The sequence below is a fragment of the Bacillus sp. FSL P2-0099 genome, assembly GCF_038007445.1.
Classification (GTDB): Bacteria; Bacillota; Bacilli; order Bacillales; family Bacillaceae_G; genus Bacillus_A; species Bacillus_A mycoides.
Genome location: NZ_JBBOXE010000001.1, coordinates 1,462,886 through 1,924,258, shown reverse-complemented (window position 1 = coordinate 1,924,258; position 461,373 = coordinate 1,462,886). Strand labels below are relative to the sequence as shown.

The window sequence follows — 461,373 nt, the reverse complement described above, 5'->3', positions numbered from 1 at the left end:
CATATGTATTTTCACAATGTAATAAAGCCACTTCCATTTGCACCAGGTGAAGAAGTAGACGATGTGATGAAAGTACATGCAACTTCTTTTCTACAACTATTAAGAAGAGAGATTTCATCTTTAACGACTAATTCTGTTTTAAACAGTAATCCGATAACGATAACATTTGAAGATATTTATCCTTATGCTCTTGAATACTATGAATTTGTTATAGTGCAAGGACAAGAATTGCTAAACAAAAATAGTTTATAAAAAAATAGGACTCCCAGCTTACTTTATTCGGGAGTCTTATTTTTTTATTGCTCAAGTATCTTTAATTTTTTCTCTACTCGTATAAATAATCGTATAATTAACAACAGCATAACAATCATAATCGCTATCATTGTATGTGGATATCTAAACAGTATACTAATAACACTTCCAATTAACATCATAATGAATCCATTTTGTTTCATCACTTCTGCACTATACTTGTTACCTGCATCCCATAATTCCTTATTTTTCATAGACCGTTTCGTACGGTAACCATATGCTGCGTTAATATCCGTCGGTGGATTTTTTTGAAGAATAAGTGCCGCAAGTATAAATATAATACCAATCAATATGCTCATTCCTATGTTTACTAGTGCATCTATCAATTATATCCCCCCTAACTTACACCTTCATTATACTATACAACTCTTAAAAACCCAATTATTAACATTTTTATTTTCTCTCTTTAGATGTCTGGAACATACTTGGAAGTGTTACAAAACGTGCCCCTTTCGTTTTTAACTGCGGAATGATTTTGTCTAGTGCATCGACAGATCCTTGCAAATGTCCACCTGGAGTCGAATGTTGAAGTATGACACTTCCTGGAAATGAATTCCCTAGCACATTATTTGTAATCGTATCAGCACTTACCCCTTTCCAATCAACTGTATCAACACTCCACTGTACAATCATAAAATTTTGCTCTGTCGCCCACTTCAATTGATTTTCAAGTATTTCACCGTATGGTGGACGTATAAACTTCGGTGCATAACCAGCTAAATGATTTAATATTTCTTCCGTTTTTATAATTTGATTACGGTACTCAGCCTCATTTACTTTCGCTAAATTCGGATGATTATACGTATGATTACCAATTACATGCCCTTCATTCGCGATACGCTTTACTACATTCGGAAACTTTTCTGCATTTTCACCAAGCAAGAAAAAAGTAGCTTTTACATTATATTGTTTTAACTTATCTAAAATTTTTGGCGTAAATACTAAATCTGGTCCATCATCAAATGTAAGAGCTACTTCCGCTTTATTGTATGGTCCTGAAAATGCATACGCATATTTTTCAACCCATGAAAAAGGTGTCCATGACCCCCGATTCTCTTCCTTCACTTTGACTTGATCATTTTGCGGAACATTTAATACATACGGCACTGCGTCTATATAGTTTCCATAATAAAATGAATGATATGGCATATAAGCATACGAAACATTTCGTTCTAGTCCCCAATGAAATGGAACGAACATTTCTGGTGCGTAAAAATAATACATGATAAAAACCTCCCTAAAATTTCATATGTGATTCATCTGTACTTTGTTAGAGAAATTCTTATTCATGAACAAAAATAAGACTGTCCGTAATTAGGACAGTCTTACTGCTTTATACAATTAATAAAGTGAAACTTTAATCAGTGGGGGTTTTACTGCCCGTTTACGCGGGATAAATCGATGTACTATCTTTCGGCAAAACTTTCACATGTTTTAAATAGCTTGTCACTTTGTCATCATCATCTTGCGGGTATTGATATCCATATGTGTTAGCAATTTCGTTCGCAACTTCCCTAAACAGATCTCCCATTACAAAAAATGACTGCCATATATTTTCATATTCTGCATTTGAAAATGTCTTTCTAAATTGCTCCCACGTATCCTTTTCAACATATTGCTCGAAATGCTTACCAAACTTTCCGGTATTCACTGTAAAATTTGTTTTCATACCAATATGCCATTCTAGCATTACGATTAACATATCACGCATTGGGCCTTCAAGCATTCCTTTCGCATAAGAAAGTTCCTCGCGCCACAATCCTTTTCCTACATTTGTACTGCACCACCAAAATTCATTACAGCAATCCAAAAACTCTTTTTCTGTAGGATTTTTTATAACGTAATCTTTATCACTTGCTGGCGGAAATTCTCCAATACATTTGTCTTTATCCAGTAGTAATTTACTTAAACTATCCTGTCCAATAAATTTATTTATTAAATCAACTGGAACTAGCATTAAATCAATTCGATTCCCATCCATGAACTGCATTAAATACGGAAATTTCTCGTCTTTATCAGCTGGAAGTAACGACATTTCTTCCGGCATTTGCACAATCATTATTTCTCCAAATCTATTAATCCAACTATGATTACACGTAAAAGATTGTATATCTTTTACAACATAAATAATATCATAGTCTTGAAAACAATCTTTTTTCACATTTGGATTCACACGTGACCCATTCATGATGACAGCTCGAATTCTTTCATCCTCTTTTGCTGTATTTATAATTAAGTCTAACATTTCTTTTTCAGTTCTCATCTTCTTATAGCCTCCAAGTTTTTAATATATAATATAAAGCTATGTAAATTGGAGGTCCACGAGCTAAATTCGTTGTACAAGATACACGTTATAATTTTTGAAACTTCTTTTTCATCCCTTTTTCCTCCTTACATTACTCTGTTACGACTGCCATTACAAACCCATCGTACCCTTTACTTCCTACAGTTTGAAGCGCAGTAGCACTTACACGCGGCTCAGCAGCTATTAGCTCATAGAAATGGCGTATCCCTTGTACACGAGGATCGCTACTAGTATTATCAATAACTTCACCTTCACGTACTACGTTATCCCCAATAATTACAGTACCAGGGCGTGATAGTTTCAGTGCCCATTCAAAATAAGCAGGGTTATTTTGTTTATCCGCATCTATGAAAATAAAATCAAATGGTTCATACTTCTCATTTTCTATTTGTTTTAAAGAATCTAACGCTAATCCTAATCGTATTTCAATTTTATCATTCAAATTGGCACGCTCAATATTGCTCCGTGCAATTTCAGCATGCTTTTCACTTGCTTCTAATGTAACAATTCGCCCTCCAGATGGCAATGCTCTTGCAAGCCATATTGTACTATATCCGCCTAGAGTGCCAATCTCTAAAATGTTACGCGCTCCTTGAATTTGTACTAATAGTTGTAAAAACTTCCCTTGAGTTGGCGATACATCATGTGCCGGTAAATTAGCTGAAGCATTTGCTTGAAGAACTTCTTCTAATGTAGAGTCTTTCGGTATTAATACATCACTCATATATTGATCAACAGCCGTCCATTTCTCAATCGTACTCATGGAAATACCATCCCCTTCAAGTTTTTCATGCTTTTCTACCATTCACTTCACATTATACCGACAATTCTGCTTTACATACAAAAAAATAAAAAAGGGACACCCATTCCATTACAGAATAGATGTCCCTTCTTTGTTTATAAATTTACCCCTTACGGATTAGTAGACCAAAGTCCTGCTGATTTAATAAATGTACGTTTATTTAATTTCAGCTGCGCTACGATAAACTCTGCAATATCTTCCGCTTGCATTACTTTATCAGGGTTTCCATCAGTTAATCCTAAGTCTACAGCCATGTCAGTTGCTACTGTACTTGGTGTTAAAGCTGTTACACGGATATTATGTTTACGAACTTCCATCGCTAACGATTCTGTTAAACCAAGAACACCAAATTTAGAAGCACTATATGCACTTGTTACAGGTGCACCTTTTTGTCCTGCTGTAGATGAAATATTAATAATATCACCAGATTGTTGTTCAATCATACTTGGTAAAGCTGCACGAGTTGCATAGTATACACCCATTAAGTTTACTTGAATGATTTTTTCCCAATCAGCAACGTCTAATTCTAAAAACTTACCGAATTTAGAAATACCAGCGTTATTAATTAAAATATCGATAGATCCTAAACCATTTTTTAATGTTTCAATTGCAGTCGTTACTTCTTCATATGAAGATACGTCAGCAGTCGCAATAACAGCTTTTACACCTTCTGCTTCCACTTCTTTCGCTACAGCTTTTAAGTTTTCTTCTGAACGAGCTAAAAGACCTACATTTACGCCTTCTTTCGCTAACGCAATCGCTACAGCACGACCAATCCCTCTACCTGCTCCTGTAATTAAAGCATTTTTTCCTTGTAATAATTCTGCCAAGTATAACACTCCTTAATCATCTCAGTTGTTTATTATATTAAAAGTGTATCTATGTTTATGCAAAAAGGCAATGATGCACTTTTATGTGCGTAGGTTACTTATAGGTAACTATAGTAATGGTAAATGCATTTTTAAAGAAAAATAGTGTTAGAAGGCCTCCTTCTAACACTATTTTTCTTCATGATTTGGAATACGCACAATAAATTCTGTACCATTTCCTTCTACACTCTCAACTGTTATTTTTCCTTGATGAAGGTCGAGTACTTTTTTTACAATTGCTAGACCTAATCCACTTCCTCCATAAGCACGGTTTCGTGAAGAATCCGCTTTATAAAAACGTTCAAAAATATGTTGCTTCTGTTCTTCGGATATACCAATTCCCGTATCATGAATACTTACTTCCAGGAATTCCTTATGTTCTTTTAAATGAATTGTAATCGCGCCACCATTTGGTGTGAATTTAATACTGTTATGAATTAAATTAATCCATACTTGGCTCATACTTTCTTTGTCTGCAGTAACACACACTTTATCCATATCAAGATCTAGCTCAAGTCCTTTTTCATCCCAAAGAGGCTCACTATTTAACACAATTTGTTTCAACTGTTGATCTAATCGATAAGTAGCTCTTTCTGGTGAATACTCCTCTGACTCTAAAAGTGTTAGCTTCAATAAATTTTGACTCAATTTAGATAATCGCGTTGTTTCAGTTTCAATAATAGTAAGATAATGTTTTCTTTTTTCAACTGGTAGATTATCATCTTGTAGCGCTCGAGCAAATCCCTTAATAGATGTTAATGGCGACTGTATTTCATGAGAAACATTCGATACAAATTCTTGTCTCATTTTCTCCATTGCATTAAGTTCATCCGTCATATCGTTAATACTTTTTACAAGCACACCAATTTCGCCATCATACTTTTCTTCATTCCGTATTTTTACAGAGAAGTCCCCTTTTGCAATTTTTTGTATCGGTTCAATGATCGTCCAAATCATCGCCTCTCGCTTCGGTCTCATTAAAATTCCGATTAATGTCCAAATAAGAACGATAAAAACAAAGCCGACCATATCACTAATTAGAAAAGTAATAAAAGGCGATACGTTTATTTCAAAAGCTTTCATTACACTAGACGATACAAAAAAGGCTATTGACCAAATTATAGTAAGAAAAGTAAAGAGCGCTACTATCGCCCCCATTACTTTTAACATCTTCATCTTACTCATTCTTTCTCTTTTCCTCATTTACTTACCTCTAAGCGATACCCTAAGCCCCTTATCGTCCTTATACTAAACTTCGATAACTTTTCTTGAAATTTTTCACGCAACCGATTAATATGAACGTCTAGCGTGCGTTCATTCCCTTCAAAATCATATCCCCATACGTCTTCTATTAATTGCTCTCTTGAACAAGTTCTCCCCGCTTTAGATCCTAATGTAAAGAGCAACTCAAATTCTTTTAGCGGCAGCGTCACCGTTTGTTCTCCAACGTTAACTTCAAATGTTTTACGATTTAACAGTACATTCCCAACTTGAATAGATTGCGATACTGTAATTTGGTAACGTTTCAATAATGCCTTCACTCTCACAACTAATTCTAAAGGATCAAATGGTTTTACAAGATAATCATCTGTTCCGAGGTGAAATCCTTTTACTTTTTGAGATGTTTCACCTTTAGCAGTCAGCATAAGAATTGGGATATCATAGTATTTTCTTAATTCATAACATAAATCAAACCCATCCATATTTGGCATCATAATATCAATAATCGCCATTTCGACTCTCACTTCTTCTATTTTTCGAAGAGCATCTAATCCATCAACGGCCTCATATGTTTGAAAACCTTCTCGTTCCAAAAATATAGAAACAAGTTCTCTAATGTGCGGATCATCATCTACAATTAAAATTTTGGGTATCAAGGAATCATATCCTTTCTGCTTAACATACTTTTTAGCACTCTAAAATCAACAATCAGTGAAGTGCCCCTTCACTGATTGTTTTCATTCTATAATGCTCCTTCTTTAATTTTCAATTGTTGCATTGCAAATTCACGGTACATGTCATGTGTCCGTAATAACTCATCATGTGAGCCACTTCCTGTAAGATTCCCTTTTTCAATAAAGATAATTTTATCTGCATCTACAACAGTAGAAAGTCTATGCGCAATAACTAAAGTTGTTCTACCTTTCATTAAGTTATTTAACGCCTTCTGAACAACCGATTCCGATTTACTATCAAGACTTGACGTCGCTTCATCTAACATAAGGATTTGCGGGTTTCGTAGTAACGCTCGAGCAATCGCAATTCTTTGTCTTTGCCCTCCAGAAAGCTTCACACCACGCTCTCCAACTTCTGTTGCGTATCCACTTGGTAAATCATGAATAAACGCATCAACATACGCCATCGCTGCTACTTTTTCAATTTCTTCATCCGTCACTTCACCCTCAACACCGTAGCAAATATTATCACGAATCGTTCCATCAATTAACGGACTATCTTGTGAAACGTAACCAATTTGACGTCGCCATGATTGTAATGAATATGCTGTAATTGGTTCTTTCCCTAATTTTATGAAACCACTAGTTGGCTCATAAAAACGTTCTAACAGCGAGAATAAAGTTGTTTTTCCGCTACCACTTGGTCCTACAATCGCCGTTACTTTTCCAGATTCAATCGTGAAGTCGATATTTTTCAAGATTTTCTCTTCTTCGTTATACTCAAAATGTACATTTTCAATAACGATCGGCTGCTTCGCATTTGTAACATTCATACCTGTTTCATAATCTTCTACTTCATATTCTAAAATCGTATTAATTCTTTCGGTTGCACCAATTGCTTTTTGGAACTGAGTAAAGAACATTGATAACTGACTCATTGGCATAATAATTTGAACTAAATACAAAATAAATGCTACAAGTTCACCTGTTGTTAATGCACCACTAGAAACTCGCATTCCACCATACCCTACGATAATAACAAGCAATGCCATTAAAACAAACGACATAACAGGTGAAATTAATGCTTGCACTTTTCCTTCTTTCAAACCAAATTGCAATAATTTTTGGATACCTGTATTACCTGTTTCATATTCTTTTTTTTCCGTATTTGAAGATTTTACTAAACGAATTTCTGATAGTACTTGTGTTAATACACTAGTAAAAGAAGCCGTTTCATCTTGAAGTGCTTTTGAAATCTTATACATTTTCCGTCCAAGTGGAACTAAAATTAGTACCGATAATGGAATAACCGTTAAAAGTAAAATTGTCATTTTCCAGTCTAAAACAAATAATACAATTAATGACCCAATAATTGAGATACCGCCTGTTAATAAGTTTGACAAATGCTCAGAAATTAATGTTTTAACAACACCTGTATCATTTGTCATACGACTAATTGTATCTCCCGTTCTGTTTTGATCATAATAAGACACTGGTAAAATAAGTACCTTTTTCCACAATCGTTCTCTAAGTCCAGCTACAATTTTTTGTCCAATATAATTCAGTAAATAAATTGACAATCCTGCAGCAATTGTTTGAATAATAAAGAATGCAATTAATCCAACAATTTGTCCCGTACTAATTGAAGAAAGTGAAAAATTATCAACTAAACCTTTTGTCAGCATTGGAATAAACAAACTCGCTCCAGTAGAAAGTAAGCTCATTATTAATGCAAAAATAAGAATGCCTTTCGGTGGATTTGTATCTTGAATGAGACGTAAAAACTGCCTCCAATTCCCTTTTTTCTTTTCTGTATTCCTAACTTCCATTGTCGTTCATCTCCTCGTTATAAACAAAACTATTCTTTCTAAAACTAGAATACGCTATAAATGTAAACTGAATGTAAACACACTTTTTTCTAATTTTACAAAATATACATATAAACTCATCTTTACAACAAGTATAAATATCTGATATTATTACCTGGTACTTATTATTATTCTATGTAAATTATAGACTACGCATAGAAAATATATAACTAATTTTATCAATTAGCTAATTTAAAACACTATATAAATCTCCAGCATTGAAAGGAGTATCCTTTTTGCAAACAAATACACATTCCGAAAAGGAAACAATCATTTTTATTCATGGATTAGTTGGAAATCGCCGCGCCTTCAAAAAAGAGCATAAACGATTTTCTGCCTCCTACAACATTATAACTTATGATTTATTAGGTCACGGCGACGATAAAGGAGAAGCTATCGACTTTTCAATACAGCGCCTCGTAGATCAATTATTGAACTTGTATGAAAAAGAGGGAATTAAAAAGGCTCATATTTGCGCTCTAAGCTATGGCTGTTATATCTCTACGACATTTGCACAAATGCATCCAGAAAAAGTATTGAGTATTTGTCATATTGGTGGACATTATAATAACCCTTCCCGTTTGTATAATGTTTTTCAGAATTTTTGGGAAAAACGTGGTGATGAATATTCATCTTGGCTTTCTCAGTATGCTAGTACTATTTTTCCAAGTGGAATACTAAGGGCAAATCCGTTCGCTGTTATTTCACGAAATATTTATTACCGTTTCGGATTACAATTACACTCGTCCATTATTGCTGAGTCATTACGACACCGCTTAGAATTCGACTTAAAATCTAAATTAAAAGCACTTCCCCATCCTATATTATGGGTGATGGGAGAACATGATCATCTCTATAAATCTTGTCTCTTTGATTTGAAGTCCATTCTTCCGAACGTTTTATATAAAGAAATTCCATTAGCAGGTCATGCAGCAAACTTATTCCGTCCAAACTATTTTCATGATTTATATGCTAAGTTTTTGCATGGAAAATTGACATAAAGTGAAACTTTAATCAGCGGGGATTTGTCCATCCCCGCTGATTATTATCCCGCAAATAGCAGGATAAATACTACTATACTGTTAGTTTATCCAACTATGAAAAAGGCTTCCCAAGTTTCCCTGGAAAGCCTTTTCTCTATACGAAAAGTATATATAATACTTTTTCTTAGTATGCTTTTGTGTAACCTAACATGTGCTTGCTCCAGTAAGAGTTGCTTACAGAACTAATTCTCACACCAGTTGAAGTCGTTTCTGCACTAATGAACTGTCCGTTTCCTAAGTAAACACCCATGTGAGAAGGACCTGATTTATAAGTATTTTGGAAGTATACTAAATCACCTGGTTGTGGATTACTAGTTTTTGTTTTAGAGCTCCAGTATCCAGCAACTGTTTGACGTTCGCCTTTATGACCAGTTTGATTTAATACGTAGTGAATGAATCCACTGCAGTCAAAACCAGCAGGTGTTGTACCAGAAGGTCTGTATGGTGAACCATTTAAAGATCTAGCGAATCCAGCGATTGAAGATGTATCTCCACCTGTTGGTGCTGTTGGTTTTTGTACTTGGTTCGTACCTTGGTTACCACCAGTAACTACATTGTTCACTCCGCCTTTTACAAACTTAACAAAGTCTGCACTTACGTAACCAGTGCGGCCATTATGGTTAATTTTATACCAACCATTTTCAGCGCCAGTAACGTTTAATACTGTACCATTTGTTACCCCACCAATTACAGGGTTATATGTAGCTGGACCTGTACGTACTTTTAAAGCACCTGTGTTAACAACATAAGATCCACCAGTTTGAACTGTAGTAGTATTGTTGTTGTTGTTTGTAGTTGGTTGCTGAGTTTCGTTAGATACAGCTGAACCACCTTTTGTTACGAAGTCTTTACTTACGTATCCAGTTCCACCATTGAAGTTAATTTTAAACCAATCTTGAACTTCACCTACAACTTGAACTGTTTTTCCTTTATTTACAGAACCTAAAACAGTATGAGATGCACTTGGGCCTGTACGTACGTTTAATGAAGAAACGTTTACTGTGTAAGTACCTGTTCCCTGCTGAACAGTAGTAGTAGTTCCTTTATTGCCACCAGTTGTTACGAAGTCCCCACTTACATAACCTGTTTGACCATTTACACTAACTTTGAACCAACCGTTTTCTTGTCCAATTACTTGAAGTACTTGACCTGATTTCACTTTAGAAATAACGTTATGTCCTGTACCAGCACCTGAACGTACATTTAATACATCAGCTGTTACTGTGTATTTTAATTCAGAAGTTGTTTCTACCGTTTTTGTTTCAGTTACAGTCGTTTGAGTTTGAGTTTGTCCATTAATTTCTTTTAGCGCATCATTTGAAACTTGTGCATGAGCAGAATCCATTCCAGGAACTGCTACACCTACTACAGATGCTGCTGCTAAACCTGCGATTACTTTTTTCATAAGTTGTCTTTACTTCCTTTCCCTACTATCCTCTTGAGAAAACTATAAACTTAGTACTTTACAATATTATCAAAGTAAAATATTCATCCAGTTCCATTTTTTAGCAAGAGTTTTATTTTTCACACATCGTTTATTTTAAACGATTGAAGTGAATTTAGTGTGAACTTCATGTGAACTTTATCATTGAACAGTGTGTTTTTGCAATGCTTTTTTCAAATTCCTTATGTATTTCATTGAAAATTCGACATTCCATTCATTATCTTAATATATATTTTTCTTTTGCTATCCACTTTAAAAAACTCTATTAATCTAATACAATGCAAAGAATGTATTTTCTAGTAAAGTCCCTTCCATGAAGCATACTCTTATCATGACAAAAAATGCTTTTTTTATCAATAGTATAATATTTTTAGAAAACTATTTTTGATATTATCCATCGTTTTTAAAAGATTTGACGATTTGTAAGATTTAACTCCAAAAATTCTGTTCTAATTTGACGAAAATACACATTCCACTATCTATTTTTCACTATCCATGGAATTTTCAGGATATTTATATTATCATATATAAAGTAGGATTTTAATCCATACAAATTTTATTCACCCCACACTGAAACCAATTGAACTTTTACAGGTCGGTATTCTATACGTATCATTGAATTTTGATATGGAAGCCTTACTGCCCGCAAATAGTGAGATAAAAAAAGGAGATATATTTATGAAAAACATAATAGATGATCCTATAAATAAAAATATAGAACTGTACTATGCTTTTTTTCAATTCGTTTCAATTATAACATTACAAAAAGTATCAACTATTGAAACACGTAAAAACAAATTAAAAAATCAGATGAAAAATTCCTACAAAAAAATCCTTACTACTTATAAAAGGTGAACAGATTATATCTCTGTTCACCTTTTATTTTTTATTTTATTTGTAAATTTTCACACGAGTTTCTAATGGCTGATATTCTTTATCTCCTGCCGAAACTACCGGTTTACCAAATGGCATTTGCGCAGTTAACTTCCAGTTTTCAGGTACATCCCATTCTTTTTTTACTTCCTCATCAATCAACGGATTATAATGCTGTAGTGTAGCACCAAAACCTTCAATCTCTAATGCTGTCCAAATCGCAAATTGCAACATTCCAGAAGATTGCTGAGACCATGTAGGAAAATTATCTTTATATAGTGCAAAGTTCTCTTGCAAACTTTCTACTACTTTACTATCTTCGAAATACAAAACTGTTCCATAGCCACTTTTAAATGCATTCATTTTCTCTTCAGTAGGTGCAAAATTATTTTCAGGCACAATTTTTCGTAACGTTTCTTTCGTAACATTCCATAATTTGTCGTGTTGTTCACCTAGTAATACAACAACTCTTGCACTTTGAGAATTAAAAGCCGAAGGTGTATGTTTCACAGCATGATAAATCACTTCTTGAATTCTTTCATCAGAAACTACTTGCTCTTTACTAATCGCGTAAATAGATCTTCTGTCTTCAATTGCTGAGTAAAAATCTTTTGCCATTACAATTCCCTCCAATTTTCATTTGAGGCAGTATCATATGTACGAAGCATATAATGCCTCTCGAACTTATTATTAATAAGTTCTTAACTTAATAATATCAACAAACAAAAACAAACTCAAATGATATCACTTGAGTTTTCACTTCCTATACGTCAAAGAATAAAAAAACAGTTTATTGTCACCAAAATCAAGGTTCAATAAACTGTCTGTCTTATTTTTATAACAATCTAAATTACTTCTTTCTTCACCTAATTAAGCAATTGAAATGCATAGGACATTAATTTATTTGTTTCTGTAAAACGTTTTGTTTTACTTTTTGTCCCCATAACAACTGTAATAACACGATTATCGCCTTGTTTTGCAGTACCTGTAAAACAATACCCTGCGCTATCTGTAAACCCTGTTTTTAAACCGTCTATTCCTTCTATATATAAAGCTTTATTATTTTTGTTTAACATCTCATTTGTGTTTGTAACATTAATATTATTAAATGCTAACTGACTTTGACGTAAGTGAGTCACTTCTAATATCTCTGGGTAATCTTTTATAAGATGGTACGCTAATTTCGATACGTCAGCTGCTGTCATTTTCGTTTCACTTCCGTCGGGCTCCTGCAATCCGGAAGCATTCGCGAATTTAGCTTTATCTGACATTTCTAACTGCTTTGCTTTTTCATTCATAAGTTGAACAAAGTTTTTTTCTGTCTTAGCTACATGTTCCGCTAAAGCGACAGCCGAATTATTAGCCGATTCAATCATTAACGCATGATATAAGTCCTTAACAGTTAATGTATCATTTGCTTGCATCGGGATTTTTGCACCCTCTGTTTGTGCCGACTTTGCACTTATTTTCACTGGATCTTCCCAGTGGACTTTCCCATTATGTATACTCTCTAAAACGAGATATGCTGTCATCATTTTTGACATACTAGCAGGGGCAACAGCTTCATTTTCATTGTTTTGATAAATAACTTCTCCATTACTCGCATCGATAATAATAGCTGCTTTTGCATCAATTTCTGGTGGTATATATTTTGGTGGAACTACTTTTTCAGATAGCCCTGTTTTAGGTAGCTCTGCCACTTGTAAAGGCTGAGTATCTACATTTGTTTCACTCTTTTGAACTCCTTGGAAAAAGAACCAACATATACCCAGAATTACTACTAACAGGATTGTTAATCTTCCCCATTTTAACCGCTTCATTCTAAAACTCCTTTAACAAACCTTTTATACACTCATGTTTAACCATAACAACAATTACTTTATATCGTCAAGGTAAAAAGCATATTTATTCATCTATAACAATTATAATTTCAACCTCGTTCTCTTTTTCATATGTGTTACACTAAAAACAACGAAATATAAGAATATTCAATTACATTTAAACACAAAAACACTATACAATAGAAAGGATTTATACAAATGATACTTCCAAAAGCATTAAAATATGGCGATACCATTGGCATCTACTCTCCCTCTTCACCAGTAACCTATACTTCTCCAAAGAGATTTGAGCGCGCAAAATTATACTTACAAAAGAAAGGATTTCATATATTAGAAGGTTCACTAACAGGTCAATATGATTATTATCGTTCCGGGAGCATTAAAGAGCGTGCTGAGGAATTAAATGACTTGATTAGAAACCCTAACGTCTCTTGTATCATGTCGACAATTGGGGGACTGAATTCAAATTCATTATTACCTTATATTGATTATAAGACTTTTCAAAAGAATCCTAAAATAATGATTGGCTATTCAGACACAACAGCATTATTACTAGGTATTTATGCAAAAACAGGAATTCCTACATTTTATGGTCCAGCACTTGTTCCTTCTTTTGGTGAATTTGAGCCTTTCGTAGATTGCACGTACAAATATTTTGCGGATACTTTATTAACTGATCAACACCTTCCTTACAACATAAACCAGCCGTTATTTTGGTCAGATGAATTTATTAATTGGGAAGAAAAAACGAAAGAAAAAGATCTTCGACCGAACAATTGGATTTCAGTAATGGGCGGAAAAACTACTGGACGTATTATTGGTGGGAATTTAAACACTATACAAGGTATTTGGGGTAGCCCCTATATGCCACTTATTCAAGATGGTGACATTCTCTTTATTGAAGATAGCTCAAAAGATGCAGCTACTATCGAAAGAAGTTTTTCATCACTTAAAATTAACGGCGTTTTTGATAAAGTTTCAGGTATCATCCTTGGAAAACATGAGCAATTTGATGATTGTGGTACAAATAGAAAACCTTACGAAATATTATTAGAAGTATTACAAAATCAAAAACTTCCTTTTCTAGCCGATTTTGACTGTTGTCATACTCATCCAATGATTACTTTACCAATAGGTATTCAAGTAGAGATGGATGCAACAAATAAAACGATACAAATTATAGAACAGTGGAAAATCTAACTCTACTAGCTCTATTATTTTCAGCTCTAAAGCTACGCATTGCCTTCTATTGTTTTACATTAGAAGACATGATACTATATATTTTGGAATGTGAAGAAATAAACAAAAATCATTTCAATATGCCTTTTATATATAATAAGAAGCTATTGATTATATACATCGAGTTTACATACGTGTATATAAAGTAAAAGAGAGTGAATATATGAAACCAACTATTAAAAACTATGTATTTTTACATGTGGCCTTCTTGATATATTCTATCATTATGGTTTACATGAAATGGGCATCTCAATTCCCTATTGCATCAATTTCATTTTTTATTGCTTACTTCGGACTTGTTGTACTTTTATTCGGATATGCAATTCTATGGCAACAAGTCATTAAGAACTTTGAAATTTCTAGAGCATATTCACACCGTGGGATTATCATACTATGGTCAATGCTTTGGTCAGTATTCCTGTTTGGAGATACGATACAGTGGAATCACATACTTGGCGCAGCTATTATTATCGTCGGAATTGTGGTGGTGACAAAAGATGAATAGTTATATGTTATTATTGATATTTGGGATAATTTTAGCCAATTACTCACAAATATTATTAAAAAAGGCTACTTTACAACAATACGATTCTAGAATAAAAGAATATGTGAATCCTTATGTTATCATCGGCTATTTTTTATTTGTAATTAATGCCGGATTAAATGTGATCGCCTTAAAGGGCTTGGCGTTAAAGCAAGCATCCGCATTAGAATCATTAAGTTATATCATCATTTTAATTTTCAGTTGGTACTTCCTAGGGGAGAAAATCACGAAACGAAAAATCATTGGCAACATTATTATTGTCATTGGTGTAATCATCTATTGTATACAATAACAAAAAGATCCGTTTATGATAAACGGATCTTTTTGTTATTGCCCTAAATTTTGAACCTTATCTTTCAAATCACGAACTTGTTCTATCGTCTGCATAAGCTCAGAGTTTTTAAACTGCTCTACATTCATTTTTCCTTCCTCTATCTTTGTTATAGATGTATCAATTAATGTATTTAACTTTTCATTATAACCGACGATTTGCTGGTGAAGATCCTTCGCTACATCTGGTGGTGTTAATTCATTAAAAGCTGGTATATCTTGTTTAATTTCAGTAAGTTTCGTTTCTAGTTCTTTCCGGGCTTCCCCATCCTTAACAGCCTTTTCAGCTAATGCTGGCGCTTCATTTGCAAATACACTTATTTCATTTACATAGTCTGTCGCTTTTTGAGCGTAATCTATGGAGTTCTTCCCTTCCTCTACTAGCGAACATCCCATCAAACCAATTGAAACTACAATTGAAAGTAACATTGTTTTTGTAAACTTCATTTTTACCTCCTAAATAATTGCCATACTTTTATTCATTTATAAACACTTTATTTTCTTCTTATACACTTTATCACATCATATCTTATTTTTTTAATCTTCCTCTTATACATTCTAGAAAAATCATTATTATCCTGTTCAACATGTACCTCGAAACTATCTTCATTTAAATATAAAAACAGACATACTTATTTTAAGTACGTCTGTTTTCCAGATACTTATAACTCTCACTAATTAAAGTTTCTCTTTATCCTCTCACATGCCCTATTACTGTTATAATATCTATGTCTATATGTACACTAATAATATCTTCTATAATGTCCGTATATCCTTGACCTAAAGGTGTTCCGTAATGTAATAAAATTTCTTTTTTTTCATAAACTGACTTCGGTACTGTAAAAATAAATTTCCTCATATTCCGCTCATCAGCAGGCTCCAAAATTAAAACAATGCCATCCTCTTCAAACATATAATCACGCCTTCCAACAATCCATTCACTATGGCTCAAGTATTGCCTTGAAAGGATAGGTTTTAAACACCCTTTCTAACAATATATAACCATTTCATGATCAAATAGCTTATACGGCTTATATGATTTCACCACAAATACAAAAAAACACGAACCTTGAACTACCAAGAATTTGTGTTTTTTTGCATCTCATTCTTATATACCTTTATCAAGCTCATATAACCTACGATATTTCTCATTTTCTTTCAGTAGCTGTTCGTGACTACCTTGCATAGCGATTTGGCCACTATCAAGGAAAATAATTTCATCTACATGTTCAATTCCTACAAGATGATGTGTAATCCAAATAACAGTCTTTTCTTCTGTTGCAGAAAACATTGTTTCTATTAAGGCTAATTCCGTTTTAGGGTCTAAACCGATAGTTGGTTCATCAAGCACAATAATCGATGCTTCTTGCATAAGAGTTCTTGCAAATGCTACCCTTTGCCTTTCTCCGCCAGAAAACCTCTTTCCCATTTCATGCATTTTTGTTTGTAATCCATCAGGAAGAGAAGCAATGTGCGGTGCTAGCTGTGCTTTCTCTAAAGCTCTCCATATCTCTTCATCATTAGCCTCTGGTTTACCGATCCGCACATTATTTCCAATTGTCGTATCGAATAAATGTGGTTTTTGGTTTAATACAGAAATATATTTTGACAAAAAACCCGTACGAGCTTGTTCACCATTCAATATAACTTGCCCACTCACCGGACGTAGCGCCCCAGTTAACAGTTTTAGTAAAGTAGATTTTCCTGTTCCACTTCTACCTAAAATAGCAATTTTCTTTCCTGCCTTTATTTGCAATGATACATCTTTTAATACAGGTTCATTACTATCCGGATAATTATACGACACATTACTCAGTTCAATATCTATATGTTTTTGTGCAACGTAATCTTTATCTCCAGGTAACTCATTTCCATCTTGCAAAATGCTATCACTTTCTACGCTTTTAAGCCTATGAGCAGATTCTACATAAGATGGAATCCGATCAATAGCATCTGATATAGGGATAAGCGCATTTGTCACAGATAATGTCATTAATACGAACGCTGCAATAACTGTAGGTGCAATCTGTTCACTTGCTGCTTGATTTCCAGTCCACATAATCATTGAAATAACTACAATGCCGACTATTAAATGAATGATACTGTCTCGAATATGGTACCAGCGTTTCACTCTCTTTTCTGTCTTTAACAGCTGGACATTTTGCTCTACATACTCATTAATAAATTCATCTTTTCTACCACTCGCCTGCCAATCAGATAACCCAAATACAGCATCTGTCAATTGTTGATACAAACGATTTCTTCCTCGCTTCAAAGCAACATGATGTCGTTTCATCAAAAGTATTGATACGAATGGGAGAAGAAAAACAATAACAGCTAACATACAAGCTGCGATAAGTGCAAATACTAAGTCAAATGCACCGATAACAATTACGAAAATGCTATATACAACTAACGCTAATATACTAGGGAATATTGTACGTAAATATAGATTCTGTAAATGTTCTATATCATCAGACAATACACCTAGTACATCACCAGTTTGAAATCGAGAGCGTAAAAATAACGCCTGTGGTTCTACAATTCTATATAGTTTTGTTCTCATTTTTTCTAAAATTCGTAGAACGACGTCATGCCCTACTAAACGCTCTAAATAATGAAAGACAGCTTGCCCTATACTAAACGCACGCGTTGCAACTATAGGAACATATACAGCCATTACATTTTCTGGTCTGAGAGCAGATTTAGAAATTAAATAACCTGAAATGAAAAGTAGCATCGCACCTGAACTAACTCCAAGAAGCCCGAGGAAAATAGTCAACGTCATTCTACCTTTATTTTGCTGTATATAAGGTTTAATCCAATTACTCATCGCTCTCCCCTCTCTTCCCTATGAAAATGTAATGTCTCATTCTTTAAAAGTTCTTCATATGTTCCACTTTCTTTAATTTCCCCTTTATTTAAAATAAGAATATGATCCATTTGCTTCATCCAATGCAGACGATGCGTTGCAAGAAATACTAACTTACCTTCAAACAGACGTAACATTGATTGCTTTATTTCAAATTCAGTTTCAATATCAAGATGTGCTGTAGGTTCATCTAATAAAATGATTGGCTTTTTACTTAAAAGTGCACGTGCCATAGCGACACGTTGTTCTTGTCCGCCACTAAGCATACGTCCACCTTCTCCAATTCTTTCGTACATCCCATGTGGTAATGATGCAACGAGCGAACGAAGACCAACTTCATTAATAACTCTCTCAACTTCTTCATCAATTGTATTCGTTTCATAGAAACAAATATTATCTTTTAATGAAAGCGGAAAAATATAAGGTTGCTGCGGAATATAAGCAATATTTTTTTGCCAATCTTCTCGAGTAGATTCACCAATTTCCACACCATTTACTAACATCTTCCCACCGGAAGGCGGTAGAAATCCTGCTAACACATCGATTAGCGTTGATTTCCCTGCCCCACTTTCACCAATAATGCCTATAGCACCGTTACCTTGCCAAGTAAAATCAATTCCCTCTAATATAGCCTTTTCAGATTCATCATTATTTACTTTTGCATCTTGTAATTTCAAACTACTAGAAGAATTCCATACTATATCTACATTTGAATCTTTCTTTTCTATTTCTTTTTGTTTCTGTAAAATTTCTTCTATTTGCTCCATTGCAAGTTGTCCATCTAATGTAGCATGATAATTCGCTCCAACTTGCTTAATCGGCAGAAAATATTCCGGCGCTAAAATTAAAATCGTAAGAGCTGGTAACAGTATAATTGTCCCATCTATTAACCGTATCCCTAATCCAACTGCTACAAATGCAATTGATAAACTCGTAAAGAAATCTAATGCAAAAGAAGAAAGAAAAGCAACTCGCAAAGTACGCATCGTTGCTTTTCTATATCGTTTACTTACTTTTTCAATCTTTCCTTCGTGCTGTTTACTTTTCCCTAAATACTTTAATGTTTCTAATCCTTTTAACGTATCTACAAAATGATTAGAAAGTACACGATATGTCTCATATTGGCTATCCGCCATTTTCTGCGCTGCTAATCCTAGAAGAATCATAAATATGATCACAATTGGAATCGTCACAACTAAAATAATTCCAGACTTAATGTCCAGTGTTAAAACATATAGAACAATTAGCCCCGGTACGATACTACTTCTAATCATTTTAGGAATTGTTAATTCAATATATGTTTTAAATTTCTCAATACCTTCTATCGATAAAGTAACCAGATGACCAGTCCCATTTGTTTGGACAAATCTCGGCCCTAACGTAAAATATGCTTCTATTAACTGTTTACGTAATGCAAATCCTGTTTTTTCAGCGAAACGCTCAACCAATATTTGCGATGTTCGCACTAACATTTGGCGTGCTGCAAACGTGATCCCAAAATAAACAGTTTCATTTAGCACAGCTTGCACTGTTTCTCCATGAAATAAAAATGTGATTGCTCGTGCTAAAAATACTGTCTGCGCAATGATACTACACGCCTCTAAAATGCTAATAAGACTTAAAGTTACATATAAAACTCGGCTACCAGGATACGACGGAAGTCCTCTTTTTCTTTTCATTAGTACTCCAAATCTTTGTCTGACTTAACAGGTTGTCTAAATACATAGAAACTCCATATTTGACTACCGATAACAAACGGTAAAATAGCAAGAGAAAAATAGCTCATCAGTTTTAATGCATAAGGTCCTGATGCCGCATTATAAATTGTCAAATCATTTACCGCTCCTAATGAGCTAATCATGACACGCGGGAACATACCGATGAACACACTTGCACTTAACAAAATGATTGTTAAACTCGTCATAAAGAAAGCCCAACCATCTCTTCTTCTTTTATTTAATAAAGTAGAAACAAATAGCGCTACAAAAGCTCCAATTGGAACCATTAGCCACTCTGAACCTTGTGCGGTGAAAATATCTGTTTTCCATAACCCTACAGCTGCAAAAACAAGAAGTGTTATTAATGCAAAAGGTGCAATCTTTGTCGCGGCAATACGTGCGCGTTCTCGTAATTTTCCTGTTGTACGTATAGTAAGGAATTGCAAACCATGAACAATACATAGAAGAAGAAACATAACTCCCCCAAGTAACGCAAATGGGTGAAGTAATTTCATAAATCCGCCTACCATATTTTTACTTCCATCAATTGGTACACCTGTCATAAAGTTTGCGATTGCAACTCCCCAAAGTATAGGAGGTAGCAAACTTCCAATAAACATGCCCCAATCCCAGAAACTCTTCCATTTATGATTTTCTATTTTCGCACGGAATTTAAAGGAAACACCTCTTATAATTAATGCAAGAAGCATAAACACAAATGGAATATAAAACCCACTAAATAAAGTTGCATACCAGTGCGGGAATGCCGCAAACATAGCGCCACCAGCACAAACAAGCCATACTTCATTTGCGTGCCAAAACGGCCCAATTGTATTTAAATATATACGTTTTTCCAAATCGTTTTTCCCTAAAAACCTTGAAACAATTCCTACACCAAAATCGAAACCTTCAAGTACAAAGAAGCCAACGAATAAGGTTGAGATAATTAGAAACCACAACTCATTAAGAGATAACATACTCTTCCTCCTTATCAAATGGATCATGGCTTTGATAATCCTTTTTCGTTTTCTTATTCGCATGTCCTTTAATGATACGAACGAATAAGTAAACAGTAATTCCTCCAACAATTAAATATAGTGATGTGAATGAAACAAGAGAGAATAATACTTCTCCAAATGAAACGTTTGGAGATACAGCATCTTCTGTTTTCATAACACCGAAGACAACCCAAGGCTGACGTCCCATTTCAGTCATGATCCATCCTACTGTATTACCGATAAACGGTAGTGCAATTGCATATACCATTATTTTTAAATACCAAGGGTTTTCAGTTAAGCGATCTTTTCTTGATAAGAACCAGCCGTACATTCCTAAAAGAAGCATGAATGTTCCACTCATTACCATCGCTCTAAAACTCCAGAACATAGTATGTACTGGCGGAATATAATCTCCAGGTCCATATTTTTCTTCATATTGTTTTTGAATTTGGTTCATCCCTTCAACTTGACCGCTAAATTTATCGTATGACAATAGACTTAGCATATAAGGGATTTGAATTTCAAACGAATTTTCTTTCTTCTCTGTATCAATTTTTGCAAATACTGTAAATGGCGCTGGATCCTCACTCGTATTCCATAATGCTTCAGCTGCTGCCATTTTCATCGGATGTGTTTTAATTAAATTTTGTGCTTGTGCATGACCGAAAAATAATACCAATGCAGTTGTAATTGTTCCAACAACGATAGAAACTCGAAACGATTTTTTAAACACCGCAGTTTCTTGACCTTTTGATATTTTCCATGCACTTACACCTGCAATAAAGAATGCACCAGTTGCAATTGCCGCTGTAATTGTATGCGGGAATTGCACCCATAATTGTGGATTTTGAATAATCGCCCAAAAATCATTCATTTGCGCACGTCCATCTGCTGCCATTTCATATCCTACTGGGGCATGCATAAATGCACTTGCAGTTAAAATCCAAAATGCTGATAACATTGTTCCTATTGAGAGGAGCCAAATACATAAAAGGTGAACTCGCTTCGGAAGTTTATCCTCACCGAATACCCATAAACCTAGGAATGTAGACTCAATGAAAAATGCTAATAAACCTTCAATTGCAAGTGATGGTCCGAAAACATCACCAACAAAACGTGAATACGTTGACCAGTTCATACCAAACTGAAATTCTTGTAAAATACCTGTTACTACACCTACTGCGAAGTTAACAAGGAATATTTGTGTCCAAAACTTTGTCATCTTCTTATAAATTTCTTGTCCCTTTACCACATACAACGTTTGCATTAACGCAATGATAAAAGCTAAACCTATAGACAGCGGAACGAAAAAGTAATGAAAAATCGTTGTTGATGCAAATTGTATTCGTGCCAATTCGAGCGTTTCCATGCTAAAGTCACTTCCTTCATATTTTTTTATATCGTAATATCGATTGAATTGTATGAATTCACTTCATAACGAACAATTCAATCATGTGGAAATACAAAAAGATAAATTCGTTTATGTACTTTCTGAAAATATAGATTGTCAGTTTTTTAGATAATTACAAAAGAACTTTCTTCATACGATTTACCTTTTCACTATTTCAGTAGTGTTTTATTCGTTAATCGAATTGTATAATATACTTACATAATAAATTCAGGTGATTTTTGACGTATTATTGACAGGATTTTGTCTGAAATATGTCTTTTGTAATTTTTTTGAATTTGATTTCTCACATTTTAAAAACGTACTTTTCAAACACACAACACACTCTTATATCAATTGTTATTATGTTTTTCTCTTCATACGCTTGACTTTCCCCTTGAAAAATGTCCTCGAATCAAACCTAGAAATATGCTAGTTTTTTGTCAAGAGAAAAATGTATTTCCAAAATTCAAATCAACAATATTGTTATTCACAAATAGAAAAAAACTCCCCTTTCTCTAGACATAAAATTCGTTTTTTTGTCATTTTTCAAACAGACTAAATAAAAAAGTACCGAGAATAAATTATATTCCCGGTACTTTAATCATTATTTCGTTGTATATTTTCTAACAGCCGGCATAATTTCGGTAGCAATTAATTCAATGTTTTTCTCAATCTTATCAAATGGTACACCGCCAAAATCAATCTGTGCCATAAAACGTTGCTGTCCAAATAATTCATATTGATAAAGCATTTTTTCAATAATTTGTTGCGGGCTACCAATCATTAACGCATCACGGTGATCTACTGCGTTAGTAAATTGTTGTTTTGGATACCCACCACCGCGTAGCGCAAGCATACCAGCATTAATATGAGGATAATATTCACTAAGTGCATCTTGTGAATTTTCTGCTGTATAAAATAAACTTGTTGTCGCAATTGGTAATGTTGCTGGATCAAAACCACTTTGCTCAGCTGCTTCACGATATGCATCAACCGAAACTTTAAAATTAACAGCTGGGCCACCAAGTGTCGTAAGCATCATTGGTACACCTGCGCGTCCTGCCTTAATTGCACTAGCAGGCGGTCCTCCAACAGCACGCCAAATTGGCATATTGTTATTTTTAGCTCTCGGTATAATTGCCGCATGTTCAAGTGGTGTTCTAAACTGCCCTTTCCATGTTACACTTTCTTCTTTATTTATTTTTAATAAAAGATCCATCTTCTCTTCAAATAGTTCTTCATAATAATTTACATCGTAACCAAGTAAACTATATCCCCCAATACGAGAGCCGCGACCAGCAACGATTTCAGCACGACCATTAGAAATTAAATCAATTGTGGCAAAATCCTCATATACACGAACCGGATCTGACGTGCTTAATACTGTTGCAGAACTCGCGATTTTAATGTTTTTCGTAGCTTGTGCAATAGCTCCTAAAATAACTGTATGAGCTTGCGTTGTAAAATGCGCTTGATGACTTTCACCGACAGCAAACACATCAATTCCAGCTTCATCTGCTAACTTAGCTGTTTCAATTAGTTCATGAATTCTTTTTTCTGCACTTATTTTCGAACCATTATGCGGATTTAAAATATGATCTCCAATTGAATATAATCCAAATTCAATTCCCTTACTTGTATCAATACGGTATTTTTCCATAGTTGCTCTCTCCCTTTTAATAAAGCGGTATTAATTTCTCTTCAATCTCTTTTCTTCTCTCTTCTAAAAATGGTGGTAAATCCAGCTCTTTTCCTAATTCTTCAACTGTTGAATCTACTGTAAATCCTGGTCCATCCGTCGCAATCTCAAATAAAATGCCATTTGACTCACGGAAATATAAACTTTTAAAATAAAAGCGATCGATAATCCCTGTTGATTGGAACCCTTTATCTTTCACCGCTTCATTCCAATAACTCAGTTCTTCATCATTTTTCACACGAATAGCTAAATGATGAATACTTCCTTTTCCTGGTCTTTCACTCTCTCCATCTTGCTGTTTCACCAAAATTTCTCCAAAAGATTGACCATCGATAGATTGATAAATACCCTCATCGTCTGAACGAGATACTTCTTTATAACTAAACAAACCTGTTAATGTTTTTGATAATTTATTTAAACTGCGCACTGTCATTTCAACTGTTCCCATGCCTAAAATACGATGATTCTGCTCTACAGAAGATTCATCCCATGCAGTCCAATATTCAGGCACCTCTTCATCTTTATTATTTAACAGCACTAACCGTAGACCATCTGGATCTTCAAAGTGCAGTGCGTCTCTTCCAGCGTAAGTTGTAATTTCCCCATGCGCTACCTGGAGTGACTCAAAACGTCTCTTCCAAAATGTAAGACTTTCTATTGAAGGTACGAGCAAGCCTATTTGTGTTATTGCATTTGTACCACGGATTGTTCTACCTACATTCGGCATTTCAAAAAATGATAATTCAGTTCCGGCACTCCCTGTCAAATCACCATAAAACAAATGATACATAAATGGATTATCTTGATTGACTGTCTTTTTCACCCGGCGTAATCCTAAGACATCTCGATAAAAATTATTATTTGTTTTCGCATTTTTAGTCACCATAGAAATGTGGTGATGTCCTGGAATTGTATACATAAAACTTCCTCCTCTTTATCACTTGATTAGTCAATTGATTAAGTAAAAAAAATTACTCATTCGGTAATTCTTTTTTTTCACTATGCTTATGAACTTTTGACATCAACTCGTATAGTATTTTCTGCTCTTCTTCATTTAATACATCATCAAAAAATGATGATTGAAATGCAAGTTGCTCTGGCAATGCTCTTTCTAAAGCCGCTTCCCCTTGCTCTGTAAGACTAATTGTTTTCGTTTTCCAATCTTGTTTTCGTATAATATATCCTTCTTTTTCAAGACGTGTTAACATTCGAGAAATACCGCCTTGTGTAACGGTAACCTTTTCTGCTAACTCCATTTGTGTTAATGGCTGATAAGTCCGTATTTGCAAAAGCACATCAAATTGGGCTGTTGTTAAATCAAAACGTTTTAAAAACTCATTTGACATTTGATTACTTTGGTTCGTAAATCGTATTAAACGTAGCCATATTAACGATCCTATCGTATTTTCACGCATGTTTTATCACTTCCTAGCGTTGATCTTACTATCACTTTACCACTCAAGTGATAGTAATGCAAGTAGAAATATGTTAAAAATACCTCCCAAAATCATTATTCTTAACTTTCCATTTCATTCATTGCTATATTTAAAGCTGACACAGCTTTTGGCCAACCAACATAAAAAGCCATATGTGTTATTAATGCAATTAATTCATTCTCCATTATCCCATTTTGTTTAGCTAGCTTCAGATGAAATGATAATTGTTCTGTATTACCAAGACTGATTAGTGCCGACAATGTACATAAGCTTCTTTCTCTTAATGTTAAAGTGGCATCCCGCCACACTTCCTCAAATAATATCTCTTCACTATAATGAGAAAATACAGGTGCTATTTCTCTCATTTTCTTTGGAATATAAAATTCAATTGGTTCATTCATCATTTTGCTCCCTTCATTTTTACCAATTGTGCCATCCCTTGACCAAATGACCAGTTTTCAGCAGCTGTCTCATGTAATGTAATAAAAATGTCAGTAACTTTCACATTAGAACATGCTGAAATTTCAAAGGATATAGATTGATACAAACCTTTTTTCTGTTGCACTGTTCTTCCAGGTCCACATGTAATAGAAACATGAATCATATTCTCAGTTCTCAGTTCTCCTCTTTCCAACAAATAATATGGATTATACAAAAATTGATTTTGTTGATAAGGTAAAAATATTTGAAAATAATCATTTTCAGGGATGTTAAAATGTTCAATTAATGCAAGATGGATACATTCACCTATCTTTTTCAACTCTTCTTTATTTAATATATCTTCATGATAATAAACGTTCACAAAAGGCATAGATTTTCATTCCTTTTTCTTAATTTAGCATTCAACAACATATCCTCGTGAAATATGTAAAATCTCATAAATAGTAACATCGCCCATTACATCTATTTCAGGCTTTTCCTTATAAAAACTGAATTGACTATATCCCCACTTATCCGGATTATAAACTATTACATTCCCTAAACATTTTTCTATGTTTTGCACATTTTCATTTACTTTATTTAATTGCGTCCCAATCAGCGATTTACTTTGAGAAATATTCCCTGCATATTCAACAGCATATCTACTTTTTCTAAAATCATTACTTAAATTAACAACTAATGGAACACCTATATTTATTTGTTGCCACCCAAACGATTGCAAAATATTATCGTAATACCCTTCAAAGATAAATTTATTCATCCCTTCATGACCATTCCAAATATATAAAGGTGCATAACAATTATGGAAACCCCCATCCTTACCTGCCTCAGCAATTAAATAAGCCTTAAAATTCAACCCTTGAAAACCATCCGTTTTATAACCATTCTTTTTCACCCTTTCTCTAATAGTCCCCATATCATAATCTTTTGGCAAAATGACCTTATATTGCATACCAATCATGTTTATCACTCACTTTCGATCTTATATATATAATGATAAACCGATGATCGGCTGACGTAAAATAGGTATAAATTATGTTTGATATCATTTATAATGATACCGTATAAGGGGCTGAAATGAATGGAAATAAATGATCTTATCATATTTAAAACTGTAGCTAACGAAGGATCTATTAGTAAAGCCGCTAAAGAGCTAGGCTATGTACAACCAAATGTAACTGAGCGAATCAAAAAATTAGAACAAGAATTAGAAACGCCTTTACTACATAGAGATAACAAAGGTGTCTCCCTGTTACCTTCTGGTGACATTTTATTAGACTACACGAATAAAATATTAGCTCTTTTAGAAGAAGCCAAAGATGAAATTAAAACAAGTGCATCTTCTTATGTAATAGCGACGTCACAATCTATTTTGACTAATTATTTAAGTATGCGTATTAAAGAAAATTTCAGGAATTATCAAATATATATAGAAAGTAGTAGCCATTTACAAAAACTACTACAGCAACAAAAAGTTGATATGGTCATAACCTATGAGGATTATCCCGACGCAGCGTTTAAAAAAGTATTCACCACTTCAATTTCTGTAGGCTTATTAAAAGCGAAAGAACAGTGTAACATTGACTTTTCAAAAGAACTTTTCTTTGTTAGTAACGATAAAAAGTGCCCTTTTAGAAATATGACAATACAATTTCTAAAAGAAAACAATCTATCTCAGCATCAACTTCAACAGTTAGATTCTTATTCGCTTATTGAAGAGTTTATTGTTGAGGGAAATGGGATAGCTTTTTTACCGATTAGAAATGATAAATTAGTTCCAGTTGAAAATGTCGCGGTTGAAAAACTACCTATTAACTTCTTTACAACTCGAGACTTAGATAAAGTGATTCCAGGTGAACTATTTAATTAATAAAGAGGCTACACTTGTCGTATTTTACGGGTAAATAGATATCCCATGTCGAATCGCTAATATAACTTCATATACTATCGTACGGCCTAATAAAATAAAAAGGGATGTTACCTAGTTAATATGTTTAACTACTAGGACATCCCTTTCCATCTTGAAGACTTATTTCACACGTTCTGCTCCACCCCTGTACTCTTCTCCTTCTTACTTCTTTTAAAATTCTTCAACTTCTTAACTGTTCCAACTAACCCTTTCGGAAAAACTAGTAGCACGATAATGTATAATAAACCAAGAATGATCGTCCATCGTTCAAAAATCGGATATTCCGTCGCTAATTCGGATAAATAATATTTCAATGATTCAATAATCCCAGCTCCAGCGATTGCTCCGGTTAACGTTCCAACGCCACCAATCATTGTCATCAATAATGCATTTAACGTCATTTCAATTGAAAATACAGTTGTATTAACAAAGCGTAAAGTGATAACAAATAAACCACCGCTAATCGCTGCAACTACTCCTGCAACAACACTAGCAATAATTTTATAATGAAGAACTTTATAGCCAAGTGCTTCAACTCGTTGTTCATTTTGTGAAATTGCCTTTAATACTTTCCCAATTGAAGATTTTGTGAAAAGGCGTAACAAAATGAAAATACTGATTAAACATATAAGTGTTACATAATAAAATGTAAAACGATCACGAAATATATCTGGTACACCAAAGGTAAATCCATCCCCTCCGTGAGTCAGTGAACGCCATTTTTCAGCAAGTACAAAAAACAACTGTGAAATAGCGAGCGTTAACATTGCATAAAAATGACTTTTCAAACGTAATGAAAGCATACCAATTATATAACTAACGATGGCTGCTACAATAATTGCGGCTGCTACTCCTATGAAGAAGTTCATTATAGATACTCCTTGCCGATCAAATAAAAGTGCTACCCCATATGCTCCTATTCCAAAGAACATACAATGGCCGAATGATACAATTCCTGTATATCCAAGTAATACATCAAAACTCATTGCAAAAATAGCAAAGATGAAGATTTGAGTGAACAAAATTAACAAGCTCCGTGAATCATTTACGAATGGAAATACACTTAAACAAATGAGCATAAATACTCCGAAGTATACTTTAATTCGATTTGATGTGCTGTTCACCATTTCACCCCTTTTCACCAACAAGTCCCGTTGGCTTCACTATTAAGAAAAATAGTAACATTAACATATTGATTGCAAGAGATAAATCTGGCAAAAAATACGCTGTAAAAGCACCGGCTAATCCGACAATTAAAGATGCTAGCGCTGAACCTTGTACGCTACCTAATCCGCCAATAATAACTACTATAAAAGCTAAAATTGCGTACTGCATACCCATCTCAGCAAAAATAACTCCTGAATATGGTGCTAGTAGAAAACCACCTAACGCCGCCATCCCTGCTCCTAATAAAAAAACAAACGAGAATATCGCTTTTACGTTAATTCCGAGAGCTTGAACCATCTCTTTATCCATTACACCAGCGCGAATCATAAGTCCTATCTTTGTTTTTTTCAGCAGCAATAGTAAAGCGATGTAAATTAGTATCCCAACTAAAATAACGAATAGGCGATATTTTATTAAGATAACTCCTCCAAATGTAAAACTTCCTTGAAGCCATAACGGTAATTTTGCAGCAATTGGATTAGGACCCCAAAATATTTTGATGCACTCGCTAAGAACGAGCATTCCTCCGAGTGTCACGAGAAGCTGCCGCACATGGTTTCCATACACTGGTCTAATAAGAAATCTTTCTAAAATGAAACCGAGAAACATACCCATAGCGACTGCCCCAATTAGCGCTAATAAATAACTATCTGTCATATTAAATAACCAAACGCCTGTAAATGCTCCCCATGCAAATAAACCGCCATGCGCAAAATTTAGTACGCTCATTAAACCGAAAATAAGTGATAGACCAGACGCTAATAAAAAAATAAGCATCCCTGTCGAAACGCCATTTACAAATAAGTTAATTAGCACATCCACGTTCTATCCCCCCGTATCAATTTTAAGAAATACCTAAATATTTATGACATGTTTCCTTATCCTCTCGCAGTTCCTCCATGAAACCATTATGCACAATGCGCCCATTATCCATAATGTAAAAATAATCACCGATTTGACTAGCCATCATAAAATTTTGTTCAACAAGTAAAACAGTCGTTTTTTCCTTCATTTTCAAAATTGCTACCATTAATTTTTCTATCATAATTGGAGACAGCCCTTTACTCGGCTCATCAATAAGCAATAATCCATCACTATTAATAAATGCTCTTGAAATTGCTAGCATTTGCTTTTGCCCTCCGCTTAAGAGTCCGCTTTTTTTTTGCCAAAATTGCTTTAAATCTGGAAATAATTCAAGCATCCAGTCTATTTTTCCTTCCGCTTCTACTCCCTTCCCGCTAGCAAGAGCGAATGTTTCTTCTACTGTCAGGTCGTGAAAAATACCTTGATTTTCTGGTACATACCCTATTCCTTTCCTTGAAATTAAATGTGTAGATAATCCATTTACTTGTGTACTATCATAATAAATTTCACCATGTGCGATATGGTGAAATCCCATAACCGAACGTAATGTCGTAGTCTTCCCTGCCCCATTTCTTCCAAACAGTACAGTAATCGTTCCTTTCTCAACAGTAAGAGATACCCCTTGTAAAATATGAAACTGATCTAAATACGTCTCTATATTATTCACTTGTAGTAGTGCCACTATATAATCCCCCTAAATAAGCACTTTGTACACGCTCGTCTTTCATCATTTCTTCCGGCAATCCTTCAGCCAATAACTCCCCATGAAATAAAACGATAAGATGATCTGATAAATCTAGCACCATATCCATTTTGTGTTCGATAAGTACGATTGTGCTCTCTGGATTCTTTTTAATATTTTCGATTACTTGTAATATAGCCGGAACTTCCTCAACAGAAATACCTGCTGTCGGCTCATCTAGTAGTAATACATCCGTTTTTAATGCTAATAACATAGCAAGCTCTAACTTTCTTTTTTCTCCGTGAGCTAAATCCTTAGCTAATACGTCCCCTTTCTCGTGAAGGAGTACTGTCTTCAAAAGACGTCTCGCTTCTCCAGTTTGCTGCTTTAACTTGGCTGCATTCGGAAAGAAACTGTAATAATCCTGAACAAACGATTGAACACTTAGACGCACATTTTCAAGTACTGTTAGCTCTGGAAAAATATTTGTCAGCTGAAAAGAACGACCAATCCCCAAGCGCGTTCGATCTGAAATTGATAATTTTGTAATATCCTGTCCTTTAAAATAAACTTCACCTTTCGTCGGAGAAATTTGCCCACTTAATAAATTGAATAGTGTTGTCTTTCCAGCACCATTCGGTCCAATTATTGAAATGAGCTTTCCTTTTTTTACCGTTAAATTTACATCCTTAATAACATGATGATCCCCAAAAGATACACAAAGATTTTTCGTCTCTAACAAATGTGTCATAAAATCCCTCCCACTGAAAGCTATGTTTATGAAAGAAACAAGTATAAAGAGGGTATTCCCTCTTTATACAAAAACAACAGAAAATTCAGTCTATTCATTCTGAATTGATGGTTCTGTCTCTTTCATCGTTAATTCTCTCTCTAACACTGGTACTGGATAATCAACACCATCTTGCTTTTTTAGCGTTATAGAATATAGAGTTTGTAATGCTTGATGATCCTTCTCTCTAAATTTCATCTTTCCTTTCGGTGTCTCAAATTCCATCCCTTCCATTTTCTTAATAAGTGTATCTACATCTGTATCGCCCTTCGTTTTCTTTAAAGATTCGACGATAGAAATTGCCGCTGACATTCCTCCTGCTGTAAACAGATCTGGAACAGCACCATTAAAACGTTTTTTATGTTCTTCTACTAGCCAATCGTTCACCTTATTCTTTGGAAGTGAGTGATAATAAACAGAAAACCCTTGCATCCCTATTAGCGCATCCATCGTTTTTAATGCTGGTATATCAGGTGCACCAGTAGAAATTTTAATACCTTGCGCTTCCACATTCATATCTTTCAACTGTTTCCATGGTGAATTCGCACCTGCCCAAACGATAAATAAATAATCTGGTTTTGAGCTAATAATATTTTGAATATTTGCAGTGAAATCAGTTGAATTCGTATCCGCGTATTGCTCGTTTACAATATTCGCACCTAATTTTTTTGCTCCCGCTTTAAATGCTGCAATTCCTTCACGACCGAAAGCATTATCTGGAGCAAACGTCGCAATCTTTACATCTTTTTTAGCAATTGAGGCAGCCCCAGCAATCGCATCTTGCGAAGAGTTTCTACCTGTTCTAAAAATATATTTATTCCAGTTCTTCCCGGTAATACTATCAGCAACTGCTGGTTCTACAACCATTATTTTTTCATATTCCTCTGCAAGTGGTAAAACCGCTAATGTATCACTTGAACTAGACGATCCGACTAAAAAATCGACTTTCTCTTCTTCTAATAACTTCGTAGCTTTTTTAACCGCTACATCAGCTTTCGTTTCCGTATCTTCTACAACAAACTTAATCTTCTTCCCTTCCACTTTCCCAGTTCCACCAGTTGCATAATCTAACCCTAATTCAAATCCGTTCACTGTTTGTTTTCCATATGATTCTAATGGACCTGTTAATGAAGCAAGAACCCCTACCTTAATCGTCTTTTCATCCTCTGTACTTGTTTTCTTTCCTGAACAAGCTGCCGTTATTAATAACGAACCTAAAACACAACCAGCAGCCACCATTTTCAGCCATTTACGTTTTTTCATCGACATTGTGATCCTCCCCATACTTTACTTTCTGATAGAGTCAAACACGCCAAAGTTACCCATCCGTAATTATGACTTTTCCTTTGAATCATACAAACAAATCTGTTTTAAAAATTTAATGAAGTACCTTTACATTCGCCGCCTCTTTCCAAATACCTCCATTTATCATATATTCATCTAGTATTTTTCACCACCTAATTACAGTCGCTGCCCACGTATACCCAGTCCCGGCACTAACCACTACTGCAATATCTCCAGGCTGTAATTTCCCTTGCTCATTTGCAAAATGAAGACCTATACATGGGTCAAGTGCTGACATATGCCCATAATGATCTAAATATACAACTTGCTCTTCTACTAAGCCCAGCCCCTGTAACAATACCTCCATTTATCATATATTCATCTAGTATTTTTCACCACCTAATTACAGTCGCTGCCCACGTATACCCAGTCCCGGCACTAACCACTACTGCAATATCTCCAGGCTGTAATTTCCCTTGCTCATTTGCAAAATGAAGACCTATACATGGGTCAAGTGCTGACATATGCCCATAATGATCTAAATATACAACTTGCTCTTCTACTAAGCCCAGCCCCTGTAACAATTCTATTAGCATAGAGCGTTTTGTATGCAGTGGTAACAATACTTTAATATCTTTAGGAGTAAATCCACTTTTTCTTAACGCCTCCCGAATAACCTTATCAAAATTAGGGGTTGAAATTGGATCTAAACGTTCTTTCATACTAATAGGATCTATTACATCAATATAATGTTGTCGATTCTCAACTGTATCATAGCTCGCAACCTGCTTCGATCCACCAGCTGGAATACGAACATCGTCATGAAATGAACCATCCGTTATAATCGCACTGCCTAATATTTCACCGTTGCTAGCTCCCTTTTTTACTAAAGCTGCACTTCCGCCATCAGCAAAATTAAACATAAAACGTGAGCGTGGATTATCATAATCTACAATTTGAGATTCTTTACATCCACCTACTAATAATATATTTTCAATTGATTTATCAGAGTAGAGCATATCCTTTGCGACTTTGAGAGCGATTGGAAAGCAAGAACTAACATTCATAATTTCAAAAGCATAAGCATTTTTCAATCCAAGTTCATGCTGAATTTTTGGGGCACTAGACCATACGTGGTAATCTTTATGTGGACTGCCAAAATAAATGACTACATCAATAGATTGAGGATCTACTTGTAATAATATTGGCTTTGCAGCAGCAATAGCTAAATCTGATGCATGCATCGTTTCGTCTGCGACATGTTTTTCATATAACCCAAACTTTTCTATAATAATATTCTCAGGAATACCTGTTTTTTTAGATAAATCTGCGGCCGTCTCTACGTCTTTTGGGAAGAAAACACCAGTTGCTTCAATCCCAATTCTCATTAGACAATTCCTCCTTCTTTTGGCACCATCATAGTCGCTACACCTGTTAACACTAAATCTCCTTTTTGGTTATGACACTCAGTTAACAATTTCAAAACTCTCTTTTCTATCATAAATTCTTGTACTGTTGCCGTAGCTGTAATCGTATCTCCTATAAAAACTGGCGCTGTAAATTTAATAGTTTGTTCCATATAAACGGAACCCTTTCCTGGTAAATGAACGCCTAACAATTGTGATAATAAACTAGAAGTTAATAAACCATGTGCGATTCTTTGATTAAATCTAGTTTGTTTTGCATACTCATGATCAATATGAATTGGATTAAAATCCCCGCTCAAACCCGCAAATAATACAAAATCCGTTTCTGTTATTGTTTTACTACATGATGCCTGTTGACCGGAACTATACATAATCATCCCTTCACCTACTTTTCAGTTGATTTGCTAACTGTGCTTTTTGAATTTTACCAGTTGCATTTTTAGGCAATTCCTCTAGAAACACAATTTCTTTTGGAACTTTATATTTGGCTAGAAATAAACGACAATGATCAATGACTTCCTTTTCAGTTAATACACTGCAACTCTTTTTCACAATAAAGGCGATTGGAATCTCTCCCCACTTTACATGTTGTGTACCAATTACTGCTACCTCACATACTTCTGATAGTTTATTAATAACTTGCTCTACTTCAAGGGGATAAATATTTTCACCACCGGAAATTATCATTTCTTTTTTTCTACCGACAATGTATACAAAACCATCTTCATCAACTTTAGCTAAATCTCCCGTATATAACCAACCATCTTGAATCGTTTCTTCTGTTGCATCTGGCCGATTCCAATACCCTTTCATTACATTTGGTCCTCTTATTAGTAACTCTCCAACTTCACCAATCTCAACTTTATTTTTGTTTTCATCAATAAGTACATAATCACAAAACAGAACAGGTTTTCCAATTGAGCCTACTTTACGTCTTGCATCTTCTTCTGAAAGCATAAATACGGTTGGTGATGTTTCAGTCATACCAAAGCCTTGACCAAATAAAAATCCTCTATCTATAAATTCTCTCATCAACTCTTCTGGACATGGTGCACCACCGTTATAAAACCAGCGAACTGATTGTAAATTTGTAGTTTCAAACTTTGCGCAATTAATTAATGCTTGGTGAATTGTAGGTACTCCCATTACAACAGTCACTTTATATTTTTCTATCATAGAAAGAGCTATGGTTGGCTCAAATTTTCTCGGAACAATGATTATTCCACCTGCAAATAAAGTTGGAAATGCGAATAAACCAATCCCACCAATATGAAATAAAGGCAATAACACAATGGAGCGGTCATGAACAGTTAGGTCAATCGCAAATGTATTATTAAGCGCATTCCAAAACATATTCTCTTGTGTAAGTACAGCTCCTTTCGGTTGTCCTGTTGTCCCCGAGGTATAACATATAATAAAGGATGCGCTTTCATTTATCTCTTCAAAGTTGTCAATTTTTCTATCTTCTATTTCTTTTAAACTTTTAATCGAAATAACTCTTTGTACATATGTTACATTCTGCATTGACAGTGCCATATTTTGAAATGTTTCCTCTACAAATAAAACTGTAGCTCCACTATCTTTTAACTGAAATATAAGTTCATTTTCTGTTAACCTTATATTCAGTGGAACAGCAATACATTCTACCTTTGCTATAGCAAATAAAAGTACAATATATTCCAAGCTATTTTGTGATAAAATAGCTATCCTCTCTCCTTTTTGCACATTTAAGTCGTAAATTAAATATGCTGCTACTTTACTTACATACTCATGTAACTGTTTATATGTCATTTCCTCCTCTTCTGTAATAATGGCAATGCGATCTGGATGTAAATAGGCTCGTTTTTCAATCCAATAAGCAATGCCTTGCATATTTTCCCCACTCCCTTATCTCTTTCTCAATCCTTCAAATATTAATGACATCGCTGCTTCAAATACATCTTCCGGAACATCTTTCTCTTCCCAATAGCCCCATCGCATTCCTAAAAATTGACCAATTGACATAAGACAATACGCAATTGTTTCTTTATCAAGTTGTTTAAATTCTCCCGCTTCCATGCCAGCCGATAAACTTTTTAAAAATCCATTTGCGAGCTTTGCATAATACCATCTATATAAATTATCATCAACAACTACCGCCTGTTGTACAATGTTATATAGATTAGGACGATCTTTCACCCATCGAAAAAAGGCCTGAAAACCTCTTCTTTGTGCCTCTTCATAACTTGATATCCCCTTCATTTCTTCTTTAATAATTAAGCGTAACTCACGGTTCAATCTGCGAATCAATTCATCAAATATATATTTTTTAGATGGAAAGTAATTATAGAAAGTTCCGTGCGCTACTGTTGCTTCTTGTGTAATATTCACGATAGAAGCTTCGTAATATCCTTTATTACCAAATACCTCTTCTGCAGCACACAATAATTTCTCTCTCGTTTCTAACCCTTTTGTTGTTAGGTTTTTTACATCCATTATTATTTTTTCTGACACCTGAATCACCTCTTAGATTTGATTATAAATATATTTCTGAATTTTTCAATTATTTTCATTAGACAAAATCCGCAAGCGTTTTTCTACATACAAAAAAGGACTAACTTATTTTGAAGTTAGTCCTTTAATCTTAATTAGAATTAAGTTCTACTTTCTCTAACCCCTCAACCAATTGCTTCTTATCTAATCCTTCCCCTATTACTACCAAATTTGTCGGGAAACCGAAGTCTTGTTCCAGTAAGGTTGGTACGCCAAATGAATATTGGAATAAGTGAGGGTATTTATCTCCATGGAATTTCACAAATCCTTTTACGCGATAAATACTATCTGGTAAATTCGAAAGCCATTCATATAATTTATCTTGATCAATCGATTTCGTAAATTGATACGTCATCGTTTGTATATGTAAATGCTGTTTGACATGTAGTGTCTCATGTTCTCCATCTCTCACAAATTCAGCTTCTTCTATATCTTTTAAAGATATATTACAATACTTTGTTTCAAACAATTTCGCATGATTATTTATTGCCTTTACGTCTTCAAGTACTTTGTTCTTATCCGAATCTGTTAATAAATCTGATTTATTAATAAGAATATGACTTCCATATTTCATTTGCTCATGTAATAGCTGTTGTACATTTGCACTTAATATACTTCGGTTTAACCATCTTACTGCATCTAATACGACTACTATAGATTTCACTTCAAGGAAAGGAGCTAAAATTGGTGATACACATGCATCTAACACTTCAATTGGATGTGCGACACCTGTTGTTTCTATATAAATTACATCTGGTCTTTCTTGTTGATATAAAGAATGTAATTGAATTTCAAGCTCTTCTTTTAACGTACAACAAATACATCCTTTCAGCAGTTCCCTTAACACATTCTCTTTTCCAATAATATCTGTATCTACCGAGTATTCACCGATTTCATTCATCAAAACTGCAACTTTTCGATTTTTCTTCTTTTCTGCTAATAATAAATTTTGCAGCAATGTTGATTTTCCGCTACCTAAAAAACCACCTAATATATGAATTTCTACTTTACTCATTCGACCGACCATCCATTTCTCTACTTCAAATTTCTTCAAAGCGTAATTATTACGATTTATATTTATCATTTTATTAAAAGAATACCTATTTGTAAACAAAACTACTAGATTATCGTTTCATTTTCCATTCACTTCATAAGCAACTCTAATTCCAGACTCGATTGCCCCTTGCATCCATCCATGTGTTAATGTCGTATGTTCTCCTGCAAAGTGCACTCTACCCGCTGGCGGCGTAATATATGGAAACAATTCAAGCTCTTGCCCTGGTTCAAAAGCTGTAAATGCTCCGCAAGAATACGGATTTTGACTCCAGCTAAAAGATTCTCCTGCAACATACTCACTATAAACCACGTTTCCATATATTTGTGCTAAATTTTTCAACGCATAACGAATACGTTCTCTATTAGAGAGACTATCCCATGTTAACGCCTCATCTGCCCACGTATAACTGGCTAAAATAATCGCTGATCCTGGTGTATGAATGCCGTAGCTCGGATAATATGTAAAGCGGATAGGTAAATCTGTAATTGACTTACCACCATATTGTCCTGCTCTTTCCCAAAATCTACTTTTAAACTCTATCGCAATTTTAGTTGAAGCAATATAATTTAATTCACGAATTGCCCGCCTTTTATAATAAGAGAATAAATGATATGGCTGAACTTCTACAAATCGCAAAGCTGAAAATGGAATTGTGACAATAGCGATGTCACCAGTTACTATAAATGAATTTAACGTTTGTTCATGTGTTACTTGCATCATTACTTTATTATCTTCCTGTATAATTTTTTCTACTTTATACGACATAAAAATATTATCCTTTAGCTCTGGTAAAAATGAATTTGGTAATTTATCCATTCCGCCCGTTATCTCATAATATTTCGTCGTTGAAGTGAAAAAGATCATTTCGCGTAATACTTCAATTAAAGACATTCCCATGTATGCTTCCATATCAAGAAGTACTCCGATCATATCTATTGCTCCATCTGAATAATACTCAGTTAAAAATGAAGCGAGCGAATATGTTTTATACTTTTTTTCAACAATAATCCAGTTTTTATTAGGATTTTTCTTAATATAATTAAGTATCGGTTCCAATACCTCTAACATTAACCCTTCTGCCGTTTTCCCTCTTTCTTTATCTAAAACTGGATATCCAAGTACACTTGGATCCTTTTCAAACACATCCAATCTCGTTCTTTTGTTATTCGTATAAATTATATCTGAAGAAGTTTTATTAATAAAAAGATTTAACGGTAGTTTAAATTTACGAATGTAGGCTAAAGTTAAATCATGAGTATCCGGAATACGCATAGGACCTGCGTTAAAATATAATCCTGCACTAAATGGTTCACGAATCGTATACACTCTGCCACCTATTCTGTTATTTGCTTCTATAATCGTTACCTCATGCCCAGCCTCTTTTAATAAAGATGCTGCAACTAATCCAGACATCCCTGCACCGGCAATTGTAATCCGTTTGGGGTTATTCGTTTTGGCAAGCCCTTCATGAATAATTTGAAGCATTTCTTCCATCGATAATGGATTCCCCATGCCAATTCCCCTTTTATGAAGGATTTTACTGAATTATATTCGTTTAACAGGATTCCTATGTTTCATTCAAGTAATTGAGCGGATACATTTTCAATTACTTGAATATCTTTTATAAAATGTAATAAAATAGATATGAAACTATAGAAGTAAGACGTATTATCTTACATAATAAAATTCATGAAATTGCGAGGAATTTTGAAATGAAAAAAGGTATTAACCGTGTTGTATTAGTAGGAACAGGAGCAGTTGGGTGTAGTTATGCTTACTGCATGATTAACCAAGCTGTAGCTGAAGAATTTGTTTTAGTGGATGTAAATGAAGCAAAAGCTGAAGGAGAAGCAATGGACTTAAGCCATGCCGTTCCTTTCGCACCAGCTCCAACAAAAGTTTGGAAAGGTAGTTATGAAGATTGTAAAGACGCAGACCTTGTTGTAATTACAGCTGGATTGCCACAAAAGCCAGGTGAAACACGCTTAGATTTAGTTGAGAAAAACGCTAAAATTTTCAAGCAAATTGTTCGTAGCATTATGGATAGCGGCTTTGATGGCATCTTCTTAATCGCAACGAACCCTGTAGATATTTTAACTTACGTAACTTGGAAAGAATCTGGATTACCGAAAGAACGCGTAATCGGTTCTGGTACAACTCTTGACTCAGCTCGTTTCCGCTATATGTTAGGTGAGTACTTCGATATTGGACCTCATAACATTCACGCTTATATTATCGGAGAGCATGGTGATACAGAACTTCCTGTGTGGAGTCACGTATCAATTGGTATTCAAAAACTACAAACGCTTCTTGAAAAAGACAACACATATAACCAAAAAGATTTAGATGATATTTTCGTAAACGTTCGTGATGCAGCTTATCACATTATTGAACGAAAAGGTGCTACATACTACGGCATCGGCATGTCACTTTTACGTGTTACGAAAGCAATCTTAAGCAATGAAAACAGCGTATTAACTGTATCAGCATATCTTGAAGGTCAATACGGCCAACAAGATGTTTATATCGGCGTACCTGCTGTTTTAAACCGCGGCGGTGTTCGTGAAATTTTAGAAGTTGAACTAAGTGAAGAGGAAGAATTAAAATTCGATCACTCTGTTCAAGTGTTGAAAGAAACAATGGCTCCTGTTCTTTAATCATATTTTTCAATCAAAAAAGCAATCCGATTTATATTGGATTGCTTTTTTATATTTTTATAGTTCCCCCTCAATTTAAACGGTAATATTATCTATAAAAAGGGGTGATTTCATGAATGATTCTTTGACGATTGCAATCCTCTTGCTAGCTGTAGCATCCTTAATACTTTTCCTCTTCTTAATCATCAGAACGCTATTTCCAACTAAAAAATATGATAAGAATCTCGGATTGATTCTAATTATTTTAAGCTTGTTAGCAATACCGATAAGTATCTTCCTTATAGGAGGATGGGCAGGTATGGGAGTTGGTGTAATCGCAGTCTTTATTTTTGCTGCTGTTATTATAGCTTTAATTGCAAATAGATTCATTAAACTACCTCCTCCAAAGAAAAAATAATAAATGACCGATGTTTTCATCAAGAGAAAACATCGGTCATTTTCTATCATTTATTATCTTTAATCGGTTCATCGTTATTTACGTCAAGTACATCTAATAAAAAGATAAAGATTGGTATTCCGATAATAAGCCCCCATATTCCGAGGAAATGCTCTGAAAAGATAAGAATCATAAATGTATAAAATACTGGTAAATTCGTTTTTGCAGACATAAATTTTGGATTTAAAAAATAACTTTCAAGAGCGTGGATTACTGTAATGAACACTAGTATGTATACAACATACATAACCCCGCCGACGTTATAGGCAATGATACAAAGTGGAAACAAGGAAATAATAACACCAGCAACTGGAATCAAGCCGAGTAGAAAGACCATGACAGCCAATACAAGAAGCTGTGGAAATCCTAAAATGACAAGTGCAATTACAGTGAGCACACAATTTACAACTGCAATTAAAAACTGTGCTTCAATCACTTTTCCGAACGATCTTGCAAATCTTTCACCGAAATATGCAATCTCCTCATAAAAAATCTTTAATTTACTATCTTTAAATTTAGACGTGAATGAAATAATTCGCTCTTTTTCCAATAAGAAAAATAAGCTTAGAATAAGAGACAATAGTATTTGCAAACTTACCTTTCCTATGTTTGCTATTGATTGATAAATGACATCCACACCTTGTTCAATATATTTTGATACTTCCATTTCATTAATTGCTGAAAGTACGTATCTAATCATCTCATTATCAGGTGGATGTTGAAAAAACAATTTAAATTGATAAATTAATTGTGAAATTTGTATCGTTAGCACAGGTAAATATTTATATAATGTAGTTACAATAAACGTCACTAATACAATATATAAACAAGCAATAACCACTTTCCTATTTACTTTCAATTTTTTTGAAATAAACTTTTGAAATCGATCCATCAAAAACGTGAGAATAAACGTAATTAATATTAAATTAATCATACTTTTTAATCCATATAATACAAGCACTAATATTATTAAAACGAGAAACCGTTGAAACCCTCTACTTCGAAAGAAATTTTTCACTTCATTCATTAAAAATTAACCTCCCCCTTCAATGGATGGAAATTGAATATATTACATTTTATGAACTTCTATAGACAATCTTTCTTACTAATTGGGAAGAATCCTTTTTTTCTTTTTAAATGTCGGATTTTTCATCTAATACTTTTCTAAAAACTACTTTATCAACTCTATATTTTAGGAGATCTTCTATTTTTAGATTGCTGTTCATACGCATATCCAATATTAAAAAGTTCTTTTTCACCAAACTGTTTCCCAACAAACACTACGCCTACCGGCTGGCCATCAGAATCATACCCTGCCGCCACTGCTAATTCTGGATAACCAGCCACAGCTGATAGAAGAACTTCATCGTTATTAATCATCACAAGAGCATCCAAACCTTTTTCTACTAAATACCTATCTAGCTCTTTTCTTGCATTTTCTTGACTCGTTTGAACTACTTTTTCAAACTCACCTTTCGTTATAGCAGATTTTTCAGAGCCCTCAATTAATGTTTGTCCATATTTCATTCGTCTTTTACTATCCTTTTTATTAAACGCTATAATCTCTTCTAACGATTTTACAGGCACATTTTTTTGCTTCGAAAGATAGTCGTTAACATTATGCTTGAACTCATATTCTAATGTTTGCAGATTATCTACACCCTCGCTGTTTAACTGAATATCATCAGTCAATATCGCACCTGCATCTTGAATGTCTTTTCTAATCTTTTCTGCTACTGCTTTTCTATTTTCATCTTGTTGATCTACAGAAAAAAGAATCCCTATCTTTTTCCCTTTTAATCCATCTATCGATAAATCATTCGTATAATTTATTCTATCTCTATCTTTCATTTTTTCTGTCATAGTATCTTTTTCATCATAACTTACCATTGTATTAAATAACGTTGCCGCGTCTTTTACCGTTCTTGCCATAGGCCCTGCAGTATCAAGCGTTTCAGCTAACGGAATAATTCCAGTTCTACTAATCATACCTAAAGATGGACGTAATCCAACTACTGATTGCTGGGATGCTGGTGCTACAATTGATCCAGTCGTTTCTGTGCCAATCGCAAGCGGTGCAAAATCTGCTGCAACTACTGTAGCAGATCCTGAACTCGATCCTGATGTATCAAATGTAATCGGGCCATATGGATTTAAATTTTGTCCTTTCTTCCCGCTATATCCACTTGGCATTGTAAAAGATAAATAATTCGCCCACTCAGACATATTTGCTTTTCCTAAAACAAACGCCCCTTCTTCTTTCAACTTCTTCACAATCATCGCATCTTCATCTGCAATCCAATCTTTTAATACATAAGTTCCAGCACTTGTCGGCATAACATTCGCTGTTTGTACATTATCTTTTACGATGACAGGAATGCCGTATAAGTTCGATTTCTTATTTAAAAATCTCTCTTTATCTAACTGTCGTGCTTCCTCCATTGCATTAGGGTTAATCTCTGTAACAGCATTTAATGATATTCCATTTTGATCATGTTCTTGTATTCTAAAAAGATAAATACTCGTTAATTCTTCATATGATAATTTTCCATCATCAACCATTTTTTGAAGCTCATCCACAGTCGCATTTACAACTTCTTTTTCTTTTATCTTTATATTATCTATGTCGATCCCTTTAAGCTGATTATGTATCGGTTTTAACACTCTGTCTTTATCATATACAATACGCTCAGGTTCCTTTGGAAAATAATTTTTATACACGTAATATCCTCCGGCACACACCAATAGAATAATACCTCCAGCGATAGACAACGTTATCTTTATCCATTTTTTCATGTTGCTTCCTCCACTCTAAAAGTTGCTCATTTATATAAAAAAGAGAGTTACCTTTTACTTAACTCTCTCCAATCAAAATGCTAAATGAAAAAATGAAAGATTTCAATCTAATTACTTTTTTTTTGCATTTGCTTTGCTAACAATTCCTTCACCTGATTATATGTTAACCCTGAATTTTTATTTAAACGTTTCACTTCATCAACATCAGTACCGACAACTGTATATTTTTTCTCATCATTCATGTTCCCACTTCCTTTCTCACCAGATTATTTCTTATATTTCTTCCCTAAATGCACATAAATTAACACCAATACGAATAGGGAAGCTGGACTAAATTAAATAGACGAGACAGATGATATAGTATTCAATAACTAAAAGGAGTTCTGTTGCGTAAGAGGAATAGATAAAAATATGTCGAATTTATATACTTATTGAATTTAAGGACTTGGAGGATACACTTTGAAAAAATATGAGTTTAAAAATAACATTCCAACATTGGAAGAGTACAAATATTTGTGCGAGTCTGTGGGATGGACTAATTATATGAATTTTGAAGTGGCGGAAACATCACTGAAGAATTCTATCCACTGCATCACAGTCAAGGATAATGAACAAATTGTGGGTATGGGGAGAATTGTTGGTGATGGGGCTATCTATTTCTATATTCAAGATATAGTAGTCCATCCAGATTATCAGAAAAATGGAATCGGGAAAGAAATCATGCATATTTTGGTTGAATACTTAAATCAGAATGCCCCTGATAAGGCATTTGTCGGTTTGTTTGCATCACAAGGTAAAGAATCTTTCTATAAAAAATATGATTTTAAAGATTACTCACCAAACATGACAGGGATGTTTACTGTAATTTCAAAAAAATAAACATAATAGATTTTTAATTATACGTCATCAATATTAAAGAAATTGTTCTCACAGTAATGCTTATCTTAAATAAGGTCTTCCACGATTGGGTGTGAATATTAAATAAGAAAGGACAGTAGATAGTATATATACTATCTACTGTCCTTTCATTTATCTAACTTTTTTAATTTTGATTTTGAATTGTATTTTTTAATAAAATTTCACTACATCTTCAGTAGGTAAGAATGTTCTTTCCCCTGGTTGTTCATTTGGCTCACCAAATGGCATTTGTCCTACTAAGCTCCACTCTGCTGGAATGTTCCAAGTTGCTTTCACTTCAGCATCTACGATTGGATTGTAATGTTGTAAGGACGCTCCAATTCCTTCAGCCGATAATAGCATCCATACAGTATGTTGTAGCATTGCATTTCCTTGATGAGACCAGAATGGGAACTGATCTTTATATAATGGTGCATTTTCTTGCATTTTTTCTACTGTTGCTTGATCTTCAAAGAATAGAACTGTTCCTACACCTGCATGGAAGCCTTTTAGTCTTTCTACTGTTGCTTCAAAATTTTCTGCTGGCACGCGTGATCTAAGTGTTTCTTTTACGATATCCCAAAACCTTTCATGCTCTCCATCCATTAATACGACCATACGGCCACTTTGCATATTGAAAGAAGTTGGTGCGTGTAAAGCTGTTTTTAAAACTTCTTCAATTCTTTCTTTTGTAATTGTAGCGCTTTTTGTTACTTTACGAATTGAACGACGGTTCACGATTGCTTCTTTTAAATTTGTTGTAGTTGCTGACATGTTAATTCCTCCAAATGTATAAGTTTTATAATTTATTTAAACAAATTGATTTGATTCTTTCATGCAAGATGAATTAGCAATAACCATCCGTATTACATTGCATACCTTCAAATGAATTTGTTTTATCCTTTTCGATTTCTTTATCAATTACTCTTTCTAGCGTTTCTTTACTAGCAAGTCCTTGAATGACTTCATCTCCAATCATGACAGTTGGAACAGCCATAATATTTGCTTCATCATATGCATGCTGAATTGCTTCTTGATGTTTTTCTTTATATTTACGATTTACTAAAGCATCTTTAAATTCAGCTTCAGGAAGCCCTACTTCTACCGCTAATTTCGTTAATACATCAATATCTTCAATGTTTTGCTCTTCTTGGAAAAACGCAGTAAATACTCGGTGATGATACTCATTTCCAAGTTCACGCTCTTTCGCGAATTGGCACCCTTCAAAAGCTAAATGTGTATATGGATGCGGAGAAACGCGGGGCAGACGCATTTCAACCCCTAATTTTTTTGCAGTAGGAATAATGAAAGAATCCCATGAACCTAACTTATCTGGCTCGTTCCAAGGATCTATTTTAGAATATGGACTTGGACGCAATTCAAATGGCATCCATTCGATTTCCACATCTTTCTCTTTCGCTACTTCATCTAATGGGCCTTTTGCTAAAAAGCAAAACGGGCATATAAAATCTGAGTATACTTTCATTTTTACAGTCATATCTTTTACACCTTACCTTCTTTTTATTTTCAGATGTAACCAAAACGGTTACAATTTTAAGAAAAAAATATGCATTCTCTTTTAGAGACTTGCAATTATCATATTATGCATTCATTTTTTGTTGTAAAGATTCAAATAACTGCCCCATCGTAATATTTCTCAAAACTTCTTCCATCGCAGATTGCGCCTGAACTAAAATAACTTCTAAAACAGCTTGAATATTCGCCCCAATTGGACAGTCTGGATTCGGTCTTTCATGAATGTGAAATAGTTTGTCTTCTTCCACTACATTCACTGCATGATACACATCTAATAATGTGATTTCATGTAAATCCTTTAATAATCCCGCGCCACCTGGTCCGCGATTTACGTAAACAAATCCAGATTGTTTCAAGTAAAACATTATTTTACGAATGACTACCGGATTTGTATTTACACTCTCGGCCATATAGTCTGAAGTGCAAACTGAAGATGGATTGTTTTTCAAAATAGATAAAATATGAACAGCTATAGAAAAGCGGCTACTAATTTTCATCGTGATCACCACCTCGATGTAATCATTATAGTTACAACCGGAATATAAGTCAATCCTTTTTACAAATTTTTTAAAGCAAATAAAAAAGTGCCCCATTACAATATATGAGACACCTCTTCTTATTCTGCAAACAAGTCTTGAAATTCTTCAATAAATAGCTGCACAGCGATTGAAGAATCCTTTAATGAAGGAACAGCTAAAGCAATTTCTCTCCATACTTGTGGTTCCAATTCTCTCGTTTGTATATTCTTTGGTAAACTCGTTAAAGATAACTCAGCCAAAATTGCGATTCCTAATCCTTCTTGAATCATATTTAAAGCTGTTGTAACTGTGGAAATTATATATTCAGCCCGAAGTGGTACGTTCGCTTGTTTAAACATATCGATAATGGGTGGTTCGTACCCACCCTTACATAATATGATCGGTTCATTCTCTAAATCACCTATTGTAATAGAATCGTTCTTACAAAGAGGGTGATCCTCTCTTAAGACAACAACCATTTTCCCCTTCGTTAAGGGCACGATCTCCATATCTTTATTAGGCAAAATAACAATTCCTATATCAACAACCCTCGATACTAACCAATCTTCAACTTCTTTAATCGTGCCTTCACAAAGAACGACTTCTAAGTTCGGATACTTCTCCTTAAAAAGATTTATCATTTTGGGTAAGAAATGTGCAGAAGCACTCGGAAAACTCCCAATTCGAATCGTCCCAACTTCGTGCCCTTTCTCCATCGCTACTTCTTGTTCAATCTTCTCAACGCCGTTTAAGATTTCTCTAATATGTACAAGAATTCTATTTCCAACATCCGTAACGATTAGCCCTTTTCGTTTATCGCGTATAAGAACGGTAACTCCTAACTCTGACTCAATGCTTGAAATCGCATGACTTACAGCTGGCTGTGTCATATTTAACATCCCGGCAGCCTTCGTAAAACTTCCTAATTCAACCGTTTTAATTAAAACTTGAAGTTGTGTAATGGTCATAACTAATCACTTATACTCCTTATAAAAAAGATTCATTTTATTTATCATAGTCGATATCATATCATAGTGAAATGGAATACAACAAGGAGGGATTACAGTGACACAGCTTTCTCGAACTAAGACTGCCATAATCCTTACATTTCTCGTTATTATGTGGGGAATTAATTGGCCGTTATCAAAATTCGCTCTGCATTACACACCACCCGTACTCTTTGCAGGGATTAGAACATTAATAGGAGGATTTATCTTACTTACTTTCGCATTACCGAAATACAAACAATTAAATTTAAAGGAAACTTGGCATTTATACTTTATTTCATCTTTACTCAATATTATTTTATTTTACGGACTACAAACTGTCGGACTTCAGTATATGCCCGCCGGACTCTTCTCCGCAATCGTATTTCTCCAACCTGTCTTACTCGGCATTTTCTCATGGATTTGGCTTGAAGAATCTATGTACGGCTTGAAAATTTTCGGACTTATTCTTGGATTTATTGGTGTTGGGGTTATTAGCTCTAGTAGTTTAACTGGACATATTTCTATTATCGGTGTACTACTTGCTTTAGGGTGCGCTATCGGCTGGGCACTCGGCACAGTATTTATTAAGAAAACTGGACACCGCGTTAATGCCATTTGGATGGTAACACTTCAGCTTATTATTGGCGGACTTTGCTTAATCGGATTTGGTTCAGAATTTGAGAGCTGGTCTAACATCGCTTGGAGTATACCATTTGTAAGTGTACTACTATTCATCTCGTTCTTTGTTATTGCAATGGGATGGCTCGCTTACTTTACACTTGTAGGAGCTGGTGAGGCAAGTAAAGTTGGGGCTTATACGTTCCTTATCCCACTGATCGCTATTATTGTAAGCTCTATTTTCTTACATGAGGCCATTACAATTAGCTTATTCATCGGACTTTTATTTATTATCGTAAGCATTTGTTTTGTAAATATAAAGCCGAAAGCACTTGCTGTAAGGCAGCAAGTTGAAGTGAAATAAATAGATATGAGAAAGAGTCTACCACTTGTAGGCTCTTTCTTTTTTACCATTTTATCAGTACAGTCACTTAACATCTTAGCAAAAGGAAAATTTTCCTTTTTTATTGTATGATGATAATTAAGTAGAAAATATTATCTCTAATACATATATATGGACTAACAATTCTAATCATCAGGGGGAATTATATGGTTTTACAGTATAAAGAATTTGGAGATTCAAGCTCTCCACTTATGGTTTTTATTCATGGGGGCGGAGTCAGTGGATGGATGTGCGACAAACAAATTAAACATTTTACTAACTTTCACTGCCTTGTTCCTGATTTACCCGAGCAAGGGGAAAATAGTAGTAAGGATCATTTTTCAATACACTTTAGTGCTGAAAAAATCATTGAATTAGTTGAAGAAAAAGGACAAGGTAAAACTGTTATAGTAATCGGTTTTTCGTTAGGTGCTCAAGTATTAATTGCAATGCTCAGCATGAAACCAAACTTAATTCAATACGCTATGATAAATAGCGCATTAGTTAAACTAATTCCTTTCGCTAAAACATTAATAAGATCCCTCGGCTTAACCTATCCACTTATAAAGAGTAAGACGTTTTCCAAAATACAAGCAAAATCAATGTACATAGATGAAACACAATTTGATAACTATTATCATGAAAGTTGTCAAATAAGTAAAAATACATTTGTGAGGATATTAGAAGAAAATATGTCGTTTACAATACCAAAAGGTTTCGAGAATGCTAGTAGCAATATATTAGTGACTGTTGGAGAAAACGAAAAAAGAATCATGAAAGGCTCGATGACTGCAATCCTTGAAAGCAATCCTAATTGCACAGGTATTATCATTCCTAAAATCGGTCATGGAATCCCTTTAGCAAATCCCAAACTATTTAATACTTTAATTGAAAACTGGCTTAAGCATGATACCTACCAGAAGAAGTAATGACAGTCAATTGAGTTCCTTATCTTAATAAACCATGTTGTATTTGTAGCTCTAATCCCACTCGAAGCTGCTTAATCTCAAAATTTTATTAACAAAGGTCTCATTACTTTCAATGAGACCTTTCAATGTTCCCTACTTTTTACGACGTACTACAAAAACACACGTACCTACGGAAGATACAATTGCTAAAACTGATAAAACAATTGCTATTGTTTGCATATTACTTGTACCTTCATTTTTTTCCACACTAGATACTTCACCATGTTCTCCTGTTAATGATGTACCTTTTGCAATCGTAGTAAGTGAATGGGGCTTCTCAGCTTTCTCATCGCCTGTCCATTCAACAATTTCTCCATCTTTATATTGTTGATATGCATTCCAAGCTATTTGTTGCTCTTTATCTGGATTTTTAGCAACGAAAGTAAATCGTTGGAACTGACCAGGTAAAATCCCTTCTCCTGTTGCTTCCCATATTACAGTTTTAACTTTTCCAGCTGCATCTTTTTGTTCTTCCACTTTCCACCCTGGCACTGGCTCGTACTGTTGAAACTCGACTCCAGACGGTATTTTCAGTGTGACTTTTGTTGTTGCCATATTCTTTTCAACAGGTACCTTTATTGTATAAGTCTCCCAAGAGCTAACGTCAGAAGTTGCTGGTTTCACAGTTACGTGAGCACTAACAGGTAACGAAAAAATCCCCATTGCAATTATTGTTGCGATCATTGTTGTTCCTAATTTTTTTATATGTTTCATTTTCTATAAACTCCTTTTCATTTATAACGTCTTTTTTATCTGCCACCTACAATAAATTTATAATCCGTATCGAAACTATCAAGAGATTTTGTTAATCCGTGAACTTGTATATTCCAGTTTCCTGTCATGTTAATATACATACCTTCCGCTTCATATTCTCCCGGTGACACTGCCGAAACTTTAAATGAACCTTTGCCCATATTCATATCTAAAGATTGAGTCGTCAATACAATTTGTTCCATATCAGTAACAGGCTGTCCATTCTCATCCTTCAAAGTAATATGAAATGTATTCTGTCCTACCTTATTAGGACTTACATGTAAAGTAAGTTCATATCCATTATCTAATTGTTTACTCTCTGTAAAAGGTCCCGTAGGAGGCATCGGCGGCGTTTGTACATTTGTCATAAACGCTACGATTACGAAAACGATAATTCCAATGATAAACTCTACTTTCACCGTGGCTCCTAACCTTTGCTGCGCTCGCATTCTCCCTTTCACATAATGAATAATTCCCAATATCCCCATACACACGAATAAAAGTATCTTTGCTAATAAGGCTAATCCATACTTCGTATCAAATAGGGAATGGATTGTGGGAATAAAAAATGTACTGTTAAAAAGACCCGTTAATAAAATCACTATGACAGTACCTGTTGCCCATGGTGAAAAACGCTTAATCGCATCCCAATACATAGTCCACTTGTCATCCTCTTTACGTAAAAGAAGAACAATCGATGATAGCCCCCCAATCCATAACGAAGCTGCGCATAAATGTAGAAAGTCCATAACGACAGCAATTTCTTTAAACTTTAATCCATATGCATGACTATTGAAAGCTTTCATAACCAGTAACCCCATAAATAATACAATTGGAATGCTCCATACTTTAAACGACGAAAGCCTCTCACTCTTCACTGCAAAATATGTAACAATTATAAGCGTACTAATAAGAGCCATTTGAGTGATCCATACATAACCAAAAACAGATAGCTGTAATGTTTCTTTTAATAATAAAGGATCGAATGCTTCTAACCATGAAACATCAGCATTTATTTTCGCCTGCAATGGTAGATTGAATAGTAAACTAATAAATATCCCAAATAATGATATCCATATTATTCTCTTACTCCTTGATTGAACTGAGGTTGCATTCCCTTTATACATAATAAGATTAAAGAATAGAACTCCTAAAAATAGTGAGAAACTTGTATATAGAACCCCACGTTCCATGATCATATCGATTTGCGGAACATAGCCCATCTCTTCTACTTGTATATCATCTGTTCCCGCTTCTGCTAATCCAATACGGAATGGAATAACTCCTTGAATCGGATGTCCATCAGCTGAAATAGCTTTCCACTGAATAGAGTAAAGACCATTTTTGAGATTCTCTTTTAACCCAGCCTCTAATATTTTTTTGTTTTTCTTATCAATATGTGCATCTTTTAAATCTACTCTTTTACCTGAGGTATCTCTTACGAACAATGTATTAAAACTTGAAACTTGTATGTCCTCATCGAATTCAATTTTCACAACAGATGGTGCTTTCTTTAACGTTTCATTTTCAGCAGGATTTGATTTCACAACATACGCATGAGCAGATGCGCTTTTTGGTATCAATATGATAAACACGCACGCTATTAATAGCCATGCCCCTAACCTTCGTATTACTTTCACAATCATTTCACTTCTTTCTTCTTTCTCGCTACACTTTCATTACTTTATACTTCCTAGTTTGATTCCCTGACGAAATATTAACCTGATTAAGTATTTTTTTATACAACCTGACGCTTTCTTTCTCCCCACCTTTAAACTTCTAATATAATAGCAACTACTTTAATTAAAACAACTTACATTTTTAAAGTCGATTGTTATTATATCATAAAATATATTTATGTAAGTTTCCTAAGAAGAAAAGTTCTCGTGAATCATTTGTGAAAAAAATGTGAAATACATAAATAAAAAGGTGTTACGTTATTACGTAACACCTTTTTATTTATAAATCGTGCCATTGGAGAAGGTATATTATTCGTTGATGTAAGTAATTCAATTCTATCACCATCCACTTCAAGAATGACTACTTCTCCTTCCACACCTAGCACCTCACTTACGTAACGCTCTATTACTGTTCCTTACCAAACCTTTTCGTAAAAACGTATAACTATCTAGATCATGAACTACGATACCGCTATCCTAAACAAAATGAAACACTTCTTTAAGTCTCTCCATGATAGAGAACTCCCTTTATATCGCCACTTCTATATCATCGTTTTAATTATAATTAAAAGCTAACCTTTTCTATACAATATATCCTTTTATTTTTTATAGATATTTAAAGAATGCATTTATATGAAACGGCTATTCCTAAAGTATCATATTAGGAATAGCCTCAATAACCAATATCTTATCTATCTTAAAAATTAAATTTGACATTTTCAATTTCTGTATTCTCGATTACTAACCCTTCAATCTCAATATTTTCTAATTTTATTTCTTTATTTGAACTAATCGTGTCTAAGATACCTAAAAAATTCTCCGCTAATTTTTTTATAGTTTCCATTCTATACAAACTACTCGCATATTCAAATTCAAAAAACAACTCTTTTTTTCCTTTTTCTACAAATAAGGTTAAATCAAATTTCGCAATTTTATTTCTATATTGAACAGGCGTCATTTTCAAATTCCCCATTATACTTTCATTGATTTGAGATTCTTGAAAAGCTAACATTGTAGAAAATATAGGGTTTCTCCCTAAGTCTCTCTTAATTTTTAACTTATCAATAATCATATCAAACTGGTAATCTTGATTATCATACGCTTTAATTAACTGTTCTTTAATCTCTGACAAAAATTCCGAAAAGTTTTTTTTCTCAATAGGGAAACTTCTAATTGCAATAGTATTTGCAAACATACCAATGATATTTTTCAAATCAGAATGTGTCCGCCCTAAAATAGGCATTCCTACAATTATATCGTGCTGCGAGGAACATTTTGATAACAAAATACTATAAGCTGCAGACAAAATCATGTACAATGTCGTATCTGTTTCTAAACATAAATTGTCTAAACGTTGCTTTAATTCATTTCCTCCCTCAAAAATAAAACTATTTCCTTCAAAGCTTTGTATAATTGGTCTAGGAAAATCCGTAGGCATATCTAATACTGGAAGATCCCCTGAAAGTACATCTAACCAATATTTTTCTTGTAGACTTGCAGCACTTGTCTTTAAAAACTCATTCTGCCAATAAACGAATTCTTTATATTGAATAGGGTTTTCCTGTAACAGTTTTCCTTGATATAATTCTGATAACTCCTGCAGTAAAATATTGACTGAATATCCATCTGAAATCAAATGGTGCATATCTGTTAAGAGCACATGTTTATGACTACTTAAGCGAATGATCCTAACTCTTACTAAAGGGGCTTTACTTAAATCAAAAGGTTCAATAAATTCATCAATTATATTTTCCAGTTCGACATTCAGCTTACTTGATGGATTAGAACATAAATGTTCATCTAAAACAGAATAACTAATTTCTATATCCACTTCTCCCTGAATTCGTTGTTTGGGCACACCATCTACTACTTCAATAGATGTTTGAAATGCCTCATGTCTCTTTACAATCTCACAAAAAGCTTTTTCCAATTTATCCAGATTGATTTCACCTTCTAGTAAGGTTGCTCTTGGCATATTGTAACTAGTTCCAATCCCTTCCATCTGTTGTAGTGTATATATCCTTTTCTGAGCCGAAGAAAGGTCGTAATATTCGCACTTTTCTACAGGTTGTAATGACACATACTTACTTTCAGATCTTTTCTTTATATGCTTACTTATACCTCTTACTGTTGGTGCTTTAAACGCTTCTCTTAACGATATATCTACACTAAACTTTTTGTGAATTTCTGCCATTAAAAGCATTAACGACAATGAGTTTCCACCCATTTCAAAAAACGAGTCATTCATACTAATTTGCTTAACATTAAGAGTTTCTTCCCACATTTGTGCAACAGTTTTTTCAATTGGATCCTCAGGCAGTTCATAATTAGTTTTTATCAATAATTCATCCTTAATTTCTGGGAGTGCTTTAAAATTTAGCTTACCATTTGGAGTCAAAGGAATTCTATCTAACTTAATAAAGATAGAGGGCATCATGTAGTAAGGAATCTTACTTGAAAGGTATTCCCTTATTCCCCACCCATTCTCATTCTCTTTCAACACAATATAAGCACATAGTATATTATTATTTTCTTTATCTTTTTTTGGAACAACAATTGCATCAAGTATCATATCGTGTTGCAACAGTACTGAATTTATTTCTTCTAACTCCACTCTATATCCTCGAATTTTTAATTGATTGTCAATTCTTCCGAGAAATTCTACTTCTTGATGGCATGTGAGCCTCCCTAAGTCTCCCGTTCTATAGAGTTTGATTTTTTCATGTCCCAAAGGTGAAACCGTAATAAACTTTTCGCTATTTAAATCAATTTGATTCAAATAACCTTCTGTCACTCCTACTCCCCCAATACAAATTTCACCAGCCATTCCAAGTGGAACAAGTTTTTGACCTCTATCCAAAATGAATATTTTCGTGTTATCTACTGGTTTTCCAATAACCGTTCCCTTGGATACAAGTTCAAAATCAGTAGCATTAAATTTGTGAAATAGAGCGCCAATAGTAGTTTCTGTAGGTCCATAGTGATTCATAATTACAGTTTGCGGATACACCCTATTAAACTTACTAATATCAGCTGACTTCACTTCTTCACCGCCCAATACGATTAACCTTAGCGCCATGCAATTCTCATAATCTTCAACTATACGATGGTTAACTAAATAATTAAATAGTGAAGGAGTCAGTTTTATATAACTTATCTTTTTCTCTTTCAAATATGTGATAAGGGTTTCTGGGAGCATATAATGTTCTTTTGGAACTAAATGTAACTCACACCCATTTAATAAAGCTGTATACAAACTTGTATATCCTAAATCAAATGCAAAGGAAGATAATAGTAGTGTTTTATCCCTATACGTTATACTTGCTTCTCGTGTGAACCATGAAATATAATTTACCAAGCTTTGATTCTTAATCGGTACCCCTTTTGGGAGCCCAGTGGTACCAGATGTATAAATAATATATATTGGATTATCAACTGTACTTCTTTCCTCTATATTTGAAGGACATTCAAAAAATAAGCTCTTATCTTCCAATTCCATAACCTCACAAGTAAAATCATTAGAAGTTACTAAGTGAGACTGAGTCAAAAGAAGAATTGTATCACTGTCTTCAATCATGCTATTTATTCGTTCTAATGGAAACTCCGGATCAAGAGGTAAATAAATTGCCCCGCTTTTAATAATACTCCATAGTCCAATGATCATTTCAATAGAAGGCTCAGCTAATAAAGCGATTACTGTATCACTTCCTGCCCCCTTCTTAATCAAGTGTTTAGCTAATTGATTTGCTTTATCATTTAATTCCTTATAAGTTATTGTTCTCTGTCCAAACACTACAGCAGTACGATTCGGATGTTTTTCCACCAGTTCTTCAAATATACGTTTAATCGTTTTTTCTTCTGGATACAAAGTATCAGTATTATTAAAAACACCTATTCTATTTTTTTCTTTCATGGTTACTAGATCAATTTCCTCAATTGGAATAGTAATGTCCTCTATGATAGTATCAATAATTTTAACGAAATGTTCCGCCATTCGTTCTATCGTTTCTTTACGGAACAAACCTGTACTATATTCAAATATAAAACGAAGTTGTCCATCCTGCTCAGTTACTTTCAGCTCTAAATCAAATTTAGATGTACGATTCGTATACTCGTACGGTTTAATTTCAAAATCACCTATTTCCGCCCTTACTGCATCAACATTTTCAAAAGCAAACATCACATCAAACAGAGGATGACGATTCACATTTTTTCGCAATTGTAGCTTATCAACGAGCATCTCAAATGAATATTCCTGATGTTCGAGAGCTTGAAGTGTGCGGCTTGCAACTTCTTTCAAAAAATCCTCAAACCGTTTCTCTGAAGTAGGATAATTTCTGAGCGCAAGTGTATTAACAAACATACCTACCACATTTTCTAATTCAGAATTCAGTCTTCCTGCTACCGGGCTTCCAATTATAATGTCTTCTTGTCCGCTATATTTAAACAGTAGTATATTGAATGCCGAAAGTAATAATGAGTACAGAGTAGCTCCTTTTTGGCTTGAGATTTCATTTAATTTAGATGTATAATATGCATCCAAATTAACTTGAACTACATCACCTTCAAACATTGGCTCATCTAACCTTGGATAATCAGTTGGTAAATTGAGTAATGGTATTTCTTTTGAAAATATTTCAAGCCAGTACAGTTCTTTTAGTTTCCAGTTCCCGGATTCTATCATTTTGTTTTGCCAGTTTGAAAAATCTTTGTATTGAATTCTTACGTCTGGCAAATTATTTTTTTGATAAAGAGATGCAAACTCTCTAATTAAAATTCCCATTGATAAACCATCGGATATAATATGGTGCATATCATAAACAAGCAAATATTTCGATGATGGTAGCACCTCCACAATTGCTGCTCTGAACAAGGGCCCTTTCTCTAAATCAAATGGTCTAATAAATGTTTCAACAACACTCTCAAAATTTTGTTCATCTGCATACAAGTGTTGCATATTCCATTCAGGATTCTGATGGATTTTTTGAACTATTTTCCCTCGTACTTGTTTAAATGATGTTCGCAAGCTTTCATGGCGATTAATTAAAGCTTGCAATGCCTTTTCTATCTGTACTATATTAACTTCCCCTTCAAGAAATACTGCTCCGGTAATATTATAGTTTGTAGATGCACCATTCAATTGACTAACAATATACATACTTTTTTGTGCTGGAGAGACTTCATAATACTCCTGTGGTGGTGCTAGACGAATCGCTTCATATGTTTCTTTTTTCCCCATCATTTCTTCAATGATTACAGCCAATTCCTTAATAGTAGGAAATGCAAATATATTTCCAAGTGGAAGTTCAACTTCAAATTCCCTATGAATTTCAGAAACAAGTGTTATTGCTTTTAATGATTGTCCCCCAATTTCAAAGAAATGATGATTAATGCCTACACCATCAGTTCCCAGTATCTTCCTCCAAATACTTACAAGTTTTTGTTGTATCGTATTATAAGGTTTTTGATACTCTTCATCAAACTGTACTTTAATCTCCATATTTTCTAGGGACTTCCGATCAATTTTTCCATTCGGACTGAGCGGAAGGCTTCCTAGTTGAATAAAATAAGAAGGAATCATATATTCAGGAAGTTTTTTCCGCAAAAAACCCCTTATACTGCATTGATTATTTGTACCATGTGAGGGGGAATCATAGAATGCAACAAGATACTTATCATTTGCTACTCCATTCTTCACGACAACTATAGAGTTTTTTATGTTATCACATTTGTTTAAAACAACTTCAATCTCTCCTATATCAATTCGATGCCCTCGTATTTTTGTTTGGTCATCCTTCCGCCCCAGAACCTCAATGTTACCATCGCAAAGTAATTTCCCCATATCTCCTGTTTTATAAAGCATTTTTCCATAATTATGATAATACGGATCTCGAATAAACTTATCCTTCGTCAACTTAGAATTGTTAATATAACCTCTAGCTAAAGGTATGCCACCTATGAATATTTCCCCCTTCACTCCAATCGGCAAAGGGTGCATGTTCTCATCAAGGATATAAATGCGCCTGTTAGCAAGTGGTTTCCCCACGGGAATAACTTTTAAGTCGGCACTTTTAGTTCCTTTTCCAGACACTTCATATAAAGTACTTGTCATCGCCGTTTCAGCAGGTCCATATGCATTTAACAAAATAATATCTTCTAAAGGTAACTGTTCCCACATCCCTACTTTCTCCGCTGGCATTTGTTCCCCACCAACTATGACGAGTCTGAGGTTACTATCTGGAATTATTTCTGGTCTTGTATACCATTCTTGTACAATTTCGCCCCAATAATTTGTAGGTAGATTAACAACTGAGAGTCCAAGTTCAACACATTTCTGAGAAAACTGATAAGGAGTCCATATATTCTTATCACGCAAAACAAGAGAACTTCCTGCAGCTAGTGTTGTAAAAATCTGTTCAAGTGAAATATCAAAACTTATCGAAGAAAACTGAAGAACACGATCCTCCGGTGTCAGCTCATAACGTTTGCAAATATCAATGGAGTGGCTTACAACTGCTTCATGAGACATCATTACACCTTTTGGTCGACCAGTAGAACCCGAAGTATAGATGATATATGCCAAATTCTGGGGTTCAATTCTAACACTCGGTTGGTTTTTTGGTTCTTTGAGCACTGAATCCCATTCTATATCAAGACAAACGGTATGCCCCTGATAATCTCTAATCTTCGACTGTAAATTATTTTGGGTGAGTAATATAGGTACTTGGGCATCTTTCAACATCAAATTTATTCTTTCGCCAGGATAATCCATATCTATAGGTAGAAAAGCTCCACCAGCTTTTAAAACAGCTAAAATTCCTACAATCATTTTAGGTGAACGTTCAACATACACTCCCACAGGTATTTCAGGCCCTACCCCTAATTTAATGAGCTTATGCGCTAACTGGTTTGAAAGTATATCTAATTCTGTGTAAGATAAACTTTCATTCCCCTGTATAACAGCAGGTTTGTTTAAATTTAATTTTACTTGATCAGTAAATAAATCCTGAAAACATTGATTCTTAGGATAATCCAATGAAGTAGAATTATTATCACTTAAAATATGTGTAAGTTCTTTTTCGGAAATCATTGAGATATTCTCTAACTTACCATCTTCGCTAACAAGCATTTCCCACAAAATATTGATTAAATGTGAAAGTATCTGATTTGCTTCTGTTTCATTTAAAAAGGAACTATTGAATAGTAGCTTCAATTGAAGCTTTGGTTGTAGATTACAATAAACAACCAAAGGATAATCCATTTGTTCATCTATACGTACTGATTTCACTTGTAATGAACCAATTCCGTCTTTCAATTTCACATCGAATGGATAGTTTTCAACAATTACAATACTCTCATACAAATCATATAAGGCAGAGCTTCTTGGCATATCAATCCAACTTCTTATATCAACGAGTGAGGTATATTCATATTGACGCATTTCAACCTGCTTCAGTTGTACATCTTTAAGCCATTTAATCAAATTTACATTTTTATTTATCTTTACCCTAAAAGGGAGAGTATTCATAAAGCAACCAATTATTGAATCCGAGCCTTCTAACTCAGCCGGACGCCCTGATGAAGTTACCCCAAAAATAATATCTGTTTCTTGGGAGTAGCGATTTAAAAGAATTGCCCAAGCCCCCTGAATCATAGTATTTAGTGTAATCCGATTCTTTCTAGTAAAGTCTTGAATTATCTGCTGTTTGTCTTCAGACACTTCGTATACTACATCTCCAAAAGCAGATAACTGATTTGAATTTTTTGCAGGAAAAATATTATTGAATCGTATAGGTGTTTTAAATCCATCTAACTCGGTTCTCCAAAATTGTTCCGCTTTCTTCTTGTCTTGCCTACGTAACCAGTCGATATAATCTTTAAATGAATATACATGTCCAAATGTTATCTTTTCGTCAACACATAATGCTTCATAACACTGACCCAGTTCCTTAAAGAGGATGCTATTACACCAACCATCTAACTGAAGGTGATGATGCGTCCATACTACATCATAGGCATACTCTTCTTGCTTAATGACCAAAATTCTCATAAGTGGTGGTTTTGAAAGGTCGAATCCCTTCTTACGATCTTCCTCAATAAGTTGTTCTAACTTTTGCAATCCTTCAGATTTCGAAAAATTTGTCCAATCTAAAACTTGAAAAGGAATTTTTAGATCTTTATGAACAATCTGTACAGGTTCTTCTAGCCCTTCCCAATGATATGATGTTCTTAAACTTTCATGTCTATCTAAAAGTTTTTGCCAAGCCTTTTCAAATATCTCAATATCTAGTTTTGATTTTATTGAAAATATTGTTTGCTCCACAGTTACTGACGATTTTGGTGAATAGATATGATGAAAAACCATACTTTGTTGTACAGGTGAAAGCATGTATATATCTTCTATATTTTTATATACCTCAATCCATTCATCAATTTTCTTTTGATCTATGGAGACAAGTGGGAAATCTGAAGGCGTCAAATATGTACCTTCTTTTGTTTGACAGTGGTCAATTATATTCTTCAAATTGTTGACAAAGTCCTTTGCCAAGCCTTGAATGGTTTCAACCAAATGACTATTCGCACTATATTTCCATTCTACACATAATTTTTTATCAACGATCATACATTCAATTTCAAGCAAGTGACTTCTAATTCCATTCAAATCACGGGTTAGTCCTGTATTCACATCCGATATATTAAATAACTGCTGTTTTTTAATTGCTTGTTCGAACTGTCCTAAATAATTAAAGCTTATTTGTCCCCTTTTCCTAGACGAAATTTGCCCTCGCATCTCTTTCTCTGCTAAGTAATATAAAATTTCATAACCAATTCCACCATTTGGTATAGCACGATACCGCTCTTTTACTTGCTTCAATATTTCTGCTATGCCCTTCTCTTTTTCAATGTCGCCCATAACAATAGGATATACACAAGTAAACCATCCTACAGTTCTTGAAGTGTCGTACTCTTTTAACAAAGGATTCCTACCATGGCCCTCCAAATCAACTAGTGTTTCACCACTCCAATTTGCTAATGTACTAGAAAGTGCGGAAAGCAGAATATCATCAATTCTCATTTTAAATAATTGATACGTGTCATGCAGTAAATACTTTGTTTCTTTCTCCGTCAACATAAAAGAAAGTGTACGAGCAGAGTTTTCATCATTTCTCCCCCCTTCCATGTCAATAGGTATAGTATTTACAGAATAAGGGACATTGTTCTTCCAAAAAGCAAGTTCATCTTTTAATTGATTGGAATAAGCATATTCATAGAGATGCTCAGACCATTTTTTAAAAGAGAGGCCTTTCACTGGAAGTTGAACAGAGCCACTATTTGTAAGCTGTTCATATATCATCTGTAGAGTGTCCAGCATAAGTCGCCATGAATATCCGTCTATTACAAGATGATGTACTGTTATAAACAACCTTCCTTTTTCCTGATCCCCAGAATCAAAATATGCAACTTTAATTAATGGCCCATCTGTAATGTTTAATTCATACTGCAATTTTGATAAAATTTCATGCATATGACTATTATTAAAATCATGTAATTCAAATAACACATTCTCATCGGACTCTGAATAAACTTGAATCCATTCTCCAGCCCTTTGATAATAACGGAGCCTAAAACTATCATGATAATTTGTAAGTATACGAAAACTTTCATGCAACAAAGTCGGATTTATACCTGCTCGTGTTTCCAATAGCACAGATTGATTCCAATGATGATAATTTTCCAAATCTTGCTCAAAAAACCACTTTTGAATCGGTGTAAGAAGCACTTCTCCAGTCTCAGGTTCTTCTATTTGATCTTCACTATAGCTTTCTTTAATATCTGCAATACAATCCGCCAGTTCTGCTATCGTTTGGTTCTCAAACATCTGACTCACGGTAATCTCTACACCCTTTTGAAGCGCTTTACCTACTATTTGAATACTTAAAATTGAGTCTCCTCCCAATTCGAAGAAGTTATCATGTATACCAATTTCCCCCTGATGTAGACCCAATACTGCAGACCATACCTCTACTAGTTCTTCTTGAACTTTATTTTTTGGAGCAACGTAACCTTTATAAGTATGAATTTGAGGAGCTGGTAAGTTCCTTCGATCAAGCTTTCCTATGGAAGTTAAGGGCAGACTCTCTAGCTGAATATAGTATGACGGAAGCATATAATCTGGTAATTCTTTTGCTAAAAATCCCTTAAGTTCCTCCATGTTAACCTGAACATGGGAAACAATATATGCACAGATAACTTTTTTTCCATTATTAATTTCCCAATCAATTACAGCAACATCTTCAATGTAGTTCCTTTTTAATATTAAATTATGAATTTCTGAAAGTTCAATCCGATACCCTCTGATTTTCACCTGATGATCCTCTCTTCCAAGAAACTCGATTTCTCCGTTTGGAAGCCATCTTCCTAAGTCCCCTGTTTTATACATACGATCATTTGGATTAAAGGGATCATTCATAAACTTTTCATTTGTAAATTCTGGTAGATTCAAATACCCTCTTCCTACACCGTCTCCAGCAATATACAACTCACCAGGAACACCTATTGGACTAATATTTTTATCTTTATCTAATATATAACATCTAACATTTGAAATCGGCCGCCCTAAAGAGACGGTATTTTCCGAACATTCAACACTTAAAGCATCTACTGTCGTTTCTGCTGGACCATAATTATTATATAATTTATATCCTCTATCAATCAGTGCATCTTTTAATGATTCTTCTAGTCTTTCTCCACCTGAAATAACTGTGTGTAAACTCTGCAATTTGCGATCATGACATAATAATTCTTTTAATACAGTCGGTATGAAATTAATAATATGAATTTCATGTTGATCAACATAATCACAAAAATGCTTCTTATTTAAAATTAAATTCTTTTCGGCTATATGTAATGTCGCTCCATAAAGTAATGTACCGAAAAAATCCTCAATACTCGGATCAAACACATAATTTGTTAGTTGTAATAGATTTGTTTTTTCCGTTATATTAAATGTTTTTCCAAACCACTGAACAAGATTAACAACATTTCGATTTTCTATCATTACACCTTTAGGTTTTCCTGTAGTACCTGAAGTATACAAAACCGTAAATAAATCATTCGGACTAAGGTTTACTTTTGGTAGAAGAGTCTCATCCGAAAATTTTCTACTATTATCCAATATAAAAATACAATCATTGTTGAATTTTTCAATTACATAGTCGTTTTTATTAATTACATCCTTACTGGTCAATATGAACTTTGTTTGACTATCCTGTATCATATACATTTTCCTTGACTCTGGATATTCTGGATCAATTGGCAAGTATGCAGCTCCGACTTTTAAAATAGCAATTATCCCTATTAGCATTTCAATTGATGGATCCGTCATGATTCCAATAATCTCACCCTTTTTCACTCCTTTTCTAAGCAGTTCATTTGATAAGTTATTGGATATGGCATTTAATTCTTCATAAGTCATAGTCCTATTTTTATATACAATCGCAACATTATCCGGGGTTTTCATCGCTTGTTGCTCAAACAACTGACTAATCGTCAACTGATGTGAATATGTTTTACGAGTATTATTAAATTCCAAAAGGATTTGTTTTTTCTCTTCAATAGATACGATATCAATCTCTTCTATTTTTTTATGAGGATTTTTTATGACTGCTTCTGCAATTATAGTAAAATGTTGAGCTAAACGCTCAATTTTAGATGATTCATATAATTGTTCGTTGTAACTGAAACATATCTCAATATCTTTGTGCAAACTTATACTAATAGATAAGCCATAATTAGTCATTTCAAAGGTGGAATATGAGTTCAAAGCGATTCTATTTTTGTTTGTCAGTATCGTCTGATCTAAAGGGTAGTTTTCAAAAACAACAATAGTATCAAAAAGGTCGATTTCCGTATCCAATTCACTATATTTTTTTATATCTACTAAAGATGATGTCCCATACAATTCCCAATCCTGCAATGTCTTATTTAACTTTTTGATAAGTTCTATAGATGTTTCGCTAGAATCCTTTTTAACTCTTAATGGAACTGTATTTATAAATAGGCCTACCATTTCTTCAATCCCATTAAATGTTCCTGCTCTACCCGAAATAGTTGCGCCAAAAATAATGTCATCGATATTATGATTCTTTTGTAGCACAATTCCCCATAAACTATAAACAAGGGCGGCAAGAGTAACTTCATTTCCCTTCGCAAATCCTTCCAACTTATCCCTTGAAAATTGAATGCGATACTGATGATCTTTTCGAATTGATTTATGTTTCTTTTTTGTTACTTCCAATCTATTTTGCGAGTTAAATCCTTTTAAATACTCTTGCCAAAATACTTTCTGCCTTTCTTTATCCTGTTTTTGAATATATTTAATAAAATCTTTATATTTTTTTTTAGTAGGCAGATTGTAAGTTTCTGATTCACTAAGGCATCGATATGCGTTTAGGAATTCTTTTAAAATAATTCCATTACTCCAGCCATCATATATAATATGATGATTACTTATAATCATTTCATGTCTTTCTTCTGCTAATATGCACAAAGTAACCCTGAATGGTATTTCTCGAAGGTTAAACTTTTTTTCACGATCTTTAACTTTTATCTCTTCTAGTAAAATATTTTTTTCACTTTCACTCTTGTGTGTAAGATCAATTATTTTAATATGAGGGGTATGTTCTTTCAATACTATTTGAACAGGAGTTTTCACTTTTTCCCAACGAAATAGTGTACGTAACTGCTCATTTGTTTGGACAACCGCGTCCCAAGCTTTCTTAAACAATCCTGCATCAACTCTACCTAAAATCCCCAAACATATCTGTTCAAAATACTCATCACTTTGAGGATTTTTTAAGTAGTGAAATAACAACCCTTCCTGTATTGGTGTTAAACCAAGAATATCTTCCAAATTTTGTTTATCCAATTTTATCATCATTGAGCTCCTCCTTGAGACAATCAAATGAATCTAAATAATTATGCTTCTTCATATTTTCTATAATTTCTCCTCTTTCCATCTTGATAACTTTATCCGCGATATGAAAATACCTATCATCATGAGTAATAGCAATGATAGCTTTTCCTTTTTCCTTTAATTCAGCCAATAGTTCTGTATAGAAAAAATGTCTAAATTCAGGGTCTTGATCTGCCGCCCATTCATCAAATAGATAAATAGATTTATCCTCTAAATAGCTAATTAATAGTGCTAGTCTTTTTCGTTGTCCTGTTGAAAGTTTAGTTGTACTAAATTCTCCATTTTGAATTTGTACTTTTTCATCGATACGTAATATTTTCAAATATTTTTTTATTTCTTCTTCCTTTGAGCTATAGTCAATACCATAGACTTTTGTAAACAAATAAAAATCACTAAATATTGCGGAATATAGCTCTCTTAACTGTTCCTGATTTATTTCTTGATTGTTAACAAATATGTTTCCGCTATTTGCAGAATACAAACCTGTAATTAGTTTAGCAAGAGTTGATTTACCACTACCATTGCCACCGGTTATAAATACAACCTCTCCTGATTTAAGTTCAAAATTAATTGGCCCAACTTGAAAAGGTTCTCCATGTTCACTTTCGTATTGATATACTACCTCTTTAATCTCCATGTTTATTTTACTTTGAGGTATCAGAGTACTGTTTACGTCTGTCTTATTAGTTTCGGTTTTTAAATACCTTGAAAAATCATTTATTCTCTTCCAACTAATTTTCATTTGAATCGCATTAGGGATAGTATTGAGTATACTATGTAGAGGTCCTGTCATATAAAGAAAAACAAAAACATAGCTTCTTAAAAACTCACTCTGTACCCCTTTAAATAAAAGCGGAAATAAAAATGTAACAGCCCCAATTACCATAACAAACAGCAATTCACCAATAATAAAAACATTAGCAAACTTAAGACCACCTTGAATCCGCTTATCCTTATAATCCTCACAGCTCTCTTGCATCCCTTGTCCAAACTCTTCTCGTTTTGACTTTCCTATGCTTAACTCTTTATAACCGCCAATGAGATCGTTTATATATCTAAAAAAAGTGTTTTGGATGTTTCTTGTTTGTTCCCAAAGATTATTAGCTGATTTTCCAGCTACATAATACATACCTGCTGCAACCAAAATAACTGCAATAGAAACAAGCAGTCCATAAACATTAATTACTCCCAAATAAACCAAACAACATAAAAGTGTAATTGAATCAGTCAAACCAGTAATTATGGTGGCAGCATAATTACTGATAGCTTCTGTATCATTATTTAAGGTGGTTTGAATTCTTTCTGACTCTATTTTTTCAATTTTTTCATAAGGATTTTTTAATATATCGTTAATTAACTGGATCCTTTTTTCATAAATCAGATTATTCGTAATGGTAATCAACTGCGTCCGTACCAATTTTTGCGCTAATACATAAGTAATAATTCCTAGCAAAAAATATAAAAACAAACTATTGTTGCTTGAATAATTACTTCTAGTTAAAGCTTCATTAATAATAAAAATAATCATCGCATTTCCAAAACCACTGGTTACACTCAACACAAAAATCGGAAAAAAATTTTTCTTATTATGCAAAGGAAAAACAGTTATTAAAGATAAATATAGGCAGAACAGTACAATACTAATTAAAGTAGCCCATACCGCAAAACTCATACTGATAGGTAACCAAACATTAACAAAATCCCAAGAAAGTCTCCCGAAAAATACAAATGGAATTTTATAAAGGGCATACCCAGCTAAGAACGCAAACAGAAACGTTATAAAGGGAATACAAATACTTTTAAATTTATTTTTTTCCAACTTCCTTTTTTTCTTATACACCTGAATCATAACTATGAAAATGAAGTATAGAGTAATAATTGAAAAAGGAACCATAAACAAAAGTACAGTAACAGAAAAGGCATCAATACTCTTATACGTATCTTTACCGTTTGTCACCACACTCTCCCCCACAAGTGTGTCCATAATAGCCTGGCCAATATTTTGAGTGTAATCGGAGTTCATGTTAGCCATCACCGCAACTCCTAACTTCTCTTGAGGATGAAATACAACGAAAGAGGAGAAATTCGGATTACTTCCTGCATGTGATATTTCACCAGGACCATTTTGAAAAACTTGCCACCCTCCGGCATAAGAAGAGCCATCCTCAGATGGTGGAACTGATCTGTTTGGTATATGTGTACTATAAATTGCCTTTTGGTGATCATCACTTAGTCCATATATCCCAAGCTGCATACGAAGCCACTTTTCCATGTCTTCATTATTCGAGATAAAATAACCTGCGGGTGTATTTCCTCGATAAATAGGTGCATTAAACTCTATAGGCTTTAAAAAACCTATTTTATATCCCTTTGACATATCATATTTAGCGACATCTTTTCTAAACAAAAAAGTATTACCCATATTAAATTGGTTTAATATATTATTCTGAACGTATTGTTCAAAAGATTGATTGGTAACTTTTTGTATAACTAATCCTAGAATATCGTAGTTAATACTGGCATAATTGAATTGCTCTCCTGGATATGTCTCCAATTTTTGATTTAATATTTCTCTAACTGTATTTTCCAACGCATCATTGTCATTTGAGATAGGTATGTCCCCAATGGTATGAAAAGGGATCCCACTCGTATGATATAAAAGCTGTTCAAGAGTTATTTCAACATTTTTATTAAGTTGTTGTCCTTTATAATTACCTTCATATATCATTTGAAACCACTGCAAATATTTGCTAACAGGGTCCTTTAAATCAATTAACCCCTTTTGAACAAGTTGATATATTGCGAGAGCTGTAAACGCCTTACTATTCGAACCGATTTCAAATAATGTTTTTTCCGTTACACGTTGCTTTGTCTCAAGATTTGAATAGCCAAAACTTTTTTTATATACAGCTTGATCACCTTTGACTACTATCACTGACATTCCAGGAATTTTGGCTTCTTGCATTTGTTTTTTTATAAGCGAGTCTAGTTGTTCTTTATCGTTTTCCGTAAACATTCTATCATTCTCTGCATTTGCTATTTGAATCCCAAATAGCATCTGTACATTTAATAATATTACAAGGGTAATCAAAACCATTTTTACTCTCATCATGATTGAATGACTCCTCTCTAATATCATATATTAAATATATTTTCAAGATCTTCACTCGAGAGGTTTGCCGTTTCAAAATCAGATGGGGTGAATTCAGCATGTTTTCTCTGACAACAATGTTGAATCAAATCTCTCAATTGATTCATATACTCCATGAAAAATTGCGATATTGTTTCTTGTTTAAATTTGTTTTTGCTATACGTAATCGACAAATTCAACTTTTTATCTACTGTATACGCAACGATATCTAGCAAACAATCCATCTCATTTTTATTGCTGTTATCTTGACCGGAATTTTCATACGCAAATTCAAAAATCCCATTGGAAAATGTAGCATTAAAATCACCTAAATAGTTAAAACGAACATACTTTCGAGATTCAGAACTTAATTCCTTCGAAATATACTTTAAAACTCCATAATTTAGACCTTTACTTGGAACGCTACGCAATTGCTCTTTTAATTGTTTAATTTGTTGTGATATATCTACATCCTCAAATTGTAACCGAATTGGAAATAGGCTCGTAAACCATCCAATAGTTCGCGATACATCAATTTCATCATTTAATTCTTCACGCCCATGCCCTTCAATTTCAATAATCACATCATTTGTTTTAATATACTTAGCCATTACCAATGATAGCGCTATAATCATTAGTTCATTACCTTTTGTTCGATAAGCTTCATTTGCTTTTTGTAACAGCTGCATAGTTTCTTCTTCTGTTAACTTCTTAATCATTTTCTCGCAAAATTCCATACGATCCAATCCTAAATCAAAATCATTAAATGAATTCTCTTCATATTGATATACATGCTCCCAGTATCGCTTTTCTGATTCTGGAATTTTTTTACTCATTCTCTTTAACTCAATTGCCCAATCCTGTACCGAATTATCTTTTGGCGGCAAAAAAGTTTTTTGCTTATTTTCTATCTGTTTATATAATTGATTTATATCTTCAAAAATAATTCGCCAAGATATACCATCAACAGCTAAATGATGAGCTGTCATTAATAATTTTTTACCAAAATCGCCCAAATCAAATATACAAACTTTAAGAAGAATTTCATTTTCAATATTAAAGCTCGATTTCAATATTTCTCCAATACTAGCAATACGAATACTTTGCTCTGTTTTTGATAATTCAGATAAATCTAATGATTCTATTTTTATTTTTTTATTGTAATTATTTTGATTATAAAATAATTCCTTCGTTTCCATCCGGTAATTCAAGCGAAAAGCGTCGTGATGACAAACTAATAAGCTAAATGCCGATTCAAGTATCCCAACCTCAACGTCATCCTTTACTTTGACTAACACTGACTGTGTATAATGGTTTATATTGTTCAAATCTTGCGAAAAAAACCATGAGATAGATGGTATCGTTTCAATACTACCAACACATTGTTGATTACTCTTCTGCTCTTTTGTGCTAGTCATTTCTAAATATAAAATCATATCTTCAATAACTGGATTAGCCAAAATATCCTTTGTTTTTATTTTAATCCCTTTCTCACGTATCTTAGAAGAAATTTGAATTGCTTTAATGGAATCCCCGCCTAGATGATAGAAGTTGTCTCTTATACTTACTTTTTCAACATTTAATACTTCAAGTATAATACCTACTAAATCACTTTCTATCTCACCTTCAGTTTTTTTCTCTATTTTAACTTCAGGTTTCGGCAAGGCCTCTCTATCCAGCTTTCCGTTAAACGTCAACGGTATTTCTTTCAACACAATAAAATACGAAGGAATCATATAAACTGGTAAGATCTCTTTTAAGAATCTAAATAGTTCGGATGTCTTCACCTTAGCATTCTCAGTATAGTAGGCACAAAGATAGCGGTTTCCATCATAATCCTCTTGATCAATCACTACCACTTCCTTAATGCTCGGATATTTTTGCAAGTTTATTTCGATTTCTTTTAGTTCTATGCGGAACCCACGAACTTTTACTTGATCATCTTTCCTTCCCAAATACTCAATCTTATCTCCTTCAATAAATCTAGCTAAATCACCCGATTTATACATCTGCTCTTTTTCCGAATATGGATTTACAATAAATCTCTCTCTTGTTAAAGCCTGATTGTTAAAATATCCTCTTGCAACACCTTCCCCAGAAATATAAATTTCTCCAACAACTCCCATTGGTACTGGGCGAAGATCGGAGTCCAACACATATATTTTCATATTTTGTGCAGGTACACCAATAGGAACAGATACCCCTTTATCTTTTTCAATATCGAATTGATGAATCATACATCCTACAACTGTTTCTGTGGGCCCATATTCATTATATATTTTTGTTTCTCTACCTAATTTTTTCTGTATGTTTGCGGCAAGGTCTACTGTTAAATTTTCTCCACCAACAATAATTTTTTTAATTGAACACCCAGAAAAGTCTGAATCTTTCAATAAAAATAGGTGAGATGGAGTTAATTTAATAATACTTGCTTTTTTTTCTTTAAATATCCTATATAATACATATTCGTTTGCATCAGCAGGATAAATAATAATCTGATTACCACTAATTAATGGGGTAAATATAGTTGTAACAGTAAGATCAAAAGCAAGAGATGAATACAATGGGAAAACTTCATTTTCACTTGCGCCTACATATACTTGATTTGCCCAGGAAATATAATTAACCAATCCTTTCTGTTCAATCATTGTACCTTTAGGGTTTCCCGTAGAACCCGATGTATATATGATGTAAGCAAGGTCAGTCGGCTCACTTCTATTTTTAATATTAGAAGTATCTCCCATATAAATATGAGCTGCATTTATATGGATAACCTCAACCGCATACAAAGAAAGATCCCATTGATGCGAAATATCAAAATTAGTGAACAGAATATTGATATCTGAATCTTGCAGCATATAATTGACCCGTTCAGATGGATATTGTGGATCAATAGGTAAATATACCGCTCCTGCTTTTAAAATTCCTAAAATTCCAATAATTGTTTCTAGAGAATGCGTAGTTGATATTCCTATTACTGTACCTTTTGTTACATTTTTCTTTAATATATACCTCGCTAATTGATTAGATCTATCATTCAATTCACGATACGTAAGTTCCTTATCTTCCAGGCAAATCGCAACTCTATCTGGTGTCCTTTCTACTTGTTCTTCAAAAAGCTGATGGATTGTCTTGTCCTTTGGATACTCCCTATTCGTTGCATTAAATTCATATATCAATTTATTCCACATATCTTCTGGTAAAATTTCTAATTCCATCAACTTTTTATTAGGCGACTCCAACATCTGATTCAGTAAATGACTGATTCCAAGATACATTTGTTCAATTTGCTTTTCTGTATACATATGATCCTTATAATCTATATCTAGATTATATTCTCCTAATCTAGACCATTCTCGAATAATCAATTGAATTGAATAAATCTGATTCCTATTGTAAAATTCTTCATTTTCTATTGGTGTACCATTAATTTCAGTAGGAAGTTTTGTATTGTAATAGTTAATACATGTATCAAATAAATCACCGTATCCCTTTTTCTTTAATTCCAAATCTTTCACCAATACATCATATGGATATTTTTGATGATAATAACAGCGAACCAATTCACGATTAATGCCTTTTATAAAATCTAAGACTGTCATTTCACTATCAACAGTATGACGAAATGGCATAGTACTTGTTAACATCCCCACAATATTTTTTTCATTTTTCCCCGCTCGATTAAGTACAGGCATTCCAATAATTAAATCATCCTGCCCATTTACTTTATTTAAGTAAATATAATATAGGGCAACAAAGAATGCGTACACAGAAACATTTATGTCAGTAGCAAATTGTTTAATTTCATCCGATTGATTATTTGTTAAAGAATATGTTTTTCTATTTGCCTTTGCACAATCTACTTCGTTCTTCCGCTTCACAATTGGGAGCTTACTAAACTTCTCATTCCAAAAATTTTTATCCTTCATAAATCTTTTTGAAGTTAAATAGGATTCTTCCTTCTCAAGGCAATACATATAGGTACTATTAAGCTGATCTGTTATTTTTTCACCTTTCAAAATTTGAGTGTATGCATTACAAATCTGTTCAGTTAAAAGATTCATAGACCAACCATCAGAAATTATATGATGGACCTTAACGAAATATCCCCCTTCTTTAGTATCTTGTAACTTGAACAAAGCAAAATCAAATAAGTCTTGTTCATTGATATCGAAAGGTTTTGCAGCTTCCTGCTGAACCCAGGCATCTAAATCCTTCTGACTATTAAAAATAGTATATCGAACTTGATATTTATGATATTTCTCCACATATTGATGAACCTTCTCATCCGATTCTACAAATCGATGCCTGATTCCATCATTTTTTTTTATAAAATAATTAATTGCTTTCTCAAGACAATCAAAATCCACTTCTCCTTGTATCTTTACTGTTCCCCCAATATTATGCACTGGCTGATGAGGATTAATTTTCTCCATATACCAAATCCTTTGTTGAGGATGAGTTAGTGAAAAATATTCTCTATACTTCAAATTATCACCACTTTATATTTAATGTTTTTCGAAATAATTAACTTTTTGACCATATCTAATCATTTTTTTCGTCATTTCATCCGTAATATTATTCCATACAAAACCCGTTTTTCTTAACAGCATATTCGTTTTATCTCCCATTATATGGAACAACGTTTGTTCGACATCATTAAATGTTTTCAATTCATCTCCTATACAATGCAGCTGTAAATTATATATATCTGATGCATATTGATTAAATTGCTTTTCATCAAAGATATAATCTATAAATTTATCAATTGAAGTTTCTTTTACATCTATGTCTAATCCATACGTTGTTAAAAGAGCTGATAAACTTACATAGTTAGGATTGAAAATGTGATGAGTCTCATTCATTAATTCTTTTTTATTAAACAACTTAATAATTGCCTGACTAACATCATTCACACATGCAAAATCTATATCTCTTTCCATTTCTGGAACCAATCCAATTCTTATATATGATTTCATCATTGAGTATAATGCATTCTGCTCTATGTTTTCTTGAAACCTTCCTGTTTTAGAATCAAAACCAATGTTTCCCACTCGAAAAACATTTACATTTATCCCCTTATCTCTCGTTTCCAGTACAATCTTTTCAGCTTCTAACTTTGTCTTTGGATAAGGATTTTCAATAATTTGCCCTAAATCATTATCATACTCCGTATACAATATATCCTCGTTATTCTTTACTACACCAGAAGCTACAGCCAATGTAGAAATATGATTCACATCTTTCTTTACTCCCTTAAGCGAAAAATCAATTACATTTCTCGTAGCTAGAACGTTTGCTTCATAGGATTTTTCATATTTCCCATAATGACTAACACTGCCTGCTGAATGTATAATACATTGGATTGTTTCACTCAAATATTGATAGTTCGGCAAATCTAAGCCCATATATTTTTTTGTCAGGTCGCCACTATATACAAAAATTCTTTTCTTATACTTATCATAAAAAGATGTTCCAAAATAAGAGCAAACTTTTTCTTTAATGCGATTTTCTGCTTTTATACAATTGTCACTTCTTACAATCAAATGTACATTGCAATCTAATTCAGTTAATAAATCATGTAATAAGTAAACGCCCAAATATCCCGTGCTTCCTGTCAATAGAACTTCCTTATAACCGGTTTGGCAAGAAAGGTTGATTTCGTAATACTTTTTGTTTCTATCATCATATAAACTTCGTATCGCTATGTCTCCTCTTATCTTCTCCTCCATCAACCGATGCCTTTCTCCTCTAGCAATCAGATAAGTTGCTAATGCATCTGGAATGGTCTTCTCCTTTTTATATGTCATATGCTGCGCTAGATCAGAGACTCTAGGGTATTCAAATAAATGATTAATAGAAATATCAAAATCCTTCTGTAAGCTCGAAACAACATTGATAGCCGTTAGTGAGCTACCTCCTAATTCAAAGAAATCATCATGGATACTAACTTGTTTTACTCCCGTAACTCTCTTATATGATTCTATAATTTTCCGCTGTTTATCATCTTTCGGAACAACATTCCTCTTTAGCTCTTCTACATAGTCACTTTGCGATAAAGGGGTCCTCTCTTCCATTTCAATATCTTTAGAAAGGCTAAAGAACTGCCGTTCAAAAGGATACGTAGGGAGTGGAACACGATATCTTCTTTCTTGCGAAAAATACTTGGACCAGTTAATCTTCACGCCATGAATATGCAACTTACCAATATTTTGAAGCAAGTAATTGTCATCAAAAATTTTTTCTTTAGGATGCCTTACAGTATTAATAATTGGGCATTTTGATTCTCCTTGAGTATGTTGTCTAACAAAACTACTTAATGTTCTACCTGGTCCAACCTCCACAAAAATACTTTCCGTACCCGATAGTAGATGCTTAATGCCCTCAGAAAATTCCACTACATGTCGCAGATGATTCACCCAATAATCTGCACTTTTTGCTTGTTCTTCCGTAATCCATTCTCCTGTAAAATTGGATACAAATGGTATTTTAATATCCTGGAAATTAATTTCTTTTAACTTCTTTCCATAGGTATCTAAAATTGAGTCCATCATGGATGAATGAAAGGCATGGGAAGTTGTAAGTTTTTTAAACTGAAAACCTTTCCTAATCAATTCCCCCTCAAAAGTATAGATTGCCTCATCAGAACCTGAGATTACGCATGATATTGGACTATTCACCGCGGCAATAGATACATCTTGATTCATTAGTGGTAAAATTTCATTTTTCGAAGCCATTACACTTATCATGCTTCCTTTAGGTAATTGCTGCATTAAGGTCGCCCGCTCATACACCAACTGTAGCGCTTGCTTTAATGAGAACACTCCCGCCAAACAAGCCGCCACATATTCCCCTATACTATGTCCAATCATGCCGTCCGGATAGACGCCCCATTCCATTAATGTTTTTGCTAATGAATATTCAAAAATAAATATTGCAGGCTGTGTATTAGATGTTTGATTTATATCATCTCTCATTCTCGCTTCCAGGTCCTTTGGATATAAGACTTCCTTCCAATCAATCCCACTAATCTCTTCTAAAATCTCACAACAAAGATTCACTTCATCTCGAAATCTCTTCTCTTCTTTATATAAATCCAATCCCATATTTACATATTGCGCACCCTGCCCGGGAAACATGAAAATTATTTGCTTACTACCGCCATCACAAATGTTAGTTTGAACCTTACCAGAATTTTGAATAAAAAATTCTCGCTTCGCTTCCTCTATATCCGAAACCACTAATGCTCTTCGATATTTTAAATTTTTCCTTCCATTTAAAAGTGTATAAGCTACATCAGCCAAATTCACATTATTGTTATGATTTAAATATTCAGCTAACTTTTTAGTTTGCTCTTCAAGAGATTTTTCCGTTTGTGCAGAAAAAGAAAGTAATTGATATCTCCTGCTCCGCTCAGAAGCTTCTCTTTGGGGAGGTTCCTCAAGTACAACATGGGCATTTGTTCCTCCCATACCAAATGAACTTACTCCTGCTCTTAAAGGAAACTCTTGGTTCTTCCATTCCGCCAATGTATCCTGTACATAAAATGGACTATTACCAAAATTAATTTTTTCATTTGCTTTCTCGTAGTTAATGCTTGGTGGAATCATACGATTCTCCAAAGCAACTACAGTTTTTATCAAACCTGCTATACCTGCAGCGTTATCAAGATGACCAATATTCCCTTTAACCGATCCAATACCACAAAAATTATTCTTCTCTGTATTAAATGCCAACTTCAAGGCTTCAACCTCAATCGGGTCACCTAGCATTGTTCCAGTACCATGAGCCTCTACATATGATATACTTTCAGATTCTACCTCGGCCATGTGATGAGCTGCTCTAATAACAGCAGCTTGTCCTTCTACACTTGGCGCATTAAAACTAACCTTATCAGCGCCATCATTATTTATTGCGGATCCTTTCACAACAGCATGGATGAAATCTCCATCAGCAATCGCATCCTCCATACGCTTCAAAACAACAATTCCCGCTCCATTTCCATTGACCGTTCCCCTAGCATTATCATCAAAAGGTCTACAGTGTCCATCTGGTGAAAGAATCATGCCATCCTTGTATAAATACCCTCTTTTCTCAGGTAATGTAAGTGAAACCCCTCCAGCCAAAGCAATGTCACAATCTCCACTTAATAGAGCTTGACATGCCAAGTGCACAGCAACCAATGAAGAGGAACATGCAGTTTGAACTGTATAACTAGGACCTTTCAAATTTAATTTATGTGATAATCTGGTACCGAAAAATTGAGAACCATTTAAAAATTCTGCTTCTTTTATAAAATCTTTCGCTCCATCATATACCGCTTCTAACCAATATAAGTTTGTAGATGCTCCAATATAAGTACCAATTAAACCATTAAAGGTATCCGAAAAGTAAGCACTACTCTCTAATGCTTCCCAAGCACACTCGTGCAAAATTTTCAACTGTGGATCCATTACCTCTAATTCCCTAGGTGAGTAATTAAATAATTTATTGTCGAACCATTCTGTTCCTGTAATAGCCCCACCAGCCTTTATATAATTGGGATTCTGGATTGTTTCTAGATCAATTCCTCCTTTCTGTAACTCCTTATCTGTGAAGAAAGTTACCGATTCTACACCATTCTTCAAATTTTCCCAGAATTCATTTATAGTATCTCCACCAGGAAATCTGCAAGACATTCCAATAATAGCAATCTCTATACCATTTCTTATCGGTTCCTGTGCACTATCATGCATTCGAATCCCTCTTTCTTTGACGTCTTTGTTTTAACCTATTTTTCGATTCCTTTATTACCTGAACTCTATTTGAGTTCATTTTTTCCTGTACCCTGCTCTCAGCGGTCATCTTTAATTGCTGGGATAGAGAATAAATTGTAGGATATCTAAATAGCATCATTACAGTTATGTCGATGTTCAAATCATTTTTCAACCGTTCATTTACTTGAATAATATTCAGTGAATTACCACCAAGTTCGAAGAAATGATCATAAATACCGACCTGATTTACCCCAAGTACCTGTTTCCAGATCTCCGCTATCATTTTTTCTAGATTCGTTCCAGGTGCTATATAAGTAGTACCTAACGATATATAATTCTCATCATCCCTTTCTTGCAAGGCTCTTACGTCGACTTTGTCGTTATTCGTTACAGGCATACTCTCTAATTGCACAAAATGTGACGGAATCATATATTCAGGTAACTTATTCCTCAAATACTCCCTTAATTCTGTACTAGTAACCTCTTGGTTTGTAATTAGATACGCACACAAATAGCTTTCATTACTTTGATTTTGTTTCGCAACAACAATTGCATTATCAATATATTTATGGTTTAAAATGTGATTTTTTATTTCATCTGGCTCTACTCGGACTCCCTTAACCTTTACCTGATGGTCAATCCTTCCAATATACTCAATGTCCCCATTAGGGAGCCACCTTGTAAGGTCTCCCGTTTTATACATTTTCTCACCTGGAATAAATGGATTGGACATAAATTTTTCATCTGTCAAATCTGACTTATTGATATATCCCCTTCCTACACCTGCCCCAGCAATATATAACTCCCCAGTCACACCAATAGGTACAGGATAATAATCTTGATTTAAAATATATGCCCTATAGTTACTTAGAGGCTTACCTATTGGTATGCTCGAACCCACTTCATTTTCACGACAAATATAGTATGTTGAAAAAATCGTCGTCTCGGTTGGACCATACAGATTAATAATCATCTCAGCATTAACAGTACTCTTTAATTGATCATAAAGACTCTTTGTAAAGACCTCACCGGCTACAAGAACATAGTTAAGAGGTTGACTTATGACAATATTATCTATTAAAACTTTCAAATGGGTAGGTACAGCGCCCAAGACATTAATTTTGTTTTTCTCAATAAAGTTCCACATATTTCTTGGCTCAGCGATTAGCTCTTCCTCAGGAATATATAACCTACCCCCAGAGAGAATCGGGAGAAGGATTTGTTGAACAGAAACATCGAATGTGATTTTTGCTAGCAATAAATGATTCATTTCTTGATTAAATTTTAATTTCCGAATGAGTCCTATCAACTGATTCACAATATTCTTGTGTTCGACCATAACCCCTTTAGGGTTACCGGTTGTTCCAGAGGTATAAATTACATATGCCAAATCGTCGGGCTGGTTTATGTTTTCAAGATGACAACCATCTTCTTTACAGTTTATTTCATCATCCAACCTAATTACTTCCTGTTCAAAAGTAAAGCGTTCCTTCATATTATTTCGAGCCAGAACCAACTGACAATCACTGTCTCTCAAAAAATATTTTATCCTGCTTATTGGAAGAGTGGGATCAATCGGTAAAAATGCCCCTCCTGCTTTTAGCACACTGAGAACTCCTATGACCATTTCTAAGGAAGGCTCTGCAATAAGTCCAACAACGCTATTTCTTTGCACTCCCTTTTTTCTTAAAGTGCGGGCCAGTTGATTTGCCCTTGCATCCAGCTCAGAGTACGTTAGTGTCATTTCTTTATATACGATGGCATTTTCTGATGGACCTTCTTTCACTTTCTGCTCAAATATCTCATGCACCGTCATTTGATACGAATATTCATCCGTCGTATTATTAAATTCATAAAGAACGGTTTTCATCTCTGATTCAGACATCATCTGGATATCTTGTAATGGTATATCCATCTTTTCGGTAATCTCATCAAGTAGATAAATAAAATGTTCTGCTAATCTTTGTACTGTATCCTTCTTGAATATATCCTTACGATACTTCCACTTAAAATGCATATCTTCATTAATTTCTAATACATGAATGAACATATCAAATTGAGTCATACTACTTTCAAATGGGAATTTTCGGAAAGTTAATTCCCTTTTATCCTTAAAGAAATACTCATCATTATCCAAAGAAAACATAATATCAAATATTGGATTTCTCCCTGTATTTCGATAAGCATCTACTTGATTTACTAACAATTCAAACGGATATTCCTCATGATCAATGGCTTTTATTGTATTATCCTTCACTTCATCCAGAAAATTCAGAAATGTTTTTTTGCGACATGGGAAATTTCTTATTACTACCGTATTCACAAACATACCAATAGTCCGTTCCAAACCTGGACGAGATCGGCCAGCTGTAGGGGTACCAATCGTAATATCTTCTTGACCCGTATATTTTAAAAACAATACATTTAAAGCAGCAAGTAGCACCGTATATAGGGTTGTCCCATTCTCCTTCGCTATCTTTTTCAAACGCTTTGTCAAATCGTATCCCGCCATAATTGGTACATAATCACTATCATAAAGTTGCACCGGGTGTCGTGGATAATCTGTATTTAACTCCAGTAATGGAGGTTCATCTTTAAATATGTTTAGCCAATACTTTTCTTTACTCTTAAAATCATCAGTCTGAAAAAATTCTGCCTGCCATACTGCATAGTCTCTATATTGTAATTTAATCGGAGGCAAATCTTTATTTAAATAACTATCATAAAATTCCTCCATAATTATGTCCATCGATATACCATCAAAGACAATATGGTGAGCATCAGTTAACAGCAAATGCTTATTTTCTCTGATTTTAATAACTTTGATTCTAAATAGAGGAGGTTGTCCCAGATTAAAAGGTGTAGCAACCCCATGTACATACTCCATTAATTCTTCTTCCGATGCTTCAACGATATCAACAATAACCTTTAATTTAGGATGTACATACTGCACCACTTGTCCATTGATGAATGAAAACGATGTACGTAAAGATTCATGACGATCAACAAGATGTTGGAAAGCTCTCACCAACATATCATATTCGAGATCACCCTCTATGATTGTCCCCGACGGTAAATTATAAGCTACTGAATCACGATTAAGTTGCCACATAATAAATAGCCTTTTTTGCTGTGATGAAACAGGATAGTATTCTCTTGCTTCAACAGGTAATATAATTGAACTTTTATGTTGTTCCCCATCCAGTATTAGAGTTGTAAATTCTTTTATAGTTGGCTTTTTAAACATTTCACTTAAGTGTATATTCACGTCAAATTCTTGGTTAACTTTCAATATAATCGAAGCAGCATTTAAAGAATGCCCACCTAACTCAAAAAAATTATCATACACTCCTATCTTTTGAATATTAAGAACATCTCTCCATATATGTGCAACCTTTTTTTCCAATTCGCCTTCTGGTGCAACATAGTCGAAGTCTGATACTGGATCCAAGTTGGACACTGGCAATGCTTTACGATCAATTTTCCCGTTTTGATTGAGTGGCATTTTTTTCAGTTGAGTGAAGTAGGTTGGCACCATGAAATTCGGCAAACTTTTAATAAGGAAATTTCTTAATTCTGAGTTTGTTATATGCACATTGGCAACAAAATAAGCACTTAATACTTTCGTACCGAAAGTATCTTCGATTGCAACAACAACAACCTCATCTACATCTGGATGCTTCATAAGACCAGTCTCTATCTCCCCAACTTCTACCCGAAACCCCCTTATTTTCGTAAGATTATCTTTCCTTCCAATAAATTCAATATTCCCATCAGGCATCCACCTTGCCATATCTCCTGTTTTATAAACTTTTTTTTCGGTAATTTTCGGAAACTCTACAAATTTTTCTCTCGTTAAATCTGGAGCATTATAATACCCACGTGCCAATCCAACCCCAGCAATACACAGTTCTCCCGTTACACCAATAGGTACAAGATTCATTTCTTGATCAACAATGTATATTTCGACATTATTAAGAGGCTTCCCGATTGGAATCACCTTCAATTGTTCTATCTCTTGATTACTAATTCTATAGAAAGCGGCTAAATCCGTGCATTCCGTGGGACCATACGTATTTATAATTTCGCTCTTGAAATTTATTGATTTAACTAAAGGTTTGAGTTTTTTACAATTTATCGATTCACCACCTAAAAAAATACGCTTCAACGTGATTAACCTACTAAAATTAGTTCTCTCATTATAATCAACCAATGGATAAAAACCACTTGGGGTACAATTAATGCTCGTAATTTTATGAACATTTATATAATCAGACATTTTATTGTAATCATACATACCTGACTCAAAAAGGTGCAATCGCCCGCCTTTTATCAATGGAGCAAATAAATTTTTATGCGCTGTATCGAAACTAATTGGGGCAATTAATAATACATTATCGGTTGGATTCATATCAAATTCATTGGTATACCAGTTGAGCAAATTCATAAATGAATTTCTTTTCACCATAACTCCTTTAGGGTCACCAGTGCTTCCAGATGTATAAAGAACATACATTAAGCTCTCTAATGGGATTTTCAATTCTAAATTCCCACTCATTTCTATAGGTGTACCGTCTCTCAAAGTTGTATCTATATCAATAAATCTAGTGTTTTCAATTATAAAATTAAATTCATTATTGCTGCACTTCAAAATGATATCTACATTAGAATTACTTAAAAGATAATTAATTCGTTCATTTGGATAGTTTGGATCAATGGGTAAATATGCAGCTCCTGCCTTTAAAACACCTAATATACCAATTGGAAGTTCGAGCGATCTATCTAACATAATTCCTATTACAGAATCTTTTTTAGCTCCTAATTCAACTAATTTATGTGCTATATGATTTGCTCTTATATTTAATTCCTCGTAAGTTAAATTTTGATTTTGGTAAAAGACTGCTAGCTTATGTGGACTTTTAGCTACTTGAAATTCAAACAAGTCAACAACAGATTGATCCTTAGGAAAACCTGTTTTTGTGTTGTTAAACTCATTTAGAATACGATTTCTCTCATTGGATAAAATATCAATTTCAGAGAGCCTTATACTCGGATTAGCTACTACTGCTTTTAACAAATGAGTCAATTGATTTATAACTCTTTCAATCAAGTCTCCTACACTTTCTTTACAAGTGATACAACACTCTAGTTTATCTCCATGCCATGTAAAATTAAAGACGGTATCTGCATTTGTATAATGATTAGAAATATTATGTTGAATATTTTCAAACTGTATGACTGTACGAGGATTCAGTTTATTAGAATTTGCATTCTCATCTCCTAAAAGTTTTGCTAATCGCTTATGCGATACTTTCTGATTTTTATTTGCCTCTGTAATGTTTTGTTGTACTTTTAATAGAAGCTCTTTAAATGTCATCTTACTATGGACATTACTTCTTATAATCAAAAGATGATCATAATATGCTGTGCCAGATTTTGATTGAATTACTGGCGTTCCAATAGAAATATCTTTACTATCCGTGTATATTGAGAGCAAATATTTCACACTAGCAATCAAAATGATAAGCATTCCATATTCAGAATGATTACTTATTTCACTAATTTTATGTGATATGTTTTCTGATAATCTATATGTAAATATTTTTTCTTCCTGATTTTTCACACCAACTTTTTTATTAAAATTTACAAAACTACTCATTTCTAAATCCGTTGATAGTTGATCCAACCAAAACTTCTCCTCTTTAGTTAACAAATCTGCATTATAAACATCATTGCTCATAATAATCTCCTCTCCCAACCAATGTTGAATTAATAAGATTTATAATATCAATGTAATTTTCTTTAATAAAAAAGTGATCTCCTGGATAGCCATAAACAACAGTATCTCTCGAAGTAAACTCACACCATTTTTTCATGTATTCCTCAGTAACATCATCCAGCTTACCGTACATTGCAGTAATACACGTATTTAACTTGTACAATTCATTACTGAATTTATATTCTTCTATCAATTTAAAGTCAGATCTTAAAATTGGGATAAATATATCCATTAACTGCTGATTATTAAGAATTTCTTTTGGAGTACCATTTAAATTTAATATCACATCTTTAAATTCTTTTTCTGGTAAGTTAGACACTTTTTGTTCTCTAATAAAATTGGGGGGCTTTACACCTGATAGAAAAATATGCACAGGAGCATTAAGATTTCTACTTTCTATTTCCTTACAAAGTTCATAAGCGATAAGCCCGCCCATACTGTGACCAAAAAACGCGTAATCGCACTTACCTACAACTCTATATATACATTCGAATATATCATTAACCGCGTGATTCATATCATCATAACAATCTTCTTGAAATCTTTTACCCCTTCCTGCGTATTGAATTGGTTTCAATTCAATACTAGGATGTAAGTAATTTTTCCACTTACTATATATCGAACCGGATCCACCAGCATAAGGAAAACAAAAAAGCATCGTGTTATTCATATACTCTCCTTTCCTATGAATCAAAATTATTTACTAAATTTTAAAAGGCTCTATAGAACTTAATTAGCCACCTAACATCTCCCAATTTTTTCATTAATCTAGCTCCCATTTATATTTTAGGGTGCAATCAGGAATTATCTTTGGTAAACCATTAAATTTCCATACAGCCTATGTAGCACAACACGTATAATAATCTATTTCCCTTTCACTTTATTCCAAAATGGTATCCGTCCTTGTATATCATCTATTACAGAAGAGAATCCTGGTGCAGTGGAAAAAAAGAACCCTGTACAATGATGCGCTTTTTGATATTCTTCATCTTTCATTAAAATAAGATGAGCCTTCTTTATGTTAAAGTGTGGAACAGCAGGGAACAAGTGATGTACCAAATGGTATGAGTTTCTATGAGGATGAATGAGAAAGCGCTCAAACCAATTCCCAAAAGAATTTCTTGATGCAAATATCTCATTTTCCGATTCTAGTCCTGCATGTTCGGCCATTTCAGCCCAATATTTTAACATTTGAAAAGTTGTTAAAAACGGAACTACCCAAAATAAAATCAACTCTTGCCAGAAACCGAAAACAATTGAACAAATAATGATAGCGCCCCAATATAGAGTCCTGATTATTTGATCAAATCTAGGTTCCTCTTTTGCATATGCTGTTACTTTGATCATTCCAATCAAATAATTCGGCACATGTACTAAGAACAAAGGCTTTAAGCAATGCTGAATAAAAAATTTCATTTTATTTTTAGTCGGTTTATCTAACCCAACAATTTGATACCTTTGCTTATCAGGGTCTATCTCACTCCATAAATACCTGTGGTGATTCATGTGACTCTTACAATATGCTTTATAAGAAATCATTATCGGATAAGCAGCAAAGAAACATGCAACCCACTTATTTAATTTACGATTTTTAAAAAGCATACGATGACTTGACTCATGCATCATAATATCAAGGCCACGCATACGGCTACCAATGATAACAATACTAATCAAATACATCCACATAGTAGGGATAAAATAATTCAATGCAATTACTAAGGACACAATACCCCAATCCAATCCTATGGCAAAAAAATTATACCAATTGTTGTTTTTTTGTAATTCGCGAATTTCCAAGTTGATTTCTTTCGAAAAACGATGCTTCTCTAACTCTTTCTTTTGACTTTCCCCTAAATCGGTAGTTCCTCTAATCATATTATTAACTCCTTTATATAGAAATTAATGCTGTTGATTTATATCAGGAATCCTTCATTTAAATCCTTAACAAACACCCTTAGGATTTCAAAATTTATACTCTAATTAATCATTTAAAGCGAACAATCCAACAGTTTTTATAAGGATATTAACTCTTAGTTAAATATTCATATCCTTTTTTATTTTGTAGGTATCAAAAAACATCCATGAATCTCAAAAACTAAATCTTTTTTTCAGAAATTAATTTATCAATCCCACTTTTAATAGGAACTACATTTCGTTCCACATTAGACATAATATGGAATTGCATCTTAGACTTTGCATTTACAGATGAATGAACCCTCACACCTGGATCAAATCCAAATACAAAATATTTGAGAATCTCATCATTTTCCATTGAAATCCAAACACCATATCCATAATGTAAACTATTATTTTTCACATAAGGAGTTAACAACTGATTAGTGTACTCTTTATTTAGGAGTTTCCCATTAAATAATCCATTCCAAAATTCTCCTAAATCTAAAACTGTTGTAAAAGCCCCTCCATCTGGCCCACCAACTATAGGGACCGAATAGATATTAGTTCTCCAAGTGTTATCATCTTTATTATCTATATATCCAAGTGCAGTTCGTTCCGGCAGTTGATCCATCCGGAAATATCCTGAATCTGACATGCCGCAAACCTGAAATATATTCTCTTTTACATATTCTGCAAACTTCATCCCTGTCAATTTTTCTACAATCAACCCAAGTAAAATATAACCTGCATTACTATAAGAAAATTTACTTCCAGGATTAAACTTCATATGATAATTTTGAAACATAGGCAGAAAATCTGCAGGAGATTTAATAGAATACATTGGGGTATCCTTCCATAAATCTTCAAAATCATCCATTTCTTCTTCATCAAAATAATCTGGTATGCCCGAAGTATGAGTTAATAAATGATGAATTGTAATACCTTCATAAAAATTTGGGAATGAGTCTTCTAAACACTCTTTCAAACAAGTATCAAAAGTTAAAACACCCTTTTCAACTAATTGACATATTGCCACTGCAGTGAAAATTTTACACCCAGAAGCCATACCAAACCGAGTACGTGATGTATTAAAAATTTGTTCACTTCTATTCGCATATCCAAATCCATCTTCAAAGATCTTTTTTTTATTTTGAATTAAAATCGCACCTGAGAATGGTAATTTATCATCATAATTCTTTATAAATTCTTTTATTTCTCCAGAAATTATCACTTACCCAATCCCCTTTTATTTTTCTGATTTTTCCAACTATTAAACAGGGTTAATTGTAACTTCATTTAATTTTCAAAGCAATCTAAAATACATAACAAAACTTGAGAAACTTTTTTAATAATTGAATTGACTTCAAAAAAAAATAAAACATAAGTTTGTTCATTTCTTCAAAATAGCTATACAATAACACTTAATATAATTCACATGATTTCTCAATAAATCTTATATCGCTCTCTATAACTTAATGGTAGTTGATAAATAATAAAATTAATTATACATTTAAATTCTCTTGAGACTATTATTTATATTGTTAGTGAGGTCATTATGAAAAAAATTGATAGTTACTTAGAAATTATTGCAGTTAAATTAGGAATTTTACTACCCTACAAAGACATAGAGCTGAAACTCACAGAATTACCTAAAAATGAAAGGGAAAGAATTTTAAGATTTCATAAATTAGAAGATCAACAAAGAACATTATTAGCTCATCTATGCATCAGAAAACGTTTGCAAAGATTATTGCTCATACCTGCAGATACTATCTCTATTAAAAGAGATCGAACAGGCCGCCCTTTTTTAAATAAATATCATGGTTGGAAGGGGGATTTTAATTTATCTCATTCTGAAGAATGGATTATATGTGGACTTGCTTCAACTGGACGAATTGGTGTAGACATTGAAAAAATTCAACCTATAGATCTTTCCGTAACCGAACTATGCTTTACTCAAGAAGAAATTGACTATTTTCAGTATATTCCTCACGATAGACAGTTATCGTTTTTCTTTGATATTTGGACTCTAAAAGAATCATTTGTTAAAGCAATTGGAAAAGGACTTCTATATCCATTAGATAGTTTTGGCTTCAATATGGACGATTGGTCCCAAAATAAAATAACCTTACGGAACACTAATTCCGATTTTAGTCAATTCTATTTCTGCCTAAATCGGTTAGAGCAAAATTACACTATCGCGGTTTGTTATACAGATTTGGAACAGATAAACAATTCATCTATAAAGATACTAGATTATTCTGAGTTCCTATAATTATTTTACGTTTTTTCTAGAGCAATGATACACCCGTCGTTATAAAAAACTGAAAATACAGAAAAATAACAACTTATAATAATCACTTTAATTATTATAAGCTCAATCTTTTTTAAGTTCATATTTTGTTACGTTTTATCTTCTGTATCCAAAAATATTTTAAGCTTCAATCATCGTATAACAATTTAAAAATCACCTATATTGGAGGATTATTAGAATGAGTATTTTAAAGTCATATTGCTCAAGTGAATATAGTACGTTAAAAAAAGTTGTACTATGCGAACCATTATATATGAATATTTCTAGCGGTATAAACAAGACCCAAAAATATTTTATCAATTTAGGCTTTAATGTAAATCTAGCGAGAGAACAATACTCAAAATTTATTGATATACTTAAAGAAAATAGAATACACACTTTAATGCTACCTCCTGAAGTACGCTTTCCCGAACAAGTTTTCACGAGAGATATCGGTTTTACTGTAGGGGAAACTGTTTTCATTTCTAACATGAAAAATGAAGTTCGTAAAGGAGAAGAGCAAATTTTCAAGAAAATATTATTAGAAAAAGATATTACTTATATAGATTGTATTAATAGTCATATAGAAGGCGGCGACGTCATTATCGATCAAGATATTGTATATATTGGCGTAAGCAATCGAACGTTATTTAACTCTGTAATAAAACTTCAACAGTTGCTCACACACTATAAAATAATTCCTGTTCCTTTTTCCAAAGATTTTTTACATTTAGATTGTGTTTTTAATATCATTTCAAAGGAAGAAGCCTTAATATATCCACATGCATTTAGTAATAGTACATTAAAAATGTTATCAGATCGTTATAATTTAATAGAAGTATCTAAAAAAGAGCAATTTACTTTAGCAACCAATGTATTATCTTTAGGCAATAAAAAGATGATTAGTTTACCCATTAATACTACAACAAATAAAGAGCTGAGACTTAGAGGTTATGAGGTTATTGAAATCGACTTTGGAGAAATTATAAAATCTGGCGGATCTTTTCGCTGCTGCACTCTTCCTCTACAAAGGGGATGATTAAAAAACTAAAAATTAAACGCTCACATTATAAAGGTGTTACGTTATTACGTAACACCTTTTCTCAAGGATAAACTTCCTTTACTTCTCTTCCGGATAATCACAGTACTCAATGATTGTTCCCTCTGTATCCGCTGGGTTAAGATAAATTAATCGTCTACCATGTTTATTAATTCGAAGCGTATGTTCTAACGTTCGAATCCCTTGTTCCTTTAATTCTTCTAAAGCTACATCTAAATCGTCTACACGATACGCAACATGATGGACACCTTTCCCTTTTTGCTTTATAAATCGTGCTATTGGAGAAGTCGTATTATTCGTTGGCGCAAGTAATTCGATTCTATCACCATCAACTTCAAGAATAGCTACTTCGCTTTCAACACCAGGTGCTTCACTTACGTATCGATCTATTAAAGTTCCTGATAAAACCTTTTCATAAAACTGTATCGTACTATCTATATCACGAACTGCGATCCCGATATGGTCAATTGTTTTTTTCATTTTATTTCCCCTATTACTTTATTTTTTCTATTCTTATCAATAGTAACAAAAAAAGTTATAGAATCAAATTCTATAACTTTTTTCATTTAACTTATTTTCTTATTCGCACTAGCTGCTGGTTGCACTCCATTTTTCGTTTTTACAACGCTAATACCATAGCCGATAAATCCACCGATAATCGCTGGGAAGATCCAGCCTAATCCTACTTCCTGCATCGGAAGGAATTTAGTGAACACTTGGCTTACTACTTCAATGTTAACTCCAGCTGCACTTAATCCATCGAATAAGCTGATGATAAATGTTACGATTAAGCTCACTTGATAAACTTCAGCTCTACCTTTGAATAACGAGTGGAAGAATGTTAAGAAAATCAGCACGATTGCTAGTGGATAAATTGCTGTTAATACTGGAACAGAAACTGTGATTAATTGTGTTAATCCTACGTTTGCAACAATAGCACTAAACACACATAACGTAATTGCAATTACCTTGTAAGGAACATTTGGGAATAGCTTATGGAAAAATGAAGAACACGCTGATACAAGTCCCACACTTGTTGTTAAACAAGCAACTGTAATCATTAACCCTAATAATACCCCGCCATATGATCCGAAATAGTAGTTAGAAACTTTTGCTAATACTTCTCCGCCGTTTTCTAAATGTCCAAGCTTCGCAACGCTTGAAGCTCCCATATAAGAAAGAGCTGTATAAATAATTGCTAAAATAGATGCAGCGATCAGTGTTGCTTTTGCACAAACAACCATAATTTGTGTTTTCGTTTTCGCACCTTTTTCTTTAATTGCATTAATAATGATGATCCCAAATACGAACGATGCAAGCGTGTCCATTGTTAAGTATCCTTCTTGGAATCCTTTGAAAAATGCATGTGATGTATATCCTTCAACTGGTGCTTGCATATCTCCAATTGGATGAATAAAAGCAACGATTACTAAAATACCGATGAATGTCAATTTAATTGGCGTTAATATTTTTCCAACAATATCGACAATTTTCGCAGGATTTAGCGAAAAAAAACAAGTGATGCTAAAGAATATAATTGTGAAAAGAATTAAAGGTGTAGAACCTAATCCCTCTGGCATAAAAGGCTTAAGACCAATTTCATAAGAAACATTTCCTGTTCTTGGTATTGCAAATAACGGACCGATCGCTAAGTATAAAACTGTTGTAAACACAATCCCGAATACCGGGTGAGCACGACTTGCTAATGACTGTAAATCATCTTTACCCGAAAAACCAAATGCTAATACACCTAGTAATGGTAAACCTACTCCTGTTACTAAAAATCCAGCGTTAGCAATCCATACATTCTCTCCTGCCGATTGACCAAGCATCGCTGGGAATATTAAATTTCCTGCTCCAAAAAATAGTGCAAATAACATTAATCCGATAACTACTATGAACGAAAACGGTACTTTATTCGCCATAATATAACCCCCATTCAAATTTCCTTATTTCATTTTCCAATTTTAACTAATTGAATTTTCTGAATATTTAATTTAAGTATCAACTATTCTTGAACTCATTATAGTTTGTTATATAATATTTTGCAATACTATTTTCAAACTTTTCATTTATTTTATGAATATACATTTTTTAACATGGAAATTAGACTAAAAAACCAACATGGTCATCCATGTTGGTTTTACATTTACTATCATTAATTAAAATTTCGCCGCTACTTTCTTAACGTTATCCAAACCTTCTTCAACAATTTGCTGTGAACGATCTGGATATTGATTGTGTCCTTCAATTACAACTGTCTCTGGATTTGCAATTCCCCAGAACCCAAGTACGTTTGTAACGTAATTAACAGCCATTTCCATAGGAGCCATTTGTTCAGAAGAGTAATCTGAACCACGAGCACCTAAAACAACTACTTTCTTATCACCAACTAAACCTTCTGGACCGTTCGCTGTATATTTAAACGTTTTTCCCGCTTGAGAAAGATATGAAATATACGTGATTAATGGTGCTGGTACTGTAAAGTTCCATAATGGGAATGCAAATACTACTTTTTCAGCTTCTAAAAACTGGTTTAAGTACTTATCCACTGTAGCAACTGCCTTCTCTTCTTCAGCTGTTATCTCCATTCCTTGACTACGTTTATATCCACCTGAAATAGCAATATTTCCGTAATACGGAAGATCTAATGCGAATAAATCTAACTCCGTAATTTCTGTATTCGGATTTGCTTCCTTATAAGCACTTACAAATGTTTCATACATTTTTGAACTAATTGCTTGCTCCGCTGGACGATCGTTTGCTTTTACAAATAATACTTTTGACATCGTTTTATTCCCCTCTACTTTTGTATTTTCTTCTTTTTTACCAAACAATGAGCTAAATAATCCCATTTTCTTCACCTAAACTTTCTTATCATATTCATTATTCATCATCATAAAAATTCTTATTCTAATAAAAAGTTCCAATTGATACCTTAACCTAAGTAAATTAAAACTTTTTGTTATTTAATTACCTTATGTAAGTGATTGTAATACACCTACTTACTTTAGTCAAGTAACTTCTCGAAAATGAAAATGTCTCGGATTAAAAATAACAAAGAAATATATTTCCTCATTCGAAATGATAAATTCGAAAACACATAAGTGAAATCCCTTGTATAATACAACTAGAGAGAGAAATTCATCTATAGAGAGGATTTATTAATGAGTACTTTAGAAAAGATTCAAACCTTTATCATTATTGCAGCTGTTATATTCGGGGTTATATTAGGACAATTTAATATGATACATATGCATTCAGAAAAATTTATTGTCCCCTTCTTATTTTTAATGCTTTACGGATTATTCCTCAGCATCCCATTAAATGATATAAAAAATGGCTTCCGTAACTTAAAATTCGCTGGAACAAGCCTAGGTATTAACTTTATATGGACACCTTTTCTTGCTTGGGGATTAGGCGCGTTATTTCTTTCAGATCACCCAGCACTTTGGGTCGGCTTTATTATGTTAATGGTTACTCCGTGTACAGATTGGTACTTAATCTTTACTGAAATAGCGAAAGGAAATGTAGCACTTTCTACTGCAATTTTGCCTGTAAATTTAATTTTGCAAGTACTACTTCTTCCAATTTATTTATTTTTATTTGCTGGTGTCATGAAAACTGTAGCGGTTTCTGTTTTAGTAGAAAGTATTGTTATCGTAATCGTCTTACCATTTTTACTTGCGCACGCTACAAAATTCATTATGCATAAAATGAAAAAAGTTGAAACACTTGAGAATAAACTCATTCCGTTTTTCAGCTCTGCTCAAATTGTATTTTTAAGTTTAGCAATAGTAGCGATGTTTGCCTCACAAGGTAAGTACTTATTACAAAATATGAATGTTGTTTTATTGTTACTTATACCAGTATTACTGTTCTTCATAATTAACTTTATACTAGGACAGTTTGTAGGACGTATGATGCATTTATCCTATGAAGACACTGTAAGCCTAAGCTTAACAACATTAGCGAGAAACTCGCCTGTTGCACTCGCAATTGCTGTGACTGCTTTTCCAGACGAGCCTCTTATCCCGCTTGCATTAGTGATTGGACCGTTAATAGAACTACCAGTACTAGCGTGTGTGTCACAAGTGTTATTACTTATTAAGAAAAAACAGCAATACACATAAAAAAACGTCCTACTTTGGGACGTTTTTTTATTGTCGAGAAAGTATAGAAGTAACGATACTTATCGGCTCTAAGGATTTTATACGTTATAGAAAATTAGCTTGTCGTTACGTTAACAAAGTCTTTCTAATTAAAAATTATAGGGAAAGTAAATATAACGAAAGCTGCCCAAAGTCCGTAAATTGGCAAATACTTCGTAACGGCATCTTGGATAGCTGTCGGTCCTGATTTGTTTTGTAGAAAACGCATATAGGAAAACATAATCCAAATTAGATTTGCCCAGATCAGTATGTTTACTCCTAAGACAGCAAGTCTATTAGGTGTAATCCCGTAAGAAGAAAGTCTGAATACGATGGCTGACAAAGCTACAGTGTCAATAATAAGCGCAAGAACAATTAAGGCAAAATTGATATAATCTGAAATGTTCTTTTTCTCGTCTGATTCACTCTCAACAATGGAAAATATGGTAACAGCCAATACACCAAGGAGTATTCCGTTGAAGGCCATTAGGAAATTGCGGTCCAAGAACGGATTTTTCCCGACCCATATAACCGTTATAAGATAAATCAACAATGTGATCAAGACGAGAGGACTAAAAATTTTAGATATGTATGGTGTAATATTCTTAGCAAGTTTAAGATTCATTGATGCCAAGTATGCAGCCACAATAGCGAGAGCGGCAGCGCCAAATAAAATAACATTACTAAAATAGAAGTCTTCTATATTCAAGTCAACAAACCTAAATAACTGCATGGTTAATGCTGCTAGTACCATTCCGCTCACTGCCATGCTGGCGTAGAGAATACAATATTCCAAATTAAATTTAATATAAGCTAATCTCGTACTTCCTTTTGAATATTCATTTCCTGTAAACGCAAGCCCTACTAAGACCCATAAGAATATAGGAAGATGTAAATACGCAAGGATACTGCTGTCTTTATAATTTAATGGCAACATATTAAGATACACCCCGGCAATTAGGAACAATGCTGCAAGGAAATAAATAATACTTTTTTTCGGAGTATTATTGTAAATAAAATAAGCAGCAATAAAGGGAATTACACCAAAAGCCAAGTTAATTGGAGCAATTGCTTCCTGCTCGACAAAATGGAAGATTACCCTGGTGCTTAGCCCTGCCAGAATAGCTAAAATGCCCATGAATAAGAAACCTTTTTGAAACAATGAAGGTTTTTCTGTATTTGCCGTCTCCTTGAAATGCAATCTTTCATACCAAGCACCAAGAACCTGAGAATCAGGGTTTTCATCCCATGCCTGTGAGAATGACTTTTTAAAAGCTTTCGGGTCTTTTCTATACATTCTCTCCAACTCATGAGGGTTATCCATATTTTCAATTATCACATTGTTAACCTCCATATTTATACCTCCTCTAATTTTAAAAATAACGTTGTTACCTTTTCCATAAAAAGCACCACACTTATTTATTCTGTTTTTGATTTTAATATAAACTTTATCGTTTTGCAATAAATTTTTATTATTTTAGATAGTATTTTTGTTGTATATTTTTATTCCAAGCAAAAACAAAAAGCATTCCTCATTCAAAGAAATGATCAAAATGATATAAACGTCCAATTTAATAACACCTTTTCAAACAATTATTTCAAATAAATTTTAGTGCTAGTATACAAAACTCTGTAATTATAAAATAAAAAAGCATGACATAAAATTGTCATGCTTTTTCTTTTCTATCAATAATTTTTTCAAACCTAACCTGTTACAGAAACTTTTACTCGTGAAAGAGCTTTTTTATTTAGTAAAGCACTTTTTTATTTGTTGACACCACTTAATTCTCAAACACAAAATTAATCTTATTATCTTTCCACTCTAGCTTCGCATCAAAGGTCTTCTCGCCCTTTTTAAAGCCTTTAATTAAATCGGTCTTCTCACCTTTTAATAGTTTCGTCATGTTTTTTTGCGAAATAGCTTTGCTTAAAATCTTCTTCGAGATGGTAAAATCACATTGTGTTGTATTGTAGTTAGAACAACCGTAAAACGTCGACTTATCAATAACATCGCCATCGCATTTTTTACAGTTCCCGACCTTTTTACCTGTTGTAAATTTCGATCCTTTTCGTTCAATCGATTCAACATGTAATCCGGTGAAATCCCATTTCTCCGACATTTCTACCGCATCTTCAATAATTTTAGCTGATAGCTTTTTCGTTTGCTCCATAAATGTCGCTGGTGAAGCTGTACCTTCCCCAATTTCCGCAAGGCGTTGCTCCCATTTTGCTGTCATTTCTGGTGAAGCCAGTATTTTATCACCGATTGCTGTAATTAATACTTTCCCTTTATCGGTTGCGTACACTTGGTTTTTCTGTACATCTATATATTTACGGTCTTTCAGCATTGTAATAATACCAGCACGAGTCGCTTCCGTACCTAAACCTTCTGTTTTCTTCAATACTTTCTCAAGCTCTTCATTTTCTAAATACTTACCAGCCGTTTTCATTAACGTAATGAGTTGTCCTTCTGTATAACGTTTCGGTGGCTGTGTTTTTCCTTCTTTCACTTTCACCTTTACAACTTTTCCTTGTTCACCTTCAGCTACAATTGGAAGAATCGTTTCGTCATCTTTATCGTCTTGGAAAATAACTTTACGCCAACCTTCTTGAATTTGCTGTTTTCCTTTCGAAATGAACGCAGCACGTTCGTCTACAAGAGTTGTAATCGTTGTGTAATCAAAGATTGCTACTTCATAATGCGCCGCAATCAGCCTTCTTACGATCATATCGTAAATTTTCTTTTCATCACCTGATAGTTTGCTTGGATTTGTAACTTGCTCTGTCGGTATAATTGCGTAGTGATCTGTAACTTTCTTTTCATTCACATAACGCTTATTATTCATAATCGATTCAATTGGTGCTGGCAATAAACCTTTATATTCATCAAACTGACTTAACTTCTGTAAAATATCAGGGAACGTCGCTGCCTCTCCTTGTGTAACATAGTTAGAATCCGAACGAGGGTAAGAGACAATCCCTTTTTGATATAGTGCTTGCGTTATATCAAGTGTCTTTTTCGGTGAAAATTTAAAGGCTTTATTCGCTGTCGCTTGCAGTGCTGATAAATTAAATAAAAACGGCGGCTGAAACTCTTTACGCTCCGTTTTCATTTCTTTTACTACAGCCGGTTTGTTTTGACAAAACGCTGCAATTTTATTTGCCAAATCAGGGTCATTTAAGCGGGACTCATTATCTTTCTCCCATTTCCCCTCATATTTCTTTCCTTCTATATTAAAGGTTGCGAACACTTCCCAAAACGGCTCTGACTTAAAGTTCTCTATTTCTTTTTCACGCTTTACAATGAGTGCTAATGTTGGTGTTTGTACACGACCAGCGGAAAACACATCATTCATTCCTTTTTTCTTTAGCAAAATACTAAAGACACGCGATGCATTCATACCAACGACCCAGTCAGCGCAAGATCTTGTATATGCTTCGTAATACGTATTAATCGTATCTGCTTCATCTAGTAAGTTTTTAAATCCTTGATAAATAGCTTGCTTCGTTAAAGATGAAATCCAAAGACGCTTCATTGGCTTTTGCACGTTGCAAAGATTAATAATATTTCTTACAATCAGTTCCCCTTCACGCCCAGCATCGCCCGCGTGAATAATTTCTGTTACCTGTGGATTATGTAACAGCTGTTTCACAACGTTAAATTGCTTATACTTTGACTTTGTTACCTCAAATTGAAAACGCTCTGGAATCATCGGTAATGTATTTAATGACCATTTCTTCCACTCAGCGTGATAATGTTCTGGATTACATAACTGCGTCAAATGACCAATTGCCCATGTACAGTACGCTCCATTTGGAAATAACTCATTTGCTTCTACTTCTAAATATCCATCTTTCCGGCGATATTTAAACTGTGAAACAAGAGCCAAACCTTGATCTGGTTTCTCGGCAATAATTAATTTCATCTTCTAACTCCCTATCTGTATTCCAGTGTTACTTTCATTGTCTATCTGTTTAGAAGCGATGATAAAACAACCATCTTATTTATCATTCGCGGTTTGCCTCACAAATGGGAGACCTATAATATTATACGCTTATTCTTTATGGCTTCACAATAGAAACTCATTATATAACACTTTCTTTCTCATGCTTATAGACAAAAAAGACGCTCAAAAATCGAACATCTTTTCCATTCACTACTACTTGCTTACATATATTCTCTCAAAATAAAAATACAACAATTCTTTATGAAGCATCGTCCACTAAGAGAACCATCATTATTTGAAAATTATATTGAACTTACCTTTTTTAAATTGTGCAGATAATTTGCAGATATATATTAGCATAAGTACTCTCCATTTGAACATATGATGAAGTGAATGATAGGACAGGGAGGTATCATGATGTTCGCTTATACGTTAACTGCCTTAACACTTTGTTGTATCTCGATTATTATTACATCATATATTTCTAAACGTAAGGGTACCCTAATGGAGTATATGGTATTTATTATGTCTTTTAGTATGTGTATCGGTTTAAGTATAGGTTTTTATTTAGGGATTCTCTTCAAAGGAGAATTACTATATTCTACTTTGCTTGCTATTTTGATTAGTGGGTTTATCGGTTTTTTAGTCGGTCTACGTTTTCACCTATATACTGCTTTAGAAGGACTGTTCTCTGGATTAATGGCAAGTATGATGGGAGCTATGATTACAGAAATGTTAAATGCTCAACAAGCCCACAGTATACTGTTCATTAGTCTTTTACTTACTATAACAATAACTATGTCATGTATAATTCAACTTTTATCAGAAACCTTTTCTACTTTTATCCAACGGCGTTTTTTATTATTACTTTCAATTAGTGTGGTAATTATCGTTGCCGTGTTCGTGACATTCCCCGATCATACTCCCCCATCTTCATCCGGGCACGATCAACATATGCATTAACACTTGCAACAAAAATAAATAAGCAGCTATCCATAGGATAACTGCTTCATATTATTCTGGCTTATTAGGAATGTTAGGGTTTGGAACATAATCAGATTTATAATCTGTATATTTCACTTCTGTTACCATCCCCGCTGAAGCATGGTGTAAATCATGACAGTGGAACATCCATTCACCCGGATTGTCTGCTACAAAGGCTACTTCATATTCTTCTCCTGGTTTTAAGTTCAAAGTATCTTTCACAATTGGAGAACCTTCTACCGGTTTTCCATCTTTACTTAACACCTGGAAGAAATGACCGTGTAAATGCATCGGATGATCGTCCACTTTAGAGCGATTTACTAATTTTACTTTTACTAAGTCACCCTTTTTCACTGAAATTGGGTCAATATCTGGGAATACCTTTCCGTTAATTGTATATACCATTTCATTTCCATTCATTTGCGTATTCAAGTCCATATTATATGTGGCAATATACTGTTGATTTAACGTGAAACTACCTAATTTTTTAGCACCATATTTCGTCATATCTAATTTCGGTAATTTTTCTTTTTCATCTGCTTTGTCTTTCATCTCTTTGCTGCCATCATATTCAATAATAGCTTTCATTCCTTTTGCACCTTTACTTTCTGAATGGTCTTCAACGTACCATTTCCCAGGATTGTTAGCTGTAAATTCAATATCATAACGTTCACCCGGTGCAATTGAAATTACTTTGTCTTTTATAACTTTTGGATCATTAATTGGTTGACCATCTGTTGCAATTACTTTTAAATCATGACCGTGAACGTGTATATCATGTGATAGATAACCCGCATTAACGAGTCGAAGACGAACCTTATCACCCTTATTCACTTTTAATGGCTCTACTAAATCTCCACTTTTACCATTGATTGTGAATAAGTCATACATACTCATATCATGACCTTCCATCTTCATATTTCCATGGTCCATTCCTGCCATATTACTAGAGTCTTTTTTATCACTGTCCATATCGGAATGATCCATGCCTTTCATATCATCATTCTTTTTCGTATTTTCATTACCCTTAGATTTATTACCTGTTGGCCCTTTTGTCATTTCTTTTAACTGCTTATTAATTTCTTCTTTATCTGTAACCCATTCATCCAACATTAATGTGTAATCTTTATCATATTTTTCATTAGTATCTTCTACAATGAGAGCACCATATAAACCTCTATCTAGTTGATTCACAGAATCTTGATGCGAATGATACCAATATGTTCCTGGTACGTTCGCTTCAAATTCATAGGTGAAACTCTTTCCGGGTTCAACCGCATCTTGCGTCACACCTGGAATTCCATCCATGTTATTTGGGACAGGATACCCATGCCAATGAATAGATACTGGTGCAGATAATTCATTTTTTAATGTCACTTTAACCTTTTCACCTTTTTTCACTCTGATTTCTGGACCTGGGGATGAGCCATTAAATGTCCAGACTGGAACAATAACACCGTTACTTAGCTTTTGCTTTTCTTCTTTCGCTACTAAAGTAACTTCTGGCCCTTTTACAACTTTCAATGGTTTTGTAGCCGTTTCAGTCTGTGTTGTTTTTTTATCGTCCATATTTTTATGATCATTTGTTGTATTTGTGGTCGCAGAACATGCAGCAATTAAAGATATTACGGAGACTGTAACTGCTGTTAATACAAATCTCTTCATTGAAAATCCCTCCTTTTTCTTTTTCAAGATTATTATAGAAGACAATTTTCAAGAAAATATGGAGGTTTAAAATGGTCCAAATAAAAAGACGCCCAAAATTGAGCGCCTCTTCTAATTATTATTTCGTAACAACTTCATCTTCTTTTACATTTACATTATTTTCTCTCATAAACTCTTCAATCTCTTCAACTGTTCTAATGATATCTTTTGACAAGTTTTCATACCCGTCTTTTGTGATAAGAATATCATCTTCAATACGAATCCCAATTGATTCTTCTTCAATATATAGACCAGGTTCGATTGTTATAACCATACCTTCTTCTAACACTCTATCTTTGTATGTTCCTACATCGTGAGTATCTAAACCAAGGAAATGGCTGACGCCATGATAATAGTATTTTGATAACTCTTCATCTTCTTGAATTAAACCAATTGCTTTACACTCTTCTGCCAGTACCTTTTTTGTATGCTCATTTAATGCCGTAAACTTTAATCCTGGCTTAATAAGCTCAGTTGTTTCTTTCAATGCTTTTAACACTATATTATATATTTGTTTTTGGCGACTAGAGAATGTTCCACTAGCTGGGAATGTGTAACTAATATCAGCGTTGTAGTAATCTTTTTGAGCACCTAAATCGAGCAGCACTAAATCACCATTTTGAATTTGTGCATCATTATCTTCATAATGAAGGACTGTAGCATTTTTACCACTCGCCAAAATTGTATTGAATGCATGATGTTTAATTCCAGATGATTTAAGCGTAAAATCAAAATGAGCTTCTAATTCATATTCCATCACATCTGCTTTTGCATGCTTCAGCACGTTATAAATACCCTCTTTAGTTACAACAATCGCTTCTTTAATGATTTCAATTTCTTCTTCCGTTTTAAACACTCGTAATTCACAAATATGCGGATATACATTACCAATTAAAACGTGTGGATACTGTTCTCTTACATATTTAGCAAACGCTAACGTTTTCGTCTCAGTACCCTTCCACTCACGACGCTCTAAATCTAAATACAGATGCTTCACATTTTCTGTGAAAAGTGTATTTGCCATTGTCTTCTCAAAGCTTTCTATATATACAACTTTTTTTATGCCTGAAATTTGTTCTGCATCTTCTTTAGAAACTGTTTTACCGTCCCATTTTTCCATTACTGGATCTGATTTTTCAATGAAAAGAGTTTCTTCCACACTATTTCCAAACTTTTTCAACATGAAAATAACATTTGGCTCATCGATTCCCGTTAAATAGTAAAAATTTCGATTCGGCACAAATTTATAATGTGCATCGGCTGACATATGAGGTGCTTGCCCAGCAAATAAAATAGTAATAGATTCATCCGGTAATGTGTTTACTAATCGTTCTCTATTTTGAACAAAAAATGTTGATTTCATAATAATCCCCCTAGCATTCTATGTATAATTTTGAAACTGATTATCCAATATAATTCATTCTATTATTGTTATAATTTTTCGTCAATTAATAGTGCTCATAGAGAAAAGAAAATCTTCATTACTAGGGCCCCTTCCACTCTAAATTATGCATACCACTCCACAATTTCTTGACATTTATTCCATATACTTAAAATCTCATATATATGGAAAGGAGTCTACAAAAGTGAAACATTATGTAGCAACAGGGTTAGCAATTACTTCTTTATTAATAATTACAGGATGTTCTAGCAATGCTGAAACAGCACCAGCTAAAAAAGAAACGGTGCAATCTCAGCCAAAAAATAAAGAAACAGCAACTACGATTCCGCAAAACTTCTATAAAGAAATTACATCTGGAAAAATCGAGCACATTCATGGAATTGGCTACGCGGGAAATATGCCTGGGGTTTCTATCGCAACTCACAGTGGTATAAAAGTTTATCAAAATGGTAAATGGTTTGAAACTACGACTGAGCTACATGATTACATGGGATTTCAGGCAACAAAGAATGGATTCGTTGCCAGCGGTCATCCTGAACCAGGTGCAAATTTAAAAAATCCTTTAGGGTTAATGAAAAGTTCTGATGGCGGTAATACCCTCGAAAAGCTAGCGTTTTATGGAGAATCTGATTTTCATAACCTTGCTGTCGGATATAATACGGAAGCAATTTATTTATACAATGAGCGTCCAAATTCTAAATTACAACAAGGTTTTTATTTCAGTACGAACAACGGACAAGATTGGAAAAATAGTAAATTAAACGGTCTTTCAAGTACAATCCATTCCTTTTCAGCACATCCAGATCAATCTAGTGTAGTCGCGGTAAGTGCTAAAGACGGTGTATATTTGTCTACAGATTATGGAAATACATTTGAACTATTTTCTAAACCAGTTGAATCGACCGCAGTTACATTAAGTAATGAAGACATTATCTATGCCTCTATTAATAAGCAAACTGAGCAACTAATTACGAAGAAATCAATTGCTACAAATGAAGAAACAAACTTACAGATTCCATCTTTAGATTCTAAAGATACAATTATGTACATATCACAAAATCCTCAAAATTCAGCTGAAATAGTTTTTGCTACAATGAAAGCAAATGTCTTTCTTTCTATGGATGACGCTAAAACGTGGAAGCAGATTACTAAAAATGGAACATTACAATATAACTAGTTAGAAAGGTGAATATAACGTGTTTTCAACAGTTAGCGAGTGGAGTTATCAACTCATGTCTCCTTTAATGGATATCGCGAATGCTACGAAATCAATTCCTCTTTTATTTGCGTTTTTATTAGGCATTGTAGGTACCCTTTCTCCTTGCCAATTAACAGGAAACATTAGCGCTATTACACTTTATCCCGCATTAACGGGCAGTAAAACTCCCACCTCAAAATTCGGATAGTACAAAGAAGTTAGGTGGGATATCAACTGCCCGTAAATGCCCGATTGGTTCAACTAATAATCAGTGGGGGATGAACAACCCCCCCACTGATTAAAGTTTCACTTTATGGCAATCAATCTTTACAAAAGGGACATGCATGGAAACATATATTGTTATTCATTTTAGGAAAAATAATAGCTTTTACGACACTTGGACTATTAGTATGGTTCTTAGGAAAAGAGATTCAGCAAATATTAACTTTGTATTTCCCATGGTTACGAAAAATAATTGGACCTTTATTAATTTTAATGGGGCTAATGTTGGCAGGTATTATAAAAGGAAGAAGTTTCTTCTCGATCAAATTTATACGAAAACAAAATGAGGTTGGCTCATTTTTACTTGGATTCTCTTTTCCTTAGCCTTCTGTCCGACTATGTTCGTTCTATTTTTCGGAATGTTAATCCCTTTATCTTTCTCATCTAATTATGGATACTTGTTTCCGACATTCTTTTCGATAGGAACTGCTCTACCTATCGTTGTACTTATGTTCATCATCTCCTACCTTGGATTAAATGGGACTTTACTGAAAAAGAGCCGAAAAATAGGAAAAAACATTCAGCGTATAGCCGGTGTTCTCCTTATATTAATCGGGCTTTATGATACTGTCCTATATTGGTAATACACACAAAAGGTAAGCTTCAGTGAAATGAGCTTACCCTTTGTATCATTTTATTCATTTTTTCTTTTGTTGTAGTTGGCTTAGTAAATTCGTAACAAACGCCAGAAACAGTGCGTCATTTTCTTTTTTAGGTGACCATTGCATAATAAGTTGTCGTGGAATTTTAATTTCTATCGGTTGCACGATGAAGTCATGAATAATTTGTTTATGAAGTCCTGATAATGGAACGATTGTTATTCCTTTAACTTGTAAAGCCAGTGCTAACGCCGAACTAATTGTCTCTGATTCCATCACTTTATTAACTACTATTTCATTTTTCATCAAATATGGTTCAAGTACTTCTTTACAACCAGAGAGCGGCATTATAAAAGGATAATTTTTCAACTCTTTCATTGTAAGACCTGATGGAACTGACTTAGAAGAAACCATAACATACGGATCTTCACCAATTACATCATAATGAAATCCTGGTATTAAATTTTCTTTTATAGAAATAGAAAAATCTGCACTTCCAGAAGACAGCCAATCTAACACTTCTTGATAGCTTCCTTCTCGAACTGCAAGCACATACTGACTTTGATCAAAATTACCTAGTTCGATACACTCCGCCAAACAATATACAGTAACTGAAGGATATGTAGCTAATACAATCTTATACAAGTTATTATTTTTTAATTGTAAAGCTGTTTCTTCAAGGTTTTCATACTCCATTAGAAGTCGATCTACACAAACTAAAAATTCTTTTCCATTTTCAGTTAAAACAGTTCCTTGTCTAGAGCGATCAAATAATGTTATAGCATATCGTTTCTCTAATTTGTTTACGATATGAGTTATAGCCGGCTGTGTCATATGTAACTCCTTAGCTGCTAAACTAATGCTGTTCAAACGAGCCACGTATTTAAAAACTTTAAAATCAAAAACGTTCATTCTGTTCTCCTTATATAAAAGTTATTTATATCATCTATAAATAAGCTTCATTATATTTATCAATCCACTTCATATACACTAATTATACATCATCAATATTACGAAAAAATAAACATATAAACATTAGAGGAGTGTTGATTAAATGAGTACTTACGTTTTAGTACATGGAGCATGGCAAGGTGAATGGGCATGGGATTTAGTAAAACCTCAACTAGAGGCTTTCGGACATACAGTTATTACACTAGACTTACCTGGAAGTGGGAAAGATACAACTCCATCACAAAATATAACATTAGATTCCTATGTTAATGCAGTAACAACTATTATAAATCAACAAAATGAAAAAGTTATTCTTGTTGGACATAGTATGGGTGGAATTGTGATCACTCAAACCGCTGAGCTTATACCAAATAAAATCGATAAATTAGTATATCTTTGTGCATTCTTGCCACAAAATGGAGAAAGTCTTGGTAGTAAGTTAGACGGAGAAGCTGGCCCACAATTCTCTATAAATGAGAATGACATAACCGCAGAACTTATACCAGAGTTGATTGAACAAACATTTTTAAATGCTACAGAAGACGGTTCTATTAAAGGAGCATCTTTTAATCAAATGCGTCCTCAACCACTAGGACCGTTCCAAAAAGAGCTGAAAATATCAGAAGAGAACTTTGGAACTGTAAATCGTATTTATATCGAAACAACTCTAGATAGAGCAATTCCGATTGATTTTCAGCGCCGAATGAATACAGAAACTCCTTGTGTGAAAATCATTACTTTGGAAGCTGATCATTCTCCATTCTTTTCTAAAACAGCAGAACTTGTTAGTCACTTACATGAATTAAGCTAAACTTTATATTTTCCTTGTAGACACCCACTTACTGTAATACGGGTGTCTACTTTTCTTTTACCCTTCTTGACATATTCATATGAAAAAGTTAAAATAACTATAAATTAGTAAGTAACTAATTTAATTTAAGATAAGAGGTGAACAAAATGCAAAACATTTTATTCCGTATTAACGAATTATCAAAAAAAGAAAGAACATTTGGATTAACAGTTGATGAAAAACAAGAACAACAAATGTTGCGTCAAAACTATACAAAAACATTTCGCGGGAGCTTAGATTCCATTTTATTAAACACAAAAATCGTTGATCAAAATGGTCTTAACGTTACACCAGTTGCATTACAAGATGCTCAAATACGTTTAAAATTAAGCAAATGAAATCAAAGCTAAAAAAACAATCGTATAAAACATAAAAAGAGCTGAAATTCCTATATAGAAATTCCAGCTCTTTTTATTGTCTTTTCTAATTTAGTAAACGAGCGATACATCGCAATTCTCCACGATACAATCATCGCAAAAGCGAGTAAGAAAAATATTCCACTTAATTGGGTTAAATCAATCGACTGACTTAAATATGATTTTAATGCTACCCGGACAGCTAATAAACCAACTAAAATAAATATGAACGCTTTTGATGGTTTCATATATATGTCTTCGCCTCTTATTTCGAACTTAGATGTTTTAATAAGAAATATAGAGAAAATAAGTCCTACGCTAATTGCCTCTACGATTTCTAAAGACGTTAATCGAAACTCTGGTAAGAAGTACATCATTGCACCAGTGCTCATAAAAATTGGCGGTAATATAATTTTCTTTTTCGTTACCGGTTTTTTCGCTGACTTAAAGCGAAGAAACATAACTCCAACGGCCATACAAACCGCTACTATACTTGATAAAAGTGCTAAACTCATACTCTCCACTCCTATCTATTTAAAAGATTTTTTGAGCAAAATCATAAACCAAACGAGCCCAACACTTATAATGACATGACCTAAACCAGCCATATGGCTTAAACCATTAAAGTCAGTTCCATTTACTTGTAGAATACCTCTAAATACCATTGTAGCAATAGTAAAAATTAATCCTACATTATAAACAACAAACCACGCACGAAAACTTTTTGTTTCACGGACATTAAATACTTTAAATAGAGCTAAAGCGACCAAAAAGAATACAAAGCCGAGCACTAATACGTGTGTATGCACTAATTGCAACATAGTGGATCCTTTAATGCCTTGCGCTTTCGTATACTCTCTAGCAAATACACCTGATAATAAACCAATAATTAAGTAAATGAATGCTGCATTATATAATTTCTTCATCATATTCCTCCTGCTGTAAACTTTCCATATTCACTGCAATCATTTTACGCAAAGTTTATGAACGGAATATGAACAGATTATTACATTCTATTATTGAAAATAAAAAAGGCCATTCCACAACTATTAATTGTGGAATGGCCTTTTAACTTATTTTAAATCTTCAATTGAAAAGGCACCAGGCAGTAACTGCTCTACAGTCACTTCTTTTTCATCGCCTTTTACATTTGTTAGTAAAACTGGCATTTTCGGATCACAAAATTCAGCAATAACTTGTCTACAAGCACCACATGGTGAAATAGGTCCGTCAGTTTCTCCTGTAATGACTAAGTAACTAAAGTCGCGCTCACCTTCTGATACTGCTTTAAATATTGCTGTTCTTTCTGCACAGTTACATAAACCGTAAGAAGCGTTTTCTATATTACAACCAGTATAGATTTTACCTTCTTTTGTAACTAGCGCTGCACCAACAGGAAATTTAGAATACGGAATATACGCTTTCGATAACATCTTATTTGCTTCTTCGATATATTTTTTCTTATCCATATTATTTCCTCCTCAAAGTAAATGTAATTATGATTAGTCAGTAATAACTGTATGAACTAATTTAGGAGCCACTGCTGTTTCAGCGATAGAAATGTTCTCATAGATTTTTGCTTTTACATCTTCTACATTTTCGCGATTTGCATAAATCGTTACGAACGGCTCGCCTTCTTTTACTGCATCGCCAACTTTTTTACGTAACATTAATCCTACCGCTAAATCGATTTCATCTTCTTTTGTCGCACGACCTGCACCTAATAACATAGCTGCGATACCGATTTCATCTGCAACAATGTTTGAAATCACACCTGAAGTTTTTGCAGGTACATCAATTACATACTTCGCCTGTGGCATTTTTTCTGGATTATCTACAATTGAGCTGTCTCCGCCTTGGTTGCTTAAGAACTCTTTAAACTTCTCAGTTGCTTTTCCATTTTTCATCACTTCAATTAGCATTTCACGAGCTTCTTCTAATGTATTTGCTTTTTTCGCAAGTACGACCATTTGGCTTCCTAATACAAGTACTAATTCTGTTAAATCTTCTGGACCTTCGCCTTTTAAAGTATCAATTGCTTCCTTCACTTCTAGAGCGTTACCAATAGCAAAACCAAGAGGTTGTGACATATCTGAAATTACTGCCATCGTTTGACGTCCAACATTATTTCCGATACGTACCATTGCATGAGCTAATTCTTTTGCATCTTCTTCGGTTTTCATAAATGCACCCGCACCTGTTTTTACATCAAGTACGATTGCATCAGCACCAGCTGCAATTTTTTTACTCATAATTGAACTTGCAATTAGAGGAATTGAATTTACTGTTCCTGTTACATCACGTAATGCATAAATCTTTTTATCAGCAGGTGTTAAGTTTCCTGTTTGTCCGATAACAGCCACTTTGTCACGGTTTACAATATCAATGAACTGTTCTTTCGTAATTTCAACGTGGAATCCTTCTACCGCTTCTAATTTATCAATTGTCCCGCCCGTATGTCCTAAACCACGACCAGACATTTTTGCTACTGGTACATCTAAAGCAGCAACTAATGGTCCTAATACTAATGTTGTTGTATCACCAACACCGCCAGTTGAATGCTTATCTACTTTAATGCCTTCAATTGCTGATAAGTCGATTGTTTCTCCAGACTCAACCATTGCCATCGTTAAATCTGCACGTTCACGATCCGTCATATCTTTAAAGAAAATTGCCATTGCAAGTGCACTCGCTTGATAATCAGGAATACTTCCGTCTGTATAACCGTTAATAAAGAAATTAATTTCTTCAGTCATTAATTCTTTTCCATCACGTTTTTTCGCAATAATATCTACCATTCTCATTGTAATCACCATTCCTTTTTATATTATATGAATCTGTTAAAATAATAAGCCAACGATTGTTGCTGATAAGAAACTTACTAACGTTGCACCGAAAAGTAATTTCAAACCAAATCTTGCGACTACATTCCCTTGTTTTTCATTTAAGCTCTTAACTGCCCCAGCAATAATTCCAATTGAAGAGAAGTTTGCAAATGAAACTAAGAATACAGATATAATCGCTGTCGTTCTATCTGAGAAATTAAAGTTTCCTTGTGCTAAATCTGTCATCGCAACAAATTCATTTGATACAAGTTTTGTCGCCATAATATTCCCTGCGTTAACTGCTTCATGCCATGGAACACCCATAATAAATGCAAATGGTGCAAATACATAACCAAGAATTTCTTGGAATGAGATACCGATTACACCTTTAAATACTGCATTAATGAATGCGATAAGGGCAACGAAACCAATTAACATAGCTGCTACTGTAATCGCAACTTTAAATCCATCTATAATGTATTCCCCTAATACTTCAAAGAATGTCTTTTTCTCTTCTTCTTGTACTTCTAACATATCTTCTTCTTCAGTAACTTCATACGGGTTAATGATAGAAGCAATAATGAAGCCACCGAATAAGTTAAGCACTAAAGCGGTTACAACATATTGCGGTTTTAATAACACCATATATGATCCAACGATAGACATAGATACTGTAGACATTGCAGATGCACATAATGTATACATTCTTTTCTCTGGCAATAATCCTAGTTGTTTCTTAACTGAAATAAACACTTCAGATTGTCCTAAAATCGCAGAAGCTACCGCGTTATATGATTCGAGTTTCCCCATCCCATTTACTTTACTTAATACTAGACCGATAGATTTCACAATAATAGGTAATACTTTAATGTGTTGCAAAATACCTATTAAAGCTGATATAAATACGATTGGCATTAATACACTTAAAAAGAATGAAAACTCTTTTTGATTTACTAATCCACCAAATACGAAATTCACACCATCAGCGGCATATTTTAATAATTCTCCAAAACCATCTGCTATTCCGCTAATTAATATATTCCCTACGCTTGTATTTAATAATAAAAACCCCAAAATGAATTGTAATATAACCATCGTTATGATTGGGCGATATTTGACTTTCTTTCTATCATTACTAGCAAGCCAAGCGATACCTAAAATCAATACGAGGCCTAAAACACCGATTAAGTATTTCATAAGCCGTCTCCTCCCATTCGTATCCGCTTACATTCTTTTCAATTGTTATAGCAATAGATACACTTTACTTTAAACGTGTATCTATTGCTTTTCACACTTTATTAATTAGTAATTATCTGTAGCACCTTTTGCATCATTTAATACGATTGCAACACTAGCACTTGCTCCAACGCGAGAAGCTCCAGCCTCTACCATTTTGTCTGCATCTTCACGTGTACGAACGCCGCCAGATGCTTTCACGCCAACGTTTGGTCCAACTGTTTTACGCATTAATGCGATATCTTCTGCAGTTGCTCCGCCAGTTGAGAATCCAGTTGAAGTTTTTACGAAATCAGCGCCAGCTTTTACTGATAATTCACAAGCACGAACTTTTTCTTCATCTGTTAGAAGGCAAGTTTCAATGATTACTTTTACAAGAGCTTTTCCTTTTGCTGCTTGTACTACTTCATAAATGTCTTTTTCAACGAACTCATTGTCGCCATCTTTTAAAGCACCTACGTTGATTACCATATCAACTTCAGTTGCACCTTTTGCGATAGCATCTTTTGTTTCGAATGCTTTTGTTTCAGTAGTGCTTGCTCCTAATGGGAAACCGATTACAGTACAAACGTCTACATCATGTCCAGCTAATTCTTCAGCAGCTAGCTTTACCCATGTAGGATTAATACAAACTGAAGCAAATTTGTATTGCTTTGCCTCTTCGATTACTTTCATAACATCTTCTTTTGTAGAATTTGGTTTTAAAATTGTATGGTCAATTAACTTTGCAATGTTCATTATCTTCACTCCTCATATCTTTTAACAACTTCATTCTAACTCTTAGTTGAACAAATGTAAATACACTTTTGAACTTTTGTTCATTCTTTTTTAGAAGGGAATTTCTAGTAATACATTGAAAGTAGTATAAGCTTGTAAATAAAGGATGTGAACCACTTGTTTAAGTCAAAATTCTTTATATTCACATTGCTAGTATGCACCTCACTATCCATATTTATTTTTTATAAAAGGGATGTTATTTTCCAAGAAGGAAACCCAGTTCCATTTGCTTTAGCTATGTCTAAGATGGTTATTCAAGATAAAGAAATGGTGGAAGTAGAACCGATAGATAATCAATACCCCTACTTAGTAAAGCGCGGAAAAATGGAACCTTTTATCGATATGATGGAGCAAGATGGCTGGAGTTTTGTAGATAGAGATATTATGGCTAACTCACTAATTTTTGAAAAAGGAGATCAATCAAAGAGCGTTCCTTACAAATACTTTACAAGGTACTACACATTGATTTATTCATACTAAAAATAAAAGGCTTTCTCAAAATTAATATTTTGAGAAAGCCTTTTATTTCTAACCTTTTTGATAATGTAACAATTCTTTCGCTGTATGCTGATCTATAATTAGTACATTTGCATACCCGCCACGTAACGCACCGTCAATTGCTTTTATTTTTCTATTACCACCTGCAACTAAAATAGAACGTTTCTTTAATTTAAGTTCCTCTAACTCAATTCCAATTGTACGCTTATTAATTTCTTCGCTACTAATATTTCCGTCTCCATCAAAGAAGCGTGAACAAATGTCACCGACAGCTTGTTCTTTCAAAATGTTCGTTTCATCCTTATCTAAATATCCTAATCGGAATAATAACGCTTCATCACGCACTGTTCCAACAGTGAAAATTGCAATATTTGCTTGTTTCCCCATTTCAATAATGTGATGAATATGTCTATCTTGCTCCACTAATTCTTTTGTCACCGCATTATCAAATATAACTGGAAGAGGTAGATTTCTTGGCGTCGTTTGAAAAGCATCTGCAAATAACGCGATCGTTTCATTCGCATATGTATTTACACTTGAGTGACTAATGCCACCTTTTAACTGGACAACCTCTACACCTTTCACATGTTGCGGTACGATTTTTCTAGCGATTTCATACATCGTCATTCCCCAGCTTACACCAACGATATCACCAGTTTTCACTGTCTTTTCCATATACTCAGCTGCATATTTACTAATATACTCCGTAATCGTTGCATATTCTGGTACTGGAGAAAATACGACATGCGCTTCTAACAGGTTATACTTTTCTTTAAGTAAATTCCCAACGTTATCTAAGTCAGCAAATGGATCAGCTATACTAATTTGAACAAATCCTTTTTCTTTCGCATACTTCAATAATCTAGAAATCGTCGGTCTTGAAATATTTAATTTATTAGCAATTTCTTGCTGACTATAATCTGATTGATAATATAATCTTGCAACTTCAACGCTTAATTGTTGTTTATCCTTATCCATAGTAACTCATTACATATCCTTTCCTGTATTTCCTTTTCGTTACAAGCATTATACAGCTTTATGCAAAAAAATTCGACTCCCTTATTTATCAACCTAAACTTCTACTCCACTTAGGATTTACAATGAAACTTTTATTTTTTAGCTTCATACACTCGATACAAATGATCTTGAATCAGATAAAGTGAAACTTTAATCAGTGGGGGTTTTGTTCATCCCCCACTGATTATTAGCCCTCACCAATCGGGCTTTTACGGGCAGTCCGACTCCCACCTAACTCCCTCGTATTCGCCGAATTTTGAGGTGGGAGTCTTACTGCCCGCAAATAGCGGGATAAATCGATTCATATTTAATTCATTCTTTTTGTTCTTTCTGTAGTAACAATAACAAACATTAAATATCGTTTATGGAACTTCCTTAACGTACGGTAAAGCCAAGTTTTTTAATATAGAAATTCCTTAGCGTGCGAAATTCACGTTTTGATGGCGAGACCCCATCGCCATCAAGCTAAAATTTTATAGTACCCCCAGAACGAAATTTTGTGCTACTTGTAACAAAAAAGCACATTTTTTCGTTTTGGGGAGCAACCAAATTCTTAACTTGATGGTGATGGGATATTTACTTTTCTGAGGTTGATAGCGATGGACGATATCCCTATTACGTAATGATTGTTAGACGTCCAATTTGATTACACTCTTCAGCGAACCAAAGATCGCCATCCGGACAAAACGTGATACCATGTGGCTCTGCATTATTTGTAGGTATCGTATATTCCGTAATAACTCCTTCAACTGTAATACGGCTGATTTGGTTACCTCCCCATTCTGTGAACCAAAGATCTCTGTTCTTCCCAGGTATTATGGCATGAGGACGAGCGTTCGGCGTCGGTATAACAAATTCTTTGATCTCACCTTCGAACGTAATTCTACCAATTTTATTGCCTATGATTTGCACAAACCATATTGCTCCATCTGGGCCGCTCGCAATTCCAACTGGCCCGGAGTTGGGTGTTGGGATTGGATATTCTTTGACCTCACCTTTAGTGGTTATTCTCCCAATCCTATTGTTCTGATTCTGTGTAAACCATAATGCACCGTCTGATCCCAGAGTAATAAAAGAGGGAAATGATTTGGAGTTAGGCAATTCAAACTCGGTGATTTCCCCTGACTTTGTTATTCTTCCGATCCTACCATTATTCATTTCTGTAAACCATATTGCTCCATCTGGTCCTTCCGTTATGCCAAAAGGTGCAGCGTTCGTTGTAGGGAGTACATATTCTTCAAAAAGACCGTTCATCGACATTTTACCGATCTTGCTTGAGTTATATTCCGTAAACCATAAGTCACCGGTCTGGTCCGAGATAATTGACATAGCTCCTGCATTTGCTGTCGGAATGGGAAAAGAATTTATTTCACCAGTAGCATTTATTCTACCAATTCGATTCCCTTTCTGTTCCGTAAACCACAATGCTCCGTCTTTTCCTACGGTTATTCCATATGGTCCTGAATCTATTTCATTGACCACATATTCTTGTATCGTGATCCTCATATCATTTCCTCCCATTGAAAATTTTGAGTCTTGTTTTTCGGTATAATTTAGTTTAAAAAAGGACATTCCTGGTATTACAGTGGATGCCCTTTTTGCTAAATTATAAGATATTTTGTTAGAATTCAAAGTCTAGAATCATTTTACTGGTTTGACCTGTAAACTTATAATTATAGGACCCTTTCAGGCTTTCTAATTCACCAGTAGCTTTGATGATTGTTGCAGGGGAATCTAGATTTCCTTTATCAAATATCCCTTGCTCTATAGCTATAAATGTCCCTCGTTTTCCCTTATAAATTCCTTCGAAATGTAAAAATCCAGAAATTTTAGCAGTAGCCAAGTGACCATCATCTATAGTTGATTCTAAATAATATAATAAATATTCAACAAAAGCTTTTCCTTTTAATTCACCGTCAATATCATATTCGACATGGGCAATATTAATAGGGAAATCTTTTCTAGTGTCATTGACTGGCTTTTCATCCCATTTACTTACTGTAAATGTTACTTCCATACGCGTAAACCTCCCTTCATCATTAGATGAGTAATCTACCTCCAGTATATCACCTAAAAAGTACCATCAATAATTATATCTCATAGGAGTGTTTCTAAAGTAACGGATGCTGCTGGTAAGACCCTGTTAAGAGCAAAAGACGACTTATTTTTTGTTCTTCTTATATGACATTGAAAGTAAATTTTTATTTAACAGTTTACTTTCATTTTTATTAAAAAAGAACACGTAGAAATTACTACATGTTCTTTATGAGACGGTTCATTTTTAAATATTACGTATCTTCTAGATTTTTCTTATTATATAGTTGTGTCCTTCTATTTCTTTTCCCTCATTTCAACAGCAAAGTTCATGATCTCTTCCTCTGTTAATTTTTCTTCAGTGGTTAAGATCGGACGGATTACTCTATACGTTTCTTAATTATTTCAATTGTACTAGAAATTGTGAATTAAAAAAGAGAGCCGTAGCCCTCACTTTCAATTAATAGCAATTAAGGATGCTTCGAGGGTATTTAATAGTCTACATTTTAAGGAATGTAGGCTAAGTAATATAAGTTAATCTGTTATTAATTTTGAATAAATACTTAGATCAATAAACTTTTCATTAGATTTTTCACACTTTCTCATTGTCCCTTCGAATGTAAAGTTTAACTTTTGTAAGACTTTTATTGAATTGATGTTTTCAGATTCAACTTTTGCTTCTATTCTATTGAATTCTAAAGTACTAAACGCATAATCCATTAAAGAGAGAATGGCTTCTGGCGCATACCCCTTACCCCAAAAAGCTTTACTAATATCGTAACCAATTTCTGCTTTGGCGTTTTTGAAATCAAATGAATTATAACCACAAGAACCGATAATTTCATTTGATTCTAATTCAATTATTGAATAACGAATAGCTCTGTTTTCCCGAGATAACTTATCAAGCATTTCAATCATATCTACCGCTTGGCTTTCATCAGTAAAACTATTGATATTCATAAATTTTGTAACTTCTGGATCCGCCCAAATTGTAAACATGCTAGCTGAGTCTGATACTTTCATTTTTCTTAAAACTAATCTTTCGGTTTGTAGTTCTGTAATCAATATTTTTACCTCCATTATGTTTTTATTTTGGGGTCAAGATATTGATATCTGCGCATAGTTCAGTCCCTTCGTGTTTCAAGATAATATTATTATAAAAGCTATAAAGGATGAATCAATAAATTTCAAAAATTTGGTTATGTTACAGTTTATGATAACTGCGTAATAAAGAAAAATGAAACAATTGTATTGTGATTTTTAAACATCTTTAATTTTATTCTTATTTACCGTTCGTTGAGAGCAATTATTTTTTAGTTGCTGTATTTCCCATTGCAATAGAAATTCTATTCCAACTGTTGATTTGATTAATTACCAGAACAAGGTCAACATATTGTTTCTCGTCATAGTGTTCACGTACTCGCTTATATAGGTCTTCAGGAACTCTTTTAGTGGGAATTAGAGTAATATGCTCAGATAGTTCAAGAGCAACTTTCTCTTCAGGTGTATAAAAATCACATTCATTCCAAGCATTCAAGCAATAAATTCGTTGTTCGGTTTCACCTATCTTACGGGCATCTGATGTATGCATATCCATGCAGAAAGCACAACCGTTAATTTGAGAGACTCTAATCTTTATAAGTTCTCTAGTAATTCGATTAATTGTAGATTTCTTAGTGTACTTCTCCATATCCATCATAATTTTCATGCCATCAGGTGCAACATCATAGTAGGAAATTCTTTGACTCATAAGGCAAGACCTCCTTTGATTTTAAGATACTTATAATTATACCTTCATACGAACATTCGTGCTATTTTTTTGTTTGTAAAGCATTCGAAATCAAAGAGAATTTCAGTTATAGACAGTGTAATTAGTTGTTTCATGGTACGTAAATATCGCAAATGAGTAACCGTATTTTCCAAACAAATATTTTCACTTTTTAATTACTTTATTATTACCGTCAGAATAAATTGAATAACTCTATTAATTTTTAAATGATTTTATTATAAATGAAACAATTTTATTATCACCAAACAACTACATAATTTTGATCAAACTTTATTCGAAAGCTACAGTGTTTTTATCTTCCTATAGTTATTTATGGGGATTTAGTTAATTTTTTCGTTTTGGAGAACAACTAATTTCTTAGCTTGATAAGCATGTGACGAGACCCCCTGCCCGTCAAGCTAAAGTTTTAATGTACCCCCAAAATAAAAATTTTCTTTCACTACAGTTAATTACTTTGAGAAGTCAGCGGATTTTTTCATTTTAGGGGGATTTTGTTTTGTTAGCTTGATAGTGATGGGATACAGCCAACATTTTGGAAGTTTTATATGCTAAGCGAATTTTAACCTAAAAAAGTCGAATTCCTGTACGTTAAGTGAAGTGGCATTTCATTCACATAATCCCTATTATCTGAAGTTAATAAAGTCTGTTACACTCTCTTCTTTAAAAACGTTTCCATAATATCCTTCTTGAATCTTTTATAATCAAGCTGAAAAGCTACATTATGCGTTTTATAGCCTGGATTAGTAGCAAAACGAAAGTCTGCAATACTTTGACCAAATCCTTCTCCTTGATCAGGAATTACTTTAATGGGTACTCTTGAAAGGCCAACAGCCTCTTGATTCAGCAAATACCACACTGTTACAAAATCATGCATAGGGCTTCCACTTATACCAGGATTAGACTTAGAGTAGAATTTATAATAATAGTCTAACATAGGTTTGATGATGAGTCCTGCAAGATCCTGTGTATTCCGATGAAATGCATCGATTTGCTGGACCATTTCGGGTGTAACAATCGCATGTTGAGTCACATTTAAAGGAATAATTGTCAAGTTCTTTGCATGCTGCAGAATTAAGTTTGCTGCATAAGGGTCTGAGTAAAAGTTAGCTTCAGCCACAGCAGTTACGTTACCTGGATAGAAAAAAGCTCCCCCCATGCAAATACATTCTCTTACGTTTCGCATTGTTTCTAAATTCAACACAAAAGTCGTAGCTAGCGAAGAAAGTCTTCCTAAATTGATAATTGTAAGATCTTCTAAATTTGATTCTATAATTTGATAAATATCATTTAAAGGATAAACTGGATATGAAATTTCAGGGGGAATGATAGGTCCTAATCCGACTTTTCCATGTACCTCAGGGAAATACTGAATCAATATACCTGTCAACGGTACAGAAGCACCAAGGAATACGGGTATCTCTTCTCTTCCCGCAATGTACTTCAAATAGTTAATATTTCTTATTGCATTTTCTCTGGATACATTTCCATAATCGGCTACAATTCCTACAAGTTGAATGTCTTTACGAAAAAAAGTGTACAGTATAGCAAACGCATCATCAATCCCCAAATCTGTAAACAGGAGAACCTTTTTTTTCATATCTCTTCCTCCAAAATCTATAGAATCCTACTTTCACTAATGATGTAGTGATCAGACTAAGCTTGTATGTATATATTTTATGTATTCTTAAAGAGTGGATTCTATTCACTTGAAATAGCTTTGCTCATCTAAATTTGATATTATGTTCAAGCGTAAGTTTCTGTTCTTAAGTTCATAGGCATGGTGTGCTATCCCATGCCCATCAACTTAAGAATTTTTTAACACCCCAAAACGAAAAAACAAGTTAAATTCTCATAGATAACTATCTTATAATTAATTATATAATTTATTTTTTAAATATAATAATATAAAGATATCATTCTTAAAAGGGGGGGATTCAAATTGGTTAAAAACTTACCTTTATACTAATAGTTATTTTAATACTAGATGTAAGTTCTTCTACATTAAGTACGGACGGATACTTTTCTCCAGTTATAGAATGGTCTTTAATGATTATAAGTATTATTTTAAACATTACTGCAGTTATAGGCTTATCACTACACGTCTTTGTATATCAACCTATGAAAAGATTTGAAAAAATTAAAATGAAATCTTCAAATAAAATAATTATATTTGAGGTAACACCACCTCGCCATCGAGTGTTGATTTAGAAAAAAGTTTAATTATAAATATTTTATGATATTCAATAAATTTAACTTATAAAAATATTTTTATTCTTATTCAACTATCCTGCCCCGTTAGTTTAAGTACATTTCTTCACAATTTTTACAGTGATAGTAACATAAATACCCAACAAAAAATCATCTCACCTCTAGAAATCTATAATGGCAGTTTTAGAATAAGCAAATAAGAGAAATAACCACCATTGATTATTTCTCTTTTCATATACATATTTATTTTTGGAAAAACAACCTAACTCCAAATACTAACAATACTGCGCCAGTAATACCTTCTATTGTACGGTTCACTTTTTCTTTTCTTAAAAAAGTTCTTAATTGACGTATTAGTGAGATATAAAGTAAATACCATATTGCTGTCAAAGTCGTAAATGTGAGTCCTAACAAAAGAAATTGGAAGAGATGACTTTGATTGCTCACAATAAATTGGGGTAAAAAACTAAGGAAAAACACAGCAGTTTTTGGATTTAAGATTGCCGTGGTAAATCCTTGTCTAAAACTTTTAATCGTTCCAATATCCTTAGAGTTCATTCCCACTGAACCTGACATATCTTCTTTTTTATGTAAGGCACTTTTAATTGACTTTACAGCTAAGTAAATTAAGTAAAAAGCCCCAGCATATTTTATAAATGTAAATAACATAGAGAATTTCATTAGGATGGCAGAAAGTCCTAGTGTAGCCATTATTGTATGAATCATCATTCCAGATACCGTTCCTAAGACGGTCTTTATCCCACCATTTTTACCATGCGAGATAGTGTTTTTTGTAACTAAAGCAAAACCGGGACCAGGCATTATTATGATTAGGATTGCTGTAAGGATAAATAACAAATAATTTTCCATGTTCTAGTATTTCCTTTCCAATTTTTAGTTTTGCCTATAGTATAGCTTTTTTACTTAAAATATTAAATATAAAAAGCGTGATCAAGAGTTTATCAAGGTTATTAGTATCAATTTGACCAAACATTATCCTAAAGTTACATTGATAAAATGCACGGCAAACTTATGGGTAAAATTACAAGCTCGTCTCTCACAAAAAACGGGATAAAAAATAAACAGCGGAACTAGTCCACTGTTTATTTCGTCACACCCTCATGTAATTTTTCTGTATAATCTTTTACATCCTTCCAGCTATCTTTCGCTGTATTTAAATCTTCTTTTATAAAGGTAAATTCTTCAGGGCTGATTCCTTTTACGTTTTGTAGTAAATTATTATATTTCGCACCTACCGTATACCACTGATTTGATATGTTTTGCAGTGCTGTAATTGCTGCATCAATTGTTTCTGTCATATTAGTCGTTTTATTTTTCACATCTGTCAAAATTGCCACTTCTGCTTGTGCTCCTGAAATTCTATTCTTTAAACTGGCTATTTCTCGTTCTGCATTTGCAATATCTTTTTTCGCAATCGCAATCATCGGTCCGCCAGCAAGACATGTTATTAGCGCTACGCAAAGTACACCACCAGCAATCACCATATCGTTACTCTTTTTGATCGAATCGTTATATGTATTTATTTGTTGCTCTAGAGCTGGAATACCAGCATTCGTACTTGCCAAAATCGCTGTTAATTGATTTGTATCCTCTTTAAAACTATTTGTGTCTTTCGCCATTCTATCGCGAAAAGCTTTCAAATTCCCTAATAATACATCTACCTCATTTTGATTCTTTAAAATGTCCGCATACAACTTTTCTAAATCCGCTTTTAACTTTACGCTATCTTTTTGATCAATCGCTAATAGCATGTCACTATAGTACGCTTGAAAAGTATTGTTGTAATCAATAATATTTTGATCCGTTTTCATAATTTGAGGCTTCATATTATTTAACCAATATGCCGCATTAATTTTTGCATCTTTTTGATGCTGAATCATATTCCCTCTTAAATTACCATTAATTGAACTTATTTTACTCAAATCAGTCTCTTGTTGATTTTGAATTAATTTTGCATATGAATCCATCGCAAATATACTTGATGTCGTTTGCGCCATTACATCTTGGAATCCTGCTGGTCCGAGAGAATAATTTTTTGCACTCTCTTGCAATGTTTTTACGTTTTGTTCCGCTGCAAAAGGATGTAAAGGAAGCACATTACTCGTTGCCACTCCAGCAAGCATTATCGTTAAAAGGCATTTCTTATAAAATCTTTTCTCCATACTTTTCACCTATTCTCTTTATAAGGATATCAAAAGCTCCTGCTCACAACTGAACAGGAGCTTCAACTCATTCATTAATACTTAACGCTCTTACGATTCTTATTCAATTATGCTTTTTTCGTATCTACTACTTTAATATCTTCAGCATAAATCTTTTCTGCATAGTCTTTAATGTTTTTCCAGCTATCTTTAGCTATATTCAAGTCTTCCTTAATGAAAACAAGGTCGTTTGGACTAATAGAGTCTACATTTTGAAGTAATGAATTATATTTCGATCCCATTGTATACCATTGGTTTGAAATATTTTGCAACGCTGTAATTGCTGTATCAATTGTGTTTGTTAAATACTCAGTTTGTGTTTTAATGTTCGTTAGTCCTGCCACTTCTAATTGGGCAGTTGTAACTTGTCCTGTTATCTTTTGAATTTCTGCCTGTGCATTATCAAGCTCTTTCTTCGCTAATACGATTCCAGCTGTTCCACCACCTACAGCTGCTGCACCACCTGCAATTAACGCGACTCCTAGCGGCGTTCCTGCACCTGTAGCAATAACTACTGCACCACCGATAATTGCAATTGGCCCTAGAGCTGTCGCAACTGATGAACCGATAATAATTGCATTATATTTACTAATCGCTTCATTGTACGTTGTAATTTGATTTTGCAGAAGCGGGATTCCTGCATCTTGACTAGCTAATATAGATGTAATTTGATTTGCATCACCTTTGAAGTTTTGCGTATCGGACGTCATTTTGTTTCGGAATTTTTTCAAGTCTTCTACTAACTGATCTACTTGCGCTTTATTTTCATTAATACTACTTGATAATCTAGTTAAACCTTTCGTAAGAGTCGCTTTATCCTTTGCATCAACCGCAGCGACTAAAGTATCATAATAGTTTTGGAATTTCGTATTGTAATTAATAATATTTTGATTCGTTGAAATAAGCTGTGGTTTTAATACATCTAACCATTGCTTCGCATTTCCTCTAGCTGTATCCTGGTGCTGAATCACTTTCCCTTTTAAAGCCGCATCAACAGACGATACATTACCAAAGTTAACATTACCTTGTTTAATAATTGTTAAAGCGTACAGATCCATTACTAAAGCGTTTGAACCTGTTCTTTCCATTGCATCTTTCAGGCCTTCTGGTCCTAATGAATATTCTTCGTAGTCATTATAAGCTTTTGCTACAGCATGAACTGGAGCTTGTTTCACTGTACTTTCAGCAGCATACGTATGGGCTGGCATAATATTCCCTGCTGCAAATACTGCCATAAGTGCTGATAGAGCCATTACTTTATATGGTTTTTTTGTCATTTTTCTTCTCTCCCTATATCGCTAATTATTTTTCTGTTTAATGTACTTCAACGTTTGTAACGTAATCTTCAAATTGATTTGTTTGCTTATTCATTTCATCACTTACTTTTTTAAGTTGATTGAAATGTTTTTGAAGTAAACTACTGTCTGTATACGTGCCTTCTTCAATATTTGTTTGAATTTGGATCATATTATTGTTTAAAACTTTCCAATCCGTTAATAACGTCTCTAAAGTTGTAATTTGGCGATCAATTAGTTCTGTAAAGCTACTTACTTGATCTTCAACGAATGTAATTTGTGTTGCCTCTAATTCAGTTTGTGATAACTTTTGAATAAGTGGTAATAACTCTTTTTGCTTTTGTTGAATACGAAGAGCAGCTTCCCTCGTTTGACTATCTGCAGCATTTACAATTTCATTACTTAACGTACCGATAGAAACAAAATCGATTGTTTTCGTTTGTGCAGTTTGATTTGTGATTGTAAATACTTGTTTACCGATATTAATAGAACCTTTAATAATTTCTTGTGGTCTATTCAAAATAGTAGTTAGTTCAGCTTGAATTTCCCCTTGAATTCTTTTTATGTCTTCTCTTAATTTCACAATATCTCCACTTGATCCTTGCAGTGTTTTTATTGCTTCATCAGCTTTAATTGATAAGTTATTACTATCTTTGTCTAATACCGTTTTAAATCGATTTAACTCTAATAAATCTTGCTCCATACTCTCTTGAATGCTTTGGACTTGCAATTGTAATTTTCCATATGCGTTTGTAAAATCTGCTTTTGCCTGTTCATCTTCATTTACTTTTCCTGCTAGTTCATAGAGCTTACTATAATAACTATTAAATCTTGTGCTGTATCTCATCATTTCTTGATTTAAGTCGATTAGCTTCGGATTATATTCATCAATCCACTCTCGTACATTCGCCTTTGCAAATTTTTGATGATTCGTCAAACTACTCATCGCATTTACCTTAATGTCTGGTTGTTGTAAAATAACTAATCCGTATGCTTGTATAAGCGGTGACTGTGATCCTAACATTCTAATTGAATTGGATAATGTATTTGGAGCAATTACATTTTGCGCATATACTGTTTTCACTTCTGTTTGCTCCCCCTTAGCGTAAGCGCTTACAGGAACGAAGCAACTCGTAGATACTGCTGTAACCAATAACCCTGTAATTAAAGTCTTTTTCACTTTAACTCCTCCTATGTATTAGCAACTATTACTATCGCATTTTAGTATTCTATTTTCTTGCAATTGATTTGAGATGGTTAAAAATAGAGAACGTTCTCACCGTGAGTCATGTACGAACCACCTCTCTCAAACTTTATTTCTACAGTACTTACTTATTGTTATAAAACACTTCATAACTTTTCATATGTGCTTAGTATGAATAAAACTGTATAAATTTTCTATCTTATTGCGATTTCCACATTCACACAGTGAATATATTACATGAAAATATTATTCATTTTAAACTAATTAACATATAAAAGTATGAAATTTCGTTTTGTTTTTATTAAAGTTTTGTACTGTAAGGTCATTTAAACACAGCTATTTATATAACGTAAAGAAGTATTTTAATTCCCTTTATTTTCAAGCTCTCATGTCCTTATCCCAAAATAAAATTCAATTCACTTTCTCGATTAAACTATCTATATACCACAACAGGAAACACTACATATTCATAATCATTAAAATTATACTAATATATTTTTTAGATCCATATGCAATTATGCATAGCATATACAAAAAAAGGATAACTTCACTTTCGTGAAGTTATCCTTAAAAAATTTCCTTACTTTTTCAAATGATACGGTACTGTCGTAATAACAACATTTCTTTTATAGAGTAAATACGCACGAATGAGTAAACTAGACTGATTATGAAGAATGTTATGCCAACCTTTTTTCGGAATAAACTGTGGTATAACGACCGTAACTCGGTAATTTGATTCACTCGCTTTATATTGCACTGTGTCAATAAATTTTGTAAGCGGCTGAATAATGCTTCTATAATGAGAATGTAATGTAACAAGCCTTACTTCAGGTTGCCACTTCTCCCATTTCTCTTCAAATTTCTTTTCCTCTTCTCTGTCAAAAGCAACATATACAGCGATAACTTGATCTGCAGAAAGAGCCTTAGCATAGTTCAATGAATTTTCTACTACATGAGTCATACCAGCTACAGGAACGACAATTACATTCCCTTCAATCGGAACAAGTGGTTCACAAGTTTTTAAACTTAATTGATCGCCCACTGCATCATAATGCTTCTTAATTCGATGGAACAAGAAGATAATGAAAGGTAAGAAAATAAGGATTGACCAAACTTGTGCGAACTTAGTTAAAAAGAACATGCTCATAACGATAAAACTAATGACTGCACCAATTAAATTAACCGTTAATCTTAAAGCCCATCCTTCAGGCTTTTCACGAAGCCATTTTAGTACCATTCCAGTTTGAGAAAGTGTAAACGGAATAAATACCCCTACTGCATATAGCGGAATCAAGTGTTCTGTTTTCCCCTGAAAAGCTACAATTAAAATAATCGAAGAAATCCCAAGTATAATAATACCGTTTGAATAACCTAGGCGGTCTCCTCTAATCGTAAACATTCTCGGTATGAACTTATCTTTTGCAAGATTAACCGCTAATAGTGGAAATGCAGAATAACCTGTGTTAGCCGCAAGAATTAATATTAAAGCTGTTGTACCTTGTATGAAATAGTACATGAAATTACGTCCAAAAGTTTGTTCAGCAATTTGTGAAACGACTGTTACTTCCTTACTTGGATTAATTCCGTAATAATAAGCTAAAAAGACAATTCCAGAAAATAAAACTGCAAGTAATGCACCCATTGCAAGCAATGTTTTCGCTGCATTGTTAGGTGCAGGATCTTTAAAGTTTGGAATTGCGTTAGATATCGCCTCAACACCCGTTAAAGCAGAGCTTCCTGAAGCAAATGCTCGTAACAGTAAGAACAAACTAATTCCCGCAACTGGTGTTCCAATTGGCGAATGCAGCGTGGGTGAAACGTGACCAGTCAAAATATTATATATTCCTACACCAATTAATATAAATAATGCTACAACGAATAAATAAACCGGATATGCTAAAACGGAAGCTGATTCCGTTACGCCTCTTAAATTTAAGATGGTAATCAATATGACAAATATAATCGCAATGATTACATTATGTGCATGTAAACTAGGAAAAGCTGATGTGAGCGCATCTGTACCTGCGGACACACTTACTGCAACAGTTAAAATATAATCGACTAATAAAGATCCTCCAGCTATTAATCCCGGATTCATCCCTAAATTTTCTTTTGATACAACATATGCTCCGCCGCCATGAGGGTAAGCAAAAATAATTTGTCGATAAGATAAAATAAGAGCTGTCAATAATACTAATACCCCAACAGCTATCGGAATGGAATACCAATAAGCTATTGCTCCAAGACCTGCTAGTGCAATTAATATTTGCTCTGGTCCGTATGCAACCGATGACAATGCGTCAGAAGATAAAATGGCTAGCGCCTTCGTTTTATTAAGCTTTTGCTCTCCTAACTCAGTTGATTTTAACGGTCTTCCAATTAAAAATCTTTTAATAGATGAAACCAATGCTGTCCACTCTCCAATAATTTTGTACGAACGATTCTGCTAGTTACAGCGATAAACTATTTCTTCAGAAAACAAAAATGTCTACAAGCCATAACGAAATAGACTTGTAGACATTATTTTTTTTGTCGCACAAGCTCCACCTTCCTTCTCAATATAACGCTTACGAGGTTAGCTGTCGGATTCGGGCCTATGAGTAGCCCTACCTTTTTCAAGGATTCACCCCATTGGATTATGTACTAATCCATAAGAACGGGTCCCCCGCACCATGCGGCTTCAGCGATTTAGAAAATTGAAACTGTGGATTATAATACTCCTTTATTTTCAAAAAGTAAACAAAAATTTTAAAAAAGAAAAAAATTAAAACGATTGCGCATAATCCACCGAAAAATATACATAATGAATACTAAAAATCCACAAAGGAGACCCGTATGTCTAAAGAAAAGAAGCCACTTTTTTCCGATTCCTATTTAGATGCAGTAGCAAATGAAATTAATCAGCTATATGGTAAACGTGAAAGAGAACGAAATACGACAGATAAACCGAAAAGAAACGAATAAATTGTCAAAAAGAAACAAAAAAAGGATAGCAACATTTATATTTTGCTATCCTTTACTCTTTTTCATACCATTTCTTTAGTAAAAATCATTTTTTCATATACCTTTAAATTTTGATACACAACACTTAATAAAGGCACATCTATAGACATTTCCTCTGCTAATTTCAATAAGTATCCTTGTAAATGCTTCCCTTCAATGAGCGAACCTTTTTCCATATCCCGTTGCATCGATGACTTCATATCATACGAAATTTTATCAATTGTTTTCATATGTTCCTCAACAATGTTTTCCTTTACCGGAGCTCCTAATGCCCTCATGATTTGCACAGATTCTTCAAATAAGTTTTGGATAAAATCGCGTCCACCTTCGCTTTCGCGAATCGGTCCTATTGGTGCACGCATTAATGTTGTCACACCTGACATTACAGTAATAAATAAATATTTATGCCACATATCTTGCGTAATATTTTCACTTAAAACAAAACTAGATTTCGTACCTGCAAATGCTTTGGAAATATGATTGATTCTCTCTGAATCTTGAGACTTAATTTCTCCAAATACAAGTCTGTTGGCAGCACTCGTTTGTACAATTTCTCCCTGATCGTTTAATGTCGTCTCGATAAAGCATAGACCGCCAATTACTTTCTCTTCACCGAATTCCTTTTGTAATAGTGATAAATGAGCGATACCATTTAACAATGGGATTATTACAGTATTTTCACCTACAAACGGCTTTAAATCTATGGTCGCCTCGTGTAAATGATACGCTTTTGTTGAAAATAAAATCACATCAAATGGAGTCGTTCTATCTTCTTTCGTTACCAATTTCGGTTGAAATGAAAAATCTCCATTAACACTACGAATAACAAGGCCTTTTTCTTCTAATTGCTGTTTTCTTTTGCTGCGAACAAAAAATGTAACATCTTCTCCCTTTTCTACTAATCGGCCACCGAAAAATCCGCCAACTCCCCCAGCTCCTAATACTAAAATACGCATACAACATCCCCCTTTTTCTAACACAATTATACTAATTTTAGTATACATAACATTATACATGTCCCTTGTTAAATAAGCTGAATTTTCATTCTTAATCTAATGAACAAGAGAGGTTATTTTCAAGAAAAATTGGGCATGTTGTTTCTATAGCTTATACGGAAAGGAAACAATGTAAATGGAGGCAATACAAACAATCGAGGAAAAAGATGTAACAACAGCTATATTTCAATTTATATTCCCGTTTTCGTTTAAAACTGGATATGAACAAAATATGTTCCCTTTCTTACAAAAAAATGATTTCCGACCTTTTCGACTCGATCATCTTGAAGATGAAAATACATATTACGGGAAATTTCAAGTTTCACATCAAAATATGGAAGCATACTATCTTTCCTTTACAAATAAAATTCTCTTTCCTCATTCAGAACATCAAAAAGGATTACAGCGCTATTCTAAAGACCTTAATTTAAATGGACATTTAACAACTAACCTTATTTCCGTTCCATTCAAGATACATTCTATTGATGTAACACTTTGTCCTTATGAGCTTGGGTTCTTAACAATTCGGACAGAAATAAAAACCGCTCCTAACATGACATTATCAGAAGCAATTGAATTCGCGGCTCGCTTCCGTGTACTTGAAACTAAAAGTGATACGACTGAGACTATTTGTATTGAATGTGATGGAAAAAAATATTCACAAGTAGAAAAACTTATATTCGGTGATTTATTTCATGGTTTAACAGACTTCTTTGAGAACAAGAGATTGCGGAGTTCTTACTTTCAAACATTCCCTTTCTTTGAAGACCAGCGAATGTATGTACAAACTCTATTATCCATAAACAAAGAGTCAGACCTTCATATAATCGATGTATATCGAGCTTCCAGTCTTTCCGGATTATCAGATGATGGTAAGCCATATATTAGTGCAAATAATGTTCCTTATATTCACGATTATTTAACAAAAAATTCTTATCAAAGATGGGCCCCTAACCGTTACTTTATTATGGAAGAACATATTTTCACATGTATTACAAATGAAGGTGAACAAGCAGTCACTAAACTTGCTAGTCAAATGTACGGGGAGTTTTATTACGCTTTATTATTAAATTTATTTCATAAAGTTGTTTTATTAAAGATGGCAAACGCTTATGCCGAGTTAAATATTGAACAAGATACAAATGAAATAGAGAAATTAATTTATTCAATAAATTCGTTTACAGCTAATTATTTTTCTTTAGAATTAGTATCCCAATCACAAAGTGAAGATATTTTCTTTCGTCTAAGAAAACTTTTTAACATTGAAGTACTGTACACGAACGCGAAACAAAATCTCGATAGTTTATTTAAATATCAAGAAAATGTTGCTTCAAAAAAAGATAGCCTCTTATTATTAATTTTAACGCTCTATTCTGTTGTAGGCCAAATGTTAGGGTTTACTATGATTGATCTTTTAAGAAACACCGACTCAAACAAAATATCATCGCCTTTTGAATTTTTTGCTCTATTAATAGCGATTAGTGGCATAGTCATTTCACTTATTTTAGGTATACAAAGTTTATACCAATGGAGTGTACAACATAAACGAAGAAAAGCATGGGTAAAACAAACTGTACTTTCTGCTGTGAAAGAGAAGGATAGTACAAAGTAAATAAAAAACAGATGGCAGCACGATGCTACCATCTGTTTTTTTATTAAGCTAATTTTGCTTACTTACCTGCTTCGATTTTTTCTAATGTAGCAGCTACTTGCTCTTCTGTTAATTCGTGTTGCACGATGTAACGGTTACGTGGGTGTACACGACATTCATGAGAACATGCACGTAAATGTTTTGCTTCACTTTCTTCAGAACATAAAATTTTCTTGTTACATTCAGGGTTTGCACAGTTTACATAGCGCTCACAAGGTTCACCTGTAAAGTGATCTTTACCAACGATAACATGTTCTTTTTGGTTTACTGGTACAGCGATACGCTCATCAAATACGTAACATTGACCATCCCAAAGTTCACCTTGTACTTCTGGATCTTTTCCGTACGTTACAATTCCGCCATGAAGCTGGCTTACATCTTCATAACCTTCACGAACTAACCAACCTGAGAATTTCTCACAACGAATTCCCCCTGTACAGTACGTTAAAATCTTTTTACCTTCAAGTGTTTCTTTATTTTCTCTAATCCAATCTGGTAATTCACGGAATGATTCAATATCTGGTTTAATCGCACCTTTGAAGTGTCCTAAATCAAATTCATAATCATTTCGTGCATCAATGATAACTGTATCTTCTTGTTTCATTGCCTCATAAAAATCTTTTGGTTCTAAATACTTCCCAGTAATTTCTTTCGGGTTAATGTCGTCTTCTAGACGAAGTGTAACTAACTCTGAACGAGGACGTACGTGCATTTTCTTGAATGCATGTTCATCCGCCTCATCAATTTTAAACACGATTCCAGCAAAACGTGGGTCATTGTTCATCGCTTCCACGTATTTTTCTGTTTGCTCAACAGTTCCAGAACAAGTTCCGTTAATTCCTTCTGTCGCTACAAGAATTCTTCCTTTTAACTCAAGTGATTTACAAAATTCTAAATGCTGTTCAGCAAATTCTTCTGGGTTTTCAATTGTTGTGTACATGTAATATAGTAATACTCTATATGGTTTTGTAGTTGCCAATGTATTTCTACCACCTATCTAAATTTTAAAATCATGTATAAGTTAACGTTCATATCAAAACATATATAATAAGAAAATGAATTCACATTTTCTTCTCTTTATACTATTTTCTATAAGTTAACAAAAATAAAAAACAAGATTACACATCAAAACACTATGGTTAAGTTGTAATCCCAATATATTATATATCATACAAATTCAATTCCATCAATTAATATGCTGTATTATAGGCTTTATGTTCACATAAATTTCAAAATTAGCCCTTTAATTCATTATGTTTCCCCACGTTATCACACCATAAACTCCCAATTTTTTATAACACCACACCATTCATTGCGTAAAGGCATATAATTTGCACTAAGGAAACATTTATGTTCAAATAAAAATAACACCTAACACATTTAAATGTATTGAAATAAACAATAAGAATACTTACATTAATTTCATCAAGTTAACATTTTAAAGGGGAATATTACTATGAATAAAGATATAACAAAAGATGAACAAGTCCCTTCTCAAAGTACAACAGTTCAATCAGCCCATTTAGCGTTAAGTGGACAAACAAAAGGCTTTAAAAGACTGTTACCATTCTTAGGACCCGCTTTTATCGCGTCAGTTGCTTATATTGATCCTGGGAACTTCGCTACAAATATCGCAGCTGGATCACAATATGGGTATTTATTGCTTTGGGTAATACTCGCTTCTAATTTAATGGCTGTATTAATTCAAACTTTATCAGCTAAATTAGGAATCGCTACTGGGAGAAATCTTCCTGAAGTAGCTCGCGAAAACTTCCCCAAACCAGTTTCCATCGGTTTATGGATACAAGGGGAACTCGTTATTATGGCTACAGATTTAGCTGAATTTATCGGGGCAGCACTTGGCTTATACTTACTATTTGGAATTCCGATGTTACCAGCTGCTTTAATTACAGCAGTTGGATCATTTATTATTCTTGAATTTCAACGCAGAGGCTTTCGTCCATTAGAAGCCATCATAACAGGTATGATTTTTATCGTTGTTATCGCTTTTGGTATCCAAGTCTTTTACGCAAAACCGGAATTAAGCCCTCTACTCTCCGGACTTTTCACTCCAAAATTCCAAGGTGTAGATAGCATCCTTTTAGCAGCTGGAATTTTAGGTGCGACAGTGATGCCGCACGCGATATATTTACATTCGGCCTTAACGCAGCGCCGTGTAGTCGGAACAAATGATGAACAAAAGAAAAAGATTTTCCGCTTCGAATTAATCGATATTATTATTGCAATGGTTATCGCTGGAGCAATTAATGCAAGTATGTTAATTGTAGCAGCTGCACTATTCTTTAAAAACGGCTTGCACGTTGAAGACCTTGATGTTGCTTTTAACCAGTTCAGTAATTTAGTCGGTCCTGTATCGGCTGCATTATTTGGGATTGGACTTTTATCAGCAGGTTTATCTAGTTCTTCTGTTGGTACGATGTCTGGTGATATTATTATGCAAGGATTCATTCGAATGCATATTCCGTTATACTTACGCCGATTTATAACAATGATTCCGCCTCTCGTTATTATCGCTTTAGGTGTAAATCCAACTTACGCTCTCGTTATGAGTCAAGTTGTCTTATCTTTCGGTATTGCCTTTGCATTAGTACCACTTATTATGTTTACAAGTAATAAGAAGATTATGGGCGCACTCGTCAACCATCGCATTACAACATTTATCGCGTGGTTAATCGCTGCACTTATTATCGTTTTAAATATTTTCTTACTGTATCAAACATTTGTAGGTTAATAAAAAAGGGTATTCCAAATTTGATTTGGAATACCCTTTTTGTATGAAATGATTTCCTTCTACTTACCACTTATGTATGTCCCTCTTTCCGGCATTATCGCACCTTTTTCAGTTCGAAAATAAAGTGGTAATCCTTCCGAAAGAAATATGCTCACCTTAGATGGATCCTGCCTTTGATGATGGATATGTAAATGTGGTTCACTTGAACTTCCTGAGTTACCGACTTGGGCAAGAAATTCTCCTTCATTTACATGTTCGCCTTCCCTCACTTTAATTGATCCTTTCTTTAAATGGGCAAGAAACAAAAATGTACCTGTTTCATCCAATCGTAAATAAATATGATTTCCCGCCATCGATTGAAAATCATCCGACCCCGGAACTAAATCTATTTCATCATTTTTAATTGATACAACTGTCCCAGAAGCTGGTGCCATTACTTTCGCTCCATATATTCCATAATCCTCTAACTTACTACTTTTCACTTCAGCAGGTGGAATGAGAATATCGTATGCCCATCGTTCATTTGGTTTTATAACGTGATAGTTCGTTTCTAATTTATCGCCGCCCCAACCTATCAATGCTCGTTCATTCAAAGGAAAACGAACGACTACTTTAGGACTCATAGACTGTACATCTACTGGGTATGCAATTCTCCCAATGTTAGCGAACCACCCCACAGGCCAAGCTCCAATGGTAGAAAACAGAACTATTAATAGTAGCGTTCCATCTATCCGCTTTCTAAAAATACCTTTCCAAACAAACATTACTGCTGAGCCTATTAAGAGAAAAATTGAAATTACACTAAAAGCCTGTATAATCCACCAAACAAAGACTGATGTAACGCCATTACCTAAATAAACTAAACTCCAACTTATAATTAAAAAAGCAACTATAATCGCTAATAAAAATCTCTTCCACATGCTGTATCCCTACTCTCCTATCTTTGTTCCCCATGATACGAAGTAAAAATTACGACATATGAAAGAAATACTTACGACTTTCTTACATTTCTTTATACTGCGGTAAAACGATAGTGAAAACCGTTTCTTTATCGTTACTACGTACAGTGATATCTCCTTTATGAAGTTCCGCTATACTTCTCGCAATTGCAAGCCCCATTCCTTTTCCACCCGTATGAGCGCTACGTGATTTTTCACCACGATAAAACTTTTCAAAAACGTAAGGAAGGTTCTCATTCGGAATGCATTGTCCAAAATTTTTAATTTCTATTTCAACATTCATATCTCTTTTAGAAACTTGAATTAAAAGCTCCTTTCCGTCTTTCCCGTACATAATACTATTACTAATTACATTTTCGAATAGCCTCACCATAACCGCTACATCCATTTCCACATGTAACACCTTATCACCTTTAATACAAAAGCTCATATCAGCATCATCTAGTTGTGGTAAAAAATCAATCATGATTTGTTCAATGAACGCTTTCATATTTATTACACTTTTATGTAATTCGATCTCTCTATAATTTATTTGACAATATTCTAATAAACCATCTACTTGATTTTTTAATTCATAACTTTTTCGCTTTAATATACTTACATACTGTTCACATTCTTCTCTATTTGAATAAAGCTGATTTCCTAACAGGTCCGCGTAACCTATTAGGGATGTTACAGGTGTTCGTAAGTCATGAGAAATATTACTAATCATTTCATTTTTCATTTCTTGCGATTTTTTTTCATTCTCGATAGACTCTTTTAAACTTTTGGCCATTCTATTAACATTCGCTGCTAATTCACCAATCTCGTCATTTTTTGAAATAAGTATATGTATTTCAAAATTACCATTACTTATTTCCTTCAGACTCTTGTTAATTTCAGATAATCTTTTCATCATTGTTTTTGTCATGAATGCAAAGTATATTGTAGTAAAAATTAAAAAAACTATTAAATATAAAAATGAATATTTTTCCTCTAACGCAGTAACATGACTATATATATTTCCAATTACAATTTGAAACGCTATTATACTTACAGTTGCTAACAAAATGCTACATATGAATGCGATAAAAAACTTAGCTCTCATGCCTTGTAATGATTTAATCTTCAATTTTATATCCGACTCCCCAAACATTTTGAATAAACTTCGGCTCTTTTGGATTCTCTTCAATTTTATTTCTTAATCTTGCAATATGAACCATTACTGTATTATTACTTTCATAGGCCCTTTCTTTCCAAACGCTTTCATATATTTCTTCAATAGTAAACACACGATTCATTGCAGCGGCCATTAAGTACAAAATATCATATTCAGTTTTCGTAAGATTGATTGTTTCTCCATATAACATCACTGTTCTCGACACTTCATCTATTTCTAAACCTCTAATGTTTATTTTCTTTTCTATTACTTGAACAGCATTTTGATTGAAGTATGTATACCTTCTTAATTGAGCTTTCACTCTTGCTATAAATTCAATTGTACTGAACGGTTTCACAATATAATCATCTGCCCCAGTACTAAATCCAACGACTTTATCTACGTCCGATGATTTCGCGCTTAAAAACATAATTGGTAAACTATATTTCTCTCTTATCCTTCTACACAATTCAATCCCATCCATTTGAGGCATCATAACATCAAGGATAGCAAGTTGAACATCATTATTATTCAATACCTCTAACGCCTCTTCTCCGTTGTCAGCACTAAAAACACTAAAACCTTCTTGTTTTAAATTTTCATTAACGAATCGAATAATATCTCGATCATCATCTACAATTAAAATTGAGTTTTTCTCCATATACAAACCTCTTTTTGAAATATATTCCACAATCAATTTTATCACAAATCAAAACCATACTTCCCTCTTGAATAATCTTTATTTTCAGATTAAATTATATAATAACAAATACATTCTAGTTTCAGAAGAAATGGAGTGAAAATATGTTTCCTATATTAAAAACCAACCGACTCATTTTACGAGAACTTACCGAAGAAGATGCACCGAGTATACTACAATGCTTTTCTAATACTGATGTCCTGCGCCATTATGGCCAAAAACCATTGCAAAATTTGGATCAAGTAAAACAAATCCTTACTAATTTTAAGTTGGGGTACAACGCAAGAAGCGGCATTAAATGGGGAATCGAATTAAAAGACAAGAAAGGGCTCATTGGAACAATTGGTTTTCATGATTGGTCTTCCGAACATAAACGAGCAAATATAAGTTATGCCTTTTTGCCTGAACACTGGGGAAATGGATATGCGACTGAAGCGGTTTCTGAAGTTATATCATACGGTTTCCACACACTTCATTTAAAACGTATCGGAGCAATTGTCTTTCTTGAAAATGAAGCTTCCAATAAAGTGCTATTAAAATTAGGATTTGAAAAAGAAGGCGTTCTAAAAAATTATATGTATCAAGATGATATCCCATATGATACGAATTATTATTCTTTATTAAAATGAGTTTAATAGAAATTATACGTAAAAACTCGTTTCAGCATAATGAATCAAGATAGTGGATTTTTAACGAAAGATGGGAAACCGAGCGTTTTTCATTTCTTAGATCATCATACGACTGATGCGAAGTACAATAAATTATATAATCTAAACAAAGGGCATGAGCATATTCTTACTCATGTCCCTTTTTTACGTTCTTTTTCTGTTTTCGCAATGCTTTTGGAATGTATAACAGAAAGGTTCGCTTTCCATGTAATCTCCCGTCATTGCATATGCTTTAGAACAAGATCCTCCACAAACATATCGAAACCCACAAACTAAACTTTTTATAAGTTTTCAATATCATTACCTCTTTTCTAAAACCATAAAGAACGTACTATCCGGTAGCACAACCGCATTCCCAGACTCATCTTTAAAATCGATTTTCTCGCTAAGATGTTGTGTATATCCATCCTGTAAATAGTTCATAGCTTGAACGATGTTTACTTTATCTCCAAAGATACCCTTTACGAAATACTTATAGTCGTTTGGCGTAAAGATTCCAAACTGCTCTTGCACCTCGTGAACGAAGGAATCCTCACCCCATGTATACGTATATAAGAACTCCATCGCATCGTTAACAGGCATTTTGACTGTATTGTCTGCAAGTACCTCATACTGGATTATACGCCCCTTAAATTCACGGACATACTGCTCTAAGAACTTCATTCCACCTGCATCTTTAAAATGAATCACACGCATTAACATTTTATCTTCAGTCATGATGCCATCACGAATGATAATACGACCTCCTGGCTTTATCACCTCGTAAGCACTCTGTAACCCCTTTTTAATTACTTCATGATTGAATTTCTTACCTTCATACTCAATATAAGAGAACAGCTCATGAAGGATAGAAGAATACACAATCGTATCAACCGATTCTTTATCAAACGAGCTACCTAAGTTGATAGCATCCCCTTTAATGACGTCCCAAGAACGACTTTCGTCCTGTTTCTTCTTTTTCAACGTATCAATCACATTTTCGGAAATATCGATACCGTAGATTCGTTTATCCTCGGTCTCTTCTTCAATCATGTCTAGCATAACACCACCACCGGATCCGACATCTACAATCGTATCTCCCTTTATATAATCAAGAATAATTCGTTTATCATCAGCCGAACTATTCATATGCTCCAAATACACTTCTTCGTTATGGAATCTATCATATGCATCCTTTCGTAACCCGAAGAAATCAAAGAGCAGTACATTTGCCCGAGCATGCATCATATCTATCTTTTCTGCCTCTACACAGAAGATGATTAACGCTTCACCTACAGCAGAAAACTGAAACGACACATACGCAGTCTTCATATCTTCATCGACTTTAACCTCAAAAGAAACATGTGTTGTATTCGGCTTCTCGTTCTCACGGTACTCCCGTAGATACTTCTCAATAACCCGCTTACGATACACGTTGTCCTTCTTCTCGCCTTTGAAATCATAGTGCAACTGCTGCATCAATTTCTCGAAATGGATATGCTGAACCTTTCTAGTGCCTATCTCGTTCTTTAACATAACAAAAACTGTCCAAATATCCTCGAAGCTAAGGGCATGCATAGACGGTTCTACATACCACAAATCCTTATCAGATAAAAATGTTTGAACGTCTCTCTTCTCGCTCCCCATAATTATATCTTTTTCAAATACTGACTCCTTATGTTTTGGCGTGAGTCTATGTACACGAGAAGTAAATGGCTCCACATAACCATCAAATAGCCCATCAATTGTAATCTTCACATCGTTCTTTACTTCGCTCCACAAAGATTTTGATACACCTTCAATAATACATTGATTAAGATAGTATAGAATCTCCTTTAACCTAACGTCTCCGTATTCTTCTTTATATGTGTCAATTAAATCAATATGAGAGTTCAAACGAGCCTCTCCGCGGATATACTGCCCGATTAATCCATGTGTTCTAATTAAATCTCGAACAAACAAATACTCAGTAGAGTTTAAGTTTGTCTCTATATGTTCGATAAACTGAATATCACTAAAGATATCAGCAGAACCCTCATTATGTACCAATAGATTGATTCCGTTCTTCTTCCATTTCTCTCGCTGTTTTAAAGAGCCTACCTTTGCAAGCTCACTATACGTTAGTACTTTTTCAATAATGCGATACGCTTCTTCATCTAAAGACAATCCATCTAACACTTGCAGCGTACGGTGTACATAGTACAACACCGCATCTGTTTTTAATTCACCAAGTACTTGTACATTCTCATAGTTTTGATGTATCTCCTCTGCCTCGATTAGATACTTTAACCACGTAGGGAGAGTATTAGAAAACCCTTCAATGTATTTATTTAGAACCTCAATATTTTTCAACTTATTTACCCCCATATATAATCAATATCAGTAGTATGGTCTGGGACATCTTCTCTAAAAAGATTATCACCTTATGCCCCCTTTACCATCTATATCTCTTTCAAATACAAATGCATCAAAACCAGTCTTTTTATCATGTAAAAGAGAGTTATCAATTTCGTTTCTAACATGCCAAGTTTGTAACACATTCTTTTGTTCATCTCTTATTTTAACTTCATCAGGAATTTCGGCGGAATAAACAGCAGGACTCAGCGAAGCATTTCTTAAATTGATAAACATATGTTGTGATAGAATCAACCGAAAATAGAAACGGCAAGCGGGTGCACTCCACTTGCCATTTTTTCATAGATTAGTATGTATTTGAATTTCTTTTGCTTTCTCTTTTTCACCCTTCACACGTACAATTAAATCATATGATCCGGATTTTGGCGCTTCAAAAGAAAGCAGACCTTCTTTTTGAGAAGTGACTTCTTCTTCATAAATAACCTTATCATCTTTTGTAACTTGCAATAAAATCGTACCTTCTTCAACGGCTGCTTCATAAGGAATTTCCACATTTCCTTTTTCAGCTTTAAGCGTTTGCACATCGTAATACCCTTGCAACGAACCAATTTTCAAAGTCGTTTCGCCATTTTTTTGAACCTTTGTAACTTGTGTTGCTGTATTGCATGCGCTTAACAATACAACAAGAGTGAAAATCATAAATAAACGTAGTAATTTCATAGAAATTCTCCTTTTTTATGTATATGAATTAAAATTCTAACTCTAAATTTTGTACCATCTTATTTCCCACCTCTTAAAATAGCTTTTTTTACAATAAAATACATAATAGAGAATAGTAAACAAGCTCCAATTGTACCGAAAGTTGCAATTGAAATTTTCCCTGCTAATGATTCATTTGGATCTAATGCATTAGGTAAAACTGTCCCAAAAATTGCAATGCAAGCTAATATAACCATAAAATATTTTAAAATTTTCACTTTCTTATTCATACTCATTTTCCCCTTTATTCTTTAATAGCAAATTCTCCACCAAATCCCCATAAACCTACACCAGAACCTAATGGTACATGGAATTTGACTCTGCTTTTTCTAGCTTCAAAGGATCCCCCGAGATTCCCAAATTAATATCCCCAAGTATTATACATACCAATTAATTCATATAGAAAAAGCCCCGTTCAAATCAAACACTTAAGCTCCCTTATTTTTATAATACTCAAATAATTATACACAAACATCTCTATCGATTCATCTTAATACCTCAATTACCTTTTAAGTATATCAATGACAAAATATATAATCTAATATTTTTTATATAATTAAAAACAAACATAGTTACAACAAGAGATTGTTTGTATGCTGATTTGTACTGTATTCCCTTATTCCATGTACTCTTTAAAAAAACCTTACTTTTAAAAAATAAGGTTTTTTGTATTTATTCATTAGCGATATAAGCATTCTTATAAGTATAAACACCACCAAATTGATGTTTTTCAATTCCTTTTACATAATCCTTTTGTACATAAGCTGAGCCAATATGATACAGCGGTGCCACAGCAGCGTCTTCTAATAAGACCTGCTCAGCTTCTACCAACGCTTCCCATCGTTTCTCCGGATCTAGTACAAAATCATTTTTCGCTTTCTTTATTAATTCATCGTAACGAGAATTAGAGTAACTCATTTTATTATTCGGATTACCCGTCGTAAATAGTTCTAAATAACTAATTGGGTCTTTATAGTCCGGCCCCCAATTTGACATAGATATTTCGTAATCTCCTGTTTGTTCTAACTGTAATTTTTGCTTAAATGGCTGTTGTTTAATTTGTATCGTTAATCCTTGCAAATTCTTTTCTAAGTCACCTTTTATATATTCCGCCATACGTTTTGCGTTATCTTGTTCAAACGTTAAAAACTCGAGTTTTATTTGTTCTACTCCAAGTTCTTTTTTCGCTTCTTCCCAAATCTTTTTCGCATTTTGCAAATCATATGGAGAAAGATCTCCGTTTTCTTTTCTAAAATCTTTACCAGTCTCTTCATTTATATGCCCAGCTGGTACAAGCCCACTTGCAGGTTTTGCTCCGTTATTAATAAAGTGAGCGACGAAATCATCTTTATTTAACGCTAATGAAATAGATTGACGTACCTTTTTATTTGCTAACGCTTTATTTTTTTCATTAAAACGAAGCATAGCAATCCCAGGATCGCTCGACATATGTAATTCCTTACTGCCTTTATACTTGTCTACAAATTGAGAATTAATAGGCACTCGATCCAAATCACCAGCTTCGTATAAATTAACAACCGTCATTGTATCTTTTACAATTTGAAAGTTTATTTCTTCTAATTTCACTTTCTTTTTATCCCAATATGTATCATTTTTCTTTAATTGAAATTCTTGTTCATGCTTCCACTTCTCTAATACAAATGGACCGTTATATATGAGATTACTAGGTTCCAATGCATAATTCTTTCCTTGTTCTTTTAAAAATGATTCGTGCTGTGGTAAGTATATAGGTAACGCTAACAACTGTAAAAAATAAGGAATTGGCTGTTCTAGTTCCACTTCTAACTTATAATCATTTATAACTTTAACCCCAAGTTCATCAAGAGGCATTGTTCCCTTATTTATCTCTTTCGCATTTTTCACGTAAAAGAGCATGTACGCATATTGAGACGCTGTTTCAGAATTAATTGCACGTTTCCATGCAAACATAAAATCATTTGCTGTCACACTGTCTCCATTTGACCATTTTGCATCTTTACGCAAATCAAATGTATATTTTTTACCATCTTCACTTCTTTTAAACGATTTTGCTACTGCTGGAATAGGCTGATCTTGATCATCTAATACATACAATCCTTCAAATATGTTTTGCATTACGTGTGCTGACGTACCATCCATCGTTTTTGTAGTATCAAGAGAAGGAATTTCTTCTGATACTGTTACATTTAATACTTGTTTTTTTGCCTCTGTTTCACTTTTATTCGCTTTATTATTACAAGCTGTTAAAAATAAAGATGTAACAAGTGCCATTACCATTAAATGGCTCTTTTTTCGCTTCATGAGTTGTTCTCCTTAAGTATAAAATATTATAAAACGTTATATTTTGTTACTCCCATTATAATAAACCATTATTCATTATTAGTGGTTAATTATTCTCATTTTATTTAGCGACATATCAGCGATATTTTATGTCTATTTCGTATAGGTGTTAGCAAGTTCGTTTGCAAAATTGTTAACGCTTTTTATATTTCTTCTATTACATACACTTTCACAAACACATCATACTTAACTGCTAACTCTTCCAGTTTTCCCCGCTGTATTTTGTGACTGTAAAGAAATTCATGACTGGCATCTTCCCGTTATATTTCTGCTTATATATTTGTGTGAACTCTTCATACTTTTTTAACTTCTCTTCATTCACTTTCATTTTCTGTGACCGATCTACTTGGACTCCATGAAGTATCCCTTCTTCGTCACGAAATTTCACATCAGGAATATAAAAAATACGTGATAACATTGAAATCATCATTCCAGATGAAATAAAGAAAGAACACGAAAAAAGAATAAAAGAGAATGGAGATAGCTCATCCTCAAAAATAAAAATAAAAGCCGTAATTAACGACTTTTATTTTTTGGCACCAAACTATTCTTTTGTTAAAAAATTATTAATTCACTTTAATATATTCATACCACCACTTACCACCTGGTCGAGTATCCATCCACCAAGTGATTTTATCTAGTTCTGAATTAGGCAATACCTCAGTTTGGATATAAGCAAGACCTGTTAATGGATTAACAACAACTTTTCCCTTTGTTCCTCGTTCAACCATAGCTTGAATCGCTTCATTTAGATAGTTTGTCCCGAATTCACCAGACTTAACATATTGATATCCACCATTAGAACCGCCGTTTCCTCCACCATCCCCAATAGTTTGTCCCGTTAGAGCATATACGATAGAATTTGCGATTTTATCAACATTCCATTTAGCCATGTCGGATTCGTTATCGATGAATCCTAATTCGATAAGAATAGCTGGTGCTTTAGTTCCATTCAATACGGCTAAATCAGTACGTTGTTTCGCACCACGATCACGCCATCCAATATCTTTTGCTAGTTGAGCTGAGATTTTAGCCGCCAGCTCTTTCTGATCATAATACAGAACTTCCACACCCTGCCCATTCCCATCACTTGAATTAAGATGAAAAGAAACAACCAAATCCACATTATGGGAATTACTATTACGAACGATATTATTTAAATTTTGCGCTTGAGTGCTTCCTACTTCGTCTGTATCATCATAGACTGTGTGTCCTAAAGCTCTTAACTTAGCTGCCACCGCATCTTTCACCTGACGGTCCATAATATGCTCTTTTCGATTTCCGGAATTAGCCCCTTGTACAATACTGTTGTGCCCTCCGTGTAAACTATAACGTGTCATTATTCAACATCTCCTTTCTTATTATCATATTCAGAACTTGTCTTATTGCTCTTGCCACCTAAAATTTCAACTGCATTCGTTAGTGCTGAAGGTAGCGGCATTCCCATACGACCAGCGTTTTCTAAAAGTGAAAGCAACTCATTTCCGATAAAAAATTGTCGCTTCACCAATAGCACTATTACCTCCAAGTGCTGTACCTAATTGGGTTTCCACTCCACTCAAAAGAAAAAGCACCACCTTTTTGGCGATGCCTTTGAAGCCAACTTTACTTTTTAACCTGCACACAGGACGTTCAATGCTCCGTAAAAAGCACCTGTATCTACACTGTTTATTGTTCCCAGTGTAACCGTATTCCCGTAATCATTTGTACCTCCGAAAACAGTAATGATATCTGCGTCATCGGTCATGTTTGCATATCTTGTACAAATTGGCCGGTCGTGTCCTTCCCGCACTGCTATACGAAACCCCGAAATACCATAGTAATTATATTATTAGCATTACTAATCACTTTCCAATAAGGAATGTCTGCATAATTTAGTGATGTAATACTATCCTATCTCCTAATACAGCCCATATTGTAGCAGAAATACCAATAGAAAGATGCGACATTCTTTTGAATATTTATTCGTTCAAGAAAAAAAGCTATCCTTTTAAAAAAGGATAGATTTTCCTTAATAAAATCAAAACTAATTGTTGCCTCAATTGTATGAAGGAAATGTTCTTTCGGAACTAACTCTTCTACAGAAACAGATACACGTTCGTCACAATGATTTTTAAAGCACCATCCTAAGAAATCTCTCTTTTTTTATCAGTGTTAACACATGAAAAGAAGTTCAGAAGAAATCGTTACTAAAATATTAATTTGTCTTTGAAATTCCGACTAAATTACAAAAAAACAGGACATCCTTATGTTTATTTATTATGTTGAATATCTTCCTGACCACAAAAATGATGTTGAATGGTATAAAAAGGCAGGTATCTTCATATTTAACTTACTGCGCCTTTCCCCTTATTCGCTATTGTTATTGAAATTAAGGAAAATATAATTAGCGTTATGGAGATAACACCATAAGCTGCACCTTCAAACCCTCTCACTTCAAAAAAACCTTTATAAAACAGATACAATGCAGCGAATGTCCCTACAATACCTGGAACATTTTTTATTACCCTAGAATCTGTCTGTTTTCTAAAAAAACAGTTAACAATATTGCAATTGCACCTACAAATACACCCAATCCAATCGGAGCAAAAATCATCATTTCATCATTCTCCTTAATTAACCTTATTTCGATTAATTTACCACGTAATATAAAAAAAGGGGGGTACTTATACCTATTCTTTGCCCATTTTCATTACAACCACGAAACAACTTCTTTTTATGTGTCAACACTGACGAAAAAAAGGGAAAGGCACAAAAATAGACTGTGGAGAAGACTTTCTCCACAGCCTGAAATACCTATCTTTGTAAACCTCGTTTATAACGACTTGCTTCAAATATAATACGCTCTTCATCTAATGTTTTACATTCACCATTCCAAACGACACGTTTACCATTAATAATTACATCGCTTATATCTTTTCCACTAGCTGCATACACAAGATGTGATAACACTTCATCTGCTGGTTGTAAATGCGGCTTATTAGATGGGTCAATCGTAATAAAATCAGCACACTTTCCAACCTCAAGTGAGCCCGTTTGTTTCATCCCGATTACTTCAGCAGCTCCTTTAGTCGCAAGTGTAAGAGCTGTTTCAACTGGTAACGCTGTTGCATCTTGATGAATACCTTTTTGTAATAATGTTGCAATGCGCATTTCTTCAAACATATCTAAATTATTATTAGACGCAACACTATCTGTTGCAATCCCTACTTTAATCCCTGCTTCTAGCATCGCTTTTACATTCGCTATACCAGAACCTAGTTTTAAATTACTATTTGGGTTATGAGCTACTCGAACATCATATTCTGCTAAAAATGCACGCTCATTTTCATTTAATACTACACCGTGCGCAATAACTGTTGGGCGTTTAAACAATCCACAACTTGCTGCATATTCTACTGGACGCTTCCCATACTGTGCTTCAATATCACGTACTTCACGCTCTGTTTCAGAAAGATGAATATGAACCATCGTTTGATTTTCTACTGCAATACGAGCACACTCTTCTAACAGTTCTGTGGAACATGTATATGGACTATGTGGTGCAACCATCGTAGTTAACATACCACTTTCGTTATAGTAACGCTTCACATATTTCTCAGCTTCTTCAATTGCTTTCTTTTCATCGTCTTTCGTTCCGAAGCTAAATAAAGTTCTTGAAACAGCAGCACGCATTCCACTCCTTGATACCGTTTCCATAATTGCATCTTGGTCTACTCCAATAGGATTAAACATATCAGAGAATGATGTTGTACCACTTTTCACCATTTCAAGTAATCCTAATTCCGTGCTAGCGACCGCAAGCTCTGGCGTAAACTGACTTTCAAGTGGCCAAATTCTCGTCTCAAGCCATGGCTGCAATAACATATCATCTCCGATACCTCTCAAAAGGCTCATAACAACATGTGTATGTGTATTGACAAGCCCTGGTAAAACCCACTTTCCTTTCATGTCAATTACTTCATCTACTTCAAAATCGTTAGCGAATTCTCCGCTATTTATATCTATAATTTGATCATTTTCTACAATGATATATCCATTTTCTATCACTTCATTTTGTTCATTCATCGTTGCAATTGTAGCGTTTACATAAGTTGTTTTCAAAAGTATTTCCCCTTTCAACTCTATGAAGTTCCCTTTAATTAGTTACCACCATTATAGTAACTTATTGAAGATTAAGAGTCAAAAGATAATTTTAATTCTTTCGTTGTCTTTTCCTTCAAAATGCTATATTGTTTTTCATTTGTATCTGCAAATGCTTCTTCACGGCTCGACTTCATGTCCATATAGTTTAATGTTTCATGAAATTGGGTCCTAGTAAAATCATACCTTTTCCCATCTACTTTATTGTAGAAATGCCATACTTCACCTATCTTCGTCTTTATTATCTCTCCCCCGCACAATTCTTGGACAATAAGGGCGGTTACACCACATTGTCCCTTTGCTGGGCTTTCGCTCGTCCACTTAGAACTCGTTTCTATTGACCAAGATTGTCTTAATGCTTCATATAGTTGTTTAATCTTTATGCTATCCATATTCAGCATCTCCTGACATTAACAATTTCACACATCATATTATAAAAGCGGTAAAAGGCAATTTTTAAAAATCATTACTATTTGTAACACCGTTCAATATATTGAACGGTGTTACAAATGATTTAATTCACCTTTGCTCCATAACATCTCGCGACTGCAACCGCCTGCGCTATATCTAATTTCACGTTTTTTAAATCAAAAGCTTTAAAATCAACTCTATCAACTACAGCTCCTCTTAAATCCGCCCCACTAAGTTTCACCTTACCTAATTGTGCGCCCGTTAAATCCGCTTCACGCAAATCTGCTTTTTCTAAATTACATTCATATAGGTCAGCTTCAATTAAACGAATACCCTTTAACATTTGTTTACTAAAGTTTGCAAACCTTAAATTCGTATATGACCAATCGCCTGATATAATTGTTATTCCGTCTAAATTCGCCTCTTCGAAATCCGAACCAGTCATTTTACATTCTTCAAACTTAGATACAAATAAATTCGCACCAAAAAACCTACAATTAGCAAACGTAGTTCCTTGATGGATAGAAGCATTAAAAAGAGTACCAGTAAAATCACATTCTATGAAATTACAATTTTTAGTAAAAACTTCTGATGCATCTATCCCTCTAAAACGGCATTTTATGAAGGTACAATTTTTCAATTCCTCTTCTTTTATCCAGACATCTTGAAAATCTATTTCTACATATTCTTTATTTACAAATTCACTCATAATCAATCCTCCAATTTTTCAAAAAACCTCACTTCAGCATGAAGTGAGGTTTCTTCTTATACAATATGCTCATCTAACCATGAAATCAAATCTTGAAATACATCTTCTCTATTCACTTCATGGAACATTTCATGTCTACCATTTTCATATAAACGAAGTGTTACATCTTTCACACCACATTTTTTATAGTTTTCGTATACTTCTTTTACACCTTTCCCCATATCCCCAACAGGATCACGATCACCAGAGAATATATGTATTGGAAGATTTTTTGGTGTCTTCTTGTATTCTTCTATTTTATTTACTTCTAGAACTCCATGAAACAATTCTCGGTAAAAACTAGTCGTGCAAATGAATCCACATAACGGATCCGCAATATAATTATCAACTTGATGAATATCTGAAGATAACCAATCAAATTTCGTACGATTTGGCTTAAAGTGTGAGTTGAAGTTTCCGAAAGATAAGAAGTTCAGCATCGGACTTTTCGTTTTCTTTCCGCGAAGTTTCATCTCAATTGTCGCTACTTTATGACCGATACTTCCTAAAAGCCCTGGATTTCCACCAGTTCCTGAAATAAGGAATCCATCATATAATTCACCTTTAAGTTGTACAGCACGTCTTGATAAAAAAGAACCCATACTATGTCCAAGTAAAAATAACGGGCATGTCTGCTCTTCTTTTATCATTTCCGAAACAAAGATAACATCAGACACAGCCTGATTCCAACCTACATTTGGTTCAAAATGACCATAGTCTTCTTCCCTTTTCACTGTTTTTCCATGCCCTTTATGATCATGAGCATAAACACCATATCCTGCTTCTAATAAAGCATCAATAAATTCTGTATAAACACCTGCATGTTCTGTCATACCATGTGCAATTTGAACAATTCCCCGCAGATTTCCTTCTGGTAACCATTTACGCAAGTAAATTTCCGATTTATCCAATGCCGTAACGAAATTTTCCTGTATGCTCATTCCGACAGCCTCCAAATCTATTATGTATATCTTTTTTTATAATGAATAAACATTCATTATTCTTATTATGTATTATATGCAATTGCTTTCATTATGACAAATGATCTATTTTTCCGATTACATATTAAACTATTCTCTTGACGAATTTAAAATAAAATTATATAGTTACTTACATAAAGTAATTAATATATTTTTAGGAGGTTTTAATCATGATGCCCTCACTATTTTTAGCACATGGATCACCTATGCTTGCTATTCAAGATACAGACTATACACGCTTTTTAAAGACACTTGGAGAAACATATAAACCGAAAGCTATTGTTATTTTTACCGCTCACTGGGAAAGTGAAGTATTAACGATCTCCTCTTCAGATGAAGTATATGAAACAATTTATGACTTTGGAGGTTTTCCTCCTGAGTTATACGAAATCAAATATCATGCGAAAGGCTCTTCTAGCATTGCGTCTATGCTAGAAACAAAATTTAAAAACAAAGGCATTCCAGTCCATCATAATATGACGAGAGGTTTAGATCATGGCTCATGGACACTCCTGCATCGTATGTACCCAGAAGCCAATATTCCTGTCGTACAAATATCAGTAAATCCATTCCTTCCTGCAAAAGAACAATTTGAAATTGGAGAAGCACTAAAAGGACTTGGACAAGAAGATATTTTAGTAATCGGCAGCGGAGTTACTGTTCATAATTTACGAGCATTAAAATGGAATGAAACAACTCCGGAACAATGGGCGATTGAATTTGATGATTGGATTATAAATCATATGCATACTAGCGATAAAGATGCATTGTTTAACTGGGAAAGAAATGCTCCTCATGCACAATTAGCTGTACCAAGAGCGGAACATTTTGTTCCTCTATTTATCGCGATGGGTAGTGGTGAGAACGACGGTACGGTCATTCACCGTAGCTACGAGCTTGGTACATTAAGTTATCTTTGCCTTCAATTTTAATGAAAAAGGATGAAGCAATATTGCTTCATCCTTTTTCTGTTTTTCATTCACATAGTTAACTAACTTCCAAATGTCGTTTCTCTGATACCTCTTCGTTCTTACTATGAAAATAAACCCAAATGCACGCAATAAATAATAGTGATGATGTAGAGAAGAAAACATATTGGAAGCCTGCATGAGCTGCAATTTGTCCACCAAGTACTGGCCCAATCATATTTCCTAAAAACTGAAACGATTGATTATATCCAAATATTCGTCCCGTTACATGGGTTGGCGTATGTTGTTTTAGTAGAGTTTGTACGGAAGGTAATAGTCCTGCTTGTGCAATACCTAATAAAAAGCGAAGAATTAATAGTTGCCAAGCTGAGGTTACAAATGCTTGCGGAATAAAAATAATTCCTGCAGCAAACAACGCTACAACTAACGTTTTTTGAGGTCCAATATGATCTGATAATCTTCCTAGCTTAGGAGCTGCTAAAATTACTGCTAATCCTGTCGCAGACATGACTGCACCTGCAAGCATTTCAATATGATCTGTTCCTGGTCCTGCCAAATGCTTTACATACAACGTAATAATAGGTTGAATCGACATATTTGCAAGCTGAATAATAAACGTTGCTACAAATAAACTTATTATTAAATGTTTTGCAGGGACCATCGTCCATACTTTCTTCGGCTGTGCCTTTTTTTCTTTAGCAGAATGTTTCTCCTCATGTAAGAAGAAAAAGACGATAAGAAAGGAAAGAAATAAGAAAGCTCCTGTAACTAGAAAAACATGGCGCATTCCAATTAACTCTGACAAATAACCTCCGAGTATCGGCCCAAGTAATGAACCGCTCACGCCTCCGGTTGAAATTGTAGAAATTGCCCAACCTGAATGTTCTTGCGGAGTTTCTGCAGCAATAAGTGTCATCGCTGTAGAAAGGAAACCTGATACCGATCCCATTAAAAACCGAAGTGCGACTAATTGATACACATCTGTCACAAACCCCATAAGCGTCATAATTATCGCCATACCAAGGCTAGCACGTATAAGCATCAATTTCCGTCCATGTATATCACCGAGCTTTCCCCATATCGGTGATACAATCGCACCCATTAAAAATGTTACACCAAATGCAAGTCCCGACCACTGTGCAATACTAGCAGTGCCGTTCACCCCTAATTCCTCAATATAAAAAGATAAAAAAGGAATTACTAAACTCATACCGGCTGCAGTGGTAAAACAACCTAGCCAACAAATCATTAAATTTCGTTTCCAGCTGGCCATTTTTACACCTTCTTTCATTAGATACCCATTCTACACCGTTTCCTGGAAAAAGTTTAGTAATTTGCTTTATACATAATAAAACTCTATCCCTTTGCATTCTTTGCAAAGGGATAGAGTTAATTATCTCCTATGGGTATTAAACGTGCATTACAGCATCGCTCGTAAAACTCAATCGGACCTGCTTGTCCTATAATTGCATACTCATATCCGCTTTTCTTCATGTTATATAAACAATGATTCAATAACGTCTTCCCAACACCGTTCACACGATTATGTTTCGCTGTACCCATCGGGCCAAACAACCCTTTCTTTCCTCTCACAACATCATAACAAGCGAAACCAATGATTTCTCCTCCTTGTTCAGCAATAAATATAGGTAACTCTTCTTTATATGTCCGAAATCCATAATCTAAAGATTTTAACCAACGCTCACCAAATTCATCCTTAACAAAACGTGCCAACTTTTCAAAATCAGAAGAGATCGCTTTTCTAATATTACAGCTTAAACTATTACAAATAGGATCAAATATTGTTAATGCAACCGTCAAGTCTCTTGGTTCAGATGTAATTTGCAACAGATCTTTTTTCATCTTTTCACTTATAACCTTATCAATAACTGTATCCCCTTGAAAAATTGCATATAAAACATGCCCTTCATTTATTACTATTTGCTGAAAACGTTCCATCCGTTTCTTCGCTACTTTTAAAACTTCTATCGTCTTATTTGAAACCTTAAACTCCCCAACATTTATGTATTCTATTTCATTTGCATAATATTGTTGGAGTAACGATATCTTTGCTAAAAAACCCATACCCACCGTGTGAAATAAATACATATGTAACTCCGCGCAAACTCCAGTACCTTCCTTACAAGCTCCTATAAATAGATGAACTGGATGGATAATACCTTTACTACACTCAGCCTCTTCTGCTGCAATCTCCAATATTTTATATGCACGTTTTGTAAATTGGAATTCCATCATCTATATCCCTTCCCCTAATGACTTATTATCAAACCATAACCGTATATAATAGAAACAATTACTCCAACCATTAATATGCCTGGAAGTAAATTTGCCACTTTAATTTTAATAAATCCAAGTAAGTTTAATCCGATTGCGAATATCATAATACCGCCAGTAGCCGTCATTTCCACTATAAATTGATTCATTAATTCTTTTGGAACAAAACTATTAATTTGTGTTGCAAAAACTGCAATACCTCCCTCATATAAAATCACTGGAATTGCTGAAAATACCACTCCAATTCCTAGAGTTGTCGTTAATATAATAGAAATGAATCCATCGATAATCGCCTTTGTAAATAAAATATCATGATTTCCGCGAATCCCACTGTCCAATGCACCAAGTATCCCCATCGCTCCGATTGCAAAAATAAGCGTGGCTGTTACAAAGCCTTCTGATATGCTCCCTTTCCCTTTCGATCCAACTTTATTTTCTAGCCAATCCCCTAACAGTTTTAACCTTTCTTCTAATTGTAGCCATTCTCCGATTACCGTACCAATAACTAAACTTAGTATGACAACAAGAAAATTTTCACTTTTTAATGCCATTTGAAGTCCAAGTACAGTAACCGCTAAACCAATTGCATGCATAATTGTTCCCTTCATACTTTCTGGAATCGCACTAAATAATTTACCAAATAAAGTACCAAATATAATACAAATCCCATTTACAACTGCTCCTAATATAACCATTTCTCATTCTTCACCCTTCGAATTCTTTATTTCTATATTTTGGTTTATACATTGATTTACAGGTTACCTATATGTTAACGTAATATTGTGAATATTAACAAACGTTTTTCACTACATAACCCGCTATTTTTTTTGTAACTATACAAAGACCGATTGCCTTTAGTAGATTCATTATTAATCTAATTGCGGGATAAACTCAAAAGGGAAGGTATTTATGAAAACTTTACTAAAACGATTTCTGTTAATAGCCTTTTTCATTACACCAATTGTTTTATTAATCAACTACTCTTTTATTTCAAAAGCGAAAGACAAACCTGATATGCAAAACAAATCTAGTAAAACAGCTTCAAAAAGCGAACAGAAAACCGAAGACCCTGAAATCACACTCACCTTCTCTGGTGATACAATGTTCGATTGGCAATTACGTCCCGTAATCGAAAAAAATGGGGCTGATTATCCATTCCAACACGTAAAAGAAGAAATAATGAAAGCTGATATTTCTTTTGTTAATTTAGAGTCAGCATTTACAACGAGAGAAAAAAAAGTACCTGGGCAACAATTTTGGATTAAAAGTGATCCATCCACACTACAAGCCATTAAAAACACCGGATATGACATCGTGAACGTTGGCAATAACCATACGCTTGATTATGGGCAAGATGGACTACTAGACACCATTTCTCACGTCGAAAAATTAAAACTACCTTACACTGGAGCCGGAAAAAATGCTGAAGATGCTTATACTGCTCGTGAACTAACTGTAAAAGGAAAAAAATTCAAGTTTCTTTCCTTCGTTCGATTTATGCCTAACTTTAATTGGGTAGCTGGTGAAAATAAGCCTGGCGTTACGAACGGATATGATCTAGATCTTGTAACAAAAACGATTCAAGAGCAAAAGAAAGATGCTGATTATGTAATCGTCTATATGCATTGGGGCGTCGAAAAATCTAATCGTCCAATAGAATACCAGAAACAATATGTTCCGAAAATGGTAGAGGCGGGTGCTGATGCAATCGTTGGAAGTCACCCGCATTGGTTACAAGGATTTGAGTATTACAATAAAATTCCTATCGCATACTCGTTAGGAAACTTTTTATTCCCGAATTATGTAAATGGAAAGAGTGCCGAAACAGGCGTATTAACTTTAACCTTTAAAGGTAAGGATGTCCAAATGTCATTCAATCCTTACATCATTCGCAACAACCAAGTTTCTCCTGTAAATGAAGAAGAAAAGAAAAAAGCACTGCAATATTTACAAACGGTTTCAACTGATGTAGAAATTGATGATACTGGGAAAATAATAAATAAACGTAAATAGAAAGAGAGCTAATAATAGCTCTCTTTCTATTTCTTTTAAATAAGTAAATCAAACAAAACAGGATTTTTATTAAGCTCCATAAATTGAATATTATTTTCTTTAAAACGAGTAATTAATTGCTCGTAATCTTCTTTATGTTTTAATTCTACACCGACTAACGCTGGACCATTTTCTTTATTATGTTTCTTAATGTACTCAAATCGTGTAATATCATCTTCTGGGCCTAATCCCTTATCAAGAAACTCTCTTAGTGCTCCTGAACGCTGTGGGAATTCAATGATGAAGTAATGCTTTAACCCTTCGTAAATAAGAGAACGTTCTTTCATCTCTTGCATTCTATCAATATCGTTATTTCCACCACTTAGCGTACATACAACTGTTTTACCTTTTATTTCATCTCTGTAAAGATCAAGCGCTGCAATTGAAAGCGCACCAGCGGGTTCAGCTACAATTGCATTTTTCTTATACAGTTCTAAAATCGTCGTACAAACCTTTCCCTCTGGTACTAAAACAATATCATCAATTACATCTTTACAAGTTTCAAATGTTAACTTCCCTACCTTTTTAACCGCTGCCCCATCAACAAAACTATCTATTTTCTCCAATGCCACATTTTCATTTTGAAGAAAAGCCTCTTTCATAGATGCAGCCCCCATCGGTTCTACACCAATGACCTTTGTAGTAGGACTAACACCTTTCACATATGTACCAACCCCTGATGCTAACCCGCCACCGCCGATTGCTGTAAAGATATAATCAACTGGTTTCTCCATATCATGCATAATTTCAACTGCCACTGTTCCTTGACCAGCAACGACATACGGGTCATCGAACGGATGAACGAATGTCATCTTATTTTCATCACAATAGCGCTGTGCTTCTTGGAAAGAGCTATCAAATGTATCACCAACTAATACAATCTCTGCGAAATCACCACCGAAAAATTGGACTTGTGATACTTTTTGCTTAGGTGTCGTTGTGGGCATAAAAATATTTGACGGAATCTTCAATAAATTACACGTGTAAGCTACCCCTTGCGCATGATTACCAGCACTTGCACAAACAACACCATTTTGTAACTTTTCTTTCGGTAAACTTTGAATTAAATTGTACGCACCCCGAATTTTGAAAGAGCGAATCAATTGTAAGTCTTCTCGTTTTACATAAACGTCACAATCATATTTCTCAGATAAAACTGTATCACGTTGTAACGGTGTTTTAATAACGATATCTTTCATGCAATTATGAGCCATTAAGATATCTTCAATTTTCACTCTCTCCTTTACTTTCTGCACCATTTCATATCATCCTTATCTCTTTTAAATTGGCTCAATCAAAATCCGGGATTTTTAGAACTGCACCTGTATTCGCCGATGTTACCATCTGTGCATAACGTCCAAGCCAGCCAGTTTTCACTTTCGGTTCTGGTCGTTTCCATTCTTTTTTACGCTTATTTAATTCTTCATCACTAACTCTTACCTCTAACAATCTTTCCTCAACATCGATACAAACGATATCCCCTTGTTCAAGAAGTGCAATCGTTCCGCCCGCAGCTGCTTCTGGCGAAATATGCCCTACCGAAATACCACGTGAAGCTCCAGAGAAACGTCCATCCGTTAATAGCGCAACATCTGCACCTAATCCCATACCAGCAATCGCTGATGTTGGTGCTAACATTTCCGGCATACCAGGGCCGCCTCTTGGTCCTTCATAACGAATAACAACTACATCCCCTTTCTTAACCTTCCCAAGCATAATGCCCGCAAGCGCCTCATCTTGTGAATTAAAAATAACACAAGGTCCTTCAAATCGTTTTACTTCAGTTGCCCCGCTTTTAATAACTGACCCATCTTTCGCAAGGTTTCCTTTTAATATACGTAATCCACCTTCTTCACTATGAGGGTTTTCGAGAGAATGAATAACTTCCCTATCTTTAATCTCTGCATGAGCAATGTTTTCTCTTAACGTCTGCCCAGTAGCAGTTATTCGATCTAGATGAAGTACCCCTTCTTTTCGGCTCATCTCTTTCAAAATTGCACTAATCCCACCTGCTCGATCAATATCTTCCATATGCCAATTAGAAGCAGGGCTTACTTTACATAAATGCGGTACACGTCTTGAAACAGCATCAATACGGTTCATATCGTAATCTAATCCAGCCTCTTGTGCGAGCGCTAGCGTGTGTAATACTGTATTCGTAGATCCACCCATCGCCATATCAAGTGCAAATGCATCATCAATTGCCTCTTCTGTCACAATATCGCGTGGTTTAATATCTCTTTCAATTAAAATTTTTAATTTTTCTGCTGCTTGTTTAATTAACTCCTCACGTCTTGGATCAATTGCTAAAATACTACCGTTTCCTGGAAGAGCTAAACCTAACACTTCACATAAACAATTCATAGAATTCGCGGTAAACATCCCCGAACAAGAGCCACAAGATGGACAGCCATGATCTTCGATATCCTTTAATTCTTCTTCTGAAATTTTCCCGGATTGATAAGCTCCTACCCCTTCAAAAACGGAACTTAAATCGACAACTTCTCCTTTAGATGTTTTCCCCGCAGCCATCGGACCGCCTGAAACAAATACAGTTGGAATGTTAATACGTAGAGCCGCCATCATCATACCAGGTGTAATTTTGTCACAGTTTGGAATGCAAATCATACCATCAAACCAATGTGCATTTACAACTGTTTCTACTGAATCTGCAATGATTTCACGACTCGGAAGCGAATAACGCATACCGATATGTCCCATCGCAATACCATCGTCTACTCCAATTGTATTGAATTCGAATGGCACCATGCCTGCTGCACGAACGGCTTCTTTTACAAGTTTTCCAAACTCGTTCAAGTGCTTATGCCCTGGAATAATTTCAATAAAAGAATTACAAATCGCAATAAACGGTTTATCAAAATCCTCATCTTTCAAACCAGTTGCTTTTAATAAACTACGATGCGGAGCTTTATCAAAACCTTTTTTAATCATGTCACTTCTCATCTTGTCAAATCCCCTCTTACATATTTTTCACTTATACTCTCTTAATCTATTTCTTTACTAATTCTTTCGGTGCATGAATCCAGCTCATCATTTCACGAAGCTCTGCTCCTACTTTTTCTAACTGATGATTTTGTTCTGCTTTTTTCATCGCATTATACGTTGGACGCCCTGCTTGATTTTCTAAAATCCATTTCTTCGCAAATTCACCTTGCTGAATTTCTGCAAGAACACGTTTCATTTCCTTCTTCGTTTCATCTGTAACAATTCTCGATCCTGTTACATAATCTCCAAACTCTGCCGTATCTGAAATAGAATGACGCATATTCGTTAATCCGCCTTCGTACATTAAATCAACAATTAACTTTAATTCATGCAAACATTCAAAGTATGCAATTTCAGGACGATATCCACCTTCCGTTAACGTTTCAAAACCAGCTTTCACAAGTGCTGTTACTCCTCCGCAAAGCACTGCTTGCTCACCGAATAAGTCTGTTTCTGTTTCTTCTTGGAATGTCGTTTCAATTACCCCTGCACGTGTACAACCTACACCTTTTGCATACGCTAATGCTACATGTAGTGCTGTTCCCGTTGCGTCTTGATGCACTGCGACTAATGCCGGAACACCTCTCCCTTCTTGGAAGACACGGCGAACGAGATGACCTGGACTTTTTGGTGCAACCATTGCTACATCTACGTAACTTGGCGGATTAATTTGCCCGAAGTGAATATTAAATCCATGTGAGAAAAGTAACATTTGTCCTTCACGAAGATTCTCTTCTACTTCTGTTCGATACACATAAGCTTGTTGTTCATCCGGCAATAACATTTGTACAACTTGTGCGGTTCGAACCGCTTCTGAAACGGACATTACTTCAAATCCATCTGCTTTTGCTACTTCATATGATTTACCAGGACGAACACCGACTACAACTTCCACACCAGAATCTCGTAAATTTTGTGCTTGTGCATGACCTTGAGATCCATATCCAACTACCGCAACTGTTTTCCCTTTTAATAGCTCTAAATTTGCATCTTTCTCATAATAAGTTTTCATATTCCATACACTCCTTATAATTTATTCACTTGCAGTACATTGATTAATTTTTTCAACTGACTGACAAGTAACGTGGCTTCATTTTCAGTACAAACTGCTGTTAGTTTCATTTCAGAAACACCACTAGTATCTCTTTCGTTTAAATGTAAAGAAGAAATATAATAACCACGCCGAGCAAAAATTCCACTTATACGTAATAAGACGCTCGGATCGTTATGAATAACTAATGAAAAAGTATGACTCATTCTTCCCACCTCTTCATAATCATTTCGTTATTCCCTTTGTTTGGCGGAACCATCGGAAAGACATTCTCACCTTCTTCTACACAAAAGTCAACTACGACAGGACCTTCATGAGAAAATGCTTCTAACATTACCTTTTTCGCCTCAAACGAATTTGTTGCTCTTAGCCCTTTTACACCATAAGCTTCTGCTACTTTCACAAAATCTGGTGACCCAATTCTCGATTCCGACAAACGGTTTTCATAAAACATTTCTTGCCATTGCCTTACCATTCCTAAAAATTTGTTGTTTATGATGAATACTTTGACAGGAATATTATTTTCAGCAATTGTTTGCAGCTCTTGAATGTTCATTTGAAAAGAAGCATCGCCTGCAATACAAATGACGAGTTCTTCTTCTTTTGCAAGCTGAGCACCAATTGCCGCCGGGAACCCAAACCCCATCGTTCCTAGTCCGCCAGACGTTAGAAAAGTCCTTGGATTTTTCGCTTTATAAAAATGTGCAGCCCACATTTGATGCTGTCCTACTTCTGTCGTAACAATCGCTTCACCGTTCGTTAATTCACTTACTAGACTAATAACATGCTGTGGTTTTAACTCCCTTTCTTTTTGATTGTAGGAAAGAGGGTATTCCTCTTTCCACTTCTCAATTTTCGTAAGCCATTCATCTGTCTGTGTATCAATCGGCATATGTAACAACATATGTAACGCATTTTTCACATCACCAACAACCGGATATTCCACAGTTACATTTTTATGAAACTCCGAAGGATCTATATCAATATGTACCTTTTGTGAATGCGGAGAAAAGAGTTCTAATTTTCCTGTTACACGATCATCAAAGCGAACACCTAACGCCAGCAATAAGTCACATTCTGTTACTGCCATATTTGCAGCGTACGTTCCATGCATACCGAGCATTCCTAAAAACAACGAATCTCCCGGCGGATATGCACCCAGTCCCATTAAAGTGGAAACGACAGGAATACGATTCTCCCTCGCAAATTTGATGAGTTCATCAGATCCACCCGAATGAATGACGCCTCCTCCAATATAAAGAAGTGGGCGTTTTGCTTCTGAAATGGCTTTAGCTACCTCTTTCAGCTTCAAACTGTCTGGCATAGGCTCTAATTTATATCCTGGAATCTCAATTACTTCATTATAAAAACTTGTTACATTTTCATTTTGAACATCTTTTGGAATATCAATTAACACCGGTCCCAGCCGCCCGCTTTCGGCGATGTAAAAAGCTTCTTGTACAATGCGTGATAAATGATTCACATCACGAACTTGGTAATTATGCTTCGTAACAGGTACTGTAATTCCGACAACATCTGCTTCTTGAAATCCATCTTTCCCGATGAGAGGTTTTGCAACTTGCCCTGTAATGACAACTAAAGGAATCGAATCCATATAAGCATCTGCTAAACCCGTAACTAAATTTGTCGCCCCTGGTCCAGAGGTAGCAAAGACTACCCCGACCTTTCCAGAAGCTCTCGCATATCCTTCTGCCGCATGAATAGCAGCTTGTTCATGACGAGTTAAAACGTGCTTCAATCCACTTCCGTATAACGCATCGTATACTGGCAAAATCGCTCCGCCCGGATAACCGAAAACAGTCGTTACGCCTAATTTTTTCAAACATTGAATAACGTGTCCGGCGCCTGTCACTTCTTCACACTGTAATTTCTCACGTGTTGTATACTGCTGCTCCATTTTAATTAACTCCTCTCCCTACAGTAAGCTTTCCGCCAGTCCTGGAACACGTACTCCTCTTTCTCTCGTTAACTTTTTAAATTCCTCTGTCAATTGTTTCGTTACACTTCCTGGTTTCCCATCTCCAATTTCTCTTGAATCAACTTTTACAACTGGAATTAATTCTGCTGCCGTTCCTGTTAAAAATACTTCATCTGCTACATATACGTCATGGCGAGTAAATGGCCTTTCCTCACAAGGAATATTAAGTCGCTCACATAGCTCAATAACACTATTTCTCGTAATACCTTCTAACGCTCCTAAATAAGAAGGAGGTGTTAGCACTTTTCCATCTTTCACAATGAAAACATTATCTCCAGATCCTTCACAAACATATCCTTGTTGGTTGAGCATAAGTGCCTCAAGTACACCTGCTTGTGCCGCTTCAATTTTCACAAGTACGTTATTTAAATAGTTCATTGACTTGATACGTGGGTCTAATGCATCTGGTGTATTACGTCTTGATGCAACAGATACAACGCTTAGTCCATTATCATAAAATTCCTGCGGGAATAACTTTAATTGCTCTGCAATAATAATTACGCTCGGTTTCACACAGCTTCTCGGATCGAGTCCTAAGTCACCTTTTCCTCTTGAAACAATTAATCGAATGTAGGCATCAGCATATTCATTTTTTTGCAATGTTTGTAAAACTACTTCTTCCATTTCTTCTACAGTCATTGGAATTGTAAGTAAAATAGATTTCGCCGATTCATATAATCGTTTCACATGTTCTTTTAAACAAAATACATTTCCTCCGTAACTACGAATCCCTTCAAATACACCGTCTCCGTATAAAAAACCGTGATCATATACTGAAACAACTGCCTTTTCTTTCTCTACAAATTCCCCATTCATATAAATGTACTGGTTTCCCATCTCACATCGCTCCTCTGTTTTATCTCTGTTTTTGCAATCTATTTCTATATCGATTGCTGAGATGAGTATTTTTAACAGAATATTCAGTATACTAACCTTAAAAATATACTCGTCTCAACAATCGATTGCTTACACACTTGTAGCAATCCATTGCTGAGACGAGGGAATCGTGGTACCACTCAGCTTCCTTACACTTCTCACGAAATATAAGCTCTGCAAGTCCAATTAGACTTTTGTTTTTCTATCGGAAACAACTCCGCTACTTTTTACTAACTTCAAAAGCAGTGCTCCGAGGTGATCTTCAATGATTCAATTGTTACCACCCTCACAGCTTCTGGGCAGCTCTCTGAAACAACCTTTATCATTTACTCTCCTCTTCCTCGCATTCTTTTATTCTATTTTTTAAAATAAAAACTCTCGCCTCAGCAATCAACTACTACAAATTAGTAGCTTTGATTGCTGAGGCGAGAGTTTCGCGTTACCACTCAGCTTCCTTATACTTCTCACGAAATATAAGCTTCATAGGTCCAATCAGACCTCCGTCCTTTTACCGGAGACGATGCCGCCGCCCTCTACTCAGTTTCCCTTTCGCAAGCGATGCTCCGAGGTGATCTTCAATGATTCGATTGCTACTACTCTCACAGCCTAGGAGTAGCTCTCTGAAACGATCATAATCATCTACTTTCCTCTTCTTTGCATATGTAAAATATAAAGTTAGAAAATTCTTAATTAACTTTTATTTGTTAAACGTATTATAGGACGTTGTTCTTTTCATTGTCAACATGTTTTCCGAAAAAAATTAAAATTTAATTCATTTCACTAGAAGACTATTTTTTTCTCAAAACAAAATCGGAATGAACTTCTTACACATACTCATATATTACTTAAGTATGTTCGCATTACTACATAAAGAAAAACAACTTAAAAACATATAAAATTTATGAGGAGATGAGAAAACTATGTTAAAAGGTAAAATAGCATTAGTTACAGGAGCAAGCCGAGGAATTGGACGTGCTATCGCAAAACGGTTAGCAAACGAAGGTGCATTAGTTGCTGTTCATTATGGAAATCGAAAAGAAGATGCTGAAGAAACTGTTCATGAAATTCAATCAAATGGCGGATCAGCTTTTTCTATCGGTGCAAATCTTGAATCTTTACACGGTGTAGAAAACCTTTATAATTCTTTAGATACTGAATTGCAAAAGCGAACTGGTGGAACGGAATTTGATATTTTAATAAACAACGCTGGAATTGGACCTGGTGCTTTTATTGAAGAAACGACTGAACAATTTTTTGATAGAATGGTTTCAGTAAATGCAAAAGCACCATTCTTTATCATTCAACAAGCACTACCACGTTTACGTGACAATAGCCGAATTATTAATATTTCATCAGCTGCCACCCGCATTTCTTTGCCTGATTTCGTTGCATATAGTATGACGAAAGGTGCAATTAACACGATGACTTTCACGCTTGCAAAACAACTCGGAGCACGAGGAATAACAGTAAATGCAATACTCCCAGGATTTATTAAAACAGATATGAACGCAGAACTCTTGAGCGATCCAATGATGAAACAGTACGCTACTACTATTTCCGCCTTCAATCGCTTAGGTGAAGTAGAAGACATTGCCGATACTGCTGCATTTCTCGCTTCTCCTGATAGTCGCTGGGTTACTGGACAATTGATTGATGTTAGCGGAGGGTCATGTTTATAAAAAACATATATTTTCAAATCTTTTTTATTGCGCAATAAAACAATTTATATAATACTATATAAAACATATATATTTAGGAGGATTACAGCAATGTCTGAAAAAACATACGAACTCGCAACCTTCGCAGGCGGTTGTTTTTGGTGCATGGTAAAACCATTTGATGAGCTTCCCGGTATTCAAAAAGTACTTTCCGGTTATGCAGGTGGTCATGTAGAAAACCCAACATACGAACAAGTAAAAACTGGAACATCTGGACATTTAGAAGTTGTACAAATTACATTCGATCCTTCTATTTTTCCTTATCAAAAATTACTAGATTTATATTGGCCACAAATTGATCCAACTGATGACGGCGGACAATTTTTCGATCGTGGTCCATCTTACCGCACAGCAATTTTTTATCATAATGAAACACAAAAAGAGCTTGCAGAAAAATCAAAGCAAACTCTAGCAGAAAGCGGTATGTTTAAAGGTCCTATTGTGACTGAAATTCGCTCAGCTGCACCTTTTTATGAAGCAGAGAAATACCACCAGCATTTCTATAAAAAGAATCCAGAGAAATATGCTACCGAGCAAAAAGAATCTGGTCGTGAAGACTTTATAAAAGAAAATTGGCAAAAATAATAATAAAAATGCATCGTACCTTTTAAGTACGATGCATTTTTATCTTTGAAAAAAGTACCATACAATGATGAGAACAACCGCTGTTAATGTCCAAAGTGCTATTTCATTTTTCACTCTACTCTTTTTCTTAGTCATTTCCTCTCCTCCTAATAGCAATACAACGTATTTAAGATTTCCTCTGTTTAATTGTCCACCTTATATACGTGAATACATCCTTACAAATTCTTATAACAAAACCACCGACGATTCCGATTGCAATTGAAATTACTAACATCTGTACAAAACTAAGAGTAGTTGTGTATGTTATGTAGATAACAATGCATACAAGTAAAACATCCGGTAAAGAAAGCAAAAACTTTTTAAGCATTTTTTCAGCTCTCCTATGCTTTATTTGTAATTTATACTTTTTACTGTAGCTTTGAAATAAAGTTTGTTCAAAAATTCCATTTAGACACTCATTTTACGAAAAAAGAATAAGAACCTCTTTTAAAAAGGGATTCTTATCTACATATCCTATTCCATAATTACTCATAAAATAGAATAATATTACTGGTGATTTATTGTAAATTATCTATCAACAAATAGTTATTAAAAACTATTTACCGGGCAATCGGATACTGCGCCAACTACCTACATCGCATTGACCGTATGTATTATCACCTACTGCTACCACCGTGCCATCTAATTTCAGACCGACCGTATGCGCACAACCCGCCGCTATCGCTACAATATCACGCCAATCGCTTACATTACATTGACCATACTCATTCCAGCCGACTGCCACCACGGTACCGTCTGATTTAAGTCCGATTGTATGATTCGTACCAGCTGCTATTGCCATAATATATTTCCAGCTGCCTACATCACATTGACCAAGTTTATTATTACCCACTGCCATCACTTTGCCATCCGATTTCAAACCAACAGTATGAAGATAACCTGCCGCCAACTCCACCATACCACGCCATCCACTTACATTGCATTGGCCATATCGATTATTACCCACAGTCGTCACTGTGCCGTCCATTTTAAGACCGACTGTATGCCAGTCACCCGCCGTGACCGCCACAATATCTCTCCAGCTACTTATATTACATTCTCCTTCTTTATTTCGCCCCACTGCTATTACTGTGCCATCCGGTTTAAGGCCAATGGTACGACGCCACCCTGCCGCAACCGCTACAACATTATGCCAATCATTTACATCACATTGTTCATGCTTATTCCAACCCACAGCTACCACAGTATTATCACTTTTAAGAGCGATTGTATGAGCGTTCCCAGTGTTCGTCGCCATATGAACATTGCCCGCAGCGACTGCTTCAATATCACACCAGCTGCTTACATTGCATTCTCCTTCTTTATTTCGCCCCACTGCTACCGCTGTGCCATCCGATTTAAGACCAACAGTATGACCACGCCCCGCCGCTATCGTATCTTTAGGCCACCGTTTCATTTTTAATATCTCTTCTTTCGGTGAAATGTAATTCATGTTTTACCTCCTTCAAAATAAGCAACTGTATCCAAATAGATATTTTTATCTAATTTCATTATAAATGACCCGACTTTTTTTATAAATTTACAGCTATAAAAGAAGCCTATTACTACTTCTTCAAAAAATAAAAACCTCCAGTTTAAATACTAGAGGTTTTTTCTTTATTTCTTCAATCGTTCAATAAAATCATTCAATTTATCAAGAGATTTCATATTCTGATTACAAGCTACACCATCTTTACAAATATAGTTTCCCTTTTTAACGAAAGTTCCTTGTACATCACCTTTAATTTCAACTAAAAACATCCCCACTTCTTCATGTCCATGACATAATGAACAAATGCTCTTTTTATTTAAACTTTGGAACGTCCCTTGCAGACCAACAAACTTATTTTTATCATTTTTCGCTATAATAAATTTCCTGCTTGACCCTTTATCAATCCAGCTTAAATAAGATAATTCTTTCATGTCCAGTTCTTCCATATCAGGGAGCTTTAATTTTTTCGCTTTAGGAAATAATTTTTTTAACGTTTGTGCTGTAACTTCCTGAAACGGAATTACATACGGATTTATTTTCATTAAAAACGATTCTGCATCTTCTCTATTTTGAACTGTTAATACCGTATCAATTAACTCTTTCTGTTCATTTGTTAAATTTTCAAATACATGTATTATTTTTTCAATCGCAAGTGATTTTAATGCTTGAATTACACCTCTATCATTTGCCGTTGCGTGCCCATTTGCTAAAATATAAGCTTGTGATTTTATAAAATTATATTGATCACTTCTAATAAAAGCTTCCATCTTTATCACTCCATACAAATTGTTGATCTAGTCTTATTGTATACAATGATTCAGCTTTTTGATATGTAAAAGATAACTTAGAAATGAACATTACATACTCTGACTATGTTCTACCGAGGCATTTCCTGACAAAAGAAACCATCATCTGTTTTCCATTCTGCATATAATACATCTTCAAATTTAGTAATCCCTTTTTGCTTTATTTGTTTATAAAGCCATCCTTCATCAAAACCTGCTTCCCTCAAATTATCTTTCACTACTTTTCCATCACTAATTAATGAAATCGGTAAGTATACAGGTTTATGTTTTAAGCTTAAATCATTTATAGTAGGAGATTCATATTTGCTTTTCTTCAGAACACTTATGTTTCCATTAGGTTCCAAAATCATATATTCAACTTCTCGGATTGAAAATATATCTTTTTGTTGTCTTAGCATTTGTTGTAGTTGATTAATATCCAAATGATTTGAACTTAGTTGTTCCCGGTCAATATATCCATTACGGATAATGATTGACGGAGAGCCTTCAAAAAAACTTCTCGTCCCCCTAAATTTTTGCGTTATCACTTCTATTGTATAAATTAACACTACCCATACAAGTACTGCATATAAAATAGACCATACTTTTATTTCCGGATCATATATAGTATTTCCTACTAATTCTCCGAGAACTATGGCAGAAATAAAATCAAATGGCGTTAACTGAGATATTTGTGTCTTCCCTAATATTTTAGTAGCAATCAATAGCACAAAAAAACCAAAAAATAGTTCTATCGTTATTTGTCCTAGATGATTCATATATGCTCACCTTTCTGCTTTTCACTCAAATGCTCTATATTCTATTTAGTAAAAAGCCGGCACATTTTTTCTATTATCTTGCCCATTCATATCCAATAGATACAAAACAAAAAGAGTCTAGTTCAATTTAATAATTGAACTAGACTCTTTTATTTTCATTTAGAATACACAATCTTTTTAATCGTTTCTCCGGAAAGAAAATGCTCCTCCGCAAGTTGATGAATGGAAATTCCACTTTTAAACGCTTCTTTAATAGCTTTGTTTCTTTCATCTAGTTGTTTTCTTCCTCCAGATTGTGTACCCCATTTATAATGTTTTGTTTCTTGTTTTGGAATGTAAATTGTTTCACCTTGTATATACTTTTGAATTTCAGCAATTAAACTTTCTGGTAAAACCGTCGCAGCTTTAACGTATTTCATTTCTGCTCGCCCCTTATTTTTTATGGTTCATTTCAATAAGGTGCAAAGCCAAATATAAAAAATGATACGAGCTCATTTAGGCGATTGTATATTACTTGTCTACCCCACGCAAAGTATCGCCATTTCCATACTTGGCTTTGCATGAGACGCTGCAGTGTCTGGCAATTGAATTATAATCGCCATATAAACACCTCCTAATATACCTTTTGCATTTTATTATATGATAAATTTCTTCCCCTTGCATCCACATCCTTTTTAAAGCACGAAGTTACTTAGTTTGATATAATACTTTTTAGTCCAATCCAAAAGTATAGTGAGGTTGCGTTATGAAAAAGAATATTATCATTACAATCGTTACATTATTCATTATTACTGTAGCATTATTCGGAACATACAAATTGATGAACGCAAGAAGTTTTCAATTGTTTGGAGGTTTAACAAACCGAGTAGAAACAAATGAAAAAGTGATTGCTTTAACTTTTGATGATGGCCCTACGAACAATGTAAAACAAATATTACCACTACTAGATACATACAATGCAAAAGCTACTTTCTTTTTAATCGGAAATGAACTAGAGAAAAACCTATCGTTAGGAGAAGATATCGTACAATCTGGACACCAAATTGGAAACCATACATACTCTCATAACAGAATGGTTTTTAAAACACCTTCTTTTATTAAAGAAGAAATAGAAAAAACGAATTCATTAATCCGCCAAACAGGATTTACAGGCGAAATTGATTTTAGACCACCTAACGGTAAAAAGCTAATTGGTCTGCCCTATTATTTAAATAAAAACAATATCGAAACAATCACATGGGACCTTGAACCTGATACTTTTTATACATCTACAGCTGATAAAATTGAATATGTTAGTAAAAATGTAAAACCAGGTTCTATCATTTTATTACACTCTATGTATGATGAGTCTAATGAAAATTTACAGACCATTGAAGGTATTTTAGACTCTTTATCTAAAAAGGGCTATCAGTTCGTAACAGTAAACGAATTACAAAAAAGAGCAAAATAAAGTGAAACTTTAATCAGTGGGGGCTTTGTCCAGCCCCCACTGATTATTAGTTGAACCAATCGGGCTTTTACGGGATAAAAAGGTAGCGTATCATAGAGCGATACGCTACCTTTCTTTTATATAATTCCAAGCACATTTAGGAATACGATAATAATCGCAATTGGTGCAATATAGCGAAGTAAGAATAACCATAATACGAATAGTTTATAGCCTTTATTTTTACTTACACCAAGCTCTTTCATTAATACATCTTTCTTCATTTTCAACGGAACAAAGATGGAAACTAATAAAACACCAAGCGGCATTAATATGTTACTAACCGCATAGTCTGCTAAATCAAAAATTGTTTTCCCAAATGGTTTCACATCACTTAACAAACCGAATGATAAGGCTGATGGAACCCCTACAACAAAGATTAACAAGCCAACAATTAATGCCATTTTTTCACGTTTCCCTTTACTTTTACCTTTAGTTGTTAAAGACGCAACACTAATTTCTAACATCGAAATTGCTGATGTAATAGTAGCAAAGAAGAATAGTAATAAGAAAACAATGAAGAATAACTTCCCGAACGCCATTTTACTGAAAATAGCTGGCAGTACGATAAATAATAGCCCTGGTCCTTGAGATGGTTCCATCCCAAATGCGAACACTACTGGGAAAATTGCAAGCCCTGCAAGTAATGTAATCACAAGCGTTAAAGCTACGATAGAAAATGCTGAACGTGGTAAGCTTTCTTCTTTCGGTAAGTACGAACTATACGTTACCATAACGGCTACCCCGACAGATAACGAAAAGAACGATTGCCCCATTGCATATAAAATGATTTCTGACGTTACGTTTGAGAAATCAGGTTGTAAGAAGAATCGAACTCCTTCTCCAGCACCGTCTAACGTAAGTGCACGAACAATTAGTACAAAGAATAATACGAATAATGCTGGCATGAAATATTTATTTACTTTTTCAACACCATTTTGTACACCTTTACTTACGATAAAAATAGTAATAAGGATGAATAATAGCTGTGATCCAACTGCTAAATATGGATTGGAAATGATTTCACCAAACGTAGCTTCGTATGCCCCATTTCCTTCCCATAGTCTACCTGTAATTGCATTCCATAAATATAGTAAAATCCATCCCCCTACAACACTGTAGAAAGAAAGTAGTATGAAACAAGTTACAATCCCTAATTTACCTAACCAAGGCCATAGTGTTTTTGGTGCGATTTCGCTATACGCATCAACAGCCTCTTTTTGTGTACTTCTTCCGATAACGAATTCAGCTAATAATAGCGGTAAACCAATTAATAATGTGAAACCGATGAAAATAAGGAAGAACGCGCCGCCTCCTCCAATTCCGGCCATATACGGGAACTTCCAAATCGCTCCAAGACCAATCGCTGAACCTGCTGCAGCTAATACGAAACCTAATTTCGATGTCCATTGCTGTGAATTCATTTGTTAATCTCCTCTCTTTATCTTTATCTTTTTCTGTTTTACAATCCGGTATTTATATTGTTCTATCCATACTCTTTTCTAATACGTTCACTTCCTCCCTAATAAAAAACGTCCCTACGTAAATACGTAGGGACGACAAAAATATCGCGGTACCACCCTAGTTGTGAAGATACACCAAAGTTAGGACCTAAATAAAAAACGTCCCTACGCAAATACGTAGGGACGATAAAATATCGCGGTACCACCCTAGTTATGAAGCCACACCAAAATTAGGACCTAAATAAAAAACGTCCCTACGTAAATACGTAGGGACGATAAATATCGCGGTACCACCCTAGTTGTGAAACAATCTTCACCACTTTATTTGATAACGGTATAAACTACCGTCTTTCATTTCCTCATAATGTGAGATTTATGAAAGATGCTCCAGGACGAACTTCATGAATAATCTATATACTGATTCACACCAACCATCAGCTCTCTGAAATAGGGAGATTTTCACTACTATACCCTTTCATTGCCCAAATATTATTTTCCGAATTGATTACTATCATTTTTATCATACATTAAAAATAGTGTCAACTTATATTTTGAAATTTTATGCATTACATTCTATTTAAAGATTCAAAATATGACTTTTGTATGAATAGTATTAGAACATTTATGGTTTATACTGTATTAACTTCTCTAGCAGGTTTATAGTAGTATACGATAAATGCAAGACAGCACGAGTAGGAGGAAAGAATTTTGTCTACTTCAAAAGTTTTAAAAGGTACCGCTTTATTAAGTGGTGCAACAATGATTTCACGAATTTTAGGTTTTATATACTTTTTCCCCTTTCAATTATTAGTTGGAACGCAAGGGGTCGCTTTATATGGATACGCATACTCTTGGTACGGTATTTTATTAAGCTTTTCAACAGCTGGTATTCCTATTGCCGTCTCAAAATTTGTTGCAAAACATAATGCACTTGGTGATTATAGTACAAGTAAAAAATTGTATAACTCGAGCGTAAAATTAATGATGTTTATGGGCTTTTTAGGATTTTTAACTTTATTTATTGGAGCACCGTACATATCACAATTTATTATTCGCTCGAAAACACCAGATCCACAATTTATCGCAGACGTAACACTTACGATGCGAGCATTAAGCTTCGCGCTTATTATCGTACCAGCTATGAGTGTTACACGTGGTTATTTCCAAGGTTTTCAACATATGAAACCAAGTGCTGTTTCTCAAGTCGTAGAACAAATCGCACGTGTCGTTTTCATTTTAGTTGGTAGTTTTATCGTCTCAAAACTATTAGGAGGTTCAGTAGCTTCTTCTGTTGCAGTTGCTACATTTGGTGCTGTTATCGGGGCACTTGCAAGCGTCTCTATTTTAATGATGTACTGGAAAAAATATAATGGATTAAAACCTCCTGAAGGTGAGCTGAAAACGAGATCATCAAACATTCCGTTAAGAAGTATTTATATGGAATTACTACGTTATGCAATTCCAATTGTATTTGTAGGCATTGCAATCCCGCTCTATACGTTAGTAGATCAATATACCGTAGCTGATGTCCTTAGAGCAATGGGAGAACCTTTAGAAACCGCGAATGCAGTTTTCGCTTATATAACGAACTATGCCCAAAAGTTAATTATGATTCCGGCTTCACTTGCAACTGGATTCTCATTAACAATTATTCCGGCTATAACGAAATCATTTACAAGCGGGAAGCTAGATGAATTACAAGGACAAATTTCAAAGATATTTCAAGTGTTGTTATTCTTCACTATCCCAGCCGCATTCGGTTTAGCTAGTATCGCTTACGATGCATTCCGCATGGTTTATGTAAATCCTGAAATTGCACTTGGTGGATCACAATATTTAATTTCATTTGCACCTTCTGCTGTATTAAGTGCAATTTTCACAGTTTCAGCCGCTATATTACAAGGAATTGATTATCAAAGAAAAACAATGATTGCATTCTCAGCCGGTATTCTCGTTAAAATTGTGGTGAACACACCGCTCTTACATTTATTCGGTGGACATGGTGCTGTACTTGGAACAATTCTTGGATATCTCGTTTCAAATATTATTATGTTGTACTGCATCGTTAAGTTTGCGAAATTTAAAATTGGCGAAACAGCAAAAACAGTATTTCTAATTACGATTTACTCCGCAGCAATGTCTGCTGTTGTAATTGCATTAAGAGCAATTATAAGCTGGATTATTCCTGGACAATCTTATATAGAATCACTGATCATTGTGTTTATATGCGCCGCAGCAGGAGGACTTGTTTATCTTTTATTCGTATTAACGAGTGGACTTGCTTCGCATATTCTCGGTGATAGGATTCGACGTTTACCCGTATTAGGGAAGTTAGTAAGATAACATGAAACTATAATCAGTGGGTGTTTTGTCCGTCCCCTACTGATTATTAGCCCACAAACAGCAGAGTGAATTTTGAAAATTAACTGCGGTTCTTATATTGGAAATTTTGTAGTTCTTTAAATGCATGAAGCTTGTTCTATCAACAAAAAAGGTGGAGCCTCAAGAATAGCATCTTGAGGCTCCACCTTTTTTAACAATGAAATTTTAATCTCCTCTAATTCCGCCTAATTTACAACATCATAACATGACACTTATTTCAAATATTATTAGATTTTTTAAGAGTTTGATGGATACCAAGAGAATTTCGTGTCACTATCCAGCGGTTTATTCTTAGTTTCCTTTTTGATTAAGTTAAACCACTCATTTAACATTTGAGTTTTTGGCAATTGTGCGGCAGGATCATCTTCCCAGATAATATGCGAAAACCACGCTTTTGTTTCCCATTCAAATTGTAATTCTGCAAAGGAAATTGCAGGATGTTCAGCTTCATTAAATTGCTGATTTACTGCATTTGAAACTTCTGAGGCTTGAGGTAACAACTCGTTCTGAATTCTATTTTTTATATTCTCATTTTCTAATTGATCCCAAAAATACAATTGCCCGTTTATTTGATAGAAAATATCAAATGAAGCTTCACTTTTTTTCAAGTTCAGCAATACGAATGCACGTTCCACATTATTATCAGCTGCTTTTACAGCATTAATAATTATATTTTGTGCCATCGATACCCAATAACTATTTGCTTCTTCTATCGGTGATTCAACATATAATTCTTCATTCAATTCTGATAGAGTCGCCTCATGATTATTTACTTGTTCAACTTTTTTGAAAAACCTATTAAAAAAACCCATAACTGCCCCCTTGTTACCTTTTTCTCATTTAAGGTGTTTCCATCAATTTTATTCAAATAGCCCCATACTTAAATAGCGCTCCCCTGTATCAGGTGCAATACATAAAACCTTTTTACCAGCACCTAAACGCTTCGCTATCATTATTGCTGCGTAAACAGAAGCTCCTGAAGATGGCCCTACTAGTAATCCTTCTTGTCTTGCTAAGTTTCTCATTGTAGTTAACGCCTCTTCATCTGCAATTTGCATAATTTCGTTATACACTTCTGTATTTAAGTTTTTGGGAATAAACCCTGGGCTTGTTCCGACTAGTTTATGAGGGCCTGGAACACCACCAGATAACACTGGTGATCCTTTCGGTTCTACTACGGCAATATATAAGCTTGGTAGTTTCTCTTTTAACGTTTCACCGGTCCCTGTAATTGTTCCACCTGTTCCTGCGGTTGCTACAAATGCATCAAGTTCTCCATCCATTTGTTCATAAATTTCAAGTGCAGTCGTATAACGATGAATATTCGGATTTGCTGGGTTTTCAAATTGCTGCGGAATAAAACTATTTGGAATTTCTTTTTGTAACTCTACCGCCTTCGCAATTGCTCCTGGCATTCTTTGTTCTGCTGGTGTTAAAACTACTTCTGCGCCGTATGCTTTCAATAAATTAATACGCTCTTTGGACATATTATCTGGCATAATTAAAATAGCTTTATACCCTTTAGCAGCTGCATTCATCGCTAAGCCAATTCCTGTATTTCCACTTGTCGGTTCAATAATTGTATCACCTGGCTTAATGAGACCATGTTCCTCGGCAATATGAATTAAGTTATAGGCAGCGCGATCTTTCACACTGCGTGACGGATTAAACATTTCCAGTTTTACATACACATCCGCTGCGTCCTCTGGAATAAATTTAGATAATCGGACAACAGGTGTATCTCCTATTAATTCTGTAACGTTTTCACATACTTTCATAGCACATCCCCTATTCTATCGTTTTCTTATCATTTGGCAGTAACAATGAAGTCAGTCCAATTAATGGTAAACAACTACATAATAGCATAATAAATTGAAGACTATACACATCAGCCAATTTCCCAAGGACTACAGCACCTAATGCTCCAAGACCAAACGCAAGACCGACAATTAATCCTGACACCATTCCAACTTTCCCTGGAACAAGTTCTTGTGCATATACAACGATTACACTAAAACTACTAGAGCTAATAAATCCAATGCATAAAAATAACGGTACAACCCACATAAGAGAAACGTGAGGTAACAATAGTGCAAGCGGCGCTGAACCGAGCATCGAAAAGACAATAATCTTTTTCTTACCGAATCGATCCGCTAGCGGACCACCAAAGAAAGTACCTAATACACCAGCAATCATAAAAGCGAAGACGAAATACTGTGCATTTTTTATAGATAAACCGTAATGCTCTATTAAATAAAATTGATAGAAATTCCCGATACCAGCACCGTACCAAGAACGTACGAATGTTAGAAAAACAAGAAGTATAATAACAAATTTAATGTGCGTACTTACAATCGCATTTTCAGCCTCAAGTGCAGCCCTCTTTTTCCTTCTTACAGCACCAGTGGCTAATTCATTTTTATACCAATTTGATACGAAAATTAGTAATACAATTCCAACTGCTGCAAAGGCTGTAAAACCTAAAGAACCAATTTGACCGAGCGGAACGAAAATTAATGCTGTAAAAATAGGTGCTAGAGAATTCCCTGTATTTCCCCCCACTTGATAAATCGCTTGTGCTAAACCTCTTTTTGCACCGGCTGCCATGTAAGCAACACGAGCGCCCTCCGGATGAAAGACCGCGGAACCTAATCCAATAAATAAAACAGAAATAATAACAACTATAAAGTTCGGTGCAAATGCGAGTCCAATCATCCCAAGCATACTCGAAAACATACCGAGCGGTAATAAAAATGGTGACGGCTTCTTATCTGAATACATCCCAAAAACCGGCTGCATAATCGATGACGTCATATTTAACGCAAACGCAATCCACCCTACTTGCATATAGGATAAATTCATCGTTTTTTCCAAAATAGGAAACAACGCTGGCACAACTGCTTGCATCGAATCATTTAAAAAATGTCCGAAGCTAATCGCAAATAATATTCGATATATTGTCGGTGTTTCTACTGTATTTTTTTGTGAAACTGCCTGCATATGTGTATTTCTCCTTTCTGTACAAAATATATATTTATTACAGTAGGTGTAATAAATTCTGATTTTTGAAACATTTCTATTCTATACTGGTTTCATTTCTTTTTCCAGAAATTCAACTTCTAAAAAAATATATTTTTTCTATGTGCTTTGTCGGATTTATTTATATGAACTCTTTGTATTTTCTTTTATACTAAGGCAGGACGAAAGGAAGGCTTGCAATTATGAAGAAAAAGACGATCCTAAAACATATTAGGGTCGCCTTTTTTTATTAAATAGAAAAACGCTTATATTTCTCATAATCACTCGTCTTACATTCTAGTGCCATTTTCGTACCTTCGTTTTCATAACTCGTAGATAAAACGTGTGCATGATTGTTGAAATACGAAACTACCTGCCCTTGATCATACGGAATTAACATTTCACACTTCGTATACTCTTTATAAATATGTGAACGAACTACTTCTACAAGCTCTTTAATTCCAACATGTTTCTTCGCAGATAGATAAACGCGATTTTCTTGCACTTTCGGAATTTCAACATCTACCAAATCTGATTTGTTATATGCATAAATCGTCGGGATATTTTCCACGCCAATTTTCTTTAACGTTTCATTTGTAATATCAATTAATTGCTCATAATTGGGATTTGAGTAATCTACAACGTGAATGAGTAAATCCGCTTCTGCCACTTCCTCTAGCGTTGAACGGAAGGCTTTCACAAGATGATGCGGTAATTTACTTACAAATCCAACAGTATCCGTTAATAAAAATGATTTATTATCCGGCAAATCAATATTTCGTACAGATGTCTCTAACGTCGCAAATAACATATCTTTTTCAAATACTTGTTTTTCTACAGTACCATTAAAAATTTCAAGCATTGTATTCATTATCGTTGATTTACCTGCATTCGTATATCCTACTAATGATACAACTGGCATTTCATTTTTCTTACGTTGTTTACGCTGCGTTTGACGCTGTGCAACAAGTGCCTCTAATTCTTTATTTAGAGCTGCAATTTGTTCTTCAATTTTACGACGGTCTAATTCCAACTTCTTCTCACCGACACCTTTATTTTTCGTGCCAACTCCCCCGCTCTGTCTTCCTAACGATTCACGAAGACCGATTAAGCGAGGCATCATGTACTGAAGATGGGCCACTTCTACTTGCAACTGCGCTTCTTTCGTTTTCGCACGCTGCGCAAAAATATCCAAAATTAAAATGGTACGATCAATTACTTTACAATCTAAATCCTCTTCTAAATTTCGAATTTGTGAAGGAGATAATTCGTCATTAAAGATGACCATATTTGCATCTGCTTCTTTCACATACGCTGCTACTTCTTCAATCTTCCCTTTTCCAATATAATGCGACGGATTTACTCGTTGTAAATTTTGCGTCACTTGACCGATTACTTCCACATCACAAGCTTCCGTAAGATTTGCTAACTCTTCCATCGAATATGCAAAATCAGCTTCCTTACCTAAATTTACTCCAACTAATATTGCTCTTTGTAATAATTCTTCCATATATTTATTCCTCCATTTCGATTACGCAAAATAAAAAACACAGGTCACTGCCTGTGTTTTTGTAAACGGATAAGGGTTCACCAAAGAAATAGAAGAAAGCAGTGCTTTCGTCCTATACATGGTCAAAAAGTCCCAAGATAGTATACGTATCCAACAAGTGTTCACCTATACTATCCCATTCTATTTATAAAGGCAAAACAAAAAGAGGGCGTATTCGTCCCTCCCTCTTTTTCACATATAAGCTTAATAAAGGGTTCCTTTAAAATAGGCAGACCAATCCCGTTCACTCTGTACACAGACAGAGCCTTTGAGCGCTATTCAATTATCGGCACAAAGTATTGAGACGTAATCTGATTAAGATCAAAGGAAGCCCCTCCGTTCATTTTAAGTTACATAAAGTGTAGCATAAGTAATTCGCTTTCACAAGATTAAACCACCTATAGAAACCGAAAGAAAATCTTTATATTTTTACTTTAATCGTCATTTTTTGCGAGTTCTTCTCACAATAAAAATAACAACAGCAATTAACAATAACACACCTATAGAAATGATAGTTACTTGCCACCAACTTAAACCGCTTACCATTTCATCTTTTAAATCCACTTTCTTCGTCGGAACAGACTCTTTTGCAATATGACGTAAAGCCATTTTCTCTATCTCTGCCTCATCTAATCTCTTCGTTCCACTGCAGCTAGATGTCTCTAACTTTTCCTCTCCTCTATAAGAAGAAAAGACTAAGTACTCTCCTCCCTCTGCAAAACGAAACGCACAACTACTACTACTGCTTGTATATATAATAATTTGCGAAGAACTTGTCCCTTTCCAAATTTTCTTCACTTCAAATAATGTTTTCATTCTTCCGTCCTTCTCTTGAACTTCTAATACCTTACCTTCAAACACTACATCATTTTGTTGTAACCTCTCTTCTGGTGATGCTTTAGTACAATCACAAGCATAAGATTTCTCTGGTAAAATAAAATAAGTAAAGCTACAAATTAAAACAAGAGACAATACATATACGATTCTTTTCAAGAATCTCAAACCCCTTCATTATCAAATTTAGAAGCTTTCCGTATATTATTTGGATATCACTCCTCAAATCCCTTTCCGTTTATTAAAATATATTAATTTTATTAAACAGAAAATCTTTATCAATATTTTTACGATCTAATATTAGTATCGATTATAAAAAATAAGTTAGGAGATGTTCTTATGAATTCTCAATCTCGTATTACTGCAATTGGTACTTATGTTCCAGATCAAATATTATCTAATAACGATTTAGAAAAGAAGGAAAATTAAATAATGGAGATACACTTTTACTGTAGGGATTTGGCGATGGATGTATGCATTTAGGGCTTATTGTGGAGTGGGATTTAAACTGAAATTTCCTTTTATACAACTAACATTACGGTAAATGAAATTATATCAACGATTCCAGTTAGACTATTAGTTGATCACAAAAAAGCGGCATTCAAAGATTGATTATCTCCCTTTGAACGCCGCTTCTTTTATCTGAATTTTATTTACCTGTCCGAGACCATATCACAACTGGAATAAGCAGTAAGGATACAGCCCCTCCCGCTAATGATAATGCCGCATAACTTGAATTAGCTACTACCATACCTGACATCGCTCCACCAGAAGCTCCAGCTAACGCAACAAATACATCTATTTTCCCTTGTGTTTTTGCACGTGTAGAAGGTATAGTTGCATCAACAATTTGAGCTGTACCACTTATTAAACCGAGGTTCCACCCTAACCCAAGTAAAGACAGAGCAACAATTAATAATAGTAAAGAATCACTCGGCGCTATCGCAGCTATGACACCCGCCGCTAGTAAAATGACTCCACCAGCTATACTCATCGTAGTTCGGCCGATTTTATCAATTAACATTCCTGTAACGAGAGACGGAAGATACATTGCACCTACATGAAAACCAATTACAAGCCCTATTGCACTTAAACCATGACCATGATGCCCCATATGAACTGGCGTCATCGTCATAATCGCAACCATCACTATTTGAGTAAGTATCATTACGATTGCTCCAACAGTAACACCACGTTTATTTTCTATCATTTCTTCTGTTACTGGTTGCCCTTTATATGTATGTTCTTGTTTATATGTTTCTATTATGTTAACAATAATTAACGGATCTGGACGAAGCATAACAAAAAGTACAAGACCCGCAAGTATAAATGCCGCTGCTGATAATATGAACGGACCAGCAAGGTTAGGAATTCCAATTGAATGGGCAAAATCTCCCATTACGCCTACTAAATTTGGACCAGCTACCGCACCAAAAGTCGTCATAACCATCGTAATACTAATAGCAGTTGCTCGTTGTTTCTTATCTGCTAAATCGGTACCAGCATAACGAGCTTGTAGATTCGTCGCTGTACCCGCACCATATATGAGTAAAGAAACTAGTAATAGAATAATACTATTTGTTAACGCAGCCAATACAACTCCAATAGCTCCTAGTCCTCCTACTATAAACCCTGTTGCAAGTCCTATTCGGCGACCATATTTTTGCGATAACTTCCCAACAAAGAAAGCCGCTACCGCAGATCCCATTGTAAACATAGCAGCCGGTAATCCTGCATACGCATCCGTCCCAAGCATTTGCTGTGCAAGAAGTGCACCTACTGTAATACCAGCAGCTAACCCCGCTCCGCCAAACATTTGTGAAATACTTACGATTATTAACGTTCGTTTATATAATTTTTGTTGCTCTTCTTCGGTGTATATGTGATTACTTAATGAAGCGTCTGCTGTATCTATCATTTCCTCACCCTCCCTATGAAACTAATATCTCTTGTTAATGTACTATAAAACAACAAAATCCCAAAATTTAAAGCGCTTAAATTTATCCATATTTCGTTACTCCTACACCTTAAATAATGCTAAGTTCCTTTCGTGGAGAAACTTAGCAAAAAAATTATTGTTTCCAAATAATGATTAAAGTGCGATTTATTACAAATACCATTCCAAGAATAATAGCTAAGGTTATTTGATCAACAACATATAGAGCAACTGAGGTAACTCCAAACAATATGATTTCCAACATAAACCTATATGGTTCTGGCAGTTTTAATGATGCTTTAGGTGCAATGAAAATCCCCCATATTGTCGCAAAAAGTAGTGGTGAGCCAATGCCAAAAATAAATTTCACATATACACTTTCCCAAAATTGAAAGCCCCAGTAACATAGTGATGCAAGAGCACATAATTCTAGAAAAAATCGAATCGCTAAATTTATAGGTTTTATAAACATTTAAAGAACACCCCTTTGAAAAATATATTTAAAATCCTATGAAAATAATATTATGCATCCGTTATTTGAACTTGATACGTGCCCATTCATGACATGTAAAAAACAATTATACATCTTATTAATATTATTCAGTTTATCTTTCTAAACTTCGAAAACTTGATCTTGACGGATAATGAATGAAAGCAAATATTTAATGACAGTGATACATATGCCTATAATCACAAAATAAAGAACTCCACGGTTTACGTTTCGCCCATTACCGAGGAGTTCCCAAAATAATTCTATAATTTTTTTGACAGCTAACGTTCCATAATTAAAATGCGATTCATATTTAGCCTATTCCCCTACTACTCTTTCTTAAAGCTTCCCCTTCCTAAAACAACAAACTTACTACAGCACAAACTAAAATAATTGGTACACTCGCTTTATATAAATATATAAAATACTTCCAACTAAAAAGCTGTCTTGTAATTTGGGTTTACCAAATTACAAGACAGCTTCCCTTCATATTTCCTATACAAACCTTTTTACCATTTGACTCCTGCATCTTGCAAAGATTCAATTTTCTTTTTCTTTCCTTCTTTTATTTCATTATAATAAGGAGGTAATTCTATATTATGCTCTAAGAAATAATCCTCAATTAATGAAATAATTACTTTCAATGTTTTCAAACGGGCGTATAATTTATCATTACTCGCGATAATATGCCATTTTGCATTCGGCTTATTTGTATTTTCAAACATGTCTTCTATTGCTTCGACATACTCATCCCATTTTTCACGATTACGCCAGTCTTCGTCTGTAATTTTCCATCTTTTAAGAGGGTTGTTCTCTCTTTCTGTAAATCTCTTTAACTGTTCGTCATTACTAATATGATAGAAAAACTTTCCTATTATGTAATGATCATCAGTTAATAGTTTTTCGAAATCATTAATTTCACCATACGCTCTCGTCCACTCTTCCTTTGTGGCGAACTCTTCAACACGCTCAACTAATACACGCCCATACCATGAACGGTCGAATATAGTAATTTGCCCATATTGAGGAAGTTTCCGCCAAAAACGTTGCAAATAATGATACCGTTTTTCATGAGGAGCAGGCGCTCCAATTGGATTTACTTGGAATCCGCGTGGATCAAGATGCTCAGTCACTCGCTTAATTGCTCCGCCTTTACCTGCCGCATCCCAACCTTCCATAACAATCATAACGGCTATTTTCTCTTCTTTTAATATTTGTTGTAGTGCCAATAAACGCATTTGATATTTTTCAAGTTTCTTATTGTACTTAGATTTTGATTCAATTTTTTTCGTTAAATCTACTTTAGCAAGATGCTCTTTTTCCATCAAACGAATCCCCCTTGTTATATGACAATGTTATTTTAACATATTTATTGGTAATATTTTCATATTAATATCTCTTTTAACTAATACTCGTACCCCTCCACCTATATCTATCTTTTATAAGTTGGACGCTACTTTATATTAATAAATTAATCCCCCTGATATGCTTTTTCGTATCCTTTAGCAAGCATTTATTATTAATCAAAAAAACAAAATAAGGAAACTATGCCGAAAAATCTCTACACAGTTTCCTTGTTTTTTTAAATGTGCGTGTGACATACTTGGGAAGATTAATAACGAAAAGATAGGAGCTCTATCGATTCACTTATACTACAAACGAATTACAGCCGGAATATCTCCTTCTCGTAAAAAGTAAGCAAACACTGTAAATCCAATAATTAATATTGAAAATAATGTTATTATAATTCCATCTGGTAGTATTAGAAAAATAGTATTCAAGCTACTCTTCATAGGGAAAGCAATCGAGTATATTCCTAGCAGAAGACTGATTATAGCAATAGCCACATAAACCACTACTGCATACCATGGATTGAGTTCCAATAAAACAACAGAAATAAATATATACAAAAATAACAGTTGTAGAAACATGCCGCTTCCCATACTTACTAATTCTTTCAATATACCCTCCCCTAAACTACATGGTATATTATCTTAAAAAGAGAAGATAATAACAAATAAATCCTTTAAAGAATGGGAGCTCTCTAAAGATGAAACGAAAAATATTTTCTCTCTTTGCACTAATCTGCTTAGCACTACCAATACAAGCTAGTGCATACACATTTCAATCACTACCAATTGCGTCAAAGTCTAAACAGTGGTATATCGAAATTGACAAATCTCATAACTCAAACAAGCAAGCCGTGCAGCCAAAACAAGGTGTATATGATACGTATAGTTTACTCTTAAAAAATATTGGTAATGATGTTGCAAATGTATCGGTGGAAATACTTGATAACACACCTACATCTAAAGCTACCTTTAATCCTACTTCATCTAATAACAACGTTTCAAAAAGTCATACAAGCTTTGACTACATGGTATTCCCATTAGACTTTAATAGCCATAATTTTAAAGTTGTCATTACTTGGGAAGAAAAGAATTTCTCTTACAACGGTCATCCAGTACATGAGAATAAAAAAATGAAGCAAACATTTGTGTTTAATGAAGAGTAAGTCCTAATTTGATTAGGGCTTACTCTTCATTTACAAAACCCGATTGAATTGCTTCTGTCACTTCTTTTGCAATATGTATTTTTGTAGCGTCTACACAGATTTTTTTGTCCCAAACATGTACTGAAGGCTCTTCATTAGACAAATGCTTAATTAAGATGAATCGATTATATGTCATTTTATTTTCTATAGGAGTAGCAATATACACCGTGAAATTCCTTGCTTCAAATACCTTTTCTCCCAAAACGTATTTACATCCCAACTCATGTACTACTAAATCATGTAGATTTTCTATAGTCATATACCATCCCCCTTTTTGCCTACATAATCAATCGAACCGCCGAATACTTGGTACAGACAATGCCATTCCAATTGTTATGAGTACTAAAATAGCTAGCATTATAATTGTTATCTTTCCACCTATTACAGTAGCTAACCAGCCTACCACCACATACCCTAATGGTAATAAAGCAAATGAGCCTAACATATCAAGACTTGCCACTCTTCCAAAAGCTTCTTCTGGTACAAGCTCTTGTAAACTTGTTTCCCAAATAAGCCCAAATATCATAATACCGAAGCCTTCAATTGCCATTAATCCAATTAAGGCGGATGCCCAAGAAACGAAAGGCATAATTAATAACGCCATTCCACTAATTAAAACACCACCATACGCAAGTAATCCTCTCTTATGCCACCGCTGCCTCCCACCAAAAATTAGTGCTGCAATTACAGCTCCAGCACCAGAAGCAGCCATACCTAAGCCATACACGTAAGCTTCAAAATGATGATGAACATTAAACAACCATGGAATTAATACAACGATAACGCCTGCATAACAAATATTAACGAAAGAAAAGACCAGAATGGTAATCCACAACCACGGATGACTTTTTAAAACTAAAATACCTTCCATAAACTCTTGTTTGTAATCGATCTTACTCTTTTCAATGGGTTTTACTTTTTTAAACTTAATTTCTTTTAAAAATAATAAACATAAAAATGATAACAAATACGTTGCTGCATCTAGTCCGAAGCCTATCCCTGCAGATGTAACTGATACTATTAACCCACCAAGTGCTGGGCCAATTAATCGTATTCCTTGATTACTCATTTGCGTTAATGCATTAGCTGCATTTCGAATTTCCGGTACAAATACTTTCGCTCTTACAGCTGAATATGCCGGCTGAAATATCCCTTCCATAAGTCCATATAATGCAACAAGTACATATAAAAGTGGAATTGTTAAAATGTCCATAAATATAAGTGTTGCAAATAAGAGCATTAATATACAGCGAATTATATCTGTAAATAACATTAATTTCACCCGGTCAATTCGATCCACGACTAATCCAGCAAACGGTAACGCAAGAATATTAGGAAGCATGTATATTGCCATAGTCATTCCCATTACAACTGTTGAACCAGTTAATGAATACACAACGACTGGCAGAATAACCATCGTTATCGAACTACCTAAAGTCGAAAGTAATTGTCCAATCCATAAAAACTTAAAGTGCGGTGACACTTTAACTGGCAATAACAATTTACCGACATAACCTAAATTTTTCTCTGTTGGTATTTCTCCTTGCATATCTCTCTCCTCGTTTCAAATGATTATAGACTTTATAATAAATAACTGAAAATTAATAATATTACATTTTTAATTATATAAGAAACTATTATGTTATGGTAAAATTATCAAGAAAAAATAAAGGAGAATACATTATTATGCCTCAAAATTCTCATAACATCGAACACCGCATCTATACAATGTGTATGATCCAGCGAAATAATGACGTTTTACTTATAAAACGCCCCGACCATCGAGGTTTTCCTGGCTACATAGCTCCTGGTGGAAAAGTAGATTTCCCAGAAAGCATATTACAAGCTGCTATACGAGAATCAAAAGAGGAGACCGGACTCCACGTTTCTAATTTAATTTTCAAGGGGTTAGACGAATATGTAAATCCTATGGAAAATGTTCGATATATGGTATTTAACTATTGGACAGATTCATTTGAAGGTGAACTCCTTTTGAATCCTCCTGAAGGCGAATTATTATGGGTACCAATTGATGAAGCACTAAATCTTCCTATGCAAGATTGGTTTAAAGAGAGATTCCCATTATTTTTTGAAAAAGGTACGTTTGAAATTCAACGTGTTTGGGACCGAAACTTGGATAAACAAGTTGCGATGACAATTACGCATACGTAAAAAAGCTTGGAATCTCTCCAAGCTTTTCTTACTTCTCCTCTATTTTCTTAATCTCATAATCAATTTCTAAAAACTTAACTCCAAATATCCACATTCTATGATTAGCTTCTAATATTTGATCCGTGCTCTCTTTAATAATAAAAGTCTCTGCTAATGGTAAACGTATTGTAAAGAAACGAGTATGTAAATAAATCCCCTCATCTCCCTTACCATTTCTTCTCAACTTACTAGTAATGATTAAATCTTTATTCTTATTACATAATTTCAAAATCCCCGTCATATTCGAATATGGTAAAGGTAATCCGATATTCATGTATTTCTCATCCTCATGGGTATGTTTTGAGTAAAGAGCTACAAAAATAGATTCTCCTGCTTCATTTTTTCTTAGCCAAGCCCTTACATTCTCTCTTCCATCCTTCTCATCTATTATCCCAATGATAGAGCCATGCATCGTTTCCCACTTGCCGCCCATACCTAAATGTATTTGTCCTACACGCTTACTCATTTTCTCATAACAAAATGCAAGCGGGCGGAACCAACGATTCCATTTTATATGCGATTGTAACTCATACTCTTTTGTATTTTCATAGAAACAAGTAATACTTAAAGGAATCTTCGTCACGTCAAATGCCTCACTATGAAAATCATTCATTTTATCAACTAAACCTTTGTATTCCTTGCTATCTATTAAATTTCTATTCTGTAAAAATGCTTCACCAACTATCGCATTTCCTCTTAACCCGCTCATTCGTTTCCCGTAATATTTATAGTTCGGAGTACTCTTTTCAATCATCCAGCCGACAAATGCTGGTAACGCTACTCCAATTCCATTGACAACACCGTGAATCCAAACCATTTGAGCAATTGTAATCGTCATTACATGTTTCAAATTCCCATATGAATATATAAGTGAAAACATAATTGTTACCATGAGTGTGCTAGACGATATGATCAGGAGAACCTTTGCACTGATAGCATTAAATTTCGTGCGCCAAACATAAATCCCATATCCATAAATCGCACATAAATATATGAACACTGCAAAAAATTCAAATATCCTTGAGTATGTAATTCCTATCGCAACTGTCATTGGAGAAATGACGATGATAAACATAATAGCGTCATATAACTTACTTCCCCGCTCTCTTTTCCTTCCAAGTAAACCAGCTGATAACGGCAATAGAAATGCCGAGTAATGAAAGTGTGCCGCTGTAAGTAAAACAATGTCAGAACTAAAGTGCATAATTGAAACCTTTGCTACTGAAGCAAAAAACCAAAAACCACCTAAAAACAAATAAATAAACGCACTATCGATAGCCGTCTCTTCTATCGGTTTCCATCCTCTTTCTAACAATCTACTTACACCAAATAACGCAACGATTCCTGTATATGCAAACCAAAGTAGCGCAAAGAAATAGTGATTTGTTACGAAAGCTAGCATCGCACTAATTGCTGCGATTGGATATAAAAACGATACAAATTTATAAAATAATACATACGATCCATTTCTTTTTTTCTTGTCAATAATACAAAAAGACATCGGTATAAATAACAAAATAGATAATAAAATAATTGCTTCAACTGGGTTTACATTTGACCACTCACATATTAGAAAAATAATATAGCAAGCAAGCCCAAATAGTATATTTTTCATATCGTTTATTCCCTTTCCACAAATGTTCCCTTATATGAAAATAACGAACCAATTAACGGATTCCGTACTTGTACATGAATTCGAAAACATTGCAGTGCATCATCATAACTTTCAACAATTTTTGCCTCTCCATATAAAAATTTTGGTAACGGGATTTTTCTTCCAAACATAAAAAACCATTGTTTCTTTGAAGAAATATGCATCCCGCCTTTTTCATCAATATAAAAATTCAATGTAGAAACGAGTAAATGTGGCTCACCAAAATAATCTACAATTTCATTATTCTCTTCATCCAACTGCATAACAGCGTTAAAATATCTTTTCTTATTATGAAAATAAAAAGTACGATTCCACCGTACAAACTCATTTCCATGTTCATCTCGCTCAGCGGTATTATGTATCACAAACGGAACTTTTTGCCCTCGCTCAGAGAAAAACATTCGAAACTTCGATGTAATTTTTAATATTAATTTAACGAAAAAAGATCCTCCATAAATTTCATCCATTTCCCCTTCCCCAATAAAGCTATTTTCCTTTGTTATCGCATATCGTTCCTGCAATTTTGGATGAAGCCTTTTATAAGAATCCCCTAATAATCTTTCATAAATATTAACCATATACTTATCCCTTTCTCGTCCTCTTGCAATTTTTTGCGCTTGGCAAATTCGTGCTATTTATATAACCGACAATCGATAACCCTATTAGAAGAAAATTTAATGTAATCGGATTAAACGGTTGCGTAAAACTTGTGATATTCGTAATTCCTGCCGCAATTGTTAAGGCGATTAACATAATAATATGCCCTATAAATAATTTTCGTTTTGGAAGTGGCAATAGCCATATCACACCCAATATTATTTCTAGAAATCCAACTATTTTAAGCATAAAAATACTATTTTCATTCGATCCGATTAGTACAGAAAGCATCTTTACTTCTTCTGAATGAGTAAACATCAATTTCGGTACAATCCCTTGATATAACCATACGAAAGCAAATAAAAAGCAAACTAGCCAATACGTCATCGTTCTTCTAATTAGCAACTTAGGATGAAGTCCCTTTTCTAACCATAATTTTAAAGCATCAAAACTCCATGCTGTCGCCCAACCTAATAGTGGACGAAAAACATATAAATCTATCACATTTCCTATGCGACCAAATCTCGTATCATAATCATATTGCGTTTCAAAATGAATATGTTCTTCATTCGGTGTATACTTCCAATAACCACGCCCTATTTGTATAAGTGATAATTGATTGTCTGTCCAAAATTTTAAAGAGGAAATACGTTCTCCAGTTTCTTTTCTTATTTCACCTATCGATTCCCCTTCTCCGGCTATTTCAAGTCCAAATCCGATCTTTGTTTTATATAAAAACTTCTGTGGTTCTCCCTCTTTTTTTTCTAAATACGAAATCTCAGTAAAACGAGCATCCCACTCTGTATGTATATCAGGCTCTTGTGTATATGCCCATAGTTTCTCCATTGTTGTGTTCATTTCTGTGGCTACATAAATAGGCTTTTTCTTCCCCATCCTTCCACCTCCCATGCGCTATATTTTCAATGTACATGCAATGAATCGATTTTGCTACATTTTTCACAAACTAATTTAATAAAAAGATAGAATTTCAAAAAAACACAAAAAACACTTGATTCCCTGAAAAATTTAAATTATTATAAAACAAATGTTACCAACAACTTCATAAATCATACACTCTCGCCTAAAACGTGAGATAGAGGTTGCAACGCTTATAAGTATTCTAAAGGAGACACAGAGATGTCTATGATTTTAGAGGAAAGGAAGTGTTGCCGAAATTGATAAATTTCTCTGCATTTATCAATTGGGGCTGTTTTCGAATAGAAACAGAACTGTCATATGTACAGACGTGTACGTATGAAGAGCTATCTACAAAAAAGAGATATCATTTTTATGATATTCCTTTTTTGGCGGTTTTTTTATTAGCTCCGTTTTCTGTTTTCCTTTTCCTGTAACAGCACCATCCTCACTTATTTGAGATGGTGTTTTTTGTTTTTCTCTCTGGTAACTACAGGAATATTGGGATTTGTATATGTCCTAACCTATTCTTAAAAATGGACGAAAGAAGGAATTCGTAATGGAAACGATTGTACAAAAATTTGGCGGTACTTCTGTCGGAAGCGTCGAACGCATTCAACATGTAGCAAATTTAATTATTGAAGAATATGAACGAGGACATAGTATTGTCTCTGTCGTTTCAGCAATGGGAAAAAGTACGGATAAACTTGTAGCACTCGCTAACGCTATTACTGGAAATCCAAGTAAACGTGAAATGGATATGCTCCTATCTACAGGAGAACAAGTAACTATTTCATTATTAACAATGGCACTACAAACAAAAGGTTATAACGCAATTTCATTAACAGGATGGCAAGCTGGTATTACAACAGAATCTGTACATAGTAGTGCACGGATTACTGACATTAACACCACTCGTATTCAGTCTCACCTTACTGAAGGCACGATTGTTATAGTAGCTGGTTTCCAAGGAATAAGTGAAGAAAATGAAATTACCACACTTGGTCGCGGTGGCTCCGATACGACTGCTGTCGCATTAGCTGCTGCACTAAAAGCAAAAAAATGTGATATTTATACGGATGTGACCGGCGTATATACAACTGATCCACGAGTTGTACAAGATGCTTATAAATTAGATGAAATTTCTTATGACGAAATGTTAGAGCTTGCCAACCTCGGTGCTGGCGTATTACACCCACGCGCTGTTGAATTTGCTAAAAATCATAATGTAATTTTAGAAGTTCGCTCAAGTATGGAACAAGAAAACGGAACAATTGTAAGGGGAGAATGTAACATGGAACAACAATCAATCGTTAAAGGTATTGCATTTGAGGATAATATTACACGTGTCACAATTAAAGGGTTAGAACAAGGTGCACTTTCAACAGTTTTCTCTACATTAGCAGCAGCACATATTAATGTAGATATTATTATTCAAAGTATTACAAATGAAGGAACTGTTCACCTCTCCTTCTCAATCCATTCTAATGATTTAAGAGAAACATTAGAAGTATTGGAACAAAATCAAGAAGCACTTCACTATGAATCTGTAGAATATGAAAATCATTTAGCAAAAGTATCAATTGTAGGATCTGGTATGGTATCTAACCCAGGAGTTGCTGCGAATATGTTCACTACTTTAAAAGAAGAAGATATTCATATTAAAATGGTAAGTACATCAGAAATTAAAGTATCTGTCGTTATTGACCGTCTCCATTTAGTAACGGGTGTTGAAGCACTTCATCAATCATTTATGGCGAAAATTGAGCCTTTAGTGCAAATGAGCTAATTTCCGCCGGTAAAACTTACAATAAATTATATGAATCTATTTCCTTCCTATATAAATAGAAATAGGGTGGGACTGTTTTGTGGGAAAGTCGAAGTTATTCTATCGAATAGCAATTACAGTATCAAATTCTTGAAATGATAGCATTCACGAAATAAAGTTCTCGCATATTTCAATAGTAAAGGGTTGACGAAGTGTTATTCGTTAACAAGATTTTATATACTATGCCCGAAAACACCTTGTCACATTTTCCTACACTGTGACAAGATGTTTTTTATTTAGAAAAGATTTTAGTATAATTATGAGGATAATTAAATAATAAATTTATACATAAAAGGAGATAAAAACTATGGCAAACAACCGATTACTACGAATGGACAATGTCAGCATCGTTGTAGAATCACTTGATAACGCAATCTCTTTCTTCGAGGAGATTGGCTTGAATCTCGAAGGGCGAGCTACTGTTGAAGGTGAATGGGCTGGTCGCGTAACTGGACTCGGTTCTCAGTGCGTAGAGATTGCTATGATGGTTACGCCAGATGGCCACAGCCGAATTGAACTTTCGCGATTTCTCACCCCACCTACTATAGCAGACCATCGGACAGCTCCTGTAAACGCCCTCGGTTATTTGCGCGTCATGTTCACCGTTGAAGACATTGACGAAATGGTATCCAGACTGACTAAGCATGGTGCTCAGCTCGTTGGTGAAGTAGTTCAGTATGAGAACTCGTATCGACTGTGCTACATTCGTGGAACCGAAGGAATTTTAATCGGTTTAGCGGAAGAACTCGGTAACAAATAAGTAATGTTTTATTAGACGTCTTTACTGAAGTAAAAATATTTGAAAGAACTTTACGCTTAATAAAACTTAGATTTTGAACCCCGTCCTAGCTTTAGAACGGGGTTATGCTTGTTTAAACTTTTTAACATACTATCAACATCCCGAAATCATTATAAAACAATTCAATTACTTGTTATACTCTTTCCTAGGAAATATAACGGACTCTTCTCACTTCTTATCATATATATCTTTTCTTTTAAAAAACGATCTGAACTCATTCAAAATAACTTTCTTCACGTCAGAGTAAAAAACCATCATGAATAGTGCAATTCCTAATAAAATCTCTTGCATTCCTTCATAATCAATGAAAGCACTCACAATTAGCAAACCAAATCCAATGTAGAAACCAAATTCATTCTCTTTCTCAAAATCTTCATCAATATGTATTTTCTCTTTAAAGCTTTGGTTTCCTTTTATTAATTCATCTAGCGTGACATTATACATTTCGCTAAGCAAAATTAAATTATCAATATCCGGACAGCTTTTATCATGTTCCCACTTATACACAGCTTGCCTTGTCACACCAATTTTCTTAGCAACATCTTCTTGTGAAAACCCTTTTGACTCTCGTAATCTTTTAAGTTGTTGTCCTAAGCTCATAACGTCCCCTCCTTTAACAAATTATTACATAAAAGGATCCAAAAAAGAAAGAAACCATTAGTAAAACCCACTGTAAACCACTCGTTTACACTATAAAAAAGAGAGAATAACTCTTTGAGCTATCCTCTCACTTCTATTAAAACAAATGAATGTTTTCTTTCTTACAAGCTTCACGTAAATCATCAGGCCATACAGAAGATTGAACTTCACCGATATGTGCTTTACGTAAGAAGTACATACACATTCTTGATTGGCCGATACCACCACCAATTGTTAATGGTAGTACGTCTTCTAAAATACCTTTATGGAAATCATACTCACGTTTGAAATCTTCACCAGTTTTCGTTAATTGCTCATCAAGTGCTTTACTATCAACACGAATTCCCATTGATGATAATTCGAACGAAGCTTGTAGTACTGGGTGCCAGAATAAAATGTCACCGTTTAATTTCCAATCATCATAATCGGACGCGCGTCCATCGTGCTTTTCACCTGAACGGAGTGCATCACCAATTCCAATAATAAAGACTGCACCGTGTTCTTTCGCAATTGCATGTTCACGATCTTTCGGTGTTAATTCTGGATATTTATCTTCCAGTTCTTGAGAAGTAATGAAAACAATTTCTTCTGGTAAATACTTTCCAAGGAACGGATACTTTTCAAATAAGTGATCCTCCAATTCTTTGAATATTCCATAAATTGTTTGTACTGTTTTTTGTAAGTAATCAATAGTACGCCATTCTTTTTGAACGATTTTTTCCCAATCCCATTGGTCAACATAAATGGAATGCGTTGCATCAAGTTCTTCATCACGACGAATCGCGTTCATGTTTGTATATAAACCTTCACCAGCTTCATATCCGTATTCATGTAATGCGAATCTTTTCCACTTCGCTAGTGAATGCACAATTTCTAATTCTTCTCCTGAATGTAACATATCAAACTCAATTGGACGTTCTACACCGTTTAAGTGATCGTTTAATCCTGATTTCTTCGTTACGAATAATGGTGCAGATACGCGGAATAGTTCAAGGCGCTTTGCCAATTGATCCTCGAAAAATGTTTTAACTTCCTTAATTGCGATTTGAGTCTCTCTTACTGTCATTAATGATTGATACATGGTGGTTTCCTCCTAAAATGTTTGGATGTTGTGAAAAGAAGCCAACAAAAAAAGCCCTTCTTTCCCAAAAAACTGGGACGAAAGACTTTGGTTCCGCGGTACCACCCAAATTAGCAACAGAGGTTGCTCACTTATACAGTACGGAGATTAAAAAATCTCGATACTGTTCTTCTTGTAACGGCGAAGTTCCCGGCTAAGTCTACTTTCCTATAAAGGATTTCGGTTAGCGACTCCAGGAGGTTCTTCATAATAGGCTTCGTATCAGGCTCACACCGCCCCTGACTCGCTTAAACTACATCCTACTACTACTCGTCCTTTCATAGTCGTTTTATTGTCACATCTCTGAAACATTTTATTAATGATTATTCTATACAAAAAATCGATAAAGTCAACAAAAAGTTTCAAAAAAATTTTCAATTCTTTATTTTATGCCTTTACCGATTGTTCTTAATATAACATTTTTATTTCCTTTGTCTCTTCAATCCAAAAAACATTTCACTAATTGAAACTAACATATATACAACAACTAGTGTGATTGTTCGAAATATAGAATCCGCAGTATTTCTTATTATTTTCATTTTCTTTATAATTCCTTTCAGTTTACTCGCAATTTCATGATATACTATAGCATTCAAGCAGTTTGTTTTTATTTAAAGCAAGCATAGTCATTTATCGATAGTATTTTTCTAAAACATTGGCTATTATCAAATCAGATTTTTTATATAACGGAGTGATCATATGAGTAAAACGAAAGCAAAACCGAAAAAAGGTGTAGGACAAGGTACAGGAAGTAAAGGATGGAACCGTTGGCAATCAAGTGCGAAAAAGAAAGCTGCAAAACCATACAAAAGTAAAGGTACAAAGAAATAAAATAAATAGTGGGAGACGAGCAACTCCCACTATTTAAAGTTTCACTTTATCTCTTTACTTTGTACAAAACAAAATATAATTATTACAACAAAAAAGCTATGCTTTCATCTCTATGAAAGCATAGCTTTTTCCATATTAAATCATAAGAATATCGCGGATTTCTTCCTCCGTAATAGAAGATAACTTCTCTTCTCCCGGTTCGATAATTTCAGCGATTAAATTTTTCTTACTCTCTTGTAACTCGTGCATTTTTTCTTCAATTGTTCCATGTGCTACTAACTTAATCACTTGCACTGTATTTTTTTGTCCCATTCGATACGCTCTATCCGCAGCTTGTTGTTCAACAGCTGGATTCCACCACAAGTCGTACAATATAACTGTATCTGCACCTGTTAAATTTAGTCCTGTGCCACCAGCTTTTAACGAAATAAGAAATAGATCCCCTTCTCCTTCGTTAAACCGATTGCATAGCTCTACACGTTCTTGCGCTGGTGTACTCCCGTCTAAATAAAAGTATGGAACTGCTTGACGATTTAATTCACGTCCGATTATCGAAAGCATCTTCGTAAATTGGGAAAAGATAAGAATTCTCTTCCCTGTACTTCTGCATTCCTCCAAAATTTCTAGCAGCTGATCAAATTTAGCTGAACTACCTTTATAGTCATCAACAAACAAAGCAGGATGACAACAAATTTGCCGTAGTCTCGTTAAACCAGCTAAAACCCGAATTTTATTTTTACGTAACGTATCTTTATCCAAATGTTTTAACGTTTCTTCTCTTAACTTTGCTAAATAAGCTGCGTAAAGCCTCTTTTGATCTGGTAAAAGTTCTGATGATTGCAAGTGCTCAATTTTTTCTGGGAGTTCGTGTAATACATCACCCTTCAACCTTCTTAACACGAAAGGTTTTACCCGCTTCGCAATATCTTCACGTCTTAAATCACCGAACTCTTTTCTTCCCGGTAATAATTCTGGGAAGACGACGTGGAAGATAGACCATAGCTCTTCTAATGAATTTTCTACAGGTGTTCCTGTTAATCCAAAACGGTACTCCGCCTGCACTGTTTTTACCGCTCTTGCAGTTTGCGTCGTATGATTTTTAAACGCTTGTGCTTCATCAAGAAATAGCGTATGAAATGGCTGCTCATATAACCTTATATCTCTTCTCAGTAGAGGATATGACGTAATGACAACATCAAATTTCGTTATATCTTTTAAAATTTTTCGGCGCTCTGCTTGATTTCCATCGGCAATAACTGCTCTAATATGTGGAGCGAATTTTTTCAACTCACTAAGCCAGTTGTAAACGAGGGACGACGGAGAAACAACTAATATAGGCAGTTTCTTCTCTCGAATTTCCGGCAAAACAGAGTCTATAAAAGCAATACTTTGCAACGTTTTCCCCAGTCCCATATCATCAGCTAAAATGCCGCCAAAACGATAATAGGCAAGTGTTTTCATCCACTGGAATCCGTATGTTTGATACTCTCTCATTATCGCATCTAAGCCACTTGGCACCGCAAACTTCAGCTTTTTAGGGTTTTGAATGTTCTCTACCAATTCTTGAACAGACTCATCTAAACTTAATACGTTTCCTTCTTGCAGTGAATTCATCCATTTCACACTACGAATAAGAGGGACATCTATTTCTTCGCCCTTTAAAAATCCTTTTCGAATACTAGATTCTTTTATAAACTGATTAATATCATTAAACTCTTTACTCTCAAGTGATAGTAGAGCACCACTTGCTAAACGATAATATTTTCGTTTCTCTTCAAGTGCCACTAATACCCCTTTAATTTCTGCCTCTGGAATACCTTTTATATCAAAGCGAAATGATAACCAATCAATTCTCTCTTTCCTTCTAACTCTTATAAGAGGAGCTGTGTCTCCCTTATGAATTCGTAATTTGATGGCTGACGTCGCATAAATATCAACTAAACCTTTTAACGTTGGAACAGCATGATATAAAAAGTTATACTCAGCTTCTTCATTATGCATAAAATAACCGCCTTCCGTTTTCGCAAAGGCACTTTCACTCATAATGTCTAAAATTTCTTTTTCCTTTTTCTCATCACGATTAAAAACAGATGGCTGCCCATCCTCTTCTAACGGATTAATCACGACGTTTCCATAATGAAATTCGAGACCTGCTAACAAACGATTTTTCACTCGATCTAAATACAATTTTGCTTTTAGCGAAGGCGTTTCCACACAATCTGATACTACCTCATCTATTCGCACAGTTCCTAGCTTCATTAACCCTGGTACAACTTTTGCTACAAAGTGCTCCATCTTATCTGCTGGAATATACAATTGGTTACTACTAGAACGATTCATCATTTTTTGTAATTCGATAAGTCGCTTACAATCCTCAGCATTCAACTGATACAGTTTCCCTCCAAATAGAGCATAACTATACGTATCCATTACTTCTACTTGTTGTAAGCCGTCAATATAAAGTGTAAACCCACCGTTACTCCCCTTATTAAACTCAAAATGCAAAGGAAGTAATCCTTTTGAAATATGTACACCATGAAAAGATTGTCCATCTTGATTAAGTCTCACACACTCAACTTTAGAAAGTAAAGAAAGCATATCCATCCACGAAGCTGGCGGTATTAAAATCATACTATCATCTTGTTTTGCCTGTACTTCCAGTGTATCCTCATACATTTTTTCGTTATGATACATTTTAATAAGTTGCTGAATAATCGCATCCGTTTCTTGCCTGAAGCTATGTACATCTGGTGTGTATGTAAATTCATTGGAACAATTAAAAGACTCTCTTTTCTCCACTTTAGAAAGAAATTCTCTAATATGATTTACAAAATACGTTTTGGCAAGCTTCAACTGAACCCCAAGAAGTGCCCCACCATTTTTCGTAACTACTGGTGTACAACTAAACTCAATATCAAGTATTTCACGTGTATCAAAACGGTGTTGTTTACTTTTTGGCCTCAGTGGTTGTTCTGCAAACAACTGAAACATCCCGCTTGTTAATTGTTCATTTCCGCTACTAATAGGCACCATTCCACCGGTTTGCTGATTATAATTCATTTGTATCAATACTGCCGCAACATGTTGACAGTATGTTTGAAAAGACGCTAACGAAGGACAACTACATTTCGCAACAACATCACCTTTTTTAGCTTTGTCTACTGTAACATGAAAATCTTCATTTCCTTTTACCGTTGCCTCGCAAATTTCTTTATTTTCATCATAATGATTTATTATTACTTTATTTGATTTATAATAAGCTTCACCTCTTTTATATGAGGTCTCTCCGCATACTTCTTTAATAATCGATTTATTTAATGTAAAACTCATTTTTTGACACTTCCTTACTGTAAAACCATTTTCTCTTACTTAACATTTTACATGCTTCACGAGAAAATATAAAATGTTGGTTTAACAAAAAAGATACTTATTTATAAACACCTCAGACTGTAAGCAAATAGAGTTTCAGTACTTGTTAAAACTGCCTATTATGCAGGCGATTCTGAAAGCTTCCAGCGTAGTATTTAAATATCTTCTACATTATTCATGTAAAAGTTTTACCGGCCATCGCATCAATAATTTAAAAGATATGATTTTATGAAGAAGAGTAATAAAAGTTTTTCACACACACCGTTGAGATGGATGTGCAAATTTTGATGCAGGGGTCTTACTGTCTATAAAAGGAAGATAAAGTACGTAATTTACATATTTTCATGCGTGCCCTTATATAAGACTGTTATTGCGGCTACTATAAGGATGATCCCCATACAAGCAGGTGCGGCATGCCCAAGTGAAACATAAATTTGCCCTCCAATGATCGGTCCAATCATTCTTGCTAAAGCTTGAATAGATTGACTACCTCCTTGAATCCTTCCTTGTTCACTAGAATCGACAGACTTCGAGAGCATCCCATTGAATGAAGGTCCAAAGATGGAATCACCAAAACCAAATATAAACATTCCAGCGATAAGAAACGGATAAAATGAGAACAAAGCTGATGCTGCAATAAGACTATAACCTATAATCTCCGAAACCATTCCGAGAATTGCTATCTGTTTATCAGTAAGTTTTGTCAAAAGTTTTGGCATTATGAAACTTTGTGAAATGATGTCTTGGAATCCCATAATTGAAAACATAAGTCCGATTAACGCAGGCTTCCAACTAAAAGTATCCATTGTAAATTGTGAAAAAATTGCCTGTAAAGATCCATTTGGTATCCAAAGTAAAAATGCTGAGACAAGTAGCCATTTTAAATTTTTCATGGAAAGTATATTTGCAAACTGTGTAAATGGATTTAATCTTACAAAGGTAATCTCTTTCAATCTATTATTTTTGTCAAGGCTCTCAGGCATATATAAGATTCCATAAGCAACATTTAATAAAGTTATTATTGCTCCAAAATACATAGGTACAGAATAACCAAACTTGGCAAGATATCCACCTATAGTTGGTCCAATGACAGTGCCTACTCCTACAACCGCACTTACCCATCCGAAGTATTTCGTTCTTTGTTCTGGAGGAATAATATCTGCAAAATATGCGAAGATAGTGCTTATGCTCCCTCCTGTTATACCTTCTATTATGCGCCCAGCAAATAGTATCCATAGAGCTCCTCCTATGCCAAAAACTAAGTACCCGATTGCGGAACCGAAAAGGCATACTAAAAGTAATGGACGACGACCATATTTATCACTCAAAGCTCCAAGTGCGGGAGCCGCAAAAAATACGCAGACTGCATAAACAGAAGTTAATAGCGTAACGACGACCGCTTGTTCTGCCGAATTACTTGTATATGGCTGCACTAAAAATGGAACGACAGGTATTATAATGCTGAATCCTATTCCGCAAAGAAACACAGAGATGAGACCGAATAGTAAGGCGTGTTTATCTATGACTCGTTCCGTATTATGTTCATTATGTGATCTGAATTTGGACATTTTCATTCTCTCCCCAACAGTTATTTTTGTTTCCTTATCAACAAAACAATAACTCCATTTTGTTTCCCTGTCAACAAAATTACAACAATAAAAAAGGCGGTCCATCCTTGGACTGCCTGCCGTTTCATTTTTATTTTTTGAATAGATTACGACTTAATATGTACACCTTGTTTCTTTATTTCTGTATCCAAATGTCTACTATACTTTTCCACGAAGCTAAGTATACTATCAAATTCTTCCTCGGTTACTTGATCAAACACAACTTTATCCCGTTCTTCAAACTCTTTGTGCAGATCCTCATGTATTTTATAAATTACTTTCCCTTGTTCAGTAAGCCTAAAATAGATTTCTTTCTTATTATCCGACTTCTGATAACTTTCGATAAGGCCTTTTTTTATAAGTTTTTTAGTTATTCTACTTATGGCACCGCGAGTCATATAAAAGGACTCCGCAAGTTTTGTCACGTTAGAATCTACATTTTTTTCAATGTATTCGATACAATGTACTTCAGAAGAATTATACCCCTTAAGACTGTCTTCCATCTTATCCTTATTAAGCCAAACAATCTTATTATATAAGTCCCTGAAACCCACTATGACCTTTTCTTCTTTATTCATGTCCTGTCCTCCTCCCCGTTGGTGCATTAACAATATTATATTTATTTTTTGTTTCTATTCCAACTCTAATTAAAAAAGAGAGTCAAAAGCATGTTAAGCACCAAGAAACTCAATGTCACTTGAACAAGACTTTGTCTACAATCTGAAACACTTATCTCTTTTCATTCTATCTCCATCAACCGTTTTGCCTCAAAATACAACACTTGAATAAACTTCTTCGTATTAATACGTATATGACCAGAAGCCGCTACTTCATCTTTTGTCATTTCTGTCATCCGTTTTCTAACTATAGTGAAATCAAAAAATTTCGGAGCATAGCTTTCAAATTTAGGATTTGAAAAGTCTGTTAATCCAAGGGAAGCTAAGTGATTTAACGATTGATAAATCGCTCTACGTACCCTTTGTTCAGATGCTTTTCTCTCCTTATCTATATCTGCATCTGAAGCTATATTCTCTAATTTTCTTATAGTTATATGGTGAAAGATATCTTTTAGCGCAGGAAATCCAAATTCAAACGTTTGCTCTTTTTCTTGTCCATATAAATATTCCAACATACTAAGTAAATCTTTACTTCCATTCTCTCCCGCAATACCGAGTTCTGATAATAAATAGCGCCCTGAATCTGCTATTCTTTTTCCTTCCTGCATTGGCTCATTTCGAACTTGCGGCTGTTCCCACTTAAAAACGTTATTCAATGATTTTTGAATATCATGTATAGAGCGCTCTAAACGAATACGTTCCATTACTTTACGTACAACAGACATAACCTCAATTTTATTTAATGGTTTTGTAATATAATATTCAACACCAAGTGTATACGCCTCACCTATAAGTTGCTTCGATTCAACTTGAGAAATCATAATGATTTTTCCAGTAAAAGCAGACGCAATATGACGAACTGTTTCAATTCCGTCTCGCATTGGCATTAATAAATCAATAAATAAAATATCTACTTTTTTAAAATTTAGTTGATCTGCTTCAATAAAAGCTCCATCTTCCGACTCTCCAATTACTTCCCCAAGATCGCCATCTTCAATAATTTGTGAAAGCATGGAGCGGAAAACTTCATCATCATCTACGATATAATAAAACAACTTTATTCTCCTTCCCGCTTTAAACTGCACTCCGGTAAACAAACGACAAACTTACACCCTCCGCCAGTTTCTCGGTCTTCTAATCTCACTTCTCCACCTAGCTCTGTTACCATTTCGTTTATGTAAGAAAGTCCAATACCTGTTGAAGGTGTTCCCGTTTGATCATACTTTGAAGTAAATCCTGGCTTAAATACTAATTTCTTATACTTCTGTGCAATACCAGGACCATCGTCAATTACTTCAAAGAATACATGTTTATCTCGTTTATATAGCTTAATAATAATGAGACCTCTACCCTCAATTGCTTCAACTGCATTTGCAACTAAGTTATTAAAAATCGATAAGACCGTGTACACATGATATTCTGCATGCTCACCTTCTATATGTTCCGAAAAACGTATATCTTTTTCTAACATTTCAGCGTACTTCTCATTAATTCTTACAATCATTTCCGCTAATTCATGTCCTTCTACATACTCAGCCACATTTTTATCTAATAACAGTTTAGATAGTCCTGCAAAAATTCTTTGATTATCCTTTTTGATTTCGTGCACTTCCCCTGCTATTTTTAATGCTGTTTTGCTATTTAAATCATCGTTCACTTGTAAGTTTCGATATAGTTGATATGCTTCTTGTGTAATTAACTCAGCATTTTGTAACGTTTTTTTCAAATGGACAGATTCCACATATAAATTAGAGAGGTACATTAACATATTTTCATTTTCTTTTCGAACTTGTGATTCTTTTAACTTCGTTTCATATAAGTTCATCATATTTAAAAAACCAAGTGCAAAGAAACTACGGAAAATAGCAATAATAATTAGTTTATTCACTTCAGAAACTGTTATCGTTGTCCCCAGCACTAACATATGATAAAACGCAAGTTCAGACATACTTGCGATAATTTCAATTGTAATTCCAAGACACCCTATCACAATTGGCTTCTGATGAAACTTATTCACCCTACAAAGCGAAAAAAGACTTCCATATATAAAATAATAAAAGAAAACGGGATAGCGCAAATAAAATGATTCTGTCATATGAAATGACCCTTGCAATACCCAGTCAAGACATACACGAAATAAGACTACAGATATACCTACAAGAATACCTGCAGCTGCTGCTGGCACTCTTCTTAAAAATAGTAATAAAAAGAAGAAAAGTGGTGTCCCGAAACTAACACGAAACATATCATTAAAAGGATGAAAATTCAGCTCTCCAGCAATCGGAACAACAACCATTAATATAATTAAAAGATACATATCTTTCTTCCATAATTGATTCCAATTCAAAGGTGCCACTTCCTATGCTTTTTTTCAATTGTAAAAGTGAAAGCCCGCTTATAATTATAAACGGGCTTTATTTCTATATTCTAACCTTTTCTACCGCTTTTATTTGGCGATACTCCGGTTCCCATATTGCTTCTTTTACTGCAATCTTAATATCGTCATCACTTAAGTTCTCTCTAGCAACACCTTCTGCAACTGCAACTTTCGCTACTTCAATCGCAACCAGTTCAGAGATATTACGTAACTCTTCAACTTCTGGCAAAATAGGCGCTCCTGGCTGACTTGTATCTACCATACTTGCAACTGCTTCTGCTGCTGCTGCGAACATTCCATCCGTCATGACGCTTGCACGAACAACAATTGTACCAAGACCTAGTCCTGGGAAAATAAGTGCGTTATTTGACTGTCCAATCACATACGTTACACCGTTATATGTAACCGGTTCAAACGGACTTCCTGTTGCAACTAATGCTTTTCCTTCTGTCCACTCGATTAAATCTGCTGGTTTCGCTTCAGCAAGTGGCGTTGGATTCGACATTGGTAAAATGATTGGTCTTTCTACATGAGAAGCCATTTCTTTAATAATTTCCTCTTTAAATGCGCCCGCAACAGTAGATGTACCAATTAAAATTGTCGGTTTTACATGTTTCACAACTTCAGCAAGTCCGATAGCATCATTTTGTTTCCAATCACTTACTTCATCTTCTTTTCTTGCATATGGAATTTGGAAATCAAGAAGATCTTCCATATTATCTGTAACCAACCCATTACGGTCAATACACCAGAAACGATTATGTGATTCTTCGTCTGATAAGCCGACACGAACCATTGCATCTCTTACTTGATCTGCGATACCGATTCCAGCCGTACCAGCACCAAACACAACTACACGGTGTTCACTTAACGGTACACCAGAAGCTTTTACTGCCGATAATACAGCAGCAAGTGAAACTGCCCCTGTACCTTGAATATCATCATTAAACGTACAAACGTCATGACGATATTTATCTAAAATTTTTCGTGCATTACGAGAACTGAAGTCTTCCCAATGTAGAAGTGCTTTCGGGAATTGTTTATTTACCGCTTGAACAAACGTATCAATAAATTCATCGTAAGCTTCACCTGTTATACGAGGGTGACGATTTCCAATATAAAATGGATTGTTTAATAATTCCTCACGATTTGTACCTACATCTAAAATTACCGGTAATACACGGCTAGGATCGATTCCAACTGCGGCCGTATATACAGCCAATTTCCCGATTGCGATGTTAATTCCACCAACACCCCAATCACCAATTCCTAATATACCTTCTCCATCCGTTACAACGACTAAATCAATGTTTTCAGCTGTTGCACCGATATTTGCAAATGCATCTTCAATACCTGATGGATCGTTAATTGATAAATAAATGCCACGTGGTTTACGATATTCATGACTATATCTTTGAATTGCTACACCTACAGTTGGTGTATATACAATCGGTAACATTTCACGTAAATGCTCTGTTAAAATACGATAAAATAACACTTCATTTCGATCATGTAACGCTGTTAAGTATACATTCTTTAATAAATCATCCGGCTGAGAACTAAATTGTTCATACGCTCGGCGTGCTTGTTCTTCTAACGTTAAAACCGCTGGCGGTAATAACCCTTTTAAACCTAACTCTTCTCTTTCCTCTTGTGTGAAAGCTACCCCTTTATTTAAAAGTGGTGTTGATAATACTTCTGCTCCTCTTAATGTTGTTTCTAATGCACCATTAGAAGCCACTGTAAACTTACTCATAACATCCCTACCTCTATTCATATATAGCATTTCTATATTGTAAACAAAAAAGAGGGGATTGTCCCCCTCTTCTTTTAATTTTTCTTTAAAAGAGTTGCTCCTGCAATCCCTGGGTGTGTCATTTCGAATGGATCTAGAATTAACTCTAATTCTTCTTGTGACAATACACCATTTTTCACACATAGTTCTCGAACGGATTGCCCTGTCGCAATTGCTTCTTTCGCAACGCGAGCTGCTGCTTCATAGCCGATATGAGGGTTCACGGCTGTAATAATTCCTACACTCTTCTCAACGTACTCTTTTAAGCGATCTTCATTCGCTTCAATTCCTTTTAAGCAATTATCTGTAAAGGCACGGAAACCGTTATTCATAATGCTAATAGATTGAAGTAAGTTGAAAACAAGTACTGGTTCCATAACATTTAATTCTAATTGTCCTGCTTCTGAAGCAAGGCAAATTGTATGGTCGTTACCAATTACTTGGAACGCAATTTGATTAATTACTTCTGGCATAACAGGGTTTACTTTCCCTGGCATAATAGATGAACCTGGTTGACGAGCTGGTAGCATAATTTCCGCTAATCCAACGCGTGGACCTGATGCCATTAGACGAAGGTCGTTCGCAATTTTAGACATGTTCATCATACATACTTTAAGTGCTGCAGATACTTCAGTGTACGCATCCGTATTTTGAGTTGCATCTACTAAATCTTCTGCACCAACAAGTGGTAGTTCACTAATTGTAGCTAAATGTTTTACAACTGCTTCAATATATTCTGGATCTGCATTTAAGCCTGTACCAACTGCAGTTGCTCCCATATTTACTTCATATAAATGTTGACGTGATTGCTTGATACGTTTCATGTCACGTTCAAGTACGCGGGAGTATGCTTTAAATTCTTGTCCAAGACGAATTGGCACAGCATCTTGTAAATGTGTACGACCCATTTTAATAACATGATCGAACTGTTCTGCTTTTAATTCAAATACATCATGCATATAACCCATTGTTTGTAATAAGCCTTCTAATGCATTTAATGTTGCAATATGAATCGCTGTTGGGAATGCATCGTTTGTTGATTGTGCCATATTTACATGACTGTTTGGACTAATATAATCATAGTCTCCCTTTTCCATTCCTAATAATTCAAGGGCACGATTGGCAATGACTTCATTTGCGTTCATATTCATTGAAGTTCCTGCACCACCTTGAATTGGATCAACGATGAAATGATCATGCCATTTCCCCTCAAGGATTTCTTGTGATGCTTCTGCGATAGCACCACCCTTTTTCAATTCCAATCTTCCTACATCTGCATTAGCAAGTGCTGCCGCTTTTTTTACAATTGCTAACGCTTTAATTAAACCTTCATGGACTTTGTATCCTGTAATCGGGAAATTCTCCACTGCACGCATTGTTTGTACACCGTAGTACGCGTAATTTGGTACTTCTTTTTCACCTAAAAAATCTTTTTCAATTCGTACTCCATTTTTAACTTCAGTTAATGTTGCCATGATTACTCACTCCTTAACAATCTCTTACGCTGCTTTTGTTTGTTTGACCGTTTCTACATATTGTTTTGCTTTCTCATCATCGAATTCGCCTTCCCACTTCGACATAACAATGGCAGCTAATGCATTTCCTAATACATTGACAGCTGAGCGAATCATATCTAAAATGCGGTCAATTCCCGCAATTAATGCGATGCCTTCTAGCGGTAAGCCCATTGATCCTAACGTCGCTAATACAACAACGAATGATGCACCCGGAACTCCCGCCATACCTTTGGATGTTAACATGAGAACGAATAATAGCGTTATTTGCTCCGTCAGTGACATGTGTACACCGTACATTTGTGCAACAAACAATGCCGCTAACGCTTGATAAATAGCCGATCCAGTCAAGTTAAATGTATAACCTGTCGGAATTACGAAAGAGGCAACTGCCTTTGGACAACCGAACTCTTCCATTTTTCTCATTATATTAGGTAAAACAGCTTCTGAACTTGCTGTCGTAAATGAAAGAATAAGTTCTTCTTTTAAAATTTTCATTAATGTAAAAATATTTACTCCAACCATTCGCGCATTAATACCTAATACAATCACAACGAATAGTATAACAGTTACGTATACAGCTAGCACTAGTTTTCCTAAAGGAAGTAGTGTTGCTACACCAAATTTTGCAACCGTAACAGCAATTAATGCGAATACACCAAATGGTGCGAATTTCATCACTTGATTTGTAACCCAGAACATCGCTTCGAGCACACCTTCAAAAAAGTTAAAAACAGGCTTTCCTTTTTCTCCAATTGCTGCAACTCCTAAACCGAATAGTACTGAGAAGAATATAATCGGTAATAAGTCACCTTGTGTAATAGACTCAAATATATTTTTCGGTACAATATGAACAATCGTTTCTGCAAAGCCTTTCTTCTCTGTTGCATCTGCTGTTTGTTTATAAGAAGAAATATCACTTTGCTGTAAATTACTCATATCAACGCCAGTACCTGGTTGGAATATATTTGCTGCAAGTAATCCCATTAAAATAGCAATCGTCGTAATAATTTCGAAATAAAGAATTGTCTTACCGCCCAGTTTCCCAAGCTTTTTCATATCGCCTACACCAGCTACCGCAACAATTAATGCTGAAATAACAATTGGTACTACAATCATCTTAATTAAGTGAATAAATATATCCCCAATTGGTGTGATATAAGAAATCGCCGTTTTATTGCCATAAAAGACTGCCCCTACTACAATCCCTAAAACAAGCGCGACAAAAATTTGTGTTGCCAATCCGAATTTTTTCATTTATGTTCATCCCCTTCATGCGAACGCTTTCAATTTGAATTTATAAAAGCTACTCACACATCATATAAGCGAACCTACAAAATCATACAAAAACCTACAAGTTCGTCACAAAAAATTCAAATTTATTTCTTATAATATTCATTGACACTTTTTTATAAAAAAGAAATAAAATAACCTTGATAAAACATCAGATTATTTCGTATAATCTAAAAGATATACGTATTCTAAATAAATGGGGATGAAAAGGAGTGGATGTTATGAAAAATCACGTGAAGAAGTTCATCATATCTATTTCTTTTCTATTTCATTTTCTTACGAAGGAACAAAGGCATTCGCCTTTGTTCCTTTTTTATTGCAATCTATATAGGGGGAATTGTTATGAAACCATATAAACGCGTCCTAATTAAACTAAGTGGTGGCGCACTTGCTGATCAATCTGGAAATAGCTTTAACTCCAAACGATTAGAACATATCGCAAACGAAATAATATCCATTATTGACCTAGATATCGAAGTATCCATTGTCATCGGCGGCGGTAACATTTTCAGAGGTCATCTAGCTGAAGAATGGGGAATTGATCGTGTAGAAGCTGATAATATCGGTACGCTAGGTACGATTATTAACAGCTTAATGCTTCGCGGCGTTTTAACAAGTAAAACAGATAGAGAAGTACGCGTTATGACTTCCATCCCTTTTAATGCAGTAGCTGAACCATATATTCGCCTACGTGCAGTACATCATTTAGATAACGGTTATGTTGTCATATTCGGTGGTGGTAACGGGCAACCATTCGTTACAACAGATTACCCAAGTGTACAAAGAGCCATTGAAATGAATAGCGACGCCATTTTAGTCGCAAAACAAGGAGTAGACGGTGTCTTTACAAGTGATCCGAAACATAACAAATCAGCGAAAATGTACAGTAAACTGAACTATAACGATATTGTTAGGCAAAACATACAAGTAATGGATCAAGCAGCTTTATTGCTTGCTCGAGATTATAATTTACCGGCACACGTCTTTAACTTTGATGAGCCTGGTGTTATGAAAAGAATTTGTTTAGGTGAACATGTTGGGACGTTGATTAATGATGATGTTTCGATGCTTGTGCATGAAAAATAGTTATCCCCATCAAAAAAGGGTGTCCTTTATAGACACCCTTTCTTCCTTAATTATTATAAATAAAAATCAACTAATCCCGCCAACTTCTCCTTACAACGCTCCCAAAAAGATAAGTTATCAAAAAACTCTTTCGTCATTTCTTTCGAATCATGAAAATCTTGTGTTAACGCCGCATTCACTTCTGATACGATAGATCCACCATGAATATACAAATTCATCTCATCATTTATATAGAAGCTACGCGCAGTAAAGTTTGTTGTACCAATAACGGTTAATTCCTTATCAATCAGCATTAACTTTCCATGAAACATACCTTTTTTATAACCATATACCGTAATCCCGTTATTAACAGCTTGACGAATATAAGGATACGCTGCCTCTTTAATAAGAGGAATATCTGGTTTATATGACCATAGTATTTTTACTGTAACACCACGTTTTTGCGCTCCAATTAAAGCATTCATTAATTCTTTATTTTTCGCTATAAAATAAGGTGTTGTAATTACAATTGAATGTTTCGCTTGTTTTATTAACTTTATATATTTTTCAGCGACGTGATGTCCATTGTAGCTAACCATCGTATGTAATGTATTCCCTTTACTCGCTTTATTCGTACTTCTTTTTATATGTTCTTTCGTATCTCGTTTCCAATCTAAAGCGAATTGCTCTTCTAAATCTTTTGCTCCTTCTCCTCTAAGCCGCACATGATAGTCACGCCAATATCCAAATCGCTTATCTTTCCCTAAGTACTCATCCCCCATATTAAAGCCACCCGTATAGCCAATCTCCCCATCAATCGTCGTAATACGGCGATGGTTCCGATGATGTAGAGAATAAAATCCAAATGGCAATTCAGGTTTTCTACTATATGTAAAATGAACACCACTTTCCCGCAATTCATTTTTCATCTTTCTTTCAAATGATAAATCATTAATTAAATCAACCGATAAATATACGTTTACTCCTTCTTTCGCCTTCTCCTTTAATAAGTTTAAAAAAGTATGGCTACTTTTATCATCCGATAAAATATAAAAATAAGTGTAAATAGATTGCTTCGCTTCACTTATATCAGTAAATAACTGTTTATAAAACGACTTCCCTTCTACATATAATTGAAAGTCACTATAATGAGGCGCATACTCTGTCGGCATATTTTTCCCGGCTTCCAGTTTCCTTCCGAGCGTAACGTCAATATGCATCCAAATTAAAATAACAACGAAAATAGCAATAATAATAGAAGTAACTCGCAATATCTTTTTAATCATTTGGATTTCCTTCCGATCATATTACTTACTATTTCGTAGTGTTTCATTAAATTACTTTTTCATACGAAATGTATTCCTTACTTTTAATTACGAACAAAAAAGGCGTGGCATTACGTCACACCTTTTTTCATTAAACAAAATTCCTCGCATCATTATTTCTTCCAAACTTATAAATAGCAATTAAGAAGAATGCTATCGCGAAAGCGAATAAAATTAAAATATTTAAATACAACTCAGAAAATGGAATGCCTTGCTGTAGTTTTGAAATCGTATCTAGTAACCAACGCTGCGGAAGGAAATCAGCTACTTTTTGTACTGCTTTCGGCATAATGTCGTACGGGAAATAACATCCAGCAAGTAAACATGTTGGTACTATTACTATATTTTGCATTGCATTTGAAGCAGTTGAACTTTTCGAAAAAGACACAATGACTAATGATAAACCAATTGCAATTAAAGCGAATATCATAAGCACACCAATCATAACTATGAAAGGCATATTTATAGTTGTGTGAAAAACATTCGTCATAAAGAATACTGCAATTACAATTTGTACTGTTAATATCATCATATTTACTGCGACATTAGATAATATAAATTTCTTTCCGTCAATCGGCGTTGATAATAATCTAAAATACGTTCTGTTCTCTTTTTCTTTTAAAATAAATCCTGATAAGTTCACTGCTGAAAATAACATAAACATAATAAGATAACCCATCGTTTGATTTGTCATATCTTTATTTTTTGAAGTATCTTCAAGTGTCTCAGACTTTACTTTAAATGAACTTTTTTGATAACCCGCGTACATACTATTAAACGTACTTTGATCGGCCCCTGCCACTTTACTAATCGCAGCGATGTTATCAACATAGTTATATAAATACGATTTTATAAATCCTGTTACTTGATCGCCTTTAATCGATGAAATCTCAATATGACTCGGTTTCCCTTCTCGAACACTTTCAGAAAAACCAGACTGTAATGTAATAACACCATCAAGTTTTTTTGAAGTGAGTTTATCTTCCACTTCAGATTCCTTAATTTTACTAACATTTACATGATTGAGTCCTTCTAAAAATTTCACTGTATCATTTGCGATAGGTTGATTTTCTTTATTTATAACCCCAATATTTAACGTTCCTTGCCCTACATTCCCATATATCGAAAAGGAAATGAGCGTTCCTATTATCGGCAAGCTAATAATAATGAGTAACCCCTTTTTATTTTTCAGAAGCACAGATAACGTTTTTTGTATGAGCCATAAAATATCTTTCATACTATAGCCCCTCCCGTCTACGTAATGCAATAATCGCAATTAATAAGAAGATTGCTGAAATCCCAAGATTTAAAGATATTACCGGCAGTGCCGCTCCTACATCATTTGCATAAATAATTTTCATAATAGCTGTGTTTGCCCACGTTAATGGTGATAAATTCGTAACGAAATTTTCTTCCACTACGAAATACGCACCACCAAAAATAGACGCTAATTGCACAACAACCATAATAATCGCTCTAGATGCCTCACCTGTTTTTGTAATATATCCGATTCCTAAACCGAAGCTAATTGCTAAAAAGACTTCTGTTAGTAAAATAATAAATATGATTCCAATATGGTCGCCCCAATTCGCTTGAAAAACAAATTTACTAAATAAAACGACAAGTAATAGACAAAGTGCATTCGCTACAAGACTACCGAGCACTTTCCCAATGAAAATTTCAGCCTTACTTATAGGTGCTGCAATTAAACGATCTCCTGTTTTACGTATTCGTTCTCCTCGAATTAAAAAACTCGCCCCCATTGCAGCGTACAGTGCAATCATCGTCGTCATTACAACCGCATAGTAATCCATAGAACCTGGTTTTTTAGCAGCTTGTAAAGATGTTTCTTTAATATAATCATTATGATTTCCGTTTGAAATAACTGCGCTAACCTTACTCGGATCTACTTTTGCAACTTCGGCCACTACGTTGTACTTATCAACAAATGTTGTAAGCATGCCTTCCACAATACTTCCCTCAATACTACTTTTGTCACTTCCATAAAATTTTGCACCATCTTTATTTAACTCTACATAAGCAGCATATTTATTTTGCTTCACTTCTTCTTTCCCATCTATACCTTCGGAAGCTTTTTTAAAATGAATACCTGATTTATCGACTTCTTTCGTAAATGCTTCAAATGATTGAGAAAACGTGCTACTTGCTTCATCTTTATATAGCACTTGTATATCCTTAAACGATTGACTATCGCTATTAAATGCATTCGTTAACGCTGTTCCTAACACAAGCATAAGTACAATCGGAAATGCTAACATAAAAACTAAAGTTCTTACGTCCCTGAAATCTCTTTTAATGTGCATCACTGCAATGTTAAAGATGTTCAATTGATGAACCTCCCTTTACCTTTTCTTCATTTACCTTTATTTATCTCGTAAGTTTCTTCCAGTTAACGTAAGAAATACTGTTTCTAAGTTTGGAGCCTGCTCCTCTAACGAACGAATTTCAATGTCATGATTAATGAAATGCTGAATAATTTTATTTAAATTATTTAATCCTGCATCCGAGTTTACCTTGATTACGTTCTCTTCAATTTGAACAGCTTTCACACCATTTATCTCTTTTAAATTTTCTACATCTAAATTTTCTACTGACTTTACTTCAATCCAAATATCTTTCGTATCTGTAATAATTGCTTTTAACTGTTCTTTCGTTCCTTCTGCAATTACTTTACCGTGATCGACAATTGCTATTTTCGTACAAATCTCTTCTACTTCTTCCATGTAGTGACTCGTATAAATAATCGTACTTCCCATTTCATTTAATTTTCGGACAGACTGAAGAATGTAGTTCCTTGACTGCGGATCAATTCCAACTGTCGGTTCATCCATAATAATTAACTTCGGTCTATGAGCGATTGCACAAGCGATATTCAGTCTTCGTTTCATCCCGCCAGAAAAGTTTTTCGGATAACTTTTATGTTTATCACTAAGGCCTACAAATTGAAGTGCTTCCTCTACTCTCGCTTTTAGCTCGGCTCCTCGTAATCCATACAATCCAGCAAAGAATTTCACATTTTCATAGGCAGTTAACTCTTCATAAATCGCAATATCTTGCGGAACGATACCGATATTCATTTTCGCAAATCGATTATGTTTCTTTATATTTTTTCCTAGTATGCTAATTTCACCTTCATTACTTCTTAACAAACCAGCAATCATATTAATCGTTGTACTCTTACCAGCACCATTTGATCCTAAAAAGCCAAATATCTCTCCTTCTTTAATAGATAAAGACATATTATCTACTGCGATGAAGTCACCAAATTTTTTCGTTAAATTTTTAATTTCCAATGTATTCATCATTTCACCCCTATTTCGGTTTCTCTGCTTTTATTATAAACAAAAAGAATGAACCTGCTCAGTGCAGAAGTTCACTCTTTTCACATGAGATTATTCACTTTTTTCATATGAGATGATTCATCCTCGTCTCATCCTCTTATATCGGCAATAACATTGTTACTGAAAAACCACTTGTTCCATCTACAATAATTTTTCCGTTTACAGATGCTGTTCGCTCCTCCATCCCCATAATACCGAGGCCTTTCTTAACAAGAGCTGCACCTTTACCATTATCCTTCACTTGTACTTTAACCATCTTGTTAAGCACATGAATATCTATAGAAATAACTGTCGCATCAGCGTACTTCATCGCATTTGTTAACGCCTCTGTAACGTTTTCACCGATAATCTTCCACTGAATCGGTGAAATCATATCTAAGTTACCTTTATAAACGAAAGGAATATTCACATCATGCTTACCGGCAAATTCCTCTATGAATAATTTCATACGATGAATGCCAATTTGCTCGGTTGGTGGCTTCATATTTTTTAATGTAATCCGAATGCTTTCAATTCCATCTTTTGAAATATGAATGGCATTTTGTAATAACTCCGCAGATTTTTCTTTATCTATTTCCATTAATCTCTTCGCTGCTTCCATTTGAATTAGTGCACCTGTCATTGAGTGACCGATTTTATCATGAATTTCTTGAGATAGTCGATTTCTTTCCTCTAATTTAAATGTGTATTCAGATTGCCTTATGTAATCTTTATTTTCATTTAAGCTTTTCGTAAGTCTTTGTATGTCTTTTCTCATTTTATCATTTTGCATTTCTAGTTTTAATAATCGTGCTATATAGCGGTGAGCTATCGTTAAGGAAAAAAAACAAAATGCACTAATAAGTCCATACGTCATTTGAATACCTTCACCTATAAAAATAATAGGAAGAATCATAATGAAAAAGATTAACCATTTCTTTTTTATGTAATAATTTGCAATTTCATATAAGTTCAAAGGTAAAAACAAAATAAAAAACGGATGAACCTTCCATGTAAATAACATAACTACGCCAATTGACACACAAGTTAATATGTTTTTGTACGTATCTTTTTTAAATATAGAGATCAACACATTGACAGAAAGATATAAAAGCAAAGTAAGTATAATCCATGGTAAGTTCGTAACATTTAAATGAATGTAGCTAAACACTATATATAAAAAGACAATAAGTTTACTTACAGTTAACCAAAATTCCATAACATTAATCTACTTTCCCTGTTAAGTAATAAATCGCAATTTGCGTGCGATGTTCTAGTCCAGTTTTCCCTAAAACTGATGTAATATAATTTGCAATCGTTCCTTCAGATATGAAAAGTTGCTTCGAAATTTCTTTATTTGAGAAACCTTTCGCAATTAATGCGATAATACTAAGCTCTCTTTCTGTGAAAAGGCTCTTATCAATTTTAGATTCTTCCTCTTTACTTTCCATTAAATTAGACTTAATTTTATCAAGCACTACATCTTGCATAACAGTTTGACCGTTATAAACTCCTTTTATCGCATCACGAATACGCTCCGGATCATTATTTTTTAATAAATAACCTTTCGCTCCGTTTTTTACTGCGTCCAAAATATATTCATCATCATCAAATGTCGTTAAAATGAGAGGCTTCGTTTTTGTCTCTTCACAAATTAACTTCGTCGCCTCTACCCCGTTCATGTTTGGCATACGAACATCTAAAAGCGCAATATCAACTTCATACTTTTTACAATACGCTACAGCTTCTTTCCCATCATTTACAGTATCTAATACTTCAAACTCTTCATATGTATTTAAAATAATTTTCATACCTTCTCTAATAAAAGAATTATCATCGGCTATTAATATTTTAATTTTCATGTTTGTTAGTATGGACCTTATCCTACTAACATTCACATCCTTTCTCCATGTAGCATTTCCTCTTTGCTCATTATATACTTCTCTTTACCATTTTTTCACACCTTTTTCATATAGCCCTCCTGCTAAAAATATATTATTCTTTTTTTATAACATGTGTAGGGTGACTTATCATTTCTTACGTCTATATAATAGAATGCGTCAAAAAGGAGGGAGAGACCGATTGAGGAAAAACAATTAGTTGCAAAAGCACAGCAAGGAAGCGAACATGCTTTTCGTATCCTTGTACAAACATATCGTCATTATATTTTTCAAGTTATCTTTTCCATTTTAAGACATGAAGAAGATGCTAAAGATGTTACACAAGAAGTATTCGTAAAAATTCACGCCTCTCTCCCAAATTATCAATTTCGCGGATTAAAAACGTGGATGGCACGTATTGCCACCAATCACGCTATTGATTATAAGAGAAAAAAAGCTAGAGAAAACGAAGAACTCTCCTTATGTAAAGAAACTGCGGAAAATATAAAATCCTCTCATAATATCGAGGCATTATTATTGACGAAAGAGCAAAAATTACTCATTGCTCAAAAACTGCGAGAACTTCCCGACAATTACCGTGACGTCGTTCTCGCACATTACTTAGAAGAAAAAAGTTATCAAGAAATTGCTTTGCAAGAAAATATTGAAGTGAAAACAGTCGAAATGAAACTGTATCGGGCAAGAAAATGGATTAAAAAACATTGGAAGGAGGAAGAGTTTCTATGATGCATTATTCAAAAGAAGATTGGCGCAATTATACATTAGATGTTATATCAAACAATGAACGTGAATCTATGGAAGAACATCTTTATGAATGTGATCATTGTTTAGCACTTTATATGGAAAGTATTGATGAACAACATGAAAACCTTCCAATGATAAATGATGATTCATTTACGAACGAAGTTATGACGCAAATTAATTTTGAAACACTACAATCTAATGAAAATATAAAAACAAACTCACTAAAGCGAACAATTATTCACTACATAATTGCGACTGCGGCTACAATTATTTTTATGGTAAGTGGTTTATTCCAGTATATTTTCACAGCGACATCAAATTTCGAGAAATCTTCAAAACATAACGAGTCTTCTATCTCACAACAAATTGTAAACAAATCGGTAGACACATCAAAAAAGGACGGAGGTTCAAAGCATGAATAAAAATCCCTTTTTAGCACTTGTGTTAGGGCTAATTCCTGGGCTTGGACATTTATATTTAAAGAAATTCGGACGATTTATTTTATATAGCGGAGGGGCTTTATTTCTATTTATCTTTGCAGCATTTTGTACAATAGCATTAGGAGCGCGTGATATTGCTTTTCTTTCTCTATTTTTACTAGTCGTGTTATGGGCGATCAATTTATTAGATTTAGTTATCACTATTATTAATCAATCGAAAAAACAAGCAGCCGGAGAATTTACAGAGTCCTCTAAAGAAAGCGAACGATTTTATATCATTCTTCTATCAATCATTCCTGGGCTTGGTCATTTTCAATTAGGACTTATGCAACGCGGACTTACATTTTTAGTCGCTTGCACAGGAATCGGAAGTATGATTATATTCGTTGCACTCTTAACATCTCAAGGAAGTTTCCTTATCTTTCTTATTACATTACCTGTTTTATGGATTTATAATTTCTTCGATGTTGTTCAACAACTACAGAAAAAAGAACGCGGCGAGCAATTAGTGGATCGTACTATTTTTGAAGAATTTGAAGAGCACCGAGAACAAGGAAAGAAAAATAAAACATTCGCTTCCATTTTAGCAATGTTTCCTGGAGCAGGACATATGTATTTAGGCTTACAACGCCGTGGTCTTCAGCTTATGGCAGCCTTTTTACTATCAATTTATTTGCTCGACTTATTAAGACTTTCTGCGTTTTTATTTTTAGTACCAATCATTTGGTTCTATAGCTTTTTTGATGCGTTACAGCAAACTGCAAAATACGGAAAAGAACGTGTAAATGACGAACCTATCATTGACTATTTTATCAATCATCAAAGATGGATCGGTATTGGGTTAATTACACTCGGTGGTTATTATTTATTAGATCAAACAGTCCTTCCTATTTTGAATGACTATTTTGCAACTATATTTAATATTCATCTTAGCGAACTATATTATCGCTATTTCCAAACATCTATCGTTGCTCTCCTTTTAATTGGTGGCGGCTTTAAATTGTTACTTGGAAATAAAGAAAACAAAGGTGGTACAAACGAATGAGAACATGGCGCGTTGGAACATTCTCAATGGGGCTCTCCATTATTACATTAGGTTGCTTTTTACTATTTTCAGTCGTAAAAGGAGTTCAAGCATTAGATACATTAACAGCCTGGTGGCCTGTTTTACTTATCATACTTGGCGCTGAAATTTTACTATACCTTCTATTTTCTAAGAAGGAACATTCATTTATTAAATATGATATTTTTAGTATTTTCTTTATCGGAGTTTTAGGAAGTGTTGGAATTGCTTTTTACTGCTTATTATCAACTGGATTGCTAGAAGAAGTTCGTCATTCTATTAACACAACTAGACAAACGAGTAATATTCCAGACGGACAACTTGATATACCTGAATCTATCAAAAAAATCGTAGTGGATGCGGGGCATCACCCTCTAACGATAGAGGGAGATAATACAAATCAAATTCATCTTTTTGGAACATATGAAATGACGACAAAAACAAATGAAAAACCTAATTTAAAAAGAGATGATTTCCTTTCAGTTCAAACGGCTGGAGAAACGATGTATATAACGTTAAAACCCTTACCGGTTCAGCATACGTTTTTTAACTTCGCACCACAGGTGAAACAAACACTCGTTCTTCCGCAAAATAAAAATGTAGAGATCCGCGCTTCGAATAACGAACTATCTCTTTATCCAGGTCAATTACAAAATAATTGGTTTGTACAAAACAGTTCAAACGTATCTGTTCATTTAACTAAAAAAAGTGATGTTTCTTTAACAGCCGTAACAAATCAAAAAGAAACTCACGGAAACACACCTTGGGAACAAGTAGAAGATTTAGCGAAAAAAGAAAATAATTCTTCAGAAGAAAATCCAGAATTAAATGGGCAAGAACATTGGTATAAAAACTCGATAAAAACAGGAAATGGAACGTACAAATTAAATATTGAGAAAGCTTATAATTTAAATATGAGCGTTATCGAAAAATAAGAAACCTTCCTCAATTGTGGAAGGTTTTTCTCATATAATCGCTTTTATTCCTTCTAAAATTAATCCAATCATAAAACCACAAACAGCCCCGTTCACACGAATCCACTGCAAATCTTTACCGACATTATTTTCAATCATTTCGATTAATGTTTTATCATCTAACTTATCAAGGTTTTCTTGCACAAGCTTTCCAATTTTCGAATGATTCTTTTCAACAATAGTAACAACTTGTTTTTGTAACCAATCTTCTATTTTTTGAACAGTCAATTCGTCTTCTTTTATTTTATTCATTTGTGTTTGTAAGAATGGAACAACATATTTATCAGCAAATTCTTCATTCTTCACAAAAGTAACTGCCCTACTCTGTACTTGCTCTAGCATCTCTTTTATTTTGTCAGTAGCATCCCAATTTGCAATCCATTTTTCTTTCCACTTCTCTAATTCCTGTAATAAAGATTCATTTTCTTTTACATTTATAATCTCTTGACGAATTTTCGCTAATATAAGTTGCCTTGTGCTATTATCTGCATCTTGTAAGCTGTTAATATTGCTAATGATAAACTTCTGCAAAATGCCGCCGATTTTATCCTCATCAACAATATTCATAAACGATTTCAAAGTAAACTGTAGGAATCCATCTACTTTTATGTTTTCCATCGCCTTCATGCCTAAGCTTCCGAGCTGATAACGTGCTTCATCTTGAGCTGTCCAATCTTTCACTTTTACTAATATGTAATCAAGTGTTTTTTCATCATATTCTTGCATTACTAATTGATCCACGAGAACTTGTAATATGTTACTTGTATTAATTGTATGCAAATACGTTTTTAATTCTTTTTCAATAATAACTGCTAATTTTTCCGTATCTATTTGAAGAATCGCTTTCTCAGCAATTGTTACAATCCCTTTTTTCACAGCATCAGACTGTAACTCTTTCTCAGCAATTTGCAGTACCATTTGCGCTAGCTGCATTTCTTTTACTTTACTTGTAATACTGTCTTTCGTCAGCCATTCATTTTCTAACGTAGAAACGAGTCCCTTTGTTACCCGCTTACGATTTTTCGGTAATAATGCTGTATGTGGAATTGGGATTCCCAACGGATGACGGAATAAAGCTGTAACCGCAAACCAATCCGCAAGTCCACCAACTAACCCAGCTTCAAATCCACCTTGTATAATTTCTCCAGCTACCGTTCCTTGAAAAGGGATTGAAGCCGCAAAACCTACGCCCATAACCCCAAGCGAAATACCCGCTATATATTTAGTCTGTAATGACATCGTATACACATCCTCTTATTATGTAAAATAAAGCTTTTTTGTTATATTTATTCGATATTAGCAATCCTTTATATCTATACTATAATGAACTAATGCGAAAATAACAAAGAATTTTATGCACATGAAAAAAATGAGGCTGTAAATAGCCTCATTTTTATTTTAACGTTAATTCGAAACCTTTCTTATAATACCCATTCATCACGTCTTCCGGAACCATACTCCCACCAGTTCCCCACACAATATGAGTACCTTTCTTCACCTTCTCTGTTAACTGTTGTTTTTGTAAATACTCATTTTCAGCTTTACATACATTCAACGGCCCTATCATACCCGCTAATGCAGAAGGCTCTAAATAAATATTTTCAGTATCAGCCAGTTCTTTTAATAATCTATATAACTCCTCATCACTTACTGTGTAATTTCCACTCAAAAATGGTTCCATCGTTTTACCGACAAATCCAGATGGTCTTCCTACCGCAAGTCCATCCGCATCAGTTACATTATCAATCCCGATATCTTGAACGGCAATTTTATCGTGAAGCCCTGTCATTAAACCGAGTAACATACATGGAGAGTGCGTTGGCTCCGCAAAGAAACAGTGTACGTTGTCTTTATACAATAACTTTAAACCAAATGCTACTCCGCCAGGTCCGCCCCCTACTCCGCACGGAAGATAAACGAATAAAGGGTGCTCTTCATCTACTACAATCTCTAACTCTTCTAATTGTTTTTGTAAACGTGACGCTGCTACTGCGTATCCTAAAAATAAATCATGCGAGTTTTCATCATCAACAAAATAACAGCTAGGATCTGCATCTGCTTGCAGTCTTCCTTCTTCTACTGCTTTACTATAATCAGCTTCATATTCAATAACGTTTACACCTTTACTTCTTAATAAATCTTTTTTCCATTCTTTTGCGTCTGCCGACATATGAACAGTCACATTAAAACCTAATTTCGCACTCATAATACCGATGCTAAGCCCTAAATTCCCAGTAGAACCTACTGCAATTGAATACTTCGCAAAAAAATCTCTAAATCTATCACTATCTAAAATTGAATAATCATCTTTCCCTGTTAACATTCCATGCTGAAGTGCCAGTTGCTCTGCATGTTTCAGCACTTCGTATATTCCGCCTCTAGCTTTTATTGATCCTGATATCGGAAGCCCGCTATCACATTTTAATAGTAATTCCCCTAAAATAGGTTTCCCATAACTTTTCTCTAAAGATTGTTTCATAGAAGAGATTTTCACTAAAGGTGATTCTATAATACCGCCTGTTTCTTTCGTTTCAGGAAATACTTTCGCAATATATGGTGCAAAACGCTTTAATCTCTCTTCCGCGTCTTTTACATGTTCTTCATTAAGTGGCGAATTTTTTATTGCTGTTTCATACTTTTCCATATTCGGGTTTACCCAAAATACTTCTTCTGTTGCGATTAAGTTATTTACTAGTGGATATTGCTCTTTTAATGCCTCTATCTCCTTCATTCCTCTTCCTCCTCATATCCTTGTAGATAGCCATATAATAAATTATAATTAAATTAATTTTAATATAGTTTAACATAAATAATTTATTTTAGTTAATTTCAATTTAATTTATTTAAATATAATTTAATAATTATTAAGGAGCATTTATTATGGAAAATATAGATATTGGTAAAAAGATTGAAAAACAAAGAAAAGAAAAAGGATTCACTAGTAAAGAATTAGCAAAGATGGCCGAAATCACACCATCAATGCTTAGTCAAATTGAACGTGGTTCTGCTAACCCTTCTATTCAAACATTAAAGATACTTGCAAAAGCTCTTGATGTTCCAACATTTAGTTTTTTACTTGAAGAAAATAATACAGACGATTTAATTGTACGTTCTCATAAAAGAAAAAAAATGATTATCGATAATTTATCATATGAATTGTTATCACCTGATTTCACAGGAAATTTAGCAACAGCAATTATGACTATCCCACCAAATACTGCTTCATCAGAAAATGTTCTAGAACATAAAGGTGAAGAATTAGCATTTGTATTAGACGGAAAAATCACATTGCACTTAAATGAAGAAGAATACACATTAGAAACTGGTGATAGCGTAAAAATACCAGCTTATTTAAAACATAAATGGGTAAATCAATTCGAGAAAAATGCGATTGTTTTATTTTCTGTTACTCCGCCGATTTTTTAATTCATATGATGATACAAAAATAGCCATGCATAGATGCTCTCCGTGCATGGCTACTTTTATTTTTTTGGTACGAACAAAATCCCTAGACTAATAACACAAAAACTGAGTATTTGCTGTATTGAAAGACCAACTAAAACCGAATTTTGTTCACTAATAAGTGAAATAATGATATGAGCAATTCCCTCGCAAATTAGAAAAAAGCTTATATTCTTTCCATTTCCTAATCTTTCATTTTTAATCCATAACGAGCCAATTATACCGAGTGCAAGTATAATCTCATACATGAAAATAGGATGATACAAAAATTTTGATTCATATATTTTCATCCCCCACGGCAGTGTCGTTTGTGCACCTACTTCTTGATGGAATATAAAATAAAAGATTATACTCACGCAAAATCCAAAAGGTAATGTATCAAGTAAAATCCGAAGAGAAAATTGCTCTTTTTTACTTTTCCAAACAATATATATACTCGCAATTACGCACCCTACTATAATATGCTGAATACTTCCTACAGCTAATAATGCTGGCATTGGCACCCCAATGGCCCATACCGGATTTAAAATTGCCGGTGCGAATTTCCATACTAATACAATGATAAGAAAGCCATTCGTTATTGCATCCATCATTTTTTCATATTGAATATTTTGCTTTTTCATCCTTAGTTTCATTAGAGTAAATCCAAATAAACTTCCTATTATAAGAGAAACGGGTTGTAACCTCACCATCCACTCCATCACTATGAAATCCCCTCTTAATTCTCAATTATTTTCTTAAACTTCTCTTCTAATTGATCTGGAGGTAATACACCTCGTGCATGATCTACAATAATTCCATCTTTATTAACAAAAAATGTCGTTGGTAAAGAAAATACTTTATAATCTATTCCAGCTACTCCGTCCATATCTAATAGAACAGGAAATTTAAATCCGTGACGATCTGCAAATGCGCTCGCTTCTTGTACTGGATCCCCGATTGTTGCATTTACCGCAAAGATTTCAACATCCTCCTTATATTTATCATACAAACGAACTAGATCAGGAGCCTCCATTTCACATGGACCACACCATGATGCCCAAAAATTAATAACATATGGTTTTCCCTTTGCATCATTTAACGAATAAAGCTTCCCGTCCAATCCTTTTAATGTTATGTTCGGCGCTTTAAATCCCACTTGTGGTAATACTTCCTTCTCTTGTAACTCCGCTTGTTTCGCTTTTCTTTCTTTTTCTTCTTTCTTAGTATTATAAAAGTTAACTCCTGCCCAAATTAGTGCCCCAGCTAGTATAATAGCAATTAGTTTCTTCACTTTTCTTCCTCCTCATTTCTAAAATCCCGTAAATCCGCCGAATAGACGAATAAAGAACGCTGTAATTTTCGTCATTTGATTTGTATATAATAAAACCCCTGTTAAAATCATCATTCCACCGCCGATTTTCATCATGACATTGGCATAAGTAACAATCCATTTTACCTTTCCAATAAAAAATGCCATCACGAAAAACGGAACTGCAAAGCCAAGAGTATATGCCGTAATATAAAGAAGCGCACTTTCAGGATTGGTCGCCCCGAGCATAAGCACTGCAGAAAATATCGGACCAACACACGGTGTCCATCCTGCTGCATATGTCATGCCGACCAAAACTGAGCGAATATATCCTGTCGATTTACTTCTATACTGCACTTTTTTCTCTGCCATAAGCCACTTAGGCTGAAATAATCCAGTCATAAATAACCCCATCAAAACAATAAAAACCCCACCAATTTGCTGAATCAATCTTTGATTAGATGAAAAAGTAATCCCAATCCAACTCACCGATAAACCTAACACATAAAATATAACCGAGAAACCGATCATAAAAAATACTGTATGTATAATCGCTGACTTTTGCATAATCCCACGATTTTCTTTTAAATCTTGAATAGACACACCTGTAATATATGATAAATAAGATGGATATAGCGGTAAAGAACATGGTGATATAAATGAAAGTATCCCAGCCCCTACTACTAGCCAAATTGTTAAATCCGCTGCATTCATTTTATCCCTCCTAAATACACTACAATGCGTAGTGTTAATTATTAAAAAAAGAGGCTATATGCACTCTCCGACAATAAGTACGATCGACATACAAAATAGCCCTAACGTTACATATACTGAATTCGTATGTAATGGCATATTCAGCTTAACAACTTTCTCATTCAACACTTGCTCAATTCGTAAATTAATTGCGGTTTTCGCAAACGACGCTGTAATACATTGATTTTCCATCGTCTTTATTTTAATTAACTTTAATAATGCACTACCTAGCTCAAATGAAGATTTCATTTTTTGCATCGCATATTTATCTGCTGATAGCTCTTGATATACATGATAACGCTGCAACATCCCTTTTAATATAGGAATATACATCATTCCCTCAGCTAACAATGTAAAGAAAAATAACTTTAATGGATCTCGATTTTTTTGATGATATTCCTCATGTAATACAATCGCATCAATTTCTTCCTCAGAAAATGCCTGAAACATTCCTTCTGAAATGACAATTTTCGGTCGAAATAATCCAATTGCAAATGCCGTAATCTGTAACGTTGATAATACGTACACTTGCTTTCCTTTTCTAGTAATAGACACGAGATTTCTTTTCAATCTTTTACTATAAAAAAATTGCTTCCAAATTCTTTTACTCATAATGATTACAGTAAATAACAGTAATCCGGCTATCATTATACGAAGTATTGATAGTTCCCTCATATGTTTTTGTAATTCAAATAAACAAAATTGAGAAAGGAAAAATGCTTTATTTTGAAAAAGAAATGGGTATGTAACGTAGTATACTAACATGCTTAAAAAAAGCACACTAATAGTCACTGCTAACAAAACGATTTTACGCATTTGCCACTTCATTTTATCGGTCCTCTTTTTTTAGCCGACTTAATTTCTCTTCTAATTTTTTTATTAAAGATGGATCAGCTTGCTCTAACTCATCTATCATATGGTTCACAACAAGATCTCCAAATTCACCCATTAATTCCTGTGTCATTTTCTTCGTTTGATTAGATAAAAATTCTTCCTTCGTTTGTGTAGTACGATACATACCACTTCTTTTCACAATATGCTTTTCTAAATGTGCTTTCTCTACTAATCTGTTCATAACTGTCATTACAGTATTAAAATTCACCGGGGATTCTTCACTTAATCTCTGTTGCACATCTTTAATGGTAATATCCTCAGTAGCCCAAACAATTTCCATTATTTTCGCTTCAAGCGGTCCGAAAAAGTGATTTAACCCTTGCTCATTTAACTTGTAGTTTTGAGTAAACATCGTATGGCCCCTTTCACACTACAGATTGTAGTATAAAATATATAGAAGGTCAAACATAAATGATATTAACTGATACTTAAATGAATCCTAATCTCCACTAATTAGTTATCTGTACCACGTTCGATTCATTGTAAACCTAACTTCTCTCCAAATGTATCATAGAGATAATATTCTAATATTTGCACACTAAATTTCTCATTACGCCCAAGTGCAAATAATTCCCGATCTTTAGCTACGATAGTATCTAATGGTATCACCACATTATCCACTATTTTTGTAATTTCAATTATATTACTTTCTACGTTTACTTCTGTTTTAAATTCAATATTTTCTAATACTATATGTGAACGTCTTCCTGATGCAAAAAAAGTAAAGTTAGGGTTTTTAAAAATTCCAATTTCACTCTCTAACGGATATAAATATTTATAAATTATATCTCTGTGTCCATCTTTTATTATTTTTTCATCTTTTTCATCATCTAAATATTCTTTCACCTTCGCTGCGAACTCAAATCGAAAATCCACTCTTTCACGCTCCCTCTTTTTAGTCTACGCTAATAAATATATTAATATAATTTAACTATATTATAAAATAAGTTCCTATAAAAAGTAAAAAACACTTTTGTAAAACTTTTGGTATTCCCTGTACTTTTTAAATATAAATACTCTTTCAACATTCATTAGTACGTCGTTATATTCATTTAAACATATTGTCCCCATATTTTGAAACAATATTTTCCAGTATTATATATCAATAAAGTGAAACTTTAATCAATGGGGATTTTGTTCATCCCCCATTGATTATTAGCCCACACCAATCGGGCGTTTACGGGAAGCAGGGCTCCCACCTAACCGCTTTGCTCCAATCGAATTTTGAGGCTGGAGTTTACTGCCCGCAAATAGCTGGATAAACTGCTTCTAATTCTTTTCTATCCACAGCTATCGACTCCTTATGCTATTTCAATATATTGTTCACTTTATTTCCCCTTATTCATTAAATCACAGAAGGAATGTAACTCCCCACTATCGAATTTTTACATAACAAATATTATTAGGTGGTGCTTTACTATGAAATTAGCTGTCATTGGTGGCGGTGATTTACAAGATCCAAATCACTTGCATATTAATGAACGACTTATAGAATTAACGAATAAACAATACCCAAAAGTATTATTCATTCCTACAGCTAGTCGTGATGATGAAGGATATATAAAGTTATTTTTAGCAACATTTGAAAAGCAATTACATTGTGAGGTTCAAATTTTACGCATTTCAACCGAAACACCTACTAAATATGAAATAGATGAGATGATTCATTCTGCCGATTTAATTTACCTTGGCGGTGGAAATTACGTTCACATGCTTGAACAATGGAAAGAACATAAACTAGATGAAAAGTTACTATTTGCTTTAAAACGTGGAACACTTATTGCAGGATATAGTGCCGGTGCTATGTGCTGGTTCACATCTAGCATTCGTTCAGATTATGAAGGTTCCGGTTATATAGAAAGTAGTGGCTGGGGGATTGTTAACAAAAGATTTTGCCCCCATTACAATCAATTAAATAGAATGAATGCCTTCCATACGTTTTTACAAACTCACCAAGGTAATATAGAAGGTATTGCATTAGAGGATAATTGCGCTTTATATATTACAGAAGGTTCATTTGAAATTATCGGTGAGCCAGATACAGCTTGGGAGTTTTATATGAATAATGGAGAACTCATTAGACAACATTTTGACATAACTTTAAAAAGTTATTTATAAGCATTCATAAAAAAATGTCCCTAAGTATAATGACTTAGGGACATTTTCATCTTTTAACTCACTAATCGTGTAATTCGTTTCTTCTGCCATGAAAGCTTATAATATGCATACTGTAATATTAAGCTGACGATGAATGCAGCTGGATACCCAATCCATATCCCTTCTATTCCAAGGCTCGTATGGTAAGAAAGATAATACGCCACAGGTACTTCAACAAGCCAAATTGATACAACACTGATTACAGTTGGCCATAATACAGTACCACTTGCTCGCATTGTCGCACTAATAATTTGTGCATGACCGAAAATTAAGTAGCTCCATAATGTAATCATGATTAGACTATGAGCAATGTCAATTGTATTTTGACTTGTTAAAAATAGTGCTAAAATATCTCTTGAGAACAAGTAAATAAGAGATATTAATACACCACCAATGATGTAATTCATAATAATTCCGGCCTTAACAACTTTCTGTAATCGATCAAATTGGTTCGCACCAATTGATTGCGCTGCAAAAATTGATACTGTAATACCGAGGCTAACCGCTGGCATTTGTACATAACTTGCAACTTGGTTCACAACGCCATACGCCGCTGTTGCATCTGAACCGTACCGATTTACAAATGCGATTACCGCGATCTCTGATAATGAAACTAATATCATATTAATACTCGCTGGAATACCGAGGCGTAACAATAATTTTAATAACTCCCAGTCCATACGAAGATATTTTCTTACTGTCCCGTCTAATTGTAGTGGATGATTTTTCTTCTTTAAATACACTAGCATGACAATAAACGTAATAACTGTAGATATAACTGAAGCATAGGCTGCTCCGTAAACATCTAATTTCGGAGCTCCTAACCAGCCAAAAATAAGAATTGGTAATAAAATCATATTTAGCGCTGTACTTACGATTAAAAAGTAAAATGGCGTTTTTGAATCTCCTGTACCTCTCATAAATGTTGTGTATGCAAAATATAAAAATAATACTGGCATAGATATAAATAAAATTCTTGCGTAATGCACACTTATTTCAATAATATTTTCTGGCGTTCCCATAAGACGCATAATATCCATCGCAAAAATACTACCTATTATCGCCAACACGACTCCGATAATAAAAGTAAACGTAAGCGTCGTACCAACGATAGCTTTTAAGCGCTCCTCATTTTTAGCACCAAATGCCTGACCAATTAAAATTGAACTACCAGAACCAATTCCAATTACAAATGAAACGAGTAGGAAAAATAACGGGAAAAATGCCGATATAGCTGCTAGATCATTTACGCCAAGCCATCTTCCTACTACTACCATTCCAAATAACTGTCCAACTGACTGTAATACATTACTTAAAAGTAACGGCACTAAAAACATGGACATCGATTTCCATATCGGCTTATGTTCCGTTTCTGACTTCTGTGACTCTACACCTTCTTTATTGTTATCTGTAGGTGGTTTCAAATTTCATTTCTCCTTTTATTTAAAATCTGCACGGTTAAATCGGTGCTCAAATAGTTGTAATTACTCCAACCATTTCTATACTGTTTGCTCGTCAAAGTAATTGCCTCTTCCACTCACTATTTTCAAATTCATCATAGAACTTTAACATATTTTTCGTATCTGTAATCCTCTATCTCTTTGTATAGTTGTTTTTATTATGTGCATCTATTCATTTTCTTCTCTTCATTCTTATAACTTCACCCAATATTGGCTTCCATCAGCTGTTCTATCTAAAAAACCATATTCGATTAAATATCTTCTCAAAGTTACAAAATCCGGATATATATTTTCTAAAACTGTATTTACTTCTTTTTCAGTATACTTTTTATTACTATCGAATTTCTTCACTAAATGACGTAATATAATCAATTTACGCTTTTGCTTTTTCGGAAATTTAGAAAGCGGTCCATCCAAACCTTCTGTAAAATGCACTGTTAAAACTTCAGCATTTTCTTCCTCTGTAATATTGTATCTATCATCCACCATCGTAGCTGTTCTATGAATCGGTACAAATTTAGTTTGAACTTTTGATTTTTCTTCTGACAATTCCATTAACGCTAAAAATACTTTCGCTTGCTTCATTTTCTCGCGCAATGTAAATCGATGATTGCGAATCGTCGATGTGCTCCCGCCATCCATTTCTTTTACAATCTCTTTATCGTTAAGTCCCATATGGAAAAACTGAACCATTTTCTTTTGCAAATCAGTTAAGCCTGTAAACTTTTTATCAAGATTTAATAAATATTCAAACATAGATGTATGCTCATTTTGAATATGCAACTGTACAAACTTCTCTGCTTCATACAAAACTTGATTTTCTTGATAAATAACCCCTTTAATAAACGTTTCTCCACAAGCTAAACAAACATACTCCTCTGCTTCCTCGTCAAATACATACCCTTTCTTCAATTCCTCTATCGACGCATCCCAAAACTTTTCTGAAATATCACTCATACTAAACATTCCTCCAAAAGGTTTATTAAAACCATAAACAAATTACGATACCGTTTATTACCACTCCATCATCTTACCATACCAAAAGCAAACAATTCAATATTTCGTTTACCTATTTTACAAACCTTTATAAAAATATCTATTTATACGTTATAAAAAGGACTTATCCCAACAAACAGCGAATGTGTTTTTAGAAACCACTTATTATTAAGATGTGAAATATGCTGTTCAATATTTAAGTGCTACAAACCTAATTCAACATGGAACCGGCATTCACACATTCCAAAACTTCAGCATTCAATTTAAACTACAAAAAAGGTGTTTCCATATACGAAAACACCTTTTACCTTTTATATATTTTATAAACAACTTCCACTAAAACTTTACTCGCTTGTACAAGTACATGTTTTCGCTTTCCATCCTCAACGAATCTATTTGAGCAGCCACTCATAATCAGCATACAACTAATTATGACTAGCACTACACTTCTATTCTTGTTAGTCACTTTATGCCACTCCACTACTAAAAACTTCATTTAAATTTATCCTATCAAAAAATTTTACACGAATAATAAACCGAAAGAATATGCAATTCTGCATATTCCCACGTTTTATTACGATGTTATGATTTAATTTAGTTAATGAACACGTATAACGAGGTGACTAACTTGAAGTTTAAAGCGAAAAAAAATCCCTTTCACGTCATTTTCATTACATTATTTATAATTATTTTTTTCATTTCGCTATTCTTCCAAAATGAAAATTCTATTTTTTTCACTCTTATGATGCTGTTAAATATCGTGAATCTCTCTTCATTCTATTTCTCTCACTACAACATAACGGAATCTTCTCTTATTGTAAAACACGGTTTCATATTACGTACTGAAATTCCATTTGAAAATATCCGTCACATTAAATACTCTGGCAAAACACTCCGTTCAGAAAAATGGACTAGGCAGCAATTAGAAATTGATTATAATTTATTTGACTCAGTGACAACTTTCGTACCACAAGAAGAAGAAAAATTCATTTTACTCTTAAAAGAGAACTGCCCACATATGAAAGTAATGAATACGTCTGCTAACAAATAATATCTTTTGAAGCTTGCAATAGTACAAGTGGAGGAAGCATAAAAATGAATATACAAAAAAAGCCAAGATTCTATACTAAGAACCTTGGCTTCTTCTATTATTCTTTCGGAGCAATCATTTTTTTCGGATCTACAATCTCATCAAATTGCTCTTCTGTTAGTAGTCCAGATTGCAATGCTGCTTCTTTTAAAGTTAACCCTTCTTTATGGGCATGCTTTGCAATTTTCGCGGCATTTTCATACCCGATATGTGGGTTTAGCGCTGTTACAAGCATTAATGAACGATTTACATTTTCATTAATTACTTCTTCATCTGCTTCAATACCAACTGCACATTTATCATTAAACGAAACGGTTGCATCAGCTAATAAGTGAGCAGATTGCAGGAAGTTGTAAGCAATAACTGGTTTGAATACGTTTAGCTCAAAATTACCTTGGCTCGCAGCAAATCCGATTGTTGTGTCATTCCCCATAACTTGTGCTACAACCATTGTTAATGCTTCACTTTGCGTTGGATTTACTTTACCTGGCATAATAGAGCTTCCTGGTTCATTTGCAGGGATAATAATTTCCCCAAGACCACTTCGTGGACCACTTGCAAGCCAGCGCACATCGTTAGCTATCTTCATTAAATCAGCAGCTAATGCTTTTAATGCTCCATGTGCAAATACAATTTCATCATGGCTCGTTAACGCATGGAATTTATTTGGTGCAGAAACAAATTGTTTACCTGTAAACAGACTAATTTCTTCTGCTACCATCTCACCAAATTTAGGGTGCGCATTAATTCCAGTTCCAACCGCAGTACCACCAATTGCTAATTCTTTCATATATGTATTGCTATCTGCAATCATACGCTCTGTTTTTTCAAGCATACGGTGCCATCCGCTAATTTCTTGTCCTAGCGTTAAAGGTGTTGCATCTTGTAAATGCGTACGACCGATTTTAATAATATGTTCAAATGCAGTTACTTTTTCTGCTAATGTTTCTTTTAATTTCGTAATAGCTGGCAATACATGGTTTTCTACCGCAATTACACACGCTACATGAAGTGCTGTTGGGAACGTATCATTTGAACTTTGAGACATGTTCACGTCATCATTCGGATGAATATGTACGTCAGATCCCTTTTCTTTCAAAATTTGATTACCGCGGTTTGCAATTACTTCATTTACATTCATATTCGATTGTGTACCACTACCCGTTTGCCATACGACAAGTGGAAAATGTTCATTCCATTTTTCTGCGATAACTTCATCAGCAGCTTCCACAATTGCTTGTGCTTTTTCTTCTGATAACTTTCCTAATTTTTGATTGCTAATCGCTGCACTCTTCTTTAAAATCGCAAATGCTTTTACAATTTCAAGCGGCATATGCTCTGTTCCAATCGGAAAATTTTCCTTACTACGCTGCGTTTGTGCTGCCCATAATTTATCAGCTGGAACTTTCATTTCTCCTAATGTATCTCTTTCAATTCTGTACTCCATTTTTTCATCCCCTTGAAAATAAAATACCTACATTTCTCATTTTAACAGACTTTCATTCAAATGATAAGAATTCTCACTCGTATGTATAAAAAAAATACCTTCCGCCATCGCAGAAGGTATTTTTTTATGATGCTTGCTTTCCTTTTTCAGCGTCATCTACATACCAAATGAATTTCCCTGTATATCCGTAAATAACTGCCAAAATTAATGAAACAAAGCTTAACCACATAAACGGAACGTATGATAATGTTGATACACCTAAAATACCAGCCATAAAAATACCATTATCCGACCATGGAACCATACCAGAAGTCAAAGTTCCACCTACTTCTGAGTTACGTGCTAATACGCGGCGATCTATTTTTAATTTATCATAGCTATCTTCCATAATTTTTGGTGTTAAAATAAGTGATACGTACATCGCACAACCAAATATGTTAGCTAAAAATGCAACGATTAATGTAGACAATGTTACATTACCTGCAGAATTTAATTTCTTCTCAAATTTCGATACGATTACCTTTAGAACACCTAACTTTTCAAGTAATCCACCAAAACCTAATCCGAAAATAATAACAGCTACTGAACCAAGCATACCATTAATTCCACCACGGTTTAATAACTTATCGACAAACTCGACACCAGATTGAATTGAGAATCCGTTATATGCTGTTCCAATTGCCTCTCCAAAGTTCATTCCTTGGAAAAGTGTTGCCCAAATTGCACCAATTAAAGCTCCCATAGCAATTGTTGGCATAGATGGTTTCTTCATCGCCAATAGCACAATAACAATTACCGCTGGAACAAGCATCCATATTTTAATATCAAAGTGCTTTAATAAAGATTCTTTTAAAAACTCAACTCTATTTAAATCTACATTATCCCCGCCATACATCCATCCAGCAACAGTAAACATAATGCTGGTAATAATATAAGCTGGAACGTCTAATACGAGCATAGCTCGAACGTGAGCAATAACATCTACTTTCGCCATAGAAGCTGCAAGAACTGTGCTATCAGAAAGTGGTGATAATTTATCTCCGAAATAAGCTCCTGAAAGGACTGCACCCGCAACAAGCGGAAGTGGTAATCCAAGCCCTTCACCTATCGCCATCATAGCAATACCTGCAGTTCCAACTGTTCCCCATGATGTTCCTGTCGCGATAGAAGTGATTGAACAAATAATTAAAGTTGCCAATAAGAATATGCTAGGGTGAATGAATTCTAATCCATAATAAATTAATGTAGGTACAACCCCACCAGCAATCCACGTTCCAATTAAAGCCCCAACTGCAACTAAAATAAGAATTGCTTCTAATCCATTAGAAATCCCTTTCGTAATTGCATCTTGCAATTCTTGATAACGAAATCCTAATCTTAATCCAAGCGCAATAACTAAAAACCATGAAATAAATAGCGCTAATTGAATTGGGAGATCAAAAATCGTTTGGAAGGAAAAGACGACAGCAAGAAATAGGCATAAAAGAATAATAATTTCTAGCATCGATGGTAATCTTACACTTTTCATTTTTTTCTCTCCTTACAAGTCGATAACATGATGTATGTAGTCTTACGTGTATGTAGTATACAATTAGCGAAGACAAAACAAAATTTTCATATTATTTCGATTTATTTTTTCAGTATAATATATTCACAACCCTTTCTATTGTAAAAGTAGATTGCGCTTTTCGCAATGAAAAATATAAAAAATGTTTTATTTTTATTTATTTAGATAAAAACACCTAATGAAATAAAACTTTAATCAATGAGGGTTTTATCCATCCCCACTAATTATTAACCCATAATAACCTTTTTAATATTTGCCTCAACAAAACTTTTTACTACCGCTTTCAACTCATATGTAATAATATATTTCCACATAAAAAAAGAGCATACATCATTTAATCGATGCATGCCCCTCTTTTATTTATACATATTTTGTATCTCTTCTTTATTTTTAAGTATTTCCGAAAACTTATCGCTACAACCTTTCGGAAATACAACTCCGAGTCCATAGGAATGCCCAAACTGAAAATGAGGGTATTTCACCTTGACCTCATCCCAAAACTTATACACACCGAAATCACCGTTTTTAACTTCAATATCATGAAATAATACAATACCGTTTTTCGCAACTTTAGGTAACCATGTTTTATAATCATGAGAAACAGCTTCATACGTATGATAGCCATCAATATGCAAAAGATTTATCGTTTCATCTTGAAACTCATCCAGAGCATCATCAAAAGTAGACCGAATTAAATTCCCTATATTCAGGTAGTTATCCCTCACCACTTTTTCTACTATTTGAAAAACCCCTTCTCCATATGGACCTGTATGCCCATCTCCAGCCCAAGTATCTACAGCAAAACATTTTGTGGCTAACCCACCATCTTTTACCCCCTGGCAAAAACTAAAAAATGAAGCACCTAAATGCGTACCTAACTCAACTAAAGTTGCTGGTTCTTCAAATCTTACTAAATCATATGCGAAATCTAAATGCCCACTCCACGCAGATTGTGACCGAATAATAGGACTAAAATTTTCAAATTCAAACGATGGTTTATGAGTAACCCAGTTCATCACGTATCTCCTTATACACATATTTTTAACAAACCAAATTACTCTTATCTTTATTTTTTTGGCGTCGCGATTATGATTATATTTCATAAAAAGATGATCGTTCTTAATAAAATGAAAATTTAATCAGTGGGGGTTTTTCCATCCTCCACTGATTATTAGCCTCACCAATTGGACTTTTACGAGCAGCACGACTCCCACCTAACTTCCTCGCATTCGCCGAATTTCAAGGTGGGAGTCTTACTGCCCGTTAATGCGGGATAAACAATTTTATTTTAAATTAGAAATTTCAGTTTATTGATATTCCATTCTGTGATATATTGCATATTGTATTCAATATATTTTTTTAAAAAGGAGGACTTATATATTTTATGGATTCAAATCGTTTAAAAGGAATTATTATGGTTGTAATCGGTGCTTGTTTATGGGGCTTATCCGGAACAGCTGCGCAACAACTTTTTCAATATGAAAACGTTTCTACTGAATGGTTAGTTACAATCCGTTTGCTTATATCCGGTGCTATTTTGCTCATTATGTCATCATTCGGAGCGAACAAAAAAGAAATATTTGGAATTTGGAAACAAAAGTCTGATGCAAATAAGATAATTTTGTTCGGTCTTTTAGGCATGCTTGCTGTACAGTACACGTACTTCGCTTCTATTAAAGAAGGAAACGCTGCTGTTGCAACTTTGTTACAATATTTAGCCCCTATATTTATCACTGTATACTTACTTTTCAAATGGAGCGTTCGTCCATCAAAAATTGATTATATTTCAATTACCCTCTCATTAGTAGGGACTTTTCTCCTATTAACAAACGGTTCTGTTCATAACTTAGCTGTATCTACACCTGCTATCATTTGGGGCGTTTTATCTGGACTATCTCTTGCATTTTATAGTTTGTATTCAAAAGAATTGTTAGAAAAGTGGTCTTCATCCGTTATCGTTGGATGGGGGATGATCATTGGGGGGATTGGCGTAACGATTTTACACTTTATTTCCACAAACGAATTCATTTTATTATCAACTATGAAATATGTAAAACTAAGTACCCTCCCGCTCATTACATTTGTCGTCATTTTCGGGACACTCATCGCATTTTATTTATACTTAGATAGCATAAGATACCTTACGCCTAAAGAAACAACATTATTTGGCTGTACAGAACCACTCGCAGCTATTATTTCTTCTGTGCTTATTTTGCACGTACCGTTTCAATCTTTTCAGTTATTAGGTGCTTTTTGTGTAATTGTAATGGTGCTCATATTAAGCCAAAAACCGGATAAAGGAAAACCAAAATTAAAGCTTGTTAATACGAAAAAGAAACATATACAATGAAAGGATTGAATTCACTATGCCTGTCCCTAAAAATTATAAAAAACCAGGAAGAGTTTCAACAAAGTCACTCGTTTTAAATCAACTGCAAGATTGGATTATAGAAGGTGTTTTACGACCTGATGAAAAAATAAATGATGGGGAATTGGCAGAAGCACTAGGAGTAAGCAGAACACCTGTTAGAGAAGCTTTACAAATTTTAGAGCTCTCTGGATTAGTTGAAATGGTACCTGGGCAAAAAACGAAAATCGCGCCTATTAAGCTAGACGACGTATCTATCATTTATGAGACGATAGCTGGTCTTCACTCAATTATAGGAAAGCAAGCACTTCAAAAAGTTACAGACGCTGATATTAAACTACTTTCCGAGATAAATGATACTTTTCAACAATCTATACATGAAAAAGATTCAAAAAAAGCTTTAGAACTAGATATACGATTTCACAATACAATTACTTCTATTGCTAAAAACCGATATATTGAACCTTTTCTAGAAAATATGCAACTTCACATTTTACGCCTTGAATATTTATTTTTCCAAAACTTCGTGCCTGCAAGTCAATCTATTAAAGAACATCACTCTATAATTCAAGCACTACAAAAACAGGATGAAAAACGAATGGAACAAATGATGTCTCAAAACTGGCTCCGTCCAATGAAAGAAATACAAAAAATAATTTCTATGAAATAATAAAGCTGGTTACACAAAAGTGTAACCAGCTCCTTCTTTAATAATCTATATGCTATGCCTGAATGTTTGCGTAATCTTCAATATGCTCGTACTCTTTTTCCAATTCCTCTAAAGATAGCTCGTATAATTGTCGGTCGCGAATCTTAAACACCCCTGCTCCAATTAACTCATCAATTAAATGTCTCTTACGATTTTCAACAGCAAAACGGAGTTGACTACTCATCTTTTAAAAAACTCCTTTCTACGATCATTGAAAATGATAATCTTTATCAATTACCACTTTTGATTATAAAAGATGATTCTTAATAAGTAAAGTAATCTTATGAAATATTTACCTTACAAAGTATTTGTGGCCACATTATATATATGTATGCCACGCGAAAAATGTTATGACACTTTTTCATACCCTTTTTCTTTCATACTTTGCAAGTTGTCTCATTATGGTTAAATTCACCCTCTATTTCAACTTGAATGGTGACATGTTCTACATGTAATTTCCCCTTTAATACATCCGTTGCTTCTTTCAATACGCTTTGCGTTTCATTACCTTCAATAATAAGATGGCAAGTTAATACTTGAAAATCTGATGTTACAGACCATATATGTAAATCATGAACTTCTTTTACAATAGTAATAGTTAATAATGTATTTTTCACCTCTTCAGCATCTATGTGCTGCGGTGCACCTTCCATTAATATATGAACTGTATCACGTGTTACACGCCATCCACTTATAATGACTAAAATAGACACAAGAATACTAGCAACCGCATCTGCAGCAGTCCATCCAAAAAATTTAATAAGTAACGCAGCAATAATCGCTCCAACTGAACCTAATAAATCGCCTAGTACATGTAAGAACGCACTTCTTAAATTTAAATTACCTTTCACATCTCCGCCTCTCATTAATATCCAAGCTGATACAATATTAATAAGCAGACCAAGCACAGCAATAATGAGCATTCCATTACTAGCGATTTCAACTGGTTCCTTTAAACGACGAATTGCTTCAATAAAAATATATACTGAAATGACAATAAGAACGACACCATTACATAATGCCGCTAACATTTCGACTCGCTTATACCCATATGTTTTCGCGGCCGTTGCCGTTTTTTCCCCAAGCTTGAACGCAAGTAAACTTAAAGCTAAGGATACTGCATCACTTAACATATGCCCTGCGTCAGACAATAGTGCTAAGCTATTTGTTACAAATCCGCCAATAACTTCAGCAATCATAAAGCTTGTTGTTAATAAGAAGGCAATTAATAACGCTTTTTTATTTTTTGAATGACCGTGATCATGTGAGTGCCCCATACAAATGCTCCTTTAAGTGCAATATCTGTATGTTAGTATGAAACACATTCCCTATCTTTATCCCCCATTAACGCCCGATAGTGAATGCTACTAATCAGTAGAAGATGAACAATACCCCACTGATTAAAGTTTCACTTTATCCCGCTTCCTCTGTATACAAACTTCGCTACTTTTCAAACAAGTCCTTTTTCTCAACTAAAAACAAGACTACTTCTTTTTTATTTTCATATTGTTTACTAATGAAAGAATTTTTAAGGGGGTTACAAAATTGAAACGACTATTTCTCTGCATGGAGCGTGAACTTGTTGTAGTAAAAGAACAATATGGTAACTATGAAACCACATATCATTTACAAAATATGCAACCTACCTGTATTGTGGTTGATCCATTCCAAACAAATCGTGTTTATTGCGGCACATTTGGACGAGGTTTATGGCTAAGTGACGATGGCGGGGATTCGTGGAGACCAATTGGAGATTCATATCGTTACTTTGATTTCCCTAAAGAGGATGGTATTTTACACTCTTCTATTACTTCTATAACGATAAGCTCAAATGAACAAGTTAACGGCTACGGCGTCGTTTATGTAGGTACAGAACCTAGTGCTTTATTCCGTTCAGAAAATGGTGGTGAAACGTGGACTGAACTTAAAAATATGAAATCATTATTATCTTCTTATACGTGGGCTTTTCCGCCTAGACCTTTCACCCATCACGTACGCTGGATTACAGTTGATCCAAACACTCCAAATACAATCCATGTTTCAATTGAAGCTGGTGCTGTTATTCAAAGTAATGATAGAGGGCATACATGGATTGATAAAAAATTCGGTGCTCCTATTGATGCTCATCAACTGCTTATGCACCCTGAAGCCCCTAATCGCCTTTATGCATCATGCGGTGACGGATTTATGGGCGGACCTGATCGCGCATACCTTGAAAGTTATAATAGCGGAAACAGCTGGATCTCATGCAGTGAAGGACTTGAACATCATTATTTATACAGTATGGCTATCGATCCGGCTGATTGCGATACAATTCTCGTTTCTGCCGCACCAAGTGCCGACCTTGCTCATCACCGTATTCCTTATGAATCTTATATTTATCGAAAAACGAAAGATACTCCGTTCGAGCAAGTGCAGCAAGGTCTACCCTCTGCAATTGGTACAGTCATTTCAATGTTTGCGACAAACCAAGCAGAACCACATACGTTTTACACTTTAAATAACAATGGCGTATTTCAATCCAATGATAGCGGTGAAACGTGGGAACAACTAAACATTCCGTGGAAAGATGAATATAAAACGCAGCATCCACATGCATTGCTCGTTACTTGTTCTTAACGAAAAAAGACTGCCTAATGGCTTTAGGCAGTCTCTCTTTTATTTCTTTAAATCAATTACGATATCATCTAGAACAATATCTTTACTCTTCGCTTCTTTTTTCGGCACTTCAATTTTCTTCTCTTTTCCATTCACATATTCCACTCCACCATAATTTTCAGGTGTATGAACTCGCAAGTGTACACGAGGTGTAACGATAAGCTTTGTTGCATTTTCGTTCAACTTTTGGAATGTAGTACTCCAACTACTTTTATGTGGCTCTGCTACTGTACTACTTCCGCCATTTCCTTCACCAGCATAATGATTTCCTAAATCATCTTTTATTTCTAACTCAACATCCGCACTATCCCATATACTTCTTAATGCCTTAGATTCTTCTTGATTGAAAAAAACGATAAATGACATTGGGGTTACTTCCATTTTGTCTATATTTACTTTTATTAATTCATTTTCAGAAACCCTATTAACCTTTACTTCCGTACTATCCATTGCTTTTACACTAAGCGTGAAATTCCAGTTCCCCTTTATTACATTACCTTCATAATCCAACTCAATTGCCTCTATATCCCACCAAACATTTGCAACATCTAACCTTTCACTACCATGACCACTCATCGTAGTCATACCTACATATTTTCCCTCTCCAACTTTTGAAACGTTTGAACTACCTCCTCCGCCATTAAAGCCCATAACTTGCGGACTTCCAAATAGGAACGGTTTCTCTCCTAAATCTTTTTCACTCTCAATAGAATATGTGATTGTAATTGTTCTACCATCGAACACAGCATCATTAATTGTAACTTTAACCCCATTACTCTCTCTCGTCATATTCAATTCAGTCGAAAACTCTTTATAATTTTCATATAATCCTGTTCTACCGTTATCTAAAAAGCGGAATATGTCACCTACAATTGGCAATCCTCCAGCATATGTAGGAAATCCGATACCGAGTGTTACAACTGATACTCCTACTAAAATGGATGCAGCAGCGATACCTTTTTTCCAAGTTTTCATCTTTTTCTTCGTACGTATAGATCGTTTTAAATTACGTTTCACTTTTTCTTTTTCAATTTCAGAAGTCTCAAGTTCTTTTTCATCTATATCAATATCATTTAATAGTTCATAAATGTCTTTCATATTACACTACCTCCAAAACTAATATTCGTAGCATTTTGTTGTAGTTTCTTCTTCCCCCGATACACACGATTATCTATCGCCGCCCTGGTTAACCCTAATTTGTCCCCGATTTCCTCTGTCTTCATACCGAGGAGATATTTCATAACGAACACCTTTTGATCTAAAGGTTCCAATTGATTAATAAGCTTCAATAACTCTTCCCTATCTTCCATAAGAATTAATTCGTCTTCTGCCGATTTTTCCGTACTTATATGAAACTCATCTGAAATGATTTCTACTTTTTTAGTCGCTTTCCGGTAATAATCAATTGCCTTAAACTTTGCAATCGCTGCAATCCATTTTTTAAAATCATTCGGCTCTCCATGAAATTTATTTGCATTATTCCAAATGGAAATAAATATGTCGTTTACACATTCCTCTATGAGTCCATCATTTTGAACCGGAAGAAGAACTTTGTGCGTTATCCCCTTTATGAGCGGTAAGTATGTATCGACAACGAATTCTAGCGCATCTTCCTTCTGCCGCTGTAATCTTTTTATAAAATTTTTCTCATTTGATTTCATGTAGCGATTCCCCTTATTTTTTTGTAAAAGCTTTTACACCCTATATAACGTCTAAAAAAATATTTTCTCTCATCTTTTTTATTTTTTGTATGTAATGGAATACTTTTCCTTAGCCATTGTCTCATATAAATATAGGCTTGAAGAAAATTTTCTCAAGTCTGTAATTCAATTAGTGTAGTACACTATTTATGCAGACACTCTTTAACCTGGTGTACATTTCATTTAATTAATCTACTTTTATAATTTTAAATTAGGAGATGAGATTTATATGTGTGGAATTACAGGTTGGGTAGATTGGAAGAAAGATCTTTCAAATGAACATGTTATTTTAGAAAAGATGGCGAATAGTATTCAGCATCGCGGTCCTGATGCTGAAGGATTTTGGTTTTCACCTCATGCGGCTTTTGCACACCGACGTTTAATTGTTATTGACCCAGAAGGTGGGACGCAGCCAAAAACATTCCGTGCCGGTGATTATACGTATGCTCTTACTTATAATGGAGAAATTTATAATTTTCGTGAGCTGAGAGAGCAGCTTCAAAAATGTGGTCATGCATTTGAAACTCATTCAGATACAGAAGTGTTACTACATGCTTATTTAGAATGGAAAGAAGACTGCGTACAACATTTAAACGGAATTTTCGCTTTCGCCTTATGGGATGATCAGAAGCAACAACTGTTTTTAGCACGTGATCATTTAGGCGTAAAGCCACTCTTTTATACAGAAAGAAATGACAGTATTATTTTCGGATCTGAAATAAAAGCGTTATTAGCTCATCCATCTGTTCCTGCTGAAATTGATGCGGATGGAATAAATGAAATATTTGGATTAGGCTTATTTCGAACTCCAGGATGTGGCGTCTTTAAACATATTCAAGAAGTTCGTGCTGGACATTCTATAACATTCACACGTGATAAAAAAGTAGTTAAGAAGTATTGGAATTTAGAAAGTAAGATCCATACAGACTCTACCCAAGACACATCTTCTCATATTTTATCTATTTTACAAGATACAGTAAAAAGACAATTAATTGCTGATGTTCCCCTCGTTTGTATGTTATCAGGCGGATTAGATTCTAGTGGTATTACTGCACTGGCAGGTAAAGAATTTAGAGAGGAACACAAAACACTTCACACATATTCAATCGACTTTTTAAATAGCGCGAAAGATTTCGAACTGACATTTGCTCGCACTGGTTTAGACGCTCCTTGGGTAAAACGTGTTTCTGAACATGTAGGGACATCGCATCATGATATTATTGTGAATGCTGAAGAATTAGCAAATCACTTATTCGTTCCCCTCCATGCAAAAGATTTACCAAGTGCTGGCGAAATGGAAACTTCACTTTATTTACTATTTTGCGAAATGAAAAAAGATGCAACCGTAGCTTTATCTGGAGAATCTGCTGATGAAGTATTCGGGGGATATCCTTGGTTTCATCAAGAAGAACTATTATATGTAGATAAGTTTCCGTGGTTAACAAACTGGAAAAACACATCTTCTCTATTATTAAACGACGTAACAACTCAATGTAATCCTGAGCAGTACATTAATAAACGATTCCATGAGGCTGCTCTTGAAGTACCTACTCTTGAAGGTGAAAGTAAAAAATCCGCGAAACAACGTCAAATGTTTTATTTATTTTTAACACGATTCCTTCCGTTCTTACTCGACCGTAAAGACCGTATGAGTATGGCTGTAGGATTTGAAGTTCGTGTACCGTTTTGCGATTATAGACTAGTTGAATATTTATGGAATGTTCCTTTCAACATAAAAAGTATTGATAATATTGAAAAGGGAATTTTACGTAGAGCGCTGAAACCGGCTTTACCTGATGATGTGCGAAATAGAAGAAAAAGCGCTTACCCTACTTCACAGGATCCACACTATTTACAAACAATCCGCAATTTAACGCTTGATATGTGCAGCGATAAAAACAATCCTGTTTTCTCACTCATTAACCATTCCATATTACTTGCAATTGCTGATCAAAGTAACAAAGAGATTACCAATTTTGAAGCAAGAAGTGCTATGGAGTATATGCTACAAGTAAATGAATGGTTAAAAACGTATCATATTCATATTGCTTAACAAAAAAGAGTTCAAGGACAAAAACCCTTGAACTCTCTTTCATTTATTAATTGGCACATTGTCTATTTTCAGTATCGATGGACCATCCAATAATAGTGGCACAATCTCTACCTTTCCACTGAAGTACATTTGTTAATACAGGCTCAATCTGTAAACAAGATCCGTCGTGTAATATTTCTACTAAAGATTGATCATCATCAAACTTTAGTTTATCACACTCTAAAATACCATCCGTTGCCATTACAATGTGATTCTGACCTTTTTCTAATCCCCTTACCCCTGATGTAAAACAAGGTGTATTCGCTGCAAAAACATTTTTTCTTCCTATATACTCATAGTTCTTACGCTTATTTAGCCTACCTTTTCCATTTTTCGTTTGCTCTGAATGGAATAAATACGCGAAGCAATCACCAACTGATAGCCAATATAAGAACTCACCTTTTCGTAAACAAATTAAACATGCAAGTTCCTCATCATCTTGGTCACATTTCTCGATAAAGAGCTCATCTGTAAATAACGCTAATAAATACATATGTGTATGATGAAATGCTAAATGGATTGGGTATGAAAATAACTCTTTTAGTTTTTCTTCTCTTTCTGAAATCGCTTCTATTATATAATGTATATTTTTCGTTTTATGATGTGTATCAAAAATCATAACAAATTCAAATTCTAATTTCGGATCCCACCAAGCTAGCACTGCATCTCCTCTTTCATATGCATCACTCTCTTGATTTCCTCCATATACGCCGACTGAAAGAGGACCACATTTTTCAACATGTATTTGATCTACATACATCTTTTCATGACTAATCCATTTAAATGTATTCACAGCTATCATCCTCTCTCTTGCTAAATGTATACCTTTACACATAGATTACCTTATATTTCAATAAAAATAAACTTTTTCAACATTTTTAATGAAAATAAAAGGATTTTACTTCTTAATCAACGAATATATCTTACTATACGATATAAAAATAGGAGGATTTATCATTATGAAAGACATTAATCAACATTGGGAAAGTATTTATTATCACTTACGATATGAATATGAAGACAACCTTTCTCACCAAGCTATTCGTATTTTACAAATCGTTTCTCGTGAGAAAGATATAACAATTGGAAAAGTTGCTACTGAGCTTAGTCTCTCTCATAACACAGCATCTGAACACGTAAAGCGCCTTATTCAAAAAGGATTTATTATAAAAGAAAGAAACAAACACGATGAAAGGGTTGTAAACCTTACTTTAACGAAAGAAGGCATTGAAGTATTAGAAAAGCATACTTTACTAGATAAAGAAAAGATAAAAATATTAGAATCACAGTTATCAAAAGAAGAACAACAATTAATTGAAAAAGCCTTTTCGTTATTAGCGAAGGAGGCAAAATATGCATTTCCTCGTTAAAGTAATCGTTTCGGCACTTATTATCGTCGTTATTACTGAAGTCGCTAAACATTATAGTACGATAGGCGGCTTTATCGCTGCCCTTCCACTCGTTAGTTTACTAAGCCTATTTTGGATTTCTTTCGAAGGTGGGAGTAAACAAGAATTAAGTCAATTCGCTTTAGGCGTATTATATGGATTTCCTGCATCCGCACTACTATTATTTATTGTTTATATCGGTTTAAAGAACTCCTTTTCACTTAGTACATCTATACTCTTCGGCATATGTGCCTGGTGTATCGTCTTTACTTGCCAAAAAGTATTTCAAGCTTAGGGGTAATTACTATTAATAGATCAGTAGAGATCCTCAATATTCTATTGCTCAATTGATTGAGGGCGGTATGCCAAAAGAAGAAGCTACACAACTTGAAGATATGTGGCAAGAACTTATTCGTGAACAATTAAATCTCTCAATAAACAGCCAATACATTTTGGTTGAACATGCTAGTCACGGGATAGAAAACGATCGTCCAGATGCTATCATTGAAGCCATTCACTTATTGTAAATAAAAAAAGGAAGCAACTAAAGCTGCTTCCTTACTTATCTATTCATAGTCTTCTTCATCATCGACTTCTTCATAATACGAACTCCCATTGCTTACATATATAGGACCGTTCGCAACATCAATACGTAGTACCCATGCCCATGGCACAGCTAAACGTTTATGTATTGCTCTCCAAAAGTTCATTGATTTTCTTTCGTACTCCTGGAACTCCTGAAGTAACTCTTTATAGGAGGAACCGTCTAACTGAATATTTGCTTCTAATAAACGAGAATGGGCATAGTACTGTAACTCTAGTTCAGCAGCAATCTCCATTTCTTCTTCCGTTGCCATACCTATAATTGCTCCATCTGCTGGTGCGATTTCATATACGTTGTGAACTTCAATAAGCCCTTCTTTCTCTTTCTCAAACATGTAAACAGCCTCCTTTAACCAATATTTTTTATGTTACAAAGTCATACTTCTACAATACCTTCTCCCTTTCCTCTTTTTTTGATAAACTTTTACAAATTATTTATCTGATAATCTGTAGACTGTATTCTTTCAGCAGAACTGAAACAATTATTATCAAAAGTTAATTTATACACATCTGGCATATGAAGGGTTTTCCAAAACTGAAAACCATATTTCGAATCAAAATAATTCATTAGTAATACCATAATATTCCCATGAGTACCTATTACAATATTCTTACCTTTATATTTTTTTAATATACTTTGCATGCATATTACAGCGCGTCTTTGCGCTACATCATTTGATTCTCCGCCTTCGTATGCAAAAGTCCAGTCTTCCCATACCTTCTGAATAGCATCATTAAAATCTGTTACTGGCTCTTTACTTAATAACCTTTCCCGTAAATCTTCTTCCAGTTGTATTGATAAATTATATGTATTCGCAATTCCTTGCACGGTTTGAATCGCCCTTTTATACGGGCTAGAAATAACAACATCAATGTTTTTATCCTTTAACAAACTTGTTACATTACCTGCATCAATCTCTCCTTCTTCAGATAATGGACGTTCCCTTTCTTCCTTTGTATATGTAGAGTGAGCGTGGCGAACGAAATATACTGTAGTCATTATTCAACTTCCTTTCTTAGTTTCAATCTATATTCCATGCAGTAAATAGGAAATCCTGTATCATGAATAGAAAAGAGCGCCTTTTAAAAAGCGCTCTTTTGTTTACATAATAAAATTATTCCATTATAACTTTCTTCTGAATTCTTCATCTGTTATAGCATCTTGAATAAAATAATCTATATTATTTCTCAGCTTTTGATATGCAACTTGATCTTCTATATCGTTAAACATAATTACAACTTCTACCTTATTCCCTTTCTTATCTGTAGTATACAAACTTTTTGTCAATACGAATGCGGTAGAACCACCTTTTTGACCAGCATATTCCAACTTACTATTTTCAACTGTTCCTTTAAAAACATTATCAATTTCATCTTGCATTGATTTTGGAAAATAATTTCTACTATTTATCTTTTCCATTAAACTCAAATAATCTTTAGCATTTGCACTCACTAATCGATCTGACCAAATACGCTGGAATTCCATATCTATTTTTAATGGTATATCACGTTTCTTCCATTCACTTTCATCTTTCATCCATTCATGTATTTGTAACACGTGTTTATTATATTCATCATTAGACATGTTACGTATCATTTCTAACGATTGATTTTCTGGCTCATTAAGCTCTTTTTCTACATACCCTCTCATATATAATGAAGCAGTATACGAAGAGAACTTGTCATGACTAGTAAGTTCTAACTCTTTTAAACTATCATTTACTCTTTCTATTCCAAGCTTATCTAACAAATATGTTGTATTCGCATTAGAACTATAATGAATCATCCCTTTAGCCACTTCTTCTAAAGCAATCTGTCCATTTTGCACTAACTCTCTCACTTTTGAATCTTCTAACCAGTCAGGATGCGCTCCACCATCAGTGTTTTTAACATAATATTTTTCTAAATCCTGCAATGAAATTTGTTCATCTCGACTTATTTTTCCTTCTGACACTTGCTTAGCAAATTCAACTGCTATTACGATTTTTGCCGTACTTGCTAATGGTAATTTTTTATTTTCATTTACAGATGTTACTACTTCACCGTTTTTTCTAATAAGTAATGAACATGTTTCATCACCTTTATGTTCTTTTATGTAGTTTAATACGTAATCAGGATCTTCTTTTGACAAATAGTACTTCATAATAACAAAGAAAGCTATAACAGCTACTACAATGACTCCTGCAACAATTCCTATAATCTTTAATATGTTCACAATATGCCCCCTCTATAAATTCCCTTCTATATAATAATTATAACGAATAAAAATACAAAATTATACAAAACAGAGTAACTCTTCCTAAAAAAAGAAAGAGTTACTCTATTTCACATGATGTTATTTGTCCATTTAACGTAACAACTATATTTGAGTCGTCACTTTCTTTAACTCTATTTAGTCGATTTGAGTTAGGAGGACCAATTACAACTGACTCCTTAATTGGCGAAAGGTCCTTTCCTAATTTTTCTGCACTTACACCGTATGCAGCTTGAAATACTTCTGGCGGTGTTAATCTAAGTATGTCTGATCCCTCCGCTGTTTCAAACTGATCGTTATTAAAGAACAAATGTAATTGTACTTCCTCTGTTACCGCTGTAATCCAATGCCACCATCCCATTGGAATAAAGACAGTTTGCCCCGCTTTCACATGATAATTTTGCAATTGATTCGTTTCGGGATTTAAAATGGATGTAACTGCTTCTCCTGATACAACAACATCTAATTCCCACGCATTCGGATGCCAATGTGGTTCCCGCATATGCCCTTTTGTCATAAACAAATCAACAAACGCCCCTCCTATCATCGCAGGTAACTGCGTTGAGGTAACTTCATATGCAACGTTTTTCTCATCTCTTTTAAAAAAGACATTTTTTCTCGAATCAAAGAAAAGATTTGGCGTTCCTGAGCTTTTCTTTAAATTTTTATTATCTGTAACATAACCTGAATTACTCATTCAATCCCTCTTTCCCGCTCCGAACATTTCTGATTTTACACTGTATCGTATGGGGAAATTTTATAAATGTGCCTATTAACAACATAACAAAAAAACATGCCTTCATGATGAGAGCATGTTTTGTGATTTTTTTCACATTATTTAGTTAAAAAATAAACTTTTTACTTACCATGATGTAACATTAAATCACTAAGTTCTTCTTCAATGTGATTTAATTTCGCAACTCCTTCTTTCCACTTATGAATATAACGCGATACCCCGACAATAAATAAAACAATAATTGTAGAAAGAATAATACCATATACGATTGTTACAGTACTCATAGTTACACTTCCTTATAATTAGTAATGTTGTTATTAGTTATATTTTTATTATAAACCTTTTTCTTTTAAAATACTTCGATTTCAACTTTTTGTAACAAAATTGATTTTTCTAATATTTCGTTCATAAAAATGGAATATTTTTCACAAATTATACAAAACTTCACCATATGTACTATTGCCACATGAGTTATATTGTTAAATAGGATAAAGTGAAATTTTAGTCAGTACGGGGTATCTATCCCACACTGATTATTAGCCCGCACCAACCAGGATTTTACGGACCGTTACTGTGGGATAAAGGGGATGAAATACTATGACGACTTGGTTTATTGTAATGTTAGTTGTATTTGGAGCATTTAAAATTATTGTTTCTAGCCTTCCTAACTCTGCTATTGAATCCATTATTAGCAAGTACGAAACACATCCACAACTTGAAGAAGAGAATGTGACTGTTACAATCAATGGAAATAACTTAGAAGGCGAAAAGAAATCCAAAATTATTCATGATTTTAACGAAGGATTATTTTTAGATCGCTATTATGCACCACCACACAATGAAGGCACTCCTTTAATTATCAATGCAAAACGTGGCAAAAAAGATTTTACATTTTATATTTATAGTCATGAAGAGCATGTTGATGTAGTAAAACAACATAAAAAGAAGGTAGTTGCTTATAGTTTACGCTCTAAAAACCTTCAAAATAATGATATGTTCGTGTCAGCTGATTTAGCTTAATGCTCATATATTAGAAGAAGGAATCCATGGCACATAGATTCCTTCTTTCCTATTTACTGAAAAATAAGCTCTGTCTTCAAACTATCTTTCGGTAACAACCATCCTTTTTTCTCTATACTCGCCATTAATAATTCTCTTTGTTTTGTCGCGATACTTTCCTCATTTGTTTTAAACGACACTTCTATTACGAAGTCATCTTCTATCTTCCCGGTATTACTTAATGGCCAAATTTCAATATTCGTTTTTATATTTTCAAATTCACCTGTATACCGTTTCATTAATACAGGACCATAAATACGAGAATTCTTGAGCATTTCTTCTCCCCAATTCGTATACAACCATTTGTTCATTTTCCCTGGCAACTTTTCTATTAACATGTTTTGAGCAACTCGTTCGTTTGGTAAATCAAGTACTCCATATCCTTTAGCACTGTAACTTTTCTTATTTGAAATACTTAACGTTTTCTTCTCAAATCCCCAATCTATTTCCGCCTCATAATTATCAGTTTTACTATCAAATCCATCCTTTTTAGCCACTTCTAGTGCTTCTTGAATTACACCATTTTGAGTAGGATATCTTTTTTTATATGTTAGCTCAAAATCTTTACTAAATTCTTTCTTTCGAATTCTCGCAAACCAACCTTCATTACTTAAATTTTTATTTGCCGTATCTAAAAATTGCACCTGTATTCTTTCATAATTTGTACCAGCCTGAAAATATTCTAGTACCTCTTGCTTCATCTCTTTGTTATAACCTAATACTTGTTCTGGCTTTAATAATAACTTCACTTCAAAGCTAGGTTTCATTGAACTAGCAGCAAAACCTTCCTTAACGTTATAAAGGAAACAACAAAAGAAAATACTTACGAATACAAATACTTTTTTCATATACCAATCTCCTTTACATTTTATATGACTTCTACACATTCCATTGCAAGTGAATACACATTTTCATATCCTGCTGTGCTTAGCTTTTGTTGTAATCGATCCGTATCCTCTTTCAAAGCATGTACTAACACCGTATGTTCTGGTAATAGTGTATTTAACATTTCCTTAACGTCACTTATACTTTGATGAACTTTATATGGAACTCGCTTCACCCTACATTCTTTACCTACACGTTCCTTCAAAACTTTTTCTGCAAAACTTCCTTTAGCAATATGTCCAGTAAAGATAATGGAATTTCGTTCTTCATATCGCAGTTGTTCATAATATAACTGTGCTCGTTTCGTTTGCATATTCGCATCACTCATTACAACTATTCCATAACTATTTTGCATACAAATGTCATTATCCATAACTATTATGTTTCTTTTTAAACTCTCCACAACCCGTTCAAGTTTTTCATTATTTTTTAGCCAATCTTTATATATGAACATTTCTTCAAAACCAACCAAAATTTCTTTATCTACTATAAGCGGAAACTCTTTATATCGTTCATATAAATACAATACTATATCTTGCGCCCTACCAAGTGAGGGCAGTGGTAGTAATACTGTTCCTTTATTTTGAGCAACTCGTTCAATTTCTGCACATAATTCGTCTACTCGTTCCTTTTGTGAAACATCATCAGTGTGATAAGCGGCATCTACAATTGCAATTTTTATATCGCTTCGCAAATTTTCAGGTAAATTAGCTCGTAGTATATTAGATTCTGCTGAATAATCACCAGAATAAAATACGTATGTATTACACATATCCACTAAAAACCAAACAGCTCCTAATACATGCCCACTATACCCCCATTGAAACCTCAACGTCGGTGTAATCTGTATCCATTCATTTGGATTACTAATCTCATCAATACATACATAATTTAAATCTTTAATATTTTGATCGTTATAAGGTAAATTCCACCCTTTTGAAAGATTGTAGTTTCCCCATTTTTCAAAATAAGCTGGAAGTTGCTCCTTCGTATAACGAGTCGTCCAAATTTTTTTCTTATATCCATACTTCGTCAATAAAGGTAAACCCATCGTATGGTCTTCATGAATATGTGATAAAAATACTGCATCCAAAAACGGAACAACTTCTCTTTCTATTTTGGGATAACTATCCTCATATGATCGATTAATACCACAATCAAATACTATTTTTGTCTCTTTATTTTTTACAAAATAGCAGGAACGACCGTATTCTCCCGCTCCTCCCCATACTTCCATCCTCATCATGCTACCCCTTTTCGTTTTTGCTCCATATGTTGCAGAAGTAATAAGCACATTGTTGTAAGCCCAACAGAAACAACAGCCATTGCCATTCCTATAGATACTTCTCCTTGTTCAAATTGAGCAAAAATAAACGTTGCTGACGTTTCTACTGATGGAGGTAGTACGAGAAGCGATGCTACTAACTCTCTTATCGAAATCGTAAATGTCATCGCCCATCCAGCAAGAATTCCTGGAATAATAAGCGGCAATATTATTTTTCTAAAAATATAAATATAATTCCCGGAAAAAATACTTCCTGCCTGTACAAGAGAATCATCAATTTGTCCGAGCGATGCTTTTACATACTGCACCGTATAAGGTAAAAAGAGAACAACATACGTTACGATAACCATGACTGGTGTATTGTAAATTGACATAGGCATATAGGGTGAATTCCAAAATAAAATAAGCCCTACAACCATCACTATTCCTGGTACCATATTCGGTAACATGCCGCACATATCAAGCCATTTTTCAGAGGACTTTTTCCCCTTTCGAATCATAAGCGCCAAAAATACGCCAATAATTACAGCAACAATCGCCGTTACGAGTGAAAAAAGAAAACTGTTCCATAAAGCTTCTAATCCCGGAGAACCAATTGTAAATAATGCTTCATAATGGCTTGTTGTAAAGTTATTAAAATGTAAGCCACCGCCTCTTAACTTCGACAAAGAAGCAATAAGTATAGAAAAGTATGGGATTCCAATTGCTACTATTAGTAAGCCAATTACATAAACCCATGCTATAACGCGCGCAAATATAGACAAAGTATACCTTTTAGATTTCACACCTTTTCCACTAACCATTGCATATGTATACTTTCGATTCAATACATTTTGCATATACCAAATGAGCATACACGCACTAAGTAATAAAGAAGATAATGCTGTGGCACTGCCAAAATCAATCGGCCAACTAGAGATAAATTTATGAATCTCAGATGTTAACACATGGAATCCTATTCTACGTCCGAATGTAGCTGGTGTTCCAAATTCAGCAATCGTCTTTACGAAAATGAGTAAAGCGCCCATTACATAACTTGATAACAATAACGGTAGTATTATTTTTCTTAAACGATAGAAAAAACTTCCACCATGAACTGCTGCAGCTTCTTCTTTACTACTCCCAATCTGAAGTAACGTGTTTTTCAACATGAAGTAAAGGAATGGGAATAAATGCAGACTCATAATTAAAACCATACCGCCTAAACTAAAAAACGATGATGAAATCGGCTTTAAAGCCGGAAAAAATTGTTCAAAATAACCGTTAGGTTGCATGAACAAAATCCAGCCCATCGATCCGATATAGGGCGGGGTCATAAATGGGATCATAAAAACAATATCTAACTTACTATACTTTCCTACATCTGTTTTGCTCATAATGAACGCCAATGGAAACGCAAATATTGTAGCTCCTATTACAACGAGCACACCTAGAAGCATCGAATTTAGAAAAATTCCAGCTAATCCACCACTCTGCATGACTTCAAAAGGCTTTAAAAAATTCCAACTGCTATTTTCATATACACTAGAAAATAAAATGAGAAAAATCGGAATGACGATTAACATCGCCACAAGTAACAACGCTACTGTCATTCCAACTTGTCTTACTGTTACGAATCGATTTACCATGTAATCACCATCTTATTGAAATACTTTCTTAAATTGTTTTGCTATTTCATCTTGTTCTTTCTCAACTGTTTTCCAATCAATATTTAATACTGGAATCTCTTCTACATTCGGTCTATTTTCAGCTTTTATATCTTTTCTACCGGGCAACAAATACGCTTTAGAAACTTGTTTTTGCACATCATCTGATAATAAATAATCAATAAACTCTTTTGCACCTTCTACATTTTTACTATCCTTCATAATGCCTGCTGCACGTGGACTAATGACTGTTCCGCTTTTTGGATATACGATATCAACCGGTTCACCCTTTGCTTTTGCACTGTACGTCATATAGTCAACACCCGCAATTACCATATCTTTCGCACCTGTTACAACTGGGTCTAACGCTTCTTGGTTTGCCCCAGCTACTGTAACTTCATTTTTCTTAAGCTGTTCAAATAAATTCCATCCATCTTGTCCATTCTTTTTCACATATCCTGTTACAAAGTCTAAAGCTGAACCTGAAAGTGCTGGATCTGGAAGATTCACTTTCCCTTTCCATTCTCCTTTCGTTATATCGCTCCAATCTTCAGGTGCTGTCTTCACATTTTTTGTGTTATACACAATTCCTAATGCTGAAGCACTATATCCAAAATAATGTCCTTTATCATCCGACCATTCAGAACGAAGCTTATCAGCTTGTTTTGCTCCTTTATAAGCTAACGTTTGCCCATCTTTTTTTAATCCTTCCATCGCTGGTAAAGAAGCAAGTACGACAACGTCAACGACTGGATTTTTCTTTTCAGCCTCCATTCTTGCTAAAATCTTACCTGTTGTTCCTTGAAACATTTCTACTTTTATCCCTGTTTTCTTTTCAAAGTCCTTTTGAATTTTTTCTGCTAATCCTTTTGGTCCTGCACTATATACAACAATTTTCTTTTCATTAGCGTTTTTATTTTTTGCATCTACACTGCCTGTCTTTGAGCTACAACCTGTTACTACAGCAGAAAATAGTAAAGTACATACAAATAAAGACTTAAGCGAACTGAATTTCTTCATACGATTCTCCCCCTATATGATGAATACATTTTTTTGGTACATATAACGATACCGGTTTACCAACGCTTAGCTTACTATTGTGATAAGCTGTCCATACACCCAGTGTCCCCATGTTTACTTTCACTTCATAACGTTCTCCTACATATGTAACGTGCTGAACTTCACCTGTATACATTTCGCACAAGTCATTTTTTGTCCAGCTCACATGCTCTGGACGAATCATTTTTTTCCCCTCTACAAGCCAATTTGCCTTACCAATAAATTTTGCAACAAATTCATGAGACGGTTTCACATAAATGTCTTCTGGTGTTCCTTTTTGTAATACTTCACCCTGCTTCATGACAATAATTTGGTCTGACATTGACATAGCTTCTGTTTGATCATGTGTTACATACAATGCCGTTAAACCAATTGAATGAACGATGTCCATAAGTTCTAATCGCATTTCTTCTCGCAAAATTGCATCGAGTGCACTTAACGGTTCATCGAACAAAATAAAATGAGGTTTCGTTACAATTGCTCTAGCAAATGCGACACGTTGCTGCTGTCCACCTGAGAGTTCATGCGGATATCTTTTCTCCATACCTTGCAAACGAACTCGCTTTATCGCATCTTCTACCTTTTCTCTTAAGTGATTCGTTTGCTTTGTAGCCCTTAAACCAAATGCAACATTTTCAAATACAGTCATGTGCGGCCATAAAGCAAAATCTTGAAATACCATGCCGATATTCCGCTCATGAGGAGATGTTTTTATCTTTTTAGCAGAAGAATACATGCACTTATCTCCAAAATATATTTCACCTTTATCCGGTTCCTCAAGCCCTGCAATCATTCTAAGTAAAGTCGTTTTCCCGCATCCTGAAGGTCCTAAAAGTGTGGTGAATTCCCCTTTTTTCATTACAATCTGTAACGGCTTTAACGCCTGTGTTTTCCCAAATGCCTTTTCTAATCCATGAATTTTAATATCCATCGTTTCACCTCTCTCCCCTCATTCTTAACCTGCTTTCATTCTATCTGGAAGTTTTATACTGAATGTTAATGTACTGTAAAGATTAAATTAAAAAATCTCTAATAAACTATTTATTTCTATAGATTTTTTCTATAGTTAGAAGAAAAAGGGGCCAACTTATCATGAATCTCTTAAAATTAGAAATTGTAGTGCTTATTAAGAAATACAAAAAGCTTACTATTGTTGCAGAAAAACTTGGCGTTAAACAACCTACTATTACGTTTCACATAAAAAGCTTAGAAGAGGAACTTGGTGTGCCTTTATTTGAATTACGTTCCGGAAGGTATTTCTTAACAGAAGCTGGCGAGGCATTGCATCATTATGCTTGTAAAATAGATGCACTTATGAAAGAAGCTAGGCGGGTCACACAAGAGTTTAAAGATTTTAATAAAGGCGCTATAACAATTGGTGCTAGTTATGTACCCGCGACTTATCTTTTACCAGAAGTTGTTCACCAATTTCAATGCGAATTTCCAAATATAAAAATAACACTCATAGTAAAAACAGCTCCTGAAATTCGAACGATGCTACAAAATCATGAAATTGATCTCGGGGTAATTTCTGCGGCACCGTTTGACGAACCACTTCTAAAACAAATGAATGTAATGCCTGATACACTTGTTCTTGCCTTTTCCAAAGAACATCATCTTTCTAAAAGAACAAATGTATCATTACAAGATATCGAAAAAGAACGTATATTATTGCATCGTAACCCATCTACAACGAGAGATTTACTTACACAATGGACGTTAGCACATAACATTACATTCCAATCAGAAATTGAACTAGATTCATTAGAAACGATGAAACAAATTTTAAAATATGGTAATGGGGTTGCCTTTATTTCAAAACTTGCTATTGAGCAAGAAGTACAACGAAATGAGCTATGCTATATACCGATCCCTGATTTTGAATTTCAGCGTAATATTTATACCATTCATCATGAGGACAGATGGAATTCTAAAATAATTTCTTTTTTACTACATAGTATTACTTCTTTTGCAGAAAAAAATTAAAAGGCTGTCGTTATACACGACAGCCTTTTAAACTATAACTCTATTTGTTTTTCTTATCCTCAATTTTTGCTTGTGCCTCTTCAGCCTTATCTAATGCTTCTGAAACTTTTTTCTCTTTTTCTTTTACATCATCTATACTATCAACAGCTTTAATTAATTTATCGATTCCTTCTTCATTTACCTTTTTTCGTTTCGCTACTCTTTCATTTACTTTCTCTTCCACATCTTTTGCTTTTTGAAGCATATTCTCTGCATTTGATGTCACAGCTTTTTCAAGTGCATCATCTTTTTTCTTTTGTAACACTTCATTTGCAATATCTTTCGTTTCTAAATACTTACCGTCTTTTAATGCTGTCGCACCGCGATCTAGTAACTGAGCGACTTCTTTATATGCCTTCGCTTCATTTCCTGATTTCTCTTTTTCCGCTTTTTCAAACCACATAATCGCATCACTATATTTTTCATTTTTCAATGATTGCATACCTGTTTCAATATACGTGTCATAATTACTACATCCAGTCATTACGACTAACAGAAAAAGCATTACAAAACTTAATTTTCTCATGATGTTTTCTCCTTTTCTTTGCCTGCTCACTTTACTGTAACATACATGAAAAGGAGTTTCAAAAACTAAAATACTAATATGGTCATTTTTATATTGTTAAAATTTTCTTTTAAACCGATACATCCACTTGTTTTTTCGCCATATGCTGCTTTACTCCAACTAATACAACTAACAATAATCCTCCACCTAATGTCATCATAACAATGCTAGTCGGTAACATATCTAATAATAATCCATATACAATCATTCCAAGCGGTGCGATTGCAGTAGAAATTGTTTCAAGTAGACCGAATACACGTCCTAAATAGTTTGGATCTGTCGTCTTTTGCATATGTACTTGCATCGGGATATTTACAACCATCATTGATATACCGGTTAAAATCATAAAAGTGATATAGTAAATAAAACTTGCTACTTTCGGAATGATAACTAACAACGGAAAGACTGTGCATAAACTCAAGCCCGCAAATAAAAACAGTCCAATATAAACAGAGCGAAACGGATTATTCACTTCTTTACGTACTGATAAAACAATTGCACCAATTAGCATCCCGACTGCTAACATTCCCTCTACAACACCGAGTTGCTTCGAGGATAAATGCAAATTTTTAATAACAATATATGGAAGCGAAACGAAAAGTGCACTCGCAAAAAAGTTTACCCCTACTGCAATTTTCATTAAACCATATATTTCATGCTGTCGTTTCACATATGAAAAACCTTCTTTTATACTCGTCAAGAAATGCTCTTTACTTTCGACCAATTCTTTTTTATATAAATCAAATACGATGAATAATTGTACAATAACTGCTAAAAAGAATGTAATACTATTTAACAGGAAAAATGTTTTGATTGAAAAGAAACCAAATACAACTCCTCCAATAATCGGCGCTAAAATATTCGATAAAGATGATGCCGTCTGATTTAAAGCACTCGCTTTTTGAATACGCTCCTCATCTACTAAATTAGGAATAGACGAAGTTAATGAAACAGAATAAAAACTTGCACAAATTGATAATAATGCCGCTGATACATAAATAAACAGAAGTGATGGTCCAAATATAGTAGCAAGAATAAACATGATAAGCATTGTTAAGCTACTTAATAAATCAGTGCCAATTACAAGCCATCTTCGGTTCACACGGTCAGCTACAGCACCTGCAATTGGGCCACAGATCATTCTTGGTATTGATCCGCAAATAAGGGTAGTTGCAAACCCCATTCCTGAACCAGTTGTCTTTAATACGTATAATCCCATTGCAAACGTATAAATACCCGCCCCTAACAAGGACGTCATTTTTCCAATCATCATTAAAATAATATTTCTCGTTGCAATCTTCATTTTCCAATCATTTTGACCTATACTTACATCCCCCATTATGACACTCTCCCTTTAAAAGTTAAATTGTGTTAAACTTATTATATATAAAACTTTCCAATTTTTACAACGAAAAGTTTAATTATATTTAACTTTTTGATTATAAAGGAGCATATGATGGCTACTCTCGGCGAGAAAATTAAAACGTTACGAAAAGAAAAAAAGCTTACTCAAACTGAATTAGCAGGTCCAGAACTGACAAAAAGTATGTTAAGTCAAATTGAAAATGGAAAAGCTACACCTTCCATGAAAACATTACAATACATCGCTGAAAAACTTGGATGCGAAACGAGTTTTTTACTAGAAGAAGATGATGTAGAAATTGTAGAAATCATTCAACAAATGGAACAACTAATAAAGGCAAATAAATGTGATGAAGTATATGAGACTTTACTACCTATCGTTCAAAAAGAGCTACCTTCTACTTTAAATACCGCTCGTTTATATAAACAATTTGTAACAGCTGCGGCGATTATGAAAGATTACAACATTGAATATTACGTTGAAAAGGCTACTTCTATTTTTGAAAAATATACGTTATACCGGGACAGTACGGAAACAAAATTAAAATTATCCTTTACGATATTCACACGTAAAAAGTATGGTGAATGTTTACAACTTATAGCTAGTATTAGAAATGATTATGAGGAGAAACATTTAGAAATGGATCTCATTATACATATCGAGTTATGTTTATATGAAGCCATCATTTTACTAGCATGCGGCGATTATGAAACATGTGAAGTAACAATATTAGAGGCACTCGAGTTTTCAAAAAAGCATCAAGTATATTTTAAAACAGACGAATTTTATCGGATTTTATCTTACCAAAAAGTCATTACAGCTGATAAAGAACAATATTTATATTACATAAAAAAATCTGAGCAATTTGCCATTTTTACAGAAGATACTCTATCCATTGCGATTATTGATATTTTAAAAGCTTACTACTACAACACGATTACTAATGAATATACAATCGCATTAAAACATCTAGAACAATTTCGAGAGAAACTAAAAGATGAGCCACTTTTTCAAGACGACGGATTGTATTATCTTGAAAAAGGAAAAGCTTTATACGGATTGAAACATTACGAGGAAGCTTTACAAGCATTGCAACGTGGTATCATGCCGGATTATATGAACCATCCACTTGATCAAGCGTGGCTTACAACAGCAGGTGCATATCGTGCCCTTTGTTATGTAAAACTTAACGATAAAAAAAGGGCTCTGGAGGAAGCTACAGAAGCCGCTCAAAAGATACAATCCTACCCGGATTCCATCTTTTCTTCTTTTATTAAAGAAACATTACAAATAATACAAAAACTTTAAAAATGTCTCGAAATGGTATATTATTCCTCCTTTTTTGCAAAGATAATAATGATGGGAGGAATATAAATGAATATACAACGCGCAAAAGAGCTTTCCGAGTCATCTGAAGAAGCCAATGTCAGTTTTCAAGGCATGCCTGTTATGATTCAACACGTCGATGAAAGCAACGAAACCGCCCGCATATATGAAGTAACAAATCCAAAACGCGAATTAACGGTTCCAGTTAATAGCTTAGAGGAAATATAAAAAATGCCACTTCTTTTTTTTGAAGTGGCATTTTCTTTTATTATATATTTCATCACTAGTTTTTCCTTTTTAGTAAACCATACAGCCCAATACAAATTACAATTAGACCTACTATGCCAAAAGCCAGTTTCTCAAATAAATCTCTTGTTTCATGACTCCTAACTTCTACTATACTTTTGTTTTGTCGTTCAATTTCATTTTGGTCTGTTTCTACTCGCTCTCCATATACTAACAATCGATATTTACTAGATGTATATGGTTCACATGTAAGTAATGTAACTCTATCTTGTCCTTTTATTACACTCAATTTATCAACTTGATTTGGATTAATTATCTCACGCCCAATTACTTTATAAACAAGTTGTTTTCCAAGTACATTGACATAGAATATATCGTCATCAGCCAATTTATCCAGGTGCCGAAACATCCTCGCGCCATGATAGCCTCGATGCCCTGCCAATACAGTATGCGTATCTTTCCCACCAATTGGTAAAGAAGTCCCTTCAAGTTGGCCTATTCCTTTACTTAAGTTTTCTTGATTTGCACCTAAGTAAATTGGCAACTCCTCATTTATTTTTGGAATTGAAATCATACCAAACATCTCGTTTTTGTTTATAAAGTCTAACTGCTCATTATCTACTTCAGTATCATGAACAAATGGATCATTCATTTTGAAAGTAGTTTTCCCTAACAAATGGTTATATGTTTCCATCTTCCGAAATTTCTCATTGGCATCTTCTGCTTTTGAATTATTTACCATCTTTTCATAACGAATTACTCTTGTTTTATATACATAATTGTTTATATAATTAGCAAGCAATGGATATAGAAATAGAGATAACCCTGTAAGGAACAATACTAAACTTATTAAGCTCCTTCTCACACACACACCACACAATACATATTATTTTCGTTTTTTCAAATAAATCATTAGAAGGATGATACAAATAAGAACAATGGGAAGAACAATCATCCAATCTTCTATAATAAAAGATTTTAGAATCATTTCTTTTTCTCCAGCATCATATGGAACCCGGTGTCCTCTCACTAATAGCCTATGCGTATTCACTCCATAAGGGGTACATGTAATTAATGTTGCATAATCTTCTCCTTGTACAACTAATAAATCTCCTGTTTCATTTGGTAATACAACTTTTATTTGATCTACCTTATAGGCAAGTACTTTATCTAATGAATGAATATAAAATATATCGTCCTTTTCAACTTTATCTAAATGAGTAAACATTAGTGCTGAAGGTAAACCACGATGCCCCGTTAAAACTGTATGCGTATTTTCTCCCCCTACTGGTAATGAAGATTCGTTCAGTTGTCCAACTCCGCGGGTTAGTACGTCTTCAGTCGTCCCTTGATAAATCGGAAGATTCACATCAATTTTTGGAATTTCTACATATCCCATAACATCACCGATATTTAACATATCTATATGCGAACTTTTGTTCTTATCACTATTTTCATGAAATGGGTCCGAAAATGTTTGCATCGTACTTTGAACTTTTTCATTATATTCCCGTGCTTCTTTCTCCTTACGTTCAATTTCTTCTTTTTGTAAATTATTTACTGCTTCATCGTACGTACTTACTTCCGAATAGTGCGTTCTCGTTGCAAACCAATTACTTGCAATCGGATATAAAAATATACTTAAACCTAGCAAAAATATACTGCCAAAAATAATATTTCGTCTCATAACATCCTCTTTCACTACGGATAAAATGTGGAAAAGAGGAAAGCAATATGCCTTTCCTCTTTTCCAAACTCAATTATTATAAAAATATCAATTAGGAATTCTTCACAGGTTTCTTTCTAAAGAAGATAAACGCTGCTGTCACCATTAATAACAGACCAACTACTGTGAAGAAAATTGTTCCTATACCACCTGTTGCTGGTATAATCCATCCGCTCTTATTGTTCTCAACCTGCAGATCAATTAATTTATGATCTTTATCAATTTTAATATCAATTGGATCTCTTAATTTTTGATATTGCTCTACTGCACCGTCTTCATCTTTATACTTTGGTGCTACCGTTTCAACAATTTGATATTCACCATACGGGATTTCATTCCATGTAATAATACCATTTGCATCAGTGATATCATCCATTTTCTTTTTGTTTACTACTACAATATTTCCCTTTTTATCTCGTAATTCGAATCTTGCACCTTCTAATTTCAGAGACTTATTCTTACCATCAATTTTTTCGATTTTTATATTTCCCATTGTTGGTGTAACCACTACTTCGTTTGATGGTTTTCCATCTTTTTCTGATGAAACATCATCTTTGTTTACAAAATCAAGTACTGCTTTGTTCGGAATTTCCACTCCAGATTGAACATCACCTTTAATTTTTGCAGTAATTTGCAAGTGTAATTCTTTCCCTGTTACTTTCGAAAAATCTTCCACTGAAGCAATAACCTTTTGTCCAGCAACAATTACATTTACAATACTCTCATCAACTTTTTTACCATCAATCATTACAATTGGTGTTCCAACAACCTCTAAACGATCATCTAAAACATCGGTTACAACATAATTTTGATACGTTTGAATATCCTCAGGAAGCAATGTTTTAATATCATACGTATACTCTGTTTCACGATTTATTCCCGCGTTCTTTGAACTGTCGTTAATCGTTTTTTCAATTGTAGGCTCTTTATAGTTCTTTACATCTTTTTCTAACTTAACTAGTTTACCAGTTTCTTTAATAGCAAAAGGATATTCTTCTTTACTTGTTAAATAACCTTTTGGAGCCTTTTCCTCTATAAAATAATAGTTTCCATACTCTAAAGAATCTACACTAATTTTACCATCTAATCCTGTTACTAGTGGAAGTGGTGTTTTTACTTGTGTGTTTGTGCCATCTTCATTTTTTTTGAATAAATGGAATTCCGCACCTGATAACACACTGTCCCCTTCACCTTTTTTTATTAATTCTACTGAACCACGTTTCGTTTCATTCTTTGGATAAATATGAACATCGTAGTTTAAATCTTTACCGTCTGCACTTGTCATTGGAATATCAACAATAAAAGTACTCTTATCTAATTCAATATGGTCTGGACCTTTAACAGCTTTTACTTCATAACGTCCTAGCGGAAGATCTTTAAAAACAGCTTCCCCTTTCGCATCTGTTATCTTTGTAATTGCAGCGTCTTTTACTGGATTTTCCTCTTCTTTTATAACAGTTCCATCATTTGAAATCTTTTCAAATGACTCAATTCGTTTAATTTCAAAAGTTACACCTTCTAAAGGCTTTGCATCTTCCGGAACAATTTGTCCTTCTTTCCCATTACCTTCTGAAGTTGTTTTAGCATCTTTACTTTGTTCAAACTTGTGAATCGTTAAAGTACCTGTACTTCTAGATTCCGCACTAACAATCATGTTAGATAGCGTTGAAAAAGCTAACATACCAATTAAAAATAAACTAAAAATCTTTTTCATAGTTGCCCACTCCCTATCATTTCTATTGCTTTTGTTCTATCTATCTTTCACTGTTTCTCTTTCTAACAAAGAGGAACAATGTAACAAACATCAATATTCCACCCATTACATAATAAATAATTGTCCCTATTCCACCAGTCTCTGGAATAACGAATTCACTCTTCTTATTTACTACTCTTATTTTTTGTGAATTCATTCCAGGCTTCACTTCTATTTCTACTGGCTCTCTCATCAGCACATATCCTTTTGGTGCTTGTACTTCTTTTAATGTATATTTGCCAACTATTAATGGAGTAGAAGTTGCCAAACCATCTTTATCGGTTGTTAATTTACATACTATATTTCCACCTTTACTTATCACTTCAAATACTGCGCCTTCTAATTTGAGATTTTCATCGTTCGCATCTACTTTTTCAATCTCAAATTCCCCTAATGTTGGTGGTACTACAAATACTTCATTTGATACGGATTTCTTCTGATCAAACAGTAACTCCGCTTTATTTGGAATACCACCATTCGCATTGTATTTCGTTACTATATCTGCATTTACATTAGCATTTAGCATTGACTTAATGTGCATTGTATAAGATTGATTCGCAAGATAATTATAATTTCCGTCCCGCTTTGGTAACTCAATACTTACTTTCTTTAATAGCTCATCAATTTGCGGTATAACTTCTATGGCCTCTCCATCACTGTTTACAAGTTGTACTTGTAGGATAGTTAAAATATCTTCTAAGTCATCCTGTAATACCACTTTTTCAAGGTCCATGACATCATTTCCAAAATTATAGTTTACATGCCATGTAAACTCTTCACCTACACTTTGTAATGTCGCCTTTTCCACTTCTATTTCATCTGAGTCCGAAACCATTTTACTCACCTTAGGTTCCTTTGCTTTCACATTCGTTTTTACATTCGGTTTTTGTGGTGGTAAATCTTCATTATCTGGTGTTTTCCCCTCAACAACCGCTATGTTCTCAATTTCTTTCGTTTTTAATGCGTCTTGCGTAACTTTCACTTTAAAAGTTACCATTCTTTCTTCCGTATCAAGCACGTCACCAAAGTTTACTTTAATCGTATTATCCTCATACGACCCTGCATCTTCGTCAACTGCGTCTGTCAATAAATTCCCATTCACTTTCATACTACCAGCTACATACTCTACACCTTCAGGAAGTTTATCCATTAGACGCATATCTTTAATAAGTCCATTTTCTACCTTATTTCGAACTTTAATTTGATACTCAAATTTATCATTGACATGAACTTTTTCTTGCCTCATATCAATAATCTCTTTCTTCGATTCTAGTTGTCCAGACAACGGGTCGACTGGTGTTTCAACTTCTGGCTTCTCCTTATCGGCCGAACTATCAGTCTCAACTATTGCTATATTCTTTACTTTCTTATTTGCCATTTCTGGTTTTACAACAATTTCAAACGTGATTGCTTTCTCTTCCTCGCCTTTAAGGTCGCCGAAATGAGCATAAATTGTTCCATCTTTTATATGTGCATGATCTTCATCTTCAACATCCGTTTGTTCCTTCCCGTTTATCTTTAACGTGTTTGGAACATATTCTACTCCTTCAGAAAGTTTATCCGTAATTTTAACTGATTTTAAGAGAGAATCTGGCACACTATTTTTAGTATGAATTGTATATTCTAGTTTGTCGCCAACTTTCAGCGTACCACCGTTTATATCTTTAGCTAGTTTAGTAGCTACTAACTTACCGTGTTTCTCTTCTAGTTCAGGTATTACTTTAACTACTACTTTATTAGAATCATTAGCTTCAACCTGACTTCCTGTTAACTCATCAATCCCTTGAACAACAGCGATATTAGGAATTTCTGTTTCTACCTTTTCTCCCCTTAATTTCGCTTTAAATTCAACGGTTGTCTCAGGTGTTTTATCCGTATAGATTCCACCTTTCGTAGCATTTGCTCCTTCACCAATTCTTATCGTTAACTTTCTTGTCTTTGCATTATAATCAACCTGTTCTGTTTGATCTCCCGCATTCGGACCAGAAATAATTTTCACCGAATCTGGTACAAATTCTAGACGCGAATCTAAAACATCTTCAATTTTTGTATCAACAGAACTCGAATTCGGTTCAATGTTTTTCACCCGTAAACGATATGTAACTTCATCACCGGGATCGTACTTTTCTTTTGTATCTATTACTTCCTTAGCGATTACAAGCTCTGGCGCTGTTGCATTTACTGCAAAGGCTAATGTATTTAATACGTAATCATCACCAGATGTCGCAGCTTTTAAACGTATTTCCTTTTGATTTGGTTTAATATATCCTGCCGGTAGCTTTATTAAATCTGCATCAACCCCTAAATTATTTTTATAATCTGGGTTAAATGTACCTGGATACTTATCTCGCATATGTTCCTCATATTCAGAAATAGTGGAATTAAATATATTACCTGTCGGATTTAGCTTATCAGTAACTTCCTTCCAGGTGTTATCTGTATGAACAAAGAGTTTATCACCTTGCCAATATCTATCTCCTTGAACAGCGAAAACAGAAACTTTCGGATCTAAATCTCCAGTTTTTGAAGCAATAAAGTTTTTCATCGTGAATTCTTTTTCACCAGATCCAGTAGCTCTTTTCAATCCACCATCATACACAGTAAATGCTTTTCTAGTTTTTGACTTATCTTTCGTGATTACTAACATGTACCATCCAGCAAAAGAATAATACCCAGAATTATATGCAAGTTTTGTATTTGGATAAGGAATATTTGCTACAGTATAGCTTCCTGCTTTTGCATTAGAAGACTTTAAAAGCCCTGTAACATCTGCATAGTTAGAATAATAAGTACCATCAATACCGAAACCATAAAGCAAGCCACTTCCGTAATACGTATTACTTGGTGATACTTGAAAGCTCTTCCCGGCCGGTGTAGTAAACTTAACTGGTGCCACATATTGCTGTTGCGTTAATTCGTAACGTGTTGAACTCCAATATAACCCAGCCCATTCGATTTCAGCATCCTCTGGAACAGGAATATATGCTTTAGATGAATTTGTAGTTGTTGGGTCGTCATCCACATCAATTAATTCACGTGTATAACCATTCGGTGTTGTCCCGTACGTATACGTTATATCCGAATACAATGCCGTTTGTTTCTGAGCTTCAGTAGCTTTAATACCTAAATTCACATTCCCAGTAGAATACATATCACCTTTATGAATAGATTGATAGGTTGGTGTATCAAAACCTTCTTCATCTGTAACTTCTGCCCTTACTCTATCCATTGGTTTAAAAAACTGTAACTGCGATAATAGTAAAAATAAGCTCATAACAACTACAAATACATTTAATATTTTTTTATTTTCTTTTATCTTATTGTGCAAAGAGGTCACCTCCTTAATTAAAATCCATTAATATATTATGCGAATATACTTTATATGTATTATTCTAATATAAAATATAAGATTTGTTAACAAAATATGTGATAAATTACTAATTTATACATTTTTATATAAAGATTTTTAGATTTATTATAAGTATTTAATAATAATTAAATTTCGAATATAAAATAGAAACTTCATACTTTTTCTCCTATTTATGATATTCTACACAACACGAATTACTTAATAATTATAAGGTAATATAAAAAAATTTTATCGCTGATTACTTACAATTAATACAAATAACATTGGAAGAGCAAAATATTCAAAAGAAACCAACACAAGTATGCTGGATTAAAATTTACGGCCTAAAAAAGAAAAGAAGCCTCGTTCTTCTTTTCTTTTTATTACATGCTAAAATACAAACTATAAACTACTATTCAAGGGGGAAATTGTATGGAAAAGAATCCACAAAAAATTAATCCTTATTATGCAGTTATATTCACTTCTAATCTATCGAATGATACAACAGACTATAATGCCGTTGCCGAAAAAATGGAGGACCTTGCGAAACAGCAACCTGGATTTTTAAGTGTAGAAAGTGCACGAGGTAATCCAGGACTCGGAATTACAATTTCTTATTGGGAATCACTCGAAGCAATTGAAAATTGGAAAAAGAACGCCTTACATAAAGAAGCGAAAAAAAGAGGCCGTGAGCAATGGTATGAAAACTTCCACCTGCGTATCTGCCTTGTTGAGAAAGAATATAAGTTTCATAGAGATACATTGTAACTATGAAGAAAAAATTAGCTCTCGTTTCTGTTCATGAAATATACGGTGTGAACGATCATATGCATCATGTTATTGACCACTTCAATACATCTCATATAGATGTATTCTGTCCTAATCTTCTACAATTACAACAAGCATTTCATTATAGTGATGAAGAAAAAGCATATCATCATTTTATGAATCACATTGGATTTGATGATGGAAAAGAGCAAATTGAAGAACTCATTACTAGCCTTTCCAATAGTTACACACATATAGGACTTCTTGGTTTTAGCGTTGGGGCAACAATCGCTTGGCTCTGTAGTACCAATTCAAAAATAGATTTTATCATTGGTTGTTACGGTTCTCGTATACGCGACTATGTTCACGTGAAACCTTCGTGTGCTACATTACTTATTTTCCCTGAAAAAGAAACTAATTTTTCAGTATGCTCCTTAATGAAAACATTACAGCAACAAGATAATCCTTTATTAGAAATAAAACAACTACAAGGTGAACATGGATTTTTAAATCCATACACTGAAAAATATAACAAGGAATCTACAAAGCAAGCATACAAAATAATAGATTCGTTTCTTATGAAGACAATCTTATAAAGGAGCTTCATATGTCACTAACATTACTATTACTCATTTTCATAATAATTCCCTTTCTTTCAGCATTAGCTCTCATTTTTATAAACGTTAAAAAAGGGACATTATTAAAACGTCCCTACTTACAATCATTCATCGTATGCACTTTGTTTTTTTGCTAATTGGATATTATATTTAACAAATTTTTATTCATTACTACCTGAGAAAGTGAGTGAATTCATATTCCTGCCCATTTGGTTTTTCCTTTGCGTTTTAGGCTTTATCGTTTTCTCACGCGAATGGAAAAACAATCGTGTTTTCTCCGTATCTATCGGTTTTCTTTCCTTTATTAGTTTTCTATTTGGGTTATTGTTGTTAGTTACTTCCAGAATGTGACTATGAAACGCTATTAAAAACCTAATCACTTTATTTCATTAACAGCTTTGACCTGAACTTGGTATAATACCAAGTTCGGGTCTATTAATTTCTCCTTAATTTTTATGTAATTATTATATCTCATCTATTTTACACTCTCTTCTTGAAATCATTCCACGGTCTTTTAAACTTAGAAATTCATAGTATCAAGGAATTGTTCAGCTGCTTCATTCTCCTCAATATACTTTTGAAGTCGTATATTCATGATCCCCATATAATCATACCAATTTTAATGAATTCATTAATCACTTTTAAAACAATTGAACTGTTTTGTCTTAAACAGATTGAAATTAAATAGCATTTTCTTAATGATTGTAAAACCAATGTAAAAATTATAAATCTTTATAACTAGTTATTCACACATTAGGTAAGATGGATTACTCTCTTTATTGAGAAGGCCTCTCAATAATAAAATAACAGGGAGAAAAACATGAAAACAAAAATTTTTTCTATTATTACAGCTTTAACTTTAATGACATGTTTCGCTATACCAACATTAGCAACATCTAGTAGTTACAGTTTTAAAATGGACTATCGAGTGGTGGATGGCAGTAAAAACAAACAGTTCCACACACTGTCTAAAGGAAGTGTATATATCAACGGGAGCGCATATGTATATTCTACTGATGGAGGAGCGATGGGACCTTACGATGTAAAATATACTCTGTACAGATCTGCATGGGGTTCGGACCCTAGTTATGGAACAGTTAATGGCGGCATAAATAAATCTTTCTCTGGTGCATACAATGTTGATACAAATTCAAATGAATACTACTTATTTATTTGGAAAACAAATGACGATGGACAGAATGTAAAAGGGAACGGAAAAATATCTAATTAAAATATTGCTACTAAACTATGAAAATATGAGGGATTTTAAAAATGCTAATTGACTTTGATGGTTTTATTCTTATTGGAGCATTTATTATATGGTTATTTTCACTCCTCTTTTTTAAGTTACACCTAAAAAAGAGGAACATGTACTTACTATTTTTTTCAATATTTTATTTGTACCTTTGTGTAGTACTTAATTATACCCAATTCCCAATTATTATAGATGAAAATATGAAAAAAGAAATTGGACAAAATGTTTGGAGAGATGCTAATTTTATACCATTCAACACGGAGCATTTCGCTATAACAACATCGTTACTTAATATACTACTAACAATTCCTTTTGGCTTTGGTTTTCCTTACATAAAAAAGACGAATTTCAAACAAGTTGTTTTATCAGGAATTGTCTTAGGGTTCTTGTTAGAAAATCTACAACTTTTATCAGCACTTTATGCCGGATTCACTTTTCGATATGTCGATATAAACGATGTAATTTTTAATTGTATGGGTGTCATTTTAGGGTATGGTATATCAAAAGGCTTTACCCTTGTGTATAGAACATTTATACACAAACTTGATATTAAATTGAATTCCTTTTTAAGATATATTTATGAAACGAACAATTCCTCAACATGACTTCCCTTTTACATTAGCATGTTCTATAACGTTTTATAGAACATTATAAAGCAAAAAAAATAGAAGAGAGAAAAGCCCAACATCAACTTTTCTTCCTTCTATTTTTACCTTTAGATTTCACTGTTACTGATTCACAAGGTGTGTAGTAAATTTGAGGTGTCGCCTTATCAACCACCATCATAAACGTAATAAAACCGATAATAAAGAAAATGAATACCGTTAATAAAATAGCGCCTATCGTTAAAAGTATCATAACACCACCCCTATATATTTCATGTTATTACACCTTTCGCTATTATATGAGCTGAATCCTTTTTAGAAAAATAAACGTAACAAAATAATTACAATGACTCCTGTTAATACTGTTCCTAATAAACTACGAGTATATATCGCTACGAAAAATGTAGGAATTGCCGCAATGATATAATCCCACTGCACTGTCTCATGCATAAATAATACTTGTGCTAAAAGTGCTGCTAATATCGCAATTGGTATGTAATTTAACCATTTTAAACCCCAGTCTGGAATTTGTAGTTTACTAAATACGAGAAGAGGTAAAATACGTGGTACGAGTGTGACAGCTCCGGCTGCTAGTAAAAGGAATAATACGTCCAATCTTACTTCCATTTTTCAATCACCACCCCGATTGTCGCAGCTAAAAGTGTTGCGATAATAACTGCTATACTATCTGGCATAAATAAGTGTGAAACGTATGCGATAATAATCGCTACAATTGCAACACTTAGATGAATGGCTAGTTTCGGTTTACTACTTATTAGCTGAAGTACAAATAATCCGATAAACATCGCTGGTAACGCATAATCCATTCCGTACGTATGAGGATCTGGTATCCACTCTCCAAAAAGCCCTCCGAGAACTGTAGCTAAAATCCAATTTAAATATGCTGTTACATTAAGTCCCAACATCCATTTCTCGCCTAAATAGCCTTTTTGTGCTGCTTGTTGCACTGCAACGCCGAAAGTTTCATCTGTAATTTGCGAACCAATTATTAAATTTTTAAAAAGAGGTATCTTGGTGAAGTAAGGTGCGAGTGCAGCACTCATTAATAAGTGACGTAAATTAACAAAGAACACAGTAAAAATAATTGCCGAGGCTGGGGCACCCGCTGCATACATACCCGCTAATATAAACTGAGCAGAACCTGCGTAAATTAATGTGGACATAAAAGCAATTTCTATGATCGAGAAACCTGCTGTTTTCGCAATAACACCAGCCGCTATACCGATGCTCAAATATCCAAATACAGTTGGTAAACAATCCTTTACACCTTGCTGAAATGAATCATCGCTCTGCAGTGTCATATGTGCTTGAGCTTTATTCACCATTATCTCCCTCCATTTCTTCCATAGTACGTTTTCCTGTTACGACATGAACTAAATCTATGTTTTCACGCCATAATGTATCTAATTTATCAGCTCCAAACTCCTTCGTAATCTCCTCCACCATAATGTCGTGCCGAACATATTCTGTAGCGACGAGAACTAAAGCTGGATCATACGTTGTAACGGCCCATGAAGTGCTATCATTTGAAAAGTTAGCAATTAATACTTCTTCCCCATCACGCGCGATAACAGTTAAATGACCACCCATTCTCTTTTCAACGACGTGAGGTGTCATATAATTATGGTGAAATGTCGCTCCTATTTTTGTTTCTGGATCACCAAATAAAATTGAAAAAATATGTACGCCTTCCGCTTCCTTTTGATGAATGAACGGCTCAATCTCGTGCACTTGATTTTCCCATACAGAAATCCATAACTCTTCTTTTGCTCTATTAATTATATTGCATATTTCTTTCAAAACACGATCATTTGAGCGAATATGCGAAATTACATCAATTTGTCGCTCTTGTTCTAAACAATTTAATTTTCGGTCTAGAAATTCAAAGGACTTTTCAAAATCTTTTCGCATTCGATCCATTAATTCCGTAGCTGGCACTGGTACATATTTCACTGGTTCAGAAGGAACGATATGCACCGCTCCTTTATCCATCAACTTGCCAAGTACTTCATAAATCATCGAACGAGGTACGCCTGTTTGTTTACTCACTTCATAACCTGTTACTGGGGAATGTTTTAATAAACCAATATACGCTTTACATTCATACTGGGAAAAACCTAACTTTTGTAACTCCTTTATTATTTCATCCATCGGTAACCCCTCACAATTTATATAGCTCTAATTTCAAAACTACGATTTCACTTTCCATTAGTAGTTATTGCTATACCTACTAATATAAAAAAGAAGCCTCTACAAGTCAACTGACAATTCCGAATTTTTATTCGAAATAAAAAGCCTTCTTTTGAAAGGCTTTTTGTGCATAATGAATTATTTCAACTGTAGAGCATTTGATATATTACCCTCCAAATGCTCACGTAAGGTTGAACCTGTATACTCTTCTCTAAATACACCTGCTCTCACGAATAAAGGAATGACTTCACTAAAGAATAAATCCAATGATTTTGGAGGTCCCCCTGGAATTGCAATAAATCCATCTAGTGCCCCTGCCTCAAATCTTTCCATAATTTGCTTACAAACATCTTGTGGTGTGCCTATAGCGACCCAATGAGCAGAACCAACAACTTCTGGTCGTTCTAGTATTTGCTCAACAGTTGGTTCATTTTTTATGATGAAATTCCGTAATAATTCGGCATGCGTTTTACTACGTACAGCTTGATTTCTACTTGGTAGCATATGTTCAGTAACCTTACTTTCTAATGGCATCCCTCTAACATCTAATCCGAGAACCATTTCGAGTAAAGCGTATCTCTTCTCTTTTGTGAGATGTTGATGAGCTTGCCTGTGCATTTCTAGTGCTTCTTCATATGAATCACCAATAAAGAAATATAAACCAGGCAATACACGTATATCATCTTGCTTTCGGCCATGCTTTTCTGCTCTTCTTCTTAAATCTTGACGAAGTTCGATTCCTGATTCTACATCTGGCATTGCGGCAAAAATCGCATCCGCAACAGAAGCAGCGAAATTCCGGCCAGACTCTGAAGCACCCGCTTGAAATAAAGGCATTTCCCCAGAAATATGTTGCGGGATATTAAGTGGACCTTTCACCTCAAAATGCTCACCACGATGCTCAATTGGCTGTACCATCTCTCTAATTACATCTGCGTTGTCTTCTTTCAAAACTTCATAAGGATGACTCCTCCAAAGTTTTCTTACTAACTCTGTACATTCTGCCGCTTTCGCGTATCGTTCCTCAGATGGTGGCATCCCTGTCTCACCAAAGTTTTCAGCACCATCAATTGATGTGACAATGTTCCAACCTACTCGGCCGTTACTAATCCAATTTAAAGATTGTAGTTGCCTCGCTAGTATATACGGTGGATAAAATGATGTTGAAGCGGTCGTAACGACTCCAATCTTTTCTGTCGCATAAGCAATGGCAGTAAACAATAATGTCGGATCTAAAATTACATTCCCCTTATTACGTGCAATTAAATCTGGATGTGCCACTAAATAATCCGCTTTAAAAACAAAATCTAACTTAGCCTTTTCTGCCTGTAGTGCCAACTCTACTTGTTCATCTATCCCTGAATTAAACATACTCTCTTGTTCTTTCTTTCTAGAAATCAAACATAGTCCAATGCAAAGCTGTTTTTTTGTAGACATATGTACACACCTTCCCCTTAGTTTTTGATTCACCTAGTTAAACAAGTGATGCGACCATCACATCTTGTATTTTTTATAACATCATAAAATGATAATGATTATCAATATCATTTTATGATGTTACTGAAATAAATGCAATAACAAAAAAGACTCCCGCTAACGGGAAGTCCTTTATCTCAATATTTCATTTGCTTCTTTTTCATAAATTTTATCAAACGAAGTCATAATACGTTGCGATGCTTGAATCATTTTTTGACTCGACATAAGATCTGCCATCTCTTTCGTCATATCTACATTTGAATTTTCTAGCATATGATTTTTTACTATTCCTGTTCCGTTCGGTAAATCAGCAAGGTTACCTTCTGCTAGTGTAAAACTTTTATTTTCTCGTTGCACAAGGCGAGCATTCGTTTCTGCATCTACTGTTTTCGTTTGCAAGCGGCCAATATTATTTTGTGTTACTTCATCGTATAATGTACCGTCTGCTTGTACAGCTACCTTTGCTCCTTCTGGAATACGAATACGTTCATTATTCTCACCCATTACGAAAGCACCAGATGCTGTTTGTAAATAACGATCACTATTTAATGTAAAACTACCGTCTCTCGTTAAAAATGTTTCATCATTTTTAGATGTAACGAAAAATGATGATGTGCCAGCCGCACCGTCGTCTAAAAAGAAATCTGTAGCACTATTTGTCATTTGTATATTTCCTTGCACTAAGTTCACATGCGTCGCAGCTGGTACGACAGCGTAATCGACCGAACCGATATTTGTCATCGCACCGTCACCGCGGCGATATGTATCTTGCACATCAAATACTTTAGAAGTCATGTTTTCTGCTTTAAATCCTGTGGTTTGGGCATTTGCGACGTTATTCGAATGAACATTAATATGCTGCATGTAATTCATCATACCCATAGAACCTATATAAAGACCGTTCATACTCGTTTGAATAAGGCAAGCGCCTTATTCTTCACCTCTTTTCTTACGATGTTTGTAACATTTGTTTTGCTAAATGTTCAGCTGTAGCGATATGTATATGTTGCTTCACGTCTTGTCCGTCTGTCATTAATACAATTGGTGCTGATGATACTGCTGGAATTTTTAACAATTCACCACTACTCGCTGTTTCATCAAATTTCGTAAATACGATTCCATCAATATGAATATCTTTAAAATTCGTAATGATTTCAATCATATCTTTACTTTTCATAGAAGCAGATAACGTTAAACAAATATAATCTGGCTCTACTTGCCCCATCGTCTCAATCATTTCTTCAACTGTATCTGACGTACGATAATTCTTTCCAGCCGTATCTATTAAAATATAATCGACGCGAGCTTCTTCTTTAAAATAAGTAAGTGCCCTTGCCATTGCGGGTTCATCTCGCACAGCGATAACTTCTGCTCCAATTGTTTTTACGTAATCTTGCAGTTGCTGTACTGTCCCGATGCGAGAGTGATCTGTCGTAATAAAACCAACCGTTTTTTTCTTACCGTGAAACTGCCATGCCATTTTCGCAAGTGTCGTCGTTTTTCCAACGCCAGTTGGACCGATTAATGCAATTGTTTGTACCTCTTTCTCAAATACGTTTTCAGTATTAAAATGAGATCTCATATCTTCCAATATGTATCCGATGACTTCTTCTTCTGTAATCATCGTTGCATTCTCAAACTTCACTTTTAATTTTTCAGCATATGCATGAATGAAATATTGTTCCACATCGTTTTGTTCTAACATCCGAATTACTTTTTGAATAATAAATGGTACAGATTCCTGTTTTTCTTTTTTTATAACTACTTCTTCTTTCTTTACAGAAATAGCTTGTTTCACAACAGGCTGTTTTTTAGCTACTTTCGTCTCTTCTGTATGTTTCACAACGACAATACCTTTTTCAAACAGTTGTAATAGTTTCTCTTTTTTTCTTGCCCATTCTTCACTATTTCCTGTTTGCATCGCTGCGTATGACATAGAAGTCGTTACGTTTTCTAAATTGTGCAAGACCGATTGAATTCCATTTGCCTTCACAATTTCTTCTGAAGGTTCATTTACAACATCCATTAATTGTTCATGAAATTGAGTTGTTCCTTCGCTATTTTCATCCTGTTTACCTTCAGGAAAAGCGACTAACATTTCATAATTCTTTTTCCAAAAAAACGGGATATTTCGTTTTACACTTTCATCGACAACGTAGTAATAATCTGTACCATATTGGTCAAATAATTTTCGATACAATTCATTTTTCGAAGCTGCTTTTATTCGCATTAACGCTTCTTTTTTTTCTGTACTTTCCATTACTTCACCTCCTACTATTCAATATAAGCAATTTGATCTACAACAATTTCTGGTGCTAATTCACTAATACATAATACTTTAGCTTCTATTTGATAACGTTCAAGAAGTCTCACAATCGCAAACCTGAAATCTTTTCTGCGTGTTAATAATACTGGCTCTCTTCCCATTAAACGAGCTTGTTTGAAAACGCGCTGTACTTGCTCTACTACTCGCGTTTCTAAATCTAAATCCCAGTTTAATAAATAACCTTGGTATGAATTATTAACAACATCCGCATCTAACTCGATTGAATCAGCGAAAAGCGCTGCATAAATTTTCCCATCCGGATTTTTCGCACTCTCACAAATAACTTTTGAAATACATTCACGAACAAACGCCGTTACACCATCAACATGGTTTTGATAAATTTCTTTCCCGTCAATAATACCTTCAATAATCGTTGGTAAATCACGGATTGAAATTCCTTCTTTCAGCAGTTGTTTAATAACATTTTGAACAAGTGATAAATCGATTTCTTTCTTTTTAATTTCTTCTAATAAAACGCCATTATCAGTTTCAAGCGAGTGAATCAAGTCTTTCACATGTTGACGCTGAATTAACTCATGAAGGTTACGTCTAACGACAACATCTAAATGCGTAATTAAAATGCTGAGCGGCTCTAACACTTGATAGCCTTTCATTTGTGCATCTTGTACCATATGCTCCAAAATCCAATATCCATCTTCACCAAAAATTGGATCTTTCGCCGGCTCTGCATCTAAATCAGCCATTACGTTCGGTGTTTTCAGTGCTAGTAAATAACCTGATTTTAAAACACCTTCAGCCGCCTTCGCACCTTTAATACGAATAATGTAACGTCCGCGTGGTCTAAAGCTCGTATTATCTTTAAAGTTAATTCCAGGAACGTTAATACCAAGGTCAGTAATAATCGACTTCCTCATAAGAACAACTTTATCACGAGCTGTTTCCCCGTTAATCTTCTGCTTTACAAGTGCCGCTAAATCTAAACCGAGCTCTACGATAATTGGATATTTATCCGTAAAGACTCCGAATGAATCTTCCACTTGCTGTAATTGCTCATCCTCGCCTTGAATCATTTCTAATTCTTGTTGAAGCTCGTCTTCTTTCTCTTTCTTTATTCGCTTTTTATTGCGAATTCCTAAGAAAATAATCGTGCCTCCAACGAGAGCAAATGGTAAAAATGGTAGCGGTGTAAAAACACCCATTGCGATAAATAAACCACCGAGTGCATATACAACAACTTCATGCGCTAATAACTCTTTAAAGATTCCTTCAGTTACTGTATCAGCTGAACCGTCAAATACACGCGTTACGATAATACCTGTTGAAATCGCAAGCATTAACGAACCGATTTGGTTTACAATTCCGTCACCGACAGTTAACTGTGTATAGTGAATAGCCGCATCTGCAAAGCTCATTCCTTGCTGCATCATACCAACAATTAAGCCGAAAATAATGTTTACGAATAAAATGACAATCCCGAAAATAACGTCCCCTTTAATGAACTTTCCGGCACCATCCATCGCTCCGTAAAACTCTGTTTCCATATTTAATTTTTTTCGTTTCGCCTGTGCATCTTTTTCTGTAATAAGACGCTGATTCAAGTCAGCATCGATAGACATTTGTTTCCCTGGTAAAGAATCAAGTGTAAAACGAGCTGCTACTTCAGCTGTACGAGACGCACCGTTTGCAACGATAAACTGGAATATGATTAAAACTATAAAAATAACGATACCAATTAATAAGTTTCCGCCAATTACGAACTGGCCGAACTCTTCAATAACATGACCCGCATTTCCGTCTGTTAAAATCGCTCGCGTCGTCGAAACGTTAATCGATACGCGGAAAATCCCGATTAATAACAACATCGTCGGAAATGACTTTAATTCATCCCACTCGTTAATACTTGTAGCTCGCATATAAATAAGCACTGACATACTTAGTAGAAAAACGATAACGATATCAAGTATAAATGGTGGAAGTGGAATTAAGAGCGCCACAACGAATGACGCTGCTAAAAAGATAGAAAAATAGGTTCTTGCAGAATCCATCTTAAACAAAGAGATCCCCTCCAAACGCGCTATTATACTTCAAGTTCTTTCGTTTGAATTAAATAGCGCATAACTTCAATTACAGCTACATATAAATCTTCTGGAATCGTCTCGTCTTCCTCAACTTGATAATATAAAGAACGAGCAAGCGGACGGTTTTCCACCATTGGTATTTCTTGTTCACGGGCAAGCGTTCGTATATATAATGCGAGCTCATCTTCCCCTTTTGCAACGACAATAGGCGCTGCATCAACTTGTTTATTGTAACGAAGCACAACTGAAATGTGCGTCGGGTTGTTCACAATAAACGTTGCACCATCCATCTTCTTCGCGATTGTCCCTTGCAAGATGGCATGCATAAAGTTTTTTCGTTTCCCCTTTACTTGCGGGTCCCCTTCATTATCTTTATGCTCTTGTTTCACTTCTTCTTTTTTCATTTTAATATCTTGTTCGTACTCCCATTTTTGATAAATGAAATCAATAATAGAAAGAACGATTAAAATAATTAAAATGGCTAGAAAGATAAATTTAATTTGGCTAATAATTTCAGTAAGTGACGCTGTCCAGTTAAATCCAATCATACTAACAATCTTCTCTAAATTCTTTTTAAAGAGAACGTACGAAACGTAACCGATTAATCCCATATAAAATAGTGATTTCAAAATATCTACTAAACTTTTACGACTAAACAATCTCGTAAAATAGTTTTTCGGATTAATACGTGATGCTTTCGGCTTAAGTACTTTAGAAGAAAATAAGAAACCGACTTGAATCATATAATTGAACAAATGAAAAGCATATACAAGTATTAATATAGGAGCCGATACTTTCAGAAGTAATATGCCCATTAAATAAAAATACTCGGTCGAATCTGTATTTTTTCCAATTTGATCAAACAGTACCGCTACGGAATGTGCGATCTCATAACCGAGCCAATCTCCGAAAAAGTAAACGACAACTGCTAATACAAGAATGGAAAATAAATTATTTAAATCTTTACTCCGGGCGATATTCCCTTCTTCACGCGATTTTTTACGCTTCTGCGGGGTGGCCTTTTCTGTTTTATTATCCTTTGCCATGCGCGTCCCCCTACTTCGTTAAGAAAAAGTTAAATAGTTTCGTATACTCTTCCAGTAATACGTCTGTCATATTTTTAAACACATAACCGAGCATCGGTACACTCATCGCAATAAACAAAATACCACACGTTATTTTAATTACGTACGCATTCATAAAAACGTTTAATTGCGGTGCATTTTTTGCAATTAAAATAAGGACGAAATTAATAATGAATAGACTGCCCATAAGTGGCAAAGCAATTTCAACCGCTGATGTAATTGCAAATAATAACGTTGCGAGTAGACTATCTAAAAAACTAGTCGTCAACAATTTTGAAATCGCCTCTGTATATTGAAACGACTTTAAAATCGTGGCAACGAAATAGTTAATGCCGCCCAGTGAAATAAAAATAATAAGAAAAAATATATCAAAAATTGTTGATAGTAAAGTAGACTGTGACCCTGCATTTACATCAAATAAACTCGCCTGTGATAAACCGATATCAAAGTCTAAAATATGCCCTGCCATTTTCGGAATGTTCCACAGCATCTCTACAATTTTTGAAAGTGATAATCCAATTACAATTTGCGTTCCTGCATAAGCTGCTACATCCCAAACTGTCTTTATGTGAGAGACATCCACTTGATCTGCCACTGTAATCGAAAGAGCGAGTCCAAATGTAACCTTTGCCATCGCCGGAATTGATCGACCTGAGAAAAACGGTAGAAAATATAAAAATGAAGTAATGCGACAAAACGCAAAAAACGTCGCCGCCCATAATTCCATATTCATTTCAGTTCACCTATCTTAGTACGAACGCAATAGCGATGGGATTTTATCAAATAAATCTAAAATAAGCATCGTTAACTCTTGAAACATCCACGGACCTAAAATGATAATAACGAGCACAATACTCGCCATTTTCGGTAAAAACGTCAGCGTTTGCTCTTGAATTTGCATCATCGCCATAATAACCGCGATAATAATAACGACAATCATACTTACAACGGCAATCGGCATTAAAATCATAACCCCTTTATAAAAAAAGGTTTGGAAAATATCTATAATTGGTGACGTATTCATTTATATGACTCCTATCACATAGCATCAAACGCTTCAGGCGACCGTCTTAAACATAATATCGACGATTTTTGTATATCCACCTAAATATACGAAAACGAGTATTTTAAATGGTAAACTTAAAATCATCGGCGGTACCATCATCATCCCAAGGTACATTAAAAGTGTACTAATAATTAAATCAATAAAGACAAACGCTAAATAAATGAACATCCCTGTAAGTAAACCTTTTTGAATTTGCGTTAACGTAAAGGATGGCACAAGCGTAAACAGTGAAAGATCCTTTAAATCTTTCGGCAACTCTTCTCCACGCACTTTCAGCATCATTTTCAAATCATGCTTATACGTATGCTTCGACATATAATCTTTCATAATCGGAGCTGTCGTCTCCGCAGCTTGACTTACTGTTATTTTTTCTTTCGTCATCGGGTCCCACACATCACTCTTTAATTGACCAAGCACTGGCTGCATTGTAAACAGCGATAAAAATAATGCGAGTCCAACAAGCACTTGGTTCGGTGGTAAATTCATAACCCCAAGCCCTTGACGAGTAATCCCAAGAACAATCATAAAATAAGTAAAATGCGTAAATAAAAGAACGATAGAAGAAGATAATGATAGAAGGGTAACGAGCGCGAATAGTTGTACACTTGAATTACTCGTAAACTCTTTTCCATTTTCGAAATTAATAAAGCCGTTCGGGGCTGCATACGCTGGATTTACAAAAACAAATGAAAAAATAATAGAAAATGCGAAAATAACGGCAAATAACGATAACTGTTTCTTTATTCTCATGATGGATCCTCTACTTTTTTCGTTTCACTCTTCACCGCGTCTTCTAACGCTTGTTGAAACTGATTTCCTGTTCCTGTTAACTGCACAGATTGTACACCGTTATTACTAATAACAGTGAACACTTGCTTTCCGTCCACTTCAAATAAAAAGGCGCTCGTTTGATGATTTAAATAAACACCGTCTTTCACTTGAATGTGTCCATTTTCACCTTGCTTAAAAAACTGCTGTTTGCGCGTCTTTTTCGTCATATAATATGCACCATAGCCGAGCGCACCAAACAGTAAAACGACTTGAAATAAGGTCGTCATATACGACATATGACTCCTCCTCTACTCTTTATCCTGCATTTGATTTTGCGCCTTCATAAGCGCTGCATGTTTCTTATCAGCTTCAATTTCAGAAATAATAATACCAAACTTCTCGTCCATTACTATTGCCTCACCAATACCGACTTTCATATCACTTAAATATACATCTACTTTATGTCCTAAATTTTTCTCTACTTCAAGAACATCGCCAACTTTTAACTGCTTCACATCACCAAGCGTAATAGATGACTTCCCAAGCTTTACACCAAGTTCAATCGAAATATCTGAAACGGTATCAATATGTGCCTTCCCCGCTTCATTTCGTTTCCCTGCAAATTCTTCTAATCCCATTAATGACACAGGAGATACTTCATGCTTCATATGGATCCTCCTACTCTATAAAACTTTTAAATAGGAGCGCCTTACGCGTTCCATCTTTCCCGATAAAACAATTAAATTTATGCTTTCCATCTACATAACCACGTAGTTGGTCTGAAACTTTCGTATGCAGCGGAATAATATCGCCTTCTTCAATTTGCTCAATCTCGCCCATTGTCATCTTCTGCTCACCAACCGCAACGTGAACAGGCTTGTACACTTGATTTACTTTCACTTCTACTTCAGACGTATACTTTTTACGCTTATCCGAAGAATGTTCGACAATATTTTCAGACGTTAACTTATCCATAATTTCTTCAACAGATAAGAACGGAATACCGATACGAACTGTCGTATTCCAAAACTCTGTTTTCATATTTACGTTCAATAATGAAATAATATCGCTCGCCGTCGTAATCTTCAGCGCATTCGGATCTGTCTCCGTCGTTACAAACTTCGGTTCAATCGCAACAACGCTTTCAAATGATTGCTCTAAATTTTTACAAAGAAGCAAGAATATATTATCAAGCGTTAAAAACTCAAACGCCGTTAGCGGTCTGCGCATCGTAAAGTTACGCTTACTATCTCCGCCAAGCCAGCATTCATGAATATAAATGACGAACGCTAAATCAATCTCAATAACAATTTCTCCAAGCTCTGGTAAACCGAGATCAATAACGCAATATAAATAATAATCTTTCGGCATTTTCTCTACATACTCACTCGTAAATGGAACTTGCTCAACCGTTGAAGGCTCTAGTTCAATTGGAATACGCATACGCGCTGACAACGTCTGTGACGTCTGCTTTCCAAATGTAGACGCAATTGCCTGCAAACTACGTAAATGCTCAACACCAAACTTCTCCGGTCTATTAAAATCATACTCTTGAAATTTATCTTGCTTCCCTGCTTCTTGTGCGAAAGCTGGCATTTCCTCGCCTTCATTCACCGCCTTCAGCAGGGCATCAATTTGCTCTTGGCTTAATTTTTCGCCACTCATGACAATCCCCTTCCCTACCTTTTCAATTCAACGATTTCAACGTACATTTTCCCATTCTTCGTCAAAATCTTTCCGGTTCCAATCTCTTCATTCTCAAGCATAAGACGCACCGTATTTTTCGTTGAATTTTCAAGACGATACAATGTACCTTTCGTAATATGAAGCAGATCTTCAATTTTCTTTTTCGTATTTCCGATTTCAAAATAAATTGTTAACGGAATATCATCTTGTAATTTCAAATCTAGCCAACTCCCATATCATGTTCACGAAAATTTCATGTTCTCTCTATATATGAAATTTCTTATTTTGAAACGTCGATATTTAATATTTTTTTAATATATCCTTGCGTTTCTTTAAATGGCGGTACGCCTCCGTACTTTCTCACATTACCAGGGCCAGCATTATAAGAAGCAAGCGCCAATACGAGATCACCGTTATTTTTCTTTAAATAACCGCTTAACTCTTTCACGCCGCCTTCAATACTTTCAGCTGGTGAAAATGGATTTTTTACACCCATCTCTTTCACATTTGCTGGCATAAGCTGCATCAGCCCCATCGCCCCTGCATGTGACACCGTTTTCGGATTAAAATTAGACTCTACTTCAATCATTTTTTGAATTAACGTTTTCGGAATTCCATATGTATTACTTACGCGATCAATAATATCCTCATACTTACCTTCATTTGAAGAACGTATTTTCTGAATATTATATTTATTCGTTAACCCCCACGTATCAGCAGCCTCATTTTTCGTTTCTGGAAAACGTCGTTCAAACTCTTTTTGTGCAACTTGCACTTCATCTACTTGCTTCGTTTCAGCTTTTTCCTCCGGCTTATTCGCTTCCTCTACTTTATTAATAGATTCTTCTGGTTTATTAACAACCGTTTCTATTTTCGTAGATTGTACCGGCTGACTCATATCTTCTACTTTTGCCGTTTGCGGAGTAACCTTCGTCTCCTTCGCAGGTTCACTCTGCAATTGATCTTGAAAACGGCTACTAACGAACGCCTGTGGACTACTTAACTTTTGCTGAATCTGTCCTTTTTTATATGCAAGAACTTCTTTTACTATATTTCCAACTACCATAATATCACCTTTTCGGTAAACAAAGATAATCTAATATTAGAGTTTTTTTAAAAAGTTTGCAATAATCCTTTTAATAATATTGTAATAAAAAAATGAATAGATTGTTAAACTGTTATTTTTTTATATTCATTAATTCGAATTTTTAGTTGACACCCGTTGTAGCAAGGATTACAATAAATCTCGAAATCGATTTTTTCGCATATTACCGTTTTTCAATTTGCAGAAAAATCAATATAAAAAAATGGGGGTTCTTAACATGAGAATCAATACAAATATTAATAGTTTGCGTACGCAAGAATACATGCGTCAAAACCAAGCAAAAATGAGCAATTCTATGGACCGTTTATCAAGCGGTAAACGTATCAACAACGCTTCTGACGATGCAGCAGGTCTTGCAATTGCAACTCGTATGCGTGCTCGTGAAAGTGGTCTAAACGTAGCTGCTAACAACACACAAGATGGTATGTCATTAATCCGTACAGCTGACTCAGCTTTAAACTCTGTATCTAACATTTTACTTCGTATGCGTGACATTGCCAACCAATCTGCGAACGGTACAAACACAGATAAAAACCAAGCTGCACTACAAAAAGAATTCGGTGAATTACAAAAGCAAATTACTTATATTGCTGACAACACTCAATTTAACGATAAGAACTTACTTAAAAATGACCAAACAATCAACATTCAAACTCTTGACTCAAGTGATAAATCAAAACAAATTGGCGTTTCTTTAAAAGGTATTACGCTTGATAAACTTGGTATCGCTAATACAGCTATTGGTACTGATAACAGTGCTGATGTGAACTTTAAAGCTGCTAAAGCTGCAATTGATAAACTTAACGGTTCAGCTGCTACTGGTGATGCACTTAAAGCTGAGGTTGAAACTGCTAAAGAGGCCTTTGCAAAAGCAAGCGATTTATTTGATAAGGGAACTGCTGGAGCGATTGAACACGCATTTGACGAATTCGCTGCTACTCCAAATGCAACTAAAGCTACAGCAATCTTCACTGCTTTTAATGGCAAAATGACAATTACTCAAAAAAATATAGACACTGCTGAAACAAACATTACAGCACTTGCTACAACAATTGCTGACGATGGTGATAGAAATGATGCTGTTGACTTAGCCGCTGCTTCTTTCGAAAAAGTAAAAGATTTATATAGCGAACAAGACGCAGCAAAAATGCAAGCTGCTTTTGAAGCTTATGCTAAATCTGGAAAAGATGATGCTGCTGCAAAAGATGTTGCCGCAGCGTTCACAGGTATGAAACCAGCAACTACTACTAAAGCTGATGCATTAGCTGCCGTTGACAAAATTGATGAAGCATTAAAAATGGTTGCTGACAACCGTGCAACTCTAGGTGCTACATTAAACCGTCTTGACTTTAACGTAAACAACCTGAAGAGCCAATCTTCTTCTATGGCTTCAGCTGCTTCTCAAATTGAGGACGCTGACATGGCGAAAGAAATGTCTGAAATGACTAAGTTCAAAATCTTGAACGAAGCTGGTATCAGCATGCTTTCTCAAGCAAACCAAACTCCACAAATGGTTTCTAAATTATTACAATAAGCCATTTGATTTAGTTTCATGAATGAACCTCTCTGCTTGCGGAGAGGTTCATTTTTTCTATATAGATGAATTATTTGTAAAACCTTTCTTTTTTTAGGTGGAAGAGAGCATCCACGATGTGTAGGAGCGGTCAGTGCCTATCTTGATCCCCTCTCATGTTAAAACAAAAATAAAACCCTTTTTCTTTTCACAGCTGTTTATTGGCTTTAAAATCATATATAAATCTATAAGGAGTGTCTATTATGCGTATTGGTATGAATGTTTTGAGTATGAATGCTAGGCAGTCGTTGTATGAGAATGAGAAGCGTATGAATGTGGCGATGGGGCATTTGGCGACTGGTAAGAAGTTAAATGCTGCTTCTGATGATCCGGCAAATGTTGCGATTGTGACTCGTATGCATGCGAGAGCGAGTGGTATGCGTGTGGCAATTCGTAATAATGAAGATGCGATATCGATGCTTCGTACAGCGGAAGCTGCCCTTCAAACTGTGACGAATATTTTGCAGCGTATGCGTGATTTAGCTGTTCAATCTGCGAACGGTACAAATTCAAATACAAACCGTAATTCGCTGAATAAAGAGTTTCACTCTTTAACAGAACAAATTGGCTATATCGGTGAGACAACTGAGTTTAATGATTTATCCGTATTTGACAATCAAAACCGTACTGTTACGTTAGACGATATCGGTCATACGGTAGATATCACGAAACATATTCCCCCTTCCCCTACACAACATGACATCAAGATTTCAACTGAACAAGAAGAAAGAGTGGCGATTCGTAAAATTGAAGAAGCTTTACAAAATGTATCACTTCATCGTGCTGATCTCGGTGCAATGATAAATCGTTTGCAATTTAATATGGATAATTTAAATAGTCAAAGTACAGCGTTAACAGATGCTGCTTCTCGAATTGAAGATGCGGATATGGCGCAAGAAATGAGCGATTTTTTAAAGTTTAAATTGTTAACTGAAGTTGCGCTTAGTATGGTTTCGCAGGTTAATCAAATTCCACAAATGGTTTCTAAATTACTACAATCGTAAATATAACCGTTAAAACTATTGAAATAACTCCATAAAAAATAAAAAGAGGGATACATACATGCTATGTGTCCCTCTTTTTATATTAACCTATCCGTTATAAATTAGATCCTCAGCTAAAGAAGTAAATATCTCCCCAACAAGTGAATCTTCATCATATACACATGAGCCATTATTCTCTTCACGCTTCGCAAACGGTATTTGAGCTATCACTTCTGTTTGCAGTTGTTCTGCTAACATTTCGCCGCCACCTTTTCCGAAAAGATAGTTTCTTGAACCATCTTGTTCTTCGTAATATGCCATATTTTCAACGATACCTAAAATATCGTGTTTCGTATGTTTTGCCATTACCCCTGCTCTAGACGCGACAAATGAAGCTACGTTATGGGGCGTCGTAACGATAATTTCTTTCGCTTGCGGAATCATCGCAGCGACATCTATCGCAACGTCTCCTGTTCCAGGTGGTAAATCTAGAAGGAGATAGTCTAATTCTCCCCAGTGCGTATTCGCAATGAAGTTTTGTATCCATTTGTTTAACATCGGTCCGCGCCACATTACTGGGTTATTGCCTTCTGTAAAGAATCCCATCGACATAATTTTAACATCGTGACTAACGACTGGAATTGCTGTTTGATCGATCATTGTTGGCTTTTCATTCGTTTCCATCATAGCCGGGATGCTGAACCCGTATATGTCTGCATCTAAAATTCCAACCTTTTTCCCCATACGTGCTAAAGCGGTAGCAAGGTTAATCGTTACAGTTGATTTTCCGACTCCCCCTTTTCCGCTCGTTACTGTAATAAAACGTACACCTGAATCAGGTCGCAACATACTAGGCATGCCTGTTTCTGTTCTAGCTTCTTTCTTTAAAGACGCTGTTAATGCCGCTCGTTCTTCCGGTGTCATTGAACCAAATGTTAAAGACACTTTCGATGCTCCAATATTTCGAAGAGAGTCTTCAATATCTTGTTGAATTTTCGCCTTTAGCGGACAACCTTGTATCGTTAAAACTACTTCTAGCCCAACCTCTGTACCATCTATCTTTATATTTCTGACCATATTTAATTCCACAATACTCTTGTGCAACTCCGGATCTTCTACACGGCTTAAAGCATTCATAATTTGTTCGTGAGTAATCATCATACACATTCCTTCCATTATAGTCATTTCACCTGATGGAAAAAGTCTCCGCTTTTCCCACCCGTTTTTTGCACTAAATACGTTTCTTTCATAACCATCGTTTTATCAACAGCTTTACACATATCGTAAAAAGTAAGAACGGCAATCGATACGGCAGTTAATGCTTCCATTTCTACACCTGTTTTCCCACTACATTTTACTGTAGCTCGTATGATTAATTCATAGCCATCGGTTTTCTTTTCATAATGAAACGTAAAGTCTGTTCCTTGGATTAATATCGGGTGACACATCGGGATTATATCCGCTGTTTTTTTAGCACCGATTATGCCAGCAACTTGCGCTACTTGGAGCGGGTCTCCTTTTTTCAATCCACCACTTTGAATTGCCTCAAATAATTCATTTGATAAAGAAATCGTACTTTGCGCAACAGCTGTGCGTGTTGAAATATCCTTTTGAGAGATATCAACCATTTTGGCTCTGCCCTCTTCATTCCAGTGCGAAAATTCACTCATAATGATCCTCCTTAACGTATGAAAGATTTAATACTCGAATAGAAAAAATTAACCTCCACTTACAGGCGGGATAAACGCGACGGTATCTCCAGGTTTTACAACATCTTCGTCCGTTACAAATTCTTCATTGATTGCTACCATAACTTTTTCTAGCGTCTGTAAGTGATAGTTTTCCTTCAACCATTTTTTCAATTGATGAACGTTCATCAATTGTTGTTCTATTATTGCTAACCTCTCTGACCCGACTTCTTCTCGCAAATTTGCGAACAGTAAAATTGTAATCATTTTCTCATTCTTCTTTCTTTGGCTTTCCTTCTGGATACGGAGTATTTTCAAGTTGATCTCCAATCCATTCCGTTCCATCTTCCCAAAATTCTTTTTTCCAAATTGGGACGATTCTCTTTATACGTTCAATTGCGTATTCATTCGCTTCGTACGCTACTTTACGATGCGGTGACGATACTGCAATAACAACGGCGATATCCATTATTTCTAATCGTCCTACTCGGTGCGTGATTGCTATTTTCGCATCCGGCCACTTTTTCTTAATTTCTTCTCCAATTGCAGTAAGCTTTTTTACTGCCATCGGTTTATATGCTTCATACTCAAGATGTAACGTTCGTTTTCCTTTCGTTAATTCTCTAACCGTTCCTATAAAAGTTGTAATTGCTCCTGTTTCTCGTCTTGCTACTTTATTCGTTACTTCTTCAACTACAATCGGATTATCGACAATTTCAAATAGTGCTTGTCCCATCAAAACCTCTCCCCACTTTACGGAATGTCCAAGGCCATTCACTACCTTCGTTATCTTCTAATAAAAGAACGTCTACAAACATCCCTTTCTTATATCCTCTCGTTCCGCCCTGTAGGACGATAAAAATGCTTGATTCTGCTAATGAAGAAACGGAACTAGATTTATCAAATCCTGATGGATAAGCGATTAGTTGTCCTTCGTTATACTGAAGCTTACCTCGTACAAATCTTGTAAATGGATTCGGTTTTAGAAAATCTTCTCCGAGCATTGCTTTTTCTCGTTTTACATGTGGTTTTTCGCTAAACATATACGCACGAATGCTAGGTTTTACGAATAATTCAAAACCTACATAGCAAGCAGATGGATTACCTGATAATCCAAATAATAATTTTCCGTTTAATTGCGCTACAGTCGTGACGCTACCCGGCCGCATGGCTACTTTATTAAAAAGAACTGATGCGCCTAATTTTTCGTATATAACTGGCAAATAGTCATAGTCGCCTACCGAAACACCACCAGTTGTAATTAACATATCCACTTCGCTTAACGCTTTTTTCACTGCCTCGTAGCACGTATTCAAATCGTCACTAAACTTCCCAAAGTATTTTACTCTTCCACCTGCTCTTCGAATTTGAGACGATATCATATACGTATTACTATTTCGAATTTTCCCAGGTTGTAGTTCTTCATTTACATCGAGAAGTTCACTCCCAGTCGCTAATAGTCCAATTATGGGCTTTTTCGCTACTGGCACTTCGCTATAACCGAATGTAGCAAGAAGAGCTGAAATACCTGGATTAATGTAACCACCTCTTTTTGCGAGAACGGTTCCTTTACGTGCGTCTTCACCTTGAAAGGATATATTGTCCCCTTCTTTAAATGAGCGTCTCACTTCCATATAGCTTTTTCCGATATTCTCATATTGACGATGGCGAGTCAGTTCTAGCATGACGACCGCGCTACATCCTTTCGGAATTTGTGCCCCTGTCATAATTCGAACTGCTTGAAACGCTCCTACTTCTGTAGGAAATACGGAACCTGCTCCAATTTCACCGATGACTTCAAATACGATTGGATTCTCACGACTAGCTCGTAAAGTATCTTCTGCCCTAATAGCAAATCCATCATATGGCGAGCGATTGAAAGAAGGCACATCGTGATCCGCCACTATATCTTCTGCTAACGTACGCCCATATGCTAATTCCAGTGGTACTAGTTCTTTTACACCACAATTAGCAAATTCCATCACTTTACGAACAGCCGCTTCAACTGTAATCGGTACCCTTCTTTCCATCATTACCAATCCCTTTCTATTAGCCTAATAGCCGATAGTATAGTTGTTTTGCTTTTTGAATTTCATTCGTGCCATGAATAAATACACGACCATCATGAAAAATGACGATGCGATACTCTTCTAATTGGCAAGAGAGCAAATACGGATTCCGATCAACTTTCCCGTGATTCTTTAATACTTTTTCTAACTCATCAAAGTTGTAATGTCTATTATGCGCTGGTCTAATTTGAACTGTATTTCTTCCACATAACACAGCTGTCTTCGTTTGATTTTCGTATGATAAATAAGGATAAGTTCTATTTGTTCCGCACGAAGAACAGTCTTCCATTTTGATTTTTCCTAGTTTGATAGAATGATATTGATTACTCCATATATCAAACATTAAAAAAGTTTTCCGAACTGCTTCATAGTCTTCTACTAAAATTTTGAATGCTTCTGCCACTTGGTACGCTGCAACGATTTGAACAGCTGGACTAATAATTCCAACTGTGTCACACGTCGCCCCTGTAACAGGAACACTTTTCAGTACACAATGTAAGCACGGTGTTTTCTTCGGAATAATTGTATAGCTCATGCCATAACTTCCGACACAAGAACCGTAAATCCAAGGGATATTATGTTTTTGTGATATGTCATTGATTACAAACCGAATATCGAAATTATCTGTAGCATCAATAATGACATCGACACCACCTAATAAAGCTTCCATATTATCTACTCTTGCATCCATTACTAGCGCCTGAATTTGCACGTCTGAATTAATTTGTTTGAGACGATTCTGCGCTGCGATTGCTTTTGGCAATTTTTCTATCGCATCTTGTTCAGCGTAAAGTTGTTGCCGCTGTAAATTGCTCCATTCTACGTAATCGCGATCAATAATCGTTAATTTCCCGATACCTGCACGTACAAAGCTTTCTGCACTTGCACTTCCTAATGCACCTGCCCCTATTATTAATACATGCTTATTTCTAATTTTCTCTTGCCCTTCTTTTCCAATAGGAGTGAACAACTGTTGTCGTGAATACCGCTCTATCATGAGGTGCCTTCCTTTCAAATACTGTTATTTTTTCAATACATCTTCTTCGGTAGCACTTTGTTTCTGATAACAAGAAAAATAAGCGAATCCAACAAATCCAGCTCCGCCAATTACATTTCCGATAAAGACTGGCACAAAGTTTTTCGCAAGATCCATCCACGTAAGGTGACCCGCAAAAATAACTGCTGAAATGACAAACATATTTGCTACTACTTGCTGAAACCCAATTACGACAAATGCCATAATCGGAATCCAAATTCCAACAATCTTCCCAATTAAATCGTTCGTTCCGTACGCTAACCAAATCGCAAGGCAAACGAGCCAGTTACAGCCAATCGCTAAAATTAACGTTCTTCCGAAAGATTCATGTAACTTATCTTGAGCTATCGCTATCGTCTTATTTAAATACGCACCTTCAGTTAACCCGCCAAGGTGACCGAAACAATACGCTACGAAAAGTGCACCTGCGAAGTTCGTTAAAGTGATCCACGCCCAATTGTTTAACACATGTTTCAATGAAATTTTCCGTGCATACAGTGCCATGGCCATCGACATCATATTTCCCGTAATTAATTCTCCTCCTGCTAAAACAACGAGCATAAGTCCAATAGGAAAAACCGCTCCTCCTATAAAATTGACTAAACTTCCCCACTGCTCCGGTACATTACCTAGAACACGAATATTAAGTAAAAATCCTAATGAAATGAATGCTCCTCCTAAAAAACCAAGAATAAGCATCGCTGATAGCGGTTGCCCCACCTTTTGAACACCGGATTCAATCACAAGCGCAGCAATTTGTTCCGGTTTATGAAATGCCATAACCAATTCCTCCATTTTTCTCATCTAAAAAAAGCAGCACCAAAAACCCTTAACATCGTAAGGATTTTTGAATGCTGCTTAATCTCTCTGCATATCTCTTACAGAAATATCAATCATCATTTTTACTATACTCATAGAAAGTGTACAAAACTTGCACATTTCCCACTATTTACGTTAACAAAGAGAATCTACATTCTTAGTAGCTTCTCAGCCACCGATATGCGACATTTCAATTTTCGGCATTGCTTTTTTATTCGTATTGCTTAACCGTTCATCTGAATAACGGTCTGAACGATTATTCCAAATGTCACGAATAACATTAGTAATCTCCTCATCCGTATATCCAAAGCGAAGTAATTCTTTAAGATTGTTTCCTTTAGACGCAAACAAACATGTATACAATTTTCCTTCTGCAGAAATACGCGCTCTTGTACATGATGAACAGAACGAATCCGTTACAGATGAAATAATTCCTATTTCTTCTTCGCTACCAACATAACGATAACGTGTTGCAACTTCACCAGGATAGTTCGCCTCAATACGTTCAAGCGGCATAACTTTATGAATCATCTCTACTATTTCCTGCTTAGAAACTACTTCACCTAATTCCCAGCCGTTAAAATTTCCGACATCCATATATTCAATGAAACGAAGGATATGCTTATTCTCTTTAAAGTACTCTGCCATCTGAACGATGTCTTCTTCATTTTTCCCTTTTTGGACAACCATGTTCATTTTAATTTTCATTCCGGCTTCCGCTGCAGCCTGTATTCCCGCAAGAACCGTTTTTACTTTACTTCTATTCCCATTTAAATAAGAGAATCGTTCTTCATTTAACGAGTCTAAACTAACTGTTACACGAGATAAACCCGCCTTATATAAATCTGGAGCAAACTTTTTAAGTAATGATCCATTTGTCGTTAAACCAATATCCTCTACTCCATCAATTTCGTTTAACCGCTGTATGAGTTCAGGTAAGTCTTTTCGAAGTAAAGGCTCTCCTCCGGTAATACGTAACTTTCTTACACCTAAAGAAACGAAAATACGTGTAATCCTTTCAATTTCATCAAAAGATAAAATTTTATCATTAGACAAAAAAGAATAATCACGACCAAATATTTCTTCTGGCATACAATATCGACAGCGAAAATTACAGCGATCAGTAACAGAAATACGTAAATCCTTTAAAGGACGATCTAATTTGTCTAATGTAACAGATTTCATGATTATTGCCTCGTTTCTACTTATTTTATATTTATAATCCGCCCTGGATGCGTATATACATTTAAAGATTTATTACGAATGAAGCCTATTGTAGTAATCCCTAACTGCTCCGCTAGTTCTAATGCTAACTCAGTTGGAGCTGATTTTGACAATATTACTTCACAACCAATTTTCGCAACTTTTAATAGAATTTCAGAAGAGATACGTCCACTAAAAACAATAATTTTATCACCAATCGAAATGTTATTTTTTAAACAATAGCCGTAAATTTTGTCTAAAGCGTTATGTCTTCCTATATCCATGCGGCTTAAAACAATTCCACTCACATTACATAAAGCTGCATTATGAACGCCGCCTGTATGTTGAAACGTAGACGCAGATTGCTGCATATCATTCATTAACCGAAAACAATCCTCGGCAGAGATCTTTACGCGAATATCATTCATTTCTTTCGCAGTCAGCGCATCGTTCGCAAAAACAAACCCTTGCCTACTCATTCCACAGCACGAAGTAATATAACGTTTGTTTTGTATGTCACGATAATAAGGATTGATTTTCGTCGTTTTTACATGTACATAGCCTTCTTTTTCTTGCATCCATATTTCATCAATATCTTCATACTTTCGGATAATGCCTTCAGAGGCTAAAAAGCCAATTACCATATCTTCAATATACTCTGGAGTACTAACCATTGTAACAAATTCCTGGCCGTTAATTTTAACCGTAACAGGAAACTCTGTTACAATGCTGTCCTCTATATGTTTAAATTCCCCTTGCTCATATTTAAAAATTTTCCGTTCCACCTGAATCGATTTCACGATGAGCATCCTTCTCTCACGTTATATTTTTATCAAAAACAAACACGGAAACTGCAATATCTTCATCTACTTTCATATCAGAAAACAGATGAACTAACTTCGCACCAACAAGTTCTTCTAAATGTTCATGAGGATTAGCCACATACACTTCTTGAATCATTTTCGTTCGAGCCATATGAACCATTTCCGCCCCATCCGTAGTTCCCGAAATAAATTTCTCAGTAGGTGTTAAATTCCCATAAAGTGTTGCAATCGCCATGTTCTCGGTAAATACAGTATGAATTCTTTCCGGCCCTTTCCCGAACAACTCTTTTCGAAGCTTTCGGATCATATCATTAAATTCATGTACCATTTTTGACATACTCTCATTCCTTCCTAGTTATTCCATCACAACTATTTTAACAAAATGACCATTTCGCCTAAACTATTTAATAATGAGACGAAATGGATCACCTTTTACAATTATCTCAAGTACGCAAACAACATATGAAATACTATTATTGTTGCTTATCTATTCTTCTTTTAACCCTTTACCCATACCTTTTAAGAAATGAAGACCAAATCCGATAGCACGATTAATATCTGGGTCTTTCAGTACTTTCATAAGGTCTAATATTCCTACTTTTTTATTGCTTTGCAGATGCTGGTTTCCTTCATCCATACCTGTCAACACGCTACCTATAAGCTTTTTCGTAAGTTCCGGATCAAGTTCTGTTAAAGCTCCTGCAGCGCCCATCATATTATTAATTAAATTTGTAACTGGTTCACGAGTGACTTGGCCTAGAACGATTTTTGCGATTGGTTCTTTCGCTTTCAGCATAGAATTTGCTGCTTCCAGCATCCCAATGTCATTTAATTCACCTACTATATTAAACATTTGATTTAAAGCATCTTCATTATTAGCTAGCAGTTCTTTTAAAGCTTCGAGTTTTTGTTGTTTAAGTTCTTCCTCAGTTAGCTCCTGCTTCTGGATCGCTTGAATAGGTGCTGCCATATTCTTTTCTCCCCCTTAGTTATCCGTTAAATGTACGTATCCTGGACGAGCCCACTTACGATTTACCTCAATTCCGTTTTGAGGATGACGCTTTTTATTACGTGGGTTCGTTTTTGGCATCGGATTTTCGCCATCAACTTCTAACACTTCCATACGTACTTTCGTTTGCTTATATGCCGGCGTGTTTGTACGCAAGTCAACGGCAGGACCTGTTAAGAAATTAATTGCCGATTCTTTATCAGTCGAATTCATCGGTAAATACAGTTCATTCGCTTTTACACGATCCGTTACAAGTACACGTAATTTAAGTGCTCCGAATGGAGAAACAAGGCGTACTAACGAACCAGTTTTCACTCCACGTTCCCTTGCAAGCTCTGGAGAAACTTCGACGAAAACACCTGGTACTTTCGATTGAATACCAGTTGATTTATTTGTCATGTTCCCTTCATGGAAATGTTCAAGCATACGGCCGTTATTAATGTGAAGATCGTATTCTGCTGGGAATTCAGCAGGACGTACCCAATCAGCTATCGCAAAACGAGCCTTTTTGTCCGGGAAGTTAAATCCATCTTTGAATAGAAGCGGCGTATTCGTACCATCAAAACTTCCCCAGTGGAAACTGTTCCACCCTTCAAGCACTTCATAGTTTGCGTGTGCAAATAGTGGTGATAAGCTTGCCATTTCCGCAAAGATTTCACTTGGGTGATTATAGCTCCAGTTTGCACCTAATTTATTAGCAATTGCCTGCACGATCCACCAGTCTGGTTTCGCATCTCCTAGCGTTGGAAGCACTTGATATAATCTTTGTACACGACGCTCTGTATTTGTAAAAGTACCTTCTTTTTCAAGAGATGGCGCTGCTGGTAATACTACATCAGCGTATTGAGCTGTTTTAGAAAGGAACACATCTTGAACGACAAAAAATTCAAGGCTTGATAACACTTCATGTACGTGATTTGCGTTCGAGTCTACAAGAGCCATATCTTCTCCAACAAGATACATAGCTTTCATTTTCCCTTCATCAATTGCGTGAAGCATTTCAATGTTATTAAGACCTGGTTTGTTATCAATTTTTACTCCGTAAGCTATTTCAAATTTCGCACGCTCTACATCATCAGTAACGTGCTGATATCCTGGAAGCCAGCCTGGAAGTGTTCCCATATCACAAGCACCTTGTACGTTATTATGACCTCGAAGCGGGTATGCACCAGCACCTGGACGACGATAGTTTCCTGTTGCAAGAAGTAAGTTTGAAATCGCAGCGGAAGTATCTGAACCACCAGTATTTTGCGTTACACCCATACCCCAAAGAATACATGTACCATCTGCATCACGAATCATTTCTGCCATTGTAACGAGCGTTTCTTTTGAAATGCCTGTAATCTCTTCTGCATATTCAAGCGTATATTCTTTAAGACTATCTTTGAAATCATCAAAGAAGTTTACATTCTCATCGATGAACTGCTGATCGTGCCAACCTTGATCAATCATATATTTCGTAACAGCCATTAACCATACTTGGTCTGTTCCTTGCTTTGGACTAATAAAGATATCCGAACGCTCTGCCATTTCAGTTTTACGAAGATCTGCAACAATTAGTTTTTGACCGTGAAGTTTATGCGCACGTTTCACACGAGTTGCTAGCACAGGATGACCTTCTGTTGGATTACAACCAACGATTATAACAAGACCTGATTGCGCAATATCTTTAATCGTTCCTGCATCCCCGCCCATTCCAATAGTGCGGAACAATCCATCTGTCGCTGGTGATTGACAATAACGTGAGCAGTTATCAATGTTATTCGTTTCGAACACTTGACGCGCTAATTTTTGAATAACATAATTATCTTCATTCGTAATTTTAGAAGAAGAAATAAAGCCGATAGAGCCTTTACCGTACTCTTCTTTAATAGAGCCCAATTTATTCGCCACTACATGAAGCGCTTCTTCCCAAGTCGATTCAACGAACACTCCATTTTTACGAATTAAAGGTTTCGTAAGTCGTTTTTCAGAATTAACGAAATCCCAACCGAATTTTCCTTTTACACAAGTAGAAATTGCATTAACTGGTGCCTCAGAAGTTGGTTGCACCTTTAAAATTTTGCGCCCTTTCGTCCATACTTCAAATGAACAACCTACACCACAAAACGTACATACTGTTTTCGTCTTCTTCGTACGAGTGTCACGCATCGCAGCTTCTACTTCTGACACAGCGAAAATACCGCTATATCCAGGTTCAACCTCTTTAATAAGATCGACCATAGGTTCAAGAATATCCGGCTTCAGCCCAGTCATAAATCCAGCTTCACCGAGCATCGATTTCTCCATTAAAGCATTACAAGGACAAATCGTTACACATTGACCGCAGCTTACACATGAAGAATCGTTAATATCTACTCCTTCATCCCAAATAACACGTGGGCGCTCTTCCTCCCAATCAATAGATAACGTTTCATTAACTTGTAAGTTTTGACACACCTCTACACATTGACCGCACGCAATACATTGATTCGGGTCATAGCGATAAAATGGATGGGACATATCAACTTCGCCTGTATCAACTTTTGGCTCATAAGGATATTTTTGATGCTCAATTTCCATTAATTCTGCCGTATTATGCAGTTTACAATTCCCGTTATTGTTGTCACAAACCGTACAGTAAAGTAAATGATTTTCTAGTAAACGGTCCATCGCCTCATGTTGTGCTGCCTTCGCACTAGTAGAGGACAACTCAATATTCATACCGCTCGTCACTACAGTAGAACAGGATCGCACAAGCTTTCCGTTAACTTCTACAATACAAGTATCACACGTTTGAATAGGATCCACTTCCGGCACATAACAAATTTGTGGATGTTCAATTCCGTTCTCATTAATAATACCCAGTATAGTTGAACCAGGCTCAGCATTATACTCTTTGCCGTTAATTGTAATATGAACCATGCTGTCGTTCATGGTTACTCCCCCTTTTTGAGAATAAAAAAAACTCCACCACGAAAATATACGCACCACATTTTTGGCACGTTATCATCATGGTGGAGTAGTTTATTAGCACATCTTGCTAAAATACCAATCCATTTATTCATAAATAAAATGATAGATTCATAACAGGTCATATCACGATTCCATCTTTAACACTGTAATTATAGCGTTAAATCGAAAAATACACAATATAATTATCATTACAAAGGACAAAGCACATAATGCTCTGACCTTTGTATTACATTTTAGGATTATTCTGAGATGACTTACTTCCCGGTGCAAACCAACCAATTAGTGCGATGGCAACTAATACTCCGTAGAAGATTAAAGTCCAAGTTGTACTGTGTGGAAAATCATGATCTAAAATACCTATATCCTCATGGGCAAGTGTAATTACAGCAAGTTTGACGCCGACCCAGGCAACAATTGCATATGCTGTTGTTTCTAGTGCTGGACGTTTCTCCAGTAATTGTACAAACCAAGTTGCCGCAAATTTAATTAAAATAAGTCCAGCTATCCCTCCAAGAAGTACAACAATGAACTGTCCTCCATCCATACCTCCGAAATCGTCAAGCGGAGAATCCGGAAGCCCCAGAGCAAGAGCAACTGCGGCTAATATTGAATCAATCGCAAAGGCAAGGTCAGCTAATGCAATCTTTCCTACTGTGAACCAGTAGCTTTTTCCTGCTGCTTCCTTTTCATCTTCCTTGTGAATATTTTGATTATTTTTTCCGAATTGCGCCTGAATGACATGCTTTAATCCTAAATAAAGAAGATACGCTGCTCCTATCGCCTGTATTTGCCAAACATTTGCAATAAATGATATAGCAAAAAGGGCTGCGAATCGAAAAACAAAGGCCATAATAATTCCGTAATTTATAGCTCTTTTTTTCTCTTCTTCGGGTAAATGCTTGGCTATAACTGCTAGTACAAGGGCATTGTCAGCCGATAACAATCCTTCTAATCCGATTAAAATTAATAATGCCCAAGCATACTCTAGCCATATTGAATCCATCCGCTTCTCTCCTTTCTAAAACTAAAATCAGATAAGGTCTTTGCTCATTAGAATTTCCTATTAAGCCAAATTAAATGCTAAAACATTTTGACAGTTACTTTGCTGTCCTCTATTTGTTATAATTTCAACAAAAAACAAATCTAGATTGTGGTTTTCTTAGAAAAGGCGACGCGACATTGTGCTTAAAAACTTGATGAATTCATCTTCACTTACAGGTTTACTGTAGTAATAGCCCTGAATTAGATAACATACATTACGTTGTAACACTGTTAATTGTTCCTTCGTTTCTACCCCTTCTGCGATCACTTTCATGTTTAAAGTATGCGCTAGTGAAATAATGGTATGAATAATTTCATTTCCATCAGTAGAATTTCCGATCCTATTAACAAATTCTCTTGGAATTTTTAAGGTATCAATTGGATACAAAGGGAGATATGCTAATGAAGAATACCCTGTGCCAAAATCGTCAATTGATAAATGTACACCATATGATTTTAATGCTTTTAACTTCGCTAACGTTTCTTTTTCATCTACCATTGCTATCCGCTCAGTTAATTCTAAATCGATCGAACTAGCAGGTACCCCTACTTCTTCTATAGTAGATATGATTGTTTGAACAAAGTCCTTCTGTTCAAACTCTATAGCTGATAAATTTATCCCCATTTTTAGATTTGAATAGCCCGCAGAATGCCATTCTTTCAGTTGTCGACACGCTTCCTGTAACGTCCATTTCCCAATTGAAATAATCTGCGATGTTTCTTCCGCGATAGGTATAAATTCAAAAGGAGAAATAAGTCCCAGTTCTGGATGTTGCCAACGAATTAAAGCCTCTGCACCAATAACCATACCAGTCTTACTGTCAACTTGTGGTTGATATAATAAAAACAACTCATTATTTTCTAATGCCTTCGGTAAATCCTGTTCTAATCGTAATCGTCTTGTTATTTTTTTTGATAATGTCTCGTCATACATGCAAACAGCATTATTACCTTTTTCCTTTGCACGATACATAGCAATATCAGCATGTTGTAAAAGTGTAGTAGTATTTATTCCTCCAAACGGATACACCGCTATTCCTATACTAAGAGATAAGTAAAAGCTATGCTGATTTACTACAAATGCTTCTTCAGTTATACGAAATAGAGTTTCACACAAATCCAATAGCTGTTGCTCTGTATGGTTATGGACTATGATTGCAAACTCATCTCTCCCTATTTTCGCTAGAGGAATAGCCGGTAACAGACATGTCCTAAAACGTTTAGCAACTTCTTTTAAAACACTGTCACCAATTGAATGTCCCAGTGTATCATTAATAGTCTTAAAACGATTTAAATCTATATACAAGAGTCCAAATTCACCCTGCGTTTTTCGTGCACGCTCAATGGATTTTTCTAATTCTTTTTGGAAGAATATTCGATTTCCAATCTCCGTCACTGTATCATGGAATGCTAGATAGTTTATCTCATCTTGTTGTTTCTTCATTCTCGTAATGTCTTTTACCATTACATAACTCCCAAAAGTTTGTCCTTCTATCATAATAGGAACAATGGTGACGTACCAAAAATGAATGTCCTTCTCATTATTATTTTTCACACGTAATTGTAACGAAGCCGAACTGCATCGTTTCCCTTCCTGTAGAGCTGCTTCCAATTCAGATCTATCTTCGTCTAAAAAAATCGAGAAGCACTCTTTACCTATTAACTCATCACTGTTTTTTCCTAATAACATACTTCCAGCCTGGTTTATATTTAACACAGTACCATTTGAATTAATCGTTAAAATAGGATCTGGATGATACTCATATAATGACTTAAATCTCTCTTGATTTTTGACCAAGTCATTGGATTTTTTTATTAAATCTTCTGTTCTTTGAGATACTTTTTGTTCTAATTGATTATTAAACACTTTTAACATTTCGGTTAAATCGCTGTTTTGCATTCGTACGATAGTATGACGAATCAGCACAAATACAAATGCAATACAATTCCCAGTAATAAGTGTAGCCGAGGAAGTTTGCTCTTTTAAAGTAAAGCCAATTAATACCGCAACTGCAAGATAAGGAAATATAACAAGAAGTTTCTTCCCAAATGTGGGATCGATAATGAAATAATTCCTTCTAGAAGATGCATTCTTTGAGATCGAAGCAGCAATAGCAATTAATAATAGGAAAACTCTATACAAACACCTTAATAATATAAGTGAACGATCTGACAAATCATCTTGTAAGTAAAAATACAAGTAGTCCGTAATAGCCAATCCAGTTAATACGAGAATAAAAATAAATAATTTACTTTTCGCATTAAAAATAGCTGGTCGAAAGATCAGGCTAATTCCTAGTAAAAGAAGCAATAAATCTATAATCGGAAAAATAAATGAAAGAAAAACATCTCCAATTGATAAGAATAAGATATTTGCAGAAGGTTTATTAAATAGGTACCACTCTAATGTAAAAACAGCAGTAACAACAATACATAAATCACAAAGTAAATACGCCTTTTCCCACTTGTTACATTCCATAATGATTTTATAAAAGAATGCAAAGAGAAAGAAGAATAAGAAAAACAACAAAAACACATCAGAGATATTAAAATTTTGTATTGGTAATTCTACATTAAGCACTTGAAAAGCGGATATAAAATTCCCTATCAAGAAACACCCTATTGCAATAGTAATGCAAACCCAGAATACTCCTAACTTAATTTTTCTGGATAATATAGAATACAGTAATGAGATAAATACAGTAGTTTCAACAACTAAGGATGATAGTCGGATATTAAAATCTGATACGAAATATTGATTCGGAAAAACAAATAAAAATATATAGCAAAAGCTTATATAGAATATTAGAGCTATTGTTAATAAGATAAATTGCAAATGTGAATGTTTAAGCAATATATTCACCTTCTTAAGTCTTTCATCATTTTTTAAAAATTTGTTTCTAATTATTATTCATATTATGACCATTTCAAAAGATTTCTTTCAAAATAAAGCAGCCTTACATTACACCTGCAAATATTTAATAATTCCATAACAGGAATTACAAAAAAATATGAACAGCTATGTCCTTAACACTATCAATTATTGTTATACGAACTATTTATGTAACAAGTTTATTTAATAGCTAATTAGTTCAAAGAATGTTTTCTTTGAACTAATTGTATACTGCCCATCTGAATCATATAACTTAACTATTTTTAAATTAAAATTTCACGTAAAAATAATGAATGTAGGTGTATGCCCCTATCTATTTATCTTTTTTTCTTCATAACTTCTATAGTATTCATTAAGTACGCTAACTTAAACACCGACTTATTTATAATCCTTAATAAGTCGGTGCTAGTATACACTATAAAACTAAAACACATTTCAAATAACAAAACTATACTTTAGCAATTTATAAATTTCATATTCCTAGAATTACTAAACTTTCTTTTACCTATTACAATCTATATTCAGATACATTATTTCCTTTCCATTCATAATAATCTAAAACCCCTTCATAAATGGCTTCTGCTGCAATCTTTCTGCCGTTTGCCGTAAATAGTTTACTGTAATCGATACCATTATCTATAAAAGCCAGTTCCGTTAACACAGCTGGCATGTCGTTTTCTCTTATAACATGAAGATCTCCATGTTTAACGCCTCTATCACGTGTTTGAAGAGCCTCTACTAAACGTGTTTGAATTTTTTCCGCTAACACACGACTTTCTTCCACATGAGGATTTGTTTTTTCGGATTCAGAAGATTTATAGTAGTATGTTTCTGTCCCTTTTGCATTACCATTAAAAGCATTTGCATGAATGCTTATAAAGATATCCCCCTCATTTTGCTTAGCAAATTTAACACGTTCCTGTAAAGAGCTTTTTTGGTCATGTCCAGGTCTAGTATCAGATTCACGAGTTAGTAAAACTGTAAATGGTGTATGTTTTTCGAGCAATTGTTGTAGGCGTAAGGAAGTGTCTAATACGATTTTACTTTCAGGCAATCCTTTTGTGGACTTTCCGGGATCTGCACCACCATGTCCAGGATCAATAAGGATTGTTTTACTTTCTAAAGGGTTTTTCGGACTGTATTGAAGGGTATCTGTTTTGGCAGTAAGTTGTGCGGCTTCTGCACGTGTTATGAATTTATTTGGTTGCCAACCATTATCAGTACCAACAGAAATCTTTAAATCAATTAAAATATTGGCAAATTTTTCACCCCAATGTCCTTTTAAATCATCAAATTTACTTTGCCCATTACTATTTGTTCTATCTTGTAGCTTATATGCATTTACTAACATTGTTGCCATTGCAGCACGAGTAACTTTTCCAGAAGGATTAAATATTCCATTTCCTTCACCTTTAATTATTCCTGCTTTTTCAGCAGCAGCAATATACGGCGTTCCCCAGTGGTTTTGTGAATCTGTAAAAGATGGTTTTGCATTTAAGTCAATATGTATACCAAGGGCCTTTGTCATAATTGTTGCCGCAGAAGCTCTATCTAATGTATCGCTTGAACCAAAAGTTCCATCTGGATAACCACTCAATACTTTTTTATCAACTAAATAATTAACGGATTTGTCAGCCCATGCAGGAACATCTGGGAATTTATGAGTATTTGCAAATGCACTAGATGAATAGGATAGTAGACTTCCAGCAAGAATTCCTGTAGCAATTAATTTGTATTTCAAAATGTAACACCTCTAAAAATTATTACAACTTGGTAAATATATCATTTATAGTTAATCTTTAAATAATACGACTTAGAATAAAGAATAGATCAAGAACCGCATTATCCCTATATTAAAGATAACAAATTCAAATCGAACTATTATTCCGAAAAGAATCCTGAGACATACACTTATAGATAGAGACTATTAAATATATTAACCAACATTGTGTAACCAGTATAGTTACTTGTATGTACGAGTGTCAATTAAAAAAACCTTACATTTTTGTAAGATAACCATGTTAATTATATAGTAAGTAATTATTATATAATATGAATAATTACTCAGTATAATAAAATAGTAATCTTATATTTTAAACAAATATTGATTATTTTGGTAGGCAAATAACTTATAACAGCCACCTTTTTGGCTATGCTTTGGAATCCTACTTTACTCTTCAATTCTCCGTATTAAAAGTTTGTTGATGAAATGTAATAACAACTGTACGATTATACAACTTATTCACCTCAATGAAATCAGTTAAATATTGAGGAAGAGCCGGTTTATCTTTAAAATCATTATGTATTAAGCCCTTTCACAGTGACAATACGCATATTCCCAGTATTTTTCGGATCACAATACTACAAAGTAAGACCTAGCTCCTTCCTTTTGTACAAATTTTTGATTTACTAAAATTAATTGTAACTTTTCCTCTGCCCGAAATGATTCCATACAAAACAAAAGGGAAATACATATACACTATGTATCTCCCTTTTATTTTGTACCCAATTTTTTTATTGTGTTACGGTCATAACTTGTCCACTACGGTCAACCATAATTTTCATTTTTCCGTCTTGAGCGTTATATAACCCTAGCTTATGTAGATCTTGTTTGCATTCTTTTACGAAGTAAGGCAATGTACGAATTTGATCGATATCCGAGCTCGTAATGAAATGAATTAAATGATGCGTCATTTCTTTAATATCATGAACGAGCTCTGCCTTCTCTCGTGTTAATCTTTCATTTTCAGCTCGTAATGAATGTAATTCGCCTTCAAGACCACGTGCGTTCTTCTCATCCTTCGAACGCTCTGCCGCCATGCTAGAAAGCTTATAGATTCCCTCCATGAACTGATGCAATTCGTGTTCTCTCTTTTCACTACATTGACTAATTGTTTCAAAGTTATCCACGATGCCAGACATAACTGTTACGAGGCTTTTTTCATCTTCTTCATTTCGAACGTCTTCATTTACTTCCTGCTTGCTTTCTTGTTTTGTCTCAACAATTGTCTCTTTTACAGGTGTATACTTACGTTTTCGCCCCGGCTTTTGTTTTTCAATATTTTCAAACGGCATCTCTTGTTTTTTTAATTTATAATACGTGTTTTGCAATTGACTTTCCGTTTTTCGGAAAAGATTCATTTCATTTTTACTAACATATTTTGAAATATTTGCGATGTTTAAGCCATGACGTTGACAAAATTGATACACTTCATACAATAGTTCTAGTTCAGACTTCAACCAAGTAATCGCTGATTTTTCATATACTCGCATACCGCCATTTTTTTCTATATCTATTTGAAATAATACCATTCTATTATATAAATCGATTAGCTCTTCATACCTGACTTGGAATTGTTTCTCTATTTTTTTAAATTCCGCCTCTAATTTCATATCGTTCGTTTTATTATTTGACATGTTTTGTAAAAGACTTAATACATTGATTGCTGTGTGGTGATACATAATCTGTGTCACTCCCCCTCATCCTTTCACAATTCTCATATGACTCCCATGCCCTTTAAGAAAATAGAAATTTTTACATATCCATATTATAACATTTCGAAATTATCTGTCAAATAATTAACATATAAAAAGGTATAAAAAGTATCGAAATAAAAAATGATTTTTAACAAATATTAAAAAATAAAAATAGCTAAGCAAAATATTATATCAGAAAAATTCTACTTAATTATATTATATGGTATTCCTAATATATTTTCACCGAAAAAGTTTGCGCCACCACGAAATCTTATAGATGAAATAATTGAACATCATGTAAAAAAACCCTCACCTTTACTATAAAGGTGAGGGTTTTACACAACGCTAACTAATTAACCGAAAGAATGACCATTATTACCACCGTGGCTACAGAAAAACAAAAATATCTCAGAAACACTCTACCTTTCTGTCTTTACACATATGGCTGGCTCCTCTCTTCCAACTAAAAGAAGCTTTATAGTACTAACTTATCAACTAGCCCGATTAATTCTTGGATATCTGGCTTACTTACTTGAGCATTCGCTCCTACTGCTTCACCTTTATGGAATAATTCATTTGTAATTAATGAAGAGAAAATAATGACTGGTAATTGATTCATTACTTCACTATCTTTAATTACTTTCGTTAAGTGGTGTCCATCCATTTTCGGCATTTCAATATCTGTAATAAGCAGGTGAATATGTTCATACATTTTTTCACCTTGCTCTTTTGCTAATTTTTCAATTTGAGCTAATGCTTCTGCACCATTGCTGAAGAAGTTCATTTTCGTATATCCAGCTGATGATAATGTTTCTTCTAGTATTTGACGAAGCATCGCTGAATCTTCTGCAATATAAATAACTTTTTCAGCTCGATCTGTTTTTTGCTCTAATCCTGCAAGTGATTTATTGTCATAACCAGTACCGCTAATTTCACATACAATTTTTTCATAATCTAATAGTAAAATGATTTTCCCATCTAGTTTTACAATACCAGATGTCGTTTCTTCTAGTCCCATAGATAATGAAGCTGGTTCATCAATTTGTTCCCATGAAATACGTTGAATACGATGCACTTCATCAACACGGAAAATAACTTTCATTTGGTTTAATTCTGAAATGATAAATTTCGTTTGATCAAGTGGTTTTATAGATTTTAAATTAAGAGCCGTTGCTAAGTTAATAACAGGTAAAATTTCACCACGTACTTGAACAACACCTTCAACTGCATGATGAGATTCTGGCACAGTTGTAACAGGGAATGGATTAATAATTTCACGCACTTTCATTACATTAATACTAAATAAATTTTCACCAACAGTGTACGTTACGATTTCTAATTCGTTTGTTCCGCTTTCTAATAAAATACTTTGTGCTTGTGACATAAAGGTGTCGCTCCCCTTCCATTAATTCCGTATATCTAATTATTAAGCTTTATTAAAACCGAAAAGTCAACTACCTATATGAAAAATATAGATAGTTGAGTGATTCTCACAGTTTTAAAGTAGAAATACTACCGGTAAAACTTAATCTTGTATAAACGAAGCAAGTGCCTCTAGTAACACTTCTTGTGCTCCTACAATTTCTGTCGGCATCGCTTCCCATTTTTTTGAAAGCTCTGTTTCCACTCTCATTCTTAGCTCTGGACCCATTTCTCCTAGCACATATTCTTTCGTCGCTATATCAACATCGATAAGCGAAAGAGCGTATAGTTCAGGATCATTTATTTTCTCAAATAATTTCTTCAGTACACTAGGCGCCATATGCTTTAATTTTTCAATGTGAATTTCCTTATCAGAAAATAGTAACTCATATTGAATATACGTAACATTTTCTTTAATAACTTTAAAATAGCAATTATTTTTTTTATCATTTACAAAATAACCGTTCGGATCTGCAATAATACTCTCTACTTGACGTATTAAATTAGGTAAACTACTCGCCGCCATTACAGTACGTTGCTCAACCTCACTTGGCGAAATGAATGTAACGCGATACTTATTCTGCGCCATCCTCCTCACCTCTCCTTTTATATAAACTTAGTCTAATTGCACAATATCTTAATTAATCTAAATCTATTTCAAATCAATGCTTCTAGACTCGGATAAATCCTCTCTCCCAAAAGTGAAGAGGCACCACCTACACTTGGCTTTTGGCCTCTTCAACTACCTTAGAACCACTCCACACCTCTCGTCTTACAATGTACGAGCCACTCATAGGCAACTGACCGCTACTACACTCAGCTAGGTCCTCGCCCCTCTTCAACTAACCTAGAACCACTCCATATCTCTGTTCTCACAATGCGCGAGCCACTCATAAGCACTAACCGCTACTACTCATCGCTAGGCCCTCTCTCAAAACCTTAAAAGAAAGCTTTTAAGCCCCTTTTAACAGCTCAATGTTATTGAACCAAAAAGCAAGCTGCTGATCCGTAATATCCGGCAACATAACGAAAAACTCACGGCACTTCATCTCATCTTTAAACAGTTGATACTTCCAAACACTATCGCTACCAATACTTACGAAATAAAACTCGTGTATACGGCCAATGATTGCTTGCTTTTCACCAAACGAATATGGAGGCACTTGTTTGATTTCAAATTGATCTGGTAAATATACATGCTCTTCTCGTTCTATTTTTAACATTTGCTCAGCAAGCTCACGTTTATTTTCGAAAAAAGGCAATTGTAAAATTCGCTCTTGTCTTGTCATACGAATATAAAACCCTTTCTACTACGTTACAATTTTTCTTTACGATTTATTATCGAATTAAGTTCACAACTTCATTTAATACTTCATCTGAAATTTTGATTACTTTCGCATTTCCTTGGAATCCGCGTTGGTATAACATTAAATCAACGAATTCTACAGATAAATCTACGTTTGCACCTTCTTGTGCACCACCACGTATTTTTCCTGCACCGTTTTGGCCAGATGCACCTAACGCTAAAATACCAGTTGTATTCGTCGCTGTATAGTTACCATTTCCAGTTTTCATCAAACCGCCTTCATTCGGGAACATCGCAACAGCTAATTGACCAGCAGATTTCATACTTCCATCAGAATATTTTACCATCACATATCCACCGTCAGCAATAAAGCAATCTTTAACAGTCGCCGCCGCTCTACCATCTACATTTGTTACTGATAATGTTTTATCTGTCGGATGATTCGTTAAATGACTTAAGTCTAACTTTATAGAGCCACCATCAAATGGAATATTGGCCCCTTGCTCTTTCGGATTTGGATTTCCAACAGCATCAAATGTCATATTACCACCTGCACCTGGAACATCCTCAAACTTTGTATCCTTTTTCGAGTCATTACGCATCTGTACTTTATATGTATAATTGTGTTCGCTTGTTTGTGTAAATTCTACACGCATTGTCCATGTATTACCGGCATTATCGTATACAGGTAAGTCTTGCGTAATTTGTTTTTCACCAGTTGGAATATTCCCTTTAATTGTCCCTTGCGATGTTCGAATACCACCAATTGCCGTCCCCATTGGAATTTGCAATGGGCCTGGAATACCAGATAAATCAACTTCACCAGTCGCCTCATTAGCAGGGTATGCGAATACGTATTGACCTTCTGTGTTCGTAATATAATAATCTGAAGATATTCCAAACGTACCTTTACGCGTAAATTCCATGTTTCCGCCTTTTGAATCACCTACAACGAAGAAACCATTACCTTCCATTGCAGCTTGTGTTTTGCCACCTGTTAACGTAATTGTACCATCACTATAATCCGTAACCGTACCACTCATTTTCACACCGTTACCGATACTTTTCGGATTCGTTCCTGCGTATTTACCGTCACCTTTTGCACCAATTGAATTGTTATATAGTAAATCATCAAACATTGCTTTTTGTTTTTTATAACCAACCGTTTGTGCATTGGCAATATTATTTGAAGTTACACTTAATGCATTTTGTGTTGCGTTCATTCCTGTAATACTTGTATATAACGCTTTAATCATAACGTATGTACACTCCTTATGAATTTGTAGTTTTTACTTCTTCAGTTACTTTTTGATCGTCTTTCTTTGCATCTTCTGGATTCGTTTCTCCAATCGGTTTATCAGACACTCTTTCAACGAAACGAAGAGATACTACTTTATTATTAATAACGAGCTGTACATCGTTATTTTCTGCAAGGCGAACTGTCTCTACTTGACCAGTTACTTTGTTCCCTTCACCGTCAATACCTCTTACGTATTTCCCTAAAAATTTCATTCCACCATCAAGCGCTGTCGAATACATCGTCGTTCTTAAAGAATCAACTGCTTTTGTCATATTTTGCACTTGTTCCATAAGAGATAACTGCGCTGTTTGGTTCATCATTTGATTCATATCCATCGCATTGAACGGATCTTGGTGCTGGAAACTCGATAAAAATAATTTTAGAAAATCGTCTTTCCCCATTACACCAGGAGTTTTTTGAGCACTTTCTGATACTCCGTTTGTTTGTTGAACTGGCGATTGTACACCGTTAACAGGTGCATTACTTTTTTGCGCTCCTGCCTGCAATGGAATATGATTTGTACTCGTTGTGTTTAATCCAACTGTTGGCACGCTTTATTCCTCCAATAATCCTGCAAATTCTTTCGATTCTTGTTTTTCTTGCTTCGTACTTGCTAATTTTTGTTTTTGTCTTTGCTCTTGTTCTCGCTGTTCTTTACGTTGTTCATCTTTTTCTGAATAACTTATTTGAATATTAATTTCTTTTTCTTTTAATTTCAGCTTCAATTCGTCAAAAATTATTTCAACACGCTTTTTCGCATCGTGTTTTTCCATTTCTACATGGACTTCAATTTGATCTCCATGCTTTTTCATAAATACAGTTAATGAACCAAGTTTCTCTGGATTTAGCTGGAATAAAACACGTTCTTGTTTCACTACAAACTTTTGCAGAGCCTCTACTTGTGCTTCCATTTTCTTGCCTAAGTCAGGTAATGTAACCTTCTCAGCTCCACTATTTTGTTTTCCTATTTGATCAGTCCCCGTTGCCTTATTTAATAATTCAGCTCCGGCCGAACTTGAATCGTTTAATTGATCGACTTCTGGTAACTCTAACTTCACATCATCGCTTTCAGCTTTCTGGAGTTCTACTTCCTTGGACTCCTCTTGTTTCTTTGCGATATTACAAGTTTCTGTTTCTACGACTTTTAATACTTGCAACGTTTGCTCTGGCATCGTCACCTTGTCTAGCACCATTTGCATTGTATCTTCTAAACATATGGCATTTTTAATATTCATGTTAGAAAAAAGCTCTTGTAATTGCTGTAATTCAGCTGCGGGCAATTCGTTCAGTTTAATATTTCCGTATTCTTTATATAACGCCTGTATTTTTTGTATGTATTGATATAACAATTCTGGCTGCATATGCAATTGCTCAATTGCAACCATCTGCTCAGATACAGCTAACAATAACTGTTCTGTCTCTTTCTTTTCTTCTTTCTTTACAATCGGCTCTTCTTTCGTTACCGTTTTTTTTGCGAGAATATATTCTTTCTTCTCTTCTTCTGGTGCTTCTTCTCGTTTCGGTTTCTCCGTTTTCGGCTGTTTTTTATTTTCAATTCTCATTGTATTATCGAATGAAGAATTTTCATTTTTCGATTGTACTTCTAGCCCTTTTTCTTTTTGCGGAGGTAAACTTTGCTGCACCGGTAATACAAACTGTATCACTACATCCACCTCATCCGTTCATACACATTTTTAAATCAAGAAGCATTTTTTCTTCCAGCTTTTCTTTTACTTTCGCAAGCTTCTTACAATCTTCTTGATACATTTCATCAATGACACGTTCTTTTTCTTTTATTTGCTCTAAAAGGCTTTCATTTTTTTGAATAAAACCTTCTGTTTTTTTAATTTTTCGATTCCATTCTTCTATTCTTTCAGGTGAAAATGTATGTGAAGACAGCATACCAGCCATAATACGTTGTCCCGTTTGTACAACCTTATTGCGTGATTTCACAACATATAGATCATATTCTTTTTTTCGTTCTATTTTTCTTTTTTCAGCTGTTAGTTCGTACACTTCTTTCAAGATATGTTCTTTCTCTTGATTAATCTGCAATTTAATCGTGTCGTACTGCTGTTTATTCACCTGTTTTCATAGCTCCTTCCTATTATAACGTTACCTTTTTCTATTATATAGTTTTTTTACAAAAAAATCTGTGAAATATTAAAAAACAAAAAAATAAGACCCCAAGGCATGAGCATGAGGTCTTATACAATATGGTGCATCGCTTGGACAATATCTTCAAAATGAAAACTATCCGTTCGACCTTGTTTTAAAAACGTATTAATACCTTCTACTTTATTTTTACATTCAAAAATATAGGCATTTTCTTCATTCTCTTGAATTGTTCCTAATTTGAAATACAATTCATTTTCTTTATAAATAGATAAAATTTTTCTCATTTCATTTGCAACCTGCCAATGGTTCGGCGATACGATTTCTTCCATAATCCGACTTACCGAATCTAATACAGAAATGGCAGGGTAATGACTAAGAGTTGCGAGCTCACGTTTTAATACAATATGTCCATCTAAAATACCACGAGCTAAATCTGGTACAGGACCATTTAAATCATCACCATCAACTAACACTGTATAAATACCTGTTATTGACCCTTTTTGCGTTTTTCCTGATCGTTCTAATAACTTTTTCATATAACTTTCCATTAACAGTGTTTTACCACCGATCGGTAATTCCTTTACCGCAATATCAACACTTCGGCGTGCATCAGCAAAACGAGTAACAGAATCCATCATAAGTAATACGTTATTACCTTGGTCACGGAAATATTCAGCAATAGATGTTGCAAGCTTAGCCGCACGAAGTTGCATAAGGTGACTTTCATCTGACGTTGCTACAACAACGACACTTTTTTTCATACCTTCTTCGCCTAACTCTTTTCGAATAAAGTCTTTTACTTCCCGGCCACGCTCACCTACTAAACTAATAACGTTAATATCAGCTTTTGCGTTTTTCGCAATCATTCCAAGTAAAGTAGATTTACCAACACCTGATCCAGCAAAAATACCTATCTTTTGACCAATCCCAATCGTTAACATAGAATCAATTGATTTAATTCCCGTTTCAAATACATCTGTAATTTCTTCACGCTCAAATGCATGAATCGGCGGTGCATCCAATTTTATTTTTTGCAGTGGAATGTTCTCGGCATCTTCGTTTAACACTTTTCCATTTGCACTTAACACTTTACCAAGTAAATGATTACCACGGGGAACAACGACATCTTCTGTAATTAATGTAACTGCATCTCCGTAACATACTTTTTCTGTCTGTCCAAATGGAAGTAGCATATTATTTTCTTTTTCAATCGCAATTACTTCACATAAGACACTATGTTCTCCAACGAGACAAACATCTCCAATCTTTGCTTTCGGACCTTTCGCTACAAAAAACTGCTCTTGTACACTATGAACTTTGCCAACTTTCGTATAAAACGGTGTTTCAATAAATGTATTCCATTTATTATGTTCATTCATTAGCTCGTTGTTCATACATTTTGCTCCTCAAACAACTTCTCTTCTTCCCACTTATGACGAAGCTTCGCAAATATAGGCGCAAATTTAAACTCAAAAAACTCTTTCTCTTCTTCCAGAACAAATTCGCCAAACTGTAAAGAAAAATCATACTTCCATTCTACTAATTGTAGTAGCCAATACTCTTTCGTATTTTCTTTCTCTTCTTGTATACGTTCAAATGTTTCTGGATGAACCGTTATAATTAATTTTTCAAATGAAGTAGGCAATGTTTGCACGATGCCTGTTAAAATCGGCAAAACGTCTAATAAGCGCGAATCTACCGCTTGATTCACTACTTTTTCTGCTAACTGAAAAGATTGATTCCATAATAACTCTGTCCATTCGTATGCTGTTTCTTGTTGTTCTTTTTGAAACTGTATACGCGCTGCTTCCATCTGTTCCATTTGTTCATGAATATGCATTTGAAACTGTTCTTTATCTTGCAACAACTGCTGACGCTCTCGTTCTAGCATTTGCTGCTGCTGCCTTAGTTGATTCATTTCAATATGTAATGCATCTTGCTGTGCAAGAAGTTCTGCATGATCCACTTGTATCTCTTCTTCAATGTGAACTGATACTGGTTTCGGAAATTGTAATTCATACGTTTCTTCAGAAAAAGAAACAGAATTCTTCGGAATTCTGTTTTTAAATAAGGACATCATCTTCACCTCTTTGAACGATAATTCTTCCTTCTTTTTCTAACTTTTTCACCGTACCTGTAATCGTTTGTTGTGCTTTTTCAGCATCCGTCATCTTAAGCGGTCCTAAGCCATCTAACTCTTCAAGAATCATCTCTCTACGGTTTGAAGACATACATGTAAATAGTTTCTCTTTAATTTCTTCTTTTGCAATTTTAAGTGCTTTCGCGATAACACCGTTATCTGTAATTTCCTCTAATACACGGCGAAGCGCAAGATCCTCAAGACCAAGTAAGTCTTCAAAGACAAACATATTTTCTTTAATTTTCTCAGATAACGCATAATCGACTTCATCCAGCTTTTGAAAGACTGTTTTTTCAACACCTCGTGAAACATTATTTAAAATGTTCACTATTGTTTTCAATCCATCTGTTTTATTAATAGCACTAAATGCCATATTATTTAATTTTGCTTTTAATAACTCACCAATTTGATTAATTAATTCACCATCTACTTGTTCAAGCTTTGCAATACCCATTACCGTCTCTACACGTTTATGATCTGGTAATCTCTCAATTAATTGAGAAGCAAGTTGCGGCTTAATATAAGAAGCAATAATCGCTATCGTTTGTGGCGATTCATCATTAAGCACTGTAAGAAGTGGCTCTAAATCTGTAAGTGAATTTAAGAATTCAAATGGATTATCTTTGTTATACCAAAGGTCTTCCAATAATTTTTCCAACTCGTCTTCTGGCATATTTTTAAATATACGACGAATGTATTCTTTATCTGGAGTTACTAAATTCAACTCTTTTACATTTAGTTCGTACAAAAACTCCCCTAGTACATTTTCTAACGTTTCTGGTTTATATACACGAAACTTCGCGATTTCGCGAAGTAACACTTCTTTTTCCTCAGCCGTCATATATTCAATGACTTTTGCTGCCACCTCTTCGTTTAATGTACGAATGAGGATGGCAGCTTTCTCTTTGGAGGAGATTTCATCTAACATTGTTTTTCCTCCCTTACTGTCCGTTTAACCATTTTTTAATTACTTTTGCAGTACCTTCTACATGCTCTTTCGTAGCTTCCTGCACTTGATCATCTAATGTAGGTTCTGATGGTTCTACCGGTTCTGGCTTTGGCTCTGGTACTATTTTTTCTTCAGGAATTTCCAGGATACTTTCACTACTAGCAGCAATTTCTTCTTCTGCTAAGTATTCTTCATATTCCTCTTCTTCTCTCTTTTTCTTACGTCTTGCTAAGAAGAACCATACTAGGCCAATTATTGCTAGCAAGCCAGCTGTAATTCCACCGAATAACCACCAGTTCATACCACTTTTTTCTGGCTCTTTCTCTTTTTCAACTTTCGGCTGGTCGAACTGAACAGTTACAACGTTAACTTGACCGTTTGTAAAGTTTCCATTCGGATCAGCTTGAAGCCCAGCTGCTGTGCCAATCGCTTCTTTAAATGTTGTCATATCAATTTTTCGTTTTACTAACGTATCGTTATCTACCCATACAACAACATTTATTTTTGTTAATTCCGGATGTTTCTTAATTGTTTCAACTGTTTTATCTATTTCATAGTTTTCAATTTTGTTACCATTTTTATTATCGTAGACAACTTTACCGTTTTGATTATTGTTCGTACCGTAGTTCGGCACTTCACCGTTCGCTGTAATACCCGCACCTTGCTTCGTATCTGCTCCTTCTTGCGCAGTAGAACTTTCCTCTTGCTCTTGTTTACTGCGAAGTACACCTTTATCGCCATATTTTTCTGACTGACGTGTAACTTCATCGTAGTTTACAGACACTTTCGTATTCACTTTATATTCATTTGATTTAAACATCGTCATTAACGTTGCGTCAATATCTTGCTTTAATTTACCTTCAATTTGATGCTGCATCTCTACTTCTTTTTCATAAGAAGAGGAACTGTTAGAATGCGCTTCATCTGTTCCTTTTGAGATGATACCTTTTTTACTATCAATAACACTTACTTCTTCTGCTTTCACGCCAGGAACTGCCGCACTAATCATTTGCTGTATACCCGCAACTTGATCAGCTGTTAATAGTTGTCCACGTTTCACACCAACAGTAATTGCCGCTGTCCCTTTCGCTTTTTCCTCATCAAAAATTGTTTCTTTTTCCGGTAATGTAATTTGCACATTTGCCGTTTCAACTGTCGCGAAGTTTCGTACAATATCTTGCTCCAATTGCTTTTTCGTGCCGACAATCTGCTTCATTTTCTTATCTTGTTCACTTGAACCGAGTGAGCTTTCTAATAAAATTTCCTCACCGCTTTTTGAATTAAACGGCAAGCCCATTCCATTCATTTCTTTTCGAACCCATGGAGCATCGTTCTTTTGCACTCGAATCGAACCATCGGCTGCTAATTGGTAATCAACACCTAGCTTCGATAATTCTGCTGTAATCTCTTGCTTATCTGTATCATTTAAATTTTGATATACAACAACATATTTATCTGGCAAGGTGAAGTATAAAAGTGCTCCTGTTGCAATCGCTAAAAGCGCAGCACCAATCACTAACTTATGCCACGTTTTCAACGATTGGAAAACATTTTTTATCTTTTCCATTTAAATACACCCGTCCATTTTCCTAAATTTGCATATTAATTAGTGACTTATAATTTTCAATAAGATTATCGCGTACGAGAGCAGCTGTTTTCATTTGTGATTCAGCTTTCTTCTGCTGAATTAAAACGTCATGCGTTTCTCCTACCCCTTTTGTCAGTAAATCATATACTGCTGTTTGGGCATTATTTTGCGTTTGATTCATATCTTCCAATAAATCAATAAACTTTTTGCCTTCAACTACAGATTTTTCTGAAGTTTTCTGTGTGCCAATCGGCTGAATCGCTCCAAATGGCTGTGTATTTAACATTGGTTGAATTTTCATATTTCCCCTCTTCCCTCTTATCCTCGGCCGATTTCTAAATCTTTATCGAGCATTTTTTTGTTCGCATTTAATACACTTGTATTTGCTTCATACATTTTTTGAGCAACCATTACATTCGTCATCTCAGCTGTCACATCAATGTTCGGATAACGTACATATCCTTCTTCATTTGCATGCGGATGCGTCGGATCATACACAAGATTTTCATTTCGATCCGTTTCAATACTTTTTATTTTCACTCCGTTAGTAGGAGCTCCATCTAGCATACTTGCAAAACTATTATTTGATTCTAATACTACACTTCGACGGTGATACGGCTCTGCACCCGGTGCTCCCGTCGTATTTGCATTTACGATATTGTTAGAAGTAACTTCCATCCATTTTCTCGCTGTAGTTAGCCCTGAACCACTTGCATTAATTGCCTGAAACATCTTTGTCTCTCCTTTTAACTATTAACGTCCACGTGCTGCTTGGTTAATAGCGTATTGCGTATTAATTGCATTAATTGAAACACCGTATAATTGGTTTGTTTTCATTAAATCTAGCATTTCTGTCGTTACATCAACACTGTTTCCATCTTTATTCGTTTGCATTGATTTCGTTTGAATCTTTGCGTATGTATTTTTCGTATTTGCTGTCGGTAAGTGCATTACATTCGTTTGATATAAATCTGGATTACTCTTTAAATCCGCAGCATTTTTTTTGTATAATGCACTGCTCATATTCATTTTCTCAGCAAATGTTACATCTTGTGCTTTATAGCCAGGTGTATTCGCATTTGCAATATTACTAGAAACGGTATTTCGCTTCGTTACTAAATAGTTCATATAATGACTTACATCACTAACTAAATCTGGCATATTCCACACCCTTCCTTTTCCATCATGCTCGTTTAGCGCATGATCATCCACTGATGGAAGTTTCACTTTATTATTCATTTTCCTATATGTATTTATTTATTAAAATATTATCTATTATGTACCCTTACATATTTTATTCCATTTTTCCATTGTTGTCTTTAGAAAAATACAAAAATATAAAAAAGAATATAAAAAACTGTATACGCGTAGTAATCCATGTAACATTTTGATATATAAACAATAAAAAAAGAGCTTCCATACACTTCTCTCTATAAAATAAAGACATCTTATTTTTCATTGTTTGGATTATTACCATTCTTTTTATTACAGTCATAAAGTGAAACCTCAATCAGCGGAACGCCTTATTCAAACAATGGAATGGATCCCCTTTTAAAAGGGGTATCCATTTCCTTAATTTACCATTAAAATTTACCGTAAAACGAATTCGCTTTCATTCGTCCATCATTTGTCATAATCATTTCTTCCAAAAATTTTTGCTTATCTCGAATATGCTGTGCTGCCTTAATTATTAATGGACTCACTTCCGCTGCAACATCTGCGCGCGTCTCTTCATCCAATGTCATCATCCAGCGATTTAACATTGCACTCTTCTCAGCAAATTCCCCATCTGATACTTGCAATTCACCGATTTCATTAAAACAGCCGACAAACGCTCGATAAATATCATTGTTCATTTTCGAGTGCTCCGCGGTAACCGTCTATTAAATCTTGTAACACTTGTACAATCGCATCCATGTCTTTTGCTTCACGCGTTACTTTCATCGTCTGAATTTGAATGCTAATCCAATCGTATAAACCGAATAGACTATCATATAAATCTTTAGTAATCTCAGGATTTAATTGAAGCTTTAACTCTTCAAAAATACGTTCTAATTTTTCAAGAAGCGCATCTCCTTCTTGTAGTTTAAAAGTATTTAAAAGTTCTTCTAAATTACGAAACTCAACGATACATCTTTCATAAATAAAAATTGTATTTTTAATTGGATTACTCGTCATAATATCATTTTGCATATAACGTTGCCATGCTTGCATACAATCACTTCCTTAACTTTCATTAATCATCACTTTTTTGTTTTGTCATTGCTTTAATTGTTTTTAGTTGGCTATCTAGCGCCGCTAATGTACTTTCTAGCTTTTGATACTTCTTCACAATCTCATCTTGTTTTTGCAGATTTTGTGTTTCAATATCTTTAATCTTTTTATCTAAATCACTTACACGTGAATCGATGTTTTTTACACGCTCTCCGACTACACCTTTATCACCAAATAGTTTATCAAGTGGTTCTTCCATCATCTTCCCTAAACCGTTAGAACCAAAGAAAAATTGCTTCGCTGCATCCGGCTTGTCTTTTAACGCTTTTGTTAATTGTTCATCATTAACTTCCATCGTCCCGTCTTGCTTTAATTGGATACCAAATGAGAATAAATAATTACCGTCTTGAGAAAATGTCACGACATTATTCATCGCTTGACGTACACTTTGCATAATGGCTTGACCTTGGAAAGCTCCACCTTTCCCAGCAAAGATATCTACTGTAGAAACAGCTTTATTATAATCCGCCACCATCTTTTTAATAACATTCGATGCATCTGTTACGTTTGAGTCACTTACTGTAAACTTCAGATCTATACCTTTTGCTTTTGGATCTGTTGTTGTACCTGCATCTGGTGTTCCTTCTGCTTTCGGCTCAGTTACTTTTAACAATTCAATTTTCACGCCCGGAAGAGCTTCAATTGTATTGGTAAAACTTTCAGTTTCAATACCATTAATACTATATTTGGCATTTTGCGCTTCATTAATTGTATTGACTGCTGTCCCATCCGCCTTAGCTAAACCAATATCTTGAAACAGTGTAGATGTGTTCCCCTTAAAATTAATTTCTCCATCTGTTCCTTCTTTTTTCGAGGACATAAAGATTTTATCTCCAAGTGTATAAGCCGATACACCATAATCTCCGTCATTAATTTTGTTAATTAAATCTTTATATGTCATATCAGTTGTTACTTTTAGTTCTTTACCGCCTAGTTGTAATGTTTCATCTTTAGGAAGCTTCGCATTTATATCAGCAATCTTATTAGAGGCTATTTGATGACGTTGTGCAAGCTGTGTAATCGTCATATTAAAAGTTCCTGCAATCGCTCCACCATCAGCTTTTACATTAATATAACCGTCTTGTGATGTTGTTACCTTTTTCTCATTTCCTTTAAAAGCTGCTAAGTTTTTAAAAGTCTGTGTAAAAGAACTAAATTCTGATTTTAAACTTGTATATAATAGTTTATCGTTTGAAAGATCACTCTTTTCTTTCGTATACGGTGCTTTTCTCATATCTAACGCTTGCATTTCTAATTCTACAAAGTTAGAAGTATCGATCATATTATTTCCGAGGTTCCAAATCTGTTGTCTACCACCAATACCTGTTAACGTCCCTGCCATATTTCTCACTCCTTATTGTTTACATATAATCTAAAATGCTCGTTTTACTCATCGTACTAACTGCTTTAAGCGTTGCTTCATACGTTGCATTAATATACGCTAGGTCAGAAATTGCTACCGCTAAATCAACATCTTCAATTTCTTTACGATTTTCTTGAAGCGCTAAATTTTGCTCGCTTAAAATTGTTTTAAACGTTTCCATTGTGTTCATTGTTGAACCAACTTCAGTTGTACGGTTAATGACGCTATCTAAGTTCTTCTTATTTTCTCCTAATAACGGTTGCAAAGCTTTTTGATCACCGTTATTCAGTGCTTCACTCATCTGTTTTAACGTTTTTATAACTGGGGATAATAATTCTTCTCCGTTACGAAATGCTTTTAATTGATAACCGTCATTTAGTTGCCAGTTCACATCATTTTTTCCACCTTGATACGTACCATCTTCTGTGAATGGAACTTGTTCAGCGCTATCCCCACCGAAAATATAACGGCCTTGCTCTTTCGTATTCGCTAAATATACAACTTGTTTTAAAATTTGATCAATCTCTGCACCGATTGCCTTCAATTCTTTTTCACTATTCGTCCCATTTAGCGCTTGTACTGTTAATTGATCCGCTCTTGTTAAAGATTTAAAAACACCTTGTAATGTATTTTCAGTTTGTGTTAATACATTTTTCGAATCCGCTAAATCTTTTTGCATTTGTTCAATATTTGCTAACGAATGCTGAATCGCAAATGATTTACTTGCCGCAAGTGGGTCTTCGCTCATAAAAAGATTTTTCTTACCTGAAGTTACTTGATTTCGATGATATTGCTGTTGCACATTCAAATCCATCATCTGATTCTTTGCCCAGTTTGCATTTTGAAATGTAGATACTCTCATCTTTACCTTCTCCTTTATCTATATTTGAATTGGCGCGAAGAAGAAACCGCACCTATATACAGCTATCCTCTTCCCTCATAAAAAAAGACCTTTTCGTTTTCATTTAATTTACATGGGGGAGGACGCTTGCTAAACATGGCTATTCTCCCCCTTAACTTCCCATTCAACCATCTCATATCTCTGGTCTAACATCGCTCGGTCCACTAAAAGGCTCTGTCCGCTTCTACCCTGCGCCGGACCCTCTCTTCCATCACAATAAAAGCTTTTTCGATCCTTCTACATGTTATCTAATAATCGAAAACAAACTATCAAACACTTCATTCATCGTCGTAATAGCTTTAGAGTTTGCGACAAAATATTTTTGGAAAGCCATTAAATTAACCATTTCTTCTTCCATATTTACGCCTTCAATACTCATTTTTTCTTGTTGAATACCTTCTAATAAATCTTTATGAATATTTTGATAAGCATTCACTGCACTTTTATCAGAAGCTACACCAACTATAAATTGGTCTAATGCTTGTTTATAAGAAAGACCTTCTTTATAATCTCCATCTGTAATTCCTGCTAGTTTATTTGCTGTTTCAGCAGAGATTTTCATTTTCGAAACATCTTTTGCGAATTCAGGGTTTAACTGAATATCTTTCGCATGATCTCCAACGAAGAAATCTTTTCCCATCACTGTATTCACTTGACCTTTTACAGAACTCATTAATTCTTCAAGGTTTTTCTTATAACTAGCAATCTTCGCTTTCGTATCTATCGCTGATTGAATTGCTCCACCATTTAAAGGAATATCCGATCCATAAATCGCAACAGACATTGGTTCTTTTTCTTTATTTAATTGAAGTGGATATGTATCTTGTCCATTTACTGTTAAAACACCGTTCATTCTAACACTCGCGATATTAGGATTCATAGATTCATAAGATACTTCAATATTGGCATACTTAGACATCTCTGTAACGATGCGATCACGTTCGTCTAATAGTTGATTAGGTACTTGTGTCCCTGCTTGCCCAATTTTTTTATTCGCCTCTGCTAAACTAGCACCAAGACGATTAAATTCATTCACATGTGCTTCAATATCTTCTGTCGTCTGTGCTTCTGCTGTATCTAAATTTTTCGCAAGACGATTTATCTGACTTGTGAACTTCCCAGTTTCAGAAACTAATGTATCGTAATAGTTTGGTTGTTCTGGATTTTTTGCAACTTCCCGAAAAGCATTGAAGAATCCATCCATTAAACTAGATAATGAATTTTTCCCTGTCGTTCCTACCATAGACTCTACTCGCGATAAAGTAGAATTCATATATGCGTAGTAAGAGAACTGTGACAACTGATCATTAAATTGCTTCGTTTTCACTTCATCTGTAATACGGTCAACTCCTAATGTTTGTACACCATAACCGATTCTCTGTTCAGGCGTATGACCGTTACTTGCTCCAACAGATCCGTAATTTACCATTTGACGAACATAACCCGGCGTATGAATGTTAGATAAGTTTTGTTTTGTCGTTTGTAATCCCATTTGGGCCGCTAGCATACCAGATAACGGCGTATTATAATCAGATAATCTCATAATGCTTCACTTCTCCTTTACAATAGTTCATTCATAAAGATTTGCGAATTATTGTTTTTCTCCAAATTGTATTCAGAAACGGAATCCACAATACTTTCTGTAGTTTTTAATAGTACGTTTAAGTAATATTGATTTTTCAAAAGAATCATTTTTACATTTTCTTCTAATTCGTTTAAACTTTTTTGTAATTCTTCCATTTTTTCATTTTCTTCCTGTGAAAAATACGAAAATAGCGAACGCATACGCAACGGTTCAACTTGTTTTTCTTTACAAAGCTGAACAACCATTTCCTCAAAAGATCGCGATAATCCTTTAACACCTTCTATGTACTGCAATTGCTCTACTTGCAACTTTTGAACTGCATTTACATTTTTATTTTTTAAATTCTCATATATTTGTTCCCCAAGCGTTTGAATATTTTCATATGCCTTTTGAATAATAACGAGCTTTTCATATAATTGTATGTACATATAGCTTCCTTTCCTTTACAAGACTAAATTTACAATCAAACCATGAATTTCTCCAATTTGATTTAACATTTCTAAATGCCCTGTTTTCGTATTAATTAAATTCATAACATCTTCTAACTCAGTTAATCCCATTTCAGCTTGTTTTACGATCGTCATTTTCTGCGAATATCCGTAACGCGGATGACGAGACATAACATCTTTATACTGCAATACGTTATCAACGTAAAAATTCAAAAATGATTTTACAGTATTTTTGTATTCCATTACATTATCGAGCGTTAACTCTAATTCGATTTTCTCTTTAATTTCTCCAATGTTATCAACAAGTGCTTCCATTTGTTCTAACAATTTATCGTTTTTCGGATCTGCATGCAAATTATCCGAAAAAGCAAGTCCTGTCCTGACATTTGCTTCTTTCGGCATTTGAGTAGCAGGCGGTATATGCGATAAAATTGGATTATGCGAGATAGAACGCAGCATATATATCACCTATTTATTTTTTTATTTCCTTCTAAACTTAATCGTAAAATCTAGTTATTTATAATTATACTCTGTACAATGATATTTTGCAGTTATTTTTTATAGAAGATATGTTACAATTTAGCATGAGGTGGCACAAATCTATGAATATTTTTCTTTGTGGTTCAAATCAATTAACAGCATTAGATCAGGAAGAAATAAAAAAATTTTTAATTGACTATGCTCACAAACATAAAATTTACATATTATGTTATAAATCTATTGAAAATGAAGTTCTTCGTTTTTTCATTGAAAATGAAAGGCTCGCTCAAAATTTATGCCTTTACACACTACAACCGTTACAAGTATTAACAGACGAATTTCAAGAAGTCGTTGATTACTTAAAAAAACACGGAGCCGAGTATATCGCTTTTGATCATCCTTCCGACTCCATTTATCGATCAGATTATATGTTTTTTGTAAAGCAAATTGTCGAAGATACCGATTTAGTTCTCTGTTTTTATAACGGAGATAAACATACGTCTGTCATTCCCGTTGACGTTGCAAAAGAAGCAGGAATTGATGCTGTTATTTATGATTTACCAGGCTTACATGAAAAGCAGATGAAAAAAAGCTTTGAACAAAAAATTCGTATGATGTAAAGGGGGAGGCACAATATCGTTATTGTGCCTATTGTAAATATGAAAACTGAACAAGATTATGATTATTTTATCACGAGTTTTAAACAACAATTTAATATGGATATTGCTTCCTATAAACAAGATAGAATGCGCCGAAGAATCGATGCTTTCATTTCGAGAAAAGGTTTTGAAAATTACACAAACTTTTCAAATCATTTACGTACTGATCAAACGTTATTTTTAAGTTTTATTGACTATATTACAATTAACGTATCAGAATTTTTCAGAAATAAAGATCGCTGGCAAACGTTAGAGACGAAAGCTCTACCAAAGCTACTTGAACAAAATAATGGTAAATTAAAAGTATGGAGTGCCGCTTGTGCTGCTGGTGAAGAGCCGTATACACTCTCTTTAATCTTATCGAAGCATCTAGCTCCATTTCGCTTTGAAATCCAAGCAACAGATCTCGATTACCATATTTTAGAAACTGCAAAACGCGGTCAATATACAGAACGCTCTTTAAAAGAATTACCTAATGATTTGAAACAGCGTCATTTCACAAAAGAAGATGATACATATATATTGCATCAAAACATTAAACAACAAGTCACATTCAAACAACATGATTTATTAATGCAGTCATTCGATACAAACTACGATTTAATCATTTGTCGTAATGTAATGATTTACTTTACAGAAGAAGCAAGAGTAAAGCTCTATGAAAAGTTTAGTCGTTCATTACGAAAGGGCGGCGTACTATTCGTTGGTAGCACTGAACAAATTTTAACACCTGAACGCTACAATCTTCAGCGCTTTGATACATTCTTTTACGAAAAAGTATAAAAGAAGGTCGTCATAATTAAAATGACGACCTTTTTTATTATATAATACGAATCAATATGATACCTATAACCCACATGAAGAGAAATAGAGCCGTAACAGACCATTTATGCTCTTGAATCGTATGTTTCAACGCATGAGATAATTGCGTCATATTCATTTCTGCAAGTGCTCTCCACACGCTCACATCACGTTCTTTAGAAATACGATCTGTACCGCTAATTAAGATTGTTTCATTAGACAATTTCGTCATGTAAGCTGTAATAACCGTTATCATTAAATTTATATTTCCTTCTGAAGAATCACTTTCCACTCTAGAAATGAGAGCACTTACGTCAAGTAAAGGAATATGTACTTTTCGCCCGAATGAAAGCTGTACTTCAGCGAAATCATACGTCCCATCGAGTAACGGAATATCTTTTATATACGCTTGCTTAATAATCCCTTGTAAACTTCTAACAATTTGTTCATATATTTTTTCCGATTGCTTTCCTTCCTCGGACAACATATGTAACTTTGAAAACAACTGCAACACCGTATCCATTTCCTTAGAAAGCATTTCTTTTACAATCTTTCCATCACCTAAACTTGCAAGCAAAATCCCTATTTCATTGTTTTTCGAAATGATTTTGGGCTGCCCAGTAAACACAAGGTTACTCCGCTTTCGTTCTTTCTGAATTTCATGTTCTGAAATAGCTGCAGGCTGTTTTAATGGTTGTAGCGTCTTATTTTCAATTGTAGTACGTTTAATTTCCATCTAAGCGCCTCCACTACTATCAAATTATTAGCCCCACTCTTTATTACTCTTTAAAACTAAAAATAGTACAAATAATCCTGACATAACAGCAAACACATTAGAAGCCTGTACTCCCTGCTCACTTTTTTCCTCTTTCTTTTCTTGTTGTTCTTCTATTTTCTCTTTCTTTTTAGAAACGACTTGATTGTCATTTTCGCTTTTTTTCTCTTTATGAACCTTCACATTATTTACTTCCTTGTTGTCTGTTAACGACTCTTTTATAACGTAGTTGATTTCCTCTTTTTCTTTCAACGGCTCTTTTATATAAGAGTTCACTTTCTCTTCTTGCTTTGGAATTTGAACAACTGGAAGTTTTTCTTCTGGAAGTGGCATCTCTATTTTCGGATCTTCCTGCTTCTCAATTTCTTTCTTATCTTCTACTTCATTTTGATTCTCTTGCTCTTCTATCTTTTCATCATCTTTCACTTTTTGTTCGATGATAGAAACGATATATTCACTCTCTGTCACAAGTTTGTTACCTGCCCCATCTGTTACTTCCACAATAAGTTGATGCGGCCCAACAGGTAAAGCTTCTGTTATTTCAAATATTTTCTGCCAATCCATGTCGCGTTTATTATAGTCTAATAAAAAAGTAATATCGTTACCGTCTTCTTTTCCTTTTAATATAACGCGCACTTCTTTAACAACCGATTCTATATCTACCGTTTGTACTCGTATATGAACGGATTCTCCCTTTTTCCGTTCAATTAAGTTCCCTTTTGCCTCATCAATACTAACTTTCTCTAACTTTGGCAATTCTTTATCTATAGTTGGTGCTTCATTGTTTATACGAATGAGCGGGACATTTAATTCGTTCTCTATTACTTCTTCCTTCTCATCTTCTTTATAGCTTTCAACGAGCCTAAGGTTCCAATCACCTTGTAAATCATATATTCCGGCCTTATAATTAGCGATCCATCGCTTCGTTTCTTCTTCATACTCAAAAGATATTATTCTCTCTTGTCTGTACTGCTCACCATTTTTTTGTAATTGTAATATACCTTTTACACTTTGAATGTTTTTTTCATTTGGTTCTACAGCAATCCACACTTCTTCGCCAACCTTTAGCTCCTGCTTATTAACTGTAATAACCCCTCGGTCTGTTTCTATCGTTCTTTCTTCTTTTTGTTCTTTCCCTTGCTCATTTTCTACTACTTTTTTTTCATCTTCAACCGAGGGCATTTCCACTTGTTCCGGCTGTTCCTGAACTTCTTTATTTTTTCCCTCTTGGTCATTCATTTCGCTTATATTTTGATCTTGTACACTTTTTTCTTCTGCCTGCCCTTGTGATGGTGAAAATATGCATATATGTAAGAATAGCCAACTAACTAGAAAAAACTTTACTTTTTTCATCTATTTGTTCAAACTCCTATTTTGACGCCTTATAGCGATTTCGTCACTTTTACTCCGAAAAACCCATCTACATTTACAAGTTCTCCATACGCCACTAATACATCGTTCACATAAATTTGAATCGGTTCATCAATATCTTCATCAAGTACGACCGCTTCATTTTCTTGTAGACTTAAAATATCTTGAATTGTTCTCACTGTACTTCCAAATACAAATTTAACATTCATTTCTACATTTTGTAGAATAGATGTATCCATATATACTGGTTCAACTTGCTTGACTTCTTTATATTCAATTGGCTGTACGACTGGTGCAGGAATTTCTTCCTCTTCAACAACTTCCTCAACTATTTCTTCTTGCTCTTCCACCATTGGATATAGAAGTCTTCTAACCATTTCTTTCGCTTCTGATATCGGTAGTATTTGATACATCTTTGATTGAAGGAGATCACCAATTTCAAGATTAAAAGTAATTTGAACGAGTTCGTCAACTGCCATCGACTCTCCCAAATACTCCATTTCTTCTTTTAAAGAAACAAATTTAACGTCTGGTGGTGTCATATCCATTTTTTCTTTAAACATTTCTGACATCGCTGTTGCAGCATGCCCCATCATTTGGTTCATAATTTCTTTAATGCCACTTAACTCTAATTCACTTAGCTCTTTCTCCGGATCAATTTCACCCGTTCCCATCATCATTAAATCTACCATTGTTAAAGCAACATCTTTCGTAAATACGAATACATTCTCATTTTTTAGTCCTTCAACAAAATCGACATTTAAAATAACAAACGGAACCGGTACTCCTTCATAATGACGAACATTAATCGCCTCTACATTTGGTGTACTAATAGTGACAGGCTGATTTAAAAGCGTCGATAGTACTGTTGAAGCCGAACCGATTGAAATATTCGCAATTTCACCAAGCACATCTTTCTCTTCTTGTGTTAATTGCTCTTTTTCTACATGCTCTTCTACAATCTCAGTTTCCTGCACTTCCGCCGGCTCATCTATTTCTTCTTCCACACCACCAGATAATTGTAACAATTTATTTATCATTCGCTTCGCATGTTCAACTGAAACAACCTGTACAAGCTGAGAATTCACAAGATTATCTATTTTTAATTCAAACGATACTTTAACAACCATATTATTCCCATTAATACCAGAAATCTTCTCCATCTCTTCTGTAAGTTGCACAACTTTAATTGTTGGCGGAGACATGTCTACCGTATCTTGGAAGAATTCTGACATAGATGTTGCTGCGAATCCCATCATTTGATTCATAGCTTCTTGTACTGCACTTAGCTCTAATTCACCAAGCTCTTTTCCCTCTTCAACTTCACCTGTTCCCATCATCATTAAATCAGCAATAGATAAAGCAACATCTTGTTGAAGAACAAGAAGATTTTCCATATCTAATCCTTTTGTGAAATGGATATTTAATACAACATGTGGAATTTCAACATCACTTGTATCATATAAATCTACCAATTCTACTTGAGGAGCAGTAATACTTACTTGCCTATTTAAAATTGTTGATAATACAGTCGAAGCTGAACCAAATGATATATTAGCGATTTCACCAAGAATATCGCATTCTTGAGGCGTTAAATGTTCATTTTCTTTTTCTAGCACAATTGTGCCAGTATCCCCTTTTGTGTGTTGCTCAGGCATTTTTCCTGCCTCCTCATTTTTGTTTTTCTATCAAATGATTTAAACTCTCTATTACACTCGTTATATTTTACCAAACTTATCATCCGAATTGTGAACATGTATTTACTTCCACAATATGTGTAAACGACGGTTTTCATATACTTATATTATTAATTCTACCCAAAAAGCTCCCCAATTGTATACAAGTGGGGAGCTTCCTTCATTCCTATTATAAACCTTCTGGGTTTAAAATGAGGACCACTCGTCCATCACCGAGAATTGTCGCACCAGAGAAATAGTTAGAGCTCTCTGCAAAGAAATCACCTAATGACTTTAAAACTATTTCTCTTTGACCGATAATTGTGTTTACGATAAGTCCATAGCTACGATGTGTATTACGAACAATTAACACAGGAACCATTTGACTATCATATGATGCGAACGCCTCATCTACTGTTTTTTCACCAAATACAGTACTTAAATGTTTCACTTCAATAATTTGATTGCGATAGTTTAAAACGTCTTTCCCTTGTAACGATTGTATGTCTTCTTTCTTAATTCGAATGGCTTCAGCAATATTGCCAAGAGGCAAGGCATAACGCTTATCATTTGTTTGAACAAGCATTGATTGAATAATAGACAATGTTAAAGGAAGTTCAATTCTGAATGTACTTCCTTTTCCTTCTTCAGAATCAATAATTAAATGCCCACCTAAACTATGAATCGTATGTTTAACAACATCTAATCCAACCCCACGTCCAGAAAGGTCAGATACAACTTCCGCTGTACTAAATCCCGGTTGGAAGATAAGATCAAAAACTTCACGATCCGTTAATTTATTTGCCTCTGATTCCGTTACAACACCATTTTTTATCGCTTTTTCTAATACTTTTCCTTTATGAATACCATTTCCATCATCAGTAATTTGAATTACGACATGATTTCCACTATGAAACGCCTCTAATTTAATAGTACCTGTCTCATTTTTCCCGGCATCACGTCGGTTTTCGACAGTTTCAATACCATGATCAATTGCATTACGAATTAAATGAACGAGTGGATCACCAATTTCGTCAATAACAATTTTATCAACTTCAGTATCTTCACCTTTAATTTGTAAATCGATTTTTTTACCTAAATCTTTCGCTAACATACGTACCATACGCGGAAAACGATTGAAGACCGTTTCAATTGGTACCATACGCATATTTAATAATACATTTTGGATATCTTTTGAAATATCCCCTAATCGATTTAAATGCTCGATTAACTCTTTATTTTGAATCGTTTCTGCTAATTCATCAATTCGTCCACGCTCAATTACACTTTCTTCAAACATATTCATTAATCTTTCGATTTTTTCTAACTGAACACGAATAGAACGATTCTCTACTTTAGCATTTTTCGTTTTTGTATTACTTTTAGCCGGTGTAGTACTAGCTGTTGGAGTTCGTGCCTCTAGAGATGGATCCAGCTGCGTTGCTGCAATAGATTGTACGATTCCTTCTTCAGCTATATCTCCTTGCTTCACTTCTACTTTCTCAATTTCAGAAACGTGAAGCACCACCTGTTTCAATTCTTCAACACTACGATCAGTATCCATATATACTGTAAACTCAAATCCAAAAGCATCCGCTTCGATTTCTTCAATGCTTGGAACCGTTTTTTGTATATCCCCTACATTTTGTAATGCTTCAATACACATAATGGCACGTACTGCTTTTAAAATGGCTTGTTGTTCGACGGTTATATATACTTCATGTGAAACTGTATCATCATTGTTTATACTACTTTGCTCTACTTGTTCCATAGAAGCTTCTACATTCCCATTTAATAATGCTTCTAATTTATGCTTTGTAGATACAACATCAATATTACCCATTCCGCCCTGCTGCACATCTGTAACCATCTTTTCTAAATTATCAATGCACTCAAAAATAACATCAATAATATTAGCATTCACCATCATATTTCCATGACGGATTTCGTCTAAAACATTTTCCATCTTATGAGTTAAATCTGCCATTTCCGCAAATTCCATACTCGCAGACATACCTTTAAATGTATGAGCTGAGCGGAATATTTCCCCTACAACACCCATATCTGCAGGATTCTGTTCTAAATTTAGCACATTTTCATTTAGCGACTGTAAATGTTCTTCTGCTTCTTCAAAAAATATATTTAATAGATCTGTTTGCATTTTAATCCCCTACCTGTCTAACAAACATTTCATTTATGTATAACAATTTAGTGTTTTACAACGAGAAAAAAGGGGGCCACACGTCTATCCGCTATCATTGATTTGATTCTTTGTGGCACCCCTTCTATATTAGCTATTTGCTACTTTTGTTAAAGCTTCGATAACACGATCGGCTTGGAATGGCTTTACAATAAAGTCTTTTGCCCCGCCTTTAATTGCATCTAATACCATACCTTGTTGTCCCATTGCAGAACAAATAACAACCTTTGCACTCGAATCAATTTTCATAATTTCTTTTAATGCTTCAAGTCCGTCCATTTCTGGCATAGTAATATCTAGTGTTACAATATCAGGTTGAAGTTCTTTATACTTTTGAATCGCTTCTACCCCATTCTCTGCTTCACCGATAACTTCAAATTCTGAATTACTTTTTAATAAGTTTTTAATCATTGTTCGCATAAACATTGCATCGTCTACAACTAAAATTTTATGTGCCATTCTTTTTGGTTCTCTCCCTCTATGTATAAATATATCTTAATATTTCACCTTATCATTCTCACTCATTATACAAAATAAAACGAGAAAATTTAATATTTTTTTAAAAGAATTTCTGTATTTTTATTATTTTATTAATAAAATGGAAATATATTATTCTTTAATATATATTACAACGCGCCGGTTTTTCTCCCAATTTTGCGGTGAATCATTTGATGCTACTGGTTTTGTGTCCGCATATCCTACCGCTGCTAATCGTTTATCATCTACATTATACACTTCAATTAAGTGGTGAATCATATTAGCTGCTCGTGCTGAAGATAATTCCCAGTTGGAAGGAAATTTTTCATTATGAATCGGTCTACTATCTGTATGTCCTTCTACAACAATTGGGTTTGGTACCGATTGAAAGAACCCTACTAATTGACTAATTACTTCTTTTGCTTCCGGCTTAACATTCGCATCGCCTGTATCGAATATTAAGTTATCTACTATAACGATGCTAACACCTGTATCTTCTCGATATACATTCACTTGACTAACACCATTATTATCTACATATGCTTTTAACTTTTTATACAATTCATCCATTCGTTTTTTTGAAACTGCTTTTTCATCATTTTTTTCATGTGAAATATCTGGTATTGTACCTTCCATTACTTTCGCATCCACTTGTTCTGCATCACTAAACTTTTCAAGCATCTTCGATAATTTTACTGTATCTTGTTTTGATGTAGCAACTAATAGTACAAAAAAAGTCAATAACAACATCGTTAAATCAGTAAAAGTCGTCATCCAACGAGGCGATCCTTTTTGCGGTCGTTTTATCATCACCATACCACTCCTTGAAATATTAGGCTGCTCGTTTTTCTTTTTTTATCTTCGTTTCATATACGTATGTATCAAGTTTTAACTTTAACTTAGAAGGAATTTGTCCTCGGTAAAGCTCTGTGATTGCTTCTATTACAAACTTCTTCTCTGTATACAAATCTTCAATGCCACGATACACTTTTTCAGATAACGGTATTGCAATCATGTTTGCAATAACAGATCCATACAATGTCGTCAACATAGCAACTGCCATTCCTGTACCAATTTGCGCTGTATCTTGCAAGTTTTGAAGCATAATAATAAGACCAATTAAAGTTCCTATCATACCCCACGCTGGAGCGAAATCACCAATCTTATCTAATAATGTTGCTCCTTTTCTTAACTCATATACTTCTGTTTCAACATCTCTCATTAATACTTCTTTTAATTCTGCTTCATCATATCCACTTAACATTAAACGAATCCCCTTTTGAATAAAAGGATTGTCTACTTGCTCTCCATCAACTTCTAACGAGAGTAAACCATGTTTTTTAGACTTCCTTGAAAAATCAACGAACAAATCCGTTAACTGTTCTAGATTTTCCTCTCTTCTATGTAAAACAGTAAAAATACTTTTCGTATATTTTTTTATTTCTCCAAATCTATATGCCACAATAATTGTCGCTGTTGTTCCCCCTATAACGATCAAAATAGATGAAACATCTAAGAAATTTTTAAAAGCTTTTATTCCACCACCGCCAAGCATGATCGCTGCAATTAAAATAACGAAACCTACTACAATGCCAAAGGGGCTAGAAATATCAAACTTCCTTTTTTTCCTTTGCGGTCTAGCTAATCCTTGATTTTCGTCTCCCATATTCCTGCCCTTCCTTTTTCGTTTTCGTAAAACATTTTTTTATTTTAATAATGCGTTTTCACATATAACAATCATTATACGCGTATCATCTATTTATCGCAATATACTCATTAAATTGACACATTTCATTTCTATATTAGAATTATAGTATGGAAATATGAGGAGGATCACGATGGAACATAACATTTTACAAGTCATTGCATTAGCAGAAAAACTAAAATATGAAATGCGACATAGTTGGCTTTCTAACGGACGTCAAGAAAGTGTTGCTGAACATACGTGGCGTATGTCCCTAATGGCTATCTTAGTTGAGCCTTATTTGGATCAAAAAGTAAATATAGAAAAATTACTTAAAATGGTTATTATTCATGACCTTGTCGAAGCAGAAGCTGGTGATATTCCTGCCTTTGATACGATGAATAGCCGTGAATTACAATTACAAAAACAGAAAAATGAGCTAGAGGCCATTTTAAATATTAAACGTACACTAGAAGGTCCTCTCGGCGTGGAATTATACGATTTATGGATGGAGTTCGAAGCGAAAGAAACGTATGAAGCAAAAGTTGCTAACGCACTTGATAAACTTGAAGTGAAAATTCAGCATAACGAAGCTGATATTGATACTTGGCTACCAATTGAGCATAAAATGACTTTCCAAGTTGGTAAACATACAGATTTTGACTCTTTCTTATCTAGATTACAAAAAATCATTGAACAAGACGGAGAAAAAAAATTACTAGCTGCTGGCATTGACGTTGAAGCATGTAAACAATAACCATTTAATTATGAAATAAGACACTCAAAATGAGTGTCTTATTTCATAATTGTTGATATTGCCTGCTTATAAATAAGTTGTTGTTTTCCATCTACTAATATTAATACTGTAAATCTATCTACTCCAACTACTTCCCCTACTATTCTTACTCCGCTCTTTAAAAATATAGTAACTGCACCTTTTTCTTCTTTTATTTGTTTATACAACTCTTCTTGTAAATGTTCCAATAACTGTTCTCTCCTTTATCAGTAAATAATCCTAATATAAAAAATTAAAGATTAATCACTTACATACTTTGCCTTTTATATTCATAAACTTATTAATTAGTATATCCAAATCTCGACTAAATAACAAAACTTTATCATGATCTAATCCATGCCTAGCAACAAGTTGAATTAACTCTTTCTTTTTATGTTCTATTTTATTGTGTAATTGTCCCATCTCCATCTCTATACTAAAACTCCCTTTTCCCATAATATTACTTGTAAAATTATAGTACATTTCCACTCATAAAAAAATAAAAAAATGGCTTTTTTTACAAATTTTATATTTATGAAAAGAAATTTTAATGTAATTGTAAGTTACATACCCCTTTCATTTGCAATACATTCACCTAGTATACACTTCCACATTGTTTTACCATTTCGCTATGAAGCAAAGTAAATATCACATTTAAATCCGATCACAGGCTCTTGTCTAATTAGAAGTAAGACTTGCTCCTTTTCTAAATAAAAACATATCTTATAAAGTAATCCATTAGTTATATAGATTAATTTCCTAAAAAGGAGGAAAAAACATGAGCTTTGGTGGTAGTTGCGCTGGTTTCGGCGGTGGATTTGCTTTACTCATCGTGCTATTCATCCTTCTAATCATTATCGGATGTAGCTGTTGGGGTGGCGGCGGAGGGTTTTAAATATAATACGTATCCTTTTCGCTAAACTCTAAATGAATGAAATATGTTAACTAAAAACTATATGAAAACAGCTCATAATTGAGCTGTTTTTTCATACTTTCGTATGAGTTTATTCTCCTTCTATTTTGCGATTTCAATAAACAAAACATCGTTTACTATTGAATAAGAAAACGTTTTTACTAAGGAGGATTATGATGATTAAAGGTCTTTATGAAGCACATTTACCTGTCTGTAATTTAGAAATTTCGATACCTTTTTATGAATCACTAGGGCTGAAATTATATAAAAGAGACAAAGATATCGCCTTCTTTTGGATTGTAGAAAATGCAAGTTGGATTGGTCTTTGGGAAGGAAAAGAATACAAAGTCAATTATCATCCAGCCTTACGACATATCGCCTTCCAAGTAAGCTTACACGATTTAGAAAACGCAATACACTGGCTCAAACAGAAAGGAATTTCAGCACGAAAAGACTTTGGAATGGAACCAATTGAACCAATCGTTTTTCCAGAATTAGCACACGCCTCCGTATATTTTAACGATCCTGATGGAAATAGTTTAGAATTCATTACACAATTGCCTGTTGGACTACCTAAAGCAGAGAAAATGTATTTAAGTGAATGGAAAAAACAAGTACAGGCATCACTTATAGATAAGGTTTAATTTCTCATGTCAATTTCTTATTACAGGCTTCTTAAAACAAATACAAACTTCAAAAGACTATTTTTCGGTCAAACATTAAGTGTACTTGGGGATTGGTTTCATACTGTCGCTTTATTAACACTCGTCTATAACATAACAGAATCTTCATTTATGTTAGCACTCACCTTTATGAGCAAAGGGTTACCTCAACTTCTTCTGAGCCCATTCATAGGCGGAATTGTAGATCGTTTTTCAAAAAAGAAAATTATGATTTTTACCGATATTTTACGAGGAATTATCGTCCTCACTTATTTATTAGCATTCTACAAGATTGAAATTATTTTCGTTTCTAATATATGTTTAGCGGTACTCTCTTGCTTATTCGAGCCTGCTAAGCAATCAACTCTAAAAAATATCGTACATCAAAAGCATTTCGTAACCGCTAACTCTCTTTCTAGTACAATCAATGGTTTTATGTCTATTATGGGAGCTTCTTTAGGTGGGCTCATTGCACAATCTTTAAGTATCGAGATTGCCTTTTTTATTAATAGCCTATCATACTTTATTTCAGCCTATATTATTTATAAAATAAAGATCCCTTCTCGTGACACTTTTAGCAAGAAAAAAGCGTTTTTCACTGATATAAAAGATGGTTATACATACATATTACAAAGCAAAATTATTTTAACATTAATTCTTGTCGGCATTTCATGGGGCATTATTGGAGGTGCCTATCAGTTACTTCTAACAATCTATGCCGAAAGAATCTTCCACACTAACATTGGTATTTTATATGCGGTTCAAGGGGCTGGACTTATGATTGGCAGTCTCCTCGTTAATCTTTATCTGTCTAAAAATGAAGACAAAATGAAAAGAGCATTTGGTTGGGCCTATTTACTACAAGGAATTTTCTTTCTCGGATTTATTCTATCCGATCAACTTATTATCGGTATCATTACATTACTCTGTATGCGTATAGCAGGAGGTATCATCGTTCCACTTGATACGACATTACTACAAACGTATACGCAAGAAAACATGATTGGTAAAGTTTTTTCATTTCATTATTCCATCTACGGATCGCTTATTCAGTTATCTATGTTTATTACAGGATGGTTTTTAGAAATCCTTTCTCCTCAAGTGATTGGTAGCTTGTTAGCTATATGCTGTATTTTTGTTAGTTTTATATGGCTTTTCTTGTTTTATCGCGGTGAGCTTGGTGAAGAATCTATTGATAATCAATAGATTCTTCACCAAATTTTATTTGATCTCATTTATTAGCGCTGCGTAACAATACAATTATTTGAAAATGTCAACCATATTCGTTAATGGGCCCTATACGTGAATGCTATTTGAGAAGAAACTAAGTATTTATGTTAAAATAAAAGTAAGATTGTGAAACATTGCACTTATGCTATAGGCTCAAAATAGCTAAATTCGATTTTCATGGTATTAAAATATTTATTGTATTTGATTAAATAGGAGGGCTATTTTGGAGATTACATTAAGTTTCATATGTATTATATTGGTGGCTTCTGTTTTGCAAACAAGTACAGGTTTTGGCTTTTCCATAATGGCAACACCTTTTTTACTAATGTTATTCTTACCACAAGAAGCTATACAAATTAATATTATTTTATCATTAGTTATTTCAATATCACTCATTTGGAAAATAAGAATGGACATTGATTTTATTCTACTGAAAAGGTTAACTATTGGAAGTATAGTTGGTGTACCTTTTGGTATTTTACTCTTCATTTTCATTAATATAAACGCTTTTAAATTAGCAATTAGCATCCTGCTCTTACTATTAACATTGATGCTAATATGCAACTTTAAGGTTAAATCAACACCATTTAGAGATTTTATAGTTGGTGGATTATCAGGGCTTTTAACGACCAGTATCGGTATGCCAGGACCACCCCTGTTACTTTACTTTACAGGAACTGATACGAAAAAAGAGAAGTTGAGAGCAACTACTTTAGCTTTTTATCTATTTATATATTTCATTAGTCTACTAACTCAAATACTCTTTACTGGCACAAACAAAACAATTTGGGAATCAAGTTTTTATGCTATTCCAATCGTATTTCTAGGTTTGTATATAGGTCAAATTATTTTCAAATGGCTTAATCAACGGATTTTTAAAATATTTACGTACATCCTTTTAAGTTGTACGGGGGTTTATCTTCTTATTGAAAGTTTGAACTTGTTATAGAGGGTGCTTTAGGTAGTGCACAATAATAGATAGGTTCAAACGAAATTATTGCTGCATTTTCAAGTGCGATGGGGCATTCTATATCAAAACTTAAATAACTTTATTGGCAGTTTACAATTAACAATACTCGTTCTTTCATAAGACAAATATTTTAAATCGAATACTAAATAAAACGATAAAAAGCGGCTATTATGCCGCTTTTTACATTAAATATTTTATAAAGCAAAGACCTGCACTTACTATCACGAATATATTAAAAAATAAGAAAAACCCTTTTTATTTAAATCTTGCACTATTTCCATAATCTCTTCTTCTTGTTCTATTTCATAACTATCATGGATACCTTTATCTATTTCTACGTCTTTATCCATTTTGTTCTCTCTATATACTTTCTTTTTATATTCCAATGCCTTTAATTTAGTAATACCTATCATCCAAGATTTTAAGTTTCCCTTTTCTATATCAAATTGTTCGATATTAAACCAAATGATAGTAAATACATCATTATAACAATCATCCACATATTGTTTTTCAATAGGGGTACTTAATGATTTATGAATAATGTACAAAATTAATTTTCCATATTGATCAATTACTTCTTTCAAAGCATCTTGATCGCGTTTTTTCATAGCTATAATTAAATCCTCTTCAGAATCGAAAATCATAAACATCTTCCTTCCTCAGTTCCCCTTTAGCAGCTGCTTTTACTTACTATTGGCATTTCATTCTCATTTTCTATCACTTTTGTAAAAATTTATTAATTTTTATTTTCATTTTATATAATAACAAATAAAAACCGAAGTTGAGAAAGCGAGTCTCGCTTTCTTAGCTTCGGTTTTGCATGTGATGTTATAACTTAAGCTAACATCTCAGGTTTGCCTTTTTACTTATTTCTTATTTAATCCTTTTTCATTTAAAAACTCTTTCATATGCATTCTTTTCTCTTTGGACATAAATGAGCTCATTGATTCCGTCCATGTTACGTTTTTTTGATTTGACGATCTTTCTTTGTAATACGCACTCATCGTTTCATCATATTCGTTTAATAATTCATCATATTTCTTTTCATCGTATCCATTTTCATGAAGAATGGCTGCTACCGGTAATCGTGGTTTTACTCCATGCTCTTCATCTGGTACGCCGACCGTCATTCCGAATACCGGATATACTTTATCCGGTAAATGAAGCAATTCACTCACTTCTTTCGGGTTATTACGAATTCCGCCAATATAACAAATACCGTATCCTAAAGATTCAGCTGCAAGTGCTAAGTTTTGTGCAAATAATGAGGCATCTACTGTTGCTACAATAAAGTCCTCTACTCCCTCATGTTTAATCTCTGTTCCATGTTTTTCACATGCCATTTCAAGTCGCTTTAAGTCTGCACAACAAACAAAGAATGCTGCGCAGTCTTTCACGTGACGATTCCCGGATAACTCAGCTAGTTTACCCTTGAGTTCTTGATCTGTTACATATATAAGAGAATACGCCTGTACAAAATGTGAGGAAGCCGCATGTTGTGCAGCTTGCACCATTCTTTCTACTATCTCTTTTGAAATTGGTTCTTCTTTATATTTACGAACTGAAACGTGTTTCTCCATTTTATGTATCATCTCATTCATGAAAATCACTCCTTTTTTCTGTTCATAATGAAAAATTACCATATCTTTTTCATTATTCACAACTTATAAGCACAAAAAGAGCAATTCTTTTCGAATTGCTCTTTTTTAATGTTTATTAATACGGTATATGAAATTATATCGACGTTTTGGCAAATAACGACGAATTTATATGCTGTTATGCAATGCTTGTTAAGCTGCTTTCAACACTTTAATACCTTTAACAATATTCCAAATGAAGTAATAAATCCCTACAAGAATGAACACTGCATATGTGATCATCATTCCAATTCCAGCACCATCAGATTGATTGAAGCTTAAACCGTATACGCCCGACACTGCTAACCCTCCAAATAAAATTGCATATGGAAAAACATGTGACCAAAATGCTTTTTTCGCATGATATTTCACTTCATCTTCCGCAACGAAGTACACGATAATTGGTAGTAAAAATGGTGCAAAAAAGATACTAAAGTAACATAGCGAAGATAAAATATTATTTCCTTTCAACCGAATCACCTCTAAAGTTTTTTGTTACCTTCATTATGTCAGGAAACCTTTCCACAAACTATCGCTTTACCTTTCATGAACATGACATTTTTGTAAGATTTCCCTCGAAATAAATCCCGCCTCAAATTTTGGGCGGGATTACTTTAACTATATTCGATTCATAAACCAATATTGCGTAATCGCTAAATATTCTCGTACATTCGATGGAATGATAATTGGCTTCGGTGTTTTGGCCGGAAGCCCTTCTAATTGCAAACCTTGTTTTGCAGCTATTTTTTTCGCTCTAAACATATGGAAATCGTTTGTTACGATCATACCTTTTTTCATATTGGCCGGAATTAACGGTTTTGAGAATTTAATATTTTCATCTGTGCTCGTCGACTTATCTTCCATTATAATGCGGTCTTCTGCAATATTTTGTTTCATTAATCCTTGTTTCATCGCTAATGCTTCTGTAATATCTTCACCTTTTCCTTGGCCTCCAGATACAATAGCAATTGTTTTATCATGTAATTTTAAATACTCAGCTGCTTTATCAATACGATATTGCAATGAATAAGAAGGTTGTGTTCCATTTACTTTCGATCCTAGTACAATTATATAATCCGCATCATCAATTGCATTCATATGCCCATGCTTATAAATGTTATATTGTAAAAACCCCGCATATACGGCGCAAATCATTATAACAACTAAAATATACTTGATTATTTTCTTCTTTCTCATATCCATATACCCCTATTCCCTTTACTTCCTTCATCATAATATCCATTTATTCGTTTGTATACAGACAAATTCCAATTAAGCCTAATTTATCCTCCAAAAGGTAATATTTCTATTAATTTCGGGAATAGTAAGTACAACTTCGCACGAAGGAGTGTCCCTATTGCTTCTCTTTTTATGTAACGTATCATTCTTTTTTATCTTATTTTTACTATCACTTAAGCTACTTGGTAAATCTGCATTAGCACAACTAACTCCTCATGATTTTGGGGCTATTATCTTTTTATCTTATTTAGCTTTTCAAGCCATACCAGTCGCTGGTGCTTTACAAGCATTTCTCGGTATGGTCGTTATTACATGTTTGCATTTGCTTCTTACAAAATTAAGCCTACTCAACAAACTAAATCGTTTTATTCTCGGACACCCCATTATTTTAATTAAACATGGTGATATTATTTTTGAGAACTTACAAAAAAGTAGATATCCGATCCCTGAATTGCTTTCTAACCTTCGCGTCGCAGGATATCCAAGTGTTCATGAAATTGAGTATGCGATATTAGAAGCGAATGGAGCTATTAGTATTTTACCAAAAAGAGAACTTGTGCCTCTGACTCCAAAAGATTTGAATATAAATGTTAAGTATGCAGGCTTACCAATTGCTCTTATCGTTGATTCACAAATTCAATACGATAACTTAAAATTAATCCATAAAAATGAAAAGTGGTTACATGCAGAGTTAATGGAGAAAGGCGTTACAAATATTAAAAATGTGGCTTTCGCTTCTGTGCAGGAGACAGATGGATCTTTTGCGATTAGTTTAAAAGAATGAAAAAAATCCCCTTACTTGTTCAAGGGGATTTTCTTCACTATATTGCTTTTTTCTCTCTCGCCATGTTTAACGGAACAGGATGTTTCATACGATTCATCGTAAATATGATAATTGCTGTCAATACTTCCGCTACTGGCATAACGAGCCAAATTCCGTTTATACCAAATACTTTTGGCATAATCCATAACAATGGGATAACAAATAGTAAACCTCGGCTCATTATTATAAGTACTGATTTTTTCGTTTGTCGCACTGATTGGAAATACTCTCCATACACAATGTTATAGCCTAAAAATACATATTGAATAAAGAATAAACTAATACCTGTTAACGTTAACTCCAATAGTTCTGGCGATTGAACATTAAATAAACCTATAATATATTTCCCGAAGAATAAACCGACAACAATTGCAATGCCTCCGAGTACAAGCGCAATTTTCACAGCAAACTGTAATCCTTCACGCAATCTTTCTGATAAGTTTGCACCGTAATGGAAACTAGCGATTGGTTGTAATGCTGCACCAACACCGAAGAATAATAGTAATGTCATTGCATGAATACTATTCACCATCGCATAGGAAGCGACTCCTATTTCTCCTGCATATTGAACGAATGCAATGTTAAAACCGATCGTTACGATTGCAACTGTACTTTCTGCTGTAAAGCTTGGGAAACCGATCACCATAATTTGTTTAACCGTATCCCATTCAAAGTGGAATTTCGTCCATTTTAAAATACTACTTTTTCTAAAGAAGTGAGTTAATAATACAAGAAAACCAATTGCTGCCGAAAGAATAGTCGCTGAAGCAGCACCAGTTACACCCCATCCAAAGATGAAAATAAAAATATAGTCGAACACTATATTTAATACAGCCGTTACAACAAGACCTGCCATTGCTAAATTAGGATTTCCGTCATTTCGTATAAATGTACTTAAAATATTTTCTAAAACGTATATCATTCCAAATGTTAATAACACCTGTAAATAGTCTAATGCGTATGGTAAAATCACTTCATTCGCACCAAATAAATATGCTAAATCTTCTATTCTCCATAAGCAAATAGCCGCTAAAATGCCTACGATAATAACTGCCACTGTCATAGATTGAGTAAAGATAGACCTTGCTCTTTCCAGTTTATTTTCACCTAGTGCAATGGAATATAGCGTTGCTCCGCCCATTCCAATCCATAATGAAATAGAGAAGAAAATTGAAAATGCTGGAATAGCTACGTTTACTCCGGCTAAACCGTTCGCTCCAACTCCTCTACTAATCATGACTGCATCAATCACAATATTAACCGACATTAATACCATCCCAAGAACAGCTGGTATTAAATACGTAATAAATAAACTTTTAATTGGTTTTTCTCTTAATTTTTCTGTTGTTTCCATCATATAAATGCTCCTTTTTCAATCCTCTGTTCACAGTTTAAACCTTCAAGTTACTTGAAGGTCAATAGAGAATCGAAAAATATATAAGCCTATTTTTTAACAACAGGTATTTGAATTTCCGTTACTTGCTCCTTCGGATTTTCTGTTACGGACCAATCAATTAATGCAAGTTCCAGTGCATCTCCGCACACTTCATATCCTTCGTTATCAATGTGCTTTAATAATTCCGTATACGTTGCGTCTGTTTCTTCATATGGTCCATGGTGATAAGAACAGGCAAATATCCCTTCTTTTATTTCATCTGAAGTATGCGCTTCAAAAGGCATGTAATCCAATAAAATAAACACACTGTTATATGCTTGAAACTCATTTTGCATTAATGCTTTTTTTGAAACTGTTACACCGATATCACCTGAAAATAAACTATTATCAATTTGCTTCATATTTTTTTGCAACGAATGGATATAATATTCAAACATATCATCCGTTGTATTTGGTGCAACTGCAATTGCTGTAATTTTTCGTTTCGGTATCTTTTTATAAATAATTTGATTTGCTTCAGATTTCGTCGCTTTCTTCATTAAATGGATTTTATGTTCCATTTTTGCCAAAGCATACTCGATTTCTCTTTGTTTTTTCAGCATCATTTCTTGTTGTTTTTCAAGTAAATTCAGCGCATAAGATGGATTTCGTTCATCAATATATTTCTTTATTTCCTTTAACGGGATGTTCAATTGGCGTAAAAATTTAATCGTATCTAATAGTGAAAACTGATCAATTGTGTAATAACGATAATTGGTTTGAGGGTCAACAATTGACGGATGAAAAATCCCTTTTTCATCATAATAACGTAATGTAGATTCCGCTATATTATGCATTTTCGCCATTTCCCCAATTGTAAAACGTTGATTTAATAACATTTTTCTTTCTCCATTCATTATATGTAAACTTTATTACTTCCTATTATATATCTATATCCCCCGTTTCTAAAACGAATCCTCTCATGAAAATCTGCTATTTTTTCATTGATTTTTAATAAATTTTATTATATATTAATTACAGGTTCAAATTACAAGTTCAAAAGAACTCGTAATCAGACCCTTTGTTTAATGGATCTTTACATATTATCATTAGGCAAATTCCGAGAAATCGTATGATAAAAATAAAAAATGATGAGGAGAGGATCAAATGGAATTCGAATTTTTCTTTCAGATTGCACTTATTTTATTAAGTACAAAGCTCGCTGGTGACCTTAGTGTTAGATTAGGTCAACCTTCTGTACTCGGTAAATTAATTGTTGGTATCGTTATCGGTCCAGCCATATTCGGATGGATTGAAAATTCAGAGCTTCTAACACAATTAAGTAATGTCGGAGTTATTCTTTTAATGTTTATGGCAGGACTTGAAACAGACTTAGAAGAATTAAACGCAAATCGTAATTCTTCTTTAGCTGTTGCACTTGGAGGTATCGTTCTTCCATTCGTAGGTGGTTACGTTGCCGGTCTTGTTGTCGGTATGGAACAAGGGAATGCTGTCTTTTTAGGATTACTTCTATGTGCAACAAGTGTTAGTATTTCCGTTCAAACACTTCGTGATTTAGGTAAAATGAAAACACGTGAAAGTACGACGATGCTTGGAGCCGCTGTATTTGATGACATTCTTGTTGTTATTTTATTAGCATTTGCAATGAGCTTCTTAGGCACAGATGACGTTAACTTAACAATGATTATCTTGAAGAAAGTAGTATTCTTTGCTTCTATCATTTTAATTGGTTGGAAAGGTGTTCCAGCAATCATGCGTTGGTTATCACCGCTTCGCGTATCTGAGTCTATCGTTAGTGCTGCGCTTATCATCTGTTTCTCATTCGCATACTTCGGCGAACTATTAGGAATTGCTGGTATTATCGGTGCTTTCGCAGCTGGTATCGCTATTTCTCAAACGAACTACAAACATGAAGTAGAAAAGAAAGTAGAACCAATTGCTTACGCTATGTTCGTTCCAGTATTCTTTGTTAGTATCGGTATGAATATTACATTTGACGGTATTGGCGATCAAATTTGGTTCATCTTAGCATTAACAGTTATCGCTGTATTCACAAAACTAATTGGTTGTGGATTCGGTGCACGAATGACTGGATTTGATGCAAAGTCTTCTGCAATTATCGGTGCTGGTATGGTTTCTCGTGGTGAAGTTGCACTTATCATCGCAGGAACAGGACTTTCTTCTGGCCTATTAGCACAAGATTACTTTACAGCTATCGTTATTGTTGTTATTTTAACTACAATGATTACACCACCAATGTTAAAATACACTTTTGGTGCAAAAGATAAAGCTATGAAAGCAAGTAAATAAGTTTCATATAATAAAAGGAGATTGCTATCTTATAAGATAGCAATCTCCTTTTTCATTTTATCTTTAAACAATTTCATTCATTTTTAACCAGTTTTCAAACATAGTTCGCGCTTCTTCATCATCGATATCATTACTAAATGAATACACCTTAATGCCATAATCATCTATATATTCACCTAGCTTCATTTCCTCCACTTTTTTTGTAAAAATCATCTACCTCATAGTGTGGAATATAGGCATCCCAAATTGGTTCATTTATTCTTTTATACGCTGTCACTTCTAAATCATATCCATCTTCATAATATCCGATGTGATAATGTTTACTAGGGTCATATTTCTCCATTAATATCCCTTCCTTTAAAAAGCTATCCTATTTCACGTAATAAACAAAAGCGAGCTGTATATTACAGCTCGCTCAATTAATTAAATACGCTCCATCGCCGTCTTCAACGTACCAACAACGAAAGCAATTTCTTCACTTGATATAACGAGCGGCGGTGCCAATGTTAAGACATTATTATATCCTGCTGTTGTCATACCGTTACGCCCAATAATGAGCCCTTTTTCTTTACAAGCATTTACAACACTTGCAATTTTGTCGTTATCAATTGGTTCTTTCGTCGCTTTATCATTTACTAGTTCGATTCCAACTAATAGCCCTTTCCCTCTAATATTACCAACAAGTGGATGTTCTCCGATTTCTTCTTTTAATTGATTTAATAAAAGTGAACCCATTTGTGCAGAGCGCTCAATTAAATTTTCATTTTCCATAATCTCTAAGTTTTTAAGCGCTAATGCACAAGCCGCTGGATTTCCACCAAATGTATTAATATGGCGGAAGAATTCATATTCTCCTGTTCCTTTAAATGCCTCATAAATTTCTTTTTTTACAGCTGTTGCTGATAATGGTAAATATGCGCTCGTAATACCTTTTGCCATCGTAACGATATCAGGCTTAACGTCATAGTTCATAAACCCAAATGCTTTTCCTGTACGCCCGAAACCACAAATAACTTCATCACTTATAAGTAGTGCTCCGTGTTTTTGACATGTTTCGTGAATTGCTTTCATATAGTCTTGTGGTGGCATTAAAATACCTCCGCCTGTAATAATTGGCTCCATAATAAATGCTGCTATCGTTTCACTTAATTCCCATGTCATAACACGATCTACTTCTTTTACGCATTCTACATCATAAATATTTTTTGATTCCATTTCTGGCATGCGGTAACAATCTGGAGGCGTTACATGTAAAAAACCTGAAGCGAATGGCTCATATTGGTATCTACGCTGTGCTTGTCCAGTCGCTGCCATCGTCGCCATTGTGTTTCCGTGATAACCTCGATAACGCGACATAAATTTGTAACGATACGGTTCACCTTTTTGAGCATAATATTGTCTTGCTATTTTAAAAGCGGTTTCATTCGCTTCTGATCCACTATTAGAGAAGAAAATAACATACTCTCCACCAAGCCACTCGTTTAACTTTTCAGCGAGCTTAATTGCTGGTTCATGTGATTGTGACATCGGAAAATATGATAATGTTTGCAATTGCTTATAAGCTGCCTCTGCAAGCTCTTTTCTTCCATATCCGCTATTTACACACCAAAGACCACTCATACCATCTAAGTATCTTTTTCCTTGTATATCTTCAACCCAGCACCCTTCTGCTTTTGCCCCTACCATTGTACTACTTGGACTAAAGGGACGCATTCCGTGCCACACATATTGCTCATCTTTTGCTAATAATTCATCGGTTTGTTTTGTCTTCATCATTTCTTCCACCTTCCATAACAACTTATTTTTCACAAAGCTGCGCTGGTGCCATGATGAGTTAAATTTCTCCCTGCCTATTTTCATTCCACAAACACAAGACAAATCCTACCAAAATTAAAGTAATATTTATAAGAAAATGTCAAAAGAAAGAGGAGCTTTTCTTATATTTCGAAAAGCTCCTCTTTTTTTAATGCGAAGATGCATCACTAATACCATGACCAGTATTAGATTTCACAAGAATTTCATCAAATTTCGCTGCATCTTCTTTCTTACTAGAGAAAACAGTTCCTAAATATGCTGCAAGAAACCCGAGTGGGATCGAAATAATTCCAGGTGTCGTATATGGGAATATCGCTTCTCCAACAAAAATAGCTTTTCCAGATACTGGGTTCCAAACATTTGGACTTAACGCTACAAGAACAATCGCTGATACAAGACCAACAATCATACCAGAAATTGCTCCTGTTGTATTAAAACGCTTCCAATAGATTGTAAATAATATAACCGGTAAATTTGCACTCGCTGCAACCGCAAATGCTAGTGATACTAAAAATGCTACGTTTAATGTTTGAGCAAATAAAGCAAGTATAATAGATACTATCGCTACTCCAATAGACGCATAACGAGCCATTGACACTTGCTCTTTTTCCGTTGATTTTCCTTTACGGATAATCTCATTATAAAAATCATGCGCGAATGCTGATGCTGCTGTTAACACAAGTCCTGCTACTACAGCTAAAATAGTTGCAAAAGCAATTGCTGATACGAAAGCAAATAAGAAATCTCCGCCTAATGCTTTTGCTAATAAAGGTGCTGCCATATTACCAGCAGGGTTTGCTTTAATAATCGCCTCATTTCCTACAAACGCTGCTGCTCCAAACCCTAAGAAAATTGTCATAATATAAAACGCGCCAATTAACCACGTCGCATATACAACAGATTGACGTGCAGTTTTTGCATCACGTACTGTAAAAAAGCGGACAAGAATATGTGGTAATCCCGCTGTACCAAGGACTAGTCCTAAATTTAAAGAAAGTGTATCAAGACCATCCTTATACTTTACTCCTGGATTTAAAAACGAATCTTTTAATGGAGTAGCTGTTTTCATGTGAGCGAACATTTCAGTCACACTGAAATTAAATTTGGAGAAAACGATAACAGAAATAATAAATGTCCCTGCCATAAGTAGTACAGCCTTTACAATTTGAACCCAGCTCGTAGCTGTCATTCCTCCAAAAATAACATACACAGTCATAAGTGTACCTACGATTAATACAGATGTTGTATATTCAATACCTAATAATAGTTTAATAAGTGCACCCGCACCAACTAATTGTGCAATCATATAAAAAATTGAAATCGTCATCGTATTAAGTGCTGCTATACCACGAACTTTTTTCGCATCAAAACGTGCCGCAATCATATCCGCTAACGTGTACTTCCCTAAATTTCTAAGCGGTTCTGCGACAAGATATAGAACAACTAAATAAGCAACTAAAAAGCCAATACTATAAAAGAACCCATCAAACCCAGTTAACGCTATCGCTCCGGCTATACCAAGAAATGACGCAGCAGACATGTAATCCCCAGCAATAGCCAGACCATTTTGCCAGCCAGTTAATCCCCCTCCAGCCGTATAAAATTCACTCGCATTTTTCGTTTTTTTTGATGCAAAATAGGTTATGACGAGCGTACCAAGAACAATAATTAAAAATAGTACAAACGCAGTAGTATTCAAATTCAGCCCCTCCCTTTTTGCATATCTTGCAGAATTTTTTGCGAAATTTCATCAAAGGATTCGGCTTTCTTGCTGTAAATCATACATAATGACCATGTCATAATAAATTGCGCAAAAGCAAATACCCATGCCCATGTCACATCACCAAACGCCGGTGTATTAAGCACCTTTGAATACGATGTTAAAATAGGTAGTGCTATAAAAAAACTTAAAAAGAAAATACTCATCGGAACGATAAACTTCTTTTTCGTATTTAATAACAATTGAAACTCTTCAGACTGAACAACTTCTGTATAGTTCACCTCATTTTGTAACTTACGTGCTGACGTATCATCTCGTTTCATTCTCTGGTCCCCTCTCTTAACTTAAAGTACAATTCCTCCTTGCATACCTAAAGACTAAATTTTATAAATATTCAGAAACTTATTTCCATTTTAGACAATCCATACATTCCTGCAAAGATTTTTCGATAGACATTTTTCGTCATTTTCTCCTAAATTTTCAATATACTTTTTTAACATAAAATTTGATTGATTCGATTAAACTTTTATTCCCATTAAAATAGAAGAAAGAAGTAGTGCTTATCGCACTACTTCTTTCTTTGTCTCCTTTTCTAAATTACGAGCTGTTTCACTTAATTCAACGTCTTTTCCATCTTTAAGTGTTCTAAATATAAAATCGAATACTGGATTTGAAACTCCGAACCAAAACTTTTCATTTTTATAATGGTGTAATATGTGCTGTTTTTTTAGCCATCTTCCAAACTTAGTGAAGGGACGAATCGGTTTATGTGCAATATAATGTTTCCATTCATAAACGAGGAGCATGATAATCATTCCGATTCCGAATGAAAGTGTAACAGTAACACTTTTTGTAATACCATACGTTATAAGTAAATATATAGTAAAGCTAGGTATACTAAACCATACAGGCAAAAATAAAAGTTTTAAATCATCTGGATATACGTGATGATCATAATGTAATCTTCTTAACATTTTTAATAAAAATACGTTTTTAGGCGGCTTTAAATGGAATAAAAAACGGTGTGTCATATATTCGTTAAACGTATAAAAAACAATCCCAAACATACACGCTAACATACCAATCCATGTGAAAAATTGCATTTTTAAAATAATAATAAAAATTAATAGAACACTATGCATAATAACAATATCATGTTGTAAAAAAAACTCTTTCACCACTCTCTTCATCTTACTTCCCCCTTTTCCACAAAAACAGCCGCAACATATCGTTACGACCATTTTTTTCTATTTCATTCTTATTCTATTCACTTTACAAATTTGCCTGCTGTTCTATTGTCGAGAAAAAAGTGTTCGGACCAAATATATTTTGCTTCGGAATAATGTGTTCTACTGCAAACACTGTTACTTCTCCTCTTTGTACTTCTCCAATAATGAGACCAAATACTTCATGATTTACCGCAAACGTTGGTTGTTTCGTTTGCAGTAACCTTGCTGCATTTTTAAATACCGCTTCATATAGTGGATTCCTATCAGTAATTTCTTTTCGGATTTTTGGTGCTAAAGTGATGATAATTTCTTTTCCGTCAATAGTGGTTCGATACATAAAAATCTCCCCTTCAATCTTATATGAACAACTGTAAAGCTTTGTATGCAAAATGGATAGAATATCCTACTAAAATAATACCTGCTCCGGCTGTAATATAGCCAAGTGCTTTTTTCTTTAATAAAGTTCTTCCAAAATGTACAGAAAAAGCAATATTTAAATTCCACAAAATAATACCAACAATAATACAAAGACTGTACAAAAAAGCTTCTTGTTTCGTTACCTTTGTAAGCAACGAGCTAAGTGTACTTCCATATATACCAAACCAAAAAACGAGATTTAATGGATTGGATATCGCAATTAGAAATCCTGCCATAAAAGATTGTTTAAGTCCACCTATCTCTTCTTGTTTATATTCCATATTAGAGTGAGAAATTCCTTGTTTTACACTTTGAAACCCTAAATAAAATAACAAGAAAAAACCAGCGCAATACATAAAAGCTTGTACATATGTATACATAAACATAGAAGATAAACCAAAATAAATAAGCAGCATAAACAAAATATCAGCAGTCATTCCTCCGATTCCAACAATCCACGCATGCCAAAATCCACGTTCAATTCCTCGTTTTAACATTTCAATATTAATCGGACCTACAGGTGCAGCTAATGAAATACCTAATACTATTTGTTGTATAATTGCTCCAAACATCACTCTATCCTTTCTACTTCTTTTACTATTAAGTAATGATGCAAATAAAGAAAATAGACTAGCTTTCATAAAAATTATTCACTAATACAATACCCTTTTTTATCCAAAATATACAAAAGAGCCATCCAGTTGATGGCTCTTATTTCTCTACCCTATGATGAAAAGGACATTTACCTTTAATCGGCTCAATATCATCCCCTATGAAATATTGTTTCCATTCACGATGATTAGGATCGCCGTAGTGACTAATGTTAGGGTGCTTCGGCAACTGATCCCACTTTTCAACTCGTTCACGGACCATTTGTCTTGAATACGACCCTTTAGGACGATCTCCTTCTAATCCATCGAAAATAGTTCGTGGCTGGAATCCAATAACGAGAGAATTTCCTAAATGCCTAGTCTTTCGCTGTTTATAAGCTGGCGCATTCCCAAATGCAAATATTGGTTCACCACCAAATGAAAATTCCCATAAATGATGGTCTGGATTTTTCGGGATTTGCTTTGGCCATAATTGATTATCTTGTTCATGCAAATATTGTAGTACTTTCCAAAAATAATCTCGATAATATTCGATTGATTTTTCTTCACATTCCGGTTCCACAAAAAGAAAAAATCCTCTTCTTACAATCGGCCGCTCTTTCATTAGCTCCAAAAAAGTTAACATTGTATTTGGCAAATGACTCCAATCATTATGAGAGAGAAATGAATAACGAAGTTCATTCTTCTTCAAAGCTGTTAAACCGAAATAACACGGGAAGGTTGGTTCTAACACGACACTCGAAAAATCATGAAATTCTTTTGCAACCCAATTCGGTATGTCGACTCTATTTTTCATCCCTTCATTATCTAATAAATAAGACTCATCCATTCTTTCACCTCATTATGTACAGCATTCACTTAAGAATATTACATACTCGGCTTGTCCTATACCTTTTTAAAAATCCAAGAAAAAATTAGTTCAAAATACAAAATTTTAAAAACGCTTACTTGACTAAATTCTACCAATTCATGTATATTTAAATTAATCATTTAGCAGAATATTCGATAATATAGCATTTTTTATTTTTATTATTTTTTAATGAATTTCACTAAATGAAAAAAGGAATCGTTTTTAGGAGGAATTGTGACATGCAAGGAAAAGTAAAATGGTTTAACAATGAAAAAGGTTTTGGATTTATCGAAATGGAAGGCTCTGAAGATGTATTCGTACATTTCTCTGCTATTCAAAGCGACGGCTACAAAGCTTTAGAGGAAGGTCAAGAAGTATCTTTCGACATTACTGAAGGAAACCGTGGACCTCAAGCTGCTAACGTAGCAAAACTTTAATCCCACATATGACAGGAGGTTACCTTACTTGGTAACCTCCTTTGTTATTCCTTTGTATATTTCCGTTTTCCAGAGCAAAAACTATGTGAAATGCGCAAAATACAAAGGAGGCAATAACAATGGGGTCACATGTAAATGATTTTGAAGAAGTAAAATTCCGTGTAGAAACTGCACAAAAAATGGTAGGTTCTGCAACAATTTCAATGGATCCAGACACATTAGAGCATGCCACTACTGCAGTAGAATCGGCTCGTTCTCAGCTTGAAATCATGAAATCCGTTGCAACGGATTTAGATGAGCCATTTCTAATGAATGAAGAAAAAAAATTAAGTAAATGCGAGCATCAATTACATGAAGCGAAGCACTAAAAAACATCCAGAGAAAATTCTCTGGATGTTTTTTTATGACAATTGCTCCCCATACTTTTTCAACTTCTCTCCAACCGTACATTGCCGTATACAAAAAGAATGGGCATAGTATTTACTATGATTTTTCCGATTATGTTCCTGCAGGAAACACCCTCCGCAATACGTTTCTAATAAGTCATTTACCTCTGTAATGAGTTGCTTCTTCTTCACGTGTGCACCTCTCTATTCGGTTATTTCTTTATGACTATCAATTGTCGTCCCTTCTAATGCTTGCGCTGCTAATTGATGTGCCTCTTTATTTTGTTTTCTAGATATCGGTTCACAAATAAGTTTTAATTTCATTTGCTTCGCTTTTTGTTCAATTTGATCTAAGTAATGATTTAAATGTTCATCATAGCAAGGCCATTCACCAGCTAATTGCTGCAGTACAACTTGAGAATCTCCACGAAGTGTAACTGCTTCATATTTAATTCCTAATTCCTCGAGTGTATTCATCCCGTATAATAATGCTGCATACTCCGCTTCGTTATTATCATATATGCCTTCTATGTATGCATTGCGACGAATTCGGTAATTTGTATTTCCTTTTTTATAGTATACACATATACCAACCCCAGCTTCTTTCGTCTGTACATCATAACCACCATCAAAATAAACTTGAATTTCTTGCGGATCTTCCTCCACTTGCTTACTCAGCTTTTTCATTTCCTTTAAGGACCATTCTGCATCCATTTCATCATAAAATGATAGTTCTTTCACTCTTCCTGTTTTCTCAAAATCCTCTGCAAATTGCAGTACATCTTCTATGTTCATATAATCTGTCGTTAATTCCGTCTGCAAACCGCGCTTCGTTTTATACAACCAATGAATTTTATACTTCATACTAGATTCCCCTTTTATAAGACTTCTTATATGTAGCCAGCTAATGAAAGCCTCACTTTATTTTATTATATTGTATCAAGAGTCACAGCATTATATTCAATGTGATTACATACAAAAAGAGCTATCCCTATAGGAATAGCTCTTTCATCTATTGCATAAATCTTTCAAATTGCACTCGCTTATTAATCCAGTACATTACAGGCATACCAATTGCCATTACAACAAATTCACCAACTGCACAAGTTAGCCATGTCAATAAAAATGGCAGATCAAACGCAAGATGAAGTTCAATTGCAATCATAAACATTGTGACTGTAAAAATAACTGTATTAAAAATCATACGAGCCCAAACACCTTTAATGAAGCGCATAGAAATAATAGTTGCAAGTAATGCAAGAATTGATTGCCCTACTCCAAATACTAAATCATAAGCGATCATAGGTGAGAAAAAGAGATTCGTTAAAAATACACCTAATACAATCCCGTAAATTGCTTTCTTATTGAATACAACGAGATGATTAAACATCTCTGAAATACGAAACTGTACACTCGTAAAGCCAAATGGCTGAATAAGCATAGAAACAGCAATATATAATGCCGCTAAAATACCATTACCGACTAATGTTCTTATATTCATGACAAAATCTCCTTAGTTTTTTTACGTGGGATGGTTTCGAACCACGTTATTCGTTTTTTAAGCAACAAGATTACATTTTACGCAATAGACACTCTCTCGTCAATAGATTCCTATCATTAACTACCTTTTTTCTTTTAGAAAACGTATAATAAAACATATGAAAGTTTTAGGAGGTTTCACTTCATGACAGCAACAATTCAAAATGAAAAAGTGATCGTTTCCATTTCTGACAAAGGTGCAGAATTACAAAGCGTTCGCTTAAAAGAAGATAACACTGAATACTTATGGCAAGGCGATTCTACTTATTGGGGGCGCCGCGCACCAATTTTATTCCCAATTGTCGGCCGATTAGTAGATAATACATACTACGTAGATGGTAAACCGTATTCTTTAACACAACACGGCTTTGCTCGTGATCTTACATTCTCTGTACAAGAACAAAGTGAAACGAAAATCACTTATATTGTAACTAGTAATGAAGAAACATTAAAAAAATACCCATACGAATTCGAATTACTCGTTTCTTATGAGCTAGACGGACAAATCGTTCATGTAACATATGAAGTAAATAATCCTGCTTCAAAAGAGATGTTCTTCTCAATCGGAGCACATCCTGGTTTCAACTTCCCCTTATTAGAGGGCGAATCATTTACTGATTATCATTTAGCATTTAATGGTTCTGAACGCTTAGAAACAAGCGTATTAGAAGGACCTTATCTTTCAAGTAAAAAACAATTAATTGCTGAAAATACGAATGAATTACCACTTACATACGATTTATTCAAAAATGATGCGCTTATTTTTGAAAATATGAATACGGATGAAATCTCTATTCGTTCTCATAAACATAATAAATTTGTAAAAGTAGAATTTGACGGATTCCCATTTGTCGGCGTATGGACACCAGGCGAAAACGCACCTTTCTTATGTATTGAACCTTGGTACGGTATTGCTGATGAAGTAAATCCGGCAAAAGATTTCAAGGAAAAAAAAGGAATTCAATCTTTACAAGCGAATGAAACATTTACATGTCGTTATAGTATTACAATCGGCTAAAGTACTCTATCCCCTACTTCAAAGAAACATATAAGTAGGGGATCATCTTATAATTTGGAGGTTTCTCATTTTGATTGAAGTATATATTGATGGTGCATCAAAAGGAAATCCTGGTCCTTCTGGTGCTGGAGTGTTTATTAAAGGGGTGCAACCAGCTGTACAATTATCATTGCCCCTTGGGACAATGTCCAATCATGAAGCAGAATACCACGCCTTACTTGCGGCATTAAAATATTGCACGGAGCATAATTATAACATTGTCTCTTTTCGTACCGATTCGCAACTTGTCGAGCGAGCTGTTGAAAAAGAATACGCAAAAAATAAAATGTTTGCACCACTATTAGAGGAAGCATTGCAGTACATAAAAAGTTTCGATCTCTTTTTTATTAAGTGGATTCCAAGTAGTCAAAATAAAGTTGCTGATGAATTGGCTAGGAAAGCTATCTTACAAAATTAACGGGGGTATGAGTGTGAAAAAGGATTGGATTGCTCCTCTTGCTTTATTATTTGTCTCTTTTATTTGGGGAGCTACGTTTGTTGTCGTCCAAAATGCTATGTCTTTCGTTGGTCCATTTACTTTTAATGGGATTCGCTTTTTATTCGCTGGAATTATTTTATTATTCGTTCAAATGATTTTCTCAAAAAAAGCTTCAAAACAAGATATAAAACAGAGTAGTCTCGCTGGATTGATTGTTGGATTCTTTTTATGTGTTGGCTATTTATTACAAACATTCGGCTTACTTTATACAACTTCTTCAAAAGCTGGTTTCTTAACAGGGCTTAGTATCGTTATGGTACCAATTTTGTCTTTTATCTTTTTAAAACAAAAAGCTACCATTTTCATCGTACTTGGCATTGCTGTAGCAACAGCAGGTTTATACTTATTAACGGCTGGTGATTCTTTTCAATTAAACATTGGAGATATACTCGTTCTCGGTTGTGCAGTTGCTTTTGCTGCCCATATTCTTGTTAACGGTTTCTTTTCTAAGAAAATATCACCTTTATTACTAAGCACCTCTCAAGTATTAGCTGTCGGTATATTTTCTTCTATTTGCGCTTTTTTGTTTGAAGATTGGGAAAAATTATTTTCAGTTTCACTATGGACGAATCAATCCTTTTTATTCGCTCTATTTCTAACTTCCCTATTTGCGACATCCATTGCTTTTTTCATTCAAACATCGGCACAAAAACATACTTCTCCAACAAGAGTAGCAATTATTTTCGCAATGGAGCCCGTTTTTGCTGCATTAACAGGCGTTCTAGTTGCAAATGAACAGCTTTCTATTTCTGCTATTATTGGATGTCTATGTATTTTCCTAGGTATGGTTTTTGTTGAATTACCTTCCAAAACGAAAAAAGAAGCGCAGGCTGCGTGAAGTTACGCTTGTAACTTCCGCATAAAAGCCTTAGCGCTTTTTTTATCTGTAATTTCTTCTTCTTTCAATCGTTCTAATAACGCAACAAAATAACTGCCATCAAACTGTAATTGATGTTTAATCGTCGCTTCTATTGCTACGTTCACAATCCCATCAGATGCACCAGTATATCCTTGTCCGAACATAATAAATCCTTGTGCTTCCTCTGATAATTTAAATCCTTTCGTATGTAAGAATGAAAGATAATCTTCTACTGTTTGCATGATATTCCCACCTACTCAAAAATTCTCCACTTCTTATCATACATGTTTTTATACTCTATGAGAATGAAATTTATTTGACAACTTTGTAAATCTATCGTCTACTTCTTAGAAAAAAGAGGAGTTCCTTACAATATAAAAGAATATGTAAAGTGGAATTTATTTTATATTAAAGGGGATATCGAATGAAACAAGCACTATTAATTATCGATGCTCAGCAAGAATTAATGGATGGAAATGAACAAGAAAATGAAGTTTTTCGTAAAACCGAGCTATTATCTACACTAAATACAGCCGTACAGAAAGCAATAGATTCAAATGCCCTTATTGTTTTCGTAAGAGATATCGATGTTGCTTCTGGTAGCGGAGAAGGATTTGAAGTACATAATCAAATTAAAGTACCTCAGTCTGCAATCCTTATTAATAAAGCAGCAACAAACTCATTCTATGGCACTTCTTTACTTGAACTTTTAAAAGAAGAAAAAATTAATCATATTGTTATAGGTGGATGTAAAACAGAACATTGCATTGACACCGCAGTTAGAACAGCTACTGTACAAGGATTTGACGTTACATTAATTAAAAATGGTCATTCCACAACTGATTCTGACGTATTGTCTGCAGAGCAAATTATTGGTCATCATAATAAAACTCTACACGGTCATTATAATGTTGATCATTTTTCTATGGTGAGAGATATCAAGGAAGACCTTTTTCAACCTATTCATGATCAATATCGCGATTAATTTGGCTATAAAAAAGAATCCTTTTCACAAAAGGATTCTTTTTTATCCAAAAATTTGCGCTGCAATACTGTATAGTTCTCCATTTCTTTTCAAAAATTGATCACTATTTTTTATCATAATTGGTGGGGTATTAACCTTTTGAAAACCAGTAATCTCTAATTCTTTCATGAAACCTTTCTTTCCTTCTGGTACATCAATTCTTAATTTACCATGATGCTCTCTTGCTAAATAATGTACCATTCTCATTGCCATCGCATCATTTTTAGCAACGACCGGTCCTATTATTTTATTTTCTGGCGTTTGTATACTTAAACCGTAACCTAATACATTTTGTTGTGCATCCTTTGTAACAATACATTGTTCACTTTGTATAATTCGATACTTTAAAAACTCTTCTCTATTTGTTCCAAATGCATCTTTATCTATTTGTATTATTTCTTCTAAATCACGTTCTTCATAATTCACAATATACTCTTCATTTCCTACACAATGGTAATTCGCATTGTACGAGTTACATATGTATTTAGAAACATGACTAACAGCCCTGAATCCTATTTTTTCATATAAAATTTCCCCCTCATCCGTAGCAATAAGCATAATGGGGGTTTGAGTTGATACGCTTTTAACACATGAATCCGTTATTATCTTTCCAATCCCTCTTCCTTTATAATCTGGATGTACAATTACCATTCCAATTGAGGCTAATGTCTCCCCGTATAGTATAATTGCTGCGCTAGCAATAAGCTCTTCTCTCTCATTTACTACACCATATACTATACCCGTATTCAAAATCATCTCAATTTCCTCTCTGTTGTAATCCCAGCCAATATGAGAAGATAATGCTACAATATCCTCTATTTTCCCTTTCCTAAGACGCTCCACCCTAATCTCCACTTCAATCATTCCCCATCTCCTTCTTTAGACGTTTGAACCATTCTGCATGAATCAACTTGTACATGTTTCCCTTTATCACTTACACACATATCCTATTTTGACCAAGACTATATTGTAAATGAGGTGACAACATGCCCATTACGAATCGATTTTCTACCACCACTAACGGCGCACTCGCTATTACAGGAAATACACTAGGATTAAGTAAAATTAGCAATCTAAACCGTGCTGGTACAATCGGGGCAATTGGTGCATTCGTAACTACGAATACCGCTTTACAAGTAACTACTTTTCCTGCAGGTACAACGTTAAGCTATACACAAAATAGTTCTACCGCTATTTTGAATATCCCTGCTGGTAGTACTATTCTTTACGCAGAACTCGTTTGGGGTGGAAACTATTTATCTCGGGATCAAAACATTACGAGTGTATTAGGAAACCCAGTTTCTTTTACAACACCTGTGTCAACATACTCAATTACCCCTTCGGCTGTTACAGCTTCAAATCAAACATTCGTTTCTGGATCTGTCACATTTGGATTTTATACACGATCAGCGGATGTAACATCACTCGTTCAAGCTGCTGGATCTGGATCTTATACAACAGGTTCTGTTCCTGGACTTGTAGATCCTTTAGACGCTTCTAATGGAGCCATTAATTCTGCAGGATGGACGCTTATTGTCGCTTATCAAAACGGTTCCTTACCCGCAAGAAATTTAACAATTTACGTAGCTGGTAACCGTGTTTCTGTAGAAACCGGTAGTGCAGATGTATCTGTCTCAGGGTTTTTAACACCTGCTGGGGGACCTGTAAGCGGGAGATTATTTTTAAGTTCTACTGAAGGGGATGCTGATTTAACTGGGGATCAAGCTTTATTTGGACCAAATTTCAGTTCATTAAATGCATTATCTGGGCCAAATAATGCTGTTAATAATTTCTTCGGTTCTCAAATTAATAATGCTGCAGGGAACTTAGATACAACTGGTACATTTGGAACGCGAAACCAGAGTGCCTCTACAAGTACAAATATCTCCGCTGGAAGACAAGGATGGGACATTACTTCCATTGATATTTCTCCTTATTTAACAAATTCCCAAGTATCTGCCTCAATTCGTTTAACTACTAACGGGGATGCATATATGTTAAATACAGTCGGTTTACAAATCAATATAAACTCACCTAATATACAAGCAACTAAAAGCGTGAATAAAAGTGTCGCTACAATTGGAGATATTCTAACCTATACAGTTACTGTTCCTAACACCGGGCTTCTTCCTGCAAATAACGTTACTTTTACAGATGTTCTCCCAAACGGTACTTCCTTTATACCTGGAAGCGTAACGATAGATAACGTACCACAAACAAATGCAAATCCGGTCGCCGGTATATCTCTGGGGACAATTAATAATGGCTCTTCTCGTACAGTAGCTTTCCAAGCGACTGTCGTTTCTCTTCCAAGTCAAAATCCTATCTCTAACACTGCGAATATTACATTTCAATATACACCGATTGCCGGAGGAACGACTTTTAACGGTCTTGCAACAAGTAACTCTGCAGGAACACAAATTAACCTCGCAGATATTAATGGCACAAAATCAGTTAACAAACTTTTTACCGATATTGGTGAAACATTAACTTACAGTATTGCCTTAGCTAATATAGGAAATATCGCTGCAACGAATGTTATATATACAGATCCGATTCCTAGCGGGACCACTTTCATTCCAGGGAGTGTAACTGTTAACGGAGTTACTCAAGGGGGAGCAAATCCCGCTAATGGTATATCAATCGGATCTATTGCTGCAAATTCTACTACTACTATTTCCTTTCAAGTATTCGTTCCTTCTATCCCACAAACAAATCCAATATTAAATAGTGGTACAACAACATATCAATACATTCCTGTACCAAACCAGCCGGCAGTAAGCGGGACTGACACGACGAATATTGTCTCCACGCAAGTGAATAATGCTACTGTAACAATGACAAAAGCAGTAGATAAAAACTATGCAGATATTGGCGATACACTTACTTACACTGTTGCCTTTACAGGAACAGGTAATACGAATGCGAACAATGTTATTTTTACAGATGTCATTCCTACAGGAACAACTTTTGTCCTAAACAGTTTAACAATAGATGGTACGACACAAGTTGGAGCAAATCCGGCTAACGGTGTGAATATAGGATCCATCGCAACTGGCACAACCAAAAACGTTTCATTTCAAGTAGTAGTTAATACAATACCCGCGTCAAATGTCGTATCTAACGGATCAAGCGCTTCTTATCAGTACACCGTCAACCCTAGCCAATCGCCCGTTACGAAAAACATTTCTTCTAATCTCGTTTCTACTCAAATTAACAATGCGAATTTAACATTAACAAAATCTACAAATAAACAATTTGCCACAATTGGCGAAACGATAAGTTATACAATCCTTATTACAAACAGTGGAAATACGCCCGCTAATAACGTTCAACTAACAGATCCACTTCCAAACGGAACGATATTAACATTAGGTTCTGTAACGCTCAACGGCGTTTTGCAAAATGTAGATTCTCTCGTTGCTTTACCTATCGGCACAATTCCTGGTGGAGCTACTTTCACCTTATCCTTCCAAGTAACAGTCATTAACATTACTGCACAAAACCCTATCATTAATAACGCTTTCTCCTCTTATATTTACACTGTAAATCCAAGCCTGCCACCAACTTCAAAAACAGCAAATTCTAATTCTGTTACATCAACAATTAGACTAGCAAATCTTCATGCTAATAAATCTGTAAGTCAAACGTTTGCGGAAGTTGGTGATGTATTAACTTACACCTTTGCTCTTACAAACGATGGAAATGTTACAGCGAACAATGTATTACTATCCGATTCCATTGCGAATGGCACTTCCTTTGTACCGAACAGTGTTATAGTTAACGGTGTTACTCAGCCGGGCGCAACACCAGCTAGCATCAATATTGGTAGCATCAATGCTAATACTACAATTACAGCTTCATTCCAAATATTAATAACTAGTATTCCAAATCCTAATCCTATTTTGAATAGCGCTTCCATCTCCTATAACTTTATCGTTGATCCAAACGCTTCTCCTGTAAGTACAAACACAACTACAAACACTACATTTATCCAAGTTAATGATGCAAATGTAATTTCGGCAAAATCAGTGGATCGAGAGTTCGCTACTGTTGGAGATATATTAACTTATACCGTTATTTTAACGAATGCAGGAAGCGTTTCTGCTGATAATCCTACTTTCATAGATATAAATCCAGATGGTACTACCTTTATTCCAAATACTTTTCTTATTAATGGCGTTTTGCAAAACAATGCAGATCCAAATATCGGTGTCCTGTTACCTTCTATTCCTGCTAGCGGATTAATTACCGTTTCTTATCAAGTAACTGTCACTGCTTTACCAGCCCAAAATCCAACAACTAATTCATCGAGTACACAGTATAGTTTCGTTCTAAATCCAGGTGATCCACCAATTATAGAAACATCTTTAAGTAATACTGTAAGTACACAAATTAATTTAGCAAATGTAGTTATTGTCAAAGAGGTAGATTTAACTATTGCCGATGTCGGGCAACCAATCACGTATACAATTTCCTTAGCTAACCTTGGCAATACTACAGCAAACAATGTTGTTGTTACCGATATAATCCCTCCCGGCACCACTATCGTACCAAATAGTATTTTTATAGGTGGCACTTTACAGCTAGGTGCAGACCCAAGTACCGGCCTTCAAGTCGGCTCCATTCCTGCAGGTGGTTTTACAACGATTGTTTTTCAAATAAGTGCAAATGGGCTACCTTCACCAAATCCAATTCAAAATAGCGCTTCACTTCAATATAACTTTATCGCTGATCCAAATTTACCTGTTGTTGTGAAAAACGCTACTAGTAATATAGTAACTACACAAATTAATACTGCTAATATTGTTGCTACAAAACTAACGAGCACAAATTTCGCTGATGTTGGTGATGTCATATTATATGCGACTATTTTAACAAATAACGGGAATATCCCTGCTTCTAATGTAACGTTTACAGATATCATTCCAGCGGGTACCCTGTTCATTCCTAATACTGTAACGATTAACAATGTCCCTATAGCAAATGCAAATCCTGCTAACGGTATTTTTATCGGTACGATAGGAGCGAATTCATCACGAACCGTTGCATTCCAGGTTCTTGTACCAACTATCCCTGCTGTAAATCCGATTACGAATCAATCAGGCACAACATTCCAATATACGTACGATCCATCCAAACCAGCTGTAATGCAGATGGTGGCTTCTAACACGGTACAGACAACTATTAATAACGCCTCAATTGCCGCTACAAAATCTGCAGATAAACAGTTTGCTAACGTAAATGATATTATTACGTACACGACTACTTTAACGAATAGTGGGAACACACTTGCATCAAATGTAATATTTACAGATGTAATTCCAAACGGGACATCGTTTATTCCTAATAGTGTAACAGTAAATGGGAATACACTCCCTAATGTAAATCCAGCAAATGGAATTGCAATTGATCCAATCAATCCGAATGCAAATACTACAATCTCATTTCAAATAAAAGTAAATTCCATCCCTAGTCCAAATCCAATCCCGAACCAAAGTAATACAACGTATCAATATATTGTAAATCCTAACTTACCTCCAGCATCTGCCAATACGGTAAGTAACGTAATAACAACTCAAATTAATAATGCTACGATCGTCGCTACTAAATCAGTGAATACACCGACAGCTGCAATTGGAGATATCGTTACCTATACGATTGCAGTTACAAACACTGGAAATATCCCTGCTAGTGCAAATGTTTTAACGGATGGGCTTGGCGCAGGAGCTTCATTTATCCAAAACTCCGTAACTATAAATAATGTTCCACAACCAGGATTAGATCCATCACTTGGTATTCACTTAGCAGATATTCCACCAGGTAATACTGTATTTATTTCTTTTCAAGCACAAATTTTAGCGATACCGCCTAGTGGCACATTAACAAATAACGCCCTTGTAAATTATGAATATACAGTGAATCCAAACCAATCACCTGCTGTTGGTAGTACAATTACAAACACAACAGTTACTCCAATCATTGATGCTACTCTATCTATAAATAAAACTGTCAATTCAACATTCGCTACTATTGGAGATACACTTACTTTCACTTCTACCATTACTAATTCCGGTAACACTACCGCAAACAATGTTATTTTTACAGATTTAATTCCAGATGGTACAACGTTTATTCCAAATAGTTTTACAGTAAATGGAACAACTATTCCTAATGCAAATCCACAAAATGGTATCAATATCGGTAACATAAATTCAAATGCATCAGTTATACTCAGCTTTCAAGTAAACATTACAACGATTCCAAATCCTAATCCAATCCCTAATAAATCATCGGTTCAATATAGTTTTATTGTAGATATTAATGAACCACCTGTTTCACGAACAGTTAAATCCAATAAAACTTTTACACAAGTAAATACTGCTTCCGTTATCGCAACAAAAACTGCGAGTAGTGCATTTGCTGCTGTTGGAGATACAATTACGTATACAACAACCCTTACCAATAGTGGAAATACAACTGCAAACACACCTGTTTTTATAGATATATTACCACCTGAACTTTCATTCGTGCCTGATAGCGTACAAATTAATACCATCCCACAACTTGGATTTAGGCCAGATAGCGGGATTCCTTTAGACCCAATTCCAGTTGGAGGAACGACAACCATTAGTTTCCAAGCCATTGTCGGTTCAATACCAGCTTCAAACCCTACGATGAACCAATCTAGTACAACATACTCTATCATTGTTGACCCTACCGAGCCGCCTGTTACAGAAACGGCTACTAGTAATCCGGTCTTAGTTCAAATAAATGAAGCAATCATTCAAGCAACGAAAAGTGTGGATCGTATCTTTTCTGACGTAGCACCTGGAAATTCATTTTTAACGTATACTGTTTTATTAGACAATATAGGGAACACGACTGCTACTAATATCATTTTTACAGATCCGATTCCAAATAATACAGTATTTATAGAAGATAGCGTTCGAGTAGGTGGGGTTTTATTACCTGGAGTAAATCCAGCGAATGGGATACCAATTGGAGATATTATTGCAGGAGATTTTATAAACGTCACCTTCCGCGTGCAAGTAGTTAGTATTCCAAATCCAATTTTCACAATTGGGCCTGGGGGACCAAACTCACCGGTTGTAAACGGTGCTTCTATTAATTACCAATTTATGACAGGACCTAATTTACCACTCGTTTCACGAAGTACAACATCCAATTCTGTTTCGACACAAATAAATTCCGGGGAAATTGTAGCGGTTAAATCCGCGGATAAAAATTTCGCAACGATCGGCGATACAATTTCTTATACAATTACATTAAATAACCCTGGAAATGTCACTTCACAAAATATAATTTTCACGGATATTTTGCCTGATGGAACGACATTTATTTCCGGGACTCTTACAAGCGATTCTGGTACACAGCAAATTGGAAATCCAGCTAGCGGGATACAGATTGAAAATATAAATCCAGGTGGAACGGCCATTATTACTCTCAACGTACTTGTTACAAACATTCCAAGTATAAATCCAATTTCTAATTCTAGTTCTATACAATTTCAGCATATTGTTGATCCAAGTCAACCCGCTATAACACAAACCGTTTCATCTAATACCGTTACTACGACAATAAATAGTGCAATATTAACTACAACAAAAAGTGCTGATAAATCTATAGTGTCTGTTGGAGATACGATTACGTATACCACTACTATTACAAATACAGGGAATACAGCAGCAACGAATATAACATTCACAAGCGCTATTCCAGCTAGCACTACATTCATACCAAATTCAGTTACAGTAAATGGAGTTCAGCAACCTGGTGCGCAACCAGCACTTGGAGTAAATTTACCAAATATCGCACCCGGTGAAACAGTAACCGTTACTTTCCAAGTAAATGTTATTTCTGTTCCCCCTTCAAGCTCGATTATGGGTAACGATACAATTTTATATTCTTATACTGTTGATCCAAACGGAGCTACTACTTCTACTTCTACTTCAACGAATATTGTTACAAACCCTGTATTAGATGCTATGATTACGATAATTAAATCAGTCGATCAAACACTTGTAACGCTAGGTGATACCATTACCTATACGACAATTTTAACGAATAGTGGTAATACAAACGCAACTAATATTACTTTCACTGACCTTATACCAGATGGTACAACGTTTATTACTGATAGCGTTACAATAGATGGCATCACGCAAATTGGTCTTAATCCTAATACAGGTATAACGATTGGAGCAATCGCTCCTAACAACTCAATATCAATAGCATTTCAAGTTACCGCTACTTCTACTCCTGTTCAAAATCCTATTGCCAATTCGGCTAGTGCTTCTTACACATTTATCGCTGACCCTAATGCCCCTATTGTTTCAAGGAATGTTACTTCAAACACAGTGTTCACTACAATTAACACAGCTACCATTCTTTCATTAAAACAAGTCGATAAATCCTTTAGTCGTATTGGAGACACACTCACCTATACTGTTACTTTAACAAACAATGGAAACTCATCCGCACAAAATGTTATTTTCTCAGATACAATGCCGAGCGGAACTACATTTATTGCAAACTCATTTTCTATTAACGGGGTTTCTCAAAGTGGTGCGGACCCATCGAACGGTGTAAATATTGGGCCTATAACAGCTGGGTCTACAGTAACTGTTTCATTCCAAGTAAACGTGGCGTCATTACCAACCGAAAACCCAATTGTAAATTTCTCATCAACATCGTATCAATTAGTCTCACCGCCTGATGCAGAAACTTCAATTAGTAATCCTGTTTCAACACAAATTAGAGAAGCTATATTATCTATGACGAAAAATGAAAGTCTATCCTTTGCAGATGTCGGGCAAACTGCTTTTTACACTACTTCTATTGCCAATGTAGGCAATACGGATGCAACTAATATTGTATTCACAGATGTATTACCAAGTGGACTCACATTTGTTCCTAACACATTAACTGTCGATGGCATTTTACAACCTAATGCGGATCCAAATACAGGTGTATTACTTGCAGCACTTCCACCAAATGAAATATATAGTATCGTCTTTCAAGTTACAGTGAACAGCATTCCACCTATTAATCCAGCACCGAATACAGCATCAACGACATATGAGTTTACTGTTGATCCAGGTAATCCGCCGGTATCGAATACAGCTAGCTCCAACACTACACTTCTTCAAATAAACAACGCAAATATTATTAGCACCAAAACAGCAAATCTTACTTTTGCGGATGTTGGTAATACAATAACATTTACACTTAACCTTCCTAATACCGGGAATGTGGCTGCTACTGATGTTACCGTTATCGATATACTTGATAGCAATTTAAGTTTCGTTCCAAACAGTTTCACAGTTAATGGGCAAACCATTCCAAACGCTGATTTATCTACTGGTGTAAATATCGGTTCAATTAATGGTGGAAACACATCAATCGTCACATTCCAAGCCATCGTTTCAACCCTCCCAATCAACAATCCTATTTCTAATTCGGCTCTTACCACTTACCGTTATATTGTTGATCCAGATCAGCCGTTCATTTCAACCTCTAATCAATCTAATACAACGACAACACAAGTTAATAGCGCTATCCTTACTGCACAAAAAAATTCAAATGTGGAAACAGTAGATATTGGGCAAGATATTGTCTACTCAGTTACGATTACAAATAGCGGAAATGTTAGTGCGACGAGTGTTATTTTTACCGACCTAATTCCAGACGGAACTTCCTTTGAACCGAATAGTTTTACACTTAACGGAACTACCATCCCAAATGTAGACCTAATTACAGGCGTTCCAATTGGTGATATCGCGCCAAACCAGTCTGTCATCGTAACATTTCATATTAGTGCCGATGAAATTCCGCCTATAAATCCAATTACCAATCAAGCTAGCGTTAGCTTCCAGCATATCGTTAATCCGGCTAATCCACCTGTTTCAAAAAATATTACTTCTAATAGCGTTACAACAAAAATTGAAAGTGCAATTTTAAACACTATTAAAATAGGAGATAAAGCTTTTGCAACGATCGGTGATACGATTACGTATACAACCACTATTACGAATACAGGAAATATCTCTGCTAACAACGTTGTTTTCTCAGACCCTATACCGACATGGACACAATTTGTTGCAGGATCAGTCATTGTTGATGGCACTTCATTACCATCCGCTTCTATCATTGACGGTGTTGGCATAAATACAATAACTCCAAATCAAATCGTAACAATTATGTTCCAAGTGCAAATCGTAAGCAATCCAACAACGTTCACACCTGAACTCCAAAACTTAGGATTTGTTAACTTCCAATATAACGTAGGCAATTCATTACAAGCTCAGCCTGGCAATGTGGAGACGAACGTCTTCGTTACTTCTATTAATTCAGCAATACTTTCGGCCGTAAAAACTGCTAATACAGCCTTTGCAAATATCGGAGACACGATCACTTATACAGTTTTGATTCAAAATATCGGCAATACAAACGCTACAAATTTAAATTTCTCAGACATTATTCCAGCTGGAACGACTTTTTTTGAAAATAGTTTTACTGTAAATGGAAGTACCATTCCAGGGGCAAATCCAAATAATGGAGTTAATATCGGAACCGTTAACGCAGACAGTTCATTAGCTGTTACGTTCCAAGTCATAGTTACAACTACTCCACCTTCAAACCCAATTACAAACGTTGCATCTATTCAATACTCATTCATTGTTGATCCGGCAGCTCCTCCTGTTACAAGCACAATAAATTCTAATAGCGCTTCAACACAAATTAATAACGCTACTGTTACAACTGTTTTAGAAGCAAATCGTTCAATTGTATCTATCGGAGATGTAATTACGTATACAGCAACATTAACGAATACTGGAAACTTCCCTGCAAATTCTGTATTACTCATTAACGGTGTTCCTGAAGGAGCATTATTCGTTCCAAATAGTGTTACGCTAAACGGGATTTCACTTCCAGATGCCAGTCCAACTCTCGGTATTCCAGTTGGTATTATCGCACCAGGTGATTCTGCTACTATTACGTTCCAATTTCTTGCAAGTTCTATTCCACCGCAAGGGGCGATTATAAATCAAGCCATTACAAGTTACACGTATATTGTCGATCCAAGTCAACCTCCAGTTACAGCAACATCCTCATCTAACACGGTTAATACAGCTGTCGTTGATGCATCGTTATCCGTAATTAAAAATACAGATTCTCTCGTACAATCTACCGAAGGTACAATCACTTACACAGTAGTCGTTCAAAATAACGGCAATACAACTGCAAATACAGTTACTTTAACAGATTTGGTCCCAGAAGGAACTGCATTTATTCCGAATAGCGTGACCATTAATGGAGTTTCAGTTCCAGGTGCCGATCCAAACGTAGGAATACCATTAAACTCCGTTGCGCCGTCAGAAATTGTCACCGTCACATTCCAAGTTATCGTTCAATCCATTCCAAGCGTGAATCCAATTTCTAATATAGCCCGTATTGACTATACTTTTATCGCCGATCCAACCTCTCCTATCATCTCTCGAACAATTACGTCTAATCCAGCTTTCACACAAATTTCGGATGCGAATGTTCTTTCTTTAAAAGCAGTCAATGCACAACAAGCAACAACAGGTGATATTTTGACTTATACGATAACACTAGAAAATACCGGAAATATTCCAGCTACTAATCTCATATTTTCAGATACTATTCCAGAAGGGACTACATTCGTAGAAAATAGTTTTACACTTAATGGAACAGCTATACTTGGTGCAAATCCAAATGTAGGGGTTGCTTTGCCTAACCTAGTAGCAAACGCTACTCACCTTATTTCGTTCCAAATTCTTATTAACGATCCATTCTCGCAAGAATCGATTACAAATCAATCCAATACAACATATACAATTCAACCAGATCCAAGCCAGCCGCCTATTACTGAAACATCTACAAGTAATATTGTCATTACAAATTTTGTGCAAGCACAATTGACAATTACAAAAACGTCCAATCCAATAACTGTAGATATTGGCGGAACTATACTTTATATTTCTGAAGTGAAAAATATCGGCAATGTTGACGCAATAAATATTATTTTTACAGATTCTATTCCAGCTGGGACTACATTCGTTCCCGATAGTGTCACAATTAACGGTGTCCTGCAACCAGGTGTAAATCCAGAAAACGGAATACCAATTGGAACGATTGCAGCAAACAGTTCCAAAACAATACTATTTCAAGTGCAAACAAACAATCCACCTACTGAAACCGAAATTGTAAATCAATCTTCTGTAAATTACCAATATGTAAGTATTCCTACAGCTCCACCGGTGAATCGCTCTGCAAATTCTAACATTGTTACAACATCACTTCAAAATGCAAATATTATTTCTGTTAAAAGCGCGGATGTAACTTTCGTATCAATTGGGCAAATTATTACCTACACAAATACACTACAAAATATAGGAACCATTCCAGCTAACAATACCGTGTTTATTGATAACATTCCAGAAGGTACTATATTCATTGAAGATAGCTTATCAATAAATAATGTGATTCAGCCTGGCGCGAATCCTGAAAACGGAGTAACTCTCAGCACGATACAACCAAATGAAACAGTCACTATTTCATTCCAAGTACAACTTACAAATATACCGTCCGGCAATACAGTCATTAATATTTCAGACACTTCGTACGAATACCAAATTGACCCTAGCTCTCCGATTATTCAGCGTAGATCGTTATCAAATGCAGTAAACACGGCAGTGCGGACGGCAAATGTTAGTGCAATTAAATCCGCCAATAGATCCATTACACGCATCGGTCAAATCATCACATATACAGTCGCCGTTACAAACGCTGGTACAGTACCTATTACAAATACTCTCCTAATTGACGCAATTGCAGCTGGCACCACATTCGTTCCAAATAGCATCCTTGTAGATGGCATACCAAGACCTAACGAAAATCCAATTACTGGAATCACCCTTGATATTATCCTTCCAAATAATACGATTATTGTTACGTTCCAAGTAAATGTAGTCTCTATACCTTCTCAAAATAATATTAATAATATCGCTGTCATTCACTATGAATATCAACCGGATCCAAGCTCACCACCAATTTCAGAAACGACCTCTTCCAATACTACAAATATACAATTTATTGATGCTATTCTTATCGCTACAAAATCCGCTAATAAAGTATTAGCTAACATTGATGAAACCATTGAATATACAGTATTAATCCAAAATAACGGATCGACTACAACTAACTCCATTTTTTTTACAGATACTATCGAGGATGGAACAGTATTTATTCCTGGAAGTGTAATAGTTAACAATACTATAATTCCTGCAGCAGATCCGAATATCGGCTTTTCCATTCCTAATATCGCGTCAGGTCAATCGACAACAATAACATTCCAAGTTTCCGTTACGAATTTACCTGCTGTAAATCCAACACCTAATACTGCAAACATCGTCTACGATTTTATTTTCAATCCTGACTTTGCACCAATTCAAAAATCTACTACTTCCAATACTACTTTCGTTCAAATTAATGACGCTGATATCGTTTCACTGAAAACTGTTGATTTGACTTCTGTAACGATTGGTGACATTTTAACTTATACAACAACTTTAACGAATACAGGGAATACGGATGCTACTGCGGTTGTATTTACAGACAATATTCCTGATGGAACAACCTTTATAAACGGTAGCGTTTTAGTAAATAATATTCCTCAGCTTAACGCCAATCCAAGTGCCGGTATACTTGTAGGAACGATTGCTCCTAACATTTCTATCCCAGTCACGTTTTCCGTTACTGTGTTAGCTCTTCCAGCTAGCGGTCGTATTCAAAATCAATCCACTTCTCGTTATACAATTAATGGTGAAGAACAAATATCGACTAGTAATATTACCTTCACTGAAGTTATTTCTGCTAATGTAATTGCAACAAAAACAACGCCTATCCAATACGCTGACCTACAAACTATCATCCCTTACACAATTTCCATCACAAACAATGGGAATATACAAGTAGAAAACATTATCGTTACTGATATCATTCCAGCAAATACGAGCTTTATAGAGAATAGTGTTATTGTGAATGGCAACGCTCGGCCAAATGACAATCCACTTAGCGGTATACCAATTGATAACATTCCGCCTAATACGACAGCAACTATTCTATTCCAAGTCCGGGTTACTTCCATTCCGCAAACAAATCCAATCTCTAACACGAGTACAATTGAATATGAATACACGGTACCAGATAGGCCACCTATTACCGAAACTATTATTTCATCAGCTGCCGTAACAGAAATTCATCACGCGAATTTAAATAGCAATAAAACTGTTGACCTTGCATTTGCAACGGTCGGTGATACGTTAACGTATACGATTACACTAAATCAAACTGGTAATGTTTCAGCAGATGATGTAGTCATTCAAGATATTATTCCTCAAGGTACTACGTTTATAGAAAATAGTGTCATTGTAAACGGAGAAACTGTTCCGGGAGTTAATCCAGTAAGCGGCATACCAATTGGTACTATAATTGTAGGTGGAGATGCCATCGCTTCATTCCAAGTAACTGTAACTTCTATTCCAACACCAAATGAACTCAACAACAAAGCAATTACTACTTTTAACTATATAGTCAATCCAAATAACTTACCTGTTACAAATACGACTACAACAAATACTGTCACAACAACTGTCCAAAATGATAATGTCGTTGCCATAAAATCTGTTAATGCCACGAATGCATTACCTAGTCAAACTTTAACGTATACAATTACAATTACTAATAGCGGTAATGTAACGATTGAAGACCTTCTTGCCATAGACACCGTACCAGTAGATACAATTTTCATTACTGGCAGTGTTACGATTAACGGGATCAATCAGCCTAATGCGAATCCTGAAAATGGTATTCCATTAGGAAACCTTGCTCCTAATGAACCTGTTGTCATTACGTTCCAAGTAACAATATCTTCTTCGACTCTTCAAACTGCTATCAATAACGACGCTTCTGTTTCCTATACTGTTACCATTGATCCGAATGAACCACCTATTACAATTACAAAGCAAACAAATACCGTTACAACAACGATCGTTGATCCAATGGTGCGCATTGAGAAAAACGCTGACAAATCTTCTGTCGTTATAGGGGATATTATTACATTCACACTAGACGTATTTAATCATTCCCCAATTCCTACAGTAAGTACTTCCGTTTTAGATATGATTCCAGCTGGTACAACATTTATAGAAAACAGTGTAACAATTAACGGTACTCCGGTTCCAAATATTCGACCAGACACTGGTATTAACATTGGTTCCTTATCGGCAGATGGAGTAGCAACTATAACATTTAAAGTTCTCGTAACTTCTATCCCTTCAAACAGTACAATTATCAATTCCGCAACAGTTACAGCTGCTTTCCAATTGACACCACAGGATCCAATTATTATTTTCATTGTCAATTCGAATATTGTTCGTATACCAGTTCAATTTATAACGGCAGCAGTGATAAAAAATGCTTCCGTCAGCTCTGCTTATTTAAACCAATATTTTGATTATACAGTGCGTATTACGAATACTTCCGAGATTTCACTTTCAAATATTTCATTACAAGACACCATTCCAGCAGGTTTACAATTTATGAACGGTACGGTCTTCATTAATGGGGAACGCTCTCCACTAGCGAATCCGAATATCGGTTTCCTAGTCGCTACTAATTTGGAACCTAACGAAACAATTATCGTGTTATTCACAGTACAAGTGATAAGTCCACCTATTAATAATGAATTTAAAAACACGGCAAACGTTTCTTTACAACTTCAAGTCTCTCCTACCGATCCACCAATCACAGTAACCATTACAAGTAACGAAAACATCGTCACCTTCATTCTAGAAAATCCAGATGAAACACTTCCAAATTTAAATTGTTTCTTTGACGGTGAACGTTTCATACGCATTACTCCTCGAAATATACGAAATTACTTTTGGACTTGGATTTGGTGGCGTTAATCAAAAAAGAAAAAGCTTGTAGTTCGGATAATATCCAAACTACAAGCTTTTTTCATAAACAAAATTATCAATTACTAGCAGCACTATATGCTACATGTCGTTTCTCAATCCGTTCTTCAATTTCTTTCATATTCTCTTTATTAGTTAGTAGGGATTGTTTATTTTCTATTAATAATTGTTTAAAGGATTTTCTCACTTTTTTTCGCATGTTTATTTTCCTCCTTGGGGGATGGTTTACATAAAAGATAACTTGAAACTTTAATCAATGAGAGGATTTACCCTCACTAATTATTAGCCTACATCAATCGGGCTTTTACAGGGAGTTACTCTTCCATCATCACTCTCTATTCAGCTATAATACTGAGATAGAAGTCCTATCTCCCGTTAATGCGGGATAAGGATTTATCTGTGTGTCCTTATAATAATTGATTGTTGTGAATTCCATTTGAACTTCATATGAAAATTCCGTTTATTTTCTGACAACTTTGTGAACAAAAAAAAGAAAGGTTAATCAAAAATATATTTGATCAACCTTTCCATACTCTTTAAAGCATATTAATTAATATTTCAGGTCTTCCCCAATTCATTTCGTTACAAACAAAGCGTAGTTTTTCTTCGTCCATTGTGTGTAACCCTTCTTCTAATAAGCATGAAATTGGAACTTCACAATGAATTTGCGCTAATTGTAAAGAGATATTTAAATTCTCTAAATCACTTTCAATTTTTGTGCGCTGCGCTTTCGTTAATGATGCTATATTTTCTAGCACTGCCGATACTGTCCCGTATTCTTGAATCAGCTTATACGCTGTTTTTTCACCAATACCTTTTACACCCGGATAATTATCACTTGTATCTCCCATGAAAGCTTTCGCATGAACAATTTGCCAAGGTTCTACACCTTTCTCTTCCATGATTTTTTCCGGTGTGTAATACTCGTAATTTCCAATTCCTTTACGAAGAAGCATAACTGTAACATTCGTATCAACAAGTTGAAGTAAATCTGTATCACCTGTCAAAATATAAACTTCCGCTTCATTGCAATATTGTTTTGCAAGCGTACCGATACAATCATCCGCTTCATAACCTTTCATACCGATTACAGGCATAGATAATTTCGCAGTCATTTCTTGCACTAAATCAAATTGCGGAATTAATTCTTCCGGCGGTGCTGCACGATTTGCTTTATAATTCGAGAAAGATTCCGTTCTAAATGTCGTACTTCCCATATCCCAGCACGTTACAATGTGCGTTGGTTCGATTGCTTGTATTGCTGTTAATAAATGCTTCATATAACCATGAATCCCATTCGTCGGGGTACCATCTTGTCGTTTCATAAATTGTCCATATACACTTGTTGCGTAAAAAGCACGAAATAATAGTGCCATACCATCAACTAATAATACTTTTTTCATAATTCCTCTCCTACTAACAAAAAATAATAACCTCACGTTATCACGTAAGGTTATATATAGATTACCATTCTACGTTTTTGTTCAACTTTGTCTATTATACATTGTTTTTGTATATTTAGCATCATTAACACATTAAGACATTCTACCGCAGCAAGTATGAAGTATTCCTGAATACGTATTTTTACCTGTCGAAACAACTACAGCCTTTGCATTTCCGTCAACAATATACGTACCTTTGAAACATACATTTTCAAGTTCAAGTGGATTATAGTCTTTCATCCGTTTTAATGGAATAAATCGTTTACGTTCAAGATGATAGCAACTTTCAAATTTCTCAATACTAGCATTATTTCCTGTCAGCATAGATTCATTTACTAATAAATCATTTGCATAAATAATACGTACATCTGCCGGCACTGTATCGCCCTCTGCAAGAAAAATCATATCTCCAGGTACAAGCTCTTGTACTGGTAATTTCATCATTTTTAGTTCACTGTTTAGCCCTGTTACGCTACAGCCAGCTACTCTAGAAACAGTAACTGTTTCACATTGTAATTCATCACCCATATGTTGTTTTGAAAGACCTGGGATCATTCCACTTAGCTTCATCATTACTTCCGCAATACGTGCTCTTTTTGAAGTTAATTCATTTCGGCCGTATACTTGAATACGCTTTTGTGCCTCTTTCATAGATAGTCCGTCTCTTGTTGTTTTAAAATACGCAAATACAGATTTTACATCTCTTGTTGCAATTTCAATTAATAAATCTTTATTTTTTTGAAGCATTGTTTGTTCTTTCATTGCTTTTTTACTTAATTTATACGAAGTGTTACCCACACTTTTATTTACATATAACATATTATCGTCTCCTCCTTTACAACATAGGAAGAAACGCTTTGTTTCTCAATTTATCCACTTTACTGTGAAAGTGTCTAGCGCTTAAATACTCGAATAAACGCTACATTATGATAAATATAGAGGGAGGAACAAGTCGTTTCCTGCCTACATCATATATTTTTGATTTGAAGTATATGGGTAACGGAACCGAGTCAGAATTTGACATGCTCCTCACCTCCTCTTTAATTTTTTAGTTATAATCTATACTATGAAATTACTCATAGCTTGCTAACAAAAAAGACCCTTACTCATAAGAGAGCAAAGGTCATTGCATACACAAATAAGCGATTCCTAATATAATAAAATTAGAAATCTATGGACCTCTCCCTCGCCGAGTTTTAGCACTGTATAGCATAGGTTCATTACCAGCTACGTTAAGAAAAACCTTAATTCGATCATTCCTGTTGACCCATTGGCGTCTCTCGACATTTTTGGGCAGTAGCATTTCTCTATACAGGAGCCTCACCTAACAGAGACTTATTATAATTACATAGAAAATGTTACTCTTATTTAAAATAGATGTCAACACTTTGTATGGAAACTTTTCCTTATTACAATAACTATCTCGAGTTTAGTACACTAATACGCATCCTGCTCAGCGTTCGGCTACATAAATTAATTGAACACATATTGCAAAAAATTAGCAAATGAAAAATAAAACCCTTACGTTAAAATGTAAGGGTTTTAATACGTTACACAACCAGCAATTACAATTCCGATGGAAAGTGATAAAAACATAAGGAAAAGACCAACTGCTTGATTATCTTCTTCAAGACTTTTATTAATATTAAAACGTGGTGTAAGCCATTCCGCTAAATAAAAGACAATAATTTGAGCTAAGATCCCAACAGCTCCCCATGAAACCATATCAAGAATTGAAATAGAATTAGCAGCCGTTGAATATAAAACGATAGCAAGACCAAGTAGTCTTCCTCCAAGTACATAGCTTACCGCTTTATTCCCTTGAGCCATTAACTTAAATTCCTTAACTTTCGTTGTCACTTCCATAAGAAAAAGACCGATACATAAAAGTACAAGTGATACTGCTAAATATAGTAAAAAATTAATCATTTATTTTCCTCCTTCTTAATACCTACCGGTAAATAATACGATTCATTTCCCGTAATTTTTTCTCCGGCACGTATACCGATGCTGCTCGCTTTTCCAGCAATTAAAAAAGCCCCAAACACGTACGACAGCTTCTCAATTCCTTTTTCAGTTTCCAAAAATACAACTGGAAGCTCTGTATATTTCTGAAATATAGGCAGTGACGATTTATACGTTTCATGTGCATTTCGAATCATAATATTTGTATCCTTATCACGAATCGTAATCGTGTCACCTTCCCTACCGAACGAAGGTTTTTGAACGAAAGGACTTTTCCCCAAAAATAAATCTGGCTCTAAATATGTAGGAAGCATATATTCTTTAATCCACTTTTGTTCCTCACTTGTGTAAAAAGCACCTTCTTCTGCTAATCCCCAAATAAGACATTGAATTGATTTCGGCTGAAGTAAAAAGGCCGACAAAGGATTTATAATAAAAAGCTTTCCTTCTTTTACAAGTTGCAAAAGTTCTACTCCCACCAAATCCCCCGTTTCGGGATCTTGATCTTCAATCAAGTCTTCAATTGGATATGTTTGGCGATACAAAACATCAATTGGTAAACCATCTCTATCTACTAAAGCATCATCTGTAATTCTAAGTTCTGTCATTGGCATCACTTTATTTTCAACATGACATAGCCCACTCAAATACATAGTCGTATTCCAATCTTCTATATGTTCAGGATGAGCTGTGAAAACAACATTTGGCTCTTCCATTCCTTTTGTAAACTCCATTACGGCTTTTGTAATACCAGAAGAAAGTAAGCGCTCTTGATTTGCATTTGGATCATCATAGTCAAGTTCTTCACAAACTTTTCCATTCATTTGAAAGCATTCCACAATAAAAGTTGGAGTATCACTATTAAACTCAAGCATTTTAATACGATTATCCTCTGTTAAAGCAAAATCAAATCGTGAAATAACAGATTCAGGATACATCCCTTTCAGTCTAATAAAAGGCAAGCTTGCAGTTGGAAAACCGAGTTCAAGAAGCTGTTCATTAGATAAATTCCGAAGAATTCTAGCAGTCTTAAAAAATATTTTTCCCATTCGTTCAGTTGCTACTTGTAATTGTTTCATTGTTTGCTCTGTTATCGGGAAAACATGAAACAAACTATACTCACATTCATATAAGTCCGACCAGAAATGAGGATAATTCGAATAAAATTCTTTTCTTTCCTTTATGTATTGCGACATATTTTAACCTCCAAATCCACCTTTTGAACCGCTTCCAATTCCACCTTTAAATTCGGCCGAAGATTGATAAGTTTTAAACTCTGATGAATTTTTGAAGGTGGATTTATTTTGATAGTATGTACCACCATAAAAGTAATGTCCACGATAACCTGAACTACTATCATCACACTGCCAAACACCAAGCTCATCATCCCAATCCCAATCAGAACAACTATTATCATTCGGTTCGGGGGGAATATCTTGCGCGCAGCCAAATAAAGTGCCCGTCATTAAAGATGTTAGGACACCACCTACTAGCCATTTCGTTTTTGTCACCTTTGCACTCCCCTTTTTAAATTATATTTCTATTATATAAGATGTCATGATAAAGTAGAAGAAAAAGGAAGAAGAGGGATAAAATGCGATTGGAATATCGGCTCAATGATGAAACAAACGGGTATCCAGCTTTATGGAACTACGCAAATATTTCTAATTCTGAAATTGTCGCGCGCATGACTTGTGAATATTTTATAAAAGATGGAAATACATATATCGTTACTGCAACTTCAGTAGATCCAGACGGGACAGCAGTGTTATATATACAAAAAGAAGTTTTTTCCAACGACCCTTCAGATCCTACATATTCGCACATAGGTTTTGAAATTAGAGAACTAAAGGAAACCTGCTCAATTATGATAGAAAGTAAAGATATTTGGAATTACGAGGATATCTTACCCTCTCTCCATTCAGATATTATATATATTCAACGGGATGGAATACATTTGGAATTCACCCTCGATTCAAGAGAAATTGATGAAGACCGCAAGTGCTATATTTATTATGGGAACTTTACAGGTAAATCTAGATAACATGAGTATATTTATTCAACAAAAAAACCTTACGTATAAAACGTAAGGTTTTTTATATAGTCCCACATATGCCGTTATCTATAGATGTCCATAAACCTGCTTTCACAGGTGGATGTTCTCACAAATGTTTGTAACTTCCTTCTTAAAAAGATGGCCTGCTATCTACATTTAAATATTGAACTTCCGCATTATACTTATTGGTTTAAGACATACACAAGCTACGTACACCGTAGGAATTTTATATACTATTAGTTGAAATAAGACCCCCGCAAGTGCCGTCTCTCGTAAATGTCCAAAAACCCGCTACTCGCAGGTGGATGCCCTCACAGTTACCGTATATCTTCCTCCACAAGGAAGGCTTGATAATGGTCACTAAATATTGAGCTTCCGTAAAACTAACATCGGTTTTAGACATAAATAAGTTACGCACACCGCAGGATGTATTATTTACTTGTCGTTATATTATCACATTGTTTCCAATGTGTAAAATATAATTTTTTTGAAGCAATCTCTTGCTTGTGACCTTATTTTAATACAAATTATTTTTGCATGCAAGTGATTAATCTTCTTCTTTTGCAATTTGATTTTCTGGATAAGAAATCCAATCACTCCAGCTACCTGTATACAATTTAACATTTTGAAAACCAGCTAATTTTAATGCAACTATGTTCGGACACGCTGTAACACCAGAACCACAATATACGATTGTTTCCTTCTCTTTATCAAGATTTTGGAAACGCCCTTGCTGTTCCTCTTCGTTTTTAAAGTGTCCCGATTCTAAAATCCCATCTTTCCAAAAATAGTTTACTGCCGTCGGAATATGCCCTGCCTTCGAATCAACGAGCTCTTCCGCACCAGCATAACGTTTTGGTTCCCTAGAATCAATTAATGTCATATTTGCACCTGCACGAATTTTCCCTCTCACATCTTCCATCGTTACAAGCATATTTTCTTGTATTTCCGGTATAAAAGGTTTTCGTGCAATAACTGGGATATTCGGCGTTGTGTGTAGTCCATTCTCTTTCCAAGCTGGAAATCCGCCATCTAATATATATACTTTCTCATGTCCTACATAGTTTAATAACCACCAGAGACGAGAAGCATTTGCACCCGCTTGACTGTCATATGCAATTACTGTCGTATGTTCACCAATACCAGCTTGTGAAAGCTTGTCTGCAAACTCCTCAATATTCGGCAATGGATGGCGACCACCATGTTCTGTTACAGGACTTGATAAATCTAAATTCAAATCAAAATATAACGCATGAAGAATATGTTCTTCCTCATACTTTTCTCTACCCCAATTAGGATTCGCTAAATCAAAACGACAATCGATTATACGGACATTCTCATCTTCTATATGCTCACGTAACCATTCGACTGTAACTATCATCTTTAACGACCTTCTTTCTCTTGCAAACGACTTACATACTCCATAACCATTTCTTTTGTAACAAATTTACGCTGCAGTGTAACACCATTTTTTGCAAGATCATTAATTTGCTTTGTTACAACATTAATGATATCAACCGAAAATTCTTTCCCCTTTGACGCAAGAGATACGGCTGCTTCAATAGCTGCTTCACGCTGCGCATCTAATTGTAAACATGCTTTTACACTTTCATTTTGTTTACGAGAATGTGCTGTAATTGCTTTATGTACTCCCATCTTCTCTTCCCCCTAAATAAGTTATACGTTCTTATTCAATTCCATTGCAAGCCGAATCATATCGCGACATACAATCCCATTTTCAATAATCTCTTCTTCATAATGCTTTGAAAAGTAATCAAAATCAATAGAAAAAATACGAAATCCACATTTTTGATATAAAGCAAGTTGTGAAACACTAGAATTGCCTGTACCAACTTCAAGTTTTGACATACCATATCCTTTAGCAGTTTCTACGGCATGACTTAATAGCTGCTTTCCAATCCCTTTTCCTTGCAAATGCTCTACAACCGCAATATTCATAATTTCCATTGTCCTTGGTCTTGTTTCCAAAAGCACATATACACCGATGATTCTTTCTTCTTGTTTAGCTATATACGTATACCCTCTCTGTACATATGCATCAATTTGGCTTTCACTTGGATCAGCAAGAAATAATAAAGATTTCGGTATAGCTTCTTTCGAAATACGCTCTATGACAACAGACATAAAAATTCCCCCTCCTCTATTGTTCTAAACCCCCCTTGTCTACCATAGATAATAGAAAGGAGGGATTCACCATGGACAACAATGAGAAAAAATGCAACGTCATCTCTATTGATGGAAAGAAAAAGAAGAGCGACACATATTCCTATCCAAAATTAGTAGTAGAAAACAAAACGTATGAGTTTTCTTCATTCGTCTTATGCGGTGAAACACCAGACGGCAGACGCTTAGTTCTTACCCATATGATTTCTACTGATGAGTTTGCAGGGTTTGTAAAATCTTTAGATACTGTACTACAAAAGAAAATTGAACGAATCTTTTTTTCATAACAGCTATTTAATATAAATTTCTTTTTCAATTTCTACTAACTGCTTTTGTAGCTCTTCTTTACTTTGTTCGTATAGTGATACATCAATTGTTTCAGCTAAAGCGAATAATATACTTTCATAATAATTCTCAACATCTTGCTGCATCACCTTTTGGAATAGGTTCCATTTTGCATCCCACTCTTGCTTATAATGATGAACGAATAAATCTTCTTCATCAACTACATAGTTTGATACGAAAGGTTCTAACACTCCTTTAGCGTCTTCTTGCATAAAAGCTTTATCATTTTTTTCAAAAAAGCTTTTCTCATTTTTAAAATGTGCTAGTGCCTTTTTAAAATCTTTTATTTCTATTGAAGGAAACGGCTCTTTATGTGTAATAATTTTATATTCATAATCCACTGTTCCACCCATAGAAATCGATTCATTTTCCACTTTGCAATTCACAACAATTTCATCCTTTGCACGCTTCATCGCTTCATCTATCCATTTTTCAAGACGTAATGATGTCGCACGCATTTCTTGTAATAAATCATGTTGAATAAATGAAACTAATTCCATTACACATTGCTGCAACTGCATTTTCACATTCCCATCTGTTCGTAACGACGCCGGATTAATAAATTCAGTAAACACATCGTTATAGCGTAAAAATAGACGTTGGTGCACATAATAAAGCAATTCTTTCACTTCATTTTGCATTGCTTGCTCTTCAGCAAGTACACTATATGATGAAATAATATGAAGTAGCTGATTACGCTCTGCTTCATATTTTTTTGTTTGCTTCTCTTTCTCATCATTTCCCTGCTTTGCGCCATTTATCATATTTACAAGAAGCTGATTCGCTCCTTGTAATGCACCATATAAAGCATGCACAGATACAAGCATTAAATCCCTCATCATAAAGGACGTAAATGATTCTTCAAACTTAGTAATCCCGGAGTTTTGTAAAATACCATACTTTTCTTTATCAATACTTTTCCCTTGCTTTTCTTCAAGCGCACATAAACTTGAAATTGCAAATAAACGTGGATTTCTAATACCGTATTGCAGGAGCTGATCCGCAATATAACCTTTTACCATTTCAAGTTCTTCTTCAGATTGCGCTAAATCGGCAGCATTTATTAAGAAGAACATTTTATCAAGTGCAAATGTATCCTTTACACGACCGAGCTGAATTAAAAACTCACGATCTGCACGAGAGAAAACATGATTATAGTATGTTACGAATAAAATAGCATCTGCGTTTTTAATATACTGGAATGCAACATCCGTATGGCGCGCGTTAATAGAATCCGCCCCTGGTGTATCTACAAGAGCTACTCCTTGCCTTGTTAAAGCACAATCATAATAAAGCTCCATATACTCAACAAAGCATGATTTTTCTTCATTAGCTACATAATCAGAGAATTCCTCTAACGTAACTTGTAATTGTTCCCCTAAATGATTAGCAACTGCCTCATATCCTTTTTGTACCGCTCGCAAAAAGCTAAATGTTGTTTTTTGCTTCCCGCTTGGTGAAGGGTATTTCATAATTTGATCAATTTTCGTTAACGCTTCTTCCAATGTAGCAATTTCATAGTGAAACATTTTATAAACAGCTTTCATATCTTCTAACAGCGCTTGCTCTGACTTAAACTGGACAATTACCGTTCCATGTGGTTTATCTTCTGTAACTGGCAAAATTTGATTTATTGTTGCTGTCGTTGGGTTTGGCGATACAGGAAGTACCTTTTCACCGAGCAATGCGTTAGCAAATGATGATTTCCCAGCACTAAAAGCTCCAAATAACGCTACTGTAAATTGCTTCGTTTCTACACGCTGTCTTTTTCCAACTACTTCTTGCTGTAGATGTTTCAGTGTAGGCAATGGATCTAATATCGTTTCAGCTTTCTTCACTTTTTCTAATATACGCTGAATATTTAAAGCTTTCGTTCCTTTAATCTCTTCTTCACTAGCCGCTACGTTATCATTTACAATTTCTTGCTCTTGTAGTTTAAACTTCTCACTAACAACTTGTTTTTTACTTTGTAATATTTCGTCTATTTGCAATCCATCTGGTATAGAAACATTTTCATTCCAAATATCTCCTAAATAGCTCTCATATTCCTCATACGTCTTAATGTACTGTAATTTTGTTTCTTTTGCTGTTTGTAACATCGTGTATTTTTCAATTTCTTCTTCAATACGAGCAATCTCTATCTTCACTTTCTTCTGCAATACACCCGTACTTTTTCCAAAGATTTGCTGAGATTTCATAAAGTATCTTTTCTTTAACTCATTTGCAACGTCAGCAGTATAAAGAAGTAAGTAATCACCGGTAAATCCAGCCCCCTGTTTAATTGTTTCAGCCAACACTTCCGGTCCGAAAGCAATTTCTAACGCATATATGTCTTTCCCTATTTCCTCTGTAAATAACCCTTCTTCTTTTAAGAAGGCTACAATAAATTCTTTCACATGAAAATCAAGTTGCGTTTCAACAGTCTTTTGAAGAGCAGAATAAAAAGCATCTACACGTCTCTGTTTTTCTTGCTCCGTCTTTCCTTTCGCAAATAACAAACCAACTTTAAACTTCGTTAATTTCGTTTCTAAATATTTATTTGCCAATTCTCTCATTTCAAATGGCATTAAATACGCGTTATCTAATATGGCTTGTAAACCTTTTATAAATTCATTTCTCACATCAGATTCTTTACTAGCCACCCGATCTTTATTTTCAGTTAACTCTTCCTTTTTTTCAACTACCTCTGAAAGTGACAGTGGTGATGTTAATTCTTCTTCATATTTCATGAGATGTTTTTCATTTTCAGAAAGAATAAACGAACAATGTTCTTGCAGTAAATATTCTGTTTCTCGCTCCATTCCCTTTCTTACATACTGCTCTTTTTCTTTCATGATAGAAAAGATTAATGCTTCTAAACTTTGAATTTCATTGTATGGATGATTCATCATTCGCAATGATGTATAGAAAATACCATCTACTTCAATATCCCAGTTAGAAAAAGACTGTTTTACACTATCTCTATACTCTTCAAACGATAACTCATTTGCTTTATGTTTATCTATTTGGTTTACAACGAGATAAACCGTTTTATTACGTTGTTTCAATTCTTTAACAAACTGTAAGTTAACCTCTGATTGGACATGGTTATAATCCATCATATAGAAAATAACATCTGCTAGATGCAGTGTTGATTCCGTCGCTAATTGGTGGGCATCATCCGTAGAATCAATTCCGGGCGTATCAACTAACATAACCCCATCAGGAATTGGCGCATCATTTCGATAAATATGAACACCAATTACTTCATCACCGTCTTTACATATTTGTTTTAATTCTTCTGCTGAATATGCGCCGTCATATTCATACTGTTCTCCAGACTTAATCGTTACAACAACACGATCAGATCCTCTTTCAATTTTAACAACGTTAGCACTCGTTGGAATCGGACTTGTCGGTAATAATTGCGCTTTATATAGGTGATTCATCATTGTCGATTTCCCCGCAGAAAAATGACCACAAAAAGCTAGCATAAGCTGCTCTTGTTTATATTTTTGAATCACTTCAAACAACTTCAAACTATTCTCTACATCGCCGTTTTTTTGCCACTCTTCATAAAAACAAACAAGTTTTTTCATACCGTTTGTCTGTACTATGTTTGTCATCCCCTTGTTCCCCTTTATCCAAGATGTATATACTTTATCCCGCTATTTGTGGGCAGTAAAAACCCGTTTCGTGCGGGCTAGTAATCAGTGAGGGATAGACCTCCCCGCTGATTAAAGTTTCACTTTATTATCATACTAAATTTTCAGCATATTCACATCAAAAATAAAAAATCCCTTTCATTCTTTTTACAAATGAAAGGGATTTTATGTAATATTATTCATTTTGTTGTTCCTACTCCATTTAATACATACTTTGTAACACCAACATATATAGCAATCGTTCCTGCAACAAGTGCATACACCATATTAACACACCAACCTTTTTTTGATAATGATTATCACTTTTGAATACATTTTATCATTAAAGAGAATCATTATCAACAAATTTCTAAAAAAAGAAAGCTCCTTCGGGAAAAGGAGCTTTACTGCCTGTTTTAAAGAAGTTTAAAACTTGCTGTGCACTCTTATTATATCTCATAATACACATCTTAGCAGTTTTAAAAATTGGAAATAACCTATATACCCTCCCCTTTACATTTTGTATAATAAAGTGAAACTGTAATTAGTGGGGATATTTCCCATCTCCACTAATTATTAGTTGAACCAATCGGGCTTTTACAAGCAGCCCGACTCCCACCTAACTTCCTCGTATTCACTGAATTTTGAAGTGGGAGTCTTACTGCTTGTTAATGCGGGATAAAAGGGAATTACTTAACAAGGAGGAAAATAATGACACAAAATATTTCACAAGGCGAGAGGATACATTCCATCGATATTATTAGAGGAATAGCTGTACTAGGTATTTTTCTTGTTAACTGGCCAGTTATCGCTGGTGTTGATTCTCGAGACATTTCCGGCGTTTATGATGGATTAGACAGCTATATTCGCTTATTTTATGACATGTTTATTCAAACGAAGTTTTATACTATTTTTTCATTTTTATTCGGATTAGGTTTTTATATCTTTATGAGTCGTGCTGAGGCGAAAACAGATCATCCGAAAACTTTATTTGTTCGCCGCTTGCTCATTTTATTATTATTTGGGTTCTTGCATTACGTTCTTTTATGGGACGGGGACATTTTACATAGTTATGCAATCGCTGGATTTTTCTTATTGTTATTTTATAAGAGAGAACCTCGTACTATTTTGATTTGGGCATTAGTTTTACTAAGTATTTTTCAATTTTTCATGCTAATCGCTAGTATAGTGGTTGCCTTAGTACCAAAGGCAGAGTTAGGGTTTTCCTTACCGATCATGCCACTTGAAGACTGGGTGTCACAAATACAAAATCGTTTCCATGCATTTTATTCTGAAGGAATTGGACTAAATGTATTCATGCTCCCAGAAACAGTTGGACTATTTTTACTTGGTTTATACGCCGGCAAAAAAGATATTTTCCGCCGCACGAAAGAGTTGGATCCAAAGCTTAAAAAATGGCAAATCATTATGTTCATTTTGACATTACCAATGTGGTTCTTCATGGTCCGTTACTTCTTATCAAAACCATCTTATGAACCATTTTATCTGCAGGCCTTTACAATGTTTAGTGGAAAAACATTATTCATATTCTACATTTTCACGCTCATGCGTTTATTACAAAAAGAAAGATGGCAAACATTATTACGTCCGTTCCAATATGTCGGACGAATGGCGTTAACAAATTACATCACGCATACGATTGTTACGTTACTTGTATTCGGCCTATTTTTCAAAAATTATTATCCCGCTCCATTATGGGTGGGACCACTATTTTGCATCGGCTTTTATACGTTACAAATCTTTATTAGCCACTGGTGGCTTTCACGTTACCAATATGGGCCACTTGAGTACATTTGGCGTCTTGGTACGTACGGGAAAATGATGCCACTTAAAAAGAAAAGCAAGGTCTCATAATGAGACCTTGCTTTTCTATGCTTCTCTTACTGCACTTTGCATCGGAACTGGCTCTTCTTTTACTTTCACTTTACGCTGCGGCACCATATTAAATACAATATTTAAAAGTACTGCTGATGCACTTCCAAGTACAATTCCGTTATCTGTCAAAATACGAATGTTTTCCGGAAGCTGTGAAAATAACGTTGGAACAACTGTAACTCCAAGTCCGATTCCGACAGAACATGCAACAATTAATAAATTTTCTTGTTTTCCAAAATCAACACTGCTTAACATTTTAATACCATATGCCATTACCATGCCGAACATTGCTAGCATTGCACCGCCAAGTACTGATTTCGGAATAATTGTTGTAATGGCTGCGATTTTAGGAATAAACCCAAGAGCAATTAACATACCACCACAAGTATAGATAATGACGCGATTTCTTACTCCAGTTAATTGAACAAGTCCTACGTTTTGAGAATATGTTGTGTATGGAAATGCGTTAAAAATACCACCTAGAACCATCGCTAATCCTTCTGCGCGATAGCCTTTTGTTAATTCTTTTTCACCGATCTTTTTATTGCAAATATCAGATAATGCGAAATATACACCTGTTGCTTCTACAATCCCTACGCAAGCAACTAAAATCATCGTAATAATTGGCGTTAATTCAAATGTTGGTGTACCGAAGTAAAATGGCTGAATACCGTGGAACCAATCCGCTTCTCCAACCGCTTGCAAACTTACTTTCCCCATAAATGCTGCAACGATTGTACCGAACAATAGACCTAGTAATATAGAGATTGAACGGATAAATCCATCAAAGAAACGATACATAATAATGATAAATAATAAAACACCAAATGCTAACGCTAAATTTTCTAGACTTCCGAAATCTTCACTTCCAACTCCTCCAGCCATATCATTAATAGCTGCTGGAACAAGTGTAACCCCAATAACTGTAACGACAGATCCTGTTACAACAGGAGGAAACAGTTTTACAAGCTTCCCAAATAGTTTCGCGAAAATAACAACAAATAATCCCGCAGCAATAATTGCTCCATATATAGAGGACACGCCGTATTGTTTACCAATTGCAATCATCGGTCCAACCGCTGTAAATGTACAACCAAGTACAACTGGAAGTCCAATACCGAAAAAGCGATTTGATAATGCTTGTAAAATTGTCGCAACGCCGCACATTAATAAGTCAATCGATACTAAATACGTTAATTCTTGTTGATTTAAACCAAGTCCCCCGCCGACAATAAGAGGAACAATAATTGCGCCAGCGTACATGGCAAGCATGTGCTGAATACCAAGCGATGCGATTTTAAATGGGTGCTGCTTCATCGTTAGTTCACCTCCGCAGTTTCTTGCTGTACAAATGTAACTGTGCCGTTATCAAGTGATGCAATTTCTGCTAGTGATTCAACACGAACACCCTGTTCACGCAGCTTCTTTCCTCCATCTTGAAATGCTTTTTCAATAACAATACCAATTCCGGCAATACTTGCTCCAGATTGCTCTACTAAACTCATTAAACCTAAAGCAGCCTGACCGTTTGCTAAAAAGTCATCGATAATTAAAACGCGATCATTTTCATCGATATGATTTCGAGATAATGAAATTTCATTCGTTTCTTGTTTCGTAAATGAGTATACGTTTGCAACGTACATATTATCTTGTAACGTTAACGATTTACGTTTTCTTGCAAAGATTACTTTTACACCAAGCTCTAATGCAGCCATAACTGCTGGTGCAATGCCTGAAGATTCAATCGTCACGATTTTTGTAATGTTCTCTTCTTTAAAACGTTTAGCAAATTCTTTTCCGATCTCTTGCATAAGTACTGGGTCAATTTGATGATTTAAAAATGCATCTACCTTTAATACGTCACCAGATAAAACCTTTCCTTCGTTCAAAATCTTTTCTTGTAATACTTTCATGTTTGTTCCCCCTCTTATGCAATAAAAAACTCCAAAAGCCGCCACCACTCGTTACAAGTGAGAGACGCGCTTTTGGAGTTTCGCAAAAAAGAATGCTAAACAAGCAAATATATTCGTCCTCACTCATAGTCAAAGTATTTACGGTACTTCGGTAGAAACTTGCAGGCCATATCCCCGCGATTATATGAGTGTAGCTAACTATTTATTTTATAGAAGGATTATAGCGCACTTTTTAAATTTTGGAAAGTATTTATTGAAAAAACACGTACGAATTTTATGAAAACACTATTTTCGTTCGAGTTTTGCAAACTCTTACATTTCATATTTAAGCGTCGTTAAAATGATTGGACCATCTTTTGTAATCGCAATTGTATGCTCATATTGAGCTGATAATTTACCGTCCATCGTTCTTGCAGTCCACCCATTTAAATCTACTTTAGAATATCGCATACCTACATTTACTATGGGCTCAATTGTAATTACCATTCCTTCTTGTAACTTAGGCCCTTGTCCTTGTTTACCAAAATGAAAAATCGCTGGTTCTTCATGAATCTCTTTACCGATCCCGTGTCCCGTAAAGTCTCTTGCGACAGAAAAACCTTCATTTGCTACATAACTTTCAATTGCATAGCCAATGTCTCCTACATGATTACCGATTACCGCCTGATCAATCCCTTTATACAAAGCATTCTCAGCTACTAACAATAACCTTTTTGCTTCATCAGAAATATCTCCAACTATATACGTCCATGCAGAATCCGAGAGCGCACCATTTAAGTTTACTACCATGTCAATTGTCACAATATCTCCTTCCTGTAAAGGTACATCACTAGGGAAACCGTGACACATTTCATCGTTTACAGATGCACATATAGCATATGGATACCCGTTGTAACCTTTCTGTTCAGATATTGCACCATGCTTTTCTAAATACGCTTCAACAAACGTATCAATTTCTTGTGTCGTTATTCCTGGTTTCATCATTTTGGCAATTTCCCTATGACAAGAAGCTAGTAACTTCCCAGATTCATGCATCAAATCTATTTCATTTTTCGTTTTAATTGTAATCATACTACCTCTCCTTACTAAACTTGCTATTTGCTACTAAACTTCAATCATACACATCCTCTTCCAAAATTTCAAAACTTCTAATTACAACAAGTACAAAAACAAACATCATTTATTTCTACATCAAAATAAAAAAACAGAAGCTCTCCTCTGTTTTTTAAACATTTTTACATATATAATTCATTTTCAAAAACTCAAAACAACTACCATTTGTTTTCTGTATAAACGTTCCAACAGCTTCGAATCCTGCTCTTTTATACACGTTAATCGCTCTTTCATTAAATGTCGCTACTGATAGCGTTATATAATTGCATCCGTATTTTTCTTTACTAAAAGCTAGTCCAGCTTTTATGAACTGTAGACCAAATCCATTCCCAGTTATATCAGGTCTCATTCCGAGACCTATATCAACCGTTTGATTATTTATGTTACTAAAACTAAAGAAACCAATGAGAGTACCATTTTCCTTCACAGAAAATGTATGATTCCCTCTACTCTCATCCTCTAAAAACTCAGCTAAATCTTCTTCATCTGCCTCTATATCATAAAAGGAATACTCCCCTTCATAATGCCAGTTATATGCAACTTCTTCTGCTTCCGCTTGCGACATTACTGTAAACATATAACCCATTTCTCTCACTCCCTCATAAAAAAAAGCTGCAATTAAGCAGCTCCTGTTTTATAACTCATAAATCTCTTTATATTTAGCTTCTAAATAATCAGCTAAGTAGTTTGCATTTAAACCTTCACCTGTCACATCTTTTAAAATTTCAAGTGGTTTTTTCGTTTTGCCATATTGGTGAATATTCTCTGTTAACCATTCACGAATTGGTGTCACGTTTCCTTCTTCTAATAATGCATCAAAGTTTGGAATATCCTTTAGCATCCTATGTTTAAATTGCGCTGCATACATATAACCAAGCGCATAAGATGGGAAGTATCCAAATGAACCACCAGCCCAGTGAACATCTTGCAATACACCTTGTGCATCGTTTTCCGGACGAATTCCTAAATATGCTTCCATCTTATCATTCCAAGCCGCTGGCAAATCCTTCACTTGTAATGTGCCATCAAATAATTCTTTCTCAAGTTCATAACGAACCATGACGTGAAGCGGATATGTAAGCTCATCTGCTTCTATACGAATAAACGATGGCTTCGATTCGTTAATCGCATCATAAAACTCATCTACTGATATATCATTGAATTGACCATCGCTATACTCTTTTAATAAATCATAATTTTTCTTCCAGAATGATTTATTACGACCGATAAAGTTCTCAAAGAATAATGATTGTGACTCATGAATACCCATAGAAGTTCCACTACATAGCGGTGTACCTTCAAATTCCTCCGCAATATTTTGTTCATATACAGCATGGCCACATTCATGAATTGTTCCAAACACTGCCATACGGAAATCTTTTTCATCGTAACGAGTCGTAATACGAACATCCCCTCTATTTAATGTAATTTCAAAAGGATGTACCGTTTCATCAAGACGACCCGCTTCAAAGTTATAGTTCAATTGTTTTAATAACTCTAAAGTAAAATTCTTTTGTTTTTCTTTTGAAAAATGTTCAGCTAAAGCATTTGTTTTTAATTCTTTTTTAGACTCAGAAATTTCTTTCACAAGCGGAACGATACGTTCACGTAGTTGACCAAATACATGATCTAACACTTCTACTGTGATTCCCGGCTCATACATGTCTAATAGCGTGTTATATTTGTACGTTTCGTAACCCCAATATGTAATAAACTTCTTTTTGAATTCAACAATTTTTTCTAAATACGGACGGAACATTTCGAAGTCAGATTTTTCGCGAGCTTCTTCCCATACACTTTCCGCTTTCGCCTCTAATTTCACATACGCTTCATATTCCGCTTGTGGAATTTTCTTATTTCTATCATATTCTTTACGACACTCTTCAACCATTTTCTTTGTCGTTTCAGAAAGTTTATTTTCAACAATTAAAGATTCTAGTTCAGTTAAATAGTTCCCCATCTCATCTGAAGTCGACATCGCAAACACTTCGGATGAAAGCATTCCAATTACTTCTGAACGCTGGTCTACTCCTTGCTTTGGTGCACCTGTTCTTAAATCCCAAAACATTAAGCTTAATGCCTCTCCGTAATTCTCTATCTTCTTGACATATGTTAAAAATTGTTTTTCCACTTCATATGTAGCAACTGTCATAGTATAAAAAACCTCCTTTTTCTACCTCAAACTTATTTCGACACTGAAACATAAATTCCTTTTCTAATAGAAAAAAAGCTTGGCAAATGCCAAACTTTTCCCTACAACATTTTTTCGCTTAAAGTACTTTTCCTTCTACCGGAAGTACTTTCTTCACTGCTTCTATCACTTTTTCATCTTCATTATCTGATAAGAATAATGATATAGCACCTTTATCTTCACTTGTACGAATTAAACGTCCAATTCCTTGGCGAAGACGTAAAATCATATAAGGCACATCTACGTCCCAGAATGGATCATTCACATGTTTACGCTTCGCCTCAAACACAGGATCGTTTGGAGGGAATGGTAATGACCAAATAATAACATGTGATAATGATGAACCTGGAATGTCTAAACCTTCCCATAAATGAACGGCACAAAGTACAGTCTCTTCTTCATTTTGGAAACGAGAAACGAGCTGACTAATTTCTTGATCTCCTTCATATAGGAACGGAACTGACATTTGCTCTTTACTTACATATTCTTTAAACGCTGCAAGTTCTTGCGTTGTACGGAATAATACGAGTGTACGTCCATTTGTTTTTTGTATATTTTCAAGTGTATATTGACACTTTCTTTCCCATTCATTTTCTTTCGTATACGGAAGTAAGTTTACTGTCATTTGCTCTTCATAATCAAACGGCGAAGCAACTGAGAATGATAAGTAATCTTTTACCCCTAGACTATTTGCAGTAAATGCGAACGAATCATTGTCAGATAATGTCGCAGAAGAGAAAATATATGGAATCTTCTTCGAGAATACTTTTTCTTGTAACACTTCTTCAACTGCACGCGGCATAATAACTAACGTGAAAGCACCATCGCCTTCTTCACCCCACGTAATTACATTTTTCTCGTGCATGAAAAGACGAAGTGAATGCTCTAACACATCTAAATGCTCATCAACAATATTTAAATCGTATGTGTTTACTGTATGCATTTCACTTTCAAATACTAATGCATCACCGACTTCACCGATTTTCGCATAAAGTCTTTTCGCTTCTGCAGTTACCTTTTCTGTCACAGTAATTTCTAAACGATCAGAACCTTCAATTTCCTTTTTATTCTCTTGTAGTACCCCAAAGAATTGTTCAGTTTGCCAAATTGTTTCTTCTACTAAATGTGCGAACTCTTCACGAATATCATTTTGTAATAATCTCGTTAAAAGTTGCTCCATCATCGTTTGTTTTAAACGGTACGTTAAAGCTTTTTGAGCTGCATATTCTACAAGATGCCCTTCATCGAATACAACGCAGCTACTTTCTGGTAATAACGGAATTTGTCCTTCACGTTTGCGAGCTTCGTACGTCCAAATATGATCCATATAGAAATCTTGAGAACAAATGATTAAATCTGCCGCTTTACGATAATGCTCGCGCGAAAGAGTTTGACCACAACGATGACGAGAATCACAAGTGAAGCAATCTTGGAAGTAATCCCAGTTTACCTTTGACCATTCCTCGTCATTTAACAGTGGAAATTCTTTTCGATCACCATAGTGAGTAAAGTTCTGCATCGTACCATGATCGAATACGAACTGAGGTAATTCGTAATATACATCTTCAATTACTTCTGGAGCTCGTCCACTCATAACATCTTCAAGTTTACGTAAACATAAATAATTATCCATTGACTTCGCAAGTCTAACATCAACAGATAGCCCTAATGCTTCAGATAACTTAGCAATGTCTCCTTCTTCTTTCACAAGCTGCTCAATTAACGTTTCATCTGCACAAGCGATAATAGCCGGCTTCCCTGTATAACGTGCATAACAAATTGCATATAAAAGATATACAATTGTTTTCCCTGTTCCTACACCTGCTTCTGCAAACATAACTTTCTTCTCTTGGAAAGCGCGCTCTAACTGAAACGCCATAAAAATCTGTTCATCACGCTCTTCAAAGCCTTTTTCCGGAAGAATGTCGTAAAACACATCTCCAATCCACTCATTCAACTTATCATAAAAATTATCTTGTTTTCCTACTTCAAATGGTAACCTATTCTCAGTAAACATCCTTAGCCTCCAACCAAACAGTTTTTCTATAAAAAGATATAGCAACTGCTACTCACATGTGCGCAGCCACTTTCCCCTGTTACAATACATAGAAATACACGAAAAAAAATTTTCCTTTCGAAAAAGGAAAATTTTTTTCTATATTAATGACCTTAAATAACGTTTATCAATCGCTGTTTCATGTGAAAGAGCTGACAAATATTCTTCCTGCGCTTTTTGTATTCCATCTACAATTGCACCTTGACTATCCACTTCTTTTCCGAGCTCATCATACGTACGGTGAATAGCTTTTTGAATCATCGATAATTGGAAACTATCCATATCACTTCCTCCTTTACGCATTACATAATAGCCAGTATATGCGTGCTGGAGGAGTTTTATACTATGAATTACGCGGTGGACGCTTTCCAAAGTATTGATAGTAATCTGTACGGATAAATCCGTTAAACAGTTTACGCTTTTTCGATGCATCTTTCCCATAACATTTCTCAAATGCTTCATAACTTGTTAATAAATACATTGACCACGTATCTAATGGGCGGAATACCTCTCCCATTTCTTTATATAATTTTTCAACAAGCGCTCTTTCACTTAAACGTTCTCCGTATGGAGGATTCGTTACAACATAGCCATATTCCTCTTTTGTCGTGAAATCTTTTACTTGCATTTGTTTAAATGATATAAGATCCCCTAATCCAACTTCTTCTGCGTTATCTTGGGCAACTCTTATCATACGGTGATCGATATCTGATCCAATGATTTGCAATGGTTGATTATAATTAGCTAAATCTTCAGCTTCTTGACGAGCTTCGCGCCAATTTTGTTTACCAACCCAGCCCCATTCATCCGATGCAAAGCCTCGGTTAAATCCTGGTGCGATATTTTGTCCAATTAATGCAGCTTCAATTGGAATTGTACCAGATCCACAGAAAGGATCAACGAAAGGACGATCCGCCTTCCAGTTTGTTAACTTAATTAAAGACGCAGCTAATGTTTCTTTTAAAGGCGCTTCACCTTGCTCAAGACGGTATCCACGTTTATGAAGACCTACACCACTTGCATCGATTGTTAACGTCGCAATATCCTTGAGCATTGCAATTTCAATACGGAATAACGGTCCATCTTCTTCAAACCAAGTTGTGCGTCTATACGTTGTTTTTAATTTCTCAACAACAGCCTTTTTAACGATACGTTGGCAGTCTGAAACGCTAAATAATGTTGATTTCAAAGATTTCCCAATAACAGGAAATTCTCCATTCTCTGGAATATAATCTCCCCAGTTTAACGCTTTTGTTTTTTCAAATAACTCATCGAATGTTGTTGCTTTAAATTCGCCGACTTTAATTTTCACACGGTCTGCAGTACGTAACCATAAATTCGTACGACAAATCGCTTTTTCATCCGCTTCAAACGTTACCTTTCCGTTTTCCACTTCACATTCATAACCAAGATCGCGAACTTCTCGGGCAACTAACGCTTCAATACCCATTGCCGCTGTTGCAATTAAAGTAACTTTTCCCATTTGCATTCACCTCTTATGTATAATCAAACAATAATTAATAACATGTTGTCCTATTAATTATCACATATTACGAAGAATATTCTCACTTACCATTTTAACTCACAACTTATAACTTCATACAAATAAAAAGCCCTCCTCTAACAAAGGAGAGCTGAGTTATTTCATAGTTGGTTCATAACGTTCTGTAAGCCATGTTCTGTTCCTTTGTACTGCAAACGGCCCACGCCTCGTACTCCGGTGGTAATCATCTATCTACAGGTTACGAAAACCTGTCCTTTTCCGTCGTTCATTTCCTTGGAAAAGATTCCCCTACCATTATTTGGGTTTCTCGCTCGTGGGGTTTACCTCGTTCCACTCCTATCATTTCTTCAAGGACTTCGTCACTGTGGCACTTTAAAGGTAGTCAAACCATATCCGAAAGGACTTAGGTTTTTTCCCTGCCGTTAAACCAGCCTTGCAGCCAGAATACCCTAGCTTATGACTTGGCTAGGCACGAACACTACAGCCATCTCAGGCCGTGCGAGCATGGACTTTCCTCTACAACGTTGGCGTTGCAGCGATTACCCAAACGTTATGACAAACATTAGTATAGTGGAAACAAAAAGATTTTGCAATGTTTTTTTCTATGTAAAATGCTTTAACCTTTTTGTTACCTTAATTTATTCGTATAACTTACTTCCAAATACAGCTTTTTCTAAATTAGATAGACGTTTTAAAATATCCGTATTCGTATTGTTATACACTGGTTGTGCAACTGGTGTTTGTACCGGTTGTTGCGGAACTTGTGTTGCCGCTACTTTTTGTTCTTCTAATTCACGTTTCAAACGAGCATTTTGTTGTTTTAATTGATCAAATTCCTTATGAAAAGCTTCATAATCTTTAATAATCATATCAAGAAACTTATCTACTTCTTCTTGTTGATAACCTCTCATACCTGTTTTAAATTCTTTTTCTAAAATATCTTTCGCTGTTAATTTAATTTTATCCGAAATCATTTTCTTCACCTCAAATTTTTGCCAAAGCTTTCATTAACTAAATTTTTTCAGAAACAACGCCTTTTGTCAATCAAATATACGAGTACTATATTACATATTACTCTGCATTATTCCACTGTTCCTCTTCCATTATATCTTGTAAATCAGAAAAAAGAATGAAATAACTGTGATAATTTTCTATTTCTCCTTTTTTCTTAGCTGCTTCTACAATATATTTAGGGCTCCCAGACTTTTCTTCATCATATACAGCTAAAAGTGCATCGCTTTTTTCAATAAAAAATTGATTCTTTAATTTAAATTGCTCTGGGCTTTCGTACTTCCGTTTCGTAATACTATCAATATGATCTGCTTGTGAAAGAATAAATTCGTAATATTCACGGTTATCTTCCTTCCAATTTTCCTCTTGTTCTAAAAAAGGAGTAAATACAGCTAATTTTAAATTTGGATATTCTACTTGAATTTCAAAAACAACTTCAGCAGCCCATAGCTCTACTCCTAACTGACCACTTATAATAACCCACTCCAAACCTTCTTCTACAAAAACAGTTAATTTACGACGCAGCGCCTTTTTTATACACTCTACTCCTGGATGATCATTTTTAAATATTCCAAGTTCAAACGGCTTATATCCTGTTACAGCAACAACCTTCATATCAACACTCCAATTACAAAAAAAGAACTAGCATTTCGCTAGTTCTAACATATCATTTACTTTTTAAACATTCCACCAACGTTTGGTCCGATATTTGGTCCAAATGGTGATACATTCGGTCCTGGTCCATATGGTGATACGTTCGGTCCTGGTCCAAATGGTGATACATTCGGTCCTGGTCCATATGGTGATATTTGATGCCCATGGTGATGATGGCCATGACCGCATGGTCCACATCCTCCGCCGAATCCTGGATCACCAGGATCTACAACGTTTACGTTCGAGTTTGTTTGTGGGAAGAAGCTTTGATTTTTAATTTGTTGATGATGAACATGCGTTGTATGAGTTGGAAAAATGTGTGGTACCACCGTTGTTGAAAAAGAATGTGTTACGCATTGTTTTGCCGGATGAATGACAGGAGCTGTCGTACAAATAGGTCCTACAGGCTTATGCCCTCCAAAGCAAGGATGACAATGATGCATAGTTTTTTCTCTCCTCTCTCATTAAAAAAATCTGACTACACTTTACAATATGAGCGAGGGGCTAAAGCCGCTTGTTATATATACCCATTTATTTCATGGAAATTTGTCTAGTATCCAATTTCATACGTAATACCTATTATAGACAACCCCCTACTATTATTTACCAAAAAAGCCCCCAACTTGCTTAACAATCCCTGTTACTTGATTCATCGCGTTCATCATTTGTCCAGCCGTGTTCATCATTTTATTTACATCGTAGTTACCATCTGATGATTTAAATTGTGAAACAAAACTAGAAAACTGACTTGGTTGCTGTTGTTGTTGCTTTTGTTTATTCATCGTTGGATATGGTTGTTTTGGTGGATAAAACATAGCTTGTTGATTTACATATTGGGCTGGCGACATGTAGTTTTGTGAATTCATATACGCTTGCTGTGGTTGATTCGTATACATTTGCTGCGGCTGATTCATATGCGGTTGTTGCGACTGATCCATGTGCGGTTGTTGCGGCTGATTCATATGCGCTTGTTGCGGTTGATTCATATACGCTTGTTGCGACTGATTCATGTGCGGTTGTTGCGGTTGATTCATATGCGCTTGCTGTGGTTGATTCGTATATGCTTGTTGCGGCTGATTCATATGCGCTTGCTGCGGTTGATTCCCAAACGACACTTCAAATGGTTGATAATAATTTTGGTTTCCATAATGAGGCTCGAAAGGATACATATTATATCGTAAATATGTATCCTCATTATATTGGTACATATTTTGCTGTGCATATGGATTTGCTTGCTGATATACATTAGGTTGTTGAAACATGCATTCTCTCCTCCTTGGCATAAGTTTCTACATATAGAATATGTACCTATAAAATAAAATGTGTGACGGAGTACCTGTCTGTTTTTGTCGGAAGTTTAAATTTTTAAAAAAATTAGAAAGTAAACCCTTCCATGCTATGATAATAAGGAAGAAGATTCTCATGGGGGAGGAATCAAAATGGTATTAGGGGATTTAAAACAAGCGTTTTCTCAAAAAAAGGGGTATTACACAGAAAATTCGAATGAACTGTTAGACTTTGCAAGACATTGTTATCTTGAAGGAAAAGTATGCATATCAGATTACCGAACATTAATACGAGAGTTAGAAATAAACGGTGCAACAAAACCTACAACAGTGACAGAGGCATAAAAAAACAAGAGGGTTTTCCCTCTTGTTATTTACATTGATCTACGATATTTTGCAAAGTATACGAAATAGCTTGATGAGTTTCAAAGAAACGTTTGCCTTTTCCCTTATTAACAAAACATTGTAGCACATTAGTTTGTAAATTATCATACACTTGATCAATTTGTTGTACATGTATATACTTAGGTCGTTCTTCCTTTATCCACCTATAAGCTAATTCTTTCCACATCTCTAACTCCGCATCTACAATATCAACAAATGGCTTCATATCCTTATAAAAATCGTATTCAGCCATCTCTCTTTTTTTCACATTCGCTTCATCATTATACTGCATTAACTTCTCCGAAGACTGGATTAATGCTTCATGTCCCATTTTGTTCCCACCTTATTATGCACTCACTACGACGTTTTGAAATGTCTTTACCCAGCTCCCTTTTTCTTCGTGATGCACTAATTTATTTTCCATATGTTCTATATGCATTTCTGTTATTTCTATCTTATTGCGTATTTTTTCACCTTTATCCTTCAATGCATGATTCATTCTAATCCCAATCTTCATTTCCAGCAAATCGAGAGAACTTAACATTTGATCCATTTTTTTCATAACATCTTCCTTCTGAACCATCGCCATATTTAAAACGCCCCCTTCTTTGCCTTTCCTTTGTCATGTAATTTCGCCGATTGATTAATTACTCCTTCTCACATGACAAAACTAGTTGATATTCGTCAAAGAAATCATTTAGTATGCCATTATTAGAAATGGTAACAATACAAAAAGGAGGTGTATTACGATGGCAAAAAATAAAAACGAAAAAAAGAAAAAGCAAAACAAACAACAAAACAAACCTGAGACTGGTAATCCAAAGCTTGATGGTCCAAATTTCCCCGCTACATAAAGTGAAACTTTAATCAGTGGGGTTTTGTTCATCCCCCACTGATTATTAGCCCGCACCAATCGGGTGTTTACGGACAGCAGGGCTTCCACCTACCTTCTTTGCTCCAGCCAAGTTTTGAGGTGGGAGTTTTACTGTCCGCAAATAGCGGGATAAAATGACACTTTAACCAAAGTGGCTTTTACAAACAACTATTTTCTAGTCTACCTTACCTCTTCGCTTTCGATAAGTGTTGAAGTTAAAGTCGTACTGCCGGCAAATAGCCGATTAGAAAATAACTTGTTGTAGAGCATATTACTTTTAATAAAGAAGTCCCACCTTCATTTAAGAAGGCGGGACTTCTTTATTATATCATGAACTCATCTATTCTTTTAACAAAACTACTTAATATAGAAAGAGTATGTATTTGCTCCCTCTTCTTTCTATACCATTCTGTTATATTAATTTCCCCCTTAGGTTTTTCAAGTAAAAATAATGAATCTATTTCCAACCCTTCACTAAACCAATCTTTTTCAATTAATTTTTCATGAGTGACAATAGAATACACATCCCGAAGAGCCGGCGTACATGATTTTCTAATTCCCCTTATATTACATTCATAATCCATCCTTGATCCTGTATGCCTAGTTTGCACTGCAAATTTATAAAAAGAAGCCTTATACTTTGAATGAAATAATAACCAAGCTAATTGTTTCCCCAGTTCTATACGTTTTTGCAACGTTTCAAATTGATAAACTGAAAATCCATACATTCCCCCTTCCACCATTGGAAAAATAACTGCACTAACGTGAAATATTTCTTGAAATTTGAATAGTGCAGTATCAAATACATGTTTTTGAAAGTATGCATTCTCAATTACTGGTTTTTGAATTTTATTTTGTTCATTAATAATAAGTGCCGTCATAAGCCTATTTATATCTTTTTTCTCCCAAAACGCGACCCATTCTTTTTCCATAAAAATTGATATGTTGAAAAATTGTAACAAATGAAAGAGCGGCGCACATCTCTTTTTACTTTCCTCATACAGTAATAGTTGAGGAAATGCATCTAAAAAAATGAGCCAATTGGCTTTCTCATACAAATGAAATAATCGTCTCTTAACTGTTTGAGATAAAAGATTAGAATAATATTCTCCTTCTAAATCTGTCATGTTCCATCCCCCATTCCTTGAAACCATGCTTGCTAAAAAAGACCATCTAATTTCTCTATTTCTCAAATAATATTCTTGGTAAGATTGTGTACGTGAAATATTATCTACGTTAGCTACATCCGTGCTCTCCTTAATAGTAAGAACTATAGCTTTTTCCTCTTCTGTACAAAAAATATCATTACGGGTCTGTTTAATTTTTTCGTAATCATTCCATCGAAACATGAGTAAGTCACCATACCTTTCTTGAAAAAGGTCACATCTTTTTTCATTTTTTGATATAATCACCTTTGTAAGTAAATCTTATCAAGTTGGGAGTGGACAAAATATGACCATTCGTTACCCAAATGGAAAAAGGTACGATCAAGCTTCACAACCTCATAAAACACCAATAAAAAAACATACTTACAGTAATAGAGGTATGTCCCTTGAAGAGGAATTGAATGACACCAATCAATATTACTTAACCCATAATATTGCATGTGTACATAAAAAACCTACACCTCTTCAAATTGTAAAAGTAGATTACCCCGCTCGAAGTGCTGCAGTGGTAAAAGAAGCGTATTTTAAACAACCTTCTACAACAGATTACAACGGTGTATATAAAGGGAAATACATCGATTTTGAAGCGAAAGAAACAAAAAATAAAACCAGCTTTCCACTTCAAAACTTCCACCTTCATCAAATTGAACATATGAAGCAAGTAATCGCCCATGATGGAATTGCATTTGTTATTATTAAATTTACACTTTTTGATGAATTTTATTTACTAGATGCAAAACATATTATTACATTTTGGAATCGTCAAAATACTGGTGGACGGAAATCGATTACGAAAGAAGAAATCGAAGAGCATGGATCTTTATTATCATGCGGTTATCACCCTCGGATTGATTATATCCGTGTACTAGACACGGTTTATTTTTCGTGATAGAGTCATCACTAAGGCTCTTTTTTCGACTTTTGGGGGAGAGAATGAAAGGTAGGAGAAAGTATAATGTCAGATAATTATCGTTCTCGTACAGAACGAAATCATGTAAAAAATCAAACGAAAGAAACAAATAATAAAGAAGAAAAACCAAAGAAAAAAGGTTCCTTTTTCAAGAGATTTCTTATAGGTTGTCTACTTCTTGGTATCGTCGGTCTCGTAGCTGGCGTTTCGGCCTTCTTTGTTATGGTAAAGGACGCTCCAAAACTAGACAAATCAAAGCTAGTCAATCCTTTATCAACAAAATTCCTTGATAAAAACGGGAATTTCTTCTATGAATACGGTGCTGAAAAACGAACCCATGTTACATACGATCAAATTCCAAAAGTAATTGAAAGTGCATTCCTTGCGACTGAGGATGCTCGTTTCTACGATCATAATGGAATTGATTTTAGACGTACTGGAATGGCAGTCATGGAAAATGTCACTGGTGGTTTTGGATCACAAGGTGGTAGTACGATTACACAGCAAGTAGTTAAAAACTATTTTCTAACGATGGACAAAACTGCAAAAAGAAAAGTGCAGGAATGGTACTTATCTTATAAGTTAGAGCAACAGTACTCAAAACATGAAATTTTAGAAATGTACTTAAATAAGATTAACTTAGGTAATCGCTCTTATGGTATTTCCACAGCTGCCAAAAAATATTACGGCAAAGATTTAAAAGACATACAACTACACGAAGCTGCAATGCTCGCTGGTTTACCCCAAGGTCCTAACATTTATGATCCAACAAAACCAGATAACGTTGATAGAGCAACGAAACGTCGTAATATCGTATTAACATTAATGAACCGACACGGGTATATAACGAAACAAGAAATGAATGATGCGATGCAAATCCCTGTAATACAAGGACTTCTTCCATCTTCAGAAGTGACTGAAATGAAGTATCAAGCATTTATAGATGCTGTTGTAAAGGAAGTTGAAAAAGAATACCCTGATGTAAATATCGGTTCAGATGGTTTAACGATTCATACAACACTTGATCAAGATGCTCAAGATTACGCTGAGAAAATTATGGATGGCAATCTCATTAAGTATCCAAACGATCAGTTCCAAGGATCATTTGTATTTATGGATACACAGTCTGGAGAAGTTCGAGCAATTGGTGCTGGGCGTAAAGAAAGTAAGTCTACTTTCAAAGGTCATAATATGGCAGTTGATTTAAAACGCCAAGTTGGTTCAACAATGAAACCAATTTTCGACTATGGTCCAGCAATTGAGAATCTTCAATGGTCTACTTATCATCAATTAAATGACTCTGATTACACTTACTCTAATGGCACAAAGATTAAAAATGCTACAGGTAATTTTAAAGGTGACGTTTCACTTCGTGAAGCATTGAAGAAGTCATTAAACATCCCGGCTTTAAAAACAGCTCAAGCAGTCGGTATTCCTAAGTCACAAGAGTTTGCTGAAGGTTTAGGAATGACGTTTAAAGATGGGAAAGCATATGAATCTACTGCAATCGGTAGTAATGAAGGCTCTCCGTTAGATGTCGCTGGAGCTTATGCAGCATTTGGAAATGACGGTGTATACAATAAACCTCATTTCGTTAAAGAAGTTATTTTCCCAGATGGGAAAAAGAAAAGCTTTAAATCGAAAGAACAACGCGCAATGCATGACTATACAGCTTACATGGTCACTGACGTTCTTCGTGACGTAGTAAAACCTGGTTCTGGCGGTACAGGTCCAACAGCATATGTTTCAGGTTTAGACGTAGCAGGTAAAACCGGAACACAAAACTTTGATAAATCAGTTATAAAAAAATATGGTATCCCAGATGACGCAAACAGAGACAGCTGGTTCGCTGGATATACACCACAATATACAATGGCTGTATGGACTGGTTATGAAAAAGATAGTCCAGAAAATTACATTAGCGATCGTTATACTAAAATTGCACAACAAATGTTCCAAGTAATGATGAGCAAATTCGCTACAGATAAATCTCGTTTCGAACGCCCTTCTTCTGTACAAGAAATAAACGGAGAGTTATACGTAAAAGGTGCGAAGAAAGATGCAATTAAACAAATTAAAGTAGATCCTCCTAGTGGTCTTAATGTCGCTTTCGATGGCGCTAGCACAGTGACACTGAACTGGTCTGGACCATCATCAAATGTTGATGCATACGCAGCAAGCTATAAAGCTACTGACGGTTCTAGTGGTAGCTTATCAGTAAGCGGTACGACAGCTACTCTTGGTGGTATTAAACCAGGTGTTACTTACAGTTTCTCTGTAGTAGCGAAAAAGGGTACTGGAACAAGCCCTGCAGTTGGTGCATCCTTCACTGCGCCTGGCGGAACTCCAGATGCGAAAAAAGCTGACGAAGAAGCTAAGAAAAAAGCTGACGAAGAAGCCCTGAAAAAGACCAATGAAGATAAACTAAAACAAGAAGAAGCTAAGAAAAAAGCTGATGAAGATCAGCGTAAACAGCAAGAACAGCAACAGCAACAAGAACAACAACGTAAACAACAAGAACAACAGCAGCAACAAGAACAACAACGTAAACAGCAAGAAGAAGCTCAAAAGAAAGCCGCTGACGAAGAGGCTAAGAAGAAAGCTGACGAAGAAGCTAAGAGAAAAGCCGACGAAGAAGCTAAGAGAAAAGCCGACGAAGAAGCTAAGAGAAAAGCTGACGAAGAAGCTAGAAAAAAAGCTGAAGAGCAGCAACAGCAACAAAATACCGGGGAAGATACACCTCACGCGGACGGAAATGTTGTTACAACAGAGTCTTAATAAACCAAAAAAAGAAGTCGGTTTCTCTTAATGAGAAACCGACTTCTTTTTTGTTATCATTTTCTTTACATATAGCTTTTCTATTTCGATATACAACTGGACTAATTGAATATACGAATGGTAATTACTCGGTTTCTTTATAATAAATGAATATCGCTCCATAAAATTAACAGGTTGTACTTCCAATTTATTCGTATTTACTTGCATCTCATTCAAACTATGAACAGGCTGCTCATTTAACCAATATATAACCGATAGAAAGTGCGCTGCAAAAAGAATCATCGGACCCTCAGCTTCTTGTTTTTTTCTGTTCCGAAATAGTATAGCAATTTCTTCATGCTTGCTTTTCCATATATTTAACACCGCTGGAATACTTGTTTCAATTTCATTCCATGGCTCATATTTTCTTTCAATGTCAAATATAAAGTAAGTATTTTGTATTATCTCTTCAAAAGATTGGTCTGTGTGATACGTAATCGAATTTGCACTCTCTTTAAAAAATGGTACGCACCGAAACTCTTTCGGTATTTCTATAACTCGCTCCATCCTTTATTTCCCCTTTATTCGTTTCTTTCCTTCGCGACATATTTCTAGTAATCGACACTCTTCACATTGTGGTCGCTGCGCCTTACAGTAATAACGTCCGAAGAAAATCATACGGTGGTGTGTAACTCCCCACTCATCCATTGGAATTTTCTTCATCAATGTCTTTTCCACTTCTAACACAGAATCTTTCCATCTACAAATTGCTAACCGTTTACTCACTCTCTCTACATGCGTATCAACAGCAATCGCTGGAATCCCAAACGCTACCGAAACAACTACATTCGCTGTCTTTCTCCCTACTCCTGGTAATTTCGTCAGCTCATCACGGTCTTCTGGAACTTTCCCGTTATAATCATCTAGTAACATCCGGCACAATTTTTGAATATTTTTCGCCTTATTTCTAAACAATCCAATGGAACGTATATCTTGTTGTAATTCTTCTAAAGACACACTTAAATAATCTTCTGGTGTTTTATATTTTTGAAATAAGTTTTTCGTCACTTTATTCACAAGTACATCTGTGCATTGTGCAGATAATGCCACTGCGATTACAAGTTCAAATGGATTATCATGAATTAATTCACAATGCGCTTCTGGATACATATCCGCCATTGTATCTAAACAATAACGAATTTGCGTTTTGTTCAACATATCTTTCCTCCTACACTACTGCTCCAACCAATTATAAAAAGGCACTTTCCCAGTAAATTTCGTCTCTTGTTTTGTCGTTTGTTGTGCGCGTTGTTGATTCGCTCTAAATTTCTGGCCTTGATTTTGCGCTTGATCTACCGTTTTAATTCCGTTCTTTTTCCACTCAAACAAAATACGATCAATATACCGGAAATTAAGTTTACCACTCATAACAGCTTCACGAAGAGCCGCTTGAATTAAATTCGGATGGTGTTGATCTTGATCTTCCCACATCCCTAATGTTTCACATTCAAATGGCGAAAGTGGTCTTCCGAATTCTTTTTCAAATACTGTATATAAATTTACTTGAATTTGCTTTTGTTCTTTTTGCTCTTCCTCTATAGATTCATTCATTAAAAAGTGCAATATTTTTTCCCACAGTGGTTGTAAAGAATAACTTTCACACATCATCGCTTCAGATCTTCGTCCACCTTCTAGTGCTAAAAAACCTTTTTGGATTAAAGTCTGAATCACTTCCATGCATTTCATTTCTGTTATCGTCATCCGTTCTGAAATCTCTGAAGGAGTCGGGAACGAATTACCTGATTCTAAAAATGTGTGTACATGAAGTACTACCATAAATTCCGTCTCATTTAAACCTAGCTTTTTATAATGCATCATAAGCAATTTAGGAATCGCTATGCTTCCCTGTTCAAACCATTGTAACATCATTTTCTTTTTCATCACCAAACACCTCGTTCTCTAGTATAACACACCTTTAGCCATTTCTTTTTGCCACAATTCGTCAAAAAAACCTCCCTATATATAGGGAGGTTTTTTGCCATTTACTACAAGAAACAGACGATTAAGCCTGTACTTTACTTTTCATGAACGTATGAATTCGTTCTAATGCTTTCTCAACTTGCTCAAGAGATGTCGCATACGATAATCGAACGTTATTTGGTGCACCAAATCCTGTACCTGGAACAAGAGCCACCTTTTCTTCTTCTAATAATGCTTTTGCCCACTCATCAACTGTATCATACCCAGCTAACGCTACGGCTTCTTTTACATTTGGGAATAAGTAAAAAGCACCTTGTGGCTTAATGCAAGTGAAACCAGGAATTTGAATTAATTTATCATAAATAATGTTCAATCTTTCTTCAAACGCTTGACGCATTGTTTCTACAGGTTCTTGTGAGCCTGCATACGCAGCAATTGCACCGTATTGAGCAATTGAAGTAGGGTTTGACGTACTATGACTCGCTAAGTTCGTCATCGCTTTAATAAGCTGCTTATTTCCTGCTGCATATCCAATACGCCAACCTGTCATAGAATGTGATTTAGATACACCATTAATAATAAGTGTTTGTTCTTTTAATACATTAGAAAGCTGGGCAATTGAAGTATATTCCGCGTCACCATAAATTAATTTTTCATAAATCTCATCTGAAACGATTAAGATATCATGCTCTAAACATACTTCTCCAAGCTGTTGTAATTCTTCTTTGCTGTAAATCATCCCTGTTGGATTGCTCGGTGAATTAATAATAACAGCTTTCGTTTTCTCTGTAATTGCCTCACGCAGCTGCTTTGCTGTAATTTTGTACTCATTGCCTTCTAGACCTTCTACATAAACTGGCTTACCACCAGCAAGCTTTACTTGCTCAGGATAACTTACCCAATAAGGAGTTGGGATGATAACTTCATCTCCTTCATCAAGTAACACTTGGAATAATGTATATAATGCATGCTTGGCACCATTACATACAATAATTTCAGATGGATCATACGCAATTCCTTGATCACGAGTAAACTTCTTCACAATTTCTTGTTTTAACGCTTGTAATCCACCTGTTGGTGTATATTTCGTATGTCCTTCTAACATCGCTTTATGCGCAGCATCCATAATATGTTCTGGCGTATTAAAGTCAGGCTCTCCTGCTCCTAATCCAATTACATCATGACCTTCTGCTTTTAATGCTTGTGCCTTTGCTGTAATTTCTAAAGTTGCAGATGGTGTTAAAGCAGCTACTCGCTTTGCTAATTTCATTTGTAGTTCCCCCTACATCTATTTTTCAATGCTGTAGTGTCCAGCATAAACCCCATTTTGAAACTCTAAATAGTAATACGTATAACGATCTTCTTGATCAATATATGTAATTTCCCACAATGGAATATCGTTTTGAGCACCTAATTTTACTTTTATAATTTCTTTTGGTTTCGGCTTCGGCTCAGCACCTTCTCCTGTAGCTTGTTCAGCCAATTTTTGCAAAGCTTCTTTTTTAGAAATACCTTCGCTCTTTTTCTTCACAAGGACATTTCCTTTTTTATCAGGCACCCAAACGATAAGTTGTTCTCCTTTTTCATCTGTACCTTGTACGACTGTATATGAAGATTTTCCGTTATAATAATCAACGGTATTTACCTTTGTAAGCTTTGCCTTTTCTTTCGCAATTTCTACAGACTTTGACTCTTTTGGAATTTTCTTTTCCATCGCTTTATTATAAACATATGCCCCATATATTCCGCTAGCAACGATAACGATAATGATTGTAAAGATCCACTTTTTCATTGTATCACTACGTTCTGTAAATCGTAAATACAGCTATTTCTTTATCTTTTTCGTCTAATGCTAATCCGAACATGAGGTCCTGCTCTTTTAACGTACGATTCAAACCATCAACAATTTTATACAAGTCAGACGAATATTTAATACGCGTCGTTGATAGGACTTCGATTTTCTTATCCATGAAAAAACTCCTCCGTTACACAAAAATTTCTAATTATAGAAGAACGCAATGCGGTTACAATAAGAGTACATTCTTTACAACCCCTGCTTCATCACCCATCTATTATAGCAGGACATGTACAGCAAAAAAAGGTTTCAAATCGAAAAGCAATATATTTTGTATACAAGAAGTAAGAAAAATAAAATTCCTCCTACCCACATTTTTTACGCCTGAAGTTTAAATGTACTTCAGGCGTATTTTTCTTCCAATTTTATTCATTTGACGATTCTTCTAACTGTACTAACAATTCTTCTAACGGTCCTTCATAGAGCGGTACAGTTGGGATTGATTGTAAAAATCGTTTTCCATAGGAAGAACTTGTCAAACGACGATCTAATACAAATACAGTTCCCGTATCTGTATTTGTTCTAATCAGGCGACCAAACCCTTGTTTGAAACGCAAGATTGCTTGCGGGAGCGCCAACTTATCGAATACGTCTTCTCCTTGATTTTTTAACCACTCTCCTTTTGCTTCCATCATCGGCTGATGAGGAGGGGTAAAAGGCAGACGGACAATGACAAGACAGCTTAGGGCATCTCCAGGTATATCTATCCCTTCCCAAAAACTACTTGTTCCTAACAAAATCGATTTGTCGAACTCCTGGAATTTGCGGATTAGACGACTTCGGCTCTTATTATTCACACTTTGCGTTAATAATAAATATCCTTCTAATGTCTCATCATTTTTCAAATTCATATACGCTTCTTTCAACATTTCATACGAAGTGAATAAAACGAGCATTCTACCTTTTGTAGATTTCGCTATTTTCGCAATATGTGCCGATATAGACTCAATATATTCTTCATTACTTGCTTTCTTAATAAAAGGTACATCCGTTGAAACCATTAATTTCATTTGCTCTTCAAAACGGAATGGTGATGGAACCTTTAATGTATTGGGAGCGAAATCATGTAAACCTAGCTCCTCTTTTATATAGTCGAATGAATCATTAACTGTTAACGTTGCTGATGTGAAAATAACACTCTTTTTCTGGGTTAAAAATTCATCAGCAAATCTTTCACCAATATGAACAGGCTGCGCATATAGAACTGTTGAATGAATCGTTCCCTTCGTTTCAGTCTCCATCCATGTCACGTATGAATTTTTTTCTAAAATGAGTAATTGTAAAGATTGTGCCATCTTTCTCAACAACTCAATTAAATGCATAAATTCACCTGTAACGACATGCATCTCCCATTCTAATTTACTTTGCAATATTTCAGCTTGCTTCTCAAGTGTAGTCAATAACTTTCTTACATCATACACAAATCGATTTGTTAACTCGGTAATGCTATCCCATAACTTACCTTTCTCTACTTCCGTGTTATATCGATAAATGAGTGGCATATTGCTCATCCCTTGTTCCTGCTTTGTTTGTTTAAATACGAAAGTCCGTAACATTTGAAATAGTTCATCCGCATCAAATTTCAATTCCTTCAAACTATGACTCACCATACGGAAAGTTGAACGCGATGCTTGCTCTGATTTTTTCATCATTTTATATACTTTAGAAAGTACATCATCTGTTTCTAGCGTACCAAGACGAGATAAAGCTAATTGAAAATACATGCATGAGAACTGTTCACCTAATGTTCTACTCGCCGCTTCCTCGATATGATGAGCTTCATCAAAAATAATATGTTCACATGAAGCAAATAGTGGTTCTTCACTTGAAAAATCTTGAAATAATAACGCATGATTTGTAATAACGATATCTGCAAATAGTGCTTTATTCTTTGCTCTTTGATAAAAACAACGACTATACCAGTTGCTTTGCATCCCGCCTGGACTATGTACATCACTACAAATACGGTTCCAAAGTAACTTGCCGCCCTCAGGAATATTCAATTCATCACGATCGCCAGTTTCCGTTTGCAATAACCACACTAAAATTTTTGCCTTTGTGAGCGCCATATCATAATTTTTCTCTTCCTCTTGCAAAGCATATTCAAATTTGTGTAGACAAAGGTAATGCTTTCTTCCTTTCAGAAGAGCTACTTCAAATGAAAATGGCATTATTTTCTTTAATAAAGGAATTTCTTTTTCTAGTATTTGTTGTTGCAATTGTACAGTTTGTGTACTTATAATGACAGGCTCTTCTTTTTTCTTTGCGAAATAAATACTTGGAAGTAAATATGCAAGCGTCTTCCCCGTACCTGTTCCTGCTTCAATCAGTGAAAACCTAGAATCTCTTAGCGCTGTATATATTTCCTTCATCATAATTTGTTGGCTTTCTCTTTTTTCAAACTTTGGCATATTCAATTCAAGTTTATCGATTGTCTTATGTAAGAAAGCATCAAATTTAGATGAATATGTTTCACTGAGGCTTAAAGAATAATTCCGCTTTCGAAGCGCAATATTTCGATACACCTCACACTCCTCTGCCTCTTCTTTACCATGCATCATTTTCTTTAAAATATTTTCAGAAAGTACATCAGCTATATCACTTTGGAAAACATCACTTAATTCATAAAGCGATTGTAATGTGACAAGTGGTAACTTTTCAATTTCACTTAAAAATTGTAAAAACAACTCCGCTGTTGCAAGAGCATCACTATCCGCACGATGTGGTTGATCGTGCTCTAGCTCATGCTGCTTAGCTAAATCACGTAATTTATAACTATCAGCTGTCGGCAAAAGAATTTGCGCCAATTCAACTGTATCAATTTTAGGACAATGTACTTCTGTATATCCAGCTTGCCTTAATTCTTCATTTAAAAAATTCCAATCAAAGTGAACGTTATGTGCAACAAAAGCCGCACCTTGTAATAGCTCAACAATCATCGGGGCTACATCTCGAAATAACGGGGCTTGTTTTACAAGATCTTCATCAATCCCAGTTAATTCTGTAATAAATAGGGGAATCTCTCTCTTCGGATTAATAAAAGATGAAAAAATCTCTAATATCTCTCCATCTTCCACTACAACAGCTGCAATTTGGGTGATTTTATCCTTCCCATCCTTCCAGGAGTTCCCTGTCGTCTCTAAATCAACAACGACATAACGCTTACTCATATATGTAACACCTCAATTTCTTACCTATCAAACACAAAAATTATATAATGTTACTATACCACGTTTTACCTCATCTTAATGAAAAGATGCACAAAAAAGCTACCTCCTTAATTAGAGATAGCCTTCCTACTTATAATATCGTGCCAGCTTTTTCAGCACCTAGCATTTCAATAATTTGATTATCATCATCTAATACTGCAATTTTCGGCTCTTGTTTATGAATATTTTCTTCTGCCACTAAACCATAGCAAATAATAATAACTTTATCACCTGGTTGTACAAGCCTTGCAGCTGCACCATTTAAACAAACAATACCGCTACCGCGCTCTCCTTTAATAACATATGTCTCTAAGCGAGCTCCGTTGTTGTTATTTACAATTTGTACTTTTTCATTTTCTACAATATTTACCGCATCCATTAAATTTTCATCAATTGTAATACTACCTACATAATTTAAATTTGCTTCTGTTACAGTTGCGCGATGTAACTTCGCTCTCATCATTGTGCGAAACATAGATGCTCCCCCTTATTTCCCCATTAATGTTATATTGTCAATTAATCGTACATTTTCAAACTTAACTGCAATCGCTAAAATGATTCTTCCTTCAATTTCACCCATTACTTTTAATGAAGGATATGCATATAAATCAGCATAATCTACAGTGCCTTTCGTATACTTCTCAATATGCTCTTTCACAAGATTCATAATGATTTCTGGATTACGTTCGCCTGCCTCAATTCGTTCTTTCGCTATACATAGACTGCGGTATAAATGAGGAGCCTCTTCACGTTCTTCTTGTAATAAATACACATTACGAGAACTTTTCGCTAATCCATCTTCTTCTCTTACAATATCAACTGGTACGATCGTAACTGGAATATTAAAATCCGTTACGAATCCTTCAATTACAGCTACTTGCTGTGCATCTTTCATACCGAAATAAGCACGCGTTGGTAATGTAATATTAAATAGTTTCATTAGTACAGTCGCAACACCAGCGAAATGACCAGGTCTTTGTTTGCCACATAATACGTCGGTACGCTTCACAACTTCTACTGTTGTCGTTTGTTCTGCTGGATACATCTCTTCTACACTCGGATAAAATAAATAATCAACACCATTTTCTTTTGCTACATTTTCATCTCTATCAATATCACGTGGGTATCGATCTAAATCTTCATTTGGCCCAAATTGTAGTGGATTTACAAATACACTTAAAACTACAATTTCATTTTCTTCCCTTGCCTTACGTAGTAAAGTAGCATGCCCTTCGTGTAAATACCCCATCGTTGGAACAAAACCGATACTTTTTCCACTTGTACGAAGTTCGTTTGTAATTTGCTGCATCTCTTGCACTGTAGTTATGATTTTCATTATTGTTTTCCTCCGTATAACGCTAAGCATTCTTCCTCTTTCATTGTGAATGAATGTTTTTCTTCAGGAAATTGCCCTGTCTTTACTTCAGTAACGTATTGCGAAATCCCTCGCACAATCTCCTCTTGAACAGACGTATATTGCTTCACAAATTTCGGAACACGATTTACGCCGTACGAGATAAGATCATGGTATACAAGAACTTGCCCATCTACTTTTTTTCCTGCTCCAATTCCGATTGTAGGAATTGTTAACTGCTCTGAAATAAGTTCTGCTAATTGCATTGGCACACACTCTAACACAAGTGCTATTGCACCAGCTTCCTCACATTTCTTTGCATCTTCTATTAATTTTTTTGCACTTTCAGCATCTTTCCCTTGTACTTTATACCCACCTAGCACTCCTACAGATTGAGGAGTTAAACCTAAATGCGCCACAACGGGAACTCCCGCATTCGTTAAGTAATGAATAGTTGATATAACTTCTCCAGCACCTTCTACCTTTAATGCATGTGCCCCGCTCTCTTGAACAATGCGACGTGCATTAACCATCGTATCTTGCAATGAGACATGATAAGACATAAATGGCATATCAGTTACAATAAACGTCTCTTTCGCTCCGCGGCGTACAGCTTTCGTATGATGAATCATATCCTCTACTGTTACTGGAACTGTTGAATCATACCCAAGTACAACCATTCCTAGAGAATCACCCACTAAAATCATATCGACTTTAGCTTCTTCTGCTAATTTAGCAGATGGATAGTCATACGCCGTTAGCATTGTAATCGGCTCACCTTGCTCTTTCATTTTCAAAAAATCTGTTTTTGTTTTCAAAAACTACTCCTCCTTTATGCAGGAGAGAGGAGATGGCCGAAATCATATAAAAAACCCCTCTGGCCATAAAAGGGCAGAAGGGTTGTGTGTTAGTCGGCATTATTCATCCCTCTGTCCCAGTCCGTTATTGGATCAAGGCAGAATCCAAATTATTATTTTTTCATACTGCGTAAAATAATGGTGCAGTTCGCTTTGATACTGCCCATATTCGAACTAATTATAGCAAACTCTGAAAAGGAATTGCTACATTTTTTCGAAAAAATAATTTTTTATCCCTATTACGGTATGTGAAATTTATTAGTATCTATTAGTATCTAAATGACAAAAAGAAGCTCCAAAATAGGAACTTCTTTTACTTAATTTCTATATCAGCAGAATGAATGTGGTGCACTTGTCCTTGATGATCCTCAAGTAACAATACACCATCCTCCGTAATTCCTTTTGCTAGCCCATTAATAGTTTCCTTCATCGTTCGAGCTGTAATTTCTTTTCCGATACTTACTGCGTAACTTTCCCAAAGAATTTTAATAACAGAGAAGCCATTTTTTAAATACTCTTCATACAATTTCTCTAGTTGCAAGAAAATTTGTTGCATAAGTTCCGCACGAACAATTGGCTTACCCGATTCAATTGCTAATGAAGTTGCAATTTGCTGAATTGCCTCATCAAAATGTTCTTGTTTCTGATTTGCATTAATGCCAATTCCCATAATAACAGCATTAATTTTATCTGGATCAGCTTGCATCTCCGTTAATATACCGACAGCTTTTTTACCTTGAATTAAAATATCATTCGGCCACTTAATCCCTACGTTTACACCGGTACATTTTTCAATTGCTTGCGCTACGCTAACAGCTGCTAATAAAGTAAGCTGTGGTGCATGATGAACTGGAATCGAGGGACGCAAAATAATACTCATCCAAATTCCTGTTCCTTTTGGGGAATACCATTTTCTACTTAAACGTCCTCTACCTGCTGTTTGTTCTTCAGCAACGACAATTGTTCCCTCTTCTGCGCCTTCATAAGCAAGTCTCGCTGCAATATGCTGAGTAGACTCAACCGATTCTTCAAAATAAACCGTTCTACCGATACGCTCTGTTTGTAATCCTAATTGAATCTCATTCGCAGTTACTTTATCTGGTTTACTAGCAATTCGGTACCCTAAGCGGCGTACAGCTTCTAGTTCATACCCTTCATTACGAAGGTCCTCCATATGCTTCCATACAGCGGTTCTCGAACAACCAAGTTTGTCACTAAGTATTTGACCAGATACAAATGCACCATCTGCTTCAGAAAAAACTTGTAATAACTGCTTTCTTATAGTAGATTGCATCTTTGTAGCCACTCCCTTATATCCTCTTTCTTATTAACTAAATCTCCTTGTACGATTGCTTCTTCAATATTTTGAAGCATTTCGGCAACCCACGGACCTGGCTTTTTATCTGTCCAGCTTAATAAATCATTACCAGTCACATTCATTTCTTGACGATTTTCTATCGGCAATGCATGAAATAATGATTGTACTTGCTTAACAGACGCACTATTATAACTTTCTATTATCGCTTCATATACTCTTTCCGCCATCTCAGCGATGCGAATCCCAGTTTTATAAAGAAGGATTGTATCCCACTCCTTCTCCTTTCTAGAACGAATTGCTAATAAAACCGCTACGATATCTTTAATCTTTTTATTCGAGAACTTCCATTGACGCAGAAAGACAGATGGATGCTCTTCTCCGATACAATATAGGAAAAATGCCCACGCCTCAACGTCTGTTTCGAAAGAATCCCATTTATACTGCGTAGCTTTCAAGAGTCTTTCTTCTGACATTTGCAAATATGGCAGATGAGAAAATAGCTTAGTTTCTACTAACTCTTGAAGACCATTCACACAATATGTACCGGTCAACAATTTTTCAAATTCAACTGTAATTCTTTCAATCGCTATATGTTCGAGCAAATGCCCATACGTTTCAATTGCTTGTTTCGTCTTTATTTCCAAAGAGAAACCTAACGTACTTACGAACCGAATACCACGCATCATTCGCAGTGCATCTTCTTGAAAACGGTCTGCAGCATCTCCAACCGTTGTAATTTCCTTCAGACGAATCGCTTCTTTCCCAGCAAATAAATCAACCATTTCGCCTTCCTCTGTCATTGCAATTGCATTCATCGTGAAATCACGTCGTTTTAAATCCTCTTCTAATGAACGGACAAATTGAACACTACTAGGTCTTCGAAAATCTTCATATTCGCTTTCTGTTCGAAAAGTAGTTACCTCATACGGTTCACCATTTTCTACAACAATTACAGTTCCATGCTCAAGACCAACCGGAACATGTCTTGGGAAAATAGCCATTACTTCTTCTGGTAAAGCAGATGTTGCGATATCGATATCTCCAATCGGTCTATCGATAATAAGATCGCGTACACTTCCACCAACGAAGTAAGCCTCATGTCCGTGCTCTTTTAACATCTCAATAATTGAACTAGCTTTTTTAAATCTTTCCATTCTTGTCATCCCTTAGTATGTCATAATAAATCGCCTCATACTGTGAAACGATTTTTTCCGAACGAAACTGCTCATTTACAGATTTCATCGCTCGCTCTCCCATATTACGGTGAAGTTCTTCATTTTCTAGTAGCTGAATTGCTTGCTTAGCTATTCCGTCTGTATCTCCAACTTCACATATATATCCTGTTTCACCATGTTGAATGACCTCTGGAATGCCCCCAACCCTCGTTCCGATACTAGGCACACCACACGCCATCGCTTCTAATATAACAAGACCAAAACTTTCCTTTTCTGATAAAAGTAGCATTAAATCACTCATCGCAAGAAGCTCTGCAACATTATCTTGCTTTCCTAGGAATAAGACACGTTCCTCAATATGTAAACTTTTCACCAATTGTAAAATAGTACAGAACTCTGGTCCATCACCAACAAGAAGCAATTTCGCATCTACTTCCTTTACAATTTTAGCAAATGCCTGCACAACATCCTGTACACGCTTAACCTTTCGGAAATTTGAAATATGAATCAACACTTTTTCATTTTCTCGTATACCATATTCTTTTTTTAATTGAGACATATCACGTTTGAAATAAACACGTTCATCTACAAAATTATATACCGTCTCAATTTCTTTATCTGGTTTTACAAGTTCATTTGTTTCTTCAATTAACGAATGTGACACAGCTGTAACAACATCAGATTGTTCAATACCAAAGCGAATTAAATTATTTAACGAAGGGTCGGAACCTAACACAGTAATATCCGTTCCATGTAAGGTCGTAACAATTTTAATACGCTCCCCAATCATTTGTTTTGCTAAATATGCACAAATAGCATGCGGGATTGCATAATGCACATGTAAAATATCAAGGTTTTCTCTTTGAGCAACCTCTGCCATTTTACTCGCTAATGCTAAATCGTAAGGTGGATATTGAAAAACAGAATATTGATTTACTGTTACTTCGTGAAAATAAATGTTCGGGTACACTTTATTCAACCGAAATGGTACACCCGATGTAATAAAATGAATTTCATGCCCGCGTTCCGCCAATTGCTTTCCTAACTCTGTCCCAACAACCCCAGAACCACCTACAGAAGGATAACATGTAATACCTATTTTCAATTTCATTTACATCCCCCTATTAAATCAGCATGTAATAAAACCGGTTTCTTACTCATAAATCCTTCGGCATACAGCACTCCAACTTCTTTCCCAAACATCTTCTCCCGAGCGATTACAGTTTCAACGTATCCTTCGGTTAATGGCGTCTTAACACCATCACTCCCTGTTGAAAACTGACTTTCATACGCTTCTAACGCTTCCACCTTTTTAGAAAGGTATTCACTAATATCTATACAAAAATTCGGTTTATGAAAACCATTAATCATATAATTATAAAAAGACTCTACACGGTGCGGCGGAAGTTCAGGCATATATTTACGAATTCCCGCTGAAAAGATAGCTTCTTCCACAAGTTTCGCGCAATTAGCATGGTCTGGATGACGATCTTCGTAATATGGTGCGAAAATTAGTGTTGGTTTATATGTACGAATAATCTTTACAATTTCACGTATATATTCTTCTTTCATATACAAACCACGGTCTGGCATTGCTAAATTAATTCTCGTTTTTACTCCCATAATACGAGCTGCAGCCTTTGCTTCTTCTTTTCTTAGTTCTACCGTTCCATTTGAAGAAAAATCAGCTTCTGTTAAATCGCAAATGCCTACTTCATATCCTTGCTTCGTATACTTTGCAATGGTACCTGCCATGCCGATTTCAACATCATCGGCATGAGCACCAAACGCTAATATATGTAATCCACTCATAATTGTTCCCCTCATTTTCTTAACTTTCGGTAATCTAAATCTCCCCGCTCTAATGCATGCATTAGCATTTCAGCACTTGCCATATTTGTTGCTAATGGGATGGCGTATACATCACATAAACGAAGTAACGCATTAACATCTGGTTCATGCGGCTGGGCTGTTAGTGGATCCCGGAAAAAAATCACCATATCCATCTCATTTTTTGCAATCATTGCACCAATTTCTTGATCGCCACCAAGAGGACCGGATTGATATCTTGTTACAACTAAACCAGTTGCCTCCATAATACGAAGTCCTGTCGTTCCTGTTGCAAAAAGTTCATGTTTTTCAAAAATTGGTTTATATGCGTATGCGAACGAAACCATATCATCTTTCTTTTTGTCATGTGCGATTAAGGCAATTTTCATCCGTTGTCTCCCCTTTAGTCGATAATATTTTCTAAACCGTACACAAGATGATCAAGGTTCATTACTGTTTCAATTGATAGTTTTACACCTGACATAAATGATGCACGGTTGAATGAATCATGACGAACTGTTAACATTTGTCCATCTCCGCCGAACATTACTTCTTGGTGTGCAATAAGCCCTGGTAGACGTACGCTATGAATGTGAATACCGTCTACATTTGCACCACGTGCCCCTTCTAATTGTTCCGTTTCATTAGGGTGCCCTTGCTCTTTTGGTACACGATTTTGACGGATTAATTCTACTGTTTTTACAGCTGTACCAGATGGTGCGTCTAATTTTTGATTATGGTGTAATTCAATTACTTCAACATCTTGGAAGTACTTCGCTGCCATTTGAGAGAACTTCATCATAAGAACTGCACCAATCGCAAAATTTGGAGCGATAATTGTTCCTACTTCTTTTTCTTTTGCATTTTCTGTTAATTGCTTTAGTTCTTCTTCAGTAAATCCAGTTGTACCAATAACTGATCTAAGTCCACGTTCAACTGCAAGTGTCACATGTTTCTTTCCAATTTCTGGTGTTGTTAAATCTAACAATACATCTGCTTCTACTTCATCTAAACAAGTATGTAAATCCGCGTAAATAGGTGCATCTAGCGCTGGCATTCCCGGTAAATCAGAAATTTTTTCTCCGCCATGCTTATAATCAATTGCTGCTACTAAATTGAAATGCGCTGTTCTTTCCATAAGAAGGACTGCTTCATATCCCATGCGTCCTCGTGGTCCAGCGATAATTACTTTAATTTCTTTCATGCGTCTTTCTCTCCCTCATCAATACGTGTCCAACGATCTTTATCACGTGTATTAAATTTATTCATTACAATGTTATGCGCTGTTTCTAAATCAATATTTAAACTATTTGCCATACAAATCATAACAAATAAAACATCTCCAAGCTCTTCCTCAACACTTCGTTCTTTCTCAGTCGTTTTCTTTGGTTTCTCACCATAATAATGATTAACCTCTCTTGCAAGCTCTCCCATTTCTTCAGTTAAACGAGCCATCATTGCAAGCGGACTAAAATAACCTTCTTTAAATTGACCGATATATGCATCTACTTCTTTCTGCATATCTTTCATCGTTTTTGCTTCCATACTAGTCACCTCTTATTCCTTCCTCTTTCATGTTAGCCAATTCATCGCGATTTGACAAATATTATTCCCTCATATCACTATTTACGACTCTTTTTAGGATAGACTATAATAAAGTGAAACTTCTTTTGCGTGATTTTTACAAAAGATCAGCCTGAACCAATCGGGTCCCTGCGGCTGGTTCGACCTTTTCTTCTTCGCTTTTCCCTCTACCAGCCGTTGGGACGGGATAAAGTGAAACTTTCTTTTGCATTTTTTCCGCACAATATCAGGCTGAACTAATTAAGCTCTTATACCATTCTCTATTTTTACTATCAACTAGAAATAACTTATTATTATGTTCTATCGTTTAAGAGGAACAATGCAATCATTACATAATTAGGGGGATTTCTAAATGACATCAAATTTGAAGATTCGAAATATCATTTTTATTTTAATCGGTTCCGCTATTTTTTCTTTCGGTATTGTGAATATCAATATTGAAAATCATCTTGCAGAGGGTGGATTTACCGGCATTACGCTATTATTATATTTTAAATTTTCACTTGATCCTTCCTATACAAACTTAATTTTAAACGTCCCTCTATTTTTCATTGGCTGGAAATTACTCGGCCGAACAACATTTTTATACACATTAATCGGTACATTTAGCGTCTCTTTATTCCTTTGGGTGTTTCAGCGCTACGAGGTTCTCAACTTACATTTAAACTTGCAAAATGATATGACACTGGCTGCTTTATTCGCTGGGGCATTTATCGGCATAGGACTTGGAATTATATTCAAATACGGCGGGACTACTGGCGGTGTTGATATTATCGCAAGGCTAGCTCACAAATATGTTGGCTGGAGTATGGGAAAAACGATGTTTATGTTTGATGCGGTCGTTATCATTATCTCTATTCTTACATATTTATCATATCGCGAGGGCATGTATACGTTAGTTGCTGTTTTTATCGGGGCCAAGGTTATTGATTTCATGCAAGAAGGTGCTTATGCAGCAAAAGGAGCAACTATTATTTCTGATAAAAACGATGAAATTGCTTCAAAAATTTTATCAGAAATGGAGCGCGGAGCAACCTTTTTAAAAGCAGTTGGATCCTATACAAAAATAGAACGTAATGTACTATATTGTGTTGTTGCTAAAAATGAAATCGTAAAATTAAAAAATATCATTATTTCAGTAGATCCACATGCCTTTGTCGCTGTAAGTGATGTACACGATGTTGTTGGTGAAGGATTTACATTAGATGAAAATAAAAAACCGTTACATAATTAAATTCAGCTAGAAAAGCTCTGTAGCTTTTCTAGTTTTTTATTATAAATCTTTTAAGTTTCTCCAAATCCTCATAAATAAGCTCCAACAAACTCCGATTATAGAAAATAGAAGCTGGATGAAAGGTCGGAAAAATATGATATTCTTTTTCTGACCAAATAAATTCTGTACTGCTGCTATCTTTCAATCGCTGCACAGGTTGCTTTAACAATTCTCCATGAACATCCGTAATTTTATTATTTTTACCAACTAAACGCTGTAATGCAATATTACCAAGTGTGACAATAACCGGCTGCTGTATAAATTCCAGTTCATAATCTAGCAAAGGTGCATGGGCAAGTATCTCACCTTGATTCGGTGTTCTATTGTACTTCTTCTGTATTATTTCGCCATTTCGTTCCCTTTTCTCTCTCCATTTATAAGGTCTACTCCGGACCGCACTCGTAATATATACTTCTTCCCTTGTAACGTGAATACGTTCTAAAAATTCCATTAAATGTTTTCCCGCTCTCCCACTAAATGGAATCCCATTATGAATTTCTGTTTCACCAGGTGCTTCTCCAACAAGCATTAATTTCGGGTTTTTAGGGCCCTGTCCACTTAAAAAACCTTCTAATTGGTATATAGCACTACGCTCCTTCACTTGTTTAACTAAATGATATGGATATTCTATGTCCGTCACCTTCTTTCATCATTCCATACTTATCTTTATTTTAACTAGTTCTATACCCCATATTCTCTCTATTATTTCCATTTGTAACATATTATAAGATTCAATCCACAAAACAAAAAAAAGACTATCAAAATTGATAGTCTTTAATCGTCGCTACGCTGCATACCAGTATAAATTAATACGAGACGTAATAATTCAAATACTGCTACAGCAGCTGCTGCTACATATGTTAATGCTGCCGCATTTAATACTTTACGAGCTTGACCGTACTCATCTGTTGATACGATACCAAGTGCTTCAATTTGTTGCATTGCGCGTTTTGATGCATCAAACTCAACTGGTAATGTAACAAGTTGGAAAATAACACCTGCTGCCATTAAAATAATTCCTAGTAACAACAAACCAGACATTTGTGCAAATACACCAATTAGGACAAAAACCCATGACATGTTTGAACCAAAATTAGCAACTGGCACTAACGAATGGCGTACACGCATAAAGTTATAATCTTTCGCATCTTGAATTGCGTGTCCTACTTCATGTGCTGCTACAGCTGTACCAGCAACTGAATGACCATAATAGTTATCTGTCGATAATCTAACCGTCTTTACACGCGGGTCATAATGATCTGACAAATGACCTGGCGTTTCTTCTACGGCTACATTGTACAATCCATTTTCATCTAAAATTTTCCGAGCCACTTCCGCTCCTGTCATACCTGATGTTGAATAAACTTGTGAATACTTGCTATAGGCACTACGTACTTTTGACTGTGCATACAACGGTATGATCAAAATGATCGCGAAGTAAATTAAATAAAACATCATAAACCTCCATTGAAGTTTTAATTATAGTACTTCTCATTCTATTTTTTTCTTCCACCGTTGTCAATAAATAAACCTTACAATCCGTATCTTTATTTATGCGTATTATCTATCTTTAGAATGCAAGTTGCTTCTCCGCTTCTCTCTCTCCCCTTTATACTTTCTCCATCCAACATACGTTAAAGTGAACAAAATAAGTCCTCCAGTAATTGTCATAAACCAAATGAGAGAGGGAGCAATCTCATCTTTTTTTACTGTATGAAATATTTTTTGCAAATCACCTTTAATAATCCCTAGTTGCATTTGTCCACCTTTCGTTTTTAACATAACGTTACGAAATTCATCCAAATAAGATAAATGTGCATTTACACGCTGCGCTTCGTTTTCTGGCAGAGCAATCATTAAACTAGGATAAATAATATTAAATTCATTTAAAAATGTATTTAGCGTCTGTTGGAACTGTCCATCATCTTCTTTTTCCATCGCCTTTTCTACTTGAGAAAAAGCATTCATTATCTTTCTTTCTCTTTCCATCCAAAGTGGCTGATATTTAGATACTTGTGCATCAACAGCAAGTTGTAACGCTAACATATTATCCACTTTAACTTGCCTATCTGAATCTTCCGCGAGAGATTGTTTCGCCTTATCGTATGCTAAAGAAACGACTCTAATTTGTCCCGGAGTTACTTTTGAATTATTTTCATTCTCCTTTGATAGAAATTGCTCTGAGAAATGGTACAGTACTTGTATTGCCTTTTTATCTTCTTTTTTCTTCACTAACTGCAAAGAGTCATCTAGCAATCCAGTTAGTTCACTCCACTCTTCAGCATATATACGTACTGGAAACATTATAATTAGAAATGCTATCAGTCCAATTAATGTTCTCTTCATCCCGGTCCCCCCTATAACTACTAGTACAAAATATGTGGAATTGGACAAGAATAGAACAGAACAAAACCAAAAAATATATTATCTCTATGAAAACAAAAAAATTCTCTTTAAACAGAGAATTTTTTCTTTGAAACCCTTTTCTTTTTCACTAAATATTTATACACACCATAACAAAGCATGCTACCACCTAAAATCAATAATAAAATAATACATGCAGCATGCATAAAGAATTCTTCCGGTAACATTAAAATAACCGGATCTGTTTCAATATCAAACATCCAATAATCATTGCTAAATAAAAGCTTATGAAATAATACGAAACTCTTTTCAAAATTAATAGCAATTGGTAACGTAAGAGCTATTGGAAAAATAATTGTAAGAATCGCTCCGTGAAGTAAAAACTTTTCTTTTTTCTTTTTTAATAAATACGCTCCTCCTAATACAGCAATTACAATCGTTCCATACATTATATATTGAATCTTTACTAAAATATTTTTAACATCTACAAAATGAATGCGTCCATTTGTGGACATATCTAATGTCGGCAATTGTAATGCACCTTCATAAAACGGCGATAAATATGTAATAAGCACATCATAGTTTCTCTTAATTTCATCTTTCGTCATATCCGCTAAATCTGGAATATTTAAAAAATCAATTTCAAAATAATACAACCATTTTCCATATACAACTACCGTTGTCGCGAGAGCGAAAACAGAAAATGCTATGCTATAGGAAACTACTAAAGTGATCAATCGATCCAATATGTTTATACCGCTCTTATTTTTCTTCATTTTCTCCCCCTAAATGTCCTCACCATCATAAAGAAAACTGTTTTCGGTTCTCACGTAAGCAATAATAATATGTAATACACAGTACAGCAATACTTAACCAAAACGTAAAATAACCAATTTTCTCTACAAATAAATGCATAATCCCATATCTCGGCATTTGCCAAAATAAATAATCAATTGCATCATTATGTAATGTCCATATGCCAGCTACAGTGAAGTGCCATTTTTTTATCCGATAAAACGGAGCATATAACATTCCCTGCACTGCCATCGCAAAATGAGATAACATTAACATATATCCCATAAGGCCAATAGGGCCTTTTACATAAATCATAATTGCATTTACAACAACAGCCCAAACACCATATTTTATTAAAGTAACTATCGCTAGCGCTTCTATTAACCCCCAGTTCTTCTTCATCAAGAAAGCAATTAAAACAAAGACAAAAAAGAGAGTCGCCATAGGGCTATCTGGTACAAACGGCCAAAATATAGGTGAGGTTTCTTTTAATTGATTTCCATACCATATGAATCCGTAAATTGTACCTAATATGTTAACAACCAATAAAAATAATAGTACCGAACGTTGCCTTAACATTGCATACAAGTAAGCCAATCTGTATGTCCAACACCTTTCAAACAAAGTAATTCTTTCATCGAACTCTACTCTATTATATAGCAAACTTTCCGTCATCGTAGAGTAGAAAACTGAAACAGATTAAATTTTCTTTAGGGATGGCTTTGCTATCCCTTTTCTGTTTCAGCTTCCCCTCATCAAACCGTACGTGAGGTTTTCCCTCATACGGCTTTCCGATGCTCTTCCTTCTTTAGCTTTCAGTTTGTTCTAGCTTCCTACTTTCACGAGTGTGTATGTTATTTTCTTCATCAAGTCCTTGATACGACCATGTTTCTTTCGAACATTTCTTTTCTTATTCCAGAAAAGGTTAAGCCGTTCTAAGACGTACCAATCTATTTTACCGAGCCACTTCTGTCCAATTGAAGATAGGCTATAATAATTTTTGAATCCTTGTAGAATTCTATTTAAACCTTTCACCATCAAACAGTGCCCAGCTTAGCTGGGCACGCAAAATAAAAAGCTGACCACAGATTTTGTAGTCAGCTTTTCTATTATTTTTTATTATACTTTGCAACGAATTCCGAAAGCTTTTTCAGTTCCTCATCTGTACCTTTAAATACACCTTTAGGCATTGAACCTTTTCCATCTTTCGCAATTTTAGCGATTTCTTCTGGTTTTAAAGTTAAGTTTTGCAAAGCCGGTGCTGCCGCTCCGCCCTGTAAATTGTCACCATGACATGTTAAACAAGTATTTTTTTGCATCAACTTGTAGCCGTCATCATTTTTATCAACTGGTGCTGTTTTTACAATTGCTCCTTGTTTTTTTGCAGCTTCCCAATCGTGGTGTGCTACAGATTCCCAAGTTAAAAAAATAATCGATGCAATTGCTAAAAGCATAAACCCCGTTGCTACAGGACGCTTCAATGGTGCTCTTTCTGGGCCTCGATCTAGAAACGGAGCTAATAGTAACGCTCCAAACGCAATCCCCGGCATAATAAACGCACCAATTACAGTAAATGAGCCTGAAGCATACGAATACTTTAATAACTGATACAAGAATAAGAAATACCAATCTGGAAGTGGTATATATCCTGCATCTGTAGGATCCGCCATTCTCTCAAGCGGTGACGGATGCGCCACTGTTAAACATAAATAACCGACTAAAAAAACTGCACCAACCATCCATTCTTTTAACAAGAAATTCGGCCAAAACGCTTCTGTTTTCCCTGGATATTCAGAATAATCTTTTGGAATATTTGGTTTCCGGGCTACTGGTACCCGAGAATCTCCTACAAACTTCATCCCTTTGCCGCGATGCATAATCTCCCTCCTTTTGTTCTTTCCCCTTTAATTTAGCAATCTCTTATAGCGGACCGGAAATACCTTGTTTGCGAATCATGATGAAGTGGAAGGCCATTAAACCTAGAAGTGCTGCTGGTAAGAAGAAGACGTGAATAGCAAAGAAGCGAGTTAATGTTTGAGCGCCAACGATTTCGGAATGACCAGCGAGTAATGTTTTAATATAAGGACCAATGAGCGGCGTTTGCTCTGCAATTTGAATCCCTACTTTCGTAGCAAATAACGCTTTCATATCCCACGGTAATAAATATCCGGTAAAACCAAGACCTAACATAACAAAGAAAATAAGAACACCAACAATCCAGTTTAACTCACGAGGCTTTTTATACGCACCTTGGAAGAAAACTCTGAGTGTATGTAAAAACATCATTACAATTACGAGACTAGCACCCCAGTGATGCATACCACGAACAATTTGCCCGTAAGCTACTTCATTTTGTAAATAATAAACCGACTCCCAAGCATTTTTAATATCCGGCACATAATACATCGTCAAAAACATTCCGGACAAAATTTGAATTACTGTAACGAAAAAGGTAAGTCCTCCAAAGCAATAGACGAATGCAGAAAAGTGATGTGCCGGGTTAACATGCTCAGGTACTTCATGATCAGCGATATCACGCCATATCGGTGTAATATCTAAACGTTCGTCCACCCAATCATAAATTTTATTTAACATCTACTTTGCACCCCCTCTTGGCTTCGCTTTTCCTAAATACAGCGTTCCATCTTTCACTTTAGACTCGTACACATCAAGCGGAGCAAGAGGCGGTGTGCCTTTAATGTTCATCCCATCTTTTGTGTAACGTCCCCCGTGACATGGGCAAAAGAATTGATTAGGATGTGCTTTGTCCGAATTCCAGTTCACTGTGCAACCTAAATGTTTACATACTGGAGAAAATGCAACAATGTCTCCGCTTTCATCTTTATGCACCCAAGCAGATTTTGGCTCTTCAGACTTGTACCATCCGTCAACCTGCTTCACCTTAAAATCGAAGCGCTTCGGCTCTGTTGTAATATCCTTTACTTGTCCAACAGCAACCATATCTGTTCCCACTTCTTTTCTTAACACCGGATCAAGCGCAAACCTCGTCATCGGCATTAAAATACCCGCCGCCATAAAGCCTCCTACCCCTGTAAGTGTGTAATTTAAAAACTGTCTTCTTGACACACGATGTTCTTTCTCGCTCACGAAAATTTCCCCCCTCTATCAGAAATTGTCCCCTCGTGAAAAAATTATATAAAAAATAAAAACTAGGACACTATCATGATATAATACCCTCTTGCATAGGTCAATATCATACTACTCATAATAATAAGAACTTTCTGTTTATTATTATTTTATCCATCTTTCTTCCAACATTTCCATAATATTTTTTATGTGTGCACGAATAACTTCCCTTTTCGCTTGGTCACTAAATTGCTCTAATGATAACGATGGAAACCAAAATAAATCACCCTGCACATCTCTCATATCTTCTTTCCATGAAAAGTCACTTGTCACATAGGCAATATGCTTAAAACCTTGCCTTTTTAAATGATCTGTCCATTCTTGCAAACGGTCTTTTTCATTCTTTTGGCTCTCTACCAAATACGTAAATGCGGGCAGTAAAAGCACTCTTCCTTTATACTCCCTTTCCAACTCCATACTCAAAGCCTCAATAAATTCACCTTGCTCTACAACCATTTTCATCTCTTTTGCTGCCGAAATAGACAAAAGGGGTATAATCCCTGTATCTACATACTCCCTCGCTTGCTCAAACTGTTCTACATCTTTTACAATCCATTTCACCTTTTCTCCCCTCCTCCATTCGAAATAACAGAACTTTCACTTTATATATATTAAACCATACTAAAAGAGGTAAAAAAAGAAAAACTACCTATTATTAAGTAGTTTTTCTTAAAAAGTCTGAATTTCGTAAAGATTACATAATCAAAATGAATTCTATAAAATTTTCAACTCTGCTGTTAACCTATGAAATGCTTCCTTATCTTGCTTATCCAAAGCTTCATCAATTTGTTTCAAAAGACGTTCTCTTCTAAATGAGAATACACTTTCTTCTAAAAATCGTTCTGCAAGCAATCGATCTTTTTCATTCACTTCAATATGCTTTGGCAAATATGGGTTTTCTTCTAATACAGCTACATAGTTTGCATTTTGGAACGATGATTTAAAATTAAGCTGAATATAAATATCCTCATCTCGATTCAAACGAATATCATGAAACGATTTTTCTGCATCTGTTGTCATTACATTTTGTTTAAAAAAATGAAACGGTGTGTCTTTCACACAATTTGCTGACATTACTAAGCCACGCGGACAATATTTTGCATGTTCTACGAAGTGGACTTTATGCATTAATTGATCGTGACTCATTAAATAATTCAAAATCCATACACATTCACGCTGTTTCAGTTGGTAATTATTCAAAAACCATTTTACAAAATCCTTCTTCTCGTTTACAGAAACAGGGGTATTCATAGCGATTAAGTCCCTCCTCTGTCTTTCTCTTTTCTTTTTAGATTCAAGAAGCGGTATTCAGTTTCCTTCCAACTTATGAAAAATCCTCTAAATTATATAACAATTCTTCAATATGAATTTGTGTCGGGTCTAGTTGTATTAACTGCGTAAATACTTCTTTCGCCTCTTTTCGCATTCCTTCTTCTAATAAGAAATAACCGTACTCTTCCAAGAAATCTGGATGATTCTTAAAAGAAGTATATGCACTTTCATAGTGTTTTAATGCATCCGAATACATTTCTAATTGTTTTTTTGCAAATGCAAGATCCCAAAGTAGTTGTGTATCTGGTTCTCCACTGTCAATTGCACGCTCTACAACTGCAATTAGCTCTTCGTATTTCTCTTGTTCTTTTAAAATATACGCATATTTTAATATCGCGCCTAAATGTCCCGGATCTAGCTCCAGCGCTTTTTGAAGCACTTCTTCTGCCTCCGCTATTTTACCTAATTTCGCCGCAATATTCGCTAATTCTACATAGAAAGGAACAGACAGCTCATCTACTTTAATTCCTTCTTGAAGTGTTTCATAGCTTTCTTGAAGCATGCCTTCTTTTTCATAGCTTTTCGCTAAATACATGTATAACGATGCGTATTCAGGATCTAATTCTTTTAATTCTTGCCAAGCACCAATTGCTCTTTGATATTCTTCTCCTTGGTATAATGTGAAGGCATATCCAAATAATGAGTGAATATCTTTTTGCTCTTCTAACCCCGCTTCATAGTAAGAGATTGCCTCTTCCCAGTTTCCAATAGCACTTAAAGTTTCTGCTAGCCGAAGCGCAATGACAACACCACCCATAACTTTATGTTCTGCTAGTAACGATTCATAATAAGTGATCGCCTTTTGCTCTTCACCTTTACTACTATATAATTCTGCTAACCCAAACGTAATAACAGGTTCGTCTGGCATCATTTCTTTCGCCTTTAATAGTTTTTGTTCTGCTACATCATCAAAACCTTGCATTTGGAATAAATCCGCTACAAGTAATAACGATTGAACATATAAATCATCGTTTTCTGGAATATCATGAAGCACTTCAATCGCTTCATCTTCTTTATCTAAATCAATATATAATTCTGCTAAAAATACCGTAAATTCACTTTCTTCCGGATATAGCAAGCGTAAGTCTTCAGTAATTGCTAACGCCTCATCCATAAACCCAAGTGTATGATAGTAACGAGCGATATCATACTTCTCTTCATCATTAGCAACTCGTAGTTGTTCTTTTAATAATTGTAATCCTTTTTCTGCTTCACCGTTTTCAATATAAGAAACAGCCTGTTCAAACTTTTGCATAAACGTCTCCTTTAATTCAAAAAATATTCTCTTCTGTTCATTTATCATAAGCAACTAGGTGTAAGAACGCAACCTTTTGAGTGAGCTACCTCTTCCTATACTTTCTCTCATAGCGCAGCTAATTGTTCGAAAAATTCCGGATACGATACAGCGACCGCATCACTATTCTCTATTTTCACTTCTCCATCTATAATACACGATGCGATTGCAAGCATCATCCCAATACGATGATCGCCGTGACTATTAACAGTATTTCCTTTTAAACTTTGTTTACCATATATAATCATACCATCTGGTGTAGCTTCAATCTTCGCACCTAATTTACCTAATTCATCTACAACCGTATCGATACGATTTGTTTCTTTTACTTTTAACTCCTCAGCGTTTTTAATAACAGTAATTCCTTCTGCCTGCGTTGCCAATAAAGCAATTACAGGAATTTCATCAATTAATCTTGGAATAAGAGTTCCACCAATCTCTATTCCTTTTAGTTTAGATGTTTCAATCGTAATATCCCCGCACGGTTCAAACTCTTCATTTCTAATATGATCGATAGAAATAAGTGCACCCATCTTTGTTAATACATCTAAAACCCCTGTTCTCGTCGGATTTAAACCAACGTTTTCCAATACAAGCTTACTATTTTGGACAATTGCACCAGCTACTAAGAAAAATGCCGCCGAAGAAATATCTCCTGGAACTTCTATGTCTGCACCTTTAAGTTGTTGTCCACCTTGTAATGAAACAGTCCGTCCATTAACATCTACGGTACAACCGAATGCACGCAACATTCTTTCCGTATGATCACGAGATTGCATAGGCTCTGTTACCGTAGTAATCCCTTCCCCTTGCAAACCCGCAAGTAAAACTGCTGACTTCACTTGTGCGCTTGCTACTGGTGAATGGTAATGCATACCTTTTACCTTACCACCGCGAATAGATAAAGGTGTATATTGTCCGTTTTCTCTACCATCAATTTGAGCATTCATCTTACTAAGCGGGTCTGTAACACGTTTCATAGGACGTTTTCCAATTGATGCATCACCAATTATCGTACTATGGAACGGCGTATTTGCTAAAATCCCAAGCATAAGACGAATAGTCGTCCCTGAATTCCCCACATCTAATACTTCTTTCGGTTCTTGTAAATTATGTAATCCTTTACCGTAAATCGTGACATCGTTACCAAACTGTTCAATCTGGACACCTAGTTTTTGAAAACATGTAATTGTACTTAAACAATCTTCTCCTAATAAAAAATTTGATACTTTCGTCGTCCCTTCCGCTATCGCTCCAAACATAACAGAGCGATGCGAAATAGATTTATCTCCTGGAACAACAATGTTCCCATTCAAACTATTTTTTCGTCCTACTAGTTTCAAACTGTATCCTCCTCACATTTTAAATAAGTTATATGTACAATAGTTCTTCTTATACGTCTACTTCTATTGTAACGTTTTCTTTCTTGAACGTGCAAACAACTCCCCTTATTGCAGTTCAAATGAAAAAGGCTCCTGTAACAGGAGCCTCCACCATTTCTTAAGAATACGTTTCTTCTTTCTTCACTTGTTCTTTTACAAGTTCCGTAAGTAATTCAATAATCTCATCATTTTCTTCTTTTAATCCAACAGTAATACGAATACCATCATGCATACCAAATGCTGCACCAGAACGAACGATATATCCTTTTTTCATTAATCGTTCGAAAGCTTCATTACCAGGTATACCAAGTTTCAAGAAAATGAAATTCGTTTGAGATGGATAGTAGAATACGTTATATTCCTTACAAAATGCATAATATTGATTTAATCCTCCGGCATTTTTCTTCACACACTCTTGTAAAAACTGTTGATCCTCTATTGCCGCTAATGCTACCGCTTGGGCGATAGTTGATGTGTTAAATGGTAGTCTTGCTACCTCTAGCTGCCCAATAAGCTTTGCATCACCAATCGCATATCCAATACGAAAAGCAGCTAATCCATATGCTTTTGAGAATGTGCGTAACACCATAAGATTTTCGTACTTTTCAAGAAGAGGTAATGTTTGCGGATAATCTTCTGCCCCAGCATATTCATAATATGCTTCGTCCATAATAACGAGCGCTGACTTTGGAACTGATTCTAAAAATGAAAGTAATTTTTGTTTTTCTACATATGTACCTGTCGGATTATTCGGATTACAAATCCATACAATCTTCGTTTTCTCATCTACTTGTTGTAACATTGCATCTAAATCGTGAATGCCATCTTTAAGTGGTACTTCACGAACTTCTGCTCCTTCAATAACAGCATGGTGATGGTATTGCGAGAACGTAGGGTTCGCCATTACAACATTTGTTCCATTATGTAGCAAAGCACGACTAATCATTTGAATGACTTCATCTAGCCCACTACCAAATAAAAGTTGTTCCGCTTTTACACCTAAATGCTCTGCTACTTTCTCACGAAGCTCAAATGCCGCCCCGTCCGGATAGAGTGCATATTGATTAGCTAACGAAGTTAATGCTTCTGTCACACGCGCAGAGCAGCCAAACGGATTTTCATTCGATGCTAGTTTTACAATTTTTGACAATCCGTATTCTCTTTTTACTTCCTCAATATTTTTCCCAGGTACATATGCTCTCAAAGTTAACAATTGCTCTTTTACTCTCACTTTTCTTCCCCCAGTCATTGATATGATTTATAATGTCTTACTGTCATCTTTAATCATAACCGTCACCATTACGAGAATACCTTTAAATATGCATTTCATACCTGTTCTATGACTTTTTACACCATATCCTTTTGAAATGCTTTTAACGCAATATGAACAGTCTCATCTGAAATAGATACGACATTCACTCCCCCATATTCCTGCATAAGCACCATATGAATTGTTCCAGCATTTGCTTTTTTATCTTGTTTCATCAACTGAACGAGACGTTCTACATTCAAGTCACTTGGCATTTTTGGATAACCGTATTTCAAGAACCACTGCTTCATTTCTTCATAAGAAAGATCAACTTTGTACACTTGCTCACTTAAAAACATAGCAAATAGCATGCCAACCGCTACTCCATCACCGTGAGTAATATTCCCATATCCTAACTCTTTTTCAAGAGCATGTCCTAACGTATGCCCAAAATTCAAATGCGCACGTACACCTTTTTCTGTTTCGTCTTGCGACACAATATTCGCTTTCACAGGAATCGCCTTCGTTAATATATGAATTAACTTTTCATCACGAAGATCCGTTAACGTTTGCACTTCTTCTTTTAACCAATGATATAGCTCTACATCACCAATAAGAGCATGCTTTATCACTTCTGCATAACCTGATCGCCACTCTTTTTCAGGAAGTGAATGTAAAAATGGTGTATGATATACAACAGCTTCTGGCTGATGAAACGCTCCAATCATATTTTTTCCTAGTGGATGGTTAATTGCTACTTTCCCGCCTACTGCACTATCGTGAGCTAATAAAGTCGTTGGAACTTGGACAAAGCGAATACCACGCATAAACGACGCGGCAACAAATCCAGCCAAATCTCCAATCATTCCGCCTCCAAGTGCGATGATTAAAGAATTTCTATCTAATTTATTTTCAAGAGCCGAAGTGTGAGCCTCATAGAAATTTTCAAAAGACTTCTCTTTTTCGCCACTCGGTACAACAAACGAAAATACTTTTTGCTCTACTTGCAATGCATCAACAACTGTCTGTAAATGCAGTGATGCAACAGCTTCATCAGAAATGATCATTATGTTAGATACTGCAGGATTCATTTTTTGAATAAGCGTTGTTAAGTGTGACAACGCCTCCCTTCCAACATGTACATCATATTCTTTTGATTTCGTTTGAATATGTATGTTCTCCATTAAAATCCCCTCGCATATTCATTATGTTTCTCAATATTTTCACGTATAAGATCGATACGATCTAATCCAAATTGTTCAATTAAAGCTGTTGCGAGCTCCCAAGCCACAACAGCTTCAGCCACAACGCTAGCTGCTGGCACTGCACAACTATCTGAACGTTCAATACTCGCTGTAAAAGGTTCTTTCGTATCAATATCAACACTTTGAAGCGGTTTATATAATGTCGGTATCGGTTTCATAACACCGCGCACAACAACCGGCATACCAGTTGTCATGCCACCTTCTAATCCACCTGCATTGTTCGTTTTTCTTCTGTACCCTTGCACTTCATCCCAAAGGATTTCATCATGCACTTCACTTCCAGGTCTATGTGCTGCTTCAAAACCAATTCCAATTTCAACACCTTTAAAAGCGTTAATACTCATAATTGCCGCTGCTAATTTTGCATCTAATTTTCTATCATAATGTACATAGCTACCTACTCCAATTGGCATTCCTTCTACAACTACTTCAACAATACCACCGATAGAATCACCATTTGCCTTCGCATCATCAATTGCTTGCATCATCTTTTTACCGGCCTCTTCATCTAAACAACGTACAGGAGATGCTTCTGTAGTACTTTGTAATTCCACAATAGAGTTATATTTAATATTAGCTGCCTGTACACCACCAATCTCGATAACATGTCCCGCTACTTGTATACCTAATTCCGCTAATATTTTTTTTGCAACTGCACCAGCTGCAACACGAACTGTCGTTTCACGTGCTGAAGAACGCTCTAATACATTCCTCATATCTCTATGACCATATTTAATCGCACCATTTAAATCTGCGTGTCCAGGTCTAGGTTTCGTAACTTGCCTTTTCATTTCTTTCTCTTCCTGCTCAGTTAACGGCTCTGCACCCATAACCTTTGTCCAATGTGTAAAATCACGATTTTCAACAACAAGTGCAATCGGTGACCCCATCGTCTTCCCATGCCTAACACCACTTACAATTTGCACTTGGTCTTTCTCAATTTGCATGCGTCTACCGCGTCCATATCCTTTTTGTCTTCTAGCTAATTCTTCATTTATATCATTCGCTACTAAAGATACCCCTGCCGGAACACCTTCTAAAATTGTCGTAAGTTGCGGACCATGGGATTCACCAGCTGTAATATATCGCATACGTTATTCCTCTTTTCGCATATGTATTTATCCCGCTACATAAAGCAGCTATATTATCTTCCATCACTCTTTAAAATACAAAGAAATTATATAGTAAATCGAATGTTTGCTTTCCCTACTTGTAATTGTTCGATTATTTTCATAATAGTAAACCTTTTACTTTACATACCAATATATCATAACAGCCCTAACTTCGTAACTGATCGAAATAAAAAAAGTGCAAGAAGAATACCCCTATTCTTCTCACACTTTTTACTATTATCACAGTTATTAAAGCGTTTACAAATTATTTCAAAATAATTAGTAAATCCATTGATTCATTAATTTTGAGTAGTCTACTAATTCATCTTCCTTAAAGAAAATAGCAATCTCGCGTTCTGCACTTTCTAAAGAATCCGAACCGTGGATAATGTTTTTCGCAACAGTTACACCGAAATCTCCACGAATTGTTCCAGGAGCAGCTTCATGTGGTCGTGTTTTACCCATCATATTGCGTGCTGTATCTACTACACCTTCACCTTGCCATACCATTGCGAATACAGGACCAGATGTAATAAAGTCTACTAATTCACCAAAGAAAGGTCTTTCTTTATGCTCACCGTAGTGTTGTTCAGCAATTTCCGGAGTAACTTGCATTAATTTTGCACCAACTAATTGAAAGCCCTTTTTCTCAAAACGAGCTACAATTTCCCCAATGAAGGCACGTTGTACACCGTCTGGTTTTACCATTAGAAATGTTTTTTCCATAAAAAATCTCTCCACTTCTGAATTATGTATGTAATTGTATATCCCCACACACATATTAACACCCTTATCACAATTGCGCAATAGTTTTGAAATAGAGAGATTATTTTATTTTTTAGACAAAACACTAAAATTTTCGTTTTCCAATATACTTTGCGACATTTTGCAACGCATACTTCGCCTGTCCACGAGGGAGTGGTTTTATTATTTCTAATGCTTTATGTAAATAACGTTCACTAAACGAAAATGCTTTATCAATAGCTTCGCTCGCTTTAATATCATCAATAATTTCTTTCATTTCACTTGCTGTTGTATTTTCATGCACAGATGTAATTTTTTGACGAAGAACTGGATCTTCCATGGCATACAAAACAGGTAATGTAATGTTACCTTGTAATAAATCACCACCAGCAGGCTTTCCAAGCTTCTCTTCTGTCGATACGAAATCTAAAATATCATCAATAATTTGATAAGACATACCAACAAAATATCCGTACCAAAATAGACGATTTACAGTATCACGATTAGCACCAGCAGCAATCGCTCCCAACTGACAACTTGCGGCGATTAACAATGCTGTTTTTCGTTTTATCCTTCTTAAATACGTTCGTAAATTTTGATCATAGTTATACTTATCTTTAATTTGTTCGATTTCACCTTTACAAACTTCTAAAATTGTATGAGACAACGCTTGATGTGCATCTGGAATTTCTATATTTGTTATACATTCAAGAGACTTCGCAAACAAGTAGTCTCCTGTATACATTGCAATACGATCTCCCCATTTCGCATTCACTGTTGCGCTACCGCGTCGTAAAAACGCAGCATCAATGACATCATCGTGAACAAGCGAAGCCATATGAATTAGTTCTAATGCAACCGCAACATGCTTAATTGCATCTAACTTATAATCCCCAAATTTCCCTGCAAGCAAAACAAAAACAGGGCGAATCCGCTTCCCGCCTGCTTCAATAAGCTGTAATGCCGCTTCTTCTACTAACGGCTGCTCAGAAGCAACTGTCTTCTTCAATTCTTTTTCTATAACATTAATATCCGATCGTAAAAAAGAGTACATAAGTTGTAACTTCATATTGTTCACCTTAACCTAAAACGTCTTTTTTCTTTTTTCTATTTTGATTCTGGTTTAATACCTAAATGCATAGCTGCTACACCAAAAGTAAATGGTTTCACTTGCACATTCTTAAGCCCAGCTTCTTCAAACATACGTGCTAACTCTTTCATCCCTGGGAATGTACTAGCAGATTCCTGAAGCCATGAATATTCTTTATAACTTTTCGCAAACATCTTTCCAAATAACGGCATGATATATTTAAAGTATAAGACATACCCTTGACGAAAACCTATCATCGTTGGTTGAGATGTTTCCAGGCAAATTACTTTTCCACCAGGCTTTACTACACGCGTCATTTCTTTTAATACTTGCATGTAATCCGGAACGTTACGTAACCCAAAACCAATTGTTACATAATCAAACGTATTATCTTCATAAGGAAGTTCCATTGCATTTCCATGTATAAGTTCTACTTGCTTTAATTCTAAAGCTTCTACCTTTTGTTTACCGACAGCTAGCATATTTTCGCTAAAGTCTAAACCGTAAACCTTCCCATCTTCACCTACAGCTCCCGCTAGTGCAATTGTCCAATCTGCCGTCCCGCAGCATACGTCAAGTGCCTTACTCCCGGGTTTCACATCCATAATTCGCATCGTTTCTTTGCGCCATGCCTTATGCCTTTGAAAACTAATTACAGAATTCATCACATCGTATTTATCAGAAATTTTCTCAAATACGTCATGTACTCTTTCTTCTTTTGATTGTTGCATGCTCGTACCTTCTTCCAATGTAAAGTTGCTTATGTCCTTGATTTATCTCTTAACATAGAAATTATCTCATTAACTTCTGTATGATTCTCTAAAAAATTTTCTTCTTGCTTTCTCATTTCCATAAGCCATTCATTAATAACTGTTTCCAAATTTTTATCATCATCCAATGAGATTTTTTGGACTGCTTGAAAAACAGGTGAATTTTGTTTATCAGCATACAATTGACACTCTTTTTGAAGACGATTTTTTCCTAACACATAAGTTATATATGGTTTCCAATTAAATAACTGAAAATGATCACATGTTTTTTGCAAAAGCGCAGATTCAATTATTACTACACTTTCCATTATGTCTTGAATCGTCACATGTGCTTTTTGATACAGCATAATTTTATGTTCATTAATCTCCTTAATTCCTTCAGCAAGTGCACGAATTAAGATAATATCACAATTCATTGACAATAAGTAATAGTATAGACCACTATAATAATCCCCTGCAAGAACTGTCAATTGACGACGCTTATGGAATCCACTCGTCTCTTCGTTTGCTTTATTTGATACTTTTTCATGTGTATCAAGAGCAATTTGTACAAGCATAATCGTTACGACATAATGATCAATTTGTTCTTTATGTATATTTGCACTTTTTAATGCACCGTATAACAGCGCTATTTTTTCTTCATCAATAAATGGTTCTTCAATATAGTTTATAAAATAAGGATGGCGTAATTTCTCCATCAATTTCTCTTTAATACCCGCATACCCTCCGTAGATGTCACACACAAAAAATCACCCTTGTTTTCTAATTCATAAAATTTATTATAACACATACATTCTATTTTCTATAATCAAAACTTGGCTACTTCTGCCAAACTGCCACCGAATAAAGCCTCAACTTTTATTCATACAAGTTATCTTCGTCTCTAACTACTACAAACATTCATTTACACAAAAGGCAGAAGTAATTTTCAACCTTTATATTCTTTCTCTTTAACATTAAAACTATATCATTTTTTTGTATATAAAAAAAAGAAAAGCAGTTTCCCGCTCTTCTTTAATTCGTCTTAATAAACGATAAAATTTCACTACGTGCTGCTGCATCATTTTCTAACACGCCGCGCACTGCAGTCGTTACTGTTTTCGCACCAGGCTTTTTCACACCACGCATCGTCATACACATATGCTCTGCTTCTACTACTACCATTACACCATGCGGCTCTAGTACTTCCATAATAGAGTTAGCTACTGTTGATGTAATACGTTCTTGTAGTTGCGGACGACGCGCAATTGTGTCTACAGTACGAGCTAATTTACTTAGTCCCGTTACTTTTCCACCTTGCGGAATATATGCAACGTGAGCAACTCCATAAAACGGAACAAGATGATGCTCACACATCGAATAGAATGGTATATCTTTTACTAGCACAAGCTCTTCGTGGTCTTCTCCGAATACTTTGTGTAAATGCTCTTTCGGATCCTCATGCATTCCTGAGAATACTTCTGCGTACATTTTCGCAACACGTTTCGGTGTATCAAGTACTCCCTCGCGATTTGGGTCATCTCCGATTGCCTCTAAAATAAGACGTACTGCATGTTCAATTTGTTCTAAATTAACTTTTGCCATCCGCTAGCCCTCCCGAAAAACCTAAAAGTGATACGAACACATTCTAGCATATTTATGTTTTTAAAAGCAAAAAGAAGAGTTTCCAAAAAGGAAACTCTTCTTCCCTGTTAATATGTAAGGATTATTTAACCGCATCTTTTAACGCTTTACCAGGTTTGAATGCAGGTACTTTACTTGCAGCGATTTCAATCTCCTCACCTGTTTGTGGGTTACGACCTTTACGAGCCGCACGCTCACGAACTTCGAAGTTACCGAATCCGATTAGTTGTACTTTATCACCTTGTTTTAAAGCTTCTAAGATAGAATCAAAAACAGCGTCCACTGCTTTTGTTGCGTCCTTTTTAGAAAGGGAACTTGCTTCTGCAACAGCATTGATTAAATCTGTCTTGTTCATGCCATTCACCTCCTCCCAAAGATAAGACTGTATAATGATCATAAAATGAGTCTTACTTTCATTTGTAGGCAATTTTTACAAATTCTATACTACAAAGATGTAGATAAATCATTATCAACGCCTATATTATACGATTCTCCTTTATAATTCAATATTTTTAAGGAAATTGTTACTCTAAAAATGTGAAATTCTGATGAAACTTGACAATTTACAACAAAATATTAGATAATGACTGTTTATTTTTCTATTACTTACTCAAAAAGAAAAAAATCCCTCTGCAATTAGAGGGATTTTTTTCTTATAATATAATCGCAATTAATCCGCCAGATCCTTCATTAATAATTCTTTCTAGCGTTTCTTTTAATTTATAACGAGCGTTTTCTGGCATTAGAGATAACTTCGCTTGAATTCCTTCTCTAACAATAGAGCTAAGAGAGCGCCCAAATATATCAGAATTCCAAATTGATAGCGGGTCATCTTCAAAATCTTGCATCAAGTAACGAACTAGTTCTTCACTTTGTTTTTCAGTACCGATAATTGGTTCAAATGTTGATTCTACATCCACTTTAATCATATGAATAGACGGCGCAACCGCTTTTAATTTAACACCGAACCTTGAGCCGTGACGAATAATTTCCGGTTCATCTAAGCTCATATCAGCTAATGCAGGCGCTGCTACTCCATATCCGGTTTGTTTTACCATCCGCAAGGCATCCGCCACTTGGTCATATTCTGTTTTCGCATGAGATAAATCGAGCATAAGCTTTAATAAATGATCTTTCCCTCGAATCTCTACTCCTACTACTTCTTTTAAAATTTGATCATACAATTCATCTGGCGCATATAAATCAATCTCTGCCACACCTTGCCCCATATCGATGCCAGCTAGACTTGCTCGATCAATAAATTCATATTGACTAAACTGCCAAACGACACGGTCCACATCACGAAGACGTTTTATATCCTTTACAGTCTCTTGAACCGCTTCCTGATAACTTTGGCGTAACCAATGCCCTTCATTTAGCACCATTACCCAGCTCGGAAGGTTTACATTCACTTCTAAAACCGGGAACTCGAATAATGCTTCTCGCAGTACGTTATACACATCTGTTTCTCTTAAACTCTCTACACTCATCGCAATTACTGGGATATCATATTCTTCTGATAAACTTTGACGTAACTGCTCCGTATCTGGATGGTATGGCTGTACAGTATTGATAATCATAATGAAAGGCTTTCCTACTTCTTTTAACTCATTTACAACGCGTTCTTCTGCCTCTATATAATCTCTTCTTGGAATTTCACCAATTGTTCCATCTGTTGTAATAACGACGCCAATTGTTGAATGCTCTTGAATTACTTTACGTGTTCCGATTTCTGCAGCTTCATGGAATGGAATAGGCTCTTCATACCAAGGAGTATTAATCATGCGCGGACCATTCTCATCTTCATAGCCTTTTGCTCCTGGAACCGTATATCCAACACAATCTACTAATCGAATATTCACTTCAAGACCTTCATCTACTTCGATAGAAACCGCTTGGTTTGGAACAAACTTCGGTTCCGTCGTCATTATTGTACGACCAGCAGCACTTTGAGGCAGTTCATCCTGCGCTCTTTGACGGTCTGACTCATTTTCAATATTGGGAATAACAACAAGTTCCATAAATTTTTTAATAAATGTTGATTTCCCTGTTCGAACAGCTCCTACAACTCCAAAATAAATATCACCGCCTGTGCGTTCCGCAATATCTTTAAAAATATCTACCTTTTCCAAGTGATTCCCTCCCTCAATATTTTTGGGAATAATTCCACGTTTATAGTCAACTAATACCTTCTCTAATGTTGCCTATAATATCTGATATAATATAATGGTATTCTAGAAGTTCGGACAATATATCATATAATTTTGTCCAATTTCATATGACTATTTAAAAATACCTTTTGTTTGCATCGCAAGTTGTATAACATAAAAAACCTTTCTTCTAGAACTTATTCACTAAAAGAAAGGTTCATGACTTATGATTTCAAAAAAATTGGTTCTCCATTTTTTACTGTGTACGGCAAAGAATATGCAGGAACAAACGGGGAATCCTTCGATAGTATACTCCGGATATCTTCACCTTCTTTAAATTGTCCTTCATTTTTTTTCAACGCTTCATATAAGTCGATTCTATAATCAACAAACAATTCTCCTTTTTCATTAATTACAAGAGGGAGGCCTTTTCCTGAGTACGGACTTGTCACTTGTGGTACATCTTTATATCCTAGTTTTTTGAAGTCTAATTCATAAACACCATCTGTGATCACTTTTTTAAAAGGTGGATATTGATGTTCATCACGATACATTCTTAGCTTCAATGCCACTTCTTGAATTTGTTCCGCCATTCTCACATCAATTAACTTTACTGTCGGATTTTTTTCAACATCTATTAATACATATTGATATACTCCACCACTTTCATACGCATTCCCTGGTGCCTCTTGTATGTACCTTGGAGCAATTTTTTGAAAATCAATGGGATACTTCTGATAAATCGGCGTACTCATATCACGCGTCTTAATTGGTAATAAACCATCCGTTTGCTCCTTATATGTATTAATGGCTTTTTGTACAACTTGCAACTGGTCTTCATAAGGAATAGCACTTTGTTTCATATTTTCTCTTGGATACATACACCCTGTTAAAATGCTCATGCAACAAAATATTAAAATAATATGGATTTTTTTCACTGACAATCACCTTTTCATGCTAGTATGGACTGTTGCTTTTGTAACATTTACCGACTACACATCCTTTATTGCTCAATAGGGCCACTAAATACAACAAGGAAAATAACAATTCCCGATACAATCATGAGGGTGTACGCTACTAAAGCTGTAATCCCTTTCAAAAATTTATTCTTCATTTTATGCCTACTCAATAAAATAAAACTTACTGCAAGAAACATAAATCCAATTGCCCCTAAAGCAAACCACATTTTCATAAGCCCTTCCGACATATATACACCCCTTTACTTTCAATCTATTTTTATACTATTTTAACAAATTAAAATCTTTAAACAAATAAAAATCATCATTTTTCCGTGAATTGATGATTTTTATTTAAAATAATAAAACCGAAGCACGAAATGATGCGCTTCGGTTGACCAAATATGCCCTTAACAGCTCTATTCCCATTCTTTCATAACTATCATATGCATTCTCTAAACTCTTTGTTTCTCATAATTTATTTTTTAAACATTTTACTTAACGAACCAAAATCCGCCGGCATATTATTGTTAATAATCGCTTTTACAATTTGATCCTCTTGCTCTTTCGGCACTTCGCGTCCTGCCATTAGAGCAACTTGATGAATCAATTGGCGAAGCACTGTCTCATCACGTAAGTTCGCATTTTGAACAGACGACGCTAATTTAAAAATATCTTCTTTGTTCACTTTCGCTTCTTTTTCAATGTTATTAAAAATGTTGTTATCCATTCTTTTCACCCTCTCCTCAAGTTACTCTTCATCCTATGCAGAGATGAAAAATTGGTGAAAAGACCCATAAAAAATAAAAAACGGTAGAAGTACGAAATGTACTTCTACCGTTTTCTTTATAACAAATCAGGTATCGCTTCAACTTCATGTTTTCGAACACGTCCCATCAATGAGCCTACTGCATCTTTCACATTATTCCCATTGAACAGCACGTCATATAAAGCAGCTGTAATCGGCATTTCAACTTCCATTTTCTCTGCCAATTCATGAGCAGCTTTCGTTGTTCTTACACCTTCTACAACCATACCCATACTTTCTAGCACTTCTTCTAAAGAGTGCCCTTTTCCAAGCATATTTCCAGCGCGCCAATTTCGGCTATGCACACTTGTACAAGTTACAATTAAGTCTCCCATACCAGTTAGACCAGCAAACGTTAACGGATTTCCGCCCATTTTTCTTCCTAAACGAGCAATCTCTGTTAAACCACGTGTCATTAATGCCGCTTTCGCATTATCACCTAATCCAAGCCCGTCAGATATCCCCGCAGCTAGTGCAATAATATTTTTTAAAGCACCACCAAGTTCAACTCCAACGATATCTGGGTTTGTATATACACGGAAATAGCTATTCATAAACAAATCTTGTACTCCCTCAGCCGCTTCCATACGCTTTGCTGCAGACGTAACAGTTGTCGCTTGACGCAATCCAACTTCTTCAGCGTGACTCGGCCCAGATAGTACAACAACATCCTTAATCAAGCTCTCTGGAATTTCTTCCTCAATCACTTCCGAAATACGTTTTGACGTACCTGGTTCGATTCCTTTACTTGCATGAATCCAAGTAATTGGCTCTGTAACAATTTCTTTCATCTCTTGCAATACGTCTCGGTACGCTTTCGTCGGTACTACTAGCAGTACTGTATTTACATCTACTAATGCTTCTTCTAAAGAAGAGTAGGCTACGATTGTGCTTGGCAATGTAATCCCTGGAAGATATCTACTGTTCTCACGCTTCGTATTAATTTCATTCATGAGTTCAGGACGGTTTCCCCAAATACGTACATCATGCCCATTGTCAGCTAATACCATCGCTAACGCTGTTCCCCAGCTACCTGCTCCTATTACTGTGATTTTTGTCATAAAATCACATCCTCTCCATTAGTCTCTTGCTCTAGCGATAATGTGAATCGGCGTTCCTACAAAACCGAACGCTTCACGTAAACGGTTCTTTAAGAAGCGCTCATATGAAAAGTGCATTAATTCTGTATCGTTTACAAATATAACAAATGTTGGTGGTTTTACCGCAACTTGTGTCGCATAGAAGATTTTCAGACGGCTACCATTATGTGTCGGCGTTGGATTCATCGCTACCGCATCCATAATTACATCATTTAATACATTCGTTTGTACACGGATGCTATGGCTTTCATTTACCTCATTGATAACCGGTAATAACGTTTGTGTACGCTTTTTCGTTTTCGCAGATAAGAATACAATCGGTGCATACTCTAAAAATTGGAAATGAGCACGGATGTTTTCTTCAAATGCTTTCATTGTTTTTTCATCTTTTTTCACTGCATCCCATTTGTTTACAACGATAATAACAGCTCGTCCTGAATCATGAGCATATCCAGCGATTTTTTTATCTTGCTCAATAATTCCTTCTTCTCCGTCTAAAACGACTAAAACAACGTCAGAACGTTCAATCGCTCTAAGTGCACGAAGTACACTATACTTTTCTGTACTTTCGTATACTTTCCCTTTTTTACGCATACCAGCTGTATCGATGATTACATAATCTTGATCATCTTTACTATATGGTGTATCAACAGCATCACGTGTCGTTCCCGCTATATTACTTACAATTACACGTTCTTGACCAAGAAGTGCATTTACAAGTGATGATTTCCCTACGTTTGGACGTCCAATTAAAGAGAAACGGATTGTTTCATCGTCATACGCTTCTTCTTCAATCTTTGGAAAATGATTTGCAGCTTCATCTAACAAATCACCAAGTCCTAAACCGTGTGTACCTGAAATCGGGAATGGCTCGCCAAATCCTAATGCATAAAAATCATAAATATCACTACGCATGTCTGGATTATCAACCTTATTTACCGCAAGTACAATTGGTTTTTTAGAACGGTATAAAATTTTAGCAACTTCTTCATCTGCTGCAGTTACACCATCGCGACCATTCGTCATAAAAATGATAACATCTGCTTCATCAATCGCTACTTCCGCCTGTTGACGAATTTGTGTCAAGAACGGCTCGTCTCCAATATCAATTCCACCTGTATCAATAATGTTAAACTCATGATTTAACCATTCTCCCGCACTATAAATACGGTCTCGCGTTATACCTGGTATATCTTCTACGATTGAAACTCTTTCTCCAACAATTCTATTGAAAATAGTAGATTTCCCTACGTTCGGGCGGCCTACTATCGCTATTACTGGTTTCGGCATATACTTTCATCCTTTCAACTTGCTTCTGTTTATTATGTAAAAAACCCTTCTTTGTGCAAGAAGGGATTTGCATTCCAGAATATTTCTCAACGTATCAAAACACCTCACATTATACCACACGTTACTAATGTTTCACAATAATATATACATTATCTTGTAAGCGATGTGCAATACCATCTAAAATAGCCTCTAAATTATTTGCAACAAATTCCAGTTCCTCTGTCGACTCGCAAATAAATAAAGGGGCACCACCTGCAAATTTCTCTGGCGTTGTTGTAATGACTGCGAGAATAACACTTTCTAACATCATCTCTTATCTCCCCTTCCTTTCGGAGCTTCTGATGACATATGAACAGCACTCTCTAATGTTGGTACATTTCCGATTACCCCTATCGCTTTTTCTGCATCTTGATCTTGCGGCAGAACAAAAATCCCAACTCTCCCATCCTCTAAATCACGCTTCGCTAACGGTACAAGTGCCGGCGTTCCAGAATCTCTATATATTCCTAAAGCAACCGAAACATCATGTAAAATAGCTTGCCGTTGTCCTAAGTTTGAGATTGTAACCATCGCATCTATCGATTTCGGTTTTAAAATAAATCCCATTCCATATTTCATAATTTCTTCTTGCCTTGCTGGCAATCCAATATTCATAATGTAAATATTATCAATATAAAGTCCCGCTCCTTCAAAACGAAGTGGAACGTGCTCTATTTCTACAAGGTCATGAAGTCTTTTACCTGACATTAATTTTTTCGCAATGAAAAAACTTACTATACCAGTAATTACCCCGGCAATCCATGAATCGAGTCCTATATACGCAAACGTTGTTACAAACGACGTTAACATCGCCAAGTAGTTACGACTTTCAAATACTAATGCAATTCCTTCAATGTATGTATTACCACGTGGTACGAGCTCATATCCATCTAATTGTTGAAGCGTATTTCTTTCCATATTGCGCACATCACGAAATTGCGTCGCCGCTAACGTAAGAAATGTAATTGCAGAAAAATCTTTTTTCAAAACAGACGGAATCGCAATTGCTCCTAAGGCAGCCGCAATTAATCCCATCGCGATATGAATAATTTTCCCGTGAAGCCTCGTCGGATATTGCCTCGTATCGGTACGAAGCATTAACAACCTAGTTATTGTACCTGCAATTACGCCACATAAAATAGCTGGTGTATATTCAGTCATGTATTACCCTCGCCTTTCTTTTACGTGTTTTCCTCTTAAATTGTTCCATATATACCGATGCCTTTGTAATCCAAAGTAAAATCGCCATAAATAAAGTGGAAACAGCAGCAACATCTAAAAAAGCTAAACTGCCGTATTCATAAGGAAAATGTAATTTACGAAAAATCAGCGTCACCAATAATTCTCCTTGTAACATCCCTATATATAAGGAGCATAATCGTAATATGCGATCCCCGTGCAATAAAACCGATGCATACACAAGTGCACCACTTAACAGCAATAACCTATCAACCACAATCCAAATTGGATCATATACTTCTAACAAATGAAAGCTTGTATATAACATTGCAATAATAAGTGCCGAAAGTAAGGTATATAATTTTTTCCAAATAGAATATAACGCGATACCTACAAAAGAAATAATACAAAGCAAAAGGGCATTTACCGATATCGTGAAAGAAGCAATCGTCACATTTAACGGAGAACAAATAATAAAAATTAATATACAAGCACTTATCTTCCAACGAATAGATTCCTTTTTCATAAAAAAGGTCACGACAATCCACCCTATCCAAGCAACAAAATAAAAAGTACTCCCATCCATCATTTCACCTCCTATGATTTCCATTATGGGAACTTTTTATGAAAGTTAATCCTCCTTTTCTTTGTGCATAGTTTTTCTCATAACAGCAAAACTTTTAATAAGGAGGTGTAACTCACAATGGGTAAAGATCGCCAAGAACGAAAGCTAAGAGAATCACGCCGCGTTGAATCTGATCGCGACCAATCACTTCAATATCCCGGTGCAACAAGTCTTGATACACCGGAGCAAGCTCGAAAGCAGAATCAGCATTAAATAAAGTGAAACCTCAGTGGGGGGTATCCATCCCCACTGATTATTAGCTCACACCAATCAAGTTGCCCTCAAATAGGCAATACAAAAAGACGGTTTCGATATTGTACGAAACCGTCTTTTTACACAATTATTTTATTTATTTCTACTCGTAATATAATTCTTTTGTTTTCGCATTATAAACCCTATCACTCAACGAGGCATTAATCGTAACTACACCTGTTGGTTTTTAGAATATGTAATAACATAATACGTATGTAGAGAAGGATTTTTACTCTTTACCTCTACACGTACATAATCTGTCTCTCCTATCTCATTTAACTTTCGCTCAACCTCTTTTTTCGCACCTACAATACCTTCTTTTTCTCCTTTAATTTCCCTACTCACAATGGTATATCCTTGATCAGAAAGCAATACTACTTCAGCATTACTTAAACTCACTTCATTTGGTATATTAAAATAATAAATTGCATACGAATCTTCCGATGGATTTTTGTCTTCTCCTAATTCCCTTGGCAAAATTAGTGCTTCTATTCCACTTCCTGCATTCACCGTTGGATTCCTATACAATTTATTCCCGACTGCGATTGCAATATTCGCCGTTTTAATTGCTGATTGTGCTATTGTTGAACTAGAATCTCCTTCTCTTACATTTGAAGTTAATGAAATTTCAACCTTTTTATTATATCCAGAAACCGCTGTATCTTCTCTTATATTTCGTGCATGGATGTTAACATCTTCACTATTATATGTAATGCGTCCTATTGTATTTTTACTATTTGAAGATACATTATCTCCTTTTTTATTAACATCCTCATCCTCAAAATCATCGTAAATTTCCCCTTGTTTCTTTTGACTCTTAAATAGCAATCTCTTATCTTGTTTTATCGCTAACCAGCTATATAGAGAGGAATACTTTCTTACTTTTACCATGTTTTTCTGCACAATATTTATATATACTTTTATTATAATGTAAATTCTCTCTTTTTTCCATTTATAGAATTATATAGAATGATAACTTCTCGCCCTCCCTCTTCATTTTACGAAAATAAAACGCAAAAAAACCAACCAGATGGTTGATTTTTCATCGCCTACTATAATGTGCAGTGTCAATCCCTCGCTGCGCTAACCAATGGTACGTTTCACCTTTTACAACAAGAGGTACAGATTGTAACTCTTCTATCGTCTTCACGCCAAGAGCTGTCATAATAAATTTTAAATCTGTATGTAAAAGATCAATTTCATCCACTAAATTCTCAACGCCATCTTGCATTAAAATACGTAAAAAGTATCCAGCAAACGCAGTTGTATTCGCCCCTAATGCGATTGCCTTCGCCACGTCAAGTGCTGTTTGTATACCCCCAGATGCAATAAAAGAGAGGTTATTATTTGTAGAGGTTGCTTCAATAATCGAGGTAGCTGTTTGTATGCCCCAGTTATTAAAATAAGAAAGCATTCGCTGTCTTCTTTCATTTTCAACAGCAGCAAAATTCGTACCACCTTGTCCGCCAATATCAATTGCTGTTATACCTATATTCGCTAACTGTTGTACTGTTTCCTTACTCATTCCAAAACCGACTTCTTTTACGATGACAGGTACTTTACTTTTTAAAACTATTTTCTCAATCCGCTGAAGTACACCAGTAAAATCACGGTCTCCTTCTGGCATCGTTAACTCCTGTATGACATTTAAATGAATTTGCAGTGCATTCGCTTCAATCATATCAACGGCACGCTCTGCCTGTTCGACAGTTGCCTCACTTCCTAAGTTTGCGAAAAAAATCCCATTCGGATTTACTTTCCTAACAACTTTATACGAAGCCGATTCACTTTCATCTTTTAAAGCTGCCATTTGCGATCCTACAGCCATAGCAAGGTTATGATGTTTCGCTACATATGCTAATTGCTCATTAATATGTAATGTTTGCTCTCCTCCACCACCAGTCATCGCATTGATAAAAATCGGCGAACTTAGTGAAAGTTCGCCGATTTTTGTTTCACATGTTATAGTGTCATAACTTGAATTTGGCAAGCTTTGATGCACAAAATCAATATCATGAAAGCCATGCGTACGAGACTGACCAGTAGAAAGAGCATATTCAATATGATCTAATTTACGTTTTGCCCTTACCACTTGTACCCCTCTTTATTTCTTTAATTTTTTCAGTTGTTCACCAATAATATCACTTAACTGGAAAGTAGCCAAATCAGCATTTGGCTCATATTGGCTATAATCTTCTGTTACATTATTTTCTTCAAGCGTTTCTTTTATGCTTAAAGAAATACGTTTTTCTGCTACATGGACTTCAAGTACTTTCACTTTTACTTCTTGTCCCATTTCCAATACTTCATTTGGATTTTTCACGTGACGATTTGCAATTTGAGATACATGTACAAGCCCTTCAACACCAGGTAAAATTTCAACAAATGCACCGAATGTAACAAGGCGTTTTACTACTCCCTCACGAATATCTCCAGCTTTTATTTCGCCAGCAACATTTTCCCAAGGTCCTGGCTGAGCTGCTTTAATTGATAAAGAAATACGTTGCGTATCAGCATCAACAGATAACACTTTTACCTTTACCTTTTGACCTTGCTCTAATACCTCAGAAGGTTGCTCTACACGTTCGTGTGAAATTTGTGAAATGTGAACTAAACCGTCCACACCACCAACGTTAACGAAAGCACCAAAATCCGTTAATCGTTGTACTGTTCCTTCAACAATATCCCCTTCTTTTAACGAAGAGATTGCTTCTTTTTTCTTAGAATCTAGTTCTAGTTCTACTACCGCTTTATGTGAAAGAATAACACGATTTTTTTCACGGTCTAATTCAACAATTTTCACCGCTAATGTTTTTCCTTTATAGTCAGCAAAGTCTTCTACATAATGTACTTCTACAAGTGAAGCTGGGATAAAACCACGAACACCAAGGTCCACAACTAACCCACCATTCACGATATCTTTTACAATAACATCAAATACATGACCAGAATTAAATTTTTCTTGTAATTCTACCCACGCTTTTTCTGCGTCAACAGCTCTCTTAGATAAAACAAGATCATCATCTTCTAATTTAATAACTTTCAATTCAAGTGTTTGATCTAATTCTACAACATCGCTTGCTTTTTCAATATGAACGTTAGCTAATTCACTAATCGGAATTACGCCATCTGTTTTGTATCCAACATTTACAAGAACTTGTTTCTCTTCAACTTTCGTTACAGAACCTGTAACAACGTCACCAACTTGTAATTCTTTTGAATTCATAACTTCTTCATTCATTTTCTCTACCATGGAAATACCTCCCTACAGAATTGACAAAGCATTTTTATGTATATACGAAATGAAAACAAATGTTTTCATTTGCATGTTTAAGAATTTATCATCACATATTCTGTTTCAATACAGTTCACAAGAAACTATATTAAATCTATATAAATAGTATACAGCAAAATCATCTTGAAGAAAGTATGATTTGAAATATAATAGCGAATATATTCTGACATTTTTTCCCCTCTGTAACTAACTTCTTACAAATTAGCCCATTTGTCAAGAAAAGAGACTTATAATTCACTTATCCTTTACAATTCAAAAAAAAAAAAAAAAAAAAAGAAAGGGATAGTCCTCTTTCTTTATTTCGCAAATACTCCTGAAACAATACCCATAATTTTTTGGACAACTTCTTCAATTGATAAAGAAGTTGTATCTAATTCCAATGCATCATCAGCTTTTTTCAAAGGAGAAACTTCGCGTTCTGAATCTAATTTATCACGCCTAGCAATTTCTTCTCTTAACTGCTCTAAATTAGAATCGAAACCTTTATTCATATTTTCTAAATGTCTTCTTTCCGCTCTTTCTTCTACAGAAGCAAGCATAAAGATTTTCACTTCAGCATCTGGTAGTACATGTGTACCAATATCACGGCCATCCATTACTACGCCGCCTTTTTTAGCTAATCCTTGTTGACGACGTACCATTTCTTCACGAACAAGACGATGCTTTGCTACAATAGATACACGATTCGTCACATCTGGCGTACGAATCACTTCAGAAACATCTTGTCCATTTAAAAATACAAGTTGTGTATTTTCCCCTTGTTGAAATTCAATATTTACATTTTTTACAACTTCCATTAACTTTTCTTCATTTTCAATATCCACTTTTTGTTCAAGGGCTGCATATGTAATAGTACGGTACATTGCGCCTGTATCAATGTAAACATATGAAAGTTTTTTTGCAACAACTTTTGCCACTGTACTTTTCCCAGCAGCCGCTGGACCATCTATAGCAATCGAAATTCGTTTATCCATTGTAACACCTCATTTTTCACTTATAAAACAAAACGAAAAGCAGGTATTTTCCCCCTGCTTCTTCTCATTTGCCTCACGTCATTAAATCCTCAATAATTGTAGCATAATCCATCATAGAAGAAAATGAAAACTACTTATTCACCTGTAAGATTTCCGCCTTATTTTTCGTGACGACACCTTCGTAATAAACAATTTTCGATAAATATTTCACTGAAGATTTATGTATAAAAAGCAGTTGGACGACAGAAAGAAAAATAAATTGAATCAGTAATATACGAATTATAATTTTCTCCATTTTTTTCAAAAAAACTCACTCCTTCCCTCTCTACACTTACACATCTACTCTCATAAATTTCCATAAACAAAACCTAACCTAATAACCACTTACCGGAGCACACTTAAAGTAATTTATTTTATTGTCATTTTCTAAGCATACTTTTATACATTTTCATTGTCGAATTTACTCAAAACATGTTATGTTCTAAATGTATTTTTCAACTTGAAAGGGGTATAAGCATTGAAAAGAATCCTAGTTTTACACACAGGTGGAACAATTGCAATGGAGGAAGATAAAGAAACTGGGGTCGTACAACCAGGTAAAAAGAATCCTCTTTTAAAATTCATTCCTGATTTAGAAGGCGATGTTGATTTAATTGTCGAAGATGTGTTCCATCTTCCATCTCCTCACATGACTCCTAGCGAAATGCTACAATTGCAAGTCATCATTGACGAAAGAGTAAAACAAGACGATATTCACGGCGTAGTCATCACGCATGGTACCGATACATTAGAAGAGACAGCTTATTTTCTTGATTTAACAGTTCAAGCAACTATCCCAATCGTTGTGACAGGGGCAATGCGTTCTAGTAATGAATTAGGTGCCGATGGTCTATATAATTTCTTATCAGCTGTAAAAGTTGCTAGTAGTAATGAAGCTGCTGAAAAAGGTGTTCTAGTCGTATTAAATGACGAAATACATTGTGCTACAAATGTAACAAAAACGCACACAAGTAATGTCGCGACATTCCAAAGTCCACAGTACGGACCAATTGGCATGGTAACAAAACGTGGTGTTGTTTTCCATCATGCTTTAGTGCATCACGAAACATGCACAGTACGACAGATTTCTAAAAACGTTGTCGTTCTAAAAGCATACGCAGGTATGGATGATACATTATTATCAGCAATCGAAACACTACCAGTAGACGGAATTGTTATTGAAGCACTTGGTCAAGGTAATTTACCTCCAAGAACACTTCCTAGTCTAGGGCGATTAATAGAAAAAGGCATTCCAATTGTATTAGTTTCACGCTGCTTTAACGGTATCGTTCAAGACGTATACTCTTATGAAGGTGGCGGAAAACAATTAAAAGATATGGGCATTGTTTTCACCTACGGTTTAAACGCTCAAAAGGCGCGAATTAAATTACTAGTCGCACTAGAAAACACAAACTCTCACGAAACAATCCAACATATGTTTATGCACGATTAAAAAAGAAGCTGTCGAAGATTTCGACAGCTTCTTTTTATTCTTCTCTTGATGCAATGGTTTGCGCAATCGCATCTCCATGGAATCTACCGTTCTCGATAAATATTTCATTTGCGTTATTCCCCGCAGCAATTACACCTGCAATAAAAATATTTTCAGCGTTTGTTTCCATACTACCCTCTATATAAATCGGGCGCCCTGTTTCTTCATCAATCCGAACTCCCATTTTTGTTAAGAAGCTGTGGTCTGGATGGTAACCCGTCATAGCAAATACAAAATCGTTTTGAATTGTATTTGCCTCACCATCTACTGTATACGTCAACGTATGCTCAGTAATTTCTTTTACATGCGCATGGAAATGCATTTGAATTGTCCCATTTCGTACTAACGCCTCAAATTCCGGCAAAATCCACGGCTTAATACTTGGCGAGTATTCCCCACCACGGTATAGAACTGTTACACGTGCACCCGATTTAACAAGCTCTAACGCTGCATCTATACTTGAATTTTTACCACCTATTACAACGACATCTCGATCAAAATAAGGGTGTCCTTCTTTGAAGTAATGAGCTACTTTCTCAAGTTTCTCACCAGGTACATTCATATAATTCGGATTATCATAATATCCAGTTGCGACAACAATGTATTTCGCAACATATATTTCTTTGTTTCCGTCACGCTTCGTCGTTTCAACTTTAAAAACATCACCATCTTTTTGAACTTGTTCCACTCGTTCAAATGCATTTACACGTATAGATTTACGCTTTACTACTTCACGATAATACGCAAGCGCCTGATTACGAAATGGCTTACGATTTTCTGTAATAAAAGCAACTTCACCAATTTCTAATTTTTCACTAGAGGAGAAAAATGTTTGATGAGTTGGATAATTATAAATTGCATTTACAATGTTTCCTTTTTCGATTACTAACGGATTTAACCCCACTTTTTGCAACGAAATCGCCGCTGCTAATCCGCATGGACCGCCTCCGATAATAATAACTGTTTCTTTTTGCATACTTAGTTCACTCCTAGTCTTCTACCTCTGCTCTATTTATATAAACAAGAAAAAACCTACTTACAGCAGTAGGCATCTATCTTTATTGTATTCATTTTTCATATATTTGTCATCTAAACGAAACATACATCCGATAGACATCTGCTAAAAACTGCTGAAATTTAATTCCTTGTTGCCCTAATACATTCTCAGGATCGATTTTCCGAGTAGGATCCAACGTTTTGTGTGACACAATAGCCTTTTTAGGATTTAAACCGAAATTTTGACATAAATAAGCGTGATACCACGTAAAACGAGTATACGCCTCCCAAAAGTTTACGTCGCCACCATAGCAAAGTTCAACCCCAATTGCAGCCTTATTCGCATCATAACCGAATAACTCATTATCCGTTGGCACATTGTATCGAACATGGTACGCAACTTCATTTATAGGGACAATTTCTAATATTGTTTTATCATCAATAAATGTATGCGCTGAAGCTTTCGGTTGTATTTCATTAAAGTAATCCCGATTTCCTATCGCATTGCTACCAGGGTTCCCCGTGTCATGACTTACAATAAATCTTACTTTTGAAAGAGGAATTCCTGGTCGTGAATTTCCATACCCAATATAGTTACGCTCTATAGGGAACATCGCCATTACTACCAACTCCCGCTCTAAAAAATTACCTTACTTCCTTATATATGTATTCGGTGGCAATGTCCTTATGGCATATTTCTTATGCGAAGAGAACATCGAAAATATTTGATGTGAATACCATAAATAATACAATACTTACAGCCACTCCGTAAAAACCGTAAAACCAAATACAATCTTCTTTCGTATCTAAACCGAAAAATTTATTTACCGATTGTAATAATGTGCCACGCTTGCTTTGTTTGTTTCGTAATACTTCCACTCGTTCTACAACATCTGCTGGCATCATAAATCTTTGGTCTACTGTCATTTTCATCATTTATCTCTCCTTAAAATCATTTCCGTTTTGCTTATCTAAGGAAAGTATAGCACGTTTGTTCGTGTGGAACAAGCGTTCTTTTTTTATTTTTTATTCTATTTTTCACCAAACCAAGTAATAATTGTGAATATAAACGCGATAATTGGTCCAACTACAACTGCACCAAATATTAAAAACAATAATCCTTCGCCGAACACCCGAACGACACTTGTTTTTCGGGCTCTCTTAGCTCTTGCAAGTTCACCCTCTAACACCTTAACCTTTTCTTCTAATTGATCTACTCGTTCCATTATTTCATTCCCCATATACAACACCTCATTTAATACTTCAACAAAAAAACGCGATTCCCTCGAAAGGAAATCACGTTTTCTCAAAACATTATATATTATACCCAACCTCTGAAGCGACTAGCCTCAGCCATTTTACGAACACCAATCATGTATGCAGCTAAGCGCATGTTCACTTTACGAACTTGTGATGTTTCATAAATTGAATCGAATGATTTTACCATTACTTTTTCTAAACGTTGTTCTACTTCTTCTTCAGTCCAGTAGTAACCTTGGTTATTTTGTACCCACTCAAAGTAAGATACCGTAACGCCACCAGCACTTGCTAATACGTCTGGAACAAGTAAGATACCACGATCTGTTAAGATTTTTGTTGCTTCTAATGTAGTTGGACCATTTGCAGCTTCAACCACAATTTTCGCTTTAATCTTATCAGCATTTTCTTCTGTAATTTGGTTCTCAATTGCAGCAGGAACTAAAATGTCGCAATCAAGTTCTAACAGTTCTGTATTTGAAATTGTATTATTAAATAGTTTTGTTACAGTACCAAAGCTATCGCGACGATCTAGTAAGTAGTCAATATCTAATCCATTCGGATCATGTAATGCACCGTAAGCATCTGAAATTGCAATTACTTTCGCGCCTGCATCATGCATAAATTTAGCTAAGAAGCTACCCGCATTACCAAATCCTTGAACAACAACGCGTGCACCTTTAATATCAATGTCACGTTTTTTCGCAGCTTCACGAATACAAATTGTTACACCTTTTGCAGTCGCTGTTTCACGTCCGTGTGATCCACCTAATACAAGTGGTTTACCTGTAATAAATCCTGGTGAATTAAATTCATCGATACGGCTATACTCATCCATCATCCATGCCATAATTTGTGAGTTTGTAAATACATCTGGAGCCGGAATATCTTTTGTCGGACCAACAATTTGGCTAATTGCTCGTACATAACCGCGGCTTAATCTTTCTAATTCACGGAAAGACATCTCACGTGGGTCACAAATGATTCCACCTTTACCTCCACCATATGGTAAATCAACAATACCACATTTTAAACTCATCCAAATAGAAAGTGCTTTCACTTCATTTTCTGTTACGTTTGGATGGAAGCGAATTCCACCTTTCGTTGGACCAACAGCATCATTATGTTGTGCACGATATCCTGTAAATATTTTAACAGTCCCGTCATCCATACGAACTGGAATTTTCACTGTCATCATACGAATTGGTTCTTTCAATAATTCATATACTTCGTTTGGATAACCCAATTTTTCTAATGCTTCATTAATTACAATTTGTGTTGAATTTAACAATTCAAAATGTTGTTCCCCTTGTTGTTGTGTTTTCGTTTGAGTTCCCTTTTCGGCTACCATAGTAAGTAAACCCCCTGTAATTTCACTTGTTTAGTAAACCTTCATTGCCTAGTATACACCGTTAAATTTGGAATGCAATAGAAAACGCTAACAAATATATACAAACTATTTTGCATTGCAAGCGTTTTCACTATTATTATAGTCCTTTTATTGCTTTTAGAAAAGTAAAATACTTAAATATTTAAATATTTTTTATTTTCATCAAAATACATTCGATAAAACCATTATTTCATCAAGAAATACTGATTACATTTTAACATACAGATCGGCTAGTCTTGTTACCTACACTTCGTTTTATAGATTTTCAGCTGAATAAAAATAAAACCTCAAGCTACGTTACATTAGCTGAGGTTTTGTTTTTTCACAAAGTAATTGTATATTTGTTCAATCGCTTGAGAATCCATTAATTCTTTACCATATTCCATTACGCGGTAAATTGTTGCTGTTGACGGATTACCATACTCCGCTAAAATAGCTATAAAATCCGCCTTCAATAATTGAAATTGCTCTTCTTCTTCTATCCAAAGATAAAAACGATCATCCCACGTATACAACTTCCCATCAGTTACACCAAGGTTATATAAGCGATTTGACAAATTGATTACATCATCTAATGTAGCAAACTCGTAAAGTATATGTTCACTTTCATCAAGAGTCACTTGCATTTCAATAAACTCGTCACGGAACTCATCTTCTGTGTCCACTTCGTGATTTTCTTTTGTTACAATTACAACCATACCTTGAGCTTGTAGAGAAAATACTTCAACAGCAATCGGTCCATCCGCTTCAAACCCTAATTCTGTATTTGCTTCTTGCATCATATCACGGAATAGTTGCTGTACTTTCGGTGCATTTCTCCACAAATCTTCTTTCGTTAATCCTCGTTCAGATAAATCATCAAATGTTAGGAAAATTTTAATCTTATTATAATTTAAACGTTCCAGTCTCATCTCATACCCTCCCTACGTAACCATTGCATCTAATTTTTATTATATGAAATAGAAAATAGATGGTTCTTTTCGAACGACTATTCCGGCATCTTTAACCATCCATCCCATTCTTCTTTCGTGTTACCAATTAGGATATTTTGAAGATTTAATTGATCTCCAATGCCTTTTCTTCCTATAAAACCACCAGAGATGTTTTCATTTTTTTCTTGCAACAAGTCAATAAATTCTACTGCCTCTTCAAGTTCTCGTTCATCATCAAAAGATATAAACAAATATTTAGGTTGTAATTGTTCAATAGCTAGTAAAATACCTTCTTCATCTAAACTTGTCCCCATATACATTGTTTGATATCCTTTTAGTCGTAAATACGTCGCGAAAATAAATCCTTTTAATATATTATTTTCTAAAACGAAAACTTTGTTAACGGAAGAATACACCGACGCATTATGATAGATCATTCCTAAACGTGTTTGTAAGAATGATACAACATATTTGAATTGCGACATTGTAATCTCATTATTACTTTTTAAAGTTAACAACTTGTTTGCCACTTGAAGAATGATGCTTGCAACAACCTTTTCCGTTGAATATATACTAAAAACCTCGTTTAATAATGCAGAAATTGTAATTTCATCAAATTCTAACAAAGCTTGTAGTATATCGTCCACTAAAACAACTTCTGTATCAATAATTTTTTCTTTTTGAACGTTGTTCTGCAACCGATTCCCTTCTAATAACTGAACTGCTTGTCCAATCATCATCCCCTCAGAAACTTTGTTCATTAACCATTTCAAAATATGAATATGCTCTTCTGTATATAAACGATGCCCCGCACGATTTCTCTTTGGGGCAATAATATGATAGCGTCTTTCCCATGCGCGAAGTGTACTCGGTTGAATTCCGAGTATATTTGAGACAGCTTTTATATTATATTTCCCATTTGAATTCGGCATTATTTCCCTCCGCATAACGTAATGATATGTGTTTGGGAAGGTGCCCGAAAACGAAGAGGGAACAATGTTGTTCCATACCCATTACTAACAAAGAGAGTCGTATTAGAATGCTTATATACGCCACCCTTTAAATACTTTTCAGATGGAAACAACCGAATCTGGCCTCCATGTGTATGTCCACTTAATACGAGCGAAATTTGTTCATTACCAGACATTTTCTTTATTATATCTGGGTTGTGACTAATTAAAATGCGAAAACCTTCTTCTTTACAATCAGACAACGCTAAATCTAAACGATCTCGTTCTAATCCAACATCATCGATACCGAGTAAGCAAATTTTCTCTCCTAATTCAGACTCAAATACAACTCTTGTATTATCTAATACCTTCACATTATTTTCTATTAATAAAGCATCTAATTCGTGATATTCAATTTCATAGTCATTATTTCCCCATACAAAATATACAGGGGCTATTTCTCTTAACTTTTGAATATTTAAAGAGATTTGCGATAAAGGTACTCCTTTTTCAGCTAAATCACCGCCAATAATTACGATATCTGCTTTTCCTTTCACTCGTTCAATTAGCGAGCTAGAAATGATCCTTCTATGAATATCCGAAATAAAAAAAACTTTAACTTTTTGAAAACTTTCCGGAAATTCTTCGAACACTAAAGTATGTTCCAACACTGTATTACGCATCGCTTCTTTATACATTCCAAGAAGACATACAAAACCAATGCATATGAGAGTACATAATAATATAATCCATGACATATATTTTTTACTCTCCCTCCTCGTAAAGTATAGTCCTTAATTTTATGTGGAGCTATATATCACTCATTTAGCTAGCTCTCATACTTCGTGGACTTATCTTTTATAGGAATTTTCAATTCTTGTCCTACCTTCACTTCGTCTTCTTGTAAATCATTATACTTTTTTATTATTTCTATCCCATCTTCATCTGAGAAATATTGCTTCGCTATACTTTCTAAAGTTTCTCCATCTTTCACAACATGAGTTGCTACTTTCTCAGACTGCTTCTTTGATTCAGTCTTAGCGGAATCAAAGAAAATTACTTCAAACGCACTTTTCTCAGCATTATTACTATCACTTTTTACCTGTATATACTTATCTGTATACCATAGGATACTAATAGGTAACAATATGAACAAAAATGTTAACACTCGGACGAAAATGTGATTCATTTTAAACTTTGGTTTGTTCTCTTTATTTCTATGAATTTCACTACGCGGCGGTAAACTTTCATCTTCTTCCACTTGCTCAACTTCTAACTCCTCTTCAAAATCAGGAATTCGTTTTCTCATGTTGTTCACCACCACCTTCCATTTATTTTCTTAATTGGAGCCCCATTATAAAATCAACAAGAAAGTGTGCAAAGATTGTTATAAATAAATTTCCTGTCCACTCGAATACATAACCAAAAACAAAACTAATAAAGCAGACGAAACAAAACAAAAAAGGCTTCGTTATATACCGAATATGTAACACTGCAAAAATTAAACTCGCTATTACAATTCCGAAATGAGTCTGCACTACACCTCTAAATAAAAACTCTTCCGCAAAGCCAATAATAAACGTGATAACGAGTAAATGCATGACAGAAATCCCTTGAAACATTCTATCGTTAATGCCACCATCATCAAACCAAGATTCTGGAAACACTCGCATTGCAACATAATCTAATAAGACAATACAAATCGCTAACAAGCTACCTATTAAAAGTATAGAAACCGGTTCCCATTTCCATAAACTATAAACTTCTCTTTTATCTTGAAATAATATATATGCTAGTAAACAACCGATACCAATAATGATTAGTTGTGTTATGTAGAGATTCAGTCTTATTGCTCTCGGACTCATATCTTCAACATTATGCCTTTGAATGTTCATCATTCCTCCATCTTTCCTAGGCCGAAAAGCTTTTGTAACTCTGTTTCCCAATTATAGTCGAAAACTAACTGTTGCGCTCGTCTTTTTTTATAATCCGTTTTTGTAATACCACAGTAATCACAACAGTTTTCTATCTCTTTTTCTTTTCTATAACCGAATTGTTGTAATAAATATTCACGTCTACATCCTTGAACCTGTATCCATGACTTCATATTTTCTAGCTCACTATATTTATTACGCATTCTCACTTCCACTTCCGCTATTAATCTGTGCATTATTTCATCTGACAAGCTCTCTAACATGAGATTTCGCTGTTGTATGATTCCAAGATGTTCGAGATGATAACGTGTAAAGCGCCAATACTGTTCATTAAATCTTGCTGCATTATAACAAATTTCTTCTACATCTTCTAATGGTAATACTTTCGTTTGAAACATTCTTTCTTGTAGTAACGAAAATAAAAATTGTATTTGCGATTTACTTGGTAATTCATCTTCAATGATTGAAATTGGCAAATCGTGATCCAATGGACTACATAATAAAATGGCTATACTCAATTCTCCATCTCTTCCCGCTCTTCCAATTTCTTGTAAATAGGAAGCTACATTTGTCGGATATTGAAAATGAATAATATATCTTGTATTCGCCTTATTTACCCCCATCCCAAAAGCACTTGTACATATTACAATTTGCAACTGGTCATTCATAAACTGTTGTTGAATTAACATACGCTCTTCATGTTCCATACCACCATGATAAAAAGCTACACCTGTAATTCCTTTTCCTCTTAAATACTCGGTTAAACGCTCTGTCCAGGCCCTACTTGAACAATAAACAATACCAGGCCCTTGCAAATACATTACATGCTCAAAAAGCGCCTCTTTTTTTTCTTCTATTGTTTCCACAAATTGCACTTCCATCGCAATATTTGGACGATCAATTGAGTACACATGCTCAGCAATATTTTTTAGATTTAAACTTTCCGCTATATCTCGCAATACATCCTTTGTCGCAGTTGCTGTTAATGCTAATACTGTCGGAGATCCGATACTCTCAATTACTTTATCTAATTTTTTATAATCTGGCCGAAAATCATAGCCCCATTGTGAAATACAATGCGCTTCATCTACGACAAATAATGAAATATGAATTTTTTTCAATTCTCTTATTAGAAGTTCCGACTGCAACATCTCTGGTGATACGAAAACAAATTTATAAAAAGATAGCTTTTTCATTGCTTCTCTTTTTTCAATTAACGTCCGAAAACTATTCAATGCAATAACTCGATTTTTCACGACATACTTTAATTGCGTAACTTGGTCTTCCATTAAAGATAATAATGGTGATACAACAAGCACCGTACCCTCTTGCAGAAGCCCCGGAAGTTGATAACACATTGACTTTCCCCTTCCAGTCGGAAGCATTGCTACAACATCTTTTCCTTCCAATAAGTCCGTAATAACTCCTTTTTGCCCCGGACGAAATTCAGAATATCCAAACCACTTATATAAATATTCCTCAAGCTTCATTTATACCCTCCATCCGTGCCAATACAAGACGTACTTCAAAATAAGAGATTTCCTCTCCAACCGCTTGCTTCAACACACGCAATTTACGTGTTTGTAATGCTTCAATTACTTTTGTTACTTTTTCCATTTTTTCTTTTTCCATAAACATTTCAATAGAAAATTCTTTTTCTCGTAAAGCAATTTCTACAAAATGGTCTTCTATCGTGGCAACCTTCAAATTCCGAATTGTTGCTATTTCTTCTAAAGAGCGTCCTTGTCTCCAAAGATTATATGTTTTTTTCGTTGATAAACTAAATAAATCAGCTTTCTCATTTGGATAAGATATAATTTCAGCTAATAATGGAAACTCATTTTCTTTATTGCGAACTTCTTGAATAAGGAAATGAATTGTACCCCAAAATAAAAAATACACTCGAAATATATCTTGTTTCGTAATTTCCGCTAATTGTTGTAAAGTACACCCAATACGTTTATACCCAGTTAACCGATATATTACGATTGTCGCCTCTACTGGATTATTTTTTTGTAAAAGAGTATGCATTTCCTTCCATAATCTTTTAGCCAATTCACTTCTCATATACGGTATTCCAGTGAGAAAACGTTTCACCCACATCATTATTTCTGTATCCTGTTGAATTGGAATAAATTTCGTATTCGCCTGTTGTAAATTCGAAATAGTTTGAACGATCAATGATAACCTCTTCCAAAACGTTTCACCTATTTCACCATAGTGTAAACCATTTAAATATGTCGGAAAGGCAAAGTCACCTTCCCATTTGTTTAATTGCACGTTACCAGCCGTCGTTAACACATATGTATTATCATGTATACCTTGAACTAAATTCGTTTGTAACAACTTTGCAACTTCTTGATCATAATCAGCTCTATTTAATGACTTATAAATCCCAAACAAAAAAGAAATTTGAAACATATTCCCATCTTGTAATGTTTGCGACGATCTCTTTCCTTTTAATAAATAATAAATCGAAGAAACGGTTCTTTCACCATTCAATTGTTTTAAACAATATAATAAAGTATATTGTAGCTGCATTACCGCTTCCACCTCTCAGTCTAACTTCATTCCTTTTTCAATACGATTGCACATTAACTGCTATTCATTTAACTTATCATATTCACACTACATGCTTGTATATATTCTATTGTATCAAACGAAATAACATTTAAGTATTTTGAAAATCTTATGAAATAATTCAAAAATAAGTTGACACTCTAATTGATAAGCATTATCATTATAATTTTATGTTGAAAAGTTTTTAAAACCGTTTTACAATAAGATTATAATTTTTTGGCGAACTTTTCACATACATATTATCAGGAGGGAAAAAATATGGCAAAATATACAATCGTTGACAAAGATACTTGTATTGCATGCGGTGCTTGTGGTGCTGCTGCACCAGACATTTATGACTATGATGATGAAGGCATTGCATTTGTAACATTAGACGATAACCAAGGTATCGTTGAAATTCCAGATGTATTAATCGAAGATATGATGGATGCATTCGAAGGTTGTCCAACTGACTCAATTAAAGTTGCTGACGAATCATTTGATGGCGACTCTTTAAAATTCGAATAGTCTTTTATTAACTTCAAAAAATCCCCCTCATAAGTATGAGGGGGATTTTTTGCACTCTTTTTCATTCTCACTAACAAAAAAACCATTAGCAGTTACGCTGCCAATGGTTTAATATTTTTAAGCATTTTTCATTTTTGCAAATACCCATACTTTCAAGCGTGAAAATAGTGCTACAAATACAATTGTTACAACAATTCCTTTAATTACATTAAACGGTAATATCGCCGTTACAATAGTTTGTCGCATAATATCACTAGACATAGCTGGTGAATTTAAAAACCAAGTGTACGCTGGTAAAATAATAATGTAATTTAACACACTCATAATAACTGTCATAGTAATTGTACCTAGCATTAATCCTGTCGTTAAACTTTTTACTGTGCGATACTTTCGGAATAAGAATGCTGCTGGACCAATAAATAAACATCCCGCTATAAAGTTTGCTACTTCTCCTACTGGTACTCCCGTTAAACTTCCTTGAATTCCGTAATGCAAAATATTTTTTATCGCTTCTACAATTACACCTGCAATTGGACTAAAAATTATCGCCGCAATTAAAGCTGGCACATCACTAAAATCAATTTTTAAAAATGGCGGAAGCCCTGGGAATGGAAAATCCAACATCATTAGTAAATACGCAATACTACTTAGCATCGCTACACTCACCATCTGCACTACACTGTTTTTTTGTTTCATCTTTCTCTCTCCTTTTCCATCGATCTTCTCATGGAAAGTGGAAAGGTTCTGCTATGCCTATTTTTTCATAGAACGAAAAAACCCTTTGTGATTTACACAAAGGGAGAATTTTAAGGCACATCAAACAGACGTTCAAATACTTATCTTTTTTGAACGCTTGAACCTCCATCTTCTCCCATCCAGACTGTACTGTCGGCTTTGGAATCACACCAAATCCTGCCTTAACGGCTCGCGGGCTTAGAACGAAATTATTAAATGTTCATCACCGCCGGTCGGGATTTTCACCCTGCCCCGAAGATAGACCGATATTCTATTTTCCACTTCATTATACAACAACATGATCGTATTGTGAACAAAAAAAGTGTAACTTACTAAAAATAAGTTATTAATTTTATATAATTAAAGAAACGATCACTATTTTTTACAATACAACCCATATTTTTTATAATTCGGTATTTCTCTTATGAATCCCCCTAGTCATATGTCGTCAAAAGTGATAAGATGTTGAATTGTTAAGATAAGAACATTTTCTGAGTTATGGAGGAAATGTCATGAAGAAAGATAAAAGACACTCTATTCGAGAAGCAATGAAAAAGAACTTAAGAAAAGAATACTTTTATTTGAAAAAAGAATTACTTTTCTACTGTCCAATTGATCTAGGCACATTCTCAAGAGAGACATACTACGCTACTTTTGACCAAGATGGCATAAGTATTTATCAGTATGATAAAAAAACAGAAAGTAAATTAAAATTGTGTGAGCGTCATCCATGGAAGAGTTGGAATAAGGTAAAAGTTGATCACTATTTAACAACTTCTCAATTTATTTTCCAAGGTGAGCGAAATTGGATTTTATCCCTTTTCCAAAAAGGAAAAGAAGCTCAAAAAATAATTGAAGAACATACATCTTTACAAACGGAAGTTGTTTCCCGTCCGTTTTCCAAGAAACTTCCTGGTTTCCGTTCTGATACACCATTGAATAAATACATCGGTTGCATTTGTTACACTGCACTTATTGCATTTTTATTAAAATGGATGATTCCATTTCAAGCACCACAAATCGCCCTGTATTCTCTTTCAATTGGCTTTATGCTTCTTGGTTTACTTTGTCTTACAATTGGTCTAATCGAACCAACTATCGTACTATTTCGGACAAAAGAAAAAACAAGAACAAAAGTCTTTTACTTATATAGCTACTTAGCTATTACTGGATTTATATGTGTCTTTATTTTTTGGTAAAAGAAGCCGTCCCAAAAGATCTTTTTGGGACGGTTTTTCGTTAGGAATAGGTTGCTCTTATTGTCGCATTTTATTGTTAGTCGATATTTCTTGTCGAAATGTCGATATAATAATAGCTATGTTCGATATAATTTCATTTACTATCGCAATCTTAAATAAGAAGAAAATAAATTTATTCAAAAGTTATGCTTTTGGGACGTTGCCTTTACTTGACGTATAGTTGTTGGTTCGGATAGATTTGCTCTTGTCGCAATCCATTCCTCACTTTAATTTCCTCAACTGTCATACTAAATTTCCGGGCAATACCAACTAAAGTATCACCTTTTTGTACAATATATAGTGATGATGACACAACTTGATTTTTTTGTTCATTTAAAACAAGCAACGGATTCATCGCATTCCTTTTCTCCATCGTCCATCTCCCTTGATGCACTTCTAAATGTAAATGCGCTCCTCGCGATTCTCCTGTATTCCCTACCTCTCCAATTAGCTCTCCTTTTGAAATGTTATCACCTTGAACTACATATCTCTTATTTAAATGCGCATAAACAGCCTCATATTCTCCATGTTTAATAAACACAACATTTCCATAACTACTTGAAAAATAAGACTTTGTCACCTTACCATCTTGAATAGCTGCAACAGGCGTTCCAATAGGCGCAGCTATATCAATACCATAGTGTTTCCCATGTCTTGTCCCAAAATAATCACTTATCTGCCCATCAACAGGCCATATCCACTGATTCCCTTCAGCGTAAACATGTAATTGAGATAAAAATAACACACTCAATATCACCACGCCACATTTTAACGCTTTCATATACATCCTCCGTTTTCTAATAGCCGTCATACCTTCTCTATTGTGGGATATTACAGAAAAAAGTATACAAAAAAAAGAAAGTGTATTACTCCACTTCCTTCTCTTCTTTATTACGAAAAACAAGTGCACTGCGGTTATACTCCACATCTTTCACTTGTAAACGCGCATTTATTACTCTAGCAAGCGCAAATAAATAATCAGATAACCTATTTACATACTTTAGAACAATTTCATTGGTTTCTCCTTCTTTTTGCAATGACACTATACAACGTTCTGCTCTTCTTATAACTGTACGTGCAATGTGTAGTGCAGCCGATATCTCGCTACCGCCTGGTAAAATAAAACGCTCTAAAGGCGGCGCTTCTTCTGTATACGAATCAATTCGTCTCTCTAAATACTCGACCATCTCTATCGTTACTTTATAAGGGATTTTCTTCTCTACTATTGCTAAATCCCCTCCACAATCAAATAGTTCATGTTGAATATTTTCAAGTTCGTTATAAATGTTACGAAAACATTCCTCTTGTAATTTAGACATGGCATATCCGATATGAGAATTCGCCTCATCAATTGTTCCATAAGCTTCTACACGTATATGATCTTTATCCACTCGGCCACCTATGACACTCGTTTCCCCTTTATCACCTGTTTTTGTATAAAGTTTCATTTCATTATGACACCTCTCTTTTTATTTTCATTCTGATTATTAAAGAAAAAAACTCTACCATTCTTTATTTAATTGCACTTACAAAAAAATAAAAAAACAGTAAAGCTTTTATTCATAATCAACTTTTAAAAAACATATATATCTAAATTATACGATTTGGTAAATATACAGAGAATGTAGTTCCTTCTCCAACGACACTTGATACAAAAATCTTCCCGTCATGACCTTGAACAATATTTTTAGCAATCGCAAGCCCGAGTCCTGTTCCAATTTTTTTCCCGCGAGTTCTCGCTTTATCAGCTTTATAGAATCGATCGAACAAGAACGGAATATCTTCTTCTGGAATACCAGCACCTGAATCTTGCACTTCGAAAGTAAGGCCACTATTTTTCGTATTAATTACAAGTGTAACATGTCCACCTGCATTTGTATGACGGATTGCATTATCAATTAAATTCGTCAGTACCTGTTCCATACGGTCTGCATCAAACGGATATTGTTCAATTGGACTTTGGAAATCCACTGTTAATTGGACTTCTTTATCCTTTGCAATCCCCTGGAATTTACGGCCAATTTTTTCGACAAATGGATGAATATCTACTTCCCCTATATGTAACTCTACATGTCCACTTTCCATACGGG

General features: G+C 34.8%; 430 protein-coding genes, 3 other RNA genes, 17 pseudogenes, 6 riboswitches and 4 other annotated features (2 of these 460 only partly in view). Of the genes and pseudogenes, 92 read left to right on the top strand and 358 right to left on the bottom strand.

Features of this window, described 5'->3' with window-relative positions:
- On the top strand, positions 1-252 hold the end of the coding sequence (locus tag MKY90_RS09785) for an NUDIX hydrolase (protein WP_078184734.1). 357 nt of this gene lie to the left of the window's left edge; 252 of the gene's 609 nt are visible here — the last part of the coding sequence; its start codon lies beyond the left edge, outside the window; it ends in the stop codon at positions 250-252.
- Positions 253-296: 44 nt separating this feature from the next.
- Here MKY90_RS09785 and MKY90_RS09780 read toward each other — a convergent pair whose 3' ends face one another.
- From MKY90_RS09780 to MKY90_RS09745, 8 genes are all read right to left on the bottom strand, one after another.
- Positions 297-635, bottom strand: coding sequence for an SdpI family protein (locus MKY90_RS09780; RefSeq protein WP_002012358.1), 339 nt, complete (start codon positions 633-635; stop codon positions 297-299).
- 70 nt (positions 636-705) lie between these two features.
- Positions 706-1,536, bottom strand: coding sequence for a peptidoglycan-N-acetylglucosamine deacetylase (locus MKY90_RS09775; protein WP_002031366.1), 831 nt, complete (start codon positions 1,534-1,536; stop codon positions 706-708).
- 160 nt (positions 1,537-1,696) lie between these two features.
- Positions 1,697-2,575 (bottom strand): aminoglycoside 6-adenylyltransferase, encoded by an 879-nt coding sequence (locus tag MKY90_RS09770; protein WP_063217775.1) that lies wholly within the window; start codon positions 2,573-2,575, stop codon positions 1,697-1,699.
- A gap of 133 nt (positions 2,576-2,708) precedes the next feature.
- Positions 2,709-3,380, bottom strand: coding sequence for an O-methyltransferase (locus MKY90_RS09765; RefSeq protein ID WP_016103188.1), 672 nt, complete (start codon positions 3,378-3,380; stop codon positions 2,709-2,711).
- Between the two features lie 149 nt (positions 3,381-3,529).
- On the bottom strand, positions 3,530-4,249 hold the full coding sequence (locus tag MKY90_RS09760; protein ID WP_000818985.1) for a 3-ketoacyl-ACP reductase: 720 nt from the start codon (positions 4,247-4,249) through the stop codon (positions 3,530-3,532).
- Between the two features lie 168 nt (positions 4,250-4,417).
- Complete coding sequence (gene hitS / locus MKY90_RS09755) at positions 4,418-5,491, bottom strand: envelope stress sensor histidine kinase HitS (protein ID WP_341091210.1); 1,074 nt, start codon at positions 5,489-5,491, stop codon at positions 4,418-4,420.
- The gene (hitR, locus tag MKY90_RS09750; RefSeq protein WP_341091208.1) at positions 5,488-6,165 is read right to left on the bottom strand and encodes an envelope stress response regulator transcription factor HitR; all 678 of its coding nucleotides are present in this window, start codon (positions 6,163-6,165) and stop codon (positions 5,488-5,490) included. Before hitR ends, hitS begins: the two co-directional genes overlap by 4 nt.
- 86 nt (positions 6,166-6,251) lie before the next feature.
- Positions 6,252-8,012: an ABC transporter ATP-binding protein gene (locus MKY90_RS09745; RefSeq protein WP_341091206.1), complete on the bottom strand. Its 1,761-nt coding sequence runs from the start codon at positions 8,010-8,012 to the stop codon at positions 6,252-6,254.
- Positions 8,013-8,287: 275 nt separating this feature from the next.
- Between MKY90_RS09745 and MKY90_RS09740 the strand changes: the two genes are divergently transcribed.
- Entirely contained in the window at positions 8,288-9,052 is a 765-nt protein-coding gene (locus tag MKY90_RS09740) for an alpha/beta fold hydrolase (protein WP_002141349.1), read from the top strand.
- A 166-nt stretch (positions 9,053-9,218) separates the two neighbouring features.
- On the opposite strand, the gene entFM is transcribed toward MKY90_RS09740, so the two are convergent.
- Complete coding sequence (gene entFM, locus MKY90_RS09735) at positions 9,219-10,499, bottom strand: enterotoxin EntFM (RefSeq protein ID WP_341091204.1); 1,281 nt, start codon at positions 10,497-10,499, stop codon at positions 9,219-9,221.
- A 717-nt stretch (positions 10,500-11,216) separates the two neighbouring features.
- Between entFM and MKY90_RS09730 the strand changes: the two are divergent.
- Positions 11,217-11,386 (top strand): annotated as a pseudogene (locus MKY90_RS09730) (DNA mismatch repair protein MutT).
- Between the two features lie 43 nt (positions 11,387-11,429).
- Here the strand turns inward: MKY90_RS09730 and MKY90_RS09725 are convergent.
- Together MKY90_RS09725 and MKY90_RS09720 are read right to left on the bottom strand one after the other, a co-directional pair.
- Positions 11,430-12,029 carry a nitroreductase family protein gene (locus tag MKY90_RS09725; RefSeq protein ID WP_002141347.1) on the bottom strand — a complete coding sequence of 200 codons (600 nt, stop codon included), beginning with the start codon at positions 12,027-12,029 and terminating at the stop codon, positions 11,430-11,432.
- 248 nt (positions 12,030-12,277) lie between these two features.
- Complete coding sequence (locus MKY90_RS09720) at positions 12,278-13,231, bottom strand: D-alanyl-D-alanine carboxypeptidase family protein (protein ID WP_002031349.1); 954 nt, start codon at positions 13,229-13,231, stop codon at positions 12,278-12,280.
- 219 nt (positions 13,232-13,450) lie between these two features.
- On the opposite strand from MKY90_RS09720, the gene MKY90_RS09715 reads away from it, so the two are divergent.
- The 3 genes from MKY90_RS09715 (at position 13,451) to MKY90_RS09705 (ending at position 15,327) form a co-directional block, all read left to right on the top strand.
- Entirely contained in the window at positions 13,451-14,452 is a 1,002-nt protein-coding gene (locus MKY90_RS09715; protein ID WP_341091202.1) for a S66 family peptidase, read from the top strand.
- A gap of 202 nt (positions 14,453-14,654) precedes the next feature.
- On the top strand, positions 14,655-14,996 hold the full coding sequence (locus MKY90_RS09710) for an EamA family transporter (RefSeq protein ID WP_002086172.1): 342 nt from the start codon (positions 14,655-14,657) through the stop codon (positions 14,994-14,996).
- The gene (locus MKY90_RS09705; RefSeq protein ID WP_002165951.1) at positions 14,989-15,327 is read left to right on the top strand and encodes an EamA family transporter; all 339 of its coding nucleotides are present in this window, start codon (positions 14,989-14,991) and stop codon (positions 15,325-15,327) included. Before MKY90_RS09710 ends, MKY90_RS09705 begins: the two co-directional genes overlap by 8 nt.
- Before the next feature lie 35 nt (positions 15,328-15,362).
- Here the strand turns inward: MKY90_RS09705 and MKY90_RS09700 are convergent, their stop codons facing one another.
- From MKY90_RS09700 to MKY90_RS09645, 12 genes are all read right to left on the bottom strand, one after another.
- Complete coding sequence (locus MKY90_RS09700; protein ID WP_098168062.1) at positions 15,363-15,812, bottom strand: DUF6376 family protein; 450 nt, start codon at positions 15,810-15,812, stop codon at positions 15,363-15,365.
- 244 nt (positions 15,813-16,056) lie between these two features.
- Positions 16,057-16,278, bottom strand: coding sequence for a hypothetical protein (locus MKY90_RS09695; RefSeq protein WP_002031341.1), 222 nt, complete (start codon positions 16,276-16,278; stop codon positions 16,057-16,059).
- A gap of 195 nt (positions 16,279-16,473) precedes the next feature.
- Positions 16,474-18,198, bottom strand: coding sequence for a thiol reductant ABC exporter subunit CydC (gene cydC, locus MKY90_RS09690; protein WP_341091200.1), 1,725 nt, complete (start codon positions 18,196-18,198; stop codon positions 16,474-16,476).
- A complete protein-coding gene (gene cydD, locus MKY90_RS09685; protein WP_098168064.1) occupies positions 18,195-19,916 on the bottom strand; it encodes a thiol reductant ABC exporter subunit CydD in 1,722 nt (573 codons plus the stop codon). Before cydD ends, cydC begins: the two co-directional genes overlap by 4 nt.
- Positions 19,916-20,932 carry a cytochrome d ubiquinol oxidase subunit II gene (gene cydB / locus MKY90_RS09680; protein ID WP_098168065.1) on the bottom strand — a complete coding sequence of 339 codons (1,017 nt, stop codon included), beginning with the start codon at positions 20,930-20,932 and terminating at the stop codon, positions 19,916-19,918. The genes cydD and cydB overlap by 1 nt, the downstream gene beginning before the upstream one ends.
- Positions 20,919-22,322, bottom strand: a complete 1,404-nt coding sequence (cydA, locus tag MKY90_RS09675) for a cytochrome ubiquinol oxidase subunit I (RefSeq protein WP_002012335.1) — start codon at positions 22,320-22,322, stop codon at positions 20,919-20,921. The genes cydB and cydA overlap by 14 nt, the downstream gene beginning before the upstream one ends.
- Positions 22,323-22,947: 625 nt before the next feature.
- Positions 22,948-24,003 carry an LLM class flavin-dependent oxidoreductase gene (locus MKY90_RS09670; RefSeq protein WP_002126901.1) on the bottom strand — a complete coding sequence of 352 codons (1,056 nt, stop codon included), beginning with the start codon at positions 24,001-24,003 and terminating at the stop codon, positions 22,948-22,950.
- Positions 24,004-24,019: 16 nt separating this feature from the next.
- Complete coding sequence (locus MKY90_RS09665; RefSeq protein WP_002126899.1) at positions 24,020-24,961, bottom strand: ring-cleaving dioxygenase; 942 nt, start codon at positions 24,959-24,961, stop codon at positions 24,020-24,022.
- A 52-nt stretch (positions 24,962-25,013) separates the two neighbouring features.
- Complete coding sequence (locus tag MKY90_RS09660) at positions 25,014-25,457, bottom strand: MarR family winged helix-turn-helix transcriptional regulator (protein WP_002012331.1); 444 nt, start codon at positions 25,455-25,457, stop codon at positions 25,014-25,016.
- 101 nt (positions 25,458-25,558) lie between these two features.
- Positions 25,559-25,882, bottom strand: coding sequence for a carboxymuconolactone decarboxylase family protein (locus MKY90_RS09655; RefSeq protein ID WP_234803725.1), 324 nt, complete (start codon positions 25,880-25,882; stop codon positions 25,559-25,561).
- Positions 25,879-26,289 carry a tautomerase family protein gene (locus tag MKY90_RS09650; protein WP_215598848.1) on the bottom strand — a complete coding sequence of 137 codons (411 nt, stop codon included), beginning with the start codon at positions 26,287-26,289 and terminating at the stop codon, positions 25,879-25,881. Before MKY90_RS09650 ends, MKY90_RS09655 begins: the two co-directional genes overlap by 4 nt.
- 24 nt (positions 26,290-26,313) lie before the next feature.
- Positions 26,314-26,880 (bottom strand): DUF4865 family protein, encoded by a 567-nt coding sequence (locus tag MKY90_RS09645; protein WP_078184728.1) that lies wholly within the window; start codon positions 26,878-26,880, stop codon positions 26,314-26,316.
- Between the two features lie 120 nt (positions 26,881-27,000).
- On the opposite strand from MKY90_RS09645, the gene MKY90_RS09640 reads away from it, so the two are divergent.
- The gene (locus MKY90_RS09640; RefSeq protein WP_002031321.1) at positions 27,001-27,789 is read left to right on the top strand and encodes a LysR family transcriptional regulator; all 789 of its coding nucleotides are present in this window, start codon (positions 27,001-27,003) and stop codon (positions 27,787-27,789) included.
- 164 nt (positions 27,790-27,953) lie between these two features.
- Here the strand turns inward: MKY90_RS09640 and MKY90_RS09635 are convergent, their stop codons facing one another.
- The 12 genes and pseudogenes from MKY90_RS09635 to MKY90_RS09580 form a co-directional block, all read right to left on the bottom strand.
- A complete protein-coding gene (locus MKY90_RS09635; RefSeq protein ID WP_341093231.1) occupies positions 27,954-28,907 on the bottom strand; it encodes a branched-chain amino acid ABC transporter permease in 954 nt (317 codons plus the stop codon).
- 49 nt (positions 28,908-28,956) lie between these two features.
- Positions 28,957-29,817, bottom strand: coding sequence for a branched-chain amino acid ABC transporter permease (locus tag MKY90_RS09630; protein ID WP_002141340.1), 861 nt, complete (start codon positions 29,815-29,817; stop codon positions 28,957-28,959).
- A gap of 22 nt (positions 29,818-29,839) precedes the next feature.
- Positions 29,840-30,541 (bottom strand): branched-chain amino acid ABC transporter ATP-binding protein, encoded by a 702-nt coding sequence (locus MKY90_RS09625; protein WP_341091194.1) that lies wholly within the window; start codon positions 30,539-30,541, stop codon positions 29,840-29,842.
- On the bottom strand, positions 30,519-31,292 hold the full coding sequence (locus MKY90_RS09620) for an ABC transporter ATP-binding protein (protein ID WP_215552518.1): 774 nt from the start codon (positions 31,290-31,292) through the stop codon (positions 30,519-30,521). The genes MKY90_RS09625 and MKY90_RS09620 overlap by 23 nt, the downstream gene beginning before the upstream one ends.
- Before the next feature lie 90 nt (positions 31,293-31,382).
- On the bottom strand, positions 31,383-32,600 hold the full coding sequence (locus MKY90_RS09615) for a substrate-binding domain-containing protein (protein WP_341091191.1): 1,218 nt from the start codon (positions 32,598-32,600) through the stop codon (positions 31,383-31,385).
- A 181-nt stretch (positions 32,601-32,781) separates the two neighbouring features.
- Positions 32,782-32,973: pseudogene (locus MKY90_RS09610) on the bottom strand (3-oxoacyl-[acyl-carrier-protein] synthase III C-terminal domain-containing protein); the annotation flags it as partial.
- Between the two features lie 34 nt (positions 32,974-33,007).
- Positions 33,008-34,003 carry a 3-oxoacyl-ACP synthase gene (locus MKY90_RS09605; protein ID WP_001219349.1) on the bottom strand — a complete coding sequence of 332 codons (996 nt, stop codon included), beginning with the start codon at positions 34,001-34,003 and terminating at the stop codon, positions 33,008-33,010.
- On the bottom strand, positions 34,003-34,419 hold the full coding sequence (locus tag MKY90_RS09600; RefSeq protein WP_002012316.1) for a MaoC family dehydratase: 417 nt from the start codon (positions 34,417-34,419) through the stop codon (positions 34,003-34,005). The genes MKY90_RS09605 and MKY90_RS09600 overlap by 1 nt, the downstream gene beginning before the upstream one ends.
- Before the next feature lie 4 nt (positions 34,420-34,423).
- On the bottom strand, positions 34,424-35,914 hold the full coding sequence (locus MKY90_RS09595; RefSeq protein WP_001161506.1) for an o-succinylbenzoate--CoA ligase: 1,491 nt from the start codon (positions 35,912-35,914) through the stop codon (positions 34,424-34,426).
- A 15-nt stretch (positions 35,915-35,929) separates the two neighbouring features.
- The gene (locus MKY90_RS09590) at positions 35,930-36,535 is read right to left on the bottom strand and encodes a TetR/AcrR family transcriptional regulator (protein WP_341091189.1); all 606 of its coding nucleotides are present in this window, start codon (positions 36,533-36,535) and stop codon (positions 35,930-35,932) included.
- Positions 36,536-36,665: 130 nt separating this feature from the next.
- On the bottom strand, positions 36,666-37,589 hold the full coding sequence (locus MKY90_RS09585; protein WP_041868035.1) for a CobW family GTP-binding protein: 924 nt from the start codon (positions 37,587-37,589) through the stop codon (positions 36,666-36,668).
- Positions 37,590-37,706: 117 nt separating this feature from the next.
- Complete coding sequence (locus MKY90_RS09580) at positions 37,707-39,143, bottom strand: flavin monoamine oxidase family protein (protein WP_098168067.1); 1,437 nt, start codon at positions 39,141-39,143, stop codon at positions 37,707-37,709.
- A 200-nt stretch (positions 39,144-39,343) separates the two neighbouring features.
- Between MKY90_RS09580 and MKY90_RS09575 the strand changes: the two genes are divergently transcribed.
- Together MKY90_RS09575 and MKY90_RS09570 are read left to right on the top strand one after the other, a co-directional pair.
- Entirely contained in the window at positions 39,344-40,288 is a 945-nt protein-coding gene (locus tag MKY90_RS09575; protein WP_002012312.1) for an L-lactate dehydrogenase, read from the top strand.
- A 112-nt stretch (positions 40,289-40,400) separates the two neighbouring features.
- The gene (locus MKY90_RS09570; RefSeq protein ID WP_215598851.1) at positions 40,401-40,685 is read left to right on the top strand and encodes a YesK-like family protein; all 285 of its coding nucleotides are present in this window, start codon (positions 40,401-40,403) and stop codon (positions 40,683-40,685) included.
- Positions 40,686-40,731: 46 nt separating this feature from the next.
- Here the strand turns inward: MKY90_RS09570 and MKY90_RS09565 are convergent, their stop codons facing one another.
- From MKY90_RS09565 to MKY90_RS09555, 3 genes are all read right to left on the bottom strand, one after another.
- Positions 40,732-41,751, bottom strand: a complete 1,020-nt coding sequence (locus MKY90_RS09565; RefSeq protein ID WP_002064872.1) for an AI-2E family transporter — start codon at positions 41,749-41,751, stop codon at positions 40,732-40,734.
- Between the two features lie 158 nt (positions 41,752-41,909).
- Positions 41,910-43,520 carry an amidase family protein gene (locus MKY90_RS09560; RefSeq protein WP_215598852.1) on the bottom strand — a complete coding sequence of 537 codons (1,611 nt, stop codon included), beginning with the start codon at positions 43,518-43,520 and terminating at the stop codon, positions 41,910-41,912.
- Positions 43,521-43,627: 107 nt separating this feature from the next.
- A complete protein-coding gene (locus tag MKY90_RS09555) occupies positions 43,628-43,762 on the bottom strand; it encodes a hypothetical protein (protein WP_002012306.1) in 135 nt (44 codons plus the stop codon).
- Between the two features lie 217 nt (positions 43,763-43,979).
- Here MKY90_RS09555 and MKY90_RS09550 point away from each other — a divergent pair, with 217 nt between their 5' ends.
- Complete coding sequence (locus MKY90_RS09550; protein WP_215598853.1) at positions 43,980-44,399, top strand: GNAT family N-acetyltransferase; 420 nt, start codon at positions 43,980-43,982, stop codon at positions 44,397-44,399.
- 189 nt (positions 44,400-44,588) lie between these two features.
- On the opposite strand, the gene MKY90_RS09545 is transcribed toward MKY90_RS09550, so the two are convergent.
- The 4 genes from MKY90_RS09545 to MKY90_RS09530 all read right to left on the bottom strand — a co-directional run bounded on the left by MKY90_RS09545 (position 44,589) and on the right by MKY90_RS09530 (position 47,439).
- Positions 44,589-45,191 (bottom strand): nitroreductase family protein, encoded by a 603-nt coding sequence (locus MKY90_RS09545; RefSeq protein WP_215598854.1) that lies wholly within the window; start codon positions 45,189-45,191, stop codon positions 44,589-44,591.
- A gap of 73 nt (positions 45,192-45,264) precedes the next feature.
- Positions 45,265-45,915 carry a DsbA family oxidoreductase gene (locus tag MKY90_RS09540; protein WP_215598855.1) on the bottom strand — a complete coding sequence of 217 codons (651 nt, stop codon included), beginning with the start codon at positions 45,913-45,915 and terminating at the stop codon, positions 45,265-45,267.
- A 103-nt stretch (positions 45,916-46,018) separates the two neighbouring features.
- Positions 46,019-46,450 carry an Rrf2 family transcriptional regulator gene (locus MKY90_RS09535; RefSeq protein ID WP_341091180.1) on the bottom strand — a complete coding sequence of 144 codons (432 nt, stop codon included), beginning with the start codon at positions 46,448-46,450 and terminating at the stop codon, positions 46,019-46,021.
- 119 nt (positions 46,451-46,569) lie between these two features.
- Positions 46,570-47,439, bottom strand: a complete 870-nt coding sequence (locus MKY90_RS09530; RefSeq protein WP_215598856.1) for a LysR family transcriptional regulator — start codon at positions 47,437-47,439, stop codon at positions 46,570-46,572.
- Positions 47,440-47,536: 97 nt separating this feature from the next.
- Between MKY90_RS09530 and MKY90_RS09525 the strand changes: the two genes are divergently transcribed.
- Complete coding sequence (locus tag MKY90_RS09525) at positions 47,537-48,442, top strand: DMT family transporter (RefSeq protein WP_002086216.1); 906 nt, start codon at positions 47,537-47,539, stop codon at positions 48,440-48,442.
- 185 nt (positions 48,443-48,627) lie between these two features.
- Positions 48,628-49,403: pseudogene (locus MKY90_RS09520) on the top strand (alpha/beta fold hydrolase).
- Between the two features lie 118 nt (positions 49,404-49,521).
- On the opposite strand, the gene MKY90_RS09515 reads toward MKY90_RS09520, so the two are convergent.
- From MKY90_RS09515 to MKY90_RS09465, 11 genes and pseudogenes are all read right to left on the bottom strand, one after another.
- On the bottom strand, positions 49,522-50,142 hold the full coding sequence (locus MKY90_RS09515) for a YcnI family copper-binding membrane protein (RefSeq protein ID WP_098168072.1): 621 nt from the start codon (positions 50,140-50,142) through the stop codon (positions 49,522-49,524).
- Positions 50,143-50,177: 35 nt separating this feature from the next.
- Entirely contained in the window at positions 50,178-51,827 is a 1,650-nt protein-coding gene (locus tag MKY90_RS09510; protein ID WP_098168073.1) for a copper resistance CopC/CopD family protein, read from the bottom strand.
- A gap of 305 nt (positions 51,828-52,132) precedes the next feature.
- Positions 52,133-52,328 (bottom strand): annotated as a pseudogene (locus tag MKY90_RS09505) (glyoxalase); the annotation flags it as partial.
- A 229-nt stretch (positions 52,329-52,557) separates the two neighbouring features.
- Positions 52,558-64,797, bottom strand: coding sequence for an amino acid adenylation domain-containing protein (locus MKY90_RS09500; protein ID WP_341093230.1), 12,240 nt, complete (start codon positions 64,795-64,797; stop codon positions 52,558-52,560).
- Entirely contained in the window at positions 64,781-67,948 is a 3,168-nt protein-coding gene (locus tag MKY90_RS09495) for a cyclic peptide export ABC transporter (RefSeq protein ID WP_063217799.1), read from the bottom strand. The genes MKY90_RS09500 and MKY90_RS09495 overlap by 17 nt, the downstream gene beginning before the upstream one ends.
- Before the next feature lie 23 nt (positions 67,949-67,971).
- On the bottom strand, positions 67,972-72,456 hold the full coding sequence (locus tag MKY90_RS09490; protein ID WP_341091175.1) for an amino acid adenylation domain-containing protein: 4,485 nt from the start codon (positions 72,454-72,456) through the stop codon (positions 67,972-67,974).
- A gap of 18 nt (positions 72,457-72,474) precedes the next feature.
- On the bottom strand, positions 72,475-76,701 hold the full coding sequence (locus MKY90_RS09485) for a type I polyketide synthase (RefSeq protein ID WP_215598858.1): 4,227 nt from the start codon (positions 76,699-76,701) through the stop codon (positions 72,475-72,477).
- Positions 76,694-82,462 (bottom strand): non-ribosomal peptide synthetase, encoded by a 5,769-nt coding sequence (locus MKY90_RS09480; protein ID WP_215598859.1) that lies wholly within the window; start codon positions 82,460-82,462, stop codon positions 76,694-76,696. The genes MKY90_RS09485 and MKY90_RS09480 overlap by 8 nt, the downstream gene beginning before the upstream one ends.
- Positions 82,452-83,171, bottom strand: coding sequence for a thioesterase II family protein (locus tag MKY90_RS09475; RefSeq protein ID WP_215598860.1), 720 nt, complete (start codon positions 83,169-83,171; stop codon positions 82,452-82,454). The genes MKY90_RS09480 and MKY90_RS09475 overlap by 11 nt, the downstream gene beginning before the upstream one ends.
- Before the next feature lie 194 nt (positions 83,172-83,365).
- The gene (locus MKY90_RS09470) at positions 83,366-84,376 is read right to left on the bottom strand and encodes a fatty acid desaturase family protein (RefSeq protein WP_215598861.1); all 1,011 of its coding nucleotides are present in this window, start codon (positions 84,374-84,376) and stop codon (positions 83,366-83,368) included.
- A gap of 220 nt (positions 84,377-84,596) precedes the next feature.
- Positions 84,597-85,628, bottom strand: coding sequence for a serine hydrolase domain-containing protein (locus MKY90_RS09465; protein ID WP_002189229.1), 1,032 nt, complete (start codon positions 85,626-85,628; stop codon positions 84,597-84,599).
- 324 nt (positions 85,629-85,952) lie between these two features.
- On the opposite strand from MKY90_RS09465, the gene MKY90_RS09460 reads away from it, so the two are divergent.
- On the top strand, positions 85,953-86,672 hold the full coding sequence (locus MKY90_RS09460; protein WP_002141318.1) for a 4'-phosphopantetheinyl transferase family protein: 720 nt from the start codon (positions 85,953-85,955) through the stop codon (positions 86,670-86,672).
- A 217-nt stretch (positions 86,673-86,889) separates the two neighbouring features.
- The gene (locus MKY90_RS09455; protein ID WP_002141317.1) at positions 86,890-87,729 is read left to right on the top strand and encodes a dimethylarginine dimethylaminohydrolase family protein; all 840 of its coding nucleotides are present in this window, start codon (positions 86,890-86,892) and stop codon (positions 87,727-87,729) included.
- Positions 87,730-87,810: 81 nt separating this feature from the next.
- Here MKY90_RS09455 and MKY90_RS09450 read toward each other — a convergent pair whose 3' ends face one another.
- The 3 genes from MKY90_RS09450 to MKY90_RS09440 form a co-directional block, all read right to left on the bottom strand.
- A complete protein-coding gene (locus MKY90_RS09450) occupies positions 87,811-88,230 on the bottom strand; it encodes a VOC family protein (protein ID WP_002126861.1) in 420 nt (139 codons plus the stop codon).
- Between the two features lie 86 nt (positions 88,231-88,316).
- Positions 88,317-89,675 carry a branched-chain amino acid transport system II carrier protein gene (gene brnQ / locus MKY90_RS09445; RefSeq protein ID WP_215598862.1) on the bottom strand — a complete coding sequence of 453 codons (1,359 nt, stop codon included), beginning with the start codon at positions 89,673-89,675 and terminating at the stop codon, positions 88,317-88,319.
- A gap of 237 nt (positions 89,676-89,912) precedes the next feature.
- Positions 89,913-90,605, bottom strand: a complete 693-nt coding sequence (locus MKY90_RS09440) for an FMN-dependent NADH-azoreductase (RefSeq protein WP_002165961.1) — start codon at positions 90,603-90,605, stop codon at positions 89,913-89,915.
- Positions 90,606-90,917: 312 nt separating this feature from the next.
- On the opposite strand from MKY90_RS09440, the gene MKY90_RS09435 reads away from it, so the two are divergent.
- Complete coding sequence (locus tag MKY90_RS09435) at positions 90,918-91,883, top strand: arsenic resistance protein (protein ID WP_341091166.1); 966 nt, start codon at positions 90,918-90,920, stop codon at positions 91,881-91,883.
- A gap of 124 nt (positions 91,884-92,007) precedes the next feature.
- On the opposite strand, the gene MKY90_RS09430 is transcribed toward MKY90_RS09435, so the two are convergent.
- Positions 92,008-93,255: a DUF4153 domain-containing protein gene (locus tag MKY90_RS09430; protein ID WP_002126853.1), complete on the bottom strand. Its 1,248-nt coding sequence runs from the start codon at positions 93,253-93,255 to the stop codon at positions 92,008-92,010.
- Between the two features lie 427 nt (positions 93,256-93,682).
- The gene (gene topB, locus MKY90_RS09425) at positions 93,683-95,827 is read right to left on the bottom strand and encodes a DNA topoisomerase III (protein WP_002012275.1); all 2,145 of its coding nucleotides are present in this window, start codon (positions 95,825-95,827) and stop codon (positions 93,683-93,685) included.
- A 438-nt stretch (positions 95,828-96,265) separates the two neighbouring features.
- Between topB and MKY90_RS09420 the strand changes: the two genes are divergently transcribed.
- On the top strand, positions 96,266-96,811 hold the full coding sequence (locus MKY90_RS09420; RefSeq protein WP_002141309.1) for a hypothetical protein: 546 nt from the start codon (positions 96,266-96,268) through the stop codon (positions 96,809-96,811).
- Positions 96,812-96,862: 51 nt separating this feature from the next.
- Here the strand turns inward: MKY90_RS09420 and MKY90_RS09415 are convergent, their stop codons facing one another.
- Positions 96,863-98,497, bottom strand: a complete 1,635-nt coding sequence (locus MKY90_RS09415) for a multicopper oxidase family protein (protein WP_098168089.1) — start codon at positions 98,495-98,497, stop codon at positions 96,863-96,865.
- Positions 98,498-98,615: 118 nt separating this feature from the next.
- Positions 98,616-99,899 carry an aminopeptidase P family protein gene (locus MKY90_RS09410; protein WP_098168090.1) on the bottom strand — a complete coding sequence of 428 codons (1,284 nt, stop codon included), beginning with the start codon at positions 99,897-99,899 and terminating at the stop codon, positions 98,616-98,618.
- 223 nt (positions 99,900-100,122) lie between these two features.
- Here MKY90_RS09410 and MKY90_RS09405 point away from each other — a divergent pair, with 223 nt between their 5' ends.
- On the top strand, positions 100,123-101,115 hold the full coding sequence (locus MKY90_RS09405; protein WP_341091160.1) for a F510_1955 family glycosylhydrolase: 993 nt from the start codon (positions 100,123-100,125) through the stop codon (positions 101,113-101,115).
- Positions 101,116-101,134: 19 nt separating this feature from the next.
- Positions 101,135-102,002, top strand: a pseudogene (locus MKY90_RS30390) (urease accessory protein UreH domain-containing protein).
- Positions 102,003-102,056: 54 nt separating this feature from the next.
- On the opposite strand, the gene MKY90_RS09385 reads toward MKY90_RS30390, so the two are convergent.
- Positions 102,057-102,929, bottom strand: coding sequence for a LysR family transcriptional regulator (locus MKY90_RS09385; protein WP_001100323.1), 873 nt, complete (start codon positions 102,927-102,929; stop codon positions 102,057-102,059).
- A 142-nt stretch (positions 102,930-103,071) separates the two neighbouring features.
- On the opposite strand from MKY90_RS09385, the gene MKY90_RS09380 reads away from it, so the two are divergent.
- Both MKY90_RS09380 and MKY90_RS09375 read left to right on the top strand, forming a co-directional pair.
- Positions 103,072-103,779 carry an alpha/beta fold hydrolase gene (locus tag MKY90_RS09380; protein ID WP_002126841.1) on the top strand — a complete coding sequence of 236 codons (708 nt, stop codon included), beginning with the start codon at positions 103,072-103,074 and terminating at the stop codon, positions 103,777-103,779.
- 146 nt (positions 103,780-103,925) lie between these two features.
- The gene (locus tag MKY90_RS09375) at positions 103,926-104,156 is read left to right on the top strand and encodes a DUF896 domain-containing protein (protein ID WP_002126840.1); all 231 of its coding nucleotides are present in this window, start codon (positions 103,926-103,928) and stop codon (positions 104,154-104,156) included.
- A gap of 50 nt (positions 104,157-104,206) precedes the next feature.
- Here MKY90_RS09375 and MKY90_RS09370 read toward each other — a convergent pair whose 3' ends face one another.
- The 6 genes from MKY90_RS09370 to deoC form a co-directional block, all read right to left on the bottom strand.
- On the bottom strand, positions 104,207-104,689 hold the full coding sequence (locus tag MKY90_RS09370) for a CcdC family protein (RefSeq protein ID WP_098168092.1): 483 nt from the start codon (positions 104,687-104,689) through the stop codon (positions 104,207-104,209).
- A 15-nt stretch (positions 104,690-104,704) separates the two neighbouring features.
- On the bottom strand, positions 104,705-105,100 hold the full coding sequence (locus tag MKY90_RS09365; protein WP_000737878.1) for a DUF2871 domain-containing protein: 396 nt from the start codon (positions 105,098-105,100) through the stop codon (positions 104,705-104,707).
- Between the two features lie 147 nt (positions 105,101-105,247).
- Positions 105,248-105,643: a cytidine deaminase gene (locus MKY90_RS09360; protein ID WP_000358532.1), complete on the bottom strand. Its 396-nt coding sequence runs from the start codon at positions 105,641-105,643 to the stop codon at positions 105,248-105,250.
- A 33-nt stretch (positions 105,644-105,676) separates the two neighbouring features.
- Positions 105,677-106,978: a pyrimidine-nucleoside phosphorylase gene (locus tag MKY90_RS09355; protein ID WP_078185659.1), complete on the bottom strand. Its 1,302-nt coding sequence runs from the start codon at positions 106,976-106,978 to the stop codon at positions 105,677-105,679.
- Positions 106,979-107,014: 36 nt separating this feature from the next.
- Positions 107,015-108,196 (bottom strand): NupC/NupG family nucleoside CNT transporter, encoded by a 1,182-nt coding sequence (locus tag MKY90_RS09350; RefSeq protein ID WP_002035026.1) that lies wholly within the window; start codon positions 108,194-108,196, stop codon positions 107,015-107,017.
- Positions 108,197-108,301: 105 nt separating this feature from the next.
- Positions 108,302-108,973 carry a deoxyribose-phosphate aldolase gene (gene deoC / locus MKY90_RS09345; protein WP_002012110.1) on the bottom strand — a complete coding sequence of 224 codons (672 nt, stop codon included), beginning with the start codon at positions 108,971-108,973 and terminating at the stop codon, positions 108,302-108,304.
- Between the two features lie 156 nt (positions 108,974-109,129).
- Between deoC and MKY90_RS09340 the strand changes: the two genes are divergently transcribed.
- A complete protein-coding gene (locus MKY90_RS09340) occupies positions 109,130-109,492 on the top strand; it encodes a hypothetical protein (RefSeq protein ID WP_002086260.1) in 363 nt (120 codons plus the stop codon).
- A 48-nt stretch (positions 109,493-109,540) separates the two neighbouring features.
- Here MKY90_RS09340 and MKY90_RS09335 read toward each other — a convergent pair whose 3' ends face one another.
- The 6 genes from MKY90_RS09335 to MKY90_RS09310 all read right to left on the bottom strand — a co-directional run bounded on the left by MKY90_RS09335 (position 109,541) and on the right by MKY90_RS09310 (position 115,947).
- Positions 109,541-110,488 (bottom strand): sugar-binding transcriptional regulator, encoded by a 948-nt coding sequence (locus tag MKY90_RS09335; RefSeq protein ID WP_000356572.1) that lies wholly within the window; start codon positions 110,486-110,488, stop codon positions 109,541-109,543.
- 654 nt (positions 110,489-111,142) lie between these two features.
- Positions 111,143-112,033 carry a Vgb family protein gene (locus MKY90_RS09330; protein WP_001223216.1) on the bottom strand — a complete coding sequence of 297 codons (891 nt, stop codon included), beginning with the start codon at positions 112,031-112,033 and terminating at the stop codon, positions 111,143-111,145.
- Positions 112,034-112,148: 115 nt separating this feature from the next.
- Complete coding sequence (locus MKY90_RS09325; RefSeq protein ID WP_002141295.1) at positions 112,149-112,544, bottom strand: DUF3224 domain-containing protein; 396 nt, start codon at positions 112,542-112,544, stop codon at positions 112,149-112,151.
- 551 nt (positions 112,545-113,095) lie between these two features.
- Complete coding sequence (locus MKY90_RS09320) at positions 113,096-113,626, bottom strand: GNAT family N-acetyltransferase (RefSeq protein WP_002126830.1); 531 nt, start codon at positions 113,624-113,626, stop codon at positions 113,096-113,098.
- Positions 113,627-113,867: 241 nt separating this feature from the next.
- Positions 113,868-114,311 (bottom strand): carboxymuconolactone decarboxylase family protein, encoded by a 444-nt coding sequence (locus tag MKY90_RS09315; protein ID WP_000083030.1) that lies wholly within the window; start codon positions 114,309-114,311, stop codon positions 113,868-113,870.
- A gap of 685 nt (positions 114,312-114,996) precedes the next feature.
- Positions 114,997-115,947, bottom strand: coding sequence for a nucleoside hydrolase (locus MKY90_RS09310; protein ID WP_002126827.1), 951 nt, complete (start codon positions 115,945-115,947; stop codon positions 114,997-114,999).
- A 342-nt stretch (positions 115,948-116,289) separates the two neighbouring features.
- Between MKY90_RS09310 and MKY90_RS09305 the strand changes: the two are divergent.
- Positions 116,290-116,558 (top strand): annotated as a pseudogene (locus tag MKY90_RS09305) (hypothetical protein).
- Positions 116,559-116,801: 243 nt separating this feature from the next.
- On the opposite strand, the gene MKY90_RS09300 reads toward MKY90_RS09305, so the two are convergent.
- The 5 genes from MKY90_RS09300 to MKY90_RS09280 all read right to left on the bottom strand — a co-directional run bounded on the left by MKY90_RS09300 (position 116,802) and on the right by MKY90_RS09280 (position 123,686).
- Positions 116,802-117,428: a LysE family translocator gene (locus tag MKY90_RS09300; RefSeq protein WP_063217820.1), complete on the bottom strand. Its 627-nt coding sequence runs from the start codon at positions 117,426-117,428 to the stop codon at positions 116,802-116,804.
- Between the two features lie 233 nt (positions 117,429-117,661).
- On the bottom strand, positions 117,662-118,741 hold the full coding sequence (gene nheC / locus MKY90_RS09295) for a non-hemolytic enterotoxin subunit C (RefSeq protein WP_063217821.1): 1,080 nt from the start codon (positions 118,739-118,741) through the stop codon (positions 117,662-117,664).
- Positions 118,742-118,848: 107 nt separating this feature from the next.
- Complete coding sequence (nheB, locus tag MKY90_RS09290) at positions 118,849-120,057, bottom strand: non-hemolytic enterotoxin NHE subunit B (RefSeq protein ID WP_000162968.1); 1,209 nt, start codon at positions 120,055-120,057, stop codon at positions 118,849-118,851.
- A gap of 37 nt (positions 120,058-120,094) precedes the next feature.
- Positions 120,095-121,255, bottom strand: a complete 1,161-nt coding sequence (gene nheA / locus MKY90_RS09285) for a non-hemolytic enterotoxin NHE subunit A (RefSeq protein WP_098168096.1) — start codon at positions 121,253-121,255, stop codon at positions 120,095-120,097.
- Between the two features lie 604 nt (positions 121,256-121,859).
- Entirely contained in the window at positions 121,860-123,686 is a 1,827-nt protein-coding gene (locus MKY90_RS09280; RefSeq protein WP_002126816.1) for an APC family permease, read from the bottom strand.
- Between the two features lie 142 nt (positions 123,687-123,828).
- Positions 123,829-123,975, bottom strand: a riboswitch (cyclic di-AMP (ydaO/yuaA leader).
- Between the two features lie 139 nt (positions 123,976-124,114).
- Here MKY90_RS09280 and MKY90_RS09275 point away from each other — a divergent pair.
- Positions 124,115-124,243 carry a hypothetical protein gene (locus MKY90_RS09275; protein ID WP_002086273.1) on the top strand — a complete coding sequence of 43 codons (129 nt, stop codon included), beginning with the start codon at positions 124,115-124,117 and terminating at the stop codon, positions 124,241-124,243.
- A gap of 62 nt (positions 124,244-124,305) precedes the next feature.
- Here the strand turns inward: MKY90_RS09275 and panE are convergent, their stop codons facing one another.
- Positions 124,306-125,238 (bottom strand): 2-dehydropantoate 2-reductase, encoded by a 933-nt coding sequence (gene panE, locus MKY90_RS09270; protein WP_098168097.1) that lies wholly within the window; start codon positions 125,236-125,238, stop codon positions 124,306-124,308.
- A 175-nt stretch (positions 125,239-125,413) separates the two neighbouring features.
- On the opposite strand from panE, the gene MKY90_RS09265 reads away from it, so the two are divergent.
- Positions 125,414-126,889 (top strand): hypothetical protein, encoded by a 1,476-nt coding sequence (locus MKY90_RS09265; protein WP_098168098.1) that lies wholly within the window; start codon positions 125,414-125,416, stop codon positions 126,887-126,889.
- 58 nt (positions 126,890-126,947) lie between these two features.
- Here the strand turns inward: MKY90_RS09265 and trhO are convergent, their stop codons facing one another.
- Complete coding sequence (gene trhO, locus MKY90_RS09260) at positions 126,948-127,907, bottom strand: oxygen-dependent tRNA uridine(34) hydroxylase TrhO (protein WP_002086277.1); 960 nt, start codon at positions 127,905-127,907, stop codon at positions 126,948-126,950.
- A gap of 477 nt (positions 127,908-128,384) precedes the next feature.
- On the opposite strand from trhO, the gene MKY90_RS09255 reads away from it, so the two are divergent.
- Positions 128,385-129,680 (top strand): Nramp family divalent metal transporter, encoded by a 1,296-nt coding sequence (locus MKY90_RS09255; protein WP_098168099.1) that lies wholly within the window; start codon positions 128,385-128,387, stop codon positions 129,678-129,680.
- 59 nt (positions 129,681-129,739) lie between these two features.
- Here MKY90_RS09255 and MKY90_RS09250 read toward each other — a convergent pair whose 3' ends face one another.
- From MKY90_RS09250 to MKY90_RS09240, 3 genes are all read right to left on the bottom strand, one after another.
- Positions 129,740-130,600 carry a M23 family metallopeptidase gene (locus MKY90_RS09250; protein WP_078185668.1) on the bottom strand — a complete coding sequence of 287 codons (861 nt, stop codon included), beginning with the start codon at positions 130,598-130,600 and terminating at the stop codon, positions 129,740-129,742.
- 82 nt (positions 130,601-130,682) lie between these two features.
- Positions 130,683-131,750: a sensor histidine kinase gene (locus MKY90_RS09245; protein ID WP_215598867.1), complete on the bottom strand. Its 1,068-nt coding sequence runs from the start codon at positions 131,748-131,750 to the stop codon at positions 130,683-130,685.
- Positions 131,740-132,438, bottom strand: coding sequence for a response regulator transcription factor (locus MKY90_RS09240; RefSeq protein WP_002141282.1), 699 nt, complete (start codon positions 132,436-132,438; stop codon positions 131,740-131,742). The genes MKY90_RS09245 and MKY90_RS09240 overlap by 11 nt, the downstream gene beginning before the upstream one ends.
- 143 nt (positions 132,439-132,581) lie before the next feature.
- On the opposite strand from MKY90_RS09240, the gene MKY90_RS09235 reads away from it, so the two are divergent.
- Positions 132,582-133,106, top strand: a complete 525-nt coding sequence (locus MKY90_RS09235) for a GNAT family N-acetyltransferase (protein ID WP_002031168.1) — start codon at positions 132,582-132,584, stop codon at positions 133,104-133,106.
- Between the two features lie 166 nt (positions 133,107-133,272).
- On the opposite strand, the pseudogene MKY90_RS09230 reads toward MKY90_RS09235, so the two are convergent.
- From MKY90_RS09230 to MKY90_RS09165, 14 genes and pseudogenes are all read right to left on the bottom strand, one after another.
- Positions 133,273-133,418 (bottom strand): annotated as a pseudogene (locus MKY90_RS09230) (radical SAM/SPASM domain-containing protein); the annotation flags it as partial.
- 27 nt (positions 133,419-133,445) lie between these two features.
- A complete protein-coding gene (locus MKY90_RS09225) occupies positions 133,446-135,491 on the bottom strand; it encodes a class I SAM-dependent methyltransferase (RefSeq protein ID WP_098168101.1) in 2,046 nt (681 codons plus the stop codon).
- Positions 135,492-135,818: 327 nt separating this feature from the next.
- A complete protein-coding gene (locus MKY90_RS09220; protein WP_098168102.1) occupies positions 135,819-136,199 on the bottom strand; it encodes a BA_1872 family lipoprotein in 381 nt (126 codons plus the stop codon).
- Positions 136,200-136,258: 59 nt separating this feature from the next.
- On the bottom strand, positions 136,259-136,468 hold the full coding sequence (locus MKY90_RS09215; RefSeq protein WP_001036914.1) for a hypothetical protein: 210 nt from the start codon (positions 136,466-136,468) through the stop codon (positions 136,259-136,261).
- A gap of 442 nt (positions 136,469-136,910) precedes the next feature.
- Positions 136,911-138,539 (bottom strand): peptide ABC transporter substrate-binding protein, encoded by a 1,629-nt coding sequence (locus tag MKY90_RS09205; protein ID WP_098168103.1) that lies wholly within the window; start codon positions 138,537-138,539, stop codon positions 136,911-136,913.
- A gap of 182 nt (positions 138,540-138,721) precedes the next feature.
- Positions 138,722-138,975 (bottom strand): annotated as a pseudogene (locus MKY90_RS09200) (replication-relaxation family protein); the annotation flags it as partial.
- 169 nt (positions 138,976-139,144) lie between these two features.
- Positions 139,145-139,309, bottom strand: a complete 165-nt coding sequence (locus tag MKY90_RS30385) for an N-acetylmuramoyl-L-alanine amidase C-terminal domain-containing protein (RefSeq protein WP_369811979.1) — start codon at positions 139,307-139,309, stop codon at positions 139,145-139,147.
- A 99-nt stretch (positions 139,310-139,408) separates the two neighbouring features.
- Positions 139,409-139,918 (bottom strand): annotated as a pseudogene (locus tag MKY90_RS09195) (N-acetylmuramoyl-L-alanine amidase); the annotation flags it as partial.
- A pseudogene (locus MKY90_RS09190) lies at positions 139,918-140,194 on the bottom strand (phage holin family protein); the annotation flags it as partial. The pseudogenes MKY90_RS09190 and MKY90_RS09195, both read right to left, overlap by 1 nt.
- Positions 140,191-140,325 (bottom strand): hypothetical protein, encoded by a 135-nt coding sequence (locus tag MKY90_RS09185; protein WP_255256129.1) that lies wholly within the window; start codon positions 140,323-140,325, stop codon positions 140,191-140,193. The pseudogene MKY90_RS09190 and the gene MKY90_RS09185, both read right to left, overlap by 4 nt.
- A gap of 1,049 nt (positions 140,326-141,374) precedes the next feature.
- Positions 141,375-142,700, bottom strand: coding sequence for a bifunctional S-methyl-5'-thioadenosine deaminase/S-adenosylhomocysteine deaminase (locus MKY90_RS09180; protein ID WP_002135629.1), 1,326 nt, complete (start codon positions 142,698-142,700; stop codon positions 141,375-141,377).
- 53 nt (positions 142,701-142,753) lie between these two features.
- Complete coding sequence (locus MKY90_RS09175) at positions 142,754-143,113, bottom strand: YunG family protein (protein WP_044440475.1); 360 nt, start codon at positions 143,111-143,113, stop codon at positions 142,754-142,756.
- A gap of 122 nt (positions 143,114-143,235) precedes the next feature.
- Complete coding sequence (locus MKY90_RS09170; RefSeq protein WP_063217830.1) at positions 143,236-143,841, bottom strand: pentapeptide repeat-containing protein; 606 nt, start codon at positions 143,839-143,841, stop codon at positions 143,236-143,238.
- A gap of 56 nt (positions 143,842-143,897) precedes the next feature.
- A complete protein-coding gene (locus MKY90_RS09165; protein WP_098168105.1) occupies positions 143,898-144,821 on the bottom strand; it encodes an alpha/beta fold hydrolase in 924 nt (307 codons plus the stop codon).
- Positions 144,822-145,030: 209 nt separating this feature from the next.
- Here MKY90_RS09165 and MKY90_RS09160 point away from each other — a divergent pair, with 209 nt between their 5' ends.
- Positions 145,031-145,792, top strand: a complete 762-nt coding sequence (locus MKY90_RS09160; protein ID WP_002012144.1) for a DODA-type extradiol aromatic ring-opening family dioxygenase — start codon at positions 145,031-145,033, stop codon at positions 145,790-145,792.
- 55 nt (positions 145,793-145,847) lie between these two features.
- Here MKY90_RS09160 and MKY90_RS09155 read toward each other — a convergent pair whose 3' ends face one another.
- From MKY90_RS09155 to MKY90_RS09145, 3 genes are all read right to left on the bottom strand, one after another.
- Positions 145,848-147,062: a multidrug efflux MFS transporter gene (locus tag MKY90_RS09155; RefSeq protein WP_063217956.1), complete on the bottom strand. Its 1,215-nt coding sequence runs from the start codon at positions 147,060-147,062 to the stop codon at positions 145,848-145,850.
- A gap of 116 nt (positions 147,063-147,178) precedes the next feature.
- Positions 147,179-148,045: a GNAT family N-acetyltransferase gene (locus tag MKY90_RS09150; RefSeq protein WP_088293580.1), complete on the bottom strand. Its 867-nt coding sequence runs from the start codon at positions 148,043-148,045 to the stop codon at positions 147,179-147,181.
- 14 nt (positions 148,046-148,059) lie between these two features.
- The gene (locus MKY90_RS09145) at positions 148,060-148,779 is read right to left on the bottom strand and encodes a DUF554 domain-containing protein (protein ID WP_098168107.1); all 720 of its coding nucleotides are present in this window, start codon (positions 148,777-148,779) and stop codon (positions 148,060-148,062) included.
- A gap of 214 nt (positions 148,780-148,993) precedes the next feature.
- On the opposite strand from MKY90_RS09145, the gene MKY90_RS09140 reads away from it, so the two are divergent.
- Positions 148,994-150,097, top strand: coding sequence for a CapA family protein (locus tag MKY90_RS09140; protein WP_341091139.1), 1,104 nt, complete (start codon positions 148,994-148,996; stop codon positions 150,095-150,097).
- Positions 150,098-150,132: 35 nt separating this feature from the next.
- Here MKY90_RS09140 and ilvA read toward each other — a convergent pair whose 3' ends face one another.
- From ilvA to ilvE, 6 genes are read right to left on the bottom strand one after another with little or no spacing between them, the layout of a single operon-like run.
- A complete protein-coding gene (gene ilvA / locus MKY90_RS09135) occupies positions 150,133-151,395 on the bottom strand; it encodes a threonine ammonia-lyase IlvA (RefSeq protein WP_098168109.1) in 1,263 nt (420 codons plus the stop codon).
- A 31-nt stretch (positions 151,396-151,426) separates the two neighbouring features.
- Positions 151,427-153,100, bottom strand: a complete 1,674-nt coding sequence (ilvD, locus tag MKY90_RS09130) for a dihydroxy-acid dehydratase (RefSeq protein ID WP_063217834.1) — start codon at positions 153,098-153,100, stop codon at positions 151,427-151,429.
- A gap of 46 nt (positions 153,101-153,146) precedes the next feature.
- Entirely contained in the window at positions 153,147-154,154 is a 1,008-nt protein-coding gene (gene ilvC / locus MKY90_RS09125) for a ketol-acid reductoisomerase (RefSeq protein ID WP_098168110.1), read from the bottom strand.
- Between the two features lie 14 nt (positions 154,155-154,168).
- Positions 154,169-154,399: an ACT domain-containing protein gene (locus MKY90_RS09120; RefSeq protein ID WP_063217836.1), complete on the bottom strand. Its 231-nt coding sequence runs from the start codon at positions 154,397-154,399 to the stop codon at positions 154,169-154,171.
- Positions 154,396-156,111: an acetolactate synthase large subunit gene (gene ilvB, locus MKY90_RS09115; protein ID WP_341091135.1), complete on the bottom strand. Its 1,716-nt coding sequence runs from the start codon at positions 156,109-156,111 to the stop codon at positions 154,396-154,398. The genes MKY90_RS09120 and ilvB overlap by 4 nt, the downstream gene beginning before the upstream one ends.
- Before the next feature lie 18 nt (positions 156,112-156,129).
- Positions 156,130-157,029, bottom strand: coding sequence for a branched-chain-amino-acid transaminase (gene ilvE / locus MKY90_RS09110; protein ID WP_063217838.1), 900 nt, complete (start codon positions 157,027-157,029; stop codon positions 156,130-156,132).
- 151 nt (positions 157,030-157,180) lie between these two features.
- Positions 157,181-157,419, bottom strand: a binding site (T-box leader).
- Between the two features lie 67 nt (positions 157,420-157,486).
- Positions 157,487-157,732: a binding site (T-box leader), on the bottom strand.
- Between the two features lie 256 nt (positions 157,733-157,988).
- On the opposite strand from ilvE, the gene MKY90_RS09105 reads away from it, so the two are divergent.
- The gene (locus tag MKY90_RS09105) at positions 157,989-158,747 is read left to right on the top strand and encodes an SDR family oxidoreductase (protein ID WP_063217839.1); all 759 of its coding nucleotides are present in this window, start codon (positions 157,989-157,991) and stop codon (positions 158,745-158,747) included.
- Positions 158,748-158,837: 90 nt separating this feature from the next.
- Positions 158,838-159,371: a peptide-methionine (S)-S-oxide reductase MsrA gene (msrA, locus tag MKY90_RS09100; RefSeq protein WP_063217840.1), complete on the top strand. Its 534-nt coding sequence runs from the start codon at positions 158,838-158,840 to the stop codon at positions 159,369-159,371.
- 166 nt (positions 159,372-159,537) lie between these two features.
- On the opposite strand, the gene MKY90_RS09095 is transcribed toward msrA, so the two are convergent.
- The 5 genes from MKY90_RS09095 to MKY90_RS09075 form a co-directional block, all read right to left on the bottom strand.
- Positions 159,538-159,738 carry a hypothetical protein gene (locus MKY90_RS09095; protein WP_002141267.1) on the bottom strand — a complete coding sequence of 67 codons (201 nt, stop codon included), beginning with the start codon at positions 159,736-159,738 and terminating at the stop codon, positions 159,538-159,540.
- A 228-nt stretch (positions 159,739-159,966) separates the two neighbouring features.
- The gene (locus MKY90_RS09090) at positions 159,967-160,863 is read right to left on the bottom strand and encodes an RCC1 domain-containing protein (RefSeq protein WP_098168113.1); all 897 of its coding nucleotides are present in this window, start codon (positions 160,861-160,863) and stop codon (positions 159,967-159,969) included.
- A gap of 164 nt (positions 160,864-161,027) precedes the next feature.
- Entirely contained in the window at positions 161,028-161,669 is a 642-nt protein-coding gene (locus MKY90_RS09085) for a FusB/FusC family EF-G-binding protein (protein WP_098168114.1), read from the bottom strand.
- A gap of 110 nt (positions 161,670-161,779) precedes the next feature.
- Positions 161,780-162,466 carry a DUF421 domain-containing protein gene (locus MKY90_RS09080; protein WP_002126773.1) on the bottom strand — a complete coding sequence of 229 codons (687 nt, stop codon included), beginning with the start codon at positions 162,464-162,466 and terminating at the stop codon, positions 161,780-161,782.
- 155 nt (positions 162,467-162,621) lie between these two features.
- Positions 162,622-162,885 (bottom strand): CD3324 family protein, encoded by a 264-nt coding sequence (locus tag MKY90_RS09075; RefSeq protein ID WP_002012161.1) that lies wholly within the window; start codon positions 162,883-162,885, stop codon positions 162,622-162,624.
- A 326-nt stretch (positions 162,886-163,211) separates the two neighbouring features.
- On the opposite strand from MKY90_RS09075, the gene MKY90_RS09070 reads away from it, so the two are divergent.
- Positions 163,212-163,916 (top strand): polysaccharide deacetylase family protein, encoded by a 705-nt coding sequence (locus MKY90_RS09070; protein ID WP_061675713.1) that lies wholly within the window; start codon positions 163,212-163,214, stop codon positions 163,914-163,916.
- A gap of 116 nt (positions 163,917-164,032) precedes the next feature.
- Here MKY90_RS09070 and MKY90_RS09065 read toward each other — a convergent pair whose 3' ends face one another.
- Positions 164,033-165,376: a sodium-dependent transporter gene (locus MKY90_RS09065; protein WP_002126767.1), complete on the bottom strand. Its 1,344-nt coding sequence runs from the start codon at positions 165,374-165,376 to the stop codon at positions 164,033-164,035.
- Positions 165,377-165,680: 304 nt separating this feature from the next.
- Positions 165,681-165,903, bottom strand: a binding site (T-box leader).
- 220 nt (positions 165,904-166,123) lie between these two features.
- Between MKY90_RS09065 and MKY90_RS09060 the strand changes: the two genes are divergently transcribed.
- Complete coding sequence (locus MKY90_RS09060; RefSeq protein WP_063217843.1) at positions 166,124-167,758, top strand: putative polysaccharide biosynthesis protein; 1,635 nt, start codon at positions 166,124-166,126, stop codon at positions 167,756-167,758.
- A gap of 275 nt (positions 167,759-168,033) precedes the next feature.
- Here the strand turns inward: MKY90_RS09060 and MKY90_RS09055 are convergent, their stop codons facing one another.
- The 5 genes from MKY90_RS09055 to MKY90_RS09035 all read right to left on the bottom strand — a co-directional run bounded on the left by MKY90_RS09055 (position 168,034) and on the right by MKY90_RS09035 (position 173,357).
- Positions 168,034-168,609, bottom strand: coding sequence for a hypothetical protein (locus MKY90_RS09055; RefSeq protein WP_002126764.1), 576 nt, complete (start codon positions 168,607-168,609; stop codon positions 168,034-168,036).
- A gap of 48 nt (positions 168,610-168,657) precedes the next feature.
- Positions 168,658-169,575: a cysteine synthase A gene (cysK, locus tag MKY90_RS09050; protein WP_341091127.1), complete on the bottom strand. Its 918-nt coding sequence runs from the start codon at positions 169,573-169,575 to the stop codon at positions 168,658-168,660.
- A 10-nt stretch (positions 169,576-169,585) separates the two neighbouring features.
- Positions 169,586-170,797, bottom strand: a complete 1,212-nt coding sequence (locus MKY90_RS09045; protein WP_098168116.1) for an MFS transporter — start codon at positions 170,795-170,797, stop codon at positions 169,586-169,588.
- A 268-nt stretch (positions 170,798-171,065) separates the two neighbouring features.
- Positions 171,066-172,325 carry a GTPase HflX gene (gene hflX / locus MKY90_RS09040; protein ID WP_098168117.1) on the bottom strand — a complete coding sequence of 420 codons (1,260 nt, stop codon included), beginning with the start codon at positions 172,323-172,325 and terminating at the stop codon, positions 171,066-171,068.
- Between the two features lie 480 nt (positions 172,326-172,805).
- The gene (locus tag MKY90_RS09035) at positions 172,806-173,357 is read right to left on the bottom strand and encodes a cobalamin biosynthesis protein CbiN (protein WP_098168118.1); all 552 of its coding nucleotides are present in this window, start codon (positions 173,355-173,357) and stop codon (positions 172,806-172,808) included.
- 180 nt (positions 173,358-173,537) lie between these two features.
- On the opposite strand from MKY90_RS09035, the pseudogene MKY90_RS09030 reads away from it, so the two are divergent.
- Positions 173,538-173,615 (top strand): annotated as a pseudogene (locus tag MKY90_RS09030) (3-oxoacyl-ACP synthase); the annotation flags it as partial.
- Between the two features lie 232 nt (positions 173,616-173,847).
- Here the strand turns inward: MKY90_RS09030 and MKY90_RS09020 are convergent.
- The 4 genes from MKY90_RS09020 to MKY90_RS09005 form a co-directional block, all read right to left on the bottom strand.
- Complete coding sequence (locus MKY90_RS09020; protein ID WP_098168119.1) at positions 173,848-175,116, bottom strand: MFS transporter; 1,269 nt, start codon at positions 175,114-175,116, stop codon at positions 173,848-173,850.
- 154 nt (positions 175,117-175,270) lie between these two features.
- Positions 175,271-175,606, bottom strand: a complete 336-nt coding sequence (locus MKY90_RS09015) for a YrdB family protein (RefSeq protein ID WP_002168670.1) — start codon at positions 175,604-175,606, stop codon at positions 175,271-175,273.
- A gap of 527 nt (positions 175,607-176,133) precedes the next feature.
- Positions 176,134-176,949 carry a polyphosphate kinase 2 family protein gene (locus tag MKY90_RS09010; protein ID WP_215598876.1) on the bottom strand — a complete coding sequence of 272 codons (816 nt, stop codon included), beginning with the start codon at positions 176,947-176,949 and terminating at the stop codon, positions 176,134-176,136.
- A gap of 327 nt (positions 176,950-177,276) precedes the next feature.
- Complete coding sequence (locus MKY90_RS09005) at positions 177,277-177,585, bottom strand: hypothetical protein (RefSeq protein WP_033708992.1); 309 nt, start codon at positions 177,583-177,585, stop codon at positions 177,277-177,279.
- Positions 177,586-177,674: 89 nt separating this feature from the next.
- Between MKY90_RS09005 and MKY90_RS09000 the strand changes: the two genes are divergently transcribed.
- Entirely contained in the window at positions 177,675-178,139 is a 465-nt protein-coding gene (locus MKY90_RS09000; protein WP_341091116.1) for a hypothetical protein, read from the top strand.
- Positions 178,140-178,158: 19 nt separating this feature from the next.
- Here MKY90_RS09000 and MKY90_RS08995 read toward each other — a convergent pair whose 3' ends face one another.
- Complete coding sequence (locus MKY90_RS08995) at positions 178,159-178,437, bottom strand: hypothetical protein (RefSeq protein WP_215598877.1); 279 nt, start codon at positions 178,435-178,437, stop codon at positions 178,159-178,161.
- 27 nt (positions 178,438-178,464) lie between these two features.
- Positions 178,465-179,727 (bottom strand): MFS transporter, encoded by a 1,263-nt coding sequence (locus tag MKY90_RS08990; protein WP_063217849.1) that lies wholly within the window; start codon positions 179,725-179,727, stop codon positions 178,465-178,467.
- Positions 179,728-179,864: 137 nt separating this feature from the next.
- Between MKY90_RS08990 and MKY90_RS08985 the strand changes: the two genes are divergently transcribed.
- Positions 179,865-180,350 (top strand): 8-oxo-dGTP diphosphatase, encoded by a 486-nt coding sequence (locus MKY90_RS08985; RefSeq protein ID WP_063217850.1) that lies wholly within the window; start codon positions 179,865-179,867, stop codon positions 180,348-180,350.
- 28 nt (positions 180,351-180,378) lie between these two features.
- Here the strand turns inward: MKY90_RS08985 and MKY90_RS08980 are convergent, their stop codons facing one another.
- Genes MKY90_RS08980 through MKY90_RS08970 form a run of 3 tightly spaced genes read right to left on the bottom strand, consistent with a single transcriptional unit; the run spans position 180,379 to position 183,534 of the window.
- The gene (locus MKY90_RS08980; RefSeq protein WP_341091114.1) at positions 180,379-182,004 is read right to left on the bottom strand and encodes a YndJ family protein; all 1,626 of its coding nucleotides are present in this window, start codon (positions 182,002-182,004) and stop codon (positions 180,379-180,381) included.
- A gap of 5 nt (positions 182,005-182,009) precedes the next feature.
- Positions 182,010-182,621, bottom strand: a complete 612-nt coding sequence (locus MKY90_RS08975) for a DUF4166 domain-containing protein (RefSeq protein ID WP_002141241.1) — start codon at positions 182,619-182,621, stop codon at positions 182,010-182,012.
- 4 nt (positions 182,622-182,625) lie between these two features.
- Complete coding sequence (locus MKY90_RS08970; protein ID WP_078184290.1) at positions 182,626-183,534, bottom strand: DoxX-like family protein; 909 nt, start codon at positions 183,532-183,534, stop codon at positions 182,626-182,628.
- 192 nt (positions 183,535-183,726) lie between these two features.
- Positions 183,727-183,913: riboswitch (Lysine riboswitch) on the top strand.
- Between the two features lie 201 nt (positions 183,914-184,114).
- Between MKY90_RS08970 and MKY90_RS08965 the strand changes: the two genes are divergently transcribed.
- Together MKY90_RS08965 and MKY90_RS08960 are read left to right on the top strand one after the other, a co-directional pair.
- On the top strand, positions 184,115-185,344 hold the full coding sequence (locus tag MKY90_RS08965) for an aspartate kinase (protein WP_341091111.1): 1,230 nt from the start codon (positions 184,115-184,117) through the stop codon (positions 185,342-185,344).
- Positions 185,345-185,690: 346 nt separating this feature from the next.
- Positions 185,691-186,143, top strand: a complete 453-nt coding sequence (locus MKY90_RS08960; protein ID WP_000002878.1) for a VOC family protein — start codon at positions 185,691-185,693, stop codon at positions 186,141-186,143.
- A 207-nt stretch (positions 186,144-186,350) separates the two neighbouring features.
- On the opposite strand, the gene MKY90_RS08955 is transcribed toward MKY90_RS08960, so the two are convergent.
- Together MKY90_RS08955 and asnA are read right to left on the bottom strand one after the other, a co-directional pair.
- Positions 186,351-186,782 carry a helix-turn-helix domain-containing protein gene (locus MKY90_RS08955; protein ID WP_341091109.1) on the bottom strand — a complete coding sequence of 144 codons (432 nt, stop codon included), beginning with the start codon at positions 186,780-186,782 and terminating at the stop codon, positions 186,351-186,353.
- A gap of 136 nt (positions 186,783-186,918) precedes the next feature.
- Positions 186,919-187,902 carry an aspartate--ammonia ligase gene (gene asnA, locus MKY90_RS08950; RefSeq protein ID WP_002126735.1) on the bottom strand — a complete coding sequence of 328 codons (984 nt, stop codon included), beginning with the start codon at positions 187,900-187,902 and terminating at the stop codon, positions 186,919-186,921.
- Positions 187,903-187,972: 70 nt separating this feature from the next.
- Positions 187,973-188,232: a binding site (T-box leader), on the bottom strand.
- A gap of 408 nt (positions 188,233-188,640) precedes the next feature.
- Between asnA and MKY90_RS08945 the strand changes: the two genes are divergently transcribed.
- Positions 188,641-188,772 carry a DUF3934 family protein gene (locus tag MKY90_RS08945; RefSeq protein ID WP_000047589.1) on the top strand — a complete coding sequence of 44 codons (132 nt, stop codon included), beginning with the start codon at positions 188,641-188,643 and terminating at the stop codon, positions 188,770-188,772.
- A 135-nt stretch (positions 188,773-188,907) separates the two neighbouring features.
- On the opposite strand, the gene MKY90_RS08940 is transcribed toward MKY90_RS08945, so the two are convergent.
- The 8 genes from MKY90_RS08940 to MKY90_RS08905 all read right to left on the bottom strand — a co-directional run bounded on the left by MKY90_RS08940 (position 188,908) and on the right by MKY90_RS08905 (position 201,308).
- Positions 188,908-192,102 (bottom strand): DEAD/DEAH box helicase, encoded by a 3,195-nt coding sequence (locus MKY90_RS08940; RefSeq protein ID WP_078184286.1) that lies wholly within the window; start codon positions 192,100-192,102, stop codon positions 188,908-188,910.
- A 371-nt stretch (positions 192,103-192,473) separates the two neighbouring features.
- Positions 192,474-193,709, bottom strand: coding sequence for an MFS transporter (locus tag MKY90_RS08935; protein ID WP_098168683.1), 1,236 nt, complete (start codon positions 193,707-193,709; stop codon positions 192,474-192,476).
- A 146-nt stretch (positions 193,710-193,855) separates the two neighbouring features.
- Positions 193,856-194,326 (bottom strand): MarR family transcriptional regulator, encoded by a 471-nt coding sequence (locus tag MKY90_RS08930; protein ID WP_001030885.1) that lies wholly within the window; start codon positions 194,324-194,326, stop codon positions 193,856-193,858.
- A 161-nt stretch (positions 194,327-194,487) separates the two neighbouring features.
- Entirely contained in the window at positions 194,488-195,420 is a 933-nt protein-coding gene (locus MKY90_RS08925; RefSeq protein ID WP_098168682.1) for a response regulator, read from the bottom strand.
- 2 nt (positions 195,421-195,422) lie between these two features.
- Entirely contained in the window at positions 195,423-196,721 is a 1,299-nt protein-coding gene (locus MKY90_RS08920; RefSeq protein ID WP_098168681.1) for a sensor histidine kinase, read from the bottom strand.
- Between the two features lie 64 nt (positions 196,722-196,785).
- Positions 196,786-198,498 (bottom strand): oxaloacetate-decarboxylating malate dehydrogenase, encoded by a 1,713-nt coding sequence (gene malS, locus MKY90_RS08915; RefSeq protein WP_341091104.1) that lies wholly within the window; start codon positions 198,496-198,498, stop codon positions 196,786-196,788.
- Positions 198,499-198,572: 74 nt separating this feature from the next.
- On the bottom strand, positions 198,573-200,012 hold the full coding sequence (aspA, locus tag MKY90_RS08910; RefSeq protein WP_002012229.1) for an aspartate ammonia-lyase: 1,440 nt from the start codon (positions 200,010-200,012) through the stop codon (positions 198,573-198,575).
- Positions 200,013-200,036: 24 nt separating this feature from the next.
- The gene (locus tag MKY90_RS08905) at positions 200,037-201,308 is read right to left on the bottom strand and encodes a cation:dicarboxylate symporter family transporter (protein ID WP_002086365.1); all 1,272 of its coding nucleotides are present in this window, start codon (positions 201,306-201,308) and stop codon (positions 200,037-200,039) included.
- Between the two features lie 378 nt (positions 201,309-201,686).
- On the opposite strand from MKY90_RS08905, the gene pyrH reads away from it, so the two are divergent.
- A complete protein-coding gene (gene pyrH / locus MKY90_RS08900; RefSeq protein WP_002012233.1) occupies positions 201,687-202,430 on the top strand; it encodes a UMP kinase in 744 nt (247 codons plus the stop codon).
- Positions 202,431-202,483: 53 nt separating this feature from the next.
- Here pyrH and cls read toward each other — a convergent pair whose 3' ends face one another.
- The 6 genes from cls to MKY90_RS08870 all read right to left on the bottom strand — a co-directional run bounded on the left by cls (position 202,484) and on the right by MKY90_RS08870 (position 208,937).
- Positions 202,484-203,695, bottom strand: a complete 1,212-nt coding sequence (gene cls, locus MKY90_RS08895; RefSeq protein ID WP_341091103.1) for a cardiolipin synthase — start codon at positions 203,693-203,695, stop codon at positions 202,484-202,486.
- A gap of 130 nt (positions 203,696-203,825) precedes the next feature.
- The gene (locus MKY90_RS08890) at positions 203,826-204,971 is read right to left on the bottom strand and encodes an ABC transporter permease (protein ID WP_002031112.1); all 1,146 of its coding nucleotides are present in this window, start codon (positions 204,969-204,971) and stop codon (positions 203,826-203,828) included.
- Between the two features lies 1 nt (position 204,972).
- Positions 204,973-206,082: an ABC transporter permease gene (locus MKY90_RS08885; RefSeq protein WP_002141223.1), complete on the bottom strand. Its 1,110-nt coding sequence runs from the start codon at positions 206,080-206,082 to the stop codon at positions 204,973-204,975.
- A gap of 36 nt (positions 206,083-206,118) precedes the next feature.
- Positions 206,119-207,057, bottom strand: coding sequence for an ABC transporter ATP-binding protein (locus tag MKY90_RS08880; protein WP_002086377.1), 939 nt, complete (start codon positions 207,055-207,057; stop codon positions 206,119-206,121).
- A gap of 136 nt (positions 207,058-207,193) precedes the next feature.
- Positions 207,194-208,294 (bottom strand): sensor histidine kinase, encoded by a 1,101-nt coding sequence (locus MKY90_RS08875; RefSeq protein WP_341091099.1) that lies wholly within the window; start codon positions 208,292-208,294, stop codon positions 207,194-207,196.
- Between the two features lie 4 nt (positions 208,295-208,298).
- The gene (locus MKY90_RS08870; protein WP_002012250.1) at positions 208,299-208,937 is read right to left on the bottom strand and encodes a response regulator transcription factor; all 639 of its coding nucleotides are present in this window, start codon (positions 208,935-208,937) and stop codon (positions 208,299-208,301) included.
- Positions 208,938-209,156: 219 nt separating this feature from the next.
- Between MKY90_RS08870 and MKY90_RS08865 the strand changes: the two genes are divergently transcribed.
- The 4 genes from MKY90_RS08865 to exsE are packed head-to-tail and all read left to right on the top strand — an operon-like array spanning position 209,157 to position 212,158.
- Positions 209,157-209,702, top strand: coding sequence for an RNA polymerase sigma factor (locus MKY90_RS08865; protein ID WP_307897080.1), 546 nt, complete (start codon positions 209,157-209,159; stop codon positions 209,700-209,702).
- Complete coding sequence (locus MKY90_RS08860) at positions 209,699-210,142, top strand: hypothetical protein (RefSeq protein ID WP_002086380.1); 444 nt, start codon at positions 209,699-209,701, stop codon at positions 210,140-210,142. Before MKY90_RS08865 ends, MKY90_RS08860 begins: the two co-directional genes overlap by 4 nt.
- The gene (locus tag MKY90_RS08855) at positions 210,135-211,205 is read left to right on the top strand and encodes a hypothetical protein (RefSeq protein WP_341091097.1); all 1,071 of its coding nucleotides are present in this window, start codon (positions 210,135-210,137) and stop codon (positions 211,203-211,205) included. Before MKY90_RS08860 ends, MKY90_RS08855 begins: the two co-directional genes overlap by 8 nt.
- Positions 211,202-212,158, top strand: a complete 957-nt coding sequence (gene exsE, locus MKY90_RS08850; protein ID WP_341091095.1) for an exosporium protein ExsE — start codon at positions 211,202-211,204, stop codon at positions 212,156-212,158. The genes MKY90_RS08855 and exsE overlap by 4 nt, the downstream gene beginning before the upstream one ends.
- Before the next feature lie 30 nt (positions 212,159-212,188).
- On the opposite strand, the gene MKY90_RS08845 is transcribed toward exsE, so the two are convergent.
- Together MKY90_RS08845 and MKY90_RS08840 are read right to left on the bottom strand one after the other, a co-directional pair.
- Positions 212,189-213,436, bottom strand: a complete 1,248-nt coding sequence (locus MKY90_RS08845) for a DUF445 domain-containing protein (RefSeq protein ID WP_341091093.1) — start codon at positions 213,434-213,436, stop codon at positions 212,189-212,191.
- 154 nt (positions 213,437-213,590) lie between these two features.
- Entirely contained in the window at positions 213,591-214,928 is a 1,338-nt protein-coding gene (locus MKY90_RS08840) for a D-serine ammonia-lyase (RefSeq protein ID WP_341091091.1), read from the bottom strand.
- Between the two features lie 149 nt (positions 214,929-215,077).
- Here MKY90_RS08840 and MKY90_RS08835 point away from each other — a divergent pair, with 149 nt between their 5' ends.
- Complete coding sequence (locus MKY90_RS08835) at positions 215,078-215,623, top strand: helix-turn-helix domain-containing protein (protein WP_341091089.1); 546 nt, start codon at positions 215,078-215,080, stop codon at positions 215,621-215,623.
- A 56-nt stretch (positions 215,624-215,679) separates the two neighbouring features.
- Here the strand turns inward: MKY90_RS08835 and MKY90_RS08830 are convergent, their stop codons facing one another.
- From MKY90_RS08830 to MKY90_RS08805, 6 genes are all read right to left on the bottom strand, one after another.
- Positions 215,680-216,360 (bottom strand): prolipoprotein diacylglyceryl transferase family protein, encoded by a 681-nt coding sequence (locus tag MKY90_RS08830; protein WP_341093227.1) that lies wholly within the window; start codon positions 216,358-216,360, stop codon positions 215,680-215,682.
- Between the two features lie 17 nt (positions 216,361-216,377).
- A complete protein-coding gene (locus tag MKY90_RS08825) occupies positions 216,378-216,932 on the bottom strand; it encodes a TlpA family protein disulfide reductase (protein ID WP_002031090.1) in 555 nt (184 codons plus the stop codon).
- Between the two features lie 18 nt (positions 216,933-216,950).
- Positions 216,951-217,664 (bottom strand): cytochrome c-type biogenesis protein CcdA, encoded by a 714-nt coding sequence (gene ccdA, locus MKY90_RS08820; RefSeq protein WP_050000188.1) that lies wholly within the window; start codon positions 217,662-217,664, stop codon positions 216,951-216,953.
- A gap of 54 nt (positions 217,665-217,718) precedes the next feature.
- Positions 217,719-218,531 (bottom strand): M56 family metallopeptidase, encoded by an 813-nt coding sequence (locus tag MKY90_RS08815; RefSeq protein ID WP_341091086.1) that lies wholly within the window; start codon positions 218,529-218,531, stop codon positions 217,719-217,721.
- A gap of 1 nt (position 218,532) precedes the next feature.
- Positions 218,533-218,949, bottom strand: a complete 417-nt coding sequence (locus MKY90_RS08810) for a BlaI/MecI/CopY family transcriptional regulator (protein ID WP_078203056.1) — start codon at positions 218,947-218,949, stop codon at positions 218,533-218,535.
- Positions 218,950-219,074: 125 nt separating this feature from the next.
- A complete protein-coding gene (locus MKY90_RS08805) occupies positions 219,075-219,473 on the bottom strand; it encodes a DUF3942 family protein (RefSeq protein WP_002031084.1) in 399 nt (132 codons plus the stop codon).
- A 543-nt stretch (positions 219,474-220,016) separates the two neighbouring features.
- Between MKY90_RS08805 and MKY90_RS08800 the strand changes: the two genes are divergently transcribed.
- Positions 220,017-220,715 (top strand): peptidase E, encoded by a 699-nt coding sequence (locus MKY90_RS08800; RefSeq protein WP_002031081.1) that lies wholly within the window; start codon positions 220,017-220,019, stop codon positions 220,713-220,715.
- A gap of 53 nt (positions 220,716-220,768) precedes the next feature.
- Here MKY90_RS08800 and MKY90_RS08795 read toward each other — a convergent pair whose 3' ends face one another.
- The 3 genes from MKY90_RS08795 to MKY90_RS08785 all read right to left on the bottom strand — a co-directional run bounded on the left by MKY90_RS08795 (position 220,769) and on the right by MKY90_RS08785 (position 223,706).
- Positions 220,769-222,178 carry an MATE family efflux transporter gene (locus tag MKY90_RS08795; RefSeq protein ID WP_002086395.1) on the bottom strand — a complete coding sequence of 470 codons (1,410 nt, stop codon included), beginning with the start codon at positions 222,176-222,178 and terminating at the stop codon, positions 220,769-220,771.
- Between the two features lie 228 nt (positions 222,179-222,406).
- The gene (locus MKY90_RS08790) at positions 222,407-223,171 is read right to left on the bottom strand and encodes a DUF2087 domain-containing protein (RefSeq protein WP_002126691.1); all 765 of its coding nucleotides are present in this window, start codon (positions 223,169-223,171) and stop codon (positions 222,407-222,409) included.
- 343 nt (positions 223,172-223,514) lie between these two features.
- Positions 223,515-223,706 (bottom strand): hypothetical protein, encoded by a 192-nt coding sequence (locus MKY90_RS08785; protein WP_078204417.1) that lies wholly within the window; start codon positions 223,704-223,706, stop codon positions 223,515-223,517.
- A 132-nt stretch (positions 223,707-223,838) separates the two neighbouring features.
- Between MKY90_RS08785 and MKY90_RS08780 the strand changes: the two genes are divergently transcribed.
- Positions 223,839-224,261 (top strand): PH domain-containing protein, encoded by a 423-nt coding sequence (locus tag MKY90_RS08780; protein WP_215552579.1) that lies wholly within the window; start codon positions 223,839-223,841, stop codon positions 224,259-224,261.
- 97 nt (positions 224,262-224,358) lie between these two features.
- On the opposite strand, the gene fumC is transcribed toward MKY90_RS08780, so the two are convergent.
- From fumC to MKY90_RS08765, 3 genes are all read right to left on the bottom strand, one after another.
- Positions 224,359-225,747, bottom strand: coding sequence for a class II fumarate hydratase (fumC, locus tag MKY90_RS08775; RefSeq protein ID WP_098168673.1), 1,389 nt, complete (start codon positions 225,745-225,747; stop codon positions 224,359-224,361).
- A 124-nt stretch (positions 225,748-225,871) separates the two neighbouring features.
- Complete coding sequence (gene nhaC, locus MKY90_RS08770; RefSeq protein WP_098168672.1) at positions 225,872-227,275, bottom strand: Na+/H+ antiporter NhaC; 1,404 nt, start codon at positions 227,273-227,275, stop codon at positions 225,872-225,874.
- A 395-nt stretch (positions 227,276-227,670) separates the two neighbouring features.
- Positions 227,671-228,330, bottom strand: coding sequence for a class I SAM-dependent methyltransferase (locus MKY90_RS08765; protein WP_098168671.1), 660 nt, complete (start codon positions 228,328-228,330; stop codon positions 227,671-227,673).
- Positions 228,331-228,698: 368 nt separating this feature from the next.
- Here MKY90_RS08765 and MKY90_RS08760 point away from each other — a divergent pair, with 368 nt between their 5' ends.
- The gene (locus MKY90_RS08760) at positions 228,699-229,664 is read left to right on the top strand and encodes a DMT family transporter (protein WP_002030982.1); all 966 of its coding nucleotides are present in this window, start codon (positions 228,699-228,701) and stop codon (positions 229,662-229,664) included.
- 16 nt (positions 229,665-229,680) lie between these two features.
- On the top strand, positions 229,681-230,352 hold the full coding sequence (locus tag MKY90_RS08755; protein WP_098168670.1) for a GntR family transcriptional regulator: 672 nt from the start codon (positions 229,681-229,683) through the stop codon (positions 230,350-230,352).
- 52 nt (positions 230,353-230,404) lie between these two features.
- Here the strand turns inward: MKY90_RS08755 and fbpA are convergent, their stop codons facing one another.
- Together fbpA and MKY90_RS08745 are read right to left on the bottom strand one after the other, a co-directional pair.
- Positions 230,405-230,575 carry a Fur-regulated basic protein FbpA gene (gene fbpA / locus MKY90_RS08750; RefSeq protein ID WP_002012091.1) on the bottom strand — a complete coding sequence of 57 codons (171 nt, stop codon included), beginning with the start codon at positions 230,573-230,575 and terminating at the stop codon, positions 230,405-230,407.
- A gap of 193 nt (positions 230,576-230,768) precedes the next feature.
- Positions 230,769-231,668 carry a cation diffusion facilitator family transporter gene (locus MKY90_RS08745; RefSeq protein WP_098168669.1) on the bottom strand — a complete coding sequence of 300 codons (900 nt, stop codon included), beginning with the start codon at positions 231,666-231,668 and terminating at the stop codon, positions 230,769-230,771.
- Positions 231,669-231,936: 268 nt separating this feature from the next.
- Here MKY90_RS08745 and MKY90_RS08740 point away from each other — a divergent pair, with 268 nt between their 5' ends.
- Positions 231,937-233,010 (top strand): hypothetical protein, encoded by a 1,074-nt coding sequence (locus MKY90_RS08740; RefSeq protein ID WP_002189109.1) that lies wholly within the window; start codon positions 231,937-231,939, stop codon positions 233,008-233,010.
- A 39-nt stretch (positions 233,011-233,049) separates the two neighbouring features.
- On the opposite strand, the gene MKY90_RS08735 is transcribed toward MKY90_RS08740, so the two are convergent.
- Positions 233,050-234,147, bottom strand: coding sequence for a DUF4179 domain-containing protein (locus MKY90_RS08735; RefSeq protein ID WP_341091077.1), 1,098 nt, complete (start codon positions 234,145-234,147; stop codon positions 233,050-233,052).
- Positions 234,144-234,710: a sigma-70 family RNA polymerase sigma factor gene (locus tag MKY90_RS08730; RefSeq protein WP_215598884.1), complete on the bottom strand. Its 567-nt coding sequence runs from the start codon at positions 234,708-234,710 to the stop codon at positions 234,144-234,146. The genes MKY90_RS08735 and MKY90_RS08730 overlap by 4 nt, the downstream gene beginning before the upstream one ends.
- A 268-nt stretch (positions 234,711-234,978) precedes the next feature.
- Here MKY90_RS08730 and asnB point away from each other — a divergent pair, with 268 nt between their 5' ends.
- Positions 234,979-236,802: an asparagine synthase (glutamine-hydrolyzing) gene (gene asnB / locus MKY90_RS08725; RefSeq protein ID WP_341091074.1), complete on the top strand. Its 1,824-nt coding sequence runs from the start codon at positions 234,979-234,981 to the stop codon at positions 236,800-236,802.
- Positions 236,803-236,848: 46 nt separating this feature from the next.
- Here asnB and MKY90_RS08720 read toward each other — a convergent pair whose 3' ends face one another.
- Positions 236,849-237,676 carry a protein phosphatase 2C domain-containing protein gene (locus MKY90_RS08720; protein ID WP_002012083.1) on the bottom strand — a complete coding sequence of 276 codons (828 nt, stop codon included), beginning with the start codon at positions 237,674-237,676 and terminating at the stop codon, positions 236,849-236,851.
- Between the two features lie 124 nt (positions 237,677-237,800).
- Between MKY90_RS08720 and MKY90_RS08715 the strand changes: the two genes are divergently transcribed.
- The 3 genes and pseudogenes from MKY90_RS08715 to MKY90_RS08705 form a co-directional block, all read left to right on the top strand.
- Positions 237,801-238,211: a MarR family winged helix-turn-helix transcriptional regulator gene (locus MKY90_RS08715; protein WP_002030991.1), complete on the top strand. Its 411-nt coding sequence runs from the start codon at positions 237,801-237,803 to the stop codon at positions 238,209-238,211.
- Positions 238,195-238,524, top strand: coding sequence for a DUF3147 family protein (locus MKY90_RS08710; RefSeq protein ID WP_341091071.1), 330 nt, complete (start codon positions 238,195-238,197; stop codon positions 238,522-238,524). Before MKY90_RS08715 ends, MKY90_RS08710 begins: the two co-directional genes overlap by 17 nt.
- A gap of 19 nt (positions 238,525-238,543) precedes the next feature.
- Positions 238,544-238,756 (top strand): annotated as a pseudogene (locus MKY90_RS08705) (alpha/beta hydrolase); the annotation flags it as partial.
- Positions 238,757-238,795: 39 nt separating this feature from the next.
- Here MKY90_RS08705 and MKY90_RS08700 read toward each other — a convergent pair.
- The 6 genes from MKY90_RS08700 to MKY90_RS08675 form a co-directional block, all read right to left on the bottom strand.
- A complete protein-coding gene (locus MKY90_RS08700; RefSeq protein WP_000461762.1) occupies positions 238,796-239,167 on the bottom strand; it encodes a hypothetical protein in 372 nt (123 codons plus the stop codon).
- 89 nt (positions 239,168-239,256) lie between these two features.
- Entirely contained in the window at positions 239,257-239,832 is a 576-nt protein-coding gene (locus MKY90_RS08695; RefSeq protein WP_002030998.1) for a histidine phosphatase family protein, read from the bottom strand.
- Positions 239,833-239,955: 123 nt separating this feature from the next.
- Entirely contained in the window at positions 239,956-241,047 is a 1,092-nt protein-coding gene (locus tag MKY90_RS08690) for a serine hydrolase (RefSeq protein ID WP_002086414.1), read from the bottom strand.
- A 100-nt stretch (positions 241,048-241,147) separates the two neighbouring features.
- Positions 241,148-241,783, bottom strand: coding sequence for a cupin domain-containing protein (locus MKY90_RS08685; protein ID WP_002086416.1), 636 nt, complete (start codon positions 241,781-241,783; stop codon positions 241,148-241,150).
- Positions 241,784-241,944: 161 nt separating this feature from the next.
- A complete protein-coding gene (locus tag MKY90_RS08680) occupies positions 241,945-242,106 on the bottom strand; it encodes a hypothetical protein (protein ID WP_000109008.1) in 162 nt (53 codons plus the stop codon).
- A 65-nt stretch (positions 242,107-242,171) separates the two neighbouring features.
- Positions 242,172-242,288 (bottom strand): hypothetical protein, encoded by a 117-nt coding sequence (locus MKY90_RS08675; RefSeq protein ID WP_002031004.1) that lies wholly within the window; start codon positions 242,286-242,288, stop codon positions 242,172-242,174.
- Positions 242,289-242,419: 131 nt separating this feature from the next.
- Between MKY90_RS08675 and MKY90_RS08670 the strand changes: the two genes are divergently transcribed.
- Complete coding sequence (locus MKY90_RS08670) at positions 242,420-242,842, top strand: YfmQ family protein (RefSeq protein ID WP_002011948.1); 423 nt, start codon at positions 242,420-242,422, stop codon at positions 242,840-242,842.
- Between the two features lie 53 nt (positions 242,843-242,895).
- On the opposite strand, the gene MKY90_RS08665 is transcribed toward MKY90_RS08670, so the two are convergent.
- Genes MKY90_RS08665 through MKY90_RS08645 form a run of 5 tightly spaced genes read right to left on the bottom strand, consistent with a single transcriptional unit; the run spans position 242,896 to position 248,687 of the window.
- Positions 242,896-243,729, bottom strand: a complete 834-nt coding sequence (locus MKY90_RS08665; RefSeq protein WP_002126669.1) for a hypothetical protein — start codon at positions 243,727-243,729, stop codon at positions 242,896-242,898.
- A gap of 20 nt (positions 243,730-243,749) precedes the next feature.
- Positions 243,750-245,012 (bottom strand): MBL fold metallo-hydrolase, encoded by a 1,263-nt coding sequence (locus MKY90_RS08660; RefSeq protein ID WP_341091069.1) that lies wholly within the window; start codon positions 245,010-245,012, stop codon positions 243,750-243,752.
- Positions 245,009-246,679 (bottom strand): ABC transporter permease, encoded by a 1,671-nt coding sequence (locus tag MKY90_RS08655; RefSeq protein ID WP_003188467.1) that lies wholly within the window; start codon positions 246,677-246,679, stop codon positions 245,009-245,011. Before MKY90_RS08655 ends, MKY90_RS08660 begins: the two co-directional genes overlap by 4 nt.
- Positions 246,680-246,691: 12 nt before the next feature.
- Positions 246,692-247,717 (bottom strand): ABC transporter substrate-binding protein, encoded by a 1,026-nt coding sequence (locus tag MKY90_RS08650; RefSeq protein WP_002126664.1) that lies wholly within the window; start codon positions 247,715-247,717, stop codon positions 246,692-246,694.
- Complete coding sequence (locus tag MKY90_RS08645) at positions 247,695-248,687, bottom strand: ABC transporter ATP-binding protein (RefSeq protein ID WP_002126662.1); 993 nt, start codon at positions 248,685-248,687, stop codon at positions 247,695-247,697. The genes MKY90_RS08650 and MKY90_RS08645 overlap by 23 nt, the downstream gene beginning before the upstream one ends.
- 161 nt (positions 248,688-248,848) lie before the next feature.
- Here MKY90_RS08645 and MKY90_RS08640 point away from each other — a divergent pair, with 161 nt between their 5' ends.
- Entirely contained in the window at positions 248,849-249,742 is an 894-nt protein-coding gene (locus tag MKY90_RS08640; RefSeq protein ID WP_002126660.1) for a LysR family transcriptional regulator, read from the top strand.
- A 40-nt stretch (positions 249,743-249,782) separates the two neighbouring features.
- Here MKY90_RS08640 and MKY90_RS08635 read toward each other — a convergent pair whose 3' ends face one another.
- Complete coding sequence (locus MKY90_RS08635; RefSeq protein ID WP_002086429.1) at positions 249,783-250,307, bottom strand: DUF4398 domain-containing protein; 525 nt, start codon at positions 250,305-250,307, stop codon at positions 249,783-249,785.
- Positions 250,308-250,416: 109 nt separating this feature from the next.
- Positions 250,417-251,685, bottom strand: a complete 1,269-nt coding sequence (locus tag MKY90_RS08630; RefSeq protein ID WP_033730446.1) for an MFS transporter — start codon at positions 251,683-251,685, stop codon at positions 250,417-250,419.
- 117 nt (positions 251,686-251,802) lie between these two features.
- Between MKY90_RS08630 and MKY90_RS08625 the strand changes: the two genes are divergently transcribed.
- Together MKY90_RS08625 and MKY90_RS08620 are read left to right on the top strand one after the other, a co-directional pair.
- Positions 251,803-253,017, top strand: a complete 1,215-nt coding sequence (locus tag MKY90_RS08625) for a helix-turn-helix transcriptional regulator (protein ID WP_341091066.1) — start codon at positions 251,803-251,805, stop codon at positions 253,015-253,017.
- Between the two features lie 66 nt (positions 253,018-253,083).
- The gene (locus tag MKY90_RS08620) at positions 253,084-253,263 is read left to right on the top strand and encodes an H-type small acid-soluble spore protein (protein WP_001025736.1); all 180 of its coding nucleotides are present in this window, start codon (positions 253,084-253,086) and stop codon (positions 253,261-253,263) included.
- Positions 253,264-253,318: 55 nt separating this feature from the next.
- Here MKY90_RS08620 and MKY90_RS08615 read toward each other — a convergent pair whose 3' ends face one another.
- From MKY90_RS08615 to MKY90_RS08600, 4 genes are all read right to left on the bottom strand, one after another.
- A complete protein-coding gene (locus tag MKY90_RS08615) occupies positions 253,319-254,146 on the bottom strand; it encodes a class C sortase (protein WP_341091065.1) in 828 nt (275 codons plus the stop codon).
- A gap of 21 nt (positions 254,147-254,167) precedes the next feature.
- Entirely contained in the window at positions 254,168-254,968 is an 801-nt protein-coding gene (locus MKY90_RS08610; protein ID WP_341091063.1) for a class C sortase, read from the bottom strand.
- A gap of 91 nt (positions 254,969-255,059) precedes the next feature.
- Positions 255,060-256,721: a SpaA isopeptide-forming pilin-related protein gene (locus MKY90_RS08605; protein WP_341091061.1), complete on the bottom strand. Its 1,662-nt coding sequence runs from the start codon at positions 256,719-256,721 to the stop codon at positions 255,060-255,062.
- Positions 256,722-256,761: 40 nt separating this feature from the next.
- Positions 256,762-260,088 carry an isopeptide-forming domain-containing fimbrial protein gene (locus MKY90_RS08600; RefSeq protein ID WP_341091058.1) on the bottom strand — a complete coding sequence of 1,109 codons (3,327 nt, stop codon included), beginning with the start codon at positions 260,086-260,088 and terminating at the stop codon, positions 256,762-256,764.
- Between the two features lie 453 nt (positions 260,089-260,541).
- Here MKY90_RS08600 and MKY90_RS08595 point away from each other — a divergent pair, with 453 nt between their 5' ends.
- The 5 genes and pseudogenes from MKY90_RS08595 to MKY90_RS08575 all read left to right on the top strand — a co-directional run bounded on the left by MKY90_RS08595 (position 260,542) and on the right by MKY90_RS08575 (position 263,354).
- On the top strand, positions 260,542-260,877 hold the full coding sequence (locus tag MKY90_RS08595; protein ID WP_328068780.1) for an antibiotic biosynthesis monooxygenase family protein: 336 nt from the start codon (positions 260,542-260,544) through the stop codon (positions 260,875-260,877).
- Positions 260,878-260,879: 2 nt separating this feature from the next.
- Positions 260,880-261,473, top strand: a complete 594-nt coding sequence (locus MKY90_RS08590) for a dienelactone hydrolase family protein (protein WP_328068781.1) — start codon at positions 260,880-260,882, stop codon at positions 261,471-261,473.
- Positions 261,474-261,484: 11 nt separating this feature from the next.
- Positions 261,485-261,845 (top strand): annotated as a pseudogene (locus MKY90_RS08585) (hypothetical protein).
- Between the two features lie 469 nt (positions 261,846-262,314).
- Positions 262,315-262,725, top strand: a complete 411-nt coding sequence (locus MKY90_RS08580) for a hypothetical protein (RefSeq protein WP_341091054.1) — start codon at positions 262,315-262,317, stop codon at positions 262,723-262,725.
- 41 nt (positions 262,726-262,766) lie between these two features.
- The gene (locus MKY90_RS08575) at positions 262,767-263,354 is read left to right on the top strand and encodes a VanZ family protein (protein ID WP_340803319.1); all 588 of its coding nucleotides are present in this window, start codon (positions 262,767-262,769) and stop codon (positions 263,352-263,354) included.
- Positions 263,355-263,436: 82 nt separating this feature from the next.
- Here MKY90_RS08575 and MKY90_RS08570 read toward each other — a convergent pair whose 3' ends face one another.
- The 17 genes from MKY90_RS08570 to MKY90_RS08490 all read right to left on the bottom strand — a co-directional run bounded on the left by MKY90_RS08570 (position 263,437) and on the right by MKY90_RS08490 (position 277,080).
- A complete protein-coding gene (locus MKY90_RS08570) occupies positions 263,437-263,607 on the bottom strand; it encodes a DUF3951 domain-containing protein (RefSeq protein WP_002135439.1) in 171 nt (56 codons plus the stop codon).
- 62 nt (positions 263,608-263,669) lie between these two features.
- A complete protein-coding gene (locus MKY90_RS08565) occupies positions 263,670-263,981 on the bottom strand; it encodes an AzlD domain-containing protein (RefSeq protein WP_002086437.1) in 312 nt (103 codons plus the stop codon).
- Complete coding sequence (locus MKY90_RS08560) at positions 263,972-264,700, bottom strand: AzlC family ABC transporter permease (RefSeq protein ID WP_002186218.1); 729 nt, start codon at positions 264,698-264,700, stop codon at positions 263,972-263,974. Before MKY90_RS08560 ends, MKY90_RS08565 begins: the two co-directional genes overlap by 10 nt.
- A complete protein-coding gene (locus MKY90_RS08555; protein WP_341091051.1) occupies positions 264,690-265,526 on the bottom strand; it encodes a TrmB family transcriptional regulator in 837 nt (278 codons plus the stop codon). The genes MKY90_RS08560 and MKY90_RS08555 overlap by 11 nt, the downstream gene beginning before the upstream one ends.
- A 177-nt stretch (positions 265,527-265,703) precedes the next feature.
- Positions 265,704-267,002 (bottom strand): NtaA/DmoA family FMN-dependent monooxygenase, encoded by a 1,299-nt coding sequence (locus tag MKY90_RS08550; RefSeq protein ID WP_341091049.1) that lies wholly within the window; start codon positions 267,000-267,002, stop codon positions 265,704-265,706.
- A gap of 171 nt (positions 267,003-267,173) precedes the next feature.
- On the bottom strand, positions 267,174-267,947 hold the full coding sequence (locus MKY90_RS08545) for a flagellar basal-body rod protein FlgG (protein WP_002064667.1): 774 nt from the start codon (positions 267,945-267,947) through the stop codon (positions 267,174-267,176).
- Between the two features lie 43 nt (positions 267,948-267,990).
- Complete coding sequence (flhF, locus tag MKY90_RS08540; RefSeq protein WP_341091046.1) at positions 267,991-269,301, bottom strand: flagellar biosynthesis protein FlhF; 1,311 nt, start codon at positions 269,299-269,301, stop codon at positions 267,991-267,993.
- Between the two features lie 14 nt (positions 269,302-269,315).
- Positions 269,316-271,382 (bottom strand): flagellar biosynthesis protein FlhA, encoded by a 2,067-nt coding sequence (gene flhA / locus MKY90_RS08535; RefSeq protein WP_341091044.1) that lies wholly within the window; start codon positions 271,380-271,382, stop codon positions 269,316-269,318.
- Between the two features lie 23 nt (positions 271,383-271,405).
- Positions 271,406-272,452: a flagellar type III secretion system protein FlhB gene (flhB, locus tag MKY90_RS08530; protein WP_002126637.1), complete on the bottom strand. Its 1,047-nt coding sequence runs from the start codon at positions 272,450-272,452 to the stop codon at positions 271,406-271,408.
- A 10-nt stretch (positions 272,453-272,462) separates the two neighbouring features.
- Complete coding sequence (locus tag MKY90_RS08525) at positions 272,463-273,224, bottom strand: flagellar biosynthetic protein FliR (RefSeq protein WP_001055697.1); 762 nt, start codon at positions 273,222-273,224, stop codon at positions 272,463-272,465.
- A 15-nt stretch (positions 273,225-273,239) separates the two neighbouring features.
- Positions 273,240-273,515 carry a flagellar biosynthetic protein FliQ gene (locus tag MKY90_RS08520; RefSeq protein WP_002011993.1) on the bottom strand — a complete coding sequence of 92 codons (276 nt, stop codon included), beginning with the start codon at positions 273,513-273,515 and terminating at the stop codon, positions 273,240-273,242.
- 33 nt (positions 273,516-273,548) lie between these two features.
- Positions 273,549-274,307 carry a flagellar type III secretion system pore protein FliP gene (locus tag MKY90_RS08515; protein WP_002126633.1) on the bottom strand — a complete coding sequence of 253 codons (759 nt, stop codon included), beginning with the start codon at positions 274,305-274,307 and terminating at the stop codon, positions 273,549-273,551.
- Positions 274,304-274,624, bottom strand: coding sequence for a hypothetical protein (locus MKY90_RS08510; protein ID WP_000121176.1), 321 nt, complete (start codon positions 274,622-274,624; stop codon positions 274,304-274,306). The genes MKY90_RS08515 and MKY90_RS08510 overlap by 4 nt, the downstream gene beginning before the upstream one ends.
- Before the next feature lie 12 nt (positions 274,625-274,636).
- Entirely contained in the window at positions 274,637-274,996 is a 360-nt protein-coding gene (gene fliN, locus MKY90_RS08505; protein ID WP_002011996.1) for a flagellar motor switch protein FliN, read from the bottom strand.
- A 10-nt stretch (positions 274,997-275,006) separates the two neighbouring features.
- Complete coding sequence (gene fliM, locus MKY90_RS08500; RefSeq protein WP_002011997.1) at positions 275,007-275,993, bottom strand: flagellar motor switch protein FliM; 987 nt, start codon at positions 275,991-275,993, stop codon at positions 275,007-275,009.
- 14 nt (positions 275,994-276,007) lie between these two features.
- Complete coding sequence (locus MKY90_RS08495) at positions 276,008-276,232, bottom strand: flagellar motor switch protein FliN (protein ID WP_000775712.1); 225 nt, start codon at positions 276,230-276,232, stop codon at positions 276,008-276,010.
- A 62-nt stretch (positions 276,233-276,294) separates the two neighbouring features.
- Positions 276,295-277,080, bottom strand: coding sequence for a lytic transglycosylase domain-containing protein (locus tag MKY90_RS08490; protein WP_341091041.1), 786 nt, complete (start codon positions 277,078-277,080; stop codon positions 276,295-276,297).
- Between the two features lie 256 nt (positions 277,081-277,336).
- Here MKY90_RS08490 and MKY90_RS08485 point away from each other — a divergent pair, with 256 nt between their 5' ends.
- Together MKY90_RS08485 and MKY90_RS08480 are read left to right on the top strand one after the other, a co-directional pair.
- Positions 277,337-278,653: a flagellin N-terminal helical domain-containing protein gene (locus tag MKY90_RS08485; RefSeq protein ID WP_340851070.1), complete on the top strand. Its 1,317-nt coding sequence runs from the start codon at positions 277,337-277,339 to the stop codon at positions 278,651-278,653.
- 242 nt (positions 278,654-278,895) lie between these two features.
- Positions 278,896-279,696, top strand: coding sequence for a flagellin N-terminal helical domain-containing protein (locus MKY90_RS08480; protein ID WP_341091039.1), 801 nt, complete (start codon positions 278,896-278,898; stop codon positions 279,694-279,696).
- Between the two features lie 87 nt (positions 279,697-279,783).
- Here MKY90_RS08480 and MKY90_RS08475 read toward each other — a convergent pair whose 3' ends face one another.
- The 39 genes and pseudogenes from MKY90_RS08475 to MKY90_RS08285 all read right to left on the bottom strand — a co-directional run bounded on the left by MKY90_RS08475 (position 279,784) and on the right by MKY90_RS08285 (position 316,543).
- Positions 279,784-280,836, bottom strand: a complete 1,053-nt coding sequence (locus MKY90_RS08475) for a P-loop NTPase (protein ID WP_341091037.1) — start codon at positions 280,834-280,836, stop codon at positions 279,784-279,786.
- Positions 280,837-280,856: 20 nt separating this feature from the next.
- Positions 280,857-281,345 carry a cyclic pyranopterin monophosphate synthase MoaC gene (gene moaC / locus MKY90_RS08470; protein ID WP_341091036.1) on the bottom strand — a complete coding sequence of 163 codons (489 nt, stop codon included), beginning with the start codon at positions 281,343-281,345 and terminating at the stop codon, positions 280,857-280,859.
- Positions 281,346-281,393: 48 nt separating this feature from the next.
- Entirely contained in the window at positions 281,394-281,630 is a 237-nt protein-coding gene (gene moaD, locus MKY90_RS08465; RefSeq protein ID WP_341091033.1) for a molybdopterin converting factor subunit 1, read from the bottom strand.
- Positions 281,631-281,634: 4 nt separating this feature from the next.
- Positions 281,635-282,099, bottom strand: a complete 465-nt coding sequence (locus tag MKY90_RS08460) for a molybdenum cofactor biosynthesis protein MoaE (RefSeq protein ID WP_197236108.1) — start codon at positions 282,097-282,099, stop codon at positions 281,635-281,637.
- Positions 282,080-283,393: a molybdopterin molybdotransferase MoeA gene (locus tag MKY90_RS08455; protein WP_341093226.1), complete on the bottom strand. Its 1,314-nt coding sequence runs from the start codon at positions 283,391-283,393 to the stop codon at positions 282,080-282,082. Before MKY90_RS08455 ends, MKY90_RS08460 begins: the two co-directional genes overlap by 20 nt.
- Positions 283,394-283,412: 19 nt before the next feature.
- On the bottom strand, positions 283,413-284,429 hold the full coding sequence (locus MKY90_RS08450; RefSeq protein ID WP_088045789.1) for a molybdopterin-synthase adenylyltransferase MoeB: 1,017 nt from the start codon (positions 284,427-284,429) through the stop codon (positions 283,413-283,415).
- 24 nt (positions 284,430-284,453) lie between these two features.
- Positions 284,454-285,248, bottom strand: coding sequence for a formate/nitrite transporter family protein (locus MKY90_RS08445; protein WP_016094387.1), 795 nt, complete (start codon positions 285,246-285,248; stop codon positions 284,454-284,456).
- A 207-nt stretch (positions 285,249-285,455) separates the two neighbouring features.
- On the bottom strand, positions 285,456-286,472 hold the full coding sequence (gene moaA / locus MKY90_RS08440) for a GTP 3',8-cyclase MoaA (protein WP_215552606.1): 1,017 nt from the start codon (positions 286,470-286,472) through the stop codon (positions 285,456-285,458).
- Between the two features lie 20 nt (positions 286,473-286,492).
- Entirely contained in the window at positions 286,493-287,290 is a 798-nt protein-coding gene (gene fdhD, locus MKY90_RS08435) for a formate dehydrogenase accessory sulfurtransferase FdhD (protein ID WP_341091030.1), read from the bottom strand.
- A gap of 16 nt (positions 287,291-287,306) precedes the next feature.
- Complete coding sequence (locus MKY90_RS08430) at positions 287,307-287,651, bottom strand: DUF2294 domain-containing protein (RefSeq protein ID WP_002012015.1); 345 nt, start codon at positions 287,649-287,651, stop codon at positions 287,307-287,309.
- A 150-nt stretch (positions 287,652-287,801) separates the two neighbouring features.
- On the bottom strand, positions 287,802-288,284 hold the full coding sequence (locus tag MKY90_RS08425; protein ID WP_002012016.1) for a DUF1641 domain-containing protein: 483 nt from the start codon (positions 288,282-288,284) through the stop codon (positions 287,802-287,804).
- 15 nt (positions 288,285-288,299) lie between these two features.
- Entirely contained in the window at positions 288,300-291,239 is a 2,940-nt protein-coding gene (gene fdhF / locus MKY90_RS08420; RefSeq protein WP_341091028.1) for a formate dehydrogenase subunit alpha, read from the bottom strand.
- Positions 291,208-291,400 (bottom strand): annotated as a pseudogene (locus tag MKY90_RS08415) (hypothetical protein). The gene fdhF and the pseudogene MKY90_RS08415 overlap by 32 nt, the downstream one beginning before the upstream one ends.
- Before the next feature lie 104 nt (positions 291,401-291,504).
- A complete protein-coding gene (locus MKY90_RS08410; protein WP_002086470.1) occupies positions 291,505-292,281 on the bottom strand; it encodes a TerC family protein in 777 nt (258 codons plus the stop codon).
- 156 nt (positions 292,282-292,437) lie between these two features.
- Positions 292,438-295,173, bottom strand: a complete 2,736-nt coding sequence (locus MKY90_RS08405) for a sensor domain-containing protein (protein ID WP_341091026.1) — start codon at positions 295,171-295,173, stop codon at positions 292,438-292,440.
- Positions 295,174-295,720: 547 nt separating this feature from the next.
- Positions 295,721-296,953 (bottom strand): N-acetylmuramoyl-L-alanine amidase, encoded by a 1,233-nt coding sequence (locus MKY90_RS08400; RefSeq protein WP_341091024.1) that lies wholly within the window; start codon positions 296,951-296,953, stop codon positions 295,721-295,723.
- Positions 296,954-297,401: 448 nt separating this feature from the next.
- A pseudogene (locus MKY90_RS08395) lies at positions 297,402-297,643 on the bottom strand (Ger(x)C family spore germination protein); the annotation flags it as partial.
- Between the two features lie 83 nt (positions 297,644-297,726).
- A complete protein-coding gene (locus MKY90_RS08390) occupies positions 297,727-298,674 on the bottom strand; it encodes a DNA-binding domain-containing protein (protein WP_016119942.1) in 948 nt (315 codons plus the stop codon).
- A gap of 490 nt (positions 298,675-299,164) precedes the next feature.
- On the bottom strand, positions 299,165-300,073 hold the full coding sequence (locus tag MKY90_RS08385) for a chemotaxis protein (protein WP_002030950.1): 909 nt from the start codon (positions 300,071-300,073) through the stop codon (positions 299,165-299,167).
- A gap of 141 nt (positions 300,074-300,214) precedes the next feature.
- Positions 300,215-300,700 (bottom strand): hypothetical protein, encoded by a 486-nt coding sequence (locus MKY90_RS08380; RefSeq protein ID WP_012260675.1) that lies wholly within the window; start codon positions 300,698-300,700, stop codon positions 300,215-300,217.
- Positions 300,701-301,064: 364 nt separating this feature from the next.
- Complete coding sequence (locus MKY90_RS08375; protein ID WP_215587563.1) at positions 301,065-301,400, bottom strand: DUF3964 family protein; 336 nt, start codon at positions 301,398-301,400, stop codon at positions 301,065-301,067.
- Positions 301,401-301,449: 49 nt separating this feature from the next.
- Positions 301,450-302,673, bottom strand: a complete 1,224-nt coding sequence (locus MKY90_RS08370; protein WP_002012032.1) for a flagellar hook protein FlgE — start codon at positions 302,671-302,673, stop codon at positions 301,450-301,452.
- Positions 302,674-302,689: 16 nt separating this feature from the next.
- Positions 302,690-303,268 (bottom strand): flagellar hook assembly protein FlgD, encoded by a 579-nt coding sequence (locus MKY90_RS08365; protein WP_002086480.1) that lies wholly within the window; start codon positions 303,266-303,268, stop codon positions 302,690-302,692.
- Between the two features lie 3 nt (positions 303,269-303,271).
- Complete coding sequence (locus MKY90_RS08360; protein WP_242309141.1) at positions 303,272-304,381, bottom strand: flagellar hook-length control protein FliK; 1,110 nt, start codon at positions 304,379-304,381, stop codon at positions 303,272-303,274.
- Positions 304,382-304,391: 10 nt separating this feature from the next.
- Complete coding sequence (locus MKY90_RS08355; RefSeq protein ID WP_012260670.1) at positions 304,392-304,802, bottom strand: hypothetical protein; 411 nt, start codon at positions 304,800-304,802, stop codon at positions 304,392-304,394.
- 122 nt (positions 304,803-304,924) lie between these two features.
- Positions 304,925-306,229: a flagellar protein export ATPase FliI gene (fliI, locus tag MKY90_RS08350; RefSeq protein WP_002086485.1), complete on the bottom strand. Its 1,305-nt coding sequence runs from the start codon at positions 306,227-306,229 to the stop codon at positions 304,925-304,927.
- Positions 306,226-306,912 carry a FliH/SctL family protein gene (locus MKY90_RS08345; protein WP_033706611.1) on the bottom strand — a complete coding sequence of 229 codons (687 nt, stop codon included), beginning with the start codon at positions 306,910-306,912 and terminating at the stop codon, positions 306,226-306,228. The genes fliI and MKY90_RS08345 overlap by 4 nt, the downstream gene beginning before the upstream one ends.
- Positions 306,899-307,903 carry a flagellar motor switch protein FliG gene (gene fliG / locus MKY90_RS08340; protein ID WP_002030936.1) on the bottom strand — a complete coding sequence of 335 codons (1,005 nt, stop codon included), beginning with the start codon at positions 307,901-307,903 and terminating at the stop codon, positions 306,899-306,901. Before fliG ends, MKY90_RS08345 begins: the two co-directional genes overlap by 14 nt.
- A 13-nt stretch (positions 307,904-307,916) precedes the next feature.
- Positions 307,917-309,491, bottom strand: coding sequence for a flagellar basal-body MS-ring/collar protein FliF (fliF, locus tag MKY90_RS08335; RefSeq protein ID WP_341091018.1), 1,575 nt, complete (start codon positions 309,489-309,491; stop codon positions 307,917-307,919).
- Positions 309,492-309,513: 22 nt separating this feature from the next.
- Positions 309,514-309,813, bottom strand: a complete 300-nt coding sequence (fliE, locus tag MKY90_RS08330) for a flagellar hook-basal body complex protein FliE (protein ID WP_215587558.1) — start codon at positions 309,811-309,813, stop codon at positions 309,514-309,516.
- Positions 309,814-309,830: 17 nt separating this feature from the next.
- On the bottom strand, positions 309,831-310,244 hold the full coding sequence (gene flgC / locus MKY90_RS08325) for a flagellar basal body rod protein FlgC (protein ID WP_002030933.1): 414 nt from the start codon (positions 310,242-310,244) through the stop codon (positions 309,831-309,833).
- Between the two features lie 21 nt (positions 310,245-310,265).
- A complete protein-coding gene (flgB, locus tag MKY90_RS08320) occupies positions 310,266-310,751 on the bottom strand; it encodes a flagellar basal body rod protein FlgB (RefSeq protein ID WP_002064629.1) in 486 nt (161 codons plus the stop codon).
- Positions 310,752-311,095: 344 nt separating this feature from the next.
- Positions 311,096-311,368 (bottom strand): hypothetical protein, encoded by a 273-nt coding sequence (locus MKY90_RS08315; RefSeq protein WP_002141115.1) that lies wholly within the window; start codon positions 311,366-311,368, stop codon positions 311,096-311,098.
- Positions 311,358-311,726: a flagellar export chaperone FliS gene (locus MKY90_RS08310; protein WP_002012050.1), complete on the bottom strand. Its 369-nt coding sequence runs from the start codon at positions 311,724-311,726 to the stop codon at positions 311,358-311,360. Before MKY90_RS08310 ends, MKY90_RS08315 begins: the two co-directional genes overlap by 11 nt.
- A gap of 22 nt (positions 311,727-311,748) precedes the next feature.
- The gene (locus MKY90_RS08305; protein WP_002012051.1) at positions 311,749-313,128 is read right to left on the bottom strand and encodes a flagellar hook-associated protein 2; all 1,380 of its coding nucleotides are present in this window, start codon (positions 313,126-313,128) and stop codon (positions 311,749-311,751) included.
- Between the two features lie 19 nt (positions 313,129-313,147).
- A complete protein-coding gene (locus MKY90_RS08300; protein ID WP_341091017.1) occupies positions 313,148-314,011 on the bottom strand; it encodes a flagellar hook-associated protein 3 in 864 nt (287 codons plus the stop codon).
- A 283-nt stretch (positions 314,012-314,294) separates the two neighbouring features.
- Positions 314,295-315,593: a flagellar hook-associated protein FlgK gene (gene flgK / locus MKY90_RS08295; RefSeq protein ID WP_002141110.1), complete on the bottom strand. Its 1,299-nt coding sequence runs from the start codon at positions 315,591-315,593 to the stop codon at positions 314,295-314,297.
- Between the two features lie 17 nt (positions 315,594-315,610).
- Positions 315,611-316,063, bottom strand: coding sequence for a flagellar export chaperone FlgN (locus MKY90_RS08290; RefSeq protein WP_002064619.1), 453 nt, complete (start codon positions 316,061-316,063; stop codon positions 315,611-315,613).
- A 15-nt stretch (positions 316,064-316,078) separates the two neighbouring features.
- Positions 316,079-316,543 carry a YaaR family protein gene (locus MKY90_RS08285; RefSeq protein WP_002141107.1) on the bottom strand — a complete coding sequence of 155 codons (465 nt, stop codon included), beginning with the start codon at positions 316,541-316,543 and terminating at the stop codon, positions 316,079-316,081.
- Between the two features lie 143 nt (positions 316,544-316,686).
- Between MKY90_RS08285 and MKY90_RS08280 the strand changes: the two genes are divergently transcribed.
- Entirely contained in the window at positions 316,687-317,184 is a 498-nt protein-coding gene (locus MKY90_RS08280; RefSeq protein WP_002030924.1) for a flagellar motor switch protein FliG, read from the top strand.
- Positions 317,185-317,223: 39 nt separating this feature from the next.
- Positions 317,224-318,006 carry a CheR family methyltransferase gene (locus MKY90_RS08275; RefSeq protein WP_142344638.1) on the top strand — a complete coding sequence of 261 codons (783 nt, stop codon included), beginning with the start codon at positions 317,224-317,226 and terminating at the stop codon, positions 318,004-318,006.
- Positions 318,007-318,043: 37 nt separating this feature from the next.
- Here MKY90_RS08275 and MKY90_RS08270 read toward each other — a convergent pair whose 3' ends face one another.
- From MKY90_RS08270 to MKY90_RS08240, 7 genes are all read right to left on the bottom strand, one after another.
- The gene (locus MKY90_RS08270) at positions 318,044-318,760 is read right to left on the bottom strand and encodes a hypothetical protein (RefSeq protein ID WP_341091011.1); all 717 of its coding nucleotides are present in this window, start codon (positions 318,758-318,760) and stop codon (positions 318,044-318,046) included.
- Between the two features lie 27 nt (positions 318,761-318,787).
- Positions 318,788-320,152, bottom strand: coding sequence for a transglycosylase (locus MKY90_RS08265; RefSeq protein ID WP_341091009.1), 1,365 nt, complete (start codon positions 320,150-320,152; stop codon positions 318,788-318,790).
- 29 nt (positions 320,153-320,181) lie between these two features.
- Positions 320,182-321,828: a flagellar motor switch protein gene (locus MKY90_RS08260; RefSeq protein WP_215591074.1), complete on the bottom strand. Its 1,647-nt coding sequence runs from the start codon at positions 321,826-321,828 to the stop codon at positions 320,182-320,184.
- Positions 321,829-322,036: 208 nt separating this feature from the next.
- Complete coding sequence (locus MKY90_RS08255; RefSeq protein ID WP_088039092.1) at positions 322,037-324,007, bottom strand: chemotaxis protein CheA; 1,971 nt, start codon at positions 324,005-324,007, stop codon at positions 322,037-322,039.
- Positions 324,008-324,136: 129 nt separating this feature from the next.
- Positions 324,137-324,505, bottom strand: coding sequence for a response regulator (locus MKY90_RS08250; RefSeq protein ID WP_000940577.1), 369 nt, complete (start codon positions 324,503-324,505; stop codon positions 324,137-324,139).
- Positions 324,506-324,655: 150 nt separating this feature from the next.
- A complete protein-coding gene (locus MKY90_RS08245) occupies positions 324,656-325,333 on the bottom strand; it encodes an OmpA family protein (protein WP_002012067.1) in 678 nt (225 codons plus the stop codon).
- Between the two features lie 22 nt (positions 325,334-325,355).
- Complete coding sequence (locus MKY90_RS08240; protein WP_088039091.1) at positions 325,356-326,189, bottom strand: flagellar motor protein MotP; 834 nt, start codon at positions 326,187-326,189, stop codon at positions 325,356-325,358.
- A gap of 172 nt (positions 326,190-326,361) precedes the next feature.
- On the opposite strand from MKY90_RS08240, the gene MKY90_RS08235 reads away from it, so the two are divergent.
- Positions 326,362-326,964: an HD domain-containing protein gene (locus MKY90_RS08235; RefSeq protein ID WP_002030912.1), complete on the top strand. Its 603-nt coding sequence runs from the start codon at positions 326,362-326,364 to the stop codon at positions 326,962-326,964.
- A gap of 38 nt (positions 326,965-327,002) precedes the next feature.
- Here MKY90_RS08235 and hfq read toward each other — a convergent pair whose 3' ends face one another.
- A complete protein-coding gene (hfq, locus tag MKY90_RS08230) occupies positions 327,003-327,191 on the bottom strand; it encodes an RNA chaperone Hfq (protein ID WP_002012071.1) in 189 nt (62 codons plus the stop codon).
- Positions 327,192-327,246: 55 nt separating this feature from the next.
- Positions 327,247-327,465 (bottom strand): aspartyl-phosphate phosphatase Spo0E family protein, encoded by a 219-nt coding sequence (locus MKY90_RS08225; protein ID WP_002141097.1) that lies wholly within the window; start codon positions 327,463-327,465, stop codon positions 327,247-327,249.
- Positions 327,466-327,760: 295 nt separating this feature from the next.
- Between MKY90_RS08225 and MKY90_RS08220 the strand changes: the two genes are divergently transcribed.
- The 4 genes from MKY90_RS08220 (at position 327,761) to MKY90_RS08205 (ending at position 330,736) form a co-directional block, all read left to right on the top strand.
- Positions 327,761-327,877, top strand: coding sequence for a YjcZ family sporulation protein (locus MKY90_RS08220; protein ID WP_000007805.1), 117 nt, complete (start codon positions 327,761-327,763; stop codon positions 327,875-327,877).
- 194 nt (positions 327,878-328,071) lie between these two features.
- Positions 328,072-328,539, top strand: coding sequence for a VOC family protein (locus MKY90_RS08215; protein WP_088039090.1), 468 nt, complete (start codon positions 328,072-328,074; stop codon positions 328,537-328,539).
- Between the two features lie 6 nt (positions 328,540-328,545).
- Positions 328,546-329,763, top strand: coding sequence for an MFS transporter (locus MKY90_RS08210; RefSeq protein ID WP_341091001.1), 1,218 nt, complete (start codon positions 328,546-328,548; stop codon positions 329,761-329,763).
- Positions 329,764-330,010: 247 nt separating this feature from the next.
- Positions 330,011-330,736: a sulfite exporter TauE/SafE family protein gene (locus MKY90_RS08205; protein WP_341090999.1), complete on the top strand. Its 726-nt coding sequence runs from the start codon at positions 330,011-330,013 to the stop codon at positions 330,734-330,736.
- 254 nt (positions 330,737-330,990) lie between these two features.
- On the opposite strand, the pseudogene MKY90_RS08200 reads toward MKY90_RS08205, so the two are convergent.
- From MKY90_RS08200 to MKY90_RS08185, 4 genes and pseudogenes are all read right to left on the bottom strand, one after another.
- Positions 330,991-331,407, bottom strand: a pseudogene (locus MKY90_RS08200) (sigma factor); the annotation flags it as partial.
- Positions 331,408-331,623: 216 nt separating this feature from the next.
- Positions 331,624-332,358 (bottom strand): oxygen-insensitive NADPH nitroreductase, encoded by a 735-nt coding sequence (gene nfsA / locus MKY90_RS08195; RefSeq protein ID WP_063217923.1) that lies wholly within the window; start codon positions 332,356-332,358, stop codon positions 331,624-331,626.
- A 189-nt stretch (positions 332,359-332,547) separates the two neighbouring features.
- On the bottom strand, positions 332,548-332,865 hold the full coding sequence (locus tag MKY90_RS08190) for a DUF4870 domain-containing protein (protein ID WP_002064599.1): 318 nt from the start codon (positions 332,863-332,865) through the stop codon (positions 332,548-332,550).
- A gap of 147 nt (positions 332,866-333,012) precedes the next feature.
- Entirely contained in the window at positions 333,013-333,549 is a 537-nt protein-coding gene (locus MKY90_RS08185) for a YdcF family protein (RefSeq protein WP_306302659.1), read from the bottom strand.
- A 202-nt stretch (positions 333,550-333,751) separates the two neighbouring features.
- Here MKY90_RS08185 and MKY90_RS08180 point away from each other — a divergent pair, with 202 nt between their 5' ends.
- On the top strand, positions 333,752-334,417 hold the full coding sequence (locus MKY90_RS08180) for a DUF421 domain-containing protein (protein WP_002126540.1): 666 nt from the start codon (positions 333,752-333,754) through the stop codon (positions 334,415-334,417).
- 37 nt (positions 334,418-334,454) lie between these two features.
- Here the strand turns inward: MKY90_RS08180 and MKY90_RS08175 are convergent, their stop codons facing one another.
- Both MKY90_RS08175 and MKY90_RS08170 read right to left on the bottom strand, forming a co-directional pair.
- Entirely contained in the window at positions 334,455-335,810 is a 1,356-nt protein-coding gene (locus MKY90_RS08175; RefSeq protein WP_033709770.1) for an MATE family efflux transporter, read from the bottom strand.
- 89 nt (positions 335,811-335,899) lie between these two features.
- Positions 335,900-336,730 (bottom strand): MerR family transcriptional regulator, encoded by an 831-nt coding sequence (locus MKY90_RS08170; RefSeq protein ID WP_002086530.1) that lies wholly within the window; start codon positions 336,728-336,730, stop codon positions 335,900-335,902.
- Between the two features lie 268 nt (positions 336,731-336,998).
- On the opposite strand from MKY90_RS08170, the gene MKY90_RS08165 reads away from it, so the two are divergent.
- Complete coding sequence (locus tag MKY90_RS08165) at positions 336,999-338,162, top strand: cation:proton antiporter (protein ID WP_002030896.1); 1,164 nt, start codon at positions 336,999-337,001, stop codon at positions 338,160-338,162.
- A gap of 63 nt (positions 338,163-338,225) precedes the next feature.
- On the opposite strand, the pseudogene MKY90_RS08160 reads toward MKY90_RS08165, so the two are convergent.
- The 8 genes and pseudogenes from MKY90_RS08160 to MKY90_RS08125 form a co-directional block, all read right to left on the bottom strand.
- A pseudogene (locus MKY90_RS08160) lies at positions 338,226-338,505 on the bottom strand (DUF3986 family protein).
- Positions 338,506-338,585: 80 nt separating this feature from the next.
- Positions 338,586-339,935, bottom strand: coding sequence for an aspartate aminotransferase family protein (locus MKY90_RS08155; protein ID WP_341090996.1), 1,350 nt, complete (start codon positions 339,933-339,935; stop codon positions 338,586-338,588).
- A 190-nt stretch (positions 339,936-340,125) separates the two neighbouring features.
- Positions 340,126-341,676, bottom strand: coding sequence for a solute symporter family protein (locus tag MKY90_RS08150; protein WP_063217928.1), 1,551 nt, complete (start codon positions 341,674-341,676; stop codon positions 340,126-340,128).
- Between the two features lie 2 nt (positions 341,677-341,678).
- Positions 341,679-342,020 (bottom strand): DUF485 domain-containing protein, encoded by a 342-nt coding sequence (locus tag MKY90_RS08145; protein WP_000817375.1) that lies wholly within the window; start codon positions 342,018-342,020, stop codon positions 341,679-341,681.
- 237 nt (positions 342,021-342,257) lie between these two features.
- Positions 342,258-342,887, bottom strand: coding sequence for a sterol desaturase family protein (locus MKY90_RS08140; protein ID WP_033708945.1), 630 nt, complete (start codon positions 342,885-342,887; stop codon positions 342,258-342,260).
- Between the two features lie 82 nt (positions 342,888-342,969).
- On the bottom strand, positions 342,970-343,263 hold the full coding sequence (locus MKY90_RS08135; protein WP_002011898.1) for a hypothetical protein: 294 nt from the start codon (positions 343,261-343,263) through the stop codon (positions 342,970-342,972).
- Between the two features lie 19 nt (positions 343,264-343,282).
- Positions 343,283-343,915 carry a LysE family transporter gene (locus MKY90_RS08130; RefSeq protein WP_341093221.1) on the bottom strand — a complete coding sequence of 211 codons (633 nt, stop codon included), beginning with the start codon at positions 343,913-343,915 and terminating at the stop codon, positions 343,283-343,285.
- Positions 343,916-344,054: 139 nt separating this feature from the next.
- Positions 344,055-344,783 (bottom strand): YqcI/YcgG family protein, encoded by a 729-nt coding sequence (locus MKY90_RS08125; RefSeq protein WP_002030884.1) that lies wholly within the window; start codon positions 344,781-344,783, stop codon positions 344,055-344,057.
- Positions 344,784-345,043: 260 nt separating this feature from the next.
- Here MKY90_RS08125 and cspB point away from each other — a divergent pair, with 260 nt between their 5' ends.
- Positions 345,044-345,241 (top strand): cold shock-like protein CspB, encoded by a 198-nt coding sequence (gene cspB, locus MKY90_RS08120; protein WP_002011904.1) that lies wholly within the window; start codon positions 345,044-345,046, stop codon positions 345,239-345,241.
- Positions 345,242-345,360: 119 nt separating this feature from the next.
- Entirely contained in the window at positions 345,361-345,609 is a 249-nt protein-coding gene (locus MKY90_RS08115; protein WP_002011905.1) for a DUF2564 family protein, read from the top strand.
- 33 nt (positions 345,610-345,642) lie between these two features.
- Here MKY90_RS08115 and MKY90_RS08110 read toward each other — a convergent pair whose 3' ends face one another.
- The 3 genes from MKY90_RS08110 to MKY90_RS08100 all read right to left on the bottom strand — a co-directional run bounded on the left by MKY90_RS08110 (position 345,643) and on the right by MKY90_RS08100 (position 347,128).
- Positions 345,643-345,819, bottom strand: coding sequence for a zinc-finger domain-containing protein (locus MKY90_RS08110; protein ID WP_002011906.1), 177 nt, complete (start codon positions 345,817-345,819; stop codon positions 345,643-345,645).
- 12 nt (positions 345,820-345,831) lie between these two features.
- On the bottom strand, positions 345,832-346,491 hold the full coding sequence (locus tag MKY90_RS08105; RefSeq protein ID WP_063217930.1) for a ribonuclease H family protein: 660 nt from the start codon (positions 346,489-346,491) through the stop codon (positions 345,832-345,834).
- 148 nt (positions 346,492-346,639) lie between these two features.
- Positions 346,640-347,128: a QueT transporter family protein gene (locus tag MKY90_RS08100; RefSeq protein ID WP_002011909.1), complete on the bottom strand. Its 489-nt coding sequence runs from the start codon at positions 347,126-347,128 to the stop codon at positions 346,640-346,642.
- Between the two features lie 6 nt (positions 347,129-347,134).
- Positions 347,135-347,179: riboswitch (PreQ1 riboswitch) on the bottom strand.
- 132 nt (positions 347,180-347,311) lie between these two features.
- Here MKY90_RS08100 and MKY90_RS08095 point away from each other — a divergent pair.
- The 3 genes from MKY90_RS08095 to MKY90_RS08085 all read left to right on the top strand — a co-directional run bounded on the left by MKY90_RS08095 (position 347,312) and on the right by MKY90_RS08085 (position 349,560).
- Positions 347,312-348,184 (top strand): aldose 1-epimerase family protein, encoded by an 873-nt coding sequence (locus tag MKY90_RS08095; protein ID WP_002141077.1) that lies wholly within the window; start codon positions 347,312-347,314, stop codon positions 348,182-348,184.
- A 70-nt stretch (positions 348,185-348,254) separates the two neighbouring features.
- Complete coding sequence (locus tag MKY90_RS08090) at positions 348,255-348,641, top strand: reverse transcriptase-like protein (RefSeq protein ID WP_000573873.1); 387 nt, start codon at positions 348,255-348,257, stop codon at positions 348,639-348,641.
- Positions 348,642-348,654: 13 nt separating this feature from the next.
- Positions 348,655-349,560: a DMT family transporter gene (locus tag MKY90_RS08085; RefSeq protein WP_078184218.1), complete on the top strand. Its 906-nt coding sequence runs from the start codon at positions 348,655-348,657 to the stop codon at positions 349,558-349,560.
- Positions 349,561-349,562: 2 nt separating this feature from the next.
- Here the strand turns inward: MKY90_RS08085 and MKY90_RS08080 are convergent, their stop codons facing one another.
- The gene (locus MKY90_RS08080; RefSeq protein WP_001195213.1) at positions 349,563-349,823 is read right to left on the bottom strand and encodes a DUF6123 family protein; all 261 of its coding nucleotides are present in this window, start codon (positions 349,821-349,823) and stop codon (positions 349,563-349,565) included.
- A 182-nt stretch (positions 349,824-350,005) separates the two neighbouring features.
- On the opposite strand from MKY90_RS08080, the gene MKY90_RS08075 reads away from it, so the two are divergent.
- Positions 350,006-350,566 (top strand): cysteine hydrolase family protein, encoded by a 561-nt coding sequence (locus MKY90_RS08075; protein ID WP_341090992.1) that lies wholly within the window; start codon positions 350,006-350,008, stop codon positions 350,564-350,566.
- Positions 350,567-350,608: 42 nt separating this feature from the next.
- Here the strand turns inward: MKY90_RS08075 and MKY90_RS08070 are convergent, their stop codons facing one another.
- Positions 350,609-351,469 (bottom strand): GNAT family N-acetyltransferase, encoded by an 861-nt coding sequence (locus MKY90_RS08070; protein WP_341090990.1) that lies wholly within the window; start codon positions 351,467-351,469, stop codon positions 350,609-350,611.
- A gap of 122 nt (positions 351,470-351,591) precedes the next feature.
- Between MKY90_RS08070 and MKY90_RS08065 the strand changes: the two genes are divergently transcribed.
- The gene (locus MKY90_RS08065) at positions 351,592-366,624 is read left to right on the top strand and encodes a DUF11 domain-containing protein (RefSeq protein WP_341090989.1); all 15,033 of its coding nucleotides are present in this window, start codon (positions 351,592-351,594) and stop codon (positions 366,622-366,624) included.
- A 67-nt stretch (positions 366,625-366,691) separates the two neighbouring features.
- Here the strand turns inward: MKY90_RS08065 and MKY90_RS08060 are convergent, their stop codons facing one another.
- From MKY90_RS08060 to MKY90_RS08035, 6 genes are all read right to left on the bottom strand, one after another.
- On the bottom strand, positions 366,692-366,832 hold the full coding sequence (locus tag MKY90_RS08060; protein WP_001228051.1) for an FbpB family small basic protein: 141 nt from the start codon (positions 366,830-366,832) through the stop codon (positions 366,692-366,694).
- A gap of 337 nt (positions 366,833-367,169) precedes the next feature.
- Positions 367,170-368,036 carry a 5'-3' exonuclease gene (locus tag MKY90_RS08055; protein ID WP_002126510.1) on the bottom strand — a complete coding sequence of 289 codons (867 nt, stop codon included), beginning with the start codon at positions 368,034-368,036 and terminating at the stop codon, positions 367,170-367,172.
- Positions 368,037-368,168: 132 nt separating this feature from the next.
- Positions 368,169-368,894 carry a P-type ATPase gene (locus MKY90_RS08050; RefSeq protein ID WP_341090986.1) on the bottom strand — a complete coding sequence of 242 codons (726 nt, stop codon included), beginning with the start codon at positions 368,892-368,894 and terminating at the stop codon, positions 368,169-368,171.
- A 354-nt stretch (positions 368,895-369,248) separates the two neighbouring features.
- A riboswitch (M-box (ykoK) riboswitch) is annotated at positions 369,249-369,414 on the bottom strand.
- 203 nt (positions 369,415-369,617) lie between these two features.
- Positions 369,618-370,004, bottom strand: coding sequence for a DUF350 domain-containing protein (locus MKY90_RS08045; protein WP_002086561.1), 387 nt, complete (start codon positions 370,002-370,004; stop codon positions 369,618-369,620).
- A complete protein-coding gene (locus MKY90_RS08040; protein ID WP_341090983.1) occupies positions 370,001-371,236 on the bottom strand; it encodes a glutathionylspermidine synthase family protein in 1,236 nt (411 codons plus the stop codon). The genes MKY90_RS08045 and MKY90_RS08040 overlap by 4 nt, the downstream gene beginning before the upstream one ends.
- 3 nt (positions 371,237-371,239) lie before the next feature.
- Positions 371,240-371,551: a hypothetical protein gene (locus tag MKY90_RS08035; RefSeq protein ID WP_002126505.1), complete on the bottom strand. Its 312-nt coding sequence runs from the start codon at positions 371,549-371,551 to the stop codon at positions 371,240-371,242.
- An 83-nt stretch (positions 371,552-371,634) separates the two neighbouring features.
- Here MKY90_RS08035 and MKY90_RS08030 point away from each other — a divergent pair, with 83 nt between their 5' ends.
- Positions 371,635-372,084, top strand: a complete 450-nt coding sequence (locus MKY90_RS08030; RefSeq protein ID WP_002030848.1) for a hypothetical protein — start codon at positions 371,635-371,637, stop codon at positions 372,082-372,084.
- A gap of 55 nt (positions 372,085-372,139) precedes the next feature.
- On the opposite strand, the gene ssrS (MKY90_RS08025) is transcribed toward MKY90_RS08030, so the two are convergent.
- From ssrS (MKY90_RS08025) to MKY90_RS08005, 5 genes are all read right to left on the bottom strand, one after another.
- A non-coding RNA gene (gene ssrS, locus MKY90_RS08025) (6S RNA) lies at positions 372,140-372,323 on the bottom strand.
- Between the two features lie 21 nt (positions 372,324-372,344).
- A non-coding RNA gene (ssrS, locus tag MKY90_RS08020) (6S RNA) lies at positions 372,345-372,527 on the bottom strand.
- A gap of 116 nt (positions 372,528-372,643) precedes the next feature.
- Positions 372,644-373,477, bottom strand: a complete 834-nt coding sequence (locus MKY90_RS08015; protein ID WP_002168769.1) for a sulfurtransferase — start codon at positions 373,475-373,477, stop codon at positions 372,644-372,646.
- Between the two features lie 2 nt (positions 373,478-373,479).
- Positions 373,480-373,752: a YpbS family protein gene (locus MKY90_RS08010; RefSeq protein ID WP_341090981.1), complete on the bottom strand. Its 273-nt coding sequence runs from the start codon at positions 373,750-373,752 to the stop codon at positions 373,480-373,482.
- A gap of 21 nt (positions 373,753-373,773) precedes the next feature.
- Positions 373,774-374,241 (bottom strand): GNAT family N-acetyltransferase, encoded by a 468-nt coding sequence (locus MKY90_RS08005; RefSeq protein ID WP_341090979.1) that lies wholly within the window; start codon positions 374,239-374,241, stop codon positions 373,774-373,776.
- A gap of 71 nt (positions 374,242-374,312) precedes the next feature.
- Between MKY90_RS08005 and MKY90_RS08000 the strand changes: the two genes are divergently transcribed.
- A complete protein-coding gene (locus MKY90_RS08000) occupies positions 374,313-374,567 on the top strand; it encodes a DUF3931 domain-containing protein (RefSeq protein ID WP_000369740.1) in 255 nt (84 codons plus the stop codon).
- Between the two features lie 3 nt (positions 374,568-374,570).
- Here MKY90_RS08000 and MKY90_RS07995 read toward each other — a convergent pair whose 3' ends face one another.
- Positions 374,571-378,230, bottom strand: a complete 3,660-nt coding sequence (locus MKY90_RS07995) for a dynamin family protein (RefSeq protein ID WP_341090977.1) — start codon at positions 378,228-378,230, stop codon at positions 374,571-374,573.
- Between the two features lie 729 nt (positions 378,231-378,959).
- On the opposite strand from MKY90_RS07995, the gene MKY90_RS07990 reads away from it, so the two are divergent.
- Complete coding sequence (locus tag MKY90_RS07990) at positions 378,960-380,123, top strand: DUF418 domain-containing protein (protein WP_341090976.1); 1,164 nt, start codon at positions 378,960-378,962, stop codon at positions 380,121-380,123.
- A 15-nt stretch (positions 380,124-380,138) separates the two neighbouring features.
- On the opposite strand, the gene pbuX is transcribed toward MKY90_RS07990, so the two are convergent.
- From pbuX to MKY90_RS07925, 13 genes are all read right to left on the bottom strand, one after another.
- Positions 380,139-381,461 carry a xanthine permease PbuX gene (gene pbuX, locus MKY90_RS07985; RefSeq protein ID WP_215598908.1) on the bottom strand — a complete coding sequence of 441 codons (1,323 nt, stop codon included), beginning with the start codon at positions 381,459-381,461 and terminating at the stop codon, positions 380,139-380,141.
- A 2-nt stretch (positions 381,462-381,463) separates the two neighbouring features.
- Positions 381,464-382,057: a xanthine phosphoribosyltransferase gene (locus MKY90_RS07980; protein ID WP_063217943.1), complete on the bottom strand. Its 594-nt coding sequence runs from the start codon at positions 382,055-382,057 to the stop codon at positions 381,464-381,466.
- Between the two features lie 106 nt (positions 382,058-382,163).
- Positions 382,164-382,265: riboswitch (purine riboswitch) on the bottom strand.
- A gap of 104 nt (positions 382,266-382,369) precedes the next feature.
- The gene (locus tag MKY90_RS07975) at positions 382,370-383,128 is read right to left on the bottom strand and encodes a type I methionyl aminopeptidase (RefSeq protein ID WP_063217944.1); all 759 of its coding nucleotides are present in this window, start codon (positions 383,126-383,128) and stop codon (positions 382,370-382,372) included.
- A 154-nt stretch (positions 383,129-383,282) separates the two neighbouring features.
- Positions 383,283-383,756 carry a GNAT family N-acetyltransferase gene (locus MKY90_RS07970; RefSeq protein WP_078184207.1) on the bottom strand — a complete coding sequence of 158 codons (474 nt, stop codon included), beginning with the start codon at positions 383,754-383,756 and terminating at the stop codon, positions 383,283-383,285.
- 48 nt (positions 383,757-383,804) lie between these two features.
- Complete coding sequence (gene ypwA, locus MKY90_RS07965) at positions 383,805-385,322, bottom strand: carboxypeptidase (RefSeq protein WP_002030824.1); 1,518 nt, start codon at positions 385,320-385,322, stop codon at positions 383,805-383,807.
- 118 nt (positions 385,323-385,440) lie between these two features.
- The gene (locus tag MKY90_RS07960) at positions 385,441-387,378 is read right to left on the bottom strand and encodes an ATP-dependent DNA helicase (protein ID WP_002011942.1); all 1,938 of its coding nucleotides are present in this window, start codon (positions 387,376-387,378) and stop codon (positions 385,441-385,443) included.
- Positions 387,379-387,516: 138 nt separating this feature from the next.
- On the bottom strand, positions 387,517-387,699 hold the full coding sequence (locus MKY90_RS07955; protein WP_002126488.1) for a DUF3921 domain-containing protein: 183 nt from the start codon (positions 387,697-387,699) through the stop codon (positions 387,517-387,519).
- A gap of 61 nt (positions 387,700-387,760) precedes the next feature.
- Positions 387,761-388,900: a THUMP domain-containing class I SAM-dependent RNA methyltransferase gene (locus tag MKY90_RS07950; RefSeq protein WP_002011868.1), complete on the bottom strand. Its 1,140-nt coding sequence runs from the start codon at positions 388,898-388,900 to the stop codon at positions 387,761-387,763.
- Positions 388,901-389,080: 180 nt separating this feature from the next.
- Positions 389,081-389,472: RNase P RNA component class B (rnpB, locus tag MKY90_RS07945), an RNA gene on the bottom strand.
- Between the two features lie 87 nt (positions 389,473-389,559).
- Positions 389,560-389,895, bottom strand: a complete 336-nt coding sequence (gene gpsB / locus MKY90_RS07940) for a cell division regulator GpsB (RefSeq protein ID WP_000622426.1) — start codon at positions 389,893-389,895, stop codon at positions 389,560-389,562.
- Positions 389,896-389,992: 97 nt separating this feature from the next.
- Positions 389,993-390,547, bottom strand: a complete 555-nt coding sequence (locus MKY90_RS07935; protein WP_002030808.1) for a DUF1273 domain-containing protein — start codon at positions 390,545-390,547, stop codon at positions 389,993-389,995.
- A gap of 56 nt (positions 390,548-390,603) precedes the next feature.
- Positions 390,604-391,029, bottom strand: coding sequence for a CotD family spore coat protein (locus MKY90_RS07930; RefSeq protein ID WP_215598909.1), 426 nt, complete (start codon positions 391,027-391,029; stop codon positions 390,604-390,606).
- A 156-nt stretch (positions 391,030-391,185) separates the two neighbouring features.
- Positions 391,186-391,848, bottom strand: a complete 663-nt coding sequence (locus tag MKY90_RS07925; RefSeq protein WP_098636207.1) for a YppG family protein — start codon at positions 391,846-391,848, stop codon at positions 391,186-391,188.
- Positions 391,849-392,025: 177 nt separating this feature from the next.
- Between MKY90_RS07925 and MKY90_RS07920 the strand changes: the two genes are divergently transcribed.
- Positions 392,026-392,217 (top strand): YppF family protein, encoded by a 192-nt coding sequence (locus MKY90_RS07920; protein WP_002030817.1) that lies wholly within the window; start codon positions 392,026-392,028, stop codon positions 392,215-392,217.
- 25 nt (positions 392,218-392,242) lie between these two features.
- Here MKY90_RS07920 and MKY90_RS07915 read toward each other — a convergent pair whose 3' ends face one another.
- Positions 392,243-392,587 (bottom strand): YppE family protein, encoded by a 345-nt coding sequence (locus MKY90_RS07915; RefSeq protein ID WP_002011864.1) that lies wholly within the window; start codon positions 392,585-392,587, stop codon positions 392,243-392,245.
- 15 nt (positions 392,588-392,602) lie between these two features.
- A complete protein-coding gene (locus tag MKY90_RS07910) occupies positions 392,603-392,845 on the bottom strand; it encodes a hypothetical protein (RefSeq protein ID WP_002030820.1) in 243 nt (80 codons plus the stop codon).
- Between the two features lie 118 nt (positions 392,846-392,963).
- Here MKY90_RS07910 and MKY90_RS07905 point away from each other — a divergent pair, with 118 nt between their 5' ends.
- Positions 392,964-393,110, top strand: a complete 147-nt coding sequence (locus MKY90_RS07905; protein WP_306302660.1) for a phage portal protein — start codon at positions 392,964-392,966, stop codon at positions 393,108-393,110.
- A 343-nt stretch (positions 393,111-393,453) separates the two neighbouring features.
- On the opposite strand, the gene MKY90_RS07900 is transcribed toward MKY90_RS07905, so the two are convergent.
- Positions 393,454-394,479, bottom strand: a complete 1,026-nt coding sequence (locus MKY90_RS07900; RefSeq protein ID WP_341090971.1) for a DUF2515 domain-containing protein — start codon at positions 394,477-394,479, stop codon at positions 393,454-393,456.
- 103 nt (positions 394,480-394,582) lie between these two features.
- Between MKY90_RS07900 and recU the strand changes: the two genes are divergently transcribed.
- Entirely contained in the window at positions 394,583-395,185 is a 603-nt protein-coding gene (gene recU, locus MKY90_RS07895) for a Holliday junction resolvase RecU (RefSeq protein WP_341090968.1), read from the top strand.
- Between the two features lie 66 nt (positions 395,186-395,251).
- Positions 395,252-397,984, top strand: coding sequence for a PBP1A family penicillin-binding protein (locus tag MKY90_RS07890; RefSeq protein WP_098168524.1), 2,733 nt, complete (start codon positions 395,252-395,254; stop codon positions 397,982-397,984).
- Between the two features lie 27 nt (positions 397,985-398,011).
- Here the strand turns inward: MKY90_RS07890 and MKY90_RS07885 are convergent, their stop codons facing one another.
- From MKY90_RS07885 to MKY90_RS07805, 17 genes are all read right to left on the bottom strand, one after another.
- The gene (locus tag MKY90_RS07885) at positions 398,012-398,530 is read right to left on the bottom strand and encodes a YpoC family protein (protein ID WP_002189007.1); all 519 of its coding nucleotides are present in this window, start codon (positions 398,528-398,530) and stop codon (positions 398,012-398,014) included.
- A gap of 3 nt (positions 398,531-398,533) precedes the next feature.
- Positions 398,534-399,181, bottom strand: coding sequence for an endonuclease III (gene nth / locus MKY90_RS07880; protein ID WP_341090965.1), 648 nt, complete (start codon positions 399,179-399,181; stop codon positions 398,534-398,536).
- A 15-nt stretch (positions 399,182-399,196) separates the two neighbouring features.
- Entirely contained in the window at positions 399,197-399,904 is a 708-nt protein-coding gene (dnaD, locus tag MKY90_RS07875; RefSeq protein ID WP_012260639.1) for a DNA replication protein DnaD, read from the bottom strand.
- Positions 399,905-400,025: 121 nt separating this feature from the next.
- Positions 400,026-401,213 (bottom strand): aspartate transaminase AspB, encoded by a 1,188-nt coding sequence (gene aspB, locus MKY90_RS07870; RefSeq protein WP_341090963.1) that lies wholly within the window; start codon positions 401,211-401,213, stop codon positions 400,026-400,028.
- 18 nt (positions 401,214-401,231) lie between these two features.
- Positions 401,232-401,735 carry a cell wall elongation regulator TseB-like domain-containing protein gene (locus MKY90_RS07865; RefSeq protein ID WP_002086588.1) on the bottom strand — a complete coding sequence of 168 codons (504 nt, stop codon included), beginning with the start codon at positions 401,733-401,735 and terminating at the stop codon, positions 401,232-401,234.
- A gap of 7 nt (positions 401,736-401,742) precedes the next feature.
- Complete coding sequence (locus MKY90_RS07860; protein ID WP_002166065.1) at positions 401,743-401,913, bottom strand: YpmA family protein; 171 nt, start codon at positions 401,911-401,913, stop codon at positions 401,743-401,745.
- 250 nt (positions 401,914-402,163) lie between these two features.
- Complete coding sequence (gene dinG / locus MKY90_RS07855; protein WP_341090961.1) at positions 402,164-404,968, bottom strand: ATP-dependent DNA helicase DinG; 2,805 nt, start codon at positions 404,966-404,968, stop codon at positions 402,164-402,166.
- A 130-nt stretch (positions 404,969-405,098) separates the two neighbouring features.
- Positions 405,099-405,482 (bottom strand): aspartate 1-decarboxylase, encoded by a 384-nt coding sequence (gene panD / locus MKY90_RS07850; protein ID WP_078204384.1) that lies wholly within the window; start codon positions 405,480-405,482, stop codon positions 405,099-405,101.
- Positions 405,483-405,494: 12 nt separating this feature from the next.
- Positions 405,495-406,343: a pantoate--beta-alanine ligase gene (gene panC / locus MKY90_RS07845; protein WP_078204383.1), complete on the bottom strand. Its 849-nt coding sequence runs from the start codon at positions 406,341-406,343 to the stop codon at positions 405,495-405,497.
- Entirely contained in the window at positions 406,343-407,179 is an 837-nt protein-coding gene (panB, locus tag MKY90_RS07840; RefSeq protein ID WP_078204382.1) for a 3-methyl-2-oxobutanoate hydroxymethyltransferase, read from the bottom strand. Before panB ends, panC begins: the two co-directional genes overlap by 1 nt.
- 352 nt (positions 407,180-407,531) lie before the next feature.
- A complete protein-coding gene (locus MKY90_RS07835) occupies positions 407,532-408,512 on the bottom strand; it encodes a biotin--[acetyl-CoA-carboxylase] ligase (RefSeq protein ID WP_078204381.1) in 981 nt (326 codons plus the stop codon).
- On the bottom strand, positions 408,497-409,690 hold the full coding sequence (locus MKY90_RS07830; protein ID WP_341090956.1) for a CCA tRNA nucleotidyltransferase: 1,194 nt from the start codon (positions 409,688-409,690) through the stop codon (positions 408,497-408,499). The genes MKY90_RS07835 and MKY90_RS07830 overlap by 16 nt, the downstream gene beginning before the upstream one ends.
- Positions 409,677-410,822 carry an N-acetyl-alpha-D-glucosaminyl L-malate synthase BshA gene (gene bshA / locus MKY90_RS07825; RefSeq protein ID WP_341090954.1) on the bottom strand — a complete coding sequence of 382 codons (1,146 nt, stop codon included), beginning with the start codon at positions 410,820-410,822 and terminating at the stop codon, positions 409,677-409,679. The genes MKY90_RS07830 and bshA overlap by 14 nt, the downstream gene beginning before the upstream one ends.
- On the bottom strand, positions 410,819-411,523 hold the full coding sequence (gene bshB1, locus MKY90_RS07820) for a bacillithiol biosynthesis deacetylase BshB1 (protein ID WP_098168527.1): 705 nt from the start codon (positions 411,521-411,523) through the stop codon (positions 410,819-410,821). Before bshB1 ends, bshA begins: the two co-directional genes overlap by 4 nt.
- An 11-nt stretch (positions 411,524-411,534) precedes the next feature.
- On the bottom strand, positions 411,535-411,930 hold the full coding sequence (gene mgsA, locus MKY90_RS07815) for a methylglyoxal synthase (RefSeq protein WP_000684753.1): 396 nt from the start codon (positions 411,928-411,930) through the stop codon (positions 411,535-411,537).
- Positions 411,931-411,944: 14 nt separating this feature from the next.
- The gene (gene dapB / locus MKY90_RS07810) at positions 411,945-412,745 is read right to left on the bottom strand and encodes a dihydrodipicolinate reductase (RefSeq protein ID WP_341090951.1); all 801 of its coding nucleotides are present in this window, start codon (positions 412,743-412,745) and stop codon (positions 411,945-411,947) included.
- Entirely contained in the window at positions 412,742-413,086 is a 345-nt protein-coding gene (locus MKY90_RS07805; protein ID WP_002011846.1) for a nucleotide pyrophosphohydrolase, read from the bottom strand. Before MKY90_RS07805 ends, dapB begins: the two co-directional genes overlap by 4 nt.
- Before the next feature lie 391 nt (positions 413,087-413,477).
- Here MKY90_RS07805 and MKY90_RS07800 point away from each other — a divergent pair, with 391 nt between their 5' ends.
- Positions 413,478-414,359, top strand: a complete 882-nt coding sequence (locus MKY90_RS07800; protein WP_002011845.1) for a YitT family protein — start codon at positions 413,478-413,480, stop codon at positions 414,357-414,359.
- Positions 414,360-414,387: 28 nt separating this feature from the next.
- Here the strand turns inward: MKY90_RS07800 and MKY90_RS07795 are convergent, their stop codons facing one another.
- The 30 genes from MKY90_RS07795 to MKY90_RS07650 all read right to left on the bottom strand — a co-directional run bounded on the left by MKY90_RS07795 (position 414,388) and on the right by MKY90_RS07650 (position 440,673).
- Complete coding sequence (locus tag MKY90_RS07795; RefSeq protein WP_002188995.1) at positions 414,388-415,038, bottom strand: uracil-DNA glycosylase; 651 nt, start codon at positions 415,036-415,038, stop codon at positions 414,388-414,390.
- Positions 415,039-415,172: 134 nt separating this feature from the next.
- Positions 415,173-415,853: a zinc metallopeptidase gene (locus MKY90_RS07790; protein ID WP_002086606.1), complete on the bottom strand. Its 681-nt coding sequence runs from the start codon at positions 415,851-415,853 to the stop codon at positions 415,173-415,175.
- A gap of 105 nt (positions 415,854-415,958) precedes the next feature.
- Positions 415,959-416,744 (bottom strand): sporulation protein YpjB, encoded by a 786-nt coding sequence (gene ypjB / locus MKY90_RS07785; protein WP_002188994.1) that lies wholly within the window; start codon positions 416,742-416,744, stop codon positions 415,959-415,961.
- Between the two features lie 107 nt (positions 416,745-416,851).
- On the bottom strand, positions 416,852-417,538 hold the full coding sequence (gene lit / locus MKY90_RS07780; protein WP_002064533.1) for a lipoprotein intramolecular transacylase Lit: 687 nt from the start codon (positions 417,536-417,538) through the stop codon (positions 416,852-416,854).
- A gap of 25 nt (positions 417,539-417,563) precedes the next feature.
- Positions 417,564-418,154 carry a DUF1405 domain-containing protein gene (locus tag MKY90_RS07775; protein WP_002086612.1) on the bottom strand — a complete coding sequence of 197 codons (591 nt, stop codon included), beginning with the start codon at positions 418,152-418,154 and terminating at the stop codon, positions 417,564-417,566.
- Between the two features lie 512 nt (positions 418,155-418,666).
- Positions 418,667-419,434 carry a menaquinol-cytochrome c reductase cytochrome b/c subunit gene (gene qcrC, locus MKY90_RS07770; RefSeq protein ID WP_002011836.1) on the bottom strand — a complete coding sequence of 256 codons (768 nt, stop codon included), beginning with the start codon at positions 419,432-419,434 and terminating at the stop codon, positions 418,667-418,669.
- Positions 419,435-419,477: 43 nt separating this feature from the next.
- A complete protein-coding gene (gene qcrB / locus MKY90_RS07765; RefSeq protein ID WP_000932700.1) occupies positions 419,478-420,152 on the bottom strand; it encodes a menaquinol-cytochrome c reductase cytochrome b subunit in 675 nt (224 codons plus the stop codon).
- On the bottom strand, positions 420,153-420,665 hold the full coding sequence (qcrA, locus tag MKY90_RS07760; protein ID WP_002030772.1) for a menaquinol-cytochrome c reductase iron-sulfur subunit: 513 nt from the start codon (positions 420,663-420,665) through the stop codon (positions 420,153-420,155).
- A 144-nt stretch (positions 420,666-420,809) separates the two neighbouring features.
- Positions 420,810-421,265 (bottom strand): YpiF family protein, encoded by a 456-nt coding sequence (locus MKY90_RS07755; protein ID WP_002030770.1) that lies wholly within the window; start codon positions 421,263-421,265, stop codon positions 420,810-420,812.
- 153 nt (positions 421,266-421,418) lie between these two features.
- Positions 421,419-421,955, bottom strand: a complete 537-nt coding sequence (locus MKY90_RS07750) for a ReoY family proteolytic degradation factor (protein WP_002086615.1) — start codon at positions 421,953-421,955, stop codon at positions 421,419-421,421.
- 73 nt (positions 421,956-422,028) lie between these two features.
- Positions 422,029-423,291, bottom strand: a complete 1,263-nt coding sequence (locus tag MKY90_RS07745; protein ID WP_002086616.1) for a tetratricopeptide repeat protein — start codon at positions 423,289-423,291, stop codon at positions 422,029-422,031.
- A 107-nt stretch (positions 423,292-423,398) separates the two neighbouring features.
- On the bottom strand, positions 423,399-424,673 hold the full coding sequence (gene aroA, locus MKY90_RS07740) for a 3-phosphoshikimate 1-carboxyvinyltransferase (RefSeq protein ID WP_063218613.1): 1,275 nt from the start codon (positions 424,671-424,673) through the stop codon (positions 423,399-423,401).
- Between the two features lie 157 nt (positions 424,674-424,830).
- Positions 424,831-425,943 (bottom strand): histidinol-phosphate transaminase, encoded by a 1,113-nt coding sequence (gene hisC, locus MKY90_RS07735; RefSeq protein ID WP_002086618.1) that lies wholly within the window; start codon positions 425,941-425,943, stop codon positions 424,831-424,833.
- A gap of 116 nt (positions 425,944-426,059) precedes the next feature.
- Positions 426,060-427,145, bottom strand: coding sequence for a 3-dehydroquinate synthase (gene aroB, locus MKY90_RS07730; protein ID WP_341090948.1), 1,086 nt, complete (start codon positions 427,143-427,145; stop codon positions 426,060-426,062).
- On the bottom strand, positions 427,145-428,317 hold the full coding sequence (gene aroC / locus MKY90_RS07725) for a chorismate synthase (protein WP_063218614.1): 1,173 nt from the start codon (positions 428,315-428,317) through the stop codon (positions 427,145-427,147). The genes aroB and aroC overlap by 1 nt, the downstream gene beginning before the upstream one ends.
- 300 nt (positions 428,318-428,617) lie before the next feature.
- The gene (gene ndk / locus MKY90_RS07720) at positions 428,618-429,064 is read right to left on the bottom strand and encodes a nucleoside-diphosphate kinase (protein WP_063218615.1); all 447 of its coding nucleotides are present in this window, start codon (positions 429,062-429,064) and stop codon (positions 428,618-428,620) included.
- 124 nt (positions 429,065-429,188) lie between these two features.
- On the bottom strand, positions 429,189-430,151 hold the full coding sequence (hepT, locus tag MKY90_RS07715; protein ID WP_002011823.1) for a heptaprenyl diphosphate synthase component II: 963 nt from the start codon (positions 430,149-430,151) through the stop codon (positions 429,189-429,191).
- Positions 430,152-430,189: 38 nt separating this feature from the next.
- Positions 430,190-430,903: a 2-heptaprenyl-1,4-naphthoquinone methyltransferase gene (gene menG / locus MKY90_RS07710; RefSeq protein WP_063218616.1), complete on the bottom strand. Its 714-nt coding sequence runs from the start codon at positions 430,901-430,903 to the stop codon at positions 430,190-430,192.
- A 29-nt stretch (positions 430,904-430,932) separates the two neighbouring features.
- Positions 430,933-431,685 carry a heptaprenyl diphosphate synthase component 1 gene (locus MKY90_RS07705; protein WP_215598914.1) on the bottom strand — a complete coding sequence of 251 codons (753 nt, stop codon included), beginning with the start codon at positions 431,683-431,685 and terminating at the stop codon, positions 430,933-430,935.
- 271 nt (positions 431,686-431,956) lie between these two features.
- Positions 431,957-432,526: a GTP cyclohydrolase I FolE gene (folE, locus tag MKY90_RS07700; RefSeq protein ID WP_002011819.1), complete on the bottom strand. Its 570-nt coding sequence runs from the start codon at positions 432,524-432,526 to the stop codon at positions 431,957-431,959.
- Positions 432,527-432,647: 121 nt separating this feature from the next.
- Complete coding sequence (locus tag MKY90_RS07695) at positions 432,648-432,920, bottom strand: HU family DNA-binding protein (protein WP_001043860.1); 273 nt, start codon at positions 432,918-432,920, stop codon at positions 432,648-432,650.
- A 298-nt stretch (positions 432,921-433,218) separates the two neighbouring features.
- Positions 433,219-434,697, bottom strand: coding sequence for a stage IV sporulation protein A (spoIVA, locus tag MKY90_RS07690; protein WP_000416521.1), 1,479 nt, complete (start codon positions 434,695-434,697; stop codon positions 433,219-433,221).
- A gap of 242 nt (positions 434,698-434,939) precedes the next feature.
- Complete coding sequence (locus MKY90_RS07685) at positions 434,940-435,653, bottom strand: hypothetical protein (protein ID WP_002126422.1); 714 nt, start codon at positions 435,651-435,653, stop codon at positions 434,940-434,942.
- A gap of 65 nt (positions 435,654-435,718) precedes the next feature.
- A complete protein-coding gene (locus MKY90_RS07680; protein ID WP_002011815.1) occupies positions 435,719-435,922 on the bottom strand; it encodes a DUF2768 domain-containing protein in 204 nt (67 codons plus the stop codon).
- 227 nt (positions 435,923-436,149) lie between these two features.
- A complete protein-coding gene (locus MKY90_RS07675; RefSeq protein ID WP_000369753.1) occupies positions 436,150-436,401 on the bottom strand; it encodes a stage VI sporulation protein F in 252 nt (83 codons plus the stop codon).
- A 116-nt stretch (positions 436,402-436,517) separates the two neighbouring features.
- Entirely contained in the window at positions 436,518-437,540 is a 1,023-nt protein-coding gene (locus tag MKY90_RS07670) for an NAD(P)H-dependent glycerol-3-phosphate dehydrogenase (RefSeq protein WP_002011813.1), read from the bottom strand.
- An 18-nt stretch (positions 437,541-437,558) separates the two neighbouring features.
- Positions 437,559-438,869: a ribosome biogenesis GTPase Der gene (der, locus tag MKY90_RS07665; RefSeq protein ID WP_002011811.1), complete on the bottom strand. Its 1,311-nt coding sequence runs from the start codon at positions 438,867-438,869 to the stop codon at positions 437,559-437,561.
- A gap of 124 nt (positions 438,870-438,993) precedes the next feature.
- Positions 438,994-439,179 carry a capping complex subunit for YIEGIA gene (locus tag MKY90_RS07660; RefSeq protein WP_002086624.1) on the bottom strand — a complete coding sequence of 62 codons (186 nt, stop codon included), beginning with the start codon at positions 439,177-439,179 and terminating at the stop codon, positions 438,994-438,996.
- Positions 439,176-440,069, bottom strand: a complete 894-nt coding sequence (locus tag MKY90_RS07655) for a YIEGIA family protein (RefSeq protein ID WP_063218617.1) — start codon at positions 440,067-440,069, stop codon at positions 439,176-439,178. The genes MKY90_RS07660 and MKY90_RS07655 overlap by 4 nt, the downstream gene beginning before the upstream one ends.
- Positions 440,062-440,673: a YphA family membrane protein gene (locus MKY90_RS07650; RefSeq protein ID WP_002086626.1), complete on the bottom strand. Its 612-nt coding sequence runs from the start codon at positions 440,671-440,673 to the stop codon at positions 440,062-440,064. The genes MKY90_RS07655 and MKY90_RS07650 overlap by 8 nt, the downstream gene beginning before the upstream one ends.
- A gap of 117 nt (positions 440,674-440,790) precedes the next feature.
- Here MKY90_RS07650 and MKY90_RS07645 point away from each other — a divergent pair, with 117 nt between their 5' ends.
- Complete coding sequence (locus tag MKY90_RS07645; protein WP_000513901.1) at positions 440,791-440,925, top strand: YpzI family protein; 135 nt, start codon at positions 440,791-440,793, stop codon at positions 440,923-440,925.
- 210 nt (positions 440,926-441,135) lie between these two features.
- Here the strand turns inward: MKY90_RS07645 and MKY90_RS07640 are convergent, their stop codons facing one another.
- From MKY90_RS07640 to MKY90_RS07620, 5 genes are all read right to left on the bottom strand, one after another.
- Complete coding sequence (locus tag MKY90_RS07640; RefSeq protein WP_234803704.1) at positions 441,136-441,855, bottom strand: hypothetical protein; 720 nt, start codon at positions 441,853-441,855, stop codon at positions 441,136-441,138.
- Positions 441,856-442,006: 151 nt separating this feature from the next.
- Entirely contained in the window at positions 442,007-443,056 is a 1,050-nt protein-coding gene (gene fni, locus MKY90_RS07635) for a type 2 isopentenyl-diphosphate Delta-isomerase (protein WP_002030759.1), read from the bottom strand.
- A 12-nt stretch (positions 443,057-443,068) separates the two neighbouring features.
- Positions 443,069-444,217 carry a 30S ribosomal protein S1 gene (gene rpsA / locus MKY90_RS07630; protein ID WP_341090943.1) on the bottom strand — a complete coding sequence of 383 codons (1,149 nt, stop codon included), beginning with the start codon at positions 444,215-444,217 and terminating at the stop codon, positions 443,069-443,071.
- 338 nt (positions 444,218-444,555) lie between these two features.
- Positions 444,556-445,233: a (d)CMP kinase gene (cmk, locus tag MKY90_RS07625; RefSeq protein WP_002011798.1), complete on the bottom strand. Its 678-nt coding sequence runs from the start codon at positions 445,231-445,233 to the stop codon at positions 444,556-444,558.
- A gap of 130 nt (positions 445,234-445,363) precedes the next feature.
- A complete protein-coding gene (locus MKY90_RS07620; RefSeq protein WP_098168532.1) occupies positions 445,364-445,537 on the bottom strand; it encodes a DUF5359 family protein in 174 nt (57 codons plus the stop codon).
- A 213-nt stretch (positions 445,538-445,750) separates the two neighbouring features.
- On the opposite strand from MKY90_RS07620, the gene ansA reads away from it, so the two are divergent.
- Positions 445,751-446,725 (top strand): asparaginase, encoded by a 975-nt coding sequence (gene ansA, locus MKY90_RS07615; RefSeq protein ID WP_002030754.1) that lies wholly within the window; start codon positions 445,751-445,753, stop codon positions 446,723-446,725.
- A gap of 34 nt (positions 446,726-446,759) precedes the next feature.
- On the opposite strand, the gene MKY90_RS07610 is transcribed toward ansA, so the two are convergent.
- The 12 genes from MKY90_RS07610 to MKY90_RS07555 form a co-directional block, all read right to left on the bottom strand.
- A complete protein-coding gene (locus MKY90_RS07610) occupies positions 446,760-447,740 on the bottom strand; it encodes a YpdA family putative bacillithiol disulfide reductase (protein ID WP_002030753.1) in 981 nt (326 codons plus the stop codon).
- Positions 447,741-447,849: 109 nt separating this feature from the next.
- Positions 447,850-448,380 (bottom strand): peptidoglycan recognition protein family protein, encoded by a 531-nt coding sequence (locus MKY90_RS07605; protein ID WP_002011791.1) that lies wholly within the window; start codon positions 448,378-448,380, stop codon positions 447,850-447,852.
- Positions 448,381-448,459: 79 nt separating this feature from the next.
- Entirely contained in the window at positions 448,460-448,696 is a 237-nt protein-coding gene (locus tag MKY90_RS07600; RefSeq protein ID WP_002011789.1) for a DUF3961 domain-containing protein, read from the bottom strand.
- Positions 448,697-448,791: 95 nt separating this feature from the next.
- Positions 448,792-449,001: a hypothetical protein gene (locus MKY90_RS07595; RefSeq protein ID WP_002126403.1), complete on the bottom strand. Its 210-nt coding sequence runs from the start codon at positions 448,999-449,001 to the stop codon at positions 448,792-448,794.
- An 80-nt stretch (positions 449,002-449,081) separates the two neighbouring features.
- Positions 449,082-450,368, bottom strand: coding sequence for an NAD-specific glutamate dehydrogenase (gudB, locus tag MKY90_RS07590; RefSeq protein WP_000225168.1), 1,287 nt, complete (start codon positions 450,366-450,368; stop codon positions 449,082-449,084).
- A gap of 341 nt (positions 450,369-450,709) precedes the next feature.
- Positions 450,710-451,318: a genetic competence negative regulator gene (locus tag MKY90_RS07585; protein ID WP_002011786.1), complete on the bottom strand. Its 609-nt coding sequence runs from the start codon at positions 451,316-451,318 to the stop codon at positions 450,710-450,712.
- A gap of 77 nt (positions 451,319-451,395) precedes the next feature.
- Positions 451,396-452,271, bottom strand: a complete 876-nt coding sequence (locus MKY90_RS07580) for a MerR family transcriptional regulator (protein ID WP_078184190.1) — start codon at positions 452,269-452,271, stop codon at positions 451,396-451,398.
- The gene (locus MKY90_RS07575) at positions 452,271-453,047 is read right to left on the bottom strand and encodes a metallophosphoesterase (protein WP_002126398.1); all 777 of its coding nucleotides are present in this window, start codon (positions 453,045-453,047) and stop codon (positions 452,271-452,273) included. The genes MKY90_RS07580 and MKY90_RS07575 overlap by 1 nt, the downstream gene beginning before the upstream one ends.
- Positions 453,048-453,118: 71 nt before the next feature.
- Positions 453,119-453,598 (bottom strand): LysM peptidoglycan-binding domain-containing protein, encoded by a 480-nt coding sequence (locus tag MKY90_RS07570; RefSeq protein ID WP_002030746.1) that lies wholly within the window; start codon positions 453,596-453,598, stop codon positions 453,119-453,121.
- A gap of 22 nt (positions 453,599-453,620) precedes the next feature.
- Complete coding sequence (locus MKY90_RS07565; RefSeq protein WP_341093219.1) at positions 453,621-454,184, bottom strand: CPBP family intramembrane glutamic endopeptidase; 564 nt, start codon at positions 454,182-454,184, stop codon at positions 453,621-453,623.
- Positions 454,184-455,713 (bottom strand): RecQ family ATP-dependent DNA helicase, encoded by a 1,530-nt coding sequence (locus MKY90_RS07560; RefSeq protein ID WP_002086642.1) that lies wholly within the window; start codon positions 455,711-455,713, stop codon positions 454,184-454,186. Before MKY90_RS07560 ends, MKY90_RS07565 begins: the two co-directional genes overlap by 1 nt.
- Positions 455,703-456,764: a helix-turn-helix domain-containing protein gene (locus tag MKY90_RS07555; RefSeq protein ID WP_078184187.1), complete on the bottom strand. Its 1,062-nt coding sequence runs from the start codon at positions 456,762-456,764 to the stop codon at positions 455,703-455,705. The genes MKY90_RS07560 and MKY90_RS07555 overlap by 11 nt, the downstream gene beginning before the upstream one ends.
- Positions 456,765-457,061: 297 nt before the next feature.
- Here MKY90_RS07555 and MKY90_RS07550 point away from each other — a divergent pair, with 297 nt between their 5' ends.
- Positions 457,062-457,310, top strand: a complete 249-nt coding sequence (locus MKY90_RS07550) for a ferredoxin (protein WP_001151994.1) — start codon at positions 457,062-457,064, stop codon at positions 457,308-457,310.
- Between the two features lie 117 nt (positions 457,311-457,427).
- Here MKY90_RS07550 and MKY90_RS07545 read toward each other — a convergent pair whose 3' ends face one another.
- On the bottom strand, positions 457,428-458,006 hold the full coding sequence (locus MKY90_RS07545) for an ECF transporter S component (protein ID WP_341090940.1): 579 nt from the start codon (positions 458,004-458,006) through the stop codon (positions 457,428-457,430).
- A 163-nt stretch (positions 458,007-458,169) separates the two neighbouring features.
- Positions 458,170-458,309: riboswitch (FMN riboswitch) on the bottom strand.
- A 248-nt stretch (positions 458,310-458,557) separates the two neighbouring features.
- On the opposite strand from MKY90_RS07545, the gene MKY90_RS07540 reads away from it, so the two are divergent.
- Positions 458,558-459,244, top strand: coding sequence for a hypothetical protein (locus tag MKY90_RS07540; protein WP_002030740.1), 687 nt, complete (start codon positions 458,558-458,560; stop codon positions 459,242-459,244).
- Positions 459,245-459,449: 205 nt separating this feature from the next.
- On the opposite strand, the gene MKY90_RS07535 is transcribed toward MKY90_RS07540, so the two are convergent.
- The 3 genes from MKY90_RS07535 to resE form a co-directional block, all read right to left on the bottom strand.
- Positions 459,450-460,064, bottom strand: a complete 615-nt coding sequence (locus tag MKY90_RS07535; RefSeq protein ID WP_078184185.1) for a peptidoglycan DD-metalloendopeptidase family protein — start codon at positions 460,062-460,064, stop codon at positions 459,450-459,452.
- Positions 460,065-460,149: 85 nt separating this feature from the next.
- Positions 460,150-460,731 carry a cob(I)yrinic acid a,c-diamide adenosyltransferase gene (locus MKY90_RS07530; RefSeq protein WP_002011763.1) on the bottom strand — a complete coding sequence of 194 codons (582 nt, stop codon included), beginning with the start codon at positions 460,729-460,731 and terminating at the stop codon, positions 460,150-460,152.
- Between the two features lie 142 nt (positions 460,732-460,873).
- Positions 460,874-461,373, bottom strand: the end of a protein-coding gene (gene resE, locus MKY90_RS07525) for a sensor histidine kinase ResE (protein WP_002011760.1). The gene runs 1,276 nt beyond the window's last position; the window shows 500 of its 1,776 coding nt (coding positions 1,277-1,776); the start codon falls outside the window, past its right edge; its stop codon occupies positions 460,874-460,876.

Excerpts from the sequence above, each read along its gene's own strand:
- MKY90_RS09775 (WP_002031366.1), bottom strand. The coding sequence starts at position 1,536 with ATGTATTATTTTTACGCACCAGAAATGTTCGTTCCATTTCATTGGGGA.
- MKY90_RS09770 (WP_063217775.1), bottom strand. The coding sequence starts at position 2,575 with ATGAGAACTGAAAAAGAAATGTTAGACTTAATTATAAATACAGCAAAA.
- MKY90_RS09765 (WP_016103188.1), bottom strand. The coding sequence starts at position 3,380 with ATGAGTACGATTGAGAAATGGACGGCTGTTGATCAATATATGAGTGAT.
- hitS (WP_341091210.1), bottom strand. The coding sequence starts at position 5,491 with ATGAGGAAAAGAGAAAGAATGAGTAAGATGAAGATGTTAAAAGTAATG.
- MKY90_RS09745 (WP_341091206.1), bottom strand. The coding sequence starts at position 8,012 with ATGGAAGTTAGGAATACAGAAAAGAAAAAAGGGAATTGGAGGCAGTTT.
- entFM (WP_341091204.1), bottom strand. The coding sequence starts at position 10,499 with ATGAAAAAAGTAATCGCAGGTTTAGCAGCAGCATCTGTAGTAGGTGTA.
- MKY90_RS09725 (WP_002141347.1), bottom strand. The coding sequence starts at position 12,029 with ATGGCAAAAGATTTTTACTCAGCAATTGAAGACAGAAGATCTATTTAC.
- MKY90_RS09720 (WP_002031349.1), bottom strand. The coding sequence starts at position 13,231 with ATGAAGCGGTTAAAATGGGGAAGATTAACAATCCTGTTAGTAGTAATT.
- MKY90_RS09715 (WP_341091202.1), top strand. The coding sequence starts at position 13,451 with ATGATACTTCCAAAAGCATTAAAATATGGCGATACCATTGGCATCTAC.
- MKY90_RS09710 (WP_002086172.1), top strand. The coding sequence starts at position 14,655 with ATGAAACCAACTATTAAAAACTATGTATTTTTACATGTGGCCTTCTTG.
- MKY90_RS09705 (WP_002165951.1), top strand. The coding sequence starts at position 14,989 with ATGAATAGTTATATGTTATTATTGATATTTGGGATAATTTTAGCCAAT.
- MKY90_RS09700 (WP_098168062.1), bottom strand. The coding sequence starts at position 15,812 with ATGAAGTTTACAAAAACAATGTTACTTTCAATTGTAGTTTCAATTGGT.
- MKY90_RS09695 (WP_002031341.1), bottom strand. The coding sequence starts at position 16,278 with ATGTTTGAAGAGGATGGCATTGTTTTAATTTTGGAGCCTGCTGATGAG.
- cydC (WP_341091200.1), bottom strand. The coding sequence starts at position 18,198 with ATGAGTAATTGGATTAAACCTTATATACAGCAAAATAAAGGTAGAATG.
- cydD (WP_098168064.1), bottom strand. The coding sequence starts at position 19,916 with ATGAAAAGAAAAAGAGGACTTCCGTCGTATCCTGGTAGCCGAGTTTTA.
- cydB (WP_098168065.1), bottom strand. The coding sequence starts at position 20,932 with ATGTTATCTCTTAATGAGTTGTGGTTTCTAATTATCTCAACCTTATTC.
- cydA (WP_002012335.1), bottom strand. The coding sequence starts at position 22,322 with ATGGAAACGCTCGAATTGGCACGAATACAATTTGCATCAACAACGATT.
- MKY90_RS09670 (WP_002126901.1), bottom strand. The coding sequence starts at position 24,003 with ATGGAAAAATACCGTATTGATACAAGTAAGGGAATTGAATTTGGATTA.
- MKY90_RS09665 (WP_002126899.1), bottom strand. The coding sequence starts at position 24,961 with ATGTATACAATTCCAGGACATCACCACATTTCTATGGTGACTAAAAAT.
- MKY90_RS09660 (WP_002012331.1), bottom strand. The coding sequence starts at position 25,457 with ATGCGTGAAAATACGATAGGATCGTTAATATGGCTACGTTTAATACGA.
- MKY90_RS09655 (WP_234803725.1), bottom strand. The coding sequence starts at position 25,882 with ATGATGAATGAACCAATTGAATTTTATATTCCAAAGAAAATGAGAGAA.
- MKY90_RS09650 (WP_215598848.1), bottom strand. The coding sequence starts at position 26,289 with ATGCCTTTTGTGAACGTTTATTATCATGAAGATATATTAAATAAAGAA.
- MKY90_RS09645 (WP_078184728.1), bottom strand. The coding sequence starts at position 26,880 with ATGATTGGTATGCAATATAAGGTCATTTTGCCAAAAGATTATGATATG.
- MKY90_RS09640 (WP_002031321.1), top strand. The coding sequence starts at position 27,001 with ATGGAAATAAATGATCTTATCATATTTAAAACTGTAGCTAACGAAGGA.
- MKY90_RS09635 (WP_341093231.1), bottom strand. The coding sequence starts at position 28,907 with ATGCTCATTTGTTTAAGTGTATTTCCATTCGTAAATGATTCACGGAGC.
- MKY90_RS09620 (WP_215552518.1), bottom strand. The coding sequence starts at position 31,292 with ATGACACATTTGTTAGAGACGAAAAATCTTTGTGTATCTTTTGGGGAT.
- MKY90_RS09615 (WP_341091191.1), bottom strand. The coding sequence starts at position 32,600 with ATGTCGATGAAAAAACGTAAATGGCTGAAAATGGTGGCTGCTGGTTGT.
- MKY90_RS09605 (WP_001219349.1), bottom strand. The coding sequence starts at position 34,003 with ATGAGAATTGGGATTGAAGCAACTGGTGTTTTCTTCCCAAAAGACGTA.
- MKY90_RS09600 (WP_002012316.1), bottom strand. The coding sequence starts at position 34,419 with ATGATTATGTATAGTTCCGGTCAACAGGCATCATGTAGTAAAACAATA.
- MKY90_RS09595 (WP_001161506.1), bottom strand. The coding sequence starts at position 35,914 with ATGCAAGGCATTGCTTATTGGATTGAAAAACGAGCCTATTTACATCCA.
- MKY90_RS09585 (WP_041868035.1), bottom strand. The coding sequence starts at position 37,589 with ATGAGTAAAGTAGAAATTCATATATTAGGTGGTTTTTTAGGTAGCGGA.
- MKY90_RS09580 (WP_098168067.1), bottom strand. The coding sequence starts at position 39,143 with ATGGGGAATCCATTATCGATGGAAGAAATGCTTCAAATTATTCATGAA.
- MKY90_RS09575 (WP_002012312.1), top strand. The coding sequence starts at position 39,344 with ATGAAAAAAGGTATTAACCGTGTTGTATTAGTAGGAACAGGAGCAGTT.
- MKY90_RS09570 (WP_215598851.1), top strand. The coding sequence starts at position 40,401 with ATGAATGATTCTTTGACGATTGCAATCCTCTTGCTAGCTGTAGCATCC.
- MKY90_RS09565 (WP_002064872.1), bottom strand. The coding sequence starts at position 41,751 with ATGAATGAAGTGAAAAATTTCTTTCGAAGTAGAGGGTTTCAACGGTTT.
- MKY90_RS09560 (WP_215598852.1), bottom strand. The coding sequence starts at position 43,520 with ATGAAAAAATGGATAAAGATAACGTTGTCTATCGCTGGAGGTATTATT.
- MKY90_RS09555 (WP_002012306.1), bottom strand. The coding sequence starts at position 43,762 with ATGAATGATGAGAAAAAATATACAGTTGTCGGTACTGATGTTGATGAA.
- MKY90_RS09545 (WP_215598854.1), bottom strand. The coding sequence starts at position 45,191 with ATGTCAGCAACTACAACAAATTTAAAAGAAGCAATCGTGAACCGTCGT.
- MKY90_RS09540 (WP_215598855.1), bottom strand. The coding sequence starts at position 45,915 with ATGACTGTAAAAATGAAAGTATACTCAGATTTTATATGCCCGTTTTGC.
- MKY90_RS09535 (WP_341091180.1), bottom strand. The coding sequence starts at position 46,450 with ATGAAAATTAGTAGCCGCTTTTCTATAGCTGTTCATATTTTATCTATT.
- MKY90_RS09530 (WP_215598856.1), bottom strand. The coding sequence starts at position 47,439 with ATGACCATTACACAACTTCAAGTTTTAATTAAAACGGTTGAATTAGGA.
- MKY90_RS09515 (WP_098168072.1), bottom strand. The coding sequence starts at position 50,142 with ATGAAACATATAAAAAAATTAGGAACAACAATGATCGCAACAATAATT.
- MKY90_RS09510 (WP_098168073.1), bottom strand. The coding sequence starts at position 51,827 with ATGATTGTGAAAGTAATACGAAGGTTAGGGGCATGGCTATTAATAGCG.
- MKY90_RS09500 (WP_341093230.1), bottom strand. The coding sequence starts at position 64,797 with ATGATAAAATTGGATAAACAAAATTTGGAAGATATTCTTGGTTTAACA.
- MKY90_RS09495 (WP_063217799.1), bottom strand. The coding sequence starts at position 67,948 with ATGATGAGAGTAAAAATGGTTTTGATTACCCTTGTAATATTATTAAAT.
- MKY90_RS09485 (WP_215598858.1), bottom strand. The coding sequence starts at position 76,701 with ATGCATGATAGTGCACAGGAACCGATAAGAAATGGTATAGAGATTGCT.
- MKY90_RS09480 (WP_215598859.1), bottom strand. The coding sequence starts at position 82,462 with ATGAGCAATGATGTTTATAATGCAGATTTGTTAACTAAAGAGGAGAAG.
- MKY90_RS09475 (WP_215598860.1), bottom strand. The coding sequence starts at position 83,171 with ATGAATAACACGATGCTTTTTTGTTTTCCTTATGCTGGTGGATCCGGT.
- MKY90_RS09470 (WP_215598861.1), bottom strand. The coding sequence starts at position 84,376 with ATGATTAGAGGAACTACCGATTTAGGGGAAAGTCAAAAGAAAGAGTTA.
- MKY90_RS09460 (WP_002141318.1), top strand. The coding sequence starts at position 85,953 with ATGAAAAAAATTGATAGTTACTTAGAAATTATTGCAGTTAAATTAGGA.
- MKY90_RS09455 (WP_002141317.1), top strand. The coding sequence starts at position 86,890 with ATGAGTATTTTAAAGTCATATTGCTCAAGTGAATATAGTACGTTAAAA.
- MKY90_RS09450 (WP_002126861.1), bottom strand. The coding sequence starts at position 88,230 with ATGAAAAAAACAATTGACCATATCGGGATCGCAGTTCGTGATATAGAT.
- brnQ (WP_215598862.1), bottom strand. The coding sequence starts at position 89,675 with ATGGCGAATAAAGTACCGTTTTCGTTCATAGTAGTTATCGGATTAATG.
- MKY90_RS09440 (WP_002165961.1), bottom strand. The coding sequence starts at position 90,605 with ATGGGATTATTTAGCTCATTGTTTGGTAAAAAAGAAGAAAATACAAAA.
- MKY90_RS09435 (WP_341091166.1), top strand. The coding sequence starts at position 90,918 with ATGAGTACTTTAGAAAAGATTCAAACCTTTATCATTATTGCAGCTGTT.
- MKY90_RS09430 (WP_002126853.1), bottom strand. The coding sequence starts at position 93,255 with ATGGAGGTTAACAATGTGATAATTGAAAATATGGATAACCCTCATGAG.
- topB (WP_002012275.1), bottom strand. The coding sequence starts at position 95,827 with ATGAAATTAATTATTGCCGAGAAACCAGATCAAGGTTTGGCTCTTGTT.
- MKY90_RS09420 (WP_002141309.1), top strand. The coding sequence starts at position 96,266 with ATGTTCGCTTATACGTTAACTGCCTTAACACTTTGTTGTATCTCGATT.
- MKY90_RS09415 (WP_098168089.1), bottom strand. The coding sequence starts at position 98,497 with ATGAAGAGATTTGTATTAACAGCAGTTACAGTCTCCGTAATATCTTTA.
- MKY90_RS09410 (WP_098168090.1), bottom strand. The coding sequence starts at position 99,899 with ATGAAATCAACATTTTTTGTTCAAAATAGAGAACGATTAGTAAACACA.
- MKY90_RS09385 (WP_001100323.1), bottom strand. The coding sequence starts at position 102,929 with ATGAACGTTTTTGATTTTAAAGTTTTTAAATACGTGGCTCGTTTGAAC.
- MKY90_RS09380 (WP_002126841.1), top strand. The coding sequence starts at position 103,072 with ATGAGTACTTACGTTTTAGTACATGGAGCATGGCAAGGTGAATGGGCA.
- MKY90_RS09375 (WP_002126840.1), top strand. The coding sequence starts at position 103,926 with ATGCAAAACATTTTATTCCGTATTAACGAATTATCAAAAAAAGAAAGA.
- MKY90_RS09370 (WP_098168092.1), bottom strand. The coding sequence starts at position 104,689 with ATGAGTTTAGCACTTTTATCAAGTATAGTAGCGGTTTGTATGGCCGTT.
- MKY90_RS09365 (WP_000737878.1), bottom strand. The coding sequence starts at position 105,100 with ATGAAGAAATTATATAATGCAGCATTCATTTACTTAATTATTGGTTTA.
- MKY90_RS09360 (WP_000358532.1), bottom strand. The coding sequence starts at position 105,643 with ATGGATAAGAAAAAATATATCGAAGAAGCAAATAAGATGTTATCGAAA.
- MKY90_RS09355 (WP_078185659.1), bottom strand. The coding sequence starts at position 106,978 with ATGAGAATGGTAGATATTATTGCGAAAAAACGTGATGGAAAAGAATTA.
- MKY90_RS09350 (WP_002035026.1), bottom strand. The coding sequence starts at position 108,196 with ATGAAATACTTAATCGGTGTTTTAGGCCTCGTATTGATTTTAGGTATC.
- deoC (WP_002012110.1), bottom strand. The coding sequence starts at position 108,973 with ATGAACATTGCAAAGTTAATTGACCATACAATTTTAAAACCAAATTCT.
- MKY90_RS09335 (WP_000356572.1), bottom strand. The coding sequence starts at position 110,488 with ATGGATAAGGATAAACAACAATTAAGCGTTGAAGTTGCAAGATTATAT.
- MKY90_RS09330 (WP_001223216.1), bottom strand. The coding sequence starts at position 112,033 with ATGAGGATCACGATACAAGAATATGTGGTCAATGAAATAGATTCAGGA.
- MKY90_RS09325 (WP_002141295.1), bottom strand. The coding sequence starts at position 112,544 with ATGGAAGTAACATTTACAGTAAGTAAATGGGATGAAAAGCCAGTCAAT.
- MKY90_RS09315 (WP_000083030.1), bottom strand. The coding sequence starts at position 114,311 with ATGAGTCAAAGAATTTCCTACTATGATGTTGCACCTGATGGCATGAAA.
- MKY90_RS09310 (WP_002126827.1), bottom strand. The coding sequence starts at position 115,947 with ATGAAAAAAAAGGTTCTCCTGTTTACAGATTTGGGGATTGATGATGCG.
- MKY90_RS09300 (WP_063217820.1), bottom strand. The coding sequence starts at position 117,428 with ATGGAAAATTATTTGTTATTTATCCTTACAGCAATCCTAATCATAATA.
- nheC (WP_063217821.1), bottom strand. The coding sequence starts at position 118,741 with ATGGAGAAAAGATTTTATAAGAAATGCCTTTTAACGATAATGCTTGCT.
- nheB (WP_000162968.1), bottom strand. The coding sequence starts at position 120,057 with ATGACAAAAAAACCATATAAAGTAATGGCTCTATCAGCACTTATGGCA.
- MKY90_RS09275 (WP_002086273.1), top strand. The coding sequence starts at position 124,115 with ATGTCTAAAGAAAAGAAGCCACTTTTTTCCGATTCCTATTTAGATGCA.
- panE (WP_098168097.1), bottom strand. The coding sequence starts at position 125,238 with ATGCGTATTTTAGTATTAGGAGCTGGGGGAGTTGGCGGATTTTTCGGT.
- MKY90_RS09265 (WP_098168098.1), top strand. The coding sequence starts at position 125,414 with ATGGAGGCAATACAAACAATCGAGGAAAAAGATGTAACAACAGCTATA.
- MKY90_RS09255 (WP_098168099.1), top strand. The coding sequence starts at position 128,385 with ATGAATAAAGATATAACAAAAGATGAACAAGTCCCTTCTCAAAGTACA.
- MKY90_RS09250 (WP_078185668.1), bottom strand. The coding sequence starts at position 130,600 with ATGTGGAAGAGATTTTTATTAGCGATTATAGTTGCTTTTTTAATTATA.
- MKY90_RS09240 (WP_002141282.1), bottom strand. The coding sequence starts at position 132,438 with ATGGAGAAAAACTCAATTTTAATTGTAGATGATGATCGAGATATTATT.
- MKY90_RS09235 (WP_002031168.1), top strand. The coding sequence starts at position 132,582 with ATGTTTCCTATATTAAAAACCAACCGACTCATTTTACGAGAACTTACC.
- MKY90_RS09225 (WP_098168101.1), bottom strand. The coding sequence starts at position 135,491 with ATGGGGGTAAATAAGTTGAAAAATATTGAGGTTCTAAATAAATACATT.
- MKY90_RS09220 (WP_098168102.1), bottom strand. The coding sequence starts at position 136,199 with ATGAAATTACTACGTTTATTTATGATTTTCACTCTTGTTGTATTGTTA.
- MKY90_RS09215 (WP_001036914.1), bottom strand. The coding sequence starts at position 136,468 with ATGAATAAGAAAGTGAAAATTTTAAAATATTTTATGGTTATATTAGCT.
- MKY90_RS09205 (WP_098168103.1), bottom strand. The coding sequence starts at position 138,539 with ATGAAGCGAAAAAAGAGCCATTTAATGGTAATGGCACTTGTTACATCT.
- MKY90_RS30385 (WP_369811979.1), bottom strand. The coding sequence starts at position 139,309 with ATGGTTGAACGAGGAACAAAGGGAAAAGTTGTTGTTAATCCATTAACA.
- MKY90_RS09185 (WP_255256129.1), bottom strand. The coding sequence starts at position 140,325 with ATGACCGATGACGCAGATATCATTACTGTTTTCGGAGGTACAAATGAT.
- MKY90_RS09175 (WP_044440475.1), bottom strand. The coding sequence starts at position 143,113 with ATGGATAGCATAAAGATTAAACAACTATATGAAGCATTAAGACAATCT.
- MKY90_RS09170 (WP_063217830.1), bottom strand. The coding sequence starts at position 143,841 with ATGAGTGAATTTGTAAATAAAGAATATGTAGAAATAGATTTTCAAGAT.
- MKY90_RS09165 (WP_098168105.1), bottom strand. The coding sequence starts at position 144,821 with ATGAGCATACAGGAAAATTTCGTTACGGCATTGGATAAATCGGAAATT.
- MKY90_RS09160 (WP_002012144.1), top strand. The coding sequence starts at position 145,031 with ATGATGCCCTCACTATTTTTAGCACATGGATCACCTATGCTTGCTATT.
- MKY90_RS09155 (WP_063217956.1), bottom strand. The coding sequence starts at position 147,062 with ATGGCCAGCTGGAAACGAAATTTAATGATTTGTTGGCTAGGTTGTTTT.
- MKY90_RS09150 (WP_088293580.1), bottom strand. The coding sequence starts at position 148,045 with ATGATGGAATTCCAATTTACAAAACGTGCATATAAAATATTGGAGATT.
- MKY90_RS09145 (WP_098168107.1), bottom strand. The coding sequence starts at position 148,779 with ATGGTTATATTAGGAGCAGTTGTAAATGGGATTTGTATTATATTTGGT.
- MKY90_RS09140 (WP_341091139.1), top strand. The coding sequence starts at position 148,994 with ATGAAAACTTTACTAAAACGATTTCTGTTAATAGCCTTTTTCATTACA.
- ilvA (WP_098168109.1), bottom strand. The coding sequence starts at position 151,395 with ATGGTGCAGAAAGTAAAGGAGAGAGTGAAAATTGAAGATATCTTAATG.
- ilvD (WP_063217834.1), bottom strand. The coding sequence starts at position 153,100 with ATGAGAAGTGACATGATTAAAAAAGGTTTTGATAAAGCTCCGCATCGT.
- ilvC (WP_098168110.1), bottom strand. The coding sequence starts at position 154,154 with ATGAAAACTTATTATGAGAAAGATGCAAATTTAGAGCTATTAAAAGGG.
- MKY90_RS09120 (WP_063217836.1), bottom strand. The coding sequence starts at position 154,399 with ATGAGTCATACTTTTTCATTAGTTATTCATAACGATCCGAGCGTCTTA.
- ilvB (WP_341091135.1), bottom strand. The coding sequence starts at position 156,111 with ATGGAGCAGCAGTATACAACACGTGAGAAATTACAGTGTGAAGAAGTG.
- ilvE (WP_063217838.1), bottom strand. The coding sequence starts at position 157,029 with ATGGGAAACCAGTACATTTATATGAATGGGGAATTTGTAGAGAAAGAA.
- MKY90_RS09105 (WP_063217839.1), top strand. The coding sequence starts at position 157,989 with ATGTTAAAAGGTAAAATAGCATTAGTTACAGGAGCAAGCCGAGGAATT.
- msrA (WP_063217840.1), top strand. The coding sequence starts at position 158,838 with ATGTCTGAAAAAACATACGAACTCGCAACCTTCGCAGGCGGTTGTTTT.
- MKY90_RS09095 (WP_002141267.1), bottom strand. The coding sequence starts at position 159,738 with ATGCTTAAAAAGTTTTTGCTTTCTTTACCGGATGTTTTACTTGTATGC.
- MKY90_RS09090 (WP_098168113.1), bottom strand. The coding sequence starts at position 160,863 with ATGAATTACATTTCACCGAAAGAAGAGATATTAAAAATGAAACGGTGG.
- MKY90_RS09085 (WP_098168114.1), bottom strand. The coding sequence starts at position 161,669 with ATGGAAGCTTTTATTAGAAGTGATCAATATAATTTTATAAAATCACAA.
- MKY90_RS09080 (WP_002126773.1), bottom strand. The coding sequence starts at position 162,466 with ATGAATCATCTAGGACAAATAACGATAGAACTATTTTTTGGTTTTTTT.
- MKY90_RS09075 (WP_002012161.1), bottom strand. The coding sequence starts at position 162,885 with ATGAAATACGTTAAAGCTGCGACGGTTTTACCAGAAAGTTTAATTGCT.
- MKY90_RS09070 (WP_061675713.1), top strand. The coding sequence starts at position 163,212 with ATGAAAAAGAATATTATCATTACAATCGTTACATTATTCATTATTACT.
- MKY90_RS09065 (WP_002126767.1), bottom strand. The coding sequence starts at position 165,376 with ATGAATTCACAGCAATGGACATCGAAATTAGGTTTCGTATTAGCTGCA.
- MKY90_RS09055 (WP_002126764.1), bottom strand. The coding sequence starts at position 168,609 with ATGGGTTTTTTTAATAGGTTTTTCAAAAAAGTTGAACAAGTAAATAAT.
- cysK (WP_341091127.1), bottom strand. The coding sequence starts at position 169,575 with ATGAAAGTATGTGAAAACGTTACAGAATTAATAGGAGATACACCTGTT.
- MKY90_RS09045 (WP_098168116.1), bottom strand. The coding sequence starts at position 170,797 with ATGCAGGCAGTTTCACAAAAAAATACAGTAGAAACACCGACAATATAT.
- hflX (WP_098168117.1), bottom strand. The coding sequence starts at position 172,325 with ATGGAAGAATTATTACAAAGAGCAATATTAGTTGGAGTAAATTTAGGT.
- MKY90_RS09020 (WP_098168119.1), bottom strand. The coding sequence starts at position 175,116 with ATGATAGATACAGCAGACGCTTCATTAAGTAATCACATATACACCGAA.
- MKY90_RS09015 (WP_002168670.1), bottom strand. The coding sequence starts at position 175,606 with ATGTTTATAAAACCTATAAATTTAGCGATTCGATTTTTTCTAGAATTA.
- MKY90_RS09010 (WP_215598876.1), bottom strand. The coding sequence starts at position 176,949 with ATGGAAAAAGAGCATCTTGCTAAAGTAGATTTAACGAAAAAAATTGAA.
- MKY90_RS09000 (WP_341091116.1), top strand. The coding sequence starts at position 177,675 with ATGAAACGAAAAATATTTTCTCTCTTTGCACTAATCTGCTTAGCACTA.
- MKY90_RS08995 (WP_215598877.1), bottom strand. The coding sequence starts at position 178,437 with ATGACTATAGAAAATCTACATGATTTAGTAGTACATGAGTTGGGATGT.
- MKY90_RS08990 (WP_063217849.1), bottom strand. The coding sequence starts at position 179,727 with ATGCAAGGAGAAATACCAACAGAGAAAAATTTAGGTTATGTCGGTAAA.
- MKY90_RS08985 (WP_063217850.1), top strand. The coding sequence starts at position 179,865 with ATGCCTCAAAATTCTCATAACATCGAACACCGCATCTATACAATGTGT.
- MKY90_RS08980 (WP_341091114.1), bottom strand. The coding sequence starts at position 182,004 with ATGAAAAATATACTATTTGGGCTTGCTTGCTATATTATTTTTCTAATA.
- MKY90_RS08975 (WP_002141241.1), bottom strand. The coding sequence starts at position 182,621 with ATGGTTAATATTTATGAAAGATTATTAGGGGATTCTTATAAAAGGCTT.
- MKY90_RS08970 (WP_078184290.1), bottom strand. The coding sequence starts at position 183,534 with ATGGGGAAGAAAAAGCCTATTTATGTAGCCACAGAAATGAACACAACA.
- MKY90_RS08965 (WP_341091111.1), top strand. The coding sequence starts at position 184,115 with ATGGAAACGATTGTACAAAAATTTGGCGGTACTTCTGTCGGAAGCGTC.
- MKY90_RS08960 (WP_000002878.1), top strand. The coding sequence starts at position 185,691 with ATGGCAAACAACCGATTACTACGAATGGACAATGTCAGCATCGTTGTA.
- MKY90_RS08955 (WP_341091109.1), bottom strand. The coding sequence starts at position 186,782 with ATGAGCTTAGGACAACAACTTAAAAGATTACGAGAGTCAAAAGGGTTT.
- asnA (WP_002126735.1), bottom strand. The coding sequence starts at position 187,902 with ATGTATCAATCATTAATGACAGTAAGAGAGACTCAAATCGCAATTAAG.
- MKY90_RS08945 (WP_000047589.1), top strand. The coding sequence starts at position 188,641 with ATGAGTAAAACGAAAGCAAAACCGAAAAAAGGTGTAGGACAAGGTACA.
- MKY90_RS08940 (WP_078184286.1), bottom strand. The coding sequence starts at position 192,102 with ATGAGTTTTACATTAAATAAATCGATTATTAAAGAAGTATGCGGAGAG.
- MKY90_RS08935 (WP_098168683.1), bottom strand. The coding sequence starts at position 193,709 with ATGTCCAAATTCAGATCACATAATGAACATAATACGGAACGAGTCATA.
- MKY90_RS08930 (WP_001030885.1), bottom strand. The coding sequence starts at position 194,326 with ATGAATAAAGAAGAAAAGGTCATAGTGGGTTTCAGGGACTTATATAAT.
- malS (WP_341091104.1), bottom strand. The coding sequence starts at position 198,498 with ATGAGTAAGTTTACAGTGGCTTCTAATGGTGCATTAGAAACAACATTA.
- aspA (WP_002012229.1), bottom strand. The coding sequence starts at position 200,012 with ATGGCAACATTAACTGAAGTTAAAAATGGAGTACGAATTGAAAAAGAT.
- MKY90_RS08905 (WP_002086365.1), bottom strand. The coding sequence starts at position 201,308 with ATGAAAAAATTCGGATTGGCAACACAAATTTTTGTCGCGCTTGTTTTA.
- pyrH (WP_002012233.1), top strand. The coding sequence starts at position 201,687 with ATGAAACCATATAAACGCGTCCTAATTAAACTAAGTGGTGGCGCACTT.
- cls (WP_341091103.1), bottom strand. The coding sequence starts at position 203,695 with ATGATTAAAAAGATATTGCGAGTTACTTCTATTATTATTGCTATTTTC.
- MKY90_RS08890 (WP_002031112.1), bottom strand. The coding sequence starts at position 204,971 with ATGAAAGATATTTTATGGCTCATACAAAAAACGTTATCTGTGCTTCTG.
- MKY90_RS08880 (WP_002086377.1), bottom strand. The coding sequence starts at position 207,057 with ATGAATACATTGGAAATTAAAAATTTAACGAAAAAATTTGGTGACTTC.
- MKY90_RS08875 (WP_341091099.1), bottom strand. The coding sequence starts at position 208,294 with ATGGAATTTTGGTTAACTGTAAGTAAACTTATTGTCTTTTTATATATA.
- MKY90_RS08870 (WP_002012250.1), bottom strand. The coding sequence starts at position 208,937 with ATGAAAATTAAAATATTAATAGCCGATGATAATTCTTTTATTAGAGAA.
- MKY90_RS08860 (WP_002086380.1), top strand. The coding sequence starts at position 209,699 with ATGATGCATTATTCAAAAGAAGATTGGCGCAATTATACATTAGATGTT.
- MKY90_RS08855 (WP_341091097.1), top strand. The coding sequence starts at position 210,135 with ATGAATAAAAATCCCTTTTTAGCACTTGTGTTAGGGCTAATTCCTGGG.
- exsE (WP_341091095.1), top strand. The coding sequence starts at position 211,202 with ATGAGAACATGGCGCGTTGGAACATTCTCAATGGGGCTCTCCATTATT.
- MKY90_RS08845 (WP_341091093.1), bottom strand. The coding sequence starts at position 213,436 with ATGTCATTACAGACTAAATATATAGCGGGTATTTCGCTTGGGGTTATG.
- MKY90_RS08840 (WP_341091091.1), bottom strand. The coding sequence starts at position 214,928 with ATGAAGGAGATAGAGGCATTAAAAGAGCAATATCCACTAGTAAATAAC.
- MKY90_RS08835 (WP_341091089.1), top strand. The coding sequence starts at position 215,078 with ATGGAAAATATAGATATTGGTAAAAAGATTGAAAAACAAAGAAAAGAA.
- MKY90_RS08830 (WP_341093227.1), bottom strand. The coding sequence starts at position 216,360 with ATGGAGTGGATGGTGAGGTTACAACCCGTTTCTCTTATAATAGGAAGT.
- ccdA (WP_050000188.1), bottom strand. The coding sequence starts at position 217,664 with ATGAATGCAGCGGATTTAACAATTTGGCTAGTAGTAGGGGCTGGGATA.
- MKY90_RS08815 (WP_341091086.1), bottom strand. The coding sequence starts at position 218,531 with ATGAAGTGGCAAATGCGTAAAATCGTTTTGTTAGCAGTGACTATTAGT.
- MKY90_RS08810 (WP_078203056.1), bottom strand. The coding sequence starts at position 218,949 with ATGTTTACTCAAAACTACAAGTTAAATGAGCAAGGGTTAAATCACTTT.
- MKY90_RS08800 (WP_002031081.1), top strand. The coding sequence starts at position 220,017 with ATGAAATTAGCTGTCATTGGTGGCGGTGATTTACAAGATCCAAATCAC.
- MKY90_RS08790 (WP_002126691.1), bottom strand. The coding sequence starts at position 223,171 with ATGAGTGATATTTCAGAAAAGTTTTGGGATGCGTCGATAGAGGAATTG.
- MKY90_RS08785 (WP_078204417.1), bottom strand. The coding sequence starts at position 223,706 with ATGAAGTTTTTAGTAGTGGAGTGGCATAAAGTGACTAACAAGAATAGA.
- fumC (WP_098168673.1), bottom strand. The coding sequence starts at position 225,747 with ATGGAGTACAGAATTGAAAGAGATACATTAGGAGAAATGAAAGTTCCA.
- nhaC (WP_098168672.1), bottom strand. The coding sequence starts at position 227,275 with ATGAAAAGTGTAAGATTACCATCGATGCTAGAAATTATTATTCTTTTA.
- MKY90_RS08765 (WP_098168671.1), bottom strand. The coding sequence starts at position 228,330 with ATGAACTGGGTTACTCATAAACCATCGTTTGAATTTGAAAATTTTAGT.
- MKY90_RS08760 (WP_002030982.1), top strand. The coding sequence starts at position 228,699 with ATGGATTCAAATCGTTTAAAAGGAATTATTATGGTTGTAATCGGTGCT.
- MKY90_RS08755 (WP_098168670.1), top strand. The coding sequence starts at position 229,681 with ATGCCTGTCCCTAAAAATTATAAAAAACCAGGAAGAGTTTCAACAAAG.
- fbpA (WP_002012091.1), bottom strand. The coding sequence starts at position 230,575 with ATGAGTAGTCAACTCCGTTTTGCTGTTGAAAATCGTAAGAGACATTTA.
- MKY90_RS08745 (WP_098168669.1), bottom strand. The coding sequence starts at position 231,668 with ATGGGGCACTCACATGATCACGGTCATTCAAAAAATAAAAAAGCGTTA.
- MKY90_RS08735 (WP_341091077.1), bottom strand. The coding sequence starts at position 234,147 with ATGAAAGACATTTATGAACTATTAAATGATATTGATATAGATGAAAAA.
- MKY90_RS08730 (WP_215598884.1), bottom strand. The coding sequence starts at position 234,710 with ATGAAATCAAATGAGAAAAATTTTATAAAAAGATTACAGCGGCAGAAG.
- asnB (WP_341091074.1), top strand. The coding sequence starts at position 234,979 with ATGTGTGGAATTACAGGTTGGGTAGATTGGAAGAAAGATCTTTCAAAT.
- MKY90_RS08720 (WP_002012083.1), bottom strand. The coding sequence starts at position 237,676 with ATGTGTAAAGGTATACATTTAGCAAGAGAGAGGATGATAGCTGTGAAT.
- MKY90_RS08715 (WP_002030991.1), top strand. The coding sequence starts at position 237,801 with ATGAAAGACATTAATCAACATTGGGAAAGTATTTATTATCACTTACGA.
- MKY90_RS08710 (WP_341091071.1), top strand. The coding sequence starts at position 238,195 with ATGCATTTCCTCGTTAAAGTAATCGTTTCGGCACTTATTATCGTCGTT.
- MKY90_RS08700 (WP_000461762.1), bottom strand. The coding sequence starts at position 239,167 with ATGTTTGAGAAAGAGAAAGAAGGGCTTATTGAAGTTCACAACGTATAT.
- MKY90_RS08695 (WP_002030998.1), bottom strand. The coding sequence starts at position 239,832 with ATGACTACAGTATATTTCGTTCGCCACGCTCACTCTACATATACAAAG.
- MKY90_RS08685 (WP_002086416.1), bottom strand. The coding sequence starts at position 241,783 with ATGAGTAATTCAGGTTATGTTACAGATAATAAAAATTTAAAGAAAAGC.
- MKY90_RS08680 (WP_000109008.1), bottom strand. The coding sequence starts at position 242,106 with ATGAGTACTGTAACAATCGTATATGGTATTATTCTTTCTACAATTATT.
- MKY90_RS08670 (WP_002011948.1), top strand. The coding sequence starts at position 242,420 with ATGACGACTTGGTTTATTGTAATGTTAGTTGTATTTGGAGCATTTAAA.
- MKY90_RS08665 (WP_002126669.1), bottom strand. The coding sequence starts at position 243,729 with ATGAAAAAAGTATTTGTATTCGTAAGTATTTTCTTTTGTTGTTTCCTT.
- MKY90_RS08660 (WP_341091069.1), bottom strand. The coding sequence starts at position 245,012 with ATGATGAGGATGGAAGTATGGGGAGGAGCGGGAGAATACGGTCGTTCC.
- MKY90_RS08655 (WP_003188467.1), bottom strand. The coding sequence starts at position 246,679 with ATGGTAAATCGATTCGTAACAGTAAGACAAGTTGGAATGACAGTAGCG.
- MKY90_RS08650 (WP_002126664.1), bottom strand. The coding sequence starts at position 247,717 with ATGAAGAAATTCAGTTCGCTTAAGTCTTTATTTGTATGTACTTTACTA.
- MKY90_RS08645 (WP_002126662.1), bottom strand. The coding sequence starts at position 248,687 with ATGGATATTAAAATTCATGGATTAGAAAAGGCATTTGGGAAAACACAG.
- MKY90_RS08640 (WP_002126660.1), top strand. The coding sequence starts at position 248,849 with ATGAATCTCTTAAAATTAGAAATTGTAGTGCTTATTAAGAAATACAAA.
- MKY90_RS08635 (WP_002086429.1), bottom strand. The coding sequence starts at position 250,307 with ATGAGAAAATTAAGTTTTGTAATGCTTTTTCTGTTAGTCGTAATGACT.
- MKY90_RS08630 (WP_033730446.1), bottom strand. The coding sequence starts at position 251,685 with ATGGGGGATGTAAGTATAGGTCAAAATGATTGGAAAATGAAGATTGCA.
- MKY90_RS08625 (WP_341091066.1), top strand. The coding sequence starts at position 251,803 with ATGGCTACTCTCGGCGAGAAAATTAAAACGTTACGAAAAGAAAAAAAG.
- MKY90_RS08620 (WP_001025736.1), top strand. The coding sequence starts at position 253,084 with ATGAATATACAACGCGCAAAAGAGCTTTCCGAGTCATCTGAAGAAGCC.
- MKY90_RS08610 (WP_341091063.1), bottom strand. The coding sequence starts at position 254,968 with ATGAGACGAAATATTATTTTTGGCAGTATATTTTTGCTAGGTTTAAGT.
- MKY90_RS08605 (WP_341091061.1), bottom strand. The coding sequence starts at position 256,721 with ATGAAAAAGATTTTTAGTTTATTTTTAATTGGTATGTTAGCTTTTTCA.
- MKY90_RS08595 (WP_328068780.1), top strand. The coding sequence starts at position 260,542 with ATGGAAAAGAATCCACAAAAAATTAATCCTTATTATGCAGTTATATTC.
- MKY90_RS08590 (WP_328068781.1), top strand. The coding sequence starts at position 260,880 with ATGAAGAAAAAATTAGCTCTCGTTTCTGTTCATGAAATATACGGTGTG.
- MKY90_RS08580 (WP_341091054.1), top strand. The coding sequence starts at position 262,315 with ATGAAAACAAAAATTTTTTCTATTATTACAGCTTTAACTTTAATGACA.
- MKY90_RS08575 (WP_340803319.1), top strand. The coding sequence starts at position 262,767 with ATGCTAATTGACTTTGATGGTTTTATTCTTATTGGAGCATTTATTATA.
- MKY90_RS08570 (WP_002135439.1), bottom strand. The coding sequence starts at position 263,607 with ATGATACTTTTAACGATAGGCGCTATTTTATTAACGGTATTCATTTTC.
- MKY90_RS08565 (WP_002086437.1), bottom strand. The coding sequence starts at position 263,981 with ATGGAAGTAAGATTGGACGTATTATTCCTTTTACTAGCAGCCGGAGCT.
- MKY90_RS08560 (WP_002186218.1), bottom strand. The coding sequence starts at position 264,700 with ATGGTGAATAAAGCTCAAGCACATATGACACTGCAGAGCGATGATTCA.
- MKY90_RS08555 (WP_341091051.1), bottom strand. The coding sequence starts at position 265,526 with ATGGATGAAATAATAAAGGAGTTACAAAAGTTAGGTTTTTCCCAGTAT.
- MKY90_RS08550 (WP_341091049.1), bottom strand. The coding sequence starts at position 267,002 with ATGTCTACAAAAAAACAGCTTTGCATTGGACTATGTTTGATTTCTAGA.
- MKY90_RS08545 (WP_002064667.1), bottom strand. The coding sequence starts at position 267,947 with ATGAACGGTCTTTATATAGGTTCTATGGGTATGATGAATTACATGCAG.
- flhF (WP_341091046.1), bottom strand. The coding sequence starts at position 269,301 with ATGGAAAGTACAGAAAAAAAAGAAGCGTTAATGCGAATAAAAGCAGCT.
- flhB (WP_002126637.1), bottom strand. The coding sequence starts at position 272,452 with ATGGCAAAGGATAATAAAACAGAAAAGGCCACCCCGCAGAAGCGTAAA.
- MKY90_RS08525 (WP_001055697.1), bottom strand. The coding sequence starts at position 273,224 with ATGAATATGGAATTATGGGCGGCGACGTTTTTTGCGTTTTGTCGCATT.
- MKY90_RS08520 (WP_002011993.1), bottom strand. The coding sequence starts at position 273,515 with ATGAATACGTCACCAATTATAGATATTTTCCAAACCTTTTTTTATAAA.
- MKY90_RS08515 (WP_002126633.1), bottom strand. The coding sequence starts at position 274,307 with ATGAGAATAAAGAAACAGTTATCGTTATTTGCCGTTATTTTCGCATTT.
- MKY90_RS08510 (WP_000121176.1), bottom strand. The coding sequence starts at position 274,624 with ATGTCGTATATGACGACCTTATTTCAAGTCGTTTTACTGTTTGGTGCG.
- fliN (WP_002011996.1), bottom strand. The coding sequence starts at position 274,996 with ATGAAGCATGAAGTATCTCCTGTGTCATTAATGGGATTAGAAGAATTT.
- fliM (WP_002011997.1), bottom strand. The coding sequence starts at position 275,993 with ATGAGTGGCGAAAAATTAAGCCAAGAGCAAATTGATGCCCTGCTGAAG.
- MKY90_RS08490 (WP_341091041.1), bottom strand. The coding sequence starts at position 277,080 with ATGGTAGTTGGAAATATAGTAAAAGAAGTTCTTGCATATAAAAAAGGA.
- MKY90_RS08485 (WP_340851070.1), top strand. The coding sequence starts at position 277,337 with ATGAGAATCAATACAAATATTAATAGTTTGCGTACGCAAGAATACATG.
- MKY90_RS08480 (WP_341091039.1), top strand. The coding sequence starts at position 278,896 with ATGCGTATTGGTATGAATGTTTTGAGTATGAATGCTAGGCAGTCGTTG.
- MKY90_RS08475 (WP_341091037.1), bottom strand. The coding sequence starts at position 280,836 with ATGATGATTACTCACGAACAAATTATGAATGCTTTAAGCCGTGTAGAA.
- moaC (WP_341091036.1), bottom strand. The coding sequence starts at position 281,345 with ATGAGTGAATTTTCGCACTGGAATGAAGAGGGCAGAGCCAAAATGGTT.
- moaD (WP_341091033.1), bottom strand. The coding sequence starts at position 281,630 with ATGATTACAATTTTACTGTTCGCAAATTTGCGAGAAGAAGTCGGGTCA.
- MKY90_RS08460 (WP_197236108.1), bottom strand. The coding sequence starts at position 282,099 with ATGGGACAAGCACTATTTGAAATTGTCGATAATCCGATTGTAGTTGAA.
- MKY90_RS08455 (WP_341093226.1), bottom strand. The coding sequence starts at position 283,393 with ATGGAAAGAAGGGTACCGATTACAGTTGAAGCGGCTGTTCGTAAAGTG.
- MKY90_RS08450 (WP_088045789.1), bottom strand. The coding sequence starts at position 284,429 with ATGATAGAGCGGTATTCACGACAACAGTTGTTCACTCCTATTGGAAAA.
- MKY90_RS08445 (WP_016094387.1), bottom strand. The coding sequence starts at position 285,248 with ATGGCATTTCATAAACCGGAACAAATTGCTGCGCTTGTGATTGAATCC.
- moaA (WP_215552606.1), bottom strand. The coding sequence starts at position 286,472 with ATGAAATCTGTTACATTAGACAAATTAGATCGTCCTTTAAAGGATTTA.
- MKY90_RS08430 (WP_002012015.1), bottom strand. The coding sequence starts at position 287,651 with ATGTCAAAAATGGTACATGAATTTAATGATATGATCCGAAAGCTTCGA.
- MKY90_RS08425 (WP_002012016.1), bottom strand. The coding sequence starts at position 288,284 with ATGGCAGCACCTATTCAAGCGATCCAGAAGCAGGAGCTAACTGAGGAA.
- fdhF (WP_341091028.1), bottom strand. The coding sequence starts at position 291,239 with ATGAACGACAGCATGGTTCATATTACAATTAACGGCAAAGAGTATAAT.
- MKY90_RS08410 (WP_002086470.1), bottom strand. The coding sequence starts at position 292,281 with ATGGATTCAATATGGCTAGAGTATGCTTGGGCATTATTAATTTTAATC.
- MKY90_RS08390 (WP_016119942.1), bottom strand. The coding sequence starts at position 298,674 with ATGTATCACCACACAGCAATCAATGTATTAAGTCTTTTACAAAACATG.
- MKY90_RS08385 (WP_002030950.1), bottom strand. The coding sequence starts at position 300,073 with ATGTCACAAGCACAAAGTATTTTATTAGAAAGCGGAACAAACGAATTA.
- MKY90_RS08380 (WP_012260675.1), bottom strand. The coding sequence starts at position 300,700 with ATGGCGCAGAATAAGTATCGCGTTACATTCATTTCGCCAAGTGAGGTT.
- MKY90_RS08375 (WP_215587563.1), bottom strand. The coding sequence starts at position 301,400 with ATGACAAGACAAGAGCGAATTTTACAATTGCCTTTTTTCGAAAATAAA.
- MKY90_RS08370 (WP_002012032.1), bottom strand. The coding sequence starts at position 302,673 with ATGATTAAAGCGTTATATACAAGTATTACAGGAATGAACGCAACACAA.
- fliI (WP_002086485.1), bottom strand. The coding sequence starts at position 306,229 with ATGAACAACGAGCTAATGAATGAACATAATAAATGGAATACATTTATT.
- MKY90_RS08345 (WP_033706611.1), bottom strand. The coding sequence starts at position 306,912 with ATGTCCTTATTTAAAAACAGAATTCCGAAGAATTCTGTTTCTTTTTCT.
- fliG (WP_002030936.1), bottom strand. The coding sequence starts at position 307,903 with ATGTTAGATGAAATCTCCTCCAAAGAGAAAGCTGCCATCCTCATTCGT.
- fliF (WP_341091018.1), bottom strand. The coding sequence starts at position 309,491 with ATGGAAAAGATAAAAAATGTTTTCCAATCGTTGAAAACGTGGCATAAG.
- fliE (WP_215587558.1), bottom strand. The coding sequence starts at position 309,813 with ATGAAAATTCAACCAATGTTAAATACACAGCCATTTGGAGCGATTCAG.
- flgC (WP_002030933.1), bottom strand. The coding sequence starts at position 310,244 with ATGTTTCAGGCAATTAATGCAAGTGGTTCAGGGCTAACTACAGCGAGA.
- flgB (WP_002064629.1), bottom strand. The coding sequence starts at position 310,751 with ATGAATAATAAAGTGAAACTTCCATCAGTGGATGATCATGCGCTAAAC.
- MKY90_RS08315 (WP_002141115.1), bottom strand. The coding sequence starts at position 311,368 with ATGAACAATGATATTTATCGAGCGTTTGTCGGCTGTTTTAATGAAATC.
- MKY90_RS08310 (WP_002012050.1), bottom strand. The coding sequence starts at position 311,726 with ATGCAAGCATGGCAACGTTATATGCAAAATGATATTATGACGAGTAAT.
- MKY90_RS08305 (WP_002012051.1), bottom strand. The coding sequence starts at position 313,128 with ATGGCAGGGACGTTAACAGGTATTGGTGGTAGACAACAGATTTGGAAC.
- MKY90_RS08300 (WP_341091017.1), bottom strand. The coding sequence starts at position 314,011 with ATGAGAGTATCTACATTTCAAAATGCAAACTGGGCAAAGAATCAGATG.
- flgK (WP_002141110.1), bottom strand. The coding sequence starts at position 315,593 with ATGAGATTATCTGATTATAATACGCCGTTATCTGGTATGCTAGCGGCC.
- MKY90_RS08290 (WP_002064619.1), bottom strand. The coding sequence starts at position 316,063 with ATGTACATACAATTATATGAAAAGCTCGTTATTATTCAAAAGGCATAT.
- MKY90_RS08285 (WP_002141107.1), bottom strand. The coding sequence starts at position 316,543 with ATGCTGCGTTCTATCTCGCATAATCCAATTTTATCGCATATACCGCCT.
- MKY90_RS08280 (WP_002030924.1), top strand. The coding sequence starts at position 316,687 with ATGAATATTTTTCTTTGTGGTTCAAATCAATTAACAGCATTAGATCAG.
- MKY90_RS08275 (WP_142344638.1), top strand. The coding sequence starts at position 317,224 with ATGAAAACTGAACAAGATTATGATTATTTTATCACGAGTTTTAAACAA.
- MKY90_RS08270 (WP_341091011.1), bottom strand. The coding sequence starts at position 318,760 with ATGGAAATTAAACGTACTACAATTGAAAATAAGACGCTACAACCATTA.
- MKY90_RS08265 (WP_341091009.1), bottom strand. The coding sequence starts at position 320,152 with ATGAAAAAAGTAAAGTTTTTTCTAGTTAGTTGGCTATTCTTACATATA.
- MKY90_RS08260 (WP_215591074.1), bottom strand. The coding sequence starts at position 321,828 with ATGCCTGAGCAACACACAAAAGGGGATACTGGCACAATTGTGCTAGAA.
- MKY90_RS08255 (WP_088039092.1), bottom strand. The coding sequence starts at position 324,007 with ATGCAAACAGATCTATTAAATATATTTTTTGAAGAAGCAGAAGAACAT.
- MKY90_RS08250 (WP_000940577.1), bottom strand. The coding sequence starts at position 324,505 with ATGGCACATAAAATTTTAGTTGTAGACGATGCAATGTTTATGCGAACA.
- MKY90_RS08245 (WP_002012067.1), bottom strand. The coding sequence starts at position 325,333 with ATGATAAAACGACCGCAAAAAGGATCGCCTCGTTGGATGACGACTTTT.
- MKY90_RS08240 (WP_088039091.1), bottom strand. The coding sequence starts at position 326,189 with ATGGGAGACGAAAATCAAGGATTAGCTAGACCGCAAAGGAAAAAAAGG.
- MKY90_RS08235 (WP_002030912.1), top strand. The coding sequence starts at position 326,362 with ATGGAACATAACATTTTACAAGTCATTGCATTAGCAGAAAAACTAAAA.
- MKY90_RS08225 (WP_002141097.1), bottom strand. The coding sequence starts at position 327,465 with ATGTACTATAATTTTACAAGTAATATTATGGGAAAAGGGAGTTTTAGT.
- MKY90_RS08220 (WP_000007805.1), top strand. The coding sequence starts at position 327,761 with ATGAGCTTTGGTGGTAGTTGCGCTGGTTTCGGCGGTGGATTTGCTTTA.
- MKY90_RS08215 (WP_088039090.1), top strand. The coding sequence starts at position 328,072 with ATGATTAAAGGTCTTTATGAAGCACATTTACCTGTCTGTAATTTAGAA.
- MKY90_RS08210 (WP_341091001.1), top strand. The coding sequence starts at position 328,546 with ATGTCAATTTCTTATTACAGGCTTCTTAAAACAAATACAAACTTCAAA.
- nfsA (WP_063217923.1), bottom strand. The coding sequence starts at position 332,358 with ATGAATGAGATGATACATAAAATGGAGAAACACGTTTCAGTTCGTAAA.
- MKY90_RS08185 (WP_306302659.1), bottom strand. The coding sequence starts at position 333,549 with ATGATTTGCGCCGTATATGCGGGGTTTTTACAATATAACATTTATAAG.
- MKY90_RS08175 (WP_033709770.1), bottom strand. The coding sequence starts at position 335,810 with ATGGAAACAACAGAAAAATTAAGAGAAAAACCAATTAAAAGTTTATTT.
- MKY90_RS08170 (WP_002086530.1), bottom strand. The coding sequence starts at position 336,730 with ATGTTATTAAATCAACGTTTTACAATTGGGGAAATGGCGAAAATGCAT.
- MKY90_RS08165 (WP_002030896.1), top strand. The coding sequence starts at position 336,999 with ATGGAATTCGAATTTTTCTTTCAGATTGCACTTATTTTATTAAGTACA.
- MKY90_RS08155 (WP_341090996.1), bottom strand. The coding sequence starts at position 339,935 with ATGAAGACAAAACAAACCGATGAATTATTAGCAAAAGATGAGCAATAT.
- MKY90_RS08145 (WP_000817375.1), bottom strand. The coding sequence starts at position 342,020 with ATGAAACGAGATGATACGTCAGCACGTAAGTTACAAAATGAGGTGAAC.
- MKY90_RS08140 (WP_033708945.1), bottom strand. The coding sequence starts at position 342,887 with ATGAAGAGAGTGGTGAAAGAGTTTTTTTTACAACATGATATTGTTATT.
- MKY90_RS08135 (WP_002011898.1), bottom strand. The coding sequence starts at position 343,263 with ATGTATCGAACCACTATTGACGGAAAAGAAATTATCATCACTTTAGCA.
- MKY90_RS08130 (WP_341093221.1), bottom strand. The coding sequence starts at position 343,915 with ATGTTTGGAGCAATTATACAACAAATAGTATTAGGTATTTCATTAGCT.
- MKY90_RS08125 (WP_002030884.1), bottom strand. The coding sequence starts at position 344,783 with ATGGATGAGTCTTATTTATTAGATAATGAAGGGATGAAAAATAGAGTC.
- cspB (WP_002011904.1), top strand. The coding sequence starts at position 345,044 with ATGCAAGGAAAAGTAAAATGGTTTAACAATGAAAAAGGTTTTGGATTT.
- MKY90_RS08115 (WP_002011905.1), top strand. The coding sequence starts at position 345,361 with ATGGGGTCACATGTAAATGATTTTGAAGAAGTAAAATTCCGTGTAGAA.
- MKY90_RS08105 (WP_063217930.1), bottom strand. The coding sequence starts at position 346,491 with ATGAAGTATAAAATTCATTGGTTGTATAAAACGAAGCGCGGTTTGCAG.
- MKY90_RS08100 (WP_002011909.1), bottom strand. The coding sequence starts at position 347,128 with ATGAATATAAGAACATTAGTCGGTAATGGTATTTTAGCGGCATTATAT.
- MKY90_RS08095 (WP_002141077.1), top strand. The coding sequence starts at position 347,312 with ATGACAGCAACAATTCAAAATGAAAAAGTGATCGTTTCCATTTCTGAC.
- MKY90_RS08080 (WP_001195213.1), bottom strand. The coding sequence starts at position 349,823 with ATGCAAACAGTAGAAGATTATCTTTCATTCTTACATACGAAAGGATTT.
- MKY90_RS08075 (WP_341090992.1), top strand. The coding sequence starts at position 350,006 with ATGAAACAAGCACTATTAATTATCGATGCTCAGCAAGAATTAATGGAT.
- MKY90_RS08070 (WP_341090990.1), bottom strand. The coding sequence starts at position 351,469 with ATGATTGAAGTGGAGATTAGGGTGGAGCGTCTTAGGAAAGGGAAAATA.
- MKY90_RS08065 (WP_341090989.1), top strand. The coding sequence starts at position 351,592 with ATGCCCATTACGAATCGATTTTCTACCACCACTAACGGCGCACTCGCT.
- MKY90_RS08060 (WP_001228051.1), bottom strand. The coding sequence starts at position 366,832 with ATGCGAAAAAAAGTGAGAAAATCCTTTAAACAATTATTAATAGAAAAT.
- MKY90_RS08055 (WP_002126510.1), bottom strand. The coding sequence starts at position 368,036 with ATGAAAAAAGTATTATTAGTTGATGGTATGGCACTATTATTTCGTGCT.
- MKY90_RS08050 (WP_341090986.1), bottom strand. The coding sequence starts at position 368,894 with ATGTTATATGTAAATAAAAGTGTGGGTAACACTTCGTATAAATTAAGT.
- MKY90_RS08045 (WP_002086561.1), bottom strand. The coding sequence starts at position 370,004 with ATGATTAATTTTTTACTATATTTAGCAGTATCACTTGTACTTTTATGT.
- MKY90_RS08040 (WP_341090983.1), bottom strand. The coding sequence starts at position 371,236 with ATGTCGCAATACATAAAGGAAAGAAAAGAATTTTATTCGAATTATCCT.
- MKY90_RS08030 (WP_002030848.1), top strand. The coding sequence starts at position 371,635 with ATGCGATTGGAATATCGGCTCAATGATGAAACAAACGGGTATCCAGCT.
- MKY90_RS08015 (WP_002168769.1), bottom strand. The coding sequence starts at position 373,477 with ATGATAGTTACAGTCGAATGGTTACGTGAGCATATAGAAGATGAGAAT.
- MKY90_RS08010 (WP_341090981.1), bottom strand. The coding sequence starts at position 373,752 with ATGGGAGTACATAAAGCAATTACAGCACATTCTCGTAAACAAAATGAA.
- MKY90_RS08005 (WP_341090979.1), bottom strand. The coding sequence starts at position 374,241 with ATGTCTGTTGTCATAGAGCGTATTTCGAAAGAAGCTATACCGAAATCT.
- MKY90_RS08000 (WP_000369740.1), top strand. The coding sequence starts at position 374,313 with ATGGACAACAATGAGAAAAAATGCAACGTCATCTCTATTGATGGAAAG.
- MKY90_RS07995 (WP_341090977.1), bottom strand. The coding sequence starts at position 378,230 with ATGACAAACATAGTACAGACAAACGGTATGAAAAAACTTGTTTGTTTT.
- MKY90_RS07990 (WP_341090976.1), top strand. The coding sequence starts at position 378,960 with ATGACACAAAATATTTCACAAGGCGAGAGGATACATTCCATCGATATT.
- pbuX (WP_215598908.1), bottom strand. The coding sequence starts at position 381,461 with ATGAAGCAGCACCCATTTAAAATCGCATCGCTTGGTATTCAGCACATG.
- MKY90_RS07980 (WP_063217943.1), bottom strand. The coding sequence starts at position 382,057 with ATGAAAGTATTACAAGAAAAGATTTTGAACGAAGGAAAGGTTTTATCT.
- MKY90_RS07975 (WP_063217944.1), bottom strand. The coding sequence starts at position 383,128 with ATGATTACAATTAAAACGAAAAATGAAATAGATTTGATGCATGAATCT.
- MKY90_RS07970 (WP_078184207.1), bottom strand. The coding sequence starts at position 383,756 with ATGGGTTATATGTTTACAGTAATGTCGCAAGCGGAAGCAGAAGAAGTT.
- ypwA (WP_002030824.1), bottom strand. The coding sequence starts at position 385,322 with ATGACAGTTGCTACATATGAAGTGGAAAAACAATTTTTAACATATGTC.
- MKY90_RS07960 (WP_002011942.1), bottom strand. The coding sequence starts at position 387,378 with ATGTTTACTGAGAATAGGTTACCATTTGAAGTAGGAAAACAAGATAAT.
- MKY90_RS07955 (WP_002126488.1), bottom strand. The coding sequence starts at position 387,699 with ATGGATAGTTTCCAATTATCGATGATTCAAAAAGCTATTCACCGTACG.
- MKY90_RS07950 (WP_002011868.1), bottom strand. The coding sequence starts at position 388,900 with ATGGGAAAAGTTACTTTAATTGCAACAGCGGCAATGGGTATTGAAGCG.
- gpsB (WP_000622426.1), bottom strand. The coding sequence starts at position 389,895 with ATGATTTCGGATAAAATTAAATTAACAGCGAAAGATATTTTAGAAAAA.
- MKY90_RS07935 (WP_002030808.1), bottom strand. The coding sequence starts at position 390,547 with ATGAAGGTTGTTGCTGTAACAGGATATAAGCCGTTTGAACTTGGAATA.
- MKY90_RS07930 (WP_215598909.1), bottom strand. The coding sequence starts at position 391,029 with ATGCATCATTGTCATCCTTGCTTTGGAGGGCATAAGCCTGTAGGACCT.
- MKY90_RS07925 (WP_098636207.1), bottom strand. The coding sequence starts at position 391,848 with ATGTTTCAACAACCTAATGTATATCAGCAAGCAAATCCATATGCACAG.
- MKY90_RS07920 (WP_002030817.1), top strand. The coding sequence starts at position 392,026 with ATGGTATTAGGGGATTTAAAACAAGCGTTTTCTCAAAAAAAGGGGTAT.
- MKY90_RS07915 (WP_002011864.1), bottom strand. The coding sequence starts at position 392,587 with ATGGGACATGAAGCATTAATCCAGTCTTCGGAGAAGTTAATGCAGTAT.
- MKY90_RS07910 (WP_002030820.1), bottom strand. The coding sequence starts at position 392,845 with ATGGCGATGGTTCAGAAGGAAGATGTTATGAAAAAAATGGATCAAATG.
- MKY90_RS07900 (WP_341090971.1), bottom strand. The coding sequence starts at position 394,479 with ATGTTTCGATGGAATGATTACGAAAAAATTAAACAGACCCGTAATGAT.
- recU (WP_341090968.1), top strand. The coding sequence starts at position 394,583 with ATGACCATTCGTTACCCAAATGGAAAAAGGTACGATCAAGCTTCACAA.
- MKY90_RS07890 (WP_098168524.1), top strand. The coding sequence starts at position 395,252 with ATGTCAGATAATTATCGTTCTCGTACAGAACGAAATCATGTAAAAAAT.
- MKY90_RS07885 (WP_002189007.1), bottom strand. The coding sequence starts at position 398,530 with ATGGAGCGAGTTATAGAAATACCGAAAGAGTTTCGGTGCGTACCATTT.
- nth (WP_341090965.1), bottom strand. The coding sequence starts at position 399,181 with ATGTTGAACAAAACGCAAATTCGTTATTGTTTAGATACAATGGCGGAT.
- dnaD (WP_012260639.1), bottom strand. The coding sequence starts at position 399,904 with ATGAAAAAGAAAATGATGTTACAATGGTTTGAACAGGGAAGCATAGCG.
- aspB (WP_341090963.1), bottom strand. The coding sequence starts at position 401,213 with ATGAAATTAGCAAAGCGAGTAGCTGCTTTAACACCATCTGCAACTTTA.
- MKY90_RS07865 (WP_002086588.1), bottom strand. The coding sequence starts at position 401,735 with ATGAAAAAGTGGATCTTTACAATCATTATCGTTATCGTTGCTAGCGGA.
- MKY90_RS07860 (WP_002166065.1), bottom strand. The coding sequence starts at position 401,913 with ATGGATAAGAAAATCGAAGTCCTATCAACGACGCGTATTAAATATTCG.
- dinG (WP_341090961.1), bottom strand. The coding sequence starts at position 404,968 with ATGAGTAAGCGTTATGTCGTTGTTGATTTAGAGACGACAGGGAACTCC.
- panD (WP_078204384.1), bottom strand. The coding sequence starts at position 405,482 with ATGTTTCGCACAATGATGAGAGCGAAGTTACATCGCGCAACTGTAACA.
- panC (WP_078204383.1), bottom strand. The coding sequence starts at position 406,343 with ATGAAAATCATAACTACAGTGCAAGAGATGCAGCAAATTACAAACGAA.
- MKY90_RS07835 (WP_078204381.1), bottom strand. The coding sequence starts at position 408,512 with ATGCAATCTACTATAAGAAAGCAGTTATTACAAGTTTTTTCTGAAGCA.
- MKY90_RS07830 (WP_341090956.1), bottom strand. The coding sequence starts at position 409,690 with ATGGAAAGATTTAAAAAAGCTAGTTCAATTATTGAGATGTTAAAAGAG.
- bshA (WP_341090954.1), bottom strand. The coding sequence starts at position 410,822 with ATGAAATTGAAAATAGGTATTACATGTTATCCTTCTGTAGGTGGTTCT.
- bshB1 (WP_098168527.1), bottom strand. The coding sequence starts at position 411,523 with ATGAGTGGATTACATATATTAGCGTTTGGTGCTCATGCCGATGATGTT.
- mgsA (WP_000684753.1), bottom strand. The coding sequence starts at position 411,930 with ATGAAAATTGCCTTAATCGCACATGACAAAAAGAAAGATGATATGGTT.
- dapB (WP_341090951.1), bottom strand. The coding sequence starts at position 412,745 with ATGAAAGAAATTAAAGTAATTATCGCTGGACCACGAGGACGCATGGGA.
- MKY90_RS07805 (WP_002011846.1), bottom strand. The coding sequence starts at position 413,086 with ATGGAAGCAAAAACGATGAAAGATATGCAGAAAGAAGTAGATGCATAT.
- MKY90_RS07800 (WP_002011845.1), top strand. The coding sequence starts at position 413,478 with ATGACATCAAATTTGAAGATTCGAAATATCATTTTTATTTTAATCGGT.
- MKY90_RS07790 (WP_002086606.1), bottom strand. The coding sequence starts at position 415,853 with ATGTTTTATTTAATTTACTTCGCGATCATTTTGATCATACCGTTGTAT.
- ypjB (WP_002188994.1), bottom strand. The coding sequence starts at position 416,744 with ATGAAGAGAACATTAATTGGACTGATAGCATTTCTAATTATAATGTTT.
- lit (WP_002064533.1), bottom strand. The coding sequence starts at position 417,538 with ATGAAGAAAAATAAGAGCGGTATAAACATATTGGATCGATTGATCACT.
- qcrC (WP_002011836.1), bottom strand. The coding sequence starts at position 419,434 with ATGCATCGCGGCAAAGGGATGAAGTTTGTAGGAGATTCTCGGGTACCA.
- qcrB (WP_000932700.1), bottom strand. The coding sequence starts at position 420,152 with ATGTTAAATAAAATTTATGATTGGGTGGACGAACGTTTAGATATTACA.
- MKY90_RS07750 (WP_002086615.1), bottom strand. The coding sequence starts at position 421,955 with ATGAATACCCCTGTTTCTGTAAACGAGAAGAAGGATTTTGTAAAATGG.
- MKY90_RS07745 (WP_002086616.1), bottom strand. The coding sequence starts at position 423,291 with ATGCAAAAGTTTGAACAGGCTGTTTCTTATATTGAAAACGGTGAAGCA.
- aroB (WP_341090948.1), bottom strand. The coding sequence starts at position 427,145 with ATGGAGAACATACATATTCAAACGAAATCAAAAGAATATGATGTACAT.
- aroC (WP_063218614.1), bottom strand. The coding sequence starts at position 428,317 with ATGCGATATATTACAGCTGGTGAATCCCATGGTCCGCAACTTACGACA.
- ndk (WP_063218615.1), bottom strand. The coding sequence starts at position 429,064 with ATGGAAAAAACATTTCTAATGGTAAAACCAGACGGTGTACAACGTGCC.
- hepT (WP_002011823.1), bottom strand. The coding sequence starts at position 430,151 with ATGAAGTTACAACTTATGTACTCTTTTTTACGATCGGATATTAATGTT.
- menG (WP_063218616.1), bottom strand. The coding sequence starts at position 430,903 with ATGCAACAATCAAAAGAAGAAAGAGTACATGACGTATTTGAGAAAATT.
- folE (WP_002011819.1), bottom strand. The coding sequence starts at position 432,526 with ATGGCAAAAGTTAATTTAGAACAAATTGAACATGCAGTACGTCTTATT.
- MKY90_RS07695 (WP_001043860.1), bottom strand. The coding sequence starts at position 432,920 with ATGAACAAGACAGATTTAATCAATGCTGTTGCAGAAGCAAGTTCCCTT.
- MKY90_RS07680 (WP_002011815.1), bottom strand. The coding sequence starts at position 435,922 with ATGTCGGAAGGGCTTATGAAAATGTGGTTTGCTTTAGGGGCAATTGGA.
- MKY90_RS07675 (WP_000369753.1), bottom strand. The coding sequence starts at position 436,401 with ATGGATAACAACATTTTTAATAACATTGAAAAAGAAGCGAAAGTGAAC.
- MKY90_RS07670 (WP_002011813.1), bottom strand. The coding sequence starts at position 437,540 with ATGACAAAAATCACAGTAATAGGAGCAGGTAGCTGGGGAACAGCGTTA.
- der (WP_002011811.1), bottom strand. The coding sequence starts at position 438,869 with ATGCCGAAACCAGTAATAGCGATAGTAGGCCGCCCGAACGTAGGGAAA.
- MKY90_RS07660 (WP_002086624.1), bottom strand. The coding sequence starts at position 439,179 with ATGATGTTAGAAAGTGTTATTCTCGCAGTCATTACAACAACGCCAGAG.
- MKY90_RS07655 (WP_063218617.1), bottom strand. The coding sequence starts at position 440,069 with ATGACTGAATATACACCAGCTATTTTATGTGGCGTAATTGCAGGTACA.
- MKY90_RS07650 (WP_002086626.1), bottom strand. The coding sequence starts at position 440,673 with ATGGATGGGAGTACTTTTTATTTTGTTGCTTGGATAGGGTGGATTGTC.
- MKY90_RS07645 (WP_000513901.1), top strand. The coding sequence starts at position 440,791 with ATGGGTAAAGATCGCCAAGAACGAAAGCTAAGAGAATCACGCCGCGTT.
- MKY90_RS07640 (WP_234803704.1), bottom strand. The coding sequence starts at position 441,855 with ATGGTAAAAGTAAGAAAGTATTCCTCTCTATATAGCTGGTTAGCGATA.
- rpsA (WP_341090943.1), bottom strand. The coding sequence starts at position 444,217 with ATGGTAGAGAAAATGAATGAAGAAGTTATGAATTCAAAAGAATTACAA.
- cmk (WP_002011798.1), bottom strand. The coding sequence starts at position 445,233 with ATGGATAAACGAATTTCGATTGCTATAGATGGTCCAGCGGCTGCTGGG.
- MKY90_RS07610 (WP_002030753.1), bottom strand. The coding sequence starts at position 447,740 with ATGCAAAAAGAAACAGTTATTATTATCGGAGGCGGTCCATGCGGATTA.
- MKY90_RS07605 (WP_002011791.1), bottom strand. The coding sequence starts at position 448,380 with ATGGCGATGTTCCCTATAGAGCGTAACTATATTGGGTATGGAAATTCA.
- MKY90_RS07600 (WP_002011789.1), bottom strand. The coding sequence starts at position 448,696 with ATGATGAAAATGACAGTAGACCAAAGATTTATGATGCCAGCAGATGTT.
- MKY90_RS07595 (WP_002126403.1), bottom strand. The coding sequence starts at position 449,001 with ATGGGGAATGAAATAATGGAACGAGTAGATCAATTAGAAGAAAAGGTT.
- gudB (WP_000225168.1), bottom strand. The coding sequence starts at position 450,368 with ATGGTAGCCGAAAAGGGAACTCAAACGAAAACACAACAACAAGGGGAA.
- MKY90_RS07585 (WP_002011786.1), bottom strand. The coding sequence starts at position 451,318 with ATGAGACTGGAACGTTTAAATTATAATAAGATTAAAATTTTCCTAACA.
- MKY90_RS07580 (WP_078184190.1), bottom strand. The coding sequence starts at position 452,271 with ATGCCGAATTCAAATGGGAAATATAATATAAAAGCTGTCTCAAATATA.
- MKY90_RS07575 (WP_002126398.1), bottom strand. The coding sequence starts at position 453,047 with ATGTCATGGATTATATTATTATGTACTCTCATATGCATTGGTTTTGTA.
- MKY90_RS07570 (WP_002030746.1), bottom strand. The coding sequence starts at position 453,598 with ATGAGAAAACGAATTCCTGATTTTGAAGAGGAGTTAGAAGTTGAGCAA.
- MKY90_RS07565 (WP_341093219.1), bottom strand. The coding sequence starts at position 454,184 with ATGAACATTCAAAGGCATAATGTTGAAGATATGAGTCCGAGAGCAATA.
- MKY90_RS07560 (WP_002086642.1), bottom strand. The coding sequence starts at position 455,713 with ATGAAGCTTGAGGAATATTTATATAAGTGGTTTGGATATTCTGAATTT.
- MKY90_RS07555 (WP_078184187.1), bottom strand. The coding sequence starts at position 456,764 with ATGCAGCTACAATATACTTTATTATATTGTTTAAAACAATTGAATGGT.
- MKY90_RS07550 (WP_001151994.1), top strand. The coding sequence starts at position 457,062 with ATGGCAAAATATACAATCGTTGACAAAGATACTTGTATTGCATGCGGT.
- MKY90_RS07545 (WP_341090940.1), bottom strand. The coding sequence starts at position 458,006 with ATGAAACAAAAAAACAGTGTAGTGCAGATGGTGAGTGTAGCGATGCTA.
- MKY90_RS07540 (WP_002030740.1), top strand. The coding sequence starts at position 458,558 with ATGAAGAAAGATAAAAGACACTCTATTCGAGAAGCAATGAAAAAGAAC.
- MKY90_RS07535 (WP_078184185.1), bottom strand. The coding sequence starts at position 460,064 with ATGAAAGCGTTAAAATGTGGCGTGGTGATATTGAGTGTGTTATTTTTA.
- MKY90_RS07530 (WP_002011763.1), bottom strand. The coding sequence starts at position 460,731 with ATGAAACTTTATACAAAAACAGGTGATAAAGGGGAAACGAGTGTCATA.